Annotated in this window: 303 protein-coding genes, 4 tRNA genes, 15 pseudogenes, 1 CRISPR repeat array and 3 riboswitches (1 of these 326 only partly in view); of the genes and pseudogenes, 269 read left to right on the top strand and 53 right to left on the bottom strand. The window is 34.4% G+C overall.

The genetic code is table 11. The annotated features are described in order from the left end of the window. Positions 1-396: 396 nt before the first annotated feature. From rpmH to cphA, 17 genes are all read left to right on the top strand, one after another. Positions 397-531 carry a 50S ribosomal protein L34 gene (gene rpmH, locus THEWI_RS13585; RefSeq protein ID WP_003867410.1) on the top strand — a complete coding sequence of 45 codons (135 nt, stop codon included), beginning with the start codon at positions 397-399 and terminating at the stop codon, positions 529-531. A 36-nt stretch (positions 532-567) separates the two neighbouring features. Further along, positions 568-918: a ribonuclease P protein component gene (gene rnpA / locus THEWI_RS13580; RefSeq protein WP_014063790.1), complete on the top strand. Its 351-nt coding sequence runs from the start codon at positions 568-570 to the stop codon at positions 916-918. Continuing rightward, the gene (gene yidD / locus THEWI_RS13575) at positions 915-1,124 is read left to right on the top strand and encodes a membrane protein insertion efficiency factor YidD (RefSeq protein WP_004399512.1); all 210 of its coding nucleotides are present in this window, start codon (positions 915-917) and stop codon (positions 1,122-1,124) included. Before rnpA ends, yidD begins: the two co-directional genes overlap by 4 nt. A 17-nt stretch (positions 1,125-1,141) precedes the next feature. Then, positions 1,142-1,762, top strand: a complete 621-nt coding sequence (locus THEWI_RS13570) for a YidC/Oxa1 family membrane protein insertase (protein WP_014063789.1) — start codon at positions 1,142-1,144, stop codon at positions 1,760-1,762. Between the two features lies 1 nt (position 1,763). Further along, a complete protein-coding gene (gene jag / locus THEWI_RS13565; RefSeq protein ID WP_014063788.1) occupies positions 1,764-2,384 on the top strand; it encodes an RNA-binding cell elongation regulator Jag/EloR in 621 nt (206 codons plus the stop codon). Positions 2,385-2,478: 94 nt separating this feature from the next. Next, on the top strand, positions 2,479-3,861 hold the full coding sequence (gene mnmE / locus THEWI_RS13560; RefSeq protein WP_208854399.1) for a tRNA uridine-5-carboxymethylaminomethyl(34) synthesis GTPase MnmE: 1,383 nt from the start codon (positions 2,479-2,481) through the stop codon (positions 3,859-3,861). A 9-nt stretch (positions 3,862-3,870) separates the two neighbouring features. Further along, a complete protein-coding gene (mnmG, locus tag THEWI_RS13555) occupies positions 3,871-5,772 on the top strand; it encodes a tRNA uridine-5-carboxymethylaminomethyl(34) synthesis enzyme MnmG (RefSeq protein WP_014063786.1) in 1,902 nt (633 codons plus the stop codon). Further along, positions 5,753-6,475 carry a 16S rRNA (guanine(527)-N(7))-methyltransferase RsmG gene (gene rsmG / locus THEWI_RS13550; RefSeq protein WP_006569843.1) on the top strand — a complete coding sequence of 241 codons (723 nt, stop codon included), beginning with the start codon at positions 5,753-5,755 and terminating at the stop codon, positions 6,473-6,475. Before mnmG ends, rsmG begins: the two co-directional genes overlap by 20 nt. 442 nt (positions 6,476-6,917) lie before the next feature. Then, positions 6,918-7,364, top strand: a complete 447-nt coding sequence (locus THEWI_RS13545) for an NUDIX domain-containing protein (protein WP_003870002.1) — start codon at positions 6,918-6,920, stop codon at positions 7,362-7,364. Between the two features lie 101 nt (positions 7,365-7,465). Further along, positions 7,466-8,272: a nucleoid occlusion protein gene (gene noc, locus THEWI_RS13540; protein WP_014063785.1), complete on the top strand. Its 807-nt coding sequence runs from the start codon at positions 7,466-7,468 to the stop codon at positions 8,270-8,272. A 121-nt stretch (positions 8,273-8,393) separates the two neighbouring features. After that, positions 8,394-9,161: a ParA family protein gene (locus tag THEWI_RS13535; RefSeq protein ID WP_003870004.1), complete on the top strand. Its 768-nt coding sequence runs from the start codon at positions 8,394-8,396 to the stop codon at positions 9,159-9,161. 24 nt (positions 9,162-9,185) lie between these two features. Beyond that, positions 9,186-10,046, top strand: coding sequence for a ParB/RepB/Spo0J family partition protein (locus tag THEWI_RS13530; RefSeq protein ID WP_014063784.1), 861 nt, complete (start codon positions 9,186-9,188; stop codon positions 10,044-10,046). Positions 10,047-10,555: 509 nt separating this feature from the next. Continuing rightward, positions 10,556-11,698: an aminotransferase class V-fold PLP-dependent enzyme gene (locus THEWI_RS13520; protein WP_041589274.1), complete on the top strand. Its 1,143-nt coding sequence runs from the start codon at positions 10,556-10,558 to the stop codon at positions 11,696-11,698. A 19-nt stretch (positions 11,699-11,717) separates the two neighbouring features. Beyond that, on the top strand, positions 11,718-12,221 hold the full coding sequence (locus THEWI_RS13515) for a DUF4446 family protein (RefSeq protein WP_014063782.1): 504 nt from the start codon (positions 11,718-11,720) through the stop codon (positions 12,219-12,221). A 19-nt stretch (positions 12,222-12,240) separates the two neighbouring features. After that, the gene (locus THEWI_RS13510; RefSeq protein ID WP_014063781.1) at positions 12,241-13,113 is read left to right on the top strand and encodes a diacylglycerol/lipid kinase family protein; all 873 of its coding nucleotides are present in this window, start codon (positions 12,241-12,243) and stop codon (positions 13,111-13,113) included. Positions 13,114-13,196: 83 nt separating this feature from the next. After that, on the top strand, positions 13,197-14,018 hold the full coding sequence (locus tag THEWI_RS13505; protein WP_003870009.1) for a cyanophycinase: 822 nt from the start codon (positions 13,197-13,199) through the stop codon (positions 14,016-14,018). Continuing rightward, positions 14,015-16,645, top strand: a complete 2,631-nt coding sequence (cphA, locus tag THEWI_RS13500) for a cyanophycin synthetase (protein WP_014063780.1) — start codon at positions 14,015-14,017, stop codon at positions 16,643-16,645. The genes THEWI_RS13505 and cphA overlap by 4 nt, the downstream gene beginning before the upstream one ends. 291 nt (positions 16,646-16,936) lie before the next feature. On the opposite strand, the gene yyaC is transcribed toward cphA, so the two are convergent. Beyond that, a complete protein-coding gene (yyaC, locus tag THEWI_RS13495) occupies positions 16,937-17,494 on the bottom strand; it encodes a spore protease YyaC (RefSeq protein WP_006569838.1) in 558 nt (185 codons plus the stop codon). A 149-nt stretch (positions 17,495-17,643) separates the two neighbouring features. Here yyaC and mscS point away from each other — a divergent pair, with 149 nt between their 5' ends. The 16 genes and pseudogenes from mscS (at position 17,644) to THEWI_RS13420 (ending at position 30,906) form a co-directional block, all read left to right on the top strand. Next, positions 17,644-18,498, top strand: coding sequence for a small-conductance mechanosensitive channel MscS (gene mscS, locus THEWI_RS13490; RefSeq protein WP_003871387.1), 855 nt, complete (start codon positions 17,644-17,646; stop codon positions 18,496-18,498). A 78-nt stretch (positions 18,499-18,576) separates the two neighbouring features. Continuing rightward, complete coding sequence (locus THEWI_RS13485; RefSeq protein WP_003867429.1) at positions 18,577-18,783, top strand: DUF951 domain-containing protein; 207 nt, start codon at positions 18,577-18,579, stop codon at positions 18,781-18,783. Positions 18,784-18,850: 67 nt separating this feature from the next. Next, a complete protein-coding gene (rpsF, locus tag THEWI_RS13480; RefSeq protein WP_014063779.1) occupies positions 18,851-19,138 on the top strand; it encodes a 30S ribosomal protein S6 in 288 nt (95 codons plus the stop codon). A 31-nt stretch (positions 19,139-19,169) separates the two neighbouring features. After that, positions 19,170-19,622, top strand: coding sequence for a single-stranded DNA-binding protein (locus THEWI_RS13475; protein WP_006569837.1), 453 nt, complete (start codon positions 19,170-19,172; stop codon positions 19,620-19,622). 15 nt (positions 19,623-19,637) lie between these two features. Next, entirely contained in the window at positions 19,638-19,904 is a 267-nt protein-coding gene (rpsR, locus tag THEWI_RS13470; RefSeq protein ID WP_003867432.1) for a 30S ribosomal protein S18, read from the top strand. Positions 19,905-19,984: 80 nt separating this feature from the next. Continuing rightward, positions 19,985-20,293 carry a MazG-like family protein gene (locus tag THEWI_RS13465; protein ID WP_003871297.1) on the top strand — a complete coding sequence of 103 codons (309 nt, stop codon included), beginning with the start codon at positions 19,985-19,987 and terminating at the stop codon, positions 20,291-20,293. Positions 20,294-20,301: 8 nt separating this feature from the next. Continuing rightward, on the top strand, positions 20,302-21,210 hold the full coding sequence (locus THEWI_RS13460) for a YybS family protein (protein ID WP_014063778.1): 909 nt from the start codon (positions 20,302-20,304) through the stop codon (positions 21,208-21,210). 18 nt (positions 21,211-21,228) lie between these two features. After that, positions 21,229-23,194 (top strand): annotated as a pseudogene (locus tag THEWI_RS13455) (DHH family phosphoesterase). Then, a complete protein-coding gene (gene rplI / locus THEWI_RS13450; protein WP_003871294.1) occupies positions 23,191-23,634 on the top strand; it encodes a 50S ribosomal protein L9 in 444 nt (147 codons plus the stop codon). Before THEWI_RS13455 ends, rplI begins: the two are co-directional and overlap by 4 nt. Positions 23,635-23,656: 22 nt before the next feature. Next, on the top strand, positions 23,657-24,985 hold the full coding sequence (gene dnaB / locus THEWI_RS13445; RefSeq protein ID WP_003871293.1) for a replicative DNA helicase: 1,329 nt from the start codon (positions 23,657-23,659) through the stop codon (positions 24,983-24,985). A gap of 36 nt (positions 24,986-25,021) precedes the next feature. Then, positions 25,022-25,699, top strand: coding sequence for a Crp/Fnr family transcriptional regulator (locus THEWI_RS13440; RefSeq protein WP_014063776.1), 678 nt, complete (start codon positions 25,022-25,024; stop codon positions 25,697-25,699). A 465-nt stretch (positions 25,700-26,164) separates the two neighbouring features. Continuing rightward, positions 26,165-26,338, top strand: coding sequence for a hypothetical protein (locus tag THEWI_RS14410; RefSeq protein WP_003871591.1), 174 nt, complete (start codon positions 26,165-26,167; stop codon positions 26,336-26,338). Positions 26,339-27,062: 724 nt separating this feature from the next. After that, positions 27,063-27,944, top strand: coding sequence for a radical SAM protein (locus THEWI_RS13695; RefSeq protein WP_052877878.1), 882 nt, complete (start codon positions 27,063-27,065; stop codon positions 27,942-27,944). Next, a complete protein-coding gene (locus THEWI_RS14080; protein WP_083820917.1) occupies positions 27,908-28,387 on the top strand; it encodes an SPASM domain-containing protein in 480 nt (159 codons plus the stop codon). Before THEWI_RS13695 ends, THEWI_RS14080 begins: the two co-directional genes overlap by 37 nt. Beyond that, positions 28,388-30,115, top strand: coding sequence for an ABC transporter ATP-binding protein (locus THEWI_RS13425; protein ID WP_006569827.1), 1,728 nt, complete (start codon positions 28,388-28,390; stop codon positions 30,113-30,115). A gap of 461 nt (positions 30,116-30,576) precedes the next feature. Continuing rightward, entirely contained in the window at positions 30,577-30,906 is a 330-nt protein-coding gene (locus tag THEWI_RS13420; RefSeq protein ID WP_041589272.1) for an ATP-binding cassette domain-containing protein, read from the top strand. A gap of 348 nt (positions 30,907-31,254) precedes the next feature. Here THEWI_RS13420 and THEWI_RS13415 read toward each other — a convergent pair. Further along, positions 31,255-32,531: pseudogene (locus THEWI_RS13415) on the bottom strand (transposase). A gap of 196 nt (positions 32,532-32,727) precedes the next feature. On the opposite strand from THEWI_RS13415, the gene THEWI_RS15185 reads away from it, so the two are divergent. Continuing rightward, the gene (locus THEWI_RS15185; RefSeq protein ID WP_083820916.1) at positions 32,728-33,504 is read left to right on the top strand and encodes an ABC transporter transmembrane domain-containing protein; all 777 of its coding nucleotides are present in this window, start codon (positions 32,728-32,730) and stop codon (positions 33,502-33,504) included. A gap of 8 nt (positions 33,505-33,512) precedes the next feature. Then, on the top strand, positions 33,513-34,460 hold the full coding sequence (locus THEWI_RS15180; protein ID WP_244262258.1) for an ABC transporter ATP-binding protein: 948 nt from the start codon (positions 33,513-33,515) through the stop codon (positions 34,458-34,460). 418 nt (positions 34,461-34,878) lie between these two features. Here the strand turns inward: THEWI_RS15180 and THEWI_RS13390 are convergent, their stop codons facing one another. Further along, the gene (locus tag THEWI_RS13390) at positions 34,879-36,162 is read right to left on the bottom strand and encodes a helix-turn-helix domain-containing protein (protein ID WP_014063772.1); all 1,284 of its coding nucleotides are present in this window, start codon (positions 36,160-36,162) and stop codon (positions 34,879-34,881) included. Positions 36,163-36,365: 203 nt separating this feature from the next. Here THEWI_RS13390 and THEWI_RS15350 point away from each other — a divergent pair, with 203 nt between their 5' ends. The 6 genes from THEWI_RS15350 (at position 36,366) to THEWI_RS14075 (ending at position 41,452) form a co-directional block, all read left to right on the top strand. After that, on the top strand, positions 36,366-36,605 hold the full coding sequence (locus tag THEWI_RS15350; protein WP_279625602.1) for an ATP-binding cassette domain-containing protein: 240 nt from the start codon (positions 36,366-36,368) through the stop codon (positions 36,603-36,605). 55 nt (positions 36,606-36,660) lie between these two features. Continuing rightward, positions 36,661-37,071: an ATP-binding cassette domain-containing protein gene (locus THEWI_RS15345; protein WP_279625601.1), complete on the top strand. Its 411-nt coding sequence runs from the start codon at positions 36,661-36,663 to the stop codon at positions 37,069-37,071. Positions 37,072-37,151: 80 nt separating this feature from the next. Further along, positions 37,152-38,357, top strand: coding sequence for an MFS transporter (locus tag THEWI_RS13380; RefSeq protein WP_014063771.1), 1,206 nt, complete (start codon positions 37,152-37,154; stop codon positions 38,355-38,357). Positions 38,358-38,752: 395 nt separating this feature from the next. Then, positions 38,753-40,438, top strand: coding sequence for an ABC transporter ATP-binding protein (locus THEWI_RS13375; RefSeq protein WP_014063770.1), 1,686 nt, complete (start codon positions 38,753-38,755; stop codon positions 40,436-40,438). 263 nt (positions 40,439-40,701) lie between these two features. Next, the gene (locus THEWI_RS13370) at positions 40,702-40,974 is read left to right on the top strand and encodes a hypothetical protein (protein ID WP_041589268.1); all 273 of its coding nucleotides are present in this window, start codon (positions 40,702-40,704) and stop codon (positions 40,972-40,974) included. A gap of 187 nt (positions 40,975-41,161) precedes the next feature. Then, positions 41,162-41,452 (top strand): ABC-2 family transporter protein, encoded by a 291-nt coding sequence (locus tag THEWI_RS14075; protein ID WP_083820915.1) that lies wholly within the window; start codon positions 41,162-41,164, stop codon positions 41,450-41,452. Positions 41,453-41,479: 27 nt separating this feature from the next. Here THEWI_RS14075 and THEWI_RS13365 read toward each other — a convergent pair whose 3' ends face one another. From THEWI_RS13365 to THEWI_RS13355, 3 genes are read right to left on the bottom strand one after another with little or no spacing between them, the layout of a single operon-like run. Beyond that, on the bottom strand, positions 41,480-42,238 hold the full coding sequence (locus THEWI_RS13365; RefSeq protein WP_014063769.1) for an ABC transporter permease: 759 nt from the start codon (positions 42,236-42,238) through the stop codon (positions 41,480-41,482). 4 nt (positions 42,239-42,242) lie between these two features. Next, a complete protein-coding gene (locus tag THEWI_RS13360) occupies positions 42,243-43,037 on the bottom strand; it encodes an ABC transporter permease (RefSeq protein WP_014063768.1) in 795 nt (264 codons plus the stop codon). Beyond that, positions 43,034-44,020: an ABC transporter ATP-binding protein gene (locus THEWI_RS13355; RefSeq protein WP_014063767.1), complete on the bottom strand. Its 987-nt coding sequence runs from the start codon at positions 44,018-44,020 to the stop codon at positions 43,034-43,036. Before THEWI_RS13355 ends, THEWI_RS13360 begins: the two co-directional genes overlap by 4 nt. Positions 44,021-44,383: 363 nt before the next feature. Here THEWI_RS13355 and THEWI_RS13350 point away from each other — a divergent pair, with 363 nt between their 5' ends. The 12 genes from THEWI_RS13350 to THEWI_RS13295 all read left to right on the top strand — a co-directional run bounded on the left by THEWI_RS13350 (position 44,384) and on the right by THEWI_RS13295 (position 58,935). Further along, the gene (locus tag THEWI_RS13350) at positions 44,384-45,187 is read left to right on the top strand and encodes a class I SAM-dependent methyltransferase (protein ID WP_003871191.1); all 804 of its coding nucleotides are present in this window, start codon (positions 44,384-44,386) and stop codon (positions 45,185-45,187) included. A gap of 111 nt (positions 45,188-45,298) precedes the next feature. Further along, positions 45,299-47,110, top strand: a complete 1,812-nt coding sequence (gene pepF / locus THEWI_RS13345) for an oligoendopeptidase F (protein ID WP_014063766.1) — start codon at positions 45,299-45,301, stop codon at positions 47,108-47,110. Between the two features lie 122 nt (positions 47,111-47,232). Beyond that, the gene (locus THEWI_RS13340; protein WP_014063765.1) at positions 47,233-48,909 is read left to right on the top strand and encodes a phospho-sugar mutase; all 1,677 of its coding nucleotides are present in this window, start codon (positions 47,233-47,235) and stop codon (positions 48,907-48,909) included. A gap of 468 nt (positions 48,910-49,377) precedes the next feature. Then, a complete protein-coding gene (gene ltrA / locus THEWI_RS13335; protein WP_014062433.1) occupies positions 49,378-50,790 on the top strand; it encodes a group II intron reverse transcriptase/maturase in 1,413 nt (470 codons plus the stop codon). A gap of 139 nt (positions 50,791-50,929) precedes the next feature. Beyond that, positions 50,930-52,015 carry a CapA family protein gene (locus THEWI_RS13330; protein ID WP_014063764.1) on the top strand — a complete coding sequence of 362 codons (1,086 nt, stop codon included), beginning with the start codon at positions 50,930-50,932 and terminating at the stop codon, positions 52,013-52,015. 86 nt (positions 52,016-52,101) lie between these two features. Beyond that, the gene (locus tag THEWI_RS13325; RefSeq protein ID WP_014063763.1) at positions 52,102-53,457 is read left to right on the top strand and encodes an FAD-dependent oxidoreductase; all 1,356 of its coding nucleotides are present in this window, start codon (positions 52,102-52,104) and stop codon (positions 53,455-53,457) included. A 75-nt stretch (positions 53,458-53,532) separates the two neighbouring features. Beyond that, entirely contained in the window at positions 53,533-54,252 is a 720-nt protein-coding gene (locus THEWI_RS13320; protein WP_014063762.1) for a YitT family protein, read from the top strand. Between the two features lie 128 nt (positions 54,253-54,380). Then, on the top strand, positions 54,381-54,551 hold the full coding sequence (locus THEWI_RS13315; protein ID WP_003871185.1) for a XapX domain-containing protein: 171 nt from the start codon (positions 54,381-54,383) through the stop codon (positions 54,549-54,551). A 59-nt stretch (positions 54,552-54,610) separates the two neighbouring features. Beyond that, positions 54,611-55,858, top strand: a complete 1,248-nt coding sequence (locus tag THEWI_RS13310; RefSeq protein WP_014063761.1) for a methyl-accepting chemotaxis protein — start codon at positions 54,611-54,613, stop codon at positions 55,856-55,858. 213 nt (positions 55,859-56,071) lie between these two features. Next, positions 56,072-57,454 carry an NAD(P)/FAD-dependent oxidoreductase gene (locus THEWI_RS13305; RefSeq protein WP_014063760.1) on the top strand — a complete coding sequence of 461 codons (1,383 nt, stop codon included), beginning with the start codon at positions 56,072-56,074 and terminating at the stop codon, positions 57,452-57,454. A gap of 15 nt (positions 57,455-57,469) precedes the next feature. Beyond that, complete coding sequence (locus tag THEWI_RS13300; RefSeq protein WP_014063759.1) at positions 57,470-58,750, top strand: adenylosuccinate synthase; 1,281 nt, start codon at positions 57,470-57,472, stop codon at positions 58,748-58,750. A gap of 109 nt (positions 58,751-58,859) precedes the next feature. Then, positions 58,860-58,935: transfer RNA gene (locus THEWI_RS13295), tRNA-Thr, on the top strand. Between the two features lie 474 nt (positions 58,936-59,409). Here THEWI_RS13295 and THEWI_RS13290 read toward each other — a convergent pair. The 3 genes from THEWI_RS13290 to THEWI_RS13280 all read right to left on the bottom strand — a co-directional run bounded on the left by THEWI_RS13290 (position 59,410) and on the right by THEWI_RS13280 (position 61,122). Beyond that, positions 59,410-59,601: a YHS domain-containing protein gene (locus THEWI_RS13290; RefSeq protein ID WP_014063758.1), complete on the bottom strand. Its 192-nt coding sequence runs from the start codon at positions 59,599-59,601 to the stop codon at positions 59,410-59,412. 190 nt (positions 59,602-59,791) lie between these two features. Beyond that, a complete protein-coding gene (locus THEWI_RS13285) occupies positions 59,792-60,421 on the bottom strand; it encodes a hypothetical protein (RefSeq protein WP_014063757.1) in 630 nt (209 codons plus the stop codon). A gap of 5 nt (positions 60,422-60,426) precedes the next feature. Beyond that, positions 60,427-61,122: a PspA/IM30 family protein gene (locus THEWI_RS13280; RefSeq protein ID WP_014063756.1), complete on the bottom strand. Its 696-nt coding sequence runs from the start codon at positions 61,120-61,122 to the stop codon at positions 60,427-60,429. A 357-nt stretch (positions 61,123-61,479) separates the two neighbouring features. Between THEWI_RS13280 and THEWI_RS15175 the strand changes: the two genes are divergently transcribed. After that, entirely contained in the window at positions 61,480-61,869 is a 390-nt protein-coding gene (locus tag THEWI_RS15175; RefSeq protein WP_244262255.1) for a class I SAM-dependent methyltransferase, read from the top strand. A gap of 1 nt (position 61,870) precedes the next feature. On the opposite strand, the gene THEWI_RS14405 is transcribed toward THEWI_RS15175, so the two are convergent. Next, positions 61,871-62,146 (bottom strand): hypothetical protein, encoded by a 276-nt coding sequence (locus THEWI_RS14405; RefSeq protein ID WP_167535739.1) that lies wholly within the window; start codon positions 62,144-62,146, stop codon positions 61,871-61,873. Positions 62,147-62,176: 30 nt separating this feature from the next. Next, positions 62,177-62,830: an FTR1 family iron permease gene (locus tag THEWI_RS13265; RefSeq protein WP_244262254.1), complete on the bottom strand. Its 654-nt coding sequence runs from the start codon at positions 62,828-62,830 to the stop codon at positions 62,177-62,179. Positions 62,831-63,470: 640 nt separating this feature from the next. Between THEWI_RS13265 and THEWI_RS13260 the strand changes: the two genes are divergently transcribed. The 6 genes from THEWI_RS13260 to THEWI_RS13235 all read left to right on the top strand — a co-directional run bounded on the left by THEWI_RS13260 (position 63,471) and on the right by THEWI_RS13235 (position 71,321). Further along, the gene (locus THEWI_RS13260; RefSeq protein WP_208854412.1) at positions 63,471-64,709 is read left to right on the top strand and encodes an IS110 family RNA-guided transposase; all 1,239 of its coding nucleotides are present in this window, start codon (positions 63,471-63,473) and stop codon (positions 64,707-64,709) included. A gap of 566 nt (positions 64,710-65,275) precedes the next feature. Then, positions 65,276-65,683 carry a VOC family protein gene (locus THEWI_RS13255; protein WP_004399598.1) on the top strand — a complete coding sequence of 136 codons (408 nt, stop codon included), beginning with the start codon at positions 65,276-65,278 and terminating at the stop codon, positions 65,681-65,683. 449 nt (positions 65,684-66,132) lie between these two features. Next, positions 66,133-67,089: a ComEC/Rec2 family competence protein gene (locus THEWI_RS13250; protein WP_006569816.1), complete on the top strand. Its 957-nt coding sequence runs from the start codon at positions 66,133-66,135 to the stop codon at positions 67,087-67,089. Between the two features lie 105 nt (positions 67,090-67,194). Further along, a complete protein-coding gene (locus tag THEWI_RS13245; RefSeq protein WP_003870740.1) occupies positions 67,195-68,388 on the top strand; it encodes an RNA-guided endonuclease InsQ/TnpB family protein in 1,194 nt (397 codons plus the stop codon). Between the two features lie 134 nt (positions 68,389-68,522). Next, complete coding sequence (locus THEWI_RS13240) at positions 68,523-69,770, top strand: DUF1015 domain-containing protein (RefSeq protein WP_014063753.1); 1,248 nt, start codon at positions 68,523-68,525, stop codon at positions 69,768-69,770. A 108-nt stretch (positions 69,771-69,878) separates the two neighbouring features. After that, entirely contained in the window at positions 69,879-71,321 is a 1,443-nt protein-coding gene (locus THEWI_RS13235) for a M1 family metallopeptidase (protein WP_003870742.1), read from the top strand. Here THEWI_RS13235 and THEWI_RS13230 read toward each other — a convergent pair. Together THEWI_RS13230 and THEWI_RS13225 are read right to left on the bottom strand one after the other, a co-directional pair. Further along, entirely contained in the window at positions 71,318-72,301 is a 984-nt protein-coding gene (locus THEWI_RS13230) for an ATP-binding protein (protein WP_003870743.1), read from the bottom strand. The genes THEWI_RS13235 and THEWI_RS13230 overlap by 4 nt on opposite strands. After that, complete coding sequence (locus THEWI_RS13225; protein ID WP_014063752.1) at positions 72,294-73,268, bottom strand: DnaD domain protein; 975 nt, start codon at positions 73,266-73,268, stop codon at positions 72,294-72,296. Before THEWI_RS13225 ends, THEWI_RS13230 begins: the two co-directional genes overlap by 8 nt. A gap of 237 nt (positions 73,269-73,505) precedes the next feature. Between THEWI_RS13225 and THEWI_RS13220 the strand changes: the two are divergent. The 11 genes and pseudogenes from THEWI_RS13220 (at position 73,506) to rlmH (ending at position 84,122) form a co-directional block, all read left to right on the top strand. Beyond that, positions 73,506-74,860 (top strand): annotated as a pseudogene (locus tag THEWI_RS13220) (peptidoglycan DD-metalloendopeptidase family protein). A gap of 178 nt (positions 74,861-75,038) precedes the next feature. Next, on the top strand, positions 75,039-75,845 hold the full coding sequence (locus THEWI_RS13215; RefSeq protein WP_014063750.1) for a peptidase MA family metallohydrolase: 807 nt from the start codon (positions 75,039-75,041) through the stop codon (positions 75,843-75,845). Between the two features lie 59 nt (positions 75,846-75,904). Then, a complete protein-coding gene (locus tag THEWI_RS13210; RefSeq protein ID WP_003870747.1) occupies positions 75,905-76,600 on the top strand; it encodes a response regulator in 696 nt (231 codons plus the stop codon). Beyond that, entirely contained in the window at positions 76,584-78,290 is a 1,707-nt protein-coding gene (locus tag THEWI_RS13205) for an ATP-binding protein (protein ID WP_014063749.1), read from the top strand. The genes THEWI_RS13210 and THEWI_RS13205 overlap by 17 nt, the downstream gene beginning before the upstream one ends. 87 nt (positions 78,291-78,377) lie before the next feature. After that, positions 78,378-78,773 carry a hypothetical protein gene (locus tag THEWI_RS13200; RefSeq protein WP_014063748.1) on the top strand — a complete coding sequence of 132 codons (396 nt, stop codon included), beginning with the start codon at positions 78,378-78,380 and terminating at the stop codon, positions 78,771-78,773. Positions 78,774-78,785: 12 nt separating this feature from the next. Further along, positions 78,786-80,075 (top strand): two-component system activity regulator YycH, encoded by a 1,290-nt coding sequence (gene yycH / locus THEWI_RS13195; protein ID WP_014063747.1) that lies wholly within the window; start codon positions 78,786-78,788, stop codon positions 80,073-80,075. A gap of 3 nt (positions 80,076-80,078) precedes the next feature. Continuing rightward, complete coding sequence (locus tag THEWI_RS13190; protein WP_014063746.1) at positions 80,079-80,909, top strand: two-component system regulatory protein YycI; 831 nt, start codon at positions 80,079-80,081, stop codon at positions 80,907-80,909. Positions 80,910-81,035: 126 nt separating this feature from the next. Then, positions 81,036-82,289: a UDP-N-acetylglucosamine 1-carboxyvinyltransferase gene (locus THEWI_RS13185; protein WP_014063745.1), complete on the top strand. Its 1,254-nt coding sequence runs from the start codon at positions 81,036-81,038 to the stop codon at positions 82,287-82,289. A gap of 66 nt (positions 82,290-82,355) precedes the next feature. Further along, positions 82,356-83,459, top strand: a complete 1,104-nt coding sequence (locus tag THEWI_RS13180; RefSeq protein ID WP_014063744.1) for a S1C family serine protease — start codon at positions 82,356-82,358, stop codon at positions 83,457-83,459. Between the two features lie 10 nt (positions 83,460-83,469). Next, entirely contained in the window at positions 83,470-83,637 is a 168-nt protein-coding gene (locus tag THEWI_RS14070; RefSeq protein WP_003870754.1) for a CxxH/CxxC protein, read from the top strand. Between the two features lie 17 nt (positions 83,638-83,654). Continuing rightward, complete coding sequence (gene rlmH, locus THEWI_RS13175; RefSeq protein ID WP_003870755.1) at positions 83,655-84,122, top strand: 23S rRNA (pseudouridine(1915)-N(3))-methyltransferase RlmH; 468 nt, start codon at positions 83,655-83,657, stop codon at positions 84,120-84,122. Here the strand turns inward: rlmH and THEWI_RS13170 are convergent. Beyond that, on the bottom strand, positions 84,113-84,514 hold the full coding sequence (locus THEWI_RS13170; protein ID WP_014063743.1) for a 23S rRNA (pseudouridine(1915)-N(3))-methyltransferase RlmH: 402 nt from the start codon (positions 84,512-84,514) through the stop codon (positions 84,113-84,115). The genes rlmH and THEWI_RS13170 overlap by 10 nt on opposite strands. Positions 84,515-84,642: 128 nt before the next feature. On the opposite strand from THEWI_RS13170, the gene tyrS reads away from it, so the two are divergent. From tyrS to sufU, 13 genes are all read left to right on the top strand, one after another. Next, positions 84,643-85,863, top strand: coding sequence for a tyrosine--tRNA ligase (tyrS, locus tag THEWI_RS13165; protein WP_014063742.1), 1,221 nt, complete (start codon positions 84,643-84,645; stop codon positions 85,861-85,863). 14 nt (positions 85,864-85,877) lie between these two features. Continuing rightward, positions 85,878-86,369 carry a hypothetical protein gene (locus THEWI_RS13160; protein ID WP_014063741.1) on the top strand — a complete coding sequence of 164 codons (492 nt, stop codon included), beginning with the start codon at positions 85,878-85,880 and terminating at the stop codon, positions 86,367-86,369. Between the two features lie 126 nt (positions 86,370-86,495). Next, positions 86,496-86,987, top strand: a complete 492-nt coding sequence (locus tag THEWI_RS15885) for a hypothetical protein (protein ID WP_341853088.1) — start codon at positions 86,496-86,498, stop codon at positions 86,985-86,987. Beyond that, positions 86,969-87,712, top strand: coding sequence for an RNA-guided endonuclease InsQ/TnpB family protein (locus THEWI_RS15880; RefSeq protein ID WP_341853109.1), 744 nt, complete (start codon positions 86,969-86,971; stop codon positions 87,710-87,712). Before THEWI_RS15885 ends, THEWI_RS15880 begins: the two co-directional genes overlap by 19 nt. Positions 87,713-87,788: 76 nt before the next feature. Next, positions 87,789-88,607, top strand: coding sequence for a 5'-methylthioadenosine/S-adenosylhomocysteine nucleosidase family protein (locus THEWI_RS13150; protein ID WP_014063739.1), 819 nt, complete (start codon positions 87,789-87,791; stop codon positions 88,605-88,607). Continuing rightward, positions 88,579-89,571, top strand: a complete 993-nt coding sequence (locus THEWI_RS13145; RefSeq protein ID WP_014063738.1) for an SPL family radical SAM protein — start codon at positions 88,579-88,581, stop codon at positions 89,569-89,571. Before THEWI_RS13150 ends, THEWI_RS13145 begins: the two co-directional genes overlap by 29 nt. A 217-nt stretch (positions 89,572-89,788) precedes the next feature. Next, positions 89,789-90,373, top strand: coding sequence for a glutaredoxin domain-containing protein (locus THEWI_RS13140; RefSeq protein WP_014063737.1), 585 nt, complete (start codon positions 89,789-89,791; stop codon positions 90,371-90,373). Between the two features lie 92 nt (positions 90,374-90,465). Beyond that, positions 90,466-90,750, top strand: coding sequence for a co-chaperone GroES (locus THEWI_RS13135; protein WP_003868733.1), 285 nt, complete (start codon positions 90,466-90,468; stop codon positions 90,748-90,750). A 187-nt stretch (positions 90,751-90,937) separates the two neighbouring features. Beyond that, the gene (sufC, locus tag THEWI_RS13130) at positions 90,938-91,684 is read left to right on the top strand and encodes a Fe-S cluster assembly ATPase SufC (RefSeq protein ID WP_014063736.1); all 747 of its coding nucleotides are present in this window, start codon (positions 90,938-90,940) and stop codon (positions 91,682-91,684) included. Positions 91,685-91,703: 19 nt separating this feature from the next. Further along, positions 91,704-93,107: a Fe-S cluster assembly protein SufB gene (sufB, locus tag THEWI_RS13125; RefSeq protein WP_003871433.1), complete on the top strand. Its 1,404-nt coding sequence runs from the start codon at positions 91,704-91,706 to the stop codon at positions 93,105-93,107. A gap of 10 nt (positions 93,108-93,117) precedes the next feature. Beyond that, a complete protein-coding gene (sufD, locus tag THEWI_RS13120; protein WP_014063735.1) occupies positions 93,118-94,167 on the top strand; it encodes a Fe-S cluster assembly protein SufD in 1,050 nt (349 codons plus the stop codon). Continuing rightward, positions 94,164-95,393 carry a cysteine desulfurase gene (locus tag THEWI_RS13115; RefSeq protein WP_014063734.1) on the top strand — a complete coding sequence of 410 codons (1,230 nt, stop codon included), beginning with the start codon at positions 94,164-94,166 and terminating at the stop codon, positions 95,391-95,393. The genes sufD and THEWI_RS13115 overlap by 4 nt, the downstream gene beginning before the upstream one ends. Continuing rightward, the gene (gene sufU / locus THEWI_RS13110) at positions 95,390-95,803 is read left to right on the top strand and encodes a Fe-S cluster assembly sulfur transfer protein SufU (protein ID WP_014063733.1); all 414 of its coding nucleotides are present in this window, start codon (positions 95,390-95,392) and stop codon (positions 95,801-95,803) included. Before THEWI_RS13115 ends, sufU begins: the two co-directional genes overlap by 4 nt. A gap of 27 nt (positions 95,804-95,830) precedes the next feature. On the opposite strand, the gene THEWI_RS13105 is transcribed toward sufU, so the two are convergent. Next, positions 95,831-97,102, bottom strand: coding sequence for a stalk domain-containing protein (locus tag THEWI_RS13105; protein WP_014063732.1), 1,272 nt, complete (start codon positions 97,100-97,102; stop codon positions 95,831-95,833). A 252-nt stretch (positions 97,103-97,354) separates the two neighbouring features. On the opposite strand from THEWI_RS13105, the gene cas6 reads away from it, so the two are divergent. Then, positions 97,355-98,110, top strand: a complete 756-nt coding sequence (gene cas6, locus THEWI_RS13100) for a CRISPR-associated endoribonuclease Cas6 (RefSeq protein WP_014063731.1) — start codon at positions 97,355-97,357, stop codon at positions 98,108-98,110. A 248-nt stretch (positions 98,111-98,358) separates the two neighbouring features. Here the strand turns inward: cas6 and THEWI_RS13095 are convergent. Continuing rightward, positions 98,359-99,635, bottom strand: a pseudogene (locus tag THEWI_RS13095) (transposase). A gap of 185 nt (positions 99,636-99,820) precedes the next feature. Between THEWI_RS13095 and THEWI_RS15170 the strand changes: the two are divergent. Genes THEWI_RS15170 through THEWI_RS13070 form a run of 5 tightly spaced genes read left to right on the top strand, consistent with a single transcriptional unit; the run spans position 99,821 to position 105,745 of the window. Next, a complete protein-coding gene (locus tag THEWI_RS15170) occupies positions 99,821-100,420 on the top strand; it encodes a TM1802 family CRISPR-associated protein (protein WP_244262253.1) in 600 nt (199 codons plus the stop codon). Then, on the top strand, positions 100,380-101,801 hold the full coding sequence (locus THEWI_RS13085; protein ID WP_341853108.1) for a TIGR02556 family CRISPR-associated protein: 1,422 nt from the start codon (positions 100,380-100,382) through the stop codon (positions 101,799-101,801). Before THEWI_RS15170 ends, THEWI_RS13085 begins: the two co-directional genes overlap by 41 nt. Continuing rightward, entirely contained in the window at positions 101,788-102,669 is an 882-nt protein-coding gene (cas7b, locus tag THEWI_RS13080) for a type I-B CRISPR-associated protein Cas7/Csh2 (protein ID WP_014063728.1), read from the top strand. The genes THEWI_RS13085 and cas7b overlap by 14 nt, the downstream gene beginning before the upstream one ends. Positions 102,670-102,683: 14 nt before the next feature. Further along, complete coding sequence (gene cas5b / locus THEWI_RS13075) at positions 102,684-103,394, top strand: type I-B CRISPR-associated protein Cas5b (RefSeq protein ID WP_009052107.1); 711 nt, start codon at positions 102,684-102,686, stop codon at positions 103,392-103,394. 14 nt (positions 103,395-103,408) lie between these two features. After that, entirely contained in the window at positions 103,409-105,745 is a 2,337-nt protein-coding gene (locus THEWI_RS13070; protein WP_009052108.1) for a CRISPR-associated helicase/endonuclease Cas3, read from the top strand. Between the two features lie 180 nt (positions 105,746-105,925). After that, positions 105,926-111,592: direct repeats of the CRISPR family, unit length 30 nt; unit sequence GTTTTTAGCCTACCTATAAGGAATTGAAAC. 152 nt (positions 111,593-111,744) lie between these two features. Here the strand turns inward: THEWI_RS13070 and THEWI_RS13065 are convergent. Next, positions 111,745-112,965, bottom strand: coding sequence for an IS110 family RNA-guided transposase (locus tag THEWI_RS13065; RefSeq protein WP_014063727.1), 1,221 nt, complete (start codon positions 112,963-112,965; stop codon positions 111,745-111,747). A 334-nt stretch (positions 112,966-113,299) separates the two neighbouring features. Here THEWI_RS13065 and THEWI_RS13060 point away from each other — a divergent pair, with 334 nt between their 5' ends. The 4 genes from THEWI_RS13060 (at position 113,300) to cas2 (ending at position 116,123) form a co-directional block, all read left to right on the top strand. After that, complete coding sequence (locus THEWI_RS13060; protein WP_014063726.1) at positions 113,300-114,028, top strand: peptidase E; 729 nt, start codon at positions 113,300-113,302, stop codon at positions 114,026-114,028. A 328-nt stretch (positions 114,029-114,356) separates the two neighbouring features. Beyond that, complete coding sequence (cas4, locus tag THEWI_RS13055; RefSeq protein ID WP_014063725.1) at positions 114,357-114,854, top strand: CRISPR-associated protein Cas4; 498 nt, start codon at positions 114,357-114,359, stop codon at positions 114,852-114,854. Then, positions 114,851-115,843 (top strand): type I-B CRISPR-associated endonuclease Cas1b, encoded by a 993-nt coding sequence (cas1b, locus tag THEWI_RS13050; protein ID WP_014063724.1) that lies wholly within the window; start codon positions 114,851-114,853, stop codon positions 115,841-115,843. Before cas4 ends, cas1b begins: the two co-directional genes overlap by 4 nt. A gap of 16 nt (positions 115,844-115,859) precedes the next feature. Next, positions 115,860-116,123: a CRISPR-associated endonuclease Cas2 gene (gene cas2, locus THEWI_RS13045; RefSeq protein ID WP_003871087.1), complete on the top strand. Its 264-nt coding sequence runs from the start codon at positions 115,860-115,862 to the stop codon at positions 116,121-116,123. A 115-nt stretch (positions 116,124-116,238) separates the two neighbouring features. On the opposite strand, the pseudogene THEWI_RS13040 reads toward cas2, so the two are convergent. Continuing rightward, positions 116,239-116,880: pseudogene (locus THEWI_RS13040) on the bottom strand (ISLre2 family transposase); the annotation flags it as partial. Positions 116,881-117,023: 143 nt separating this feature from the next. Between THEWI_RS13040 and THEWI_RS13035 the strand changes: the two are divergent. The 3 genes and pseudogenes from THEWI_RS13035 to THEWI_RS13025 all read left to right on the top strand — a co-directional run bounded on the left by THEWI_RS13035 (position 117,024) and on the right by THEWI_RS13025 (position 119,872). Continuing rightward, positions 117,024-117,605, top strand: a complete 582-nt coding sequence (locus tag THEWI_RS13035) for a DUF6431 domain-containing protein (protein WP_014062373.1) — start codon at positions 117,024-117,026, stop codon at positions 117,603-117,605. Positions 117,606-117,741: 136 nt separating this feature from the next. After that, positions 117,742-119,055, top strand: coding sequence for an IS481 family transposase (locus THEWI_RS13030; protein ID WP_014063723.1), 1,314 nt, complete (start codon positions 117,742-117,744; stop codon positions 119,053-119,055). 17 nt (positions 119,056-119,072) lie between these two features. Continuing rightward, positions 119,073-119,872, top strand: a pseudogene (locus THEWI_RS13025) (ExeA family protein). A 212-nt stretch (positions 119,873-120,084) separates the two neighbouring features. Here the strand turns inward: THEWI_RS13025 and THEWI_RS13020 are convergent. Continuing rightward, positions 120,085-120,852 (bottom strand): annotated as a pseudogene (locus THEWI_RS13020) (UPF0236 family transposase-like protein); the annotation flags it as partial. A 200-nt stretch (positions 120,853-121,052) separates the two neighbouring features. Here THEWI_RS13020 and THEWI_RS13015 point away from each other — a divergent pair. Together THEWI_RS13015 and THEWI_RS13010 are read left to right on the top strand one after the other, a co-directional pair. Beyond that, positions 121,053-122,978: an NAD(P)/FAD-dependent oxidoreductase gene (locus tag THEWI_RS13015; protein ID WP_014063721.1), complete on the top strand. Its 1,926-nt coding sequence runs from the start codon at positions 121,053-121,055 to the stop codon at positions 122,976-122,978. 260 nt (positions 122,979-123,238) lie between these two features. Further along, complete coding sequence (locus tag THEWI_RS13010; RefSeq protein ID WP_003871085.1) at positions 123,239-124,018, top strand: MBL fold metallo-hydrolase; 780 nt, start codon at positions 123,239-123,241, stop codon at positions 124,016-124,018. Positions 124,019-124,054: 36 nt separating this feature from the next. Here THEWI_RS13010 and THEWI_RS13005 read toward each other — a convergent pair whose 3' ends face one another. After that, positions 124,055-125,473: an amino acid permease gene (locus THEWI_RS13005; protein WP_014063720.1), complete on the bottom strand. Its 1,419-nt coding sequence runs from the start codon at positions 125,471-125,473 to the stop codon at positions 124,055-124,057. Positions 125,474-125,974: 501 nt separating this feature from the next. Here THEWI_RS13005 and THEWI_RS13000 point away from each other — a divergent pair. The 11 genes from THEWI_RS13000 (at position 125,975) to THEWI_RS12955 (ending at position 145,195) form a co-directional block, all read left to right on the top strand. Next, positions 125,975-127,213, top strand: coding sequence for an IS110 family RNA-guided transposase (locus tag THEWI_RS13000; protein ID WP_208854418.1), 1,239 nt, complete (start codon positions 125,975-125,977; stop codon positions 127,211-127,213). Between the two features lie 580 nt (positions 127,214-127,793). Further along, positions 127,794-128,234 (top strand): ACT domain-containing protein, encoded by a 441-nt coding sequence (locus tag THEWI_RS12995; RefSeq protein WP_003871326.1) that lies wholly within the window; start codon positions 127,794-127,796, stop codon positions 128,232-128,234. Between the two features lie 11 nt (positions 128,235-128,245). Beyond that, positions 128,246-129,502, top strand: a complete 1,257-nt coding sequence (locus THEWI_RS12990; RefSeq protein WP_014063719.1) for a homoserine dehydrogenase — start codon at positions 128,246-128,248, stop codon at positions 129,500-129,502. A 3-nt stretch (positions 129,503-129,505) separates the two neighbouring features. Further along, a complete protein-coding gene (gene thrC / locus THEWI_RS12985) occupies positions 129,506-130,561 on the top strand; it encodes a threonine synthase (protein ID WP_003871328.1) in 1,056 nt (351 codons plus the stop codon). Then, the gene (thrB, locus tag THEWI_RS12980) at positions 130,551-131,477 is read left to right on the top strand and encodes a homoserine kinase (protein ID WP_014063718.1); all 927 of its coding nucleotides are present in this window, start codon (positions 130,551-130,553) and stop codon (positions 131,475-131,477) included. The genes thrC and thrB overlap by 11 nt, the downstream gene beginning before the upstream one ends. Positions 131,478-131,592: 115 nt before the next feature. After that, a complete protein-coding gene (locus THEWI_RS12975; protein WP_014063717.1) occupies positions 131,593-132,966 on the top strand; it encodes a S41 family peptidase in 1,374 nt (457 codons plus the stop codon). A gap of 396 nt (positions 132,967-133,362) precedes the next feature. Next, complete coding sequence (locus tag THEWI_RS12970; RefSeq protein ID WP_014063716.1) at positions 133,363-139,323, top strand: S8 family serine peptidase; 5,961 nt, start codon at positions 133,363-133,365, stop codon at positions 139,321-139,323. Positions 139,324-139,560: 237 nt separating this feature from the next. Beyond that, positions 139,561-140,643: a pyridoxal-phosphate-dependent aminotransferase family protein gene (locus THEWI_RS12965; RefSeq protein ID WP_014063715.1), complete on the top strand. Its 1,083-nt coding sequence runs from the start codon at positions 139,561-139,563 to the stop codon at positions 140,641-140,643. 13 nt (positions 140,644-140,656) lie between these two features. Next, a complete protein-coding gene (gene serA, locus THEWI_RS12960) occupies positions 140,657-142,258 on the top strand; it encodes a phosphoglycerate dehydrogenase (protein WP_014063714.1) in 1,602 nt (533 codons plus the stop codon). 75 nt (positions 142,259-142,333) lie between these two features. Beyond that, positions 142,334-142,456, top strand: a complete 123-nt coding sequence (locus tag THEWI_RS15340) for a hypothetical protein (protein WP_014063713.1) — start codon at positions 142,334-142,336, stop codon at positions 142,454-142,456. A gap of 249 nt (positions 142,457-142,705) precedes the next feature. Further along, complete coding sequence (locus THEWI_RS12955; RefSeq protein ID WP_014063712.1) at positions 142,706-145,195, top strand: MBL fold metallo-hydrolase; 2,490 nt, start codon at positions 142,706-142,708, stop codon at positions 145,193-145,195. A gap of 222 nt (positions 145,196-145,417) precedes the next feature. Here the strand turns inward: THEWI_RS12955 and THEWI_RS12950 are convergent, their stop codons facing one another. Further along, positions 145,418-146,236 (bottom strand): histidinol-phosphatase, encoded by an 819-nt coding sequence (locus tag THEWI_RS12950; protein WP_014063711.1) that lies wholly within the window; start codon positions 146,234-146,236, stop codon positions 145,418-145,420. Between the two features lie 136 nt (positions 146,237-146,372). Here THEWI_RS12950 and THEWI_RS12945 point away from each other — a divergent pair, with 136 nt between their 5' ends. The 5 genes from THEWI_RS12945 to THEWI_RS12925 all read left to right on the top strand — a co-directional run bounded on the left by THEWI_RS12945 (position 146,373) and on the right by THEWI_RS12925 (position 151,294). Further along, a complete protein-coding gene (locus tag THEWI_RS12945; protein ID WP_014063710.1) occupies positions 146,373-146,660 on the top strand; it encodes a UPF0175 family protein in 288 nt (95 codons plus the stop codon). A gap of 194 nt (positions 146,661-146,854) precedes the next feature. Further along, positions 146,855-148,456, top strand: a complete 1,602-nt coding sequence (locus THEWI_RS12940; RefSeq protein ID WP_014063709.1) for a CTP synthase — start codon at positions 146,855-146,857, stop codon at positions 148,454-148,456. Between the two features lie 105 nt (positions 148,457-148,561). Further along, a complete protein-coding gene (locus THEWI_RS12935; RefSeq protein WP_014063708.1) occupies positions 148,562-148,843 on the top strand; it encodes a type II toxin-antitoxin system Phd/YefM family antitoxin in 282 nt (93 codons plus the stop codon). Further along, entirely contained in the window at positions 148,831-149,244 is a 414-nt protein-coding gene (locus THEWI_RS12930) for a putative toxin-antitoxin system toxin component, PIN family (RefSeq protein ID WP_004399083.1), read from the top strand. Before THEWI_RS12935 ends, THEWI_RS12930 begins: the two co-directional genes overlap by 13 nt. Before the next feature lie 79 nt (positions 149,245-149,323). Then, on the top strand, positions 149,324-151,294 hold the full coding sequence (locus THEWI_RS12925) for a stalk domain-containing protein (protein ID WP_014063707.1): 1,971 nt from the start codon (positions 149,324-149,326) through the stop codon (positions 151,292-151,294). A gap of 22 nt (positions 151,295-151,316) precedes the next feature. Here THEWI_RS12925 and THEWI_RS12920 read toward each other — a convergent pair whose 3' ends face one another. Next, a complete protein-coding gene (locus tag THEWI_RS12920; protein WP_014063706.1) occupies positions 151,317-152,750 on the bottom strand; it encodes an S-layer homology domain-containing protein in 1,434 nt (477 codons plus the stop codon). Between the two features lie 256 nt (positions 152,751-153,006). On the opposite strand from THEWI_RS12920, the gene THEWI_RS12915 reads away from it, so the two are divergent. From THEWI_RS12915 to THEWI_RS12885, 7 genes are all read left to right on the top strand, one after another. Then, positions 153,007-154,593 carry a DUF4127 family protein gene (locus THEWI_RS12915; protein ID WP_014063705.1) on the top strand — a complete coding sequence of 529 codons (1,587 nt, stop codon included), beginning with the start codon at positions 153,007-153,009 and terminating at the stop codon, positions 154,591-154,593. Positions 154,594-154,611: 18 nt separating this feature from the next. Next, positions 154,612-155,970: a stalk domain-containing protein gene (locus THEWI_RS12910; protein ID WP_014063704.1), complete on the top strand. Its 1,359-nt coding sequence runs from the start codon at positions 154,612-154,614 to the stop codon at positions 155,968-155,970. Between the two features lie 242 nt (positions 155,971-156,212). Then, positions 156,213-158,639, top strand: a complete 2,427-nt coding sequence (locus THEWI_RS12905) for an S-layer homology domain-containing protein (protein WP_014063703.1) — start codon at positions 156,213-156,215, stop codon at positions 158,637-158,639. A 169-nt stretch (positions 158,640-158,808) separates the two neighbouring features. After that, complete coding sequence (locus THEWI_RS12900) at positions 158,809-159,639, top strand: DeoR/GlpR family DNA-binding transcription regulator (RefSeq protein WP_014063702.1); 831 nt, start codon at positions 158,809-158,811, stop codon at positions 159,637-159,639. Next, a complete protein-coding gene (gene pfkB, locus THEWI_RS12895) occupies positions 159,605-160,537 on the top strand; it encodes a 1-phosphofructokinase (protein WP_014063701.1) in 933 nt (310 codons plus the stop codon). Before THEWI_RS12900 ends, pfkB begins: the two co-directional genes overlap by 35 nt. A 5-nt stretch (positions 160,538-160,542) precedes the next feature. Continuing rightward, complete coding sequence (locus tag THEWI_RS12890; RefSeq protein WP_041589264.1) at positions 160,543-160,989, top strand: PTS sugar transporter subunit IIA; 447 nt, start codon at positions 160,543-160,545, stop codon at positions 160,987-160,989. 23 nt (positions 160,990-161,012) lie between these two features. Continuing rightward, entirely contained in the window at positions 161,013-162,371 is a 1,359-nt protein-coding gene (locus THEWI_RS12885; RefSeq protein WP_014063699.1) for a PTS fructose transporter subunit IIC, read from the top strand. Positions 162,372-162,411: 40 nt separating this feature from the next. Here THEWI_RS12885 and THEWI_RS12880 read toward each other — a convergent pair whose 3' ends face one another. Next, the gene (locus THEWI_RS12880) at positions 162,412-162,849 is read right to left on the bottom strand and encodes an Hsp20/alpha crystallin family protein (protein ID WP_014063698.1); all 438 of its coding nucleotides are present in this window, start codon (positions 162,847-162,849) and stop codon (positions 162,412-162,414) included. Positions 162,850-163,012: 163 nt separating this feature from the next. Here THEWI_RS12880 and THEWI_RS12875 point away from each other — a divergent pair, with 163 nt between their 5' ends. Beyond that, positions 163,013-163,921: a CPBP family intramembrane glutamic endopeptidase gene (locus THEWI_RS12875; RefSeq protein WP_014063697.1), complete on the top strand. Its 909-nt coding sequence runs from the start codon at positions 163,013-163,015 to the stop codon at positions 163,919-163,921. Positions 163,922-164,025: 104 nt separating this feature from the next. Then, on the top strand, positions 164,026-165,039 hold the full coding sequence (locus THEWI_RS12870; RefSeq protein WP_014063696.1) for a LacI family DNA-binding transcriptional regulator: 1,014 nt from the start codon (positions 164,026-164,028) through the stop codon (positions 165,037-165,039). A gap of 13 nt (positions 165,040-165,052) precedes the next feature. Here THEWI_RS12870 and murC read toward each other — a convergent pair whose 3' ends face one another. Then, positions 165,053-166,447, bottom strand: a complete 1,395-nt coding sequence (gene murC, locus THEWI_RS12865) for a UDP-N-acetylmuramate--L-alanine ligase (RefSeq protein WP_014063695.1) — start codon at positions 166,445-166,447, stop codon at positions 165,053-165,055. 174 nt (positions 166,448-166,621) lie between these two features. On the opposite strand from murC, the gene purR reads away from it, so the two are divergent. From purR to THEWI_RS12685, 36 genes and pseudogenes are all read left to right on the top strand, one after another. Next, entirely contained in the window at positions 166,622-167,446 is an 825-nt protein-coding gene (gene purR, locus THEWI_RS12860; RefSeq protein WP_014063694.1) for a pur operon repressor, read from the top strand. A gap of 140 nt (positions 167,447-167,586) precedes the next feature. After that, the gene (gene spoVG, locus THEWI_RS12855; protein ID WP_004399029.1) at positions 167,587-167,865 is read left to right on the top strand and encodes a septation regulator SpoVG; all 279 of its coding nucleotides are present in this window, start codon (positions 167,587-167,589) and stop codon (positions 167,863-167,865) included. Positions 167,866-167,970: 105 nt separating this feature from the next. Then, positions 167,971-169,344, top strand: a complete 1,374-nt coding sequence (gene glmU, locus THEWI_RS12850; protein ID WP_014063693.1) for a bifunctional UDP-N-acetylglucosamine diphosphorylase/glucosamine-1-phosphate N-acetyltransferase GlmU — start codon at positions 167,971-167,973, stop codon at positions 169,342-169,344. Positions 169,345-169,349: 5 nt separating this feature from the next. Next, a complete protein-coding gene (locus THEWI_RS12845; protein ID WP_014063692.1) occupies positions 169,350-170,300 on the top strand; it encodes a ribose-phosphate diphosphokinase in 951 nt (316 codons plus the stop codon). A gap of 83 nt (positions 170,301-170,383) precedes the next feature. Next, positions 170,384-171,067: a response regulator transcription factor gene (locus tag THEWI_RS12840; protein WP_004399019.1), complete on the top strand. Its 684-nt coding sequence runs from the start codon at positions 170,384-170,386 to the stop codon at positions 171,065-171,067. A gap of 2 nt (positions 171,068-171,069) precedes the next feature. Continuing rightward, a complete protein-coding gene (locus THEWI_RS12835; protein ID WP_003870439.1) occupies positions 171,070-172,482 on the top strand; it encodes a sensor histidine kinase in 1,413 nt (470 codons plus the stop codon). Between the two features lie 265 nt (positions 172,483-172,747). Further along, positions 172,748-174,121 (top strand): S1C family serine protease, encoded by a 1,374-nt coding sequence (locus THEWI_RS12830; protein WP_003870438.1) that lies wholly within the window; start codon positions 172,748-172,750, stop codon positions 174,119-174,121. Between the two features lie 128 nt (positions 174,122-174,249). Beyond that, positions 174,250-174,804, top strand: a complete 555-nt coding sequence (gene pth, locus THEWI_RS12825; RefSeq protein ID WP_014063691.1) for an aminoacyl-tRNA hydrolase — start codon at positions 174,250-174,252, stop codon at positions 174,802-174,804. Between the two features lie 31 nt (positions 174,805-174,835). Beyond that, complete coding sequence (locus THEWI_RS12820) at positions 174,836-175,204, top strand: hypothetical protein (RefSeq protein ID WP_014063690.1); 369 nt, start codon at positions 174,836-174,838, stop codon at positions 175,202-175,204. Positions 175,205-175,209: 5 nt separating this feature from the next. Further along, positions 175,210-178,719: a transcription-repair coupling factor gene (gene mfd / locus THEWI_RS12815; protein WP_014063689.1), complete on the top strand. Its 3,510-nt coding sequence runs from the start codon at positions 175,210-175,212 to the stop codon at positions 178,717-178,719. 53 nt (positions 178,720-178,772) lie between these two features. Beyond that, entirely contained in the window at positions 178,773-179,678 is a 906-nt protein-coding gene (locus tag THEWI_RS12810) for a peptidylprolyl isomerase (RefSeq protein WP_014063688.1), read from the top strand. 102 nt (positions 179,679-179,780) lie between these two features. Then, a complete protein-coding gene (gene spoVT / locus THEWI_RS12805) occupies positions 179,781-180,332 on the top strand; it encodes a stage V sporulation protein T (protein WP_003870433.1) in 552 nt (183 codons plus the stop codon). A 73-nt stretch (positions 180,333-180,405) separates the two neighbouring features. Continuing rightward, positions 180,406-181,260: a sporulation peptidase YabG gene (gene yabG / locus THEWI_RS12800; RefSeq protein WP_014063687.1), complete on the top strand. Its 855-nt coding sequence runs from the start codon at positions 180,406-180,408 to the stop codon at positions 181,258-181,260. A 188-nt stretch (positions 181,261-181,448) separates the two neighbouring features. Then, entirely contained in the window at positions 181,449-181,718 is a 270-nt protein-coding gene (locus THEWI_RS12795) for a Veg family protein (RefSeq protein ID WP_003867615.1), read from the top strand. A 106-nt stretch (positions 181,719-181,824) separates the two neighbouring features. Then, complete coding sequence (locus tag THEWI_RS12790) at positions 181,825-183,351, top strand: DUF3794 and LysM peptidoglycan-binding domain-containing protein (protein WP_014063686.1); 1,527 nt, start codon at positions 181,825-181,827, stop codon at positions 183,349-183,351. Between the two features lie 93 nt (positions 183,352-183,444). Continuing rightward, on the top strand, positions 183,445-184,314 hold the full coding sequence (gene ispE, locus THEWI_RS12785; protein ID WP_014063685.1) for a 4-(cytidine 5'-diphospho)-2-C-methyl-D-erythritol kinase: 870 nt from the start codon (positions 183,445-183,447) through the stop codon (positions 184,312-184,314). Continuing rightward, positions 184,307-184,984: a GntR family transcriptional regulator gene (locus THEWI_RS12780; protein ID WP_014063684.1), complete on the top strand. Its 678-nt coding sequence runs from the start codon at positions 184,307-184,309 to the stop codon at positions 184,982-184,984. Before ispE ends, THEWI_RS12780 begins: the two co-directional genes overlap by 8 nt. 5 nt (positions 184,985-184,989) lie before the next feature. Continuing rightward, positions 184,990-185,718, top strand: coding sequence for a nucleotidyltransferase family protein (locus THEWI_RS12775; RefSeq protein ID WP_003870428.1), 729 nt, complete (start codon positions 184,990-184,992; stop codon positions 185,716-185,718). A 66-nt stretch (positions 185,719-185,784) separates the two neighbouring features. After that, positions 185,785-185,997 (top strand): CLC_0170 family protein, encoded by a 213-nt coding sequence (locus THEWI_RS12770; protein WP_014063683.1) that lies wholly within the window; start codon positions 185,785-185,787, stop codon positions 185,995-185,997. 10 nt (positions 185,998-186,007) lie between these two features. Further along, positions 186,008-187,612, top strand: a complete 1,605-nt coding sequence (locus THEWI_RS12765) for a spore germination protein (RefSeq protein ID WP_014063682.1) — start codon at positions 186,008-186,010, stop codon at positions 187,610-187,612. Beyond that, a complete protein-coding gene (locus tag THEWI_RS12760) occupies positions 187,596-188,705 on the top strand; it encodes a GerAB/ArcD/ProY family transporter (RefSeq protein WP_003870425.1) in 1,110 nt (369 codons plus the stop codon). The genes THEWI_RS12765 and THEWI_RS12760 overlap by 17 nt, the downstream gene beginning before the upstream one ends. Further along, positions 188,689-189,840, top strand: coding sequence for a Ger(x)C family spore germination protein (locus THEWI_RS12755; RefSeq protein WP_014063681.1), 1,152 nt, complete (start codon positions 188,689-188,691; stop codon positions 189,838-189,840). Before THEWI_RS12760 ends, THEWI_RS12755 begins: the two co-directional genes overlap by 17 nt. A gap of 70 nt (positions 189,841-189,910) precedes the next feature. After that, entirely contained in the window at positions 189,911-190,546 is a 636-nt protein-coding gene (spoIIR, locus tag THEWI_RS12750) for a stage II sporulation protein R (RefSeq protein ID WP_014063680.1), read from the top strand. Positions 190,547-190,638: 92 nt separating this feature from the next. Further along, positions 190,639-191,349, top strand: a complete 711-nt coding sequence (gene sleB, locus THEWI_RS12745) for a spore cortex-lytic enzyme (RefSeq protein ID WP_003870422.1) — start codon at positions 190,639-190,641, stop codon at positions 191,347-191,349. A gap of 9 nt (positions 191,350-191,358) precedes the next feature. After that, positions 191,359-192,692: pseudogene (ypeB, locus tag THEWI_RS12740) on the top strand (germination protein YpeB). A gap of 66 nt (positions 192,693-192,758) precedes the next feature. Beyond that, on the top strand, positions 192,759-192,956 hold the full coding sequence (locus tag THEWI_RS12735) for a small, acid-soluble spore protein, alpha/beta type (RefSeq protein ID WP_003867630.1): 198 nt from the start codon (positions 192,759-192,761) through the stop codon (positions 192,954-192,956). Positions 192,957-193,088: 132 nt separating this feature from the next. Next, positions 193,089-194,168, top strand: coding sequence for a D-alanine--D-alanine ligase family protein (locus THEWI_RS12730; RefSeq protein WP_003867631.1), 1,080 nt, complete (start codon positions 193,089-193,091; stop codon positions 194,166-194,168). Between the two features lie 27 nt (positions 194,169-194,195). Next, complete coding sequence (locus tag THEWI_RS12725) at positions 194,196-194,618, top strand: YwiB family protein (RefSeq protein ID WP_014063678.1); 423 nt, start codon at positions 194,196-194,198, stop codon at positions 194,616-194,618. 1 nt (position 194,619) lies between these two features. Further along, positions 194,620-196,308 carry an arginine--tRNA ligase gene (gene argS, locus THEWI_RS12720; RefSeq protein ID WP_014063677.1) on the top strand — a complete coding sequence of 563 codons (1,689 nt, stop codon included), beginning with the start codon at positions 194,620-194,622 and terminating at the stop codon, positions 196,306-196,308. Positions 196,309-196,363: 55 nt separating this feature from the next. Beyond that, positions 196,364-197,008 carry an MBL fold metallo-hydrolase gene (locus THEWI_RS12715; protein WP_014063676.1) on the top strand — a complete coding sequence of 215 codons (645 nt, stop codon included), beginning with the start codon at positions 196,364-196,366 and terminating at the stop codon, positions 197,006-197,008. A 762-nt stretch (positions 197,009-197,770) separates the two neighbouring features. After that, positions 197,771-199,228: a TolB-like translocation protein gene (locus tag THEWI_RS12710; protein ID WP_014063675.1), complete on the top strand. Its 1,458-nt coding sequence runs from the start codon at positions 197,771-197,773 to the stop codon at positions 199,226-199,228. A gap of 145 nt (positions 199,229-199,373) precedes the next feature. After that, positions 199,374-200,309, top strand: coding sequence for an ABC transporter ATP-binding protein (locus THEWI_RS12705; protein WP_014063674.1), 936 nt, complete (start codon positions 199,374-199,376; stop codon positions 200,307-200,309). 10 nt (positions 200,310-200,319) lie between these two features. Then, entirely contained in the window at positions 200,320-201,435 is a 1,116-nt protein-coding gene (locus tag THEWI_RS12700; protein WP_014063673.1) for an ABC transporter permease, read from the top strand. Then, positions 201,436-202,575 carry an ABC transporter permease gene (locus THEWI_RS12695; protein WP_014063672.1) on the top strand — a complete coding sequence of 380 codons (1,140 nt, stop codon included), beginning with the start codon at positions 201,436-201,438 and terminating at the stop codon, positions 202,573-202,575. It abuts the gene before it with no gap. Between the two features lie 86 nt (positions 202,576-202,661). After that, positions 202,662-203,465, top strand: a complete 804-nt coding sequence (locus THEWI_RS12690; RefSeq protein WP_014063671.1) for an REP-associated tyrosine transposase — start codon at positions 202,662-202,664, stop codon at positions 203,463-203,465. Positions 203,466-203,938: 473 nt separating this feature from the next. Further along, positions 203,939-205,210: an MFS transporter gene (locus THEWI_RS12685; RefSeq protein ID WP_014063670.1), complete on the top strand. Its 1,272-nt coding sequence runs from the start codon at positions 203,939-203,941 to the stop codon at positions 205,208-205,210. Here THEWI_RS12685 and THEWI_RS12680 read toward each other — a convergent pair whose 3' ends face one another. The 5 genes from THEWI_RS12680 to THEWI_RS12660 are packed head-to-tail and all read right to left on the bottom strand — an operon-like array spanning position 205,211 to position 210,881. Beyond that, positions 205,211-206,176 carry an ABC transporter ATP-binding protein gene (locus tag THEWI_RS12680; protein WP_003869652.1) on the bottom strand — a complete coding sequence of 322 codons (966 nt, stop codon included), beginning with the start codon at positions 206,174-206,176 and terminating at the stop codon, positions 205,211-205,213. It lies immediately after the preceding gene. Next, a complete protein-coding gene (locus tag THEWI_RS12675) occupies positions 206,173-207,156 on the bottom strand; it encodes an ABC transporter ATP-binding protein (protein WP_014063669.1) in 984 nt (327 codons plus the stop codon). Before THEWI_RS12675 ends, THEWI_RS12680 begins: the two co-directional genes overlap by 4 nt. An 11-nt stretch (positions 207,157-207,167) precedes the next feature. Beyond that, entirely contained in the window at positions 207,168-208,097 is a 930-nt protein-coding gene (gene opp4C, locus THEWI_RS12670) for an oligopeptide ABC transporter permease (RefSeq protein ID WP_014063668.1), read from the bottom strand. 12 nt (positions 208,098-208,109) lie between these two features. After that, positions 208,110-209,075 carry an ABC transporter permease gene (locus THEWI_RS12665; RefSeq protein WP_014063667.1) on the bottom strand — a complete coding sequence of 322 codons (966 nt, stop codon included), beginning with the start codon at positions 209,073-209,075 and terminating at the stop codon, positions 208,110-208,112. A 60-nt stretch (positions 209,076-209,135) separates the two neighbouring features. After that, on the bottom strand, positions 209,136-210,881 hold the full coding sequence (locus THEWI_RS12660; protein ID WP_014063666.1) for an ABC transporter substrate-binding protein: 1,746 nt from the start codon (positions 210,879-210,881) through the stop codon (positions 209,136-209,138). A 284-nt stretch (positions 210,882-211,165) separates the two neighbouring features. Here THEWI_RS12660 and THEWI_RS12655 point away from each other — a divergent pair, with 284 nt between their 5' ends. The 4 genes from THEWI_RS12655 (at position 211,166) to THEWI_RS12640 (ending at position 216,876) form a co-directional block, all read left to right on the top strand. Next, positions 211,166-212,884: an IS1634 family transposase gene (locus THEWI_RS12655; RefSeq protein ID WP_014063665.1), complete on the top strand. Its 1,719-nt coding sequence runs from the start codon at positions 211,166-211,168 to the stop codon at positions 212,882-212,884. A 550-nt stretch (positions 212,885-213,434) separates the two neighbouring features. After that, complete coding sequence (locus tag THEWI_RS12650) at positions 213,435-214,109, top strand: beta/alpha barrel domain-containing protein (RefSeq protein ID WP_003869657.1); 675 nt, start codon at positions 213,435-213,437, stop codon at positions 214,107-214,109. A gap of 50 nt (positions 214,110-214,159) precedes the next feature. Continuing rightward, positions 214,160-215,293 carry an aldo/keto reductase gene (locus tag THEWI_RS12645; RefSeq protein WP_014063664.1) on the top strand — a complete coding sequence of 378 codons (1,134 nt, stop codon included), beginning with the start codon at positions 214,160-214,162 and terminating at the stop codon, positions 215,291-215,293. A 299-nt stretch (positions 215,294-215,592) separates the two neighbouring features. Beyond that, positions 215,593-216,876, top strand: a complete 1,284-nt coding sequence (locus tag THEWI_RS12640) for an SH3 domain-containing protein (protein WP_014063663.1) — start codon at positions 215,593-215,595, stop codon at positions 216,874-216,876. 213 nt (positions 216,877-217,089) lie between these two features. On the opposite strand, the gene adhE is transcribed toward THEWI_RS12640, so the two are convergent. Continuing rightward, on the bottom strand, positions 217,090-219,708 hold the full coding sequence (adhE, locus tag THEWI_RS12635) for a bifunctional acetaldehyde-CoA/alcohol dehydrogenase (RefSeq protein WP_014063662.1): 2,619 nt from the start codon (positions 219,706-219,708) through the stop codon (positions 217,090-217,092). Between the two features lie 310 nt (positions 219,709-220,018). Between adhE and THEWI_RS12630 the strand changes: the two genes are divergently transcribed. The 16 genes and pseudogenes from THEWI_RS12630 to THEWI_RS12560 all read left to right on the top strand — a co-directional run bounded on the left by THEWI_RS12630 (position 220,019) and on the right by THEWI_RS12560 (position 238,494). Continuing rightward, positions 220,019-220,486, top strand: a complete 468-nt coding sequence (locus THEWI_RS12630) for a methylated-DNA--[protein]-cysteine S-methyltransferase (protein WP_014063661.1) — start codon at positions 220,019-220,021, stop codon at positions 220,484-220,486. 2 nt (positions 220,487-220,488) lie between these two features. Beyond that, positions 220,489-220,713 carry a nucleotidyltransferase domain-containing protein gene (locus tag THEWI_RS15165; protein WP_341853107.1) on the top strand — a complete coding sequence of 75 codons (225 nt, stop codon included), beginning with the start codon at positions 220,489-220,491 and terminating at the stop codon, positions 220,711-220,713. Further along, a complete protein-coding gene (locus THEWI_RS15160; protein ID WP_014063660.1) occupies positions 220,683-220,883 on the top strand; it encodes a hypothetical protein in 201 nt (66 codons plus the stop codon). The genes THEWI_RS15165 and THEWI_RS15160 overlap by 31 nt, the downstream gene beginning before the upstream one ends. Before the next feature lie 17 nt (positions 220,884-220,900). After that, positions 220,901-222,613 carry a DNA polymerase/3'-5' exonuclease PolX gene (gene polX, locus THEWI_RS12620; protein WP_014063659.1) on the top strand — a complete coding sequence of 571 codons (1,713 nt, stop codon included), beginning with the start codon at positions 220,901-220,903 and terminating at the stop codon, positions 222,611-222,613. 161 nt (positions 222,614-222,774) lie between these two features. After that, positions 222,775-223,219 (top strand): annotated as a pseudogene (locus THEWI_RS12615) (MarR family winged helix-turn-helix transcriptional regulator). Positions 223,220-223,329: 110 nt separating this feature from the next. Next, positions 223,330-225,556, top strand: a pseudogene (locus tag THEWI_RS12610) (ABC transporter ATP-binding protein). Further along, the gene (locus tag THEWI_RS12605; protein WP_006569737.1) at positions 225,553-227,436 is read left to right on the top strand and encodes an ABC transporter ATP-binding protein; all 1,884 of its coding nucleotides are present in this window, start codon (positions 225,553-225,555) and stop codon (positions 227,434-227,436) included. The pseudogene THEWI_RS12610 and the gene THEWI_RS12605 overlap by 4 nt, the downstream one beginning before the upstream one ends. 122 nt (positions 227,437-227,558) lie before the next feature. Continuing rightward, positions 227,559-227,661: riboswitch (TPP riboswitch) on the top strand. A 62-nt stretch (positions 227,662-227,723) separates the two neighbouring features. Beyond that, complete coding sequence (thiT, locus tag THEWI_RS12600; RefSeq protein ID WP_014063656.1) at positions 227,724-228,362, top strand: energy-coupled thiamine transporter ThiT; 639 nt, start codon at positions 227,724-227,726, stop codon at positions 228,360-228,362. A 782-nt stretch (positions 228,363-229,144) separates the two neighbouring features. Continuing rightward, positions 229,145-229,681 (top strand): phosphatase PAP2 family protein, encoded by a 537-nt coding sequence (locus THEWI_RS12595; protein ID WP_014063655.1) that lies wholly within the window; start codon positions 229,145-229,147, stop codon positions 229,679-229,681. Between the two features lie 63 nt (positions 229,682-229,744). Beyond that, positions 229,745-229,912: riboswitch (M-box (ykoK) riboswitch) on the top strand. 364 nt (positions 229,913-230,276) lie between these two features. After that, the gene (gene mgtA, locus THEWI_RS12585) at positions 230,277-232,964 is read left to right on the top strand and encodes a magnesium-translocating P-type ATPase (protein ID WP_004398941.1); all 2,688 of its coding nucleotides are present in this window, start codon (positions 230,277-230,279) and stop codon (positions 232,962-232,964) included. Between the two features lie 102 nt (positions 232,965-233,066). Then, positions 233,067-233,348: a hypothetical protein gene (locus tag THEWI_RS15155; RefSeq protein WP_052877877.1), complete on the top strand. Its 282-nt coding sequence runs from the start codon at positions 233,067-233,069 to the stop codon at positions 233,346-233,348. A gap of 50 nt (positions 233,349-233,398) precedes the next feature. Further along, entirely contained in the window at positions 233,399-234,079 is a 681-nt protein-coding gene (locus THEWI_RS12580) for a hypothetical protein (protein WP_052877876.1), read from the top strand. 518 nt (positions 234,080-234,597) lie between these two features. After that, positions 234,598-234,810 carry a hypothetical protein gene (locus THEWI_RS14300; RefSeq protein WP_156786942.1) on the top strand — a complete coding sequence of 71 codons (213 nt, stop codon included), beginning with the start codon at positions 234,598-234,600 and terminating at the stop codon, positions 234,808-234,810. Between the two features lie 107 nt (positions 234,811-234,917). Continuing rightward, entirely contained in the window at positions 234,918-236,636 is a 1,719-nt protein-coding gene (gene polX / locus THEWI_RS12570; RefSeq protein ID WP_014063654.1) for a DNA polymerase/3'-5' exonuclease PolX, read from the top strand. Between the two features lie 4 nt (positions 236,637-236,640). Next, positions 236,641-237,276: a cyclase family protein gene (locus THEWI_RS12565; protein ID WP_014063653.1), complete on the top strand. Its 636-nt coding sequence runs from the start codon at positions 236,641-236,643 to the stop codon at positions 237,274-237,276. A gap of 51 nt (positions 237,277-237,327) precedes the next feature. Then, positions 237,328-238,494: an MFS transporter gene (locus tag THEWI_RS12560; protein WP_014063652.1), complete on the top strand. Its 1,167-nt coding sequence runs from the start codon at positions 237,328-237,330 to the stop codon at positions 238,492-238,494. A 237-nt stretch (positions 238,495-238,731) separates the two neighbouring features. On the opposite strand, the gene gltA is transcribed toward THEWI_RS12560, so the two are convergent. The 3 genes from gltA to THEWI_RS12545 form a co-directional block, all read right to left on the bottom strand. Further along, positions 238,732-240,132 (bottom strand): NADPH-dependent glutamate synthase, encoded by a 1,401-nt coding sequence (gene gltA, locus THEWI_RS12555; protein WP_014063651.1) that lies wholly within the window; start codon positions 240,130-240,132, stop codon positions 238,732-238,734. Continuing rightward, on the bottom strand, positions 240,119-240,997 hold the full coding sequence (locus tag THEWI_RS12550) for a sulfide/dihydroorotate dehydrogenase-like FAD/NAD-binding protein (protein ID WP_014063650.1): 879 nt from the start codon (positions 240,995-240,997) through the stop codon (positions 240,119-240,121). The genes gltA and THEWI_RS12550 overlap by 14 nt, the downstream gene beginning before the upstream one ends. A 209-nt stretch (positions 240,998-241,206) precedes the next feature. Beyond that, positions 241,207-242,265, bottom strand: coding sequence for an NADP-dependent isopropanol dehydrogenase (locus THEWI_RS12545; protein WP_014063649.1), 1,059 nt, complete (start codon positions 242,263-242,265; stop codon positions 241,207-241,209). 229 nt (positions 242,266-242,494) lie between these two features. Here THEWI_RS12545 and THEWI_RS12540 point away from each other — a divergent pair, with 229 nt between their 5' ends. The 12 genes and pseudogenes from THEWI_RS12540 to argH all read left to right on the top strand — a co-directional run bounded on the left by THEWI_RS12540 (position 242,495) and on the right by argH (position 258,978). Continuing rightward, positions 242,495-243,538: an IS30 family transposase gene (locus THEWI_RS12540; RefSeq protein WP_014063648.1), complete on the top strand. Its 1,044-nt coding sequence runs from the start codon at positions 242,495-242,497 to the stop codon at positions 243,536-243,538. 725 nt (positions 243,539-244,263) lie between these two features. Further along, a complete protein-coding gene (locus THEWI_RS12535) occupies positions 244,264-244,518 on the top strand; it encodes a (2Fe-2S) ferredoxin domain-containing protein (RefSeq protein ID WP_014063647.1) in 255 nt (84 codons plus the stop codon). Positions 244,519-244,520: 2 nt separating this feature from the next. Continuing rightward, a pseudogene (locus THEWI_RS12530) lies at positions 244,521-246,232 on the top strand ([Fe-Fe] hydrogenase large subunit C-terminal domain-containing protein). Continuing rightward, a complete protein-coding gene (locus THEWI_RS12525; protein WP_014063293.1) occupies positions 246,229-247,407 on the top strand; it encodes a PP2C family protein-serine/threonine phosphatase in 1,179 nt (392 codons plus the stop codon). The pseudogene THEWI_RS12530 and the gene THEWI_RS12525 overlap by 4 nt, the downstream one beginning before the upstream one ends. Before the next feature lie 384 nt (positions 247,408-247,791). Next, on the top strand, positions 247,792-248,826 hold the full coding sequence (argC, locus tag THEWI_RS12520; RefSeq protein ID WP_014063645.1) for an N-acetyl-gamma-glutamyl-phosphate reductase: 1,035 nt from the start codon (positions 247,792-247,794) through the stop codon (positions 248,824-248,826). A gap of 44 nt (positions 248,827-248,870) precedes the next feature. Further along, entirely contained in the window at positions 248,871-250,091 is a 1,221-nt protein-coding gene (gene argJ / locus THEWI_RS12515) for a bifunctional glutamate N-acetyltransferase/amino-acid acetyltransferase ArgJ (protein ID WP_014063644.1), read from the top strand. After that, positions 250,088-250,987, top strand: coding sequence for an acetylglutamate kinase (gene argB, locus THEWI_RS12510; RefSeq protein WP_014063643.1), 900 nt, complete (start codon positions 250,088-250,090; stop codon positions 250,985-250,987). Before argJ ends, argB begins: the two co-directional genes overlap by 4 nt. After that, the gene (locus THEWI_RS12505; RefSeq protein WP_014063642.1) at positions 250,974-252,158 is read left to right on the top strand and encodes an acetylornithine transaminase; all 1,185 of its coding nucleotides are present in this window, start codon (positions 250,974-250,976) and stop codon (positions 252,156-252,158) included. The genes argB and THEWI_RS12505 overlap by 14 nt, the downstream gene beginning before the upstream one ends. 1 nt (position 252,159) lies before the next feature. Continuing rightward, a complete protein-coding gene (gene carA / locus THEWI_RS12500) occupies positions 252,160-253,230 on the top strand; it encodes a glutamine-hydrolyzing carbamoyl-phosphate synthase small subunit (RefSeq protein WP_041589262.1) in 1,071 nt (356 codons plus the stop codon). After that, positions 253,217-256,435: a carbamoyl-phosphate synthase (glutamine-hydrolyzing) large subunit gene (gene carB / locus THEWI_RS12495; protein WP_014063640.1), complete on the top strand. Its 3,219-nt coding sequence runs from the start codon at positions 253,217-253,219 to the stop codon at positions 256,433-256,435. The genes carA and carB overlap by 14 nt, the downstream gene beginning before the upstream one ends. Positions 256,436-256,448: 13 nt before the next feature. Beyond that, entirely contained in the window at positions 256,449-257,681 is a 1,233-nt protein-coding gene (locus THEWI_RS12490; protein ID WP_003869693.1) for an argininosuccinate synthase, read from the top strand. Next, positions 257,662-258,978, top strand: a complete 1,317-nt coding sequence (gene argH, locus THEWI_RS12485; protein ID WP_014063639.1) for an argininosuccinate lyase — start codon at positions 257,662-257,664, stop codon at positions 258,976-258,978. Before THEWI_RS12490 ends, argH begins: the two co-directional genes overlap by 20 nt. Before the next feature lie 77 nt (positions 258,979-259,055). On the opposite strand, the gene THEWI_RS12480 is transcribed toward argH, so the two are convergent. Further along, positions 259,056-260,819: a M3 family oligoendopeptidase gene (locus THEWI_RS12480; RefSeq protein WP_014063638.1), complete on the bottom strand. Its 1,764-nt coding sequence runs from the start codon at positions 260,817-260,819 to the stop codon at positions 259,056-259,058. A 281-nt stretch (positions 260,820-261,100) separates the two neighbouring features. On the opposite strand from THEWI_RS12480, the gene THEWI_RS12475 reads away from it, so the two are divergent. The 3 genes from THEWI_RS12475 to THEWI_RS12465 are packed head-to-tail and all read left to right on the top strand — an operon-like array spanning position 261,101 to position 262,980. Further along, complete coding sequence (locus THEWI_RS12475) at positions 261,101-261,475, top strand: GntR family transcriptional regulator (RefSeq protein ID WP_014063637.1); 375 nt, start codon at positions 261,101-261,103, stop codon at positions 261,473-261,475. A gap of 3 nt (positions 261,476-261,478) precedes the next feature. After that, the gene (locus THEWI_RS12470) at positions 261,479-262,351 is read left to right on the top strand and encodes an ABC transporter ATP-binding protein (RefSeq protein WP_014063636.1); all 873 of its coding nucleotides are present in this window, start codon (positions 261,479-261,481) and stop codon (positions 262,349-262,351) included. Continuing rightward, positions 262,339-262,980 carry an ABC-2 transporter permease gene (locus THEWI_RS12465; protein ID WP_014063635.1) on the top strand — a complete coding sequence of 214 codons (642 nt, stop codon included), beginning with the start codon at positions 262,339-262,341 and terminating at the stop codon, positions 262,978-262,980. The genes THEWI_RS12470 and THEWI_RS12465 overlap by 13 nt, the downstream gene beginning before the upstream one ends. A gap of 53 nt (positions 262,981-263,033) precedes the next feature. On the opposite strand, the gene THEWI_RS12460 is transcribed toward THEWI_RS12465, so the two are convergent. Both THEWI_RS12460 and THEWI_RS12455 read right to left on the bottom strand, forming a co-directional pair. Then, positions 263,034-264,122, bottom strand: coding sequence for a DUF4179 domain-containing protein (locus tag THEWI_RS12460; protein WP_244262250.1), 1,089 nt, complete (start codon positions 264,120-264,122; stop codon positions 263,034-263,036). Next, the gene (locus THEWI_RS12455) at positions 264,106-264,639 is read right to left on the bottom strand and encodes a sigma-70 family RNA polymerase sigma factor (protein ID WP_014063633.1); all 534 of its coding nucleotides are present in this window, start codon (positions 264,637-264,639) and stop codon (positions 264,106-264,108) included. Before THEWI_RS12455 ends, THEWI_RS12460 begins: the two co-directional genes overlap by 17 nt. Positions 264,640-264,927: 288 nt before the next feature. Between THEWI_RS12455 and THEWI_RS12450 the strand changes: the two genes are divergently transcribed. Then, complete coding sequence (locus THEWI_RS12450) at positions 264,928-265,794, top strand: copper amine oxidase N-terminal domain-containing protein (RefSeq protein ID WP_244262375.1); 867 nt, start codon at positions 264,928-264,930, stop codon at positions 265,792-265,794. A gap of 256 nt (positions 265,795-266,050) precedes the next feature. Here the strand turns inward: THEWI_RS12450 and THEWI_RS12445 are convergent, their stop codons facing one another. Further along, entirely contained in the window at positions 266,051-267,616 is a 1,566-nt protein-coding gene (locus tag THEWI_RS12445) for a ClC family H(+)/Cl(-) exchange transporter (protein WP_014063631.1), read from the bottom strand. 244 nt (positions 267,617-267,860) lie between these two features. Next, positions 267,861-267,934: riboswitch (Fluoride riboswitch) on the top strand. A gap of 70 nt (positions 267,935-268,004) precedes the next feature. Between THEWI_RS12445 and THEWI_RS12440 the strand changes: the two genes are divergently transcribed. Continuing rightward, a complete protein-coding gene (locus tag THEWI_RS12440; protein WP_014063630.1) occupies positions 268,005-269,540 on the top strand; it encodes a MutS-related protein in 1,536 nt (511 codons plus the stop codon). Beyond that, the gene (locus tag THEWI_RS12435) at positions 269,537-271,039 is read left to right on the top strand and encodes a MutS-related protein (protein ID WP_014063629.1); all 1,503 of its coding nucleotides are present in this window, start codon (positions 269,537-269,539) and stop codon (positions 271,037-271,039) included. The genes THEWI_RS12440 and THEWI_RS12435 overlap by 4 nt, the downstream gene beginning before the upstream one ends. 129 nt (positions 271,040-271,168) lie before the next feature. Here THEWI_RS12435 and vapC read toward each other — a convergent pair whose 3' ends face one another. Both vapC and THEWI_RS12425 read right to left on the bottom strand, forming a co-directional pair. Continuing rightward, a complete protein-coding gene (gene vapC / locus THEWI_RS12430; protein WP_014063628.1) occupies positions 271,169-271,567 on the bottom strand; it encodes a type II toxin-antitoxin system VapC family toxin in 399 nt (132 codons plus the stop codon). Next, the gene (locus THEWI_RS12425; RefSeq protein WP_003869707.1) at positions 271,564-271,764 is read right to left on the bottom strand and encodes a type II toxin-antitoxin system VapB family antitoxin; all 201 of its coding nucleotides are present in this window, start codon (positions 271,762-271,764) and stop codon (positions 271,564-271,566) included. Before THEWI_RS12425 ends, vapC begins: the two co-directional genes overlap by 4 nt. Positions 271,765-271,952: 188 nt before the next feature. On the opposite strand from THEWI_RS12425, the gene THEWI_RS12420 reads away from it, so the two are divergent. The 11 genes and pseudogenes from THEWI_RS12420 (at position 271,953) to THEWI_RS12370 (ending at position 281,229) form a co-directional block, all read left to right on the top strand. After that, the gene (locus THEWI_RS12420; RefSeq protein WP_014063627.1) at positions 271,953-272,273 is read left to right on the top strand and encodes a hypothetical protein; all 321 of its coding nucleotides are present in this window, start codon (positions 271,953-271,955) and stop codon (positions 272,271-272,273) included. A 294-nt stretch (positions 272,274-272,567) separates the two neighbouring features. Continuing rightward, a complete protein-coding gene (locus THEWI_RS12415) occupies positions 272,568-273,044 on the top strand; it encodes a GNAT family N-acetyltransferase (protein WP_014063626.1) in 477 nt (158 codons plus the stop codon). 289 nt (positions 273,045-273,333) lie between these two features. After that, positions 273,334-274,089, top strand: coding sequence for a 2,3-diphosphoglycerate-dependent phosphoglycerate mutase (gpmA, locus tag THEWI_RS12410; protein ID WP_014063625.1), 756 nt, complete (start codon positions 273,334-273,336; stop codon positions 274,087-274,089). 95 nt (positions 274,090-274,184) lie between these two features. Continuing rightward, on the top strand, positions 274,185-274,700 hold the full coding sequence (locus tag THEWI_RS12405; RefSeq protein WP_014063624.1) for a ferritin: 516 nt from the start codon (positions 274,185-274,187) through the stop codon (positions 274,698-274,700). Between the two features lie 251 nt (positions 274,701-274,951). After that, positions 274,952-276,741 (top strand): annotated as a pseudogene (locus tag THEWI_RS15330) (FAD-dependent oxidoreductase). A 26-nt stretch (positions 276,742-276,767) separates the two neighbouring features. Next, positions 276,768-277,148 (top strand): NusG domain II-containing protein, encoded by a 381-nt coding sequence (locus THEWI_RS12395; RefSeq protein ID WP_014063623.1) that lies wholly within the window; start codon positions 276,768-276,770, stop codon positions 277,146-277,148. Next, on the top strand, positions 277,120-277,674 hold the full coding sequence (locus THEWI_RS12390) for a Gx transporter family protein (RefSeq protein ID WP_052877874.1): 555 nt from the start codon (positions 277,120-277,122) through the stop codon (positions 277,672-277,674). Before THEWI_RS12395 ends, THEWI_RS12390 begins: the two co-directional genes overlap by 29 nt. A gap of 13 nt (positions 277,675-277,687) precedes the next feature. After that, positions 277,688-278,656: a polyprenyl synthetase family protein gene (locus tag THEWI_RS12385; RefSeq protein ID WP_014063621.1), complete on the top strand. Its 969-nt coding sequence runs from the start codon at positions 277,688-277,690 to the stop codon at positions 278,654-278,656. Positions 278,657-278,689: 33 nt separating this feature from the next. Beyond that, a complete protein-coding gene (locus THEWI_RS12380) occupies positions 278,690-279,727 on the top strand; it encodes an FAD:protein FMN transferase (RefSeq protein WP_006569713.1) in 1,038 nt (345 codons plus the stop codon). Positions 279,728-279,753: 26 nt separating this feature from the next. Further along, positions 279,754-280,689, top strand: a complete 936-nt coding sequence (gene menA / locus THEWI_RS12375; RefSeq protein ID WP_003869718.1) for a 1,4-dihydroxy-2-naphthoate octaprenyltransferase — start codon at positions 279,754-279,756, stop codon at positions 280,687-280,689. Positions 280,690-280,812: 123 nt separating this feature from the next. Beyond that, positions 280,813-281,229 carry an FMN-binding protein gene (locus THEWI_RS12370; RefSeq protein ID WP_003869719.1) on the top strand — a complete coding sequence of 139 codons (417 nt, stop codon included), beginning with the start codon at positions 280,813-280,815 and terminating at the stop codon, positions 281,227-281,229. 57 nt (positions 281,230-281,286) lie between these two features. Here the strand turns inward: THEWI_RS12370 and THEWI_RS15875 are convergent, their stop codons facing one another. The 3 genes from THEWI_RS15875 to THEWI_RS12360 form a co-directional block, all read right to left on the bottom strand. Beyond that, complete coding sequence (locus THEWI_RS15875) at positions 281,287-281,562, bottom strand: PAS domain-containing protein (protein WP_244262249.1); 276 nt, start codon at positions 281,560-281,562, stop codon at positions 281,287-281,289. After that, positions 281,559-282,062, bottom strand: a complete 504-nt coding sequence (locus tag THEWI_RS15870) for a DUF438 domain-containing protein (protein ID WP_244262248.1) — start codon at positions 282,060-282,062, stop codon at positions 281,559-281,561. Before THEWI_RS15870 ends, THEWI_RS15875 begins: the two co-directional genes overlap by 4 nt. Before the next feature lie 438 nt (positions 282,063-282,500). Further along, entirely contained in the window at positions 282,501-282,677 is a 177-nt protein-coding gene (locus THEWI_RS12360; RefSeq protein WP_003869722.1) for a MarR family transcriptional regulator, read from the bottom strand. 195 nt (positions 282,678-282,872) lie between these two features. Here THEWI_RS12360 and THEWI_RS12355 point away from each other — a divergent pair. Together THEWI_RS12355 and THEWI_RS15685 are read left to right on the top strand one after the other, a co-directional pair. Further along, a pseudogene (locus tag THEWI_RS12355) lies at positions 282,873-283,296 on the top strand (HAMP domain-containing protein); the annotation flags it as partial. Continuing rightward, complete coding sequence (locus THEWI_RS15685) at positions 283,294-283,515, top strand: SHOCT domain-containing protein (protein ID WP_425274186.1); 222 nt, start codon at positions 283,294-283,296, stop codon at positions 283,513-283,515. The pseudogene THEWI_RS12355 and the gene THEWI_RS15685, both read left to right, overlap by 3 nt. On the opposite strand, the gene thiF is transcribed toward THEWI_RS15685, so the two are convergent. The 3 genes from thiF to THEWI_RS12340 all read right to left on the bottom strand — a co-directional run bounded on the left by thiF (position 283,454) and on the right by THEWI_RS12340 (position 285,288). Further along, entirely contained in the window at positions 283,454-284,059 is a 606-nt protein-coding gene (gene thiF, locus THEWI_RS12350; RefSeq protein WP_014063620.1) for a sulfur carrier protein ThiS adenylyltransferase ThiF, read from the bottom strand. The genes THEWI_RS15685 and thiF overlap by 62 nt on opposite strands. Before the next feature lie 112 nt (positions 284,060-284,171). Next, a complete protein-coding gene (locus tag THEWI_RS12345; protein WP_014063619.1) occupies positions 284,172-285,074 on the bottom strand; it encodes a PP-loop family protein in 903 nt (300 codons plus the stop codon). A gap of 19 nt (positions 285,075-285,093) precedes the next feature. Further along, positions 285,094-285,288 carry a MoaD/ThiS family protein gene (locus tag THEWI_RS12340; protein ID WP_003869726.1) on the bottom strand — a complete coding sequence of 65 codons (195 nt, stop codon included), beginning with the start codon at positions 285,286-285,288 and terminating at the stop codon, positions 285,094-285,096. Between the two features lie 146 nt (positions 285,289-285,434). On the opposite strand from THEWI_RS12340, the pseudogene THEWI_RS15475 reads away from it, so the two are divergent. From THEWI_RS15475 to THEWI_RS12305, 6 genes and pseudogenes are all read left to right on the top strand, one after another. Beyond that, positions 285,435-286,144: pseudogene (locus THEWI_RS15475) on the top strand (heavy metal translocating P-type ATPase); the annotation flags it as partial. A gap of 8 nt (positions 286,145-286,152) precedes the next feature. Then, complete coding sequence (locus tag THEWI_RS12325; protein WP_039929175.1) at positions 286,153-286,341, top strand: bacterioferritin-associated ferredoxin; 189 nt, start codon at positions 286,153-286,155, stop codon at positions 286,339-286,341. Between the two features lie 130 nt (positions 286,342-286,471). Beyond that, positions 286,472-288,250, top strand: coding sequence for a glycoside hydrolase family 125 protein (locus THEWI_RS12320; protein ID WP_014063618.1), 1,779 nt, complete (start codon positions 286,472-286,474; stop codon positions 288,248-288,250). A gap of 5 nt (positions 288,251-288,255) precedes the next feature. Then, on the top strand, positions 288,256-289,026 hold the full coding sequence (locus THEWI_RS12315; RefSeq protein ID WP_014063617.1) for a carbon-nitrogen hydrolase family protein: 771 nt from the start codon (positions 288,256-288,258) through the stop codon (positions 289,024-289,026). A 5-nt stretch (positions 289,027-289,031) separates the two neighbouring features. Beyond that, entirely contained in the window at positions 289,032-290,111 is a 1,080-nt protein-coding gene (locus THEWI_RS12310) for a nitrilase-related carbon-nitrogen hydrolase (RefSeq protein WP_014063616.1), read from the top strand. Beyond that, a complete protein-coding gene (locus THEWI_RS12305; protein WP_014063615.1) occupies positions 290,101-291,420 on the top strand; it encodes an MFS transporter in 1,320 nt (439 codons plus the stop codon). The genes THEWI_RS12310 and THEWI_RS12305 overlap by 11 nt, the downstream gene beginning before the upstream one ends. 309 nt (positions 291,421-291,729) lie before the next feature. Here THEWI_RS12305 and THEWI_RS12300 read toward each other — a convergent pair whose 3' ends face one another. Further along, entirely contained in the window at positions 291,730-292,107 is a 378-nt protein-coding gene (locus THEWI_RS12300; protein WP_003869733.1) for a desulfoferrodoxin, read from the bottom strand. A 230-nt stretch (positions 292,108-292,337) separates the two neighbouring features. Between THEWI_RS12300 and THEWI_RS12295 the strand changes: the two genes are divergently transcribed. The 3 genes from THEWI_RS12295 (at position 292,338) to hydF (ending at position 295,706) form a co-directional block, all read left to right on the top strand. Beyond that, positions 292,338-293,027: a response regulator transcription factor gene (locus THEWI_RS12295; protein ID WP_014063614.1), complete on the top strand. Its 690-nt coding sequence runs from the start codon at positions 292,338-292,340 to the stop codon at positions 293,025-293,027. Then, positions 293,028-294,413 carry a sensor histidine kinase gene (locus tag THEWI_RS12290; RefSeq protein WP_014063613.1) on the top strand — a complete coding sequence of 462 codons (1,386 nt, stop codon included), beginning with the start codon at positions 293,028-293,030 and terminating at the stop codon, positions 294,411-294,413. A gap of 69 nt (positions 294,414-294,482) precedes the next feature. Beyond that, on the top strand, positions 294,483-295,706 hold the full coding sequence (gene hydF, locus THEWI_RS12285) for a [FeFe] hydrogenase H-cluster maturation GTPase HydF (protein ID WP_003869736.1): 1,224 nt from the start codon (positions 294,483-294,485) through the stop codon (positions 295,704-295,706). 24 nt (positions 295,707-295,730) lie between these two features. On the opposite strand, the gene THEWI_RS12280 is transcribed toward hydF, so the two are convergent. Continuing rightward, positions 295,731-296,963, bottom strand: a complete 1,233-nt coding sequence (locus tag THEWI_RS12280) for an MFS transporter (protein ID WP_014063612.1) — start codon at positions 296,961-296,963, stop codon at positions 295,731-295,733. 18 nt (positions 296,964-296,981) lie between these two features. After that, a complete protein-coding gene (locus THEWI_RS12275; protein WP_014063611.1) occupies positions 296,982-298,292 on the bottom strand; it encodes a helix-turn-helix domain-containing protein in 1,311 nt (436 codons plus the stop codon). Between the two features lie 152 nt (positions 298,293-298,444). Here THEWI_RS12275 and yabN point away from each other — a divergent pair, with 152 nt between their 5' ends. From yabN to THEWI_RS12240, 7 genes are all read left to right on the top strand, one after another. Beyond that, positions 298,445-299,932, top strand: coding sequence for a bifunctional methyltransferase/pyrophosphohydrolase YabN (yabN, locus tag THEWI_RS12270; protein WP_014063610.1), 1,488 nt, complete (start codon positions 298,445-298,447; stop codon positions 299,930-299,932). A 78-nt stretch (positions 299,933-300,010) separates the two neighbouring features. Then, positions 300,011-300,286, top strand: coding sequence for an HU family DNA-binding protein (locus THEWI_RS12265; RefSeq protein ID WP_003869740.1), 276 nt, complete (start codon positions 300,011-300,013; stop codon positions 300,284-300,286). 58 nt (positions 300,287-300,344) lie between these two features. Continuing rightward, positions 300,345-300,590 (top strand): RNA-binding S4 domain-containing protein, encoded by a 246-nt coding sequence (locus tag THEWI_RS12260; protein WP_006569704.1) that lies wholly within the window; start codon positions 300,345-300,347, stop codon positions 300,588-300,590. Between the two features lie 55 nt (positions 300,591-300,645). After that, on the top strand, positions 300,646-301,626 hold the full coding sequence (locus THEWI_RS12255) for a SpoIID/LytB domain-containing protein (RefSeq protein ID WP_014063609.1): 981 nt from the start codon (positions 300,646-300,648) through the stop codon (positions 301,624-301,626). Positions 301,627-301,714: 88 nt separating this feature from the next. Beyond that, positions 301,715-302,011: a sporulation protein YabP gene (gene yabP / locus THEWI_RS12250; RefSeq protein WP_003871168.1), complete on the top strand. Its 297-nt coding sequence runs from the start codon at positions 301,715-301,717 to the stop codon at positions 302,009-302,011. 108 nt (positions 302,012-302,119) lie between these two features. Further along, positions 302,120-302,779, top strand: a complete 660-nt coding sequence (locus THEWI_RS12245) for an extracellular solute-binding protein (RefSeq protein WP_014063608.1) — start codon at positions 302,120-302,122, stop codon at positions 302,777-302,779. A 16-nt stretch (positions 302,780-302,795) separates the two neighbouring features. Further along, positions 302,796-303,425: an MtnX-like HAD-IB family phosphatase gene (locus tag THEWI_RS12240; RefSeq protein ID WP_014063607.1), complete on the top strand. Its 630-nt coding sequence runs from the start codon at positions 302,796-302,798 to the stop codon at positions 303,423-303,425. 2 nt (positions 303,426-303,427) lie between these two features. Here the strand turns inward: THEWI_RS12240 and THEWI_RS12235 are convergent. Further along, a pseudogene (locus THEWI_RS12235) lies at positions 303,428-305,046 on the bottom strand (putative manganese-dependent inorganic diphosphatase). A gap of 77 nt (positions 305,047-305,123) precedes the next feature. On the opposite strand from THEWI_RS12235, the gene yabQ reads away from it, so the two are divergent. The 7 genes from yabQ to THEWI_RS12200 all read left to right on the top strand — a co-directional run bounded on the left by yabQ (position 305,124) and on the right by THEWI_RS12200 (position 307,798). After that, the gene (yabQ, locus tag THEWI_RS12230; protein WP_014063605.1) at positions 305,124-305,600 is read left to right on the top strand and encodes a spore cortex biosynthesis protein YabQ; all 477 of its coding nucleotides are present in this window, start codon (positions 305,124-305,126) and stop codon (positions 305,598-305,600) included. Positions 305,601-305,668: 68 nt separating this feature from the next. Next, the gene (locus THEWI_RS12225) at positions 305,669-305,956 is read left to right on the top strand and encodes an FtsB family cell division protein (RefSeq protein ID WP_003871163.1); all 288 of its coding nucleotides are present in this window, start codon (positions 305,669-305,671) and stop codon (positions 305,954-305,956) included. Between the two features lie 87 nt (positions 305,957-306,043). Continuing rightward, positions 306,044-306,478, top strand: a complete 435-nt coding sequence (locus THEWI_RS12220) for a S1 domain-containing RNA-binding protein (protein WP_014063604.1) — start codon at positions 306,044-306,046, stop codon at positions 306,476-306,478. 62 nt (positions 306,479-306,540) lie between these two features. Continuing rightward, the gene (locus tag THEWI_RS12215; RefSeq protein WP_014063603.1) at positions 306,541-307,446 is read left to right on the top strand and encodes a Ppx/GppA phosphatase family protein; all 906 of its coding nucleotides are present in this window, start codon (positions 306,541-306,543) and stop codon (positions 307,444-307,446) included. A 97-nt stretch (positions 307,447-307,543) separates the two neighbouring features. Next, positions 307,544-307,633 (top strand) — tRNA-Leu (locus THEWI_RS12210). A 4-nt stretch (positions 307,634-307,637) separates the two neighbouring features. Then, positions 307,638-307,714, top strand: a tRNA-Met gene (locus tag THEWI_RS12205). 7 nt (positions 307,715-307,721) lie between these two features. After that, positions 307,722-307,798, top strand: a tRNA-Met gene (locus tag THEWI_RS12200). Here THEWI_RS12200 and THEWI_RS14050 read toward each other — a convergent pair. Genes THEWI_RS14050 through THEWI_RS12190 form a run of 3 tightly spaced genes read right to left on the bottom strand, consistent with a single transcriptional unit; the run spans position 307,755 to position 310,047 of the window. Then, complete coding sequence (locus THEWI_RS14050) at positions 307,755-309,272, bottom strand: recombinase family protein (protein WP_083820930.1); 1,518 nt, start codon at positions 309,270-309,272, stop codon at positions 307,755-307,757. The two genes, THEWI_RS12200 and THEWI_RS14050, sit on opposite strands and share 44 nt — an antisense overlap. A gap of 20 nt (positions 309,273-309,292) precedes the next feature. Continuing rightward, the gene (locus THEWI_RS12195; protein WP_014063602.1) at positions 309,293-309,649 is read right to left on the bottom strand and encodes a hypothetical protein; all 357 of its coding nucleotides are present in this window, start codon (positions 309,647-309,649) and stop codon (positions 309,293-309,295) included. A 5-nt stretch (positions 309,650-309,654) separates the two neighbouring features. Beyond that, the gene (locus THEWI_RS12190) at positions 309,655-310,047 is read right to left on the bottom strand and encodes a helix-turn-helix domain-containing protein (RefSeq protein ID WP_014063601.1); all 393 of its coding nucleotides are present in this window, start codon (positions 310,045-310,047) and stop codon (positions 309,655-309,657) included. Positions 310,048-310,213: 166 nt separating this feature from the next. Here THEWI_RS12190 and THEWI_RS12185 point away from each other — a divergent pair, with 166 nt between their 5' ends. The 4 genes from THEWI_RS12185 to THEWI_RS12170 all read left to right on the top strand — a co-directional run bounded on the left by THEWI_RS12185 (position 310,214) and on the right by THEWI_RS12170 (position 311,653). Continuing rightward, positions 310,214-310,438 carry a helix-turn-helix transcriptional regulator gene (locus THEWI_RS12185; RefSeq protein ID WP_014063600.1) on the top strand — a complete coding sequence of 75 codons (225 nt, stop codon included), beginning with the start codon at positions 310,214-310,216 and terminating at the stop codon, positions 310,436-310,438. 23 nt (positions 310,439-310,461) lie between these two features. Next, positions 310,462-310,671, top strand: coding sequence for a hypothetical protein (locus tag THEWI_RS12180; RefSeq protein WP_014063599.1), 210 nt, complete (start codon positions 310,462-310,464; stop codon positions 310,669-310,671). Positions 310,672-310,827: 156 nt separating this feature from the next. After that, positions 310,828-311,277: a helix-turn-helix domain-containing protein gene (locus THEWI_RS12175; RefSeq protein ID WP_014063597.1), complete on the top strand. Its 450-nt coding sequence runs from the start codon at positions 310,828-310,830 to the stop codon at positions 311,275-311,277. 34 nt (positions 311,278-311,311) lie between these two features. Continuing rightward, positions 311,312-311,653, top strand: coding sequence for a hypothetical protein (locus THEWI_RS12170; RefSeq protein ID WP_014063596.1), 342 nt, complete (start codon positions 311,312-311,314; stop codon positions 311,651-311,653). On the opposite strand, the gene THEWI_RS12165 is transcribed toward THEWI_RS12170, so the two are convergent. Next, on the bottom strand, positions 311,637-312,443 hold the full coding sequence (locus THEWI_RS12165) for a hypothetical protein (protein WP_014063595.1): 807 nt from the start codon (positions 312,441-312,443) through the stop codon (positions 311,637-311,639). The genes THEWI_RS12170 and THEWI_RS12165 overlap by 17 nt on opposite strands. A gap of 190 nt (positions 312,444-312,633) precedes the next feature. Between THEWI_RS12165 and THEWI_RS12160 the strand changes: the two genes are divergently transcribed. From THEWI_RS12160 to THEWI_RS12010, 31 genes are all read left to right on the top strand, one after another. Further along, positions 312,634-312,954 carry a hypothetical protein gene (locus THEWI_RS12160; RefSeq protein ID WP_244262246.1) on the top strand — a complete coding sequence of 107 codons (321 nt, stop codon included), beginning with the start codon at positions 312,634-312,636 and terminating at the stop codon, positions 312,952-312,954. Between the two features lie 782 nt (positions 312,955-313,736). Further along, complete coding sequence (locus tag THEWI_RS12155) at positions 313,737-314,714, top strand: NAD-dependent epimerase/dehydratase family protein (RefSeq protein WP_014063591.1); 978 nt, start codon at positions 313,737-313,739, stop codon at positions 314,712-314,714. A 106-nt stretch (positions 314,715-314,820) separates the two neighbouring features. Next, the gene (locus THEWI_RS12150; protein ID WP_014063590.1) at positions 314,821-315,216 is read left to right on the top strand and encodes a helix-turn-helix domain-containing protein; all 396 of its coding nucleotides are present in this window, start codon (positions 314,821-314,823) and stop codon (positions 315,214-315,216) included. Positions 315,217-315,221: 5 nt separating this feature from the next. Next, positions 315,222-316,166 carry a hypothetical protein gene (locus tag THEWI_RS12145; protein WP_014063589.1) on the top strand — a complete coding sequence of 315 codons (945 nt, stop codon included), beginning with the start codon at positions 315,222-315,224 and terminating at the stop codon, positions 316,164-316,166. Between the two features lie 44 nt (positions 316,167-316,210). Continuing rightward, entirely contained in the window at positions 316,211-316,492 is a 282-nt protein-coding gene (locus tag THEWI_RS12140; protein ID WP_014063588.1) for a hypothetical protein, read from the top strand. A 17-nt stretch (positions 316,493-316,509) separates the two neighbouring features. Continuing rightward, on the top strand, positions 316,510-317,196 hold the full coding sequence (locus tag THEWI_RS12135; RefSeq protein ID WP_052877873.1) for an HD-GYP domain-containing protein: 687 nt from the start codon (positions 316,510-316,512) through the stop codon (positions 317,194-317,196). Then, on the top strand, positions 317,193-317,450 hold the full coding sequence (locus tag THEWI_RS12130) for a UPF0175 family protein (protein ID WP_014063586.1): 258 nt from the start codon (positions 317,193-317,195) through the stop codon (positions 317,448-317,450). Before THEWI_RS12135 ends, THEWI_RS12130 begins: the two co-directional genes overlap by 4 nt. Before the next feature lie 82 nt (positions 317,451-317,532). Continuing rightward, complete coding sequence (locus THEWI_RS12125; protein WP_014063585.1) at positions 317,533-318,564, top strand: ParM/StbA family protein; 1,032 nt, start codon at positions 317,533-317,535, stop codon at positions 318,562-318,564. Further along, positions 318,561-318,749: a hypothetical protein gene (locus tag THEWI_RS12120; RefSeq protein ID WP_014063584.1), complete on the top strand. Its 189-nt coding sequence runs from the start codon at positions 318,561-318,563 to the stop codon at positions 318,747-318,749. Before THEWI_RS12125 ends, THEWI_RS12120 begins: the two co-directional genes overlap by 4 nt. Beyond that, on the top strand, positions 318,746-319,015 hold the full coding sequence (locus THEWI_RS12115; protein ID WP_014063583.1) for a hypothetical protein: 270 nt from the start codon (positions 318,746-318,748) through the stop codon (positions 319,013-319,015). Before THEWI_RS12120 ends, THEWI_RS12115 begins: the two co-directional genes overlap by 4 nt. Positions 319,016-319,316: 301 nt before the next feature. Further along, on the top strand, positions 319,317-319,604 hold the full coding sequence (locus THEWI_RS12110; protein WP_014063582.1) for a hypothetical protein: 288 nt from the start codon (positions 319,317-319,319) through the stop codon (positions 319,602-319,604). A 23-nt stretch (positions 319,605-319,627) separates the two neighbouring features. After that, the gene (locus tag THEWI_RS12105) at positions 319,628-319,957 is read left to right on the top strand and encodes a hypothetical protein (RefSeq protein WP_014063581.1); all 330 of its coding nucleotides are present in this window, start codon (positions 319,628-319,630) and stop codon (positions 319,955-319,957) included. Between the two features lie 535 nt (positions 319,958-320,492). Then, positions 320,493-320,861, top strand: coding sequence for a hypothetical protein (locus THEWI_RS12100; RefSeq protein ID WP_014063580.1), 369 nt, complete (start codon positions 320,493-320,495; stop codon positions 320,859-320,861). Beyond that, positions 320,858-322,129 carry a MobP3 family relaxase gene (gene mobP3, locus THEWI_RS12095; RefSeq protein ID WP_014063579.1) on the top strand — a complete coding sequence of 424 codons (1,272 nt, stop codon included), beginning with the start codon at positions 320,858-320,860 and terminating at the stop codon, positions 322,127-322,129. The genes THEWI_RS12100 and mobP3 overlap by 4 nt, the downstream gene beginning before the upstream one ends. Next, positions 322,119-323,951, top strand: coding sequence for a VirD4-like conjugal transfer protein, CD1115 family (locus THEWI_RS12090; RefSeq protein WP_014063578.1), 1,833 nt, complete (start codon positions 322,119-322,121; stop codon positions 323,949-323,951). The genes mobP3 and THEWI_RS12090 overlap by 11 nt, the downstream gene beginning before the upstream one ends. Before the next feature lie 12 nt (positions 323,952-323,963). After that, the gene (locus THEWI_RS12085; protein ID WP_014063577.1) at positions 323,964-324,206 is read left to right on the top strand and encodes a hypothetical protein; all 243 of its coding nucleotides are present in this window, start codon (positions 323,964-323,966) and stop codon (positions 324,204-324,206) included. 45 nt (positions 324,207-324,251) lie between these two features. Continuing rightward, positions 324,252-325,118: a conjugal transfer protein TrbL family protein gene (locus THEWI_RS12080; RefSeq protein ID WP_014063576.1), complete on the top strand. Its 867-nt coding sequence runs from the start codon at positions 324,252-324,254 to the stop codon at positions 325,116-325,118. Between the two features lie 5 nt (positions 325,119-325,123). Further along, positions 325,124-325,423, top strand: a complete 300-nt coding sequence (locus THEWI_RS12075) for a PrgI family mobile element protein (protein WP_014063575.1) — start codon at positions 325,124-325,126, stop codon at positions 325,421-325,423. Further along, positions 325,420-326,034 (top strand): TraC-like domain-containing protein, encoded by a 615-nt coding sequence (locus tag THEWI_RS12070; RefSeq protein WP_014063574.1) that lies wholly within the window; start codon positions 325,420-325,422, stop codon positions 326,032-326,034. The genes THEWI_RS12075 and THEWI_RS12070 overlap by 4 nt, the downstream gene beginning before the upstream one ends. Before the next feature lie 5 nt (positions 326,035-326,039). Then, complete coding sequence (locus THEWI_RS12065) at positions 326,040-327,827, top strand: VirB4 family type IV secretion system protein (protein WP_014063573.1); 1,788 nt, start codon at positions 326,040-326,042, stop codon at positions 327,825-327,827. Then, on the top strand, positions 327,827-328,738 hold the full coding sequence (locus THEWI_RS12060) for a M23 family metallopeptidase (RefSeq protein ID WP_014063572.1): 912 nt from the start codon (positions 327,827-327,829) through the stop codon (positions 328,736-328,738). The genes THEWI_RS12065 and THEWI_RS12060 overlap by 1 nt, the downstream gene beginning before the upstream one ends. 16 nt (positions 328,739-328,754) lie before the next feature. After that, on the top strand, positions 328,755-329,366 hold the full coding sequence (locus THEWI_RS12055; RefSeq protein WP_014063571.1) for a hypothetical protein: 612 nt from the start codon (positions 328,755-328,757) through the stop codon (positions 329,364-329,366). Continuing rightward, positions 329,350-329,895 (top strand): SAF domain-containing protein, encoded by a 546-nt coding sequence (locus THEWI_RS12050; RefSeq protein ID WP_014063570.1) that lies wholly within the window; start codon positions 329,350-329,352, stop codon positions 329,893-329,895. The genes THEWI_RS12055 and THEWI_RS12050 overlap by 17 nt, the downstream gene beginning before the upstream one ends. A 5-nt stretch (positions 329,896-329,900) precedes the next feature. After that, the gene (locus THEWI_RS12045) at positions 329,901-330,620 is read left to right on the top strand and encodes a CpaE/TadZ family protein (RefSeq protein ID WP_014063569.1); all 720 of its coding nucleotides are present in this window, start codon (positions 329,901-329,903) and stop codon (positions 330,618-330,620) included. Next, positions 330,586-331,743: a TadA family conjugal transfer-associated ATPase gene (locus tag THEWI_RS12040; RefSeq protein WP_014063568.1), complete on the top strand. Its 1,158-nt coding sequence runs from the start codon at positions 330,586-330,588 to the stop codon at positions 331,741-331,743. Before THEWI_RS12045 ends, THEWI_RS12040 begins: the two co-directional genes overlap by 35 nt. A gap of 2 nt (positions 331,744-331,745) precedes the next feature. Beyond that, on the top strand, positions 331,746-332,651 hold the full coding sequence (locus THEWI_RS12035) for a type II secretion system F family protein (RefSeq protein ID WP_014063567.1): 906 nt from the start codon (positions 331,746-331,748) through the stop codon (positions 332,649-332,651). Then, positions 332,648-333,397, top strand: a complete 750-nt coding sequence (locus THEWI_RS12030; RefSeq protein ID WP_014063566.1) for a type II secretion system F family protein — start codon at positions 332,648-332,650, stop codon at positions 333,395-333,397. The genes THEWI_RS12035 and THEWI_RS12030 overlap by 4 nt, the downstream gene beginning before the upstream one ends. Positions 333,398-333,427: 30 nt before the next feature. Next, positions 333,428-333,649, top strand: a complete 222-nt coding sequence (locus tag THEWI_RS12025; protein WP_014063565.1) for a hypothetical protein — start codon at positions 333,428-333,430, stop codon at positions 333,647-333,649. A 5-nt stretch (positions 333,650-333,654) separates the two neighbouring features. Next, entirely contained in the window at positions 333,655-334,038 is a 384-nt protein-coding gene (locus tag THEWI_RS12020; RefSeq protein WP_244262244.1) for a TadE/TadG family type IV pilus assembly protein, read from the top strand. Continuing rightward, positions 334,035-334,445 (top strand): hypothetical protein, encoded by a 411-nt coding sequence (locus tag THEWI_RS12015; protein WP_014063563.1) that lies wholly within the window; start codon positions 334,035-334,037, stop codon positions 334,443-334,445. The genes THEWI_RS12020 and THEWI_RS12015 overlap by 4 nt, the downstream gene beginning before the upstream one ends. Then, positions 334,442-334,542, top strand: the beginning of a protein-coding gene (locus THEWI_RS12010) for a CpaE/TadZ family protein (protein WP_014063562.1). 727 nt of this gene lie beyond the right edge of the window; the window shows 101 of its 828 coding nt (coding positions 1-101); the start codon lies at positions 334,442-334,444; the stop codon falls past the right edge of the window. The genes THEWI_RS12015 and THEWI_RS12010 overlap by 4 nt, the downstream gene beginning before the upstream one ends.

Below are 334,542 nucleotides of genomic sequence, written 5' to 3'. Positions count from 1 at the left end.
TTTTAGTTTGATAACTTTTGCAAAAACACATGTGCAGATATTGTTGATAAAAGATATTTTGATAAAAAAACTGATAAAAAAATTAAAATACATTGATTATAAATATAATGAATAAGAAAACTAACATTTAAATAACAACTTATTCACAAATTTATCAACAACCTGTGAATAAGTTGTTATTTTTGTGGCTACAATTTATTTAAGTTATCAACAGTTTATTTTTATAATAGCAAATTATCAACAGATTATCAATAAGAAAAATAATTTTGTCTACAGCTGTGTGTAGATAATTCTTAAGTTGTTGATAATTTTCTTATTTTAAAAAGTCTTGTTGACATCCTCCTTAATTAACGTTATAATTTTTATAGCATTTTTTAGGTTTTAGGAGGTGTGGCAATGCTTCGCACTTATCAACCCAAAAAAAGACATAGAAAAAAAGTGCACGGTTTTAGAAAGAGGATGTCTACCAAAAGTGGTCGCAATGTTTTAAAAAGAAGAAGACAAAAAGGTAGACATAGATTGACAGCGTGAGGCCTTTAGGGCCTTTTTTACAATCCGGAGGTATAAATGAGTAACAAGATTATAAAAATTAAAAAAAGTTATGAATTTAAAAAGGTTTATTCAATTGGAAAATCTGTTGCTAATCAGTTTGTTGTAATGTATTATATGGAAAATAATTTAGGTTTTAATAGAGTTGGCTATTCAGTGAGTAAAAAAATAGGTAAAAGTGTGGTAAGAAATAGAGTTAGAAGGCTTTTACATGAAAGTTTTAGATTTTTAGATATTGAGATAAAAACAGGTTTTGATATAATTTTTGTCGCAAGAGGGAAAATTGTAGAGGCTGATTTTCACACTTTAAAAAATTCCATGAGAAAATTGATTATGAAAACACCTCTTTATGCGGGGAATGAAAGATGAAAAATGTTGTTATTTTTTTAATTAAGTTATATCAAAGATATATTTCGCCTATGAAGCCAAGGACCTGTAGATTTTACCCAACTTGTTCTCAATATTCTATAGAAGCAATATCAAAGCATGGACTTTTAAAGGGCGGAATTATGTCAATTTGGCGGATTTTAAGGTGCAATCCCTTTAATCCCGGGGGATATGACCCTGTAAAATAAATTTTTGGAGGTATATTATGGCAACAATTGCTATGTATTTAGGACAATTGTTAGAATTTATACATCATTATGTGGGGAATTATGGTATCGCTATAATTATTTTTACTATTTTAATAAGGATACTTCTTTTGCCTTTTTATATACAGCAAATGAGCACAATGAAAAAGATGAAAGAAATACAGCCTCTTATAGAAGAACTTCAAAAGAAGTATGCTAAAGACCCTCAAAAATTAAACATGGAAACAATGAAATTGTATCAAGAGAAAAAAGTAAATCCTTTCGGTGGATGTTTACCTATGCTTTTGCCTTTGATAATATTGTGGCCGCTTTTTACGATGCTTAGAACCTATCCAGCTTTTTCAACTGCTTCTTTTTTATGGATGCATAGCCTTGCACAAAAGGACCCTTATTATATAATTCCTATTTTAGCTACTGTGACTACTTATATATCTTCTGCAATGGTAGCAACAGACAAGAGTCAAAATTCTATGAATATAATGATGTCAATTTTTATGGGATGGGTAACTGTTTCTTTGCCGGCAGGGGTAGGAATATATTGGGTTACAAGCAATATATTCCAGATAGTGCAGCAGTATATTTTTATGAGAGAGACCAATACTGCTAAGGGGGAATCATAAGTTGAAAGAGCTTATAAGGACAGGTAAGACGGTGGAAGAAGCTGTAAATCTTGCCTTGCAGGAATTTGGCGTACCGAGGGAAATGGTAGAAGTAGAAGTGTTGGATGAAGGGGGTAAAGGTTTTCTAGGTCTTATAAGCAAGCAGGCAATAGTTAAAGTGATTTTAAAAGATGTAGTAAAGGAGAGTGCTAAAAATTTTTTACAGCAAGTAATTGAAGCGATGAAATTAGATGTTAAATTTGATATAGAAGAAGATGAGGATACTATAAAATTTAATTTATATGGAAAAAATGTAGGGTTGCTGATAGGTCATAGGGGAGAGACATTAGATTCATTGCAATATCTTGTAAATGTCGTTGCTAGCAAGTATAGAGAATATGATAGATATAGAAGGATTATATTAGATGCAGAAAATTATAGAAAAAGAAGGGAAGAGACTCTAATTAGGCTTGCAAAAAAATTAGCCAAACAAGTAATGGAGACAAAAGAAAGCGTTGAGTTAGAGCCGATGAGTCCTAATGAAAGGCGAATAATCCACATGGCTTTGCAGGACCATCCATATGTAGAGACTTATAGTGAAGGAGAGGAGCCTAACAGAAGAGTCATAATAGCTTTAAAATAATACCCTGTCAAGGGGGTTTTTTTATATTTGTGATTGAAAAGCCAAAAACATTGGTATATTATTTTATAAGACAATTTTTTGGTTGGTGATGAAAATGGTTTTTGATACAATTGCAGCTATTTCCACTTTTCCAGGGGAAGCAGGAATTGGAATAGTTAGAATAAGTGGAGATGATGCTTTAGAGATAATTTCAAAAATTTTTAAACCCTATAAGCCTAAAGATATAAAAAAGGTGAAAAGTCATACTTTGCACTATGGACACATAGTAGACCCAGAAACAGAAGAAGTATATGACGAGGTTTTAGTATCTATTATGAAAAAACCTAATACCTATACCAGAGAAGATATAGTTGAAATAAATTGTCATGGAGGAATAGTAGTTACTTCTAAAATTTTGGAATTAGTATTAAAACAAGGTGCTCGTTTAGCTGAACCAGGGGAATTTACAAAAAGAGCTTTTTTAAATGGGCGAATTGATTTATCTCAAGCCGAAGCAGTTATAGATATAATTACCGCTAAGACTATGCTTGCTAATAAATACGCTCAAAAGCAGTTATCAGGTCATATAGGGCAAAAGATGAAAGAATTAAAAGACAAAATCATGGGTCTATTAGTCCATCTTTTAGCTTTAATAGATTTTCCTGAAGATGATGTGGAGGAACTTGAGAGAAAAGAAATGTTAGAAACTGCCAAGGAAATAGTAGAAGACATCGATAAACTCATTGTATCCTCTGAAAGTGGAAGGGTTATAAGAGAAGGACTTAAAACTGCCATAATTGGTAAACCAAATGTGGGTAAATCTTCTCTTTTAAATGCCTTATTGAAAGAAAATAGAGCTATTGTCACAGACATACCAGGAACTACCAGGGATATTATTGAAGAATATGTTAATGTAAAAGGTATTCCAATAAAACTTATTGATACAGCAGGAATTAGAGATACAGACGAATTGGTGGAAAAAATAGGAGTTGCTAAAAGCAAAGAAGTTCTGGCGGAAGCAGATTTAATATTGTTTGTGCTGGATGCCTCAAGAGAGTTAACTAAAGAAGACTACGAAATTTTCGACATTTTGGTAGGTAAAAATATTGTATTTGTGTTGAATAAAATCGATTTACCTAAAAAAATTGATGAAAAAGAATTAAAAAATCTTACCAAAGATGGTATAATAATAGAGGTTTCCACTGTTGAAAAAATTGGGCTACAAGAATTGGAAGACACAATATACAATTTGGTTTTTAAGGGAAATATAAATGTTAAGGAAGACGAAATAATTACAAATTCAAGGCACAAGGAAGCCCTTATCAATGCAAAAAAATATATGGAAAGTGTTGTAGAAGCCATTGAGAGGGAGTATAGTGAGGATTTAATTACAATTGATTTAAATGCAGCTCTTGAGCAAATAGGGAAAATTACTGGTGAAACAGCAACTGAAGATTTAATAAATCAAATTTTTGAAAGATTTTGTGTTGGAAAGTAGGTGAAAAGTATGAGATTTATTGCTGGAGAATATGATGTGGTAGTTGTTGGGTTGGGACATGCGGGCAGTGAGGCTGCTCTCGCTTGTGCAAGGTTAGGACTTAAAACAGTAGGTTTTGCTGTAAACTTAGATTCTATTGCTTTGATGGCTTGCAATCCTTCTATTGGGGGTCCTGCCAAGGCTCAGTTGGTGAGAGAGATTGACGCTTTAGGTGGGGAAATGGCTATAAATACTGACAAATCGCTACTACAAATTCGCACTTTAAATACCAGTAAAGGCCCTGCTGTAAGGTCTTTGAGAGCACAAGTTGACAAAAAACTTTACCAGATGAACATGAAGTACACTTTAGAAAGACAAGAAAACCTTGATATAAAACAGGCGGAAATTGTAGACATTTTGGTAGAAGACAACAAAGTCACGGGGGTTGTGACAAAATTAGGTGCGATATATAAATGTAAGGCTTGCATTATTACTACAGGGACCTTCTTAAAAGGAAGGGTTATAATTGGTGATGTAAGTTTTAACAGTGGACCTAGCGGGCTTTTTCCAGCTAATGAGCTTTCTGAGACTTTGAAAAGATTAGGTTTTAAATTGATGAGATTTAAAACAGGTACTCCTGCGAGAGTTGATAAAAGAAGCATTGATTTTTCCAAAATGGAAATACAGCCGGGGGATGAAGTTATTACTCCTTTTTCCTATATGCATGATAAAATCGAAATAGAACAGTTACCCTGTTGGCTCACTTATACGAATAAAAGAACTCATGAAATAATAATGGCAAATATTGACCGTTCTCCTCTTTTTAGTGGTGAAATAACAGGAGTAGGAGTAAGATACTGTCCCTCTATTGAAGATAAAGTTGTAAAATTTCCCCACAAAGAAAGGCATCAAATTTTTATTGAACCAGAAGGATTAAATACTTATGAGATGTATGTACAAGGTATGTCTTCTAGTTTACCTGAAGATGTACAACTGGAATTTTTGAGGACTGTTCCCGGTCTTGAAAATGTAAGAGTGATGAGGCCAGCTTACGCTATTGAATATGACTGTATAGACCCAACACAATTAAAAGCTACTTTAGAATCTAAAAAAATTGAAGGGTTGTACTTTGCAGGACAAGTCAATGGCACATCTGGATATGAAGAAGCGGCTGCTCAAGGCTTGATGGCGGGAATAAATGCTGCTATGAAGCTTTTAAACGAACCTTCTGTAATTTTGGATAGGTCTCAAGCTTATATAGGAGTGCTAATTGATGATTTAGTGACAAAAGGTACAAATGAGCCTTATAGGATGCTTACTTCGAGAGCGGAATATAGACTTCTATTAAGACAAGATAACGCAGATTTTAGATTGACAGAGCTAGGGTATAAAATTGGCCTTGTAACAGAAGAAAGATATCAAAAATTTTTAAAGAAGAAGATCCAGTTAGAAAAAGAGATGCAAAGACTTCCTGGCGTCATAGTAAAACCTTCTGAGGAAGTCAACAATTTCCTCATATCTAAAGGAAGTACTCCTTTAGTTACAGGAATTGACCTTTATACTTTGTTAAAGCGACCTGAAATTGATTATAAGTCTACTAAATTTTTGGATAAAGATAGACCGCATGATATTTTAGATAGTGTGGCTGAACAAATAGACATAAATATTAAATATGAAGGATATATAATGAAACAACTAAGGCAAGTTGAACACTTTAAAGCATTAGAAAACAAAAAAATTCCAGAAGATATTGATTATTATCAAATTCATGGTTTGAGCAATGAAGCAAAAGAAAAATTGACAAAAATAAGACCTACTTCAATTGGACAGGCTTCTCGTATTTCAGGAGTTTCGCCTGCTGATATTTCTGTGCTTTTAATTTACATGCAGCAGTTAAGGAGAAATAAAGAAGATGAAGAACAAATCGGTTGATATGCTAATTGAGGGCGCTAAAGAGTGGGGTATATTTTTGGAAATGTTCCATGTGGAACATTTCCAAAAATATTATGCTCTTTTATTAGAATGGAATCAGAAGATGAATTTAACGGCAATTACAGAAGAAAGTGAAGTTGTGATTAAGCATTTATTAGATAGCTTATCTGTGGTTAAGAGTGGGAAAATAAAAGGGGAAGAAAAAATTATAGACGTTGGTACAGGGGCTGGTTTTCCTTCTATTCCTTTAAAAATTGTGTTTCCTAAATTAAAAGCTACTCTTTTAGACTCTTCTAAAAAAAGAATTACTTTTTTAGAAGAGGTTATAAATAAATTGGGCATAAATGAAATAGAATTAATTCATGGAAGAGCAGAAGATATAGGAAAAGACATAAAATATAGAGAACAATTTGATTTATCTGTGGCAAGAGCTGTTGCACCTTTAAATGTTTTATTGGAATATACTCTTCCTTTTGTACAAGTAGGTGGGTATTTTATTGCTTTAAAAGGAAGAGAAGTTGAGGAAGAAATAAAGAGCAGTCAAAAAGCTTTAAAGGAGTTAAAAGGTGAAATTGAGGAGGTAAAGCAAATCAGACTTCCTTTTAGTGATATACTTCATCATTTGATAATTATAAGAAAAGGAGATAACTGTCCTCTGAAATATCCCAGAAAGGCCAATGCTATAAAAAGGTCTCCTTTGTGAAGTTAGAAGTTTGTCATCAATGCACTTTACGCATAAAAGTGTAATGTCTTTATGATATGTTGGCATTTTGCATAAGTGAGTGACTTAACAGCCCGGCACTCAACTTAAACATGTTAGAAAAAAGTAATAAGAGAGAGGACTAGCGTGTTCAGTTGAGTGCCGGGAAACTTAGCGAGACAGAGAGAGGTCGGCGGAGCCGCAGCCTTGTGAGGGCGGAGGCGGGCACCTGAGGAAAGGATGCCGCTGACGCAGAAGCCCCGCCTGAGTCCGAGGCCGAGCGCTAGTTTAGTCTGTGATGTTACCGGAGCAAACGATGCAAAATGCCAACAAAAATAGAACTTTGTCAACAAACTGAGAACAGGTTAGACTGTTCTTTTTTATTTTTATAAAAATTTTTATGGTATAATTTTAGTATATCAATCTTGGAATGAGGGAAGAAAAAATGTTAAAATTTAGAGCGAGCTTTTTAGTTGCGAGAGTTGTCATTGTTGAAAAAGGAAAAGTTCTTTTAGTAAAACATCAAGAGGGGGAGGAAGTAGCATGGGTTTTTCCAGGAGGTAGGGTAGAAGAAAATGAATCAGTAGCAGTTGCCGCTATAAGAGAATGTAAAGAAGAAACAGGCTATGACATTAAGTTGAACGGAGTGTGTTATATTCAAGAATATGATATTTACTATGTAACATATTTTTATTCTTCTATTATTGGAGGAAAATTGACCTTAGGAAGTGACCCTGAATTACCTAAAGAGAAACAGGTTTTAAAAGAAGTAAAATGGGTTGATCTTAAGGATTTGAAAAACTATCAAGTTTACCCTCAAAAATTGGCGGAACTCATACAACAAAAAGATTTTTTCAATTGTCTTATTCCTATTCCTGAGACTTTTTTATAATTTAAACAATATATTTGAATTTAAGGAGGAATTTTACATTATTTGTCGAATATATATGTTAGAAAATCTATTATTGTTTTAAAAAAGTGGGGTGTGTAAAGGTGTTGTCGAGCAAAATGCAGGAAATCTCTTATTTGCCGATTGACTCTATAAGACCTAGTCCTTATCAGCCCAGGAAGACTTTTGATATAAAAAATTTACAAGAATTATCCGAATCAATCAAAGTTTATGGAGTGCTGCAACCTATTACTGTGAGAATGATAGGTAACAATTCCTATGAATTAGTAGCGGGGGAAAGGCGGTTAAGAGCCTCAAAGTTAGCAGGACTTACTGAAATACCGGCAATAATTGTAAATGCTCAAGATGAAGATGCAGCTGTTTTAGCTTTAATTGAAAACTTACAAAGAGAAGACCTGAATTTTATCGAGGAAGCTGAAGGATATTACAATTTGATAAACGATCACCATTTGACGCAGGAACAGTTAGCAAAAATGTTGGGCAAAAGTCAATCGACTATTGCCAATAAGCTGAGAATTTTAAAGTTAAGTAAAGAAATAAAAGAAAAGTTATTAGAAAATGATTTAACAGAAAGACATGCCAGAGCCCTTTTAAGGCTTCCTGATGAAGAATTGCAAAAAAAAGCTTTAGAAGTAATTGTAAAGAAAAAGTTAAATGTAAGCCAAACGGAAAAACTTATACAAGATATGATAGATAAAATTACTAAACAACAGGAAGAAACAAAAAAGGCAAACAAAAAGATGATGAAATTTTATAAAGACATAAGAATTTTTGTAAATACAGTGAAACAAGCTGTAGATTTAATGAAAAAATCTGGTGTGCCGGCAGAATATATTGAAAATGATAGGGAAGAATATGTAGAGTTTGTAATTAAAATTTCTAAAAAGTAAAAAACTTTTTCACCCCCCCTTGATAATGTTCCATGTGGAACATTGGTATAAACAATGATATAATAGACATATAAGTTTAGCATCCTTAAAGAGGTATTTGTACGCAAAAGGGGGTGAAAAAATGGGCAAGGTTATTGCTATTGCAAATCAAAAAGGTGGTGTAGGTAAAACTACTACAACTATAAACTTAGGATATTCTTTAGCAGTGCAAGGGAAAAAAGTTTTATGTATAGATATAGATCCTCAAAGTAATATGACGAGTGGCTTTGGGATAAACCCGGCTTCTTTAAAACACACTACATATACGGTATTGATTGAAGAGGAAGACATAAGAAATGCAATAATATATTTGAATGATTTAAAGGTTTCAATAGTTCCCTCCAGTATTCAATTGGCAGGAGCAGAAATCGAATTAGTTCCTATGCTTTCGCGAGAATATAAATTAAAAAATGCTGTAAATCAAATTAAAGATGGATTTGACTATATATTAATAGATTGCCCTCCATCTCTTGGACTTTTGACTATAAACGCTCTTACTGCTGCTGATTCAGTAATTGTTCCAATTCAGTGCGAATACTATGCTTTAGAAGGACTTACTCAGCTTATGAACACAATCAATCTCGTAAAAAAGAGCTTGAATCCTGAATTGGAAATAGAAGGTGTAGTTCTTACTATGTTTAACGCTCGGACAAACTTATCTATACAAGTGGTAGATGAGGTGAAAAAATTTTTTAAAGACAAAGTTTATAGAACGATTATTCCACGAAATATTCGCTTAGGAGAAGCACCAAGTTTCGGAAAACCAATTTCTATATATGACCCTAATTCTAAAGGAGCAGAGGCTTATGATGAATTGGCATTAGAAGTGATAGAAAGGGCAGGGATATGAAAAATTTACAAAGGTGGTGATGAAATGGCTGGTAAAAAGGGGTTAGGTAGAGGATTACAGGCTCTTATACCGGAATATCAAACAGAAGAACTGCAAGGGGTAGAAACGATAAATATAGCCTATATTCATCCCAATCAATACCAACCGAGAAAACAATTTGATGAAGAAAGTTTAAAAGAATTAGCAGAATCTATTAAACAACATGGAGTTATTCAGCCAATTATAGTAAGAAAGGTAGATTATGGATATCAAATAGTAGCAGGGGAAAGACGTTGGAGAGCTGCTAAAATTGCGGGACTTTCGGAAATACCAGCAATTGTGAAGGATTTTGATGATTTACAGGTTATGGAAATAGCCTTGATTGAGAATTTGCAAAGGGAAGATTTAAATCCCATCGAGGAAGCTAAAGCATATAAAGCATTGATAGAACAATTTCATCTTACACAAGAAGAGATATCTAAAAAAATTGGCAAGAGCCGTTCGGTAATTGCAAATAGCATAAGACTTCTCAATCTCGACGATAGAGTGCAAGAAATGTTAGTGAAAGGTGATATAACAATAGGCCATGCAAAGGTTATACTTTCTTTACCAAATAAAAGTTTACAGTATGAAGCAGCAAAAAAAGTTGTTGAAGAAAATTTAAATGTAAGAGAAACAGAAAATTTAGTAAAGAATCTATTGCGTAAAAATGAAAAAATCACGAAAAAACTAAAGTTGGACAAGATAGATGTGCATGTTAAGGAAATAGAAGATAATTTATGCAGTTTTTTAGGAACAAAAGTAAAAATATCTCAAAGAAGTAAAGATAGAGGAATTATACAAATAGAATATTACAGTGAGGAAGATTTGACAAGAATTATTGAAATCATTTATGGAAAGGGCTAAAAGTATTATAGGCCAAATATAAAAGTCTCCTATTTTTTATGGAGACTTCGGACTGTAGACAAACTTTCGGAAAGCGGATATTTTGCATAAGGAGCGACTTGTGACAAAGCGCTAACAAAACTTAGCGAGACCGAGGGTGAAGGCAGGGCCGTAGCCAAGGACGGCGGAGGCGGGCACCTGAGGCAAGGACGCCGAATGTGCCCGGAACCCTGCCGGAGCCCGAAGGTCGAGTTTAGTTTTGTCGCTTTGGAACTCCGGAGTGACGATGCAAAATATCCGCTTTAAAAATTTTTTTGACTTTGTCAACAAGCTGAAGTCTCCTATTTTTATGGAGGCTTTTAATTTTATCAAATTCTACAACAATTTTATCGTTTTTAAAGTAAAACAAGGGATTTAATTAGTTTTTTATTGCTAACGAGAAAAAATAAATATAAAATATACTTAAGAACCCTAAAAAGTAGATTTACATATATTAATAGGAGGAGATTTAATTTAAAGGAGATAGGATGATGATTTATTTTGATAATGCTGCTACTTCTTGGCCTAAACCGGAGGAAGTGTATAGGGAAGTAGAGAAAGTTTTAAGAAACTGCGGAAACCCTGGAAGAGGCGGACACAAAATGGCACTTGAATCAGGAAGGGTTATTTTTGAAGCCAGGCAAGAGATATGCAGCATTTTCAATATTAAAGACCTTATGAGAGTGGTATTTACATCTAATACAACAGAAGCTTTGAATATTGCTTTAAAGGGCCTTTTGAAAGAAGGAGATCATGTAATAACTTCTAGTATGGAGCATAATTCTATGATAAGGCCCCTTATGGCATTGAAAGAAAAAGGAATAGAAGTTACAATTGTGAAAGCAAATGAGGAAGGAAAGATTGACCCTGAGGATATAAAGAAAGCAATTACAAAAAAAACAAAAATGATTGCAATAACCCATGCTTCCAATGTGACAGGTACGATAATTCCTATTGAGGAAATAGGAAATATTGCCCGGGAAATGAATTTAATTTTCTTGGTGGATGCAGCTCAGACGGCGGGAGTATTGCCTATAGATGTAGAAAGACAAAACATCGACCTTTTAGCTTTTCCTGGCCACAAAGGATTGTACGGCCCTCAAGGTACAGGAGGATTATATGTAAGAGAAGGTATAGATGTATTGCCTCTTGAAGAAGGGGGAACGGGAAGTAAGTCAGAGTCAATGTATCAACCTGATTTGATGCCAGACAAATTAGAAAGTGGTACTCCTAATACTCCAGGGATTGCAGGACTAAAGGAAGGAGTGAAATTTGTAAAAAACATAGGTGTAGATGCTATATATCAACATGAAAGAAAGCTTACTAAAATGTTGATAGAAGGATTGGAGCAAATAAAAGAAGTTAAAGTATATGGTCCACAAGAAATAGAAGAAAGAGTTGGAGTAGTTTCAATAACATTAAAAGATAGAGATGTAGGAGAAATAAGTTATATTTTGGATAGAGACTTTGATATAGCTACTCGAGCGGGATTACACTGTGCTCCATTAGCCCATTCAACAATTGGCACACTAAAGACTGGCACTTTGAGATTTGGAATTGGCTATTTTAACACTGAAGAAGAAGTAGAAAAAGCTATAAAAGCTATTGAAATAATTTCGCGAAAAACATTCTGACGAATTGGAGGAGAAACTTATGCAAAATTTTTTAGACATTATTTCTCAAAATGCTACGCTGATTATCTTGTTTTTATCAGTTTTATCAATTATAGAATTAATTTTCATACTTATAATTAATGGGAAATTTTTAAGAATAAACAGGACTTATAATAAGGTAATTAAAACATTGGAAAAAGGAGATGTCTTTGATATTTTTTCTAGAATCCTTACAGAGAATGAAGAGATAAAAAACAAATTAGACAAGTTAAAAATTGATTTAAATTCTTTAGACAAAGAAGGAAAAACAGCAATTAAAAAAGTGGGAATGGTACGGTATAATGCTTTTCCTGATGTAGGCTCTGATTTAAGCTTTTCTATTGCCCTATTAGATAGCAATGACGATGGTATTGTTTTGTCTGGAATATACGGAAGGAATGAGACGGCTACTTTTGCAAAACCTATTGAAAGAGGGCAATCTAAATATCCTCTTTCTGCTGAAGAAGTACAAGCTATAGAAAGAGCTAAAAGAAAAGCTTTGTAAAAAACAAGGAGTGATAACTTTGATTGCGTTTATTGTGAACCCAGTGGCGGGTGGAGGAAGGGCCTATCGGAAGATTCCAGAAATTAGAAGGATTATGAAAAAGAAATTAATCGATTACAAAATTTTTATAACAAAATATGCGGGGGAAGGGAAAATATTAGCAAGAAAAGCAGCTCTTAGTGGATTTAAAGTTGTGGCGGCAGTAGGAGGAGATGGTACTGTACTTGAAGTAGTAAATGGAATAAAAGGTACACAGGCTGTACTGGGAATTATTCCTGTAGGGACAGGAAATGACTTTGCAAGATTTTTCCACATACCTAAAAAGTTAGAAGAGGCTATTGATGTGCTTATAATGGGTAATATTAAAATTATAGACGGAGCTGTGATAAACGATATATTAACTTTTGGAAATATTACAAGCACAGGCATCGCTTCTGAAACAGCGGCAATGGCTGTGCGGTTTAAAAAATTTTTATCTGGAATATGGGTTTATTTGTCTGCCCTTTTAAATGTCCTCTTTAAGTACAAGCCCTATTCTGTAAAGATAAAGATGGATGATAAAGAGTTAAATAGAGAAATAACAATTTTTGCAGCGGGAGTTTTAAGCTATTATGGAGGCGGCTTAAAGCTTTTGCCGGATGCTGATCCTAATGATGGCTATTTAGATGTCATGATTGTTGACAAAATAAGTAAGATTAAATTATTGGTTTTATTGCCCTTAGTTCTTTTTGGAACCCATACTAAACTTAAAATTGTAGAAGTTTATAGAGCAAAAAAAGTAGAAATAGAGGCAGATCGAGAAGTACCTGTTACTGTCGATGGTGAAATATTATATATCAAAAACCTGGAAATAAAAGTGGAAAAAGATGCAATAAAATTATGCACTCTGTAAATTTAATAGAGTATATTGCGTTAAACTCTCAGGAATAATAAATTATGAAACCTGAGAGTTTATTATTTTTTGGAGGCGGATAAATGGCGGAGAAAGTAAAAGGAAAGTTGATTATCATAGGAGGAGCAGAAGACAAAGAGGACAAATGTGAAATATTGAGAGAAGTTGTAGGTTTAGCTGGGGGAAGAGAGAGTAGAATAGTTGTAATGACAACAGCCACAGAAAAACCTGTGGAAGTGGGCAATATGTACATTTCTATTTTTAAAAAATTAGGGGCAAATGATGTAAAAGTTGTAAACATAAATTCAAGGGAAGACAAAGAAATAAACTATGCAAGGGATGTACTTGAAGATTGCAGTTGCGTTTTTTTTACAGGTGGTGACCAATTGAGGATAACCAGTATTTTAGGAGGAAGTGGCATAGATAAATTGTTAAAACAATTGCACAAAGAAGGAACTTTGATTGTAGGTACAAGTGCAGGGGCTTCGGTGATGTCACAAACTATGATTGTGGAGGGAAATGATGAAGATTCTCCCAGGAAATGCACTATCAAAATGGCTCCTGGATTAGGTTTATTAAAAGATGTAATAATTGACCAACATTTTGCACAAAGAGGGCGCATTGGAAGGCTTCTTGCAGCAATTGCTCAAAACCCAAACAATCTCGGAATAGGGATTGATGAAGATACTGCCATAGTTGTAGAAGAAAATGAATTTAGGGTAATAGGGTCAAATGCTGTGACAGTAGTGGAGGGAAGAAAGCTAAAACACTCTAATGTTTCTGAATCAAGTCCTAATGAAATTTTAGCCCTCACCAATGTTATACTTCACATATTGCCATCCGGTTATGGTTATGATTTAGAAAAATGGATACCCAAAGTCAAGCTCAAGGAGGATAAAGTATGATTATTAAAGATATAAGGGTATATCGAGGGAGAAATATATACAGCCATAGACCTGTAATAAAAATGGTAGTAGATATAGAGAGATTGGATATTCCTACAAAAGATATACCCAACTTTAATGAGAGATTGATAAAACGGCTTCCTAGCCTATCAAAACATAGTTGTTCTTACGGATATGAAGGGGGATTTCTAAAGAGATTAGAGGAAGGCACCTATTTACCCCATGTGACAGAGCATATAATTTTGGAACTACAAAATATGCTAGGGTATGATGTAAAATTTGGAAGAGCGAGAAATATAGAAGGGGATTTGTATTATATAATTTATGAATATGGATTAGAAGAGTGTGGCATAAGAGTGGGGAAATTAGCGGTTGAAATGGTAAATAAGTTTATACAGGGGGAAGAATTTGATTTAGAAGAAAGACTAGAAAGAATACGCAATATAATTGCTGAGATAGAACTAGGGCCTAGCACAATGGCTATAAAAAATGAAGCTTTAAAAGCGGGAATCCCAGTTACAAGGGTGGGAAATGGAAGCATTTTGCGGCTAGGTTATGGGAAATATCAAAAAATGATTGAAGGCACAATTTCACAAAATACTAGTTGTATTGCTGTAGACATAGCATCAGATAAAATCTTGACAAAGCAGATTTTAAGAGACCATGGATTTCCTGTGCCGGAAGGAGATGTTGCTTACAATGAAGAAGAAGCGATTGCTATTGCGGAAGAAATTGGATATCCTGTCGCTATAAAACCTTACAACGGAAATCAAGGCAAAGGAGTTCATTTAAACATAACCAATAAAGAAGAAGTAAGTATAGCTTATAGAAACGCCAAAGCTTACAGTGACCTTGTTATTGTAGAAAAACATATAAAGGGAAAACATTACAGAGTATTAGTTGTAGGTGAAAAAGTAGTAGCGGTAGCTGAAAAAATTCCTGCCCATGTGATAGGAGATGGAATTCATACTATTGAAGAATTAGTAGAAATGGAAAATAAAAATCCTTTAAGAGGAAAAGGCCATGAAAAACCCCTTACCAAACTCACAATAGATACGATTTCTAAAATGACCCTTAAAAAACAAGGATTTGATCTAGAAGATATCCCTAAAAAAGGGCAAAAAGTGTTTTTAAGGGAAAGCGCAAACTTAAGTACAGGAGGAATTGCAATAGACAAAACAGATGACATTCACCCATATAACATAGAAATTGCTGTAAGAGCGGCAAAAGCCATTGGCCTTGATATAGCTGGTATAGACATTACAATGGAGGACATAAAAAAGCCTCTAACTAAAGAAAATGGAGCAATAATTGAAATAAATGCATCTCCGGGCATAAGGATGCACCATTATCCTAGCAAAGGTAAACCTAGAAATGTAGCAAAAGCGATTGTAGATATGCTTTTCCCTAAAGGAAGCAAAGCTACCATACCTATTATATCTATTACGGGTACAAACGGGAAAACTACAGTCACCAGGATGACAGCTCATATTTTAAAAACCTATGGCTATACTGTAGGAATGACTTGTACTGACGGCATTTATATCGATGACACCTGTGTCTACAAAGGTGACAATACTGGTCCTAAAAGTGCAAGAACTTGTCTTGCTGATAAAAACATAGATGCTGCAGTGTTAGAAACAGCAAGAGGAGGTATTATAAGGGAAGGTTTAGGTTACGATTTGGCAGATGTAGGGGTGATAACCAATATTTCAGAAGACCATCTTGGCATTGATGGGATAGAGACTTTAGAAGACTTGGCTTTTGTTAAGGCTTTAGTGGTGGAAGCGGTAAAAGAAGACGGTTATAGTGTTTTAAATGCTGATGACCCGATGACCACTTATTTGGCCCAAAGGGCAAAAGGTAAAATAATATATTTTTCAAGGTACGATAATAACCTCACTGTAAAAAAACATATAGAAAAAGGCGGAATAGCAGTATACGTTAAAGACGGTGTCATCGTTATAGCGAATGGGCAAATAATTCCTGTTGTAAAGATAGAGGAGATTCCTGCAGCTTTGTCAGGGAAAGTTTTGTACAACGTGGAAAATGCTCTTGCAGCTATCGCTGCTTCTTATGGAGTAAAAGTGCCTGTAAATATTATTGCAAAAGGTATAAAGACATTTTACTGCGATACTACACACAATCCTGGGAGGTTTAACTTGTTTAATGTAGGTAATTTCCGTGTATTAGTAGATTATGGCCACAACATAGCTGGAATAAAAAGTGTAATAGAAGCAGCACAAAAACTTGATGCGAACAGGCTCATCGGTGTGATAGGAGTTCCAGGAGATAGAATAAATTCTAGCATATTAAAAGTAGGAGAAATTTGTGGTCAAGGATTTGACTTTATATATGTAAAAGAAGATTTAGATTTAAGAGGTAGAAAACCGGGAGAAGTAGCTAAATTATTAGAACAAGGTGCAATAAAAGGGGGTATAGATAGGAAAAAAATAAAGACTATTTTAAAAGAGACAGAAGCATTAAGGGCGGCTATGTACAATGCTGAAGGAGGAGATTTAATAGTAGTCTTTTATGAAAAATATCAGCCAATTATAGAGGTGATAGAGGAGTTTATCAAAAACAAAGATTTGAAAAATATTGAAATAAAATTAGAAAGGGCTTGAGTTTAAGCCCTTACAGACTGTAGACAAACTTTCGTAAAGGAGATATTTTGCATAAGGAGCGACTTGTTACAAAGCGGTAACAAAACTTAGCAAGACCGAGGGTGGAGGCAGGGCCGAAGCCATGGATGGCGAAGGCGGGCACCTGAGGCAAGGAGGCCGATTGTGCCCGGTACCCTGCCGGAGCCCGAAGGTCGAGCTTTAGTTTTGTCGCTTTGGAACATCGGAGCGACGATGCAAAATATCTCCTTTGAATATTTTTTAACTTTGTCAACAAACTGAAAGGGCTTGAGTTTAAGCCCTTATCTTATTTTGTTCATATATTTCATTTATTGTCTTGTATATTCCCACAGAAATTATATCTGCCATTTTCATTACAGTTCTAAGTCTTGTATTTTGAAGCACCATGTATTCCATAAAACCAGAGATATTGACAATTCCTGTAACAAACATATCTCCTACAGGAGGCAGGTCTTTAGAAACCCCCGCTCCAGGCTTTATAGGTCCTTTTCCAACAGAGATATGACCTACGTGGTTTAAAGAACCCAAACAAGCGTCTATCGCTATCATAAAAGGACGTCCATAATTTAAATTTATGTACTTTAAAACCTGATGTATGTTTTTTGCATGTAGTGGTTCTTCTAAAGTACCAAAGACATGGGCTTTTCCTTTAAGAAGAGGCTTTAGTTTATGACCAATTAAAGGTCCCAAGCTATCCCCTGTGGACCTATCAGTCCCTATACACAGCAAAACTATTTCTTTTCGATAATCATATAGTTCTGTCAGGTAGTTAGAGAAAAATTTATAAAAATGCCCTACAGCACTTTTGTCTTCAATATTTATTAACTCCATATGCTTCTCCTTTCTTAAGTTGATAAGTCTTACAAATATATTTTTGTCAACTATGTAAAATTAAATACAGGTAATTTCCGGTTTTAATTATTGAAAAACCTTTCTTACTTGTGTAATATATAAAATATAAAGGAAATAAAGCGGGTGATATGATGGAGACAATAGCTCAACTATACCAAAAATTTTCAAGTCTTTACGATATAAAAATATTAAAAGTAACTTTCGATATCATAAAAATTTTGGTTATAGCTTTTATAGGTATAAAAATAGGAGACATACTTATATCAAGGTTTTACAAATTACAGACAAAAGGAAAAATACAGCTTCCTGAAAGAAAGATAGGCACTTTAATGTCTCTTACCAAAAATATATTGAGATATGTCATTTATTTCATAGCAGCTGCTTCAATACTAAAAATTTTCAACATAGAAATGACATCAATATTGGCAGTTGCCGGAATTGGCAGTTTGGCTATAGGTTTTGGTGCTCAAAATCTAGTCAAAGACGTAATTTCGGGGTTTTTCATAATATTTGAAGATCAGTTTGGAGTTGGGGATTATATAACGATAAATAATTTTTCGGGTCTTGTTGAAGAAGTAGGACTTAGAACAAGCAAAATAAGGGATTTTTCGGGCGATTTACATATAATACCAAATGGAGAAATAAAGACTGTAACAAACCATACACGAGGCAGTATGAGAGCGCTTGTAAATGTAGGTATTCCTTATGAGGAAGATATTGATAGAATAATAAATGTGCTCACACAAATTTGTGAAGATATAAAAAAATCCAGGAATGATGTGATAGAGGGCCCTACAGTCTTGGGAATTACGGATTTTCAGGACTCGCAAGTTTTAATAACGATTATTGCGAAAACAGAGCCTATGAAACAATGGGAAGTTGAAAGGGATATAAGATACAGGATAAAAAAAGTATTTGATAGAGAAAAGATTACATTTCCATATCCGCATACAGATGTTACAATAACAAATATTGACACATAACTTGGTTAGTAATGTGTGAAAATCAAAGCACCTTTTCAGTTGATTTATTAAGTTCATAAATTAATTGAGGTGATTGTTTTGCCAAAAGAACTCCATGTAGGAGATATTGTAAAGATGAAAAAAAAGCACCCTTGTGGTTCTGACGAATGGGAAATTTTAAGAGTGGGCATGGATATTCGCATAAAATGCCTAAAATGCGGAAGAATGGTTTTGATGCCGCGAGCTAAATTTGAAAAGAGCATCAAAAAAATTTTAAAAACAGTTGAAAATCCCTCTGGACAATGATAGAATATGGATATGGATTGCCGCCTTGCCCTTTTTGGGGCCGTTTAGTCCAAAAGGAGGTGAAAAGATGAGGTCATACGAGACAATGTACATTCTCTCTCCAGATTTAAGTGAAGAGGAAAGAAAAGGCTTAATAGAAAGATTTAAAAACCTCATCATTGAAAATGGTGGAGAAATAACCAATTTTGATGAATGGGGTAAGAGAAAATTAGCCTATCCAATTGACAAAAAGCTTGAGGGATATTATGTACTGATGAACTTTAACAGCAACTCAAAGGTTTCTCAGGAATTGGAGAGAGTTTATAAGATCACAGATGGCGTTTTGAGATATTTAATAATAAGAACTGACGAATGATCGTTTATTAATATAAAAAGGTGGGTTAAAAATGTTAAATAAGGTTATTTTAATAGGCCGTCTTACAAAAGACCCTGTGATGAGGTATAGTGCTAACATGGTTCCTGTTACTACATTTACGTTAGCGGTTAACAGGAATTATGTCAGTCAAAGCGGGGAAAGGCCTACAGATTTTATACCCATCGTAACTTGGAGAAAACTTGCAGAAATTTGCGCTAACAATTTAAAAAAAGGCAGATTAATAGCGGTAACTGGAAGCATTCAAACCCGAACATGGGATGATAATAGCGGCAATCGACATTGGGTTACTGAAGTTGTAGCAGATGACGTGAGATTTTTAGAGCCGAAATCTGGTTTTGGCAGCAGTGGCAATGCTGAAGAAAATAGAGATTTTGATGAAGACTTTGACAGTGTATTTGAAGATATACCGGAAGAGTTTGAGGGTTTTACACCTATAGAGAGTGAAGATGATTTACCTTTTTAAAAAGGAGGTTGAAGGATGACAACAGCTAATACGACGGCGAAAGATAACGCAGCTACTAAAAAAAGAGGCAGAAAAGCGAAAAAGCGCGTTTGTGCTTTTTGCACAGATAATATAGATAAGATTGATTACAAAGATGTAGCAAGGCTCCGCAAGTACATCACAGAAAGAGGAAAAATTCTGCCGAGAAGAATTACAGGAAACTGTGCAAGGCATCAAAGGCAGCTTACAAAAGCTATTAAAAGAGCAAGACAGATTGCACTACTACCATATACAGTAGAATAATGATATAATAATAAGAGGGCGATGCCCTCTTTTAGTTTACTATTTAAAAAAGCTGTCAAAAATAAAGGTGGAATAAAAGTATGAAAAATAATCTTGAGATTGCTAAAAACATAAGGAGTATTGAAAATTTAAAAATAAAAATTTTAGGAAAAGTATATTCTCTTTTGAAAGCCTTTAATGAAGATGAAAGTGGAGAAGTGTTAGTAGACAATCTTTGTGATATTTTAATTTCTGCGTACTTATTAGGAGAGAAATTAGGCTATGACTTTGAAGAAATAGATGAAGCGCTTCAAAAAAAACTCAAACTTCAAATTATTGATAAAGACTTTGAAGGAGAATATAATTTTTCTGGATTAGAGAGATACATAAAGGGTAGAAAGCGGGAGTGATTGATTTAATGGATTTACGAAAACTTACCAATGCGGCAATGATGACAGCAATGGCTGTAGTAATGACATTAATAGGAGTGTATATTCCGCCCTTATTTGTGCTATTTTTTTTGATACCAGCTCCCATTGCTATAACTTGTATAAGAAGTTCTGAATCTTATGCTATTGCATCATCTTTTGCTGTATTTATTGTAAATGTAATTTTTACAGATATAGGTACAGCTTTTACAAGTTTATTTTTTGCCTTACAAGGATTTGTTATGGGGTATTTAATATCGAAAAAACGTAAAGCTAGTGAGACACTTATAGATACTTCTGTTGTGTCAATATTTGGTGTGATTGTAATATTTTATTTCATAAAAGTGGCTTTCAAAATAAATGCACTCGATCAGTTTTTTAAGGCAATTGATATGAGCACAAAAGAAGTATTATCTATTTATCAGGGACATCCAAACTTTTCGGCTATAAAAAGCAATTTATTAACAATTGAAGAAATGCTAAAAATGACTTTACCTGCATCTATAATAATCGCGGTCGTAGCTGTCATTTTAATTAATTATATAATTATATCCAAAATCTTAAAAACTCAAAGGGTCTATATAGAAGCACTTCCTCCTTTTGAAGAATGGAAAATGCCTTATGTCACAGGATGGATTTTTATTGGAGTGTTGTTATATCAATATTTTCTAAAGCAACCAGAAGCAATAACTACCAATATAATAGTATTGCTTTCTCTAGGTTTTACTTTAGGAGGCTTGGCGGTAGTAAAATATTATTTAACTCATAAATTGAATATGAAATCATTGGCTGCTAACTTAATCCTTGTATTTTTATTTCTTTTTCCTCTTACCTCTTGGCTATTTACCATAATAGGTATTGCAGATACCAGTATGGATTTAAGGAAATACATGAGTTAGAAAATGAGAGGTGTTTTTGTGGATAAGAAATTTTATAAAATAATTTCTTCTGTCAATGTGATAAATATTTTACTATCAGCTTTATTAATAGTTTTAATGTTTTACTACAACGAGATAATTGCTTCTATTTCATTAATCATCTTTCTTTATGTGCTTTTAAGTGAATACTATGGCGTAAAGAAAAAGCGATTAGAATTGGATAAATATATAGAAAATATATTTTTCAATGTTGATAAGGCATCAAAAAGCGTTTTAGCAAAGATGCCAATTCCTGCCGTTATTTTAAATGATAACGGAGAAATCCTGTGGTATAACTTAAACTATTCTCAGGTCTTTAATGAAGATGAAGAGATAAAGAAATTGATAAAAAAATATGCTGGAAACAAAATAGATGACAAAAAAACCAAATAGAGTTCAATGGCCGGTACTATTCCGTGTTAAAAGTAGATTCTCAAGCAAAAAGAAAAAAGGGAAGGACCTAAGCTGTACTCTTTTATTCCTTGATAACACTGAATACATTCAGCTTAAGAAATCTTTAGCTTTCGATAGACCTGTGGTAGGGCATATAATAATTGACAACTACGAAGAAGCGATGATGGCAATAGAAGATATTAAAAAAGCGGTGGTTTCTTCAGAAATAGAAAAAAAACTTTCAGAATGGGCTTCCTCAATAAAAGCTTTTATGAAAAAATATGATGATGATAAATACTTTGTCGTATTTAAAGAGGAAGGATTAAAAAGCTTAGAAGAAAATAAATTTGAAATATTGGATAAAGTGAGAGAAATTGGAGAAGAGATAAAAATCCCTTTAACTTTAAGCATAGGAATTGGAGCAGATGCCAATGACTTTTTAGCCTTAAATGAATATGCCTCTAGCGCCTTAGACTTAGCATTAGGGCGAGGAGGAGACCAAGCAGTAATAAAAAGAGGAGATAAAATTTCGTTTTATGGAGGAAGAACACAAGCTGTTGAAAAGAGGACAAAAGTAAAGGCGAGAGTAATTGCCCACGCTATAAAAGAGCTCATAAAAGAATCCTCTACCATTTTCATAATGGGTCACAACTTTATGGACTTTGATTCATTAGGTGCTGCAATTGGCATGTATAGAGCCAGCATGTCTTTAGGCAAAAAAGCCTATATAATATTAGATAAATCTAATGTAGCAATAGATGAATTAGTAAAGAAAATACAAAACACAAAAGGCTATGAAGATTTATTTATAAAAAGCAGTGAAGTTAAAAACATGGTGGACCAAAACAGCCTTTTAATAGTTGTTGATACCCATAGACCCAGTTATCTTACTTATCCCGAAATTGTAGATATTATAGACAGAATAGTTGTAATAGACCACCATAGAAGAGGGAAAGAGTTTATTGATAAAGCCTTGCTTGTCTATTTAGAGCCTTATGCTTCTTCTGCTAGCGAATTAGTCACAGAAATTTTGCAATATATAGTAGACAAGATTGACATAAAACCTATAGAAGCTGAGGCTTTAATGGCAGGAATATCAGTGGATACAAAAAATTTCACTTTCAGGACAGGTTCCAGGACTTTTGAAGCAGCCTCCTTTTTGAGGAGAAAAGGGGCAGATACAACCTCTGTTAAGCAGCTTTTCCAAAATGACTTAGATTCTTACATAATAAAAGCTTCAATAGTGAAAAATGCCGAGATATTGGATAACGGCATTGCAATAGCAGTTAGCCCTCCAAATGCCAACAATCTCATCATAGCCCAGGCTGCTGATGAACTTCTTACAATAAAGGGAGTACAAGCCTCTTTTGTCCTTTTAAAAAGAGAAGAAGATGTAGCCATAAGCGGACGCTCTCTTGGAGACATAAATGTTCAAGTTATCCTTGAAAAGCTTGGTGGAGGAGGACATTTAACTGTTGCAGGAGCTCAGGTCAAAAAGCCTATAGAGGAAGTACTGCAAGACTTAAAAAATGCTATTAAAGAATATTTTGAAGAGGAAGGTGAAGACAAATGAAAGTTATATTAGTAAAAGATGTTAAAAATGTAGGAAAAGCAGGAGAAATTGTAAATGTCAGCGACGGGTATGGGAGAAATTATCTCCTTCCAAGAGGACTTGCCATAGAGGCTACAGAATCCAACATAAAAGTGCTTAATGAAAAGAAAAAGGCAGAAGAGAAAAAGAGACAGCAAGAATTAGAAGAAGCAAAAGAAATGGCCCAAAAGCTTTCAAACTTAAGCTTAGTTTTAAAAGTAAAAGCAGGAGAAAATGGTAAACTTTTTGGATCTATCACTTCAAAAGACGTAGAAGAGGCTTTAAAGGAGAAAGGCTTTGACATTGATAAGAAGAAAATATCTTTTGACGAGACTGTAAAGACTACAGGTACCTATTATGTAGACATAAAACTTTATCAAGGAGTCATAGCAAAAGTGAAGGTAGATGTTGTGGCAGAGTAATTAAAGCAAGGGGGGAATAAGGATGGAGTGGAGCAAAATCCCTCCCCAAAACATAGAAGCTGAACAATCCGTCTTAGGGTCAATGCTTTTATCTAGGGATGCTATAATAGACGTTTCTGAAATAATAAAAGCCGACGACTTTTATAAAGAATCCCACAAAAAATTATTCGATGTAATGATGGAGATGTTTGAAAAAGACATCCCCGTTGACCTTGTGACAGTAGTTGATGAACTTAGAAAGCGAAACATGCTGGAGGCTGTTGGCGGAATTGATTATATAGCAAGCCTGTCTTCCAATGTTATTACCACTGCTAACGTATCTTACTATGCAAAGCTTATAAAAGAAAAGGCCACATTGAGAAGGCTCATTGAGGCCTCTTCAGAGATTATGGAGTTAAGTTACGAAGGGGATGACGTAGAAACTGTCCTTGACATAGCAGAACAAAAAATATTTGATATAGCTCAAGGAAGAAACACTACTAATTTTTCACCTATAAAAGACGTGTTAATGAATACCTTTTATAAAATAGAAGAACTTTACAAAAACAAAGGACAGCTTACGGGAATTCCCTCTGGCTTTCCTGACCTTGACTTAAAAACTGCCGGCTTTCAGCCCTCTGACTTTATATTAGTCGCAGCAAGACCTTCAATGGGAAAAACCTCTTTTGCTTTAAATATTGCTCAAAATGCAGCTCTTTTGACAGGCCTTCCTGTTGCCATATTTAGCTTAGAGATGTCAAAAGAGCAGTTGGTAAACAGGCTTATCTGTTCTACTGCCAATATAGATAGCCAAAAGCTTAGGACAGGAAACCTTGATGAAGATGACTGGATGAAACTGGCAGCTGCGATGACTCCTCTTTCTAAAGCTCCTATCTATATTGATGATACCCCTGGAATTGGCGTAATGGACATAAGGGCGAAGTGCCGGCGTCTTAAACTGGAAAAAGGATTGGGCTTGGTGATGATAGATTATCTGCAGCTTATGCAGGGAAGAGGAAGGGCAGAAAACAGGCAACAAGAAATTTCAGAAATATCGAGGTCTCTTAAAAGTTTAGCAAGAGAACTCAATGTTCCTGTAATCACCCTTTCACAGCTTTCCCGTGCACCTGAGTCCAGGTCAGACCACAGACCTATTTTAAGCGATTTGAGAGAATCTGGAGCAATAGAGCAGGACGCTGACATAGTAATGTTTTTGTACAGAGATGATTACTATCATAAAGATTCTGAAAAGAAAAACATAGCAGAAGTTATAATTGCAAAACACAGAAATGGGCCCACAGGGACAGTGGAACTTTTATGGCTTGCACAGTATACAAAATTTGTAAGTCTTGATAAATATAGAACGGAATAATCTTTAGTTTGCTTTTAAGAAGGGATGAAAGTCATTATGGCTCATTTTGATTACCTTAAAAAAGTCCCTTATTTTAATGAACTGGAGGACAAATCCCTTGAAGAGATACATAAGATTTCTATCATAAAATCTTTTAAAAAAGGCTCTATTATTTTCATAGAGGGGGAAAAGGGAGAAGCTATATATTTTGTAAAATCCGGCAAAGTTAAAATATCAAAAACATCTTCTATCGGGAAAGAGTACATTATTAAAATAATGGAAAAAGGGGACATATTTGCTGAGTCTATTCTATTTGCCGGTGGAGAATATCCTGCAACTGCAGAGGCTATAGAGGACTCCGAAGTGATTATGCTAAAAAATAAGGATATAGAAAATTTAATATTAAAAAATACTGAAATAGCCTTAAGCATAATAAAGCTTATGGCAAAAAGATTAAAAAATGTGTCATATATAATAGAGAACCTTGCTTTAAGAGATTCAATAGGAAGGACTGCCTCCGTGCTTTTGACCTTTGCTAAGGAAAGAGGAGTAAATGTTAAAGAAGGGATTTTGCTAAATCTAAATTTAAACAGGCAGGACCTCGCTAACATAATAGGTATATCTAGAGAAACTGTAACAAGAGTTCTAAGCCAAATGGATAAAGAAGGGATTATTAAATTAAATAGAAATAAGGTAATAATAAAAGATATAGAGAGATTAAGAGAAATGTTGTAGACACCGGGGACGGTTCTTGTTGTCCGGAAACAAAAAGCTCTCCAGAAGATGGGGAGCTTTTTGTTTTATTGCCTATTAGAAGACATCATTTCATCAACGGCGGAAACAAAAGCATTGAAAGTTTTGTAATTATAACGTTTATAGCCACAAAAAGGGATACATAAGAAATCAAAATAAACATATAAAGTTTAAATTTTCAGATAATTAACTTTAAACATCACTTATTAAGCTCTTTATTTTACTGCCTTTGAAGCAATTTTACAAATTTAGCCTATTGTAACTTCCAGTTACAAAATTAAAATTTTTCACTGGCGATATATGAAAAAAAGAGAAAAAGAAAGGAAAATATAGATAACTTCGCCAAAACGAAATATTGGGAGGGCTTATAAGCATTTTTGCCATTTTACTGGAAAGAGGTAAGAATGGTAGGATAAAATTGAAAGAAAATTTGGGAGGTGAAGAAAATTGAAGAAAGCTATAGCTTTATTGGCATTAGTAGCTTTTTTACTTGGGATAGTGACGTACATTAACGTAAAGCCCTCCTATATAAATGATAAAAAAGTAATGCAACAATACATGTTAGCAGAAGAAAGAGAACCAAGGGTACATGGAGATATAAATAATCCATGGGGTGGATAGAAGCTTAGAAATTGAAAAATATTTTTAATATCCAATGCTTACATACCGTAGAAGATAAAAACTCAAGAAGGATAAAAAGATATCTATAGAACGGTTTAGATGAAAGCTTTTGAATTTTCCCCAATCTATTATAAATAAAAAAGATGCAAAGCAAAAATAGATTTCAGGCAGGCTGAAGGCACATCTTAGAACTTTGATGTAAATACAAATATAGAAAAGTTTTAAGATGTGCTCAGCATAGAAATTTGTTTAAGGGGGTGATAGTAAATAAGTAATAATAAGAGAAACATTACCTTATAAAAGACATCTAAATGTAAAGTTTAGTTCTTTTTATCTGGAAGAAGATAGTAGTATTTCCACAAATGTATTTGCACAGAAAAAATCATAGTTAATGCACTAAAGATAGGAATAAAGTTTAATTTTAATATCACAATCATGAGAAAGGGGGTGAAAATATGAGTAAAATAACATTTTCTTCTGTGTCTCCAATGCACTGGTGCTTCGGGCTTGCCGGATGTGGTGTAAAGATTAGTTAAAGAAAAGGTCCTCCAAAGGGTTATTTTGCCCTTTGGAGGCAATTTATAACTAAAAGTCCTCAAATTCCGTAAAATAACAATGATAATCAAAAATTATACTAATTATTCAAATTCTTTATTTGTCTTTTTAAAATGTAATAGGTGAAAGGAAAGGGAATATCTTGTATCTATCCAGGATAAATTCCTTTGTGGATTTAAATAATAGATTACTATTTAATGTAGCTAACATGGAACTTTTTTCATTAGAAGAGGAGTTTGTCAATGTTTTGGGAAAAATTTCTGAAGAGAAAACACTGACAGAGAAAGAAAAAGAAATATGGGAAAAAATAAAAAATACTTGTAAACCTAATGATGATTTTTACACAAAAGAGCCATCAACCAGCACCATTACTTCTATAAAGCTTATTGTTAGTAACGACTGTAATTTAAGATGCTCGTACTGTTACGCATCATACGGTAGCTATGGGAAAAAAAGAAAAGTTATGAAACCAGAAGAAGCTGTTAATCTGAGCAAAGAAATTGCAAATAAGTTTCCAAACTTATCAGCTATTCTATTTTTTGGTGGAGAACCATTGCTCGCAGTAGATGCAATAGAAACGATATGTAGGGACTTTAAAGATAAAAAAGTAAACTTTTTAATGGAAATAAATAGAACTATTTATAGCGAAAGAATACATAAATTAATTGAGGAATATAATATCAAGGTCACCGTAAGTATTGATGGACCAGAATTTATCAATGATGTACATCGTAAATATCCAGATGGTAGAGGCACTTATACTACTATTGTAACTAATGTAAAAAAACTAAATAGGAATAAAGAAAATGTTGGTTTTATTCAGGCTACTTATACTAAACAGGCTTATGAAAAACTAAGTAGAACAGAAATTATAGAACATTTGAAAAATGAAGTGGGTATTCAAAGAATTTCTGTATTTAATGTTGTAACAAATGATAAAAACTTGAAAGTTCCACATGATGATGAAAATGGATTGGATAGAATAGATGATGAAGTGAAAAATTTTTTTCTGATATTTTTGAAGAAAAATATAACTACAATATTTCATTAAATACTATAACAAACAGTGTTTTATCGCAACAACGATATTCATATTTTTGTGATGTAGGAATTAACCAGATAACAATTGATTCCGATGGAGATATATGGCCTTGTCCCCTATATATTGGTAGGGGGAATTACAAAATTGGTAACATATATGATGATATATATACTATCAACTCAGGTTTTAAAAGAATAAGTAAAATGTTACAATCAGTAAATAAAGAAACTCATGAAGATTGCAGAAACTGTGTGGCCAGCTTTTGGTGTACAAAATGTCCTGCGAAATCCCTTATAGAAAAAGGTAAACTTATTATTGATAAAGAAGACTGTGACAGAAATATCAAATTAACAGAATTAGTATTAACTAAGCTTTTTCAAATAATGAGAAATGGAAGATTTGAGGAATTTCTAAATAAATACAAAAAACTTTATTCCAGGGAGGTTATATAAATGGAGACGATAAAGAAATACATCTTAAAGTATAAGTTTTTAATTCTGGTAAACGCTATACTTGTAATTTTTGTATCAGCCCTTAAAGCCCTGCAGGCGATACTTTTTAAAATAATTGTTGACACATCAGTTGGAAATTTAAATTACAGTATTTCTGCCTTAATATGGTATTCAGTAGGGTTTTTAATAGCAGTATTTACAGCTGAAACTTTGTCAAAGGCAGCTTCAGCAGCTTTTAACAAGAAAGTATTAATAGACTACAAACAATCCATCATAGAAAGTTTCATAAATTCTAGAAGAAGAAAAATTACAAGTTCAGAATTGATATCTTTACTTAGCAATGATGTGAGAATGATAGAGAGTAATTACTTAACAAGTCTCATTAACATTATGGAAGACGTTTTACTATTTATCGTGTCTTTATATCTAATACTTCGAATAAACGTTTATCTCACTATAGTCATTTTCATTTTTGGCTGGGTTCCAGTGATTGTACCTCAGCTTTTCACAAAAATAAATCAAGAGCTAAAAGGACAGTACCTTAAAAAACTTGAGAGGTTTACCAACAGGATAAAAGAGATGGCTCAGGGATTTGAAGTAATAAAAGCTTTTAACATAGAGAGCAAAATCCTCAATATGGCATCAAAAGATAACAAAGATGCAGAAATGGCAGGGTATAAATCCGATGCATTTCAAGGATTTCAAGGAGCTTTGTCTATTGTGTCAGGATTTGCGATGTTTTTTGTAAATATTCTCGTAGCCACATATTTGGTCTTAAGAGGTTATATCACAGTAGGTTCTATGATTGCCGCTGTACAGCTTATGAACTACATAGTAAATCCTTTAATTTCTGCATCTGTATATGCTACAAAGATAAAATCTGTTGAAAAAATAGCAGATAAAATCCAAAAAGAAATAATAGATGTAAGCAAGGAGAAAGTTTCACAGGGAGATAAACCTTTTGAATTTAAAAATTCTATAGAAATCAAAAACCTAATCTTTTCTTACGATGGGAAGAGGAATGCTTTGTCAAACATAAACATAAAGCTTGATAAAGGTAAAAAGTATACATTAGTTGGAGAAAGTGGGTGTGGAAAGACCACACTGCTCAGAGTGCTATTAAATCACATTACAGATTATGAGGGGCAAGTGCTCATTGACGGAGTAGACATAAGAGAATTTGACCCTGCCTCCTATTACAGGAAAGTTAGCATTATACAGCAGAATGTCTTTATGTTTAGCGACACATTAAAGAATAACATTTGCCTTTACAGTGAATGTGGGGAAGAGGAACTCATTGAAGCATTGAGACAATCTGGTTTAGTTCAGGTTGTTGAGAAACTTCCCAAAGGACTCGATACAATAGTAGGAGAAGGGGAAGTAGAGCTATCAGGAGGAGAGAGACAGAGGATAGCAATTGCAAGAGCACTAATCAAGAAAGCGGAAGTACTGCTGATAGATGAGGCTACAGCAGCTTTAGACAAAGTTACAGCGAGCGATATAGAGAGGACGCTTATAAATTTAGATGCGACAGTGCTTGCTGTAACCCATAAGTTAGACCCAGAGATACTTAAAAGGTATGATGAAATATTTGTAATGAGAGATGGAGAAATCATTGAAAGAGGCACATTGGATGAGCTATTAGAGAAGAGAGGGTATTTCTATTATATGTATAATTATGGGATTGATGAGAAAGAAGAGATTGAGACTGTAGAAGAAACTGTATGAAAAAGAATTTGTGTGAAATACCAGAGAAACGAAAAAGAGAGATATTTATAGTTTAAAAGGTGCACTAATATAGGCTGTAAGAGATCTAGATTGGTGTATTTTCTGGAAATATGAAAGATGTGCAATTGAAGAGAAGAAGAGCCATAGTTATATAGTTAGCAGAAGGGCAGAATATAAAATTTTACTTTCTGCTTTTTATTTTATGCAGATAAACAAAGAAAAATTGAGGGAATTAAAGGGATTGAGAGTTAAATTGATTAAATGAAAGATAAAAGTGTTTTTTTGATACTTTAATAAGTTTTATTATAAATTTAAATAATGTTATTATTAGCGCAGATAAATTTAAAAAAATTAATTCAGAATTTATATAATTTTAAATTTGATTGATTTTAAGTAGCATAGAAGTGCCATATATAAAAAACATGTGTATATATGAGAAGAGCAAATAGATTTGATTTTATTTGTCTACTGGGGAAAAGCAGCGTTTAGCATTAGCGCGGGCAATTTTAAGGAAGCCAACATTATTAGTATTAGATGAAGCTTTATCAGGGGTTGATACTAAAACAGAAAGTATGATATTTAAAAACATAAAAACTATTGTCCAAAATTTAATTGTGATTTCCCATAGGTTATCAACAGTTCTCCAGTGCAAGGAAATTTATGTGCTCGATAAAGGGAAAATTGTCGCTAATGGAGCTCATGAAGAATTGCCCAGTTCATGTCCTATCTACAGAGAAATTATTAAGGAGCAACTTATAGAAACTAAAAATAGCAATGTTTCTATTTTATAGTAAACTATAACTTTTTTCTATATATTTCAATTTTTTAACACACCACCCAGAATCAATTCGGGTTGAAATTGTTTCACTTACCAGATATTATATGGGCAAGAGAAGGGAAAGTAAAGGGAAAACAAACAAATTGTCAACTATTATTAGGGATGTGCAAAATTAATTAAAATAGTTACGACCAAAAGCCAGAATATGTATAACATACAATATATAGTAATCAAGACTGACAATCAAACATAAAGTAAGGGATAAGGGAAAAGAAAAGACAAAAAGAGGAGCTAAAAAAGGGCATAAATATCCTGTAGAAGTCAAATGTTAAAAAGTGGCATGAACTAAATTCAGCAAAAGTTAAGCCGATTGCATCAGAGCACTAAGAGACTTAAACTCATCAAATTTACCCAGTTTAATAGCTACAATAGCGACAGTAAGCAAAGTAATATGGCCAAAAGTATTAAGGTTGCTGACAGAATTAATATTTCTAACATAAGCTTTTTCAAAATCTAGAGCTTTAAATCGAGAATTATATCTTTCTGATTCTACTCTTAGTCTATAGACAGCCTTAAAATATAGGGAGTCTCTATTAATAGAAGACCTATAATCAGAAGATATAATAGCATACTTAGTACAGCCTCTATGCTTTTTGCCATTAAAATATTTAGGATGCTTTATAGGGCAGGCAGAGTCATCTTTAGAATTACAGAGCTTGCAAACAAATTTTTGCTTAATAAAACCATCAAAATACTGCTTGCCGTCTTTGAGCATTTTAATACCTGCTTCACAAACCATATAACCATCATCAGTCAGTGGAGGATTTTTAGAATTACGCTTGTTAAGAGGAATAAAACAATGACCATGGAGAGTATCTCTAACAAAATTATAAACTCTCTTAACATCATACCCCTTATCGGCAATAAAATTAACATACTTAAGGTTAAACCACTTATTAGTCTTTTCAAGTAAAGACAAAGCAACTTCAAAATCGGGGACATCAGCGGGAGTAGTAGTTTCAGCGATAGGCAATCCAGAGATAGCATCAACAATAATATGATTTTTATAGCCCCAATAAAACTTATAACGTTTATTAGAAGAATCATTAGAAGCAGAATAAACGCCTAATTTACAATCCTTATTAGACTTAGGCTGATTATCTTTAGAGAATTTATTTTTAGAAAAAGACTTAGGGTTATTTAACTTAGTGTTAGCTTTAATAGGGGTAGAGTCCATGGAAATAAACTCACCAGAGATAATGCCCATATTTTTGAGGATATTGACTTGATTTTGAAAGATAGAGGTCAAATAATCATGAGAGAACTCATTAATAAAACGGCGGAAAGTCCAATAAGAAGGAAGAGGTTTAAGGATGTTAAAGCCACAAAGATGAGCAATGATAAGATTATTGCGGAGATAATCTAAAAGGTCAGAAATTGTACCGAATCTTAAAGCTTAATAACAATAAAAGCTCTAAACATTGCATGATGAGAATAACCCTTACGGCCAGGACTAGAGAAAGGGAATTCAGGTATTGAAGACAAGTCTAGATTTTTAAACATAGAAGAATAGAAATCAATTTTAGATAGAGAAGTAAAGAGTTCAGGTATATTTAAAAGTAATTGAAGCTGGTACATGTAGGATTTCCCCCTCCTTAAAAAATATTTTCATGCGGTATATATAATAATTCGACAAATGGGAGGGGAAATCCTACATAAAAGATAAAAAATTCAAGAGTGATAGAAAAAAAGCATGTCTGTGGAATGGCTTAAATGAAGGCTTTTGAATTTTGCACAAGTCTAAACTATTATATAAAAGGAGTGAAAGACCTGTATGAGAGAATTTTTATTCAAGTACAAAAAAGAGTTTGTGCTTGCAGTATTTTTCTTAGTAGCTTCTGTATTGATAAATATTTACTTTGCTTTTATTTATAAAAAACTCATAGATGTAGCAACTACACGTGATTTGGTGAAATTTTATTCTGTTGTCAAATTCGCAGTAATGTTTACCATATTGGAAGCAGTAGTTGGATGGTTAAATAGAACAACTCGATTTCATTACATGAAAAAAACTTTGATATACCTAAAAGACAGGTTATTTAGAGCAATCATTAAAAAGGATGTGGAACATTTTAATGAAGTTAATACAGGTAAGTACATTTCAATTATTTCAAATGATGTAAAGATTGTAGAAGAGGATTATTTTAACAATTTCTTTAGGCTTTTAGGCAGTGCAGTAGGATTTGTGGCTGCATTAATTTCTCTATTTATATTAAGTTACAAAATAACTGTGATGATAATACTCATGGCAATTCTTAGTGTAATAATTCCTCGCATTTTTGATGATAAGATTGCTAAAATGAGAAACGATTATTCTGAGAGCTTAGAACTTTTTACTATAGAATCTAAAGATACTCTTACAGGACTTGAAGTGATAAAGAGCTTCGGGATAGAGGATAAAGTACATGAGAAGTTTTCAAAAATTAATGAAGATGTGGAAGATAAAAAGCTTAAATACAGCATACTTTTAAATACCTCTGACACTATGTCTGAAATTTTAAGTAGTTTTATTTTCCTCTCTGTATTTGCAGTAGGTTTGTACTTTACCTAAAAGGAGAGATGACTTTAGGAACAATGATTGCCTGTGTGCAGCTTAGCAATAGCATAATTATGCCAATATACAGTATGGGTCAAAATCTCAATAGGATACTCTCCTTAAAGAGCATATCACAGAAGATAAATGAAGTATTACAGGAAAAGGAAGAGGGGGATAATTATATACCAGTAAAATCTTTTAACGATTCAATAGAATTTAAAAATGTATCTTTTAGCTACACAGGTGAGACAAAAGCTTTGGATAACATAAACTTTACAATCAAAAAAGGAGGAAAGTACGCATTAGTAGGGACGAGTGGAGCAGGGAAATCCACAATACTCAAGTTATTGTTAAAACAATATGAAAACTATGAAGGAGAAATAAAACTGGATGGGATAGAATTAAGGAGAATAGACAAGAAAGACTTATTCAAAATAATTACGCTATTACATCAGAACGTATTCATATTTGACGGGACAGTAAAGGATAACATAACCCTATTTAATGACAAATACACAGATGAAGAAGTAATAAGAGCAGCGAAGACAGCAGGATTAGGGCCATTGTTAGAGAAATTGCCAGAGGGCATATTAAGCGATGTAGGAGAAGGGGGAAAACTTCTATCAGGAGGGGAGAGGCAGAGGATAGCGATAGCGAGGTCAATAATAACAAATGCGTCAATACTAGCACTGGATGAGGCAACAGCGGCACTGGACAATGAAACGGCATATTTAATAGAGAAGACGATACTGGAGATGGACATAACGGCGATAGTGGTGACACACAGGTTGTGGAGTGAGCTACTAAAGAAATATGATGAGATAATAGTATTAAGAGATGGTAGGATTGTAGAGAGGGGCAAGTTTGACGATTTAATAGAGAGGAAAGGATACTTTTACAGTTTATTTAACATAGAGAAGCTGGATAAGGTAGAGGAACCAGTGAAAGAAGGGGGAATATTTGTGGTATAGATTGAGGGCCTCTTAATCTAGGCGTATACTCGGAGATTTGTCAAGAATTTTGTGTCTGGTTAAAGTAACGTAACTGGAAAAGTTGTTGTATTTCATAGATATGGCCATTTGTCATTGGAACCGGCTTTTTCCCTTTTGTCTGTTTTAAATTTTTTCTCTGGAGATAAATATTAATTTCAAGGCCTCAGCGGAATTGAAATATTCACCTGTTTTTATGCGGGTTTTCTTGATCAGGCTATTGACACTTTCTATAATATTACTTTCTATAATATTAGTGGTATAAATATGCTTTCTTAAATGTTCAAGGTATTTAGTAAAAGCTAAATAATACTCTGTTTTTTCCATAAGGAGATTCATATAAAGGAGGAACTCATTATTATGAGGAGGGTTCCTGCTTTTTGCTATACAGGACATTTGCTTATTTTATAATTACATTTTTCCTACCTGATTTATTTTTTACTGCCAATACTTTTTCTCTATAATTAACATCACCTGGAATTGCGTATAAGTCTTCATAGATAACAGATAGGTCATTGTAAAAATTCTCTTCAGCAAAATATTTTTCGCATTTTTTAAGAAATCTATAAGCCTCCTCAAATTCTTTATTCAAGTATTTTATATGACCTAATATGAAAGCGAGCTCTTTTTTCCCTCTCATGCTGAGTAAAGAAGTATTAATGCTTTCTGAAAGTTCAATAACTTTTTCATACATACCGATATTAAAATAAAGAATCATCTCTTGAATTTTAAACTTGTGATAAAGTTCAGCGTCATCTTTGTAATCATTCTTAGCTTTTTCAAGCACTTCAAAGGCTTCTTTAAATTTGCTACTGTGCCTTAAGGTATTTATATAGTTCAGGTAGCATTTTCCAGCTTCTAAATGATCGCCCTGAAACTCAAATAAAAGTATCGCTTTTTTTATATAGTAAAGGGCTTTTTCATAATTTCCTAAGTTGTAATAGGCGATATTTAGAGAAGTATATATATCTGGCATAATTTTAAGGCTTATAATATCATTATTGTAATTAATGAAATTTTCCAATATAATTACTACTTTTTGGAACTGACACGTTTTGAGGTAAGTGTAAGCTAAATTATTATGTATTGCAAAACTTACAGGTAAACTCAAGGCATTAAATTGATAAAGATACTTTCTTGCAAGCTCTAAGTAATGAATTCCCTTTTCATAGTTTTTATTTTTAAGCATTATTTTAAAAAGAGAGTTTAAGGCATCAGAAAATTTTTCTATATTTTCCCTTTTAAAGTCTGTGCTTGATTTAGTAAAAGCATTTATATATTTTTTCAAAATTTTTAAAGCTTTATCAAAGATATTGGAGTAAAAATAAGACATGCCAAGATAGTAGTATTTATTAGAATCTTCTACTTCACAAAAAGCATTGTGATTTTCCTCGGACCATTTAATAATTTCGTAATAATCTTTGGCTAAAAACAAGTCTTTAAGTAAAGACGAATTTTTCTCAAAAAGTATGTATTTTTCTCCTGTAGAATCACTAAAGAAATAACTTACAGGTACTTCTAATTTTTCGGCGAGGTAAGCTAACTGTTCTAATGAGGGGAGTGCTTTCCCGCTTTCAATTCTGCTCAAGACCACTCTACTCATAAAATTTCCACACAATTCACTTTGTGAGAGATTTTTTTGTAGTCTCAAAGCTTTAATTTTATCGCCTATAGAAGAGAGCATAATTTCACCACCAGAGGGGATGAAAATGTTTAAGTGTTTTTTATAATTATAGCATTTATGGCCATAAAAGGGAATACACAAAATTGACGAGTAAACAAACGGCAGGGACGGTTCTCTTTGTTTGAAAATTTCCATATTTTACTTCTAAATATCTTCATTTATTTAGATGAAAGAATTTAGACAAAAGACAAGTCCCTGTCCCTTTGTCTGCAATCAAAAAAGGTGGAAAATACGCTTTAGTAGGAACAGGTGGGGCAGGAAAATCGACTATACTGAAATTATTGTTAAAACAATATGAAAACTATGAAGGGAAGATATTATTAGATGGGATTGAATTAAGGCAAATAGATAAGAAAGACTTGTTCAAAATAATTACGTTATTACATCAAAATGTATTCATATTTGACGGCACAGTAAAAGACAACATAACTCTTTTTAAATGACAAATACACAGATGAAGAAGTAATAAGAGCAGCAAAGATAGCGGGGTTAGGGCCATTGTTAGAGAAATTGCCAGAGGGGATATACAGTGATGTAGGGGAAGGAGGTAAATTATTATCAGGAGGGGAGAGGCAGAGGATAGCGGTAGCCAGGTCAATAATAACAAATGCATCGATTTTGGCGTTAGATGAGGCGACAGCAGCGTTAGACAATGAGACAGCCTATTTAATAGAGAAAACGATATTGGAGATGAAAGATATAACAGCAATAGTAGTGACACACAGATTATGGAGTGAGTTACTGAAGAAATATGATGAGATAATAGTATTAAAAGATGGGAAAGTAATAGAGAGTGGGAAATTTGATGAGCTATTAGATAGGAAAGGATATTTTTACAGTTTATTTAATATAGAGAAGTTGGATAAAGTAGAGGAGCCAGTGAGGGAAGAAGGAATATTTGTGGTGTAAAGAAACACCCACAGTAAAACATGAAAATGTTCAAAGACAAGGGGACAGGGACCTGTCTGTTTTTAGGAGGATTTAAATAAATGCAAAGTTTGAAGGGTAATATACGATTTTTCTTAATAGTAGTAACATTATTTTCAAGCTTTTTTACATCTTTAATGGCACCATTTTGGGTGATATATTTTAATAAGATTAATCTAGATTTTGCACAGATTTCCCTTCTAATAATAGTAAATCACGTAGCAGTAACATTTTTTGAAATACCAACTGGTGCTCTTGCGGATACATATAGTCGAAAATTTTCTGTTCTTTTATCTTTGTTGATTGGCAGTTTGACTTCTATCGGTATATACTTTAATACCTCTTTTGCAGTTTTATTATTTCTCTATTTTTTATCAGGGGTTGGAGCTACCCTCAACTCTGGGGCCTTTGAATCTTGGTTTGCTGATTCGATTCTTTTTAGTGAAAAAGACGTAGACCTTACAAAATACTGGGGACGTCTTACAAGTTATAATTACTTGGGAAGCACAATGGGTTTTTTAGGAGGGAGTATTTTAGTACGCTATAACATCTTCAGAGAAATTTGGCTAATAGAAGGTATAGGAATTTTTCTGGTTTTTATTTACGTATTTTTAACAGGCAAAAAAGATAAATCACAGAAAAAAGAGGTAGAATACAGTTATAGAGAATATTTTAGTAAAATTTCCAAAGGAACTGGATATCTATTTAAGCATCGGATTTTATTATCTATTACAATTGGAGCATTTTTCTTCTTTTTTTCTTCGGGAATTTTGTCAATGTTGTGGCAGCCCTATTTTGAAAAAGCAGGTATACCTGTAGAATGGTTTGGAGTCATATTAGCGTTAACCATGATACTTAGCATTATTGTCCCACGCTATGCTGACAGAATAGCTGAAAAATTTGGCGGGTTACTTCGGACATTAATGATTATAAGTATTATCTCGGCATTGTTTATATTTATGATGTATGTAATTCCAAGCTATTCATTTATACCTTATATTATTTATACAGTGATATATTCAGCTCATACACCAATTTTTATGCCATATTTTAATAAATTAATACCATCTTCAGAGCGTGCTACGATTATATCAATATACAGTCTGTTTATTAGTGTTTCGACAATTCTATGCACTTATTTATTTGGAATCTTAAGTGACAGAATGGGCCTTAATGCTGCACTTTTCTTATCTTTGATTACTGCTTTAATTTCCAGCATACCCTTTAAAAAGGCAATGGTATTGGAAAAAGAAGTAAGCATAGAGTAAACTGCAGAGCTTTTACTCTATGCTTTTTTTAATTTACACAGAAAAAAGGAATAAAACTTTAAAATTTAGAGAATTCATAAGAAAAATTCATTAAATGCGAAATAAAGGCCGTTTTTCGTGATTTAATAAATTTTACTGGAAATTTAAATAATGTTATTATTAAAGCAACAAAAATAAAAAAAATTAATTTTAAATTTGTATTATTTAAGATTAGTGTTGATTAGTTTAAGAAAAATAGGGGGGATACTTTGGGATTTATAAAGAAAGGCAAAATTTTTGTAGGATGCTTATTTATTGGTACAGGTTTAGGATACTTCTTGGACATTTCATGGGTGGTCTGTTTTTAGGAGTTGAAATGGGATTTGTATTAGTAGAGGCTTTAGGAAGGTGAGAGAATGAGGGAGTATTTTTTTAAGCATAAGTTACTACTTACAGCAAATATAATTTTCACATTGGCAGAAAGTATATTAACTGTTATGGTGGCATTTATTTTGGGAAGTTTTGTAGATGCAGCTGTACAATATAATATGGAAAGCCTTTATGGAACCAGTATAATTTTTGTATTGTATTTAATTGGAGTACTCATTGTATGGTATTTTTTGAGAGTTTTAAGGGCGAACTATGTAAGACAAATGCTTTACAATTTAAAAAATGACATATTTTCTAAAGTCATAAATAGAGAAATAGACCAGTTTCAAAAGGGCAATAGTGCTGCGTATATTTCTACTTTGAATAATGATATCACAATACTTGAACAGGATTATTTTAAGAATATACTGATAATGTTAGAGCAAATATTTTCTTTTATAATCGCTACTGTGGCGATTTTTAAATTAAATGTTTACATTGCTGTAGGAGTTTTTGTCATAAGTATTTTTCTCATAGTTATTCCTTATCTTTTTAGGGAGAAAATAAGTAAAGCTAAAAAAGATTTTTCTGATAGTTTATCTGATTTGACAGTGCAGACAAATGACATATTGTCTGGCTTTGAAATAGTCAAAAGTTTTAATGTGGAAAAATTGGTGGAGAAACAGTATCAGAAATACAACAAAAAAGTAGAAGACACTAGATTTTTCTTTGAAAAAATACTTGCTTTAGCAAATGCTTTGACGGAATTTTTTGGATCTTTAATGTTTTTTGTTTCACTGGGCGTTGGAGCCTATCTTGTGATAAAGCATGTTATAGAACCGGGATTGATGATAGCTGCAGTACAATTGATGAATAACATTGTAAATCCGATGATAGGAATTATAGAAAAAGTAAATGCTTTAAAAGGAACAGAGTCAATACAGCAGAAAATAATAGATATTATGCAGGACAAGAAAGACGGAAAAGAGGAATTTGTTTCAAAGGAAGACTTTAATGATGCAATAGTGTTTGACAATGTTAGTTTTTCTTATGATAGCAGAAAAGAACCAGTTTTAAAGAATGTATCTTTTACAGTAAAAAGAGGAGAAAAATGTGCAATTATTGGTCCAAGTGGCAGCGGAAAATCTACAATACTAAAACTTCTTTTGAAATACTATAACAATTTTGAGGGTAAAATCTTAATTGACGGTATAGATATAAGGAAGATAAAAACAGAAGATTTGTACAATAATTTAATATCTGTAATACATCAAAATGTGTTTATGTTTGATACTAGTATAAAAAACAATATAACTCTTTTTAAAGAGTATGATGAAAAAATTATAGAAAGAGCAATTTCTCTCTCTGGTTTAAAGGAATTTATAGAGAAACTACCTGAAAAAGAAAACACTGAAGTAGGAGAGAAAGGAAACAATTTATCAGGTGGAGAAAGGCAGAGAATAAGTATTGCGAGGGCACTAATTAAGGGCACACCTATTTTGGTTTCAGATGAACCTACATCTTCACTGGATAAAAAGACAGCCTCCAGCATAGAAGATTCTATTTTAAGCATAGAAGGTTTGACAGCATTGGTAATTACTCATAATACTTCTGAAGAGGTGTTGAGAAAATATGACAAGATAATTTTTGTAGAGGATGGAGAAGTAATAAAAATAGGTACTTTTGATGAGATTTTCACACCTGCGAGTGTAGTTTTATCAGTGGTAAGCTAGTTTAAATAAGCCCTTTTATGTGGGCTTATTTTTTTATGCGCATATCCATTTTTTTACATCCAACCCCGATTTAAATCGGGTTGAAATTGTTTTCTTTATTTTGTATAATATAGGAAATAGAATAAGTAAAAAAGAAAATTTAGAAGAAAATAAAATGTATGTTTTGAAATTTAATGGGGGATATACTATCTTTACATATTTGAAGATTTCTATTCGACAAAGATGGCCAATATTTCTCTTTATTTTGGCGACTTTAATTTATTTTGGGTGTAGGATATGCTGGATTACAAAGGCTAACAGAAGTTGTTACTATCAAAGCAAGAGAGGACCTACAAGATCACTGGCGCTGGCAATATGACATACTGGTTTATCCCAAGGACAGCCAAACATATCAAGCCCTGGGGGATGGGTGGGTTGCACCGCAGACACCACTGGCCAGCTACGGTGGCATCTCTTTTGAAGATTTGGAGACAATACGCAGTATTCCTGGAGTAGAAGTGGCAGCCCCTATTTCTATATTAGGGTATTTTAACTAGTTGATAGAATATTGGATAGTGGATGGAAACAAGAGGGAAATAGTTTTTAGTAATTCGCAGGCGCATTTGTTATAAATATAGACAAAGTGACGGTTTTCTTGTCTAAATAAAAATGGTAAGAGATAAGGACAGATAAGACCTTACCCTCTATATTTAACTCTTTACTGACAATGGTAAAAATGAGACAATGATTTCCTTTTTTACCATTAAAGAGACGGGTTTATCAAATCTTGTAATGGACCTTTTTGAATTTTCAAAGTACCCAATTACTATATCCAGCGATATACTCAGATTTGTTTTCACTGTTTTAATTCCAATTGGTTTTACAGCTTTTTATCCCAGTTTGTTTTACATAACAGATTATAAGTATAGCCTATTGTTTGCGTTATTAACTCCTTTAGTTTCAATACTCTTTTTTGTAATTTCATACAGTATTTGGAATTTAGCCCTCAAGCATTATTCAAGCTCAGGCAGTTGATTGTTGAGTTTTCTTCCTAACCACTTATCATTCAGCTCCTGACTGGTATCTTTTTAATCCTTGATGCAGCAAAATTTTTAAAATCAAATAGTATAATACAGGGGATAAATAACACCATACCTTTTCAAATATACTGCTCTTACCGAGGGCAATCCTTGCAGGTATTGCACTGAATAAGAAAATGGGAATTGCATATATGAGTAAATTGCGAACAATTTTCGGGAAAACCGTGTCAGGCTTTTCTGCAACTGTTAAAAGCTGCAGGACTACTCCAGAAATTGCTTCAGACCTTAAGCCAAAAAGGGTGAAACTGTATACTATAGAAAACAGCAGCCCCATTAAGATTGCAGCACTAAAAATTGAAATAATATATGGTATCGTCAGTTTAATCCCACACAATTTCAGGCAGTAAATATTTAAGGCTATTAAGAGTGGTGTCGAAAAAGCTGCCGGAAAGTTTAAGTTTTTTAACACTATATATTTTGTAAGTGGTTGTGGTTTTAATAAATCAAAATCAAAATATCCTGTTAACACTGATTGTCCAAACTTAGAAACTGCTTCGGCAAAGAAAATTGCGTATAGGTTGTTTACTAAAAAGAAACAGGTTATATAAAAGAGGATTTCTTCTCTGCTGTAATTACCGAAAACGGCAATTTTTTGAGTAAGCAGGTAATAGCCTAAAAATGTCGCAGTATATAAAGATAAGTCTGCCAAAAACCAGCTGATTAAATTTGCCCGATATTGAATTGCTTTTTTAATTGAAAATCTTATAGATTCTATTAACATGTTTTCACGCTCCATGAGAGGTGTATTTTTTTAATCCATTTTTCATGAGTAAAAAAACAATGAAACCAAGTATTAACACCCAAACTAATGAAATAAACAATCCTTTATTTACTATTTCAATGTCAAAATTAGCATCACATATAAGCTTTGACGGGATGTATGTCATATAAGGGAAAGGAGTCATTAGCATAATTGATTCAATTTTGCCAGGCAAAAGGTCTAAAGGGAAAGTGGCACCTGAAAGAAGACCTGTCAGTAAGTTTCTGATGGCAGCTATGCCCCAGATTTCTGTCAGCCAAAAAGATAACAAGCCTATTATAAAGGAAAATAAAGCATTGAGTAAAAAACCCAAAATTAATGTTGCAGGCAGGTATAATAGCCGGTTTGCTGGGATTTCAATTTTTGCCCAAATTGAGATTACAATAATTACAGGCAAATATAAAGTTGCAAACTTTGCAAGGCTTGAAGATATGTGACTATATGAAATACTGGTCAAATAATCCACTGGAAGTAAAAGCTTTTGGCCAAATCTGTAAGTTTTTATATCCTTTTCAAGGTCATGTTCAGCATGAATTTGTGTAAATAGAAGCATTACATTAGAAATGATAATGTAAATCATCATTTCTTTTAGACTGTAATTTATGGGATTTGTTTCAATTAAAGACCTCCAGAGAAAGGAGCTTATTACAATTGGTACAATTAGAGAACTTAAAAGCTCTCCTACAAGGTAAATTCTATACATTAAGAGTTTTTTTATTGAGCAATCAAAATATCCCATGAAAGTATACAATGTCTTCATTTTTCTGCACCCTTATACAATGACTCTATGATAATATCGAGAGTATCGTCGTGAAAATTTATATTTGAAATTTCAGCTTCATTTGACAAAACTCTCATTACATTTATCGTTTCATCTGGGCTAAATCTGATGAAATATTCTTGTTCTTCGCTTGCTTTTTCTACTTTATAATATTTGCTGATTCTTTCAACTGCACAATTGCTTGCGTTAAATCTAACCTTTCTGATGTTGGACATCATACTTTTCAGTTTCTCAATTGTTCCATAATATAGCTCTTGACCTTTGTGGAGTATATAGATGTTGTCGCATAAATCTTCAATATCAGTTATGTAATGGCTTGTGAGTATTATTGATGCATTGTATTTTCTCTTGTAATTTTTTAAGTAGTTTCTAATTGCCCTTTGGGTGATAAAATCTAAGCCTAAAGTAGGCTCATCAAGAAAAACGATTACCGGCAGATGAATAAATGATAAGATTAATTCCCCTTTCATTCTTTGTCCTAAAGAGAGTGCTCTAACTTGTTTTTTCAGGTCTATTTCTGACAAGCCCAATTCTTCTGCCATTGATTTTGCTCTTGAAATTGCTTCCTTTTTGTCAATAGAGTAAATAGAAGCAAAAAGTTTTACAGAATCAATAATAGATAAATCAGGATCTAACTGCCCTTTTTGTCCCATGACTAATGATACTTTCCTTCTATAATCTTTGCTTCGTAAAAAGGGATCGCTGCCTAATACCTTTATAATACCTTTGTCTGCTTTAATGATGCCGGATACTAATTTAATAGTGGTGGTTTTTCCAGCACCGTTTAGACCAATTAGTCCAAGTATTTCCCCGGGGTTTACAGTAAAAGAAATGTCTTTTACGGCTTCAATATATTTGTATTTACGACGAAATAATCCTTTAATCATATTTATTATTCCATTTTCTTTAATATATACTTTGTAGGTTTTACTGACATTTTTGACAATTATTTGAGGTTCCACTGTTTTTCCTCCTGAGGGCTATTTTATCTGTTAAATTATTTATGAGAGGTTTCTTTGAAATAAGTACTTTTGGAAAAGTCTTTACAGTTTACAGTCAATATTATACAATAACATATTAAGTAATGGCAAATGGAACATATTTTTATCCTATTTGGTTTTTTATTGATAATAGTGGAAAATGAAATATCTTAAAAATATTGGTATAATACAATTAACACGTAAAACAATGGAATATCCAGGGAAAGAATTGGTATATTGGCTGATGAAATTATCAAGTAATTTCCCTATTGATAAAGAGAGTAGAGTTGATAGAATAAAATCATAAGATTCATGAAACTATCCATTTAATGGGGGTAATGATAAATGAAAATGGAAGACTTACTAAAAATAGAAAGTGAAGAAGAGAGAATTTCAGCTCTTTATGAAATTTTTGATGAAGATTTCAGGTTATCTTCAAAAGCTTCAAGAATTGAATTTTTAACTACAGTAAGACAAATTGAAAAATATTTGAAACCGGGAATGAAAATTTTAGACTTAGGAGCAGGCACTGGAGAATATTCTTTGTATTTTGCAGAAAAGGGTTATCAAGTAACTGCGGTAGATTTGGTTGAAAAACATGTAAAACGTATTAAAGAAAAGAAAAAGCCATATATGAAACTTGACATATTTCAAGGTAATGCTTTAGATCTTTCTAGATTCGAAAATAATAGCTATGATATTGTGTTATGTCTTGGCCCATTGTATCATTTAGAAGATATAGGGAATCGATTGAAATGTATAGAGGAAGTAAAACGGGTATGTAAAGATGATGGAATGATGCTTTTTGCGTTTATTAATAATGATATGGTTATTGTTACAGAAACCATGTGTTATCAACCTGATTATTTAAGGAAAGGTAATTATGACCGCAAGACTTTTAAGGTAAGAGATTTTCCTTTTGTATTTATAACAGTCCAACAAGCAAGAGAATTACTTAAAAACTCCGGATTGACAATTGTGGCTGAAATTGCAACCGATGGTTTAAGTGAATTATTAGCGGATAAAATAAACAACATGGATGATGAGAGTTATCAATTGTGGCTTAATTTCCATTTTTATTATAGCGAAAAGCCAGAGTTTTTCGGAGCAAGTAATCATTTATTATTTGTTGCACAAAAATGTAAATAAGAAAACAAAACTAAATACAAAAAAAGGAAATCAATGCAGAATCAATTCGGGTTGATTTTATTTTTTTGAGGGGGTATCATATAATTACCAAAATTAAAGGGGGGTATTTTTTTGAGTACACATTTGTTGGATAGAAAGGATGTTGATGAAAGGCTGACTTGGGATTTGTCGGGTATTTTCAAGACAGAAGAAGAGTATGAAGCGACAGTTAAAAAAACGGAAGAGCTTACAAAAGAGCTTGAAGAAGAATTTAAAGGTAAGCTCACAACTCCGGAAAATATTAATAAGTGCCTGGACAAGTTAAGAAGTATAGCAGAGCTTCTTACACTGGCAGGTAGCTATGCTTATCTAGCTGTAGCAGTTGACCAGACCAATACAGAAAATCTTCAGAGGCAGATGAAGTTTAGAAATGTCGCATCAAATATTGAGAGCCGCATAAGTTTTGTGGATTCTGAGATTATACAGCAGGAAGAAGAGGTGATAAATAAAGCGATAGAAGGGTCGAAGGAAAATGCAAATTATCTGAAAGAAATTTTGAGGAAGAAAAAACATGCCCTTCATCCCGAAGTTGAAAAGGCTTTGTCTGCTTTATCTCCTGTTTTAGAAGTTTTTGAAGATATTTACAATATGGCAAAATTGGCAGATATGGATTTTGGAACTTTTAAGGTTGAAGACAAGGAATACCCTTTGAGCTTTTCACTATTTGAGACTAAATGGGAGTATGAGAAAGATGCGAAAGTCAGAAGAGCTGCCTTTGAAGCTTTTTACAGAAAATTAAAGGAATATCAGCACACTATAGCAGCTGTTTACCAGGCACAGGTGCAGAAAGAGAAGATTATAGCCACTTTGAGGGGGTTTGATTCTGTCATTGATAGCTTGCTTTTCCCTCAGAAAGTGGAAAGGGATATGTACGAGAGGCAGATTGACCTTATAATGGAAAATCTTGCACCTCATATAAGAAAATTTGCTAAACTTCTTCAAAGAATACACGGGTTAGATGAGATGACTTTTGCCGATTTGAAGCTGGAAGTAGACCCTGATTTTGAGCCAGAAGTGACAATTGAAGAGGCAAAAAGGTACATAGAAGAGGGGCTTTCAGTTTTCGGCGAAGATTACAGGGAGATGATAAGAAGAGCTTTTAGCGAGAGATGGATAGATTTTGCGGAAAATAGAGGAAAGGCTACAGGTGCTTTTTGTGCCACACCTTACGGTGCTCACCCGTACGTTTTGATAAACTGGGCGGATAAAATGAGAGAAGTGTTTGTCCTAGCGCATGAGCTGGGGCATGCTGGGCATTTTTACTTGGCACATCAGCATCAAAATATTTTTGATTCAAGGCCATCCCTTTACTTTATAGAAGCGCCATCCACAATGAATGAGCTTCTCATGGCTAATTATTTGATGCAGAAAAATAGCAATGATAAGAGAATGAAGAGATGGGTGCTCTCTACTTTGATTTCCAGGACATATTACCACAATTTTGTGACGCACCTTTTAGAAGCAGCTTATCAAAGAGAAGTGTACAGGATAATTGATGAGGGAGGGTCTGTTACTGCTCCCACTTTGAATAAGATTAAAAGAGAAGTTCTGGAAAAGTTCTGGGGAGATGCTGTTAAAATAAACGAAGGAGCAGAACTCACTTGGATGAGACAGCCTCATTATTATATGGGACTTTACCCTTACACTTACAGTGCAGGGCTTACTATAGCCACCCAAGTGAACAAGAGATATTTAGAGGAAGGGCAAAAGGCATTGGAAGATTGGAAAGAGGTATTAAAAGCTGGCGGTACAAAGACACCAGTAGAACTGGCGAAAATGGCGGGAGTAGATATAACAACAGAAAAGCCGTTATTGGATACAATCCAGTATATTGGCAGTATAATAGATGAGATAATTAAATTAACAGAGGAATTAGAAAAATAAATTTACAAAACTTGACATTTTCGCTGATACTCAGCTTTGAGTATCAGTTTTTTTATAAATTGTAGACAATAAAATTTAAATTGGTTAAGATAGAAGTACAAAAAATAGGTAGTAGGAAAGGCGTGGATGAGATGGAGAAGGAAACAATGGAGAGGTATCAAGCATGGTTAAATGATCCTTCAATTTCAGAGAAGGATAAAGAAGTTTTAAGGAAAATGAATGAATCTGAAATACAGGATGCTTTTTTTAAAGACCTGGAATTTGGCACAGCAGGTATGCGGGGCGTTATAGGGCTTGGAGCAAATAGGATGAATTTTTACACTGTAGGTAGAGCAACACAAGCTTTTGCCAATTACATAAATAAGACGGTACGAGGAGAAAAAAGTGTTGCTATTTCTTATGATACAAGGAATTTTTCTAAGGATTTTGCAATTGAATCGGCAGAAATTCTTGCTGCAAATGGCATAAAGGTGTATTTGTTTGACGACTTTAGACCAACTCCTCTTTTGTCATTTGCTGTTAGGTATTTAAAGACAACAGCAGGTATAATGATTACTGCAAGTCATAATCCTCTAGAGTACAATGGTTACAAGGTATATTGGTCAAATGGAGCGCAGGTGATACCGCCTCATGATGAGGGGATTATAAAAGAATATGAGGAAATAAAATCTTTTGGTGAAATAAAGAGGATGCCTTTTGAAGAGGCAAAGAAAAAAGGGCTTGTTGTAATGGTGGGTCAGGAAATTGATTTGGCATATTTTGAAAGAGCACTTTCTTATTCTTTTGGAATTTCTTCAAAAGATTTAAATATTGTCTATACACCGCTTCACGGAACAGGCATAAAGATAGTGCCACCACTGCTTGAAAAAGTGGGTTTTGATATTTACATTCAAAAAGAGCAGCAAGTACCTGATGGAAATTTTCCTACAGTAAATTATCCTAATCCCGAATTTGATGACGCCTTTAAGTTAGCTTTAGATGATGCGAAAAGGCTTGATGCAGATATAGTTGTAGCTTCTGACCCTGACGCGGACAGGATGGGAGTATTAGTGAAGCATAAGGGAGATTATGTGAGAATAGATGGCAATCAAATGGGGATACTTTTTTTGAATTTCTTGTTGGAGATGTATTCAAAAAAGGGCATGCCTAAAAATCCAGCAGTTATAGAGTCCATTGTTTCTTCAAAGTTGTTTGCTAAAATTGCAAAGGCTCATGGGGTTGAGGTTTCTGAAGTATTGACTGGATTTAAGTGGATTTGCAATGAGGCTGACAGATTGAGAGCAGAAGGCAAGACAGTGTTTTTTGCTTATGAGGAAAGCTATGGATACAATATAGGTGATTTTGTTTACGATAAAGATTCTGGGACTCCAATAATGGTGACTTGTGAAATGGCAGCTTATTACAAGCAAAAGGGCATGACTTTGGTGGACGCTTTAGAAGAGATTTATAAAAAATACGGGTATTATCTTGAAGGGCAGCTTTCTCCTGTGTATGAAGGGGGAGCAGGAGTAGAAAAGATAAAGAGAATAATGAAAAGGTTGAGGGAAAATCCTATTGAAAATCTTGCGGGACATAAACTGACAGGGATGATAGATTATTTAAAAGGACATGGACAAATTCCGCCTTCAGATGTTTTGAGGATGGAGTTTGGAGATAAGCTTTTGGTCTATGCAAGGCCTTCAGGGACAGAGCCAAAAGTGAAGTTTTACTTTATGGTTATGAATATGGAAACTTTTGAAGAAGCTAAATCTCTATTAGAAAAGGCAAAAGAAGAGTTTACAAAAGTTTTAGGTTTATAAGATTAGTTATTTCAAAGGAGACCACAATAAGTGGTTTCCTTTTTATATGTGCGCCCGGCATGGGCGATAACTAGGCGGTGAAAGTCCGCTGTGGGCTTGGTAGTGGGAACCACTAGCCAAGAGCAAGGGTGTCCATCGTGAGGTGGAATCTGAAGGAAGCTTAAGGCAAAATCTCGGTCTGATGAACAAGAACCAGATAAGAGGCTGAATTGGGATGGATGAGTTTGCGTAACAAAACGAAGTCCAACACTACCCGAATCCCATACAGTAAATCTGGCAGATATATGAGATGAAAGTTATCGTTCTTACCCGGGGAGGTCTCAAGGATAAGTCATGGAAGTAAAATCTGAAGTGACAACCCATGCAGTGATGTATGGCTGAACCTTGAGAAGTCAGCAGAGGTCATAGTACTTATCTAGACATGAATAGATAAGGAAGGACCGAACGTTAGGAGGTTTTGGAAATCTTATGGACTCGAAAGATATGCGAAGACTGCAGACAACTCAACAAAGAGGCTATCCGTTGAATAGAGAAATGGAATTTCAAAAGACAACGGAAGTGCATAGTATATCATCGGCGTCGGAAGATGGAAGAAACGAAGTACAAAGATATACCGGCAAGATGCTTGAAATGATAGTAGAACGAGGGAACATGGAAGCAGCATACAAGCGCGTTGTTGCAAATAAAGGAAGCCATGGAGTCGATGGGATGGGAGTAGATGAACTTCTACCGTATCTCAAAGAAAACTGGGCAACCATAAAACAACAACTGCTGGAGGGGAAATACAAACCACAACCAGTGCGAAGAGTAGAAATTCCCAAACCTGATGGAGGAAAAAGACTACTAGGAATACCTACAGTACTAGACAGACTAATACAACAAGCAATAGCCCAAATACTAAATAAAGTCTACAACCATACATTTTCTGATAGCAGTTATGGATTCAGACCAGGACGCAGTGCAAAAGACGCAATAAAAGCCGCAGAAGCATACATAAATGAAGGATACACATGGGTTGTAGATATGGACTTAGAAAAGTTCTTTGACAGAGTAAACCACGACATAATAATGTCCAAACTAGAAAAGCGGATAGGAGATAAAAGGGTACTAAAGTTAATACGAAGATACCTAGAATCAGGAGTAATGATAAACGGAATCAAAGTATCAACAGAAGAAGGGACACCCCAAGGAGGGCCATTAAGTCCCCTATTAGCAAACATAATGTTGGACGAACTAGACAAAGAACTTGAGAAACGAGGGCATAAATTCTGCCGATATGCAGATGACTGCAACATATATGTAAAAAGCAGGTCTGCAGGAAACAGAGTAATGAAGAGCATAAAGAAATTCATAGAAAGCAAATTAAAACTAAAAGTCAACGAAGCAAAAAGTGCTGTAGATAGACCATGGAGAAGAAAATTTCTTGGATTTTCATTCTATACAAAAGAAAACGAAGTAAGAATAAGAATCCATGAAAAATCCATCAAAAGGTTTAAGGAAAAAGTAAGAGAAATAACCAATCGGAACAAGGGAATAAGCATGGAAAACAGAATAAAAAGACTAAATCAAATAACAACAGGATGGGTCAACTATTTTGGATTAGCAGACGCGAAAAGCATAATGAAAACCCTTGACGAATGGATAAGGCGAAGACTAAGGGCATGTATATGGAAACAATGGAAGAAGATAAAAACGAAGCATGATAACTTAGTAAAACTAGGAGTAGAAGAACAAAAAGCCTGGGAATACGCCAATACAAGGAAAGGCTACTGGAGAATATCCAATAGCCCAATCCTAAATAAGACTCTTACAAATAAATACTTTGAAAGCATAGGTTATAAGAGTTTATCCCAAAGATATCTAATTGTACACAATTCCTAATGAACCGCCGTATACCGAACGGTACGTACGGTGGTGTGAGAGGACGCTGAATAAAATAATTATTCAGCTCCTACTCGATTGATTTATTTTGTATGAATGTGTAAAATTGTTACAGAATGTTAAGAAGAGGGCAGTGGATATGAAAGGAAAAATGGTGACTAAAATTTTAGTTTTTGTTTTTCTCATAATGGCAATAATTGCTATTCCATTGAAGACAGTAAATCTGGGGATTTCGGAAACTCTTTTAAAGGAATTTATTGTGGAAGAAAAGCCACAAAGTCTTCCTCAAGAAGATGTTCATAAGGAAGATAATTATACAAAAATAGTCATAAGTGCAGTAGGGGATTGCGTTTTAGGCTCAGATGAGTCTTATGGGAAATATGGCACTTTTGATGAAGAATTTAAAAAACATAATTATGACTATGGATATTTTTTTGAAAATGTAAAGAGTGTATTAGAAAAGGATGATTTGACCATCGCCAATTTAGAGACAACTCTTACTAATGCAACCAAGCGGGCTGAAAAGGAGTATGCTTTTAAAGGGGACCCTTCCTATGCCAAGATTTTGAAAGAAGGAAGCGTTGAAGTTGTGAATTTGGCTAATAATCACACTTTTGATTATTTGAAAGAAGGCTTTGAAGACACTGTAAAAGCCTTAAAGAAAGAAGGAATTGGGTATTTTGGATATGGGTATCAGTATATTATGACTGTAAAAGGGATAAAAATTGGAATATTAGGGTATACAGGTTTTGACAATAGCAAATGGACTAAAAATCAAATTAAAAAAGATATTGAGAAGTTGAGGCCCAGTGTAGATATTTTGATTGTCAGTTTTCACTGGGGGGAAGAAAATAGATACTATCCAAATAAGATTCAAAGGGATTTAGGGCATTTTGTAATAGATGAAGGGGCAGACTTAGTAATTGGTCATCATCCCCATGTGTTACAGGGAATAGAGAAGTATAAAGATAGGTATATTGCATATTCTCTTGGGAATTTTTCTTTCGGAGGTAATAGAAATCCAAAAGATAAGGATTCTATAATTTTACAACAAATTTTTCTTTTTAATGACAAAAGAGAAATAGTAAAAGTAGAGATGAACATAATACCTGTTTCTATTTCTTCACAAAAAGATAGGAATGACTATAAACCGGTTATTTTAGAAGGGGAAGAAAAAGAGAGGGTATTAAAAAAGATTGAAATGTTATCAAAGTGGGTAAATTAAACTTCAAGAAGCTTTTGGTTTGAAAAAATAAGCAGGTAAGAGTATAATGGAAATATGGACATAAGTGCAAAAAAGGAGGAGAAAAAATGGCCAAGCGTTATGTAATTGTTGGCGGCGATGCTGCTGGAATGAGTGCAGCTTCTCAAATTAGAAGACAGGACCCTGAAGGAGAAATTCTTGTCTTTGAAAAAGAGAGGGTCATTTCTTATGCTCAATGTGGTCTTCCCTACTGGATAGGGGGAGTAGTAGCTGAAAGGAAAAAGCTTATTGCGCGAACAGCTGAAGAGTTTTACACTCGCTATAATATCGATGTAAAGCTTTATCATGAGGTTACACAGATTATACCTCAAAAGAAGCAGATTCGCGTATATCGCCGGGAAGAAAAAGATGAAATTACAGTGCCTTATGATGTGCTTTTAATTGGGACAGGAAGTGCAGCGATTGTACCGCCATGGGAAGGTAGAAATTTGCCTGGAGTTTTTACTTTGAAGACAATGGGAGATGCAGAAAAGCTCTTGTCTTGGCTTGAAACTCATACTCCTAATAAAGCAGTGGTAATTGGTGGGGGATATATTGGTTTAGAAGCAGCAGAAGCCTTACATAATAGAGGTTTCAAAGTAACTGTTTTAGATCTAGCACCCCAACTTATACCAACTTTTGATTCAGTTATTGCTGAAATTGCACAGGATGTTCTTAAAAGGCATGGGGTAGAAATTCATTTAAATGAAGAAGTTGTGGGGTTAGAAGGAGATGAAAAAGGCGTACGGGCTGTTGTGACAAAAAATGATTCTTTCCCAGCCGATTTAGTCATTATTTCTATAGGAGTTCGCCCAGTTAGTGAGCTTGCCAGAGAAGCTGGTATAGAGTTAGGCCCTCGAAATGCGATTCTTGTAAATGAACGCCTACAAACAAATATTCCAGACATTTTTGCCGCGGGGGATTGCGCTACTCATTTTCATCGCATAAAAAATGCGCCAGATTATGTGCCATTAGGGACAACGGCTAATAAACAAGGGCGAATTGCTGGAATTAACATGGCGGGTGGAGATGCAAAATTTGCAGGTATTGTCGGTACAGCGATTGTGAAGGTTTTTGATAGGACGATTGCAAGAAGCGGTTTAGGGGAAAGGGAATGCGAAGCTTTAGGTCTTCCATATCAGACTGTTTCTATTAAGGCAAGACCTATAAGTCATTATTATCCCTGGGAAGATGAAGTTTTGACTATTCGTCTCCACTTTAATAAAGACAACCGCAAGCTTTTAGGAGGACAAATTGCAGGAGGTGCTGGGGTAGACAAGCGAATTGATGTTCTTGCTACAGCGCTTTTCCATGGTATGACAATTGATGACCTTCAGGCCTTGGACCTTGCCTATGCACCTCCATATAACTCAGTGTGGGATCCTCTCCAACAAGCAGCGACAGTAGCACAAAGAGAAAAATAACGATCAAAAAGGTCTTACCTATATTCATGGTAGGACCTTTTTATATGTTTTAAAAATCTCGACTTAACCAGGCATTTGGAATTAAGCTATTTAACAAAATTGCCTCTTGGAGCTTTTATTTTTCTATTAAATATTCCCTTCTTAGTTTTTGGTTATAAACAAATAGGTAAGAGTTTTGTAATTTCTACTTTTTTTGCTGTTACGATTCTTTCTATAGGGGTCACTTTTTTAGAGAAAATCCCTTCTCTTACAAGTGATACTTTGCTGGCTTCTGTTTTTGGAGGTATCATTTTGGGAATTGGAGTAGGGCTTATAATAAGATATGGAGGTTCAATGGATGGAACAGAAATTGTAGCAGTGGTAATTTCAGAGTGGAGTGGTTTTTCTGTAGGAGAAATTGTATTATTTTTTAATATTTTTATTCTTGGAAGTGCTGGAATAGTTTTTACTTGGGATAGAGCCATGTATTCTCTCATCACTTATTTTATTGCTTTTAAGGTTATTGATTTGACTATAGAAGGTTTAGATGAAGCGAAAGCTGTTATGATAGTTACAGAGAAAGCAGATGAGATTGCAGAAACTATAATAGCCCGTTTAGGACGAAGTGTTACGCTTTGGGAAGGGAAGGGTGGTTATACTAAAGGAACAAAAGGAATTTTGTATGCTGTAGTTAGCCGCTTGGAGATTGCTAAGTTAAAAATGATTGTGAAGAAACATGACGAAGGAGCCTTTGTTACCATACATGATGTCTACGATGTTTTAGGAGGTAAATTGCAAAAGAGGTCGATTCATTAATGCTGTACACATCTTATTTTTCTAAAAAGTGATTAGACGTCTGACAAATAACAAAAAATTGTGATATAATATAAAATTGGTTAAAGTAAATAATAAAAATACCGATAAAAATAAAGCGAGGTGTTAATGTGAAAGAGACATTGTTAGCATTAGTTACTGGAATGATTGTAGGATTAATTTTTTCATCTTTAAAATTGCCACTCCCTGCTCCGAATGTATTACCAGGAATAGCTGGCATTATAGGAATTTACCTTGGGGGAGTATTGTTTGAATACATCCTTAAATTGATTGGTAGGTGAAGTCTTAAAGTAGCAGGGTGGTGGGGTGAAAACATAATCTATAAAAGGGGGGAACACATATGAGAAGCATATTTTGGCGACTCATTATTTCATTTTTTATAGTAGCAGCCATACCGGTGGGGGCTATCTATTATTTTGCGGTTGACGATAAAGTAATGCATCTCTTTGTTACAGTAGCAAGTGTTAGTTTTGCTTTGTCATTAATTTTATCAGTAATTATTTCATTAAATATTACAAGACCTATTAAAAAATTAATTGAAGAACTTAAAAAAGCACAAGAAGGAGATTTTACAGCTAAGGTAGATTTAAAGAGAAAAGATGAGATTGGTACATTAATAACGACTTTTAATACGATGATGGAAAATGTTAGAGCAATTTTACAAGATGTCTCTACTTTTGCTCAAAACACTAAAGATACGGCAAATGCTCTTTTTAAATCTATTGAACAAGGGAATATGACTTTTGAACAAATTTCTAAGGCAGTGGAAGAGATTGCAAATGGAGCTTCTGAACAAGCAAAAGATACTTCTAATGCAGCCGATATGGTGCAGAATATTGGGAATAGTATTGATGATTCCGCTAAATTTTTCAAAGCCGTAGAAGAGTCTACTATAAATGCTGATAAACTTAGTCAAAATGGCATGCACACAGTAAATTCTTTAAAAGAAAAAACTGATGTTACAAAAGAGTCAATTGACGAAGTTGTTAGTGCGATAAATGAGTTGCAAGCAAATTCTCATCATATTGAAAAGATTATAGAGGTGATAACGGGAATTGCAGACCAGACCAATTTGCTTGCCTTAAATGCTGCTATTGAGGCAGCAAGAGCCGGCGAGGCAGGTCGTGGGTTTGCAGTTGTTGCAGAAGAAGTTCGAAATTTAGCAGAGCAATCGAGACAAGCTGCCAGTGAAATAGCCAAGATTATAAGTGAAATAGAACAAAAGACAGACAAGACAGTTGAAAAAGCAAATGTGGTAAAGGAAATTGCGGAAGACCAAGCGCATCAAGTGGAAACTACATATGCTGCTTTTAATGAGATTAAGAATTCAATAGATACTATTACTGAAAATATACATATGTTAAATAATGCAATGATGGAACTTGCAAGGTATAAAGATGAAATAATAGGTTCTATAGCAAATATTACAGCAGTGTCAGAAGAGACTGCTGCTTCCACCGAAGAAGTTGCCGCATCTACAGAAGAGCACATGAAATTTATTGAGGAGATAAAAGAAAGTTCGGAAAATCTTTTAAAGTCAGTTGCTGCCCTTGAAAATATATTATCAAAACTTGTTGTCTCAGCATAAAACTGAAACTAAGACAGAGCTAAAAAAGCCTGTCTTTTATTTTTTATTGCTTTATAAGATTTAAGATTATAATAAAAATTCTTGTGGACAAAAGCGAACTTTTAATATAATTTCAAAAATAAAATTCGTATTTTAATTGATTTATGCTTTTTTTCTGGTAATATATATTACGGGTTTTTGTTTTTCACATACTAGGTAAAAGGGGTTATCTTTATGAGAGTGTACGACGTCATTATCGTTGGAGGAGGTCCTGCGGGACTTTTTACCGCATTGGAACTAATCGGTAAAAAAGATGGATTAGACATATTGCTGTTAGAAAAAGGGAAAGATATACAAAAAAGAATTTGCCCTATTAATGCCTATGGTTCAAAGTGTGCTAATTGTAAACCCTGCGCTATTACTTCTGGAATAGGGGGCGCAGGGGCATTTAGTGATGGGAAACTGACTTTGACGTCAGAGTTTGGTGGAGTTTTAGATGAATACATGCCTAAGTCGCAGCTTAACGATCTTATAAATTATGTTGACAGTATATACGTAAAATTTGGAGGGACAACAGAAGTTCACGGTACAGATAGAGAAAAAATCAGAGAAATAGAAAAAAGAGCCCAAGCTGCAGATTTAAAATTGATTCCTGCAGTAATAAAACATTTAGGTACAGAAAAATGCTTTGACATTATAAAAAACATGAGAGATTATATTGGGCAAAAGGTGGAGATAAAAACAGAGACACCTGTTGCTGAGATAATTGTAGAAAATGGTAAGGCAAAAGGAGTAGTTACAGAAAAAGGAGAAGAATATTACGGGAAATATATAGTTGTTGTACCTGGAAGAGAAGGGGCTGAATGGTTTAAAAGAGAAGCTGACAGAATTGGATTGGAAACAAAAAATAACGCTGTCGATATAGGAGTGCGAGTAGAAATTCCTGCTGTTGTTATGGAAGATATAACAAAGGAAATATACGAATCGAAATTTATATATTATTCTAAGTCCTTTGATGATAGAGTAAGGACTTTTTGTATGAATCCTTATGGTGAAGTTGTAATAGAAAATAATAACGGAATTAAAACAGTAAATGGACATAGCTACAAAGATATAAAAACAGATAATACAAATTTTGCAATACTTGTTAGCAAAGAATTTACCCATCCTTTTAATAGACCCATAGAATATGGCCGTTATATAGCAGAACTTGCCAATATGTTAGGAGATGGAGTAATTGTGCAAAGATTAGGAGATTTACTGGCGGGAAGGCGTTCTACTCCAGAAAGGATTAAGAGAGGCCTTGTGGAACCAACTTTAAAAGATGCAACGCCAGGAGATTTAAGCTTGGTGTTACCTTATAGATTTTTGCAGTCCATAATTGAGATGTTGCAAGCTTTGGACAAAGTATCTCCAGGGGTATACTCTAAACATACGCTTTTATACGGTGTTGAGGTAAAGTTTTATTCCTCGCGAGTAAAGCTTACTGACAAATTTGAAACGCAAATCCAAAATCTATTTGCGGCGGGAGATGGAGCAGGCATTACAAGAGGATTAGCACAGGCCTCTGTATCTGGCGTTGTAGTTGCAAGAGAAATATTGGAAAGAGTTAAGTAAGGAAGGAGAATAATTATGTCAACATTAGTTATAGTTGGTACCCAATGGGGAGATGAAGGAAAAGGGAAAATTACTGATTATCTTGCAGAAAAGGCCGATGTAGTTGTAAGATACCAAGGGGGGAATAATGCGGGGCATACTGTTGAAAAAGAAAGTATCCAGTATAAACTTCATTTAATTCCTTCAGGAATTTTGTATCCCGAAAAAATTTGCGTAATTGGTAATGGCGTGGTAATTGACCCGGCATCTTTGATTGAGGAGATAGAGAATTTACAAAAACAAGGAATTAGCGTAGATAATTTAAAAATAAGCGATAGAGCCCATATCGTTTTTCCTTATCACATAAAGCAAGATGAACTTGAAGAGATTTCAAAAGGGAAAAACGACTTAGGAACAACGAAAAGAGGAATTGGCCCTTGTTACATGGATAAATCAGAGAGAATAGGTATAAGGGTTTGTGACCTTATAAACCCAAAAGTTTTTGAAGAAAAACTTAGAAGAAATGTAGAAAAGAAAAATAAACTTTTTAAAGAGATATATGGAGCTGAAGAATTTGACTTTGAAGAAATATACAAAAAATATTTAGAGTATGCTGAAAAAATAAAACCTTTTGTTACTGATACAACCGTGCTTTTATACGATTTGATAAAAAATGGTAAAAAAGTTTTATTTGAAGGAGCACAAGGGACACTTCTTGATTTAGATTTGGGCACCTACCCTTATGTTACTGCTTCCCATCCTATAGCAGGCGGTGTTACAATTGGTGCTGGTATAGGCCCTACAATGATTGATGAAGTTATGGGAGTTGTGAAGGCGTATACTACGAGGGTTGGCAAAGGCCCATTTCCTACAGAGCTTTTTGATGAAAACGCTGAATTTTTAAGAGAAAAAGGCCATGAATACGGTACTACAACAGGAAGAGCACGAAGATGTGGTTGGCTGGATGCTGTTATTCTTAAATACTCTGTAAGAGTGTCTGGTATAACTCATTTTGCTCTTACCAAATTAGATACTTTGACAGGGCTTAAAAAAATAAAAATATGTACAGGTTATAGATTAAAGGGAGAAATAATAACAGATTTTCCTGCAAGCCTTGAGGACTTGGCTCAATGTGAACCTGTATATGAAGAATTTGACGGGTGGGAAGAAGATATACAAGGAGCAAAAACTTTTGACGACTTACCTTATAATGCTCAAAAATATGTAAGAAGAATTGAAGAATTGATAGGTATTAAAGCAGCAATAATATCTGTAGGACCAGAAAGAAATCAAACTATTATTTTGAGGGATTTTTGATAAAGTGATTGAGGCTCTTTTACAAAAAATTTTATAAAAAAGCTTGACATATACTGTTGCTCTAAGTATAATATATAAATGTCAGGACAATTGGATAGCTAATAAAGGTGCTGGCGTAGCTCAATAGGCAGAGCAGCTGACTTGTAATCAGCAGGTTGAAGGTTCAAGTCCTTTCGCCAGCTCCATTTTTTTTGTCAAAAAGTCAAGGCTTTTAAGTACCTTGCTTTTTTATTTTAGTGTTGGTGACAACAAAATGACAACATCGATAGCTATATTGGATTTAAATGCTTTTGTTGCACCTGCATTTCCATTACTGCATAACATTTACCTTCATATAGCTTTTTAAATAACCAAAAAGCACAGGATAATTCCTGCGCTCAAATCTGCATTAACGATACTTTAAAGATTGAAAAAATTCAACTAACCAGATTCTGCTACATTGCATCTATTAACCTATAGAAATTGGTAGTTTTATTTATTTTCAATATTTCTTCAAAAGGTTTTCCTCTATTCCATTGTTTATTGCCTCTACTTTTCTGTCCCTCCGTATACATTTGTTGCTATTATTATCCTCATAAAAATCTCACCTTTTTTATTTGGTTACTTTAATACTACACTTTAATTGTGAAGAATCGCCGCATAATTGCAGTGATTTTTACTCAGCAGCAGCCATGATTTTCATGCTCGTGGTGGCCGTGACCCATTTCATCTCTGACATATTTTTCAGGATTTTTGTCAAACTCCATTTTGCAGTGATTTGAGCAGAAATAATAAGCTTTACCTTTATATTCCGACTTCGCTACTGCCTCCTCTTCTTTAACCATCATACCACAAACCGGATCTTTTACCATAACATATTCCTCCTATTTCAATATTTTGTGATTAACTCAATTAAACTTTTAAAATCTCATTCTTTCGCTAAACTTAAACTGTTTCTACGTTGTTTCTGGATGAAAGCTTTTTAAAACAAGACAACACCTCCCTCCGGCAACTTTAGGTTTAAAGTTACCTTCCATTAGTATACAGAAATGCTATTTTCAATTATTTTAAATTTTGTATCTCCTCTTTAAGTTTTATAGCCTCATATTCCAACTCTTTTGTCTGAAGTTCTTTGATCATCTCATCTATTTCTTCTATCTGCTTCTCCAACTCATTGTCTTGCTTTACTAATCTCTGTATGCTTTCTTCTATCTCGATCTTTCTGCTAATAAATTCCTCGGTTTTTTCTTCACTGATTTTTATTACATTTTCTGCCATACTTTCCATCTTATCTTTTTCCGCCTTAAGCTCATCAATCCTCTGTTGCAATTTATCCCTAACTTGCAGCACTTTAAACCTGGCTTGCTGTAATTTTTGCATTTTCGCATCAAAGTCGCTATCAGTGCTGTCGTTATTTCTATTCTGTTCTGGTTGTTTTGTCTTATTTAAGTTGCGCATCCTAATATCCATTAATTCTTCAAAGCTTATGGCGTTATTATATATCATCTGTTTATACATTCCGAATTGTTTGTCATCAATAATCCCTTCTGCGTATATCCTTTTTAGTAACGTCATCTTTTCTTCAAAATCATCTTGAATATAGCTATCGCACGAGTTACCTATATAACTTCCACGGCTTCTCGGAAATCCATAATAATCAAATATCCTAAACAATCCACCACCGCATCCCATTATTATTACACCCCTTTCTTCTTTTTCAGTTGTTCTAACTCTTGCTTTATCTTCTCTTCTCTCTGGATCTTATCCAGCTCTTCCTGGATAGGATCCGTTTCATCCAATACATCCAGTGCATTTATCTCAATAAGTTCATCCATAGCAGCTACCTTATTATTTTTCTCTTTTATCTTCTCTTGCGCCCTGGCTATTCTCTGATTTATATTTAAAATATCACTGGAGACGCCTGCAATAGCTTCCTTAACCATTATTTGAGCATCAGCTGCACGATTCATGGCAATCAATTCCTCTTTTTTGTTCTGCAGATCGTAAATATACCTCTCCAATTTTTCTTTATTTGCCGTGATCATCTTTATCTTTTCTTCTAATTGCTTCAATTCTTTAGAAATCCGTTCTTCTTGTTCTGTAAGATCCATCTTTTTAGCTAATGCCGCTTGTGCTAAATCTTCTCGGTGAGAAGCAATTGATAGATCAGCCTGTTCTTGAGCCAATCTTATTTTATCCCTTATATCCGACAAGTTGCTTTCAAGTCTTTTCTTAACCGTAGTAACCTCAATAAGCGATTTATTTATCTTATTTAATTGCTCTCTTAGTTCTTCAAGAGACAGTTCCAAAGCTTCTTCAGGGTCTTCTAATTCATTCAATATTGAATTTGCCTTTGCCTTAAAAATTGACTTTACCCTATCGACCAATCCCATTTTTATTTACCTCCTTTGATTTTTTCTCACATACACATCATACAATTTAATTATGGAGAAAATATGAAGAATAAGAATGAATCTTCATATTTTCTCCATAAAATCGTATTATCATATAATTCTAGAGAAATATATGCTAGAATTATTGTCAGAATAAACAAAAAATAGTCAAAAGGAGGACTGTATGTGAAAGACGCAACAGAAATCATAAGAAAGAGATACGATAGGGCGGCAAAATACTATGATAGAATTGAGGACATGATGGAAAAAATGTGGATATCTAAATAGAGAAAAGAACTATTTAATCATGTAAAGGGCCACGATATTCTGGAAATCGGTGTGTGGACGGGCAAAAACATGCCTTATTATCCCAAGGAGATGAATATCACAGCAATAGATTTTAGTCCAAAGATGCTTGAAAAAGCAATAGCAAGGGCAAATAAACTGGGTTTAAATATAATGCTTAAATTAATGGATGCTCAACAGCTAGATTTCCCTGAGAACTCCTTTGATGTGGTTATAACAGCTTTTGTCTTTTGTTCTGTACCGGACCCTATTAAAGGGCTAAATGAGATAAATAGGGTCCTACGAAAAGACGGTGAATTAATCATGCTTGAACATGTAAGAAGTAATATAGAACCCTTAGGTACATTTATGGATACTATAAACCCTTTAGTTGTCAGAATATATGGAGCTAATATCAACAGAAATACTATCGATAATATAAAAAAACCGATTTTCAAATAATTTATGAAGATAACCTGTTTCTTGACATTGTTAAACTTATAAAAGCAAAACCTATAAAATAGCTTTGCATTACGTTAACCGTTTTAAGAAGGCAAAGTGTTTTTGGGAAATTTTGCCACATTTTAATCTGATATTCAAAGCTACCCACGATCTCGTTTAAAAGCTCAGTCATACCAAACTTTCCCACATTTAGTTTAATATCGTTATTTTCTATATCTGTAAAATATTTCAGCTGTTCTACAAGTTTAATCAACCTTACTATTTCGTTTTCACACACCTCCGACCTTTGGAGGTTTCTCCCAATGTATTAGGTGGTTTCTTTCGAACTATTCATAAACATTTTACCTACAATCAATATATAAGCACTATACGCAATGACCTGCATTAAAGACGGAGTGCTTTCGTATCCAATAAACGCGTGCAGTAACTTACCTAACAAACTTTCATCTGGAATTAACCATTCTAGGCTCCATACTTTTTCAATTATTGGAGATATTATTCCTAATTCTCCTAATGCATGAATTGCATGAGATGTCAAACCTGCTGCAATGAATATCAAAAGCCAGCTAGTTATCATAAAGAATTTCCTTAAATTCAATTTTATTGTTGTTTTGTATAATAATATAGATATTATTGCAGCTATAAATAACCCCATAAATGAGCCTAATAATAAACTTTCACCTTTTAAGGCGGTTAAGAATAGTGCCGTTTCTATCCCTTCTCTTATCACTGTTACAAATGCTAATATCGTTATACCCCATACCTGATTATTTGACAAAGCTTCATCAACTTTTGCTTGAAGCACACCTCTGATGTTCTTGCTCTGCTTTTGCATCCAGACAACCATATATGAAAGGATAATAATGGCTATCGCTGCAACAACTATTTCAAATAATTCAGCACTTTCGCCTTCAAAACTAATTTTTAAAGCCTGGAATATAAACGAAATAACAACACTCAAAACTATAGCACCAATAGCACCTAGCCATACGTGTTTAAAGTACTTTTTTGGTTGATTTTTGTAAGGTATCCTAATAGTATACCTATGACTAAAAAAGCCTCGAGTCCTTCGCGGATTGTAATTAATATACCTGCTAACATAAAAACCCTCCTCGTATAATTAATTTTAAAGGCAATAAATTTGTCTCACTTCTTAAAATTTAATAAAGCAAATTTATAACTGGAAATCTTTAATATTCTCATCTTGTCTAAAATCTTATCTATTGCCATGAATCCGTAATATTGCGCAATATGCAGGATTCATGGCGCGGCCGTCTCATCTTTTTTCGGCCTTATTATTTACTTTTGAGATAACTTGTAGCATTATTATACTGTAAAGTTAATGTGGGACAGGCTTTCGTCCTCCATGCGGCTTGACCGCTCTTTTAAGTGTGGTCCCTACACCAGATTTGCCTTTTCTTACGCGAAATCTGCTTTGTCATATATAAGCCCCTGGCAGCAGAGGATTCAGGCTTATATATTAAGAGCTAATTGCGAGGTTGCTACATAATCTGGTTGCTAGGGTTATCTCAAATTAACTTTTACTTACTTTATCACTTTTGAAAGGAGGTGTAACAATCTTGAATAAGCTTTTTGTTGGTATGGATGTAAGCCTGAATGATGTCAAGGTTCATATTCTCGACCAGGAGGGTAATGATGCTTCCTCTCGTTTTTCTGTAGAAAATAACCCTCATGGTTGTGATGTTATAGTATCACGTATCTTGGAGTGTTGTAATAAATACAATATCCAAAAGGTCTTTATTGGTTTGGAATCTACCTCAGTCTATGGCTGGCACCTCCAGTATTATTTGGCTGATCATTTTGCTCTTAAGCCTTATCAACCTTCTATTACTACTTTTAATGCTAATATTATTAATGCTTTTAAAAAGTCTCTCGGCAATTTGCCTAAAAATGACTGGATGGATGCCTTTGCTATTGCTGAAAAACTGAGATTCGGTAGACTCCCTAAATCTTGTTCTGTAGATTTTAGATATCTTGCTCTCCAGAGGCTTACTCGCCATCGCTTTCACATTGTTAATAGTATTGTTAGAGAAAAAAATTATTTACTCAGCAATTTGTTCCTTAAGTTTAGCGGTTTGTGCCAAAATAAAGTCTTTAGTAATAATTTTGGAGCAACTGCTACTGAAATGTTTAATGAGTTTTTCACCCTTGATGATATTGCGGCTCGACCGCTTGATGAGCTTGCCGGCTTTTTGGTTGATAAGAGTAAAGATCGCTTTGATGATCCAGAAGCTACAGCTAAATTGCTTCAAGAGGCTGTTCGCAAGTCTTATAGAATTAATGCTACTGTAGATGATTCTTTAAACTTTGTTATCAAGTCTTGCTTTGATAATCTACAGTCCCTTGAAAAACAGAAGAAAGCTGTAGAAAAAGCCATTATTAATGAGGTAAAAGGATTTAACAATGAATTTCTTTGTCTTACATCAGTAAAAGGTATTGGCCCAACCATCGCAGCCGGCTTAATATCTGAGATAGGCGGAATTTCAAGGTTTGATAATGATAATGCCCTTGCAAAGTTTTCCGGCCTTTATTGGTCAGAATACCAGTCTGCTGATTTTAAAGCGGAGGACACATATCTCAAGCGTACTGGTAATGAGTATCTCAGATATTATTTTATTCAAGCAGCTGACCAACTCAGGAAGTATTTACCTGAGTTCTCACAATACTATGCTCGCAAATTTAAAGAAAGCAAAACTCACAAGCATAAACGTGCTCTTGTATTGACTGCACGTAAAACTGTAAGGTTAGTCTTCGCTCTGCTGCGCGAAGAAAAACTTTATAAATCCCCAATAATGAAAGGAGATGATTGTATAAGTTAACATATTATCCCATAACCATATTTTACATTAATTTCCATCAGCTTATTGCGTGATGGTTAGCTTTGCTATGCCATTTTTTAGGTTATATTATTAAATTTTTTTTTGAATTTTTTTATCACCCTCTTGACATATTACCGAAATACTTATATGATTATGATAATCATTATCAATTTTATTTTAAACTATGCATATTCATTTTGTCAACTTTTTTATATTATATTTGTTGTGGTGTTAGTATATTATTGTAGACACTTTAACTCGAACAGGATAAAATAAAAATATAAAGAGAGGAAGTGTCTACAAAATGCCAAGAGGACAAAGAAAATATAATGATGAAGTATAATCTTTACGGCTGGGGGTGGAAGAAGGAAATTCAGCATTGGAGATAGATCAAGATTTTCAAACATAGAAGAATAGAAATAATTCGATAAATAAGGGAGGAAATCCTACATAAAAGATAAGAAATTTAGGAATGATAATAAAAAGTACATCCTAGGAATGGCTTAAATGAAGGCTTTTAAATTATGCACAAGCCAACGTATAATTAACTAAGGAGTGGATAAATAATGATTAAGAAAATTGTGCCATATTTAGTGTTTGAAGGAAATGCAGAAGAAGCATTAAACTTCTACAGCGATGTATTTGGCGGAGAAAAATCTAATGTTATAAGATATGGAGATTCACAGATGCCAGTTAAGGAAGAATATAAGGATAAAATATTGCATGCAAGACTTGAACATAAATCATTTATTTTATATTTATCTGACACATTCCAGGGACAGAAGGTTGAAAAAGGAACTAATGTATCTTTAACACTTGAGTTTGACACAGAAGAGGCTATTGATAAGGCTTATACTGCCTTATCAGAGGGTGGTAAGATACATATGGAGCTTCAAAAAACTTTTTGGAATGCTAAATATGCGAAAGTTACTGATAAGTTTGGAATAACTTGGGATTTAAATTACCAATATTGATTGTGGACTCTTTGTCAAGAGTTGGGGTGGGTATTTTTCTGAATGCCTACCCTTTAGTTTTAAACTGAAGCATATAATCGTCGTGACATCTTGCAGAAATTTTGTGATATAATTTATATGCTTTTATTCTTATGCTCCTTTTATAGCAGGCATTTAGAATAAGTTCACTATTTTTTATGAATGATTTTTTATCCACCTCACCACTTTGTAATTTTTCATTTTCGTTTTGCTCAAAACAAAAATTAGCCTTATGAAATCAGGGTCTTTTGGCTTCGTTCATTCGAAAAAAGAATTAATTATTTTTTAAAGAGGCGATAATAATGCCTAAAGAAAATGAAATTTGTGTTGTAGATAGTAGTCTATTGAAGATTTGGCAAAGGACTTATTTAAAGATGATAAAGATGGATAAATGTTAAAAAAGTGAATAATTTGAAGGAGAGATTTTAGGCATGTACAAGAAGAGATTACTGTTGCCCTTTATATTAATACTATTTGCATTTATATTGACAGGCTGTACAATATTTGACAATACATCTACTCATGAAGTTCAACAACTTTTACAGGATGAGGGGACAAAAAGCCAGCAAGAAACAGTTAAAAAATCCGAAACAGATAGTTTAACAATAAATTATATAGACGTAGGACAAGGAGACAGTATATTTGTACAAACTCCATCAGGCAAAACGATATTAATAGATGCAGGAACGCCTGAAATGGGCAGTAAAGTTGTAAATTACATAAAAAGCCGCGGAATCAATAAAATTGATATACTTATCGGAACTCACCCTCATAATGACCACATAGGTGGTATAGTAGAAGTTATAAAAACCTTCAAAATAGTAAAGTTTTATATGCCTAAAGTAACGACGACAACAAGGACATTTGAAGAAGTTCTAAAGGCAGCAAAATCAAAAGGACTTTCGATAAATGTTGCAAAAGCAGGAGTAGTAATTGACCTTGGAGATGGCATAATTGCAAAAATGCTTGCGCCAAATAGTTCCCATTACGAGGACTTAAATAATTATAGTGCAGTAGTAAAAATTACGTATGGTAATACCTCTTTTTTGTTTACAGGAGATGCTGGTGAACAATCTGAAAAGGAAATGCTAAGTGAAGGATATAATTTAAAAGCTGACGTATTAAAAATTGGACATCATGGCAGTTCTTCAGCTTCTACGTGGGCATTTTTAAAGGCAGTACATCCTAAATATGCTGTTATATCTTGCGGTAAATACAATGACTATGGTCATCCCCACAAAGAAACAATGAAAAAGCTTAGGTCATTAGGAATAATAGTATATAGAACAGATGAATGTGGGACTGTAATTGCAGTAAGTGATGGCAAAACTATAAATTTTAATGTAGAGCCGGGTGATTATTTGTCGGGAAGTGAGATTAAAAGATAATTTACGATCATCCGCCGAGAACGCTTTCCAATTTATTGAGAGATGAAAGGCGGTAAAAAATGTGATAAAATAAAGTAGAGTTAAAACAGGAAGGAGGTGAGAAAAATGGAAGTAACAAGAGTTATAGTATTTCAACTTTCTCACTGCAGCAGAGAACACAGAATAATATTGGGACATTTAACATACTCAGCATCAAAACTGTGGAACGTCGCAAACTACGCTGTTCAGAACAGAGAAATATCAGTAAATCAGTTAGAAAAGTGCTTAAAGGATAATTTCTGGTATAAAAACTTGCATTCACAATCTGCACAAGCAATACTGCAAAAACTACAGATAGCTTGGAAGAATTTTTTTGATGGATATACTAAAAAGCCGAAGTATCAACCCAAAAACGGGCATATCCCTGTAAGATGGAAGAAAAATGGCATAAAAATAATTAATAACAAAATCAGACTATCATTGTCCACACAAACAAAGCAATATTTAAAAGAAAAGTACGGTATTGAGTCCAAATATCTATGGATAGATTTACCGAAAAATCTATCGCTCAATACTGTACAGGAAATTGAAATTGTTCCAAAAACTTTGTATGGACATACTACATATTTTGTTCATATCGTTTATAAAAAAGATATACCAGAAGTCGAACCTGCAGATAAAAAAATGATGGGAATAGATTTTGGAATAAAGAATTTTGCAGCAATAGTTATAGAAGAAAATCCAGAAACATTTATTATTGATGGCGGTTATCTTATCTCAAGATTAAGATTATTAGCCAAGGAAAAAGCGAGAATCCAATCTGTAATTTCAAAACAAGGATACAAAACATCGTATAAGCTTCACAATTTAATAATCAAAGAGAAGAACTTTGTAAAAGACTACATACATAAAGTTTCAAGGTATATAATAGAACTGGCGAGGCAGAACGGAGTAAGCAAAATAATAATAGGTGGAATGAGTGACGGAATAAGAGATATGGATATAGGACATAAGAATAACGAGAAACTGCACAAAATACCATTTGGTAGATTGTTTGATATGATAAAATACAAAGCTAGAGAATATGGGATAGAGGCAAAAAAAGTAGAAGAAGCATATACTTCTCAAACATGTTCTGTATGCGGTATAGTGGAGAAGAATAATCGCATATACAGAGGATTATATGTTTGCAGTAGGTGTAGGACAGTAATGAATGCAGATATAAACGGTGCAGTGAACATATTAAAGAGAGTAACCCTGAATCCGAGATTGGATAGGGGTAGAGGGTTTGGCAACCCCAAGCGAATAAGGGTAGCATAGACTATCAATCTTCGCTTAAAGAACCTCTCCACTTTAGTGGAGAGAGTGTGTCAGTTTAATACATTGCATTTATAAAGTGATATGATATAATAAAAGCATTGAAACCAGTTGAAAAAATTTTTAGGAGGATTATTATGGCTACAGTAAAACCCTTTAAGGCAATAAGGCCTGCACCAGGATTGGCAAATAAAATAGTGTCCTTGCCTTATGACGTCGTAAATACCGAAGAAGCGAGGAATTTGGCGAAAGATAATCCTTATTCATTTCTTCATGTGGATAGAGCAGAAATAGATTTAGCTCCTTCTATAAATCCTTACGATGAAATAGTTTATGAAAAAGCGAGAGAAAATTTTGACAGAATGCTTAAAAAAGGGCTGTTAATAAAAGATAATGAGGAGAACTATTACATCTATAGAGAAATAATGAATGGCAGGAGTCAAGTGGGATTGGTAGCGACTGTTTCGATTGATGAGTATTTAGAAGGAATAATTAAAAAGCATGAGCTTACTCTGCCGGAGAAAGAACAGGATAGAATAAATCACATGGATTACTGTGATGCTCACACCAGTCCAGTTTTTTTAACGTACAAAGCCAATCAAGAGCTTAAAAAGTTGTTAAATAGCTGGATGGGGAGCAAAGATCCTATATATGATTTTACATCAGAGGATGAAATAAGACATACAGTATGGATTATAGATGACAAATCTTTAATAAATAAAATTACTTCTGTTTTTAAGGAAATAGACTATCTTTACATTGCAGATGGACATCATCGGGCTGCTGCTTCTGTAAAAGTAGGCTTAAAGAGGCGAGAACAAAATCGTGATTATAAAGGAGATGAGGAGTTTAACTATTTTTTAGCAGTGTTAGTGCCCAATGATGAAGTTTTTATCATGCCATATAATAGAGTGGTAAAGGATTTAAACGGCTATTCCGAAAGTGAATTTATCGAAAAAATAGAAGAGAAATTTGAAGTAGAGAAATGTAATGAAGGTCAGCCTTTCAATCCTTCGCAAAAGCACACTTTTGGCATGTATCTATCAGGAAATTGGTACAAACTTACTGCCAAAGAAGGTACTTTTAATCCATCGGATCCGATAGAAAGTTTAGATGTATCCATCTTACAAAAAAATCTTTTGGATCCTATTTTGGGAATAAAAGATCCGAGAACTGACAAAAGGATTGATTTTGTAGGAGGAATTAGAGGCTTAGAAGAATTAGAAAGAAGAGTTAAGGAAGACATGAAAGTAGCTTTTTCTATGCACCCGACAACAGTTGAAGATTTAATTGCTGTTGCCGATGCGGGAATGATAATGCCTCCTAAGTCTACCTGGTTTGAGCCTAAACTAAGAAGCGGATTATTTATTCACGAATTGAGCTAAAAGCACCTTTTCATTTTAAGGTGCTTTTTATTTTTTAAGTGAAAAAGTTCTATTATTTAAAAATTTGTACTAATATATATTGAAGGATAATTTAGGGGAGCTGGTTATATGAAAATAAAACAAAAAGCACTATTGGGTTTAGCTATAATTGTAATTATCGGTTTAGTGCTTTATCTTTTGCCTGAAGAGAGTCAACTTACATCTTACACAATTGAAGCAAAATATGATGACCAAAATAAAATAATTTATGCTACTCAAACAGTAAAATATATAAATACTAATGATATTCCTTTAAAAGAAATATACTTTCATTTATATCCAAATGCTTTCAAGACACAAGAGAATTTGCCTTTTACGAAGGGAGAGCTCCCTTTTGCCTATCCTGATGGTTTTCAACCGGGATTTATAGAGATTGAAAAAGTTACTTTTGATAAAGACATTCCAGCTACTTACGAATTGGAAGAACCTAATGAGGAAATTTTAAAAATAAATTTGCCTAAAGAATTAAAAAAAGGAGAAACAATAGAAATCAATATGACCTACAAAGTACAAATTCCACCTTGTAGAAGTAGATTTGGCTATGGGAACAATACCGTACAGATAGGAAATTGGTATCCTATACTCTCTGTATATGATAAAAATGGCTGGAATAATGATCCGTACTACATTTTTGGAGATCCTTTTTATAGTAATATAGCAAATTACAAAGTAAAATTGTCAGTACCTAAAAACATGATAGTTGCTTCCACTGGAGAAATAAAAGAAGAGAAAAACTATGGAGATTCCAAAGAATTAGTTATTGAAGCACAAAAAGTAAGGGATTTTGCTATGGTGTTAAGTACGAAATTTAAGATAGCAGAGCAACAGGTAGATGGCATAAAAGTTAAATCCTATTATTTTACGGAAGGATATGGAGACAAAGCTCTTAAATTTGCTGTAGATGCAATTAAGTTTTACAATGATTATATTGGCAAGTATCCTTATAAACAATATTCTGTTGTACAGACTGATTTTTACATGGGAGGCATGGAATATCCTAATCTTGTAATGATATCAAAGGATTTGTATACAAAAGCTAATTTGTTTCATTTAGAATATGTAATTGCTCACGAGACTGCTCATCAGTGGTGGTATGGTGCTGTGGGAAACAACCAAATAAAAGAATCTTGGCTTGATGAGGGATTGACGGAGTACACTACAATTATGTATATAGAAAGGTATTACGGTAAGGCAACAGCTGATGAGATTTATAGGCTTGTTATAGAGGGGGAATTTAATAAATTTCTAAATACCAATTCAGATATTTCTTTTGCTAAGACTTTGGCAGATTTTAAAGAGTGGAAGGAATACACTAATATAGCTTATAACAAAGGAGCAATGGTATTTTATAATCTGAGGAATCTGGTAGGTGACGAAGAATTCAAAAAAGTGCTTCAAAATTATTACGATAAATATAAATATAAAATTGCCACTACGCAAGACTTAATTGACGTAGTGGACAGTGTGACAGGCAAAGATACAGGTGGATTTTTCCAAGAGTGGTTCTATTAAATTATCATTTTTCGTTTTAGTCTTATATCTTCACCGTAGAAATTAAGCAATTTAAAATGGCCGAATATTCGTGAATAAATTCTTTCGGGATAAATTGCCATTATTTCCGATAGAGGTAAATTTGTAGAAATAATAAATTTTTTGCCAAGCAACAATCTTGTATTTAAAATATTAAAAAATTCCTGCAAACTAAAAGCAGTTATAGATTCTGTTCCCAAATCGTCGATTATAAGGAGGTCACATTCTTTTAACAATTCCAAATATTCATTATAACTACTGCCATCAGCATTAAGCTTGTTTATTCTCAAACCTTCAATTAAATCTGGCGCTGTTCGATATATCACACTTTTACCTCTATCTAATAATTCCTTTGCTATACAATTAGCAAGGAATGTTTTACCAAGACCCGAGTCTCCATAGAAAAAAAGACTTTCAGCGGTAGTATCAAAATTTTTTATAAAATTAAGAGAAAACTCTACAATATTTTTCATGTTGCTTCTTGGGGAAGGCTTATCTCCATAGGGTTTGTCTGAATAATATTCGAAATTAAAATTAGAGAAATTTTCTTTTTTAAGTATTTCGGCTATACTTGATTGTTTATAATAAATATTTATAAGCTTTTGGTCAAAACATTTACATCGCTTTCCATTTACATATCCTGTATCTTTGCATATGTTGCATTCGTATTTAGGTTCTAGATAATCTTCAGGGTATCCATTAGATTCTAAGAGATAAGCCTTCTTCTTTTTTAATTTATTTAACCTCTCTTTTAAAAGATTTAAAAGTTCTCTTCCCTTTTCAGGTTCTTTAAAAATTGATTGAGTTATTTCGATTCCTACGTTCTTAATCTCTTCCTCAATTTTTTCAAGTTCAGGAATTTTTTTATAAAGTTTGTTTTTACGGTAAAGGGCTTCTTGCAAAGCCTTATCTCTTTTCATTTCATATTCTTTAAGGATTTCATGGATGATGTTTTCATTCATTTAATTCACTCCTTGAATGGGCTAAAAGCTTTTTCTCCAAATCTTCTATGTCGTAACTTCTCTGAGAGTAGCTGTTGAAGTAGTTTTTAGGAGCTTTAAAACCTGAGGTAACAGGAGTTTTTTTCTTTGTAGAGGACTTTTTATTTTCTAAATCTTCTACTGTTCTTATACCTTCATTAAACCAGTTGATTAGTATTTTATTTATATAAGGGAAACTGGGTTCATTCAATTTAAGAGTACATTCGTTGCAGGCTTTTATTATCACATCTACATCAAAACCTAAATCGTCCATCCAGCGGTCCATCATCTCTTTGTGGGATTCCATTAATTCATCCTCTTTAAGGCCTAAAGCATTTAAAATCTTTCTATAATTTTGCCATCTTTTGTTTTCTGCTTTTAAGTATTCTTCTACATCTAATGCGGTTTTAAGACCTGCGTCATGCCAGGCTATTGCTACCTTTTCCATATATCTTAAAGAAGTTTTGTTTTTAGAAGCGCAATAACTTACTAACATCGTTATTATTTCCAAGGAAAAGCCGTATTCATCTATCCAGCTTAAATATGTTTCCATTTCTGTGGGGGTTAAAGGCCTTCCTAAAGTCAATTCAATTGCTTCAAACATTTGTTTTACTTGAGGGTCCTGTAAGGACACGCTGTGATTTGAGGTTGGTTGTGGAATAACCGGGAAATATTCAACTGTGTATTCACCATCTATGTATTTTAATTTAACTAAGCCTGATTTTTCCCAATACTTCAAAGCTCTGTCAATTTCTATATCTGACATAAATAATTTATCTGCTAAAGTTTTCAAAGGTATTTCATTACCATAATAGCAATATTTCAATCCCAAAATATATACTTTGACATATTCGCCTGGGGCATCCAACATGAAATGATTTATAAAATAATTGCTGATGGGAGTACTTCCCCAATCGTCATTTTCGTTTAAAAATCTAAAAACGCTCATCCTCCCCACCTCGAATATATTATAACACAGCGAAATAGCCTCTTCAATTGAAAAGAATTTAACATAATTATCGGAATATTTGAGTATATTGTTAAATTAAATAAGTATATATAGGAATATTAGTTTGAAGTATAACATACAATATAGAAAGATGCTAAAAATTTCATTAATTAAAATTTGGTTTTACAAAAAAGTATGGTATAATTAAAAAAGATTAACAGAAGAAAGGAGAATACTATGGGGAAGGTGGGGGATAAAAGCTATAAGTTTTTTCTTGGTTTATTAAAGACTTACAAGAACAATATTATAGCTTTTGTGGTAGCACTGTCCATAGGTCTTTCTTTTATTGTATATGAAGAAGGATTTGCCTACAAGATAACAGTAAATGGTGAAACTATTGGAATTACCAAGAATATAGATGAGGTAAAAAGTTTTATAGAAGAATTACATAAAAAAGAAAAGCAAAAGACAGGAACGGATATAGTTTTAAATCAGCAAATAAAATTTGAAAGGGTAAGAGTATCAAATAAAGAGTTGACAGATGTACATAAAATTTATGCTAATTTGGAAAATGCTATGAGTTTTAGCTGCAAAGCTGCTGCCATAATAGTAGATGGCAAGTTTGTGACTGCGTTAAAAAATGAAGAAGAGGCAAATAAGGTTCTTGAAATGTTAAAGAATAAATACGCAAAGGATTCTGATAGAACATATTTTAAAGAGGATGTCAAAATTGAAGAAAAGTACATACCTCCAAAATATTTAGTAAGCTTTGAGGAAGCGTTAAAAATATTGCAACAACCTGTAAAAAAAGCTGTTACATACACTGTAAAAGAAAACGATAGTTTGTGGTCTATTGCAAGAGACCACGACATGTACATTGATGATATTTTAAAATTAAATCCTGGCCTTACAGAAAATTTAAAACCAGGACAAATAATATATTTATCTTCTGCTGTACCTAATGTCACGGTTGTTACTGAAAAGAGAATAGTTTACAAAGAGGAAATACCTTTTGAGACAAAGCTTACTAAAGATGACAAACTGTATACCAATCAGTCTAAAGTGTTAGTAGAAGGTAAAAAAGGTTTGAAAGAGGTAACTGCTGTTGTTGTAAGTTACAATGGCATTGAGGTTTCAAAAAAATAAAGAACGAAAATGTCCTTGAAAATCCTATCAACAAAATAGTTGCCGTAGGTTCAAAAAGAATATCTTATGTTGCTACAGGGTCTTTTAATTATCCTGCGAGAGGTACAATAACCTCACGATTTGGTCCTAGATGGGGGAGTTTCCATACGGGAGTTGATATAGCAGCTTCAGAAGGAACTCCTATCTATGCTGCAGATGCAGGAACTGTTATATTTTCTGGTTGGGAAAGTGGCTATGGCTATTTAGTGAAAATTGACCATCACAATGGTTATGTTACTTATTACGGACACGCTAGTAAACTCCTTGTTAAGAAAGGCGATAAAGTGGCGAAAGGACAAAAAATTGCTTTGGTAGGTTCGACAGGTCGTGCAACAGGGTCTCATCTCCACTTTGAAGTTAGAAAAAATGGTGTTCCAGTTAATCCTTTATCATATTTAAATAGATGAAATTGTGACAAGCCCTATGGAGGGCTTTTTATTTTTGTAGGGTTGCTACAAGTATTTATGAATGTTATAATACAGTTGTAATTATATTTGTCAAAAAAACCTGTATCGCTTCATACATATAAAAGCCTCTACATATAAATTACATACGGGGTTTTAAATGTATGTGAGGTGATACAGGATGAAAAAGAAAATTATTGCTTTTGCTATTGCACTTATTTTGTTCATTTCTCTTTATTATGCTAACAAAATTATGGTGGCTTCCTATCCTTATGTGAGAGAAATAAAAGAAAATAGTTTAACAGATAATGTAAAAGATTACAAAACAACACAAAGTGAGCACTTTATAGTGCGATATACCATGCCAGATGAAAAATACGTTTCTCTTGCTTTAGAAATTGCAGAAAAACATTATGATAGTGTTACTAAAGATTTAGATTACAAACCACCTGGTAAAACCGTCATTATAATGTACCATGACCCTGAAAAAATGAACACAGATTTTTCACTTGCAAAAGGGGATACTGCGATGGGGCTTTATTTAAATGGAGTCATAAGCATAGTATCACCTGAATTGTGGATTAGTCCTACAGAAGACCTAGAAAAAGTCTTTGAGCATGACGGACCGATTGTACACGAATTTGCCCACCTTGTTGTAGATGATATTGCGAGAGGCAATTACCCCGTATGGTTTACAGAAGGTATAGCCCTTTTGGAAGAATATCGAGAAAACGGTTTTGTCTGGGGTGAAGGTGTAACAGGTGATAAACCCTATTCCCTCAAAGAGTTGACTTATAACTTTAACCAATTAGATGAGACATTGGCCTATAAAAGGTCTTTTGAAATAGTAAAAGCCATAAGTGATAAATATGGGATGCAAAGCATAAGAGATATTTTAAAATATTTGGGGAGAGGGTTAAGTTTAAGTGAGAGTTTTTATAAAGTTACAGGACAAGATTTAGAGAAATTTATAGATTCAGTGAAATAAAGCAAGGAGAGTGTTGCTCTTCTTGCTTTAACCCTATAAAAAGACAAGGGGGAAGAAAAATGAGTTACAGAATACTGATAGTTGATGATGAGAAGCCCATAGTTGAGATAATCAAATACAATCTGGAAAAAGAGGGATACATAACTTATGAAGCTTATGATGGGGAAGAGGCTTTAAAAATAGCAAAAGAGCAAAATCCAGATTTGATAATACTTGATGTGATGTTGCCTAAATTAGACGGTTTTTCAGTACTAAGGACTCTAAGGCAATCAATGACTATACCTATTTTGATGTTGACGGCTAAAGAGGAAGAAGTAGACAAAGTATTGGGACTGGAATTGGGAGCTGATGACTACATAACGAAACCTTTTTCTATAAGAGAACTCATAGCACGAGTAAAAGCTAATTTAAGGAGAATTAGTTTAAATGGAAACGAGTCTGGGAATATCATTTACGTAAAAAATTTAAAAATTGACATGTCGAAATATAAAGTAGAAAAAAACAATAAAGAGATAGAACTTACCTCCAGAGAATTTGAACTTTTGAGATTTCTCATTTTAAACAAGGGGCTTATTTTTTCACGCGAAATGCTATTGGAAAAGGTATGGGGTTATGAATATCTGGGTGATATTAGAACGGTAGATGTCACCATAAGAAGACTGAGAGAAAAAATTGAAGATGACCCCAGTAACCCCAAGCTTATTCACACAAAAAGAGGGGTTGGTTACTATTTTAGCGATGAGAAGCAGATTTAAAAGCATTCAATGGAAAATAATTCTCATATATACTTTGCTAATACTTGTAGCAATGGAAATCATATGGGTATATCTTTATAAATCTCTTGAAAATTACCACATGAATAACTTTGACAATTACCTTGAAGCGCAAGCACGAGGTATTTCTTTTACCCTTAAAGACAACATGGATGCAAAAAGCTTAAAAAATGTGATAAATATGTACATGGGTCCTAATTCAAACGTAAAGTATGTGTACATTTTGGATAATAAAGGAAATATTTTAGCTAGTTCAACTGGGGATAGGGGAAAAATGATGACTCCTGCTATTGTCAAAGCCCTATCAGGAGAAATCGGAAATGAAGTGACTGATGATTATAATTCTACTGGAAAAATAAAAAGCTTTGCCATGCCAGTTTATAATAGCGATGGTAAAATAAATGGAGTTGTGTATATTAGCGGTTCTTTAAATGGAATATATGAGACTTTATGGGATGTCAATTTGATTCTTTCGAGTGCTACTCTTTTTGCTGTTGGAATTACTATGGTGCTTGGATATATTTTGTCCAAGACTATAACTGACCCCATCAAAGAAGTGACAAAATATGCTCAAAAGATGGCAGAAGGTAATTTTGATGTGACGATAAAGATAAAATCTAATGATGAAATAGGAAAATTAGGTGAAATGTTTAATTTTTTATCTTTGCGGTTAAAACAGACTTTAAATGATATTCAAGGTGAAAAAAACAAAATAGAAGCTATTATACAATTTATGACCGATGGTGTTGTGGCAACAGATGCAAAAGGCAACATAATCCACTATAATGAGGCTGCCGAGAAAATGTTAAATGTGAAGCTGGAATTAGGAATGCCAATAGAGGGAATACTAAATTTAGAAAAAGAAGATGCAGTAGCGACAATGAATTGCGGAAACAAGGTTTTAACAGTTAACATAGCTCCGCTAAAAAGCAATCAACAAATAGAAGGATATGTTTATGTACTTCACGATATCACGGAGCAACACAAATTGGATGCCATGAGGAAGGAGTTTGTGGCAAATGTCTCTCATGAACTTAGAACTCCTCTTGCTACCATAAAAAGCTATGTTGAAACTCTTCTTTACAGCGACGTAGATGCTGAATATTTAAAGAGATTTTTAAAAATAATAGATTCAGAAACTGACAGAATGACACGTCTTGTAAAAGATTTACTTCTTTTATCTAAAATGGATTCTGAAGACAAAAACCTCAAATTTGAGCATAAAAATTTAAATGAAGTAATAATTGACGTAATAAATAGACTTTCTATTGAAGCTCATAAAAAAAATCAGAAACTTATCGTCGACCTTCAAGAAACGCCAAGGCATGTGTATATTGACAAAGATAAAATGGAACAAGTAATAGTTAACTTAGTAACTAATGCTATAAAATATACTCCAGAAAACGGAATGATAAAAGTTATGACAGAATATGATGAAAATTTTGCAACCTTCATTGTGGAAGACAACGGTATAGGAATTCCTAAAGAAGACCTGCCTCGAATTTTTGAAAGGTTTTACAGAGTAGATAAAGCCAGATCCAGAGAGCTTGGAGGTACAGGATTAGGGCTTTCTATTGTAAAACAAATAGTAGAACTTCACAAAGGAGAAGTAAACATAGAAAGCGAAGTAGGAAAAGGCACTATAGTGAGGGTTAAACTGCCATACCAGTAAATTCGTAATAATAATTTAATATTACTGTAACAATATTGTAATAATAGTACTGTATAATAAAACCATAAAGGAGAAGGAGGGATATCCTTGAAAAAAATAGTTGCTTTATTTGTAGCAGTGATGATGTTTATGACTCTTTTTATGTCATATGGATATGCAGAAGACCTCATAAAAGTTAAAACTAATATAAACGATGTAAAAACGGACAACAAATATTTTATAATTTCTGGGAGTGGACAACCTAATACTACTGTAGAGCTTATCTTAAACGATAATTTAAGCGACAAATGGGTAATTGGCGATACAATGCTTTTCGCAAAATTGTTGACTTTAAGCTATGGGGATAATTATATAGTAATAAAAGCTTATAAAGACGACCAATTGCAAATAATAAAAGGCCATGTGATACTTACAAAAAAGGATGGGATTTTGCAAATAACAATTACTGCCATTGAAGATATAATAAAATCTCTTTTAAAATAGAGGTCTTGAAGGATGAGGGAGAAGATTAAGTCACTGCTATTGTTTTTTCTTGTTTTAACTAGCGTGTATTTAACTTATAAACTGTGGATATCCTTTCCGCAAAATGAATTATCATTTATTAATAAAAAGTCCACAAATACAAAGGTGGACATTTTTCGTATAATAAGGCCAGAATACACTTTTGTGGGTTTGCAAGGAAAAGTGTACTTAGTATCAGATGGTAATCTTTCCTTTTCTTTATGGAAAAAAACAACGGATTTTATTAGTTCAAATAAAGAAGAAAAAATAAATGTAGTCGATGAGAATAGTTGGGAAAACGCACAAAAAGGTACGTTTATGCGGTTTTTAATGGGAAAAAGTGCAAATGGTGACTTGTTAAAAGATATTTTTAGCAACAGAGATAGCTGGTCTAGAAAAATAAATAGCAATGTATATGTAAAAGAGATTATCGTTAACATAGAAAAAAATCAAATTTTTGTGAAGGATGCAGCCAATAAAAAATTTTATAGTTTCAATTATTTAGAGATGGAGGATTTAAAAAACATTATAAAGAATTTCCCTAAAGATGAGGTCAGTGTGTGTGAATCTGTTTATGAGGAAGGCAATGCATATTTTGAAAAAAACGTGTACATACCTTCTCTAACGTTTTCGATAAAAAAAATATATAGTAAAGAAACAAATTTTGAATCTGACCCCCATTTTCTAGAAAAATTTTTTACAAATATCTCTGTTGTAAGAAAAATTACCGAGAATAACGGATGTACTGTTTATACCGACGGTTTAAAAAGTCTGCGCTTATATCAAAATGGGTATATAGAATTTTATGACACTGTTTCTGAAGCTTCTCCCACTGATAAAATTTTTGCACTGAGAAAATCTGTCGTCTTTTTGGAGGAAATAGGGATAAAAGTTGACGATATTTATCTGATGGATTTCAAAGAAGAAAAAGGGGAATATACTTTTTATTTTAATTATATATTTGATTATCCTCTTCGAATTTTGCAAAAAGAAATGCTGGATTTTCCAATCGAAATAAATATTTCAAATGGCAATATTAAATATGCACGAGTTTTGTATTTAGATTTGATGAGTAATGGAAGTTATTTAATTTCTCATACAAAATTGAAGCAACCTCTTGCAATGGGATTAAAAGAGATAAACTGGCGAGAACCGCTTTCTGATTTAAAAATAGGTTATGCGTATTATGAGGGACAATTTATCCCTGTTTGGATTGGAGAAAGCAACAATAAAGTGTTTTTTATAAACATATTTAATGGAAAGTTGATTTACAATGGGGTATAAATTATGAACTGGTCTAAAGCAAAGACAGTGCTGATAATCACCTTTGCGATTTTGAATGTTCTTTTATATCTAACTATTGCTAAAATTAATAAACCGCAACCCCAGCTTTTATCAAGGCAAGATTTGCGTTCAATAGAGGAAGTCTTATTGCAAAACAACATAGTTTTGAAAACTACAATTCCGCAAGAGACAGAGCCAATGCCTCTTGTTAAGGTAACGAGAGAAATATTTGATGAAAGTTTTGTTTTAGAAAATTTTATTAAAAGTCAAAAATATGAAAAATACAAAGAAAATAGATATACAATTTTTAAATTTGAAGATAAAACTATCAAAGTAGATGGCATCAGTTTTTATTATTTTGAAAAGAGCGATAAGTTTAAAGATATGTCTTCTTCTCAAAAGGAAGAGTATGTACAGAATTTTATAAATAATTATCATTTTAAAGAAATAAATGTACAAGTTGAAAAAATTTCTCAAGGTAAAGAGGTAAAGATAAAGTATTTTCAAACCTATAAGGATTACTTCATAGATGGCGGATGGATGGAAGGGAAAATAGATGACAAAAGCTTTGAATTTTCAAAGTCTTGGTTTGGTTCTGTTGTGATGGAAAAGGCGAAAAAAGAGGTGATAAATGCGGCTTATGCTCTTTTGAAGCTTGTGGAGATAAAGACGGATGCAAAACCTATGGTTGTAAAAGAAATAAAATTAGGCTATTATTTTAACTGGAGCAGTGCTACTAAAGGAGAAGCAGTACCTGTTTGGAGGATAACTACTCAGGATGGCAACAGATATTACATAAACGCTTATACGGGAAATTTTGAGGAAGGTAAATAATACCACCTTCTTCTTCTTTTTTTTAACCCTCAAATACTTGTAAAATATTTTAAATTGTATTAAAGTATATATTGTGATACTGTTTAAGTTTAATTTATTTTATTGATTTGAAGGGAAGATTGAAAAATGGAAAAGTTTATAATAAAAGGAGGAAAGCCTCTTAAAGGAAGTATACAGATAAGTGGTGCTAAAAACTCTGCTGTTGCAATCCTTCCCGCAGCCCTATTGGCTGATACTCCGAGTGTGATAGATAATTTGCCTGATATAAAAGATATAGAATTATTAGTCCAGATGATACGCCATCTGGGAGGAAAAGTAGAAAAGAAAAAACACGAAGTAGTAATTGCCCCTGAAGGGCTTAATTCCTTTTACCCCCCTCGAGATTTAGCAAGCCAGATGAGGGCTTCTTATTATCTTATAGGTGCACTTTTAAGTAGATTTAATGAGGCAGTAATAGCTATGCCAGGTGGGTGTAATATTGGTGTAAGACCTATTGATCAGCATATTAAAGGGTTTGAAGCTTTAGGTGCGGAGACTACTATAGAACATGGACTTATAAGGATTAAAGCTGATAAATTAGTAGGGAATCATATATATTTTGATGTGGCGAGTGTAGGTGCTACTATAAATTTGATGTTGGCAGCAGTTAAAGCTGAAGGGGTAACGATATTAGAAAACTGTGCAAAAGAGCCCCATGTAGTTGATGTAGCAAACTTTTTAAATGCCATGGGAGCGAATATCAAAGGTGCTGGTACAGATACTATTAAGATAACAGGCGTAGACAAGCTTCACGGATGTCACTATACTATTATTCCTGACCAAATAGAAGCAGGAACTTACATGGTGGCAGCTGCCGCAACTAAAGGTGATGTGTATATAAAAGGAGTAATTCCAAATCACTTAGAAGCAATTGTTGCAAAACTTGCAGAAATGGGCGTCATTGTTGAAGAATACGATGATGTGATAAGAGTAAGAAGAGAAGGACCTTTAAAACATGTTGATATAAAAACTTTACCTTATCCTGGCTTTCCAACAGATATGCAACAGCCCTTTGCGGTGCTTTTGGCTTTGGCTGATGGCATAAGTGTCATTACTGAAAATATATATGAAAATAGATTTAAATATTTAAATGAGTTAAAGAAAATGGGAGCGAAAGTAAGAGTAGAAGGAAGGACTGCAATAATTGAAGGCGTAGAGAAATTGACAGGTGCACCTCTTTATGCGACAGACTTAAGAGCAGGTGCAGCGATGGTTATAGCAGGGCTTGCTGCTGAGGGTACGACAGAGGTTATGGAGGTTTATCATATAGATAGAGGTTATGAAGCGATGGAAGTAAAGCTTCAACAATTAGGAGCTGATATAGTAAGGGTAAAAGAGTAAAAAAGCTATAAAATTTTGAGTATAATGTGCTGCATAATATCTCATCCTATTTAGTGAGGTGATATTATGCAGCGTCAATTGAAGAGTTTTTTTGCTGGTGCAATTATAGTTTCTTTGGTTATCTCTTTAGTATTTGTATATATTGCACCAAAATATTTATGGGGTAAGGTTATTCCTATACCTTATCCGCCTTCTTCAGGAATAAGAACAGAAGTGGTGATACCAACAAAAGAATCTCCTACAATAGCGGAAGTAGTGGCAAAAAAGGATACTCCTGCTGTTGTGGGAATTACTACTGTAGAATTTCAAAGAGAGTATTATTTTATAGAAAAGGCTGTAGAAGGCGTAGGTTCAGGTTTTATTGTTAATCCAAATGGCTATATTATAACAAACAATCATGTAGCTAATGAAAAATCCAAAAATATAAAGGTATATTTAAGCAATGGCAGTATACTTCCGGGTAAAGTTTTATGGACTGACCCTGTTTTAGACCTTTCTATCTTAAAAATTGATGCAAAAGATTTACCAATTATACCTTTGGGAGATTCTGACAAGATATCGGTAGGGCAAACCGCAATAGCAATTGGAAATCCTTTAGGTCTTAGGTTTCAAAGGACGGTTACTTCTGGAATAATAAGCGCTTTAAATAGAAGCCTTCCTATTACTGAGGGTGGGAAACCACGAATAATGGAAGACTTGATACAGACAGATGCTTCTATAAATCCAGGGAATAGCGGAGGGCCTTTAGTGGATTCTCAAGGCTATGCAATTGGAATAAATACTGCGAAGGTAACAACTGCTGAAGGATTGGGCTTTGCTATACCTATAAACATTGTAAAGCCTATACTTAAGAAAGTGATAGAAACGGGTACATTTAAAGCACCTTATATTGGCATAGTTGCGTATGATAAAGAAATTGCCAGTTACATTTCCGCAGATGTTTATATATATGAGGGGATATATGTGGCAGATATTGATCCTAAAGGTCCTGCTTATAAAGCTGGCATTAAAAAAGGCTATATTATTTTGGAGATAGATGAAAGACCTGTAAATACTATGACAAGTTTAAAATGTATTATTTATGAAAAAAATCCAGGTGACAAAATAAAAGTTAAGTACCAAACCGTATCGGGAAAGACAGGATATACTACTATAACTCTCGGAGAATAGGAGAGGTTTTATGTTTGTTGTGTGTGAAAAGCATTTAGAGGATGCCATCGAAGAATTTGTCGAAGTGTACGAACAACCACCGGATATTTACAAATTGGATGAAGTTTCTTTTACTGATTGGCTGGTACCTCATAAATGTGATTTTTGCGATGAGCCACCTAAATATCTTGTAGTTTAAAAATGAGGGACTTAATAATGAAGATATATATAATAGCTGTTGGAAAAATAAAGGAGAACTATATAAGCGATGGAATAGTTTTTTATTTAAAAAAATTGCGCCCTTATTGTGAAATAGAAATTAAAGAAGTAGAAGAAGAAAAAGCTCCTCAAAATTTAAGTGAAAAAGAAAAAAAGGAGATTTTGCGTAAAGAAGGAGAAAGAGTTCTTTCTAAAATAAAAAAGGGAAGCTTTGTTGTTTCTCTTGCTATAGAAGGAAAAGAAATAGACTCATATAAATTTTCCCAATTTATAAAGGCGACTTTTCAATCTGGTTATAGAGAAATGACCTTTGTAATAGGTGGATCGTTGGGATTGTGGGAAAATATAAAGAAACAATCCCATTTAAATCTTTCTTTTTCTAAAATGACTTTTCCTCACCAGCTTATGAGACTTATACTTTTAGAGCAGATTTATTTAGCTTTTAGTGGAGAAAATCACTTGTGATAAGGTTCATTGTTTAAAATTTTATATGCCCTATATAACTGTTCAAAGAAAATAGTAGAAGTCAAACCTAAACTCATTTTCATGCTACCTATGCTTATGGTCTCATTACAATGAATTTCTTCATTTCCTATGATTATTAATATATCTGTTATTCCAGTAAGTTCAAACTCTTTTATTTTTTCTGCCAATTCCTCTGAAGACAGGGATTTACCTGCAGGTGATATTACTATTTTGTAATATTTATCCGTTTCTTGAAAAGGTATTTTTTGAGAATTTTTGTAGCTTGAAAAAGTGATATTGCAAAATCGGCTCAGCCTCTTTTGATATTCTTTTATTGCATCAGAATAAAACTTTTCTATTTTATTACCTGTAGCATAGACTTTGTAATTCATACAATCACTTCTCTTTTATTTGTTGATAGTAAATATTATAAAGTGATAAAATTATATTGTCAAAAATATTTGAAAATATGTTTTTCATTTGATACAATATACAAAAATAAGATGATGGAGGTATTATCGTGTCTGTACTTGATGTTTTGCAAGAAAGAGGATATATTCAGCAAATGACTCATGAAGAGGAAATACGAGAGCTTTTAGAAAAAGAAAAAATTACTTTTTACATAGGCTTTGATCCTACTGCTGATAGCTTACATGTGGGACATTTTCTTCAAATTATGGTGATGTCTCACATGCAAAAAGCAGGCCACAGGCCTATTGTGTTAATAGGCGGTGGCACAGCGATGGTAGGAGACCCAAGCGGCAGGACTGATATGAGAAAGATGTTGACTAAAGAAGAAATAGATAGAAATGCTGAAGCTTTTAAAAAGCAGATGCAAAGGCTTATCGATTTTTCTGATGGCAAAGCCATCATGGCCAATAATGCTGATTGGCTTTTAAACTTAAATTATATTGAATTTTTGCGCGATATAGGGGTACACTTCTCTGTAAATAGAATGCTTACAGCGGAATGCTTTAAGTCTCGATTAGAAAGAGGCCTTTCCTTTTTGGAGTTTAACTATATGCTGATGCAAGCCTATGATTTTCTCGAATTAAATAGAAGATACAATTGTGTAATGCAAATGGGAGGAGACGACCAATGGTCTAATATTATTGCTGGCATAGAGCTTATACGAAAAAAGGAAGGTAAACAGGCTTATGGTATGACATTTACTTTACTTACCACCAGTGAAGGAAAGAAAATGGGAAAAACACAAAAGGGAGCAGTGTGGCTTGACCCGAATAAGACTTCTCCTTATGAGTTCTATCAATATTGGAGAAATATAGCTGATGCGGATGTGGAAAAGGCTCTGGCACTTCTCACTTTCTTGCCTATGGATGAAGTGAGAAGATTAGGTGCATTAAAAGATAAAGAAATAAACGAGGCAAAAAAAATATTGGCATATGAGGTTACAAAGCTTATACACGGAGAGGAAGAGGCTATAAAAGCCCAAAAGGCGGCAGAGGCTTTATTTGAAAGCGGTGGAGATTTAGATAATGTACCTTCTGTTACTGTCTCTTCTGATGTTTTAGGTAAAAAAATTTTAGATGTGCTTTTTGAAGCAAAGATAATACCTTCAAAGAGCGAAGGAAGAAGACTCATTCAACAAGGCGGACTGTATATAAACAATGAAAAAGTTGAAAGTATTGATGAATATATAAAAGATGAGATGATAAAAGATAATAGTATTTTAATAAGAAAGGGCAAAAAAGAGTATCACAGGCTTGTCATTAAAGAATAAAGGGGGAGCTTTTTGTGTCAAGTGAAGAATTATTAAACCTTGTGTTAGAAAGGCTTAACAGTATTGACACAAGGCTTGAGAAAGTAGAAAACCGCATTGACAGATTAGAAGTTAAATTTACTGAGTTTGAAAAAAGGATAGACAAATTAGAACAAAGAATGGATAGCTTTGAGCAGAGGATGGACAATCTTGAACAAAGAATGGATAATTTCGAACAGAAGATGGGTAGTTTTGAGCGAAAGTTGGGAAATTTTGAAGTAAGGCTGGATAATTTCGAGATAAAGATGGATAACTTTGAAAAAAGGTTAGATAAAGTTGAGCAAAGAATAGATAAAATTGAAAGTGTTGTTACAAGCACCTTTGAACAAGTAGCTAGAAATACAGAATCTTTGACTGAGATAAACTTCCAATTTAAGCGGATTGACAAAAAATTTGAGGTTTTAAATGACCATATACTAGAAAGAGATGCAGATGTGAAGCTTTTACTAGAAAAAGTGGGGCTGTAAAAAATTGTGTCAAGAGAATTTCTCTTGGCACAAATTTTATCAAAAATTAAGCAAGAAGACTCCATCTTCTATAAGATGGAGATGAATTGCTGGAAATATAATATAATATTCTTTGTGTGATGCTAAATGTACAAAACCCAGAAAAATCACATAAGATGTGATAAACAAACATACAAACTACTACGAATACTGTGTCACCTTTCAAAAAACTTGTACAACTACACTTTGTATTACTTGAGGCAGCACTATTTCAAAACCCAGCAATATTTGCAATATGAAAGTGTATATCATATTGTAAAAGAAAATGAGAACTATAGACTTTTGCCATCTCAGGTTGCGCAGCAAACGCTTATTTCTGTAGATGAAGCATTTAAATCATTTTTTAAACTTCTGACAGCAAAAAAAGAAGGTAAGGTTGACAAAAAGATTTCAATACCCAAATACCTTCCCAAAGATGGTATGTTCCTTTTAAGTTTTCCGGAAGACCAATTCAAAGTAGAGGCAAACAAACTAAGAATAAGTCTTGGTAGAGGATTTTACAAAGAATTTGGAGTAAAATACTTGTATTTTGAACTGCCCAAAAATATAATAGGGAAAAAATTAAAGAAGTCAGGATAATACCAAAGTATCACGGCAGATGGTTTAAGATTGAGTATGTGTATGAGGAAGAAGAGAAGTCTTATGATCTTGACAGAAACAGGTATTTGGCGATGGACTTAGGGCTTAACAATTTTGCAGCGGTGATTGATACCATTGGGACTGCCTTTTTGATAGAAGGCAGGTATATAAAATCAGTCAACCGATGGTTTAATAAAGAGAGGGCAAGATTGCAGTCCATTTACAGTAAACAGGGTATTAAATATGGCAAAAAACTTGTGCAAATATCTTTTAAAAGACAGAATGTAATTGACAACTTTTTAAATCAGACTGCAAATCTCATAATCAAGCACTGTTTAAAAAATCAAATAGGGACAGTAGTGGTAGGAGAAATGAAAGAAATAAAACAAGAGATAGAACTTGGCAGGGTAAACAATCAAAATTTTGTAGGAATACCATATAAGAAATTTAAGAGGAAACTTAAGTCGAAGTGTGAAGAGTATGGTATAGAGTACATTGAAATAGATGAAAGCTACACATCACAGAAGTGCAGCAGGTGTGGAGTTGTAAGGAGGAGTAATAGGAAGTATAGGGGATTGTACGTATGTAAGGAATGTGGTTATGTATTAAACGCAGATATAAACGGAGCGATAAATATACTTGAAAAAGTAGCTGGTGAGTCTGCGATGAAGCAGATAACCAGTAGTGGGTGTGTGAACCACCCTGTGAGAATAAGGGCAGTCTAAAACTGTCAAACTTCTTGCGAAGCCTCCACCTCTATAGGTGGATGGTAGTTCACATGTTCTTGAAAGAGGTGCTAAGATGGTCTTTATCGCAACTGCTTTATATATTGAGGCAAAACCTCTAATTGAATATTTTGACTTAAAAAAAGACGTGGAAAATCGATATTTTCAAGTTTTTAGAAATGAAGAAATAACGTTGGTAGTAACAGGAGTGGGCAAAATAAATAGCAGTATAGCTGTTTCTCATGCGGCAACTCGATATTTGTGGGATCCACAAAGTTTTATAATAAACCTTGGTGTATGTGGCTCGAAAGATATGGATGAAAAAATAGGGAACATATACCTTATTAACAAAATTGTAGACAATGAAACTCATAAAAATTATATACCTGATATTTTGATAGACCATCCTTTTGAGGAAAGTGATATAGAGACTTTTAATTATATAGTGAAAGATAAAGGGTTGATGACAGCAAGACTTTGCGATATGGAAGCCAGTGGTTTTTATCAAGCAGCTTCTAAATTTTTTGAAACCCACAGAATTTATATTTTAAAAATTGTCTCTGATAGTACTAATTTCGAGGATGTGTCTAAAGATAAAATTTATGAGTTAGTAAAAAACAAGTTAAGGGAAATAGATGAATTTATTAAAATATTGAAGAATAGTTTTAAGACTAGCGAAATATTTTCCTTTTATGAAAGAGAAATTATAAATTTTCTTTCACAAAAGCTAAAACTTACGGCAAGTCAAAGGCAAATTTTTTATAAAGCTTGCCTACATTATAAGATTAGAAATGGTAGAAATATAGATTTTTTAAAAGACTTTTATGATGTACAGGTAAATAATAAAGAAGAGAGGAAGAGGGCCTTTGAAAAAATTCTCTCACATTTACGTTGAGAAGGAGGTACTTCAAAATCCTATAACGCAAAATATTTTAAAGAAATTTCCTAAAAGTAAAATAGTGCTTATTGACAGATATAGTGAAGTATTCAATAGACCTAATCAAAACTACCTTATACAAAAAGAAAGGCAAAATCTTATATTGGCCAAAAAAAGATATGATTTTATATATCAAGGTTCTAAGCTTTGTGAAGACTTTAAAAATTCTAATTTTTACCACACATCAATTATATTCAATTGTGTGTATGATTGTGATTATTGCTATTTACAGGGTATGTATCCTTCAGGACATCTTGTTATTTTTGTGAATATTGAGGACTATTTTAAAGAAATAGATAAACTTATACAAGGCCAAAAGGTTTATTTAAGCATATCCTATGAAACAGATTTGCTTGCCCTAGAATATCTTATGGGCTTTACTAAACAATGGATTGAATATGCCAAAGGAAATAAAAACCTTGTAATGGAAATACGAACGAAAAGCGCCAATTTTTCTTCCGTAGAATCTATCGACATACCTTCTAATGTAATTTTCGCATGGACATTGTTGCCCCAACCAGTCATTGATAAATATGAAAAGCTAACACCTTCTCTCAGTAAAAGGATAGAAAGCATAAAAAAGGCGATATCAAAGGGTTTAAAAGTTAGAATTTCTATTGAACCAGTGATGTATATAGAGCACTTTGAAGATGTATATTCTAATTTTGTAAAAAAGCTCTTTTTGGAGATTCCTAAAGAGAGTATAAGAGATGTCAACATTGGTGCTTTTAGAATGGTAAAAGAGCAAGCTAAAAAAATAGAAAAATTAAAAGAATATTCTCCGGTATTTTGCTATGATACAGTTGTGAAAGATGGAATATTTACCTATAAGGAGGCAGAATATTTTGAGGGATTTGTTTATAGAGAAGTAATAAAATATATTGAAAAGGAAAAAGTATATGTATTGGATAAACTATCCTGACTAGGGGGTTTTTATTTGTTATTCTAAAAGTAGAGATGTTCTTACTCGTTTTAAGAAGTGAGGATTGTTAAAAACATCTTGATTTTTAAAATAGTTTGCATTATAATATAAATTGTTGGCCCAATACTTATGGGGGGTAGCGGTAAGATAAAGAGAAATAATTTGATTCATATAAAATCTCAAATTGGATACCATAAATATTTAAAGAGGTGATTTGATGTTAGAATTTATAAAAGATGTAGGGTATTTCGAAGAAGTAAAGAATAAAGAAGAATTTTTTATGCTAATGTTCTATTCTAATTCTTCACAAAAGAGTCTTGAAGCCCTGGAAGTTATGAAGAAATTCAGTGAAGACAATCCTAAAGTGCCCGTTTATGTAGTAAACGCTTCTGAGATAAGAGATATTCATCCACAATATGGAATCAAAGTAGTGCCTTCAGTGATACTTTTCAAGGATAAAGAGCCCTGGCAGTTTGTATTTGGACTTCAAAGCAAAGAATATTATGAAAAACTTTTAGTTGTCGCTCCTTCAAAAGCTTCTGATGGGAAAGGTCAAAAGGCCCACAGAGTGACTGTTTACACCACTCCCTCTTGCCCCTGGTGCAATGCTACAAAGGCATATTTAAGACAGCATAACATACCTTTTAGAGAAATAGACGTGAGCAAAAATCCGAGTGCGGCAGCAGAATTAGTAAGGCGGAGTGGCCAAAGAGGTGTGCCTCAGACGGATATTGATGGCACAATTGTAGTAGGGTTTGATAAAGCTAAGCTTAATAGATTGCTGGGAATTACTGAACAATAAGTTTTTGTTCTTGTACCTTTTCTTATAAGTGAGGTATAATAAATAATGTAATAATGTGCGGTAAAAAATAATAAAAGAAAGGAGAAGGAGTTATGACAAAAATACAACCTATAAATGGCCATGCACTTATTAAATTGGAAAAAGAGCCTGAAGAGAAAAAGATAGGCGGAGTAATAATTCCCAAGACTGCTGAAGAAAAATTAAATCAGGGAGTAATTGAAGCTCTTGCAGCTGGTGCCTCCGATGAGCTTGCTGTAGGGGATAGGGTTATATATAAAGAGTTTTCAGGTACGAAGATAAAACACGAGGGAGAGGAATATCTCATAATTCCAGTAGATGACATACTGGCTAAGTTTGTGGAAGTTGACGAAATATAAGAAGTCGGGGAAATTGAAGTCCCGACTTCTTATATTTTTATAGATAATTATTGACATATGTTTATTAAATGAAAATAATTATCAATTTTGTGTCTTTTTCTATTGATTTGGTTGTTTAGGTGGTGTATAATAGTATTGCTTGAGTATTCCTATTAAAATAGTCGGAATTAAAAAGGAGTTGTAAAAGATGAGAGAAACATTGTTAGAAATAAAGGATTTGCATGTAGAAGTTGAGGACAAATATATCCTTAAAGGGCTTAATTTAACAATAAAAAAAGGAGAAATACATGCAATTATGGGACCCAATGGTGGTGGTAAAAGCACATTGTGCAATTCCATCATGGGGAATCCTAAATATAAAGTGACTTCAGGACAGATTTTATTTGAAGGAGAAGATATAACAAATCTAAAAGTCAATGAAAGGGCAAAAAAGGGCATCTTTTTGTCTTTTCAGTACCCTGAAGAAATACCCGGAATAACAGTGGATAATTTTATAAGGACCTCTGTTAATATTGTGACAGGCCAAAATGTGTCGATGCTTCAATTTGCAAAAGACATGAAAAACACATTAGAGCTTTTAGACATGAAATCCGAGTACAGAAGTAGGTATTTAAATGTAGGTTTTTCTGGAGGGGAAAAGAAAAAAACTGAGATACTCCAGATGGCTTTTTTGAAACCAAAGCTTGTAATGCTTGACGAAATTGACTCGGGACTTGATATAGATGCATTGAAAGTTGTTGCAGAAGCGGTTAAAAAATTAAAGACAGAAGACATGTCTATCTTAATTGTCACCCACTATAACAGAATACTGGATTATCTCGAACCGGATGTAATATCTGTTCTTATGGACGGAAAGATTGTAAAAAGTGGTGACAGGGACCTTGCAAAGATTCTTGAAGAAAAGGGTTATGACTTTGTGAGAAATGGCGTGTAACCCATAGGAGGCGAAAATAATGAAAAAACCAGATATAAAGGAAATAGATTTTAGCATATACGACGTCAAAGACAACGTAAAGTATGAGTATCAGACAGGTAAAGGACTTTCTAAAGAAGTTGTTTTAGAAATATCTGAGCAAAAGAATGAACCTTCCTGGATGAGGGATTTTCGATTAAAAGCTTTGGAGATATATCAAAAAATGCCTATGCCCACATGGGGTGTTGATTTAAGTCAACTTGACATAGATTCTATTATTGCCTATATACGCCCAAGTGCAAAAATGCAAAGGTCGTGGGATGAAGTTCCAGAAGAGATAAGGCGTACTTTTGAAAGGTTGGGGATTCCTGAGGCGGAAAGAAAAGCATTGGCGGGAGTAGGTGCTCAATACGACTCTGAAGTTGTATATCACAATATTAAAGAAAGCCTTACTCAACAAGGTGTCATATTTGAGGACATGGACACTGCAATAAAAAAATATCCTGACATAATAAAAGAGTACTTTATGACAAAAAACGTGACGCCTTATGACCACAAATTTGCAGCCCTTCACGCTGCAATATGGAGCGGAGGCACATTTGTTTATGTTCCAGAAGGGGTCAAAGTGGAGGTTCCACTTCAGGCTTATTTTAGAATGAATGCACCAGGAAGCGGACAGTTTGAGCACACTCTCATAATTGCTGACAAAGGCAGTGAAGTACATTTTATAGAAGGCTGTTCTGCACCACAGTATTCTGTTTCAAACTTACATGCAGGTTGTGTAGAACTTTTTGTAAATGAAGGGGCTCGCATAATTTATTCTACTATAGAAAACTGGAGTAAAAATACCTATAATCTAAATACAAAAAGGGCAATTGTTGAAAAAGACGGCATTATAGAGTGGATATCCGGCTCTTTTGGAAGCCACAAGACAATGCTTTATCCTGCTTCTATATTAAAAGGAGAAGGAGCAAAGGCGGAATACACCGGTGTGACTTTTGCTGCAAAAGGGCAGCATTTAGATACAGGTTCAAAAATGATACACTTAGCTCCTCATACTTCTTCAAAGGTTTTAGCAAAGAGTATATCAAAAGATGGTGGAATATCAAGCTATAGAGGACTTCTCAAAATAGGACCTAATGCGGAAGGTGCAAAGGCTTCTGTCCAGTGTGAAGGCTTGATGTTGGACGATATTTCAAGGTCTGACACAATGCCAGTAATAGAAATAGAAAATGACAATGTGGACATTGGTCATGAGGCGAAAGTGGGAAGAATAAGCGATGAACAGATATTTTACCTCATGTCCAGAGGTTTAAGCGAAGACGATGCAAGGGCTATGATTGTAAGAGGTTTTGTTGAGCCTATAGCTAAAGCTTTGCCATTGGAATATGCAGTGGAGATGAATAGGCTCATTAAACTTGAGCTGGAAGGCGCAATAGGATAGGAGTGAAAATATGTGGAAGAGAGTTAGTATAGAGGAAATACAACAGCCTTCTTATAAAGAATACACTTCAGCAGCAATAAAAGATTTGTCTCATGATACAGTAAAAATAAAAGAGACAAAGAAATTAGCTGGATTGCCGACAGAGATATTGGCTTTAAGGGATAAAGCTTTTGGCATAGAAGGCAAATTTATAAATATGGTAAAAGATTTTTACAATGCAGGTTTTCACATTGAGATTTCTCAAAACAGTAATGTTGAAAAACCTATAGTGATTGATTATATAACAAATGAACAAAATGACACATTGATTGATTATAACATAATTGAAGCGGAAGCTAATTCGCAAGTTACAATCGTTTTTGACTATAATTCAGGTACAAAAGGCTTTCACAATGGCATAACGCAGGTGATTGCAAAAGAAGGTTCTACTGTAAATATAGTAAAAATACAAAGGTTGGGAGACGAATTCAACGACTTTGACAACAACCTTGTAATTGTAGGGAAAAATGCTATGGTCAACTGGTCAAATGTTGTGATAGGCTCGAAAGTAAGCGCTTTTGATGTGGCGGTATATCTTGATGAGGTAGGAGGTACCTTTACTTCCAAATCCATTTTTTTAGGTGTGGATAGTCAAAAATATGACATGGCTTATAAAGTATACCACCAAGCTCCTAAAACTACCAGCAGTGTGGACTTAAAAGGAGCCTTAAAAGGAAGTGCAAAGGCTACCTTTATAGGAAATATTGACATTAAAAAAGGTGCAAAAAAGGCAAAAGCTGAAGAAAATGAAACAGTACTTTTATTAGACAAAACTGTAAAATCCGTTGCAATTCCTGCTCTTTACTGCGGAGAAGATGATGTACAGGCAAACCACTCAGCCAGTGCAGGGCAAATAGATGAAGACAAACTCTATTATGTGATGAGCAGAGGCTTTAGTTTAGAAGAGGCAAGGCTTTTAATGGTTCAAGCCATATTAAATCCTGTTATAGACTTGATTCCTTATGACCCTGTAAGAGAAATCATCATAAAGGGTCATATAGGAAGGAGGATTATAAAGTGAAAAATATCGATATTGAAAGAATAAAAAAAGACTTTCCTATATTGAGTGTTAAGCCCCATGGAAAAAGGCTTGTATATCTTGACAATGCCGCTACAACACAAAAGCCAATTGAAGCAATAAAGGCTATGGATAAATATTATGAAGAGCTAAATGCGAATGTGTACAGAAGCCCCCACTATTTAAGCGCTCTTTCCACACAGGCCTATGAAGAGGCAAGAGAAAGGGTAAAAAAATTTATAAACGCCAAAAAAGAAGAGTCTATAGTTTTCACAAGAAATACAACAGAGTCTATAAACTTTATAGCCTACACTTGGGGTATGAAGCATATAAACGAAGGAGACGAAATACTACTTACCATAGCTGAACACCACAGTAATATACTCCCATGGCAGATGGTGGCAGAAGCTAAAGGGGCAAAGCTTAAATATGTCTATCTTGATGAAAATTTTAGGCTTTCTATGAAAGACTTTAAAGAAAAAATGTCTGACAAAGTAAAATTAGTTGCTGTGCAACACATGTCGAATGTTTTGGGAATAATAAATCCTGTGGAGGAGATTACACATATTGCCCACAAATACGGGGCAAAGGTGTTAATAGATGGAGCACAAAGTGTACCTCATATGCCTGCTGATGTACAAAAGATAGATTGTGACTTTTTTGCCTTCTCTGGTCACAAGATGTTAGGACCTATGGGGATTGGGGTTTTATATATAAAAGAAGATTTACTTAAAGAGGTACCGCCATTTTTAAGAGGAGGAGAAATGATAGACGAGGTTTATGAGGACCATTCCACATTTGCACCTTCCCCTCTTAAATTTGAAGCAGGTACTCCTAATATAGAGGGAGCGTATGTGCTTATTTCTGCCATAGATTATATAGAAAAAATTGGGCTTACCAATATATATAAACACGAAGGCGAGCTTTTGGAGTATGGTCTTCAAAAAATGAAAGAATTAGACTTTGTAAAATTGTATGGCCCCAAAGACGCGAAGGAAAGAGGAGGAATAATTTCCTTCAATGTAGAAGGAGTTCATCCTCACGATGTTGCTACAATTCTCGATGAAGAAGGAGTTGCTGTAAGAAGTGGGCATCACTGTTGCCAGCCCTTAATGAGATACTTAGGCGTTCCTGCAACTGTAAGAGCAAGCTTTTATCTCTATAACGATTTTGAGGATATTGATGCCCTTGTGGAAGGACTAAAAAAAGTCAGGAAGTGGTTTAAATGAGCGATTTAAATCAGCTTTATTCTGAAGTTATAATGGAACACTATGAAAACTCCCCTCATAGGAGAGAGCTTAAAGATGCTACTCACAAAGAAAGGGGGCACAATCCTCTTTGCGGTGACGACATTACCCTTTATCTAAAAATGAATGGTGACATTATAGAAGACGCATCTTTTACAGGTCATGGATGTGCTATAAGCCAAGCTTCAACCTCTATGATGATAGACCTTATAAAAGGGAAAGACAAAAAAGAGGCCTTAAGGCTTGTTCAAGAATTTATAGACATGATACACAAAAAAGATATAAATTTAGATGAATTAGGTGATGCACAGGTACTGCAGGGAGTGTCTGACTTTCCTGCTCGCGTAAAATGCGCTTTACTTGCGTGGAAAACACTTCAGGAAATTTTATAAGTCTATAAAATAGCGCCACGAGGGCGTTCACCTTCGTGGCGTTATTGAATTTTTCAAGACATTCCACATTTCATCTTTTACAAGTCCTAATCTCCAAATGGCTATTCCATCAAGTCCAAATCTTTTTGCAAGACCAATTTTCACTGCAAAGCTTTCCTCTGTTTCATTTGGTATTGAAATACCAAGCAAAAGTTTTTCTTTTGGGACATTTTTAGTTGCTTGTTCAATTGCTTGGATTACAAGTTCTTCTGGCTCAGGCTTTGTACCATAGTCGTAAGCCATGACAATTATTTTATCTGCAATTTCTCCGAGAGTTTTGTAATCATATCCTTTATATACACTATTTGGGGCATGGAGAGTTAATGTTATTGATTTTGAGGCATCAAGGCGATTTCTAAGCAGTTTAACAAACTCTGTAAATTTTTGCTGGGTTTGTACGAGGTCTTCTTTACTCTCATTAAGACCAAGTCCTTCGAAATCAAGATTTACACTATCATAAGTTTTTGCTTCTTCAGCGATTGAGGAAATGGCTTTTTCTATGGCTTCTTTAGATGACAGCAAATTAGAGACAGTATTGTCACCATCAGTAACATGAATAACCATTTCAGATTTCAATTCGAATTGGGATATTACATCTAGTACTTTTTCCCATCCATCAGGTCTTTGCCAACCAGTTCGACTTTTTGTCAAGAGATTGCCATTACTGTCTAAACTATACCAACCAAATGCGATGGAACTAAAATAGCCGGTATTGCCAGAAGTATATTCGGGATAACTTTTACCAAACAAATTTGTCCAACTGCTTGTTTGGCTATCTCCCAAAGCATAAAAGCCTGTTACAAACATTTCTTTTGGTGGCGATGTTATTTTTACTGTATAAGTATTTTCATTCCAATCAACATCGCAATTAAAAGCTTCACTAAAAAATCTAAGTGGTATTAAGGTCCTTTGATTTATCATTTGTGGTGATACTCTGAGAGTAATTGGCACATTGTCTTTTATCGCTGTTTTATTACCAATTTGAAGTTTCACATTTGTTTTGTTATCAGTTGCTATAACTGTTTGTGTATGATTATCCCAATTTACAGAAATATTTAAAGCTTCGGCAATAGCCCTAAATGGGACTAATGTTGTGCCATCTTTAAGTACAGGTGCTACATCAAAAGTTACTGGATATCCATCCAAAAGAACTGTAATTTCTTGCTTTTCTTGAGCATTTGCAACCTGTAAATTAAAAATGGTAACTATTAAAAAGGTAGATATAAAGGACAAAACTAATTTCTTTTTGAATGTTTCCATATTTCCCCCCTCCCATGGTATCATTATACATTAAAATTAAAGGGATTTAAAGTCGATTTTTGAATTTTTAGAGTTTTTATATTTTCTTTACTGATTTTATAAAACTTTATTAGAAGTGCAAAAAACGATTATTACACAGGAATTAAAAATTTTTAAAAATTAAGAAGGAAAAATAGGGATTAATGTAGAATTATATACATGTAAAACCAATACATCCATATCTTCACTGGAATAAATTTATGAGGTGTTATTATGAGAATTACTTTGGAATTTGTGGGAGAAAAAAATTTAGTATTGCCAATTCATTATAATTATGTAGTTCAAGGCTTTTTGTATGACCTCATGGGGGACAGTGATTTTGCAGCTTTTTTACATGATGAAGGGTTTCAATATGAAAAAAGAAAATTTAAATTATTTACTTTTTCAAGAATTGAAGGGGAGTTCAAGATTTTAACAGATTCCAAAGGGCAGAAAAAAATAAGCATAAAACCTCCTTTTAAATTTACTGTTGCCTCTCCTTTAGATGAATTTATATTTGATATTTCAAAAAATGCGTTAAAAAAGGAGTATTGCCATTTTAATGGTCAAAAATTTATTTTGAATTCACTCAATATAGACAATCCTCCTGTTTTTAAAAATAAAGCAAGGATAAAATTTATTTCTCCAGTTGTGATGTATACTACTTTAAAGGATGGTGACATAAAGTATACTTATTATTATTCCCCTTGGGATGAAAAATTTTCTCCTCTTTTACTTAATAATCTGCTTAAAAAGTATGAATTAGTATACAAAATAAAAGCGAAAGATCCATATTTTAAGCTTTATCCCTTATCAGAAAAGGAAGATAGGAGATATTCAAAGATGATTAAATACAAAAATGTTTATGTGAAGGGATGGATGGGTATATACGACGTAGAAAGCAGTCCTGAATTATTAGAACTTGCTTACTATACAGGTTTGGGTGCAAAAAACTCCCAAGGATTTGGGTGTTTTGAGATAATTGGGTGAAAGAAAGGAGGTAAGGGAAGTAAAATATATTTTGTTCATCTAAATAGGGATGTGCAAAATTAATTAAAATAGTTACGACCAAAAGCCAGAATATGTATAACATACAATATATAGTAATCAAGACTGACAATCAAACATAAAGTAAGGGATAAGGGAAAAGAAAAGACAAAAAGAGGAGCTAAAAAAGGGCATAAATATCCTGTAGAAGTCAAATGTTAAAAAGTGGCATGAACTAAATTCAGCAAAAGTTAAGCCGATTGCATTAAAGCAACAAGAGACTTAAACTCATCAAATTTACCCAGTTTAATAGCTACAATAGCGACAGTAAGCAAAGTAATATGGCCAAAAGTATTAAGGTTGCTGACAGAATTAATATTTCTAACATAAGCCTTTTCAAAATCTAGAGCTTTAAATCGAGAATTATATCTTTCTGATTCTACTCTTAGTCTATAGACAGCCTTAAAATATAGGGAGTCTCTATTAATAGAAGACCTATAATCAGAAGATATAATAGCATACTTAGTACAGCCTCTATGCTTTTTGCCATTAAAATATTTAGGATGCTTTATAGGGCAGGCAGAGTCATCTTTAGAATTACAGAACTTGCAAACAAATTTTTGCTTAATAAAACCATCAAAATACTGCTTGCCGTCTTTGAGCATTTTAATACCTGCTTCACAAACCATATAACCATCATCAGTCAGTGGGGGACTTTTAGAATTACGCTTGTTAAGAGGAATAAAACAATGACCATGGAGAGTATCTCTAACAAAATTATAAACTCTCTTAACATCATACCCCTTATCGGCAATAAAATTAACATACTTAAGGTTAAACCACTTATTAGTCTTTTCAAGTAAAGACAAAGCAACTTCAAAATCAGGGACATCAGCGGGAGTAGTAGTTTCAGCGATAGGTAATCCAGAGATAGCATCAACAATAATATGATTTTTATAGCCCCAATAAAACTTATAACGTTTATTAGAAGAATCATTAGAAGCAGAATAAACGCCTAATTTACAATCCTTATCAGACTTAGGCTGATTATCTTTAGAGAATTTATTTTTAGAAAAAGACTTAGGGTTATTTAACTTAGTGTTAGCTTTAATAGGGGTAGAGTCCATGGAAATAAACTCACCAGAGATAATGCCCATATTTTTGAGGATATTGACTTGATTTTGAAAGATAGAGGTCAAATAATCATGAGAGAACTCATTAATAAAACGGCGGAAAGTCCAATAAGAAGGAAGAGGTTTAAGGATGTTAAAGCCACAAAGATGAGCAATGATAAGATTATTGCGGAGATAATCTAAAAGGTCAGAAATTGTACCGAATCTTAAAGCTTAATAACAATAAAAGCTCTAAACATTGCATGATGAGAATAACCCTTACGGCCAGGACTAGAGGAAGGGAATTCAGGTATTGAAGACAAGTCTAGATTTTTAGACATAGAAGAATAGAAATCAATTTTAGATAGAGAAGTAAAGAGTTCAGGTATATTTAAAAGTAATTGAAGCTGGTACATGTAGGATTTCCCCCTCCTTAAAAAATATTTTCATGCGGTATATATAATAATTCGACAAATGGGAGGGGAAATCCTACATAAAAGATAAAAAATTCAAGAGTGATAGAAAAAAAGCATGTCTGTGGAATGGCTTAAATGAAGGCTTTTGAATTTTGCACAAGTCTATTCATCTAAAGTAATAGGGGGTGATAAAAATTATTGAGGGAATAGTTCAAATAGGAGATATAGTAAGAGAAAATGACCCTGTAAAGAACATTATAGTCGAACTTCCTTATAAAAAAGGTGAGAATGCACTGCATGTTTTAAAATTCAATTTTCTACCAGAAGAAAACAAATTAGAAATAGATGTCAACGAAGAAATGGATGAGGGTACTGTATTCAAATATTTATATGTAGGGAAGATACTTGGCAATAGTCCATTATGGTACGCTTCAAGTACTTCAAGTGATTATATTTTGACGGAAACAATTTACAATTTGACAAAAATGGATTTTGGTGAAGAGTTAAATAAAAAACTAAAAGATATTTTTGAAAAGTTTTATGTATCTATAGAAGAGTTAGAACCCAAATACCGTTATGTGTTGGATTTAAGTAAATCAGGTTATAAGGAGAAATCAGTACAAGATTTATTCAAAGAAATAAAAGAAGATAAAAAGAATGAAAACTTGTCTCCTAACGAAATTGGAAAAAAATTCAGAAAGAAAGTAAGCAAATATTTTGAGGGGTATTTAAAAAAGAAAAAATATAGAACCAGAAGAAATCGGTTTATATACTGTTTTTATTGAGGGGAAACCTCTATCAAGTTACAAAGAATACGTAGACGCCGTAATAGAATCAAAAAAACCAAAAACACAAAAAACTAAGAAAGCTGGGATTAGCAGAGGGGTTTGTAGTATATGTGGTAGTCAAGATGCAATTGCTTTTGATTCCTCAAAAGTGAAATTTAAATTTTTTACTACGAATCAAATTATCTTTGCAAGTAGCTTATCAAAAAACAATTATTATAAAAATATGCAGATGTGTTCTGAATGTTTTTCAAAATATCAAGCAGGAGAAAATTACATTTCAAATAAATTGTCAACTAAACTTACAGCATTTGATGTACTTATAATTCCGCAGTTTATTCACGGCAAACCGATTAGTAAGTATGATTTAGAGATTGCTACTGACAAAATAATAGATTCATTTAATACAGTGAAATCTTATGAAGGCATTGAGAGATTAAGAGAAGAAATAGGAACATCTTTAGACCTTACGAATGAAAAGAGCTATTTTCTTTTAAATTTTATCTTCTATGAGATTGATAGCCAAGCTACAAAAATTTTAAGACTTATAAAAGATGTAGACCCTTCAATTTTTGAAAGAGTGAGAATAGCTTTAGAAAATGCCAATAAAGATGTCAAGGAAATTTTAGGTGAAAAATACAAAGGGACAATTACATTAAGTACAGTATATTATATTAACCCGATAAGAATTAAAGATGGAAAAGCGGTCAAGTATAGAGATATACTTGAAATATATGATGCTATACTTACAGGTAAGAACCTTAGTAAAAAGCACATAATAAATAATTTAGTAGATGGAGTAAGAATAATCAAGTTTAAAAAAGGCGGTTACAATATAATTCCAGAAAAAAGATACATAGAATTTTATCTTTTAGAAGCAAGTATGTACGTTAAATTTTTAGAATATATGGGTTGTTTAAAGGAGGGAGAAAGATTGGATGTATCTCAATTAAAAATTGATGAAAATATAAAAACCTTTATTAGTAACATGAATTATAATGAACAAGAGACAGCAATGTTTTTATTGGGCTATTTGATAGGACAAATTGGAAATGTACAGTACAAAAAGGCGCAAAAAGGTATTCAAGACGAAGGTACGCCGAATAAGCCTATACTTAATAAAATTAATTTCAATGGTTTGGATAAACAAAAGATTATTAGACTTACAAAGGATGTTTTTAACAAATTAAATCAAGAAAAAATATTACACTACAACGAGGTAACTTTTTATGACATGAAAAGATTAATAGATTCAAACATCAGAAATTGGAAGCTTAATAAGGATGAAAGCCTATTTTATGTACTTTCAGGATATTCTTATGCGACTGCAATACCTATTTTAAAAGAAAAGAAGGAGGTTGGTTCAAATGTCAGTGAATAATAATGAAATTTTATATATTTATGACGCAAAACTTACCAATCCTAATGGGGATCCTGATGAGGAAAATAGACCTAGAATGGATTATGAAAGAGAAATTAATTTAGTTTCCGATTTAAGACTTAAAAGATATATAAGAGATTATTTGATGTTAAAAGGATATGACATATTTGTACGATTAGTGGATGACAAGCCCGTTACAGCAGATAAAAGAGTAAAAGACCTGGAAGATTCATCAAATGAATGGATTTTGGAAAATTGGATTGATGTGAGAATGTTTGGTGCAACTATGACAGTGCAAAAAGACACTAAGACTTTTATAGGACCTATCCAGTTTAATTGGGGCTATTCACTAAATAAAGTTGAGCTTTTAGAAGCAAGTATAACTTCCCATTTTTCATCTAGTGAAACATTTGCCCAAGGTACAATAGGAAAAGACTTTAGAGTTAAATACTCATTAATAGCTTTTTCAGGGGTTGTAAGTGGTCATAGAGCAGAAAAAACAAAACTTAAAGAAGATGACCTTTATCTACTAGATGAAGCTTTAAAACATGCGATACCAAACTTAGTAACAAGAAGTAAAATAGGTCAGTACCCAAGGATTTATATGAGAGTGGAATATGTTGATAAGGAGACAATCTTAGGTGATTTTAGGGATTATATTGAGTTAAAAACAACTACAGATAGTATAAGAGATATTAATGAATGCTCGTTAGAAATGGTCAAATTAGTTAATTTACTTAATGAGAATAAAAATAAAATAAAAAATGTTTATTATTTTGTTGATGAAAGGTTAGAATTAAACATTAATGGCGAGAAAGTTACTTTTGAGGAGGCATTTAAAGAGTTACCACTAAAAAAGGTAGATTAGGATGGTGACTTCCAATGGTCATATTCGATTTATGGGGTAAATTTGCTCATTTCAGGAAATTTTATACAAATTCATCTTCTTTAACTTATTCTGTTCCACCCAGGACTACAGTAGAAGGAATGATAGCTGCTTTGTTAGGTTATGAAAGAGATACTTATTATGAAAAATTAAATGCAGAAAATTTGTATGTAGCTGTTAGAAAGATGAGCAAAACAAAGAAAATAATGCAATCTGTTAATTATATCAAAGCAACTACTCTTGGAGAACTACATTTTCCTAAACAGCATACGCAAATACCTTTTGAATTATTGATTAGTGATAGTAAAATACGTTACAGATTCTATATTATACATAAAGATGAAAATATTTTTAGAGAAATAAAAGAGCGACTCTTCAAAAAGGCTCCTGTTTTTCCGCTCTACTTTGGAAGTGCGCCTTTTAGTTGCTATATAGATTATGTTGAGGAAGTAACTTGGGATTGGGCAACAAGTGAAGATTTTCAAGATATTTATAGTGTTATGCCAAGTGACAAAATTAAAGAAATAGATATCAAAAATATGAAAGGATATTTACTTAAAGAGAGAATGCCGAGGGATTTTGGGATAGATAGAACAATAAAAGAAGTAACTACATATGTGTATGAGGATGTAGGACATCCAATTCGAGTGAAAGTTAACGGGGAATTTATCAAACTTTCAAACGGTGAGAATATAGTGTTTATGTAAGAAGGTGGTGTATTATGAAATACTATTCTCACTATGATGAAGAGATGAAATATGAGAAACTGTTATATGAGCACTTGATAGAAGTAAAAAATCTATCAATTAATCAAATACCTGAAGAATATAAAAAAGCATATGAGATTATAGCATTATGCCACGATTTTGGGAAATATACATCTTATTTTCAAGAATATTTAAAAACTAAAAAGAAAACTTCCTTGTCAAATCACAGCTTTATTTCTGCAGTATTTGGGGGATATGTTGCAATTCAATATTATGGGGAAGAGAACATTCTTCCCCTTATCGTTTATAATACCATACTTCATCACCATGGAAATTTAGAAAGTTTTTCAGTCAATCTTCCAAGTAAATTTAAGGATGTTTCAAGAAAAGATTTCCCTTTAAATGTATCAGAAAAAATAGATATTTCTTATAAACAACTAAAAGACATGAGACAAAATTTATCTTTCATAATACCTGATTTTGAGAGACTAGGTTTAGCAAAAGAATTCAAACAGTTTGTTGAGGAAGAAAATGTTATAAAAGATACGTTAGCTATTCTTAAAAAATTGGAAGCCTTATCCATTAGGAGGCTAAAATCAGATGAAAATTATTTTATACATCAAATGCTTTATTCCGCATTAATTTCAGCTGATAAAATAAGTGCATCGAATACATATTTACCAGAAGAGTTATATGTAGATTACAAAACGTTGAATAAAATTAGAGAAAACCAATTTGAAATCTCTGAAAAGGACATAGATAAAATAAGAACAGAGATATTTAAAGTTGTTATAGAGAATCTAGAGAAAAATTATAATAAATCAAAAATATTTTCTATCACTGCTCCTACAGGTACAGGAAAAACAGTTACAGGTTTTTTTGCGGCTTTAAAATTGAAAGAATTATTAGGAGGTAATCGAAAAATAATTTATTCATTACCCTTTACCTCAATTATAGAACAAAACTATGGTGTTCTGTTTGAACTCTTGGAAAAACTCGACAAGTTTAAGGGAAATAGTAGTAGATATATAATAAAGCATCATAATCTAGCAATGATAGAATATGAAAGTGAATACAGAGACTATAAAAAAACTGAAGCGGAATTGTTAATAGAAAATTGGCAGAGCGGAATAATTATTACAACTTTTGTACAACTTTTGGAAACTCTTGTAGGAGCAAGAAATAGAATGTTGAAAAAATTTAATGCTTTAAAAGGTTCGATTATAATACTTGATGAAATTCAGGCTATCAATATAAAGTATTTCCAGTTAGTAGATTATATTTTAAATAAGGCTTCTGAATACTTAGATTTAAGAATAATAATAATGACAGCTACTAAACCGATGATTTTAAATGATGCAGTTGAATTACTTGATAATAATGAAAAATATTTTAGTATATTTAAAAGAACAAGGTTAATGCCTCAAATGGAAAAATTAACAATAGAATCTTTTATAGAAAAATTCAAAGAAAACTTAGAAGATAAATCCTACTTGATAGTCTGCAATACAATTATGCAGTCCTTAGAAATTTATAAGAGGTTAGTAGAATTAGGTCTTAACAGGGAAATATTTTATTTATCGACTAATATACTTCCTTTACATCGACGGGAAAGAATAAATAAAATAAAGGAGAAATTAGAGAAAGAAGAAAAAATAATACTTGTTTCAACACAGGTAGTTGAAGCAGGAGTTGACTTTGATTTTGATGTTGTTATAAGAGATTTAGGACCTATTGATTCAATTATTCAGTCAGCGGGAAGATGTAATAGGAATGGTAAAAAAGAGATTGGAGATGTGTATGTTTATAAGATGATTGATGAAGAAGAAAACCTGTTTGGCAAATATGTTTATGGAAATACATTAATGAATATTTCAGAAAATATACTAAAAAGATATGATACAATTATGGAAGAAAAATATTTTCAATTAATAAACGAATATTTTAGCATGGTGATGCAAAACAAATCTTCACAAGTTTCACGTGAGTTTATAAAGTCAATTGAAAACTTAGATTTTTCAGAAGGAGAATATGCCATAGATAGTTTTTCTTTAATAGAAAACAATCCAGGGTATTTTGAAGCTTTCTTTATATATGACGATGTAGCAGAAGACATTTTTAAAAAATATTTAAAACTGTCAAATATTAAGGATTTTAATGCTAGAAGAGAGGCATATTTAGAAATTCAGAAAAATATAAAAGATTATATACTTTCTCTTCCCAAAAAATATATTAATAATTTTCAACTGGATAAAGGTATTCCTTACTTACCTAAAGAAGGTATAAAGGACATATATGATTTTAAAACAGGATTTAAAAGAGATATAGATGATAAATATATGATATTTTAAATAAATGTCGTCGATGTCCAATAGTGCAAAAACGCCTGGAGATCGACGACATTTTTATTTTTCTGATTTTCATAAAGTAATTGATTTTATTGGACAATATGTTATAATAAAGTCAAGATACTTGACAGAAATTAAAAAATTGTAAGGTGTATAATGTGCTATTTATGCATGTTATAATAAGTTTTTAGCCTACCTATAAGGAATTGAAACACCTACTAAGCTGTCTAATTATCATCCAATTTTGTTGTTTTTAGCCTACCTATAAGGAATTGAAACATGTGAACTATTTCAAAACCGTTTGGTGTTCTCTGGTTTTTAGCCTACCTATAAGGAATTGAAACCCTTTCTAATTTGCTTACCCCATTTTAACGCTTCCTCGTTTTTAGCCTACCTATAAGGAATTGAAACAACCACTTGCTATTGCAAGCATGATGCCTTCAAGGTTTTTAGCCTACCTATAAGGAATTGAAACATGTTTCAAAAAAATCCTTCTCCTTTTTGTAAAAAGTTTTTAGCCTACCTATAAGGAATTGAAACCCTTACGTCACAACACAACACAAAGCCTTAACAGTACGTTTTTAGCCTACCTATAAGGAATTGAAACTCCCTTGTGATACCCAGTTTCGTAAAACACCTTCGAGTTTTTAGCCTACCTATAAGGAATTGAAACCTTTTAGAGAGGGTTCTTTTTTGTCTGTTTCTATTGTTTTTAGCCTACCTATAAGGAATTGAAACCCAACTTCACTGCTGCCTTTTACATTGCCTGTAGAGTTTTTAGCCTACCTATAAGGAATTGAAACCAATAAAACTAATTTACTCTCATCGTATATAAAACTGTTTTTAGCCTACCTATAAGGAATTGAAACCAGTGCCAGCACTATATGGCGGTTACCGGCTTTCCTCGTTTTTAGCCTACCTATAAGGAATTGAAACTAAACACTATGATATGGAACATCAAAAACGAATATAGTTTTTAGCCTACCTATAAGGAATTGAAACAAATTTGGAAAACATCGGACAGCTCTCTGCGTTGTGGTTTTTAGCCTACCTATAAGGAATTGAAACACATGTGGAGCTGCCCGCGTACTATGGATGAAACAGTTTTTAGCCTACCTATAAGGAATTGAAACATTTTTATTTTTTTATTTTCTTCTTTCAATTGTGATTAGTTTTTAGCCTACCTATAAGGAATTGAAACATTGATTTTAACGATAAAGACAACACAATATATTTAAGTTTTTAGCCTACCTATAAGGAATTGAAACGTCCTAAAAAAGTAGTGTTTAACTATGGTAATCATAGTTTTTAGCCTACCTATAAGGAATTGAAACATTGTGTTATCTGTCTGTCTGTCAAGCTTTTGCCATGTTTTTAGCCTACCTATAAGGAATTGAAACGTGAGTCGTGTGTCGTCAGTTTTATCTGACGACAAGTTTTTAGCCTACCTATAAGGAATTGAAACGCAAATATAGATAGATGGGTAGTTGGCGAAAATGCAGGGTTTTTAGCCTACCTATAAGGAATTGAAACGAGTATAAAATAATTTTCTCTTGCGTATGCTATAAGTTTTTAGCCTACCTATAAGGAATTGAAACATTTTATGAATTGTATATACAATTATAATTAGTACAGGTTTTTAGCCTACCTATAAGGAATTGAAACATGCAAAGAGATTAACGATGTAGAATGGTATTTTACCGTTTTTAGCCTACCTATAAGGAATTGAAACCTTTACTTTGTGGGTTTTTTGCGTTCATAATGTTTGCGTTTTTAGCCTACCTATAAGGAATTGAAACATGCCACCTTCTGCCCTCCACCTGTCCAGTATGGCCGTTTTTAGCCTACCTATAAGGAATTGAAACTAAAAAAATACTATGAAAAGGATGAACCTGTAGATTGTTTTTAGCCTACCTATAAGGAATTGAAACTTTCTGGTTCCCTCTCTTGTGGATTTTCTATGCTGGTTTTTAGCCTACCTATAAGGAATTGAAACTCCTTGTGCTTATGTGTGGTATTTTGATTCGACTGGTTTTTAGCCTACCTATAAGGAATTGAAACCTATTGTAAAATTTTGGTAATGTAAGATAAAAAAATAAGTTTTTAGCCTACCTATAAGGAATTGAAACGATATAAAGATGTTTTTATAACGGCAACACGTGGTACGTTTTTAGCCTACCTATAAGGAATTGAAACAAAGAAAAAGATATTACATTAAAAATTGCACTTAAAGGTTTTTAGCCTACCTATAAGGAATTGAAACATACAACAAATTAAAGAAGGACTAAACTTCAAATTAAAGTTTTTAGCCTACCTATAAGGAATTGAAACCATCTAAGTGTTAGCTGGCGGAGTGTGAAAGTTGGGAGTTTTTAGCCTACCTATAAGGAATTGAAACATTTTTTTCTTTGTTGATTATATTTTATCACTATTGTTTTTAGCCTACCTATAAGGAATTGAAACATCTACCAGCGCCACAGGTGCAGAAACAGGCAGCGCCGTTTTTAGCCTACCTATAAGGAATTGAAACAAGTTTTATCGAGAAGCGCTGAAACTTCTCCCCATGGTTTTTAGCCTACCTATAAGGAATTGAAACTATAGTTCAATTGATGATTGTATAAGCGACTTAATGCGTTTTTAGCCTACCTATAAGGAATTGAAACCAATCCTGGAGAAATTCTCTCCAAGATTGTTTTTTTGTTTTTAGCCTACCTATAAGGAATTGAAACGATAAACCAGTAAAAATAGGATTCGAAGGTAATACAGTTTTTAGCCTACCTATAAGAAATTGAAACTTTATAACATTGTATGAATATACTGTACCAACGCTTAAGTTTTTAGCCTACCTATAAGGAATTGAAACAAGACATGAAAAGCTTTGTTTAGTACTAGCACAGGTTTTTAGCCTACCTATAAGGAATTGAAACCTCCTACTTTGTTTATGCAAAAGCATATGGCATTTAGTTTTTAGCCTACCTATAAGGAATTGAAACATCTACCAGCGCCACAGGTGCAGAAACAGGCAGCGCGTTTTTAGCCTACCTATAAGGAATTGAAACCTGCATCTTTTTCATTTTCAGCTTCCACTGTAAATGTGTTTTTAGCCTACCTATAAGGAATTGAAACAGTGCTTCAGAACTAGCTTCGCTTCCGTCCATTTCAGTTTTTAGCCTACCTATAAGGAATTGAAACATTTCAAAACGTCTATAAGTTGTTAATTTAGCGTATTGTTTTTAGCCTACCTATAAGGAATTGAAACTTGGATGCCACCCCCAAAAAGTTTCATTGAAAATCGGGGTTTTTAGCCTACCTATAAGGAATTGAAACAACATAATGGTGTTCAAAAAATTGCAAGGGTAACATGTTTTTAGCCTACCTATAAGGAATTGAAACAGTTACCCCTCCTTTGGAAGGTCATAGTAAAATACTGTTTTTAGCCTACCTATAAGGAATTGAAACAGTGATGAATCCAAACTAGCTTTAGCTAATGCTATTCGTTTTTAGCCTACCTATAAGGAATTGAAACTACAATTCAATTGAAGATTGTATAAGTGACTTGCTGGTTTTTAGCCTACCTATAAGGAATTGAAACTTTCGTCTCTTGTGATTGTATACACAAAGCTGTTTGTTTTTAGCCTACCTATAAGGAATTGAAACTTCTTGATGTATATTTTCCCTGACTGTCCTAAAGGAAGTTTTTAGCCTACCTATAAGGAATTGAAACGGGTATGCAGCACCTAATACCCCTAAAATTTGTATTACGTTTTTAGCCTACCTATAAGGAATTGAAACTGCTAACGATTAATTTGGTGGTGATGAAAAAATGAAGTTTTTAGCCTACCTATAAGGAATTGAAACTACCATGAAAAATTTGAAGATGAGATGGGAAAATTTGTTTTTAGCCTACCTATAAGGAATTGAAACTGTCTTGTCCACCTTGATTTTGCTGCCTTCCGGGCTGTTTTTAGCCTACCTATAAGGAATTGAAACGATACCCCGAGGCATTCTGCGTAATCAACGGTGTATGTTTTTAGCCTACCTATAAGGAATTGAAACAACATTTTAGCGATTTTAGCAATTGTATGATACTTTTAGTTTTTAGCCTACCTATAAGGAATTGAAACTAGCAGAACAGGAAAAGAAAATAAAAGAGTTAGAACCGTTTTTAGCCTACCTATAAGGAATTGAAACCTGTACCTTTCAGCATGCTTTGTAATTTCTTCAACGTTTTTAGCCTACCTATAAGGAATTGAAACTATTCTTAGAGCAGGAATAAATCCTGCTTTTTATTTTGTTTTTAGCCTACCTATAAGGAATTGAAACACAAAAAACAAGCTCTCTGATGAAGAGATAAATGTACTTGTTTTTAGCCTACCTATAAGGAATTGAAACATGTATATATGTGTTGTTCCGTCCGGTTTTGTGTATTTGTTTTTAGCCTACCTATAAGGAATTGAAACCTGTGAAAAAGAATATACATGCAAGAGTGAAGCACCGTTTTTAGCCTACCTATAAGGAATTGAAACAATGTAAATTGTGGATTTAAACCTGTACGATTCAGCGTTTTTAGCCTACCTATAAGGAATTGAAACTACAATTTAAGATTTAAAAAATAAAAGAGGATTTTTGTTTTTAGCCTACCTATAAGGAATTGAAACCCTCTAAATAATACTCCGAGGGATAAAAGTCGCCTCCGTTTTTAGCCTACCTATAAGGAATTGAAACTCTTTTGTATAGAAATAATATTCAGCATCTGAGGATGTTTTTAGCCTACCTATAAGGAATTGAAACTGCTATTGCAACGTCTATTGTGAAAAAAGAAAGGAGGTTTTTAGCCTACCTATAAGGAATTGAAACTATATAAAGGAGGAGACTGATTTAATTATATAATTAAGTTTTTAGCCTACCTATAAGGAATTGAAACGACGGCACGTATGCTCTTGCACCTTCTACAGCAGAGTTTTTAGCCTACCTATAAGGAATTGAAACTTTCGTCTTTAGCATCTTTATATTCTGCTACAGTGTGTTTTTAGCCTACCTATAAGGAATTGAAACAAAAATTAATTATTACAGAAGATGGGACGCTAAAAGTTTTTAGCCTACCTATAAGGAATTGAAACACAGTTTTTGTTGATGTATAAGTAAATGTTTGTGTTGTGTTTTTAGCCTACCTATAAGGAATTGAAACAAGAAATCATTGTTGTTGATTATTTCTTCAAGCTGTGTTTTTAGCCTACCTATAAGGAATTGAAACATTGATTCCTGTTCGTTCTCTATTGCACAGAATAAACAGTTTTTAGCCTACCTATAAGGAATTGAAACTATGTTTAGATACTGGGCTGGTATTCTACAAGCAAAGTTTTTAGCCTACCTATAAGGAATTGAAACAGGTATGAAGGCCCTTCTACACGCACTATGCCGTCTGTTTTTAGCCTACCTATAAGGAATTGAAACCGGGGATAGCGGTGCTAAATGGTGCGATGGGCGGGGTTTTTAGCCTACCTATAAGGAATTGAAACTAACAGCTGCGACCTATTATGCTTGGGGAGCAGATAGTTTTTAGCCTACCTATAAGGAATTGAAACGTATCGACTTTGAAAATGGTATGGCAAAGGTTGCTACGTTTTTAGCCTACCTATAAGGAATTGAAACGAAAATGACAGGCTTGGGGTGATGGGCGGATGAAGAGTTTTTAGCCTACCTATAAGGAATTGAAACTTTTTTATCTTGCTAATTATATTCTATTACTATTATGTTTTTAGCCTACCTATAAGGAATTGAAACAACTTAAAATTGTATTACTATTGTAAAATCCTGAGAGTTTTTAGCCTACCTATAAGGAATTGAAACCAAGGTAATGATACGGGAATTCCTGGAGCAATACTGCGTTTTTAGCCTACCTATCCTGAAAATAGTGTCTCTCAAAAAGGCAACAAAAAACTAAACCCATACCGATGTAAAAATATGGGATAAATAAATGGTTAATAAAGTTAAATTAAAAGTTAAGACACTGCAGATTCGACCGTGACCTTAAGGCCTAAAGACTCTAGCTTTTTTACAGATTGACGAATAATCATATTACGCTTTTTCTCTTCATAATAAGTAGGACCTAATTCAATATATGGTTGCTTTCGCTTGAGAATATGATAAACTATAATTAAAATGCTATGTGCCACTGCAACTGCTGCTCGGTTTGCTCCTCTTCGAGCAGCGATGCGGTGGTACTGACTTGAGAGATAAGTATCTTTTGCCCTTGAGGCAGCCCTGGCAGCTTCAATAAGAGAGCTTCGCAATTTTTGGTTACCTTTTCGAGTTCTGGCAGACTTTTGTTTACCAGCACTTTCATTATGACCTGGACACAACCCTGCCCAAGAACACAAATGGGCAGCAGAAGGGAACTGTTCCATATTCGTGCCGATTTCGGCTATTATTTGTTCTGCGGTTCTTCTTCCGACTCCAGGGATTGTATCCAGCAGTGCCAGGTCTTTTTCAAAAGGGAGCATTCGATTTTTAATTTCTTCGTCTAATTTTGCTATTTCTTTATCAAGGTAATCAATGTGTCTAAGCTGTATTTCCAGAAGCATCCTTTGGTGATGATTGATCAAGCCTTTTAAAGCGCCTTTTAGTTCATCCATTTTATTTTTTAGCTTGCCTTGAGAAAGCTCAGCCAGGGTTTCGGGATTATCTTCACCATTTATAATAGCTTCAAGTATAGAACGACTGGATGCCCCGTTGATATCAGAGACTACGGAAGACAGTTTGATATTAGCTCCTTCTAAAACCTTTTGTATGCGATTAAGTTCTCTTGATTTTTCTTCAATGAGGCTTTTTCTATAGCGAACAAGCTCGCGAAGTTCTCTTTGTTCACGATCTGGCACAAAGCTGCCTTGCAAAAGGCCATGTTGCAAGAGACTTGCTATCCACTCAGCATCTTTTACATCGGTTTTTCTACCAGGGACATTTTTAATATGCTTAGCATTGACGAGTAGGATTTTAATGCTCTCAAGCTCAAGTAGATTGTAAATAGGTTTCCAATAAGAGCCGGTACTTTCCATAGCAACAACAGAACAACCTTTAGCTTTAATAAATTCTTTTAATGCAATAAGGTCATCGGTCATAGTTGAAAAAGTACTGATTTCTTTACCTTCTGGTGTTATTATACAAGCTACGACATTCTTTTTATGGACATCTAATCCGCAAACGTGAGAGTAAACTAAATCCATGAAAGAGCCAACTCCTTTTTTAAAATTTGAACGATAGCGACTGTAAAATTGAAGAGCTGGTGCAACAACCATAAGGGGTTATTCTATCCTGCGTGCTTCCCGTAAAGGGAGCAACAATCTGTGGTGCACCTGGTCGTTGGAGTCTGTCTATGAGTCGGGCTCAAAGCACCAAGGTAAGAACGACCTTTCTTCACCAGCCGCTGTACTGATTATATCATCAAAAAAGGACATTTTCATCCTCTGCTGGTGCCGCATTTGCGGCATGGGAGTCTATAAGGAATTGAAACTATCCATAGGTCCTGTGATCTAATTCATTTATAAACGGGGTGAGGATATGAAAAAGGTAGTTGCCATAGGAGGAGGAGAGATTTCAAAATTTGAAACTTTTAAGATAGATGAAGAAATAGTCAAACTAACTGACAAGGCTAAGCCAAAAGCCCTTTTTGTACCAACGGCAAGTGGCGAACCTGAAGCGTATTGTGATAATTTTGACTTTGTCTATGGTAAAATGCTTGGATGTGAGACAGATATTTTATTCTTGATAAAAGATGATCCTGATAGTTCACAGATAGAGAAGAAGATCTCATGGGCAGATTTGATTTATGTCGGTGGTGGTAACACAAAAAGGATGATGGAGATCTGGAGATCGAAAGGTGTCGATAAGACGCTTATCGATGCTTATCAAAGAGGAACGGTACTTTCAGGGTTGAGTGCGGGAGCCATATGCTGGTTCAAATATGGATTCAGCGATTCACAGAGATTTGAAAATCAAGAAAACTGGCATTACACTAAAGTTGAAGGATTAGGGCTTTTCGATGCAATACTATGTCCTCATCTTAACGAGGAAAATAGAAGGGAACTTTTTGAGAAATTCATGATAGATTTCGAAGGAGTGGGTATAGGACTAGAAAATGGTTGCGCAATTGAAATCGTAGACGATACTTTTAAAATCATAAATTCTTTTGAAAATGCACATGCCTATGTGTTCAGAAGAAGTGAAAATAAATTGTTTGTGGATGAAATAAGGCATCGTGATTATATTCCATTCAATTTGCTGATTTAAATATAACAGGTTTTTAGCCTACATATAAGGAATTGAAATTAGGTAAAGGCATATAAAACATGAAGAAGAGACTATAGTTTTAAACTTTTATTAAAATTTCAAACAAAATAGAAAGGTTAATTGAAAATAGAAAAGATTAAACATTTTTTAATGATGAACAATTGGAGGTATTTAAAAATTAGGTAAACCAATCGAAGATAGGGAATATTCAGATGACAAGATAATGAAGTTAGAGTCATTAATAGCTGATAAGTTTATGTATTCCGGTTTTGATGAGGATTGAAAATAGTTTAATTAAAAAATATAAAAAACTTTTATAGGTGATACTATGGAATTTGAGGTTACAGGGGCATTGATGCAAAGTTATACCATTTGTAAAAGGCAAGTTTGGCTTATGGCACATCAGATAGTGCCTGACCAAGAACATCCTTATATTGAAATAGGTAGGCTTATTGATGAAAATTCTTATCAAAGGGATAGAAAAAAGATTCATTTTGAAAATGTGGTATTAGACCTTGTGAGAATGGAAAAAGATAATATTTTAATTGGCGAGGTAAAGAAAAGTTCAAAAGCGGAAGATAGTGCAAAAATGCAGCTTTTATTTTATCTTTATAAGTTAAAACAAAGCGGTATAACTGCAAAAGGGCAACTTTTCTTTCCAGAAGAAAGGAAGAGGGAAGTAATAGAACTTACACCAGAATTTGAAAAAGAAGTTATAAAGGCAATTGAAGAAATTAAAGATATAGTGTATAAAGAAAAGCCACCTGCTTTTATAAAAATTCCATATTGTAAAAATTGTGGGTATAAGGAGTTTTGTATGTCATGAAAAAAACGATTTATATTTTTTCAGATGGGGAATTAAAAAGAAAAGATAATACTCTATTTTTTGAAGGAGAAAATGGAAGAAAATTCATACCAGTAGAAAATACTTCTGAAATAATGGTTTTTGGAGAAGTAAGCCTTAACAAAAGACTTCTTGAGTTTTTAACCCAATCAGAGATTATACTTCATTTTTTCAATCATTATGGATATTATGTAGGGTCTTATTATCCAAGAGAACATTTAAACTCAGGCTATATGATATTAAGACAAGCTGAGCATTATAATGATGGAAGTAAAAGGCTTTATCTTGCTCAAAAATTTGTCGAAGGAGCTTATAAGAATATAAGGCAAGTTTTGAAATATTATTCAAATAGAGGCAAAGATTTGGAAGATGTCATTTATCCCATAGAAAAATTAGGGGAGAGCGTTGATTCAACTTCTACAATAAATGAATTAATGGCAATAGAAGGTAATATTAGGGAATATTATTATAAGGCTTTTGATGAGATAATTCAAAACCCAGATTTTAAGTTTGACTTTAGAAGCAAAAGACCACCTCAAAATTTTTTGAATACATTGATAAGCTTTGGAAATTCTTTGATGTATACGACAACTTTAAGTGAAATTTACAAAACCCACTTAGACCCGAGAATAGGTTTTTTGCATGCGACCAATTTTAGACGTTTTTCTTTAAATCTTGATGTTTCAGAGATTTTTAAGCCTATCATTATAGATAGGACTATATTTACCTTGCTTAGCAAAAAAATGGTTACTAAAGAAGACTTTGAAGAAGATGCAGAAGGATTATTACTTAAAGAAAAAGGGAAAAAAGTATTTGTGCAGGAATTTGAAGATAAGCTTGCTACAACTATTAAACACAGGAATCTTTCTAACAATGTTTCTTATAGAAGACTTATAAGGTTAGAGCTGTATAAATTGGAAAAACACTTGATTGAAGAAGAACAGTACAAGCCTTTTATTGCACAATGGTAAATTTAGGTGATAAGATATGTTTTTAATTTTAGTCTACGATGTGAATGAAAAAAGGGTCAATAAAGTTTTAAAGACTTGCAGAAAATACCTTCATTGGGTCCAAAATTCTGTTTTAGAAGGCGAAATATCAGAAGCCAATCTTAAAAAACTAAAAATAGAGCTTTCAAGAATAATAGACAAAGATGAGGATTCAGTTATTTTTTATATTTTACGGACTACCAAATATTCTGAAAGAGAAATCCTTGGGCTTAGAAAAGGTGGAGAAGACATAATTATATAAAATTTACATTTCAAAGCAAACAAAGACAAAAATTGATAGTGTCAAGATACTGTAGGATTTTTTTAAGACAACCCCTGAAACTTAGTTAATTTCCGCCTTCAACTTATCATGCATTTTATATAACTTGCGCATATTTTATTGCTCTTAAAACCTTATATATTGGTGTTACTTTCCCTATATTCAAAACCGTAATATTATTTATTTTTTCATTTGTAGACGTTTTAACTCTCCTTACCGCCTCTTTTATTTGCTTCTTCGTTAATTTGTAGCTCCCTTCATTTATATTCTCTTTCTTACCCCATTCTATTTCTCTCAAATCTCCTCCATTCTTGCTGAATACTCTTAATTTCGCCATTAACTTTAATCCTTCTCTACTCCATCCTAATGGATTCCTACTTAATCTAGAAGAAAATACATGACTTATATGCCCTTCTGCACTGCACCCTATTACATCTTTGTCTTTACTGTATATCTCTACTCCTTCCCAATTATTTAGTATGTACCTCTTCGCCTCTTTTACCTTCTCTTTTTCTCTCTCTTCCTTTGTTACCTTTATTAGTTCATTAAATACCTTCTTTAGTTCTTCTTTATCTCCTTCATTTATTGCTCTCCATATCTTATCCCTGTATTTTGGCTCTTTCGATGTAGCTTTTAATACGTATTTGTTTAAATGATATCTGTCTAACACAAACCTTGATTTTACTATCCACTCTAATCCCTCTTTTATCCACGGCGCTCCATCTCCTGCTATGTATATTGTCATTTCTCAAATTAATTCAGCCCAAAACCGATAAAATTTTTCAGATTAAATAATCTTGTGATAAAATTAATGCTAAAGGAATGTGAAAAAAATTCATCACATTCTTTTAGCATTAATTTTTTAATTGGAGATGTTGTTTTATGCAAATAATTTTTCATGTTGATAACATTGAAGAATATTTGCAAAGAAGTAAAGATTACAATTTTCCTGACCCACCAGACAGATGCCCTCATTCTGACTGCAAGTGCAGAGTAAAACTAAAAAAGCACGGTTTTTACTACCGTTACTATTTAGATGGACCTAACTGTGTAAAAATAGCCATAAGAAGGTATATATGCCCTGTGTGCAAAAGGACTCTTTCCTACCTCCCTGATTTCTGTATTCCTCATTTTCAGTATTCTTTCAATATGATTGTAAAGTCTTTAAAAGAGACACTTACAAGAGAAAAAACTCTCAGTTCTTTCATAAATGACTTAAAAAGAAACTTCCCTACCATACTATTTTCAAGACAGCATATATATTTTTACACCAAAAGGATAATGAATAATTTAAGTTTTATCATATATGGATTAAGGCAAATAGACCCTTACATAAAGTTATTCGAGGTTAGTTCTCAAAGAGAGAGGGCCAGAGAGATTTTGGACATAATAAACATTGTACCACTCTTTTCCCAACGGTTTTATGCCCATTGCCAAAAATCATTTCTGGCCCCTCTCACATAATTTTAGCATTAAACATGAAAGATTTAAATAAAAATTTTGATTTTTTCTTAGCAATATAGCTTTTTCCTTTAATGTCCCCCAGATATGAGCTAAAATTACGATTAAGAAATCAAAAAAGTGAAGGGGGAACATATAAATGCTTGATGAAAAAGCGAGAGAAGCTATAGCATTAAAGAGATTTTCACTGATAAGTCCGGTGTTAAACGGACAGGTAAAAAATCAGAAAGAATATTTTGATGCTCTTTCCGATAAACCTATTGAGATACCTTATCTTGGAATGAGAAGATATACTCCTAAGACACTTAGAGGGTGGCTGTATCAGTATTTAAGAGGTGGTATAGAAGCGTTAAAGCCGGGTTATCGAAGTGACAGAGGCAAATACAGAAAGATAGACTTTGAACTTTCAGAGAGAATAAAGCAAAAGAAGCTTGAACATCCTGAAATGCCCAACAAACTTCTTTATGAGACATTGATAGGAGAAGGAATAATATCACCGAATAAAGTATCCCTTTCGACATTCTATAGGTTTTTGAAAAACATTCCTGTAAAATCTCTAGATAAAGAAAAAGAGGGTAAAACAAAGAGATTTTCCCATGAATACATCAATGAACTGTGGCAAACTGATGTCATGTATGGGCCATATATTAAAGAAGGTAAAACAAAAAGACAAACGTACCTTATTGCATATATAGATGATGCTTCAAGGCTTTGTACCTATGCTCGCTTTTACTATACCCAGAATTTTTTAGCTTTAAGAGACTCATTTAAAGAGGCGGTGCTAAGAAGGGGGATACCCAAAATGCTTTACACTGACAACGGAAAGATATATAGAAGCACTCAATTGGAATATATCTGTGCTTCACTAGGCACATCTCTTATTCACGCTGAGCCTTTTTCACCTCATTCAAAAGGAAAAATAGAAAGATTCTTTCATACGGTGAGAATGAGATTCTTAAGCACAATAGATCCTACCTCCGTAAAGAGTATAGATGAACTCAACATGATGTTTTTTAAATGGCTGGAGGAAGATTACAACAGAAAAGAACACAGCAGTATTGGCATGAGTCCTTTAGATTTTTTCATGTCACAAATATCAAGAATAAATATGTGTAACATAGATATGTTGAATGAATGTTTTCTCATAAGAGTAAATCGTAAGGTAAATAAGGATGCTACACTTAAAGTGGAAAATATACTTTATGAAACAGAAGAAAAGTTTAAAAATATGCACTTAGAAGTCAGATATGACCCTGAGTGGCTTAAGGATAATACACCGCTTCTACTTTATTATGAGGGCAAAAAAGTGGGGGAAGCGTATAAAGTGAACTTTCATGAGAATGCTAAAATTCCTGCTGCGTATATAAAAGGCAAAAATGACGTAAACGAAAATGAAGAAATAAGTGATTTTACCAAGCATAAAGTAATCTCTTTTAACGATATCATTGATTGAAAGAGAGGTGCCTTAAAGTGTTTACCCAATATTTTGGAATGAAATTTAATCCATTTTCTAAAGAGATAAGTGTAAACGACCTTTACATAAGTGAAGACATTGCTGAATTAAATGCCAGGTTAAAATATTTACAAGAAACAAGGGGTATAGGACTTATCGTTGGGGAGGCCGGTTCAGGTAAATCTACTGCATTAAGAAGATATGCTGAAAGCCTCAACCGTTCTACATTTAAACCATGTTATTTCGCTTTATCTACACTTACAGTGAGAGAATTCTATCAAGCATTGGCTATGATTTTAGGCGAAACACCCTCATACAAAAAGTAACGCTCTTTTACCAGATACAAAGAGCGATAACAGAACTTTACTATAGCCAGAAAATAACTCCTGTCATAATATTAGATGAAATACAACTGGTTTCTAATGATGTTCTTGAAGATTTGAGAATAATATTTAACTTTAATATGGATTCTAAAAACCCGTATATATTGATACTTTCAGGACAACCACACATAAGAAACAAACTAGCTCTCAATGTAAACAGTGCACTAAGGCAAAGAATTTCTATAAAATATGTGATGCAAGGGCTAAAAAAAGAAGAAATTCAAGATTATATAAAAACAAGAATGAAAATAGCCGGAATGATGGATGATATATTTACACCATCAGCATATGAAGCAATATATTCCCTAACAAAAGGGCTCCCAAGGATAATAAATAACCTGGTAACAGCTTCTTTACTCTATGCGTATTCTAAAAGGCTAAGAGAAATAGACGAAGAAGTAATATACCAGGCACAAAATGAAATCAGTTTATGAGAGTAGCACTTTTTGTGTTACTCTCAATTTTATTATATATTAATTAAATAAAATTTCAATAACAGATATTAACATATTTTGGCGGTAATGCTCTTGGAAAGTGAAAAAAATTTTTAATCAGGCTGTAATAATTTGAGAAAAAATACTTTTATGCACTTAAAAAATGCCATTATAATTTGAAAATCTTTGGAGATTTAATTTGAGAATTGACAGTATATCTTCTCTATCTTCTCTTCCTTGTAATTTTCTTCTATGTAATTTGCTACATCTATCCATATGTCTTCAGCTTTCTCTCCTACGTATGCCTTGTAATAGACATTCTTCAGTACGTTCCTTCCGTTTTTCTCTTCTCTACCTTCATGTATGTATACTAATCGTGGAGTTTCATCTCTCCCGTCCTGTAAAGGTACATGGTCCTCGTCTGCCTCTATGTATAATACCTTTACTTCTTTCTTCTCTTTTATTTCTCTCTTTACTTCTACTTCACCTACTTCCCTTATTGCGTTTAATACCGTCTGTTTACTTAACTCCTCTGGACATGCTTTTTTACTACTTCTTTCATATGATTCTTCTATCGCGTTTTCTACTAACTTTATCTTTACTCCCTTTTCTATCCTATCGTGCCGCCCTATCTCTAATGCATCATCCACCAAATATGTATATCTCCCATCCTGCCTAGATTTGTAATATGTCCTCTCATATTCAATATCTCCAAGAATTGTCGTTAACCTCTTTTTATCTTTTCTTTCTACTATCCATTTTTCTTTCCTTCTCTTGTCTTCTTTTATTATCCTATCTAACTCTTCAATAATTGCTTCTATTACTTCACTACCTAGTTTGTCCGTGATTTCCTTTATTCTTGCTACAAGTCTTGTAATATCCATTCCTTCGTTTAATAAATCACCAAAAATTTCTATCACTTCTCTAGTGAAATTTAGAGCATTTTGTAGTATAATATCTTCAAAAATATATTTTTTCACAAGAGACACCCCTTTCTGTGATGTTTTGTTTCCTATTTCTATTTTATCACAGGGGTTGTCTCTTGTTTTTTTCACTTTAAAAATCCTACGATAATTTTACACTATCCAAAAATTTAACAAAGCAGGAATTGACTATTTTGTGTCGAATTTAATAGTTATGAACATTATTTTAAAATACACTGCTCAAAAGGAGTGATAAGATGGAACTTACAAAGCCCATAAAAATAGGCAATTTAAATTTAAAAAATCGAGTAGTAATGGCGCCTGTTAAAACGGGTTATGCTACACCAGAGGGACAGGTTACAGAAGAGCTAATTCAATATTATGTAAATAGGGCAAAAGGGGGAGTAGGTTTAATTGTTTTAGAGTCAGCATATATAGATCCTTCAGGAAAGGAAATTCCGCGTCAATTAGGTATTTATGATGATGCAATGGTAGAGGGGCTTCGCCGCCTTATTACCCCCCTACAGGAGGCTGGTAGCAAAGTTGCAGTCTACATCAATCATGCGGGGCGAATAGCAAATCCAATGGTAACTAAATTACCCCTTATCGCACCTTCTCCAATAGCTTGTCCAACTATTGGAGTTGAACCACAAGGAATACCTCATGAGGACATAAAGAAATGGCAAAATACTTACGTAAGAGCTGCTGTCAGAGCTTATGAAGCTGGTGCAGATGCATTGGAAATTCAATTTGGACATGGTTATCTTATTCACCAGTTTTTGTCACCTTATACTAACAAAAGAGAGGACGAATATGGTGGCAGTTTTGAGAATAGAATTCGCTTTGGGATGGAAATATTAGCTGAAATAAAGAAAGAGATAGGTGTTGATTTTCCAATTATTGTACGCATTAGTGCTGATGAACTTGTGCCAGGGGGTTGGACATTAGAGGATGCGATCCGTCTTGCTAAAGCATTAGAAGATAAAGGTGTTGCTGCTATTGATGTTTCTTTAGGAAGTAGCTGTGAGTCTGGTGCTATTACATTGCAAACTTTGGGAACACAAAAAGGATTAGCATGGGAATTTGCTTCAAAAATAAAAGAACAGGTCAATATTCCTGTTATCGCTGTTGGGCGAATCAATACTCCAGAATTAGCAGAAGAGATATTGGTATCAGGTAAAGCTGATTTAGTTGCTCTTGGACGTCCTTTGGTTGCTGATCCGCTATTTATAGAAAAAGCTACCTCAGGACGCAGCAAGGAAATACGCCGTTGTGCCGCTTGCCACCAAGGCTGTTTAGATGAATTGAGAGCAGGACGCCGTTTTGGCTGTAATTTCAACCCATCAGTTGGCAAGGAGGAGGAAATCGAAATACCAAAAGCACCTCAACCTGGAAAGAAAGTATTTATCATTGGTGCTGGACTTGCAGGCTTGGAAGCAGCTTATACTGTTGCTGCAAGAGGACATAAAGTATACATTTATGAGGAAAAAGGAGAGATCGGAGGTCAAGTTTTGCCCGGTTCTGTTCCTCCTCATAAAGAAGAATTGAAAGGCATCGTGGAATACTATAAAGAAGTGCTTCCAAAGCTCGGTGTTACTTTAAATCTTAATCATAAAGTTGTAGCAGAAGAAGTAGCAAAATGGGAGGCTGACGAAGTCGTCCTTGCGACAGGAGGACAGCCAATTGTACCACCTATTCCCGGACTTAAAGAATACGGCTTTTTGACAGCTGTGGAAGTATTAAGAGGAGAAAAACAACCAGGCAATAAGGTTGCCATAATTGGTGGCGGCTTAATAGGCATGGAAACTGCTGATTATCTCTCAGAACAGGGCAAAGAAGTTATGGTTATTGAGCTTTTGGAGGAAGTAGCAAGAGATATGGGAGTTTTTGAAAAAAATCTCATTATGAAGCGCTTAAAAGAACGGGGTGTTGAAATTTATGTAAAAACTCGTTTAAAGGAAGTAGGAAAGGTGCTTTTGGTGGAGACACCTGAAGGGGAAAAAGAGCTGCCACTTCCCGATACTATAGTTTTAGCCGTAGGTTTAAAACCAGATCCTTCTCTTTACGAAGAAGTCAGTAAAGTTTTACCACAAGAAAAGCTCCATGTTATAGGAGATGCTAAAGAAGTGAGAAAGATTGTCCACGCTATTTCTGAAGGACGTAATTTAGGTCTTTCCATATAAGATGGATTACTCCCCTCTTATATTTTTAAATTATCAACTTATCCACAAATGTATGTGAATATGTTGATAATTTAATGTTGAAAGTCTTTCTGCTAGAATTATGAGGAATTTTTGAGCTATGAAAAATTTGCACACAGATCGAATGTGAATAATTACTTTTCTTTTAAAAAGAAAATTTCTTCACTTGCCTTAGAAAAATTGTTATAATTAATTGTGATAGCAAAAGAAAGGGGGATACCCGCAATGCGGGTATATGGGCTATGAAATTTTGCTCCTTAAGGTCAGGAAGTAGTGGAAATGCTATTTACATAAATCATAAAGATGTACATATACTTGTTGATGCGGGCTTAAGCGGTAGAACAATTGAAAAAGCATTACTTAACATAGGGATAAACCCTAAAAGTCTATCTGCCATTCTTATAACTCATGAGCATAAAGATCATATTATCGGAGCCGGGGTACTTTCAAGGAGATACAATATACCTATATATGCCAATAAAGCTACATGGGAGGTAATGGAGAAAGACATAAAAGAAATTTCCGAAAAAAACAAACTCTATTTTACCACAGGAGAAGAATTTGAAATTGGGGATGTAAAAATAATGCCCTTTAAAAAGTCTCATGATGCCGTGGAACCGGTAGGTTTTTCCTTTAAATGTGGAGATAAAAAAATTTCCATTGCTACTGATTTAGGATACATGACGAGAGGTGTTGCAAATCATCTTATAGGTTCCGATATAGTACTTTTAGAAGCAAACCATGATATAGAAATGCTTATCAATGGTTCATATCCATGGCCTCTTAAAAAAAGGATTTTATCTAATTTAGGGCATCTTTCTAATGATGCTGCAGCAGACACTCTCATGAAGCTGTTTAAAATGAAAGCGATAGGAATAGCTTTTTTAGGCCATTTAAGCCAAAATAACAACAGACCAGAACTTGCCTTTGCGACTGTTACAAATGTACTTAAAAAATCAGGAGTAAAATTTGAGGTGCGTATGGCTTTAAGAAATATTGAAAGTGATTTAGTAGAAATATAAACAGGGCCTATTTTGCGAGGCCCTGTTTTTGTATCTTTATTTTAGCTGTTGCTTTTGTTGAGCTAGTTTGCTGTGATGTCTGCCGTATGAGAAGTAAATAATCAATCCTATTATAAGCCATACTATAAGTCTTACCCATGTCTCCCATGGGAGAGATGCCATCAAAGCACCTACAAATATAATTGCCAAAAGAGGTGTCCATGGTACACCAGGTGCTCTGAATTTTCTTGGCAAGTCTGGCTGTGTATATCTTAGTACTATAACCGAAATGGATACAAGTACAAATGCCAGCATAGTTCCTATATTAACAAGTTCTGCTATAATTCCTATTGGTAAAAAGCCTGCTACTAAAGAAGTTGCTATTGCTATAAGATATATAGCCAAAGTAGGTGTTCTAAATTTTGGATGAAGCTTTGAAAAAGCAGGTGGAAGCAATCCATCACGGGACATTGCAAAAATTATTCTTGTAGAACCATATGTCATAACCAACAAAACTGTCGTAATACCTGTTAACGCACCAATGGATACAAGGCCCCTTGCCCAGTTCAAACCTATTATGTTAAGAGCTTTAGCAACAGGTGCTGGGTCATTTAACCGGGCATACGAAACTACACCAGTGAGTATTGCAGCAACAGCTATATAAAGAATAGTGCTAATGCCGAGAGAACCCAATATTCCTATTGGTAAATCTCTTGCAGGATTTTTTGTTTCTTCAGCTGCGGTTGAGACTGCGTCAAAACCTATATAGGCGAAGAACACAATTGCTGCACCTGTAAAAATCCCTTTCCATCCATAAGGCATGAATGGATGCCAGTTTACTGGTTTTACGTGCCATACTGCAACTACTATGAAGAAAAGTACGACAAATACTTTAAATGCAACTGCTATATTATTGACAGTAGCACTTTCTCTTGTACCTATATATACAAGTGCAGCCACTAATAATAAAATGCCTATTGCCGGCAAATTTATAAGTCCTCCTGGACCTTGCCAAGCAGAATGAGCTGCCCAATCAGGAATATTTATTCCTATACTTGCAAGAAGGTTAGTAAAATAACCGGACCAGCCTAAAGCTATTGCTGGAAGTGCAAAGACGTATTCAAGTATTAAGTCCCATCCTATGATCCACGCAAAGATTTCTCCTAATGCAACATAGCTGTAGCTATAAGTTGAACCTGCAATTGGGAACATTGATGCGAATTCTGCGTATGAGATTGCAGCAAAAGCACAAGCCAAACCAGCCAACACGAAAGAAAGTATAATAGCAGGTCCCGCATGTTCTGCTGCAGCAACCCCAGTTATAACGAAAATACCAGTACCTATGATTGCGCCAATACCTAATGCAACAAGGTCAATTGCTGTTAATGATTTTTTTAGTTTGTATTGTTCGCTTTCTGTATCAGCTAATATCATTTCCAAAGTTTTCTTCCTAAAAAGTCCATTTGAATTTGTCATTAAGCTACCTCCTCGTATAATTAATTTTAAAGGCAATAAATTTGTCTCACTTCTTAAAATTTAATAAAGCAAATTTATAACTGGAAATCTTTAATATTCTCATCTTGTCTAAAATCTTATCTATTGCCATGAATCCGTAATATTGCGCAATATGCAGGATTCATGGCGCGGCCGTCTCATCTTTTTTCGGCCTTATTATTTACTTTTGAGATAACTTGTAGCATTATTATACTGTAAAGTTAATGTGGGACAGGCTTTCGTCCTCCATGCGGCTTGACCGCTCTTTTAAGTGTGGTCCCTACACCAGATTTGCCTTTTCTTACGCGAAATCTGCTTTGTCATATATAAGCCCCTGGCAGCAGAGGATTCAGGCTTATATATTAAGAGCTAATTGCGAGGTTGCTACATAATCTGGTTGCTAGGGTTATCTCAAATTAACTTTTACTTACTTTATCACTTTTGAAAGGAGGTGTAACAATCTTGAATAAGCTTTTTGTTGGTATGGATGTAAGCCTGAATGATGTCAAGGTTCATATTCTCGACCAGGAGGGTAATGATGCTTCCTCTCGTTTTTCTGTAGAAAATAACCCTCATGGTTGTGATGTTATAGTATCACGTATCTTGGAGTGTTGTAATAAATACAATATCCAAAAGGTCTTTATTGGTTTGGAATCTACCTCAGTCTATGGCTGGCACCTCCAGTATTATTTGGCTGATCATTTTGCTCTTAAGCCTTATCAACCTTCTATTACTACTTTTAATGCTAATATTATTAATGCTTTTAAAAAGTCTCTCGGCAATTTGCCTAAAAATGACTGGATGGATGCCTTTGCTATTGCTGAAAAACTGAGATTCGGTAGACTCCCTAAATCTTGTTCTGTAGATTTTAGATATCTTGCTCTCCAGAGGCTTACTCGCCATCGCTTTCACATTGTTAATAGTATTGTTAGAGAAAAAAATTATTTACTCAGCAATTTGTTCCTTAAGTTTAGCGGTTTGTGCCAAAATAAAGTCTTTAGTAATAATTTTGCTAAAGCTGCTACTGAAATGTTTAATGAGTTTTTCACCCTTGATGATATTGCGGCTCGACCGCTTGATGAGCTTGCCGGCTTTTTGGTTGATAAGAGTAAAGATCGCTTTGATGATCCAGAAGCTACAGCTAAATTGCTTCAAGAGGCTGTTCGCAAGTCTTATAGAATTAATGCTACTGTAGATGATTCTTTAAACTTTGTTATCAAGTCTTGCTTTGATAATCTACAGTCCCTTGAAAAACAGAAGAAAGCTGTAGAAAAAGCCATTATTAATGAGGTAAAAGGATTTAACAATGAATTTCTTTGTCTTACATCAGTAAAAGGTATTGGCCCAACCATCGCAGCCGGCTTAATATCTGAGATAGGCGGAATTTCAAGGTTTGATAATGATAATGCCCTTGCAAAGTTTTCCGGCCTTTATTGGTCAGAATACCAGTCTGCTGATTTTAAAGCGGAGGACACATATCTCAAGCGTACTGGTAATGAGTATCTCAGATATTATTTTATTCAAGCAGCTGACCAACTCAGGAAGTATTTACCTGAGTTCTCACAATACTATGCTCGCAAATTTAAAGAAAGCAAAACTCACAAGCATAAACGTGCTCTTGTATTGACTGCACGTAAAACTGTAAGGTTAGTCTTCGCTCTGCTGCGCGAAGAAAAACTTTATAAATCCCCAATAATGAAAGGAGATGATTGTATAAGTTAACATATTATCCCATAACCATATTTTACATTAATTTCCATCAGCTTATTGCGTGATGGTTAGCTTTGCTATGCCCTTTTTTAGGTTATTTTATTAAATTTTTTTTGAATTTTTTTTATCACCCTCTTGACATATTACCGAAATACTTATAGCAACTATTAAACAAAATTTTGTAAACAAAAACCGTATGCCCCCTTTTTCTAATATAGAAGATAATAAAAAAGTATAAAATAAAAAATTTAAAACTTTAAAGTAATAATATATTACTTTACTATTATATTAAAACAAAACAATAATATATTCAACATTCTTTTCAAAATACTGGTTAAAGAAAAAATTGCAAATTTAAAACTAATAAATTGCAAAATTGACTAAATAATTATTTTAAAAAGCGGAGAAACACGCAATTTAACAAACAATTTATGCAGTTATTAGTTAATTATAGAGCATATTTTTAGTTTCTGTCAATTGCTTTTTTGTTTAGTAAACGTAAACTGCTATTGATTTTTATAATTTAATGTGATAATATGTATTCTATATATGGAATAATGTTTATGCAACAAAAACAGTGGAGGTGAAATTCATGGGAGAAGATGGGAAACTCTATATAATAAGAGAAGAAATCCTTTCGGACTCTCTTAAAAAGACTTTAAAAGTGAAAGAATTATTAGAATCGGGCAAAGTGAAAACCATCAATGAAGCAGTAAAACAAGTAGGTATATCTCGCAGTGCTTTTTACAAGTATAGAGATTATGTTTTCCCTTTTTCTAAATTTAGCAAAGGGAAAATCATAACTTTATCTATGGTATTAGAGCATATGCCAGGAGTGCTTTCTTCTATTCTTGACGTTGTGGCAGATGCTAGGTGCAATGTTGTTACTATAAATCAAAGTATACCTTCGATGGGGGTTGCGAGCGTAACTATTTCTATTGATACCCAGTACATGGAAATGAGTTTGGAAAATTTCCTTGAGAAACTATCCAGTCAAAACGGAGTTAGGAAAATAGAAATTTTAGGAGAATAAGGGGGATATGAATGAAAATAGGACTAATGGGGCTTGGAACAGTTGGAACAGGCGTAGTTCATTTAATCAACCAAAACGGCAAAAACATTGAAAAAAAGATAGGGGAGAAAATCGAGATAAAAAAGATACTTGTGAAAGACCCCAATAAAAAGAGGACAACCCTTGCAGAAGGAAAAATAACTTTTAATGCAGATGACATTTTAGAAGATGAAGAAATAGATGTAGTAGTAGAAGTGATGGGGAAAGAACATCCCGCTCTGGATTATATTATAAAAGCTCTCAAAAGTGGTAAGCACGTCGTCACTGCCAACAAAGAAGTCATAGCAGTTCACGGTAAAGAGCTAATAAAACTTGCGACAGAAAATAAAGTTAGTCTTCTCTATGAGGCCTCAGTTGGTGGTGGCATTCCCATCATCAGGCCATTAAAACAATGTCTTGCAGCAAATAAAATATACGAAATCAAAGGAATATTAAACGGAACTACAAATTATATATTGACAGAAATGAAAGAAAAAGGTTTAGACTTTGAAGAAGTTTTAAAGGAAGCTCAGCAAAAAGGTTATGCAGAAGCAGATCCGACAGATGACGTGGAAGGTTTTGATGCGGCAAGAAAACTTGCCATACTATGCACTTTAGCTTTTAACAAATTCATTTTGCCTGAAAAAATTTACACAAAAGGTATAAAGTCTATTTCTAAATTTGACATAAAATATGCAGAAGAATTGGGGTACAATGTAAAACTTATAGCTTACGCAAAAATTGATGAAAGAGACAGTTTAGAAGCATGGGTACATCCTGTCATGATAAAAAAAGACAATCCTTTAAGCGGGGTAAATGGGGTCTTTAACGCTATTTTAGTTGATGGAAATGCAGTAGGGGAAGTTATGTTTTATGGGCAAGGTGCAGGTATGATGCCTACTGCCAGTGCAGTTGTTGCGGACATAATGGATGTAAAAAACCATATTGTAATTCAAAATGGGTGCGAAGATGCAGACCTTCTTCCTATTGTGGATACTGTATCCAAATATTATATAAGGCTCATAGCCTTTGATAAACCTGGCGTAATGAGCAAAATTACTGGTATATTAGGAGACAAAGGAATAAGTCTTTTGTCGGTAGTACAAAAAGGGGTTTTGGGAGATACTGCGGAGATTGTTTTGATCACTCATATTGCAAATACAGGGAAGGTATTTGAAGCCCTGGAAGAAATACAAAATCTGAGGGAAGTAGAAAGTATAGAAAGTGTCATAAGAGTAGAGGGGGAATAGTCAATGGGGTGGGAAGGCCTAATAAAAGCTTATAGAGAGTTTATGCCTAAAATAAAAGAGGAAAACATAGTTACATTAAAAGAAGGCAATACACCTATTTATGAGGCTGTAAATCTTCAAAAACTTTTTCCAGGCATAAAAATATATCTGAAATACGAAGGGTTAAACCCAACAGGCTCTTTTAAAGACAGGGGTATGACTGTAGCAGTGTCGCAGGCAAAAGAAGAGGGTTCTAATGCAGTTGTGTGCGCTTCAACAGGAAATACTTCTGCTTCTGCAGCTGCCTATGCAGCAAAGGCAGGGCTCAAGAGCATTGTACTTATACCTGGCGGCAAAATTGCTTTAGGAAAGCTTGCTCAAGCCATTGCTTATGGTGCTAAGGTTATTGCTATAGATGGAAACTTTGATGATGCTTTGAGGTTAGTTAGAGAGATTTCAAAAAAATTTCCCATAACGCTGGTGAATTCTATAAATCCTTATAGGTTAGAAGGACAAAAGACAGCTTCTTTTGAAATATGTGACGAACTTAAAGATGCTCCTTCCTATGTTGCGCTTCCTGTGGGGAATGCAGGGAATATAACAGCTTATTGGATGGGCTTTAAAGAATATTATAATGCGGGGAAAATAAAGAAACTTCCTAAAATGTTAGGTTTTCAGGCAGCTGGGGCTGCACCTATAGTTGAAAACAGAGTAATTGAAAACCCTGAGACTATTGCAACAGCGATACGAATAGGTAACCCTGCCAGCTGGGAAAAGGCTGTCGCTGCGAGAGATGAGTCGGGTGGACTCATTGACAAAGTTACAGATGAAGAAATACTGGAGGCTTATGCGCTCTTAGCCAAGAAGGAAGGTATTTTTGCAGAGCCTGCTTCAGCAGCTTCTATTGCAGGGGTTATTAAGAAATACAAGGAAGGATTTTTTAAAGAAGGAGAATCTGTTGTTTGTGTTTTAACGGGAAATGGATTAAAGGATCCAGATACTGCTGTTAAATTAGGTGGCGAGATAAAAACGATAGAGGCAAATCTAAAAGCATTGGAGGAAGTTTTATATGGAGAGTGACATGGTAAAAGTGAGAATTCCCGCTTCTTCAGCAAATTTGGGACCGGGCTTTGACTGCATAGGAGTGGCACTAAATTTGTATACAGAAATTTCTATGGGATTTATAGAAGAAGGGCTCTTGATAGAGGTTTCAGGAGATGACTATAAAGAAATAGAAACAACTGAGGATAATCTCGTCTATAAAGCGGCTAAAAGAGTTTTTGAAAAAACTGAGACACAATATGAGGGATTAAAAATAGAGATAAGAAATGGTATTCCCATAGGCAGTGGTCTTGGAAGTAGTGCGGCGGCGATAATTGGTGGGATGTTAGCAGCAAATGAACTTGCAGGGGGTATTTTAACCCATGAGGAAATTTTAAACCTTGCAGCTTCCATGGAAGGACACGCCGATAATGTAGGTCCTGCTCTAAATGGTGGATTAAATATAACTGTTTTTGACGGGGTAAGTACTTATTATGTAAAAAAAGAATTAGAAAATGATTTAAAATTTATCACTTTTACTCCAAAAAAAGTTTTAAAGACGGAAATAGCAAGGAGTATATTGCCCCAAAAAGTAGATTTTAAAGATGCTGTATTCAATACAGGTAGGTCTTCTCTTTTGACAGCTGCTTTGTTTAGTGGAAGGTACGATTTGTTAAAGATTGCCTCTCAAGATATGCTCCATCAAAAATACCGCTCTAAACTTATACCTGAAATGTATGCCTGTTTTGAAAAAGCTTTAGAAGCAGGTGCTTATTCTGCTTTTTTAAGTGGAGCAGGTCCTACAATTATGGCTATTTGCTCGGAAGATAAGGTAGATAAAGTAGTAGAAAGAGTGGGAAGTGTGTATACTGGCATGGAGATAGATTATAGAGTATATAAACTCCATTGTGAAAATAACGGTGCTCAAATTTCAAAGGTTTCTCTATCAGTATAGGGAAACCTTTGAAATTTTATATGAGATAAATTTTTATGAAAAAACAATGTGATATAATTAAACTGTAGAAAAGAAGAAATATAACTTAACTATTTTAGGAATGGAGGTATATATTGTGAAGAAATTTTTGTCGCTATTTTTGGTATTTATCCTTGCAATAAGCCTTGTTTTTTCTATTCCACGTCATGCTTTTTCTGAAACTTCAACACAGACTCAAGAAGATCAACAATTGTATGATAACCTTGCAGACATTGGTTCCATAATGAAGTATATAACAGATAATTACGTTGGAGATGTGACGTATGACCAACTTAAAGAAGCAGCTTTAAAAGGAATTTTTTCAAGCCTTGATGAATACAGTACATATTTTACAAAAGAAGAGTTTAAAGATTTTACCAAAAATACTTCTGGAACTTTCAGCGGGACAGGAATGGTCTTGACTGAAAAGGATGGAAAAATTGTTGTAACTTCAGTTTTAGAAGGCTCACCTGCTGAAAAAGCTGGCATCAAAAGTGGTTATATTATAAAAGCAGTAAATGACAAAAGCGTTGAGGGAATGAATATAAATGACGTAGTAAATATGATAATTGGTGATGAAGGTACAAAAGTAAAGGTCACTTTTGACGTAGGAGGGTCAATAAAAGAATTTGAACTTACCAGACAAATAATTCGAGTCAATCCAGTTTCCTATAAAATAATCGATGGAATTGGGTATATAAAAATAGGAGAATTTAATGAAAATACCACATCTAATATAGCAAATGCCCTCACGTATATGGATAATAACGGCATAAATAAAATCGTCCTTGATTTAAGAGATAATCCCGGTGGACTCCTTACAGAGGCGGTAAGCGTTGCAAACTTTTTTGTTCCAAAAGGAGCTGTATTGACTGTAGAGACAAAAAATGGAGAAAATGAAATATATTATTCTTATCTCAATAATCCTAAGTATAAATTAGCAGTTTTAATTAACGGCAATACTGCTTCTGCAGCTGAAATATTAGCAGGGGCTATACAGGATACCAAAGCGGGTATATTAGTGGGAGAAAAATCTTTTGGAAAAGGGACTGTCCAATCAGTAGTGCCATTGCCAGATGGAAGTGGTTTTAAGCTTACAATTGCAAGGTATAAACTCCCTTCAGGCAGATATATTGACAAACAAGGCTTGAAACCAGATATATATGTGGTAAATACTCAATATACTCCTTCATTTAAATTTAATGGCACATTGAAGGTAGGTTCCAGAGGAAATGATGTGAAAATTTTACAGAAGAATTTAAATATATTGAAGTTTAATGCGGGCCCAGAAGATGGTATTTTTGGACCTAAAACGGCGAACGCTGTAAAAGAACTGCAAAAGAAAGCGGGATTAACTCCGACAGGGGTTTTTGATAAAAACACTTATGATGCATTGGTTAAACTGCTTGAAGAATTAAACAATAAGGATATTCAATTAGATAAGGCAATAGAAGTGCTAAAGAAAATGTAACAAGCTACATGCTTTGCATGTAGCTTTCTTAATTTTATAAAATGAATAATTTCTTGCAAAGAGTGTGTTTTATAAATAAAAAATTTTATTTTTCCAGAGAAGGAAAAATGTAATTTATGTAGAATAATATTGAATATGAAATTTATACAACATTAAATAGTAATCATACAAATAGCCAAGCAAAAGATATACAAAGGATTAGTATATTATATTTTAAATAAAATGTCTCAAATTCAACAATAATTACAAATTTTATTTATAATTATTAAACATATGCTATCTAAGGGTTTATTCCCTTGGATTATAGATATTTCATAAAATGGGGGGATGAAGGGGAGAAAATTGTATCTTTTTGTCGAAACATAAGGAAGATGAAAACAAGGGGGTTAAGATTTTATGGGCAAAAGGTTTTTAGTTTTTCTGATTGCATTTACATTGGTATTTAGTGCTTTTAGCTCTTTTGGTTATTCTCAGCAAATGCCATCATCAGATAACCCAAAACTTACTTTAGATTCGCTAAAAATCGATTATAATCTTGTAAAACAGATTGCCAAAGATAATTTTAAAGAAACTGCTAAACCCTATCAAAGCAAGTCAAAAGTTGTGGAACAATTTGGAGAAGAGATGCAAAATTTAAGGGATGGTTCCAAGCAAGAGATTGAAAAATATAATCCTGATGAAACTGTACGAGTTATTGTGGAATTAGAAAAGGATAGTCTTGCTTCTTTTGCATTAAAGTCTAACAAGACTCTCAAAACTTTGACGCAAAATGAAAAAACGACTGTTTTGAACAAAATTACTCAAGAACAAACTCAATTAAAAAGCGTATTGAGCAAAAATTTCAATTTTAAACCAAGACATACATATAAAACTGTTTTGAATGGCATAAGTGGCGAGGTAAAAGTTAAAGACATAGAAAAAATTAAAACATTGCCTGGAGTAAAAGATGTAAGAATTGTAAATGAGTATTTCCTTGACATGACAACAGCAATCTATTCAACAAATGTACCAACCGTGTGGAATGACTTGGGATATAAAGGTGAAGGAATGGTTGTTGCTATAATTGATACAGGAATAGACTATAGACATCAAGATATGAAGATTACAGATTCCACAAAAGTGAAGTTGACAAAGGAAAAAGTAGAAGAAATAGCGAAGGAAACTGGAAAACCTTATAAATATTTCACAGATAAAGTGCCGGTTGGTTGGAACTGGGCAGACAACAATGATCAAATTATAGATATTGGTGCCACACAGTCAATGCACGGTCAACACGTTGCAGGTATAGTTGCAGCAAATGGTAATATTAAAGGCGTTGCACCTGAGGCACAGCTTATAGCTGAAAAGGTATTTTCAAATAACCCTAATTTTGCATCTGCTTTTTCAGACGATATAGTAGCAGGTATTGACCACGCAGTCGCTTTTGGAGCAGATGTCATAAACATGAGCTTAGGCTCAACAGCAGGTTTTGTCCGTCCAGATGACCCTGAGCATCTGGCGATAAAAAATGCTGTTGACAATGGCGTAATAGTTGTCGTTTCAGCTGGTAACTCCAGTTATTCGACGAGCGCAGAATTTTATCCATATGCAATGGATCCAGATATAGGAACTGTCGGCTCGCCTGGATTGTGGCTTGATGCTATTCAAGTGGCTGCTTCTATAAATCCTGGACTTACAGGAAAAAGCTTTTCTGTAAATCCTGCTCCACAAGATTTTGACAGAGTAGTATATTCTGTAGGAAGTCCTACAGACCATGACCCTATTGACCCTGCAGATGTCTTGAAAGGAGAGTATGAGGTAGTATACTGTGGATTAGGTAGACCCGAGGATTTTCAAGGTAAAGATGTAGTAGGTAAAGTTGCCCTTATTTCAAGAGGTTCTATTACATTTAACGCAAAGACGATAAATGCACAAAATGCTGGTGCTGTAGCTGCAGTAATTTTCAATAATACTACAGGAACAATTTCAATGGCATTAGGAGAAGGTACGAAAATTCCTTCTGTGTCTATTTTAAGAGATGCAGGTCTTGCAATTAAAACTTTGTTAGATCAAGGGCAAAAAGTCACAGTAAAATTTGATGGTGCTATAGGAACAAATAATTTAGGAGTTCCTCCGGGAGACAATGTAACAGACTTTTCATCCTGGGGTGTTACACCAAGCTTTGACTTTAAACCGGAAATAATGGCACCTGGCGGCGGAATATATTCAACCCTTAACAAAGATTCCTACGGTTTGATGAGCGGTACATCTATGTCATCACCTCATGTGGCAGGTGCAATGGCGCTAATTGCTGAAGCTCTTAAAGATAAAGTATCTAAAGGTGAATTGACCTTCAAAGATGGCAGAGACTTTGTTGAAATGGCTAAAATAATGGCTATGAATACAGCCAAAGTTATAATTGATACAAACGACAATGCTGCTCCTTATACAGGTAAAATCTTAAGAAGTCCTAAGCCTTATTCACCGAGACAACAAGGGGCAGGTATGATTCAAATAGATAAGGCAATCAAGACACCTGTGACAATTACAGATGCAAATGGAAAAGCAGGTATTGCACTTGGCAGTATTGGGAACAGTGCGACCTTTACCTTGACTCTTAAAAATCATAGCAACAGCAATGTTACGTATACCTTAAAGGACGAGTATGGAGTTTTGACAGATTATGTTCTGTGGGGATTTAACTTTGCTGAAACAACAACCCTTACAGGGGCGACAGTTAAATTTGATAAAGATACTGTGACAGTGCCTGCAAACGGACAAGCGACTGTCAATGTTACATTGATAATTCCTCAAAATGCTCCACAAAATATTTTTGCGGAAGGATTTTTAAGCTTTATTCCAGAAGATAGCAATCTTCCCAAACTAAGCGTACCTTATACAGCTTTTTATGGAAGTTGGGATGAACCGAGAATTATAGATTCACCTCTTTGGGAAGATGACACTTATTATGGACTTACAGGTATGGCAGGAGTTATAGATGAAGATTTGTATTTCTTAGGTAACTTGGGACGCGAGGAAGAAAAACCTGATCCATCTACAATTGCTATATCGCCAAATGGTGATGGTGTATTTGATTTTGCACAGCCAGTGCTTTCATTTATGAGAAATGCAAGAGAATTTAAAGTAAGCGTTGTAGACAGCGATGGAAATGTAATAAGAGAAATATCCCAAGAGGAATATTTAAGAAAGAACGTAGCAGAGACATCCAAAGCTAGAATTTCAGATTCTTGGATATGGGACGGTAAAGTCTTTAATGCTGCGACTGGAAAATTTGAAGTAGTTCCTGATGGACAATATTATATGCGCTTTGAATCTAAGATAGATTATCCGAATGCTAGAACCCAAGTTCTTCAAATGCCTGTTAAAGTCGATACAATATTGCCTGAAGTTATGATAAATGATGGATATGTCGATCAATATGGATATTTAAACGAAAATTACATTTCAAACGGAAAAGCAATAATTGAATGGACAGCTATTGATAAAGAAGGTTCAGGTATAGATTATTATGTTCTCTTTACAGGAAAGATTGACGTTGTGACATATAACGTAACAAATATTGAAGCAAAAGTCTTACCAAATGATGTAACTTCAGCAGAAGTAGACCTTCCAAACCGCTATACATTTATAGCTGTACTTGGTGTAGACTATGCAGGGAATATTTCTGATATAATGGGTGTAAATAATAGTTGTATTGCATTTAACCCAGAAATAAAAGACAATTTTGGACCTGTTATTACTGTAAAGGAACCTCAGGTAGGGCAAATATTCAACACAAGAGAAACTACAGTTTCAGGGACTATAGAAGATGAGACGACATTTATGGGCGAGCTTTATATTAATGGTGAAAAAGTAACGGTCAATCCAGACAATACTTTTACAACAACAGTCCACTTTGATAGTGATGGAAAGAAAGAGATAAAACTTTTTGCAGCCGACAATTACTATGATAAAGATGACCCAACAACATATGAACATATGTCTGAATACCAGATACCTATATATATAGATACAACTACTCCTGAAATTACTTTAGATAATTTTAAAGGCTATATATCTCCTAACGGTATAAGCCTTACAGTAGCAGGAAGTGTTTACGACACAGGATTTGGATATAAATTGTTTGTCAATGGCAACAATGTTCTTAATAAAGAAGCTGATGATTACACAACATTTAATGATAACTTTACAGCCAGAGTACCTCTTAACGGGGGAAATAATATCATTTCGATAAGTGCGATAGATATGGCAACAAATAAAGCAGAAACTACAGTCTCTGCAAATGTATATACTTCAGATACACAAAATTACGTTACAATAATTTACAATAGCAAGGAAGTTAATATACCTCTTGAAGAAGTAACATTAGATTCACTTACAGCTAATCCAAATCCACTTTATATACCAATTGGAGGAACAGCTAAAGTAACAATTAATGCAGCATATACAGACGGTACAACAAAAGATATAACAGATAAAGCAGTATTTGAGTCTGTATATGAAGGGGTTGCAAAAGTACAGAGCGCTGGAATTGTAATTGGCGTAAGCCAAGGTGAAACCACAATAAAAGCAACATATGATAATAAATCTGTTGATATAAAAGTTGTAGTTTCAGAAGCTGTACCATTGGGGATAAGTGTTGACCCGCCATCTATAACAGTTCCAGCAGGCAAAGCAATGCCAATTGCAGTTTATAATCATTTCTCAGATGGTAGTCAAGTAGATGTGACAAATTACACTAAATTTATAATTGCAAATCCGCTTATTGCTGACTACACTATGGGAGTTGTAAAAGGCCTTTCTAAAGGAAGCACTGTGCTTACTGCTGTGTATAACAATAGTGCGTTAAATGTTCCAATTACAGTAACAGACCCGGTTCTTGAAAATATACAAGTTCAACCTTCTTCTATTGAAATAAAAGTGGGAGAAACTACACAAATAGAAGTTACAGCAAACTATTCTGATGGTACAACAAAAGATGTGACAAAAGATGCTACCTATACATCCCAAGATTCAAGTATTGCCACAGTAAACCAAGGGCTTGTTAAAGGGGTTAAAGCAGGCAGTACCACAATTGAAATAAGTTATGGCGACAAAACTGCATCTGTCAATGTCACAGTAAAAGAAGTGCCCTCTTCTGGCGGAGGTGGTGGTATTACACCTGTTGTCCCACCAGTGACTCCGACTGCAGGTACTGAAGAGGCAACAAAACAATCTCAGGAAGTATCACAAGGCAAAGTAGTTGTAGAAAATAACACAACAACACTTACAATAGACGAAAACAAAGTGGCAAAAGACATTAAAGACACTTCAAAGAAAGAAATACGATTTGACTTAACAAATATAGGAACTACATCTCAAAAAGCATTAGAAATACCTGTGACTGTACTTAATTTAATAGCAAAGAACAGCAAAAACGTAGTAGTAAAATCAGATGAAGTAGCTTTACAATTTGATGCAAAAACTTTGACAGTCTCACAAGAAGCAATTGACCTCATAAACAAAGCAGGAACAATAAAACTTAACATACACAACAAAGGCAAAATAACAGCATCAACTTTCGAGCCAATAACAAGCGCCTATGACATAACAATAAAAGCAGGAGACAAGGACATAAAAATAGGGTCACCTGTAAAAATGACGTTTAACATAAAAGGTGCAAAAGACGTAAGAAAAGCAGGAGCATACTACTTAAACGAGACGACAAATCAATGGGAATACGTGGGAGGAAAAATTGACAGAAAGACAAACACAATAACCTTTGAAGCAAAACACTTCTCAACCTATGCAGCTTTTGAATACAACAAAGAATTCAAAGACGTATCAAAAGACAATTGGGCATATGACGTAATAAATGTACTTGCATCAAGGCACATAATAAAAGGGATAGATGAAAACACCTTTTTACCAAACGCAAAAATAACAAGAGCAGAATTTGCAGCATTAATGACAAGGGCATTAGGGATAGAAGAGAAGCCTTACAAAGGAGAATTCAATGACGTAAAAGAAGGAGAATGGTATGCAAACGCGATAGAAGCAGCATATCAAGGAGGGATAATGTTAGGAGACGGCCAAAATATGAGGCCAAATGACCCAATAACAAGAGAAGAGATGACAGCAGTGATAATGAGAGTATACGGAAAGCTTGCAGACTATAAAGAGGAGAACATAGGCAATACCACTTTCAGTGATAACAACAAGATAAGCGAATGGGCAAGGAATGTAATAGCCAATGCAGTAAAGCTTGGTATAGTAAGAGGATATGAAGATAACACTTTCAAACCCAAAGGCAATGCTACAAGAGCAGAAGCAGCAGCTATGCTTTACAGAATTTTAGAGAAATCAGGAAATATATAAGATGGAGCTAAAGAGAAATGCGCCCTAACGGGCGCTTTCTTTTTATTTTATTTATTATGGATGATTTTTAATAATTTTTACCTTTTGTGATAATATATTTTTCATTTCTGCTTATCAGTAATCGATATTTTTTTAACAATGTATACTCTACGTGGACAAATGTATTTTTTACTATTGCATTTTTTACTTTATTGATTTATCATATTAAATATATATCTAGTAACAAGGAGTGAGAAAATGAAAGAGATGATATTGATGACACCGGGGCCTACGATGGTGCCGGAGGAGGTAAAAAAAGTTGCAGGTGCACAACCCTTACACCATAGAACGGAAGAGTTTTATGAATTATTCTCTAATCTCAATAAAAATTTAAAAGAAATATTTAAAACTAAAAATGAAGTTATTACTTTAACCTCATCAGGAACAGGTGGAATGGAAGCTGTCATTGCAAATCTTTTTTCCACGGGAGATAAAGTATTAGTCGCCAGTATAGGTTACTTTGGAGAGAGGTTTTATGATATAGCGAAAGCTTATGGACTTGATGCGGAACTTCATGACTTTGGTTGGGGAAATGCAGCAGACCTTAATGTATTAGAAGACAAATTAAGAAATGGCAATTACAAAGCCCTTTTAGTCACACACAATGAAACTTCTACAGGAGTTACAAATAACGTAAAAGGAATTGCAAAAATTGCTGATAGGTACGGTGTGGCAGTCATCGTTGATGCTGTAAGCTCTTTAGGCGGTATACCCCTTGAAATGGACGAATGGGGTATTGATGCAGTAATAACCTGTTCTCAAAAATGCCTTATGTCGCCTCCTGGACTTAGCTTTGTCGCTTTAAGTGAAAGAGCATGGAAAATGGCGGAAACTTCTAATCTTCCAAAATATTATTTTAACTTAAAAAAAGCAAGAGAAGGTGTTTTAAAACCCAATCCCGATACTCCTGCTACTCCTGCTGTTTCTACAATAATGGCTGTAGCAAAAGCGACAAATATGCTTTTAGAATTTGGATTGGATAATGTATACAAAAGGCAAGCCACCTATGGAAAAAGAGTGAGAGAATACGTAAAGAGCTTGGGATTAGAACTGTTGCCGGAAGAAGACATAGCTTCTGATTTAATAACTGCTATAAAAGTTCCTGAAAAATACAAAGCATCAGAGATTATAAATCACATGAAAGAAAAACATGGGGTATTGATAACAGGAGGACAAGGACCTTTAAAAGGGAAAATTATAAGAATAGGTCACATGGGTTATGTGACTGAAGAAATGCTTACTAAAACTCTTGAGGCGTTGAAAGACGCAATAGAGGGATAAGGAGGGATAAATTTTGAAGATAATTGTCACAGAAAAAATATCAGATAATGGGATTGAATATCTTAAAAAACATGCCGAAGTAGATGTGAAAACTAATATCTCAAGAGAAGAGCTTTTAGAAATTATTAAAGATTATGACGCTATTATTGTTAGAAGTGCTACAAAAGTAGATAGAGAACTCATCGAAAAAGGTGAAAGATTAAAAGTCATAGGTCGTGCAGGAAATGGTGTTGACAACATTGATGTGTCATCAGCTACTGAAAAAGGAATTCTTGTTGTAAATACTCCTACTGGGAATACTGTAGCTGCAGCGGAATTGACCATTGGCCTTATGCTGGCTATAGCCAGAAATATACCACAAGCCTATCATGCTGGCCTTAATGGAGACTTTAGAAGGGATAAATTCAAAGGCGTTGAACTAAATGGTAAAACTGTAGGTATAATAGGTTTTGGTCGAATCGGTTCCCTCGTTGCTGCAAGGCTGGCAGCATTTAACATGAGAGTAATTGCTTACGACCCTTATATGCCTGATAGTCGTTTTGAAAAATACGGAGTAGAAAAAGTTACTTTGGATGAATTACTCCAGCAATCAGACTTTATAACAATCCATCTCCCAAAAACGGAAGAGACGAAAAAAATGATTGGGGAAAAAGAATTTAAAAAGATGAAAAAAGGAGTTAGAATAGTAAATGCTGCTAGAGGAGGCATTATTGATGAAAAGGCACTATATAGTGCCATAAAAGAAGGTATTGTGGCGGCAGCAGGTTTGGATGTTCTTGAAGTAGAGCCCAAATATAATGTAGAACGACAAGATTTTCACAATCCTCTTCTTGAACTGCCAAATGTTGTCTTTACTCTTCACCTTGGAGCTTCGACTTATGAAGCGCAAGAAAACATAGGCATATCAATTGCTCAAGAAGTAATTTCGGCTTTAAACGGCAATTTGTACGGAAACATAGTAAATTTACCAGGCGTAAAATCCGATGAATTTTCACAGCTTAAACCATACATGAGATTAGCCGAAGCCATGGGAGCACTTTATTATCAAATAAATGATACTCCTGTTAGATTAGTTGAAGTGATATATAGAGGAGAGATTTCTAGAACTAATACAGAAATTGTCACTCTCTATGCCCTTAAAGGCTTTTTAAAGCCTGTATTAGAAGAGGATGTAAGTGTTGTAAATGCAAAATTAAGGGCAAAAGAAATGGGAATAGAAATTGTAGAAGGAAAAATCGAAGAAATAAACCACTATTCAAGCCTTGTCATACTTAAAATTACAGACACCAATGGTAAAACGACACAATTTGCTGGCACCACATATGGGGAAGAAATAAGAATTGTAGAGTATATGGGTCATAAAGTAAATTTTGAGCCTACAGAACACATGCTATTTGTTAAGAATAAAGACGTACCAGGGGTTATAGGGCACATAGGAAATGCATTAGGAGACTTTGGAATAAACATTTCCACTATGCAAGTAAGCCCCAATAAAAATGATGGAACCGCTCTTATGATTGTAAGTACGGATAAAGAAATTCCTGATGAGGCGGTAGAGTCTCTAAATAAATTAAATAGCATAATAAAAGCAAGAGCAGTAAAGGGGCTAATATAAAGATTATAGATTGTTGTCAGAATATTATAAAGATGATATAATATATGCAAAGTAAATTTTATTAGGGTGATAAAAATGCAAAATAGTAGCATGATAAAAAAATTAAATGAAATTATAGAATTTTTAACGGAGAAAGAAATTGCTGAAGTGATTAACTTTGCTGAGTATCTTAAAGAGAAAAAAAGAAAGAGGTTATAAAAAAATTTAGGGATTGGGATAAAGCTTTAGAAAAATGGGGGAGAGCGAGGGAGAATATATAACTTTAGAAGAAGCAAAAAAGGCATTAGGGATAGAGGACAATGGAATATAAAATTATAATTTGACAAAAAAGTATTAAAAGAGTTAAAGAAACATGATAAGAAAACAACGGGATATATATAAATGAAAAAGGAGCAAACTTTCCTTGCTCCTTTTACTTTAGCAAAATAACTCAAAAAGGTGGTTTTTATGAAAGCTATATTTTCTGGAGGAGCTAATGAAGTAGGTGCTTCATGTTATCTCATTAATCTTGAAGGTAAAAACATATTACTCGATTGCGGAATACGTATGTCATCTACAAAGGATAATCTTCCTGATTTTCGTTTGATTCAAGAACATGGCGGTGTTGATGCCATAATAGTAAGTCATGCCCACTTGGATCATACAGGTGCATTACCTATTATATCAAGAATGTATCCCCAAGCTAAAATATATATGACTCATGCTACAAAAGACCTAACAAGAGTATTGCTATACGACAGCTTAAAGATAATGGAGAGAGAAAGTGAAATACCTATTTATGCCGAAAACCATGTCAAAGATATGTTAGATAGGGCACTTTGTTATACACCAGGATATACTTTTACGCCGTTTCCCGATTCGCAAATAAAGGTTACATTATATCCTGCAGGCCACATATTAGGTGCAGCCTCAGTTTATATTACCTCAGAAGAAGGAAGCGTTTTTTATTCAGGTGATTTTTCTGGATTTAGGCAGAATACCATAGAAGGAGCTTTCATACCTAAATTAAGACCGGATGTAGCAATATTTGAGTCTACATATGGAGACAAACTGCATGCCAACAGGGAATTAGAAGAAACGAGGCTTATTGAAAAAGTATCTTCTATAATAAACGAAGGTGGAAAAGTCATAATACCTGCATTTGCACTGGGAAGAGCACAAGAAATTATACTTATCTTAAAGAAAGCAATAAACAAAGGAATATTAAAAACAAAAGTATATGTTGATGGCATGGTGAGAGAAGTATGCAGGGTTTACAAATTAAATCCCAATTATTTAAGGCAAAACCTTGCTAAAAAAATTTTCAAGGGCAATGATATATTTTTTGATGACAATGTTATAGCAGTTGAAAAGCCTGAAATGAGAGAAGAAATTATAAAAGAATCATGTGTAATCCTATCAAGTTCAGGTATGATAACCGGGGGTCCAAGTCAGTGGTATGTTGAAAAACTTGCACAGGATGAAAAAAATTTAATTGCCATAACTGGCTATCAAGATGAAGAATCTCCCGGCCGGCGACTGTTAGATATCATGGAAGAAAGCCCCGAAAACAGAAAAATTAAAATTGACGATAAAGAAATATTGATAAAATGCAGTATTGACAAATTTGGTCTATCAGCTCATGCTGACATGGGAGAAATACTAGCACTTGCTAATAGTCTTTACCCTAAAAAAATATTCCTTGTTCATGGAGATCCGGAAATAATAAATTTTCTCGGAAAAGAAGTTCAAAAAGACTTAAAGTCAGAAGTATACATACCTTCAAATGGTGACATCTATGAAATTGATATAAAAAATCCAAGAAAGCAAATTGAGAAACAGCCTTATCCTTCTATGAACCAAAATTGTGCGTTGACTCAAGAAAATATAAAAGATTTATGGCAATTTATAGTTGAAAAAATAGGTGTAAAACAGGCATTATCTCTTGAAGAAATAGCACAAATTTGGGGAAAAGGTGTTAACACTGAAAACTTGAAAGAATTACTAAACAATACTATATACTTTGAACCTGATAAAAAACGGATGTTTTTATATCATGCAGTAACTGAAGATGAATTGAAAAATCTTCAAAAAGACGAAGTAATGGAACTAAATCAAATGCTTTCCCTTGTAGATGAATATTTTGGCCCTGAATCAGGGCTGTATAAAAAAGGTGCAAGGTTTGAAGAAAAAATAGCTCTTTTATATTTCAATTTTCCCGATGTAGCAAGAGAAAAATACTCTGAAAAATTTAAAGAATTTGAAGAGAAAACAGGCTGGAAAATAGAGCTTAACAAGAATATCAATATTTCAGCAATAAACAGCATTTTGTCAAAAATACTCCCTAAAGAAGTTTTAATAAAAAAAGTTTCATATATGAACATGGAAAAGAAAGTTATAGTAAAGATAGAAGGAAAAATTAATGATTTAGATCTAGTTAAAGACAAGTTCTATAGTGAAACAGGCTTAACTTTATTAATTGCAAATGATAAAGAGGGAATCCAAAATGAGAAGAAAGAAATTATTATGGCAAATAGCGATTTTGAAGATAGAATGGAGCAAAATAAAGCTTTGAAAATAATTGATGAAGAATTCTCAAAACTGCCACATAAAATTTACAAAAAAAGCATAAAGACATCCTCGGATGGTTCTAAGTATATTGAGCTTTCATTTATATCAAAAGTAGTGGGTGAAAAGTACACAGAACTGATTAAAAAATTGTCAGAAAAGACAGGATGGCCTATAGGGATAAGCGACAGTTGCAATCAATTTGAAATAATAAACATAGTTAAAAATCTTTTTGAAGAAAAAGGGATTCTTTTAAAGAAAAATCCCAGTATATATATGGACAACATGATTGTAAAAATTATAACTTCTTCTCCTATCGAGAAAGAAACACTAGAAGAAATTAATGAGAAGTTATACTATTTAACAGGGTTTAAAGTAGAAATGCTGTAAAATTTTTGTGATATTTTTCAGATATCTAGACTGCTGGTTTTGCTGTGCTTTGCCTCAAAGTAACATATTAAAAAGCCGGAAGTTGTGCCCGGGACCCTGCCGGAACCCGAAGGTCAAGCTTTAGTTTTGTCGCTTTGGAACATCGGAGCTACGATGCAAAATATCTTCTTCAAAAAATTTTTGACTTTGTCCACAAACTGAGGAGCAAGCTTTCCTGCTCCTTTAAATATTATAAGCTGTTCTTTTTCTTTCTTCAAAATAATAAAGAGTGTTTATCCTAAAGGATTTTACATAAGCATAAGCTTTGTCAAAATCTCTTGCCACATCGTAAGGGTTATGAGCGTCAGAATTTACTACAATCGGTATATTATATTCCTTAATCATTCCCATTATTTCTTTGGAAGGATAAATTTCTCCTACTGGTTTTCTAAAACCCGCAGTAGAAACTTCAATTACTATGCCTTCTTTTGAGATTTCCTTAATATTTCGTCTTATTTTATCGAAAGTAGAAGGCTTTGCCCTAAATCCAAAAATTTTTACAAGGTCAATGTGTCCTATAATATCAAATAAGCCTGTTTTAGCCATTTTTTCAATTATATTAAAATATTCGAGATAAACCGAATCAACATCTCTTATTTTCCATTCTTCTATAGATTCTTCAAGGTCTATACCCCAATCTTCAATCCAATGAACAGACCCTATCACAAAATCCCATGGATAAGGCTCTAGAAATTCTTTTATTTCCTTTTCTTTTCCTGGGAAGTAGTCTGCTTCAATACCCAATTTTACAGGCAAACCCATTGCTTTTGCTTCCTTTATCAATTCAACATAATTGGAAATGCTTTGGTCCATGTAACTTTTTATCCATTCTCCTCTGAAACCGTCACTTTTATAAGCATTATATCCTTCTTTAAATCTATGTCCGTGCTCAGAAATGCCAATCTCGGTTAACCCTTTTTGCAGTGCTACATCAATGAACTTCTTAAGCCATTCTATTGTATAAGGCCCATTTTCTATGTGGACGTGATAATCAGCAGCCATATTTTTCCTCCTTGAAAACTTAAAATCCTCGATTTTTCTCTTTAGCATCCTAAAACATTATAATATTTTGCAAAAAATAATGCAACTTGTGTTATAATAATTACAATAGGTGTTTTATTTTGTGAGGTGAGTAATTGTGGAAGAACAAAAAACTATAGAATTAAAAATACCTGTTCAATTATTTACAGAAATTGATGCATTTTCTTCTTTTGTAAAATCAGATAAAATATTAAGAGAAGCTCTTGCGATTGGTCTATATATAGAAAGGCTAATAAGTTTAGGAAAGGCTGCAGAATTGGCAGGTTATAATTTAGTTGATTTTATGAAGTTATTAAACAATAAAGGAATTCCGGTTATAAATTATACTGCAGAAGATTACGAAATGGATCTACAAGCAATAATGCACTCTTTACAATCACTTTAAAATCCTATATAATAAATAAGTATTTATTTTCACGAGGTGTTTTTATGTACTGGCGGGATGACAAAAATTTAAAAAATTTATTTAAACTTAAAGGGATACGAGTCTCTATTTTTCCAAAATAGAGATTTTTTTATGGGTTATAAACCATTAAAAATTAATCATAAAAAACGATAATACACTTAAGAGGTGAGATAATGGCGAAATATATTTTTGTAACAGGAGGAGTTGTATCCTCTCTTGGTAAAGGCATAACTGCTGCATCATTGGGAAGGCTTTTAAAAAGTCGCGGCATATCAGTTGCTATTCAAAAATTTGACCCTTATATAAACGTAGATCCCGGCACAATGAGTCCATACCAACATGGTGAAGTTTTTGTTACAGAAGATGGGGCGGAGACAGACTTAGACCTTGGCCATTATGAGAGGTTTATAGACATTAACCTTACCAAAAATAGCAATGTAACTGCAGGTAAAGTGTATTGGTCTGTCATCACAAAAGAGAGAAAAGGGGATTATCTTGGTGCCACAGTGCAAGTGATACCTCACATAACAAACGAAATTAAAGAAAGAGTATACAGAGTTGCAAAAGAAAAAAATGTGGACGTAGTAATAACAGAAATTGGCGGAACAGTAGGAGACATAGAAAGCCTTCCTTTCCTTGAAGCTATAAGACAAGTAGCAATTGAACAAGGTAAAGACAATGTTATGTTTATCCACGTCACATTAGTACCTCATCTTGGTAATACAGGGGAATTAAAAACAAAACCTACTCAACATAGCGTTAAAGAATTAAGGTCAATAGGTATTCAACCGGATATGATTGTATGCAGAACAGAACTTTCTCTAACGCAGGACTTAAAAGAAAAAATCGCTCTTTTTTGCAATGTAGATGTAGAAGCGGTTATAGAGAATAGAGATGTAGAATCAATTTATGAAGTACCATTGGAATTCGAAAAGCAAAAAGTAGATGAATATGTGCTAAGAAGATTAAATTTGCCTCTTGGTCAATCGGATTTAAAAGAATGGAGAGAATACGTGGAAAGAGAAAAGAACCCCACAAGACAGGTAGAAGTAGCTTTGGTGGGAAAATACGTTGACCTTCATGATGCTTATATAAGCGTTGTAGAAGCATTAAAACATGCGGGAGTTTATCATAGAGCTGCTGTGAATATAAGGTGGGTAAATGCTGAGCATGTAAATGATGAGACAGTGGAAAAACTTTTAAAGGGAGCAGACGGTATATTAGTGCCGGGAGGATTTGGCGATAGAGGCATTGAAGGCAAAATAAGGGCTATCCAGTATGCAAGGGAAAACAAAATTCCTTACCTTGGATTGTGCCTTGGGATGCAGTGTGCTGTAATAGAATTTGCGAGAAATGTAGCAGGACTAAAAGGAGCTAATTCTACAGAGTTTGACCCGGATACTTCCCATCCTGTAATAGACCTCATGCCTGAACAAAAAGACATAGATGAAAAAGGCGGCACAATGAGATTGGGAGTGTATCCTTGTAAAGTAATTGAAGGAACAAAAGCTTATGAAGCCTATAAAGACGAATTAATTTATGAAAGACATAGACATAGGTACGAATTCAATAACCAATATCGGGAGCTTTTAACCTCAAAAGGTCTTGTGCTTTCAGGTCTTTCTCCTGATGAGAGGTTGGTTGAAATGATAGAATTAAAAGACCATCCTTATTTTCTGGCATCCCAGTTCCACCCAGAATTCAAGTCAAGACCTTTAAAACCTCATCCATTGTTTAGAGATTTTATAGGAGCAATGTTAAAAGACAAGGAATAAGGGCTGGTGAATATCCAGCCCTTAAATTTTACTTGATAGTTATGAACAAAAAGGCTATAATATATCTAGAAATTAATTTTAAAATTAATCTGGAGGTGAAAACAGATGGAAGAAGTCGTTGGAGTAGACAAATTAAGGCCCAAATTAGGTGAATATTTAGAAAAAGTAGAAAAAGGCGATGTGATAATAGTTTCTTCTCGATCTGAACCCAAAGGAGTTATAATCAGTTATTCTATGTACAATCAATTAAAAGAACTTGAAAAGAAGGCAAAACAATTAGAGATTATGCAAATTTTAAACGAATTTAGAAGTAAAGCCGAAACAGCAGGCTTATCTGAGGAAGACGTACAAAAAGAGATAGAGGAAGCACGAAAATGCGCGCAGTAATTGATACTAATGTTTTAATTTCAGCTTTTATTAGCAAAAAAAGCTATCCTGCAAAAGTTATTGATTACTGGGTCTTAAATAAATTTGACCCGGTAGTAAGCAAAGAAATTGTGGAAGAATATGCCAATGTGTTGACGCGAGATAAGTTTGCTGTTTTTGGCACTATTGAGAAAAGACTTGACTTGCTAAATAGGCTTTTATCTTTTGATTGGGTTTTATTTGTATATCCAAAACAAAAAATAGAGGTTATAAAAGAAGACCCAAAAGATAATATTTTCTTAGAGTGTGCTTTAGAAGGAAGTTGTGACTTCATAGTCACAGGTGACAATCATTTGCTTCAACTTAAAGAGTATAAAAATATTAAAATAGTAAAAGCAGAAGAATTTGTAACCATATTGTAATCGCTCTGAAATATACCTGTAATATAAATGTAATAAAATAAAACTCAAAAGTTATAAAAAACAAAAGAGGAGGGAACCGATGCGAAGAAAGGGAAAGTATCTGTTTATTTTTTTATTAATTTTTCTAATTTACAGTGGAACATTTGCATATGCGGCTGAAACTTATAACATCGACGGAAAAAACATCTCCTACAATTACCCACCTATAAATATCCTCATAGACGGGGTAAAACAAAATCCGAATATGAAGCCCCTCATGATTGACAATCATGTATTTGTGCCAGTAAGGTTTATTTCAGAAAAAATGGGGGCGCAAATAGGTTATGACAGCACTAAAGTGTGGATTACTTACAATGGAGATAAAATCGTCCTCTATTTTTACAAAGACACTGCCTATGTAAATGACAAGCCTGTAAAACTTGACTCATCTGTTAAACTTGTAAACTATGGCTATACATATGTCCCATTGCGATTTATAAGTGAAGCTTTCAAAAATAACGTCAATTGGGATGAAAATACAAACACTGTGTATATAGACAGTAAAACAGGGACAGACACGCAAATTGCTTCTGCAAAATTGAGTGATCAAAGTTCAAATACTACTCAGACTTCCCAATCTAATTTAAACAATACTTCCACAAATCAAAATACACAAGATACCTCTGCCAAACCGTATACTGTAGATAGTATAGGATTTACTAATATAAATGATGCAAAAAGTGTAATTATTTTAACTCAAGATTCTAACTATAACATTTCAAAATCGCCAAATAGGGACGCAATTTTTGTAGACCTAAACAATGCAGTTTTAAAAAATGGAGTATATGGATTTGCCCTTGATGATAAAGTTGTAAAAGGTGTTATTCCGACACAGCTTACTCCTAACACGGTGAGAGTAATTATTACTTTGAGCAGTGATGCTGATTATTCCGTGGCGCAACAGGATGGCAAATTGATAATTAACATACAACCAATTATTATCACTTTGCCTTCGTCTTTAATGGTAAACGCCAATGTAGTAAATATACGGACTGGTCCGGGTACACAGTATGACATCATAACGCAGGTCAATAATGGGGACATATTAAGTGTAATTGACAAATCAGGCGATTGGTATAAAGCCAAACTTCAAAACGGAACAGTAGGTTGGATCGCAGGATGGCTTACAATTGCATATAACAATCCTAATAAAATAGCGAGTGATACTTCTGATAATCTTTCCGATAGAAGGACACTGACAGCTTCCAACAGTCAATCTTCAAGAGGAAATATCGGCCAAGCTCTTACGTCTTTACCCTATGCAGGAAAAGGAGTATGGTACAGTATATATTCTACTATGCCTACTGCAAATGATTTAAGCCGCTTTGTAAATGCCAGAGTAACTCATATTTACCTTGAAGTTGCTACATCAAAAGCGGGATTTCCAGACAAATGGAAAAAATGGCTGGATGACTTGCTTCCTGCTGCACATAGAGCTGGAATAAAGGTCATAGCATGGGTGTACACAGACTTAAAAGATACCACATATGATGCATCTTTAACAGCACAAGTTGCCAACTATGTCACTCCAAACGGTTATCGTGTAGATGGAGTTGCTGCAGATATAGAAGAATTGCCTCAAAAAGATCCGGTTACAGCGTCAAAAATGGTAGAAGACTATGCGACGCAAACTATAAAAAATTTACCTGCAGGAATGCCTTTTATCGCAATTACTTATCCGCCTCAATACAGACCCAACTATCCTTATGCCACAATGGCAAAATATTTTGATGCAATTGCTTTAATGGACTACTGGCACGTATCAAGCGCAAACTATACTTATGATGATGCAAAAAAATTTGTATCTGATTCTATAAAAAAAGTGCAATTTCTTGCAGGAAACAACGTCAACATAGAAGTTATTTTGCATGGTTATGATGAGGGCTATGGGCTTCCCTCTGTAGACGAATTAAAAGGTGGACTTGATGCTTCAAAGGATGCAGTGGGATATTCTATATATACCTGGAATACACTAAATGATGAATTAAAAGATGTATTTGCTAATTATTAAAAATGAAGGAGTGGCTTTTTCGCTACTCCTTCACTATTTTATCTAATAGTACTGCTGCTTCTTCTCGTGTCAAAGGCTTTTTAGGATAAATGTATATTTTACCATCTATATTTGTACCAGCTATTAAATTATTCTCATAAGCTTTTTTAATGAAATCATATGCCCATGATGAAATGTCATTTTTGTCTGCAGGATCAAAAATAGCAAAATCAACATTCTCTTTTGACTCATAAAATTTCATAAGAACGCTAATGGCTTCTTCTCGCGTTATGGGATTATGAGGTTTAAAAGTGTTATCCTCGTATCCTTTCATAATTCCATTATTTACTATATTTGCAATAGGTTTATAGTACCATGCATTTTGAGAAACATCTTTGAAGGAAATTTCTTGCTGCAATACCGGTTTATCTTTTAAAAATGCTCTATCTATCAAAGAAGCGAATTCTGCTCTAGATATAATTTTGTTTGGCCTAAAAGACCCGTCTTCATATCCTGCAAAAATCCCTTTTATTACCGAACTAAGTATATTCTTTTCAGACCACATATTTTTAATATCCCAAAAAGGGATAAACCCCGTATCCCTACTTAACTTGTTTATTTTTTCAACAATGTCTTGACCTGTATCGGAATCCCTCACAGTAATTCGTTTTAACTTCATAATATTATCGCCGTAATAATTTACTCCTTCTTTAATGCCAAATGCCATTTCAAAACCTACTTTTTTTGCTATCTCGTCGCTTATTTTATTTCCCGAACCAAAAGGATATGCTAAACATATAGGCGCTTTACCTATTTTTTCTTTAATTATTTCTCGTGAGCGCAAGAAATCTAGATAGAGCCTTTCTTTATACTCTTCCATTGTTTCAAGATGTCCATCAATGATTACAGGTCCCATTACCATTGGGATTTTCTTAAAATCATTTGACCTGTAACCGTGGAGGTCATATGTGTGACTCTCAATCTCTATTACTCCGCTGTCTGCCATTTCTTTTGCTTGTTGCCATGTAAAATGCGGTATAACAACTTCGGGTTTTTGCTTGTTTACTTCATCTGGAACATAACTTACTATAATATTTATTTCAGCTTTCATTCCCAATTTTTTAAGTATAGGATATGCATAGGTGTAGTTGCTTAAATATCCATCATCAAAAGTTATCACAATAGGCTTTGGTGGTAAAGATTTATTATGAAGTACAAAATCTCTGAGCTGTTCTAAAGTTATAGTGTGATATCCTGCCGCTTTAAGGTAAAGCATTTGCTTTTCAAATTTTTCTGGGTCGATTATCACACCACCATACTTTTTAGAATCAAATGTACCTTCTTTTTGAAGGTGATGGTACATTAAAACAGGTACAAATGGCTTTTTAGATTGTGCCTTTGAATGCAGCACTGGAATTGATACAGCAAGTACGATTGTTACCATGATTGTAAGGATGATTAACGCTTTTTTACTCATGTTTTCCAACCTCTCACCCAAATTTATCATAAATATATCACATAATTATCACAAATATGTTACAAAAAAGTTAACAAAACATTAAATTTTTTATAAAAGAAATATTTGTAATTATGAGCCAAGTTTTCCTTTTCTGTAATTATAAGGAGTGTGAAGCACTCAGAAGAATCCCCAAGCCCAAAAAAAGATTATAATAAAATGAAAATTCCATTTTGTTATGGTATAATTTATACAAAAAGACAAGCAGGAGAAGGATATGTTTAAAAAAGCTTTGTGGTTTGTACTGACTTTATGTATATTTTCCTTGCCAGCTTCTACTTACAATGAAAAATTTACAATGCCAAAAGACGACATAATTTTTATACCTCTTGACAGCCGCCCTGTAAATACTCAAAACGTAAGTCTTCTGACAAATATGTGGGGGAAAAACTTGATTTTACCTCCACAAAATGTACTTGATGACTACACAAAACCGGGAAACTTTGAAGGGCTTAATGAATGGCTTAATGAGGTCATTCCTAAAAGTAACGTTTATGCTGTTGTAATATCACTGCAACAGTATTTAAATGGTGGCCTTATAGCATCCCGTGGTATAGAAAACTATAAAAACTATGAAGAAAAACTTTCACTCCTTTATAAATTTTTAACAGAAAATAAAAACAAAAATATAATTATATTTTCTATAATACCTCGTCTTACTCCTACTCAGTTTTCCGACTACGAGTATATAAAATACAGTGACATGCTAAAAGAATTCTCAAAATTATCTGATAAAGTTGACCTTTTTAACCAAGAAAAGGATAAAGCCAGGCTTGAAGAAATAAGAAAAAGCATACCAACTGATGTGCTTACTAAATACACTGAGCTTTTTGAGTTAAACGAAGAAATAAATAAAAAACTCATTGAGTGGACAAAAGAAGGCTATATAAAAACATTAGTAATAGGTATTGACGATACACAAGAGTTTAGTATGTCAAATATGGCAGCGCGAAAACTTGACCAATATGCGAAAGCACGGCATATATCAGATAAAGTATATGTACTTCATGGTGCTGATGAAATTGGCATGGAGATAACGGCAAGGCTTGCAAATGAGTACTACAAGCGAATTCCTCGCTTTCAAGTTATTTATGACGTAAAAGAACCTAATAAAATTATTTTGCCCTATGAAGGAGCAAACCTTAAGAAAATTGTCGAAGAAAAAATTAATTTTATAGGAGGAAAAGTCGACTTAAGTGGCGAATGTATACTATATGTCCATACCCATGAAAATTTAGGAATAAAAAACGAAATACAAAAATATAAAAATAGAGGACAAATTTTTGGAATAGCAGATGTTGCATATGTTAATATGGCGGATAAAAAGTTAATCGATGTCCTCTTTGACTTAAATCCATTAAGTTTTCTCTATGCGGGCTGGAATACACCCAGCAACACAATAGGGACAGTTATATCTGAAATGTCTTTAAAAATGGTCCTTGACAAAAGCATACTTCCTTCTTACAAAGAAGAAGATGCTATAAAAAGCTTTATAGCTTTCTCCTTTATACGTTATGCGGATGACTTTGCCTATCAGGCTGATGTAAGAAATAAAATGTACAAATGGGCAGAGGCAAATCACATGAGTAAAGATAACGTAGATAGAAAAACTGCAGATGAAGAACTTTCAATAAAGATGAAACCATTTATTGATGCAATAAAGGAAAAATATATTGGAGAAATAGTAAAGAGGGAAAATAGTTTTGTTACAATAAAAGATATAGAAGTAAAAGTAAGATACCCTTGGAGTAGAATGTTTGAAATAGAAGTTATGCCTCAAGTAACTTTACAAAACCAAAGATAAAGTTGTGGAGGTAGGGAGATGACAAAAATTAAACAGCTTGCATTATGGATTTTAATTTTTGCTTTTACTTGTGCATCTTTTACTTCTGCAAAGGCAGAACAAACATTTGATGCGAATTCAAACATAAGAGTTCTAATTGAAGTAAATGACTACAAACTGTCAAAATACGAGCCTACAAAAGGCGTGTATCTTGGCGCATATGTATATCAAGACACACTGATAAATGGGGATATGAAAAAATTTAACGAGCTTACAGGCAAAAAACATGCTTCTTTTTTCATTTACGTCGGTTATGGCAGTCCGTTTCCTCAAAAGTGGATAGATGAGTTAAAAAAAGTAGGCGCAGCTGCTCATATAGCTTTTGAACCGAATAACGGATTAGATGAAGTAAAAGATGACGGATATTTACGGAGTTTTGCAAAGAAATTAAACGAAGCTGGAATACCTGTTTTTTTGCGATTTGCCTCAGAAATGAATGGGGACTGGACAGCCTATAGCGGCGATCCTAAAAAATACATAGAAAAATGGAGACTTGTCCATGATGTGATGGAAGAAGAAGCACCAAATGTCATGATGGTGTGGACTGTATTTACATTCCCGCAATCAAATATATTGTCATATTATCCTGGCGACGATTATGTAGATTGGGTAGGAGTAAATATATACAACGTAATTTATCACAATGGCAATATAAACTTAAAAGCAGACCAGGAAGACCCATTGGAGCTTTTAGATTATGTATATGACACCTTCAGTGAAAGAAAGCCTATACAGATTTCTGAATTTGGCGCCACTCATTATACTATAACTGATGGAAAATATTATGAAGACTTCGCAATTGAGAAAATAACACGCATGTACAATGGCTTAAAAACAAAATATCCGCGGGTCAAATCTATATTTTATTTTGATGTAAATAACTTAGTAAATGCACCAGCCGGTAGAAGAATAAACAACTATGCTATAACAGACAACGAAAGAATTTTAAAGACCTATTCTAATCTAATCAGTGATCCATATTTTCTAAGTGACGTAGGGCCTAACCTTGAAGGCACTGCAAACAATGAATTTATGGTAGTAAAAGACGGAATTTTAGTATTAAATGGAAAAACTTTTGTATCATCTGCTGTATTGCAAAAATACATGAAAGCGAGAGTTTTTTGGGATTCACAAAACAATAAATTGACCGTTTCAAAAGGGAGTAACACCATTACCTTTGATATAAAATCCTATAAAGATGTTACAAACGGTCAAAGAGGTGCATTTATTTTAAACGGTACATCCTACTTTCCTTTAATAGAAATAGCTCAACAAATAGGATATATAATCAAATGGGATGGGAATGAAAAATTGATTAAAGTATCCATGTCATCTTGAGCGCAGCGAAGGGCCCCAGACCCACGAGAAATGTTAAATTAATATTACAGAAATATTACAAATTGGTAACATTTATTGACTCATTAAAGACCTGATGCTATAATATAATCAGGTTGTTTATCCAAAACATACTATATACTCTAAAATGTACTTACATAGGTAAAAAAATTTGAAAGGCATTATGCCTTTCAAAATAAAAATAAAAAACTTAAAATACAAATACAAGGAGGAGGATTGACTGTATGAAGAACCTCAAAAAGTTAATAGCAGTGGTTCTCACGTTCGCATTGGTGTTCAGTGCGATGGCAGTAGGCTTTGCCGCAACGACACCGTTCACCGATGTGAAAGATGATGCACCTTATGCATCAGCAGTGGCTCGTCTGTATGCTTTAAACATTACGAACGGTAATACAGACGGCACATATGGCGTAGATCAGCCAGTTACAAGAGCCATGATGACTGTTTTCGTAAACAGATTGTCTGGCTACAGAAATTTAGCAGAAATGGCTAAGAATGATGCACCAGCTTTCAAAGATGTTTCAAAGAATTACTGGGCAATTGGTGACATCAACTTAGCAGCAAAACTTGGCCTTACACACGGTGTAGGTAATGGCATGTTTGCTCCAGAAGAAAAAGTAACATATGCACAAGCTCTTGGCTTCATGCTCAATGCCCTTGGCTATAAAAATCTCTCATGGCCATATGGCGTTGTTGCAAAGGCACAAGATCTTGGATTGACTGTAGGTATAAATCGTGGATACAACGATGTAGTAACTCGTGGAGACCTTGCTTTAATAATGGATAAAGCATTGGATCAACAAATAGTAACTTCCTATGATACAAATGGTAATCCTGTATTAGGAAACAAACTTATATCAAAAGTTGCAGACGTTACAAGATATCTTGTAGTTGCTACTCCTGATGTTGACAGCAATATTGCCCAAGGTAAAGTTTTGGTTCAAGGAATCAAAGATGTAAATTCAGATGGTGTAATTACATTTAAAGCTGCCACAACTATAAATGCAGGTACCGTTGATTTTAACAAATACCTTGGCAAAGTTGTAGATGTTTATTCAATAAAAGGTGGAGACCCTGTATCGGTTGATGTAGTATCTACAGACAAAACATTTACAGCAAAGAGTTTTGAAGTTGTATCAAATAGTGTATATAATGATGGAAGTAAAGTTGTAGATATTGATACTCCTGCTAATGTAACTGTAATTTATAACAGTGGCAAAACAACATTGGATCAGGTAGCAACTAAAGTATATGATGGTGCGAATGTAGTATTGACAGATACAAATAACGATGGTAAATATGATTATGCGGTTATTACAGGTGCGTACAAAGCTTCTGTAGTTGTTACAGCAGATGTAAAAGCGGGTGACAAGTTCCTCAATGTTAATGGTGTTTCCAATAGCAGCTATAGAATAGCTGGAGATCCTGTAAAGACTGTTGTAGTAACTGGTTCAGTTGATAAATTGACAGATATTAAGAATGGCGATGTTGTATATTATGCATCTACAGTTGATGGAACAAAAATTACATTGTTCGTTGTAAGAGACAAAGTAGAAGGTAAGATAACAAAAGTTGCATATGATGGAAGTACAACAACAGCAACAATTGGTGGCAAAGATTATACAGTAACTCAATACATTAACGGTAATACAAGTGGTGCAAAAGCTACAGTTGGTCAAGAAGGTACATTTGTTCTTGACAAAGATGGTAATATCGTTGGATTTATAGGTAAACAAGCTGTAGCAAATTATGCAGTATTGATTGTTAAAGATGATGCAAGTAAGTTAAATACAAAAGTGAAACTGTTAACTGCTGACGGAAAAGTAAATGTGTATTCCGCTGTTTATGATACTGTTGCAAATACTACCTATCAGGAAGGCGACATAATAACATATACAATAGATTCAAACAATGTTGTCACAGCTATTAATAGTCCGAAAACTGCTGATACTGATAATGTAGTAACAACAATTACTGATCCTGCTGCTTACAATAAGGATACGCATGTTTTAACAGTAAGTGGAACACCTTACTATATGACAGACAATACTGTAATATTTAATTACAATTCTACTGATGATATCTACTCAACAGTTAAATTGTCAGACATAACAAAAGAAACATTAAATGTAAAGCAGTTAGTCGCTGATCAATATGGCTATGTTAAAGCTATATACCTCAATGAAAGCAGTTTAACAGCAGATCAAGGTGTAGCATCAACAGTATATGGGTATGTTGCAGGAGTAACAACAATAGACCTTGGCAGTGGTAATACTCAGTACAAGCTAAATGTATTAGTGAACGGTTCAGAGCAAGTATACACAACAAAAGTTAAGTTGACACCTGTGCCATCTACAGGAGCAGCTGTTATAGGTCTTGATAGTAATAATGTGGTTGTAAGCTTTGCAACTAAAACTGTTGATGTACCAGGTGCTAAAGTTGACAGCTACACTGCATATGGCATTACACTTCAGGATGGTACTTCCTATGCATTAAGTCCAAATGTGACAGTTGTAAAAACAGTTTATAAGACAGATGGAACAACAGTTGACCATTATGAATTAGCACAACTTGGCGACCTTGCACAAGGTACTACAGTTGATCTGTACAAGGATTCAACAGGTAGAATAGCAGTAATAGTCATAAAATAACATCAAACAACCATAATGAGTCCTCCTCCTTGGAGGACTCTTTTATTTGCTTTAAAACAGGCATTGCCTGTTTTGTTTTTTGCCTATTGACAAAACAAAAATGATAATATATAATCAAAATTGAGCAAAATCAATCACATTTGAGCGGGATAATATTGAATGGATGTGAATGAATATGAGTATATCTGATAGGATGTTTGGCGAGGAAAGACGCTTGAAGATTGCAGAAATTATAAGCAAAGATAAAAGTATCAGTGTTTCTGAGCTTAGCAAACTCTTTAATGTTTCTGAGTCAACAATAAGGAGAGATTTGCATGTACTGGAGGAAAAGGGTTTCATACAGAGGACTCACGGTGGTGCTATATTGAATGTTGGCACTCATTATGAGCCTGCATTTTTTGAGAAACAGGACGTGGAACTAGAAGCCAAGAGGAAGATAGGCAAAATCGCGGCATCAATGATAGAAGAAGGAGATTCTATAATTTTAGATGCTGGTACTACTACTCTTGAGATAGCGAGAAATCTTAAGAATATGAAACTTACTGTTGTTACAAATTCTCCTCTTATTGCGATAGAGCTTTCAAAATATGAAGATATTGAGCTTATTGTCACAGGTGGTATACAGAGGTGGAAGACCAAGGCTTTAGTCGGTCCTATTGCTGAAATGGTGATAAGACAGTTCAAAGTTGACAAAGCCTTCATAGGGACAAATGCTATATCTTTTGAGGATGGGCTTATGACACCAGACTTAATTGAGGCCAATACAAAGAAAGCGATGATAGAGGTAGCAAACGAAGTTTATATAGTGGCTGACCATACTAAATTCGGTAAAAAATCTTTTGTCAAATTTGCAGATATAAAAGACATTACGGCAATAATAACAGATGATGAAGTTGATTATGAGATAGTGAGAAAATATGAACAGGCAAATATAGATATAGTAAGCTTTGGAAAGGATGAAAATAATGATAACGACGGTAACAGCGAATCCGGCGATTGACAGGACAATAATTGTTGAAAACTTAAAACTCGGTTCTGTAAATAGGGTAATCCGCTCAAGAGTAGATGCTGGGGGAAAAGGTATAAATGTGGCTAAAAACCTTAAAAATTTAGGAGACGATGTTATTGCACTCGGTTTTATAGGACCTAATGCTAAATATATAGTCGATTGTTTAGAAGATGAAGGTATAAAAATTGATTTTGTAAGGATAAAAAACGAGACAAGGACAAACATAAAAATTTCTGATATTTCAAGGGGAGAAGTCACAGATTTAAATGAATATGGTCCTCATGTAAGCGAAGAAGAAATAGAGCTACTTAAAAAAAGTATATTTAAATATGCTAAAGAGTCAAAAGTGCTTGTACTGTCAGGAAGTTTACCACAAGGTCTGCCAAAAACTTTTTACAAAGACATAATTAGAGAAGTAAAAAGCGGCGATTTAAAAATAATTCTAGATGCTGACAAAGAAGCGCTTTTGTATGGTATAGAAGAAAAGCCTTATATGATAAAGCCTAATGTACAGGAGTTAGAAGATGTAGTAGGCAAAAAGCTTGAAAGTTTAGAAGAGGTTATTGAAGAAGGAAAAAAGCTGAATGATTCAGGCATAGAAATAGTTGCGATTTCTATGGGAGGCCGCGGTAGTGCTGTGATAACAAAGGAAGGGATATATAGGGTAAAGCCTGTAAAAGTTGAAGTAAAAGGTACAGTTGGTGCAGGAGATGCATATGTTGCAGGTTTTGCCCATGGAATATATAAAGGACTTCCGATTGAGGAGACAATAAAAATAGCTGCGGCATTGTCAACTTCTGTTGTCATGAAAGAGGGCACAAGAGCAGGTACTATTGAAGAAGTAAATGCATTAAAAGACAAGATTGAGATTGAAAAGATAGAAAGGTGAGGGAAATGGAGATAAAAGATGTGCTTAATGAAAAAATGATGGTTTTTGATTTGAAGGCGAAAACAAAAGAAGAAGTGCTGGAAGAGTTGGTGAAAATTTTAAAAGAAAATGATGTAGTAGATGATGAAAAAGGTTTTTTAGAGGTTGTTAAGAAAAGAGAAGAGGAATTTTCTACAGGAATAGGCTATGGTGTAGCAATACCTCATGGCAAGAGTAGCCTTGTAAAAAAGCCTTCAATCGTGTTTGGCAAATCCAAAAATGGGATTGATTATAACTCAATGGATGGCAAACCTGCCCATTTATTTTTCTTAATTGCTGTGCCAGACAACTCTGATGAGTTACATCTTAAAGTTTTGGCTGAGCTTTCAAGGTCTTTGATGCATAAGGAGGTGAGAGAGGAATTAGAAAAAGCTTCGACACCTGAGGAAGTCATAAACGCTTTTAAAAAGTAATTTTTAAAGAGAGGGGATTAGCTATGAAAAAGGTAGTTGCTGTTACAGCCTGTCCTACAGGTATTGCCCATACCTATATGGCGGCGGAAAATCTTCAGATGGCAGCTAAAGAGATGGGAGTAGATATAAAGGTAGAGACGCAAGGGTCAATAGGAGCAGAAAACCAGCTTACTGAGGAAGATATAAAGGCTGCGGATGCTGTAATAATAGCGGCAGCGACAAAAGTTGATAAATCAAGATTTGTAGGAAAACCTGTACTTGAAGTACCAGTTGAAGATGCTATAAAGGATGCGAAAGGATTAATTGAAAAAGCTCTTAAAATGGAGAAGCCAAAGGACTATGTAGAAAAAGTAGAAGAGATTCATAAAGAAAGGTCAGCTCAAAGAACAGGCGCATACAAACACCTTATGACAGGTGTTTCTTACATGATACCTTTTGTAGTCGCAGGTGGTATTTTAATTGCACTTTCCTTCTTCTGGGGTTATAAGGCTTTTGAAGTAGAAGGAACTCTTCCATGGGCTTTGATGAAAATTGGTGGTGGTTCAGCTTTTGCACTCATGGTTCCGATACTTTCAGGTTATATAGCATTTTCTATAGCAGATAGACCCGGCCTTGTACCCGGTATGGTAGGTGGTATGCTGGCAGTATCAACAGGTGCAGGATTTTTAGGCGGTATCATTTCAGGATTTTTGGCAGGATATACGATAGTTTATCTGAAAAGGTTAATAAAGCTTCCTAAAACATTAGAAGGTTTAATGCCAATACTCATATTGCCTGTATTATCGACTTTAATAGTAGGACTTTTAATGATATATGTAATTGGTTCTCCAATGAAATCCATAATGACATCTCTTACCAATTGGCTTACTGGAATGAGTTCTACAAATGCAGTGATTTTTGGAGCAATATTAGGGCTTATGATGGCTTTTGATATGGGTGGTCCTGTAAACAAGACAGCTTATACTTTTGCAACTGGACTTTTGGCGTCAAATGTATTTGCACCGATGGCAGCAGTAATGGCTGCAGGAATGACTCCTCCACTTGGACTTGCTCTTGCAACTGTACTTTTCAAGAATAGATTTACAAAGGAAGAGATAGAAGCAGGTAAAGCAGCATGGGTTTTGGGAGCTTCCTTTATAACAGAAGGTGCTATACCATTTGCGGCAGCAGATCCTTTCAGGGTAATACCTTCAATAATGGTAGGCTCTGCTGTGACAGGTGCTCTTTCAATGCTCTTCCACTTAGAACTTCGAGCTCCGCATGGAGGAATATTTGTAATACCTATAGCTGTGTCAAATCCACTTCTTTACATTGGTGTAATAGCAGTAGGAACTGTTGTTACTGCTCTTATGATAGCTGTGCTTAAAAAGAAAGTTGATTAAAACTTAAAGGGGTAAGTTTTGTACTTGCCCCTTTAAGTTTTTATTCTATATCTATTCTTCTTCCCTTGGGTTTACTTGGATGTAATTTTGGCATTGTGATTTTCAATATGCCGTTTTCAAATTTAGCGGTGGTTTTTTCAGGGTCTACTTCCGCAGGTAGTTCTATTCTTCTGGCAAAACTTCCGTAATATCTTTCTCTCATGTAATAATTTTTATCTTCTCTTTCTTCATCCACTGAGGTTTGTTCTTTTATTTCCAATATGTTGTCATAAACATTTATTTCAATGTCTTTTTTGTCAACACCAGGCAGTTCAGCGGTTGCTACTATTTCTGTTTCAGATTCGGTGATGTCTACTCTTGGCCGAGAAAATAGACCTGAAAAAGATGGAAAGTTAACGTCTAAAATACTTGGCAGATTTTTGAGATTGATGTCAAATGGCCAATCCCACCAATCACGTCCTCGTCTCATTAGACTCATTTACATCACCTCCATATTTTTCTATTATTTATTATATCACATTAATTGAAATTTTCAATTATTAGGTTTCACAAAATCCTCACATTTAATTCTTACTTTTTTATTCTTTTTATGTTAAAATCTATAAGGGTGAAATTGACGATGTAAAAAAGGAAGTGGTTGGATGCGGCCAGATGAAAAAGATGTAAGTAAATTGTACTTTTTTGTCATGTTACTTCTCATAACAGTGGGATATCTGGTGCAAAAGGCTTCTTTATATATAGGTATACTAATCACAGAATTTTTTCTTGTTTTACTGCCTGTTATTCTTTACCTTCTTTTTAAAAGATATGATGTAAAATATGTTTTAAGGTTAAATCCTATAAAGGGCGATCAAGTTTTTTTAGTGATAATAATAGCTGCTTTGGGTTGGATAGTATCGGGCTTTTTTGCACTTTTAACAAATTACTTTCTATCTAAAGTGGGTAAAATTCCCGTTATGCCAATACCTGCAGCTCAAAATATGAGTGAGATTTTTTTGCAAATTCTAATATTTGGAGCTGTGGCTGCCTGCTGTGAAGAGATATTTATGCGGGGACTTGTTATGAGAAGTTTTGAAATGAGGGGTTCTATAAAGAGTGTTTTTATAACCGCTATATTCTTTGCAATGCTTCATTTAAATGTACAAAATTTTTTAAGTATACTTTTTCTCGGCAGTTTATTAGGATATGTAGTGTATAGAACTAATTCCATATATGGAGGAATGATAGGACATTTTACAAATAACACTATTTCTGTATTGTTATCCTATTTTATAGCACAACAAAACTTAGGAAAAGCAACTTCATTACAACAGGTAGATATTCCATTTATTGTTGTCATTGGTTATGGGATTTTTGCATTATTTGCTGCTATTCTTTTGCATGTGCTATTAAGATATTTGAAGAAAGTAACTGACCCATATGTTATCCGCGGTACTACAAAGTTAAAAGAAGACTTACATATTTTCTTGCATTGGCCTGTACTTTTATCAGTGTTAGTATTTTTGTATAGAATTACTGAACAGATATTAAAAATAGCTGGGGTTATATAAAGAATCCTTAAAAAAGATGAAAACTGTTGACGTAAATAAAAGAATAGGATAGAATAATAAATAGAAGAAATGCAATCGGTTTCATTTTAAAGGTGGTGATATACATGAATGTAACGATTAAAGATGTGGCAAAGAAGGCAAATGTTGCTCCTTCTACTGTATCGAGGGTTATTGCTGATAATCCGCGTATAAGTAAAGAGACAAAAGAAAGAGTTTGGAAGGCGATGGAGGAATTGGGGTATTATCCAAATGCCATTGCCAGAAGCCTTGCAAGTAAAGTGACAAATACATTAGGGCTTATAATGCCTCGCTCCACAGAAGAAGCTTTTTCAAATCCTTTTTTCCCCGAAGTTATGAGGGGCATAAGTGTTGTTGCTCACAGGGAAAAATATGATTTGCTTTTGTCGACATCTGGAAATCAAGAAGAGGAAAAAGAAGCGGTTATAAATATGGTAAAAGGCAGACGAGTAGATGGAATAATTCTTTTGTCTTCTCGTACAACCGATGAGCTTATACCTTGGTTAAGAGATGAGAAATTTCCTTTCGTTGTTATAGGCAAGCCTTTAGATGCCAAGGGTGTGTATTGGGTTGATAATGATAATATAGGGGCTTCTAAGCTTGCTACTAATTACCTTATTAAACATGGGCATAGAGAAATTGCTTTTATAAGTGGTTCATTGGAATATGTAGTGAGTTTAGATAGGTTAGATGGTTATAAACTTGCCCTTGAAGAAAATGGAATACCTTTTAAGAGAGAGTTGGCGGAACAAGACGAGTTTTCAGAAGACGGTGGATACAGGGCGATGATGAGAATATTAGAAAGAGAAAAACCTACTGCAGTTGTGGTTACTGATGATGTTATGGCATTTGGTGTGATAAGGGCTGCAATAGATAAAGGATATAGAGTTCCTGAGGATATATCAATAGTAGGGTTTAACAACATTCCTTTGTCGGCCTTTGCAAATCCTCCCCTTACTACAATAGATATTTCTACCTTTGATTTAGGGATTAAGTCTGCAGAACTTTTGATTGCAAGGTTAAAGCAAAAGGATGTAGACATAGACCACATCATTGTACCTGTAAAGCTTGTGGAGAGGAAATCTTGTGTTGCAAGATAAAAAGCTGTAGGGCTTATATTCCTACAGCTTTTTCATGGCCTTTTAAAAACATTTCTCCTACTTCATAGATATTTCCTGCTCCAACTGTTAATACTAAATCGCCTGCTTTTGCATTTTTGTTTAAATACTCCACTATAGAGTCAAAGTCTTTTAAGTACAAAGCATCCTTACCTCTTTGAGAGATTAGTTCCACTAAATCTTTAGAAGAAACAATTCCTGTGTCTTTTTCTCTTGCGGCGTATATGTCAGCTATTATTATTTTATCTGCATTGTCAAAGGACTCTGCAAAATCATTAAGCAAAGATTTAGTTCTTGAGTAAGTATGTGGCTGGAATATACAAATAATTCTTTTATGAGGATAATTTTTTGCTGCTTCTAAAGTTGCTTTAATTTCAGCAGGGTGATGAGCATAGTCATCCACAATTGTTATGCCGTCAACTATTCCTTTTATTTCGAATCTTCTATGAGTGCCTTTGAATTCAGTTAAATAATGAGAAGCTTTTTTTATGTCAATTCCTACAAGGTGACTTACTGCCAAAGCAGCTAAGGCGTTGTAAATATTGTGTTTTCCGGGTATTGATAATTTAAAATTGCCCATATATTCCTCTTTATAATAAACGTCAAAAATTGCACAGCCTTTGTCATCAAAACTTATGTTTTTTGCTTTCCAATCACTATCTTGGTAAATACCATAGGTCACAATGTTTTTATTTAACCCATTTACAACATACATGGTGTTTGCATCATCTTTGCATGCTACCACAAATCCATCTGGTGGAACTAAATTAGCAAATTGCCTAAAAGACTGTTTTATGTTGTCAATATTTTTGAAGTAATCTAAGTGGTCTGAATCGACATTTAGTATAACAGCTATGTAAGGATAAAACTTTAGAAAACTATCTGTATATTCACAAGCTTCTGTGACAAAATATTCACTGTTTCCAACTCTCACATTTCCTCCTAATACATCCACTTCTCCTCCTACTAAAACTGTTGGGTCAAATCCCATACCATCGAGTATTACAGATATTAAAGAAGTAGTAGTTGTCTTTCCATGACTTCCAGAAACAGCAATGCCGTATTTGTATTTTTTCATAATGAGACCTAAAAGGGTAGCTCTATCTATAATAGGTATATTTAATTCCTTAGCTTTTTGATATTCAGGATTATCTTCATGGATAGCAGCTGTATACACTACTAAATCAGCACCTATGATACTATTTTCGTTGTGAGGTATTGTTATAACTGCTCCTTCTTGTCTTAACCTTTCGATTATATGAGAATTTTTTATATCTGAGCCTGTTACTATATGACCGTTATTTAAAAGTATATGAGCTAAACCGCTCATACTTATACCGCCAATTCCTATAAAATGCACTCTTTTAAAGTTTTCAAGATTTATATCCATAGTTTACGCCCCTCTCAGTTCCTATTGTTATTATTGCCTTTTCATGGTTAAAATATGATTAAAGCTTGTCAAAAGCAACTATATTTATAAAAAAATTATATCACATGTTGCACAAAAGTGAACTTTTAAATATAATTTTGGTATAAAAGTTTGTATGTGTGGAGGTTATTTTTTATGGATAAGTACAAACGGTATGAACGATTGGCAGCAATCGTTAAGATATTTAGTGAAAATCCTAATACACTAATAAATTTGGAGTATTTTATGAATTTTTTTGGTATAGCTAAATCTACTGCCTCGGAAGATATCGATATTTTAAAAAGTGTAATAGAAAAATTTAATTTTGGTAAATTAATTACGCTGCCTGGAGCTGGTGGTGGAGTAAAATACATTCCTATAGCTAATATTAAAAGTTATTTGCCTTTTGTACAAGAAATAAAGGAAAAATTAAAGGACCCGTCGAGAATAATTCCTGGAGGTTTTCTGTATACTGCCGATTTGATTTATTCTCCCAATATCGTAACAAAAATTGGCGAAATTTTAGTGTTTCCTTTTTTGGATAAAAATGTTGATGCGATTGTAACTGTGGAGACAAAGGGTATACCTATTGCCTTGATGTGCGCTAAAGCTTTGAATGTTCCCCTTGTAATAATTAGAAAAGATAGCAGAGTTACAGAAGGTTCTTTTGTTTCTATTAATTATATTTCTGGGTCTCAAAGACACATACGTTCTATGTCTTTGGCTAGAAGGTCTTTGCAAAAAGGTTCTAGAGTATTGTTGATAGATGACTTTATGAAAGCAGGCGGAACGATTAGAGGTATGATGGAACTTATGGAGGAATTTGATGCTGAAGTAGTTGGTGCAGGAGTTATGATTTCGACGGAAAAACCGGAGAATAAGCTGGTGGATAATTACATTTCGGTTTTTGTGTTAAAAAATATGGAGGAGGAGAAAAATATAATTGATATTGAAATAAGTGACTGGATATTGAAGGGGTAAAGAGAGTAAAAATTTTTTAAAAATTTTTCGGAATTTTAGTTTTTCCTGAAGGAAATTTTGATTTTATGGCGAATATTTATTAGTGTAAGAGAGTTTGCAAATGCTAACTTAGGGTTTAACTTCAGGAAGGTGGTGAGCTTATGGAAATTACAGACGTAAGGGTGAGAAAACTTAATGAGGAAGGCAAAATGAAGGCTGTAGTTTCTGTAACCTTTGACAATGAATTTGTGGTTCACGACATAAAGGTTATAGAGGGCCAAAATGGGTTGTTTATTGCTATGCCAAGTCGAAAGACTCCCGAAGGGGAGTTTAAAGATATTGCTCACCCTATAAATTCAGACACAAGAAATAGATTACAAAGCGCTATTTTAAAAGAATATGAAAAAGCAAAAGAACAAGAAGCTGCACATAAGGAATAAAAAGGAGCTGGTCTCCTTTTTATTTTTTTTGTTGAACTTTATTGCAATTATAGTTAAAATAGTATAGGGTATGAAAATTAAATTTAGTATAGAGGGTGTGGAAAATTGGAAGGGCTAGTGACGCTTATTTTAGCAGCGGGGCTTGGAAAAAGGATGAAATCTAAGCATCCAAAGGTGGTTCATAAAGTCTGTGGTAAACCGATGATAGAATGGGTAGTAGATGCGGTAGAAGAGATAGGCAGTAAAGAAGTAATTGTAGTAGTCGGCCACAAAGCAGAAGAGGTAAAGGAAGTTTTAAAAGAAAGAGTCAAGTATGCTTATCAAGAAGTGCAGTTAGGCACAGGTCATGCTGTGATGATGGCAGAAGACTTACTCCCTGAGGAAGGCAATGTGCTGATTTTGACAGGAGATACACCTCTTATTACCTCCAATACCTTAAAAGAATTAATAAATTTTCATATTAAAGAGCGCAACAGTGTTACAATTTTGTCTTCAGTATTAGAGGACCCTACAGGTTATGGGAGGATAATAAGGGATGGAAGTGGAAACGTTATAAAGATTGTGGAAGATAAAGATGCATCGGAAGAAGAAAAAAGCATCCATGAGATAAATTCTGCCATGTACGTTATGGATATAGCCAAACTAAAAAAAGCGCTAAGAATGATAACAAATAATAACGCACAGGGTGAATATTATCTGACGGATGCTGTGGAAATTATAAAAGATATGGATGGAAAAATTGGCGCTTTTACTGTACCTTCAGAGGAGATAACGGGAGTAAATTCAAGGGTGCAGCTTTTTGAAGCAGAGAAAATAATGAGAAAGCGGATTAATTATCGTCATATGGAAAACGGAGTAACAATAGTGGACCCTGATACCACTTATATAGGAGCTGAAGTGGAGATTGGAGCTGATACTGTAGTATTGCCTGGTTGTGTTATAGAAGGGAAAACGAAAATAGGAAGTGATTGTGAGATAGGGCCTAATTGTAGGATTGTAGATTCGGAAATCGGAGATGGATGTAGTGTTACGTATTCGGTAATACTCTCTTCAAAAATAGAAAATAATGTTAAAATAGGACCTTTTGCCCACATAAGACCAGAAACTGTGATACAGAGTAATGTCAAAATAGGGGACTTTGTAGAGATAAAGAAGTCAATAATTGATGAAGGAAGTAAAGTTCCTCATCTTACGTATGTGGGAGACGCGGAAGTTGGTAAAAATGTAAATATGGGATGTGGCTCTATTACAGTTAATTATGATGGTAAACAAAAGCACAAGACAGTGATAGGAGATAATGTTTTCGTGGGGTGTAATGTAAATCTTGTAGCGCCAGTAAAGATTGGAAATAATGCTTATATTGCTGCTGGTTCAACTATAACAGAGGATGTTCCTGAAGGAGCACTTGCCATAGCCAGAAGTAGGCAAACTAATAAAGAGGGCTGGGTACAGGAAAGAATAAAAAAAGGGAGGCTTTAAATTAAATGGCGAGATATACTAATTCTCTAAAAATTTTTTCAGGAAATTCAAATCCTAAGTTAGCCAGTGAAATAGCAGAGCACCTTGGACTTAAACTTTGCGATTCAGAAGTAGGGACTTTTAGTGATGGTGAGATTAGTGTAAGGATTGGAGAAAGTGTAAGGGGTGCAAGCGTTTTTGTAATACAGTCAACTTGTGCACCTGTAAATAACAACTTAATGGAATTATTGATAATGATTGATGCTTTTAAAAGGGCGTCTGCAGCTGAAATTAATGCAGTTATACCTTACTATGGTTATGCAAGACAAGACAGAAAAGCAAAGGCGAGAGACCCAATTACTGCAAAGCTTGTAGCTGACCTTATAACTGCAGCAGGAGCTCATAGAGTTGTTACTATGGACCTCCATGCTCCTCAAATACAAGGCTATTTTAACATTCCTGTTGACCATTTGTTAGGAGGACCTATTCTTGCGAAATATTTTATTGACAAAGAATTGGGAGACGACGTAGTAGTTGTTTCTCCTGACCATGGCAGTGTGACAAGAGCGAGGTATTTTGCAGAAAAATTGAATGCTCCTCTTGCTATTATTGACAAAAGAAGACCAAAAGCCAATGTAGCAGAGATAATGAATATAATAGGTGATGTAAGAGGGAAAAAGGTTATTTTGGTAGATGACCTTATTGATACCGCTGGTACTTTAGTACAAGGGGCGGAGGCTCTTCTTAACAGTGGTGCTACTGAAGTTTATGCTTGCGCGACCCACGGAGTGCTGTCAGGTCCTGCGATTGAAAGGTTAAAAGAATCACCAATAAAAGAATTAGTTATAACCGATACAATCCCTCTTCCCGAAGAGAAAAAAATTGACAAAATTAAAGTGAGGTCTGTCGCTCCTTTATTTGCAGAAGCAATTTTGAGAATCCACGAAGGCATGTCTGTAAGCAAATTGTTTGTGTAGGCACTTTATGTGCCTTTTTTATATTTTGTTTTAAATTTTATGATATAATTTAAACAAGGAAACTTGAAGTAGAGGGTGGTTTTGTGGGAGAGAATGAAAAAATTTATGTGGTGGATGATGATAAAAATATATGTGAAATAGTTTCTTTGTACCTTGAAAAAGAAGGTTTTGATGTAGAGCAGATATACGATGGGCAAACCGCACTAAAGAAAATACAAGAAAAACCTCCAAAGCTCGTCATACTTGACATAATGTTGCCAGGAATTGATGGTATAGCTCTTTGCAGAGAAGTCAGAAAATTCTCAAAAGTACCTATAATAATGCTTACCGCAAAAGGGGATACACTTGATAAGGTATTGGCTTTAGAGATTGGCGCTGATGACTACATCGTAAAGCCCTTTGACGGGAAAGAATTAGTAGCAAGAGTTAAAGCGGTTTTAAGAAGATATGAACCGGAAAGTGATGAAAAACAGGCTGTTTCTTATCCAGACCTTTATGTAAGTTTGAGCGAATATAAAGTTGTTTATAAAGGGCAAAATGTGGATTTAACTCCCAAAGAGTTAGAACTTTTATATTTTTTATGTACACATCCCAACAGGGTTTTCACGAGAGACCAGCTATTAGAAAATGTATGGGGTTACGATTATATGGGAGATAGTCGTACAGTAGATGTTCATATAAAGCGGCTTAGAGAGAAAATGGGAGATGGTCCCAATTGGAAACTTACCACCGTATGGGGTGTAGGCTATAAATTTGAGGTGAACTAAATTTGAGCAAAAATAGACTCTTTAAAAAACTTTTTATAAGCAATATAATTATCATCCTTATTACTTTGTCTATCCTTTCAGGGATGTTTTATCTGATGTTTCAAAACTATTATTTTGCCGATAAAGAAAAAATAATGTTGGAAGAGGCTCAAGAAATAAATGCAATTTTAAATGAATTTGCGGTAGGTGACATAAACATAGATAAATGGAATCAAGAATTAAATGTTGTTACTAGGTTGATTAATGCTACTGTATGGATCGTAGATAAAGAAGGGCTAATTTACAGTCAATCACAGCAGCAGGGCAAAGCGTGGACAGGAGTAAGCCTCAGTAAAGAAGAAATAAAAAGCATTTTAGATGGACAATCTGTTGTAAAAAAAGGATATTTTGGTGGTAAATTTAATCAGCCTGTTTTGACAGTAGGAGTGCCTCTTGTTATAAATGGCCGTATTGAAGGGGCTATATTTATGCATGCACCTTTGACAGAAATGAATAAAACCATTATAAACATTTTTATTTTAATGCTTTTATCTGGAGGAGTAGCTCTTATAATAGGTTTTGTGCTCATTTCTTATACTTCCAGTAAAATATCTCAGCCTCTTAAAGAAATGAGCTTGGCTGTTCAGCAGGTAGCGAAGGGGAATTTTTCAGCAAGGGTGCAACATAAAGAAGAAGATGAAATAGGGGATTTAGCTAAATCCTTTAATGTTATGGCAAAAGAATTAGAACAATTAGAAGATATGAGAAAAGATTTTGTGGCAAATGTTTCCCATGAATTGAGGTCTCCATTGACCTCTATACAAGGATATATAGATGGGATATTAGATGGTACTATTCCAAAGGAAAAAGCTTGCGATTATCTTAAAATAGTGCAAAAAGAAACAAGGAGGATGTCTCGACTCATAAATGATTTCCTTGAAATGACTAAACTTGAGTCAGGGCAATTCCCACTTAATAAGACTGAATTTGATATTAATGAACTTATAAGACTGGCCGTTATAAAGTTTGAAAAAAGGATAGTGGAAAAAGATCTAACTGTTAAAGTCGATTTTGAAGAAGACAGAAGAATAGTTATAGCTGATAAAGATAAGATAGAACAAGTTTTGACAAATCTTATAGACAATGCAATAAAATTTTCTAAAGAAAAGGGTATAATTCATATTTTTACTGAAATAAAAGATGACAAGGCATTTATTACTATAAAAGATAATGGAATAGGTATTTCTCCAGAAGACCAAGAGCATATATGGGATAGATTTTATAAAGCGGACAAATCGAGAGGGAAAGATGGAGCAGGCCTTGGACTTTATATAGTAAAGCGCATTATAAATGCTCATAATGAGGAGATATGGGTAGAAAGTGAACTCGGTAAAGGTACAGCATTTACTTTTACTTTACCGATGAAAAAATTTTAAAAAATCACAATAAAATATTTACACTTTGTTAACACTTTATTCATAAATAAAGGATATAATGATACTTGAGAGCGACAAATGCCTCTCCTTGACCTCCCTTATCATAGCGGTCCAAGTGAATACTTGGGCCGCACATTTATTTATAAAAAACAGTGCAAAAAATTTTTTAATAAAAACTACTTAAAATCTTTACATCATGTTCATAATTTGTTAATAAAAAGGGGTTATAATTAAAAGCAAGAAAAAACAAAAGGAGTGAGTGATTATGGATTACGGAAAAGACTTTGAAGATAAAATTGAAAAAAATGATCCGGAGAATGTAGTTCCTCCAGAAGAAAATGAAAAAGAAGAGCTATATCAAACAGAAGAATTAAATAGCGAAATATTAAAGGCAGAGGAACAAAAGCAAGAGGAATTGGAAACTACTGCACCAATTCCTAAAGTGGAATTTAGAAACAACAAAAAGAGTCTTGGGAAGATGGTAAAAAGATTTAGAAGGAAGATGGTAGCATCTTTTATTGCAGTAGCGCTAGTGGCAGCTTTAATTGGCGGAGGAGTTACAGGTGCTGTGATGAAATACTATGGAACCCAAAATGATGCATCAGCCCAGGTTGTTACAAGATATTTGCCTCTAGATGCTACTTCATCAGACGAAAGCGGTATTTTAAATTTGATACCTAACATATACAAAATTGTCAGCCCAGCTGTTGTAGAAATTGATACAAACGTTGCTTATACAAATGGCTATAGAACAGAATATGTCCCTAAAGGCAGTGGCTCTGGTTTTATAATAAGTTCGGATGGATATATTGTCACAAATAACCATGTAATTGACGGAGCATCAAAAATCACAGTAAAACTTTTAGATGGAAGAAGTGCTGATGCAAAACTTGTAGGAAAAGATGATAGAACAGACCTCGCAGTACTTAAAATAAACCTTCCTAATTTACCCGTTGTAAAACTGGGAGACTCTTCAAAACTCCAACCTGGGGAATTGGCAATTGCTATAGGCAATCCTCTTGGAGATTCCTTTGCAGGTACAGTCACAGCGGGTATAATAAGCGGACTTAACAGAAACCTCCAAAGTGATTATGGGCCTGTCAAACTCATACAAACAGATGCAGCTATAAATCCTGGCAACAGCGGCGGACCTCTTGTGAACAGTAAAGCAGAAGTTATAGGTATAACAAGTGTTAAGCTCACTTCAATAGGACCAAGTATTCAAGATCCTTTTGGAATGTTCCAGAGCCAAGGAACCCCTGTTGAGGGTATGGGTTTTGCAATTCCAATAAACGAAGCAAAACCTATAATTGACCAGATAATAAAACACGGCTATGTAGAAAGGCCTATGATGGGAATAGGTGCTCAAACTATTACACAACAAGATGCAGCCCGATATAATTTGCCTGTAGGAGTGTATGTAGTTCAAGTTCAGCCAAATAGTGGAGCAGAAAAAGCTGGTATCCAACCAGGAGATGTGATAATAAAGGCTGATGGCAAAAACATTACTTCCTTTGAGGATTTGCAAAGCATAATAAATAACCACAAAGTTGGAGATGTAATAAATGTAACAGTTTGGAGAAATGGCAAAACATTTACAGTTCCTGTAAAATTGCAAAGCAGCGCAAACTTCCAATAAATGAAATAAAGGCCTCCCTCTCATATAAGATTACCGGCAAGCTACAACTTGTCGGTAATCTTTTGTAGATGCTATAGCTTTTTTTTGTTTAATTATGTATAATTAATTTGATAAGGAAGGGTGGTCGTATGTACGTAATTGCGGGTTTAGGGAATCCTGGTAAAGAATATGAAGGAACGAGACATAATATAGGGTTTATGGTAATAGATGAATTGGCAAAAAAATTAGGTATGAATGTCACAAAATTAAAATTTAAATCCCTTGTGGGTGAAGGGAATTTTAAAGGAGAGAAAATAATTCTTTTAAAGCCTCAGACATTTATGAATTCAAGTGGTGAAGCTTTATACGATGCTGTAAATTTTTATAAAATTCTACTTGAAAATGTAATTGTGATTTATGACGATAAAGACTTGGATGTGGGCAAAATAAGGATAAGAAAAAAAGGAAGTTCAGGCGGTCACAATGGAATGAAGTCTATCATATATCTTTTAAATAGCGAAGAATTTCCACGAGTTAGAATAGGAATTGGAAAACCGCAAAAGGATTTAGTAAGTCATGTATTAGGAAAGTTTGAAGAGTCAGAGAAAAAACTAATTGATGAAGCTGTTATAAAAGCAGCAGATGCGGTGATAGATATTATAGAAAATGGGATAGAACATGCTATGAGCAAATTTAACGGTTGATAAAAAGGCAATAAAGGAGAAAAATGAATACATGTGGCTATTATCTGGAATTGGTGGTGTAATTTTAGCATATTTTCTAAATAGGATGGCAGTAACTAAATATAAGAGAAGAGCTATAATTTATCTTGTACCAGCCATTGAAGAAACTTGTAAGACAGTGGCAGGGTATTTGACTTCCTCTATTCTTTTGTCTCATTTGATATTTGGAATTGCAGAGGCAGTAAATGATTACATAAAAGCTTCCTATAAAATCAATTTAAGGGCTTCTATTTTAAGTATCTTAAGCCACAGCTTTTTTGGTATAACCTCTTACATATTAGTGATGCAAACAAATATTTTTTTGGCTATTATTGTAACTTCTTTAATACATGGCTTATGGAATAGGCTTGTGTTGAGGTGATGAACATGTTTACTCGTCAAATAGAAGAATTAAAAGAGATTAAAACAATAGAAGAATTTCTACAACAGAGGAAAGGACCTATTTTGGCTTATGGGCTTACAGATTCTCAAAAAGCCCATATTGCCCATTATATAATGACTAAGTTTAACAAAAAGGTGTTAGTTATTGCTCCTGATGAGGTGGAAGCAAGAAAAATATACGAAGATTTGTATTCTTTTAATTTTGGCAATGCCTCTTTATTTCCCAAAAGAGAAGCCTTGTTTTATAAAATAGATGCTGCGAGTCAAGAAGTGGTGTCTCAGAGATTGCAGGTAATTAAAAAATTGTCAGAAGGAAGTCCCCATGCTGTAGTTACTTCTATAGACGCAGCAGTAGGTAAGCTCATACCTATGGATTTGTTTAAAAAGTATCAATTTGTTTTTAAATTAGGTGATACTGTAAATTTAGAAGAAGTTATAAAAAATTTGGTGACCATGGGGTATGAAAGGGTTCAAATGGTGGAAGGAAAAGGGCAATTTAGTGTGAGGGGAGGAATAATTGACGTTTTTTCCCCTACAGAAGAATATCCTTATAGGATTGAACTTTTTGACGATGAAATAGATTCCATAAGGACTTTTGATGTGATTACCCAAAGGTCTTTAGAAAATATTGATAAAATAAATATTTTTCCAGCTACAGAGTTTATCGCAGAGGCAGAGCACATCAAAAAGGGGATTTCGGCAGTTTCGAACTATTTAAATTCCTATTTGTCAAAAATAAAAAAATCGAAAAGTGGCATTGCAGAAAAGTTACAGCAAAAATTTGAAGAAATTATGGAGGAGATTACAGAATCTAAAAGGGTGGAAAATATTCATGAGCTTATAGATTATTTTTATGATGATGTCTATTCTATTGTTGACTATATGGGAGAAGAGGCAGTTATTATTTTAGATGAAAGCAGTCGCATTAAACAAAGGGTAAATAACCTTCAAATGGAATTTAATGAAAATTTCAAGGTTTTGTTAGAAAAAGGAGAGGTTTTGCCAGAGCAAAGTAAGCTTTTTTTTGATTATGAGGAGATATTAAAAAGAGTGAAAAATAACTTTTTACTCATAATGAATACTTTAGCAAAGCCTGACAATGAACTACAGCCTCAAACAATTGTTAATTTTGTATCAAGGTCTATGCACCCTTTTCACGGCAAAATGGATATTTTAGTAGATGATTTGAAGTATTACAAAAACGCAGGATATAAAGTATTGCTTTTAAGTGGGAATCAAGAAAGAGCAAGAATTTTAAAAGATACGCTTGACAGTTTTAATATTGATACTGTAGTGATTAAAGACAGTGAATACGATATACAAAAAGGGCAAGTGGTCATATATCCTGCCTCTGTTAGCAAGGGATTTGAGTATGTGGATGCAAAATTTGCAGTTATAAGCGATGGAGAAATTTTTGGTCAGACTAAAAGGAGCAAAAAAACTGTAAAAATTAGAAATGCCGACAAAATAAAGAGCTTTACTGAATTAGAAGTAGGGTCATATGTTGTGCATGTAAATTATGGTATAGGAAAGTATGAAGGCATAGAAAAAATAAAAGTAGATGGGATTATAAGGGATTATTTAAAAATAATTTATGCAGGGGGAGATACCCTTTTTGTACCAGTAGAACAATTAGACCTTGTGCAAAAATATGTGGGGCCTACAGACAATCCACCTAAATTAAATAAATTAGGGGGTAGTGAATGGCTTAGAGCAAAAAGAAAAGCCAAAAAAGCAGTAGAAGACCTTGCTAAGGATTTGATACAACTTTACGCCAAAAGGCAGATGGTGAAAGGACATGCTTTTTCTCCTGATACTCCATGGCAAAAGGAGTTTGAAGAGCAATTTCCCTATGAAGAGACGGAAGACCAGTTAAGGTGTATAAAAGAAATTAAAGAGGATATGGAAAAAGACAGGCCAATGGATAGACTTCTTTGTGGAGATGTGGGATATGGTAAAACAGAAGTAGCTTTAAGGGCTGCCTTTAAAGCGGTGGCTGATGGAAAACAGGTTGCTTTTTTGTGTCCTACAACTATCTTGGCTTATCAGCATTATACTAATTTCATAGAAAGATTCAAAGAATTTCCTGTAAAGATAGAAATGCTTAGCCGTTTTAGGACTCCCAAAGAACAAGCGCAAATAATTAAAGGCCTGGCTGAAGGGACTATCGATATTATTGTTGGTACTCACAGGCTTTTACAGAATGACGTGAAATTTAAAGATTTAGGACTTTTAATTATAGACGAAGAACAGAGGTTTGGAGTTGTTCATAAAGAGAAAATAAAAAAACTTAAGGAAAATATAGACGTTTTGACATTGTCAGCAACTCCTATTCCTAGAACTTTGCACATGTCCTTGATTGGTATAAGGGATATGAGCGTATTGGAGAATCCTCCTGAAGACAGATTTCCAGTAGAAACCTATGTGATGGAATTTAATGAAGAATTAATAAAAGATGCTATTTTAAGGGAAATTGGAAGAGGGGGACAAGTCTATTTTGTTTACAATAGAGTAAATGGCATAGAAAAGATGGCTTCTTTGGTAAAAGATTTAGTTCCTGGTTGTAGAGTAGCTGTGGCTCATGGGCAAATGGAAGAAAGCCAATTAGAAAAAGTGATGATTGACTTTCTAAATGGGGAATACGATGTTTTAGTAAGTACTACAATAATTGAGACAGGGCTTGATATACCAAATGTAAATACTATTATAGTTTATGATGCGGATAAGTTAGGGCTTTCCCAATTGTATCAATTAAGAGGAAGAGTAGGTAGGTCAAATAGACTTGCTTATGCCTATTTTACCTATAGAAAGGATAAAGTTTTAAGTGAAGTGGCGGAAAAAAGGTTGGAGGCGATAAAAGAGTTTACTGAATTTGGTTCTGGATTTAAAATTGCCATGAGAGATTTGGAGATAAGAGGTGCAGGAAATCTCCTTGGAGCAGAACAACATGGTCATATTAATGCAATTGGTTATGACTTGTATTTAAAGCTTTTAGAGGAGGCTATACGGAATTTAAAAGGAGAAGCTCCCAAAGAAGAGATTACTACCACAATAGACATAAAAGTCAATGCTTATATTGACTCTTCCTATATTGAAGACGAAAATTTAAGATTAGAGATGTACAAGAAAATAGCCTCTATAGAATCTAGAGAAGATATGATAGAGATTTCAGAAGAGCTTGTAGATAGGTTTGGCGATTATCCAAAGCCTGTAGAGGCACTATTGGAAATTGCTTATTTAAAGGCTATTGCCTCTCAGCTCTATATTACTGAAATAACGGAAAAAGGAAACGTCGTTATTTTAAAGTTTAAAGATATGGAATCAGTAAATATGGAGGTTATAGAGAAGGTAATAAAAGAATATGGAGGGAATTTAATGTTTTCAAGTCAAGTACAACCATATCTTACTTATAGATTCAATAAAAAAGAGACTATACAAAAGGAACTTATTGAATTAGTAGAAAAAATAAAAAGTTTGCAGTTAGTGGAGAAATGATATATAATTAAGTTATGCCTATGTAAACTTTTTAAAGTCAGGAGGATGTTATTTTGAAGAGGAAAATCGCATTACTTTTATTTTTTGTTTTTATAGTATTTTTAACAGTATCCTGCTCTACCAAAAAAGACGTTGTTGCAACTGTTAATGGTGAAAACATTACTAATGCTGAATACAAAAAAGCTTTTGACCAAGTAAAGGCTCAAATTGAAAGTAGTCCCCAATATACAAAAGATATATGGGATCAGGATTATCAAGGGAAAAAGTTTTTAGATGTAGTAAAAGAAAATGTGCTTGATAGTTTGATTGCTCAAAAATTACTTGTGCAGGAGGCCCTAAAAAATAATATTACAGTTACAGACAAAGAAATAGCGGATGAGTATCAAAAAGAAAAAGAAGTTAATAAAGATATTACAAAAGAAGATGTGAAAAATTATCTTTTAATAAATAAGCTCTTTGACGAATATACAAAAGATGTAAAAGTTACAGAAGAAGAGTTAAAAAAGTATTATGAGGATAATAAAGAGCAGTTTGAAGTGGTGAAGGCTAGTCATATATTAGTGGCTGATGAAAAAACAGCAGAAGATATATACAATCGACTTATGAAAGGCGAAGATTTTGCTACATTAGCAAAAGAGTATTCTATTGATACTGCTACAAAAGACCAAGGAGGAGATCTGGGAGAATTTCCTCATGGCGTTATGGTTTCCGAGTTTGACCAAGTAGTTTTTTCACTTAAGAAAGGTGAAATATCAAAACCTGTTAAGACTGATTATGGATACCATATAATAAAATCAGAGGGTATTACAATAAAACCTTTTGATGAAGTAAAAGATGCTATAGAAGGCTATTTGTTAGATGATAAGAAAAATCAAGTTATTAAAGAAAAATATGATGCCCTTGAGAAAGCAGCAAAAATACAAAAGTTTCCTCAAAATATAAAAGTAACAGTGGGGTAAAAAGCCGGCAGTTTAGTTGCCGGGTTTTTTTGCGAATAAATTTATGGAAAAATATAAATACTAATCTTGAGCTAAAAATTTTAGGAAATGGAGGTATTTACTTTGAAGGCTACAGGAATTGTACGCAGAATAGATGATTTAGGGAGAGTTGTTATTCCTAAAGAGATCCGAAGAACATTAAGAATCAAGGAAGGAGACCCTTTAGAAATTTTTACAGATAAAGAAGGAGAGATAATTTTAAAGAAATATTCTCCAATAAGTGAATTAAGCGATTTTGCGCAAGAGTACGCTGATAGCATATATCAATCTACAAAACACCCTGTATGCATTACAGATACAGATAATGTAATAGCTGTTTCCGGAGTTGCAAAAAAAGAATTAATTGATAAACCAATAAGTCAAGAATTAGAAAAATATTTGGAAGAAAAAAAGACGATAATGCTTGGGACTGGGAAAGATAAAGGACCGATTAAAATAGCAGATGGACAGGAATTTAACATTACATCTCAAGTTATAGTTCCTATTATTTCAAGAGGTGATACAATAGGAAGTGTGGTGATTTTTACTAAAGAAGCCGGTGAAGCAGTTACAGAAGTTGAAGCAAAAATCGCTGAAACAGCTGCTGCTTTTTTGGGTAAACAGATGGAAGAATAAATTTTATATACACCTATATATACCCCTCTGCATATTATAAACTATGAATTAAGCTGCGCAGGGGGGTTAATTTATGGCTTTTCGCATTAATGACATTGTAATGAGAAAGTCTTATGGCTCTGACATTTTGTTTAGAGTCATTAATGTTATAGATAATAAAGGAGTAAGGCATTATCTTTTACACGGTTTAAACATGAGAATAATTGCAGATGCACCAGAAGACGACCTTATAGAGGTTTCTCGCGCCAAAATTGTGGAATATGATAGGCCTTATAGAGAAAAGGCAGAATACCTTTTAAAAAAAATTGCCTCTTCAAAAAGCCTTCAGCGAAAAAAAGGGATGGTGCGTGCAAGTCGACAAGAGCCTTACGGAAGGCCAGGAAAAGTTCTTCACATAGACGGAGATGAGGAATATTTAAATGTATGTCTTGATGCCTATAAAAAGGTAGGTATGGAAGTCGTAGGAGTAGTGGTAAAGGAAGAAGAACAACCAGATAAAGTGTATGACCTCTTAGAAAAATATAGGCCTGATATATTAGTTCTTACAGGTCATGATAGTATAAGAAGCAACACCAGAGATTATAGCGATATAAATAACTACAGAAATTCTAAATATTTTGTGGAAGCGGTTAAAAATGCAAGGAAGTACGAACCAGCACTTGACAATTTAGTGATTTTTGCAGGAGCTTGCCAATCAAATTACGAAGCTATTATAAAGGCGGGAGCCAATTATGCCAGCTCTCCAGAAAGGGTTTTAATACACTGCCTTGATCCAGTCTTGGTGAGTGAAAAAGTGGCTTTTTCCCATATAAATGAGCTTGTAAAAATTGAAGAATTAATAGAAAACACTATAACGGGAGCGCCAGGAATTGGAGGATTGCAGACAATGGGAAAATTTAGATATGGCGTTCCAAAAGGCAAATATTAAATTAATTTACTCCGTAAGCTAAAAATTACTGATTAAATGCAAATATCTCTGAGATTTGCATATTTTTTTTGTTTTTTGCACAAAAATCATTATTGACAAATAGGCAGGTGCACTGATATAATATTATGCTCTTGACATTGTCTGAAAATTGTGTTACAATATTTACAGCATATGCTAAGGAGTTGATAGTGGTGGCTGATAGATCAACCCTTGATGAAATAAAAAAACAATTGGATAAACATATAGGTGCTCGAGTTCGCCTTAAAACAAATGGTGGCAGAAAAAAGACCATAATAAAAGAGGGATTATTGGAAAAGACATATCCAAGCATTTTTATTGTGGTATTAGATGGACAAGGAGCGACCCGGAGGGTTTCTTACAGTTATTCAGATATTTTGACAGATACAGTAGAGCTAACCGTGATGGAAGGAAATAAAAAAATCCAGTGTCTCCAATGACCGAAGATATTCGGTCTTATTTTTTTGGCATAATTTTACCTCAATAACTATATATTATATTAGCATATCTTATTGTGGAGGACAATATTTTTAAGGAGGTAAAAGCATGCCACAGGTGTATAAAGATATTTTAGAGTTTGATTCTGTATCGGGTACATATGATACTCAACTTCTGGTAGAGAGTGATATAATTGTTCCTGAAAATGAACCGGACGTGCTGGTACTTTTGGCATTAAATCCTCACACATATATTAATGAAGTTTTTGTGACAGAAGGAAAAGTTCAGTTTGAAGGTAAATTATCATTAGATATTTTGTATTTGGGCGAAAAAAATGGAGAGCTTGAAAGGATTGAAAAAGAAATTGACTATTCCCATGTCATTGAGGATGAAGGCATTGATAAGAGGAGCAGATGCATGTTAGTTGCAAATGTTGAAAATGTTGACTACAAGTTGGTAAACAGTAGAAAAATAAGTATGAGGGCTGTAATAAAGATACAATGTAGGTTAGTAGTATCTGATAAAAAAGAAGTAGTAATAGGAGCTGAAGATTCGACAAAAGTTCAAACCTTAAAGAAAAAAGTGAAGTTAATGCATACAGTGGGGCAAAATAGTGTAGAAGTTTTTGTAAAAGATAAAATAAAAGTTCCTGAGGGGGAAGCCCCTATTCAAAAAGTCGTAAAAACAGATGTGGCAGTAAAACCGGAGGAAATTAAAGTCACTGATAACAAAGTAATAGTTCAAGGAAGTGTACAATGTAATATTTTATATATTTCACAGGAAGGAGAATTTGGATATTTAGAAACAGATTTAAATTATGCAAATTTTGTAGATATTCCTGGGGCTTTAAGTTATATGTCGGCTAAAACTCAAGAGGAAGTCATGGAGGTAATTACAACCGCAGTGGAGGATGAAAAAGGAGAAAATACTATTTTAGATATAGAAGTCACAATAAGGGTAAAAGTTCAAGTGTTGGAGACGGAGGATAGAGAGCTTCCTGTTGATGCCTATGGTACAAAAGCTTATATTCAACCAATGAAAGAAAATTTAACTGTGATAGAGGAGTCACAATCTTATAAATCTCAATTTGTAGTCAAAACTAATGTAGAATTACCTTCTCTTGTAAAAAGATTTATAGATGTTGTGGTTATTCCTGTTATATCTGACTACAGTGTAGATATAAATAAATTGGTCTTAGAAGGAATATTAGATTATACTGTTTTATATTTGTCTGAAGAAGGTAGTGTAAAGTCTTATAGAGATGAATATCCTTTTAAAACTTTTGTTGAGACCAGTCAAGTTAAAGGACCTATGTTGGTTGATATAAAAATTTCTCATGTTTCCTATGAAATAATAGCCATGAAAGAAATTGACTTAAAGTTTGCAATTGATAGTACAGTTGATTTACTTGCAGAGAAAGAAATAGAGGTTATTGTAGACCTTAAAGAAATCGAAGCTCCAAGAGAAATCGATAATAAACACAGCATTGTTGTTTACATGATTCAAAAAGGTGAAACCTTGTGGGATATCGCTAAAAGGTATAGAGTAGGCCTTGAAGAATTAATTGTTGCCAATGATTTAGAAGAAGAAAAAGTTTCAGAGGGAATGAAATTAATAATACCTATGGAAGAATGATACGCAGGAGACTGCGTATTTTTTTTACAGAAAATTTATTGTATAATGTATAATATATAACTATAATATTATTGAAAGAGCGTGGATGGAGAAATGAAAAAAATCAAAGTAAAGGCCTATGCTAAAATTAATTTATCTTTAGATGTATTAGGAAAGAGAGAAGATGGATATCATGAAATTTCTACAATAATGCAATCAATTGATTTGGCTGATATTTTGGGGTTTGAAAAAAGCGACACAATCGAAATTTTGTGCGATAACCCAAAGGTGCCTGTAGGAGAAGATAATTTGATAGTAAAGGTTATTAATCTTTTGAAAGAAAAATACCAAAAAAAAGAAGGGATATTAGTCAGGCTTAATAAAAAAATTCCTTTAGCTGCCGGCCTTGCTGGGGGAAGTGCTGATGCTGCTGCTACAATTGTGGCATTAGATAAATTATGGAATTTGAATATGTCAAAAGAAGAAAAAAAAGAAATTGCTCTGAAAGTCGGAGCAGATGTTCCTTTCTGTCTGGAGGGTGGGACAAAGCTTGCGAAAGGCATAGGGGAAATATTTGAAAATTTAAAGGTTCCCTCTATGAGTTTACTTCTTGTAAAACCTGATATTGAAATTTCCACAAAAGAAATTTATGATAAATGGGACAGACTTAATTTTAAAAGTCACCATGCTACTTTTTTAGTTGCTCAAGCTATACAAGAAGGAAACATATACAAAATTGCAGAAAATATAAAAAACGATTTAGAATTGGTAACTTCTCGGGAATGTGAAGTTATTAATCAAATAAAAGAGGAATTGCTTAAAAAAGGCGCATTAGGATGTGCTATGTCAGGTAGTGGTCCCACTGTTTACGGAATTTTTGACGATTTAGAAAGACTTAAGAGAGCTTATGAGGATTTAAAAGAAGTTTACAGTTTTGTGTTTTTTTCAAAAACTATAGATAAGGGGTTAGAATTGTATGAATGATTTTCTTCCATTGGAAAATTACAAACCGTTAAGAGATGTAGTTTTTGATTACATGAAAGATGCCATAATTACAGGCAAGTTAAAACCTGGAGAGAGACTTATGGAAGTTCAGCTGGCAGAAAAGCTGGGAGTAAGTCGGACTCCAGTGAGAGAGGCGATTAGAAAATTAGAACTTGAGGGGCTAGTTGTTATGGTTCCTCGAAAGGGAGCTTATGTGGCAGATTTGGATGCAAAAGACCTTTTGAATGTTTTAGAAGTAAGAAGTTCGTTAGAAGGATTAGCTGCTTCCCTAGCTGCTGAAAGGATAACGGATGAAGAAATTGATAAATTAAAGAAAATTGTAGAGGAATTTCAAAAAAAGATAGAAGAAGGTGATAATGAAGGGCTAGTGAAGTTGGATAAAGAATTTCATGATTTAATTTTTACTGCTTCACGAAATGACAAATTAATTCAAATAATGAATAATTTACAAGAACATGTACACAGATTTAGAGTTAAGTATATAAACGAAGAGAAAAAAGCGAAAAAGATACATCAAGAGCATAAAAAAATTACAGAAGCTATCGAAGCAAGAGATACAGATGCCGCAAGAAGATGGGCAGAGAAGCATATACGCAATTTCCAGACAGAGGTTGTAAAAGACATAAAGTATTTTAGTTACAAGGAGTGATTTGGGTGAATGCCATAATTTTGGCCGGCAGTACTAAAGAGGACAAATTGCCTGATAAAGCTTTTGTTAAAATAAATGAGAAGTATATGGTCTCTTATGTAATTGAGGCTTTAAGAGGTTGTGATAAAATAGATAAAATTGCAGTAGTTGGAGATCCCGAAAAACTTAAAAAAGTAGCAGGGATAGATGTTATCATTGAACAAGCTGACAATATAATGGACAATGTTTTGAAAGGAGTAGAGCCTTTTAAAAATGACAAAAGAGTCTTGATTCTTACTTGTGATATTCCTATGTTGACTAAAGAAGCTGTTTGCGATTTTATTGAAAAGTCAGAGGCTACAGGAGCGGACTTATGTTATCCTATTGTTAGAAAAGAAGATAATTTAAAAAAGTTTCCTGAGGCTAAAAGGACTTATGCACGGGTGAAAGAAGGAGTTTTTACAGGTGGCAATATTTTTTATGTTAACCCTGGAATCATAGATAGATTAATAAAAGATGCGAAACAATTTATAGCTTATAGAAAAAAACCATGGAAATTAGGAAAATTATTAGGAGGAAAGATATTATTTTTATTTTTAATAGGGAGACTTTCAATTTCTCATATTGAGAAAAAAGCAGAAGAGTTATTTAACATAAAAGGAAAGGCTATCATATCTAAATATCCAGAAATAGGTAACGATGTTGATAAAGAAGAAGATGTAGTAATGGCAACTAAATATCTTAGTCAAAAATAGGCATAGGCCTATTTTTTTTGTATATTTTTCTTCTGAGTGCAAAATATATATTCAGAAGGTGATGGTATGTATAGTTTACTGCATTTTGTAAGACAATACTTTACTGTTTATATGTTTGCTAATGTATTCATTGTAGGGATTTATGAAGCTTTTATAGAGCCTAAATATTTAGAGAGGAAAGGATTAGATAGGGATTCTAAGCTGTGTAAATGGATTGGATTGTTTTATATTTTTATTGGAATAGTTGCTATTATTTTACGAACCTTTTTTCCTATGTAAGGAGGAGAATATGAGATTTTTTGATAAGATATTTGGCAAAAAAAACGATAAAAAAGAAGAAAAAAATGGTACACTAGCTTCAAATAGTCTTAAGGTAAATTTAGATTATATAAAAAATAAATTAAAAGATTGTGATGATGTAATATATAGAGATATTTGGGTGGGAGAAGACCAGCAGTATAACCTTGCAATTGTATTTATAGACGGGCTTGTGGATAAAGACCTCATAAATGACCATGTACTCCACTCTTTGCTTTTGGATTCAAGACAAGCAGACCCTTCTATTGAAAAGATAAAGAGAAATTTGTATGAGGTCATAAAGAAAGGGACTATAACAGGAGGAGACATAAAAGAGATTACAGATTTAGACAAGTGTATTTTGTCAATTTTGAGTGGAGACACTGCTTTGCTTTTTGATGGTTCTCCTGAAATAGTCATCATTTCTAGTAAAGGATGGCAGATGAGGTCAATTTCACCTCCCGAGGCAGAGACGGTTGTAAGAGGACCGAGAGAAGGGTTTACAGAAACAATAAGGGTTAACACTGCTCTTGTAAGGAGATGGATTAGAGATCCCAAGTTAAAAATAAAGCAGATGCAGATTGGAGAAAGGACTCATACAGATGTAGCAGTGCTTTACATAGAAGATATTGTCGATAGGAATGTTTTGAATAAAGTGATGGAAAGGCTCAAAAATATAAAAATAGACGGTATTTTTGAAAGCGGGTATATAGAACAATTGATTGAAGAAGATTGGCATTCACCATTTCCTCAAGTTTTGAGTACAGAAAGGCCTGACAAGGTTGCAGCTTCTCTTTTAGAGGGAAGAGTGGCAATTTTGACAGATAATACTCCTTTTGCTCTCATAATACCTACTACTCTTGCTACTCTTTTTCAATCGCCTGAAGATTATTACGAAAGGTGGATGATATCTTCACTTTTAAGAATTTTGAGATTTCTTGCAGCAATCGTCGCATTAATTTCGCCTGCTGTTTACATAGCTTTTACAGCCTATCATCCAGGCCTTATACCGACTAAATTGACTTTGTATGTTGCAGCAACACGACAAGGTATGCCTTTTCCTGCCTTTTTTGAAGCTTTTATTATGGAAGCGACTTTTGAGCTTTTAAGAGAGGCAGGAGTTAGACTTCCCGTACCTATAGGGCAAACTATTGGCATTGTAGGTGGTCTTATTATAGGACAAGCTGCTGTCCAAGCGGGTATTGTAAGCCCATTGATGGTAATAGTGGTAGCCGTTACAGCTGTAGCTTCTTTTGCAATACCCAGTTACAGCGCTGCCATTGCTTTTAGAATGCTAAGATTTATATTTATGATTCTTGCAGCTGTTTTTGGTTTGTATGGTATAATGTTGGGATTTATGATAGTTCTCACTCACTTGGTTGTTTTAAAAAGTTTTGGAGTTCCTTATCTTTCTCCTTTTGTGGAAATAGACCTAAGTGACCTTGCGGATACTTTAATAAAAGCTCCTATAATGTATTTTAAAAAACGACCAGAAATTTTAGATACTCCTGATAGAAAAAAGATGAAAGATTTAAGAGAAGAAAAAATAGAAAGCATAGAAGACGATAGGAGAGACAACAATGATAAAAAACAATGATAAAATCTCTGCAAATCAAGTATCAATATTGCTTTTCACTACTATGGTAGGAGCTGGAATATTAAGTCTTCCTGCAGATGTTTCCAAAGAGGTAGGACCTAATGGGCTTATAGCTATCTTGGGAGGAGGAATAGCTTCTCTTTTTTTTGCAAGGCTGATACTTTATCTATCTTCTAAATTTCCTACAGAAACTTTTGTCGAATATACCGGTAAACTTATAACAAGACCTATTTCTATTGTTATAAGTATTATACTTGTTTTTTACTTCACAATATTTGCAAGCCTTGATGTAAGGATTTTTGGGGAAGTTTTGAAAATATATCTTTTGCCAAGTACCCCTATTGAAACGATAATTATTACAATGCTTTTTACTTCTGCCTATTTAGTGCGATATGGACTTGAGCCAATTGCACGAATGTCAGAAATTTTGTTTCCCATAATAGTGATACCTCTTGTATTACTTTTTTTACCGACTTTAACTGATATAGATTTAAGTAATTTTCTTCCATTTATGAGGGTTTCATTAGTTAAGTTTTTTAAAGGAATGCTTGTGACTACATATAGTTTTGTTGGCTTTGAGATATTGTATTTGCTTTTTCCATATATAATTAATACAAACAAATTGAAAAGAAGTGTCAATTCAGCAATAATCTCTACGATGTTGTTTTACATGTATATAACTTTTTTTGTAGTTGGCATATTTGGATACAAGGAAACAAGGGAACAGCTGTGGCCTTTTTTGACCCTCATTAAATCTATTAATTTTCCTGTGTTTTTCATTGAAAATGTAGAGGGAATTGTAATGGGAATATGGACATTCACCATTTTTACTTCTATTTATTCTTTTCACTATTTTGCTACTTTGGCTCTTTCAAAGCTTTTAAAGACCAGAGAACATTCTTATTTTGTATTGCCGGCAGTTCCTATAATGTATTTAATGGCGTTAATTCCCGATTCTATTGTGACAGTTTATAAATATGCGGGATATGTTTCCCAGTACATGTCAGTGTTTTTTATAGCTATATTGCCAATACTATTGTTTATCATTTTAAAAGTTAAAAGATTAGGTGATAAAGATGAAGAGAAAACTTAAAATAGTGATATTATGGGTTTTAATTGCTCTCATGTTGACAGGCTGTTGGGATAAAATTGAAATAGAAGACAGGGCTTTTGTGATGGCAATTGGTATAGATTTATCTTCTTCGAATAAAAGATATGTTGTGACTTTTCAATTTCCTAATGCTGCTCAAATTACAAAAGGTACCAGTGCCGGTGGAGGAGGAAGTGAAAAGCCAAGTTTTGCTGTTTCAGAAGTTGCTGATACGATTTTTTCTGCTTCCCGTCATATAAGTACAAGAATTAATAAAGCGCTGTATTTAGGTCATACACAAGCTATTATTTTTGGCAAAGACGTAGTGGAAAACAAGGATAAATTTCAACAAGTTTTAGATTCTCTTGACAGGAGTTATGAATTGAGCCGTAAAGTTTACCTTCTTGTAACTCCACAAAAAGCTCAGGATATTCTTCTAAAAAAATACGAGATGGAACCAAATACAGGAGCTTATATTAGAGATATATTCAAACATTACAACTTGACATCAAAATTTCCAACAATTGACTATAATAAAATTACTAAGTCTCTTCATGAGACGAACGGCAATGCGATAATCCCAAAAATAATTGCAGGAAAAGATGAAATTAAAATAGCAGGTTCTGCTATTATTAAAAATTATAAATTAGTAGGTTGGATGGAAGATGATGAAAACATGGGATATATGTGGCTGACTGGTCTTGTGAAGGGAGGAGATATTTCTATAAATATGCCAGGAGATGGAGAAGAAATAAAGGTTCCTTTTAATATTTCAAATGTTATTAGAAGGCGAGATGTTAAAGAAGAAAATGGGAAAATTATTTATAGAGTTAAACTGGAGGTGGAAGGAGATATGACTGAATATACTTTTGAAAAGCACGGAGAAATGATGAAAGGTGATTTGTTAAACGTCATAGAAAGAAAAACTAGTGACGAAATAAAGAAGATGACACAAAAAGCTATAAATAGATTTCAAAAAGAATTAAAAGTAGACATGCTAGGTATAGGAGATTATATTGAAAAATATCATCCAAGTTTATGGGAAAAGGTGGGGAAAGATTGGGATAAAATTTTTCCGGAGGTAGAGATAAAAGTAGATGTTACTTCTCATGTCCGAAGGATAGGGCTTTTCAGGTAGAAGGGTATATTTTTTAATATATTTGGTAATACTTTAGTTAAACTAAAGATTTGTGATGGAGGATAAAATTATGAAAAGGTTAATTGCATTGATGGTATTAGCAATTATTATAGCAGCAAATTTTTATGGAGCTAAAGCTTCTAATTTGCAAAGAGAAGACCTATCCCGCAAATTAATAAGGTTTCATGTGATTGCCAACAGCGATTCCGAAGAAGACCAGGAATTAAAACTTAAGGTTAGAGATGCTATACTTGTTGATTTAACGCCTAAATTTGAAAATGTAAAAGATGTAAAAGATTCGGAAAGGATTATAAAGCAAAGTATTGAGGAGATTAAAAAGGTTGCAGAGGAAGTAATTCGTAGAGAGGGTAAGAATTATGATGTGAAAGTTGCCTATGGCACCTTTGATTTTCCTACACGGTATTATGGAACTATTACTCTTCCTGCGGGGAATTATAATGCGCTTAAAGTAGTTATCGGAAACGGTGAAGGTAAAAATTGGTGGTGTGTAATATTTCCTCCCCTTTGTTTTATTGATGTTACCCACGGGTTTACAGATACACAAACTGCAGAGGAAGTGGCTAAATATCTTTCTCAAGATGAAATGAAACTTATTGAGAAAGAAAAACCTAAAGTTAAATTTAAAATAGTTGAAATTATAGAGGAATATTACAATAAATTTAAAGTGGCATGGAAGGCGCCTTAAAGGGCGCTTTAATTTTTTAAATTAAAAACAGCGTATAATACTTTTACTACTACAAAAAATATTTACAAGCACCAAAGAAAAGGAGGTTCAAAATGAAAATAGATTTTATTCTCCGCATAAAGATTATAATAACAGTTTTGGCTATTTTTATAACAGCAGTTTTTGAGTATGCGGCTTATGATTTGACCAAAACAGCTATGTCTAACCTTTATTGGGGAAATACAGGTAGTGATGTTGCAAAAGTGCAAGCACGGCTTAAAGACTGGGGATATTATACGGGAGCTGTAGATGGATTTTTTGGGGTTAGAACGTGGCTGGCAGTTCGGAAATTTCAAGCATATAATGGACTCAGAGTTACTGGAATTGTAGATGACGATACAAAAGTAGCTTTAGGTTTTACAACTACTGCTCAAGATTTAGCGGCTTATCAGGCTTCTTCCTCTGTCACCACAAATGACGATGTTTACCTTTTAGCAATGCTTATAAATGGAGAAGCGAGAGGGGAACCTTATATTGGAAAAGTTGCAGTTGGAGCTGTGGTGATGAATAGAGTAAGAGACCCGAGGTTTCCAAAAACTATAGCAGGTGTTATATTTCAACCTGGGGCTTTTTCTGCAGTAGATGATGGTCAAATGTGGCTACCTCCTACAAATGACAGCATAAGGGCGGCAAGAGATGCAATTGCTGGATGGGACCCTACTGGTGGTGCCTTGTATTATTACAACGCTGCGAGAGTGACAAGTTATTGGATATTTAACAGGCCAATTATAACCCAAATAGGCAGCCATATCTTTGCAAGGTGAGGTGAAAAAATGTTAAAACGAGGCTTGACGGCTTTTGCTTTAATTTTAATATTAATCCTCGGAGCATGGGGATATAGACAATATATTGAGAAAATTTCTTATCACAGGTATTTACAAGCACAATACGATAGGTCTTTTTATCAATTGGTGTCTAACGTAGAGAACATCGAAACTTCTATGGGAAAACTAATGGTAGCTTCTTCAGATAAAACCGCTATTCCTATTTTAGATGAAATATGGAGGGAAGCTTTTTCAGGGCAAGAGCACTTAAATCAACTTCCTATAGGGCAGCCTGAAATAGATAATACTTCAAAGTTTTTGACACAAATTGGCGATTACGCTTACAGTCTTACAAAAAAAGTTGCTTCAGGGCAAAAATTATCACAACAAGATTTAGCAACCCTTACGAAATTACAGAATTATGCAGTGTTTTTAGGTAAAAACTTACAAGACTTAAGAAAAAAATTCAAGGTGGATATGAACTTGGAAACTTACGTCAAAAAGGTACACAAAAAATGGGTGAGATTGATAGTAAAATTTTAAATGTAAAAATGAGTAGTGTCAATCAGACTATGACGAATTACCCTACTTTGATATATGACGGCCCTTTTTCTGAAAGTTTAGCAAAAACTACACCTAAAGGTTTAGTTGGGAAAGAAGTTTCTTACGATAGAGCTTTACAAATAGCAAAAGATTTTTATGGAAAGCCTGTAGAATCACAAAACAAGTATAGTCCTAACAATGGAAAAATAAAAGCTTATGGGATAGAATTAAAATCTCCAGGTAAATTACCTGTTTATATAAATGTCAGTCAAAAAGGTGGATATGTTGTATGGATGATGGACCAGAGAAGTGTGAATAAAATAAATATTTCTCAATCACAAGCTTTGCAGTATGCTAAAAAATTTTTAGAAAAACACGGTTTCAAAAACGTGGAAAGTACTTATTCTATGAAGGCGGATGGTAGTGTACAGTTTAATTTTGTTCCTGTACAAGATGAGGTATATTTGTATCCAGACATTGTCAAAGTGAAAGTGGCACTTGACAATGGTGACATAATCGGATTTGACGCTACAGCTTACTACATGAATCATACGGAGAGAAAATTAGAAAAGCCAAAGCTTACGGAAAAAGAAGCGGAGCAAAAAGTAAATAAAAACTTAAAAATAGAAGGAACAAGATTAACACTCATTCCTTTGGAGGGCGGAAAAGAAGTATTGGCTTACGAATTTAAAGGAACATACAAAGGTGATACATTTTACGTGTATATAAATGCGTTAAATGGAAATGAAGAAAAAATTTTAAAGGTTATAAAAACAGAACATGGAGATTTGACCATGTAGTCCATAACATAAAAGTGCTTTTAAAGGCGCAAAATAAGTGTAGGGCAAAAGAAGGAGGGGATAAAAATGGGTAGACGCAGAGGCTTAATGTCTGACCAACTTAAATATGAGTTGGCTAAAGAACTCGGCGTTTACGACACAGTAATGAAGGAAGGTTGGGGAAGTGTTTCTTCTAGAAATTGCGGTAATCTTGTAAAACTTGCAATCGAAAAAGCAGAAAAAATGCTTGTAGAAAATTATAACAACGGAAATACCACCTTCTAAATGCCCACCAAGCCGGGGAAGAAAAACTTCTTCTTTCCCGGCTTTAAATTTATAAAAAAATTTTTCTTGAATACATATTCTTAAAAGAGTAGAATAAAGATAATGTAAGAAAAATTAGTGGAGTGTGAGAGAATGGCGAAGAAGAAAATAGCTGTTTTATTTGGTGGACAATCGGGAGAACATGAAGTCTCTTTAATGTCTGCAAAGTCTATAATAAACAACCTTGATAAAGATAAATACGAGATTTACATGATAGGTATTACAAAAAAAGGAGAATGGTATTTATATAGAGGAGATGTAGAAAAAATAGAAACCGGAGAATGGGAAAAAGAAGGAATTCCTGCAACTATGGGAGCTTCTACGAAGTATAGAGGAATAATAACTTTCGAAGACGGAAAAAATGGTTTTTATCCTATAGACGTGGTATTTCCTGTTTTGCATGGACCTAATGGAGAAGATGGGACTATACAAGGGCTTTTAGAATTATTAGATATACCTTATGTAGGAGCTAATGTGCTTTCTTCTGCTTTATGCATGGATAAAGTTTTCACAAAAAGGATTTTTAAGGAAGCGGGGCTACCTACACCTGATTTTGTAGTAGTATATAGAAAAGAGATTGAAGACTTAGAAGCTATAAAGAAAAAAGTTGAACACTTGGGATATCCGTGCTTTGTAAAACCTGCTAATTTAGGTTCTAGTGTTGGTATTACCAAAGTCCACAATGAGGAAGAACTTCCTGGGGCCTTGAAATTAGCTGCAAAATATGATAGAAAATTGTTGATAGAAAGAGGAATAGATGCTAGGGAAATTGAATGTTCCGTGCTAGGTAACGAAAATCCGCAAGCCTCTATTGCAGGAGAAATTGTTCCTTCTAATGAATTTTATGATTATAATGCTAAATATTTTGATGGGGGTAAATCTCTTCTCTTAATACCTGCACCACTTCCAGATGAAAAAATGGAAGAGGTAAGACAATTGGCTATAAAAGCATATAAGGCGTTGGATTTGAGAGGTATGGCGCGAGTAGACTTTTTGATGGATAGAAACACAGGTACCCTTTATCTAAATGAAGTTAATACCATTCCTGGGTTTACGAAAATAAGCATGTATCCTAAACTGTGGGAAGTAAGTGGAAAGCCGTATTCAATATTATTGGACGAACTTATAAACTTAGCGATAGAGAGCTATAATGAAAAATGTAGGGAATGGTGAGAAATAAGGGAAGAAGGGGAGAGGTAATTGAAAAAAGCGATTATATCTGTAAAAGGTACTCAAAAAAACGATCAAAATGAATCTGATACAATAGAACTTATTACAGAGGGTAGTTTCTATATTAAAGGCAATACCTTTTATGTAGTATATGAAGAAAGTGAACTATCAGGAATGGATGGAACTACTACTACTTTAAAAATTACAGAAGACAAAGTTACATTATTGCGGTTTGGTACTAACAAATCGAAAATGGTTTTTGAGAAAAACAAAAGATACGAATCGGACTATGATACTCCTTATGGGAAAATTCCTTTAGGAATACTGCCAACAGATGTAAAAGTGGCTATGTCGGAAGCTGGTGGTGAGATTACTATAAAATATGCTCTTGACCTTAATAACAAGACTGTGAGTAATAATGAACTATACTTAAAAGTGCGGGAGGTAAACTGATTTGGAAAACATTATACAAAAAGTAAAAGATGAAATAAAAGACATGGTGACTATCGCTATTAAGAATTCTGTAAAAGAAGGTTTGATGAATATAGAGGTTATTCCAGAGATAGAAATAGAGGAGCCAAAAGAAAAACAACACGGTGACCTTGCAATAAACACAGCGATGGTAATAGCAAAGCAGGCTAAAATGCCCCCTAAGAAAATTGCGGAAATCATTGTTTCAAAAATGGACCCTTCAAATACTTTTATAGAAAGGATTGAAATCGCAGGACCTGGCTTTATCAATTTCTTTTTGAAGGATAAATTTTTGGAAGAAACTTTAAAGCTCGTTTATGAACGAGGGAAAGATTATGGACGAGTAAACATTGGGAATGGCAAGAAAGTACAAGTGGAATTTGTATCGGCAAATCCGACGGGTCCTATGCATATGGGAAATGCAAGAGGCGGTGCTTTGGGAGATGCCTTGGCGTCAGTACTTGACTATGCAGGATACGATGTTACAAGGGAATTTTATATAAACGACGCAGGAAATCAGATAGAGAAGTTCGGATATTCACTTGAGGCAAGATACCTGCAATTATTGGGCATACCTGCTGAAGTGCCCGAAGGAGGCTATCACGGAGAGGACATAATAGATAGAGCGAGAGAGTTTTTAGAAATATACGGAGATAAATATAAAGATGCGCCATCAGAAGAGAGAAGAAGGGCCCTCATAGAATATGGACTTAAGGAAAATTTAGAAAAAATAAAAGAGGATTTAGCTCTTTACGGTATAGAATATGACGTGTGGTTTTCTGAGCAATCTCTTTATGACAGCGGAGAAGTGCATAAAGTAATTGAAGATCTTAAGCAAAAAGGGTATACTTACGAAAAAGACGGGGCTTTGTGGTTTAAAATGACATTATTTGGCGCAGAAAAAGACGATGTATTAGTTAGGTCTAATGGAATCCCTACTTACCTTGCATCTGATATTGCATATCATAAAAATAAATTTATAACTCGCGGATTTGATTGGGTTATAAATGTTTGGGGTGCGGATCACCATGGCCATGTTGCTCCTATGAAAGGAGCGATGCAGGCACTTGGCATAGACCCTGACAGGCTTGACGTTGTTTTAATGCAGCTTGTAAAACTCATAGAAGGCGGTCAAGTTGTTAGAATGTCCAAAAGGACAGGCAGAATGGTGACACTACGAGATTTAATAGATGAAGTGGGCAAAGATGCAGCAAGATTCTTTTTCAACTTAAGGTCTGCAGACAGTCCCATTGATTTTGACCTTGACTTGGCTAAAGAGCAATCGAATGAAAATCCAGTATTTTATGTGCAGTATGCCCATGCGAGGATTTGCTCCATAATAAGGCAGTTAGAAGAAGAGGGTGTAAAGATAGATAATATAGATGAAGTAGATTTAAGCCTTTTAAAAGAAGAAGAGGAAAAAGAATTAATTAAAAAATTGGCATATTTCCCTGAAGAAATTACTATTGCTGCAAAGACATTGGCACCTCACAGAATTACGAGGTACGTACTTGATGTAGCATCGCTTTTCCATTCTTTTTATAACAGTCATAGAGTAAAAGGCGTAGAAGAGGATTTGATGAAAGCAAGGTTTGTGCTCATATTAGCAGTAAAGACTGTTATAAAGAACGCTTTAGATATATTGAAAATAACAGCACCAGAGAGAATGTAAAAGGCGGTTTTTCCGCCTTTATTTTGTGGTATAATATGGTTAGGAGGTGTTTTTTATGAATATAAAATGGTTGGGACATTCGAGCTTTAAGTTGACATCTGAGAAAGGCACGGTTATTGTTACAGACCCTTTTGATGAGTCGGTTGGCTATCCTATGCCAAATGTGAAGGCAGACATTGTGACATCTTCTCATTCCCATTTTGACCACAATTACTTTAAAGCAGTAAAGGGAAACTTTGATATTGTTGACACAGTAGGAGAACATAATATAAAAGGTATCAACATAAAAGGTGTAAATACATTTCACGATGACGAACATGGTGCAAAAAGAGGTAAAAATATAGTTTTTGTCTTTGATATTGATGGAATCAGAGTCTGTCACATGGGAGATTTGGGACATGTTTTAACAGAAAAGCAAGTTGAAGAAATAGGACCAGTTGATGTTCTACTCATTCCTGTTGGAGGCTATTATACAATTGATGCAAAACAAGCGGTAGAAGTGATGAACCAGTTAAAGCCTAAAATAACTATACCAATGCACTATAAAACGGAGTTTATTAATTTCCCTATTGATACTGTGGATAACTTTTTGGATATGACAGGTGGCAAAAAGATTTTATCCACAGAAATGGGTATTACTAAGAAAGATCTAGAAAGTGAGCCAAAAGTAATTGCTTTAAATTATCAATATTCTGTATAATTTAAAATGAAGTACAGTTCCTTTGTTTTCACTAAGAGCTTTAGCTTAAACTAAAAAAGTGGGTATCTCATTCCTTTATACGTGTCATTCTAAGCCGGAGCGCAGCGAAGGCGAAGAGAATACTAGAATGACATAAGGATGAGAGTGTCCTTTAAAATTTTTTTAAAAACAAATGAATATAAAAAGACAAAAAGGGCAATATAATAGTGTAAGGTTCGTAATGGTCGAGCCAAGATCATCACAGGACGCAAGTTCTGTGATGGTCGGCCAAAGATTGGTATTCGATCAAAAGGTCGGATGCTAGTCGGCGGGCAGATTATAATATGTCCATGTAGAGCCTTAATTTTAAGGCTAAAAAGGATGTATTATAGTCGAGCTAAGACTATTATAGGTGCCGCAGGTCGAAGTACGTCATGTACTTAGACTGGAGGCCTTATGCAAAGTGCATAAGGTTTCTAAGGTATCTATAATAGTCGAGCATAGGTCAGTATGGGTTTTGCAATACCTTGCCTTTTAAGTGAGGTATGAAGAGATTTGTACTGGCTGAAGCGAAGACCATTACGAGCCTTACTTTTTTATTGGCATAACACAGACACAGACAAAGGGGACGGTTCCTTTTGTCTGAAAATCAAAATAAACGGACAAGAGGAACCGTTCCCTTTGTCTGAATTTTTAAAAATAGATGATGTGGAAATTTTTGTTTTATTATGATATAATCGTTTTAAAAAGGAGGGAAAAATTATAAGATTAGAGGGATAGTAAATGAGAAAATTATTTTTATTTCTTACTATGGTGATGTTCTTTTTAACTTCCTGTGATGTAGTAAAGCTTAAAGAATCATCCACAACTAGGAAAGAACCACCTATAAGGCTGGTATTTTCACTTCCTAATTCAAGCGAAGATTTTGATAATACCCTTTATACCGTCCTTTTGTACGACAGCAATTCTAACAAAATAGCAAGTGAATTTTTAAAAAATAAACGCATTGGATATTATAAATTATCACCAAGACAAGACAAAATTGTTGTGGGAATCCATTACGATGCTGCTTCATTTGAATACTATGTGATAAACATTGATGGCAGTGCTCCAGAAAGACTTACTCTTCCTGTAAGAGATGGAATATATCCAGTGTGGAGTAATGGTGGGGAGTATATCTATGGTATTTCACCGGATTCTTTAAATGCTAAGAGTGGGTATATATTTTCTTATGATGTAAATAAAGGAACATTTGAGAAGTATCCTTTAGAAAGTGAAATAAATTCTTGTGGCAAAATCAAACCATATTTTGACAATAAAGGGGTGCTGTTTATTTGTGATAACAAAATAAACTATCTAAATTTTGAAAACAAGGTCGTAAAGCCGGTTTACAGTTTTAACGGAAGTGTAACGTATGGGAGTTTAGATAAAAGTAGAACTATATTTGTGCTAAACGATGAGAAAAACTGCTTAGATGTTTTGGATGGAAATAACTTCAAAATAATAAAAACGTACAAAAACATTTTAAAATACAAATTTTATTCGCTTGACAGTATGGCATTTCCGGATGGTGAACATGTTATATTCAAGATTTATAAATATGACGATAAAGGTAATTTTATAGGCGCACCTATAGTAAGTGTTGATTTAAATGGAAATGTGAGGGAATTAAAGGAAAGCGATAATTTGGAATGGAATTCAGTGAAATTTGTTTCTGAAAGCAAGCTGGCTGGCGTTAGTCGAGCTGAGAAAGTACTCTTTTATGATTTAAATAGCTTTCAAGATATGCCCTATATGGAAACGGTACTTTGCCGCAATAATGAGATTGGTTATTTAAAAAAACTCAAGATTGCTCTGCCAAATGGGTGGAAAGAGAAATTTACAGGCGGAAATGAAATTTATATCTTAAATTCAAAGGATGAAATTAACGGTGGTATATATGTTATAAGTTATTACAAAGACCAATATTTTGGAGGTTTTCTTCCAAATCACAGCGAACTTTTAAAAGAAGAAGATATAAAAACTCCTATCGGAGAAGGAAGAATTGCCGCTTTGAGGAGAAGCCCTCCTGCTGCTTCGAATGATCCTACAACATATATTGAGATTTTTGGAATTATTCCAATTGCAGACAATGATTTAGCTTACTGCATATGGCTTGGACCATTAAAGGATGATGTAAAAACTATAAATGAGGCTGTAAGAATAATGGAATACATGATAAAAAATTTAAATACAATGTGACTTTAGTCATGAGGAAATGGTGACTTTGTATACTACAAAACTTTCACCATTTCCTTTATTATATTCCTAGAAAATCAAATCAATTTCAGACAAAAGGGACGGTTCCCTTTGTCTGAAAATTTATTTTGTAAGGAGAGGATGTTTCATGAAGATAGTTAAAATGAAGGATGTAATAAAAAGGTTTGGTGATGTTATAGCTTTAGACAATGTAAATTTAGAAATAGAAGAAGGAGAAATTTACGGCCTATTGGGTCCTAATGGAGCAGGGAAGACGACAGCTATAAGCATAATCTGCGGCTTGCTCAATTTTGATAGAGGAGAGGTGTATGTTTTTGATAAAAATATACGCAAAGAACCGGAATTCATAAAGAAGAGTATAGGTATTGTGCCTCAGGATGTGGCTATCTACGGAGATTTAACAGCCTATGAAAATGTCCAATTTTTTGCAAGCCTTTATGGACTTAGGGGAAAAGAGCTAAAAGAAAGTGTAGAGATGGTATTAGAGTTTGTAGGTCTTTCAGATAAAGCGAAAGAAGTACCAAATAAATTTTCAGGTGGTATGAAAAGAAGGCTAAATATTGCCTGTGCCATTGCCCATAGACCTAAATTAATAATAATGGATGAACCTACAGTAGGTATAGACCCTCAATCGAGGAATCACATTTTGGAATCTGTTAAAAAGTTAAATGAAATGGGTAGTACAATTATTTACACAAGTCACTATATGGAGGAAGTAGAGGCTATCTGCACGCGGATTTCTATAATGGACCATGGCAAGGTTATAGCTGAAGGAACAAAGGAAGAACTTACTTCAATGGTTACAGATGTGAATACAGTTTATATTGAAATTGGCTCAATTGATGGAATAAAAGAGGAGGAATTGAAAGGAATAAAGGGTGTAAAAGCTGCTGAGATAAGAGATAGCACGATAAAGATAACAAGCTTAAAAGATGTGAGCAATTTTGATGATATAATCCACTATTTTATTTCAAAAAATATACCAATACGTAACCTAAGAAACGAAATTCCCGATTTGGAGACAGTTTTTCTTACCCTGACAGGAAGAAAATTGAGAGATTAGAGGTGAAAATATGAGAATCCTTACTATAATGCTTAAAGAAATAAAGGAAATTCTTTATGACAAGAAGGTAATGGCTATTATGATACTATTGCCAATAGTTCTTATTGGAATTTTAGGTTTTGCGTTTTCGTCAACATCAGATATAAAATTAGGGGATATAAAAGTCATATATACAGATGAAGGAGATACGATACTTTCACAAGGTTTTGATATTTTCATTAAAGAAACTGATAAAATGGGAGTAAAATTTGTAGAAATAAAAGATGTCAGCAAGGGAATAAGTGAAATAGAAAAACGCAAATATGATGGTTATGTTTTTTTAAAAGGTAAAGATATAACTTTTTATAAGAATGCACATGGAGATATAAAAGCGGAGATTGCAGCAAGTATGATTGACTCTTTTGCTGATACTTTTAAAGGAATGACAGCTATAGCTTCACAAAATCCTGCCTTTCTTAAAAATAGCGGCGATATAAATTCAAATAGAGAATTTATAAAAATAACCTCTATTGACAGAAAAGTTAAACAAACATCATTCGATTATTATTCTGTTACAATGCTTACTTTAATAATTTTATACGGTGCTATGAGTGGTGTCTTTTCAATAGATATGGAAAGGACAAAAAAGACAGGGCGCAGAATATTAGCTTCTCCTATTAAGAAATATGAAATATTGATGGGGAAGGTGTTAGGGGTAACTTTTTCTGTTTTTATACAGGCCTTGATTATTGTTCTTTTTAGCAAATACATCTTCGGAGCTAATTGGGGAAAGGATATTGTAACAGTTTTTGTGATTATAATTAGTGAGATAATTTTTGTGGTGGGCTTGGGAGTGAGTTTGGGGTTTATTATAAAAAATGGAGCAATGGCACAAGGTTTACTAAACGGTATAATTTCTTTTATAGCCTTCTTAGGTGGTTCTTATATTCCTGTAAAAGAAATGGGAAGTCAGTTTATTGAGAAATTTTCAAATTTTTCTCCAATTACATGGACAAATACAGCCATATTTAATGTGATATTGGGAGGCAATTATCAATATGTACCTACAGCCCTCATGGTAAATTTAATTCCTGCAGCTTTTTTCATAGTGTTGTCAGCTTACTTATTCAGAAGGGAGGCTTTTTAAGTGAGAGAGCTATTTTTGGTTATGAAGAATACAGTAAAGTTGTTTTTTAGAAGGAAAGGGAATATTATTTTATTGATTTCTGGTATTATAATTCCATTTTTCTTTTTGCTTTTTACCTATGGTGGCAGCGGGCAACTTAGAATAGGTGTTGTAAATAGAGATAAAAGTCAGATTTCAACAGATTTAATTAATTCATTGGAAAAAACGGATAAATTCAAGGTTGTTTTTCTGAAAGAAAATGAGATAAATGATAAAGTATCGAAAGGAGAAGTTGACAGCGCTATAGTGATTCCTCAAAGATTTGAAGAAGAAATTTTGAAGGGAAATCCAAAGGATGTAGAGATTGTATCAATAAAAGGGGAAGAAACCACCTTATTTTTGAAAAGTTATCTTGACCGCAAGATAAATGTTCTTTACAATTTAAGTAAGGCATCTGAAGGAAATAAAGAAAATTTTTATAAGATGTACGACCTTTATAAGAACAGTCCTTTTAGCTTGAAAACATATATTGTTGAAGATATAGGGAAGATGGCAGTGGCAACAACAAGAAGTTTAGGATTTTTTATAATGTTTTTGATGTTTAGCACTTTTAATATTTCTAATTTTGTACTTGTGGAGAAGAGAGATAAAACTTTTTACAGAATTTTTGCTTCTCCTTTAAAGCCAAGAACTTATTTAGTGAGCAATTTCTTTGTAAATTTAATTTTGACAGTTTTTCAAATAGCTTTTATACTTGCGTTGATTACCTTTATATTAAACTTAGGTTTTACAAAAGCGACATTTGATGTTTTTTTAGTACTAGTTTCTTTTGGAATAACCTCTATTGGTTTAAGTTCAATGATAGTTGCTTTTTCACCCTCTACAAGTTATTCTAATACCTTGTCTACTTTAATTATTACACCTACTTGTATGTTAGGGGGAGCTTTCTGGCCATTATATTTAATGCCAAAATCATTTCAAAAGCTTTCTGATTTTATACCACAGAAATGGGCAATAGACGCTATAGAAAAAATTCAAATGGGTGGTAGTTTAAGCGATGTTTATATGAATATAATCATACTGTTGGCTTTTGCATTAACCTTTATCCTGTTAGGAATATATAAAATTAAAACTTCTGAAAAAATGGGAGATTTTATCTAATTTATATGTTATAATCAGACAAGGGAGACTAAAGACAAGGGGGACGGTTCCTTTTGTCTGAATTATTATTTTTGGAGTGGATATAAATGCCTAGAAAGTCAAGAGTTAAAAGCAAGAGTGGATATTATCATGTGATGTTGCGGGGAAATGAAAAGAAAAATATATTCAGAAGTGATGATGATAAAAATCGCTTTATAGAAATATTGGCAGAGAAAAAGCTAGACGGGAAGTTTTATTTAACTGCTTTTTGTCTAATGAGTAACCATGTTCATTTGATGATCAAGGAAGGCAATGAAGATTTATCAGGTTCTATTAAGAGGATTGCAGGAACTTATGCTTCTTATTTTAATAAAAAATACGATAGGACAGGGCATTTATTTCAGGATAGGTTTAGAAGTGAGCCAGTTGAAGATGAGAGTTACGTTATAGCATTAGTAAGATACATTCATCAAAATCCGGTAAAAGCGGGACTAGTGAAAAAAGTTTCTGATTATAAGTGGAGCAGTTATAGCTGTTATCTTAGCGATAATGATGAAATGTGTCAAATTGTAGATACAGACTTGATTTTAGGTATTTTCTCTGATGATAAAAAGAAAGCTATAGAACAGTTTAAGAAATATATGGAGCAGACAGAAGGCAATGAAGTTTTTATCGACATTGAAGAAGAAAAAATGAGTACGGGAGAAGCCAAAGAGTTATTTAAAGAAATGGCGATGGAATTTGGGATTAAAGATATAGAAAATCTGGAAATTAAAAAACGTAAAGAATGGCATGACTTAATAAAAAAATACAGAGAAAAAACCGGACTTTCAATTAAAGATATTGCTTCTATTGCTGGGGTGACTAGGTATAGTATACATAAGATTTTGAAAGAAAAAGGCAAAGCCTGACTATATAGCCTGATTAAATTTAAAAGATCAGACAAGAGGAACCGTCTCCTTTGTCTGTTCCCTTTGTCTGCAGACTTAATTTTGGGGATTTTCTCAAAAGACAAGGAAAAGGCACTCAAATTGCTCTTTACTTTTCCCGCAATAGAGAATTTGACTGATTGCAATTTGCAGTTATTAGGAGTATAATGAAAATAAATTAAAAGTAAAAAGGTGATATTTTATAGAAGACAAAAGTGTTGAAGTAAAAAAGTGCTTTACATAAAATGAGTGTTGATGAAGTAATTCGCAATTTAAAAGTTGAAGTTAACAACGGTAATGGTAGTAATTGGTTTGTCTGTTTTGCTTTCCTTTGGAATCAATGACTTTGTGAAATACCTTTTTTAAGAAGACATGGATAACTTTTGAGTATTTCTAAAGCCGCCTTTTAAAGCGGCTTTTTTGGAGGATATATACGGGAGGAAAGGAGAACATATATGTCGTTCATCGCCCAGGTTAAATTTTTGCCCAAAGAAGTAAAACGTTTTATAGCAACTGAAGCCTTATTGGGTATAGGAATGGGGATTTTTGGTTTAGTATTAAATTTGCACTTGCTTGCTTTAAACGTTTCTCCTGAACAAATAGGAGCTCTTAATTCTGTAGGAACTTTAGTGATGGGGGCAGCTGCTATTCCAGCAGGTTTTTTTGCTAATTATATTGGGAGAAAACGAATTTTTATATCAGGAATAACTCTTACAGGGATAGGATATGGGCTTTTTGGATTAGGGGAATCTATAGGAGTTTTTTATTTGGCACAGATTATACAATTTATAGGAATTTCCTTTTTGATTACAACAGAAATACAGCTTTTATTTTCATATGCTGAGACAAATGAATTGGAAACTGTAAGTTATAGCCTTTTATTTGCTGTTTTTACTCTATTTAGTGGATTAGGTACGCTTTTGGGAGGCTTTATACCAAATTGGTTATCATGTGGTAATACAAAATATCAAAGTTCTGTGTATATATCAGCCGTGTTAATTTTAGTGGCGGCTTTATTAAGAGGGATTTTGTTGCCATGCGTAAACAATAGTTTTGATAAAGGTAAGAGTAAGTTGTTATTGTCAAATATTAGAATTTACCAAGTTTTTGATAAAAAAATTCTTTTAATTATTTTTTATCTTTTTTTGGCGGGTATGGCTTTTTCTACGATAATTCCTTTCCAAAACGTGATTGTGAAATTTCGGATGGGTTGGAGCGATGAATATGTCTCCTATTTGCTTACAATAAATGGGCTAATTCTGTTTTTTGCTTCTATGATAATGCCATGGATAATAAATAAATTTGGAACCATTAAAGCTTATTACTATGTATATGGGATGAATTTATTGTTTGCACTTATATTAGCCTTTAATAATATTTCTGTAATGATGTTTTCAACAATATTTTTACTAAGAAGTGGTAGTTTTACGCTTTTGAATAATATGATAGAAAGTCAAACAATGTCTGTTGTAGAGGAAGAAAAAAGGGATTTTTTTGCTGGAGTAAAATCACTTTTAAGGAGTATAGGATCAGCAATAGCCAGCTATTTAGCTGGCTATATCCTAGAAAATCAAAATTATACTTATCCCTTTCTAATTACGTTTGTAATACTATTAGTAAGTCTTTTGTATTTTGCTATATTTATTAAACCGATTTTTATTGAGAAGCTAAGCAATAGTAACTTTTCTTTTGAAGAAGAAATTCAAAAAGATGTGGAAGGCATCTAGCTATACCAAATGGCAAGCTACGAAATGCCCTCCTCCTACATCTTTGTATTCTGGTACTTGCTCTCTACAAATGTCTTTAGCAAGTGGGCATCTTGTGTGGAATTTGCATCCTTTTGGTGGATTCGCAGGGCTCGGGATATCTCCTTCTAAGATTATTCTTTCTCTTTTTAAGTCTGGGTCTGGAATTGGAACGGCAGACAAAAGGGCTTGTGTATAGGGGTGAAGTGGATGGGCAAAAAGTTCGTCTCGTGCTGCCATTTCAACTATAGACCCAAGATACATTACTGCAACTCTTGTGCTTATATGCTCTACTACACTCAAATCGTGAGAAATAAACAAATAAGTTAACCCTTTTTGCTCTTGCAAATCCATAAGCAGGTTGATTATTTGGGCTTGTATTGATACGTCAAGAGAAGATACAGGTTCGTCTAACACAATAAATTCAGGATCTAAAATGAGTGCACGAGCTATTCCTATTCTTTGACGCTGACCACCAGAAAATTCGTGAGGATAGCGGTCTATATGGTACGGAGCTAATCCGCATATCTCCATTGTTTCTATGACTTTATCCCGCAATTCATTTTTAGAAATAAGGCCATGGTCTAAAAGAGCTTCTCCTATGGCATCTCCTACTCTAAGGCGTGGGTTTAAAGAGCTAAAGGGGTCTTGGAAAACCAATTGCATTTTAGGTCTTAGTTTTCTAAGCTCGCTTTTTTTGAGACTGTGAATAGGAATAGATTTGTAAAAAACCTCTCCGTCAGTTTTATCATACAACCTTATTATAGTACGCCCGACTGTGCTTTTACCACAACCAGATTCGCCAACAAGACTTAAAGTTTCACCTTTATTTATAGTGAATGTCACTCCATCTACTGCTTTTACATATCCTATCGTCCTTTGTAAAATACCGCCTCGTATTGGGAAGTATTTTTTAAGGTTTTTTACTTCTATTAAAGGTTCACTCATTTTTTCCACTCTCCTTCATAGAGCCAGCAGGCGACTTTGTGCCCATTTTCGTCAGCTGTAAGTTGAGGTATCTTTTGGCGGCAAATGTCCATTGCATATTCGCACCTATCGCTAAAATAACAATAGTCTCCTAAACCAATAGGGTTAGGCACTTGCCCTGGGATTGTGTATAGTCTTTCTTGCCTTTGACCAATTATTGGTTTTGCCTTTAAAAGACCTCTTGTATATGGGTGTTTAGGGTTTTTGAAAAGTTCTCTTACAGGAGCTTCTTCAATAACTTTTCCAGCATACATAACCACTACGTAGTCAGCTATTTCAGCAACAATTCCAAGGTCATGGGTTATAAGCATTAAAGCCATATTTCTTTCCTGCTTTATTTTTCTCAAAAGGTCAAGGATTTGGGCTTGAATTGTTACATCAAGAGCAGTGGTTGGCTCATCAGCTATTAAAAGTTTTGGATCGCAACTTAGAGCGATTGCAATCATTATACGCTGTCTCATACCACCGCTTAGTTCATGAGGATAACTTGTCATTATCTGTTCAGCTCTTGGTATGCCAACTTGTTTAATGAGTTCAATAGCCTTATTCCAGGCCTCTTTTTTAGTCATGAGTTTATGCACCATTAAAGGCTCCATTATTTGTTCTCCAATTGTTAAAACAGGATTTAAAGAAGTCATTGGCTCCTGGAATATCATACCTATTTCATTACCGCGTATTCTTCTCATTTCTGCCTCACTTAATTTAAGAATATCTCGCCCATCAAAGATTATTTCGCCACCTTCAATTTTCCCAGGAGGAGACTGAATTAATCTCATTAGAGATAAAGCAGTTACACTTTTGCCGCAGCCAGACTCACCGACAATGCACACCGTTTCCCCTTCTCGTATAGAGAAACTTACATCATTTACTGCTTTTACAACACCTTCTTCAGTGTAGAAAAAAGTTTTGAGATTGTGAAATTCTACTAGATTTTTTGCCATTTTGATTCCTCCTAAATTTTTTGTCTAGGATCGAAAGCGTCTCTTAAAGCATCACCAATGAAGTTGATAGCTACGACAGTTAGCATTATAGCGACACCTGGCGGAATCCAAAGCCATGGACGCTTTGCAAAATCGATCATATTATTTGCAGCAGACAGCATATATCCCCAAGAAGGTGTTGGAGGGATGACACCTAGTCCTAAGAAACTTAAAGCAGATTCTGATAATATTGCGCCAGCTACTCCCAAGGTTGCAGAAACTATGACAGTAGGTAATACATTGGGGAAAAGGTGCTTTATTATTTTTTTACTATCTCTTAAACCTAAAACTTCTGTTGCCAGCATGAATTCCTGCTCTTTTAAACTCAAAATTTGGCTTCGTATAAGCCTTGCAAGACCTACCCAGGATATAAATCCTAAGATAAACATAACATAGTATATTCTTTGAGAGGGTGGAATTTTCAAGTCAGACATTATTGCACCTAGCATGATTAGAATAGGAAGACCAGGCATAGCGTAAATGATATCTGCCAACCTCATTATTATGACATCTAACCAGCCTCCGTAATATCCTGCGATAGAGCCTAATATTCCACCGATTAAAACGATTATCAAAGTAGCTGCAATCCCTATTGTAAGGGAAATTCTACCTGCAAGCATAAGTCTTAGAAGCACATCTCTTCCTAGATTATCTGTACCAAGCCAATGTTCTGCACTTGGTGGTTGATTTCCTTTTGATACATCTATTTTTGCATCCAGATAAGGCGAAAAATAAGGCCCTACAAAAGAGAAAAGGAACATAAAAGTCAAAATTACCAGTCCCAATATGGCGTATTTATTTTTTAAAAATCTATGGAAAGCGTCTCTCCAAATCGAAGGTGCCTTTTTCAGATTATTTTTCTTTTTATAATCAAGAGGTTGATTTACATTGAGTCGATCCAAGCTCTATCCCCCCTATTTAAGTCTTACACGTGGATCAGCAACGCCATACAAAACATCAGCTAAAATATTTGCTAAAATTGTAAGAACAGTTATCAGCATTGTGTATCCTAAAAACAATGGATAATCCCTTATATAAATTCCTTCTAGAACGACTTTACCAATGCCTGGCCAGTTATATATTCTTTCTGTTATCATTGCACCTGCAAATAAGCTAGGTAATTCTAAAGTAAACAAAGTGATCAAAGGTAGAAGAGCATTTCTTAAAGCATGTTTAAAAATAACAGTTCTTTCCTTTAAGCCTTTAGCTCTGGCAGTCCTTATATAATCTTGCTTTATGACTTCTAGCATATTTGCCCTAAAATAGCGGCTTAAGCCCCCTACATTTATTAAAGTTAGAGTAGCAACAGGAAGTACCATGTGCTTTGCAACATCAACTATATGGGCCCAACCAGTATAATTGGATCCTGTTGTTATCATTCCACCTAAGGGGAACCATCTGAGGTCTACTGCAAAAACTTTAAGCATAACAAGTCCTAAAAAGAAAGAGGGTAAAGAGTAAAGAATAAATACAAGCAGGGTAGCTATAGTGTCAAATACAGAATACTGCCGTATAGCAGAATAGATACCTACTATAGAGGCAATCAACCATTCAAAGAACATTATAGCTACTCCCAATATAAAGGAATTCCATATAAAATTATTTATTACCTGTATAACCGGTTTTTTAAACATTAAAGAGTCGCCCAAATCACCTTTTAAGACACCGCTTGCCCAAGAAATATACCTTTCGGGTAGTGGTTTGTCCAATCCATAAAGGGCCCTTAATTGTGCAGCCCTTTCCTCAGTCATCTTAGGATTTTGAAGTTGAGAGGTAACATAGTCACCAGGTGCCATTGCAAAAATTAAAAATATTATTATAGAAGCTCCAATTAATGTAGGAATACTCTGTAGTAGTCTGCGTATAATAAACTGTGTCATTCTATCCCTCCTATAGATGAAAAGCCCGGCCCTTAACAGCCCGGGCTTTTTAAATTTAAATTAGTACTGAAGAATTTCTGCTTGATACAGTGAATAAGTAAAATCTCTGAAGGATGAAATCTGGAATCCTACTACTCTAGCGTTCTTCGCGTTGAGGTCATTTCTCTGATACATGAATATATATGGCAAGTCATCGTTTAACACTTTGTAAAGTTCATGATAAATTTCTTTGCGCTTATTAATATCTGTTTCTTCACGGCCCTTTAGTATGAGTTCATCAACTTTTGGATTTGCATACCCTATTCTATTTTGCGAGCCTTTTGAGAAGAATATTGTATAAGGATCTGGTTCAGGAGTTAATCCCCAAGCCATGAAGTACATTTCAAAATCGCCTTTATTGACCTTGTCAATTATAGCGTTGAATTCAAGAGGTTCTGCCACAAATTCTATACCCAATTCTTTATAGTTTTCTACTGCCATTGGTACTAAAGCATCATTTACTGGATTAGGTGATGAAGCTAAGAAGTGTATTGTAAATTTCTTACCGTCTTTATAGCGATATCCATCAGGCCCTACTTTCCAGCCAGCTTCATCTAAAAGCTGTTTAGCTTTTTCTGGGTTATAGTCGTAATGTATTATCTGAGATTCATCAGGATATGCCCATGATACTTTAGACTGTGGCACATCTCTTACTTCTGCTAAGCCTTGGTATACAGCATCGACTATAGCTTTGCGGTTAAGGCCATAGGCTAATGCTTTACGCACCCTTACATCTTGAAATTTTGGCAGTTTGTGATTGAAAGCTATATAACCATAACCATTAGTTGGAAGCAAACTATAATCAACAAATCCAAGACTTTCAAGTAACTCTACATTATCTTTCTTTGCAGAGATGTTTGAGGTCTCGTAGTCCGTTTCACCTGTTTGTAACATTTGAACAGCTGTTTCATCTGTTGTAGTTTTGTAAATCAGGTGTTTAATTTTTGGAGTGCCTTTCCAGTAATTTTCGTTTGCGACTAAGTCAACTTCTTGACCAGGAACAAATTTTTCAAATACATAAGGACCTGATCCAAGCGGTTTTTCTTCAAGAGCCTTTACTCCATCTAATTTGCCTTTAGCAAAATCTTTTCCATAATAATGTTGTGGGATAACCGGGATATTGAGGTCTGACAAAGATGTTCCGAGAACTTTTTCTAATTGAATTTGTATTGTATGGTCATCTATTACTTTAATGCCTTCAATTTTGTCTGCATTTCCTTCATTATATTCTTTAAACCCTTTGATTCCTGCTGCAGCTAAAGAAATTGGCCCATCATAAGTAGGATCAGCTAGTACATAATAAGAAAATTCTACGTCCTTAGCTGTCAAAGGTGTTCCATCACTAAATTTCACGTCATCCCTTAAATGGAAGGTCATAGTATTGCTATCTTTGTCTACATCCCAACTCTTTGCAAGAGAAGGAATATATGTTCCATCGAAGTCTACATCTAGTAAGCTATCAAACATAGCGCTGTTTACGTACATGTCGTATGATGTTTCAGCATAGAGAGGATTGAAAACTCCTTTTGGTTCATGAAGACCTATTATAATTGTGTCAGTGCGAGACTTTGATGCTTCCGGTATTTTCGAAGTGTCTTTTGCTTTAGTCCAGTTGTCACTATCTTGAACTGAAGCGGTAGGAGTTTTATTTGTTTCTTCTGAAGTTTGAGGTGTTTGGGTTTGTGTCTTACTGCTACATGAAGTTAAAAAGACAGATAGGATAAAAAATAGGGTCACAACTAGAGGAAGCCACTTTTTTCTTAGCATTTTTCCAAATCCCCCTTACATTTTATTTATAATTATATTTATTTTATAGACGATTACTATTATAGCATATTTAATATATATTAGCAACACATTCACTAAAAATGTAAATCCCCCTAGTTTTGCAGCAAATTTTGAATTAATGTAACCCGAAACCATTTATATTACTAATGATTTCGGGTAAAATTTTTTTAAATTTTCGTCAAATTTTACTAGCGTTTTCTGGCGAATTGTGGTATAATAAAAATATAATCCTTCGTATTACAAGATTGTTGAGGTGTTTAAACTTGTATCTTAAAAAAAGTACGAACCGTAAAACAGGCAGAACTTATTTGTCAATTGTTAATAGTTATTATGATAAGCAAACTAAGCAATCTCGTACGTCCACAGTCCGCTCTCTTGGTTATCTGGATGAACTTCTAAAAGAATATGATGATCCAATTGCTTTTTTTACTGAAGAAGTTCGTAAGATGAATGAGAAGAATAATAACGAGAAGCTTTCTATTAATCTCCAGCTTTCTTTAAATGAATCTATGGATTCTAATTATAATGCTCGCAAGAATTTTGGCTATACTGCTTTGAGTAAAATTTATCATGAACTTGGAATAGATAAATTTATAAGAAACAGGCAACGACATTCAAATGAAAAATATGATGCAAATGCCATCATGAAACTACTGGTATTCTCCCGCTTGCTTTATCCTGCTTCTAAGAAAAAAACTTATGAAAACAAAGATATGTTCTTTGAAAAATTTGATTTTTCTTTGGATGATATATATAGAAGCCTTTCTCTGTTTAGTAAACACAGTGATGCTCTTCAGCTTTGGCTTCATGAACGTATTAAATCTTTGTATAATCGCAATACGGAGCTTGTTTATTATGATGTTACAAATTATTATTTTGAAATTGATAAGCAGGATAACCTTAGGAAAAAAGGTGTTTCAAAAGAACATCGTCCTGACCCTATTGTACAGATGGGATTATTTATGGACACAAATGGTATACCCATTACATATAAGCTTTTTCCTGGGAATGCTCCGGATAAAACTACTTTGATTCCCGCCTTAAGTAGAATTCAACGTGAGTATTCTTTAGGCAGAATTATTGTAGTAGCAGACAAAGGGTTAACTACTGGAGATAATATTTGGTACATTCTATCAGCTAAAAATGGTTATGTATTAAGCTATTCTATTCGTAGTGCAGACAAGGATTTTCAAGACTATGTTCTTGATGAAAATGGATATATCGACAAAGGTGATGGTTTTAAAATTAAATCAAGGCTTTATCCAAGAGAAATACAAGTAACTGCAACAAACGGGAAAAAGATAAAAAAGGTAGTGGATGAAAGACAGGTTATTTTCTATAGTCCTAAATATGCAGCAAAAGCTAAGCAAGATCGTGAAGCTGCATTAATTAAAGCGATGGATTTGATTAAAAATCCTGCAAAATACAATAAATCAACAGCATATGGTGCTTTAAAATACGTAAAAAACCTTGCATTTGACCCTAATACCGGTGAAATATTGGAAAGTGTTCGTCAACATTTAGTTTTCGATGAAGAAAGATTACGTGAAGAGGAAAAGTTTGACGGTTACTATGCTATTGTTACCAGTGAATACAAAGAACCCCCTGAGAAAATCATTGAAATGTACCGTGGGCTTTGGAAGATAGAAGAATCTTTCAAGGTAACGAAAAGTGATTTTGAGAGTAGACCGGTTTATTTATCATTAAAGGATCACATTGATGCTCATTTTCTGACATGTTTTATATCACTTGTAATTGCAAGGATACTGGAGCATAGATTAAAGGGAAAATATTCTGTATCAGAGATACTTGAGAGCTTGAGAAGAGCATCTTGTAGTCATATTAAGGAGAATTATTATCTTTTTGACTTTTATAATGATGTTCTTGAGGATATAGGTAAAGAGTTAAGTATTGATTTTAGTAAAAAATTTATGAGGCTGGGAGAGATTAAAAAAATTTTAGGACAAACGAAAAAAAATTAATTTTCACTACAACCTTATGACAAAATTAAAATGCCCTAAACCCTTTATTTTAAAGGTGTTGAGGGCATTTTTTATCCTTTTCTGCTGCAAAAGTCAGGATATATATTAGCAACACATTCACTAAAAATGTAAATCCTTTGTGGATTTTTTTAATTTTACACATGTATTTTTAAAATATATTAAAATACAAACATGAAAATTATTAATTTTTAAATATCTATTTTAATTTTATACAAACTAAGATGATTTTAGTACATATTTTGTGAAATTTTTTCATAAAAATTTAATAAGCCTTCAAAAAAAGTGGCAAAAACACAATACAATTTAAAATTTAATATTATTTTTAAACTAAAATTGTTTTCAAACACTAAAAAGTAAAGAAATAATAAGATAATTTTAATAGTGTTTTCTTGCTTTGTATGGACTTTATACGGTATACGGTAAGAAGTGGATCTTTGAAAAATATGGAATTAATTCTTAAAAGGTATTGATTTATAAACAATTATTGGTATAATATTTTTATAAAATAAGAGCAAAAGATGGTGATAAAATGTCTGATAATTTTGTTCCCGAGATAACTTCACCTTTAAGGCAAAAGATGGTTTTAGTTCCTGAAGTTATTCATCAAAAAGCTTCGGGAATAAAGGTCTATGGTAAATTAATAAAATCCCTTGTTTTTACAACAGATATTGCTTTGATTAGAAATACTAATGCTCATGCTGTTTTAGCAGTATATCCGTTTACTCCTCAGCCAGTTATTACTCACGCTCTTATGATGGCAGCGGATATACCGGTATTTTGCGGGGTGGGTGGAGGACTTACACAAGGAAAGAGAGTTGTTAACTTGGCTCTTGACGCGGAATTTTCTGGAGCAATGGGAGTTGTTGTAAATGCTCCTACTGCCAATGATATAATCAAAAAAATTAGAGCGACAATAGATATACCTATTGTTGTAACTATAGTGTCGGAGAAAGAGGACATAAAAGGGAGAGTAGAAGCTGGCGCTACAATACTTAACATATCTGGTGCACAAAAGACACCTGATTTAGTAAAACGTGTAAAAGATATTTGTCCCGACATACCCATTATTGCAACAGGAGGTCCTACTGAGGAAACCATTTTAAAGACGATAGAAGCAGGTGCTAATGCTATATCCTATACTCCTCCTACAAATGCAGAGATTTTCTCAGAGATAATGGACAAATACAGAAAAGAAAGGGAATAAATATATGATATAATATAGATTAAAACATTTTACAAAGGGGAGAGGATGAGATGCAATACAGACAATTTGGCAAGCTGAATATAGCAGTATCTGCATTAGGATTTGGTTTAATGAGGCTTCCTGTAATTGATAATGATAACAGCAAAATAGATGAGGCTGAAGCGATAAAGATGATAAGGTATGCCATTGACAATGGTGTGAATTATATTGATACAGCATGGCCGTATCATGGAGGTAACAGCGAAATAGTTGCAGGTAAAGCTTTAAAAGATGGTTACCGAGAAAAAACTTTTCTTGCTACGAAACTTCCCACCTGGCTAATTAATGAGAAAGAAGATATGGACAAATATTTAAATGAACAGCTCAAGAAACTTCAGACAGACCACATAGATTTTTATCTTTTGCATGCTTTAGATAAAAATAAATGGGAGAACATGAAAAAAGTTGATGCTTTAAGCTGGGCTGAAAAGAAAAAGCAAGAAGGGAAGATAAGATACATAGGGTTTTCCTTCCATGATGAGTATCCTGTATTCCAAGAGATTGTAGATTATTATGACAAATGGGATTTCTGTCAAATACAGTACAACTATATGGACATAGATGTGCAGGCTGGAGAGAAGGGATTAAAATATGCTGCTTCAAAAGGCTTAGGTGTTGTAATAATGGAGCCTATAAGAGGAGGAAGGCTTGCCAACCCTCCAAAAGCAGTGCAAGACATTTGGGATACTGCAAAGGTTAAGCGTACCCCTGCAGAGTGGGCACTTCAATGGTTATGGAATCAGCCGGAAGTTTCGGTTGTGTTAAGTGGCATGAGCACGTTTGAGCAACTAAAAGAAAATATTGAAAGCGCAAAAAGTTCAGGAATAAATACCTTAACAAAAGAAGAACTTGAGATTGTGAGTAAAGTTAGAAACAAATACAAAGAGCTTTCACCAATTGCCTGTACAGGGTGTAACTACTGCATGCCTTGTCCAAATGGTGTAAATATACCAAGGAACTTTGAACTTTACAACGAAGCTCATATGTATAACACCTATGAAGCTAACCGCAGGGATTACGAAAACTTGGGAGATGCAAAAGCGAGTTCCTGCATTGAATGTGGTACCTGTGAGAGCGTATGTCCACAACATCTTACAATAATTGACTACCTTAAAGAAGTTGCAAATTATTTTGAAAGAGCATAACGAAAAAATAGGAGAAGGAGATTGACAAACTTTGTCACTCCTTCTCGCTTTCTTTTATGTATTAAAAATCTAGATGCCATGATGAAAAGCAGTTAAAAATATTGTTATCCCAAGAAAAGGACATAATATACTCAGTATTAAAAAAATGGCTAAATAAAATTTTTTCTCCATTTAGTATACCGCCCCTTTGTAAAACATATCTCTATAATATAGACGAAAAAGTTCGCTTTTAGTTTCATTTTTTAAAATTTTTCTATAATAGGCGTGTATAAATTTGCATATATGAGAGGAGAGTTTGTATGTTTGAGGTTATTGAAGATATGTTAAGTCCAGAATATTGGATTAGGAAAATAGACAATGCCGGCAAAGTTATTATGACACCACAAGAGATTGAAAACTTTAACAGAAAGATAATAAATAAGGTAGGTATGGTATGTGACATTGAGACATATAAAGAGAGTTTAAAAAAAGATGAGCTTATTAAGTTAATCAAAAGTTATGAGATACCCAAAAAGCCTATGTACAATAGGTACGGCAACCTCATAGAAGAAGACTTTTATGACGATGTAATAGAAAATACAAATTTAGAAAAAATTGAGGATGTAAATCCAGTTAAATACGGTATAGCAATTCGAAATACTTCTATTAGAAGTTTTCCCACGGAGGAAGCTGTTTTTGACAAGCAGGGAGATATTGAATTTGACAGGTTTCAAGAGACGGGATGTCAAGCTTTTGAACCTTTAGTTATTTTACATAAAAGTAAAGATAAGAAGTGGTATTTTGTGCAAATGTATAATTACAGTGGATGGATTAAAGCAGAAGATATTGCAATTGCGAAAGACAAAAAAGAGTTATTTGACTATATAAACTCACTAAGTTTTTTATTGGTCACAGGAAACTATATAAAGACTCAAAGCAATCCCTTTGATAAAAATGTTTCTAAATTGGAATTTACAATGGGTACAAAAATATATCTAGAAAAAGAAAATATTTTACATCAAATTGGCAATCAATCAGTTATTGGAAATTATCTTGTAAAGTTGCCTGTTAGAAATGAAGAGGGAAATCTTGAGTTTAGATATGCTTTAATTTCAAAAAAAGAAGATGTAAATGTTGGATATCTTCCCTATACAAGAGAAAACATTTTGAAGCAGGCTTTCAAACTTATAGGTGATAGATACGGTTGGGGGGATAGTTTAGGAGGAAGAGATTGTTCCAGTTATATAATGTATATCTTTAAGACTTTTGGTATAAGGCTTCCTAGAAATGCAGATGAGCAAGAGGTTAGTGAGGGGAAATCTTATAAATTTACTGAGGAAATGTCAATTGAAGAAAGAATAAAAGTATTTGACAGTGTAAAGCCAGGAGCACTGGTATATATGCCAGGACATGCTATGATGTATATTGGGAAAGAAAAAGGTATCCCTTATATAATACATGACTTTCATGGCTATGGAGAGAAAAAAGAAGACAAATATGAATTTATTCCTGTAAATGAAGTAATGGTAACTTCTGTTCTTTTGCCAACAGCCTCAGGTGTGCCTTTTATAGAAAAATTTACTTCTGTTTTGGAAATAGAATAAAACTCTCAAAGTTTCATCCTGAGCCGAAGCCTTCCTCTTCTATGTCATTCTGAGCCGGAGCGCAAGCCGAAGCGTAGCGGAGCCCAGGGGGGAACCGAAGGGGCTCCGAAGAATCTCAGACCCTAAAGGAATACCCTTTCCTTGAGATTCTTCGTCGTGCTTTGCACTCCTCAGAATGACAGGGAGGGAGGCATTCTCTACTTGTTTTTTAACTTATTCACCATAAGCTTTTCTATATATTTCTGCAATTTCGGATACCAATGGCATTCTTGGATTTGAGCCAGTGCACTGGTCGTTAAAGGCTATATCCGACATTTCCAATATTTGTTTTTCAAATTCTTCTTTATTTATGCCTGCTTCTTTAAGTGTCAAAGGAAGATTAAGCTCTTTCATGAGATTTTTTATCGCTTCAATGAGGCTTTTTACTCCTTCTTCAACTGTTGAAGCAGGAAGTCCCAAGAATTTTGCAATTTCTGCATATTTCTCGGCTGCTTTGGGATATTCATATTGTGGGAATGAAGCAAATTTTTTAGGTAACTCAGCATTGTATTCTATGACATAGGGCAGAAGTATTGCATTTGCTCTTCCGTGTGGAAGATGGAATTTAGCACCAAGTATATGAGCCATACTATGGTTTTTTCCTAAAAATGCATTTGTGAAGGCCATTCCAGCTATGCATGAAGCATTGTGCATCTTTTCGCGGGCGACTTTATCTTGCCCGTTTTTGTATGCTTTAGGTAGATATTCAAATATCAATTTTATAGCTTTTTCTGCGAGAGCGTCTGTATAGTCTGATGCCATTACAGATACATAGGCTTCAATAGCATGGGTTAAAGCGTCCATACCAGTGTCTGCTGTGACAGAGGGTGGTATTGTCATTGTGAGGTCAGGGTCTATTATAGCGATATCTGGTGTTAATTCGTAATCTGTGAGAGGGTACTTTATATTTTTCTTTTTGTCTGTTATAACTGCAAAGGCAGTAACTTCAGAACCTGTACCGCTGGTGGTTGGTATTGCGATAAATAAAGCTTTTTTCCCCAGTTCAGGAAATCTATAAGTTCTTTTTCTTATGTCCATAAATTTTAACCTTAAGTCTTCGAATTTTGTATCAGGGTATTCGTAGAAAAGCCACATTCCCTTCGCTGCATCTATTGCAGAACCACCACCTACAGCTATTAGTAAGTCAGGCTCAAACCCTCTCATTATTTTTACCCCTTTTTCTACAGTGTCAACTGAAGGATCTGGTTCAACTTCAGAGAATATTTCATATTTAATATTTGCCTTATCTAATTGATACGTTACTTTATCTACAAAACCTAATTTAACCATCACAGGGTCTGTTACAATAAAGGCTTTTTTGCCTTTTACTTGTGACAGATATTGTAATGACCCTCTTTCAAAATAAATTTGTGGTGGAACTCTGAACCATTTCATTCTCTCTTTTCTTATAAAAACTCGTTTTATGTTTATAAGGTTATAAACACTTACATTATCTGTTGTTGAATTTCTACCCATTGTACCGCAACCCAAAGTCAAAGATGGGATAGCCGTGTTATAAATATCTCCAATAGCTCCTTGAGAAGCAGGGGCGTTTATAAGAATTCTTCCTGCTCGTACTCTTTTTGCAAATTCATTAATAATTTGTTGGTTTTCAGAATGTATTACTGCAGAGTGACCAAGTCCGCCGAATTCTGTCATTTCTTCACATCTTTTTATGCCTTCGTTGTAATCTTTGACTGTGTATAAAGCAAGTATTGGACTTAGCTTTTCTCTGGAGAGAGGATATTCTGGTCCTACAGCAGGATATTCAGCTACAAGTATTTTTGTGTTTTCAGGTACTTTAAATCCAGCCATTTCAGCAATTTTTGTTGCCGGTTGACCTACAACTGCTGGATTCATTAAACCGGTGTTTTTGTCTATAGCGAATTCTTCTAGCATTTTAGTATCTTCTTTATTGAGAAAATAGCAACCATATTCTTTCATTAATTTTTTCACTTCATCTGCTATTTCTTCGTCTATTATCACAGCTTGTTCTGATGCGCATACTGTGCCATTGTCAAAAGTTTTGCTAAGTATTAGGTCTGAGACTGCTCTTTTAATATTTGCAGTTTTTTCAATGTAGCAGGGGACATTGCCAGGACCTACGCCAAGGGCGGGTTTTCCTGAGCTGTAAGCGGCTTTTACCATTCCAGCGCCGCCTGTTGCGAGGATAAGGGAGACGCCGGGATGTGTCATGAGAAGTTGCGTTGCTTCAATTGAAGGCGTTTCAATCCAACCTATGCATCCTTCTGGTGCACCAGCTTTTAATGCTGCCTCGTACATGGTCTTTGCTGCTTCTATACTACATTTTAATGCTTTTGGGTGAAAGCTAAAAATTATTGGATTTCTTGTTTTAATAGCGATTAAGCTTTTGAACATTGTTGTAGAAGTAGGGTTTGTAACGGGTGTTACGCCGGCTATAACTCCTACAGGTTCTGCCACTTCCATATAATTTTCTTCTAAGTTTTCACTAAGGACGCCGACAGTCTTTTTGTCTTTTATATAATTGTACACATATTCTACTGCAAAAAGATTTTTCGTTATTTTGTCTTCATAAACACCCATTTTTGTTTCTTCATGGGCTAATTTTGCCAATCTCACATGATTTTCAATACCAGCCAAAGCCATAGCTTTAACTATTTTATCTATTTGTTCTTGGGTATAAGACATGAATTTTTCTTGTGCTCTTTGTGCTTTTTCTACTAATTGGTCTATTTGTCTTTTAACATCCAGCGTTTCTTTCACTTCTGTTTTTTCTTTTACTTCTCTTCTTTCTTGTAATAAGTTAAGCATAAGAACACCTCCATATTGATAATAATTTAACAAAATATTTTATTTAAATAAAGAGATTGTCAAAGTGTGCTTCGAAAAATTTAAGTATTTTTCTATAAAAATTAGAAGTTAACAATAGTTTGTTCTATATTTTAATTGTTATTCATTTAACAATCTCTTTACACTTTTATAATAAAACAGGTTTAAAATGATGTCAATAGTGATAAATCGATATGAAACGATTACTCAAAAAATTTTACATTATGTTTTTGCAGATTATATTGTGATATAATCAAATTACCAGTTTTTAAATTTTTAAGGAGATGAGAAGGTGCTGTATAAAAAATTCTTATCGCCTATTGGCATGCTTACAATATTTTCTTCGGGTAAAGGCATATGTCGTATTGACTTTGAAAATGAGAAATCTTCATTAGAAGGCTTTAAAGAAGGCAGCGATTTTTATATTGAAGAGTGTATACGTCAACTTAACCTATATTTTCAAAAGAAATTAAAAAATTTTGATGTGCGGTTGGATTTGCAAGGTACAGATTTTCAAAAAGCCGTGTGGTGTGAAATTTCAAAAATTCCCTATGGGAAAGTTAAAACATATGGAGAAATTGCTAAATTGATTGGCAAGCCAAAGGCAGCAAGAGCGGTAGGGCAGGCTCTTAATAAAAATCCTATTCCTATTATAATTCCTTGTCACAGAGTTATAGGAAAGGATGGCAATTTGACAGGCTTTGGAGGGGGGATTGAGATAAAAAGGTTTTTATTGAGTTTTGAGGGGGTAAAGATTTAACTATCTACAATGGTACAATTGGTAGTAATTTTGTCAATTGTGCCTGTAAGGCTACAAAAGAATCTGACATTGACATAGCAGTTTACCTTAAAGGATACGATGAAAAGTTTGTCTATAATTTGTGGAATGAATTAGAAGATTTGCTTAAAAGGGATGTTGACCTTGTTGTTTTGAATATAGCGAATGCTACTGTTGCATGGGAAGCTTTGAGAGGGAAAAAATTATAGTCAATGACCAGAATTTTTATATAAATTATATGCTTGAAGTATCTATGGAAGCGGAAGATTTTAGAGAAACAGTCCTTATATATATAAATACAGACAAGAGAGAAGGGAGAAAAATGCTTAAAGATTCTGATAAAATTAATGTGATAAAAAGAGAATTGGATAATAATTAAAAAAGAAGTGGTGAATTATGGATAAAAAAACTGTTGTGGATATATTGAATGAGATTGGGCTTTTACTCGAGTTGAAAGGAGAAAATCCCTTTAAGGCAAGGGCTTATTACAATGCGGCTCGCACTATAGAAGTTCTTGATGAAGATATAGAGACCCTTGTGAAAGAAGATAGGTTAAAAGATGTAAAAGGCATAGGAGAAGCGTTAAATAAAAAGCTGACAGAGCTTATAACAACAGGAAGGCTTGAGTATTGCGAAAAATTAAAGGAATCAGTGCCTCCGGGCCTCATAGAGATGTTAAAAATCCCGGGATTAGGGCCTAAAAAGATAAAGACATTGCATGAAAAACTGGGGATTACGACAATTGGCGAATTAGAATACGCCTGTGTTGAAAATAGGCTTGTGGACCTTCCTGGTTTTGGTGAAAAAACACAGAAGAAGATTTTTGAAGGAATACAGTTTATAAAGCAGTTTACAGGACAGCACCTATATTTTGAAGCCTATCAAGAAGCAGTCAAGCTTAAAGAGTATTTGGAAGGGACAGGGCTTACTATAAGATGTGAGATTGCGGGAAGTCTAAGGCGCAAAAAGGAAATCGTAAAAGACATTGACATACTGGCTACTTCTGATAATCCCGAAAAACTTATGGACTTGTTTGCTTCCTATGAAGAGGTACGGGATGTGATAGCAAAAGGGGATACAAAGACAAGCGTAACACTAAACTCAGGAATAAATGCAGATTTAAGAGTAGTAAAAGATGAGGAATTCCCTTATGCTCTTCACCATTTTACAGGAAGTAAAGAGCACAACACAGCTATGAGGCATAGAGCAAAAGAGATGGGCATAAAAATGAACGAATACGGGCTTTTTAAAAGGGATGTCCTTATTAAATGCAGCTCTGAAGAGGAAATTTTTAATAAACTTAATTTGTCTTATATTCCTCCAGAGCTTAGAGAGAACATGGGAGAAATTGAGGCGGCAGAAAGAGGAGAAATACCTGCCTTGATAGAAGAAAAAGATTTAAAAGGCGTATTTCATGTACACACTACTTATAGCGACGGTAGAAATTCTCTTGTTGATATGGTAGAGAGAGCGAGAAAGCTAGGATATAAATACATAGCGATTACTGACCACAGTAAATCTGCTTTTTATGCCGGTGGATTGGCAGAGGAAATGCTATTGAAACAGTGGGAAGAAATAGAAGAGTTAAACAAAAAATACGATGATATAGTCATATTAAAAGGTATTGAATCGGATATTTTGCTGGATGGGTCATTGGACTACGACGAAGAAATTTTAAAAAGATTCGATTTGGTTATAGCTTCTATACATTCTCATTTTAGAATGACTAAAGAAGAGATGACAAAAAGAGTGATAAACGCCATTAAAAATAAATACACAAAAATAATAGGCCATTTGACTGGAAGGCTTTTACTGGCAAGAGACAGCTATGAAATTGACGTCTATCAAGTAATTGACGCGGCAAAAGAATACGGCAAAATAATTGAGATAAATGCCAGCCCCTATAGATTAGACCTTGACTGGAGATATATAAAATATGCAAAAGATAAAGGTGTAAAATTTGCCATATGTCCGGATGCCCACAGTGTAGAAGGGTTGGAAGATGTAAAGTATGGCATTGGTATTGCAAGAAAGGGGTGGCTTGAAGCAAAAGATGTTGTAAATACTTATGAACTGGAGGCAGTGTTAAAGATTTTTTCTAATATGTAAAACCGCTTTTAATTTTATTAGCGGTTTTTTTATTTTATTTTTTTGAAAAGCTTTAAGAAATCTTGACATACTATTATGAGAAGAGTACAATATATTTTGTATCAGAAATATTTGAATACAAAATATTCGCATGCGAAATAATTTAAAATGCGGTGGTGAAAATGGAAGAGATAAACAGTGGATTGAAAATACTTAAGCTTTTAAAACAAATAATGAATATTATAAAGCATTCTATGAAATACGAGTGCAAAGATTTTGACATTACAGGACCACAAGGAATGCTTATGGGCATTTTAGCCCGTTATGGTGAAATGAAAGTAAGTGACTTAAGTCAGAGATTAGGGCTTTCCAATAGCACTGTTTCTGGCATTATTGACAGGTTAGAAAAAGCAAGGCTTGGTAGAGAGGACGAGAAGCACTGAAGATAGAAGAGTTGTTTATGTCAGTGTGACTCCTAAGTTCAAAGATACTTTTCAAAAACATTTCAAAGAAGCTGAAGAGAAGTTTGAAAAATTAATAAGTAGAGCAAGCCCACAAGACCTTAATAAAATAATTGAAGGATTAGAAGTACTGAAAAAAATATTGGAAAAACAACATGATTTATAGTGAGGAAGTATAACAAAATTAAGTAAATAAGTTGAGGAAGTAGAAATTTAAAAAGAAGTAGTTCTCACAAAAGAAATCGAGGCAAATTTTTAGGAGGAGAAGGTGTTGGTATGGTAAAACTGGCGAAATATTTAAAACCCTATATTCTGTTGATTTTTTTAGCAGTGTTCTTTATATTTGTTCAAGCAATGAGTGATTTGTCATTGCCTGACTATATGTCCAAGATAGTTAACAATGGAATACAGCAAGGTGGCATAGTAAATGCAGTGCCTGAGGCTATAAGGAAAAGCGAAATGGATAAACTTTTGCTATTTGTTACACCTAAAGAAAAGGAAGAGATTTTAAAAGATTATACATTAGTAGACAAATCCAGTCCTGATTATGATAAATATGTAAAAAAATATCCTATTCTTTCAAAAGAGCCTGTATATGTCCTTAAAAGCGTAGATAAATCAGAAATTGACAAAATAAATTTACCTATGGGGAAAGCCTTTTTAGCTGTTACAGGTGTGGAAAAAGCTAAAGCCAGTGCAAAAAACGGAAGTATAGAATTTAATGGAAAGAAAATACCGGCAAATGTAGACCTCTTTGCTATGATGTCTCAACTGCCAGAAGAGCAACTTATTCAAATAAGAGATGAAATGAACAAAAAGTTTGCTTCTTTAGGTGACAATATGGTTATACAAGCTGCAACAATGGCTGTAAAAGAAGAATACAAGGCAATTGGCATAAATACAGACAAAATTCAAACTGATTACATTCTTCATACTGGCCTTATAATGCTATTGATAACTGGACTGAGTGCATTAAGCACTATTATGGTAGCATTTTTTGCATCAAAAGTGGCAGCTGGAGTAGCGAGAGATTTGAGAAAAGATTTATTTGCAAGAGTAGAGAGCTTCTCTAATGCTGAATTTGACAAATTTTCTACGGCTTCTTTGATAACAAGAACTACAAATGATATTACACAAATACAAATGCTTCTTGTAATTATGATAAGAATGGTGTTTTATGCGCCTATAATGGGTATAGGTGGTGTATTTAGAGCACTTAGCAAAAGTGTTTCAATGTCTTGGATTATAGCTTTAGCAGTAATAGTACTTTTAGGTATAATATCAGTATTGTACTCCATTGCGATGCCCAAGTTTATGCTAATGCAAAAATTGATTGATAGATTAAACTTAGTTACTCGCGAAAATTTGTCAGGAATAATGGTGGTAAGAGCTTTTAATAATCAAAAATTTGAAGAAGAGCGCTTTGACAAAGCTAATCAAGATATTACAAAAGTAGGGCTTTTTGTAAATCGTGCTATGGCATTTATATTTCCATCTATGATGCTTGTGATGAATGGAATTACTCTTTTGATAGTATGGGTAGGAGCTCACCAAATCCAAAATTCCAGCATGCAAGTTGGAGACATGATGGCATTTATGCAATACGCTATACAGATTATCTTTGCATTTTTGATGTTCTCAATGCTGTTTATAATGATACCAAGAGCATCAGTATCGGCAGAGCGTATTGCTGAAGTTTTGGCTACAGAGCCTTCTATAAAAGACCCAGAAAATCCAAAACAATTTAATGAAAATATGGCTGGAACTGTAGAATTTAGGAATGTATCTTTTAAATATCCGGGTGCTGAAGAATACGCTTTAAAGGATATAAACTTCAAGATTTTGCCAGGGCAGACAGTAGGCATAATAGGAAGGACAGGTTCTGGAAAGAGTACCTTAGTGAATTTGATCTTGAGATTTTACGATGTGACAGAAGGACAGGTTTTGGTTGATGGTGTAGATGTAAGAGAGGTAAGGCAGGAAGATTTACGCAGCAGAATAGGATATGTACCCCAAAAAAAGTTGGCTTTTCAGTGGTACAATTAAATCAAATTTAAAATATGGAAATGCCCAGGCTACTGATGAAGAAGTAAGAGAAGCAGCAGAAATTGCACAAGCAATGGAATTTATAAATGAAAAGACCAAAAAATTTGATTCAGAGATTGCACAAGGAGGAACAAACGTTTCAGGAGGGCAAAAGCAGAGGCTTTCCATTGCTCGTGCTCTTGTTAAAAAGCCTGAAATATACATTTTTGATGAAAGTTTTTCAGCTCTTGACTTCAAAACAGAGTCAGCTTTAAGGAAAGCCTTAAGAGAAAGGCTAAAATCAAGCACTGTTATAATGGTGTCACAAAGGGTGTCAACTCTTTTACATGCAGACCAAATAATAGTGCTTGAAGAAGGTAAAATTGTGGGCATAGGAAAACACAAAGAACTACTTAAAAACTGTCAAACTTACAGAGAAATAGCTTTATCACAGCTGTCGGAGGAGGAATTGGCATGAGTGAAAATAGAAGAATAGACCCCAAACAGATGCCCAGACTTCGCGGGCCAGGAATGGGAGGCGGTCCCCATGGCATGGTTCGCGGTGGAGAAAAAGCGCGAGATTTTAAAGGCACAATGAAAAAGTTGATAAAATATTTATCAGCTTATAAAATTTCTATAATAAGTGTATTTATATTAGCAGCGCTCAGTGCTTCCTTCTCCATTGCGGGTCCTAAAATACTTAGTAAAGCCATAACCAAAATTTTTGAAGGTGTAATGAATAAAATAACAGGGCAAGGCAGTGGCATAGACTTTGAATATGTAGGAAAGATAATTCTAATTCTCATAGGCTTATATGGTTTAAGTGCTTTATTCGGATACCTGCAAGGATGGATAATGTCTGGGGTTGCGATGAAAGTTACCTATAGATTTAGAAAAGAAATTTCTGAAAAAATTAACCGCCTGCCTTTGAAATATTTTGAAAGCACAAATCAAGGGGAAATATTATCACGTATTACAAATGACGTGGATACAATTACTCAGACTCTCAATCAAAGCTTGACTCAGATAATCACTTCTGTGACGACAGTAGTAGGCGTTTTGATTATGATGTTTACCATAAACTGGCTTATGACTTTAGTGGCGCTTTTGATAATTCCTTTGTCTTCTTTGGTAATTGCCTTTATTGTCAAACATTCACAAATGTATTTTAGAGAGCAGCAGGATTATTTAGGGCATGTAAATGGTCATGTGGAGGAAGTATATGGAGGCCATAATATAGTAAAGGCTTTTAATGGAGAGAAAAAGAGCATTGAAAAGTTTGATGTATTAAATAACACTTTGTACGGAGCAGCTTGGAAGTCACAGTTTTTGACAGGCATTATGATGCCACTTATGAATGTAATAGGAAACTTGGGTTATGTGGCGGTTACAGTTTTGGGCAGTTGGTTGGTTATAAAAAATGCAATAGAAGTAGGAGATATTCAGGCGTTTATACAGTATATCCGATCTTTTACACAGCCTATTGCTCAGATTGCAAATATTTCCAATATACTGCAACAAACTGCTGCTTGTGCAGAAAGAGTATTTGAGTTTTTGGAGGAAGAAGAAGAAGTTCCAGATAATCCACAGCCTGTAAAAATTGAAGATATAAAAGGGAATGTGGAGTTTAGAAATGTTCGTTTTGGATATAGACCTGATAAAATGGTGATAAATAACTTTTCTGCTTCTATTAAGGCAGGACAAAAAGTTGCAATTGTCGGTCCTACTGGTGCAGGAAAGACTACTATAGTGAAACTTTTAATGCGCTTTTACGATGTGAATGAAGGAGCTATTTTGATTGACGGCCATGATATAAGAGATTTTACGAGAGAAGATTTGCGTTCACTTTTTGGCATGGTGCTTCAGGATACTTGGCTTTACAATGGTACTATTATGGACAATATAAGATATGGCCGTCTCGATGCTACTGATGAGGAAGTTATAAAAGCTGCTAAGGCAGCTCATGTTGACAGTTTTGTAAGGACATTGCCAGGGGGCTATAACATGGTATTAAATGAAGAGACCACAAATATTTCTCAAGGGCAAAAGCAGTTACTAACTATAGCTAGAGCTATTTTGAAAGATCCCAAAATTCTCATACTCGATGAGGCTACAAGCTCTGTAGATACCCTTACAGAAATACAAATACAAAAAGCGATGGATTACCTTATGAAAGGACGCACAAGCTTTATAATCGCTCATAGGCTTTCTACGATAAGGGATGCTGACTTGATACTTGTTATGAACCATGGAGATATTATAGAGCAAGGTACCCACGAAGAGCTTCTTGCCAAAGGTGGTTTTTATGCAAGTCTCTATAACAGTCAGTTTGAAAAAGAGGAAGAGATGGCAAGTTAATACCATTTGATGTGTGTGCAAAACGTCAGCAACCTACAAAGCTTGGACATCCGCATTTGATAATTATTCTTGACACAGACTACAGAAAATGATAAATTAAAGGTGAAAACAAAATAGGTGGTTATGTCCGCTGGGGGAGCCTTAATGGCTGAGATGGCATTGATGCCAAACCCTTGGAACCTGATGAGGGTAATGCCTCCGTAGGGAATGCGGCTCAAAAATACCGCATTTCGCGGTATTTTTTTCAGCGAACATAGCCTCTAAATATCATGGAGGTGTTTTTTATTATGTCCTACATTATAAGTATATTTTCTGATTTTGCCAAAATAAAACCAGTGACCTTATCAGTTATATTGGCAATTTTATTGGCAGCTTTTCTTTTATATCTGATGCGAAGAAGTGTCAAATTTGACACAAAGATGCTTGTCTACGGAGCACTTTCAATCGCTATTTCTTTTGTGCTGTCATATATAAGGTTTTACCATTGGCCACAGGGTGGTTCCATAACGCCTGCCAGCATGCTTCCACTTTTTATATTTGCGTATTATTATGGACTAGGTCCTGGTGTGATTGTTGGCATGGCATATGGACTTTTGCAACTTATTCAAGACCCCTTTATAGTCCAATGGGTGCAAGTACTTCTCGACTATCCTTTGGCTTTTGGTGCATTAGGACTTGCTGGCTTTTTTAGAAAAAACCTGAGTTTGGGAATTTTAGTCGGTGGATTTGGACGATTTTTCTCTCACTTTTTATCCGGAGTATTCTTTTTTGCAAGCTATGCGCCAAAAGGAATGAGTCCTATAGTTTATTCACTTTTAGTTAATGGAAGCATAATAGGTGTAGAAGTGGCAATATGTTTTGCAGTTTCACTAATTCCTCAAGTTAGAAATGCTATCGAGGAAATTAAAAAGAAAGCAATTGCTTAAAGGGGTATTTCCCCTTTTCAGTTTCTTGACAAAGTTAAAAGATATTCAAAGGAGATATTTTGCATCGTTGCTCCGATGTTCCAAAGCGACAAAACTAAAGCTCGACCTTCGGGTTCCGGCAGGGTACCTACGTCAGGTGGCATCCATGCCTTAAGGTGCCCGCCTCCGCCATTCATGGCTTCGGCCCTGCCTCCACCCTCGCTCTTGCTAAGTTTCCCGTCACTCAAGTAAGAAAGTTTATAAAGCAAAAATAGAAAAAACAAGCATACTTACTTGAGTGCCGGGCCGATTTGTAACAAGTCGCTCCTTATGCAAAATATCTCTTTTACGAAAGTTTGTCTACAGTCTGAAAGGGGTATTTCCCCTTTTTTATTTTTTTGCAATGGATAGCCAAAATAATGGTATAATATTTTGTAAGAAAAAATTTAACATAAAATTAACATCCCTATAATGTTTTTTTAATGTTATCATAAGATAATTTAATCAAAGGTTATGGGAAAGCCCATGGATAAATAGGAACAGGCCATAAAAGAGTAGCAAAGGCTGTTAAAAAAGCTTTTGAAAAGTACGATAATGTATATATAATTGTAGATATAAAGAATATAAAATCCTTTTGAAAGTTAAGAGAATTGTTGTTTGAAAACCTTGATAAACTTAAGTATATGAAAAAAGAATGGAAGAATTGGTTTATAAAAATTCCGCTGATAGAGTGTGTGAAATTGTGCTGAAAAATTTCGATGAAAGCATTAGTGAAATGAGATTATAGGGAGGGGATTTTGCTGATGCAAATAAAAAGAGTGCTTCTTGACAAAGACAAAAACATTTTTTTCTATATAAACAAAAGAATAAAATGTAATATATTGGACAAAATAATGCCTAAAATAACTCATATAGGAGGTCCTTTTTTTACAATATTCTCTTGCTTATCTTTAATATTTTTCGGAAAAAACAATGTGAAAGCCTCTGCTTTAGAAGCTTTAACTGCGCTTGTAAGCAGCCATTTGTTTGTTCAGCTCTTAAAAAGAAAATATACGAGACCAAGGCCTTATATGGTATTAGCTAATACAAATACTTTTAAACATCTTTTAAAAGATTATTCTTTTCCTTCAGGTCACGCTACTGCCAGTTTTTCACTTGCTATGACTTTTTCAATGTTTTTTCCAAGCCTTGCAGTGTTCTTTATTTCGCTGGCAGTACTTGTAGGGATTTCAAGGATATACATTGGACTGCATTATCCTTCAGATGTATTAATGGGCTCAACGATAGGTATTACTTTTTCTTATCTAACCCATTTTATAGCTACAAAGTTGTTTTTGTAAAAAATTTTTCAAAATAGATTGACAGATTGTAAATAGAAGAATATAATGTAGAAGGGCACAAGTTAATACAATCGTTAGGTGAGGCTCCTATACAGATATACGCTGCTGCCCGGAAACATCGAGAGATGCTAACGGGTCAACAAGTATTACCGAATTAAGGTTTTACTTAATGCAGCTGGAGGATGCTCCAAAGCTGTATAGTGCCAAAGCTCAACGAATTGAAATGTTAAAAAACCTCTTTCATTCGTTGAGAGGTTTTTTAATTTGCGAAAAAACGGAGGTGAGAAGAATGGACGGTGGAGGTAGTAGTAAAAGCTATAAAGGTATATGTAATATGACATTGAAGAAGGATGGGCATAGTTTGAGGCCACGTCCATTCTTCTCACACGTGGCCTTTTCAATAAATTTTGCTATTTCTTAAAATGCCTATTTATCCCTTCTTTTGATGTCCTATTACATATACCTCCAAAACAATTCCTTTTAATTCCATCGTCTAAGTGCGAAAGTTTTTCACAAAAAAACAAATACTGTAACTGTAAGGTTGCAAAAGACTCGGCAGCCTTAGTCTATTATTGTGCTTTGGAGGTGTATGGAAATGATCAAAATCGCAAAGAAAAATGGTTTTACAGATACGATACTTACCCAATTAATTGAGTTTGCGAAAAAAGATGTAGATGAAGTTTTGGCACAATTAGGCACAGACAGAGAAGGTTTGACTTCTGAGGAAGCAGAAGATAGACTTGAAATGTATGGGTTAAATGAAGTAGCCCATGAAAAACCAGCTCCTTGGTATATTCAATTGATTAAAGCTTTTATTAATCCCTTCATAGGTATATTGGTATTTTTGGCAATTGTGTCATATATAACTGATGTACTTTTTACTGCACCTCAAGACAGAGATTGGAGCACCATAATTATTATCTCTATAATGGTAACGGTTAGTGGACTGCTTCGCTTTGTTCAAGAGTACCGCTCCAATATAGAAGCGGAAAAATTGAAAGCCCTTGTTCACACGACTGCTGCAGTTATTCGCAAAGATACAGGTGAGAGAGAAATAAAAATGGAAGAAATAGTACCTGGTGATATAATACATTTGGCAGCAGGAGATATGGTACCTGCAGATGTTAGGGTTATTACTTCCAAGGACTTATTCATAAACCAAGCGACCTTGTCAGGAGAATCTGAACCAGTTGAGAAATATCCGGATTTAAAAGAAGAAAAAAGGAAAGCTAAGGATTTAAACCTCTCAGACTTAGAAAATATATGCTTTATGGGTACCAATGTAGTAAGTGGCTCTGCTATTGCTGTAGTTCTTTCAACAGGTGACCGTACTTATTTTGGTTCAATGGCAAAGTCCCTTGTAGGGCATAGGGCAATGACAAGTTTTGAAAAGGGTATTAACAATGTCAGCAAAGTGCTTATCAAGTTTATGGCAGTTATGTTTCCAATTGTTTTTGTGATAAATGGCCTTACAAAGGGTAATTGGTTGGATGCATTGCTTTTTGCCTTGGCTGTAGCTGTTGGACTTACTCCCGAAATGCTTCCAATGATAGTCACTACAAACCTTGCTAAAGGTGCTGTGACAATGGCAAAACATAAGACAATTGTCAAGAGATTAGATGCTATTCAAAATTTCGGAGCAATGGATATACTTTGTACTGATAAGACTGGCACTTTGACATTAAACAAAATAGTTGTAGAAAAACATCTTGATATACATGGAAATGAAGATGACAGAGTTTTAAGACATGCATATCTTAACAGTTATTATCAAACAGGTCTAAGGAACTTGATGGATGTAGCCATTTTAGAGTATGGAGTTGAAAAGGGCTTTAATGGTTTAGATAAAATATACAAAAAAGTTGATGAGATACCCTTTGATTTTGTAAGACGAAGAATGTCTGTAGTTTTAGAGAGCGAAGGTGGGAAAAGGCAGCTTGTAACGAAAGGCGCCGTTGAAGAAGTGCTTTCCATCTGCGAATACGCTGAGTACAAAGGTGAAGTTGTTCCTTTGACAGATGAAATACGCCAAGAAGTAAGAGAAATGGTAAGAAAATTAAATGAAGACGGAATGAGGGTGCTTGCCGTAGCTCAAAAAAATGATGTTCCACCAGAGGGAGTTTTCAGTGTAGCGGATGAAAGTAAGATGGTTCTCATGGGTTATATAGGTTTTCTAGACCCGCCAAAAGAATCTGCACCTTATGCGATAAAAGCCTTAAAAGAACATGGAGTAGATGTAAAAATTCTCACTGGTGACAATGAAATAGTGACAAAGAAAATCTGTAAAGAAGTGGGGATTGCTGTAGAGAATATTCTATTAGGAAATGAAATAGAGAATATGACAGATGAAGAATTAGCAGAAGTAGCAGAAAAGACGACAATTTTTGCAAAACTTTCTCCTATGCAAAAATCGAGAATAATAAAGGCCTTACAAAGCAAAGGCCACATTGTTGGATATATGGGGGACGGAATTAATGATGCGTCTGCACTAAGAGAAGCCGATGTTGGAATTTCTGTTGACTCTGCAGTAGATATTGCAAAAGAATCAGCAGATATAATACTTTTAGAAAAAAGTCTTACGGTATTAGAAGAGGGAGTTGTAGAAGGACGCAGAATTTTTGGAAATATTATGAAATACATTGCAATTACATCGAGTTCTAATTTTGGTAATGTATTTTCAGTTTTAGTAGCAAGTGCATTTTTGCCTTTTTTGCCAATGCAGCCATTGCAACTTCTTTTCCTTAATTTAACTTATGATTTGTCAATGACATCAGTGCCTTGGGATACAATGGATAAAGAGTATATACAAAAGCCAAGAAAATGGGATGCTGCAAATATAGGCAATTTCATGGTATGGTTTGGACCTACTAGTTCAATTTTTGATATAACCACTTATGCTTTGATGTTTTTTGTAATTGGTCCGTTGGTTATAGGTGGTTCTTACTTCTTGTTGCCTGAAGCACTTAAACTCCAATTTGTTTCACTTTTCCAAACAGGCTGGTTTGTAGAAAGCTTATGGACGCAAACAATGGTAGTTCACATGCTTAGGACCGAGAAGATTCCTTTTATACAAAGCATTGCTTCATGGCCACTATTACTTTTTACCTCAGCAGCTGTTACAGTAGGAACGATTGTGCCATTTACTTCTTTTGGAGCTAAACTTGGGATGACGCCTCTACCAGCAATATACTTCTTGTTCTTGGCAGCTACGCTTCTTGCATACTTGACTTTGGCGCAATACGTTAAAACGAGATTTGTAAAAAAATTTGGAAGTTTGTTGTGATGATAAGAGAGTGGAATTTATGGTTTCACATAAATTCCACTCTCTTTTATTTTTAATTGACATATTTTGAAAAAGGAGTACCATAAAAATGAGGTGATATCTGTGAAAAAGGTCATTTATTTTTTATCTGTAATTCTCATATCAGCTTTGTTAATTTTAACTTCTTGTTCGGATAAGTATTCCCATTTACAAAAATATCAATTTAAAAGCGATTCTGATCCGGAATTTATTTATGCAACTTCAGAGAAAGCCATACTGGAAGATAGAGGTAATATCATATTAGAGGAAAAAGGAAACTTCTATAAACTTCCCGTAGAGTTAAAATTGGAAAGAGATAATGTTTTATTCTTAAGTCCAAATGGACAAAAGAAGATTTTGCACTAATAAAAGTAATAGATTTACAAGATTTCAAAATCCATGAGGTAAAAGTAGATATGCCTGTTTCTAATGTAATTGGTGAAAAAATTGGCGACCAGTGTCAAATTTATTTTGACAGTTTGGGCAAAGTTTACAAAAAAGTAGGGGAAGGAACCCCCCAGTTCATATCTAAAGGATATTTACTGGCTTTAGAGGGAGAAGATGTATATTTTTATAGAAACATAAATGTAGGGACTACAAAGGTCTATAAAGTTAGTAAAAATGGTCTAGAAAAAGAAATAGCGACACTCGAAGGACGCAGTTCTCTCATACGACGGACCGACCATGTTGTTGCTTTTGTATCCTTTTTAGAAGACCAGGCAGAAAAAATAAATTATGATCTTGTGATAGTAAATTTAAAGGGATCGAAATCTACCATTATTTCACAAGATTCTAAGAAGTTAGCTTACGATATTCCCTTTTTCTATAAAGATGGAGATGTAGCTATAGTTTACTACACAGATGGCGAGACTGAAATGATTGACACAAGAAATGGAAATAAAATCATTTTGAGTAATTTTGAAAAATACGTATTTCCGGATTCTCACAGAGAATTTGGCTTTAATTTTTTAAAGAATTATCCTATTGATTTTAACAAAATCCTTCAAATTAAAAAGGGGAAAGGGAAGGTAGAGATATTGTTGGTAGATGCTCACAATAACATTTTGAAGGCATTGGCAACAGCGAGTATGAGGTGATATTGGTTAGTTGTATTGAGTATTGTTTTAAGTATAAATACATACATAAACTGGAAGAATTATAGGGATGGTAAATAAGATCAAATTTTGATTTAATAAAATTTTAGTGAGAAAAAGGGTTGTCACTTATAGGGAGGCATTTTATGAATTTTTATACTCTTATTTTTTCGATTATAAACATAATTCTTACTGCTTTTTTATTTAATTGGCTTAGAAATACAATTTACTAGAAAAAAGATAACCAATTTATACTTTAGTACAAGTTTTAAAGGAAATAAATGTAAATTTTATACTAAAGTACAAAAATAGAGGAGATTTTATATAAAATTTGTACTTTTGGTCAGTTGACATATCACTGGAAAGGATATACCATGGATATAGGAAGAATTACTGGTAATTATTAGGATTATTGAGTGAGGAGGTTAAAGGAGAGAAAGGAATTTTTAAGAAATGTCATTTATTGAGGTTAAAATTTTAAAGATAAAAAAATCGAGATAACAGATAATAAAGCAAGGGTAGTGTTAAAGCTAGAATTAGAGCGAGAAAAGGCTTATCCTATGTTTGTAGATTCAGATAATGTTTTTGAATTGGAAAAGCAAAATGGCCATTGGAAGATAGTGAAACATGAGTATGAAAGTCTCAGAATGTTTGAATTATTTATAGATAAAAAATTGCTAGAACCCGACTATGAAGCGATAAAACACCGAATGGATAAAGAATGGGGGAAATAAAAGGAGAATATGAAGGTTTATGATGGCAGGGAGAATGTTATCTCTCTTTTTTGTTTTTCTGTGGTATAATGTAGTAAAGATTTTGCATGTTAAAGGGGAAATAAAAAATGGATAAAAAAGAGGTTGCTGATATTTTAAATGAAATAGGGTTATTGCTTGAGCTTAAAGGGGAAAATCCTTTTAAGTCGAGAGCCTATTATAATGCTGCAAGGACAATAGAACTATTAGATGAAGATTTAGAGATTCTTGTAAAAGAAGACAGGTTAAAGGATGTAAAGGGAATAGGGGAGGCAATTAATAAAAAGATTACAGAGCTGGTTTTAGCGGGTAAAATGGAATATTATGAGAATTTAAAAGCATCTATTCCTGAAGGGCTTGTTGAAATGCTTAAAATTCCTGGACTTGGTCCGAAAAAGATAAAGATTATATACGAAAAATTGAATATCACCACAATTAGAGAGTTGGAATACGCTTGTATAGAGAATAGATTGGTAGACCTTCCGGGGTTTGGGGAAAAGACTCAAAAGAAAATTTTGGAGGGGATACAGTTTGTGAAGCAATTTAGCGGTCAACATTTATATGCGGAAGCTTATAAAGAAGCGCTTAAATTAAAGGAATATTTAGATATGACTAAAACTGCATTAGTGACGGAAATTGCAGGAAGTTTACGAAGGAAAAAAGAGATAGTAAAAGATATTGATATTTTGGCTGCAGCATCAGATTCCTCAAAGGTTATGGAATTATTTGTAAATTACCAAGATGTAAGGGAAGTTATAGCAAAAGGAGATACAAAAACCAGTATCACTTTAAAGTCGGGTATAAATGCAGATTTAAGAGTTGTGACGGAAAAAGAGTTTCCCTATGCACTTCATCACTTTACAGGAAGCAAGGAGCACAATACCGCCATGAGGCACAGGGCAAAGCAAATGGGTATTAAAATGAATGAATATGGCATTTTTAAAGGTGAAGAACTTATAGAGTGCAAAAGTGAAGAGGAAATATTTAATAAATTAGGACTTTTATATATTCCTCCAGAGCTTAGAGAAAACATGGGAGAGATAGAAACGGCAGAAAAAGGACAGCTTCCTAAATTGATAGAAGAAAAAGATATAAAGGGAATTTTCCACGTCCATACTACTTATAGCGATGGGGCTAGTACCCTTATAGAAATGGTAGAAGCAGCGAGAAAATTGGGGTATAAGTATATAGGCATCACAGACCACAGTAAATCTGCTTTTTATGCAGGAGGTCTAAGTGAAGAGGATTTAATAAGACAGTGGGAAGAGATAGACGAGTTAAACAAGAAATACAAAGATATAGTCATATTAAAAGGTGTAGAGTCTGATATACTTCCTGACGGGTCTTTGGATTATGATGAAGAGATATTGAAACAGTTTGATTTTGTCATTGCATCTATCCACTCTCATTTTAGAATGAGTAAAGAGGACATGACGAAAAGGATGATAAAAGCTATAGAGAATAAATATACAAGTATTGTAGGGCATGTGACAGGAAGGCTTCTTTTAGCGAGAGACAGCTACGAAATAGACGTGTGTGAAATTATAGAGGCGGCAGCCCATTATGGCAAAATAATTGAAATAAACTCAAATCCTTATAGGCTTGATTTGGATTGGCGATATATAAAGCATGCAAAAGAAAAGGGAGTAAAGTTTGCAATATGCCCTGATGCCCACAGTATACAGGGGTTAAATGACGTAAAATACGGGATAGGGATTGCAAGAAAAGGGTGGCTTGAGGCAAAAGATGTCATAAATACTTATGAGGTGGAAGAAGTTTTAGAATATTTTGAAAATGGAAGGAGGTGAAAAGTTGAAAAGAATAATTGATTTGACACATCCTTATAGAGTCGGGATGACGACTTATCCGGGGACGTTGCCAATTGATATTAATTCTATAGGAGATACAAATTATAATTTTATTTATTTTCTCTATGGGATAAATCATATAGGTACTCATTGTGATGCTCCAGCCCATATGATAAAAGGAGAGAAGACAATTGACCAAATTTCCATAGATACATTTATGGGAGAGGCAGTAATTGTAGATGTAGATGTAAAAGATTCATTTGAAATTGGGCCAGATGTTTTAAAAGGACATGAGATAAGAGAAGGAAATATAGTTCTTTTTAGAACAGGGTACTCAAGACTTTGGGATAAAGAAGAATATATAAAAAAGTCACCTTATCTTTCAGAGGAATTGGCTAAAGAGCTGGTAAAGCACAAGGTGAAAGCTGTTGGCCTAGATTTTATTTCTCCAGACCCTGTAAGAGATGATATCACTTTTCCAGTTCACAAAATTTTATTGGCGAGTAATATCATAATAATAGAAAATCTTAATAATCTCGATAAAATAAGTCAAAAGAGAGTGTGGTTTTCTGCAGCTCCTATTTTAATTGAAGGAGCAGATGGTGCTTTTACAAGGGCTTATGCAATAGTGGAAGAATAAAAAGTTAGAGCCTTTATTGGCTCTTTCTTTTTGGTAAAGAGGAGGTAGCATATGTCCACAAAGAAGATTTACTATTATTTAATCCTTTATTATGCTGTTTTCTTTATGAGCGGTGCAATTTATGGCACCTTTTTGCCAGTTTATTTGGATTACATAGGTTATAGCAAAGGAGCCATTGGCGTACTTATGTCATTGGGGCCTTTTGTAGCGATATTAGCTCAGCCTTTTTGGGGCATTACAAGTGACAGGGCAAAATCAAAAAATATTGTTTTACAGCTTTTATTTTTGTTGAGCATATTGACAATGGCTTTATATCCTCTTTCTGCTAATTTTTATTATTTGGTTTTTGTAATTGCTCTTTTTACATTTTTTCAAACCTCAACTGGTCCTATTGGAGATACAATAACGCTGGAATATTTAAGCGAGACTGGTCAAAAATTTGGTCCTATAAGAATGGCAGGGACTATAGGATATGCAGTGATGTCAGTAATTGCAGGATTTTTTGCCCAGAAGTATATTAGGAGCATTTTTGCCCTTAACATTATTGTAATGTTTTTAGCTTTTATGATAGTGTTCAAATTGCCAATCGTTAAAGGCCATCAGTTTGGAAGAACACATGTGTCGATTTGGAATCTTTTCTCAAATAAAAATTTAGTGATACTTATAGTTTTAAACTTTTTAGTGCAGGTTACTCTTGGTTTTTATTACACTTACTTTCCTATTTATTTTAAACAATTAGGTGGGAGTAATAGCCTTTTGGGTTGGAATTATTTTATTTCTGCCATGAGTGAAATTCCCTTTTTACTTTATGCCGATAAAGTACTTAAAAAGATAGGAACTCGCAATGCTTTATTAGGGGCAACTTTTGTTGCAGGAATAAGATGGCTTTTGATATTTTTAGTAAAAAGTCCGTATATGTTTTTGCCTCTTCAACTTTTGCATGGTACGATATTTATAGTTTTATACTACTCCATGGTGACATACATTAACCAGGAAGTGCCAAATGAGCTTAAGGCTTCAGGACAGACTATGAACAATCTTATTGGCATGGGGATTTCAAGGATTACGGGAAGTTTACTTGGAGGATTTTTAAGTGATATTTATGGGATAAAACTGATGTTTTTATATAATTCTCTATTGGCTTTTAGTATTATGTTGATTTTTGGATATATATTTGTAAAGGAGAATTTAAGGAAGAGACATCACGTTAAAAAATAGAAAAATGAAATTAAAATGTTACAGCATTATTACGATTTGGCAAATAGTAGAAAAAGGAAGAAAACAGTATAAAGTTTTTATTAGTAGATGTGACAACAAAATTTTAAAAACGATTGCAGAACAGGAAATAAGTGAGCAGGTAAAATGATAAATTCACAAATAAAAGAGACGATAGCTGGATGTATATCCTTCCATAGTGCCGTCTTGCTATCGTCTCTTTAGTTTACCGAAAGATGTTTACCGCCATTTTTTGTTTTGTAGGTATTCATGGATGGAACGAGCTGCTTTTTTTCCGGCACCCATGGCCAAAATTACAGTAGCTGAACCCGTTACAATATCGCCTCCAGCCCATACCCCTTCTCTGGAAGTTCTTCCATCTTCATCGACAGCGATATAACCGTGTTTTGTAAGTTCTAAGCCTTCAGTGGTCTTTGTGAGAAGGGGATTAGGGCCAGTACCTATGGCGATTACTACCGTATCAACATCCATAATAAATTCAGAACCCGTTATAGGAACTGGACGGCGACGACCCGAAGCGTCAGGCTCTCCAAGTTCCATGCGGATACACTCAATACCTTTGACCCAACCATTTTCGTTACCTGTTATTCTCACTGGATTTGTGAGGAAATCAAATATAATACCTTCCTCTTTAGCGTTCTCGAATTCTTCTTTTCTTGCGGGCATTTCTTCTTCAGAACGGCGATACACAATATGAACTTCGTCAGCTCCCATTCTTAGGGCAGACCTGGCTGCATCCATAGCTACATTGCCACCCCCTATTACTGCTACTTTTTTGCCTACCTTTATGGGGGTGTCAGTGTTGGGAAAAGAATAGGCTTTCATCAGGTTTATTCTGGTTAGAAACTCGTTGGCTGAATACACGCCAAGGTAGTTTTCACCAGGTATGCCCATAAATTTCGGGAGGCCAGCTCCTGTGCTGATAAAGACAGCCTCATACCCCATTTCAAAAAGGTCGTCTATCGTCAGAACTTTGCCCATAACCATGTTGGTTTTAATTTCTACGCCCAGCTGTTGTATAAACTTTACTTCTTGTTCCACTATAATTTTCGGTAGCCTGAATTCAGGAATACCGTATACTAGTACGCCGCCGGGTTTGTGAAGAGCTTCAAAGATCGTTACATCATAGCCGAGTTTAGCCAAATCTCCTGCACAGGTGAGACCGGCGGGCCCGGAACCGATGATGGCCACTTTTTTACCAAGCTTTTTAGGAATTACCGGGGGACGGATACCTTTTGTTCTCTCCCAGTCTGCTGCAAACCGTTCTAGGCGACCTATGGCCACAGGTTCACCTACTTTGCCCAAAACACAGTTTTTCTCGCATTGTGCTTCTTGTGGACAGACTCTGCCACATATGGCGGGCAAGCTGTTGGTTTCTTTTATAATCTTTATAGCTCCTTCAAAATCTCTTTCTGCAATACGTTTTATAAACTGGGGAATTTGTACCTGAACGGGGCACCCTTCAACACATCCTGGTTTTTTACACTGAAGGCACCTCTGGGCTTCACTAACTGCCTCTTCTTCCGAATAGCCCAAAGCTACTTCGTTAAAATTACACCTGCGGACTTCAGGCTTTTGGGTAGGCATGGGTGTTTTCTTTTTGCTTCTATTTAACGGCATCTTTATCAGCTCCTTCTATTTTGTTGATTAATTTGCATTCATGAGCTTCATTAAATCTTTCGAGGGAAATTTTTTCTTCCTCCTTATAAGTGGCCAATCTTTTTATTAGTTCATCGAAATCTACTTTATGGCCGTCGAAAGCCGGACCATCAACGCAAGCAAATTTGATTTCTCCGTCTACGGTGACACGACACCCACCGCACATGCCTGTGCCGTCTACCATTATGGGATTAAGGCTCACCATAGTGGGTATGCCATAAGGCTTGGTAATTTCGCTTCCTATTTTCATCAAAATCGGGGGACCTATGATAATAATCTCATCAAATTTTTCGCCTTGTTCTAAAAGCTCTTTAAGTACTACTGTGACAAACCCATGGCGGCCTTTTGAGCCATCGTCGGTACAGATATACATCCTGTCGCTAACAGCTTTTATCTCTTCTTCTAAGATTAGCAATTCAGCTGTCCTAGCACCTATAATAGAAACTACTTCTACCCCCTGCTGATGAAGCATTTTGAGTTTAGGATAAAGTGGAGCAATACCAAGACCTCCGCCTATTCCTAAAACTTTCTTGTGATTAGGAAACTCCACCGGTACACCTAAAGGCCCAACAAAGTCCTGAATATAGTCTCCAGCTTCTAGAGTTCCTAACTCCCGGGTGGTTTTACCTACTTCTTGGAATACTATTGTGACAGTGCCATTTTCTGAATTGTAATCTGCAATAGTAAGAGGAATTCTTTCTCCTCCTTCTTTTATCCTTAGTATAACGAATTGGCCTGGCCTTGCTTTTTTAGCCACTAGTGGTGCCTCTATTACAAACAACTTAATGGAAGGTGCCAGTTCTCTTTTTTCTAATATTTTGAACATAATAGTCCTCCTTTTTCTATTTCTGTGATAATAAGATTTTAATAGTTCTCTGCTACTTTCAATGATAGTATCAGTGTTAATGGAATAAAAATGTTATGAAAACAGCGTTTTTGTTATTTTTTACCAAAACTTTGCCGGCCGATGTGTCATATAAAAAACCAGTGCTTTTAGTCTTATTAGCATAAAAATGGGGGTTTAAGTCCCCATTTTTATGCTAATATTACAACAGGTTTGATTAGGTCTTTTGGTTTATCTTTCATCAGCATTAGAGCTTTTTCAATATTATCAAATCCTTGAAAAACATGAGTGACGAGTTTGGAAGGATCGACACGCTTATAAAAAACAAGGTCAATCAGTCTTTCCATTCTTAGACGTCCACCAGGGCATAAACCGCCTTTTATAGCTTTATGAGCCATGCCGCAACCCCATTCAAGACGAGGAACAGGCAAAACATCTCCTTCACCAAAATAATTTACATTAGCGATGGTGCCGCCAGGTTTAACAATCTTAACTGCCGTAGCCATAATGTCAGCATTTCCTCCAGCGATGATGGCAGCATCGACGCCTTTACCTTCAGTTAAATCCATAATCTGACTGTCGATAGGACCATTTTTATAGTTTACAATATCAGTAGCTCCATAGTATTTTGCAGCATCTACACAAACAGGTCTACTGCCTACTGCAATAATTCTTCCAGCACCCCGCAATTTGGCACCAGCGACTGCCATAAGACCTACTGGGCCAATACCCAAAACCGCCACCGTTGCAACTAATTCTATTTCTGCCAGTTCGGCTCCGTGAAAGCCGGTAGTCATCATATCTGGAATCATAACTGCAGCTTCCAATGGAATTTCCTTAGGCAGATGTGCTAAATTCATGTCAGCATCGTTCACATGGAAAAATTCGGCGAAGACGCCGTCTTTTATATTTGAAAATTTCCAGCCTGCCAGCATTCCACCGGAGTGCTGGTGATATCCTCTTTGTACTTCAGAAGTACGCCAATCAGGGGTAATAGCTGGCACAACAACGCGATCACCAGGTTTGAAATCTTTTACCTCACTACCTACTTCAACTACTTCACCTACACCTTCGTGACCGAGTATCATGTTATGTCTTTCACCTATAGCACCTTCAAAAACGGTATGAATGTCCGAAGTGCAAGGGGCAACAGCTAGAGGTCTTACGATAGCGTCAAATGGGCCTGGAGTAGGCTTTTCTTTCTCAATCCAGCCAACCTTACCGATACTAAGCATTGCAAAACCTTTCATTGTTGAGATACCTCCCATTGATTATTAATTTATTTTATAATTGTATACAGTATACAATTATAAAATAACACATTGTTAAAGCTTTGTCAACAATTTATTTGGACGTAGTATAAAATTTATAGATAGGTTAGTTGTATAATTAAATGCAACAGATAAAAAATAGAAACCATAGTGAAAATCATGTATGATATAGGTGTCAAATCAACATCATACAAGGAGGATTTTCACTATGGTTCATAATAATTGTACCACAAAAAAGCGTTCTTTTAAACACTTAAGTAGCTATGAACGAGGAGAAATCTATGCATTACTCAAGGAAGGAAGGAGTATTCGGTATATTGCTAAAAAACTTAATCGATCTCCAAGTACCATAAGCCGTGAAATTAAACGTGGAACTACTACACAACTTAGAAGTGATTTGTCTTCTTATACAAGCTATTTCCCTGAAACTGGTCAGGCTGTCTACGAAAAAAATCGTTCAAATTGTGGAGCTAAATTTAAAGCAGCTAAAGCAGAAGATTTTTTGAAATATGCTGAAAATAAAATATTACATGAAAAATGGTCGCCGGATGCAGTTGTAGGTTATTGTAAGAAGGACCCAAGCTGGAATAATAAAACCATTGTTTGTACTAAAACACTCTACAACTATATAGATAGAGGATTATTAAAAGTTAAAAACATTGATTTACCTTTAAAACTACGTTTAAAACCAAGGAAGAAGCAAAACCGTAAAAATAAACGTATTATGGGTAAAAGTATTGATTTTAGGCCTAAAGAAGTTGAAAGCCGTGAAGTTTTTGAACATTGGGAAATAGATACGTTAATTGGCAAGAAGTCTAATGACAAGGTCCTTTTGACATTAACAGAGCGTAAGACTCGCCATGAAATAATATTTCTTTTAGATGCAAAAGACAGCAAATCTGTTAAAGATGCACTATCAAAATTAAAAGATATATTTGGTGATAATTTAAACAAAGTATTTAAAACCATAACATCTGATAATGGTACAGAGTTTAGTGATTTAGAAAGTACTCTTTTAGAATATGGGGTAGAAGTATATTATACACATCCATATTCATCTTGGGAAAGAGCTACGAATGAACGACATAATGGTCTTATACGACGTTTTATCCCTAAAGGAAAAAGTATTAAAGATTTATCTATAGATACGATAAAGAGAGTAGAAAATTGGCTTAATAACCTTCCACGAAAATTGTTAAATTATAAAACACCTAAAGAATGCTTTTATGAGGAACTGGCAAAAATCTGTTAAGCCCATCTCTTATAAAGTATAGAGCTCGCTCGTGATTTGTCAAGGGGCAGGCTTCGCCTGACTTAAACCCTTGACAAATTACGACCTTCGCTCAATTTGTTAACTAAGATGGGCTTAAGGTTATATATGATTTGTCCCAAATCCTATATCTACATGATTTTCATTAAGTGTTGCATTTAATATTGCAATTTATAAAATTTATAGATAAATTTTTTTAAGTAAAAAGAACTAGAAAAAACTCCTGTGATAAGATAGAATTGGCAAAAAACAAAATCACAGAAAGGGGTTATCTATTGTAATAGATTTTATTAATGATATAGGGAAAATAATATTTAAAAGTTTCTAAAAAAGAAATAGATTTTAATATTGCAGGAACTTAATGGAATTATAATTGTACTTATTTACAAATCTTGATACGTACATGTGTATTATGTATAATTAACTAAGAGTGTTAATAATCTAACAGATATTTTTCCTTAACTTGTAAAAAATTTAACAAATTTGAAGAATAAGGCTTTAGAGGAAGTGCGAAACGAGTACAGGTAAACGAGTGCAGGTATCTATTTATACGAAAACAACCTTGAAGATAGAATAATCCTTGAAGCAACTTTTTATATTGAAAACTGTACTTTGATTCTGATAGCGGAGGTAAGAGGCAAGTTTATAGAAAAAGCAGACGCGAAAGATGGAGAGAGTGATTATCAGCTTTTATAAGGGGGTGCCTTATGGTTGAGATAACGGTTTGCGTGGGGAGTTCCTGTCATTTGAAAGGGGCTTACGAGGTGATCAAGGAGTTCGAAAGGCTGATTCCTTTTTACGGTCTGGAAAACAGCGTGGAACTAAAGGCGGGATTCTGCTTGGGAAGGTGTACTGAAGGGGTAACGGTAAAGGTTGGGGATAGATATTTTACTTCCGTGGCTCCGAAAGATGTGGCTGGGCTTCTTGAAGCCGTAAAGAACGGTAACTGGAAGGAGGATTAATTTTGGATGTAATCAGTGTATCCCCGGCAAACTGCAAAAACTGTTATCGGTGCGTCAGGCACTGTCCGGTCAAGGCCATAAAAATAGCTGGCGGCCAGGGCTGTGCGTGTACTGCGGAAGGTGTGTCATCGAGTGCCCCCAAAATGCCAAGAAGGCGAGAAACGACCTGAATACCATAAAGCAATTCATACAGGCTGGGGAAAAGGTCATAGCCTCCATCGCCCCCTCATACCCCGCCGCCTTCGACGTGGATTCCCCCCGCGAAATGTTTTCCATACTGAAGAGCCTCGGGTTTTATGGAGCCGAGGAAACAGCGGTGGGCGCCGAACTGGTATCCTTGGAATACCGCCGGTTGATCAAAGAGGGGCATAATGGCCCCCTCATAACCACGACCTGCCCGGTTGTGAAGAATCTGGCAGAGAAATACTACCCGGGACTTATAGGTAATCTAGCTCCGGTGGTATCCCCGATGGTGGCCCACGCAAGGTTGTTGAAGCAAAGATACGGGTGGGACGTTAAGGTCGTGTTTATAGGCCCTTGCATCGCTAAAAAGGCTGAAGCCCGGGATCGGAGCGTTTTGGGCGATGTAGATGCAGTACTGACCTTCCGGGAATTGATGGATTGGATAGATGAAAAAGCCTCTGTGGGCCCCGGGGCGGACTCCGGACAGCTAGAAGGCGCCTGGGAGCCCTTTATTGCCAGGAGCTATCCCTTGCCCGGTGGGCTTTTGAAGACTTCTTCAATCAACTATAACCTCTTGTCCCGCGAGGTCGTAGTCGTGGACGGTATAGAGGAGTGCATGGAGTTTTTAGACGCCCTGGAGAGGGGAAGCGTGAGCGGCCGGCTATTTGAGATGATGGCGTGCAGAGGCGGATGTATCGCCGGGCCTTTGATGCCGTCCGGCAGTTCCCTTTATGAAAGAAGGGAAAGGTTGCTTTCATTTATTGAAAATAATCAACAGCAGCAAGGGTATGAGAATATAAAGGCTTATGCGGCTGGTATTGACCTCAGGAGGTCTTTCGAGCCGAAGGCCTTTAAAGCACCTACGCCAACTGAATCAGAGATAAGAGAAATACTGGCTTTAATAGGTAAAACAACTCCCGAAAAAGAATTGAATTGTGGGGCGTGTGGATATCCTACCTGTCGTAAAAAAGCCGAAGCTGTTTACCAAGGAATGGCGGAGCCGGACATGTGCATCCCCTACATGAGGTCCAGGGCCGAATCCCTAGCCAACCTGATCATAGACCACACCCCGAACGGCATCATTCTGGTAGACAGTAATTTGAATATAAAGGAAATAAACAGAGCGGCAGAAAAAATGTTCAGTGTTGAAAAGGAACAGGTCCAGGGGAAGCCCCTTTCGACCGTCATCGACGACAGGGATTTTGCCTGGGTAATGGCCAATAAAACCAACCTGCAGGATAAAAAGGTGAACTATTCCCGGAATTCTTTAACCACCCTCCAGACTATATGCTATATCGGGGAAGAGGACCTGGTACTGGCGATTATTCAGGATATTACCGAACAAGAAAAGCAGAGGATGGAATTAGAAAAGGTCAGGGAGGAGACCCTGGAGAAGGCTCAGGAAGTAATAAACAGGCAGATGCGCGTCGCCCAAGAAATAGCGGGACTGCTGGGAGAGACGACGGCGGAGAGCAAGATGCTGCTCCTTAAGCTTATAGAACTGGTTAAAGGCAGGGAAGAAGAAAAATGAAGGTCTACGCCGAAGTATTCACCAAAAGCCTTACCAAAAAAGGAGAAGAGCTGTGCGGGGACAGCGTTGAGGTTGTGCAATCCGAAGACGGCATAATTGCCGTAATGGCCGATGGCCTGGGGAGCGGGGTAAAGGCCAGTATACTTTCCACCCTTACCGTAAGGATTGCTTCTACCATGATAAAAAACAGGGCTTCCATAGAAGAAGTGGTCAGGACCCTGATTAATACTCTCCCAGTGTGCCGGATCCGGCAGCTTGCTTACTCCACTTTTTCCATTCTCGAGATTAACGATGACGGAGAGGGAAGGCTTTTTGAATTTGATAATCCAGCTGTGATCTACATCCGGGACGGAAAGGTTCTTAAGCTACCTTACAGGGAACTGAGAGTGGAAGAGAGGAGGATTCTGGAGTACCAGTTCGAAGCCTTTCCGGGGGATAAAATATTCCTGGTAAGCGACGGAGTCATTCACGCAGGGGTGGGAGGTATCCTGAACCTGGGATGGCAGTGGCCCAATGTGGCCGAATACCTGCAGAGGCTTGACAGAAGGGGATATTTCGTGTCGGAGATGGTGGACCAGCTAATCAAAACGTGTAGCCACCTTTATTCCGGTAATCCGGGGGACGATACCACGGTCGTGGGAGTAGGTTTAAGAAAGTCGGAGCTGCTCACGGTACTAGTTGGGCCCCCTGAAGATAGGTCAAAGGATACAGAAGTCGTGAAAAAACTTATTGGCAGCGAAGGCAGAAAGGTGGTCTGCGGAGGTACTACTGCGAATATTGTTTCTAGGGAAACTGGAAGGAAAGTAGTCACAAATATGGACTATGCCGACCCGGCGATACCTCCCGTCGGTAGTATAGAGGGAATAGACCTCGTAACCGAAGGTTTGATAACTTTAAGCAGGTGTGTCGAGATACTGAGAAATTTTATAAACACGTATTCCTTTTCTCCCCACTTCTTGGACGATATAAGGAAAAAGAAGGACGGAGCTTCAATACTCGCAGACCTGCTCGTCAATCGTTCCACCCACATCCGCTTTCTGGTAGGGCGGGCGATCAATCCCGCCCACCGGAATGCATACCTGCCGGAAGGCGCAAGCGACAAGCTCAAGATAGTAGAGGAACTGGCCCAAATCCTGAAAAAATGCGGCAAGAGGGTGCATATAGAGCTTTATTAGCTGAAAAAGAGGCATTGGCCCTGCTCAAGTCGCTTTTTTATATTTCTGCTGTTTGTGAGACATTTAAAAAGAATTTCACACATTTTAATTATACCAAATAGAAGGGGGGCAGCCTCTATTCTTTTTATGGTGTTTTCTTCTTCAATGTTTTTGCAATTATTCTCTAAGTGGTAAATATGTCTATACCTATTCGAGAATTTTTTGTGAAAAACTCTTGAAAAAATTTTTTGTGGTGGTATAATGTAAAATAAAAGTTGTATAATTATAAATTAAATATTGTATTTATGCATGCAAATATTTTTTTAACACTTTATGCATAATTATAAATTAAAACGTATATATATTAATTAATGACCGAGGGTGTAAAAGAGGGAGGTACTTTAAATGGTGAGGGTAGGAATATTTGGTGCAACTGGTTATACGGGGGTTGAACTTATAAGAATACTTTCAAAGCACGAAAAGGTAGAGATAAAATATCTTTCTTCTCAAAGTTATAATACCAAAGAAATTTCGGATGTTTATTCATCCCTCATTGGCTTTTGCGACAAAGAGTTGGAAGAAGCCGACGTTGAAAAGGCAATATCGAATTGCGACGTTATATTTACAGCTTTGCCTTCAGGTCATGCTTCAAAAATAGCAAGAGAAGCTGTAAAAAGAGGAGTAAAGGTGATTGACTTAGGAGCTGACTTTAGATTTGACGATTACTTTGTCTATAAAGAATGGTATAGTGGAGATTACGAGGATTATGGAGATATCAAAAGAGTATATGGCCTCCCTGAAATTTATAGAGATGACATAAAAGAGGCCCAAGTTGTTGGAAATCCTGGATGTTATCCTACAAGCGTTATATTAGGGCTTATGCCTCTTCTTACAAATGGCATAATAGAGGGGAATGTAATTGTTGATTCAAAGTCAGGGGTATCAGGGGCAGGTCACAATCCCTCCCATAACAATATGTATGCAGAATGCAATGAAAACATAAAAGCGTATAATGTTGCAAAACACAGACATATCCCAGAGATGGAGCAAGAACTTTCAAAAGTTTTTGGTGAAAAAGTGTCTGTTGTGTTTACGCCCCACCTCACACCAATGACAAGAGGAATTTTAAGTACTATGTATTGTAAACTAAAAAAAGATATGGATGTAAACACTGTTTATAATGTTTACACCGATTTTTATAAAAATGAGTATTTTGTAAAAGTGCTACAACCCGGCAATTACCCCGCAACAAAAAGTGTTTATGGGTCGAATTTTTGTCACATAGGGTTTGAAGTTGATAAACATACTAATACTTTAATAGTTATGTCTGCGATTGATAATCTCGTTAAAGGGGCGTCAGGACAGGCAGTGCAAAATATGAATATTATGTTTGGAATGGATGAAAATACTGGACTTGATATAGTTCCGATATATCCGTAGATAAAAACACATACAAAAAATAAAGGGATTTGGAGGATTTGATAATGAAAGAGTTGGAGATTTTAGAAGGAAGTATTGAACTGCCGAAAGGCTTTTTGGCTTCCGGTATCTTTGCAGGAATTAAAAAAAGCAAAAAAGATGTCGCACTCATATATTCAGAAAAAGTGGCAAATGCAGCAGCTGTATTTACAACGAATAAGGTTAAAGCGGCGCCAGTCCTTCTTGATATGAAAAGAATAGAAAAAGGTATAGCACAGGCGATCATTATAAACAGTGGCAATGCCAATGCCTGCACAGGAGAAAAAGGTTTTGAGGATGCTGTTAACATGGCAAAAAAAGTGTCACAACTTCTTAAAATAGATGAAGAAAATGTGCTGGTATGTTCTACAGGGGTTATTGGTGCACCTCTTCCTATGGAAAAAGTTTTAAAAGGGATTGAGGCTGCGGCAGAAAATCTTTCAACAGAGGGTGGGTACCAGGCGGCTGAAGCTATAATGACAACAGATACTTTTTTAAAAGGTGTGACAGCCAAGTTTGTAATAGAAGGTAAAATTGTTACAATGACAGGGTTTGCAAAAGGGTCAGGTATGATACATCCAAATATGGCGACAATGCTTTCTTTTATACTTACAGATGCGAGTATAACTAAAGTTGCATTAAACAAAGCTTTTAAAGAAACTGTAGACAAAACTTATAACATGATTTCTGTTGATGGAGATATGAGCACAAATGATACAGCGATAATACTTGCAAATGGGGAAGCGCAAAACAAAATAATAGAAGAAGGGACTCATGAATTTGATGTGTTTTATAAAGCCTTAGAGTATGTGAATAAAACTCTTGCAAAACTTATTGTGAAGGATGGGGAAGGAGCAACTAAGTTCATGGAAGTAAATGTAATAAATGCAAAAACTGAAAAAGATGCAAGATTAGCTGCAAAGTCTATCGTAAACTCAAATCTTGTAAAGACAGCTATATTCGGTGAAGACGCCAACTGGGGAAGGATTCTCGCGGCAGTGGGATATTCAGGAGCAGATTTTGACGCAAGTAGAGTTGACATATATTTAAAAAGCATGAAAGGAGAAATTAAAGTTTGTGAAAACGGAGGTTACATCTTTTTTGATGAGGCTTTAGCCAAAGAAATTTTAAAAGAAAAAGAGATTACTGTAACCGTAGATATGAAGGCCGGGGAATATAGTGCGACTTCTTGGGGGTGCGACTTAAGCTATGACTATGTAAAAATTAACGGGAGTTATAGAACATGATTAGAAAGCAAAAATATGGTGACGAAATCGCAAAAGCCCATGTTTTAATAGAAGCACTCCCTTATATTAAAAAGTTCTCCGGCAAGACAGTTGTAATAAAATACGGTGGAAGTGCAATGTTAGACTGCAATTTAAAAAGAATGGTAATGCAGGACATTGTATTGATGAAATTTGTAGGGTTAAACCCTGTGGTCGTCCATGGCGGTGGACCAGAAATAAATAAAATGCTGGAGAGGTTAGATATAGAATCAAAGTTTGTAAATGGCTTGAGGGTTACCGACGAGGCCACGATGGAGATTGTTGAAATGGTGCTGACAGGTCGTATCAACAAAGAAATTGTATCCTTGATCAATGAACTAGGGGGCCAGGCGATTGGCGTAAGCGGGAAAGATGGGAGACTTTTAAAGGCGGAAAAAGATACCTCAAACGGCGACATAGGATACGTAGGAAAAATTGTAGATGTAAACATAGATGTAATAACGATGATGCTGGAAAAAGGCTATATACCTGTTATTGCACCGACATCTTTCGGAGATGACGGCGAAACATACAATGTAAATGCGGATACTGCAGCAGGGAAAATCGCAGAAGCATTAAAGGCTGAAAAACTAATTTTACTTACAGATGTCGAAGGAATTCTATCAAATATAAATGATAAAAGTAGCCTAATATCCCGAATGGACTTAGAGCACGCAAAAGAATTTATGAATTCGGGACGCATAAACGGTGGAATGATACCAAAACTTGAATGTTGCATAAAAGCTGTTGAAAATGGCGTGAAAAGAGCTCACATCATTGACGGAAGGCTTACACATTCACTGCTTCTTGAAATTTTTACTGATGAAGGGATAGGTACTATGATAGGAAAGGAATGTTTTGACGATGATAATCTCTGAGAATAAGAAATATGTAATGAATACTTACAGCAGATACCCTATTACCTTGATAGAGGGAAAAGGGACAAAAGTGTGGGATGACAAAGGAAATGTCTATCTCGATTTTGTCGCAGGTATTGCAGTAAATTCACTGGGGCATTGTCATCCGGCATTAGTTGATGCTATAAAGAACCAATCTGAAAAACTTATACACTGTTCTAATCTTTATTGGAATGAGAATCAGATAGAACTTGCAAAGATAATTGCGGAAAACTCCTTTGGAGATAGAGTATTTTTTGCAAACAGCGGTGCAGAAGCAAATGAAGGCGCCATAAAACTTGCCAGAAAATATGCCTCATTAAAATACGGTGATAAAAGGTATAAAGTTATATCTGCCAAAAATTCTTTTCATGGAAGAACTTTTGGAGCATTGACTGCAACAGGTCAAGAGAAGTATCACAAAGGTTTTGGTCCACTTCTTTCTGGTTTTAAATATGTACCCTTTAATGATATTGATGCTCTTTATGAAGCAATTGATGATGAAGTATGTGCAATTATGCTGGAAGTAGTGCAAGGTGAAGGCGGTATCCATGAAGCTACACCAGAATATATAAAGGTGGCAAGAGAAATATGCGATGAAAATGATATTCTCTTTATAATAGACGAAGTTCAGACAGGTATAGGAAGAACTGGAAAACTTTTTGGATATGAGCATTACGGTGTAACTCCTGACATTATGACATTGGCAAAGGGATTGGGAGGAGGATTCCCAATAGGAGCAATTGTTGCAAAAGAGGATAAATCAGTTTTTTCACCAGGAGACCACGCTTCAACCTTTGGAGGAAATCCCCTAGCTTGTGCTGCAGGAATTGCGGTTATGAATGAGATAACAAAGGAAGGCTTTTTAGATAGTGTGGCTCAAAAAGGCGAGTATTTTAGGAGAAAACTTAAAAATTTAAAGGAGAAATACAGTGTCATAAAAGAGGTGAGAGGAAAGGGCCTTATGATAGGCTGTCAAATGGATATGGAAGAGGCTTCGGATATTGTGACAAAGGCAATGGAAAAAGGCTTACTTATAAATTGTATCAGCCACAATGTTTTAAGATTTGTTCCTCCTCTTACTGTGACAGAAGAGGAAATAGATACGGCGATAATAATACTGGAAGATGTTTTACACGAAATGGGGTTTTAGTATGAAAGGTTATTTGAAACTTGAGGATGGAAACATATTTGAAGGTGAGTTAATAAGCAAAAACAAAAAAGGATATGGAGAAGTTGTTTTTACTACAGGGATGACAGGCTATCAAGAAGCCATAACAGATCCTTCCTATGCAGGCCAAATAGTTGTCATGACATACCCTTTAATAGGAAATTACGGTATTAACAAATACGACTTTCAATCAGAAAAGCCTCATATAAGAGGATTTGTGGTACGAGAATATTGCGATAAGCCTAGTAATTTTCAAAGTGAAGAGTCGCTTTTAAGCTATCTTGATAAGCACAACATACCAGTATTATCGGGAATTGATACAAGGGCTTTGACAAAAAAGCTTAGAGAAAATGGAACTATGAGAGGAATTATAACTTGTAACCCTGACGACGACATAGAATTTGACCAAACAAATCTTTTAGAAGAAGTTTCTACAAAAAGGTCATATCGTATAGCGGGTATTGGCCCAAAACTTGCTTTTATTGACCTTGGCACAAAGAAAAGTATTTTAAAGATGCTAAATTCTGTTGGGTTTGATATTTATGTGTTTCCTTATAATACAAGTTATGATGATGTTATGCAAATAAATCCCGATGCAATATTTCTTTCAAATGGACCAGGAGACCCTAAAGATGCAGTTTATGCAATAGAACTTACTAAACATTTTATAGGTATAAAACCTGTGCTTGGAATATGCTTAGGGCATCAAATAATAGCCCTTGCTCTTGGATGTAATACAGTAAAGATGAAATTTGGCCACAGAGGTGCAAATCAACCTGTTAAGGATTTACTAACAAATAAAGACTATATAACTTCTCAAAACCACGGATACGCTGTTGAAGAGGAGTCAATAGATAAAGACAAGATAACTGTAACCCATATAAACTTAAACGATGGAACAGTAGAAGGCATTATGCATAGGTTTCTGCCAGTTTTTTCTGTACAGTATCATCCTGAGGCATGTCCTGGGCCCCGTGATTCAACAGATATTTTTGATAAATTCATGGATATAGTCATGGTTTACAAAAGGAGGTCTTATTTTGCCGAAGTATAAGGATATTAGTAAGGTTCTGGTAATAGGCTCAGGCCCTATTATAATAGGGCAAGCAGCGGAGTTTGATTATTCAGGAACCCAAGCCTGTAAATCCTTAAAAGAAGAAGGGGTACAAGTCGTTCTGGTAAACAACAATCCAGCTACCATAATGACTGATACTGATATAGCAGATATTGTTTATATTGAAAATCCTACTGTTTCTGTAGTTGAAAAAATAATAGCTAAAGAAAAACCCGATGGAATTCTTGCTACCTTAGGAGGACAGACAGGGCTTAATCTTGCTGTCAGACTTAAAGAAGAAGGAATTTTAGATAAATATAATGTAAAACTTTTAGGAACTTCTTTTGAGTCAATAAAAACTGCAGAAGATAGAGAACTTTTTAAAAGAAAAATGCAGGAAATAGGAGAGCCAGTTGCTGAAAGTATCACAGTCACAAATGTAGAGGATGCACTTAAATTTGCTAAAAATTACGGTTATCCTTTGATAATAAGGCCTGCATATACACTCGGAGGTACAGGCGGTGGTATAGCCCACAATGACGAAGAACTTATATCGATTGTGGATTTAGGTCTTAAAAAAAGCATGGTTGGAGAAGTGCTTGTTGAAAAATCTCTGTACGGATGGAAAGAAATAGAGTTTGAGGTAATGAGAGATGCCGCTGATAATTGTATTACGATTTGCAGCATGGAAAATTTTGATCCAGTAGGAGTTCATACAGGAGATAGTATAGTTGTAGCGCCAGTGCAGACTTTGTCAGATTACGAATATCAAATGTTAAGAAGTGCAGGCATTAAAATAATCAAGGCTTTAAAAATTGAGGGAGGATGTAATATCCAATTTGCTTTAGATCCCCAAAGCCACAAATACTATGTTATAGAAGTAAACCCAAGGGTTAGTCGTTCAAGCGCACTGGCATCAAAAGCGACAGGTTATCCTATTGCAAAGGTTGCTGCAAAAATTGCAATAGGGCTTAGACTTGATGAAATAAAAAATCCTGTAACAGGTAAAACAACTGCATTTTTTGAACCTGCACTGGATTATGTTGTGACAAAAATACCGAGATGGCCTTTTGACAAATTTTATACTACTGATAGAAAAATAGGTACACAGATGAAGGCGACAGGAGAAGTAATGGCAATAGAAAGGTCTTTTGAAGCCTCCCTCTTGAAGGCCGTAAGGTCATTAGAGATAAAAGCTTACGGCCTTCGATTAAACAATATAAAAGGCATGAAAACAGAAGAAATACTAAAAGGCATATCAGTTCCTAATGACATGAGGCTATTTTATATAGCAGAAGCTCTTCGCCGCGATATAGACATTGATTATATTAATGACGTTACAAAAATAGACAAATGGTTTTTAAATAAGCTTTTAAATATTATAAATATGGAAAGGGAAATAGAGAAAAATGAGTTAAGGGAAGAGATTCTTAAAAAAGCAAAGAGAATGGGATTTTCAGACAGAGAAATTGCAACAATAAAGGGAATTAAAGAAGAAGATGTGAGAGCATTAAGAAAAGAATATAGCATATATCCTTCCTATAAAATGGTAGATACCTGTGCAGCGGAATTTGAATCAGTTACACAATATATATATTCAACTTATGGCGAAGAAGACGAAGTTGAGACCCATGACATACCAAAAGTAATTGTAATAGGCTCTGGTCCTATAAGAATTGGTCAGGGAATTGAGTTTGATTACTGTTCTGTTAAAGCCTTGTGGGCTTTAAGAGATGCTGGAATTAAATCTATCATAATAAACAACAATCCTGAAACTGTCAGCACAGACTTTGACACGGGAGACAGGTTGTACTTTGAGCCTATTACATTGGAGGATGTTTTAAACATATATGAAAAAGAAAAACCACTTGGTGTAATGGTAATGTTTGGCGGCCAGACAGCGATAAATCTTACAGAAGAGTTAGTCAAAAACGGAGTGAAAATATTAGGCACATCGCATGAAAGCATTGACATAAGTGAAGACAGGGAAAAATTCTCAAAACTTTTAAAAGAGCTAAACATCAATCAACCTAAAGGCGAATATGCATTAACAGTAGGAGATGCAAAAGATATAGCCTTAAAACTTGGTTTTCCACTTCTTGTAAGGCCATCCTATGTTATAGGCGGTCAGTCCATGGAAAAAGTTAACACACTTCAAGAGATAATCGACTATGTTTCAAATGCAACCCAAGTATCTCCAGGCAAACCTGTTTTAATAGATAAATATATAGATGGAAGAGAAGTAGAAGTTGATGCAGTTTCAGATGGTGAGTGTGTATTAATACCCGGAATAATGGAGCACATAGAAAGAGCTGGAGTGCATTCAGGAGATAGTTTCTCAATATATCCTGCAAGAAATTTGTCTGAACGGGAGATAAACACTATTATCGAATACACAGAGAAGATTTCAAAAGCTTTAAATGTAAAAGGACTTATAAATATTCAATTTGCTGTAAAAGAAGGCACTGTATACGTGTTAGAAGTAAATCCCAGAGCTTCACGTACTGTACCTATTATGAGCAAAGCAACGGGTATACCTATGGTAAAACTCGCAGTAGAAGTGGCCTTAGGCAAAAGGCTAAAAGAGTTAGGTTATAAAGGCGGTTTATGGCCGCAGACCCCATATACGGTTGTAAAAGCTCCCGTATTTTCTATGGAAAAATTGACAGATGTTGAAGTTTCACTAAGTCCTGAAATGAAATCAACTGGAGAAATAATGGGTATAGATTTAAGCTATGAAGGAGCACTTTACAAAGCTTTAGAAGGAGCAGGCCTTAAAATATCTAAAAAAGGTAAGATTCTTCTTTCAATAGCGGAAAGAGATTTTCAAGAAGCAGTATCTTTAGTAGAAAAATTGCAGGGCTTAGGTTATGAAATATATGCCACATACAGGACAGGTAAGTATTTGAGTTTGATGGGTATTCATGTAAATATTATGTCTCTTGACAATGCAATAAAATTGCTGAAGGATGGATATTTTGACGCTGTAGTAAATACACCGACAAAAGGCAAAAAACCTGATAATACGGGATTTAAGTTAAGAAGAACATCAGTAGAATATAGAATTCCTCTTTTTACATCTATAGATACTATAAAAGCGGCATTAAATGCTGTGTCAAAGGTAAATATAAACGGCTTGTCCATTTTATCTGTAAATGAATATCAAGAAATACAAAAGGACAATGTCAAAAATTTGGTTTTGTAAGGAGTGTTTAAAAATGTTAAAAGGCGAAAAAGTGGTGCTTGCTTATTCAGGAGGACTTGACACATCAGTAATTATACCATGGCTTAAAGAAAACTATGAATGTGAGATAATAGCGGCTTGCATTGATGTAGGACAGGGAGAAGAACTTAAACATATAAAAGACAAGGCTTTAGCGAGTGGTGCCAGTAAAGTATATATTGAAGACGTAAAAGAAGAATTTGTCAAAGATTATATATTTCCTACTTTAAAGGCTGGTGCTGTTTACGAAGGGAAATACCTTTTAGGCACTTCAATGGCGAGACCTTTAATTGCCAAAAAACTTGTGGAGATTGCCCACAAAGAGGGTGCAAAGGCAATAGCTCATGGTGCGACAGGCAAAGGCAATGACCAGGTGAGGTTTGAGGTATCAATACATGCTCTTGACCCTTCAATAAAAATCATAGCCCCGTGGAGGATATGGGATTTAAAATCAAGGGAAGATGAAATAGACTATGCGAAAAAGAAAGGGATTCCAATCCCTGTTACTAAAGAAAAAATATACAGTGTCGATAATAACTTGTGGCATATAAGCCATGAAGGTGGCGACCTTGAAGACCCCTGGAATGAGCCTAAAAGCGACCTTTACGATATAATCACCCCACCTGACAAAGCCCCAGATAAGCCGGAATATGTAGTTATAGAATTTGAAAAGGGCATACCTGTGAAAGTAAACGGCAAAGCTTTAGAACCTGTCAAATTAATAGAAGAATTAAACGTAATTGCAGGAAGAAACGGTGTGGGGATAGCCGACATTGTTGAAAATAGGCTTGTAGGGATGAAATCTCGCGGTGTTTATGAAACTCCTGCAGGGACACTGCTTCACGCTGCTCACAAAGAACTTGAATATCTTGTGCTTGATAAGGAAACAATGAGGTTTAAGGATTTGGTTTCACAAAAATATGCAGACCTTGTTTACAACGGTTTGTGGTTTTCACCACTTAAAGCTGCGCTAGACGCTTTTGTGGAGGAAACGCAAAAAAATGTAACGGGTGTTGTAAGACTAAAGCTTTATAAAGGAAATGTCATAAATGCAGGAGCAAAATCTCCTTATTCTCTTTACAATGAAGAATTTGTAACTTTTGGTAAAGATGAGGTTTATAATCAAAAAGATGCAGAAGGATTCATAAATCTCTTTGGACTTTCTTTAAAAATTAAGGCGTTGATGGAAATGGAGAGGAAGGATATGGATGAAGCTGTGGGGAGGTAGGTTTAAAAGCGAGACGGACAAACTAATGGAGGAGTTTAATTCCTCCATTTCTTTTGATATTAGGCTTCTAAAGCACGACATATTAGGTTCAATCGCCCATTCCAAAGGGCTTTATAAAGCTGGAGTGCTGACAGAAGATGAGCTCAATTTAATAGAAAAAGGGTTAAAGGAAATTCTTGATGAAACCAATGTAGGAGAGATACCAAATGATGAAGATGTTCATTCTTATGTTGAAAGGCTTTTAACTGAGAAAATAGGCGATACAGGGCGTAAACTTCACACAGGAAGAAGTCGAAACGACCAGGTTGCGACAGATGAAAGGCTTTATTTGAGAGAAGAGATAGACAAAATAAAAGAGGATTTAATAAAACTTATAGATACATTAAAAGAAATGGCTGAAACTTATAAAAAGGCGATTATGCCGGGATATACGCATCTGCAAAGGGCACAGCCTGTGACTTTTGGCCATTATCTTCTTGCCTATGTTGAAATGTTTAAAAGAGATTTATCAAGGCTTGAGGATATGGTGAAAAGAGTCAATGTAATGCCTTTAGGCTCTGGTGCACTTGCGGGTACCACCTTTGATATTGATAGAAAATACGTGGCATCTCTTTTAGGATTCGATGATATAACTTTAAACAGCATGGATGGTGTAAGCGATAGAGACTTTGTAATAGAATTTTTAAGCTTTGCCTCTATAACAATGATGCATTTAAGTAGGTTCTCAGAGGAATTAATTTTGTGGTCCACCAAAGAATTTGATTTTATTGAGATGGACGACAGATTTTCAACAGGAAGCAGTATGATGCCGCAAAAGAAAAACCCCGATGCAGCAGAATTAATAAGGGGCAAAACCGGCAGGGTTTACGGCGATTTGATTACAATACTTACTGTGATGAAAGGACTTCCTCTTGCATATAACAAAGACATGCAGGAGGATAAAGAGGCTTTGTTTGATGGAATAGACACTTTAAAAATGTCTTTAAGAGTTTTTACAGAAATGATAAAGACAATTAAAGTAAAGACTGAGAAGATGGAAAAAGCTGCAAAATATGGTTACATGAATGCTACAGATTTTGCAGACTATCTTGTACAAAAAGGTATTCCTTTTAGGACCGCCCATGAAATTGCAGGCAAAGTTGTCTTATATGCGATAGAACGAAACTTACCAATTGAAGAGTTATCACTTGAAGAACTTAAAAAATTCAGCGATGTAATAGAAAAAGATGTATATGGGGCGATAGATCTTAAAAATATATTGAAGAAAAGAAAAACTATAGGTGCACCAAAGATATAAAAACTTAGCCCTCCCAAACAAAGGGGACAGTTCAGAACCCAAACAAAAGAAACCATCCCTTTTGTTTGGGTTTGGGGTCATATCAGTGAAATAAATTGTTCTATTTCTTCTTTTATGACATCGAGAGATTTTCTCCAGAAGTCGACAGAATGTATGTCAAATCCCACGATTTTTCCTAATTCGTAAAGATTTTTCTTACCTGTTTGGGATAAAAGTTCTTTGTACTCCTCTACGAATTTTTCTCCTTCTTGATTGTACTTGCAAATTAGGCCTTTTACAAATAGTTCACCAAAAGCGTAAGGGAAATTGTAATAGTTTAAGTCAGCATCGTAATAGTGGGGTTTATTTATCCACATGTAAGGGTGTATATAATTTTGGTCAAGTCCATCTCCATAAGTTTTTTTCTGAGCATCTATCATCATTTGTTTTAGTTCTTCCACAGATAAGGAATGGTCTTTTCGCCTTTTTAGGAGTTCATCTTCAAATAAAAATCTTGAGTAAATATCGACTATGGTTTGAGTGGAGCGCTGGAGAGAATTTTCTATAATTGACAGTTTTTCTTCTTTAGTTGCCGTTTTTAATGCGGAGTTTACTATTATGTGCTCATTAAAGATAGAGGCAGTTTCAGCTATGGGCATAGGGTACCTTGAGTTGATTAATGTTTCATCTGCCAGTAGATGGCCGTGGTATCCATGTCCTAATTCGTGGGCTAATGTCAAAACATTAGAAAAACTTCCATCAAAGTTTGCGAGAATTCTGCTTTCTTTTATTGGATGCAGGTTAAAGCAAAAGGCTCCTCCTCTCTTGCCTTCTCTAGGTTCTGCATCAATCCAATTATTTCTAAAAGCGTTATCTGCAAATTCTGCCAGGTCTTCACTGAAAGACTTGAAGTTTTCTACAATGAATTCTCTAGCCTCTTCAAAGGTAAGTTTTTTGTCCAGTTTTCCTACAGGGGCAAAGAGATCATAGAAAGGAAGTCCTTCTTTGTGACCTAAAAGCTTTGCTTTTTCTTTTAAATACTTTCTAAATACTGGTAAATATTCTTCTATGGCTTTTAACATTGCATCAAGGGTTTCAAAATCCATACGAGAGCGCTGTAACGTCATTTCGAGGGGAGAAGAGTATTTTCTCAATTCTGTTACAGTGAGGACTTCACCTTTTATTCCGTTTAGACAGGCGGCTGAGGCTTCTTCTATCTTTTTGTAGGAATTTAACTCTGCAAAGTAGGCAGTCTTCCTTATGTAAGGGTCCTTGTCATAAGCCATGTTTCTGACAACTGAAAGAGGCAGTTTTTTTTCTTCTCCATTTATGTTTATATCTACAAGTAGTGTGGAGGTTAAAAACTCATGTAACTTTGCCCATGCTTCTGAACCCGTGTTTTTCATTTTTGCCAGTATTATTTCTTCTTTTTCTGATAGGAGGTGTTCGGCTTCCTTTATTGTTTCTTTTACGTAAAACTCATGAGATTTAAGGTATGAAGAGGATTCTATTATTTCATCTACGTTTTTGAGGTTTAAAAGCCACCTTTTGAATTTTGTTTCAGGCTCTGCCAGCATTGTTGTAACATTTTCAAGGGTTTCAACTGCTTTGAGGGCTTTTTCATTTTTAACATCTACACTTAAAGAGAGCAAAGAAAAGCCCCTCACTTTTACTAAAAGGTCTCCCAGTTCATTTTTAAACTTTATGTAGTACTCAAGCTTTTCTTTTGCATTTTCACCTGTTTGGAGGTTTTCCTCGCACCACTTTTTTATGTGTTCAATTGATGAAAGTATCTTTTCGTTGTCTTTTTTAAATTCTTCGCTGTCAAAGGAGGTATAAAGCTTTTCTAATGACCATCTCATTTTACTTTTCCCCCATTTTTATATAATTTTTATCAATTTGATTGTAAACCAATTCAAAAAAGAAGTCAAATTGTAAGATTAACAAACTGGTCAATATTGCTTTTTTAAGGATTTTTGAGCGTTTTATTATGTTCCTCTTTTTAAAGAATATGCTATTTTATTTTTAATAGCTGCTGTATCACGCTCTGAGGTAAATTTTCACAATAAAATATTGACAAAAACGTTATTACTGTATATAATGTTCATATACAGTAATAACATAAAGGGGAAGGTTGTAATAGATGAATATTATCATTTCAAATTCAGCGGATGAGCCTATATATGAGCAAATTGTCAGGCAAATCAAAGAAGCAATTTTGAAAGGAGAGTTGGAGGAGGGAGAACTGCTTCCATCTATCAGGAATTTAGCAAAAGAGCTGCAGATAAGCGTAATTACGACAAAAAGGGCTTATGATGAACTTGAAAAAGAAGGATTCATTGCTACAATTCCCGGAAAGGGCACTTACGTAGCAACGCAAAACAAAGAATTAATGCGTGAGAAACGGCTAAAAATTGTAGAAGAAAAATTAGTAGAAGCGATTATAGCTGCAAAAGCAGTAAACTTATCCTTAGAAGAGATAAGAGAGATGTTAGAGATTTTGTATAAGGAGGTCTAAAAGGTGGAGCCAATTTTGGAGGTTAGGAATTTAAGAAAAAGTTTTAAAGGGTTTACATTAAAAGATGTCAGTTTTTCATTGCCAAGAGGGTTTATTATGGGCTTCATTGGACCTAATGGGGCAGGGAAAAGTACGACTATTAAGCTTATTATGAATTTGCTAAAAAGAGATGGAGGGGAAATCAAAGTTTTTGGGTTGGATAATATAAAACATGAAAGGGAAATAAAGGAGAAAATTGGTTTTGTATATGAAGAGAGTTATTTTTATGGGGACTTAACTATTTCTGAAATGAAACGAGTTATAGCCCACCTATATAAAAACTGGGATGAGGAAGCTTTTATGAAGTATTTAAAAGAATTTGATTTGCCAGCTAAAAGAAAAATAAAGAGTTTATCCAGGGGAATGAAAATAAAATTTGCCCTTGCCATAGCGTTGTCCCATAGGGCTGAACTTCTCATTATGGATGAGCCGACTTCAGGGCTGGATCCTTTGATAAGAAGTGAGCTTTTGGACATTTTTTCTTCTTTAATACAAGATGAAAACAAAAGTATTTTCTTTTCAACTCATATAACCTCTGACTTAGACAAAGTTGCCGATTACATTACTTTGATTAATAGAGGTGAAATAATATTTAGCACCACAAAAGATGAAATTGTAGAAAATTACGGCATTGTCAAGGGCAGCAAAGACGTTTTAAATGAGGATACTAAAAAATATTTCGTAGGAATTAAGGAAAATAAGTTTGGGTTTGAAGGATTAGTGAAGGATAAAAAGCAAATAAAAAAGCTTTTAAAAGATACTGTCATTGTTGAGAAACCTACTTTAGAAGATGTGATGTTATATTTTACAAAGGAGGAGTTTAAATGTTCAGTTTGATTTTAAAGGATATACTGATAAGCAAAAAAATTTTACTGCTTACTGCTGCTTTTCTTATGGTATGGGTGCCGACTTTCCGAAATTTCGCAGCGGTAGGAATAATGGCAGGTATGACATACATGGGAATGATAATTGCAAGCTCAGCTGATGAGACAAACAAAGCTGATATTTTGTTAAATAGTTTGCCTCTAAGAAGGCATGAAATTGTATTGGCAAAATACCTGTCTATATTTGTCTATTCAGCAATAGGCATAGCTATTTATTTGTTAGTTGCAGCAGCCACAAAAGTACTAGGCTTTCCTATTCATGTATATCCTATCAATTTTAAAGCTGTAATTTACGGCATACTGGCGGTGAGTTTTCTAAATGGCATATACCTTCCTTTAATGTTTAAATTTGGACATGGTTTTTCTGGGATTATGTACATTATTTTGATTTTTGGGTTTTCTTATGGCATATCTTATGTTATAAGACTTTTTGGAAAATATGATTGGTTTCAAAATATTGTATCTTTTATAATGAATCAATCAGATACAGCGAAAATGTTGTTTATAACTGCTTTAGCGCTTATTATACTGACGGTTTCATGTTTATTATCTGTTAAGTTTTATAAAAATAGGGAGTTTTAATAATATAGATAGGGGCAGTTCTTTGTTAAAAGAACCGGCCCCCTATTTAAGTGTTATTTTACAGGCAATTTTACTTCAAATTTACTGGATTTGATATTTATATATGCAGTATCGGAGCTGACAGGAGAGAATTTTATTAATCTGGGATAGGCTTTGTCTTTTTCTACTTTGCCATTTATATCAAAAAGATTATACTCTGCTTCCCACTTTAGGATATTGCCTTTATCATCAGTTACAGTCCATAGACTTGGCTGCATATATTGATATTCGTCTGTGTATTCGTACCAACCTACTACAGGGTCTTGTGGAGCTTCAATTTCTATGCTGGTGGAGAAAGGTGAAAGAATTATTTTATTAAATTTGATTTTACCTAACTTGTCATTGATTACAATTTTTGGTTCGAGTATTTTTAAATCTACTTTAGTTTTGGAGGCAGGAATTGTAAAATTGAAATTCCAATTGCCTTTAATAGTGTGTCTATTTGTTCCTTCATAAAAAGTTATTTCTCTTATGTTTATTTTTACATCTATAGAAGAAGGGATTTTATCGAGATATCCTCTTACAAGTTCATATTTTGCCGATGCTATAAAAGTATTGTCATTAGTTAAGATTCCTGAAACAGTGTTACTACCAGCAGATAAATTTTCATTATTTATTGCTGTTTCAGCACTGCTATCAACAAAAATTTTATCTTTTTCTATTTTTTTTGGGAGATGGTTAGCTTTTATTATATATCCCACCACCAATCTGGATCCATCAAAAGCCGCTTCATTCAGTGTCACTTCAACGCCTTTAGAGATTTGTGAAGCACCTATTCCTACAGTATATTTTTGATATTCAGTCTTTTCTATACCTCTATTTGAAAGATATTCAAATACTGAATCGATTATAGGTATGTTTTTTCCTATAGCAGGGTCTATTATTCCTATTGTTAGTATTGTTACGATTAACAGTGAAGCTACTTTTAAAAGTGCTCCTAAGGTGATTTTCTTAGAAGTAGTATTTTTTGGCACTTTGTTGTCTCCTTTCCTTTCTTTTATCATATTTAAGGTATTTTCTATTCTTTTATGAAAGTTTTCAGGCACTTCAATATTGCTCTTTTGCAAAAGGTCACGTATTTGTCTGTCAAATTTTCGGTTCATAGGATACATTACCTCCCTCCAAACTTAATATTTCTCTCATTCGCTTTCGTGCCCTTGAAAGTCGTGACTTTACAGTACCCGCCGGAATATCCAATATTTTAGAAATTTCTTTAACTGACATGTCTTGTAAATAATACATTACCACTATTACTTTTAAATCATCTTCTAATTTGTTTAACACTTGATACAATTCTGTGTTGTTGTATTCTTCCTGGGGTACAGGAATATCAGGGAAGTCATCTACTGTTATTACTCTTTTCTGGAGGCGTTTTATTTGGTAGCAATTGTTTACTAAAATTTTCATAAGCCATGTTTTAAAATACTTTGGATGTTTTAATTGAGAAATAGACTCATAAGCTTTTAGTACAGTTTCAGATACGGCATCAGCACAGTCATTGTCGTCCTGCAATATGCTTTTTGCCACTATATACATGTCTTTTTCAAAATGGTATATGAGTTTTGCAAAGGAAGACTTGTCTCCTTGCTTGGCTTTCTTTACTTCTTGTATGATTTCCAATCTTACACCTCCTATTTTGCGATGAGATGAGTCATCCGGATGACCTTCTCACTTTATAGATGATTGTGGAAAGAGTTTGGTTCTCGGATAAGATTATATCTTGTTGGATAAGTGATTGTTTTTAGAATGATACAAGTATACCTATGTACTTTATACTAAGGATACTAGGGAAGGAACAATTTACTCTGTAACCATTTTGTAACCAAAACTTAATAATTTTTTAATAAATTTTAACATTTAAAGTGGTATAATGAAATAAAAAATAAAAGCAGGGGGATTTTACCAGTGATGAAAAAGTGGTCAGTAGTTACAGGTGTTGTTATGTTACTACTAGCCTTTGCTGCAGGTGTTTTCGCATCTAATAATATTAAGATTTCTAATCATATTAAGATTATTGTTAACGGCCAAGAAATCAAACCAGACGTTCCACCGCAAATTATTAACGGAAGAACTATGGTCCCTGTAAAGTGGATTGCTAAAGCATTAGGTGCTGATGTCCAGTTGGAACAGAGCAGTGAAGGTTATACAGTAAAAATAACTTCAAAGCTGTTGGAGAGGTTACATGCCATTGAGCCAGAACAACCTAACACAATAGTGAACGATTGGAACAGAGAACAAATTAAACAGTTCTTAGAACAAAATAAGATTCATTCTATTCAAGATATCCGTTCGCTTGGTTGTAAAGTTCCTTTTGAAATTACCAGCGAAGATGATAGCTGGATTCGACCTATTTACTCTAAAGCTTGGCATAGTACCTTTATGGGAGGAAAATATAGTGACATAACACAACTTATTAGTTGTGCTCAACGCAACTTTTTCATTTATACCGGAGGACTTTCTGAAGGAGCAGGGTTGTATTACATGATTGGATTTTCAGAAGACTGGGAAAAACCAGTCGGCAGTTCTTTTAATTCATCACATTCTTTTGAACTATGGCTATTATCTCATAAGGTTAAAGAAATCTACCGATTGGATGATGAATGGTTGGTGGTAGTTGAACCTCAACTTCAAGGTTACCAAACGGTGAGGATAAACTATAGTGATGCTGGGATAATGGTGGATAAAGAAACAAAGAGCCGAATAATGCTTTTTCGAATGGTTACTCCGGAAGGTTACGAATTGGAACGTGCTGCTGAAGTTCTTCCAGTGCAATAAATACATAATAAAAAAGGCTGCCACTTTTTTATACAGACTTCTTTTTAGTACTCTTTTAATCTTTCATCAACTTGTGCAATTAAAGAAAAAGTTTTATCATCGTGCAACAAATATAAATTGTTTTCAATGGCTGTTTGTGCTATGAGTAAATCTATAGTGCTGCGAATGGTGATTCCCTTTTTCCCAATAAACACGGGGACGGTTCATTTGTCCGACTCGGACAAAGAAACCGTCCCCGTGTTTATTTAAGATTTGTTCACTTCTGTGTCATATTCAACAAAATTTCTCTAATTTCTGTAGCTTTATCTTCATCTGCAAGGACTACTAGATAATCGCCGGCTAGAATTTTCGTATTTCCCTTTGGTATTAATTCATGCGTTCCCCTCTTTATGCCAACAAGTAAGCAACTTTGGGGCAAACTAATATCCTTTAATTTTTTGCCATCTAAACTTGAGCCTACACAAACAGGCATTTCGAAAATCGTCTTTCTTTTTTTATTGGCGGTAATAGATTTTTGTCCTTTCTTTATTGGCAGACGTTCTAACAAAGATTCATAAATCGGCATATTTGAGAACAAATCTGATGAAAGGTATGCTGTTATAGAGACAGTGCTTAGGGCCAACAAATGAGAAAATGAACCGGTCATTTCAGTTACGAGCAAACTACCTGTTATCGGTGCCCTAACTATAGCAGCAAAATATCCTGCCATAGCAAATACAATAAAATTTTTGATATAAATAGGGTTTATATGCATTATGTTGATTATTACAGTTCCGTATATGTTGCCAATCAGTGAACCTATTATAAGGAGAGGCATAAAAATACCTCCTGGTACACCTGAGCCATAGCTTACCATAGTAAATAAAAATTTAACAATTAATAGCAAAATTAAAAATTTTAAACTAAAACTATTATTGCTTAATGTATCGACAAGACCTTCACCGCCGCCAAGCGCCATAGGTACCCATAGTCCAACTGCAACAGATATAATAAGAGGTATTATTGGTTTCACATGTGATTTTATTTTTAACATGTTGTATATATCTTGAGTCTTTAAAAGAGTTTTATTAAATACGATTCCACATAAACCAACGATAATTCCAAGTAAAATAAGATAAAGATAATTATTAAGCGGCATTACTGCTAGATTTTTCAGATTAAAAATAGGTTTGATTCCTAATAATTCACCAGCTACAAAAGTTGATGTAAGTGATGAAACCATACTAGATACAAGTACCAATGGTGAGAAATTTTTATGCAGTTCTTCAAGAGCAAAAATAACTCCTGCGAGTGGTGCATTAAAAGCTGCTGCAAGCCCTGCACTAGCTCCGCATGTAAGAAGGTATTTTTCTTCAACTCTAAATCTACCAAACAACCTACTTATTCCTTGTCCGATTGAAGAACCAATTTGCACACATGGACCTTCACGCCCTAAAGAAAGTCCTGCACCTATCGCTAAAATAGTACCTATGAGCTTTAACAATAAAACTCGAAACCAATTAACTTTTATATAACCGATAATCATGCCTTCAACTTGAGGTATACCGCTACCGCTTATCATAGGTTCTTTTTTCACTATTATACCCAATAATAAGCCTATTAGAGAAAGGAAAATTATCCAGCCAATTAACAAGTAAGGATTTGTATGAAGAATTTTGTATACACTTATTACAAGAATATTTGTTTTTTCAAGAATATATCTTAAAATAGCAATAATCAATCCAACAAAGAAACCTGTTATAATGCCTTCAACTATAATACGCTTGCGAAATTCTTCCCAATGTATTAAAGTATTGAATGTTATACTTTTACCTTTATTCAATAAGATCCCTCCCAAAACATAAAATGAATGAATATTTATTTTTCTCATATTATCATTATACTACAAAATAATGATATCAAGTATTTTATATTGTTAAGTTTACTTATAGAATAATAAGCAGTATTACAAAATTTGGATATAAAACAATACAAAAATCTTTTTATTTTAAACAAATAAACATAAACATTATGCTTTGAAGTAAATTTTCACATATTCTTGCAGGCTTCATAAAAAAGTGATATAATATTCAAAAAGGGATGAAGCCCCCTTTTGGAAAATCCGAACTGCTGATAAACAGCTGATGGCTTCTACGGTAAAAACGTAGGGGTTGTCAGCTTTTTTATATTTAGTGCATTTGCCTGCAACTTTGAAAGGGAGGTACTTTCTTATGCCTTTCCATAGCATATTATTTGAAAAAAACGAAGATGGAGTAAAAAAAGAAACATTCGAAGCGCCTGATTTTTTTGTTGACTTAAATCTTGATCAAATTATAGATGTCATAACAAGAGGCAAAGAAGAATATAATTTAAAACTGTTTTTTTACACTCCTTTAAACGATATTGATACTATCAAGTATCGCCATGAAATAATGCAAGATCTTGAAAATGAAGTTTTGCTTGAGGATATAAAATCATTTGCGGAAAAAATGCAAGAAATGCGCAAACACCTTGCTCAAGCAGACAAACTTTACTACAAATACCAGAAAGAAAGATGGTTTTTGGATGCTGTAGAAATCTACTGTGATGCAATTACTGATTTAGTAGAAGACTTGTCTTCTGTAGAGTTAAAATCTCGTGGTTTTTTAGCATTTCGTCAATATTTGATAGATTATATTAATTCTGACCGTTTTCAGCTGCTACTGAGTGAAACGAAAAAACTTAAAGCTGATTTGTCTACAGTAAAATATTGCTTGTTAATAAAAGGTAACCGTGTGACGGTTCGTAAATATGAATCTGAAATTGATTACAGTATAGAAGTAGAAAAAACGTTTGAAAAATTCAAACAGGAAGCAGCAAAGGATTATAAAGTCAAATTTTCTGATTGGCCAGATATGAACCATGTCGAAGCAAAAATATTGGATTTAGTAGCTCAGTTATATCATGATATATTTTCTAATCTTGATAATTATTGTATGAAAAATAGTGATTATTTAGATGAGACAATAGCTACTTTTGATAGGGAAGTACAATTTTATATTGCTTATTTGGAATATATGGCACTATTCAAGCGCGCTGGACTAAAATTTTGTTATCCGCAAATATCTAGTAAATGCAAGGAAGTTTATAATTACGAAGGATTTGATTTAGCTCTGGCTTATAAACTCATCAACGAAAATTCGGCTGTTGTTTGTAATGATTTTTATTTAAAAGGTAAAGAGCGTATATTTGTAATTACCGGTCCGAACCAGGGAGGCAAAACAACATTTGCACGCACTTTTGGACAATTGCATTATTTGGCCAGTATAGGCTGCCCTGTTCCCGGAAAGGAAGCGCAACTCTTTCTTTTTGATAAACTATTTACACATTTTGAAAAGGAAGAAAATATTAAAGATCTTCGTGGAAAACTGGAAGATGAATTGCTTAGAATTTACAATATTCTTGCCCAGGCCACATCAAACAGTATTATAATAATGAATGAAATTTTTACATCTACCACAGCAAAAGACGCATTATTTTTAAGTAAGAAGATAATGGGAAAAATAATGCAATTAGATGTGCTGTGCGTCTGGGTAACATTTATAGATGAATTGGCATTCTTAAGCGAAAAAATTGTAAGTATGGTCAGTACGGTAGTTCCTGAGAATCCGGCATTACGCACATATAAAATTGTTAGAAGACCTCCTGATGGGCTTTCATACGCCATATCAATTGCTGAAAAATATAGGCTTACGTATAACTGCTTAAAGGAGAGGATAAAATCATGAAAGTTTTACTTATGTATAGAGATCATGATTTTGACCTGCAACAAAAATTGCCCTCAAACGAAGAAGCATTGATACAGGATTTAGAATTAAACACTTTGTTCAATGCTATGTCCCTTGGTGATAATTTTTTATTTGAAGTAGCCAAAAAATCTGTTTTATCCAGCGTGTATAGTGATCTGGATACAATATTATATCGCCAAGATGTTCTGAAGGATTCTCTAAAAAATTCTTCCATTGTTAGGAATATCTATAATATAGCAGTAGAAGCAATTGAAAACGAGAAAAAGTATTATTTTAGCATTTTCACCAGGTACCCTGCAGCTATACTTCATAGCTCAATGGATGTATTGCATATGTTTATGGAAATGCTGAAAAAACTAAAGAGTATTGCCGACCAACATGCTGATAAATTCGAATCAGAGGGCTTTAAAAGGTTTTTTACAATGCTCAAAAAAGAACTTGATGATGAATATTTTGAAAGTATCCAAAATCATTTAAAAGAACTGGAATTTCGCGATGGAATTTTGATCAGTGCTGAGTTGGGTAAAGGCAATAAAGGCGTCAATTATATTCTTCGCAAACAGGAGGATAAAAAACAAAGTCTAATAGACAGGATTTTTTCAAAAAGACCGGATGCTTATACTTTTTATATAAGTGAGCGCGATGAAAGCGGGGCAAGAGCTTTATCTGACTTAAAAGACAGAGGAATCAACCTCGTGGCAAATGCACTTGCTCAGTCTGCTGATCATATTCTCAGTTTTTTTAACATATTACGGACTGAATTGGCTTTTTACATTGGCTGTTTGAATTTATATGAGAAACTTGCCCAAATTGGAGAGCCGGTGTCTTTTCCTATTCCGGTAGCATCCAGTGAACGTAGGCATTCTTTTAAAGGATTATACGATGTCTGTTTGGCTTTGACAATGGAACAAAAAATCGTGGGCAACGATTTAAATGCTGATAATAAAGATCTGGCAATAATTACAGGTGCTAACCAAGGGGGTAAATCTACCTTTTTGCGAAGCATAGGTTTGGCTCAGTTGATGATGCAATGTGGTATGTTTGTGCCAGCCGAGTATTTTTCTGCTAACATATGTGATGGGATTTTTACCCACTATAAACGGAAAGAAGATGCTACCATGAAAAGTGGAAAGCTTGATGAAGAGCTTAGCAGGATGAGTGATATAGTAGACAATATAAAGCCAAATTCCATGGTACTGTTTAATGAATCATTTGCTGCGACAAATGAAAGAGAAGGTTCGGAAATTGCAAGGCAAATAATTACTGCATTGATTGAAAAACGCATCAAAGTTTTCTTTGTGACACATTTGTTTGAATTTGCCTATAGTTTTTATAATAAAAAACTGGAGAATGTTATTTTTTTACGAGCCGAAAGACGAAACGACGGAAAACGTACTTTTAAAATAACCGAAGGCAAACCACTTCAAACAAGCTATGGTGAAGATTTGTATAAAAAGATTTTTGGAGAAAGCTATTAAATTTATTTAGGAACAGGTTATTGACAAACCTTTTTGCGAGTAATTTAAAGTCTTTTGCTTTTATGCTTGGGTGCGTAATAAACAATAGTTTGAAGAAAAATGGGCTGTCAATAAAAAAGACAGCCCTTATCAATACTCTTTTAATCTTTCATCAACTTGTGCAATTAAAGAAAAATCTTTATCATCGTGTAACAAATATAAATTATTTTCAATGGCTGTTTCTGCTATAAGTAAATCTATGGTGCTGCGAATAGTGATTCCTTTTTTCTTACACTTGAAATACAATTTTGCAGCGTTTTCATAAGATTTGGTGCCATATTTTAGGTCATAGAATTTTTGTGTGTCTAAATATTCTTTAATTAAGTTAAATTCATTTTCAGTTTTTGCTCCTTGTAATAATTCTTGATAGATAAAATTGTTTATTCCAAAGGGGATATTATTCTGTATTATTTCTTCAAATTTTTTTACTTTTTCATTTTCTATGCCTTTCAGAAAAGATATTAGAACAGATGTATCTACCAAAATCATTTGCCTTCCCTCATTTTTTTGTAATCATAATTTTCATCAAACTGTATTTTTCCTTTTATCTCCATTAAATTTTTTCTTCTGCGATTTTCTACAAATTCTTTTAAAGCCAAATTGACAACTTCTTTTTTAGTTTTTAATCCTGAGATTTTTAACGCTTCTTTGATGAGATTTTCATCTATGACTATATTTGTTCTCATCACATACACCTCCTAATGTGTATTGTAATACACTTAATCTTTTAAGTCAAGGGAGAATGGAATTTTATATTTCTTAAATAAAAATTTATACTGTAACCATTTTGTAATCAAAACTTAATAGTTTTTTAATAAATTTTAACATTTAAGAAGTTATAATGGAAAAGGAAGAAGGAGATGGGAGGGAAAAGATGAGTTGGCTTGAAAAATTTCTCAAATTGGCAGTTATTCTATTTGTCTTAATTAATTTGCTATCTGGTTGTTCTTATATTCTTAAAGATGATAAGGATTTAATCAAAAATACAATTGAGAGATTTTACGATACACAGTATAAAGCTTACTTGAAAATGGAGTATATAGATATAACCCCCTATTTAGATATGTCGAGAATACAGAATCATAATAAAGTTACAGCATTAAAGGAATTAACTTTTAGAAGAAAATATACTGCTGAAAAAGGGTATGGATATGCAGAAAAAAGACGTTTTCCTTTAGAATTTAAATGTTTTTAAAAATTATTTCTTTTTTTGATTTTATTTTATCAATTTTATCAATACATTCCTTAAAATTGGCTTTTCTCATTATAAATTCACCTAATAAGAATAATTATCAATATTGTTGGAACCAGGAGAATAATTGAGATATAATTTAGAAAACAGGATAGGGTATAGTAAGCAGAGACTATGTGTTGAGAATTAGTAATAGTGAAAATGCGAGAGAAAGGAAGCAACAGTTGAAATTAATAGCGCAAAAAAGATATAATTTTCCGATGAAAAGATTCAAGAAGATAGTAGAGGTGAAATGTCATGCTTGTTATTAAGCCAATTGATGAAAAGTTAAAGAAAAAAGCAATAGATTTTATAATACGCAATTGGGGTTCACCAATAATGGTTTCAAAAGGTAAAGTTCATTTAATGGACAAATTACCAGGGTATGTGGCTATTGTAAATAATGATATAAATGGCTTAATAACCTATAATATTGATAATGAGGAATGTGAAATAGTATCCCTTGATAGTTTAATTGAAAATCAAGGTATCGGTAGTAAATTGTTAGAGTGTGTAATACATAAGGCAAAGGAGCAAGGATGTAAAAGAATTTGGCTTATTACAACCAATGATAATATAAGAGCGATTCGTTTTTACCAAAAAAGAGGATTCAATATGGTTGCACTTTATGTAAATGCAGTTCAGGAAGCACGAAAGATAAAACCCGAGATTCCTTTATATGGATATGATAATATACCGATATTGCATGAAATTGAATTTGAAATAAAACTATAATTTAAATAAATCTATTTGCTTGTTATAATGGTTGATAAACCGGGAGATGGCATTGTCAAAGTAAAATAATCTGGCAATACCCATTATTTTGCAAAAAATTGCGTAAATAGATAGTATTTTATAAATATAGATTTTCGGATACATATAAATCTTAAATAAGAATAATTATCAATACTATTGTATTTAAGTTTTAAGTGAGATATAATTAAGAAAACAGGATAGAGTATGAAAAGACAGAAAATCTTTGTATAAATTTTTGATATATAATATGTGAAAGGTGGGAAAAAGTATGCATAAGGTTGTTTTACTGCGGCATGGAGAAAGCCTGTGGAATATGGAAAATAGATTTACTGGCTGGACGGATGTGGATCTGTCACCGAGAGGTATTGAAGAGGCAAGAGAGAGTGGCAAAACTTTAAAGGCAGAAGGATACACTTTTGATTGTGCTTTTACTTCTGTACTTAAAAGGGCTATAAGAACTTTGTGGATTGTTCTTGATGAATTGGACAGGATGTGGATACCGGTTTACAAATCATGGAGGCTTAATGAAAGGCATTATGGAGCACTTCAAGGGCTCAATAAAGCTGAGACTGCCAAGAAATACGGAGAACAGCAGGTAAAAATATGGAGAAGGTCTGCTGATGTAAGGCCTCCTGCATTGACAAAAGATGACCCAAGGTATGCCGGTTTTGACCCTAGATATGCTGACCTTTCTGAAGAGGAAATTCCCCTTACTGAAAACTTGATTGATACAATTAACAGAGTTATTCTCTATTGGGAATCTACAATTGCTCCAACTATAAAATCTGGTAAAAAGGTCATTATAGTCGCTCATGGCAACAGTTTGAGAGGGCTTGTGAAATACCTTGACAATCTTTCAAATGAGGAGATAATGGAGCTAAACATCCCTACAGGAATTCCCTTAGTTTATGAGCTTGATGATGATTTAAAGCCTATAAGGCATTATTATCTTGCCGATGAAGAGAAAGTAAAAGAGAAAAAAGAATTAGTAGCTAAACAAGGGAAGATTCAAGGAAATTCTTAAAATACTGGCTTATTACTTGTTTTTTGGCTCCTAAAAATGTACAATAGAAATATAAGGAAGTACAATAATACTATAGAATGAGAGGTGTGTTTTGTATGTTGAGTAACAGGATGTTAGAAGGATTAAATAAACAGTTGAATTACGAAATTTATTCTGCATATCTATATGTTGCAATGGAAAATTATTTTCAAGAGAAAAACTTAGAAGGCTTTGCTAATTTTTTTAAAGTTCAGACACAAGAAGAGCTTGCCCATGCGAGAATTCTTTACGAGTACATATACCGTATGGATGGGAAAGTGACTTTGTACCCAATAGAAAAACCTGAGGAAAACTTTGATAGCATTTTAGACCTTTTTAAAAAGGCTTTGAATCATGAAAAGACTGTAACTGAAAGGATTCATAAGCTTGTTGATATAGCAATTGAGGAAAAAGACCATGCCACAAATACATTTTTGCAGTGGTTTGTTAATGAGCAGGTAGAAGAAGAAGAGAGCTTCCAGAGACTTGTTGACAAGTTAGAGCTTATAGGAGACAACATACAGCCTATATTCATGCTTGATGCTGAATTGGCTCAAAGGACGTTTGTATTACCTGCTCCACTTGCTCAATGACAGCAATAAACGGTTCGTTGTTTGTTTAAATTTAGGCATTTTTAAAGCGATGGCTCTGCTTATGGAAACTTAACGAAATCGCGGAAATACGGTATGGGGGTATGCTTTTTTGATAAGGTATATCCCCATGAATTTTTTTAAAAAATATAAGATAAGGTTTTCGTTGTTAAACTATAGACAAAGCGTAATTTATATAGTAAAATTTATGTAAGGAATACTGTTATAATTATATCAAATAAGAGGTGTTTTTTATGAGTAGTCATAAAAGAATTGTTGTCATTGGGGCCGGGTATGGGGGCGTACACGCCGCCAAACTATTAAACAAAAAATTTAAAAATGACAGCACTGTAGAAATAACTCTTATTGACAAAAAACCCTATCATACATTGTTAACAGATTTACATGAAGTGGCTGGTTCCAGAATAGAACCTGATAGCGTTCGTGTGTACTTACACAAAATTTTCGCAAACAAAAAAGTAAAAGTCATAACAGATGAAGTGGAAAAAATTGATTATGAAAGGCAAAGTGTAATTGGAAAAGACGGAGAGTATAATTATGATTATTTGATTTTAGGAATTGGAAGTGAGCCTTGCGATTTTGGCATACCTGGTGTATTTGAATACGGGTCTACAGTAGGAACATTAGAAGCTGCTATTAAAACAAAAGAACATATTGAGGAAATGTTTAGAAAAGCAAGTGCTGAAAATGACCCTGGGAAAAAAGAAAAATGCTTACCTTTGTGGTAGCTGGCGCGGGTTTCACAGGAATTGAAACTGCAGGCGAATTAATGGAATGGACAAAAAGTTTGTGTGATAAATATCATTTAGATCGCAATGATGTTAAAATTATGGTGGTAGAAGCGCTGAATACCATACTTCCTAACTTAAATGCAAGATTAGCTGCCAAAGCTCAAAAGTTTTTGAACAGAAAAGGAGTAGAAGTTTTGACTAATGCTCCTATAGTGGAAGTAGCAAAGGATTATATAGTTTTAAAAGATGGAAGAAAGATTGAGACAAAAACGCTTATATGGACCTGTGGAGTTCAAGGTAACAAATGCGTTGAGAATTTTGGCTTAGAGTTAGGTAGAAGATGTAGAGTCCAGACAAATGAATACATGCAAGCAGTAGGCAAAGAAAATATTTATGTAATAGGCGATTTAGCATACTATGAGTTAGATGGAAAACCTATCCCTCAAGTTGTAGAGACAGCACTGCAGTCAGCTGAAACTGCAGTATACAATATAGTGGCTGATATAAAAGGAGAAGAGAAAAAGCCTTTTAAACCTAGATACCATGGTTTTATGGTTTCTATAGGAAGTAGATATGCAGTAGCAGAACTTATGGGTGTGTCTTTGACAGGCTTTTTAGCAATGGCTATGAAGCACCTTGTAAATATGCATTATCTTTTTGGAGTAGCAGGCGTTGATACCGTGTTATCATACATTTACCATGAGTTCTTTGAAGTTAAAAGCAATCGCTCAATATTGGGAGGACATATTGCCGCGCATATTCCTATCTTTTGGCTTGTTCTTTTAAGAATATATGTGGGTGCATTGTGGCTTATAGAAGGCATAAATAAGATACAGCAAGGATGGCTTGACCCTTCAAAAATATTTATTATAACTACCTCTGATGTATCCGGTGCTACAGCTAAAGCTGGCGAAGCTGCAACTGCAGCGCAGGCCTTGCAGCCATTGTTAAAAGAGCCTCCAGCTTTCTACAAATGGTTTATGGATACTTTTGTAGTACCACATGCCTTCTTATTCCAAGCAATGGTAGTGCTTGCAGAAGTAGCGATAGGTCTGGCTTTAATAGCAGGTTTGTTTACCGCCTTAGCATCAGCTGGTTCTATATTCTTGGCACTGAACTTCATATTATCTGCGATGGCAGATAAGTCTATATTGTGGTATATTTTTTCAGCTATAGCTCTTATGGGAGGAGCGGGGAGAGCTTTTGGACTGGATTATTATGTGATACCGTGGATAAAAAATTGGTGGAAAAAGACTTCTTTTGCCAGAAGAACGTATCTTTATGTTAGCTGATGTAATATGAAAGAGGGTTATTTATAGTGAAAAAAGGTGATATCCTCATAGTACTTTTTGTGGCGATTTTGTCTATCGGGTTGTTGATATTTTACAAAGTATCAACAACCCAACATTATCCCCACAAATATGCGGCAATAATGGTAGACGGTAAGATATATAAAGAGGTGTCCTTAGATGATGTTAATTATCGAGAAGAGATACCTATAGTTACAAAATATGGGAGAGATGTATTGCTGGTTGAAGATGGTGGGGTAAAGGTTATTTACGCTGAGTGCCCAGATAAAATTTGTATAAAAGAAGGATTTATTGATAAACCGGGGCAAAGTATAATATGTTTGCCGTTTAGGATAGTTGTAGAAATACGGGGTGTTAAAAATGACAAAGTTGACCAAGTCGTCTATTGAGCATACAACTATGTCAAAGACTCAGAGAATGGTTTTTCTGGCTATATTAGTTGCTAATTCTTTAGTCTTATACATTATAGAAGGAATGTTACCTGTCCCTTTTATTGCTCCCGGTGCTAAGTTAGGACTTGCTAACATAATCACAGTCGTATCTTTGTATTTGTTTGGCTTTTTTGATACATTTATTGTGCTTGTTGTAAGGATATTGCTAGCAACATTTTTTGCTTCCTCACCATCTTCCTTTTTTTATAGCATAGGCGGAGGTTTATTAAGCCTTTTTGCCATGTTTTTCGCAAAAAAAGTAGGCAAAGAAAATATAACTGAAGTTGGGGTCAGTGTTATAGGTGCTGTATTTCACAACATTGGTCAGATGCTGGTAGCTTCTCTTATAGTGCAAAATATCAATATAATGGTTTATATACCTGTATTAATGATAGCTGGAGTTGGGACTGGCATTTTTGTGGGATTGTCTTCAAAATTTATTCTAAAACATTGGAAGAGATTAAAAAATCTAAATTTACATTGATTAAGGTGGTTAGATGGATAAGTTTTGGAATAATAATTTAGAAATAAAAAATGAGCTTGATGAAGTTATAAAAATAATGGAAAAACGTGTAAAAAACTCCAATAGGTCAATTAGAAATATATTGTTAGATATGATTCGTAACAGCGGAAAGATGCTTAGGCCTGCTTTTGTAATCTTGTCTGGGAAATTTGGAGAATACGATAGAAGAAGGATATTACCTTTAGCTGCTGCTGTTGAGATGCTCCACATGGCAACTTTAGTACACGATGATATAATTGACAATGCTTTAATAAGACGCAGTAAACCTACTATCCAAGCAGAATATGGGAAAAATTATGCGGTATTTATAGGGGATTTTCTTTTTTCTGAATGCTTTTTGCTTTTATCCGATAACATTACTATTGAAAATCTTAAGAAAGTGTCAAAAGTGGTGTCTAGAATATGCAAAGGTGAAATTGGGCAATTTGAAAGCCGATACAATATAGATATCACAATAAATGATTATTTGAAGCGGATAGCTGCAAAAACTGCTGCCCTTTTTGCCTTAAGTTTTTACGTGGGAGCTTATGAAAGCAACTGTGGAGAAAAGTTGGCTAAAATATTGGGAAGTATAGGATACAATATTGGCATGGCTTTTCAAATTATAGACGATGTTCTGGACTATACTGGAGAAGAAAATGTGGTTGGCAAACCTTTGTGCAATGATATAAGACAAGGAGTTTTTACACTGCCTTTAATATATTCTTTAGAAAAGAATAAAGACGAAAAAATGATAGCATTACTTAAAAAAGAGAGTTATTGTGAGGAAGACATAAAACGCATAGTTGAATTCGTTCAGGAAAATGGTGGTGTAGACCGGTCAAAAATGCTGGCAGAAAAATATACTAAAAAAGCCTTTGATAAAATATCTATGTTGAAAGACTCTCCACCTAAACAAATTTTAATTGAAGTTACGAGTAAGCTTTTATATAGGAATTATTAAAAAATATGTAAAGCTATTTTTGGAGGAGATTATATGAAAAAATCCATAACTTCTTTTGTAATTTTTTTTCTAATATTTAATGCCGCCATTATACTATCTGGATGTTCAAATAAAAATTCACAGCCTATATCTGATACCCAATTTGCTTTAGATACTTATTGCACAATAACCATATACGATAAAGCTCCGAAAAAAGTATTAGATGATGGATTTAAAGCTATAAGAGATGTAGAGGACAAGATGAGTGTTGCCATCAAAGGCAGTGAAGTGAATCAAATTAATGAGAATGCAGGTGTTAGACCTGTTAAGGTTTCATCTGACACCTTTTATGTGATAAAAAAAGCGGTACATTTTTCTGATGTTGAAAAGGGGTATTTTGATATTACAGTAGGACCTATAGTAAAACTTTGGAATATAGGCACTGATAAAGCCAGAGTACCTTCACCTGAAGAAATAAAAGCTAAACTTCCTCTTGTAAGTTATAAAAATATAATACTGGATGAAAAAAATATGACTATTATGTTAAAAAACAAAGGTATGAGCATAGATTTAGGAGGTATTGCCAAAGGATATGCGGCAGATAAAGTTGCACAAGTTTTAAAAAAAGAAGGTGTAAAACATGCCATAATAAATTTAGGAGGTGATGTTCTTACAATCGGAACAAAACCTGATGGTCGCAACTGGCGTATAGGTATTCAAACTCCTTTTAAACCGAGAGGCGAATATTTAGGTATAGTAGAAGTTTCAAATAAAGCAGTTGTTACTTCTGGAGTTTATGAAAGATACTTTGAAAAAGATGGAAAATTATATCATCATATATTGAATCCTTTTACAGGGTATCCTGCAGATAACCATCTCTACAGTGTGACAATAATAACAGACACTTCTATTGATGGCGATGCGCTTTCAAAAATTTTTGTTATGGGATTAGAAGAAGGTTTAAAACTTGCAGAAAGTTTACCAGGAGTACAAGCTATTTTTGTCACAGATGACAAAAAAGTATATATAACTTCCGGATTAAAAGGCAATTTCAAAATTACTGACCCTGAGTATAGTTTAATGACTAGATAATTTTGGCTTTGGAGGGGAGAAATTTTATGAACAAATCAGAATTTTTGAGGGCTTGGAAGGGATTTTGGCAATTGGCAGATCCTAAGATATGGGTAGCATCTACTGTACCTATGTTTGTTGCAGCTGCCTATGCATATGGCAAAACTGGAGAATTTAACTTTTTATGGTTTGTTATATCTTTGATAGGTATTTATTTTATTGAAATTGGCAAAAATGCAGTTAATGAATTTATTGATTATAAGTCTGGAGTAGACACTTTTGTAACTCCAGATAAAAGGACTCCTTTTAGCGGTGGAAAAAAGACCATAGTCGAAGGTAAACTCACAGTTGAAGAGACAATACTTATTGCAATTATAACAATGCTTGCCGCTTGTATCATAGGATTGGTTATTGTAATCTTTAGGGAACCTTTGGTGTTAATTGTAGGATTATTAGGAGTTTTGATGTCAATTTTTTATAGTTTACCTCCTTTTAAATTTAGTTATAATGGACTTGGAGAAATAGCTGTGGGAGTGACATTTGGACCTTTAATAGTGATGGGGATGTATTTGGTGATGACACATCGCGTAAGTATAGATGTTTTACTGATTTCCTTGCCTATAGGCTTTTTAATAACCAATGTTCTTTGGATAAATCAATATCCCGATTATGAGGCTGACCTTAAAGGCCATAAATACAATTTATTAGTAAGGATAGGCAAAGAAAAAGGAGTAAAGGTATATGCAGCCCTTTATGGAGCAGCATATCTCTCTTTCATTGTAATAGCTGTTGTTACCAAAAACTTACTATGGTTATTATCTTTTATAACAATTCCATTAGCAGTACAATCTGTAAATATTGCTCGTAAATATTATGACAATATACCACAGTTAGTAAAAGCGAATGCTAATACTGTAAAGATATATCAAATTACAGGAATTATGATGATTTTAGCTTCATTGCTGTCCAAAACAAAATTTTAGTGAGACAAATTGATGGAGTTTTTTGTAAAGGAAACGTTTTTAATTTATATATCTTGATATTATTTTAACGTAATGGTATAATATTCTTAAATAAAAATTTATATTGAGGAGAGGTGTAATTGTATGAAAAGGATTTTGGTTCTTATGTTGGTAGGGGTGTTTGCTTTGTTTGTACTGAGTGGCTGTTCTTCAAAAACAGCAAGCGGTGGTTACAAAGATGGTACTTACAAAGCAGAACAGCCTAATTTTGACAGTCATGGCTGGAAGGGACAAATAGAAATAACTGTAAAGGATGGCAAAATAGCATCTGTAACCTATAATGAAGTTAACAAAGATGGGCAATTTAAGAGAAATGATCAACAATATGCCGAAAAGATGAAAGAAAAAACTAATATTACTCCAAAAGAAGCAGATGAAAAGTTAGAGCAACAACTAATAGAAAAGCAAGATCCTGCTAAAGTAGATACAGTAACAGGGGCTACAGAAACTTCGAAAACTTTTAAAGAATTAGCTACAGAGGCTTTAAAGAGTGCAAAGTAATTTTTGAGTAGAGAAAATAAAGGGGACAGTTTTTAAAGCTGACCCCTTTAAAATTTATTAAGACATAAGCCTCTTTTCTCCTTCTATTGCTTTTATAGGAGCGATATCCTGTGTTACCTCTAAAGTACCTATATACTCACCATTTTTGTCCCTTAAAGCAAAATATCTTATAAATACATATTTGTCACCCAACTTTATCCAGAAGTCTTCATGACTTTTTTTGCCTGACTTGAAGTCCTGAAGCAGCTGTTCAACAATATGGACACTTGTAGGTGGGTGACAATATTGAACTTTTCTGCCAATGACGGATTTTGTCCTTGCAAATATTCTCACATGACAGAGGGAGGTCCCGTTATACCGTATTTTTCAAGGTACGGAAAAAGCAGGTTTTCTTTTCTCGAATAATGCTTGTCTATGTCCATTAAAAGATTAATATGCTCTAAAAGCTTTTGAGCGTCTTCAAAACTTCCGCTGTTTTTCAACTTTTCAAGAGCAGGTTTTATATTTTCATTAATGTGCTTTTCTATTGCTCTATTTTCTTCTTTAAAGGTGTGCACTGGATGCCCCGGAATTGTTTCGGACTTTTTTAGTTGTTCTAATGAATCTCTAAACACTTCAGCATGGACATCACATAGCCTCTGTACTTCTTTTACGTCCAGTCCCTCGTTTATTAGTTCTTGTTCTATTGCTGGCAATTCTGTAGAAGTTATTCCATTTATGACATCTTTAAATTTTTCCTTAACTTCCGCAACGCTTTTACCCCTATGAAGTTCTTTTATAACTTCTTTTAAAAGTTTTCTTCTGTATTCCCTATTATTAATAAGTTCACTCATGGGAAATACCTCCTTTTCTCTAACATACCTGATTATATTTTACCCTGTATTGAAAATTTTACTGTAACGTATATCACAAATTTAAATAATTTTTATGAATTTTTGTATCTAAAAGGCCTTATAAAGAGTTGTTAAACTGTTGAAAATCTGCTGAGATTGTGATATCTTAAAATAAAATCATAATTAGAAAAAGCAGTAATGAACATTAGGGCGGGTGAATTTTGTGAGGAGTCTACCCAATATGACAGAGGGAGAATACAGAAAATTGTATGCATTCTATCCGAGGAAAATTGTGTTGCTGATACTCCGACTCATTGCTTTAGTTGTATAACTGCCAGAATAAATAGTATTGGAAGAGTAGTTTCAAAAAGTTTTGGCTATAGAAAAAGGTAATAAAAAATCAGAGAGTGTAAAACCTGCACTCTCTTTTTTTACAAATTATTTTGCAGAGTAATAGCATCTTTTAGGAGACATTATTAAATCTTCTTTTTTTAATTCTTTAATAGCCTTTTCAACTTCTTTTTTGTCAAGGCCGGATTTTTCTACAATATCACTAGGACGCAGAGGCTTTGAAGATTCTCTTAAAGTTTTTAATACTATCTCTTTGGCATCCATTTTATTTTTCCTCCTTAATACACATTACAATTTTATATTGATTACGATTCCATTATAATGTCAATTCTTATTTTTGACAAGAACTTCTAAAATAATTTTTTAACGATAAAATTAAGACTTCACTGGCTTCTCCAACTACTGCTTTTGTAGCTTTTCAACAAAGGGTATAGTTCTTTATTTTCTTTTTTTATTCTAATTGGTCATGCAGCTATGATGGAAGGATATGGATTAAGACTTAGAGATAAAGATGGCAAGATTATATGGGATTTTTCTTCAATGTCATATATGATGAATATGATGGGAAAATGGAATAAGAAAAATATTTCTGAAAAAACTCTTCCCATCATTGTAGATGAAAAAACAGTGGGATATGTGGATATAATTTATTATGAGCCGATGATGATGAGTGACTTGGATTTTAAGTTTTTATATGACATTAGCAGATATAATGTTATAGCAACGGTGATAGGCATTGATTATAAGTATTTATGTGTCAAATTATATTACAAGACCGTTAGTTAATATTACGGAAGTTGCTAAAAAGCTTGAAAAAGGTGATTTTACTGCAAAGGTATATGATATACCTAAAGAAGAGCTATTTAAGCTCACAGCTGCAATATACTTTATTATATCATTATTTCGAGGCACAAAAAATAGAAACAAAGAGAGGGATGCGATAGAAATTTTAAAAGAAAGATATGCAAGAGGGGAAATAAGCGAAGAGGAATATCTTGAAAGAAAAAAATACTTGAAAAAAAATAATTATATTATCATTTTTACTCCAGCTCATTTATCATCCTTAATACTTCATCTGCTTGTATTGCGGCGACTGCCATGACTTTGGGTGCCAAAGGTTTCTTTTCATTAATCGATGTAACAAAATCCCCCACAATTGAAAAGTTTTTACCCCGTTTTATTTTAATATTTTCGCAATCACCAAATCCTGCGACACCTGAAGCCAAAACCACTTTTTTATTATGTTTTTGGGCTTTTTTAAAAATCAGCGTTTTGGTAAATTCATTGTCAACAGCTTCCACAACTATATCATGTTGAGGGATTAACTCATCTAAATATGACTCATCAATTTTTATATTTTTGGCTGCTATGTTTGCGTGGGGGTTGATTTTAAAGAGAGTATCTTTAAGGGCTAATACCTTTTTTTCTCCTACCTGGTGTAAAAAGTAATTTTGTCGGTTGAGATTTAAGATGTCTACCTCATCAAAATCAACTATTGTGAGGTTTTTAATGCCACTTCTTATAAGCATTACTGCAACATTTGAACCAAGTCCACCACAGCCAATGAGAAGAATTTTTACTCTTGAAAGCTTCTCAAGCATCTTTTCATCAAAATAATTTTTAAGCATTACATCAAAAAGATTCATGCATTTTTCACTCTCCTTACTTTGTTTGTAATTTTAAATATTGACTTTTGTGTAAGAAAAAGGCTGGTTTTAAAAATTTTTTATACTACCAGCCTTAGGTACAATCTCTACACTAGCCAACGGTATTAGAAACTTTTGTAAGTCTGCAAAAAGAACATTCTTCCATTGTTGTGACATGGCCACAAGTTTTGCATTCCTTCAATTCAATATTTTCTACCTCTTTAAAATGTTTTTTGCCCTTTTCAAGGAAGCCAATCAAAAAACGCTGTTTTGTGCCAGGACTTTTTTCTTCCAGTTCATTTAGCAATTCTTTATAAAGAATTGAACGAGCTCCAACTGAATAAGGACACTCTTCATGTAAAAATTCAATTTTGTTTAAAAGTACGTAATACATGTTTTCTTTTTCTGTTAAAGTATAAAAAGGCTTTACTTTTTTTATAAGTTTCGGATGAGTTTGAGGTAAAACAGGTCCCTGTCTTGCAAGATAGCTTTCTCCCCAATTCAAAATATTGCCTAAAAGTGTTGCTACTTCGTCATCTAAATTATGACCTGTTGCAATAACTGAAAATCCATTGTCGTAAGCTACTTTGTTAAACAAGTATCTTTTAATTGTTCCACATACGGAACAGGGGCTTCGTTTTAAAGTCTTTGAAAGCTTGTATATATCAAGCCCGAATTCTTCTTTAATATTTTTTACAATGAGTGGGAGATTATTTTTCTTTGCAAAATTTTCAACCACCTCTTGAGACCTGTTTGAATACTCTCCAATTCCAAGGTTTATATACATTGCGACAACGTTATAACCTTCCTTGGCTAGAACGTCCCACAGAGCCATACTATCTTTGCCGCCAGATACTACCACTAAAACTCTATCGTCTTTTTTAAACATTTTATTTTTTTGAACGTTTTTTAAGACTTGGTTTCTATAATAATGTAAAAAACACTCAGCACAGAAGGCTGCATTATGCCTTTTTAGAGTGATAACTGCTTTTTTCTTACATCTTATGCACTTCAATTGGTAAAGCCTCCTTCTACTAACCTCCAGAAACTACCGATATTATCTCTACTACATCATCATCTTGAAGAATTTCATCTGGAGTAACTATTTCTCCATTTTTTATAAAGACATGTGATTCTAAATTTATCTCCAACTCTTTCGCGAGTTTTTCAACATTTTTTGGAGCTTTTATTGTAATTTGATTGTCTTTTCCTACAAATATTACTGTCATTCTTGATACCCCCGTAGAACCAAATCTCGAAAATTGTGCGGTAAAATTATTTATAACACATTTGAACTATTCGGTCAAGAATTTTAAAAGGAAGTAGAATGTTCAACAAATACATATTAATGAATGAATCAGGAGAGGTGAATACTATGCAAAATAATAAAAGGGCCTTTGTTTTAGAGAGGTTTGGTTGTGGAAGTTGTGTTACAGAAGCAAAAGGAATTGTGATTTTGATAGTTGTAAGCTTTCTTTTGAGAATGATGACTCTAATAAAGTATACAGGAGAATCATTCAATATGGGATTTCTGCTATCTTGTTTGCAATAGCATTGCTATTTAATTTATTGGTTTATATCAAATTTACCTTATTTTTTATAAGTTATATAATCGCAGGAGGAGATGTCGTCTTAAAAGCTGCCAAAAATATTTTAAAAGGGCAGATTTTTGATGAGTATTTTCTCAATGAACATAGCGACAATTGGTGCTTTTGCTATTGGAGAGTATCCTGAAAGTGTAGCCGTAATGCTTTTTTACCAAATTGGGGAACTTCTGCAGGATATTGCTGTTGACCGTTCGAAAAGGTCTATTAAAGAGTTAATGAATATTCGTCCCGATTATGCCAACTTAAAAATTGGATATGAAATAAAGAGGGTTTCACCACAAGAAGTAAGACCGGGAGACGTTATCATAGTAAAGCCTGGCGAAAAAATACCACTGTTTCAAAAATACTAGAACTTATTGAAGAGGCTAGCAGTAAGAAAGCTCCTACAGAAAAATTTATGACAAAGTTTGCGAAATATTACACTTCTATTGTTGTTTTTTTGGCATTGATTATTGCAGTATTAAATATGCGTGTTATTGCAGCAGGGTGACAGAAGAAGAAATTATAAAGGCGGTAGTAGAATATGGCGCTAATACTATGAAAGAAGTTTTAAAACTTACGGGTGCAATGAGCAATTCCGATTGTCAAAGAAAAAATCCGTTGGGCAAGTGCTGCCATAAAATAGTGCAGGAAGCTATTGATAAGGGCTTGAATATTCGCAGTGGCTTGGTATAAAGGGCGAAGAGTATTCGCCTATTTTTATATTCTTATTTACATTCTTATTTACCTATTTTAGAAAAAATAGTACAATTAAGGTGAAAACAATTTTTTCTAAGAGAATAGAAAATTAGCAGGAGGGGTTAGGGTGAATAAAATCATAACAAGGCCTCATGAGATTGATAAAAATGTTAGAGTGCTGTATGCGGGAAATCACTATATAAGTTTACCTGAGATAGATGTAGAGAAGGCTTCAATAAAAAATTTAAATATTGTTTCTCTTTCAAATAAAGGACTTGTGGAGCTTTCTGGAGAAGAAGCTTTGTTTAAACCTGTATTTTATAAAAAAGGTGAAAAACTTGAAATTGTAAAAAGTGAAGTATCAGAAGAGCTTTATTACATACCTAATGTTAAACTGTATTTTTCAAACGGGGATTTTGTAATAATAAAAATCTATGCAGATATCAAGGAAAAAGGCTTTGTATATGAATTTGAAAGCTCTGAAGAAATAGAAGTTTATTTAGAAGTAAATCTTGATAAACTGTTCTTTTTAAGATTTAACTCTCATGAAATAGAATTTAAAAAAGAATTTAAAATTGACAAATGGCTTAAAAACCCTGCTTTAAACATTTATTCTTATAATATAGCTTTTTCACTTGCTTTTGGTGGAGAAAAAGATTTTGATTATGAGGAAAAGAATGAAAAAATATTACTTAAATCGAAAACTAATGGGACAAACTGTTTTTATATAAGTGTAAACTCCGATATGGATGGGGCTTCAACTACTTTAATTCATTTAAAAAGAAAAGGATTTAAAAATATATATAAAGAGTTTTACAACTGGCTTAAAAATAAGTATATAAAATATTCTCAAGATAATGATTTAGAAAGTTTATTGAACAAAAACCTATTTTTTAACTACTTTTTCTCTATAGGAAAAGACATGGAATCCGACAATTATATTGCATTAACATCAAGAAGTCCAAGATATTATGTCTCAGGAGCCTTTTGGGAAAGGGATAGTTTTTTATGGTCTTTTCCTGCTGTAAAAATTATTGATAAAAGCTTTCACGATTACATTGCAAGGGAGATGATTTTAAGACACAGTAAAAATGCAGGGGCACATGCCCATTATATAGATGGAACGGTTTTATATCCCGGATTTGAGTTGGATGAGGCTGCCAGCTATTTTATACTACTTGAGAATATGGATGTGGATTTAGATGATATAGAGCTTGTAAAGGCATTAGAAGCTGTATACAGCCGAATTGAGGAAGAATATGACAGTAGGATAGGACTTTATAAAACTTTCTTGCTTCCCTCTGACGACCCTTCAGAGTACCCCTTTGTTACGATAGACAATGTAATACTCTGGAGAGGGTTTATAAACTTAAAGAATCTTTACTTAAAGCTTAACTGGTATAAAAAGGCGGATATGCTTCAGAAAAAGATAGACGGCATTTACAATGGAATATACAAATACCTTGTGACAGAGGTAGAAGGTAAGAGGATTTTTGCTTGGTCTACTGATGGAGAAGGGAATCATAAACTCTACAATGACCCACCCGGCAATTTAGGGCTTATGTATTATTATGACTTTGTAGACTATCAAAATGAAGTATTTAAAAATACAATTGATTACTATTACTCTCGAAAATACAAATATTATTTTGAAGATGCAAAAATAAAAGAGCTTGCCTGTGACCATCATCCCAATACACCCTCAGGTTTAGGGCTTTGTGGTAGCCTATTAAATCCCTTAATGAGGGAGGAAGCTTTGAAGTGGCTTAAGATGGCAAATATGGATTATGGGCTTTTAGCAGAGAGTTTTGACAAAGATACAGGGGAAGCAAAGACAGGAGTTGGTTTTGCAACTGGTTCAGGATATCTTGCAATGGCTCTTTATAGAATACTTTTTGAGGAGTGAGTTTTATGAGAGTAGCTGCAGCAGTTTTTAAAAGGGGTGATAGCGGAAGCTGTATAAGAAAATATGAGGAGGTTTTAAGAGAATGCGAGGAAAAGGCAGTTGACCTTGTGGTTTTTCCCGCTCTTACTGGAGAGGTATGTGATTTTGAAGGGGATTTTATAGAAAGAATTAGGGATTTTTCATTGAGGTATAAAGACATAGCTATAAATCCGGGAAGTTATTTTGAAAACCACGACGGAAAAGTATATCATTCTTCTTTTGTAATGTTAAATGGAGAGATTAAACTATTTCAAAGGCAGTTATACCTTGCAAGGTGGGAGAGAGAATTAGGATTATCAAGAGATACGGCTCTTAAAATTGCAGATATAAAGGGATATAAAATTAGCATAATTCTTTCTACTGATGTGTTTTATCCTCAGGTTTCAAGATATGCGGCTTTAAAAGGTGTCAATCTGGTGCTTTCACCTGTTGCAATAAAAGGACAGAGAAATTTTGCAAGGCAGATAGCAGGGGTATGGCAAAATGTGCAGCAAAATTTGTTTTTTGCAATTGAAAGTGGATTTAAAGGAGAGTATAAAGAAAATAACTTTTATTCAGAGGCAGCTATACATGCTCCTTTAGAGATGACAAAAGACGATGATGGTTTTCTTGCCAAGGAAGTAGATTCTAATATAATAATTGCGGAACTTAATGAGGTAGAGAGACAAAAAGCTATTTCTAAATTTGATGTGATAAAACAACTTAATATAAACTCCTATAAAGGGATTTTTAGGTGATTGATATGAAAAACATTTTAGAGATTGTTTTTGAAAGCAAAATGTCTGAGAAAAAAGTTAATAACTATTTAAGAAGATTACATGGGTTTTCAAGAGGAAATTTTATTTTAAAGAAAAAAGGGAAAGTAAGGGTCGCATGTGTGGAGAGGGAAATAAAAGTTACAAATTCTTTTGAAGAATATGCCGAAAGGATGAGAAAATTTGTAGAAGAGGCAGCATTAAAAGGAAGTGATATAGTAGCCTTTCCTGAATACAATTTTTTTGATTTGTTAGGGCTTATTCCCGGATTTGGCAAGCTAAATAATTTTCTAAATAAAAAGGCAAAAAGTGAAGAGGTTTCAAATAGCGAAGGTGGTGGAGGAGAAGGATTACTCAAAGTTATATTTAAATCTATATCAAAAGCTTATCAAGAGGCTTATGAGAAGATAATGAGGGATTTTGCTAAAAGGTATGGAATTTATATTTACACAGGAAGTTATATTATCACTGAAAATGGCAATTTGTACAATGGTGGCACGTTAATATCAAGAGAAGGGGAGATTTTAGGAAGGCAGAAGAAAATTCATTTGACAGATTTTGAAGAGAAGATTGGTATAAAGAGGGATGAGGAACTTAAAGTATTTTCTCTTGATATAGGTAAGATTGCATGCCCTGTTTGTATGGATGCCACATATTTTGAGACCTTTAGAATGGCTTTTGAAAAGGGGGCGGAAATTGTAATACTGCCTATTGCCAATATGGAGGAGTACAATTTCTGGAGAGCTTTAAGGGGAATATGGCCAAGGGTACAGGAGTCGTACGTTTATGGTGCAAAAGCTTCTTTAAACGGATGGATAGGAGGAATTCACTTTACAGGTAAAGCAGCTATTTTTGCTCCCATTGATATGACTGAAAATGAAGATGGAATAATTGCAATTGCGCCTCATTATGAAGGTGATTATGTCGTAACTTCCGATTTAGACATTGAAAGGCTATATGAAGTAAGGGAAAAAGCGGAATACTTTAAAGATGTGAATGAGGAATTTGAGAAGGATTATTATGAAAAGGTGTATGAGAATTTTAGGAGGGTAAAAGATGAAAAATAATAGATTTTTTGTGCTTTTTATGTATTCTTTGGGGTATTTAGGAATTTCCATATTTACACAGACTGCGGTAAAATGGTATCAATACTATTACACTCCTCCAGCATTTAATACACAGGGGCTTAAAATGCTTGTACCAATAAGCCTTATAGGTTTTTCTATGATAGTTGCGAGAATATTTGACGGCATATCTGACCCAATAGTTGCTTATTATTCTGACAAATTAAATACCAAAATGGGCAGGAGAATACCTTTTGTGCTATTTGGCTCACCTGTTTTGATGATTTCTTTTATAATGATATGGTTTCCTCCTGTTTCTGAGGTGTCAATAGTAAATTTTGTTTATCTCACTTTTGTATTAAGTTTATTTTTTGTGTCTTTTACTGCAGTTGTGGCGCCGTATCTTGCTCTCATACCTGAAATAACTAAAGATGCAAAAGAAAGAATTATACTTACTATGATGCAAGGGATAACGCAGATTATAGGTGTTATGGTAGCAGAAGCAGGGTCAGGAATTTTAATTAGCATTTTTAATTTTAAAGTTATGGGTATTATATTAGGAATCTTTGCTTTTATTACTTTAATGCTTACGCCTATTTTTGTAAAAGAAGAAAAAATAGAGGAAGAAAATATACCTACAGTGGGGATGTTTACTTCTATTAAGATGACTTTGGCAAATGCAGATTTTATGTATTACCTTACTGCAGCAACAGCTTTGTGGTTTGGCATAAATACCTTGACTATAGCAATGCCTTATATAACTGAGGTGCTTTTAAAGACTCCGGCTGAAGATTCTGGCTTTATGATTGCAGGTGCATTTGTTGTGGCAGTTTTGTTTAGCTTCTTTGTGCCGAAGCTTACACTATTATACGGAAAGAAAAAACTTCTTATGGTGTTTTCTATAATATTTGCTTTCATTTTAACTCTTACTGGACTTTTTGGGACTGTTTTTAATAAAACAGTTTCTATAATTATCATTTTATTAGCTGGTATACCGCTTTCTGTATTCTTTGTAGTACCTAATGCAATGATTGCTGATATAGCGGAATTGGATGGGATTAAGACAGGGCAAAGAAGAGAGGGAATGTTTTTTGGAGCTCAGGGATTTATAATAAAAATAGTAATAGGGATTTCTTCTCTTGTAACTCCACTTTTATTTAAGATTTTTGGGTATAATGCAGAAAATCCGCTTGGTTTACAGCTTTGTGGGCCTTTAGCAGGTGCTATAATTATACTAAGCTTAATGGTGCTTAATAAATATTCTTTGACAGAAAAAGAATTAGAGAGGTATAAGTTAGAGAGTAAAAAATAAGGGCTTTTTGCCCTTATTTCAGACTGTAGACAAACTTTCGTAAAGGAGATATTTTGCATAGGGAGCGACTTGTTACAAAGCGGTAACAAAACTTAGCAAGACCGAGGGTGGAGGCAGGGCCGAAGCCATGGATGGCGAAGGCGGGCACCTGAGGCAAGGAGGCCGATTGTGCCCGGTACCCTGCCGGAGCCCGAAGGTCGAGCTTTAGTTTTGTCGCTTTGGAATATCGGAGCGACGATGCAAAATATCTCCTTTGAATATTTTTTAACTTTGTCAACAAACTGAAATAAGGGCTTTTTGCCCTTATTTTCATTCAGATTTCCATAGACCGTGCAAATTGCAGTAGGACCACGCTTTTAAATCTTTTGCATCTGTTACAAAAACTGCTTCAGGCTTTTCACCTGGTTTTAATACTTTTCTCATGTATACCCCATCAGCTAAGAGAGAAATCCATTCAATCCAATGCTTTTCTTCCATTGGGTGAGGTATACTTCCTACTTTTACTGTTACAATATTTCCATTTCTTTCAATAACAGGTGTGTGCTTTTCTGTGCCTGTATCTCCTGTTTTTTCTTGCATTTTTACCATTGGTTCACCACAGCAGACTAAAGTGCCAACCCCTTCGTGAAGCACTTCTACTATATTTCCACATTTTTCACATTTGTAAACTCCATATAAATCAGCCATTTTTATTCCTCCTTCTATGTAAAAGTGTAAAATTAAAATTAAGTTTCAGAAGATAATATATTTTAACGGAAATATATTATCTTTTATATTTATAATACATTAAAATTTTTTAAGTTTCAAGAGGGAGGGAAAAATTTTTTATAAATTGAGTTACAAATATCGGACAATTGAAAAATACAATTGTTAATTTTTATAAAAGTATGATAATATAATGGTGAGGAGGTGGTAAAATGCACAAAATATTGGTAATTGAAGACGATGTTAATATAGCTAAATTTGTAAAAATAAATTTGGATAAATACTACGAGACTGAAATAGTGCATGAGGGTGAGAGGGCACTTTATTTATTAGAAAGGGAAAGGTTTTCTGTTATAGTGTTGGACATAATGCTTCCAGACATAAGTGGTTTTGAACTTTTGAAAAAGATAAGAGCTATGAAAGTGAATACTCCAGTAGTTATCTTGACAGCCAAAAGCCAGGATGTGGATAAAATCTTGGGTTTAGAGCTAGGAGCAGATGACTATATAACAAAACCTTTTAACCCGAGAGAACTTGTCGCCAGAGTAAGAGCGGTTATAAGAAGGGTTTATGAATTTAATGCTTCAAGTAAAAGCATCAATTTGTTGGAATATGATGAAATAAAATTGGACTTGATCCAGAATAAGGCTTTTGTAAGAGGAAAGGAGGTTTTTCTTACTCCGAGAGAATTTCAGATTTTAAAGATGTTGATGACAAATAGGAAAAAAGTTGTAAAGAGAGAGGAACTTATTGCTTCTATATGGGGCGATTCTTTTATCGAAGATACGAAAACTTTGGACGTACATATACGAAGATTGAGGGAGAAAATTGAAGTAAATCCTGACCAGCCGAAATATATACATACCCAATGGGGAGTTGGGTACTATTTTGGGGGAAACTAAATGAGTATAAAGATTAAACTTACCATTTCATATATTTTATTGATTACAATGATAATAATTTTTTTCGGAGTCATATCTACTTTAACTCTTGAAAAATATTATATTGACAATATAATTGAGATATTAACTTCTCAGGGCACTTCTTTTTCTCGTGTGTTTGACAGCTACATTGATGCAGATATATATACAATAAGCCAAGATGTAGTTAAAAAGCTTGCTACAGATACTAATGCTCAAGTTCAGGTTTTAAATATGGAAGGTATGCTTTTAGGAGATTCCACACTTTCATCTACTCCTGTCCCTATCAAAATACTCACCCCGGATGTCATACAAGCTATTTCTGGAGAAAGTGGAGTTTATACAGAAAAAATCAATAATGAAAGAGTTTTACACGTTTCGGTTCCTATAAAAAACAAATTAAATTATGTGGCAATTTTGAGGCTTTCTTCCTCTTTGGAGGAAGTTTCCAACATAATAAAAAGACTGGTTTTATTTTTAGCGCTTGTTTTGACAGTGTCTTCTTTAGTTGCGTTGATAATAGGATTTTTTATAGCAAATGAATTAACAAAACCTCTTGAAATGGTAAAAAAGGCAACTCAGGAAATGGCAAAGGGCAATTTTAAAGTGAGAGCGGAGAAAACTTCAAATGACGAAATAGGAATACTTGCGGATTCTTTTAACAAAATGGCCGAAGAATTGGGACAGTTAGAAGAGATGAAAAATGAATTTATAAGCAATATTTCTCACGAATTAAAAACACCTCTTACTTCCATAAAAGGATTCGCGATAACTGCGATGGATTTGGTAGAAAAAAATAGTGAACTATATGAGTATTTGAACATTATTGATGAAGAAACAGATAGGCTTTCTCGTTTAGTGGATGAACTTTTGGATTTTTCTAAGATAGAATTAAATAAGATTAAACTAAGTTTTGAAGAAGTAGAGTTAGATAAATTGATAGAGGATACAGTCGCAATTTTAAGACCTCATGCTAGCAATGATGGAGTAAATTTAATTTGCAAAAAAAAGATTGATAGGGTTGTCATAAATGGGGATGTAAATCGATTAAAACAAGTATTAGTGAATATAATTGACAATGGAATAAAAGCTTGTAGTAGAGGAAAATATGTTAAGGTGTTTCTTGACATAAAGGACAAAAAAGCTGTAATAAGGATTGAAGACCAGGGACAAGGAATTCCGCAAGAGGAAATAAAATATATATTTGATAAATTTTATAGAGGTAAAAATAATAAATACAGTGGCACAGGATTGGGACTTGCTATTTCTAAAAAGATAATTGAAGAACACAAAGGGACTATTACTGTAGAAAGCGAGGTAGGAAAAGGTAGTGTTTTCACTATTGAGTTGCCTTTAAAAGATAGATAAATTATTGACAAACTCCCTGATTTGTATTATTCATTATATAGGTTATTTTTTATGAAGGGAGATTTAAATATGAATACTACGCCTACCTCATCTAGACTTCATATTGCGCTTTTCGGTAGAAGAAATGCGGGAAAATCAAGTCTCATTAATGCTTTAACAAATCAAGAAGTGGCTCTTGTGTCTGATATTGCAGGCACTACTACTGACCCTGTCTCAAAAGCTATGGAGATACTTCCAATCGGACCAGTGGTAATTATTGATACTGCAGGATTAGATGATGTAGGGCCTCTTGGAGAGCTGAGAGTAAAAAAGACCTATGAAGTTCTAAATAAAACAGACCTCGCTATTCTTGTGATTGATGGTACAGAAGGAGTTACAGAATTTGAGGAAAAGATTTTACAGATAATAACGGAGAAAAACATCCCAGTTGTAGGGGTTATTAATAAAAAAGATTTGTCAAATTATTCACAATTACAAAAAAAAGAATGGGAAAAAAGATTAAATCTAAAACTGATAGAAGTTTCTGCTAGAAACAAAGAAGGAATAGAAGAACTCAAAATGATGATAATAAAAAAAGCACCAAGCGATGATAGTATAAAATTGGTAGGGGATTTGATAAAAACTGGTGATTTAGTGATTTTAGTTGTGCCTATTGATAAAGCAGCTCCAAAGGGGAGGCTTATACTTCCCCAGCAACAAACTATAAGGGACATTCTTGACACTGGCGGTATAGCACTAGTAGTAAAAGATACAGAATTGGACAAAGCATTAAAAAGCATAAATAATAAGCCTTCTTTAGTTATTACAGATTCACAAGTTTTTAATAAGGTTGGTGCTATTGTTCCTCCTGACATACCTCTCACTTCATTTTCAATACTTTTTGCCCGATATAAAGGAGATTTAGAGGAGCTTGTAAAAGGGGTAAGAGTTATCGAAAAATTAAAGGAGGGCGATAAAGTTTTAATTGCAGAAGGGTGTACCCACCACAGACAAGAAGATGATATAGGAACAGTTAAAATACCTCGTTGGCTAAGGCAAAAAACAGGAAAGAATTTGCAATTTAGCTGGTCTAGTGGTATGACATTTCCTGCGGATTTGGAATCTTACAGTTTAATTGTTCATTGTGGAGCTTGTATGCTAAATAGAAGAGAGATGCTTTATAGGATTTCTTACGCTAAAGAGAAAAAAATACCTATCGTAAATTATGGGATTTTAATTGCTTATGTCAATGGGCTTCTTCCAAGGGCTATTGAAATATTTAAAGAGGCAAAAAGGATATATGAGGAAGAGTAGAAAAAAATTAGAATGGGAAAAACATTATACTTTATACACTTTTTTATATTGAAACACTAAGACATAAAGTGTATACGAAAGGGCGATTATTCCACTTACTATAAAAGTTATGTGGGAGCCAAACTTTTGAGATAATGTACCAGCATACAATGAGCCTATAGGTGTTACTCCACCAAAAACCAAAGAATAAACACTCATTACTCTTCCTCTGAATTCATCTGCAGAGTTAATTTGTATAGTAGTGTTTGCGGAGGAACTAAAAGTTATCATAGACCACCCTGCTAAAGCTAAAAGCAAAGCTGTTAATAGATAATTACTCTGTATTCCTATGAGGATTTGAAAAATTCCAAGACCTATGCCACCGCCAAACAAATAAACGGGTTTTACTCCTCTTCTGCTTATTGAAGCCAGTACCAATGCTCCAATTAGTGCTCCTGTTCCCATTGCTGACATAAGCATACCATAACCAGTAGCTTCTCTGTGAAGTACATCTTTAGTAAAAACGGGAACTAATACATTGAAATTCATTGAGAAAGTGCTTAAAATTGCAATCATGAGTATCGTGGTGAGTATAATTGGAGTATTTTTGATGTATATTAACCCGTCCTTTAAGTCATCAAAAATCTTTGCTTTGACATCATTAGTTTTTGGCGTTATTCCTTCTACGGTAATTAATATGAGTCCTATTATTACAGCAATAAAGCTTGCAGAATTTAAATAAAAACATACAGCATATCCTAATTTGCCAATTAATATTCCTGCAATTGCTGGTCCTACTATTCTTGCTGCGTTAAACACTGCAGAGTTTAAAGCAATGGCATTCATTAAATCTTTTTTGCCCACTAAGTCAATGATGAAAGATTGCCTTGCTGGCATATCTATTGTATTCAAAAAGCCATTAAACAAAGCCAAAGCCAAGATTTCCCAATAATTTATTATCTTTAAAGCAGTCAAAGTGGCCAAGATAAAGGCAGAAATTGCAAAACTTGACTGTGTAAATAAAATTAGTTTTCTCTTTGGGAATCTATCTATTACAACGCCTGCGAATAGAGAAAAAAGCATCACAGGTAAAAACTGAACAGCACTTACTAGCCCCAATAAAAAAGACGAATTTGTCAGTTTAAGAACTAGCCAACCTTGGCCTATATTTTGCATCCATGTGCCTATAAGGGAAATCATTTGTCCAAACCAGAAGAGCCTAAAATTTCTGTGTTTAAGAGCAGGAAAAGAATATTCTAATTTTTCCACTGTATTCATTTATTTTTCTCCTTGCTATTAATTTTCATATAACAGCTCTATTGATTGATTAAAATATTTTTTAGCTTCTTCTGGATTATTTAGGGCAATATATAGATTTCCCAATCCTTTATAGGCTTCGGACAAGTCCTTTTTAAGGCCAAGGGTTTTGAGTATTTCTACAGATTTTAAAAGTTCTTTTTCACTTAATTCGAACTGGCCTTGCTTTAAATGTAAATTTCCTAATATCGTATAAATTCTACCCATTTCTTCTTCTTCCCCTAGTTTTGTTACGATTTCTAAAGATTGATTTAAATATTCTAATGCTTTGGGATAATCTTCTTTTAAATAGTAAATTCTTCCGATTTCTGTGAGATTGTATGCCATTCCTCTTTCATTTCCTAAATCTTTATACATCGAATAGCTCTTTACAAAATATTTTTCTGCAATATCATACTTTTTTAAATCTGTATATACAAAACCTAAATAATTGTATTCATTAGCAATATCTTCTTTTAAGTTTAGGGTTTTACTTATCAGAATAGCACGCCTTATATATTTTAAAGCATCCTTATATTGTTTAAGCTCGTGATTTACAAGTCCTAGTCCATTATTTGACAAAGCAATAAAATCTACTGCTTTAATTTGAGTAGAATATTCAAGGCATTTCATATAATAATCTCTTGCTTTAATAAATTCTCCCATTTTACTGTATAAATTTGCTATACTATAAAGTATGCGGGATTTCAATTGTGTGTGTTTTAAAGAGTATTTTTCAAAACCATCTAAAGCTTTTAAATAATTTTCCAATGATGATTGAAATTTTTGCAGATTGCCCAAACACAATCCTTTCATGTAATGCATTTCTACTATAATTTCAGTCAATGAGCTTTTTTCAAAATATGGAGATATTTTATCTAAAATTTCAAGAACTTTTGTATAGTCTTTGATAGCAAAATAAGATTTGGCTAGGTAAAAATTTATCAAATTTGTTGAATACTCATCTATTGCATTGTCTAAAATATCGATGTATAATTTAATAGCTTCCTCATAATTTTTGTTATCAAAAGCTTTTTGAGCAGTTAAGAACTTTTCTAAAATATTTTTGTATTTTGCAAGTTCTTTTTTTAATTCTTCTTTTTCGACATAATCCTCATCTAAAAAATACACAACTGGCTTATTTAACTTTTGAGCTATGAAATTTAAAGCTTTCAAGGAAGGGCTTATCTTACCTTTTTCTATAAGACTTATATAGCCCTTTGAAAATTCATCCCCTGATAAATCTCCTTGTTTTAAAAATTGCCTTTTTCTTTCTTCCCTGATTCTTTTGCCTAATTCTACCGTATCCATGTAATACCACTCCTTAATGCAGATGCTAAAATATATTATAATTTAATTTGGCAACTTTTTCAACAGATTTGTACAGAGTAAATTTAATTATATAAAAATTATGATAAGTGATATAATATTATTTGTACATTTTAATGTTAGAGGTGGTTTTTGTGAATAAACTATTTATTGTAGGATTAGGACCGGGCTCACCAGATACTATTACAGTAGGAGTATTGGAAAAGATGAAAAGAGCTGATAAAGTCTTTTTGAGGACCGAAAAACATCCTATTGTTTCATATCTTAAAGAGCAAGAAATTATTTTTGAAACTTTTGATAAAATATACGAAAAAAGTATGACTTTTGAGGAAGTTTATGAAAATATTGCTCGGGAAATAATAGATATAGCAAGAAAATATCGAAATGTGGTATATGCTGTGCCGGGGCATCCCCATGTTGCAGAAAAATCAGTAGAGTACATATTAAACTTTTGCAAAGACTGTGCCGATATATCAGTAGAAGTTATACCAGCTGTTTCTTTTATTGATGCAATTATAAGCGATTTAAAAATTGACCCTATTTATGGGTTGAAAATAATCGACGCTTTATCTTTAGATACTCAAAAGCCGGATAAAAGATGCCATAATATAGTAGTGCAAATATATGATAAATTTGTCGCCTCAGAAGCGAAATTAAAGCTGTCAGAAATATATGGCGATAATTATCTTGTAATTTTAATAAAAAATGCAGGAATTAATGGTAGACAAGTGATAGAAACGATGCCACTTTATATGATTGATAGAATTGATTGGATCGATTATCTTACTTCGCTATATATTCCTCCTGTTCAAAAAATTTTTCAAGAAAAGTATGACATATATGACCTTTTAGAGATAATGAGAATTTTAAGAAGTGAAAAGGGATGTCCATGGGATAAAGAGCAGACTCATCAAAGCCTTGAAAAATATTTGGTGGAAGAGAGTTATGAGTTAATTGATGCGATTGAGAAAGAATCTGAGGATAAGATGGCAGAAGAGTTAGGAGATGTGCTTTTACAAGTTGTATTCCATTCACAAATTGCAAAGGAGAGGGGAACATTCAATTTTTGCGATGTAGTAGATGGCATATGCAAAAAGATGATTTGGAGGCATCCTCACGTTTTTGGGACCGTAGAATTAAAAACTTCTAAAGCCGTATTAGAAAAATGGGATGAGTTGAAGAGAGAAGAGAAGGATTTAAATTCTTATACGGAAGTTTTAAAAGATGTGCCAAAGCATATGCCTGCTCTTATCAGAAGTTATAAGGTCCAGGAAAAAGCAGCAAAGGTGGGTTTTGATTGGGAGAGGGTTGAGGATGCAATTTCTAAAGTTTATGAGGAGTTAGAAGAATTAAAGGAGGTGTATAAAGGGAAAGATAAAGAAAAGATTATTGAGGAAGTTGGAGATTTAATTTTTGCAGTGGTAAATGTAGCTAGATTTTTAGATGTAGAACCAGAAAGCGCAACTCACAACACAGTGGAAAAATTTATAAAGCGATTTGAATACATAGAAAAAACTGCAGCAAAAAATGGACAAAAATTGGATGAAATGACATTAGATGACATGGATAAGCTATGGAATGAAGCAAAGATGAATAAATTTGATAAAAAAAATGAAAAATAAGCGTATATTAGCAGGATTTTTCGATTTTGTGAAGAATAAATAAGAGTAAAACATATTTAAAACTAAGGAGGTATTGTTGTGAATAAGGCAGATCTTGTTGCGAAAATTGCAGAAAAAAGTGAGTTAACAAAAAAGGATGCTGAAAAGGCGTTGAATGCTTTCATCGAGGCAGTAGAAGAAGCATTGAAAAACGGTGACAAAGTTCAATTAGTAGGATTTGGTACATTTGAAGTAAGAGAAAGAGCAGAAAGAAAAGGAAGAAATCCTCAGACAAGAGAAGAAATAACAATTCCTGCTTCAAAAGCTCCTATCTTCAAAGCAGGAAAAGCGTTGAAGGATTTAGTAAATTCTTAAGAAAATCAGGTCTTTATGACCTGATTTTCTTACTTTTGCATGGGGGGGTAAAAAGCACATGAGAGTTGATAAGTTTTTGAAAGTTTCAAGGCTTATCAAAAGGCGTACGATTGCAAAAGAGGCCTGTGACAAAGGATTAGTTTTTATAAATGGCAAGCAGGCAAAAGCTAGTGACGAAGTAAAAGAACATGATATAATAGAGATAAGCTTTGGAAATAAAATTGTCAAAATAGAGGTTATAGATGTAAAGGAACATGCTTTAAAAGACGAGGCTTACAAAATGTATAAATTGATAGAAGAATGAATGATTTGTGAAAATCCCTCAAATACTATAAACAAAAGTATAGGAGGGATTTTAATTGTATAGGAACATACTGAAATTAATTGCGGTGTTAGTAGCTTTGTTATTTGCCATGACTTCCTGCAAGCCGCCCGTCAAAAAACCTGAACCAATAAAAAAGCCTCGAATGGAACTACCTAAAATACCTGCCAAAATAAATGCAGGAGAGAAGAAAGAGCCTATTCTTAAAGTTTATGTTGTGCAAACGGGCAAAATAGAAAAAATGCCTCTAGAAAAGTATGTTGAAGGAACGGTGGCAGGAGAAATAAAGAATGACTGGCCAATTGAGGCTTTAAAAGCACAAGCGATTTTAGCAAGGACATATGTTTTAAATTTTGTAAGCACTAAAAAGTCTAAATATCCAGGAGCTGATATATCAACAGATTTTGAAGAGGCTCAAGCTTGGAACCCTTCAAATATAAATTCTAAAATAAAAGAAGCAGTAAAAGATACAAGAGGTGTAGTTGCTGTCTATGACGGAAAATTTATAAATGCATGGTTTCACTCTCATGCAGCAGGACAAACTGCTTTAGCTAAAGAAGGCCTTAATTATAAAAAGGCGGAACCTCCTTACATTGTAAGTGTAAAGTCAAATGATAGTCCTGATGCACCGGCTAATGTAAAGCATTGGACAGCTACTTTTACAAAAAGTGAAGTGATTAATGCGTTAAAGAAAATGGGGCTTGGAATAAATGACTTTAAAACTGTCAAAATAGGAACAAAAGGAGCTTCAGGCAGGACGATAAACCTTCTTTTCGATAAGATTCCTGTAAATGCTCCCGATTTTAGAATGGCAATTGGAAGTGAAAAACTAAAATCTACCATGATGGATGAGGTTTCCTATGATGGAAGTAAATTAGTGATAAAAGGAAGAGGGTTTGGGCATGGTGTAGGAATGTCTCAATGGGGAGCTTATCAAATGGCTAAAGAGGGGAAAAAGGCGAAAGACATACTAAACTATTACTTTAAAAGCATAAATATAGTCAAGATTTGGGATTGAAGTCCTCCTATTGGAGGATTTTTTTGTTCTAAAAAGAGTACAAGATTCATAGATAATAATAGTCAATTAAAAAGAGGGGAGGTTTAAAATGGAAGATAAAAGGAACTTTTTAAGAGCGGGGAAACCTCATAATATTACAATTGAAAATAGAGAAAAAATCAGTATTTCTGGGGTAACAAATGTTGTAAGCTTTGACGAAGAAACCGTAATATTGGAGACGGATTTGGGAATTTTGACAATAAGAGGTCAAGGGCTTCACATTAATAAATTGAACCTTGATGACGGACAAGTGTCAATTGATGGAGAAATAGTAAATTTAAATTACAGTGACAAAAGTGGCCTTATAGGAAAATCAGGGGGATTCATAAGTAGAATGTTTAGATAAGTCGCATGTTGCGGCTTATTTTGTTTTATATACTCGATTTTAAAAAGTTTAATTGCTATAATAAATTTGGATATTTTTGCGCAAAGGAAGTAGAGAGGTGTGAAACAAATGAGTGAGGAGAGAAAAAATTGGTTTAGAAACATGACTACAAAAGAAAAAGTGGAATATATATGGGACTATTATAAAGTTCATATTATCACAGGCATATTGGTGATTTATCTATTAGGCGCTTTTACAGGCAGTGTCTTAAATAGAAAAGAATATGTATTGAATATTGCCTTCGTGGGGAAATATATGGACTTTGATAGGTTAAATGAATTTAGCAAAGAGGTTACTAAAGAATTGATTGGCGATCCTTCAGGCAAAAAACAAGCTTCTATTGATTTTTATGGGCTTGTAAAAAATCCAAATGGCAATTTTACTCTTGACCCTGCCTCAACTCAAAAATTAATGGCCAGAATGGGAGCGCAAGATATAGATGTCATTATTTTAGATAAAAATAATTTTGATATATTGGCAAGTCAAGGTGCTTTTTTGCGATTGGATGAGATAAAGGAGTTAAATTTATCAGGGTTAAATGTGGCAAAAGTAGAGGAACCCTCTAATGAGGTAAAACCAGGTGCTTACGGAATATACGTTGGATGGAATAATAAATATTTAAAAAATTTAGGATATGACTATAATGATAAAATTGTTACAATTATTGCGAATGGACAGCACAAAGATTTGGCTATAAAATTTGTAAAATGGCTTTTGAATATAAAATAAAGGGGGAGAAGTTTAATTGAAGAAAGTCTTTTTAGTAGATTTTGACGGTACTGTTACTAAAGTAGATACTGTTGATTTGATGGTGAATAAGTTTGCAAAGGATGGTTGGCAGTATTATGAGGAATTATGGGAAAAGGGGGAAATGTCTACTGAAGAATGCGCAGTTGAGACATTAAAGCTTATGGAAATGAACGAGAAGAAACTTTTGGATTTGCTTTACACTATTGAGATAGATGATTATTTCTTGGAGTTTTTAAATTTTTGCAAAGTCAAGAATTATGAAGTTGTAATAGTGAGTGATGGATATGACTTTAATATAAAGGCCATTATGGACAAGTATGGGTTTAATGTAGAGTTTTATAGCAATAAGCTTTGGTTTGATAAGGGAGAAATAAAAGTGGATTTTCCATATAAGAGCAAGGATTGCAACAAATGTGGTATGTGTAAGCTGGAAGTATTGAATAGATACAAAAATGAGGAGTATTATGTAGTATATATAGGAGATGGATATTCAGATATTTGTGTTGTGAAATATGCTGATGAGGTTTTTGCAAAGGGTGTTTTAGAAAAATATTGCAAAGAAAATGATATTCCATATATTTCTTTTAGAAATTTTGGCGATATAATAGAAAAGTTAAAGCGATAAACTTATTGGGAGTTTATCGCTTTAATAATAGGTGGCAATACTTGTTTTTTTCTTGATATGACATATGGGAGGTAAAAACTGTTATTTTTTATTTGTACGTTGAAGGCTCTTTCCAACAATTCTTTATTATTTCCTACAAAAAGTATTTCAGATCCTTCGTTTATTATGTCTGTAAGCATAAGTAGTAAAATATCATAACCTTTATCTTTTTTTACTTTTTCCATAAAATTTATTAGGTCTTGTTTTAATTTTCCTGCATCTGTGAGAGTATTCACCTGACCTATGCCAATTTTATAATTATTTATTGTAAATTCTTTAAAATCTGTATAAAATATTTCTTCAACAGTTTTCCCTTCTAAAGAGGTACCTGCTTTGAACATTTCAGTTCCAAACTCATTTATGTCTATGTTAGCAATTTCTGCAAGTTTCTTAGCTGCTCTTACGTCTTCTGGTGTGCAAGTGGGGGATTTAAATACAAGAGTATCTGATAAAATAGCAGCGCACATTATTCCCGCTATTTTCGATTCTGGGATTAGCCCTTTTTCCTCAAAAATTCGATTTATAATTGTAGCAGTAGAGCCTACTGGATGGTTTCTAAATAGTATTGGCTGCTCGGTTTCTATCGTCCCAATCCTGTGGTGGTCAATTATTTCTAATATTCTTGCTTGTTCTATTCCTTCTACTGCTTGAGAGAATTCATTGTGGTCTACCATTATTACATTTTTTCTTTCATAGTCTAAAATATGTCGCCTTGCAAGTAGTCCTACAACTTTTCCTTCTTCATCGACAACTGGAAAGTTGCGGTATCTATATTTTAACATTACTTCTTTTACATCATCAATATAATCGCTGACTCTAAATGTTACTAGGTCTTCTTTTTTTATTACATATGATAATGGTATACTTTGGTTTAATAATTTAACAGTGTCAAAAGTATCTGGTTCAACTTTTATAATTGTTACTTTGTATTGTTTAGCTAGTTCAAAAATTTTTTCTGAAATTCCGTTATTGCCAGTAATTATGAGAGCTTTTATTCCTTGTTGAATTGCAGCTTGCTGTATATCATCTCTGTCTCCAACGATTAAGATATCTCCTTTTTTATTCTTTTTAACACATTTTCTTTGGACATTGCAGCTACTAAAATGTCGCCTTCAAGATAATCTACATATCTTAAAATTTCTTCTCCTTTCAAAGTAGCTAATATATTGTCAATAGGAATTTTATATTTAGATAATTCATGAGAAGAGGAAAGATATGCCTTTGCCAAATCTCCTACTGTTGCAATTCCTATTAATTTGTTCTCCTCATCTACTACTGCTATTGTTCTAATGTTTTTTTCCATCATAGCGTTCCATGCTTCAAACATGGAGGTGTTTTCTTTAAAAACAAGAGATTTATCAAATTTAATGTCTTGTACTTGGGTATATACATTTTCAATAAAAGTAGGCTTTTCTACTCCAAAATAGTCTAATACAAATTTTGTCTCTCGGTTTATAGGACCTAATCTAACAGGTATAGCATTTATACCTTCAGATATGCGCTTTAGATAGGCATAAGCAATAGCTGAGCAAATAGAATCGGTATCTGGATTTTTATGTCCGGAAACATATACTGTTGTCATGATGCATCGCCCCTATTTTAGTTTCATTCTTGTTGCAGTGGATAAATATAATATAACAAGAAAAGGAGGGTATGTAAATGGTAATAACCATACAAAGTCAAATTTATGCATTTTTAGTTACAGTGTATGGCGGTTTTGTGCTGGGATTTATATACGATATTTTTAAAGTGACAAGGCAAGTTTTTAGGCTTAAAAAAACTTTTTCTAATATTGCCGATATTATATTTTGGCTTTTTGGGACAATTACTATGCTTTATTTTATGTATATAAGCAATTACGTTGAAATCAGGTTTTATAGTTTTTTAGGATTTGCAATTGGAGTTATTCTTTATTATGTGTTACTAAGTTATTTCATCACCCAAGCTTTAATTGGAATTTATGAATTTACAATAAAGTTTTTAAAAAAGATGGCAGAAATTATTATATACCCTGTTAAAATAGTAGTCAATTTTTTTATTGTTCCTTATAGGTTTACAAGAAAAATTTTAACTTTGCCTGGTGCTTTTCTAAAAAATAATTTAACCTATTTTAAGATTTTTAAGAGGAAAAAATAGAGGATTTTTTAAAGAGATGTCGAATAAAAATAATAGATTAATCCGCATTGTGAAAGTAGGTGTTTTGAGTGAAAAAACTAAAGAAGATATTGTTTTTTGCCTTTATTGCATATATTGGATTTACTTTTTTTCAGCAGCAAGTTGCATTAGAGAAACTTAATAATAGGTATAGGGATTTGAAAAATAAAGAAGCTGCAGTAATGAAAGAAAATAAGTATTTAAATGAATTACTTCACCAGATAAATAGTGAAAGTTTTATTGAAAATGAGGCAAGGCAAAAATTGGGGTTGGTTAAAAAAGGAGAAATAATTTATGTAGATATTTCAAAAACTAAGACACAAGAGACAAAAAAGTGATTTCGAAAAATTTATCTTGAAATATTTTGTATTTTAATATATAATGAACTCATTAATAAAATTTTTAGAGGGAGGATCTTTATTTATATGCCATTTGAGGTTGGAGATGTTGTTGAGGGCACTGTGTTAAACATCACAGACTTTGGAGCATTTATTCAGCTACCAGAGGGAAAAACTGGGTTGGTGCATATTTCGGAAGTTGCTAATACCTATGTAAAAGACATTAGGGAGCATTTGAAGGAGCATGATAAAGTAAAAGTAAAAATATTGTCCATGGATGCTAATGGAAGAATAAGTTTGTCAATCAAAAAGGCTTTGCCTAAAAATAATAATAATAATAATAAAGAAAGAGATCCAAAGGATTTTGTATGGCAGAGCAATAGGAATTATAATACTAATAGTTCTTTTGAAGAGAGATTGCTTAAGTTTTTAAAGGATTCAGACGAAAGACAGCAACAGCTGCGAAAGAATTTTGATTCCAAGAGAAGAAACACAGGCTACAGAAGAAGCAATGGATATTAACTTCGGGCTATGCCCGAAGATTTTTCATAAAGGGTTTTTACCTGTGATAGTTGGGGGTTATTATGAGAATTTGTGCGATTGATATAGGGACAAATTCAATACGCCAACTTATATGTGACATAGATAATGAAAATATAAACAAGATACAAAAAGACGTTGAAATAACTCGATTAGGGGAAGGAATTTCTAAAACGGGGAAGTTAAATAATAATGCGATACAGAGAAGCATTGAAGTGATTGAACGCTTTGTGAAATTGGCCCAAGAAGAAGGCGCAGAAGTTATATATGCTTTTGCAACATCTGCGATGAGGGATGCTAAAAATAAAGATGCTTTTTTTGAGCAAATTGGAAAACTTGGGCTAGAGGTAGAAATTATAGATGGGGAAACAGAGAGCTTGTTTGGATACATCGGAGCGGTGATGGGAGTTAATAAGGAAGATGCTCTGGTGTTAGATATAGGAGGAGGAAGTACTGAATTAGCGTACAAAGGTAGAGAATTTGTAAAAGAAAGTTTTGATATAGGGGCTGTGAGGCTTACTGAAAAATTTATTAAAAACGATCCTCCTACAACTGAGGAATATGATGAAATCAGGTTGCATATAATAGATACAATGGTAAATTCCATTGATAAGTACAAAGAGGTTGAAAATGTTATCGGCATAGGAGGAACGATAACAACTCTTGCCGCAGTTTCTCAGCAATTAGAAATTTATTCTCAAGAAAAAGTCCATGGCTATCAGCTAAAAAAAGAAGAAATTAAAAGGATTTTAGATAAATTTATGTCTGTTACATTGGAAGAACGAAAAAAAATTTTTGGATTGCAGCCACAAAGGGCTGATATAATAATTGCGGGAACTGCTATATTACTGACTATATTAGAAATGCTGAGTTTCAAAGAAATAACCGTTAGTGAGTGGGATAATTTAGAAGGGGCAGTCGTGTATAAATTTGGAAAACTTAAATTATGAAAATGGAATTTTCATTTGAAGTTGCAAAAGTGGATAAAAAAACTATTGACTTAGAGGTATAGATATAATATAATAAATACTGTCTCAAGAAGATGACGCCGGAGTGGCGGAACTGGCAGACGCACAGGACTTAAAATCCTGCGGGCCCTAAAAGCCCGTACCGGTTCGAGTCCGGTCTCCGGCACCAATGTCGCGGGGTGGAGCAGTCCGGTAGCTCGTCGGGCTCATAACCCGGAGGTCGTAGGTTCAAATCCTACCCCCGCAACCAAAAATATGGCGGCGTAGCTCAGTTGGCCAGAGCATGCGGTTCATACCCGTAGTGTCGGTGGTTCGAATCCACTCGCCGCTACCATCCATGCGCAAACTGTATCGTCTACCGATAGCTTGAAATGCACTTCAATTCTATCACGGTAGACGATTATTTTATTGATATATGTTGGCAAAATTTGTTTAATTTTGTGTGGGTCACCCGCTTCCAACACTTCTTTGTCTTTTAGAAGGTAATGTCTTATTCTTTCTTCTGTTATAAAGGACGTGTCAGGTAGGCTGTTCATTTCTTTTATTCTCACTTCTATTTCTGCTTTCTGCTGTTCTAATTCTGTTAATTTTTCATGGAGGCTTGGATGAAAGTAACCTTTTGCTATTACATCTACAATTGAGCTTATGCTTTTTTTGATTTCTTCATACCGCCTTGAAAGCCTTTTCTTCTCTTCGTCTCTTTCTGAAACAAGCTTTTTATTTTCTTCATTTAATCTTTCGACTAGTTTTGGTAATGCATCTTCAGAAAAAACTTTTTGAAGAAGTTCATCTATGACATAATTCTCTATCATTTCTTTGTTTACGTCTTTGTTGTCACAAGCTTTTTTCCTGCTTTTATTGTTGCAGCGGTAGTATGTATACTGACCCTTGCTGAGCGTACCCACCATAGATGAACCACATACACCGCACTCTATAAGCCCTGAAAGAAGGTAAATTCTCTGTGCTGTGTAGCTGGCCTGCTGCTTTTTGTTTTTCTCTATCCTTTTCTGTACTTCTCTGAATAAGTTTTCATCAATGATGGCAGGTACAGCATCCTCTATAATAATTACGTCTTCTTTTACTATCCTGTGATTTTTCTTTGTGCCTTTGTTGAATATGTACTTGCCGGTATATTTTTCATTTCTTAAAATTTCATGAATGCTGTTTTTGCTGAAAGTATTTCCTTTCTTAGTTCTGTAACCTCTTAAATTTAATTCATCAATTATTTGTCTATATCCATACCCTTGGGCATACAGCTCAAAAATTAATCTTACTGCTTCAGCTTCTTTTTCATTTATTACATATTTTCCGTCTATAATGTCGTATCCAAGAGGTGGTATACCTCCATTGAACTTAGCCTGAAAAGCATTTTCTTTCAATCCCTTCATAACCTCCCTCGCAAGGTTTTTAGAATAGTACTCGGCCATTCCTTCTAAAACACTTTCCAAGATAATGCTTTCAGGGCTGTCATCTAACTGTTCAAGTACTGAAATAAGCTTTACTCCATTCTTTTTTAACTGCCTTCTGTAAAAAGCGCTGTCATATCTGTTGCGGGCAAATCTGTCCAATTTATGGACAATAACGGCATTAAAAAGCCCCAACGAGCTGTCTTTTATCATTTGAAGGAATGCCGGTCTGTCATCAGTTGTAGCGCTTTTTGCTTCATCGGTGTATATCTTTACTAGCTGTATGTTATTTTTTTCGCAGTACTCTTTTATAGCTCTCAGCTGAGCCTCGATACTTTCCTCCCTTTGATTATCGCTGGAGTATCTTGCATATGCAACAGCTCTTATTTCTGTTTCAGCCATAAAAAATCCCCTCCCAAATCTTATTCAGCTTTTGTAAGATGTTTCAGTATTTTCTCTGATATTTCATCTGCTGTATCTTCCATCTTTAAATGCTCCATGTTAAGACCTATTATGTAACTATATTGTGGCATATCATTTAATATGTGTTGTACTTCATGAAGAAAGGTCTTAACTTGCGCCCTGTAGTTTACATTTCCGTTGAGCAGTAAATGATAGTTTCCTCTTCTGCTTACATATGTAAATCCCAGCACCGATGCAGGCAAATTAAACACTATATGAGTCCTTATACCAAATGCATTCATAACTTCATGAAAAGGTATTGTTTCATCTAATAAAGCTTTCATGAGAAAAGTGTTAAGTAAGTTAATACTGCTCAATTAAATCATTCCCCCTTATCTTCTTCCTCTTCTATAGCCTTTATTATTCGAATTATCTGCTTTATCTCTTTAGGAGAAAGCTTTTTAGTCTGCTTAAATAAAAGCTTTAAATCTTCCCTATCTTTCAACTCATTCCAAAACTCCAGCAGTTCCGGGTCATCAGAAACCGCTTCTGTAATTTCATCAACTGGAGAACGAATATCTGTCCTACCAAGAAGATAATCTATGGAAACGTTAAAAAAATCAGCTATTTTCTTTAGGGTTTCGTAATCTGGTTCTTTCCTTTCTGTTTCATATCCCGCTATAGTGGAACGACTTATTCCTAATATTTTTGCAAGATCTTCTTGGGTTAAATTTTTTTCTTTACGCAACTCTTTTAATCTATCTGAAAATGTCATTTTTCGAAACCTCCTTTTATGTTATTGTAACTAAAAATGTCCCTAAAATAAACAATGTGTCCCAAAAAGAAAATTTTTTTAAAAAAACTCTTGACAATGTTTCTAAGTGAAACTATAATAAAATTAGGTAGAGTTGCTAAACGGAACATAAAGCAGGAGGATAAAAATGAGATACTACCTAAAAAAGATAAGAAAACAAGCTGGTCTCACACAAGCAGAAATAGCTAAAAAGGTTGGAATAGCAAGGACTAGCTATACTAATATCGAATTAGGTATTAAAAATCCATCCTTTAATGTAGCTACTAAAATTAAAAAAGTTCTTGGGGTAAACAATGATGATATTTTTTTAAATATTAATGTCCCAAAAGGTAACGCAAAACAGCAATTATAAAAACACCAAAAGGAAGTGATTTTATGAAAGTAGCAATTGTAAAAACAGTAATATCAAGAGAAAAGCTCATAGCTGGAGAATTTACTCCTGACAGCGAAGAAATAATCGGCTATGAAGAAGTAGACGAAGAAGAATTCTACAGACCCCTTGTACAGTTTTTATACCCGAAAATAAAAAAGTTCATCGAGGAGGAAAAAAACGGTGTGGGTGGAGTTCAAACCAATAAAGAATAAAGATTTGCTTATAAAAGTAGCTGAAGCTCTCATAAAAATAACACAAATTAGAATAGAAAAGAACAGCGAAGGCTGGAAATTAATGATAAAAACCTAATATATAGGCAGAGTATGCCCAAAAGTTGGAACAAAAAATATAACCTGAGGAGTGGTAGTGTGGATAAAAAAGCTAAAGCCTTTAAGTTATATCTTGAAGGATTTAAATTAGTAGAAATAGCACAACAGCTTGGCGTTTCACAGCCGGCTGTTACTAAAATGTTAAAACAATTCCCGGAATATCATCAAGAAAAAGAACGCCGCAAAAAAGAAAATCAAGAAAAGGCTAGGCAGTGGAGAAATGCGTATAAAAAACAGCAGAGAGAACAGTACGATGAAGAATATGAAGCAATGAAAAGAGAGCAAGCGCAGGCTGCAATGTCGCTCTCAAGAAAAGGTAGACTCAGCAATGACGCTCTTATAAAATTATGCATCCTTCATTATGACTATAACAAACAAAAAGAGCGGCTTGTCTTCAACGAAAGTGCCGGAAAAAGGCCTGCGGACCTGCCCAGATCGGTGTATGTACATAAAGATGTGCTGAAGCAGTTTAGATCATATACACTATAATATTAAAAATTTATAAATTTAGGAGGACAATGGAATGTTAAATAGAATTATTAATTCTATATGGGACTTTATAATAGCTTTAGTTTCAGTTGGACTTTTTATTATATCTCATGTGATGTTTATTCTTGTTGATTACGAGGTTATAATTTCAAATTTATCTTTTATAAAAGGTACGGGATTCTTATTCATTACATATATGACTATTTCACTTATTGGAATTTTTACAATCGAACCTGTGTCGGAATTATTTTCTTATCTAGTGCACAAAATCACCTTAAAAGAGATTGAAACAGTTAATGTTACAGATTTCTTAGTATTTTCCGGTTTGTACTTTATAGTACCTTTTATTATTTTCCTTATTACAAAACTTTTTTAATCATTACATTATAAACTTGGCGGCGTTCCCATAAGGATTTCGGATGTTTTAGAATATGTACAATTGACTGCCATAACGATAAATAAGCGAAAGGTTCTATATACAGACGATTACGCTTTTTTTGATCTATATGAATCTCATATTGAGTAGAATCGGTATAATAAATATAAATAATAAATTTTTCACTGTCCCTTATTTTTGTTATCTGTACATGAATTTCTGAATCAAATAGTTTTTTAATTAGATTTTGAACTTCATTCATATGATTTATTATATAAGTTATATAACTTTTATGTGTTTTAAAAGTTATTGTTGTTATGTTTTTATTTTTTTGAATTATTTTTACAGCATTTTGTATTGCTAAATTAAAATCTTTTGCCATAATTTGAGAGAAGAACTTATTTTTATTGTATTTGAATTTTTTACTCACAAATTGCTTTTCGTGTTTTTTGATACACAAAAAGGTTATTGGATGGATTGAGGCATTGATTTTATATGAATTTTTTCGGAATAGGCTCCTTTTCATTATAAAGGTTGTCGAAAGATGTATTTTGTTAAAATAGAAGATGGAAGTTATAAAAAATGCTATCAAATAAATGCCATGAATGAAAATGAGCAATACAATTGTAGTATAAAGGTTGTATTGGAAATAGATTCTAAAAATGAGAAATAAAATTGAGTTGACGACCAAGAAGTTACTCCAATCAACTATCATATTTAATACTGCGTAAAGCGAAATAACAGAAAACATTACTAAGGACCAAAAAATTTTAGAACTTTTTCCTTTCATGTTATTTAAGTCTCCTTTCCATTCAATTTTATTTTATACGTATATTTACATCGGCATATACTCTAAAAAATTTAAAATACTGGAAATTTATTATGTAAGAATTACTAAATTAAACCTTGAATTGTCCTTAAAAATATCATAGAATGGAAACAAGAGCGTAATGAAAGCAAAACTGACTGGAGGCTTTCTTATGAATGAGGATAAAATCCTTCATTTGTTAGAAAAAGTTTATACTGAGTTTAGCAATAAATTTGATGAATTTGCCAAAAGATTTGATAACATAGAAGAAAGAATAGCAGGAGTAGAAAAAAGGATATCAGGAGTAGAAGGTAAAATAACGGGAATAGAAGAAAAGATAAAAGTAGTAGAAAAAGAAGTGAAAAAATTAGGAATAAAGATAGATACCGAAATTACCGACAAAGTAAGAGCTTTATTTGATGACAGACAGCTTCTCCACGAAAAGATTGACAAGATAGACGAAAAAATCGATATGCTCCACAGCTGGATGTAAACAACCTAACAGTTAAAACATTATACCATGATAACCGCATAAAAGAGTTAAGCAAAAAACTGGGTGTATGATAAACCCAGTTTTTCTATTTTATTGAGGATTTTTATGAAGGGAGATGAAAACTTGAATACTCTTTATACTGCCGGCCTAGCTGCCGGTATTTTCTTTGGGATAGTTTTGGGGCTAGTAATAAGTTTTACTACTTTTATCAGTTTAAAAAGCTATAAAAATTAAAAATTTTGTAGAAAGGTGTGATTTTTAATGAAAAAATTTAAAGCTTTTAATTTTAAAGGTATTATATTGTTAATATTATTCACTTCTTTGATACTAGATACATTTTTTATATCCATATCAAAGGACTTCCTCATATAAAAATAGTCCCAGCAATTATTGCATTTACAGTGTTCCAATTGGTTTTCATATTCCTTATACTTCTAATTAATGGGACTAATTTCTATATTTCACCTTTTTATTTTTTTATCTCCATATTTTCATCAGGAGGTTTAGCATTACTCTTTTATGAGTTGTTGGTAACACACACATTTTGGGCAATTTTAGGATTAATAATATTCATGATTCTCTTTTTTCTTCTCGTGATTTTGTCCCAATAGTTCGGCTTTTACATATTCAGCATACTTGATTTGATAATCAAACATTTTTTCTTCTCTTGCTTTTGCTGCAATAGCTCGCTTTTTACATATTTAGTTAACATATTTACAAATTAGAGTGTAAAATGCTAAAATAATTTAAAATAAGGTGGTTTGAGAAGGAAGTGAAATATAATGATTATAGTCACTGGAGGAACAGGCCATATTGGAAATGTTTTGGTGAAGAAATTATTGAGGAAGGGTCATAATGTAAAAATAATAGTACCTCCAGGTGAAGATTTGACTCCTGTATCTGGTCTAGATATCGAAATTGAATTTGCAGATGTTCGAAATAAAACTCACTTAGTTAATTATTTTAAAGGAGCCGAAGCGGTATTTCATCTTGCAAGCCTTATTTCGATTTTTACAAAAGATAAAAGAGTTTATGACGTAAATGTAGGTGGGACAGAAAATGTAATAGAAGCGTGCATAAAAAATGATATAAAGAAACTTGTTTATGTTAGTTCGGTTCATGCATTAAAAGAAGAACCCAAAGGAAAAGTAATTAAGGAAAACAAAGATTTTAATCCGACTTACGTAAAAGGTGATTATGCAAAATCAAAAGCAATTGCTACAGCAAAAGTTTTAGAATCACAAAAATTAGGTATCCAACCTATTATTGTTCATCCTTCAGGAGTTATCGGACCTTATGATTATAAAATTTCTTTTATGAATCAGGTTATAATTAATTATTTAAGGGGAAAATATAAATTCTTAATAGAAGGTGCGTACAATTTTGTTGATGTAAGAGATGTGGCAGAAGGTATAATACTTGCATGGGAAAAAGGTAAGGCAGGTGAAAATTATATTCTTTCGGGAGAAGTAGTTACTATAGAAGACCTGTTTTCTTCTCTTGAAGAAATAACAGGAATAAAAAAACCTACTGTTACTGTTAATAGAAATATGGCCAAGTTTTCTTCGTATTTTGCTGACATTTACTATAAAATAACTAAAGAAAAACCTACATTTACTTCTTATGCTATTTATAGTTTAAGCAGTAATTCAAACTTTACTTATGAAAAAGCTAAAAAAGAATTAGGATATAACCCAAGACCTATAAAAGAAACAATATATGATACGGTACTTTGGCTTAAAGAAAGAAGTTTACTTTAGCAACGTAATCAAAAAATGATAATAAAACACCACCCTGAAAAATTCCTGATAGAACCCCTTCGGGAACCTATCAGGAATTTTTCAGTTACAAGGAGGTATTAATGTTATGCTTTCCTCAAATTTTGCTGCAAGGTTTGGTGAGGTCATAGTAAGAAGTGGAATTGCCAGCATTCCGGATGCTGTTTTTTCTTTTCAAAAAGAATTAGGGCTTTCTGTTGGAGAGTGCTGGTTTATAGCCCAGATACTGCGCTTTAAGTGGTCCACAGAACTACCAAGGCCTTCATTAAGAAAAATGGCAGAGTACACTGGGCTTTCCGAGCGCACTCTGCACAACTACAAAAACTCTCTTATCGAAAAAGGCTATCTTCGTGTCATCAGTCGTACTAATGAACGTGGTGGACAAATAGCAAACTACTATGACTTCACTGGCCTTTTCGAAAAAATTATATCACTTCTTGAAGTAAAAGAGGATAGAAATATTAATAACATTATTGGAGAGTGAGAAAAATGACAGACTCCACCGTAAGGAGTAAACTTCTTTTCGAGGAAAACCCGATAGTAGTTGATAAAACATTAGCCAAAGTTATTGGTCTTAATGAAGCAATTGTCCTTCAGCAAGTGCATTACTGGCTTGTATATAATTCAAGAAACCAAATAAACTTTATTGATGGCAGGTACTGGACTTATAACAGTATAAAAGAGTGGCATGAGCAGTATTTTGATTTTTGGAGTTATGATACTGTTAAAAGGACTTTTCAAAAACTTGAAAAAATGGGACTATTAATTTCTGCGAAATTCAACGACGATAAGTTAGACCAAACAAAATGGTACACAATAGACTATAAAAAATTAGATTTGTTGTACGATGAGTATGAAAAAAGAAGTGCTGCCCAATGCATTGGTGCAAATTGCACCAATGGAATGGTGCAAAATGACCCAATGCATGAGAGCATTTTGCACCAATGTACTTATAATAACAAATATAAACAAACAAATATAAACAACAAAAATATAAACAACAACAACCCGCAAAGCGGAACAGATTCCCAGCCTTCGGCTGGGGTTGTTGTTGAAATAAATGAACAATACAAAAAAATCACAGGGAGAGATAAGCTCTTCTTTTTTGCTGCTCTCCTAGAAGTATATCCTGCTGAAAAAGTAATGAACGCTGTAGCTTATTTAGAGAAAGCAATGTCAAGGAATAAAATTGACAACCCGGAAGGTTTTGTTATTTCTGCACTTAAGGAAAATTGGGATACACAGCCTTTTGAACAGGAGCAAAAGCTGAAGAAAGAGTTTATACCGCCCAGAAACTACTTCAACAGCTACACGCAAAGAACTTACGATGTAGAAGAGCTTGAGAGAAGACTTCTTGAACGCAGTATGGGGAATTTTTTCTCTATTAATAACGAATCACTAGAAGATGAAAGAGTGTTATTTGATGATTCGTGATGGAATTTTAAAAAAATCTGTAAAAAATTTTCAGAAGGAGGTGAGTGATTACGAAAATAATCACAACAAAGGAGTTTAAAAAATTTTTAAAAAACAATGAAGATGAAGATTTTGCAAAGTTTATAAAAACAGCATTGAAATCTACAGTAAAAAGGGATAAAGTTGGAGATGCTTTTGAACTCGCAAATGAAATCTTAGAAGCTCTAAAAAAACACTTTGGTGAGGAGGCTAAATTTTTAAAAGGTGTATACATTTCAGCTCTAGTTCTGCTTTTACTCCCAGAGTACGAAGAGTATAGAGCCTTTATAAAACAGCTAAAACATTAATGAAAAGAGGTGTTTTTGTGGAATTTGCACTTCTCGTATTAGATGATGGGTACTACAAAGTAGAGCTTGCAGGCGGCTACTGTGATGGAAACTGCAGTGTGTGCAGAAAATGTATAAACAACAGAAACATCGTTACTCTCATTAGAGAAGAAAATGCAGAGTTTTATCAGAAGTACGTTTTAGACCATCAAATAAGAACTGCTGAACTGTGCAGAAAAGCAGCAGAGGCTCTTTCTCTTGATGAAGACGAAAAAATAATTCTCATTCAATCTGCACTGCTGCACGACATAGGAAAACTGCTGATACCTTTTAAAATTCTCTCAAAAGATGGTCCTCTATCACCCTTTGAAAGGCGAATAATACAGCTTCACCCTTTAAAAGGTGCGGAGTGGCTTAGAGAAAGAGACTTTACTGAGGAAATTACAGCTGTTATTGAAGCCCATCATGAAAGAGTAGACAGTTTAGGCTATCCTTATGGATTGAAAGGGGATGAAATACCTTTTTTAGCAAGAGTTTTAGCTGTATGCGATGCTTTTGAGGTAATGATAAGCGGAAGGCACTATAAAGTATCTAAAACTGTTGATGAAGCACTTAAAGAACTTAAAAAAGGAGTAGGAACTCAGTTTGATGAAAGAGCGGTAACTAACTTCATTCAAATATGGTATAATGAAAGCGCAAAGAGTAGAAAGAAGATGGTTGTATGAAAATTATAAAAAAGATAGAAATTCCTGAGGAAATACTTATAAGTCTTGGAAAAAGTGAAGATGAGTTTATAGCTGAGCTGAAAAAAACAGCAGCAGTCAGGTACTACTGGGAAAGGAAACTCTCACTTGGCCAGTGTGCAGTACTTGCTGAGATGAGTAAAGAAGAATTTATCAAGTATCTTACAGATTTTAATACAAGCATTTTTGCCTTTGACAGCGTAGAAGAATTTTTGGAGGATATAAAAAATGCCTAAAAAATAAGGCTTTAAAGAAATAAATGCGCCGATTAAGGCGTTTTTTATTTTTGCAAAAAAATTCAAAGGAGGCGAAGTTCCAGTGTTTAAAATAGGGCTTGACTTAGGGTACGGTTATGTAAAAGGGGTAAATGAAGCTGGAAGACTAGTTGTTTTCCCTTCCTTAGTGGGAAATGCTTATGAAAGGAATCTTAAAAGTCTTTTTGAAAACAGCTTAGAGAAAAGAATCGATAATATGCACCTTGTAATTACGAACGGCGAAAAATATGAATGCTTTGTAGGAGAGCTAGCAAGGAGGGAAAGCAGAAATGTTTCCTATGCTTTTGATGAGGATAAGATAAATCACCCGAACACGAGAGCGCTAATAGCTGCTTCTTGCCTTCTCCTTTTCCCGGAAGACGGAAAGCCCGTCCACTTGGTAACCGGTTTGCCGCTGGAGCAGTACATCCACAAAAGAGATGAGTTTTTGAAGATGCTTAAGGATTATAAAGCATTAGCCTATTTTAAGGGAGATGAAAAAGTAAAAGGGATTAAATTTGATAAAATCACTATTTTTCCTCAGGCAGCCGGAGCAGTATATTATGCAGTCATGGAGGACATTCATAAGTACTTAATAAAAGGCAGTTACTTAGGACTAGTGGATATAGGTTTTCGAACTACTGACTTTATAGTCTTTTTAGTGGAAGACCGCCTAATCTTAAGAGAGGACCTATCAGGTACTATTGATGCCGGCATATCAGCTGTTTACAATGCAGCTGATAAGGTTTTTACGCAAAAGACCGGAAGCAAGCTTGACATACCGGAACTCATGAGACTCACAACCGATAGTAGAATATTCTTTAAAGGCAGGCAGCTGGATTTTGGAGAGGAATTGAGAAGTATTAAAGCTGAGACTGCAAGGGTAATAAAGGACAGGCTTAAAGCAGTATGGGGAAGTAAGCTTGACTTTTTTAACACTGTTTTTCTTGCGGGAGGAGGCGCAAAGGATCTCCAAGAGTTTTTAACAGACATATACGAAAATACTGTCATGGTTAAAGATCCACAGCTTGCCAACGCAAAAGGATTTCTCAAAGTAGCCGAACTGGAGGAGAAAAAAGAGAGGGATAGAGGATGACAAAAGAAAAAGAGCTGGATTACAAAGGCGCATGGGAATTAATGAAGCAGATGGTTGACTACTACACGGGAGAAAAGAAATATCTCACAAGGAGAGAAATAAAGTACATCATACGAGTGTGCGAAAATAAAGATGAGAAAGTTATTAAAATCATAGATGATAACAAAGGAGGAGCAAAAACATGATAAAAATAACTCTTCCCAAGAAAAAGGGCATGAAAGAGAAAGTTTATGAAATGTGGGATGAACTGAAGATTACCGGACACATGCTCATAGAGCAGAAAGATAAAAGCTACATTGTTACGATTGAGCCTGAAAAGGAAGTCTCTTTAGACCTTGTAAAAAAGAAACTTCCGAAAGAAAGCATAGTTGAGGAAGTAAGATTTACCTATACCAGCAAAGCTGATGAAGATATGTTTACAGAGTCAAACCCAGAAGAAACAGATATTTGAGTCCATCATTTTTTAAAATTGTATTACAACCACTTTAAAACACTGTTTACACCTTCTAAGCCTTATGCATTCTAATTTCAAAGGTTTTATTTTTATACTTTGTATTACACTTTTGATTAAACACATGTTTACACCATTAAATCCTTGAAACAACTGCTTTTACAAAGCTTTATTTCCAATTTTGTATTACATCTTTAAACAGTTAAAAATCAGGATTGTAATACAATTTTGCAGTTTATCTCCCCTCCCCTACTCTTTTAACTACCTTTTAAAGTGTAAACATAAATGGGAGTGAAGTAAATTGAAAGTCTACAGCTTCCGCACAAACAAAGAAGATAAGGATATTGAGGAGCTTCTTGAATCATTAAAGGAAGACAGAAGCCAATACATAAAAAATGCTCTGCGCTTCTACAGAGACTTTGGAGCCAAAATAGAAAAAATTGAAGCCATATTAGAAAAGTTAGAGCAGTCAGGGATACAAGCACAAAAACTACCACAACCTTCAAAACCTGAACTAGCTGCGGAAAGTGAACCCCCCAATGATGAAAAAATTCTCCTTGAAAGCCTAGAAGATATTTTATCCCTTTAGATAAACTTACTGGAGGTGTAAAGATGGAGAAGCTTTATTCTATTTTAGAACCTTATGACAGCTGGTGGAATGACAAAGGAGAAGAGAAAAATTTGGAGGCAAAAAAGGCTTTACAGGACTTTTATAGAGAGCTGAAAAAGTCAAGGCCTTCTAAAAAGTATGAGAAAAGCATAGCTCATTTTGCATACGTTCTGTACCTCGTTAGAATAAAGAAAGCTCTTGACGAAAAAAAGTATATGAGGGCATGTAACGAGCTAATTTCACTAATGCACTATGAACCTTTCATGCAGGGAAGAATTTACTACAACGTCCTTAAGCTCTTAGAAAAAGAGGTGATACAGGATTCTGCTTAAAAAGTTTTTTAAAAAGGAAGGTTTTTTAGAGAGAATAAATCAGTCTTATGAGTTTAAATATGCCCTCGAATTTACTCATCAGATCCTAGAAAATGAGAAAACAAAAGAAGATAAGATTCAAATATTGGATTTCATAATAGATGTAATTAGGGAGGATTTAAAGAACCAGAAATTAGAAGATGATTTACTGGACTTCCGCATAGGAGTCATATATGAAATTTCAAAAATAAAACATCATATTGAGAGGGATACTACCTAAAACCACCTTTGCAGCATGCAAGGGTGCTTTTCTATTTTTCAAAACCTGCTGAGCTTTTATGCTTTGTTTTTATAATGCAGGATAAGGCGCACTGCGCACCACGCCGACACACAACAGGCAGAGCCTGTTGGATACCGTAAATAAGAGAAACGTACTTCACACCGCTTTTAAGAACACAAAGCAGTAAAAACGCAGTGCAAAATACTCAAAAATATTGATATTGCTTATTTTATCAACAACGCTTTTAAACAGCCAGGTTAAAAAGGAGGTGTGCTTTTGAAAAAAGTAACAGTTTATCTTTCAGAAGATACTTATGAGGTCCTGAATAATCTGTCTTCCAGAAGAAAAGAATCTATATCATTGATTGCCAGAAAAATACTTGAAAAAGGATTAACAGAAGAATCCGCAAAGGATGGCATGGACGCAGTCACCGAAGCTGTCCGCAAAGCCATGCGGGATGTACTAAGACCTACAGAAGACAGATTAGCCAAGCTCATGGCAAAGGCAGCCGTTGCAGCAGCTACAGCAATGTACATGAATGTGCAGACTATAGCAGATTTAGGCAAGCACAATGCCGTTGAAATTTACAACGAAGCAAGAGTTAAGGCTGTAGCTTATCTTAAAGAAAGAGATGATAATGAATGACAGCTCCCTTTGTAATGATAGCAAGTTTTTATCTACCTACACAAGAAAATCAGGCAAAAAACGTCGCACATCTTTTATATATAGGAACCAGATCAGGTGTAGATAAAGGTGAATTTAATGAATTGGAAGAATTAGATGCAGGGAAAAGATATGCAGAGAAAATACTTTCAAAATATGACAGCATTGATGATTTTATTGATAATCTCGAGATAGATACTGCCGGTACTCCTGCAGGACACGTAAAGTATATGGATGAAAGACCGGGAAGCCATGGGCTTTTCAGCTCGGAAGATAAAGTTAGTCTAAAAGAGACAATGAAAGAGCTGAGTAAGCATTCAGGTATTGCTTGGCGGTTTATTCTGTCACTTAAGGAAGAAGACGCTGTAAAACTTGGATATACAACAAGAGAGTCATGGGAGAAAGCTCTTAGAGCTACAATATCAGATGCAGCAGCTAAAATGGGTATACCAGGGTCAAATCTGAGGTGGGTCGCTGCTTTTCATCAGAAAAAAGGTCATCCACATGTACATGTTGTAATGTGGGAGAAAACACCCCAGAGGCGTCGGGGAAAACTTTCAAAAGGTGAGATAAAAGACATAAAAAAGATATTTTTAAATGAAATATACGCTAAAGAAAGGCTTGCGCTTACAGCAGAAAAATCAGCAGTAAGAGACCTCATAAGAGATACAGCAAGAAATGATATTGTGAATGTCTTAAGAAAAGTTGAAAGTGCGAGGGTAAAAGTAAAAGCATTAGAAGGAGAAAAGCCCGGCCTCCCCCCTACCCTTGACCAGATTACAAGAGAAGAGCTTCTGGAAAAGCTCAAGGAGCTTTCAAAGATTATGCCATCTCATGGACGCATTGCTTTTGCTTACATGCCTCCTGAAGTAAAAGAAAAAGCAAAGGAAGCTGCAGACTGGCTTTTAAAGCAGCCCGGTTTTTCTCAATCTGTTGAAAGATATAAAGAACTTGCCAAAGAGCTCGCCAGCCACTACACATCAAATCACGAAGCTTTAGAAAAAGCAGCAGAAAAAGCTTATGAAGACATACAAAAAAGAGTATCTCAGATTGTACTGAGAGGCGCAGCAGCGCTGCAGGAAGAAAAAACGGTGGACACAGCAAGGCTCACAAACTCAGTATGGCGCTCAGCATGGAGAGCTCTAGAAAGAGAAAGGTTAAGAGCAGAAGCAGAGTCTACCATTGCAGCTCAAAAAGAAATGGAGAAGAAAAGAAGAACAGCAGAAAGAGGTGAAAGCCGTGAGATTTAGAGCCATAATAGCGACTTTAATTCTCATGCTTGACTTTTTATTTGCTCCTTTTATATTAATTCTTCCGATTTACGCTAAAGATTACGGCTTTAAAGAAGGCCTTCCTAAATGGGAGGTGTATGTAAAAGAAAAGCCTTTGTCGGGAATATATTTGCTGCTCAAAAGAGATGATGTGAAAACTCCTTGGCTCTGGCTACAGCCTGCTGTTTTTGCAGTTTTAGTTTCTGTGCTCTTCCCTGTTTATGGGAAGAGAAAAAGAAAAACTGATGAGTTGGGCCTTCCTGAATCTGCAGGAAGGGGAGAATATGGAACTGCAAGATGGAGAACAGAAAAAGAGATATCAAAAACTTTTACAGTATGGAATGTAAGCAGCAACCCCCCGAAAGGGGGCTTTGTTGTAGGCTTTAATCCTGCTGCAGGAAAAGCATGGCTTGACGCAGGAGATACCCATTTATTAGTTATAGGCTCAACAAGAAGCGGTAAATCGAGAAGAATAATACTACCAACGATATGGGCCCTTGCAAAAGCAGGAGAAAGCATGATTGTATCTGACCCTAAGGGAGAGTTATACGGATATTCATCAGAGTACTTGAAAAAGCTTGGGTATAAGGTAATTTTAATTGATTTAAGAAATCCATACAGAGGAAACCAGTGGAATCCCGTTTTAGAGGTAGCTGATAAGCTTGAAGCCGGTGATTATTCTGCTGCAAGTCAGAGTGCATGGGACATAGCAAACATAATAACAAATCAGCAGCCTCACATAGGAGTGGACCCTATATGGCCTCAGTCGCAGGAAAGCCTTACTGCTGCTTTAATTCTTGCCGTTGCTTCTTCTGCACCGCATGAGGCAAAACATTTAGGCAGTGCTTATGAGATGCTTCACCGCCTAGGCGCAGATGGAGGAGAGCTGCTGGATAAATATTTTCGTTCACTTCCAAGAGAACATCCTGCTGCTTCAGCCTATGGAGTTGCAGCCTTATCAGAAGATAGATTAAGAAGCTCAATATTTACAGGAACAGCAGCGCAGTTAAGGCTCTGGAGCGACCCTGCTGTTGTTTACCTTACATCAAAAAAGGACCACGATTTAGATATCGTAGGAAAAGAAAAAGCAGCAGTATTTATAGTTATCCCCGATGAAAGAAGCACACGAAACGTACTAGCTACACTTTATATTTCCCAAGCCTATCAGGCTTTAGTTGACCTTGCAAATAAGAGTGGAGGAAAACTTTCTCAGAGAGTCAACTTCATTTTAGACGAGTTTGGAAACCTTCCTCCAATACCAGACTTTGATAAAAAGATTACTGTGGCAGCAGGAAGAAACATGAGGTTTTTATTAGCTGTTCAGGATATCTCAATGATTAAGGCAAAGTACAAAGAGCTTGCTCAGACAATCACAGGAAACTGCGCCACATGGGTATATATACTTACAACAGATCCAGAAACGGCTAAGATAATAAGCGTAAAAACTGGACAGTACACAATAAGGACTGAAAGCTATTCTTCTCAAGTTAAGCATACAGACTACAGCCACGGCACATCAGAGGGCCTCACAGGAAGGCCTTTGTTAACTCAAGACGAAGTTTTGAGGTGGCCTGAAGGGAAAGCCTTAATACTTCAGGCAAGGCATAACCCTGCACGGCTTCCCTTACCCGACCTTTCTAAGTGGCCTGCAGCTAAAGATTTAGTTTCTGCTGCTTTAGAAGAAATTACAAGGGAGGTGGTGTCAGTACCTATATGGATACCTGATATCAGCATTTCAGGAGAAGGTAAAAGTAAGGATGTTGAGAGAACTAATGAGAATTTATTATCAAAATTAAGATGAGGAGGAGATTTTATGCCGAGTTTTGTCTCTGGTGCTGTTAAGCTTTTAAATGATGTCTTAACATGGATTCTTTACATTATACCTGCTGCATCTGGCGCAGCTATAGGGTACCATGCTTTGATGAAGCAGATGGGAGACGGCGACCCTGCCGTTACAGCTGCACATAATAGGTCTATCAGGAATATCCTGATAGGCGGTGCAATAGGAATGAGCGCAGCTTCAATTGTTAAGGTGTTTTTATCCTACTTCAAGTAATTTTAAAGGGTCGGATTATGCCGGCCCTTTTTGGAGGTGTTTTTCTTGTTTGCTGCTTTAGAAAATATGATTATGAATGCTGTAAATAATTTTTTCACGAATATACTGGACAGTCTCCTTTCTCTTTTTGTCTCTTTTTTGGGAGATGAGATGGCACTGGCTTTGAAGATTTTAAATACACCTTATGTAAATAATGCAATTTACCTTACAAAAGTAGTCGCAGGTACTCTTCTAGGAGTGAAAGTAGCTGCTGAGGCATTAAAGGCATACATCTTATACAGTTCAGGAGATTCATCAGCGCAGCCTTTGGAGCTTCTTAAAAGAACTGCTTTTGCTGCTTTGATGATTTCAACAGGTCCTTGGGCAGTGACAACGGTGTACGAATGGGGCACAGAGCTTGCAAAAGCTGCAGCGTCTTTGCCTTCTACGCAGACAGGCAATCCTACCGCAGGAATTACTGCAGTTCTTCAGCAGCTTTCTTCTTTCTCTACCGCTGTTATTTTTATAGCTCTTACAGCAGTAGTTATATGGATTCTAATTCTCATCCAAACAGGCATAAGAGCAGTTGAAGTTGCTTTTCTTGCAGTGTCTGCTCCAATCATGGCAGTGGGTTTAACACGCCCTGATGAGGGTGTGTGGTCTGTGTGGTGGAGAGAGCTTATTGTTTTGTCTTTATCTCAGGCTGTGCAGACTTTTATGATTAGGGGCTTTCTCTCAACAGGAGTAAACATGCAGTTTAGTCAGCCTGTATTAAATCTTCTAATGCTTATAGGCTGGCTGTGGGTTGCATTTAAAACTCCTGCTGTTTTAAGGCAGTTTGCATATCATTCAGGACTTGGCTCTGCCATAGGCCATGCAGGACAGACAGCAGGCAGCATGTATATATTAAGAAGAGTTATGATGAGAGGGTGATGCAGTTGTATCAAATACCTAGAAATATTTCTGCAAAGTTTGAGTTTTTTCCGGGCTTCGGCTGGAAAGAGCTCTTTTTTGTGCTTGCAGGCCTTTCGCTGGGTTTTTTTGTTTATTTGATTTTATCTATCTTTACTTACTCTCCTGCTAGATACCTAGCAGTGTTTATTTTTACAGGCCTTGCTTATTTTTTGGTTATTCCCGGACCTGACGGAAGCAGTGTTTTAAGTTTAATCAAATACTACCTCAAATGGAGCAAGAAGCAGAAAAGATATCTTTATGTGCAGGGAGGTTTTAGAGATTGATTGGGATTTTTAAAAAAGATAAGGCAAAAATAGAAGAGCAGAAAAGAAAGGCTGTTCAGGAGTGGCTTCCTGTAAAAGATGTTGCAGAGGATTTAATGGTTTTAAAGGATGGAAGATATGTGTGTGTTTTAAAGGTAATGCCTTTGAACATCATCTTAAAAAGTGAAAATGAAAAGAAAAGAATTATACAGACAGTTTATGAAGCTCTAAACGGGTTTAAGGATTCCATGCAGATATTTTCTATAGGAAGACCAGTAGACCTTGACTCATACATCAGCTGCCTTCAAACAAAATCTAAGGAAGAGACAAACATAACTAAAAAAAGATTACTTCAGGAGTACTTAAAATATGTCGCTTCTATTGTCACAAGCGGTGAAGCAGTAGAAAGGCGCTTTTTTATTATGCTCTCAGGCAGAGAAAAAGAAGAGTTAAAAGCAAAAGCCCATGAGCTTGCCAATAATCTTGAAAAATCAGGGTTAAAGATAGAATTAGCAGCAGACCAAGACATAATAGACCTTCTCTTCAGCTTCAGCCATCCGTCTCAGGCAGCTTTTGAAAGAGCGCCAGCTTTTAACGGACCATACTTACCACCCATTTTTAATACGAGGTGATTTATATGAAGAAAAAAGAAGTAAATGTGCTTACAGGCTTAATAGATATGATTTCTCCTCAGGCTCTTGAGTTTAGTGCAAAACAGATTGTGTTCAACGACCAGCTTGCAAGAATTCTAGTCATTGCAGGCTATCCTCCTAAGGTAAATCCTGCATGGCTTTCAAGAATTGCTGGAATGCCGGGTGTAGTGTGTTCAGTTCACATTGAGCCTACTGACCCTACAAATTTAATAAATAGCTTAAATAAGGCTATTGGTGAATATGCAGGAAGGCTTGAGATGGGTGGAAATGCTCTTTCCATGCAGAGAACTGAGCAGGCTTTGAAAGACGCAGAAGAGCTTATGAGAAAAATAGACCAAGAGCAGCAGCAGGTGTTTTACGTTACAGTCGTCCTTATGGTTTTAGCTTCTGACCAGCAGGAGCTTGACAGAAGAACACGGCAGGTTGAGGCTTCTTTAGCTGCTTCAGGTATGAGGGGAAGAATTTTAATATTCCGCCAAGAAGAAGGGCTTAAAGCAGCAGGTCCCTTCTCCCTACTGCCGGATGAAGTGAAAGAAGCAGGAGCAAGAAACATGCCTGCTGAAACAGCCGCTGCCTCATTCCCCTTCACTGCTTCAGGTATAAATGATGGAAGCGGTGTTGTTTTGGGAAAAGACAAAGACGGTGGGCTAGTTTTAGTTGATATATGGAAAAGAGGAGGAGACAGGACAAACTCTAACTGGACTATTCTTGCAAAGCCCGGTGCAGGAAAGAGCTTTACTGCTAAAATGCTTCTTTTAAGAGAGTACATGCAGGGGAGCAGAATCATAATCATAGACCCTGAAAGAGAGTATAAAGACATGTGTAATAAGCTTGGAGGGGTGTGGATTAACTGCACAGGTGGAGAAGGAAAGATAAATCCACTTCAGGTAAGGTTGAGACCAATTGAAGAGGAAGACGAAGAAAAGCAGAACATAACCTTTCAAAGTCCGTTAGCTTTACATGTCCAAACATTAAGGACATTTTTTAGTCTGTATCTCCGAGATCTCACAGACACAGAAAAAGCAGCTTTAGAGGATGCATTAGTGGAAGTGTATAAGGAAGCAGGGATTACATGGGATACAGACCCAAAAGACATCCCAAATGAGAAGTGGCCTACTGTAAGGGTATTGTATAAACACCTTGTTAAAAAAGCGGAAGAAAATCCTGAAACCTATGGAAGGCTTTCAGTGCTTTTGAAAAGAGCAGCAGAAGGAGCAGATTCATACCTTTGGGCAGGCCCAACTGCTGTAGAGGCCGACTCTGATTTTATTGTTTTTGATGTTCATGATCTGCAGAATGCAGAAGACCAAGTTAAAAGAGCGCAGTATTTTAATGTGCTCTCTTTTGCATGGAACATACTTGAAAGGGATAAAAGAGAGAGAACTGTTTTGGTTGTGGATGAAGCATGGATGCTTGTAGACCCACAGACACCTCAGGCAATTGCATTTTTGAGGGATACATCAAAAAGGATAAGAAAGTACAACGGAAGTCTTGTTGTAATCAGTCAAAATATAATTGATTTCCTTGCTCCTGAAGTTCAGAGGTACGGCCAAGCTTTACTGGATAATCCGACTTACAAGCTCCTTCTTGCGCAGGGAGAAAAAGATTTGGAGGCAGTAACATATCTCATGAACTTATCTGAAGCAGAGCATGACCTTTTAGCAAATGCAAAAAGAGGAGAAGGTCTTTTTGTTGCAGGCACACAGCGAATTCACATAAAGATTGAGGCTGCACCCTATGAAATGCAGTACTTAACTGGAGGCGGAAGCTGATGAATGTTTTAGGAAAAGTGCTTTTAGCACTTCTTCCGGATGATTTGGAGAGCATTTTTAAATTTGCTCTCCTTTTTGTTGTTGTCCCTGTTTTAGTGATTGCTGTAATTTTTGCAGGCCCCATTACTGCTTTTGAGAAGGTACCACTTATTAATGCAGAGCAGTTAAAATGGTATATCGACGCAGCAGAAAAAGTTAAAGAAGAGTTTAAAATGGGTCCTGACTGGAGGGAGCTTGTTGCTGTAGACGCTGTGAGGTTTGAGCAGGATTTTTCTAAAGCCAGCCCCGAAAGAGCGTACAATCTTGCACAAATGTTTATTAAAAATGTAGGAGAAGTTGTCACAGAGAAGGGGCTGCACTTCCCGGTGTATAAGCTTTTGAGCTTAGACGAAGTCTTAAATATGCTTGACTTCACGGAAGAAGAAAAAGACAAGGTTAAGGAGTTTCTTGAATTTCTCAAAAATACAGATATCTCTTCTTTGTTAGATTCAGGAGTGCCTGATGGATGGGTGCCTGCTGAGAAAACTCTTAAATGGCCTGTACCGGGCATATATAACATTACTTCAGGGTTTGGTCCTCGAATTGACCCAGTATACGGAGTAGAAAGACTTCACGCCGGTGTGGATATAGGAGCACCAGCAGGAACACCTGTTAGAGCTGCTTTAGATGGAGAAGTAGCCTACGCAGGATGGAACGACGGCTACGGCTTAGTTGTTTTTATATGGCACAACAGCAATTTAGAGACAAGATATGCCCACTTATCTTCCATAGCAGTTAAGCAGAGACAAATTGTAAGAGCTGGTGATGTGATTGGATATGTGGGCTCTACAGGTAAAAGCACAGGACCTCACCTTCACTTTGAGGTAAGAATCGGAGGGAAAGCCGTAAATCCATTAGATTTTTTTAAGTAAGAAAGGAGGTTTGGACTTGCTTGTTTCACTTATTGCTTTAGGAGAAACGGCGGAAAAGATAAAAGAGTCTATAAGGCAGGCAGGTGACCTGGTTTTTGAGCATATAGGAAAGTTAGATGGTGAGAAAATCAAGGATGTGTTCTACTCTGCTGCAAGAGTTCCTTCTGATGTTTTAATTGTAGACTTAAAAGTTCTAGATAATGAAAAAGAAGCTGTTCCTTCCCTCCAAAGCTTCCGAATAGCAAGACCTAATACAAGGGTAGCTGTTATTGTCCACGACAGAAAGCCGGGAGATGTATTAGTTTCTTCTATAGTAAGCCTCGGGATATACGACATAATAGCAGGCGGTAAAGACACAGAATGGGGCGAAGCAGTGAAAAAAGTCCTCCTATCTCCTCCTGCAGCCTACACTCAAGCTGCAAGATGGCATACAGGAGTGCTGGACATTTCACTTCAAGCTGAAGAAAAGAGAAGAGAGCCTTCAAAGGAGGTTGAGAAAGCAAAAAAGCAGATTGAGGGCATAGCAAAGTTTTTGGGTGAAAACTACCGGTGTACCGATTTAAATGAAGGCCTTTTAGAGATTGAAAAGCTTCTTGTAAAGGAGGTTCTTTATGAGCAGGATTATTAAGATTGCTTTAATAACGGCTGCTGTTTCTGCAGCTTTTATGCTTGTGTTCATGCAGAATATTCAAAAGACAGAGAAAGTGGTTGTTGTGGAAAAAGATATACCGGCAGGTACTGTCATTTCAGAGGATGCAGTAAAAGTAATTGATGTGCCTGCTTCAGTAGTTAATCCTAGCTATGCCAGAAGCCCAGCCGATGTTGTAGGAAAAGTTGTAAAGGATGGAAGAGTGAAAGGAGACTTCATTCCAGTTGAAATTTTAACTTCAAAAGATGCTCAACCCTTAAGTCCTGACCGTGCTGTAATGACAGTTCCTGTTACCTCTGTAGAAGCAAAGACGCTTCAATCAGGAAGTACAGTGAGCTTCATAGTTTTTGACCAAACAGGGTCGAAAGTCATTGAGGGCTTTAAAGTTATTTCAGTCATAAGGGAAGACTCCGATAAGGCAAGCCTGATTCTGGATGCAGATTTAAACTCTGCAGCACAGCTTGTGCCGTACTTAAAGCTTAACTCATTCAAGGTTGTAAGAAGGTGATGAAAGTGATAATAACAGTGTTCAGTCCAAAAGGCGGTGTTGGGAAAACTACACTTACACTGGCTCTTGCGAAAGTGCTGTCAGAAGATAAAAAAGTCTGTGCAGTGGAGGTGGATTTTTCTCCCGGAGATTTTGTGTCTTTACTTGATTTAGAGAAAGAGAAAAACATAGTCAATGCATGTCTGGGAGATTATAAAGCCTGCCTTCAAAGACCGACCGGTGAAAAATTTGACGTCATAGTCGGCGGATTTCCAGACATGCAGGAAAATTTAAAGTATTCAGATATGGAAGAGCTTATTGACAGCCTTTCAGGTGAATATGATTATGTGCTGATAGACTTACAGCCTCAGATTTCTGAGGTTAGTGTTCCTCCTCTTTTAAAAGCTGATAAAGTTTTGTTTGTTTTAGAAGATGACATATCAGCAGTTTCAAGGACTGTCGGAATACTTGAATACTTAAAGCTGCATGGCTTTTTAGATACAAGCAGGGCCTGTGCAGTAGTTAACAAGGCAAAGGGAAAAAAGAAATACATTACTGCTGTAGATTTAGGGATACCGGTCATTTATGACATCCCTTATATTCGAAAATTGAATGAGTACAAAAATAAGAAAATGATAAAGCACGCCAAAAATTTAAAAGATGCTCTATTTGAGGTAAAAAAAGAAAAATCTCTGCTAAGGAGGCTTTTAAATGGCTTTAAGAGAGTTAAGCAGAAAGATAAATGATGGAGCAGTGGATGTTGAGAGGATGACTGATGATATAAGGGAAGTTATGATGAAGCACCACGGCAAGCCGAATATTAAGGAGATACTGAGGGAAGAAGTGAAGGAATATCTCAGAAAGAAATACCCTTTTGCACTGGATAGGCTTATGGAGTACACAGAAATGCACTACTCTTCTCTATACGGCTTGGGAATTATAGAGAAGTACCTTAAGGACCCCGAAGTTACGGATATACATGTGAACGGCACAAAGATAATGTACAAAAAAGCAGGAGTAAAAATAGACGCAGAAGAAGAGTTTCCTAATGAGCAGGCTGTGAGGGTCATACAGGACAGAATCCTTGCACCCTTAAATAAATCCATAAACATAGCTAATCCATCACAGGATGCGGAGCTTTATGACGGATCCAGAGCTCTTTTAGTTATACCTCCTCAATCTGATAAGCCTGTTATAATCATTCGAAAGCACAATCTTTTAAATGTGCCTTTAGAAGAGCTTGCAAAAACAACAGCAGGGCTTACTGAAAAAATGCAGGAGTACTTTAAAAAGGCTGTAAAGGAAAGAAAAAACATCATAGCTGCAGGAGAAACAGGCGCAGGAAAGACTACTTTTATCAACTCTTTAGGATTTGAGATTCAGGAGAAGCATGTTGTAGCAGTACTGGAAGATACAAGAGAGATTAAGCTTCACATACCATATGTGTACTACTTCAAAACAAGAAAAGGAACGGCTGAAGCAAAAGATGTGACCTACTCTGACATCTTAAAAGACTGCTTGAGAGCAGACCCTGATAGAATAATTTTGACAGAAATACGTACACCTGAAAGCGCCTATGAACTTATACATGTTTTAAACAGCGGTCACAGAGGCTCTATGACTACAATACATGCAAATTCCTGCTTGGATGCTTTGTTAAGGCTTGAGATGTTAGTACAGGAGTTTAAAAATCTTGACTACAGAATCATAAGAAAGCTTATCTCAAGAGCTGTTGACATTGTTGTGTTTTTAAGGCTTGCTGAAGATGAAAAAGGAAACATAAAAGGAAGGGAGCTTGCTGAAGTTGTTGAAATTGAAGGTATAGATGAAAATGGAGAATACATCTTGAATTATGTGGTAGGTGACTGAAAATGACAGTCTCTTTTTTATTTGGAGCAGCTGTGTTTATGGCGGTAGTTCTTCTGTACAGCATAAGAGAAGAAAAAAGGCTTAAGCTTAAAAGAAGGCTTGAGAGGCATTTGGTATCTCCTCAAAAAAATGAGTTCAGCATAACAGACTTGTTCGGCTTAAGAAAATTCATTGAAAAGTTAGATAGAAAGCTTAAGAAAAGCGGCATTAAAGCAGATGCGGAGGAAGTGTTTCTGTGGTTTCTCCTCCTTTCTGTTCTCTCTTCCATCAGTTTGAGCCTAAAAGGATTTACAGCCTTAGGAGCAGCACTCCCTTTTATGCTTTACTACTTGATTGACTACATTCTTGACTACTTAGGAAGAAGAAGAGTTAGAAAAATTGAGGAGCAGTTTAAAGATTTTGTTAAAATGCTCGGGGCATATCTTAAAATGGTGCCGAGCTTTGCAGGAGCTTTTATCAAGGCAGCGGAGGAAGCTGAAAGTCCTTTGAAAGAGCACACAGACAGGGTCGTAAGAAAGTTTGAGCTGGGAGAAGACATAGAAACAGCCCTTCAAGAGCTTAAGAATGTGGAGAGCACATATATAAAGGCATGGGCTGACAGCATAATCTTTGCTGTAAGGATGAAATCAGACCTATCAAGAGTGTGTGAGAGAACGGCTAAAAAGCTTTATGAGAGGATAAAGATGTCAAATAAAATTGCTGCAATGACTGTGCAGGCAAAGTCTTTGATGGTATCTCTTGCCGGAGTAATGGCTGTGATGATTGCAGTAACTATGATGTCAAGCCCCGATTTTGTAAAAGCTTATTCGACACCTGCAGGTAGGATTGTTATTGCTTATGCAGCTCTAAGCTACTTTATCTCAACATTTTATGTGCTTAAGAAAATAGATAAGGAGATGGAGCTATGAGAAGGATTGTTTCAGAAAAATACCTTCAAAAGCTTGGAATAAGGCAGGACATGATAGAAAAGTGGGATAAGGAAATTAAGGCAGTAGGAGGAGTGAAGATACTTTTCTTTAAAGCTCATGATGTGCTTGAGCTTTTTTCTTTTGCTGCTCTGGTTTTAGGAGGCCTTCTTGTTCTGACAGCAGTAGGCGCACTTAACGGAGCAAATGTTTTTGCTCTTTTTTCTGTGTTTATAGGCTCAGCTATTATGTTTTACCAGTACTGGAGAAGCCCCATAGAAAGCTACAGGGAGAGCTTCTATAAAGAAGAAGAGCTCCCTGCTGCTTTAGAAGTATTTATAAGCGGGCTGGAGGTGGGAATGAATAAGGAAAATATAATAGGCTACATTGTGAGGACCAGAAAGGGGGTGGTGAGGGACCTTCTCTATGAAGCACAGGTAAGAATTGATACAGGAAGCTCTTTAAAAGATGCGCTTACCTTCGCAGCAGATAAAAGCTTAAACGACCACTTTAAAAGATTTGTAAAGGCTGTGACAGGAGAGTATGAGTCAGTGAAAGATATGAGGGAAAACCTTGAAGAGCTTTTGGAAGAGGTTGAAGAAAGAAACTACAATCAGAAGATTGAAAGAGCAGGAACTCTTGACAACAGCCTCTTCTTCCCTATCTTTTTGGGCTATTTTGTTCCAATTTTAGTCATGTTTGCACTGCCTTTTGTTATATCCTTGAGAAGCTTCTTTAATCTGTTTTAAAAGTAAAATTTTTAAGGAGGTAGATGTTTTATGGTGAAGGCTTTATTAGCAAAAGTTAAGGAAGTGGTGGGAAAATTTTTTAAAGACAGAAAAGGTGACCACAATCTCTTATCAACTGTAGGTTTAATCGCAGTTGTAGTCGGGATACTGGTTGTGGCTTCTCCTACATTAAGAGAGGGAATTTTGAACATGATAAACAGTGCTATGAACTACGCCTCTAGTTTTTTCAACAGTGCCGTTCAGGGCAAGTGATTAAGATGATAAGAAGATTTTTAAAAGACAAAAGGGCAGCATCACAGCTTATCTCTTCAGCTGCCCTTATTCCTATTCTTCTTCTTATCATGGCTTCTATAGTTAATATTTCTGTAGTAAGCAATATGCAGACATTGGTGAATGAAGCTGCTTTTGAAGGAGCGAGGATAGGGATAAAGTCAGACACTCCGGAGCAGACTGCTCAAATGGCTGTTGTAAACTTTGGAAATGGAATAACTGGATGGAAAATAGGAGACAGGCTTTCTGTCAGCACATCGGTGAAAAATGATATGCTGACTGTAGAAGTTAAGTACACCTTTACTCTTTTAGGAGGGCAGCAGAAAATTCTTGCGGGTAAAAGCTCTTTAAAGCTTGGTGATGCACCGTGAGAGCTTTGAAAGATTTTTTAAAAGACAAAAGAGGAGATGCTGTCCTCCTTTTCATGCTGTTTTTGATGATTTTCTCAATCCTTTTCATGTACGCTGTTTACAGCATATCAAGAGGGGTAGGTGCAAGGGAGGAGCTTGTTAAGGTGTGCGATGAGATAGCTTTAAATATTGCAGTTTCAGCTGTAAACATGCAGTATGCCCAGTCAGGAGATTTGGCTGTAGACACAAACAAAGCTTATTCTTTAGCTGTAAATACATTTAAAGATTTAGGCATACCTGTTAAAGATGTAAGTGTGACTGTTAAGAACAGATACATTTACGTTACTGCTTCAGTTTCAGGAGAAATGTACGGCATTTCAGGAGATATAACTGTAACAGGCATGGCGAAAGCGAGGGATGTGAAGTGAGAGTGCTGATTGTTTCAAATGATAGGGACTACATTAAAAAAGCAAAAGAAGTTTATGAAGACGCTGATACTGCTTTGTCTGCAGAAAGCGCAGAGAT

It is taken from the genome of Thermoanaerobacter wiegelii Rt8.B1 (genome assembly GCF_000147695.2).
In the GTDB taxonomy this organism is placed as follows: domain Bacteria; phylum Bacillota; class Thermoanaerobacteria; order Thermoanaerobacterales; family Thermoanaerobacteraceae; genus Thermoanaerobacter; species Thermoanaerobacter ethanolicus.
This window is presented reverse-complemented; position numbering and strand designations above follow the sequence as displayed.

Coding starts and splice junctions, on each gene's coding strand:
- rpmH (WP_003867410.1), top strand. CDS start 397: ATGCTTCGCACTTATCAACCCAAAAAAAGACATAGAAAAAAAGTGCAC.
- rnpA (WP_014063790.1), top strand. CDS start 568: ATGAGTAACAAGATTATAAAAATTAAAAAAAGTTATGAATTTAAAAAG.
- yidD (WP_004399512.1), top strand. CDS start 915: ATGAAAAATGTTGTTATTTTTTTAATTAAGTTATATCAAAGATATATT.
- THEWI_RS13570 (WP_014063789.1), top strand. CDS start 1,142: ATGGCAACAATTGCTATGTATTTAGGACAATTGTTAGAATTTATACAT.
- mnmE (WP_208854399.1), top strand. CDS start 2,479: ATGGTTTTTGATACAATTGCAGCTATTTCCACTTTTCCAGGGGAAGCA.
- mnmG (WP_014063786.1), top strand. CDS start 3,871: ATGAGATTTATTGCTGGAGAATATGATGTGGTAGTTGTTGGGTTGGGA.
- rsmG (WP_006569843.1), top strand. CDS start 5,753: ATGAAGAACAAATCGGTTGATATGCTAATTGAGGGCGCTAAAGAGTGG.
- THEWI_RS13545 (WP_003870002.1), top strand. CDS start 6,918: ATGTTAAAATTTAGAGCGAGCTTTTTAGTTGCGAGAGTTGTCATTGTT.
- THEWI_RS13535 (WP_003870004.1), top strand. CDS start 8,394: ATGGGCAAGGTTATTGCTATTGCAAATCAAAAAGGTGGTGTAGGTAAA.
- THEWI_RS13530 (WP_014063784.1), top strand. CDS start 9,186: ATGGCTGGTAAAAAGGGGTTAGGTAGAGGATTACAGGCTCTTATACCG.
- THEWI_RS13520 (WP_041589274.1), top strand. CDS start 10,556: ATGATTTATTTTGATAATGCTGCTACTTCTTGGCCTAAACCGGAGGAA.
- THEWI_RS13515 (WP_014063782.1), top strand. CDS start 11,718: ATGCAAAATTTTTTAGACATTATTTCTCAAAATGCTACGCTGATTATC.
- THEWI_RS13505 (WP_003870009.1), top strand. CDS start 13,197: ATGGCGGAGAAAGTAAAAGGAAAGTTGATTATCATAGGAGGAGCAGAA.
- cphA (WP_014063780.1), top strand. CDS start 14,015: ATGATTATTAAAGATATAAGGGTATATCGAGGGAGAAATATATACAGC.
- yyaC (WP_006569838.1), bottom strand. CDS start 17,494: ATGGAGTTAATAAATATTGAAGACAAAAGTGCTGTAGGGCATTTTTAT.
- mscS (WP_003871387.1), top strand. CDS start 17,644: ATGATGGAGACAATAGCTCAACTATACCAAAAATTTTCAAGTCTTTAC.
- rpsF (WP_014063779.1), top strand. CDS start 18,851: ATGAGGTCATACGAGACAATGTACATTCTCTCTCCAGATTTAAGTGAA.
- THEWI_RS13475 (WP_006569837.1), top strand. CDS start 19,170: ATGTTAAATAAGGTTATTTTAATAGGCCGTCTTACAAAAGACCCTGTG.
- rpsR (WP_003867432.1), top strand. CDS start 19,638: ATGACAACAGCTAATACGACGGCGAAAGATAACGCAGCTACTAAAAAA.
- THEWI_RS13465 (WP_003871297.1), top strand. CDS start 19,985: ATGAAAAATAATCTTGAGATTGCTAAAAACATAAGGAGTATTGAAAAT.
- THEWI_RS13460 (WP_014063778.1), top strand. CDS start 20,302: ATGGATTTACGAAAACTTACCAATGCGGCAATGATGACAGCAATGGCT.
- rplI (WP_003871294.1), top strand. CDS start 23,191: ATGAAAGTTATATTAGTAAAAGATGTTAAAAATGTAGGAAAAGCAGGA.
- dnaB (WP_003871293.1), top strand. CDS start 23,657: ATGGAGTGGAGCAAAATCCCTCCCCAAAACATAGAAGCTGAACAATCC.
- THEWI_RS13440 (WP_014063776.1), top strand. CDS start 25,022: ATGGCTCATTTTGATTACCTTAAAAAAGTCCCTTATTTTAATGAACTG.
- THEWI_RS13425 (WP_006569827.1), top strand. CDS start 28,388: ATGGAGACGATAAAGAAATACATCTTAAAGTATAAGTTTTTAATTCTG.
- THEWI_RS15185 (WP_083820916.1), top strand. CDS start 32,728: ATGAGAGAATTTTTATTCAAGTACAAAAAAGAGTTTGTGCTTGCAGTA.
- THEWI_RS15180 (WP_244262258.1), top strand. CDS start 33,513: ATGACTTTAGGAACAATGATTGCCTGTGTGCAGCTTAGCAATAGCATA.
- THEWI_RS13390 (WP_014063772.1), bottom strand. CDS start 36,162: ATGCTCTCTTCTATAGGCGATAAAATTAAAGCTTTGAGACTACAAAAA.
- THEWI_RS13380 (WP_014063771.1), top strand. CDS start 37,152: ATGCAAAGTTTGAAGGGTAATATACGATTTTTCTTAATAGTAGTAACA.
- THEWI_RS13375 (WP_014063770.1), top strand. CDS start 38,753: ATGAGGGAGTATTTTTTTAAGCATAAGTTACTACTTACAGCAAATATA.
- THEWI_RS14075 (WP_083820915.1), top strand. CDS start 41,162: ATGATTTCCTTTTTTACCATTAAAGAGACGGGTTTATCAAATCTTGTA.
- THEWI_RS13365 (WP_014063769.1), bottom strand. CDS start 42,238: ATGTTAATAGAATCTATAAGATTTTCAATTAAAAAAGCAATTCAATAT.
- THEWI_RS13360 (WP_014063768.1), bottom strand. CDS start 43,037: ATGAAGACATTGTATACTTTCATGGGATATTTTGATTGCTCAATAAAA.
- THEWI_RS13350 (WP_003871191.1), top strand. CDS start 44,384: ATGAAAATGGAAGACTTACTAAAAATAGAAAGTGAAGAAGAGAGAATT.
- ltrA (WP_014062433.1), top strand. CDS start 49,378: ATGGACTCGAAAGATATGCGAAGACTGCAGACAACTCAACAAAGAGGC.
- THEWI_RS13330 (WP_014063764.1), top strand. CDS start 50,930: ATGAAAGGAAAAATGGTGACTAAAATTTTAGTTTTTGTTTTTCTCATA.
- THEWI_RS13325 (WP_014063763.1), top strand. CDS start 52,102: ATGGCCAAGCGTTATGTAATTGTTGGCGGCGATGCTGCTGGAATGAGT.
- THEWI_RS13310 (WP_014063761.1), top strand. CDS start 54,611: ATGAGAAGCATATTTTGGCGACTCATTATTTCATTTTTTATAGTAGCA.
- THEWI_RS13305 (WP_014063760.1), top strand. CDS start 56,072: ATGAGAGTGTACGACGTCATTATCGTTGGAGGAGGTCCTGCGGGACTT.
- THEWI_RS13300 (WP_014063759.1), top strand. CDS start 57,470: ATGTCAACATTAGTTATAGTTGGTACCCAATGGGGAGATGAAGGAAAA.
- THEWI_RS13290 (WP_014063758.1), bottom strand. CDS start 59,601: ATGGTAAAAGATCCGGTTTGTGGTATGATGGTTAAAGAAGAGGAGGCA.
- THEWI_RS13285 (WP_014063757.1), bottom strand. CDS start 60,421: ATGGGATGCGGTGGTGGATTGTTTAGGATATTTGATTATTATGGATTT.
- THEWI_RS13280 (WP_014063756.1), bottom strand. CDS start 61,122: ATGGGATTGGTCGATAGGGTAAAGTCAATTTTTAAGGCAAAGGCAAAT.
- THEWI_RS15175 (WP_244262255.1), top strand. CDS start 61,480: ATGCCTTATTATCCCAAGGAGATGAATATCACAGCAATAGATTTTAGT.
- THEWI_RS13260 (WP_208854412.1), top strand. CDS start 63,471: ATGGATGTAAGCCTGAATGATGTCAAGGTTCATATTCTCGACCAGGAG.
- THEWI_RS13255 (WP_004399598.1), top strand. CDS start 65,276: ATGATTAAGAAAATTGTGCCATATTTAGTGTTTGAAGGAAATGCAGAA.
- THEWI_RS13250 (WP_006569816.1), top strand. CDS start 66,133: ATGTACAAGAAGAGATTACTGTTGCCCTTTATATTAATACTATTTGCA.
- THEWI_RS13245 (WP_003870740.1), top strand. CDS start 67,195: ATGGAAGTAACAAGAGTTATAGTATTTCAACTTTCTCACTGCAGCAGA.
- THEWI_RS13240 (WP_014063753.1), top strand. CDS start 68,523: ATGGCTACAGTAAAACCCTTTAAGGCAATAAGGCCTGCACCAGGATTG.
- THEWI_RS13235 (WP_003870742.1), top strand. CDS start 69,879: ATGAAAATAAAACAAAAAGCACTATTGGGTTTAGCTATAATTGTAATT.
- THEWI_RS13230 (WP_003870743.1), bottom strand. CDS start 72,301: ATGAATGAAAACATCATCCATGAAATCCTTAAAGAATATGAAATGAAA.
- THEWI_RS13225 (WP_014063752.1), bottom strand. CDS start 73,268: ATGAGCGTTTTTAGATTTTTAAACGAAAATGACGATTGGGGAAGTACT.
- THEWI_RS13215 (WP_014063750.1), top strand. CDS start 75,039: ATGAAAAAGAAAATTATTGCTTTTGCTATTGCACTTATTTTGTTCATT.
- THEWI_RS13210 (WP_003870747.1), top strand. CDS start 75,905: ATGAGTTACAGAATACTGATAGTTGATGATGAGAAGCCCATAGTTGAG.
- THEWI_RS13205 (WP_014063749.1), top strand. CDS start 76,584: ATGAGAAGCAGATTTAAAAGCATTCAATGGAAAATAATTCTCATATAT.
- yycH (WP_014063747.1), top strand. CDS start 78,786: ATGAGGGAGAAGATTAAGTCACTGCTATTGTTTTTTCTTGTTTTAACT.
- THEWI_RS13190 (WP_014063746.1), top strand. CDS start 80,079: ATGAACTGGTCTAAAGCAAAGACAGTGCTGATAATCACCTTTGCGATT.
- THEWI_RS13185 (WP_014063745.1), top strand. CDS start 81,036: ATGGAAAAGTTTATAATAAAAGGAGGAAAGCCTCTTAAAGGAAGTATA.
- THEWI_RS13180 (WP_014063744.1), top strand. CDS start 82,356: ATGCAGCGTCAATTGAAGAGTTTTTTTGCTGGTGCAATTATAGTTTCT.
- THEWI_RS14070 (WP_003870754.1), top strand. CDS start 83,470: ATGTTTGTTGTGTGTGAAAAGCATTTAGAGGATGCCATCGAAGAATTT.
- rlmH (WP_003870755.1), top strand. CDS start 83,655: ATGAAGATATATATAATAGCTGTTGGAAAAATAAAGGAGAACTATATA.
- THEWI_RS13170 (WP_014063743.1), bottom strand. CDS start 84,514: ATGAATTACAAAGTCTATGCTACAGGTAATAAAATAGAAAAGTTTTAT.
- THEWI_RS15885 (WP_341853088.1), top strand. CDS start 86,496: ATGTACAAAACCCAGAAAAATCACATAAGATGTGATAAACAAACATAC.
- THEWI_RS13150 (WP_014063739.1), top strand. CDS start 87,789: ATGGTCTTTATCGCAACTGCTTTATATATTGAGGCAAAACCTCTAATT.
- THEWI_RS13140 (WP_014063737.1), top strand. CDS start 89,789: ATGTTAGAATTTATAAAAGATGTAGGGTATTTCGAAGAAGTAAAGAAT.
- THEWI_RS13135 (WP_003868733.1), top strand. CDS start 90,466: ATGACAAAAATACAACCTATAAATGGCCATGCACTTATTAAATTGGAA.
- sufC (WP_014063736.1), top strand. CDS start 90,938: ATGAGAGAAACATTGTTAGAAATAAAGGATTTGCATGTAGAAGTTGAG.
- sufB (WP_003871433.1), top strand. CDS start 91,704: ATGAAAAAACCAGATATAAAGGAAATAGATTTTAGCATATACGACGTC.
- sufD (WP_014063735.1), top strand. CDS start 93,118: ATGTGGAAGAGAGTTAGTATAGAGGAAATACAACAGCCTTCTTATAAA.
- sufU (WP_014063733.1), top strand. CDS start 95,390: ATGAGCGATTTAAATCAGCTTTATTCTGAAGTTATAATGGAACACTAT.
- THEWI_RS13105 (WP_014063732.1), bottom strand. CDS start 97,102: ATGGAAACATTCAAAAAGAAATTAGTTTTGTCCTTTATATCTACCTTT.
- cas6 (WP_014063731.1), top strand. CDS start 97,355: ATGAGAATTACTTTGGAATTTGTGGGAGAAAAAAATTTAGTATTGCCA.
- cas7b (WP_014063728.1), top strand. CDS start 101,788: ATGTCAGTGAATAATAATGAAATTTTATATATTTATGACGCAAAACTT.
- cas5b (WP_009052107.1), top strand. CDS start 102,684: ATGGTCATATTCGATTTATGGGGTAAATTTGCTCATTTCAGGAAATTT.
- THEWI_RS13070 (WP_009052108.1), top strand. CDS start 103,409: ATGAAATACTATTCTCACTATGATGAAGAGATGAAATATGAGAAACTG.
- THEWI_RS13065 (WP_014063727.1), bottom strand. CDS start 112,965: ATGGATTTAGTTTACTCTCACGTTTGCGGATTAGATGTCCATAAAAAG.
- THEWI_RS13060 (WP_014063726.1), top strand. CDS start 113,300: ATGAAAAAGGTAGTTGCCATAGGAGGAGGAGAGATTTCAAAATTTGAA.
- cas4 (WP_014063725.1), top strand. CDS start 114,357: ATGGAATTTGAGGTTACAGGGGCATTGATGCAAAGTTATACCATTTGT.
- cas1b (WP_014063724.1), top strand. CDS start 114,851: ATGAAAAAAACGATTTATATTTTTTCAGATGGGGAATTAAAAAGAAAA.
- cas2 (WP_003871087.1), top strand. CDS start 115,860: ATGTTTTTAATTTTAGTCTACGATGTGAATGAAAAAAGGGTCAATAAA.
- THEWI_RS13035 (WP_014062373.1), top strand. CDS start 117,024: ATGCAAATAATTTTTCATGTTGATAACATTGAAGAATATTTGCAAAGA.
- THEWI_RS13030 (WP_014063723.1), top strand. CDS start 117,742: ATGCTTGATGAAAAAGCGAGAGAAGCTATAGCATTAAAGAGATTTTCA.
- THEWI_RS13015 (WP_014063721.1), top strand. CDS start 121,053: ATGGAACTTACAAAGCCCATAAAAATAGGCAATTTAAATTTAAAAAAT.
- THEWI_RS13010 (WP_003871085.1), top strand. CDS start 123,239: ATGAAATTTTGCTCCTTAAGGTCAGGAAGTAGTGGAAATGCTATTTAC.
- THEWI_RS13005 (WP_014063720.1), bottom strand. CDS start 125,473: ATGACAAATTCAAATGGACTTTTTAGGAAGAAAACTTTGGAAATGATA.
- THEWI_RS13000 (WP_208854418.1), top strand. CDS start 125,975: ATGGATGTAAGCCTGAATGATGTCAAGGTTCATATTCTCGACCAGGAG.
- THEWI_RS12995 (WP_003871326.1), top strand. CDS start 127,794: ATGGGAGAAGATGGGAAACTCTATATAATAAGAGAAGAAATCCTTTCG.
- THEWI_RS12990 (WP_014063719.1), top strand. CDS start 128,246: ATGAAAATAGGACTAATGGGGCTTGGAACAGTTGGAACAGGCGTAGTT.
- thrC (WP_003871328.1), top strand. CDS start 129,506: ATGGGGTGGGAAGGCCTAATAAAAGCTTATAGAGAGTTTATGCCTAAA.
- thrB (WP_014063718.1), top strand. CDS start 130,551: ATGGAGAGTGACATGGTAAAAGTGAGAATTCCCGCTTCTTCAGCAAAT.
- THEWI_RS12970 (WP_014063716.1), top strand. CDS start 133,363: ATGGGCAAAAGGTTTTTAGTTTTTCTGATTGCATTTACATTGGTATTT.
- THEWI_RS12965 (WP_014063715.1), top strand. CDS start 139,561: ATGAAAGAGATGATATTGATGACACCGGGGCCTACGATGGTGCCGGAG.
- THEWI_RS15340 (WP_014063713.1), top strand. CDS start 142,334: ATGCAAAATAGTAGCATGATAAAAAAATTAAATGAAATTATAGAATTT.
- THEWI_RS12955 (WP_014063712.1), top strand. CDS start 142,706: ATGAAAGCTATATTTTCTGGAGGAGCTAATGAAGTAGGTGCTTCATGT.
- THEWI_RS12950 (WP_014063711.1), bottom strand. CDS start 146,236: ATGGCTGCTGATTATCACGTCCACATAGAAAATGGGCCTTATACAATA.
- THEWI_RS12940 (WP_014063709.1), top strand. CDS start 146,855: ATGGCGAAATATATTTTTGTAACAGGAGGAGTTGTATCCTCTCTTGGT.
- THEWI_RS12935 (WP_014063708.1), top strand. CDS start 148,562: ATGGAAGAAGTCGTTGGAGTAGACAAATTAAGGCCCAAATTAGGTGAA.
- THEWI_RS12930 (WP_004399083.1), top strand. CDS start 148,831: ATGCGCGCAGTAATTGATACTAATGTTTTAATTTCAGCTTTTATTAGC.
- THEWI_RS12925 (WP_014063707.1), top strand. CDS start 149,324: ATGCGAAGAAAGGGAAAGTATCTGTTTATTTTTTTATTAATTTTTCTA.
- THEWI_RS12920 (WP_014063706.1), bottom strand. CDS start 152,750: ATGAGTAAAAAAGCGTTAATCATCCTTACAATCATGGTAACAATCGTA.
- THEWI_RS12915 (WP_014063705.1), top strand. CDS start 153,007: ATGTTTAAAAAAGCTTTGTGGTTTGTACTGACTTTATGTATATTTTCC.
- THEWI_RS12910 (WP_014063704.1), top strand. CDS start 154,612: ATGACAAAAATTAAACAGCTTGCATTATGGATTTTAATTTTTGCTTTT.
- THEWI_RS12905 (WP_014063703.1), top strand. CDS start 156,213: ATGAAGAACCTCAAAAAGTTAATAGCAGTGGTTCTCACGTTCGCATTG.
- THEWI_RS12900 (WP_014063702.1), top strand. CDS start 158,809: ATGAATATGAGTATATCTGATAGGATGTTTGGCGAGGAAAGACGCTTG.
- pfkB (WP_014063701.1), top strand. CDS start 159,605: ATGATAACGACGGTAACAGCGAATCCGGCGATTGACAGGACAATAATT.
- THEWI_RS12890 (WP_041589264.1), top strand. CDS start 160,543: ATGGAGATAAAAGATGTGCTTAATGAAAAAATGATGGTTTTTGATTTG.
- THEWI_RS12885 (WP_014063699.1), top strand. CDS start 161,013: ATGAAAAAGGTAGTTGCTGTTACAGCCTGTCCTACAGGTATTGCCCAT.
- THEWI_RS12880 (WP_014063698.1), bottom strand. CDS start 162,849: ATGAGTCTAATGAGACGAGGACGTGATTGGTGGGATTGGCCATTTGAC.
- THEWI_RS12875 (WP_014063697.1), top strand. CDS start 163,013: ATGCGGCCAGATGAAAAAGATGTAAGTAAATTGTACTTTTTTGTCATG.
- THEWI_RS12870 (WP_014063696.1), top strand. CDS start 164,026: ATGAATGTAACGATTAAAGATGTGGCAAAGAAGGCAAATGTTGCTCCT.
- murC (WP_014063695.1), bottom strand. CDS start 166,447: ATGGATATAAATCTTGAAAACTTTAAAAGAGTGCATTTTATAGGAATT.
- purR (WP_014063694.1), top strand. CDS start 166,622: ATGGATAAGTACAAACGGTATGAACGATTGGCAGCAATCGTTAAGATA.
- spoVG (WP_004399029.1), top strand. CDS start 167,587: ATGGAAATTACAGACGTAAGGGTGAGAAAACTTAATGAGGAAGGCAAA.
- THEWI_RS12845 (WP_014063692.1), top strand. CDS start 169,350: ATGGCGAGATATACTAATTCTCTAAAAATTTTTTCAGGAAATTCAAAT.
- THEWI_RS12830 (WP_003870438.1), top strand. CDS start 172,748: ATGGATTACGGAAAAGACTTTGAAGATAAAATTGAAAAAAATGATCCG.
- pth (WP_014063691.1), top strand. CDS start 174,250: ATGTACGTAATTGCGGGTTTAGGGAATCCTGGTAAAGAATATGAAGGA.
- THEWI_RS12820 (WP_014063690.1), top strand. CDS start 174,836: ATGTGGCTATTATCTGGAATTGGTGGTGTAATTTTAGCATATTTTCTA.
- mfd (WP_014063689.1), top strand. CDS start 175,210: ATGTTTACTCGTCAAATAGAAGAATTAAAAGAGATTAAAACAATAGAA.
- yabG (WP_014063687.1), top strand. CDS start 180,406: ATGGCTTTTCGCATTAATGACATTGTAATGAGAAAGTCTTATGGCTCT.
- THEWI_RS12790 (WP_014063686.1), top strand. CDS start 181,825: ATGCCACAGGTGTATAAAGATATTTTAGAGTTTGATTCTGTATCGGGT.
- ispE (WP_014063685.1), top strand. CDS start 183,445: ATGAAAAAAATCAAAGTAAAGGCCTATGCTAAAATTAATTTATCTTTA.
- THEWI_RS12780 (WP_014063684.1), top strand. CDS start 184,307: ATGAATGATTTTCTTCCATTGGAAAATTACAAACCGTTAAGAGATGTA.
- THEWI_RS12770 (WP_014063683.1), top strand. CDS start 185,785: ATGTATAGTTTACTGCATTTTGTAAGACAATACTTTACTGTTTATATG.
- THEWI_RS12765 (WP_014063682.1), top strand. CDS start 186,008: ATGAGATTTTTTGATAAGATATTTGGCAAAAAAAACGATAAAAAAGAA.
- THEWI_RS12760 (WP_003870425.1), top strand. CDS start 187,596: ATGATAAAAAACAATGATAAAATCTCTGCAAATCAAGTATCAATATTG.
- THEWI_RS12755 (WP_014063681.1), top strand. CDS start 188,689: ATGAAGAGAAAACTTAAAATAGTGATATTATGGGTTTTAATTGCTCTC.
- spoIIR (WP_014063680.1), top strand. CDS start 189,911: ATGAAAAGGTTAATTGCATTGATGGTATTAGCAATTATTATAGCAGCA.
- sleB (WP_003870422.1), top strand. CDS start 190,639: ATGAAAATAGATTTTATTCTCCGCATAAAGATTATAATAACAGTTTTG.
- THEWI_RS12735 (WP_003867630.1), top strand. CDS start 192,759: ATGGGTAGACGCAGAGGCTTAATGTCTGACCAACTTAAATATGAGTTG.
- THEWI_RS12730 (WP_003867631.1), top strand. CDS start 193,089: ATGGCGAAGAAGAAAATAGCTGTTTTATTTGGTGGACAATCGGGAGAA.
- THEWI_RS12715 (WP_014063676.1), top strand. CDS start 196,364: ATGAATATAAAATGGTTGGGACATTCGAGCTTTAAGTTGACATCTGAG.
- THEWI_RS12710 (WP_014063675.1), top strand. CDS start 197,771: ATGAGAAAATTATTTTTATTTCTTACTATGGTGATGTTCTTTTTAACT.
- THEWI_RS12705 (WP_014063674.1), top strand. CDS start 199,374: ATGAAGATAGTTAAAATGAAGGATGTAATAAAAAGGTTTGGTGATGTT.
- THEWI_RS12700 (WP_014063673.1), top strand. CDS start 200,320: ATGAGAATCCTTACTATAATGCTTAAAGAAATAAAGGAAATTCTTTAT.
- THEWI_RS12690 (WP_014063671.1), top strand. CDS start 202,662: ATGCCTAGAAAGTCAAGAGTTAAAAGCAAGAGTGGATATTATCATGTG.
- THEWI_RS12685 (WP_014063670.1), top strand. CDS start 203,939: ATGTCGTTCATCGCCCAGGTTAAATTTTTGCCCAAAGAAGTAAAACGT.
- THEWI_RS12680 (WP_003869652.1), bottom strand. CDS start 206,176: ATGAGTGAACCTTTAATAGAAGTAAAAAACCTTAAAAAATACTTCCCA.
- THEWI_RS12675 (WP_014063669.1), bottom strand. CDS start 207,156: ATGGCAAAAAATCTAGTAGAATTTCACAATCTCAAAACTTTTTTCTAC.
- THEWI_RS12665 (WP_014063667.1), bottom strand. CDS start 209,075: ATGACACAGTTTATTATACGCAGACTACTACAGAGTATTCCTACATTA.
- THEWI_RS12660 (WP_014063666.1), bottom strand. CDS start 210,881: ATGCTAAGAAAAAAGTGGCTTCCTCTAGTTGTGACCCTATTTTTTATC.
- THEWI_RS12650 (WP_003869657.1), top strand. CDS start 213,435: ATGTCTGATAATTTTGTTCCCGAGATAACTTCACCTTTAAGGCAAAAG.
- THEWI_RS12645 (WP_014063664.1), top strand. CDS start 214,160: ATGCAATACAGACAATTTGGCAAGCTGAATATAGCAGTATCTGCATTA.
- THEWI_RS12640 (WP_014063663.1), top strand. CDS start 215,593: ATGTTTGAGGTTATTGAAGATATGTTAAGTCCAGAATATTGGATTAGG.
- adhE (WP_014063662.1), bottom strand. CDS start 219,708: ATGCTTAACTTATTACAAGAAAGAAGAGAAGTAAAAGAAAAAACAGAA.
- THEWI_RS15160 (WP_014063660.1), top strand. CDS start 220,683: ATGGGAAGCTTTGAGAGGGAAAAAATTATAGTCAATGACCAGAATTTT.
- polX (WP_014063659.1), top strand. CDS start 220,901: ATGGATAAAAAAACTGTTGTGGATATATTGAATGAGATTGGGCTTTTA.
- THEWI_RS12605 (WP_006569737.1), top strand. CDS start 225,553: ATGAGTGAAAATAGAAGAATAGACCCCAAACAGATGCCCAGACTTCGC.
- thiT (WP_014063656.1), top strand. CDS start 227,724: ATGTCCTACATTATAAGTATATTTTCTGATTTTGCCAAAATAAAACCA.
- THEWI_RS12595 (WP_014063655.1), top strand. CDS start 229,145: ATGCAAATAAAAAGAGTGCTTCTTGACAAAGACAAAAACATTTTTTTC.
- mgtA (WP_004398941.1), top strand. CDS start 230,277: ATGATCAAAATCGCAAAGAAAAATGGTTTTACAGATACGATACTTACC.
- THEWI_RS12580 (WP_052877876.1), top strand. CDS start 233,399: ATGCCTGTTTCTAATGTAATTGGTGAAAAAATTGGCGACCAGTGTCAA.
- polX (WP_014063654.1), top strand. CDS start 234,918: ATGGATAAAAAAGAGGTTGCTGATATTTTAAATGAAATAGGGTTATTG.
- THEWI_RS12560 (WP_014063652.1), top strand. CDS start 237,328: ATGTCCACAAAGAAGATTTACTATTATTTAATCCTTTATTATGCTGTT.
- gltA (WP_014063651.1), bottom strand. CDS start 240,132: ATGCCGTTAAATAGAAGCAAAAAGAAAACACCCATGCCTACCCAAAAG.
- THEWI_RS12550 (WP_014063650.1), bottom strand. CDS start 240,997: ATGTTCAAAATATTAGAAAAAAGAGAACTGGCACCTTCCATTAAGTTG.
- THEWI_RS12545 (WP_014063649.1), bottom strand. CDS start 242,265: ATGAAAGGTTTTGCAATGCTTAGTATCGGTAAGGTTGGCTGGATTGAG.
- THEWI_RS12540 (WP_014063648.1), top strand. CDS start 242,495: ATGGTTCATAATAATTGTACCACAAAAAAGCGTTCTTTTAAACACTTA.
- THEWI_RS12535 (WP_014063647.1), top strand. CDS start 244,264: ATGGTTGAGATAACGGTTTGCGTGGGGAGTTCCTGTCATTTGAAAGGG.
- THEWI_RS12525 (WP_014063293.1), top strand. CDS start 246,229: ATGAAGGTCTACGCCGAAGTATTCACCAAAAGCCTTACCAAAAAAGGA.
- argC (WP_014063645.1), top strand. CDS start 247,792: ATGGTGAGGGTAGGAATATTTGGTGCAACTGGTTATACGGGGGTTGAA.
- argJ (WP_014063644.1), top strand. CDS start 248,871: ATGAAAGAGTTGGAGATTTTAGAAGGAAGTATTGAACTGCCGAAAGGC.
- argB (WP_014063643.1), top strand. CDS start 250,088: ATGATTAGAAAGCAAAAATATGGTGACGAAATCGCAAAAGCCCATGTT.
- THEWI_RS12505 (WP_014063642.1), top strand. CDS start 250,974: ATGATAATCTCTGAGAATAAGAAATATGTAATGAATACTTACAGCAGA.
- carA (WP_041589262.1), top strand. CDS start 252,160: ATGAAAGGTTATTTGAAACTTGAGGATGGAAACATATTTGAAGGTGAG.
- THEWI_RS12490 (WP_003869693.1), top strand. CDS start 256,449: ATGTTAAAAGGCGAAAAAGTGGTGCTTGCTTATTCAGGAGGACTTGAC.
- argH (WP_014063639.1), top strand. CDS start 257,662: ATGAAGCTGTGGGGAGGTAGGTTTAAAAGCGAGACGGACAAACTAATG.
- THEWI_RS12480 (WP_014063638.1), bottom strand. CDS start 260,819: ATGAGATGGTCATTAGAAAAGCTTTATACCTCCTTTGACAGCGAAGAA.
- THEWI_RS12475 (WP_014063637.1), top strand. CDS start 261,101: ATGAATATTATCATTTCAAATTCAGCGGATGAGCCTATATATGAGCAA.
- THEWI_RS12465 (WP_014063635.1), top strand. CDS start 262,339: ATGTTCAGTTTGATTTTAAAGGATATACTGATAAGCAAAAAAATTTTA.
- THEWI_RS12460 (WP_244262250.1), bottom strand. CDS start 264,122: ATGAACCGAAAATTTGACAGACAAATACGTGACCTTTTGCAAAAGAGC.
- THEWI_RS12450 (WP_244262375.1), top strand. CDS start 264,928: ATGAAAAAGTGGTCAGTAGTTACAGGTGTTGTTATGTTACTACTAGCC.
- THEWI_RS12440 (WP_014063630.1), top strand. CDS start 268,005: ATGCCTTTCCATAGCATATTATTTGAAAAAAACGAAGATGGAGTAAAA.
- THEWI_RS12435 (WP_014063629.1), top strand. CDS start 269,537: ATGAAAGTTTTACTTATGTATAGAGATCATGATTTTGACCTGCAACAA.
- vapC (WP_014063628.1), bottom strand. CDS start 271,567: ATGATTTTGGTAGATACATCTGTTCTAATATCTTTTCTGAAAGGCATA.
- THEWI_RS12425 (WP_003869707.1), bottom strand. CDS start 271,764: ATGAGAACAAATATAGTCATAGATGAAAATCTCATCAAAGAAGCGTTA.
- THEWI_RS12420 (WP_014063627.1), top strand. CDS start 271,953: ATGAGTTGGCTTGAAAAATTTCTCAAATTGGCAGTTATTCTATTTGTC.
- THEWI_RS12415 (WP_014063626.1), top strand. CDS start 272,568: ATGCTTGTTATTAAGCCAATTGATGAAAAGTTAAAGAAAAAAGCAATA.
- gpmA (WP_014063625.1), top strand. CDS start 273,334: ATGCATAAGGTTGTTTTACTGCGGCATGGAGAAAGCCTGTGGAATATG.
- THEWI_RS12405 (WP_014063624.1), top strand. CDS start 274,185: ATGTTGAGTAACAGGATGTTAGAAGGATTAAATAAACAGTTGAATTAC.
- THEWI_RS12390 (WP_052877874.1), top strand. CDS start 277,120: ATGACAAAGTTGACCAAGTCGTCTATTGAGCATACAACTATGTCAAAG.
- THEWI_RS12385 (WP_014063621.1), top strand. CDS start 277,688: ATGGATAAGTTTTGGAATAATAATTTAGAAATAAAAAATGAGCTTGAT.
- THEWI_RS12380 (WP_006569713.1), top strand. CDS start 278,690: ATGAAAAAATCCATAACTTCTTTTGTAATTTTTTTTCTAATATTTAAT.
- menA (WP_003869718.1), top strand. CDS start 279,754: ATGAACAAATCAGAATTTTTGAGGGCTTGGAAGGGATTTTGGCAATTG.
- THEWI_RS12370 (WP_003869719.1), top strand. CDS start 280,813: ATGAAAAGGATTTTGGTTCTTATGTTGGTAGGGGTGTTTGCTTTGTTT.
- THEWI_RS15870 (WP_244262248.1), bottom strand. CDS start 282,062: ATGAGTGAACTTATTAATAATAGGGAATACAGAAGAAAACTTTTAAAA.
- THEWI_RS12360 (WP_003869722.1), bottom strand. CDS start 282,677: ATGGATGCCAAAGAGATAGTATTAAAAACTTTAAGAGAATCTTCAAAG.
- thiF (WP_014063620.1), bottom strand. CDS start 284,059: ATGAATCTTTTTGATGTAATGCTTAAAAATTATTTTGATGAAAAGATG.
- THEWI_RS12340 (WP_003869726.1), bottom strand. CDS start 285,288: ATGACAGTAATATTTGTAGGAAAAGACAATCAAATTACAATAAAAGCT.
- THEWI_RS12315 (WP_014063617.1), top strand. CDS start 288,256: ATGAGAGTAGCTGCAGCAGTTTTTAAAAGGGGTGATAGCGGAAGCTGT.
- THEWI_RS12310 (WP_014063616.1), top strand. CDS start 289,032: ATGAAAAACATTTTAGAGATTGTTTTTGAAAGCAAAATGTCTGAGAAA.
- THEWI_RS12305 (WP_014063615.1), top strand. CDS start 290,101: ATGAAAAATAATAGATTTTTTGTGCTTTTTATGTATTCTTTGGGGTAT.
- THEWI_RS12300 (WP_003869733.1), bottom strand. CDS start 292,107: ATGGCTGATTTATATGGAGTTTACAAATGTGAAAAATGTGGAAATATA.
- THEWI_RS12295 (WP_014063614.1), top strand. CDS start 292,338: ATGCACAAAATATTGGTAATTGAAGACGATGTTAATATAGCTAAATTT.
- THEWI_RS12290 (WP_014063613.1), top strand. CDS start 293,028: ATGAGTATAAAGATTAAACTTACCATTTCATATATTTTATTGATTACA.
- hydF (WP_003869736.1), top strand. CDS start 294,483: ATGAATACTACGCCTACCTCATCTAGACTTCATATTGCGCTTTTCGGT.
- THEWI_RS12280 (WP_014063612.1), bottom strand. CDS start 296,963: ATGAATACAGTGGAAAAATTAGAATATTCTTTTCCTGCTCTTAAACAC.
- THEWI_RS12275 (WP_014063611.1), bottom strand. CDS start 298,292: ATGGATACGGTAGAATTAGGCAAAAGAATCAGGGAAGAAAGAAAAAGG.
- THEWI_RS12260 (WP_006569704.1), top strand. CDS start 300,345: ATGAGAGTTGATAAGTTTTTGAAAGTTTCAAGGCTTATCAAAAGGCGT.
- yabP (WP_003871168.1), top strand. CDS start 301,715: ATGGAAGATAAAAGGAACTTTTTAAGAGCGGGGAAACCTCATAATATT.
- THEWI_RS12245 (WP_014063608.1), top strand. CDS start 302,120: ATGAGTGAGGAGAGAAAAAATTGGTTTAGAAACATGACTACAAAAGAA.
- yabQ (WP_014063605.1), top strand. CDS start 305,124: ATGGTAATAACCATACAAAGTCAAATTTATGCATTTTTAGTTACAGTG.
- THEWI_RS12220 (WP_014063604.1), top strand. CDS start 306,044: ATGCCATTTGAGGTTGGAGATGTTGTTGAGGGCACTGTGTTAAACATC.
- THEWI_RS12215 (WP_014063603.1), top strand. CDS start 306,541: ATGAGAATTTGTGCGATTGATATAGGGACAAATTCAATACGCCAACTT.
- THEWI_RS14050 (WP_083820930.1), bottom strand. CDS start 309,272: ATGGCTGAAACAGAAATAAGAGCTGTTGCATATGCAAGATACTCCAGC.
- THEWI_RS12190 (WP_014063601.1), bottom strand. CDS start 310,047: ATGACATTTTCAGATAGATTAAAAGAGTTGCGTAAAGAAAAAAATTTA.
- THEWI_RS12185 (WP_014063600.1), top strand. CDS start 310,214: ATGAGATACTACCTAAAAAAGATAAGAAAACAAGCTGGTCTCACACAA.
- THEWI_RS12180 (WP_014063599.1), top strand. CDS start 310,462: ATGAAAGTAGCAATTGTAAAAACAGTAATATCAAGAGAAAAGCTCATA.
- THEWI_RS12170 (WP_014063596.1), top strand. CDS start 311,312: ATGTTAAATAGAATTATTAATTCTATATGGGACTTTATAATAGCTTTA.
- THEWI_RS12165 (WP_014063595.1), bottom strand. CDS start 312,443: ATGAAAGGAAAAAGTTCTAAAATTTTTTGGTCCTTAGTAATGTTTTCT.
- THEWI_RS12160 (WP_244262246.1), top strand. CDS start 312,634: ATGAATGAGGATAAAATCCTTCATTTGTTAGAAAAAGTTTATACTGAG.
- THEWI_RS12155 (WP_014063591.1), top strand. CDS start 313,737: ATGATTATAGTCACTGGAGGAACAGGCCATATTGGAAATGTTTTGGTG.
- THEWI_RS12150 (WP_014063590.1), top strand. CDS start 314,821: ATGCTTTCCTCAAATTTTGCTGCAAGGTTTGGTGAGGTCATAGTAAGA.
- THEWI_RS12145 (WP_014063589.1), top strand. CDS start 315,222: ATGACAGACTCCACCGTAAGGAGTAAACTTCTTTTCGAGGAAAACCCG.
- THEWI_RS12130 (WP_014063586.1), top strand. CDS start 317,193: ATGAAAATTATAAAAAAGATAGAAATTCCTGAGGAAATACTTATAAGT.
- THEWI_RS12120 (WP_014063584.1), top strand. CDS start 318,561: ATGACAAAAGAAAAAGAGCTGGATTACAAAGGCGCATGGGAATTAATG.
- THEWI_RS12115 (WP_014063583.1), top strand. CDS start 318,746: ATGATAAAAATAACTCTTCCCAAGAAAAAGGGCATGAAAGAGAAAGTT.
- THEWI_RS12105 (WP_014063581.1), top strand. CDS start 319,628: ATGGAGAAGCTTTATTCTATTTTAGAACCTTATGACAGCTGGTGGAAT.
- mobP3 (WP_014063579.1), top strand. CDS start 320,858: ATGACAGCTCCCTTTGTAATGATAGCAAGTTTTTATCTACCTACACAA.
- THEWI_RS12085 (WP_014063577.1), top strand. CDS start 323,964: ATGCCGAGTTTTGTCTCTGGTGCTGTTAAGCTTTTAAATGATGTCTTA.
- THEWI_RS12065 (WP_014063573.1), top strand. CDS start 326,040: ATGAAGAAAAAAGAAGTAAATGTGCTTACAGGCTTAATAGATATGATT.
- THEWI_RS12060 (WP_014063572.1), top strand. CDS start 327,827: ATGAATGTTTTAGGAAAAGTGCTTTTAGCACTTCTTCCGGATGATTTG.
- THEWI_RS12050 (WP_014063570.1), top strand. CDS start 329,350: ATGAGCAGGATTATTAAGATTGCTTTAATAACGGCTGCTGTTTCTGCA.
- THEWI_RS12040 (WP_014063568.1), top strand. CDS start 330,586: ATGGCTTTAAGAGAGTTAAGCAGAAAGATAAATGATGGAGCAGTGGAT.
- THEWI_RS12035 (WP_014063567.1), top strand. CDS start 331,746: ATGACAGTCTCTTTTTTATTTGGAGCAGCTGTGTTTATGGCGGTAGTT.
- THEWI_RS12030 (WP_014063566.1), top strand. CDS start 332,648: ATGAGAAGGATTGTTTCAGAAAAATACCTTCAAAAGCTTGGAATAAGG.
- THEWI_RS12025 (WP_014063565.1), top strand. CDS start 333,428: ATGGTGAAGGCTTTATTAGCAAAAGTTAAGGAAGTGGTGGGAAAATTT.
- THEWI_RS12020 (WP_244262244.1), top strand. CDS start 333,655: ATGATAAGAAGATTTTTAAAAGACAAAAGGGCAGCATCACAGCTTATC.